At 61.2% G+C, this 461,373-nt stretch carries 387 protein-coding genes, 2 tRNA genes, 1 other RNA gene, 12 pseudogenes and 2 CRISPR repeat arrays (1 of these 404 running past the window's edge); of the genes and pseudogenes, 240 read left to right on the top strand and 162 right to left on the bottom strand.

The window, feature by feature from the left end; translation table 11 throughout:
• Positions 1 to 55 precede the first annotated feature (55 nt).
• On the bottom strand, positions 56 to 2,434 hold the full coding sequence (locus JQS30_RS04645) for an HAD-IC family P-type ATPase (protein WP_213172212.1): 2,379 nt from the start codon (positions 2,432 to 2,434) through the stop codon (positions 56 to 58).
• A 302-nt stretch (positions 2,435 to 2,736) separates the two neighbouring features.
• Between JQS30_RS04645 and proS the strand changes: the two genes are divergently transcribed.
• The 10 genes from proS to JQS30_RS04695 all read left to right on the top strand — a co-directional run bounded on the left by proS (position 2,737) and on the right by JQS30_RS04695 (position 10,585).
• On the top strand, positions 2,737 to 4,146 hold the full coding sequence (gene proS, locus JQS30_RS04650) for a proline--tRNA ligase (RefSeq protein WP_213172213.1): 1,410 nt from the start codon (positions 2,737 to 2,739) through the stop codon (positions 4,144 to 4,146).
• Positions 4,147 to 4,456: 310 nt separating this feature from the next.
• A complete protein-coding gene (gene rpsP / locus JQS30_RS04655; RefSeq protein WP_213172214.1) occupies positions 4,457 to 5,035 on the top strand; it encodes a 30S ribosomal protein S16 in 579 nt (192 codons plus the stop codon).
• Positions 5,036 to 5,037: 2 nt separating this feature from the next.
• On the top strand, positions 5,038 to 5,262 hold the full coding sequence (locus JQS30_RS04660) for an RNA-binding protein (RefSeq protein ID WP_213172215.1): 225 nt from the start codon (positions 5,038 to 5,040) through the stop codon (positions 5,260 to 5,262).
• A 266-nt stretch (positions 5,263 to 5,528) separates the two neighbouring features.
• Entirely contained in the window at positions 5,529 to 6,053 is a 525-nt protein-coding gene (gene rimM / locus JQS30_RS04665) for a ribosome maturation factor RimM (protein WP_213172216.1), read from the top strand.
• Positions 6,053 to 6,835 carry a tRNA (guanosine(37)-N1)-methyltransferase TrmD gene (trmD, locus tag JQS30_RS04670; RefSeq protein WP_213172217.1) on the top strand — a complete coding sequence of 261 codons (783 nt, stop codon included), beginning with the start codon at positions 6,053 to 6,055 and terminating at the stop codon, positions 6,833 to 6,835. Before rimM ends, trmD begins: the two co-directional genes overlap by 1 nt.
• A gap of 125 nt (positions 6,836 to 6,960) precedes the next feature.
• On the top strand, positions 6,961 to 7,302 hold the full coding sequence (rplS, locus tag JQS30_RS04675; RefSeq protein WP_213172218.1) for a 50S ribosomal protein L19: 342 nt from the start codon (positions 6,961 to 6,963) through the stop codon (positions 7,300 to 7,302).
• A gap of 584 nt (positions 7,303 to 7,886) precedes the next feature.
• A complete protein-coding gene (gene lepB, locus JQS30_RS04680; protein WP_246498057.1) occupies positions 7,887 to 8,543 on the top strand; it encodes a signal peptidase I in 657 nt (218 codons plus the stop codon).
• A gap of 413 nt (positions 8,544 to 8,956) precedes the next feature.
• Positions 8,957 to 9,553, top strand: a complete 597-nt coding sequence (gene lepB, locus JQS30_RS04685) for a signal peptidase I (RefSeq protein ID WP_425498851.1) — start codon at positions 8,957 to 8,959, stop codon at positions 9,551 to 9,553.
• 9 nt (positions 9,554 to 9,562) lie between these two features.
• On the top strand, positions 9,563 to 10,234 hold the full coding sequence (locus JQS30_RS04690; RefSeq protein ID WP_213172220.1) for a ribonuclease HII: 672 nt from the start codon (positions 9,563 to 9,565) through the stop codon (positions 10,232 to 10,234).
• Between the two features lie 33 nt (positions 10,235 to 10,267).
• Positions 10,268 to 10,585: a DUF2469 domain-containing protein gene (locus JQS30_RS04695; RefSeq protein WP_213172221.1), complete on the top strand. Its 318-nt coding sequence runs from the start codon at positions 10,268 to 10,270 to the stop codon at positions 10,583 to 10,585.
• A gap of 327 nt (positions 10,586 to 10,912) precedes the next feature.
• On the opposite strand, the gene gndA is transcribed toward JQS30_RS04695, so the two are convergent.
• The 6 genes from gndA to JQS30_RS04720 form a co-directional block, all read right to left on the bottom strand.
• Positions 10,913 to 12,343 carry an NADP-dependent phosphogluconate dehydrogenase gene (gene gndA, locus JQS30_RS04700; RefSeq protein WP_213172222.1) on the bottom strand — a complete coding sequence of 477 codons (1,431 nt, stop codon included), beginning with the start codon at positions 12,341 to 12,343 and terminating at the stop codon, positions 10,913 to 10,915.
• Positions 12,344 to 12,362: 19 nt separating this feature from the next.
• On the bottom strand, positions 12,363 to 12,491 hold the full coding sequence (locus JQS30_RS17505; RefSeq protein WP_281398681.1) for a hypothetical protein: 129 nt from the start codon (positions 12,489 to 12,491) through the stop codon (positions 12,363 to 12,365).
• A gap of 744 nt (positions 12,492 to 13,235) precedes the next feature.
• Positions 13,236 to 14,387: a DNA-processing protein DprA gene (gene dprA / locus JQS30_RS04705; protein WP_213172223.1), complete on the bottom strand. Its 1,152-nt coding sequence runs from the start codon at positions 14,385 to 14,387 to the stop codon at positions 13,236 to 13,238.
• 27 nt (positions 14,388 to 14,414) lie between these two features.
• Positions 14,415 to 15,995, bottom strand: coding sequence for a YifB family Mg chelatase-like AAA ATPase (locus JQS30_RS04710; RefSeq protein WP_343076179.1), 1,581 nt, complete (start codon positions 15,993 to 15,995; stop codon positions 14,415 to 14,417).
• A gap of 146 nt (positions 15,996 to 16,141) precedes the next feature.
• A complete protein-coding gene (locus JQS30_RS04715) occupies positions 16,142 to 16,543 on the bottom strand; it encodes a YraN family protein (RefSeq protein WP_213172225.1) in 402 nt (133 codons plus the stop codon).
• Positions 16,540 to 17,232: a murein hydrolase activator EnvC family protein gene (locus JQS30_RS04720; RefSeq protein ID WP_213172226.1), complete on the bottom strand. Its 693-nt coding sequence runs from the start codon at positions 17,230 to 17,232 to the stop codon at positions 16,540 to 16,542. Before JQS30_RS04720 ends, JQS30_RS04715 begins: the two co-directional genes overlap by 4 nt.
• A gap of 650 nt (positions 17,233 to 17,882) precedes the next feature.
• Here JQS30_RS04720 and rpsB point away from each other — a divergent pair.
• From rpsB to JQS30_RS17785, 7 genes and pseudogenes are all read left to right on the top strand, one after another.
• Positions 17,883 to 18,761 (top strand): 30S ribosomal protein S2, encoded by an 879-nt coding sequence (gene rpsB, locus JQS30_RS04725; RefSeq protein ID WP_213172227.1) that lies wholly within the window; start codon positions 17,883 to 17,885, stop codon positions 18,759 to 18,761.
• Positions 18,762 to 18,920: 159 nt separating this feature from the next.
• Positions 18,921 to 19,733, top strand: coding sequence for a translation elongation factor Ts (gene tsf / locus JQS30_RS04730; protein ID WP_213172228.1), 813 nt, complete (start codon positions 18,921 to 18,923; stop codon positions 19,731 to 19,733).
• A gap of 198 nt (positions 19,734 to 19,931) precedes the next feature.
• Complete coding sequence (gene pyrH, locus JQS30_RS04735; protein WP_213172229.1) at positions 19,932 to 20,669, top strand: UMP kinase; 738 nt, start codon at positions 19,932 to 19,934, stop codon at positions 20,667 to 20,669.
• A 258-nt stretch (positions 20,670 to 20,927) separates the two neighbouring features.
• Positions 20,928 to 21,485: a ribosome recycling factor gene (gene frr, locus JQS30_RS04740; protein WP_213172230.1), complete on the top strand. Its 558-nt coding sequence runs from the start codon at positions 20,928 to 20,930 to the stop codon at positions 21,483 to 21,485.
• The gene (locus tag JQS30_RS04745; protein WP_213172231.1) at positions 21,485 to 22,534 is read left to right on the top strand and encodes a phosphatidate cytidylyltransferase; all 1,050 of its coding nucleotides are present in this window, start codon (positions 21,485 to 21,487) and stop codon (positions 22,532 to 22,534) included. Before frr ends, JQS30_RS04745 begins: the two co-directional genes overlap by 1 nt.
• Before the next feature lie 128 nt (positions 22,535 to 22,662).
• Positions 22,663 to 23,793, top strand: coding sequence for a dual-specificity RNA methyltransferase RlmN (rlmN, locus tag JQS30_RS04750; protein WP_213172232.1), 1,131 nt, complete (start codon positions 22,663 to 22,665; stop codon positions 23,791 to 23,793).
• A gap of 18 nt (positions 23,794 to 23,811) precedes the next feature.
• Positions 23,812 to 24,084, top strand: a pseudogene (locus JQS30_RS17785) (DivIVA domain-containing protein); the annotation flags it as partial.
• Positions 24,085 to 26,119: 2,035 nt separating this feature from the next.
• Here JQS30_RS17785 and JQS30_RS04760 read toward each other — a convergent pair.
• Positions 26,120 to 26,404: a DUF2631 domain-containing protein gene (locus JQS30_RS04760; RefSeq protein ID WP_213172234.1), complete on the bottom strand. Its 285-nt coding sequence runs from the start codon at positions 26,402 to 26,404 to the stop codon at positions 26,120 to 26,122.
• 151 nt (positions 26,405 to 26,555) lie between these two features.
• On the opposite strand from JQS30_RS04760, the gene JQS30_RS04765 reads away from it, so the two are divergent.
• From JQS30_RS04765 to hutH, 7 genes and pseudogenes are all read left to right on the top strand, one after another.
• A complete protein-coding gene (locus JQS30_RS04765) occupies positions 26,556 to 28,145 on the top strand; it encodes a Rieske 2Fe-2S domain-containing protein (RefSeq protein ID WP_213172235.1) in 1,590 nt (529 codons plus the stop codon).
• 155 nt (positions 28,146 to 28,300) lie between these two features.
• Positions 28,301 to 29,140 carry a MurR/RpiR family transcriptional regulator gene (locus tag JQS30_RS04770; protein ID WP_213172236.1) on the top strand — a complete coding sequence of 280 codons (840 nt, stop codon included), beginning with the start codon at positions 28,301 to 28,303 and terminating at the stop codon, positions 29,138 to 29,140.
• Positions 29,141 to 29,213: 73 nt separating this feature from the next.
• Positions 29,214 to 30,851: a urocanate hydratase gene (gene hutU / locus JQS30_RS04775; protein WP_213172237.1), complete on the top strand. Its 1,638-nt coding sequence runs from the start codon at positions 29,214 to 29,216 to the stop codon at positions 30,849 to 30,851.
• A 2-nt stretch (positions 30,852 to 30,853) separates the two neighbouring features.
• Positions 30,854 to 32,065, top strand: a pseudogene (locus JQS30_RS04780) (allantoate amidohydrolase); the annotation flags it as partial.
• 2 nt (positions 32,066 to 32,067) lie between these two features.
• On the top strand, positions 32,068 to 33,372 hold the full coding sequence (locus tag JQS30_RS04785) for a formimidoylglutamate deiminase (RefSeq protein ID WP_213172238.1): 1,305 nt from the start codon (positions 32,068 to 32,070) through the stop codon (positions 33,370 to 33,372).
• Positions 33,369 to 34,520: an imidazolonepropionase gene (hutI, locus tag JQS30_RS04790; RefSeq protein WP_213172239.1), complete on the top strand. Its 1,152-nt coding sequence runs from the start codon at positions 33,369 to 33,371 to the stop codon at positions 34,518 to 34,520. The genes JQS30_RS04785 and hutI overlap by 4 nt, the downstream gene beginning before the upstream one ends.
• Before the next feature lie 51 nt (positions 34,521 to 34,571).
• Positions 34,572 to 36,104, top strand: a pseudogene (hutH, locus tag JQS30_RS04795) (histidine ammonia-lyase); the annotation flags it as partial.
• 60 nt (positions 36,105 to 36,164) lie between these two features.
• On the opposite strand, the gene JQS30_RS04800 reads toward hutH, so the two are convergent.
• Complete coding sequence (locus tag JQS30_RS04800) at positions 36,165 to 36,944, bottom strand: TetR/AcrR family transcriptional regulator (protein ID WP_213172241.1); 780 nt, start codon at positions 36,942 to 36,944, stop codon at positions 36,165 to 36,167.
• Positions 36,945 to 37,142: 198 nt separating this feature from the next.
• Between JQS30_RS04800 and JQS30_RS04805 the strand changes: the two genes are divergently transcribed.
• The 9 genes from JQS30_RS04805 (at position 37,143) to map (ending at position 49,558) form a co-directional block, all read left to right on the top strand.
• Positions 37,143 to 39,380, top strand: a complete 2,238-nt coding sequence (locus JQS30_RS04805; RefSeq protein WP_246498060.1) for an MMPL family transporter — start codon at positions 37,143 to 37,145, stop codon at positions 39,378 to 39,380.
• Positions 39,381 to 39,619: 239 nt separating this feature from the next.
• Positions 39,620 to 41,776: an MMPL family transporter gene (locus tag JQS30_RS04810; RefSeq protein WP_213172242.1), complete on the top strand. Its 2,157-nt coding sequence runs from the start codon at positions 39,620 to 39,622 to the stop codon at positions 41,774 to 41,776.
• Between the two features lie 92 nt (positions 41,777 to 41,868).
• A complete protein-coding gene (purU, locus tag JQS30_RS04815) occupies positions 41,869 to 42,714 on the top strand; it encodes a formyltetrahydrofolate deformylase (RefSeq protein WP_213172243.1) in 846 nt (281 codons plus the stop codon).
• Between the two features lie 16 nt (positions 42,715 to 42,730).
• A complete protein-coding gene (locus tag JQS30_RS04820; protein ID WP_213172244.1) occupies positions 42,731 to 42,889 on the top strand; it encodes a hypothetical protein in 159 nt (52 codons plus the stop codon).
• Between the two features lie 243 nt (positions 42,890 to 43,132).
• Entirely contained in the window at positions 43,133 to 44,329 is a 1,197-nt protein-coding gene (gene dxr / locus JQS30_RS04825; RefSeq protein WP_246498061.1) for a 1-deoxy-D-xylulose-5-phosphate reductoisomerase, read from the top strand.
• 72 nt (positions 44,330 to 44,401) lie between these two features.
• Complete coding sequence (locus JQS30_RS04830) at positions 44,402 to 45,658, top strand: M50 family metallopeptidase (protein ID WP_213172970.1); 1,257 nt, start codon at positions 44,402 to 44,404, stop codon at positions 45,656 to 45,658.
• A 13-nt stretch (positions 45,659 to 45,671) separates the two neighbouring features.
• The gene (ispG, locus tag JQS30_RS04835; protein ID WP_213172245.1) at positions 45,672 to 46,841 is read left to right on the top strand and encodes a flavodoxin-dependent (E)-4-hydroxy-3-methylbut-2-enyl-diphosphate synthase; all 1,170 of its coding nucleotides are present in this window, start codon (positions 45,672 to 45,674) and stop codon (positions 46,839 to 46,841) included.
• A gap of 492 nt (positions 46,842 to 47,333) precedes the next feature.
• A complete protein-coding gene (locus JQS30_RS04840; RefSeq protein WP_213172246.1) occupies positions 47,334 to 47,861 on the top strand; it encodes a hypothetical protein in 528 nt (175 codons plus the stop codon).
• 797 nt (positions 47,862 to 48,658) lie between these two features.
• Complete coding sequence (gene map, locus JQS30_RS04845) at positions 48,659 to 49,558, top strand: type I methionyl aminopeptidase (protein WP_213172247.1); 900 nt, start codon at positions 48,659 to 48,661, stop codon at positions 49,556 to 49,558.
• Between the two features lie 98 nt (positions 49,559 to 49,656).
• On the opposite strand, the gene JQS30_RS04850 is transcribed toward map, so the two are convergent.
• From JQS30_RS04850 to JQS30_RS04870, 5 genes are all read right to left on the bottom strand, one after another.
• Entirely contained in the window at positions 49,657 to 52,413 is a 2,757-nt protein-coding gene (locus JQS30_RS04850; protein WP_213172248.1) for an FtsX-like permease family protein, read from the bottom strand.
• A gap of 21 nt (positions 52,414 to 52,434) precedes the next feature.
• A complete protein-coding gene (locus JQS30_RS04855) occupies positions 52,435 to 53,136 on the bottom strand; it encodes an ABC transporter ATP-binding protein (protein WP_213172249.1) in 702 nt (233 codons plus the stop codon).
• On the bottom strand, positions 53,133 to 53,726 hold the full coding sequence (locus tag JQS30_RS04860) for a PadR family transcriptional regulator (protein WP_213172250.1): 594 nt from the start codon (positions 53,724 to 53,726) through the stop codon (positions 53,133 to 53,135). The genes JQS30_RS04855 and JQS30_RS04860 overlap by 4 nt, the downstream gene beginning before the upstream one ends.
• A 285-nt stretch (positions 53,727 to 54,011) precedes the next feature.
• A complete protein-coding gene (locus tag JQS30_RS04865; protein ID WP_213172251.1) occupies positions 54,012 to 54,422 on the bottom strand; it encodes a DUF4439 domain-containing protein in 411 nt (136 codons plus the stop codon).
• Positions 54,419 to 54,883: a hypothetical protein gene (locus JQS30_RS04870; RefSeq protein ID WP_213172252.1), complete on the bottom strand. Its 465-nt coding sequence runs from the start codon at positions 54,881 to 54,883 to the stop codon at positions 54,419 to 54,421. Before JQS30_RS04870 ends, JQS30_RS04865 begins: the two co-directional genes overlap by 4 nt.
• Positions 54,884 to 54,967: 84 nt before the next feature.
• On the opposite strand from JQS30_RS04870, the gene rimP reads away from it, so the two are divergent.
• From rimP to JQS30_RS04925, 11 genes are all read left to right on the top strand, one after another.
• On the top strand, positions 54,968 to 55,453 hold the full coding sequence (gene rimP / locus JQS30_RS04875; RefSeq protein WP_213172253.1) for a ribosome maturation factor RimP: 486 nt from the start codon (positions 54,968 to 54,970) through the stop codon (positions 55,451 to 55,453).
• Between the two features lie 48 nt (positions 55,454 to 55,501).
• Positions 55,502 to 56,509, top strand: coding sequence for a transcription termination factor NusA (gene nusA / locus JQS30_RS04880; RefSeq protein WP_213172254.1), 1,008 nt, complete (start codon positions 55,502 to 55,504; stop codon positions 56,507 to 56,509).
• A 101-nt stretch (positions 56,510 to 56,610) separates the two neighbouring features.
• A complete protein-coding gene (locus tag JQS30_RS17645; protein ID WP_343076180.1) occupies positions 56,611 to 56,937 on the top strand; it encodes a YlxR family protein in 327 nt (108 codons plus the stop codon).
• A gap of 111 nt (positions 56,938 to 57,048) precedes the next feature.
• A complete protein-coding gene (infB, locus tag JQS30_RS04890) occupies positions 57,049 to 60,096 on the top strand; it encodes a translation initiation factor IF-2 (RefSeq protein ID WP_246498063.1) in 3,048 nt (1,015 codons plus the stop codon).
• A gap of 214 nt (positions 60,097 to 60,310) precedes the next feature.
• Positions 60,311 to 61,765 carry a DUF7782 domain-containing protein gene (locus tag JQS30_RS04895; protein ID WP_213172256.1) on the top strand — a complete coding sequence of 485 codons (1,455 nt, stop codon included), beginning with the start codon at positions 60,311 to 60,313 and terminating at the stop codon, positions 61,763 to 61,765.
• 242 nt (positions 61,766 to 62,007) lie between these two features.
• Positions 62,008 to 63,390, top strand: coding sequence for a phosphatase PAP2 family protein (locus JQS30_RS04900; RefSeq protein WP_213172257.1), 1,383 nt, complete (start codon positions 62,008 to 62,010; stop codon positions 63,388 to 63,390).
• Positions 63,391 to 63,457: 67 nt separating this feature from the next.
• A complete protein-coding gene (locus tag JQS30_RS04905) occupies positions 63,458 to 63,757 on the top strand; it encodes a DUF503 domain-containing protein (RefSeq protein ID WP_213172258.1) in 300 nt (99 codons plus the stop codon).
• A gap of 13 nt (positions 63,758 to 63,770) precedes the next feature.
• Positions 63,771 to 64,220: a 30S ribosome-binding factor RbfA gene (gene rbfA, locus JQS30_RS04910; protein WP_213172259.1), complete on the top strand. Its 450-nt coding sequence runs from the start codon at positions 63,771 to 63,773 to the stop codon at positions 64,218 to 64,220.
• A complete protein-coding gene (locus JQS30_RS04915) occupies positions 64,217 to 65,551 on the top strand; it encodes an MATE family efflux transporter (protein ID WP_213172260.1) in 1,335 nt (444 codons plus the stop codon). Before rbfA ends, JQS30_RS04915 begins: the two co-directional genes overlap by 4 nt.
• 35 nt (positions 65,552 to 65,586) lie before the next feature.
• Entirely contained in the window at positions 65,587 to 66,510 is a 924-nt protein-coding gene (gene truB / locus JQS30_RS04920) for a tRNA pseudouridine(55) synthase TruB (RefSeq protein WP_246498065.1), read from the top strand.
• A 108-nt stretch (positions 66,511 to 66,618) separates the two neighbouring features.
• Positions 66,619 to 67,248, top strand: a complete 630-nt coding sequence (locus tag JQS30_RS04925; protein WP_213172262.1) for a mycothiol-dependent nitroreductase Rv2466c family protein — start codon at positions 66,619 to 66,621, stop codon at positions 67,246 to 67,248.
• Positions 67,249 to 67,323: 75 nt separating this feature from the next.
• On the opposite strand, the gene JQS30_RS04930 is transcribed toward JQS30_RS04925, so the two are convergent.
• Positions 67,324 to 67,815, bottom strand: coding sequence for a DUF3145 domain-containing protein (locus tag JQS30_RS04930; protein ID WP_213172263.1), 492 nt, complete (start codon positions 67,813 to 67,815; stop codon positions 67,324 to 67,326).
• Between the two features lie 515 nt (positions 67,816 to 68,330).
• Here JQS30_RS04930 and JQS30_RS04935 point away from each other — a divergent pair.
• Entirely contained in the window at positions 68,331 to 68,684 is a 354-nt protein-coding gene (locus JQS30_RS04935) for a hypothetical protein (protein ID WP_213172264.1), read from the top strand.
• Positions 68,685 to 68,809: 125 nt separating this feature from the next.
• Here the strand turns inward: JQS30_RS04935 and JQS30_RS04940 are convergent, their stop codons facing one another.
• The 3 genes from JQS30_RS04940 to JQS30_RS04950 all read right to left on the bottom strand — a co-directional run bounded on the left by JQS30_RS04940 (position 68,810) and on the right by JQS30_RS04950 (position 72,166).
• Positions 68,810 to 70,579 (bottom strand): serine/threonine-protein kinase, encoded by a 1,770-nt coding sequence (locus JQS30_RS04940; RefSeq protein ID WP_213172265.1) that lies wholly within the window; start codon positions 70,577 to 70,579, stop codon positions 68,810 to 68,812.
• Between the two features lie 572 nt (positions 70,580 to 71,151).
• Entirely contained in the window at positions 71,152 to 71,328 is a 177-nt protein-coding gene (locus tag JQS30_RS04945) for a DUF397 domain-containing protein (protein WP_213172266.1), read from the bottom strand.
• Entirely contained in the window at positions 71,318 to 72,166 is an 849-nt protein-coding gene (locus tag JQS30_RS04950) for a helix-turn-helix domain-containing protein (protein ID WP_425498835.1), read from the bottom strand. The genes JQS30_RS04945 and JQS30_RS04950 overlap by 11 nt, the downstream gene beginning before the upstream one ends.
• A gap of 290 nt (positions 72,167 to 72,456) precedes the next feature.
• Here JQS30_RS04950 and JQS30_RS04955 point away from each other — a divergent pair, with 290 nt between their 5' ends.
• Genes JQS30_RS04955 through JQS30_RS04970 form a run of 4 tightly spaced genes read left to right on the top strand, consistent with a single transcriptional unit; the run spans position 72,457 to position 73,361 of the window.
• A complete protein-coding gene (locus JQS30_RS04955) occupies positions 72,457 to 72,681 on the top strand; it encodes a hypothetical protein (protein ID WP_213172268.1) in 225 nt (74 codons plus the stop codon).
• Positions 72,682 to 72,707: 26 nt separating this feature from the next.
• Positions 72,708 to 72,956 carry a hypothetical protein gene (locus JQS30_RS04960; protein WP_213172269.1) on the top strand — a complete coding sequence of 83 codons (249 nt, stop codon included), beginning with the start codon at positions 72,708 to 72,710 and terminating at the stop codon, positions 72,954 to 72,956.
• A complete protein-coding gene (locus JQS30_RS04965; RefSeq protein WP_213172270.1) occupies positions 72,953 to 73,213 on the top strand; it encodes a hypothetical protein in 261 nt (86 codons plus the stop codon). The genes JQS30_RS04960 and JQS30_RS04965 overlap by 4 nt, the downstream gene beginning before the upstream one ends.
• Positions 73,206 to 73,361, top strand: a complete 156-nt coding sequence (locus JQS30_RS04970; protein ID WP_213172271.1) for a hypothetical protein — start codon at positions 73,206 to 73,208, stop codon at positions 73,359 to 73,361. Before JQS30_RS04965 ends, JQS30_RS04970 begins: the two co-directional genes overlap by 8 nt.
• Before the next feature lie 254 nt (positions 73,362 to 73,615).
• Here JQS30_RS04970 and otsB read toward each other — a convergent pair whose 3' ends face one another.
• Both otsB and JQS30_RS04980 read right to left on the bottom strand, forming a co-directional pair.
• Positions 73,616 to 76,192, bottom strand: coding sequence for a trehalose-phosphatase (gene otsB, locus JQS30_RS04975; RefSeq protein WP_213172272.1), 2,577 nt, complete (start codon positions 76,190 to 76,192; stop codon positions 73,616 to 73,618).
• Positions 76,193 to 76,319: 127 nt separating this feature from the next.
• Positions 76,320 to 77,801, bottom strand: coding sequence for an alpha,alpha-trehalose-phosphate synthase (UDP-forming) (locus tag JQS30_RS04980; RefSeq protein WP_213172273.1), 1,482 nt, complete (start codon positions 77,799 to 77,801; stop codon positions 76,320 to 76,322).
• A 342-nt stretch (positions 77,802 to 78,143) separates the two neighbouring features.
• Here JQS30_RS04980 and ettA point away from each other — a divergent pair, with 342 nt between their 5' ends.
• The 4 genes from ettA to JQS30_RS05000 all read left to right on the top strand — a co-directional run bounded on the left by ettA (position 78,144) and on the right by JQS30_RS05000 (position 81,818).
• On the top strand, positions 78,144 to 79,820 hold the full coding sequence (gene ettA, locus JQS30_RS04985; RefSeq protein WP_213172274.1) for an energy-dependent translational throttle protein EttA: 1,677 nt from the start codon (positions 78,144 to 78,146) through the stop codon (positions 79,818 to 79,820).
• A 15-nt stretch (positions 79,821 to 79,835) separates the two neighbouring features.
• Positions 79,836 to 80,240 (top strand): acyl-CoA thioesterase, encoded by a 405-nt coding sequence (locus JQS30_RS04990; RefSeq protein WP_213172275.1) that lies wholly within the window; start codon positions 79,836 to 79,838, stop codon positions 80,238 to 80,240.
• On the top strand, positions 80,233 to 80,940 hold the full coding sequence (locus JQS30_RS04995; protein WP_213172276.1) for a DUF8185 domain-containing protein: 708 nt from the start codon (positions 80,233 to 80,235) through the stop codon (positions 80,938 to 80,940). Before JQS30_RS04990 ends, JQS30_RS04995 begins: the two co-directional genes overlap by 8 nt.
• Positions 80,941 to 81,113: 173 nt before the next feature.
• The gene (locus JQS30_RS05000) at positions 81,114 to 81,818 is read left to right on the top strand and encodes a type III secretion system chaperone family protein (protein WP_213172277.1); all 705 of its coding nucleotides are present in this window, start codon (positions 81,114 to 81,116) and stop codon (positions 81,816 to 81,818) included.
• 445 nt (positions 81,819 to 82,263) lie between these two features.
• On the opposite strand, the gene JQS30_RS05005 is transcribed toward JQS30_RS05000, so the two are convergent.
• The gene (locus tag JQS30_RS05005) at positions 82,264 to 82,755 is read right to left on the bottom strand and encodes a globin (RefSeq protein ID WP_213172278.1); all 492 of its coding nucleotides are present in this window, start codon (positions 82,753 to 82,755) and stop codon (positions 82,264 to 82,266) included.
• A gap of 130 nt (positions 82,756 to 82,885) precedes the next feature.
• Positions 82,886 to 83,869 carry a mechanosensitive ion channel family protein gene (locus tag JQS30_RS05010; protein WP_213172279.1) on the bottom strand — a complete coding sequence of 328 codons (984 nt, stop codon included), beginning with the start codon at positions 83,867 to 83,869 and terminating at the stop codon, positions 82,886 to 82,888.
• A 213-nt stretch (positions 83,870 to 84,082) separates the two neighbouring features.
• Here JQS30_RS05010 and JQS30_RS05015 point away from each other — a divergent pair, with 213 nt between their 5' ends.
• From JQS30_RS05015 to JQS30_RS05025, 3 genes are all read left to right on the top strand, one after another.
• Positions 84,083 to 84,610, top strand: coding sequence for an HNH endonuclease (locus JQS30_RS05015; RefSeq protein ID WP_213172971.1), 528 nt, complete (start codon positions 84,083 to 84,085; stop codon positions 84,608 to 84,610).
• A gap of 234 nt (positions 84,611 to 84,844) precedes the next feature.
• On the top strand, positions 84,845 to 85,141 hold the full coding sequence (ctaJ, locus tag JQS30_RS05020; protein ID WP_213172280.1) for an aa3-type cytochrome oxidase subunit CtaJ: 297 nt from the start codon (positions 84,845 to 84,847) through the stop codon (positions 85,139 to 85,141).
• Positions 85,128 to 85,535: a DUF5130 family protein gene (locus JQS30_RS05025; protein ID WP_213172281.1), complete on the top strand. Its 408-nt coding sequence runs from the start codon at positions 85,128 to 85,130 to the stop codon at positions 85,533 to 85,535. The genes ctaJ and JQS30_RS05025 overlap by 14 nt, the downstream gene beginning before the upstream one ends.
• 298 nt (positions 85,536 to 85,833) lie before the next feature.
• Here the strand turns inward: JQS30_RS05025 and JQS30_RS05030 are convergent, their stop codons facing one another.
• The 4 genes from JQS30_RS05030 to pepN all read right to left on the bottom strand — a co-directional run bounded on the left by JQS30_RS05030 (position 85,834) and on the right by pepN (position 92,176).
• On the bottom strand, positions 85,834 to 87,102 hold the full coding sequence (locus JQS30_RS05030; protein WP_213172282.1) for a metallophosphoesterase: 1,269 nt from the start codon (positions 87,100 to 87,102) through the stop codon (positions 85,834 to 85,836).
• Positions 87,099 to 88,190 carry a hypothetical protein gene (locus JQS30_RS05035; RefSeq protein ID WP_213172283.1) on the bottom strand — a complete coding sequence of 364 codons (1,092 nt, stop codon included), beginning with the start codon at positions 88,188 to 88,190 and terminating at the stop codon, positions 87,099 to 87,101. The genes JQS30_RS05030 and JQS30_RS05035 overlap by 4 nt, the downstream gene beginning before the upstream one ends.
• 129 nt (positions 88,191 to 88,319) lie before the next feature.
• Positions 88,320 to 89,345: a hypothetical protein gene (locus JQS30_RS05040; RefSeq protein WP_213172284.1), complete on the bottom strand. Its 1,026-nt coding sequence runs from the start codon at positions 89,343 to 89,345 to the stop codon at positions 88,320 to 88,322.
• Between the two features lie 287 nt (positions 89,346 to 89,632).
• Positions 89,633 to 92,176 (bottom strand): aminopeptidase N, encoded by a 2,544-nt coding sequence (gene pepN / locus JQS30_RS05045; protein ID WP_213172285.1) that lies wholly within the window; start codon positions 92,174 to 92,176, stop codon positions 89,633 to 89,635.
• 144 nt (positions 92,177 to 92,320) lie between these two features.
• Between pepN and JQS30_RS05050 the strand changes: the two genes are divergently transcribed.
• The 5 genes from JQS30_RS05050 to JQS30_RS05070 all read left to right on the top strand — a co-directional run bounded on the left by JQS30_RS05050 (position 92,321) and on the right by JQS30_RS05070 (position 97,526).
• Positions 92,321 to 93,523 (top strand): DUF1015 family protein, encoded by a 1,203-nt coding sequence (locus JQS30_RS05050; RefSeq protein ID WP_213172286.1) that lies wholly within the window; start codon positions 92,321 to 92,323, stop codon positions 93,521 to 93,523.
• 126 nt (positions 93,524 to 93,649) lie between these two features.
• Positions 93,650 to 94,117 carry a ribose-5-phosphate isomerase gene (locus JQS30_RS05055; protein ID WP_213172287.1) on the top strand — a complete coding sequence of 156 codons (468 nt, stop codon included), beginning with the start codon at positions 93,650 to 93,652 and terminating at the stop codon, positions 94,115 to 94,117.
• A 231-nt stretch (positions 94,118 to 94,348) separates the two neighbouring features.
• A complete protein-coding gene (locus JQS30_RS05060) occupies positions 94,349 to 94,930 on the top strand; it encodes a hypothetical protein (RefSeq protein ID WP_213172288.1) in 582 nt (193 codons plus the stop codon).
• Between the two features lie 229 nt (positions 94,931 to 95,159).
• Positions 95,160 to 96,974 (top strand): protein kinase domain-containing protein, encoded by a 1,815-nt coding sequence (locus tag JQS30_RS05065; protein WP_213172289.1) that lies wholly within the window; start codon positions 95,160 to 95,162, stop codon positions 96,972 to 96,974.
• Between the two features lie 18 nt (positions 96,975 to 96,992).
• Positions 96,993 to 97,526, top strand: coding sequence for an orotate phosphoribosyltransferase (locus tag JQS30_RS05070; RefSeq protein WP_213172290.1), 534 nt, complete (start codon positions 96,993 to 96,995; stop codon positions 97,524 to 97,526).
• Between the two features lie 102 nt (positions 97,527 to 97,628).
• On the opposite strand, the gene JQS30_RS05075 is transcribed toward JQS30_RS05070, so the two are convergent.
• Both JQS30_RS05075 and JQS30_RS05080 read right to left on the bottom strand, forming a co-directional pair.
• Positions 97,629 to 99,473 (bottom strand): Stk1 family PASTA domain-containing Ser/Thr kinase, encoded by a 1,845-nt coding sequence (locus JQS30_RS05075; protein ID WP_213172291.1) that lies wholly within the window; start codon positions 99,471 to 99,473, stop codon positions 97,629 to 97,631.
• Between the two features lie 156 nt (positions 99,474 to 99,629).
• Positions 99,630 to 101,942, bottom strand: a complete 2,313-nt coding sequence (locus tag JQS30_RS05080) for a HelD family protein (RefSeq protein WP_246498067.1) — start codon at positions 101,940 to 101,942, stop codon at positions 99,630 to 99,632.
• Between the two features lie 196 nt (positions 101,943 to 102,138).
• Here JQS30_RS05080 and JQS30_RS05085 point away from each other — a divergent pair, with 196 nt between their 5' ends.
• The 3 genes from JQS30_RS05085 (at position 102,139) to hrpA (ending at position 107,919) form a co-directional block, all read left to right on the top strand.
• Entirely contained in the window at positions 102,139 to 103,770 is a 1,632-nt protein-coding gene (locus JQS30_RS05085; protein WP_425498852.1) for a sodium-dependent transporter, read from the top strand.
• On the top strand, positions 103,771 to 103,896 hold the full coding sequence (locus JQS30_RS05090) for a methionine/alanine import family NSS transporter small subunit (RefSeq protein WP_213172293.1): 126 nt from the start codon (positions 103,771 to 103,773) through the stop codon (positions 103,894 to 103,896).
• A 147-nt stretch (positions 103,897 to 104,043) separates the two neighbouring features.
• The gene (gene hrpA / locus JQS30_RS05095; RefSeq protein ID WP_246498068.1) at positions 104,044 to 107,919 is read left to right on the top strand and encodes an ATP-dependent RNA helicase HrpA; all 3,876 of its coding nucleotides are present in this window, start codon (positions 104,044 to 104,046) and stop codon (positions 107,917 to 107,919) included.
• Between the two features lie 136 nt (positions 107,920 to 108,055).
• Here the strand turns inward: hrpA and leuE are convergent, their stop codons facing one another.
• From leuE to JQS30_RS05110, 3 genes and pseudogenes are all read right to left on the bottom strand, one after another.
• Positions 108,056 to 108,691: a leucine efflux protein LeuE gene (gene leuE, locus JQS30_RS05100; protein WP_213172295.1), complete on the bottom strand. Its 636-nt coding sequence runs from the start codon at positions 108,689 to 108,691 to the stop codon at positions 108,056 to 108,058.
• Between the two features lie 204 nt (positions 108,692 to 108,895).
• Positions 108,896 to 109,213, bottom strand: a pseudogene (locus JQS30_RS05105) (LysE family transporter); the annotation flags it as partial.
• Positions 109,214 to 109,807: 594 nt separating this feature from the next.
• On the bottom strand, positions 109,808 to 110,491 hold the full coding sequence (locus tag JQS30_RS05110) for a pyridoxamine 5'-phosphate oxidase family protein (RefSeq protein ID WP_213172297.1): 684 nt from the start codon (positions 110,489 to 110,491) through the stop codon (positions 109,808 to 109,810).
• Between the two features lie 41 nt (positions 110,492 to 110,532).
• Here JQS30_RS05110 and JQS30_RS05115 point away from each other — a divergent pair, with 41 nt between their 5' ends.
• Positions 110,533 to 111,849, top strand: a complete 1,317-nt coding sequence (locus tag JQS30_RS05115; protein WP_213172298.1) for an aminotransferase class I/II-fold pyridoxal phosphate-dependent enzyme — start codon at positions 110,533 to 110,535, stop codon at positions 111,847 to 111,849.
• Between the two features lie 37 nt (positions 111,850 to 111,886).
• On the opposite strand, the gene JQS30_RS05120 is transcribed toward JQS30_RS05115, so the two are convergent.
• On the bottom strand, positions 111,887 to 112,675 hold the full coding sequence (locus tag JQS30_RS05120; RefSeq protein WP_213172299.1) for a GAP family protein: 789 nt from the start codon (positions 112,673 to 112,675) through the stop codon (positions 111,887 to 111,889).
• Positions 112,676 to 112,814: 139 nt separating this feature from the next.
• Between JQS30_RS05120 and JQS30_RS05125 the strand changes: the two genes are divergently transcribed.
• Positions 112,815 to 113,471 carry a TetR/AcrR family transcriptional regulator gene (locus JQS30_RS05125; RefSeq protein ID WP_213172300.1) on the top strand — a complete coding sequence of 219 codons (657 nt, stop codon included), beginning with the start codon at positions 112,815 to 112,817 and terminating at the stop codon, positions 113,469 to 113,471.
• Positions 113,472 to 113,539: 68 nt separating this feature from the next.
• Here the strand turns inward: JQS30_RS05125 and JQS30_RS05130 are convergent, their stop codons facing one another.
• The gene (locus JQS30_RS05130) at positions 113,540 to 114,484 is read right to left on the bottom strand and encodes a hypothetical protein (protein WP_213172301.1); all 945 of its coding nucleotides are present in this window, start codon (positions 114,482 to 114,484) and stop codon (positions 113,540 to 113,542) included.
• Positions 114,485 to 114,758: 274 nt separating this feature from the next.
• Positions 114,759 to 116,183 (bottom strand): type I glutamate--ammonia ligase, encoded by a 1,425-nt coding sequence (gene glnA / locus JQS30_RS05135; protein WP_213172302.1) that lies wholly within the window; start codon positions 116,181 to 116,183, stop codon positions 114,759 to 114,761.
• A gap of 390 nt (positions 116,184 to 116,573) precedes the next feature.
• Between glnA and JQS30_RS05140 the strand changes: the two genes are divergently transcribed.
• Positions 116,574 to 116,999, top strand: a complete 426-nt coding sequence (locus tag JQS30_RS05140) for an RDD family protein (protein ID WP_213172303.1) — start codon at positions 116,574 to 116,576, stop codon at positions 116,997 to 116,999.
• Between the two features lie 10 nt (positions 117,000 to 117,009).
• On the opposite strand, the gene JQS30_RS05145 is transcribed toward JQS30_RS05140, so the two are convergent.
• Positions 117,010 to 118,362, bottom strand: coding sequence for an NYN domain-containing protein (locus JQS30_RS05145; protein WP_213172304.1), 1,353 nt, complete (start codon positions 118,360 to 118,362; stop codon positions 117,010 to 117,012).
• Positions 118,363 to 118,490: 128 nt separating this feature from the next.
• Here JQS30_RS05145 and JQS30_RS05150 point away from each other — a divergent pair, with 128 nt between their 5' ends.
• Positions 118,491 to 119,621, top strand: a complete 1,131-nt coding sequence (locus JQS30_RS05150; protein WP_213172305.1) for a glycosyltransferase family 4 protein — start codon at positions 118,491 to 118,493, stop codon at positions 119,619 to 119,621.
• A gap of 279 nt (positions 119,622 to 119,900) precedes the next feature.
• Here JQS30_RS05150 and JQS30_RS05155 read toward each other — a convergent pair whose 3' ends face one another.
• From JQS30_RS05155 to JQS30_RS05165, 3 genes are read right to left on the bottom strand one after another with little or no spacing between them, the layout of a single operon-like run.
• The gene (locus JQS30_RS05155; RefSeq protein WP_213172306.1) at positions 119,901 to 120,572 is read right to left on the bottom strand and encodes a response regulator transcription factor; all 672 of its coding nucleotides are present in this window, start codon (positions 120,570 to 120,572) and stop codon (positions 119,901 to 119,903) included.
• Positions 120,569 to 122,254: a sensor histidine kinase gene (locus tag JQS30_RS05160; RefSeq protein WP_213172307.1), complete on the bottom strand. Its 1,686-nt coding sequence runs from the start codon at positions 122,252 to 122,254 to the stop codon at positions 120,569 to 120,571. Before JQS30_RS05160 ends, JQS30_RS05155 begins: the two co-directional genes overlap by 4 nt.
• A gap of 18 nt (positions 122,255 to 122,272) precedes the next feature.
• A complete protein-coding gene (locus JQS30_RS05165; protein WP_213172308.1) occupies positions 122,273 to 124,081 on the bottom strand; it encodes an AMP-dependent synthetase/ligase in 1,809 nt (602 codons plus the stop codon).
• Positions 124,082 to 124,283: 202 nt separating this feature from the next.
• Between JQS30_RS05165 and JQS30_RS05170 the strand changes: the two genes are divergently transcribed.
• The 6 genes from JQS30_RS05170 to ppdK all read left to right on the top strand — a co-directional run bounded on the left by JQS30_RS05170 (position 124,284) and on the right by ppdK (position 132,604).
• Positions 124,284 to 124,727 carry an SRPBCC family protein gene (locus tag JQS30_RS05170; protein ID WP_213172309.1) on the top strand — a complete coding sequence of 148 codons (444 nt, stop codon included), beginning with the start codon at positions 124,284 to 124,286 and terminating at the stop codon, positions 124,725 to 124,727.
• Positions 124,724 to 125,668 (top strand): ROK family glucokinase, encoded by a 945-nt coding sequence (locus JQS30_RS05175; RefSeq protein WP_213172310.1) that lies wholly within the window; start codon positions 124,724 to 124,726, stop codon positions 125,666 to 125,668. Before JQS30_RS05170 ends, JQS30_RS05175 begins: the two co-directional genes overlap by 4 nt.
• Before the next feature lie 583 nt (positions 125,669 to 126,251).
• A complete protein-coding gene (gene bioA, locus JQS30_RS05180) occupies positions 126,252 to 127,619 on the top strand; it encodes an adenosylmethionine--8-amino-7-oxononanoate transaminase (protein ID WP_213172311.1) in 1,368 nt (455 codons plus the stop codon).
• Complete coding sequence (locus JQS30_RS05185) at positions 127,616 to 128,803, top strand: 8-amino-7-oxononanoate synthase (protein ID WP_213172312.1); 1,188 nt, start codon at positions 127,616 to 127,618, stop codon at positions 128,801 to 128,803. Before bioA ends, JQS30_RS05185 begins: the two co-directional genes overlap by 4 nt.
• Complete coding sequence (gene bioD, locus JQS30_RS05190) at positions 128,731 to 129,387, top strand: dethiobiotin synthase (RefSeq protein ID WP_213172313.1); 657 nt, start codon at positions 128,731 to 128,733, stop codon at positions 129,385 to 129,387. The genes JQS30_RS05185 and bioD overlap by 73 nt, the downstream gene beginning before the upstream one ends.
• Before the next feature lie 562 nt (positions 129,388 to 129,949).
• Entirely contained in the window at positions 129,950 to 132,604 is a 2,655-nt protein-coding gene (gene ppdK / locus JQS30_RS05195) for a pyruvate, phosphate dikinase (RefSeq protein WP_213172314.1), read from the top strand.
• Between the two features lie 504 nt (positions 132,605 to 133,108).
• Here the strand turns inward: ppdK and JQS30_RS05200 are convergent.
• Positions 133,109 to 133,438 (bottom strand): hypothetical protein, encoded by a 330-nt coding sequence (locus tag JQS30_RS05200; protein WP_213172315.1) that lies wholly within the window; start codon positions 133,436 to 133,438, stop codon positions 133,109 to 133,111.
• 412 nt (positions 133,439 to 133,850) lie between these two features.
• The gene (locus tag JQS30_RS05205) at positions 133,851 to 135,017 is read right to left on the bottom strand and encodes a cytochrome P450 (protein WP_213172316.1); all 1,167 of its coding nucleotides are present in this window, start codon (positions 135,015 to 135,017) and stop codon (positions 133,851 to 133,853) included.
• Between the two features lie 208 nt (positions 135,018 to 135,225).
• Between JQS30_RS05205 and JQS30_RS05210 the strand changes: the two genes are divergently transcribed.
• From JQS30_RS05210 to JQS30_RS05225, 4 genes are all read left to right on the top strand, one after another.
• Positions 135,226 to 136,575 (top strand): flavin-containing monooxygenase, encoded by a 1,350-nt coding sequence (locus JQS30_RS05210; protein WP_213172317.1) that lies wholly within the window; start codon positions 135,226 to 135,228, stop codon positions 136,573 to 136,575.
• Positions 136,576 to 136,581: 6 nt separating this feature from the next.
• Positions 136,582 to 137,244: an alpha/beta fold hydrolase gene (locus JQS30_RS05215; RefSeq protein ID WP_213172318.1), complete on the top strand. Its 663-nt coding sequence runs from the start codon at positions 136,582 to 136,584 to the stop codon at positions 137,242 to 137,244.
• Between the two features lie 635 nt (positions 137,245 to 137,879).
• Positions 137,880 to 138,473, top strand: a complete 594-nt coding sequence (locus tag JQS30_RS05220; protein WP_213172319.1) for a hypothetical protein — start codon at positions 137,880 to 137,882, stop codon at positions 138,471 to 138,473.
• 3 nt (positions 138,474 to 138,476) lie between these two features.
• Positions 138,477 to 139,202 (top strand): hypothetical protein, encoded by a 726-nt coding sequence (locus JQS30_RS05225; RefSeq protein ID WP_213172320.1) that lies wholly within the window; start codon positions 138,477 to 138,479, stop codon positions 139,200 to 139,202.
• A gap of 4 nt (positions 139,203 to 139,206) precedes the next feature.
• Here the strand turns inward: JQS30_RS05225 and JQS30_RS05230 are convergent, their stop codons facing one another.
• From JQS30_RS05230 to JQS30_RS05240, 3 genes are all read right to left on the bottom strand, one after another.
• Positions 139,207 to 139,899, bottom strand: coding sequence for an ICP22 family protein (locus tag JQS30_RS05230; RefSeq protein WP_213172321.1), 693 nt, complete (start codon positions 139,897 to 139,899; stop codon positions 139,207 to 139,209).
• Positions 139,896 to 140,675 carry an alpha/beta hydrolase gene (locus tag JQS30_RS05235; protein WP_213172322.1) on the bottom strand — a complete coding sequence of 260 codons (780 nt, stop codon included), beginning with the start codon at positions 140,673 to 140,675 and terminating at the stop codon, positions 139,896 to 139,898. The genes JQS30_RS05230 and JQS30_RS05235 overlap by 4 nt, the downstream gene beginning before the upstream one ends.
• Positions 140,676 to 140,942: 267 nt before the next feature.
• Positions 140,943 to 141,902, bottom strand: a complete 960-nt coding sequence (locus tag JQS30_RS05240) for a siderophore-interacting protein (protein ID WP_213172323.1) — start codon at positions 141,900 to 141,902, stop codon at positions 140,943 to 140,945.
• Positions 141,903 to 142,026: 124 nt separating this feature from the next.
• On the opposite strand from JQS30_RS05240, the gene JQS30_RS05245 reads away from it, so the two are divergent.
• Genes JQS30_RS05245 through JQS30_RS05260 form a run of 4 tightly spaced genes read left to right on the top strand, consistent with a single transcriptional unit; the run spans position 142,027 to position 145,872 of the window.
• Positions 142,027 to 143,043 (top strand): iron-siderophore ABC transporter substrate-binding protein, encoded by a 1,017-nt coding sequence (locus tag JQS30_RS05245; RefSeq protein WP_213172324.1) that lies wholly within the window; start codon positions 142,027 to 142,029, stop codon positions 143,041 to 143,043.
• The gene (locus JQS30_RS05250; RefSeq protein WP_213172325.1) at positions 143,040 to 144,041 is read left to right on the top strand and encodes a FecCD family ABC transporter permease; all 1,002 of its coding nucleotides are present in this window, start codon (positions 143,040 to 143,042) and stop codon (positions 144,039 to 144,041) included. Before JQS30_RS05245 ends, JQS30_RS05250 begins: the two co-directional genes overlap by 4 nt.
• Positions 144,038 to 145,063 (top strand): FecCD family ABC transporter permease, encoded by a 1,026-nt coding sequence (locus tag JQS30_RS05255; protein WP_213172326.1) that lies wholly within the window; start codon positions 144,038 to 144,040, stop codon positions 145,061 to 145,063. Before JQS30_RS05250 ends, JQS30_RS05255 begins: the two co-directional genes overlap by 4 nt.
• Positions 145,060 to 145,872, top strand: coding sequence for an ABC transporter ATP-binding protein (locus JQS30_RS05260; RefSeq protein ID WP_213172327.1), 813 nt, complete (start codon positions 145,060 to 145,062; stop codon positions 145,870 to 145,872). Before JQS30_RS05255 ends, JQS30_RS05260 begins: the two co-directional genes overlap by 4 nt.
• Here JQS30_RS05260 and JQS30_RS05265 read toward each other — a convergent pair.
• Entirely contained in the window at positions 145,869 to 146,357 is a 489-nt protein-coding gene (locus JQS30_RS05265; RefSeq protein WP_213172328.1) for a GbsR/MarR family transcriptional regulator, read from the bottom strand. The two genes, JQS30_RS05260 and JQS30_RS05265, sit on opposite strands and share 4 nt — an antisense overlap.
• Before the next feature lie 201 nt (positions 146,358 to 146,558).
• On the opposite strand from JQS30_RS05265, the pseudogene JQS30_RS05270 reads away from it, so the two are divergent.
• Positions 146,559 to 147,251 (top strand): annotated as a pseudogene (locus tag JQS30_RS05270) (ABC transporter ATP-binding protein); the annotation flags it as partial.
• Between the two features lie 92 nt (positions 147,252 to 147,343).
• Entirely contained in the window at positions 147,344 to 148,153 is an 810-nt protein-coding gene (locus tag JQS30_RS05275) for an ABC transporter permease (RefSeq protein WP_213172330.1), read from the top strand.
• 89 nt (positions 148,154 to 148,242) lie between these two features.
• Here the strand turns inward: JQS30_RS05275 and JQS30_RS05280 are convergent, their stop codons facing one another.
• The 6 genes and pseudogenes from JQS30_RS05280 to JQS30_RS05305 all read right to left on the bottom strand — a co-directional run bounded on the left by JQS30_RS05280 (position 148,243) and on the right by JQS30_RS05305 (position 156,127).
• A complete protein-coding gene (locus JQS30_RS05280; RefSeq protein ID WP_213172331.1) occupies positions 148,243 to 149,409 on the bottom strand; it encodes a LuxR C-terminal-related transcriptional regulator in 1,167 nt (388 codons plus the stop codon).
• A 629-nt stretch (positions 149,410 to 150,038) separates the two neighbouring features.
• A complete protein-coding gene (locus JQS30_RS05285) occupies positions 150,039 to 150,938 on the bottom strand; it encodes a CPBP family intramembrane glutamic endopeptidase (RefSeq protein ID WP_213172332.1) in 900 nt (299 codons plus the stop codon).
• A complete protein-coding gene (locus JQS30_RS05290; RefSeq protein ID WP_213172333.1) occupies positions 150,935 to 151,528 on the bottom strand; it encodes a DUF3995 domain-containing protein in 594 nt (197 codons plus the stop codon). The genes JQS30_RS05285 and JQS30_RS05290 overlap by 4 nt, the downstream gene beginning before the upstream one ends.
• A gap of 37 nt (positions 151,529 to 151,565) precedes the next feature.
• Positions 151,566 to 152,090: pseudogene (locus JQS30_RS05295) on the bottom strand (S41 family peptidase); the annotation flags it as partial.
• A gap of 86 nt (positions 152,091 to 152,176) precedes the next feature.
• Entirely contained in the window at positions 152,177 to 155,074 is a 2,898-nt protein-coding gene (locus JQS30_RS05300) for an AfsR/SARP family transcriptional regulator (protein ID WP_213172335.1), read from the bottom strand.
• A gap of 90 nt (positions 155,075 to 155,164) precedes the next feature.
• Entirely contained in the window at positions 155,165 to 156,127 is a 963-nt protein-coding gene (locus JQS30_RS05305; RefSeq protein ID WP_213172336.1) for an ADP-ribosylglycohydrolase family protein, read from the bottom strand.
• Between the two features lie 112 nt (positions 156,128 to 156,239).
• Here JQS30_RS05305 and JQS30_RS05310 point away from each other — a divergent pair, with 112 nt between their 5' ends.
• Complete coding sequence (locus JQS30_RS05310; RefSeq protein WP_213172337.1) at positions 156,240 to 157,079, top strand: alpha/beta hydrolase; 840 nt, start codon at positions 156,240 to 156,242, stop codon at positions 157,077 to 157,079.
• Positions 157,080 to 157,094: 15 nt separating this feature from the next.
• A complete protein-coding gene (locus JQS30_RS05315; RefSeq protein ID WP_213172338.1) occupies positions 157,095 to 158,033 on the top strand; it encodes a lysophospholipid acyltransferase family protein in 939 nt (312 codons plus the stop codon).
• Between the two features lie 357 nt (positions 158,034 to 158,390).
• Here JQS30_RS05315 and JQS30_RS05320 read toward each other — a convergent pair whose 3' ends face one another.
• Positions 158,391 to 159,086, bottom strand: coding sequence for a Crp/Fnr family transcriptional regulator (locus JQS30_RS05320; protein ID WP_213172339.1), 696 nt, complete (start codon positions 159,084 to 159,086; stop codon positions 158,391 to 158,393).
• A gap of 359 nt (positions 159,087 to 159,445) precedes the next feature.
• Between JQS30_RS05320 and JQS30_RS05325 the strand changes: the two genes are divergently transcribed.
• The 3 genes from JQS30_RS05325 (at position 159,446) to JQS30_RS05335 (ending at position 161,508) form a co-directional block, all read left to right on the top strand.
• Positions 159,446 to 159,613, top strand: a complete 168-nt coding sequence (locus JQS30_RS05325; protein ID WP_213172340.1) for a hypothetical protein — start codon at positions 159,446 to 159,448, stop codon at positions 159,611 to 159,613.
• A 227-nt stretch (positions 159,614 to 159,840) separates the two neighbouring features.
• The gene (locus tag JQS30_RS05330; protein WP_213172341.1) at positions 159,841 to 160,377 is read left to right on the top strand and encodes a polyadenylate-specific 3'-exoribonuclease AS; all 537 of its coding nucleotides are present in this window, start codon (positions 159,841 to 159,843) and stop codon (positions 160,375 to 160,377) included.
• Positions 160,378 to 160,482: 105 nt separating this feature from the next.
• Complete coding sequence (locus JQS30_RS05335; RefSeq protein WP_213172973.1) at positions 160,483 to 161,508, top strand: 6-phosphofructokinase; 1,026 nt, start codon at positions 160,483 to 160,485, stop codon at positions 161,506 to 161,508.
• A gap of 271 nt (positions 161,509 to 161,779) precedes the next feature.
• Here the strand turns inward: JQS30_RS05335 and JQS30_RS05340 are convergent, their stop codons facing one another.
• The 4 genes from JQS30_RS05340 to JQS30_RS05355 form a co-directional block, all read right to left on the bottom strand.
• Positions 161,780 to 162,259, bottom strand: coding sequence for a hypothetical protein (locus JQS30_RS05340; protein ID WP_213172342.1), 480 nt, complete (start codon positions 162,257 to 162,259; stop codon positions 161,780 to 161,782).
• 51 nt (positions 162,260 to 162,310) lie between these two features.
• The gene (locus JQS30_RS05345; protein WP_213172343.1) at positions 162,311 to 162,700 is read right to left on the bottom strand and encodes a hypothetical protein; all 390 of its coding nucleotides are present in this window, start codon (positions 162,698 to 162,700) and stop codon (positions 162,311 to 162,313) included.
• Between the two features lie 353 nt (positions 162,701 to 163,053).
• A complete protein-coding gene (locus JQS30_RS05350; RefSeq protein ID WP_213172344.1) occupies positions 163,054 to 163,899 on the bottom strand; it encodes a bifunctional 5,10-methylenetetrahydrofolate dehydrogenase/5,10-methenyltetrahydrofolate cyclohydrolase in 846 nt (281 codons plus the stop codon).
• On the bottom strand, positions 163,896 to 164,519 hold the full coding sequence (locus tag JQS30_RS05355; protein WP_213172345.1) for a cyclodeaminase/cyclohydrolase family protein: 624 nt from the start codon (positions 164,517 to 164,519) through the stop codon (positions 163,896 to 163,898). Before JQS30_RS05355 ends, JQS30_RS05350 begins: the two co-directional genes overlap by 4 nt.
• 262 nt (positions 164,520 to 164,781) lie before the next feature.
• Here JQS30_RS05355 and JQS30_RS05360 point away from each other — a divergent pair, with 262 nt between their 5' ends.
• From JQS30_RS05360 to JQS30_RS05380, 5 genes are all read left to right on the top strand, one after another.
• Positions 164,782 to 166,146, top strand: coding sequence for a class II 3-deoxy-7-phosphoheptulonate synthase (locus JQS30_RS05360; protein ID WP_343076182.1), 1,365 nt, complete (start codon positions 164,782 to 164,784; stop codon positions 166,144 to 166,146).
• 797 nt (positions 166,147 to 166,943) lie between these two features.
• Entirely contained in the window at positions 166,944 to 169,169 is a 2,226-nt protein-coding gene (locus tag JQS30_RS05365) for an acyltransferase family protein (RefSeq protein ID WP_213172347.1), read from the top strand.
• 879 nt (positions 169,170 to 170,048) lie between these two features.
• On the top strand, positions 170,049 to 170,804 hold the full coding sequence (locus JQS30_RS05370) for an ATP-binding cassette domain-containing protein (protein WP_213172348.1): 756 nt from the start codon (positions 170,049 to 170,051) through the stop codon (positions 170,802 to 170,804).
• Positions 170,801 to 172,063: a hypothetical protein gene (locus JQS30_RS05375; RefSeq protein ID WP_213172349.1), complete on the top strand. Its 1,263-nt coding sequence runs from the start codon at positions 170,801 to 170,803 to the stop codon at positions 172,061 to 172,063. Before JQS30_RS05370 ends, JQS30_RS05375 begins: the two co-directional genes overlap by 4 nt.
• A gap of 58 nt (positions 172,064 to 172,121) precedes the next feature.
• Positions 172,122 to 172,703 (top strand): hypothetical protein, encoded by a 582-nt coding sequence (locus JQS30_RS05380; RefSeq protein WP_213172350.1) that lies wholly within the window; start codon positions 172,122 to 172,124, stop codon positions 172,701 to 172,703.
• A 94-nt stretch (positions 172,704 to 172,797) separates the two neighbouring features.
• On the opposite strand, the gene JQS30_RS05385 is transcribed toward JQS30_RS05380, so the two are convergent.
• From JQS30_RS05385 to JQS30_RS05425, 9 genes are all read right to left on the bottom strand, one after another.
• Entirely contained in the window at positions 172,798 to 173,451 is a 654-nt protein-coding gene (locus JQS30_RS05385; protein ID WP_213172351.1) for a response regulator transcription factor, read from the bottom strand.
• Positions 173,448 to 174,665, bottom strand: a complete 1,218-nt coding sequence (locus JQS30_RS05390) for a sensor histidine kinase (RefSeq protein ID WP_213172352.1) — start codon at positions 174,663 to 174,665, stop codon at positions 173,448 to 173,450. Before JQS30_RS05390 ends, JQS30_RS05385 begins: the two co-directional genes overlap by 4 nt.
• A complete protein-coding gene (locus JQS30_RS05395) occupies positions 174,662 to 174,841 on the bottom strand; it encodes a hypothetical protein (RefSeq protein WP_213172353.1) in 180 nt (59 codons plus the stop codon). Before JQS30_RS05395 ends, JQS30_RS05390 begins: the two co-directional genes overlap by 4 nt.
• A gap of 6 nt (positions 174,842 to 174,847) precedes the next feature.
• The gene (locus JQS30_RS05400; protein ID WP_213172354.1) at positions 174,848 to 175,702 is read right to left on the bottom strand and encodes a hypothetical protein; all 855 of its coding nucleotides are present in this window, start codon (positions 175,700 to 175,702) and stop codon (positions 174,848 to 174,850) included.
• A gap of 140 nt (positions 175,703 to 175,842) precedes the next feature.
• Positions 175,843 to 176,763 carry a hypothetical protein gene (locus JQS30_RS05405; protein WP_213172355.1) on the bottom strand — a complete coding sequence of 307 codons (921 nt, stop codon included), beginning with the start codon at positions 176,761 to 176,763 and terminating at the stop codon, positions 175,843 to 175,845.
• Entirely contained in the window at positions 176,763 to 179,198 is a 2,436-nt protein-coding gene (locus tag JQS30_RS05410) for an AAA family ATPase (RefSeq protein WP_213172356.1), read from the bottom strand. Before JQS30_RS05410 ends, JQS30_RS05405 begins: the two co-directional genes overlap by 1 nt.
• Complete coding sequence (locus tag JQS30_RS05415) at positions 179,198 to 180,358, bottom strand: exonuclease SbcCD subunit D (RefSeq protein WP_213172357.1); 1,161 nt, start codon at positions 180,356 to 180,358, stop codon at positions 179,198 to 179,200. The genes JQS30_RS05410 and JQS30_RS05415 overlap by 1 nt, the downstream gene beginning before the upstream one ends.
• A gap of 31 nt (positions 180,359 to 180,389) precedes the next feature.
• Complete coding sequence (locus JQS30_RS05420) at positions 180,390 to 182,105, bottom strand: ATP-binding protein (RefSeq protein ID WP_213172358.1); 1,716 nt, start codon at positions 182,103 to 182,105, stop codon at positions 180,390 to 180,392.
• A 4-nt stretch (positions 182,106 to 182,109) separates the two neighbouring features.
• Entirely contained in the window at positions 182,110 to 182,847 is a 738-nt protein-coding gene (locus tag JQS30_RS05425) for a pyrimidine reductase family protein (RefSeq protein ID WP_213172359.1), read from the bottom strand.
• Between the two features lie 479 nt (positions 182,848 to 183,326).
• Here JQS30_RS05425 and JQS30_RS05430 point away from each other — a divergent pair, with 479 nt between their 5' ends.
• On the top strand, positions 183,327 to 184,172 hold the full coding sequence (locus JQS30_RS05430; RefSeq protein ID WP_213172360.1) for an SDR family oxidoreductase: 846 nt from the start codon (positions 183,327 to 183,329) through the stop codon (positions 184,170 to 184,172).
• Between the two features lie 67 nt (positions 184,173 to 184,239).
• Here JQS30_RS05430 and sucB read toward each other — a convergent pair whose 3' ends face one another.
• Complete coding sequence (gene sucB, locus JQS30_RS05435; RefSeq protein WP_213172361.1) at positions 184,240 to 186,000, bottom strand: 2-oxoglutarate dehydrogenase, E2 component, dihydrolipoamide succinyltransferase; 1,761 nt, start codon at positions 185,998 to 186,000, stop codon at positions 184,240 to 184,242.
• Between the two features lie 31 nt (positions 186,001 to 186,031).
• Positions 186,032 to 187,417 carry a dihydrolipoyl dehydrogenase gene (lpdA, locus tag JQS30_RS05440; protein ID WP_213172362.1) on the bottom strand — a complete coding sequence of 462 codons (1,386 nt, stop codon included), beginning with the start codon at positions 187,415 to 187,417 and terminating at the stop codon, positions 186,032 to 186,034.
• Between the two features lie 289 nt (positions 187,418 to 187,706).
• Here lpdA and JQS30_RS05445 point away from each other — a divergent pair, with 289 nt between their 5' ends.
• A complete protein-coding gene (locus JQS30_RS05445) occupies positions 187,707 to 188,042 on the top strand; it encodes an oxidoreductase (RefSeq protein WP_213172363.1) in 336 nt (111 codons plus the stop codon).
• Between the two features lie 188 nt (positions 188,043 to 188,230).
• On the opposite strand, the gene JQS30_RS05450 is transcribed toward JQS30_RS05445, so the two are convergent.
• Positions 188,231 to 189,694 carry a leucyl aminopeptidase gene (locus JQS30_RS05450; RefSeq protein ID WP_213172364.1) on the bottom strand — a complete coding sequence of 488 codons (1,464 nt, stop codon included), beginning with the start codon at positions 189,692 to 189,694 and terminating at the stop codon, positions 188,231 to 188,233.
• An 81-nt stretch (positions 189,695 to 189,775) separates the two neighbouring features.
• On the opposite strand from JQS30_RS05450, the gene gcvT reads away from it, so the two are divergent.
• Positions 189,776 to 190,906: a glycine cleavage system aminomethyltransferase GcvT gene (gcvT, locus tag JQS30_RS05455; protein WP_213172365.1), complete on the top strand. Its 1,131-nt coding sequence runs from the start codon at positions 189,776 to 189,778 to the stop codon at positions 190,904 to 190,906.
• Between the two features lie 92 nt (positions 190,907 to 190,998).
• Here gcvT and JQS30_RS05460 read toward each other — a convergent pair whose 3' ends face one another.
• Complete coding sequence (locus JQS30_RS05460) at positions 190,999 to 191,664, bottom strand: NADPH-dependent F420 reductase (RefSeq protein ID WP_213172366.1); 666 nt, start codon at positions 191,662 to 191,664, stop codon at positions 190,999 to 191,001.
• Between the two features lie 168 nt (positions 191,665 to 191,832).
• Here JQS30_RS05460 and JQS30_RS05465 point away from each other — a divergent pair, with 168 nt between their 5' ends.
• A complete protein-coding gene (locus JQS30_RS05465) occupies positions 191,833 to 192,417 on the top strand; it encodes a TetR/AcrR family transcriptional regulator (RefSeq protein WP_213172367.1) in 585 nt (194 codons plus the stop codon).
• A gap of 293 nt (positions 192,418 to 192,710) precedes the next feature.
• The gene (locus tag JQS30_RS05470; RefSeq protein WP_213172368.1) at positions 192,711 to 193,697 is read left to right on the top strand and encodes an NAD-dependent epimerase/dehydratase family protein; all 987 of its coding nucleotides are present in this window, start codon (positions 192,711 to 192,713) and stop codon (positions 193,695 to 193,697) included.
• An 80-nt stretch (positions 193,698 to 193,777) separates the two neighbouring features.
• Here the strand turns inward: JQS30_RS05470 and JQS30_RS05475 are convergent, their stop codons facing one another.
• Positions 193,778 to 194,371, bottom strand: a complete 594-nt coding sequence (locus JQS30_RS05475; RefSeq protein WP_213172369.1) for a TetR/AcrR family transcriptional regulator — start codon at positions 194,369 to 194,371, stop codon at positions 193,778 to 193,780.
• Positions 194,372 to 194,425: 54 nt separating this feature from the next.
• Between JQS30_RS05475 and JQS30_RS05480 the strand changes: the two genes are divergently transcribed.
• Positions 194,426 to 194,950 carry an SRPBCC family protein gene (locus JQS30_RS05480; RefSeq protein WP_213172370.1) on the top strand — a complete coding sequence of 175 codons (525 nt, stop codon included), beginning with the start codon at positions 194,426 to 194,428 and terminating at the stop codon, positions 194,948 to 194,950.
• Positions 194,951 to 195,133: 183 nt separating this feature from the next.
• Here JQS30_RS05480 and JQS30_RS05485 read toward each other — a convergent pair whose 3' ends face one another.
• The gene (locus tag JQS30_RS05485) at positions 195,134 to 196,237 is read right to left on the bottom strand and encodes a nicotinate-nucleotide--dimethylbenzimidazole phosphoribosyltransferase (RefSeq protein WP_213172371.1); all 1,104 of its coding nucleotides are present in this window, start codon (positions 196,235 to 196,237) and stop codon (positions 195,134 to 195,136) included.
• A 50-nt stretch (positions 196,238 to 196,287) separates the two neighbouring features.
• Here JQS30_RS05485 and dapF point away from each other — a divergent pair, with 50 nt between their 5' ends.
• Complete coding sequence (gene dapF, locus JQS30_RS05490; RefSeq protein WP_343076183.1) at positions 196,288 to 197,130, top strand: diaminopimelate epimerase; 843 nt, start codon at positions 196,288 to 196,290, stop codon at positions 197,128 to 197,130.
• A gap of 146 nt (positions 197,131 to 197,276) precedes the next feature.
• On the opposite strand, the gene JQS30_RS05495 is transcribed toward dapF, so the two are convergent.
• Positions 197,277 to 198,683 (bottom strand): NAD-dependent malic enzyme, encoded by a 1,407-nt coding sequence (locus JQS30_RS05495; protein ID WP_213172373.1) that lies wholly within the window; start codon positions 198,681 to 198,683, stop codon positions 197,277 to 197,279.
• A gap of 611 nt (positions 198,684 to 199,294) precedes the next feature.
• Here JQS30_RS05495 and hflX point away from each other — a divergent pair.
• Positions 199,295 to 200,698, top strand: coding sequence for a GTPase HflX (gene hflX, locus JQS30_RS05500; protein ID WP_213172374.1), 1,404 nt, complete (start codon positions 199,295 to 199,297; stop codon positions 200,696 to 200,698).
• 359 nt (positions 200,699 to 201,057) lie between these two features.
• Positions 201,058 to 202,902, top strand: coding sequence for a hypothetical protein (locus tag JQS30_RS05505; protein ID WP_213172375.1), 1,845 nt, complete (start codon positions 201,058 to 201,060; stop codon positions 202,900 to 202,902).
• 230 nt (positions 202,903 to 203,132) lie between these two features.
• On the opposite strand, the gene lexA is transcribed toward JQS30_RS05505, so the two are convergent.
• Positions 203,133 to 203,741, bottom strand: a complete 609-nt coding sequence (gene lexA, locus JQS30_RS05510; protein WP_213172376.1) for a transcriptional repressor LexA — start codon at positions 203,739 to 203,741, stop codon at positions 203,133 to 203,135.
• Positions 203,742 to 204,203: 462 nt separating this feature from the next.
• Here lexA and nrdR point away from each other — a divergent pair, with 462 nt between their 5' ends.
• A complete protein-coding gene (gene nrdR, locus JQS30_RS05515) occupies positions 204,204 to 204,677 on the top strand; it encodes a transcriptional regulator NrdR (RefSeq protein WP_213172377.1) in 474 nt (157 codons plus the stop codon).
• Positions 204,678 to 205,185: 508 nt separating this feature from the next.
• Positions 205,186 to 207,975, top strand: coding sequence for a vitamin B12-dependent ribonucleotide reductase (locus tag JQS30_RS05520; RefSeq protein WP_343076184.1), 2,790 nt, complete (start codon positions 205,186 to 205,188; stop codon positions 207,973 to 207,975).
• 136 nt (positions 207,976 to 208,111) lie between these two features.
• Here the strand turns inward: JQS30_RS05520 and JQS30_RS05525 are convergent, their stop codons facing one another.
• The 7 genes from JQS30_RS05525 to JQS30_RS05555 form a co-directional block, all read right to left on the bottom strand.
• On the bottom strand, positions 208,112 to 209,101 hold the full coding sequence (locus JQS30_RS05525) for an extensin family protein (RefSeq protein WP_213172379.1): 990 nt from the start codon (positions 209,099 to 209,101) through the stop codon (positions 208,112 to 208,114).
• A 338-nt stretch (positions 209,102 to 209,439) separates the two neighbouring features.
• Positions 209,440 to 209,982 (bottom strand): GNAT family N-acetyltransferase, encoded by a 543-nt coding sequence (locus JQS30_RS05530; RefSeq protein WP_213172380.1) that lies wholly within the window; start codon positions 209,980 to 209,982, stop codon positions 209,440 to 209,442.
• 274 nt (positions 209,983 to 210,256) lie between these two features.
• Positions 210,257 to 211,504 carry an FHA domain-containing protein gene (locus JQS30_RS05535; protein WP_213172381.1) on the bottom strand — a complete coding sequence of 416 codons (1,248 nt, stop codon included), beginning with the start codon at positions 211,502 to 211,504 and terminating at the stop codon, positions 210,257 to 210,259.
• On the bottom strand, positions 211,501 to 212,541 hold the full coding sequence (locus JQS30_RS05540) for a PP2C family protein-serine/threonine phosphatase (RefSeq protein ID WP_213172382.1): 1,041 nt from the start codon (positions 212,539 to 212,541) through the stop codon (positions 211,501 to 211,503). Before JQS30_RS05540 ends, JQS30_RS05535 begins: the two co-directional genes overlap by 4 nt.
• A 23-nt stretch (positions 212,542 to 212,564) precedes the next feature.
• The gene (locus JQS30_RS05545) at positions 212,565 to 214,763 is read right to left on the bottom strand and encodes a serine/threonine-protein kinase (protein WP_213172383.1); all 2,199 of its coding nucleotides are present in this window, start codon (positions 214,761 to 214,763) and stop codon (positions 212,565 to 212,567) included.
• Between the two features lie 9 nt (positions 214,764 to 214,772).
• Entirely contained in the window at positions 214,773 to 215,759 is a 987-nt protein-coding gene (locus tag JQS30_RS05550; protein ID WP_213172384.1) for a glutamate ABC transporter substrate-binding protein, read from the bottom strand.
• Between the two features lie 8 nt (positions 215,760 to 215,767).
• Positions 215,768 to 217,186 carry a hypothetical protein gene (locus JQS30_RS05555; RefSeq protein WP_213172385.1) on the bottom strand — a complete coding sequence of 473 codons (1,419 nt, stop codon included), beginning with the start codon at positions 217,184 to 217,186 and terminating at the stop codon, positions 215,768 to 215,770.
• A 133-nt stretch (positions 217,187 to 217,319) separates the two neighbouring features.
• On the opposite strand from JQS30_RS05555, the gene JQS30_RS05560 reads away from it, so the two are divergent.
• Genes JQS30_RS05560 through JQS30_RS05570 form a run of 3 tightly spaced genes read left to right on the top strand, consistent with a single transcriptional unit; the run spans position 217,320 to position 219,305 of the window.
• Entirely contained in the window at positions 217,320 to 217,829 is a 510-nt protein-coding gene (locus JQS30_RS05560; protein ID WP_213172386.1) for a deaminase, read from the top strand.
• Complete coding sequence (locus tag JQS30_RS05565; protein WP_213172387.1) at positions 217,820 to 218,632, top strand: sulfurtransferase; 813 nt, start codon at positions 217,820 to 217,822, stop codon at positions 218,630 to 218,632. Before JQS30_RS05560 ends, JQS30_RS05565 begins: the two co-directional genes overlap by 10 nt.
• A 1-nt stretch (position 218,633) precedes the next feature.
• Positions 218,634 to 219,305, top strand: a complete 672-nt coding sequence (locus JQS30_RS05570) for a hypothetical protein (RefSeq protein ID WP_213172388.1) — start codon at positions 218,634 to 218,636, stop codon at positions 219,303 to 219,305.
• Positions 219,306 to 219,491: 186 nt separating this feature from the next.
• Here JQS30_RS05570 and JQS30_RS05575 read toward each other — a convergent pair whose 3' ends face one another.
• The 5 genes from JQS30_RS05575 to JQS30_RS05595 all read right to left on the bottom strand — a co-directional run bounded on the left by JQS30_RS05575 (position 219,492) and on the right by JQS30_RS05595 (position 223,132).
• Positions 219,492 to 220,148, bottom strand: coding sequence for a metal-dependent transcriptional regulator (locus tag JQS30_RS05575; protein WP_343076185.1), 657 nt, complete (start codon positions 220,146 to 220,148; stop codon positions 219,492 to 219,494).
• Positions 220,149 to 220,448: 300 nt separating this feature from the next.
• The gene (locus JQS30_RS05580; protein WP_213172390.1) at positions 220,449 to 221,477 is read right to left on the bottom strand and encodes a sigma-70 family RNA polymerase sigma factor; all 1,029 of its coding nucleotides are present in this window, start codon (positions 221,475 to 221,477) and stop codon (positions 220,449 to 220,451) included.
• Positions 221,478 to 221,482: 5 nt separating this feature from the next.
• Positions 221,483 to 222,241 carry a trimeric intracellular cation channel family protein gene (locus JQS30_RS05585; protein ID WP_246498071.1) on the bottom strand — a complete coding sequence of 253 codons (759 nt, stop codon included), beginning with the start codon at positions 222,239 to 222,241 and terminating at the stop codon, positions 221,483 to 221,485.
• 233 nt (positions 222,242 to 222,474) lie between these two features.
• Positions 222,475 to 222,696, bottom strand: coding sequence for a DUF3039 domain-containing protein (locus tag JQS30_RS05590; RefSeq protein WP_343076186.1), 222 nt, complete (start codon positions 222,694 to 222,696; stop codon positions 222,475 to 222,477).
• A gap of 88 nt (positions 222,697 to 222,784) precedes the next feature.
• Positions 222,785 to 223,132: a DUF3099 domain-containing protein gene (locus tag JQS30_RS05595; RefSeq protein ID WP_213172392.1), complete on the bottom strand. Its 348-nt coding sequence runs from the start codon at positions 223,130 to 223,132 to the stop codon at positions 222,785 to 222,787.
• A gap of 191 nt (positions 223,133 to 223,323) precedes the next feature.
• Between JQS30_RS05595 and dtd the strand changes: the two genes are divergently transcribed.
• A complete protein-coding gene (gene dtd / locus JQS30_RS05600; protein WP_213172393.1) occupies positions 223,324 to 223,746 on the top strand; it encodes a D-aminoacyl-tRNA deacylase in 423 nt (140 codons plus the stop codon).
• A 10-nt stretch (positions 223,747 to 223,756) separates the two neighbouring features.
• Here dtd and JQS30_RS05605 read toward each other — a convergent pair whose 3' ends face one another.
• The 3 genes from JQS30_RS05605 to JQS30_RS05615 all read right to left on the bottom strand — a co-directional run bounded on the left by JQS30_RS05605 (position 223,757) and on the right by JQS30_RS05615 (position 227,339).
• The gene (locus JQS30_RS05605; RefSeq protein WP_213172394.1) at positions 223,757 to 224,842 is read right to left on the bottom strand and encodes a hypothetical protein; all 1,086 of its coding nucleotides are present in this window, start codon (positions 224,840 to 224,842) and stop codon (positions 223,757 to 223,759) included.
• Positions 224,843 to 225,010: 168 nt separating this feature from the next.
• The gene (locus JQS30_RS05610; RefSeq protein WP_213172395.1) at positions 225,011 to 226,117 is read right to left on the bottom strand and encodes a hypothetical protein; all 1,107 of its coding nucleotides are present in this window, start codon (positions 226,115 to 226,117) and stop codon (positions 225,011 to 225,013) included.
• A gap of 100 nt (positions 226,118 to 226,217) precedes the next feature.
• Entirely contained in the window at positions 226,218 to 227,339 is a 1,122-nt protein-coding gene (locus JQS30_RS05615) for a hypothetical protein (protein WP_213172396.1), read from the bottom strand.
• A 234-nt stretch (positions 227,340 to 227,573) separates the two neighbouring features.
• Here JQS30_RS05615 and JQS30_RS05620 point away from each other — a divergent pair, with 234 nt between their 5' ends.
• Positions 227,574 to 229,286: a DEAD/DEAH box helicase gene (locus tag JQS30_RS05620; RefSeq protein WP_213172975.1), complete on the top strand. Its 1,713-nt coding sequence runs from the start codon at positions 227,574 to 227,576 to the stop codon at positions 229,284 to 229,286.
• A gap of 243 nt (positions 229,287 to 229,529) precedes the next feature.
• Here the strand turns inward: JQS30_RS05620 and JQS30_RS05625 are convergent, their stop codons facing one another.
• The 3 genes from JQS30_RS05625 to JQS30_RS05635 all read right to left on the bottom strand — a co-directional run bounded on the left by JQS30_RS05625 (position 229,530) and on the right by JQS30_RS05635 (position 232,468).
• Positions 229,530 to 229,775 (bottom strand): DUF7455 domain-containing protein, encoded by a 246-nt coding sequence (locus JQS30_RS05625; protein WP_213172397.1) that lies wholly within the window; start codon positions 229,773 to 229,775, stop codon positions 229,530 to 229,532.
• A 340-nt stretch (positions 229,776 to 230,115) separates the two neighbouring features.
• A complete protein-coding gene (locus tag JQS30_RS05630) occupies positions 230,116 to 231,801 on the bottom strand; it encodes an RNA polymerase sigma factor (protein WP_343076151.1) in 1,686 nt (561 codons plus the stop codon).
• Positions 231,802 to 231,952: 151 nt separating this feature from the next.
• A complete protein-coding gene (locus tag JQS30_RS05635) occupies positions 231,953 to 232,468 on the bottom strand; it encodes a LytR C-terminal domain-containing protein (protein WP_213172398.1) in 516 nt (171 codons plus the stop codon).
• A 270-nt stretch (positions 232,469 to 232,738) separates the two neighbouring features.
• Here JQS30_RS05635 and JQS30_RS05640 point away from each other — a divergent pair, with 270 nt between their 5' ends.
• Positions 232,739 to 233,047, top strand: coding sequence for a DUF4193 domain-containing protein (locus JQS30_RS05640; protein ID WP_213172399.1), 309 nt, complete (start codon positions 232,739 to 232,741; stop codon positions 233,045 to 233,047).
• A 323-nt stretch (positions 233,048 to 233,370) separates the two neighbouring features.
• On the opposite strand, the gene JQS30_RS05645 is transcribed toward JQS30_RS05640, so the two are convergent.
• Positions 233,371 to 233,892 (bottom strand): DUF3093 domain-containing protein, encoded by a 522-nt coding sequence (locus tag JQS30_RS05645; RefSeq protein ID WP_246498074.1) that lies wholly within the window; start codon positions 233,890 to 233,892, stop codon positions 233,371 to 233,373.
• Between the two features lie 139 nt (positions 233,893 to 234,031).
• Here JQS30_RS05645 and dut point away from each other — a divergent pair, with 139 nt between their 5' ends.
• The 8 genes from dut to JQS30_RS05685 all read left to right on the top strand — a co-directional run bounded on the left by dut (position 234,032) and on the right by JQS30_RS05685 (position 241,755).
• Entirely contained in the window at positions 234,032 to 234,508 is a 477-nt protein-coding gene (gene dut / locus JQS30_RS05650; RefSeq protein WP_213172978.1) for a dUTP diphosphatase, read from the top strand.
• 76 nt (positions 234,509 to 234,584) lie between these two features.
• Positions 234,585 to 235,346 (top strand): DUF3710 domain-containing protein, encoded by a 762-nt coding sequence (locus tag JQS30_RS05655; RefSeq protein ID WP_213172400.1) that lies wholly within the window; start codon positions 234,585 to 234,587, stop codon positions 235,344 to 235,346.
• Between the two features lie 221 nt (positions 235,347 to 235,567).
• Complete coding sequence (locus tag JQS30_RS05660; RefSeq protein ID WP_213172401.1) at positions 235,568 to 236,479, top strand: DUF3159 domain-containing protein; 912 nt, start codon at positions 235,568 to 235,570, stop codon at positions 236,477 to 236,479.
• Positions 236,480 to 236,944: 465 nt separating this feature from the next.
• Entirely contained in the window at positions 236,945 to 238,531 is a 1,587-nt protein-coding gene (locus tag JQS30_RS05665) for an MFS transporter (RefSeq protein ID WP_213172402.1), read from the top strand.
• An 18-nt stretch (positions 238,532 to 238,549) separates the two neighbouring features.
• Entirely contained in the window at positions 238,550 to 239,239 is a 690-nt protein-coding gene (locus JQS30_RS05670; RefSeq protein ID WP_213172403.1) for a TetR/AcrR family transcriptional regulator, read from the top strand.
• A gap of 59 nt (positions 239,240 to 239,298) precedes the next feature.
• Entirely contained in the window at positions 239,299 to 239,574 is a 276-nt protein-coding gene (locus tag JQS30_RS05675) for a hypothetical protein (RefSeq protein ID WP_213172404.1), read from the top strand.
• Positions 239,571 to 240,755, top strand: a complete 1,185-nt coding sequence (locus JQS30_RS05680; protein WP_213172405.1) for a class I SAM-dependent RNA methyltransferase — start codon at positions 239,571 to 239,573, stop codon at positions 240,753 to 240,755. Before JQS30_RS05675 ends, JQS30_RS05680 begins: the two co-directional genes overlap by 4 nt.
• A 250-nt stretch (positions 240,756 to 241,005) precedes the next feature.
• Positions 241,006 to 241,755: a metallophosphoesterase family protein gene (locus tag JQS30_RS05685; RefSeq protein WP_213172406.1), complete on the top strand. Its 750-nt coding sequence runs from the start codon at positions 241,006 to 241,008 to the stop codon at positions 241,753 to 241,755.
• A gap of 200 nt (positions 241,756 to 241,955) precedes the next feature.
• Here the strand turns inward: JQS30_RS05685 and JQS30_RS05690 are convergent, their stop codons facing one another.
• Entirely contained in the window at positions 241,956 to 242,744 is a 789-nt protein-coding gene (locus JQS30_RS05690; protein ID WP_213172407.1) for an amidohydrolase family protein, read from the bottom strand.
• Positions 242,745 to 243,041: 297 nt separating this feature from the next.
• On the opposite strand from JQS30_RS05690, the gene dxs reads away from it, so the two are divergent.
• Positions 243,042 to 244,958 carry a 1-deoxy-D-xylulose-5-phosphate synthase gene (gene dxs, locus JQS30_RS05695; RefSeq protein ID WP_213172408.1) on the top strand — a complete coding sequence of 639 codons (1,917 nt, stop codon included), beginning with the start codon at positions 243,042 to 243,044 and terminating at the stop codon, positions 244,956 to 244,958.
• Between the two features lie 567 nt (positions 244,959 to 245,525).
• Here the strand turns inward: dxs and JQS30_RS05700 are convergent.
• The 3 genes from JQS30_RS05700 to JQS30_RS05710 form a co-directional block, all read right to left on the bottom strand.
• A complete protein-coding gene (locus JQS30_RS05700) occupies positions 245,526 to 247,628 on the bottom strand; it encodes a 3-hydroxyacyl-CoA dehydrogenase NAD-binding domain-containing protein (protein ID WP_246498076.1) in 2,103 nt (700 codons plus the stop codon).
• A gap of 3 nt (positions 247,629 to 247,631) precedes the next feature.
• Complete coding sequence (locus JQS30_RS05705; RefSeq protein ID WP_213172409.1) at positions 247,632 to 248,825, bottom strand: thiolase family protein; 1,194 nt, start codon at positions 248,823 to 248,825, stop codon at positions 247,632 to 247,634.
• 677 nt (positions 248,826 to 249,502) lie between these two features.
• Positions 249,503 to 250,726: an HRDC domain-containing protein gene (locus JQS30_RS05710; protein WP_213172410.1), complete on the bottom strand. Its 1,224-nt coding sequence runs from the start codon at positions 250,724 to 250,726 to the stop codon at positions 249,503 to 249,505.
• 156 nt (positions 250,727 to 250,882) lie between these two features.
• Between JQS30_RS05710 and hemE the strand changes: the two genes are divergently transcribed.
• From hemE to JQS30_RS05770, 12 genes are all read left to right on the top strand, one after another.
• Entirely contained in the window at positions 250,883 to 251,935 is a 1,053-nt protein-coding gene (hemE, locus tag JQS30_RS05715) for a uroporphyrinogen decarboxylase (protein WP_246498077.1), read from the top strand.
• A gap of 2 nt (positions 251,936 to 251,937) precedes the next feature.
• Entirely contained in the window at positions 251,938 to 253,344 is a 1,407-nt protein-coding gene (gene hemG, locus JQS30_RS05720) for a protoporphyrinogen oxidase (protein WP_246498078.1), read from the top strand.
• Between the two features lie 114 nt (positions 253,345 to 253,458).
• Complete coding sequence (gene hemQ / locus JQS30_RS05725) at positions 253,459 to 254,169, top strand: hydrogen peroxide-dependent heme synthase (RefSeq protein WP_213172411.1); 711 nt, start codon at positions 253,459 to 253,461, stop codon at positions 254,167 to 254,169.
• Between the two features lie 302 nt (positions 254,170 to 254,471).
• Positions 254,472 to 256,316: a dihydroxy-acid dehydratase gene (gene ilvD, locus JQS30_RS05730; protein WP_213172982.1), complete on the top strand. Its 1,845-nt coding sequence runs from the start codon at positions 254,472 to 254,474 to the stop codon at positions 256,314 to 256,316.
• 221 nt (positions 256,317 to 256,537) lie between these two features.
• Positions 256,538 to 258,184, top strand: a complete 1,647-nt coding sequence (locus JQS30_RS05735) for a hypothetical protein (RefSeq protein ID WP_213172412.1) — start codon at positions 256,538 to 256,540, stop codon at positions 258,182 to 258,184.
• A 378-nt stretch (positions 258,185 to 258,562) separates the two neighbouring features.
• The gene (locus JQS30_RS05740) at positions 258,563 to 261,229 is read left to right on the top strand and encodes an EAL domain-containing protein (protein ID WP_213172413.1); all 2,667 of its coding nucleotides are present in this window, start codon (positions 258,563 to 258,565) and stop codon (positions 261,227 to 261,229) included.
• A 693-nt stretch (positions 261,230 to 261,922) separates the two neighbouring features.
• Positions 261,923 to 263,743: an acetolactate synthase large subunit gene (locus tag JQS30_RS05745; RefSeq protein ID WP_425498853.1), complete on the top strand. Its 1,821-nt coding sequence runs from the start codon at positions 261,923 to 261,925 to the stop codon at positions 263,741 to 263,743.
• A complete protein-coding gene (gene ilvN, locus JQS30_RS05750; RefSeq protein WP_213172415.1) occupies positions 263,744 to 264,265 on the top strand; it encodes an acetolactate synthase small subunit in 522 nt (173 codons plus the stop codon).
• 117 nt (positions 264,266 to 264,382) lie between these two features.
• On the top strand, positions 264,383 to 265,375 hold the full coding sequence (gene ilvC / locus JQS30_RS05755) for a ketol-acid reductoisomerase (protein ID WP_213172416.1): 993 nt from the start codon (positions 264,383 to 264,385) through the stop codon (positions 265,373 to 265,375).
• Between the two features lie 468 nt (positions 265,376 to 265,843).
• Entirely contained in the window at positions 265,844 to 266,416 is a 573-nt protein-coding gene (gene sigK, locus JQS30_RS05760; protein WP_425498854.1) for an ECF RNA polymerase sigma factor SigK, read from the top strand.
• Positions 266,413 to 267,150 carry an anti-sigma factor gene (locus JQS30_RS05765; RefSeq protein WP_213172417.1) on the top strand — a complete coding sequence of 246 codons (738 nt, stop codon included), beginning with the start codon at positions 266,413 to 266,415 and terminating at the stop codon, positions 267,148 to 267,150. The genes sigK and JQS30_RS05765 overlap by 4 nt, the downstream gene beginning before the upstream one ends.
• Positions 267,151 to 267,422: 272 nt before the next feature.
• The gene (locus tag JQS30_RS05770) at positions 267,423 to 268,616 is read left to right on the top strand and encodes a cryptochrome/photolyase family protein (RefSeq protein ID WP_213172418.1); all 1,194 of its coding nucleotides are present in this window, start codon (positions 267,423 to 267,425) and stop codon (positions 268,614 to 268,616) included.
• A 61-nt stretch (positions 268,617 to 268,677) separates the two neighbouring features.
• Here the strand turns inward: JQS30_RS05770 and JQS30_RS05775 are convergent, their stop codons facing one another.
• From JQS30_RS05775 to JQS30_RS05795, 5 genes are all read right to left on the bottom strand, one after another.
• Positions 268,678 to 269,487 (bottom strand): DUF1295 domain-containing protein, encoded by an 810-nt coding sequence (locus tag JQS30_RS05775; RefSeq protein WP_213172419.1) that lies wholly within the window; start codon positions 269,485 to 269,487, stop codon positions 268,678 to 268,680.
• Between the two features lie 64 nt (positions 269,488 to 269,551).
• Positions 269,552 to 270,856 (bottom strand): class I SAM-dependent methyltransferase, encoded by a 1,305-nt coding sequence (locus JQS30_RS05780; protein WP_425498855.1) that lies wholly within the window; start codon positions 270,854 to 270,856, stop codon positions 269,552 to 269,554.
• An 8-nt stretch (positions 270,857 to 270,864) separates the two neighbouring features.
• Positions 270,865 to 272,109: an SAM-dependent methyltransferase gene (locus JQS30_RS05785; protein ID WP_213172421.1), complete on the bottom strand. Its 1,245-nt coding sequence runs from the start codon at positions 272,107 to 272,109 to the stop codon at positions 270,865 to 270,867.
• Positions 272,106 to 272,963: a DUF1365 domain-containing protein gene (locus JQS30_RS05790; protein WP_213172422.1), complete on the bottom strand. Its 858-nt coding sequence runs from the start codon at positions 272,961 to 272,963 to the stop codon at positions 272,106 to 272,108. The genes JQS30_RS05785 and JQS30_RS05790 overlap by 4 nt, the downstream gene beginning before the upstream one ends.
• Positions 272,960 to 274,231 (bottom strand): NAD(P)/FAD-dependent oxidoreductase, encoded by a 1,272-nt coding sequence (locus tag JQS30_RS05795; protein ID WP_213172423.1) that lies wholly within the window; start codon positions 274,229 to 274,231, stop codon positions 272,960 to 272,962. The genes JQS30_RS05790 and JQS30_RS05795 overlap by 4 nt, the downstream gene beginning before the upstream one ends.
• A 251-nt stretch (positions 274,232 to 274,482) precedes the next feature.
• Here JQS30_RS05795 and miaB point away from each other — a divergent pair, with 251 nt between their 5' ends.
• The gene (gene miaB / locus JQS30_RS05800) at positions 274,483 to 276,009 is read left to right on the top strand and encodes a tRNA (N6-isopentenyl adenosine(37)-C2)-methylthiotransferase MiaB (RefSeq protein ID WP_246498080.1); all 1,527 of its coding nucleotides are present in this window, start codon (positions 274,483 to 274,485) and stop codon (positions 276,007 to 276,009) included.
• Positions 276,010 to 276,080: 71 nt separating this feature from the next.
• Here the strand turns inward: miaB and JQS30_RS05805 are convergent, their stop codons facing one another.
• The 3 genes from JQS30_RS05805 to JQS30_RS05815 all read right to left on the bottom strand — a co-directional run bounded on the left by JQS30_RS05805 (position 276,081) and on the right by JQS30_RS05815 (position 279,821).
• On the bottom strand, positions 276,081 to 277,103 hold the full coding sequence (locus JQS30_RS05805) for a hypothetical protein (RefSeq protein ID WP_213172425.1): 1,023 nt from the start codon (positions 277,101 to 277,103) through the stop codon (positions 276,081 to 276,083).
• 321 nt (positions 277,104 to 277,424) lie between these two features.
• Positions 277,425 to 278,177, bottom strand: coding sequence for a tyrosine-protein phosphatase (locus tag JQS30_RS05810; protein WP_213172426.1), 753 nt, complete (start codon positions 278,175 to 278,177; stop codon positions 277,425 to 277,427).
• Between the two features lie 435 nt (positions 278,178 to 278,612).
• Entirely contained in the window at positions 278,613 to 279,821 is a 1,209-nt protein-coding gene (locus tag JQS30_RS05815) for a DUF349 domain-containing protein (RefSeq protein ID WP_343076188.1), read from the bottom strand.
• A 191-nt stretch (positions 279,822 to 280,012) separates the two neighbouring features.
• On the opposite strand from JQS30_RS05815, the gene miaA reads away from it, so the two are divergent.
• Positions 280,013 to 280,969 (top strand): tRNA (adenosine(37)-N6)-dimethylallyltransferase MiaA, encoded by a 957-nt coding sequence (gene miaA, locus JQS30_RS05820; RefSeq protein WP_246498081.1) that lies wholly within the window; start codon positions 280,013 to 280,015, stop codon positions 280,967 to 280,969.
• Positions 280,970 to 281,070: 101 nt separating this feature from the next.
• Here the strand turns inward: miaA and JQS30_RS05825 are convergent, their stop codons facing one another.
• From JQS30_RS05825 to nadA, 5 genes are all read right to left on the bottom strand, one after another.
• A complete protein-coding gene (locus tag JQS30_RS05825) occupies positions 281,071 to 282,069 on the bottom strand; it encodes an aldo/keto reductase family protein (protein ID WP_213172429.1) in 999 nt (332 codons plus the stop codon).
• Positions 282,070 to 282,266: 197 nt separating this feature from the next.
• Entirely contained in the window at positions 282,267 to 283,346 is a 1,080-nt protein-coding gene (locus JQS30_RS05830) for a WG repeat-containing protein (protein WP_213172430.1), read from the bottom strand.
• Positions 283,347 to 283,727: 381 nt separating this feature from the next.
• The gene (locus JQS30_RS05835) at positions 283,728 to 284,423 is read right to left on the bottom strand and encodes a DUF3043 domain-containing protein (RefSeq protein WP_213172431.1); all 696 of its coding nucleotides are present in this window, start codon (positions 284,421 to 284,423) and stop codon (positions 283,728 to 283,730) included.
• A gap of 212 nt (positions 284,424 to 284,635) precedes the next feature.
• Positions 284,636 to 285,967 (bottom strand): UDP-N-acetylglucosamine 1-carboxyvinyltransferase, encoded by a 1,332-nt coding sequence (gene murA, locus JQS30_RS05840; RefSeq protein ID WP_213172432.1) that lies wholly within the window; start codon positions 285,965 to 285,967, stop codon positions 284,636 to 284,638.
• A 776-nt stretch (positions 285,968 to 286,743) separates the two neighbouring features.
• On the bottom strand, positions 286,744 to 287,910 hold the full coding sequence (nadA, locus tag JQS30_RS05845) for a quinolinate synthase NadA (RefSeq protein ID WP_213172433.1): 1,167 nt from the start codon (positions 287,908 to 287,910) through the stop codon (positions 286,744 to 286,746).
• A gap of 95 nt (positions 287,911 to 288,005) precedes the next feature.
• Between nadA and JQS30_RS05850 the strand changes: the two genes are divergently transcribed.
• From JQS30_RS05850 to JQS30_RS05860, 3 genes are all read left to right on the top strand, one after another.
• Positions 288,006 to 289,160, top strand: coding sequence for a glycerate kinase family protein (locus tag JQS30_RS05850; protein WP_213172434.1), 1,155 nt, complete (start codon positions 288,006 to 288,008; stop codon positions 289,158 to 289,160).
• 178 nt (positions 289,161 to 289,338) lie between these two features.
• Positions 289,339 to 289,713: a HesB/IscA family protein gene (locus JQS30_RS05855; protein WP_213172435.1), complete on the top strand. Its 375-nt coding sequence runs from the start codon at positions 289,339 to 289,341 to the stop codon at positions 289,711 to 289,713.
• A gap of 385 nt (positions 289,714 to 290,098) precedes the next feature.
• Complete coding sequence (locus tag JQS30_RS05860; protein ID WP_213172436.1) at positions 290,099 to 291,100, top strand: carbohydrate kinase family protein; 1,002 nt, start codon at positions 290,099 to 290,101, stop codon at positions 291,098 to 291,100.
• Between the two features lie 2 nt (positions 291,101 to 291,102).
• Here the strand turns inward: JQS30_RS05860 and JQS30_RS05865 are convergent, their stop codons facing one another.
• Both JQS30_RS05865 and JQS30_RS05870 read right to left on the bottom strand, forming a co-directional pair.
• Positions 291,103 to 291,330, bottom strand: coding sequence for a sulfurtransferase TusA family protein (locus JQS30_RS05865; protein WP_343076190.1), 228 nt, complete (start codon positions 291,328 to 291,330; stop codon positions 291,103 to 291,105).
• A 350-nt stretch (positions 291,331 to 291,680) separates the two neighbouring features.
• Complete coding sequence (locus tag JQS30_RS05870) at positions 291,681 to 292,814, bottom strand: cysteine desulfurase family protein (protein ID WP_213172438.1); 1,134 nt, start codon at positions 292,812 to 292,814, stop codon at positions 291,681 to 291,683.
• 296 nt (positions 292,815 to 293,110) lie between these two features.
• Here JQS30_RS05870 and ctaC point away from each other — a divergent pair, with 296 nt between their 5' ends.
• A complete protein-coding gene (gene ctaC / locus JQS30_RS05875; RefSeq protein ID WP_213172439.1) occupies positions 293,111 to 294,010 on the top strand; it encodes an aa3-type cytochrome oxidase subunit II in 900 nt (299 codons plus the stop codon).
• Between the two features lie 2 nt (positions 294,011 to 294,012).
• Positions 294,013 to 294,456: a cytochrome c oxidase subunit 4 gene (locus tag JQS30_RS05880; RefSeq protein WP_213172440.1), complete on the top strand. Its 444-nt coding sequence runs from the start codon at positions 294,013 to 294,015 to the stop codon at positions 294,454 to 294,456.
• Positions 294,457 to 294,627: 171 nt separating this feature from the next.
• Here JQS30_RS05880 and JQS30_RS05885 read toward each other — a convergent pair whose 3' ends face one another.
• Both JQS30_RS05885 and rnpB read right to left on the bottom strand, forming a co-directional pair.
• The gene (locus tag JQS30_RS05885) at positions 294,628 to 295,104 is read right to left on the bottom strand and encodes an NUDIX hydrolase (RefSeq protein WP_343076191.1); all 477 of its coding nucleotides are present in this window, start codon (positions 295,102 to 295,104) and stop codon (positions 294,628 to 294,630) included.
• Positions 295,105 to 295,289: 185 nt separating this feature from the next.
• Positions 295,290 to 295,689: RNase P RNA component class A (rnpB, locus tag JQS30_RS05890), an RNA gene on the bottom strand.
• A 31-nt stretch (positions 295,690 to 295,720) separates the two neighbouring features.
• Here rnpB and JQS30_RS05895 point away from each other — a divergent pair.
• The 7 genes and pseudogenes from JQS30_RS05895 to JQS30_RS05925 form a co-directional block, all read left to right on the top strand.
• Positions 295,721 to 296,485 carry a sulfite exporter TauE/SafE family protein gene (locus tag JQS30_RS05895; protein WP_213172442.1) on the top strand — a complete coding sequence of 255 codons (765 nt, stop codon included), beginning with the start codon at positions 295,721 to 295,723 and terminating at the stop codon, positions 296,483 to 296,485.
• Positions 296,486 to 296,573: 88 nt separating this feature from the next.
• Positions 296,574 to 298,337 carry an NAD+ synthase gene (locus JQS30_RS05900; protein ID WP_213172443.1) on the top strand — a complete coding sequence of 588 codons (1,764 nt, stop codon included), beginning with the start codon at positions 296,574 to 296,576 and terminating at the stop codon, positions 298,335 to 298,337.
• A gap of 286 nt (positions 298,338 to 298,623) precedes the next feature.
• On the top strand, positions 298,624 to 299,481 hold the full coding sequence (gene panB / locus JQS30_RS05905; RefSeq protein WP_213172444.1) for a 3-methyl-2-oxobutanoate hydroxymethyltransferase: 858 nt from the start codon (positions 298,624 to 298,626) through the stop codon (positions 299,479 to 299,481).
• A 95-nt stretch (positions 299,482 to 299,576) separates the two neighbouring features.
• Positions 299,577 to 299,774 (top strand): hypothetical protein, encoded by a 198-nt coding sequence (locus JQS30_RS05910; protein ID WP_213172445.1) that lies wholly within the window; start codon positions 299,577 to 299,579, stop codon positions 299,772 to 299,774.
• 230 nt (positions 299,775 to 300,004) lie between these two features.
• A complete protein-coding gene (locus JQS30_RS05915) occupies positions 300,005 to 301,354 on the top strand; it encodes a glutamine synthetase family protein (protein WP_213172446.1) in 1,350 nt (449 codons plus the stop codon).
• A 32-nt stretch (positions 301,355 to 301,386) separates the two neighbouring features.
• Positions 301,387 to 302,085: a type 1 glutamine amidotransferase gene (locus tag JQS30_RS05920; protein ID WP_213172447.1), complete on the top strand. Its 699-nt coding sequence runs from the start codon at positions 301,387 to 301,389 to the stop codon at positions 302,083 to 302,085.
• 31 nt (positions 302,086 to 302,116) lie between these two features.
• A pseudogene (locus JQS30_RS05925) lies at positions 302,117 to 304,669 on the top strand (bifunctional [glutamine synthetase] adenylyltransferase/[glutamine synthetase]-adenylyl-L-tyrosine phosphorylase); the annotation flags it as partial.
• A gap of 3 nt (positions 304,670 to 304,672) precedes the next feature.
• Here the strand turns inward: JQS30_RS05925 and JQS30_RS05930 are convergent.
• On the bottom strand, positions 304,673 to 305,017 hold the full coding sequence (locus JQS30_RS05930) for a winged helix-turn-helix transcriptional regulator (protein ID WP_213172449.1): 345 nt from the start codon (positions 305,015 to 305,017) through the stop codon (positions 304,673 to 304,675).
• A 237-nt stretch (positions 305,018 to 305,254) separates the two neighbouring features.
• On the opposite strand from JQS30_RS05930, the gene JQS30_RS05935 reads away from it, so the two are divergent.
• The 4 genes from JQS30_RS05935 to JQS30_RS05950 all read left to right on the top strand — a co-directional run bounded on the left by JQS30_RS05935 (position 305,255) and on the right by JQS30_RS05950 (position 309,714).
• Positions 305,255 to 306,130, top strand: coding sequence for an NAD(P)-dependent oxidoreductase (locus JQS30_RS05935; protein WP_213172450.1), 876 nt, complete (start codon positions 305,255 to 305,257; stop codon positions 306,128 to 306,130).
• A 253-nt stretch (positions 306,131 to 306,383) separates the two neighbouring features.
• Positions 306,384 to 307,847, top strand: coding sequence for a glycosyl hydrolase family 18 protein (locus JQS30_RS05940; RefSeq protein ID WP_213172451.1), 1,464 nt, complete (start codon positions 306,384 to 306,386; stop codon positions 307,845 to 307,847).
• 243 nt (positions 307,848 to 308,090) lie between these two features.
• Positions 308,091 to 309,470, top strand: a complete 1,380-nt coding sequence (locus tag JQS30_RS05945) for a glycosyl hydrolase family 18 protein (RefSeq protein WP_213172452.1) — start codon at positions 308,091 to 308,093, stop codon at positions 309,468 to 309,470.
• A gap of 167 nt (positions 309,471 to 309,637) precedes the next feature.
• Positions 309,638 to 309,714: transfer RNA gene (locus JQS30_RS05950), tRNA-Pro, on the top strand.
• A gap of 31 nt (positions 309,715 to 309,745) precedes the next feature.
• Here the strand turns inward: JQS30_RS05950 and JQS30_RS05955 are convergent.
• The 4 genes from JQS30_RS05955 to JQS30_RS05970 form a co-directional block, all read right to left on the bottom strand.
• Positions 309,746 to 310,411: an NUDIX domain-containing protein gene (locus JQS30_RS05955; protein WP_213172453.1), complete on the bottom strand. Its 666-nt coding sequence runs from the start codon at positions 310,409 to 310,411 to the stop codon at positions 309,746 to 309,748.
• Between the two features lie 164 nt (positions 310,412 to 310,575).
• Positions 310,576 to 311,280: a DUF2786 domain-containing protein gene (locus JQS30_RS05960; RefSeq protein WP_213172454.1), complete on the bottom strand. Its 705-nt coding sequence runs from the start codon at positions 311,278 to 311,280 to the stop codon at positions 310,576 to 310,578.
• Between the two features lie 747 nt (positions 311,281 to 312,027).
• A complete protein-coding gene (locus JQS30_RS05965; RefSeq protein ID WP_213172455.1) occupies positions 312,028 to 312,339 on the bottom strand; it encodes a hypothetical protein in 312 nt (103 codons plus the stop codon).
• A gap of 242 nt (positions 312,340 to 312,581) precedes the next feature.
• Positions 312,582 to 312,872 carry a hypothetical protein gene (locus tag JQS30_RS05970; RefSeq protein ID WP_213172456.1) on the bottom strand — a complete coding sequence of 97 codons (291 nt, stop codon included), beginning with the start codon at positions 312,870 to 312,872 and terminating at the stop codon, positions 312,582 to 312,584.
• Positions 312,873 to 313,449: 577 nt separating this feature from the next.
• Between JQS30_RS05970 and JQS30_RS05975 the strand changes: the two genes are divergently transcribed.
• Positions 313,450 to 313,752 (top strand): hypothetical protein, encoded by a 303-nt coding sequence (locus JQS30_RS05975; RefSeq protein WP_213172457.1) that lies wholly within the window; start codon positions 313,450 to 313,452, stop codon positions 313,750 to 313,752.
• Positions 313,753 to 313,858: 106 nt separating this feature from the next.
• Here JQS30_RS05975 and JQS30_RS05980 read toward each other — a convergent pair whose 3' ends face one another.
• A complete protein-coding gene (locus tag JQS30_RS05980) occupies positions 313,859 to 314,674 on the bottom strand; it encodes an NsdA family TPR-like regulatory protein (protein WP_246498082.1) in 816 nt (271 codons plus the stop codon).
• 102 nt (positions 314,675 to 314,776) lie between these two features.
• A pseudogene (locus JQS30_RS17790) lies at positions 314,777 to 314,950 on the bottom strand (helix-turn-helix transcriptional regulator); the annotation flags it as partial.
• Between the two features lie 800 nt (positions 314,951 to 315,750).
• Here JQS30_RS17790 and JQS30_RS05985 point away from each other — a divergent pair.
• From JQS30_RS05985 to JQS30_RS06025, 9 genes are all read left to right on the top strand, one after another.
• Positions 315,751 to 316,953 carry a helix-turn-helix transcriptional regulator gene (locus JQS30_RS05985; protein ID WP_213172459.1) on the top strand — a complete coding sequence of 401 codons (1,203 nt, stop codon included), beginning with the start codon at positions 315,751 to 315,753 and terminating at the stop codon, positions 316,951 to 316,953.
• 66 nt (positions 316,954 to 317,019) lie between these two features.
• Positions 317,020 to 317,472 (top strand): NUDIX domain-containing protein, encoded by a 453-nt coding sequence (locus JQS30_RS05990; protein WP_281398803.1) that lies wholly within the window; start codon positions 317,020 to 317,022, stop codon positions 317,470 to 317,472.
• A 522-nt stretch (positions 317,473 to 317,994) separates the two neighbouring features.
• On the top strand, positions 317,995 to 319,221 hold the full coding sequence (gene fxlM, locus JQS30_RS05995; protein ID WP_213172461.1) for a methyltransferase, FxLD system: 1,227 nt from the start codon (positions 317,995 to 317,997) through the stop codon (positions 319,219 to 319,221).
• Positions 319,222 to 319,273: 52 nt separating this feature from the next.
• Positions 319,274 to 319,426, top strand: coding sequence for an FxLD family lanthipeptide (locus JQS30_RS06000; protein ID WP_213172462.1), 153 nt, complete (start codon positions 319,274 to 319,276; stop codon positions 319,424 to 319,426).
• 120 nt (positions 319,427 to 319,546) lie between these two features.
• Entirely contained in the window at positions 319,547 to 322,546 is a 3,000-nt protein-coding gene (locus tag JQS30_RS06005) for a lantibiotic dehydratase (protein ID WP_213172463.1), read from the top strand.
• On the top strand, positions 322,543 to 323,784 hold the full coding sequence (locus JQS30_RS06010) for a lanthionine synthetase C family protein (protein WP_213172464.1): 1,242 nt from the start codon (positions 322,543 to 322,545) through the stop codon (positions 323,782 to 323,784). The genes JQS30_RS06005 and JQS30_RS06010 overlap by 4 nt, the downstream gene beginning before the upstream one ends.
• Positions 323,784 to 324,662, top strand: a complete 879-nt coding sequence (locus JQS30_RS06015; RefSeq protein WP_246498134.1) for a thiopeptide-type bacteriocin biosynthesis protein — start codon at positions 323,784 to 323,786, stop codon at positions 324,660 to 324,662. Before JQS30_RS06010 ends, JQS30_RS06015 begins: the two co-directional genes overlap by 1 nt.
• Positions 324,663 to 324,760: 98 nt before the next feature.
• Positions 324,761 to 325,798 carry a hypothetical protein gene (locus JQS30_RS06020; RefSeq protein ID WP_213172466.1) on the top strand — a complete coding sequence of 346 codons (1,038 nt, stop codon included), beginning with the start codon at positions 324,761 to 324,763 and terminating at the stop codon, positions 325,796 to 325,798.
• A 308-nt stretch (positions 325,799 to 326,106) separates the two neighbouring features.
• Entirely contained in the window at positions 326,107 to 326,772 is a 666-nt protein-coding gene (locus tag JQS30_RS06025; protein WP_213172467.1) for a hypothetical protein, read from the top strand.
• Positions 326,773 to 328,104: 1,332 nt separating this feature from the next.
• Here the strand turns inward: JQS30_RS06025 and JQS30_RS06030 are convergent.
• Positions 328,105 to 329,484: a ParB/RepB/Spo0J family partition protein gene (locus JQS30_RS06030; protein ID WP_213172468.1), complete on the bottom strand. Its 1,380-nt coding sequence runs from the start codon at positions 329,482 to 329,484 to the stop codon at positions 328,105 to 328,107.
• Positions 329,485 to 330,186: 702 nt separating this feature from the next.
• Between JQS30_RS06030 and JQS30_RS06035 the strand changes: the two genes are divergently transcribed.
• Complete coding sequence (locus JQS30_RS06035) at positions 330,187 to 330,450, top strand: helix-turn-helix domain-containing protein (protein WP_213172469.1); 264 nt, start codon at positions 330,187 to 330,189, stop codon at positions 330,448 to 330,450.
• A 658-nt stretch (positions 330,451 to 331,108) separates the two neighbouring features.
• On the top strand, positions 331,109 to 331,894 hold the full coding sequence (locus JQS30_RS17795) for a peptidoglycan recognition protein family protein (RefSeq protein WP_213172470.1): 786 nt from the start codon (positions 331,109 to 331,111) through the stop codon (positions 331,892 to 331,894).
• Between the two features lie 79 nt (positions 331,895 to 331,973).
• On the opposite strand, the gene JQS30_RS06045 is transcribed toward JQS30_RS17795, so the two are convergent.
• The 7 genes and pseudogenes from JQS30_RS06045 to JQS30_RS06075 form a co-directional block, all read right to left on the bottom strand.
• Positions 331,974 to 332,444, bottom strand: a complete 471-nt coding sequence (locus tag JQS30_RS06045) for a hypothetical protein (RefSeq protein ID WP_213172471.1) — start codon at positions 332,442 to 332,444, stop codon at positions 331,974 to 331,976.
• Between the two features lie 349 nt (positions 332,445 to 332,793).
• Positions 332,794 to 333,159, bottom strand: a complete 366-nt coding sequence (locus JQS30_RS06050) for a hypothetical protein (RefSeq protein WP_213172472.1) — start codon at positions 333,157 to 333,159, stop codon at positions 332,794 to 332,796.
• Positions 333,160 to 333,551: 392 nt separating this feature from the next.
• On the bottom strand, positions 333,552 to 333,911 hold the full coding sequence (locus JQS30_RS06055; RefSeq protein ID WP_213172473.1) for a hypothetical protein: 360 nt from the start codon (positions 333,909 to 333,911) through the stop codon (positions 333,552 to 333,554).
• A 312-nt stretch (positions 333,912 to 334,223) separates the two neighbouring features.
• Positions 334,224 to 335,672: an aldehyde dehydrogenase family protein gene (locus JQS30_RS06060; RefSeq protein ID WP_213172474.1), complete on the bottom strand. Its 1,449-nt coding sequence runs from the start codon at positions 335,670 to 335,672 to the stop codon at positions 334,224 to 334,226.
• 95 nt (positions 335,673 to 335,767) lie between these two features.
• Positions 335,768 to 336,484, bottom strand: coding sequence for a CoA transferase (locus JQS30_RS06065; protein ID WP_213172475.1), 717 nt, complete (start codon positions 336,482 to 336,484; stop codon positions 335,768 to 335,770).
• Between the two features lie 26 nt (positions 336,485 to 336,510).
• Entirely contained in the window at positions 336,511 to 337,716 is a 1,206-nt protein-coding gene (locus JQS30_RS06070; protein WP_213172476.1) for an aminotransferase class V-fold PLP-dependent enzyme, read from the bottom strand.
• Between the two features lie 399 nt (positions 337,717 to 338,115).
• Positions 338,116 to 338,340, bottom strand: a pseudogene (locus JQS30_RS06075) (transposase); the annotation flags it as partial.
• Between the two features lie 201 nt (positions 338,341 to 338,541).
• Here JQS30_RS06075 and JQS30_RS17800 point away from each other — a divergent pair.
• The 3 genes and pseudogenes from JQS30_RS17800 to JQS30_RS06090 all read left to right on the top strand — a co-directional run.
• Positions 338,542 to 338,703 (top strand): annotated as a pseudogene (locus JQS30_RS17800) (sensory rhodopsin transducer); the annotation flags it as partial.
• A gap of 3 nt (positions 338,704 to 338,706) precedes the next feature.
• Complete coding sequence (locus JQS30_RS06085; protein ID WP_213172478.1) at positions 338,707 to 339,669, top strand: TIGR03885 family FMN-dependent LLM class oxidoreductase; 963 nt, start codon at positions 338,707 to 338,709, stop codon at positions 339,667 to 339,669.
• A complete protein-coding gene (locus JQS30_RS06090; RefSeq protein ID WP_213172479.1) occupies positions 339,666 to 341,567 on the top strand; it encodes a glycoside hydrolase family 15 protein in 1,902 nt (633 codons plus the stop codon). The genes JQS30_RS06085 and JQS30_RS06090 overlap by 4 nt, the downstream gene beginning before the upstream one ends.
• A 166-nt stretch (positions 341,568 to 341,733) precedes the next feature.
• Here the strand turns inward: JQS30_RS06090 and JQS30_RS06095 are convergent, their stop codons facing one another.
• The 3 genes from JQS30_RS06095 to JQS30_RS06105 all read right to left on the bottom strand — a co-directional run bounded on the left by JQS30_RS06095 (position 341,734) and on the right by JQS30_RS06105 (position 343,363).
• A complete protein-coding gene (locus tag JQS30_RS06095) occupies positions 341,734 to 342,399 on the bottom strand; it encodes a TetR/AcrR family transcriptional regulator (RefSeq protein WP_213172480.1) in 666 nt (221 codons plus the stop codon).
• Positions 342,400 to 342,431: 32 nt separating this feature from the next.
• Positions 342,432 to 342,713 carry an ABC transporter ATP-binding protein gene (locus tag JQS30_RS17805; RefSeq protein ID WP_213172481.1) on the bottom strand — a complete coding sequence of 94 codons (282 nt, stop codon included), beginning with the start codon at positions 342,711 to 342,713 and terminating at the stop codon, positions 342,432 to 342,434.
• A 209-nt stretch (positions 342,714 to 342,922) separates the two neighbouring features.
• Positions 342,923 to 343,363 (bottom strand): carboxypeptidase-like regulatory domain-containing protein, encoded by a 441-nt coding sequence (locus JQS30_RS06105; protein ID WP_213172482.1) that lies wholly within the window; start codon positions 343,361 to 343,363, stop codon positions 342,923 to 342,925.
• 338 nt (positions 343,364 to 343,701) lie between these two features.
• Between JQS30_RS06105 and bla the strand changes: the two genes are divergently transcribed.
• Positions 343,702 to 344,622 carry a class A beta-lactamase gene (bla, locus tag JQS30_RS06110; protein WP_213172483.1) on the top strand — a complete coding sequence of 307 codons (921 nt, stop codon included), beginning with the start codon at positions 343,702 to 343,704 and terminating at the stop codon, positions 344,620 to 344,622.
• Between the two features lie 186 nt (positions 344,623 to 344,808).
• Here the strand turns inward: bla and JQS30_RS06115 are convergent, their stop codons facing one another.
• The 3 genes from JQS30_RS06115 to JQS30_RS06125 all read right to left on the bottom strand — a co-directional run bounded on the left by JQS30_RS06115 (position 344,809) and on the right by JQS30_RS06125 (position 349,186).
• The gene (locus JQS30_RS06115; RefSeq protein WP_213172484.1) at positions 344,809 to 345,810 is read right to left on the bottom strand and encodes a trypsin-like serine peptidase; all 1,002 of its coding nucleotides are present in this window, start codon (positions 345,808 to 345,810) and stop codon (positions 344,809 to 344,811) included.
• 786 nt (positions 345,811 to 346,596) lie between these two features.
• A complete protein-coding gene (locus JQS30_RS06120) occupies positions 346,597 to 348,306 on the bottom strand; it encodes a potassium channel family protein (protein ID WP_213172485.1) in 1,710 nt (569 codons plus the stop codon).
• Positions 348,307 to 348,616: 310 nt separating this feature from the next.
• A complete protein-coding gene (locus JQS30_RS06125; RefSeq protein ID WP_213172486.1) occupies positions 348,617 to 349,186 on the bottom strand; it encodes a DNA-3-methyladenine glycosylase I in 570 nt (189 codons plus the stop codon).
• A 209-nt stretch (positions 349,187 to 349,395) separates the two neighbouring features.
• Between JQS30_RS06125 and JQS30_RS06130 the strand changes: the two genes are divergently transcribed.
• On the top strand, positions 349,396 to 351,042 hold the full coding sequence (locus JQS30_RS06130) for an FAD-binding dehydrogenase (protein ID WP_213172487.1): 1,647 nt from the start codon (positions 349,396 to 349,398) through the stop codon (positions 351,040 to 351,042).
• 193 nt (positions 351,043 to 351,235) lie between these two features.
• Here the strand turns inward: JQS30_RS06130 and JQS30_RS06135 are convergent, their stop codons facing one another.
• A complete protein-coding gene (locus JQS30_RS06135; RefSeq protein ID WP_213172488.1) occupies positions 351,236 to 352,918 on the bottom strand; it encodes a DUF885 domain-containing protein in 1,683 nt (560 codons plus the stop codon).
• Between the two features lie 307 nt (positions 352,919 to 353,225).
• Between JQS30_RS06135 and JQS30_RS06140 the strand changes: the two genes are divergently transcribed.
• From JQS30_RS06140 to JQS30_RS06160, 5 genes are all read left to right on the top strand, one after another.
• Positions 353,226 to 354,008, top strand: a complete 783-nt coding sequence (locus JQS30_RS06140; protein ID WP_213172489.1) for a hypothetical protein — start codon at positions 353,226 to 353,228, stop codon at positions 354,006 to 354,008.
• 123 nt (positions 354,009 to 354,131) lie between these two features.
• Positions 354,132 to 354,749: a DUF4178 domain-containing protein gene (locus tag JQS30_RS06145; RefSeq protein WP_213172490.1), complete on the top strand. Its 618-nt coding sequence runs from the start codon at positions 354,132 to 354,134 to the stop codon at positions 354,747 to 354,749.
• Positions 354,746 to 355,795 (top strand): DUF2617 family protein, encoded by a 1,050-nt coding sequence (locus JQS30_RS06150; protein ID WP_281398735.1) that lies wholly within the window; start codon positions 354,746 to 354,748, stop codon positions 355,793 to 355,795. The genes JQS30_RS06145 and JQS30_RS06150 overlap by 4 nt, the downstream gene beginning before the upstream one ends.
• A 164-nt stretch (positions 355,796 to 355,959) precedes the next feature.
• The gene (locus JQS30_RS06155; RefSeq protein ID WP_213172492.1) at positions 355,960 to 356,382 is read left to right on the top strand and encodes a DUF350 domain-containing protein; all 423 of its coding nucleotides are present in this window, start codon (positions 355,960 to 355,962) and stop codon (positions 356,380 to 356,382) included.
• 45 nt (positions 356,383 to 356,427) lie between these two features.
• The gene (locus JQS30_RS06160; protein ID WP_213172493.1) at positions 356,428 to 358,014 is read left to right on the top strand and encodes a polyamine aminopropyltransferase; all 1,587 of its coding nucleotides are present in this window, start codon (positions 356,428 to 356,430) and stop codon (positions 358,012 to 358,014) included.
• Positions 358,015 to 358,601: 587 nt separating this feature from the next.
• Here the strand turns inward: JQS30_RS06160 and JQS30_RS17510 are convergent.
• A complete protein-coding gene (locus JQS30_RS17510; protein ID WP_213172494.1) occupies positions 358,602 to 358,748 on the bottom strand; it encodes a hypothetical protein in 147 nt (48 codons plus the stop codon).
• Between the two features lie 233 nt (positions 358,749 to 358,981).
• On the opposite strand from JQS30_RS17510, the gene JQS30_RS06170 reads away from it, so the two are divergent.
• Positions 358,982 to 359,401: an LPXTG cell wall anchor domain-containing protein gene (locus JQS30_RS06170; RefSeq protein ID WP_213172495.1), complete on the top strand. Its 420-nt coding sequence runs from the start codon at positions 358,982 to 358,984 to the stop codon at positions 359,399 to 359,401.
• Positions 359,402 to 359,723: 322 nt separating this feature from the next.
• On the opposite strand, the gene JQS30_RS06175 is transcribed toward JQS30_RS06170, so the two are convergent.
• Positions 359,724 to 360,206 (bottom strand): hypothetical protein, encoded by a 483-nt coding sequence (locus tag JQS30_RS06175; RefSeq protein ID WP_213172496.1) that lies wholly within the window; start codon positions 360,204 to 360,206, stop codon positions 359,724 to 359,726.
• 43 nt (positions 360,207 to 360,249) lie between these two features.
• On the opposite strand from JQS30_RS06175, the gene JQS30_RS06180 reads away from it, so the two are divergent.
• On the top strand, positions 360,250 to 360,861 hold the full coding sequence (locus JQS30_RS06180) for a TetR/AcrR family transcriptional regulator (protein WP_213172497.1): 612 nt from the start codon (positions 360,250 to 360,252) through the stop codon (positions 360,859 to 360,861).
• Between the two features lie 158 nt (positions 360,862 to 361,019).
• The gene (locus JQS30_RS06185) at positions 361,020 to 361,922 is read left to right on the top strand and encodes a hypothetical protein (protein ID WP_213172498.1); all 903 of its coding nucleotides are present in this window, start codon (positions 361,020 to 361,022) and stop codon (positions 361,920 to 361,922) included.
• 162 nt (positions 361,923 to 362,084) lie between these two features.
• Here JQS30_RS06185 and JQS30_RS06190 read toward each other — a convergent pair whose 3' ends face one another.
• Complete coding sequence (locus tag JQS30_RS06190) at positions 362,085 to 362,531, bottom strand: NUDIX domain-containing protein (protein ID WP_213172499.1); 447 nt, start codon at positions 362,529 to 362,531, stop codon at positions 362,085 to 362,087.
• Positions 362,532 to 363,967: 1,436 nt separating this feature from the next.
• Here JQS30_RS06190 and JQS30_RS06200 point away from each other — a divergent pair.
• The 8 genes from JQS30_RS06200 to JQS30_RS06235 all read left to right on the top strand — a co-directional run bounded on the left by JQS30_RS06200 (position 363,968) and on the right by JQS30_RS06235 (position 371,178).
• Positions 363,968 to 364,687: an IclR family transcriptional regulator gene (locus JQS30_RS06200; protein WP_213172501.1), complete on the top strand. Its 720-nt coding sequence runs from the start codon at positions 363,968 to 363,970 to the stop codon at positions 364,685 to 364,687.
• 119 nt (positions 364,688 to 364,806) lie between these two features.
• On the top strand, positions 364,807 to 365,469 hold the full coding sequence (locus JQS30_RS06205) for an AfsA-related hotdog domain-containing protein (protein ID WP_213172502.1): 663 nt from the start codon (positions 364,807 to 364,809) through the stop codon (positions 365,467 to 365,469).
• Between the two features lie 8 nt (positions 365,470 to 365,477).
• Complete coding sequence (locus JQS30_RS06210) at positions 365,478 to 366,281, top strand: SDR family NAD(P)-dependent oxidoreductase (protein ID WP_213172503.1); 804 nt, start codon at positions 365,478 to 365,480, stop codon at positions 366,279 to 366,281.
• 15 nt (positions 366,282 to 366,296) lie between these two features.
• On the top strand, positions 366,297 to 366,521 hold the full coding sequence (locus JQS30_RS06215; RefSeq protein ID WP_213172504.1) for a phosphopantetheine-binding protein: 225 nt from the start codon (positions 366,297 to 366,299) through the stop codon (positions 366,519 to 366,521).
• A complete protein-coding gene (locus JQS30_RS06220; protein ID WP_213172505.1) occupies positions 366,518 to 367,699 on the top strand; it encodes a beta-ketoacyl-[acyl-carrier-protein] synthase family protein in 1,182 nt (393 codons plus the stop codon). Before JQS30_RS06215 ends, JQS30_RS06220 begins: the two co-directional genes overlap by 4 nt.
• Before the next feature lie 56 nt (positions 367,700 to 367,755).
• Complete coding sequence (locus JQS30_RS06225) at positions 367,756 to 368,589, top strand: beta-ketoacyl synthase N-terminal-like domain-containing protein (protein WP_213172506.1); 834 nt, start codon at positions 367,756 to 367,758, stop codon at positions 368,587 to 368,589.
• Positions 368,586 to 369,569, top strand: a complete 984-nt coding sequence (locus tag JQS30_RS06230) for a 3-oxoacyl-ACP synthase III family protein (protein ID WP_213172507.1) — start codon at positions 368,586 to 368,588, stop codon at positions 369,567 to 369,569. Before JQS30_RS06225 ends, JQS30_RS06230 begins: the two co-directional genes overlap by 4 nt.
• Before the next feature lie 22 nt (positions 369,570 to 369,591).
• Positions 369,592 to 371,178, top strand: a complete 1,587-nt coding sequence (locus tag JQS30_RS06235; RefSeq protein WP_213172508.1) for an acyl-CoA dehydrogenase family protein — start codon at positions 369,592 to 369,594, stop codon at positions 371,176 to 371,178.
• 117 nt (positions 371,179 to 371,295) lie between these two features.
• On the opposite strand, the gene JQS30_RS06240 is transcribed toward JQS30_RS06235, so the two are convergent.
• A complete protein-coding gene (locus JQS30_RS06240) occupies positions 371,296 to 371,652 on the bottom strand; it encodes a nuclear transport factor 2 family protein (RefSeq protein ID WP_213172509.1) in 357 nt (118 codons plus the stop codon).
• A gap of 580 nt (positions 371,653 to 372,232) precedes the next feature.
• Between JQS30_RS06240 and JQS30_RS06245 the strand changes: the two genes are divergently transcribed.
• Together JQS30_RS06245 and JQS30_RS06250 are read left to right on the top strand one after the other, a co-directional pair.
• The gene (locus JQS30_RS06245) at positions 372,233 to 372,814 is read left to right on the top strand and encodes a dihydrofolate reductase family protein (protein WP_213172510.1); all 582 of its coding nucleotides are present in this window, start codon (positions 372,233 to 372,235) and stop codon (positions 372,812 to 372,814) included.
• A gap of 497 nt (positions 372,815 to 373,311) precedes the next feature.
• The gene (locus JQS30_RS06250) at positions 373,312 to 374,196 is read left to right on the top strand and encodes a GIY-YIG nuclease family protein (RefSeq protein WP_213172511.1); all 885 of its coding nucleotides are present in this window, start codon (positions 373,312 to 373,314) and stop codon (positions 374,194 to 374,196) included.
• Positions 374,197 to 374,345: 149 nt separating this feature from the next.
• Here the strand turns inward: JQS30_RS06250 and JQS30_RS06255 are convergent, their stop codons facing one another.
• On the bottom strand, positions 374,346 to 374,606 hold the full coding sequence (locus JQS30_RS06255) for a transposase (protein ID WP_213172512.1): 261 nt from the start codon (positions 374,604 to 374,606) through the stop codon (positions 374,346 to 374,348).
• 125 nt (positions 374,607 to 374,731) lie between these two features.
• On the opposite strand from JQS30_RS06255, the gene JQS30_RS06260 reads away from it, so the two are divergent.
• The 4 genes from JQS30_RS06260 to JQS30_RS06275 all read left to right on the top strand — a co-directional run bounded on the left by JQS30_RS06260 (position 374,732) and on the right by JQS30_RS06275 (position 379,959).
• Complete coding sequence (locus JQS30_RS06260; RefSeq protein WP_213172513.1) at positions 374,732 to 375,046, top strand: hypothetical protein; 315 nt, start codon at positions 374,732 to 374,734, stop codon at positions 375,044 to 375,046.
• A 1,396-nt stretch (positions 375,047 to 376,442) separates the two neighbouring features.
• The gene (locus JQS30_RS06265) at positions 376,443 to 377,984 is read left to right on the top strand and encodes a hypothetical protein (protein ID WP_213172514.1); all 1,542 of its coding nucleotides are present in this window, start codon (positions 376,443 to 376,445) and stop codon (positions 377,982 to 377,984) included.
• 6 nt (positions 377,985 to 377,990) lie between these two features.
• Complete coding sequence (locus JQS30_RS06270; RefSeq protein ID WP_213172515.1) at positions 377,991 to 378,674, top strand: ABC transporter ATP-binding protein; 684 nt, start codon at positions 377,991 to 377,993, stop codon at positions 378,672 to 378,674.
• The gene (locus JQS30_RS06275) at positions 378,661 to 379,959 is read left to right on the top strand and encodes an ABC transporter permease (RefSeq protein ID WP_213172516.1); all 1,299 of its coding nucleotides are present in this window, start codon (positions 378,661 to 378,663) and stop codon (positions 379,957 to 379,959) included. The genes JQS30_RS06270 and JQS30_RS06275 overlap by 14 nt, the downstream gene beginning before the upstream one ends.
• A gap of 132 nt (positions 379,960 to 380,091) precedes the next feature.
• On the opposite strand, the gene JQS30_RS06280 is transcribed toward JQS30_RS06275, so the two are convergent.
• The 4 genes from JQS30_RS06280 to JQS30_RS06295 all read right to left on the bottom strand — a co-directional run bounded on the left by JQS30_RS06280 (position 380,092) and on the right by JQS30_RS06295 (position 384,297).
• The gene (locus tag JQS30_RS06280; protein WP_213172517.1) at positions 380,092 to 381,006 is read right to left on the bottom strand and encodes a tyrosine-type recombinase/integrase; all 915 of its coding nucleotides are present in this window, start codon (positions 381,004 to 381,006) and stop codon (positions 380,092 to 380,094) included.
• A 689-nt stretch (positions 381,007 to 381,695) separates the two neighbouring features.
• The gene (locus JQS30_RS06285) at positions 381,696 to 382,376 is read right to left on the bottom strand and encodes a TRM11 family SAM-dependent methyltransferase (RefSeq protein ID WP_246498085.1); all 681 of its coding nucleotides are present in this window, start codon (positions 382,374 to 382,376) and stop codon (positions 381,696 to 381,698) included.
• A complete protein-coding gene (locus JQS30_RS06290) occupies positions 382,369 to 383,058 on the bottom strand; it encodes a hypothetical protein (protein WP_213172519.1) in 690 nt (229 codons plus the stop codon). Before JQS30_RS06290 ends, JQS30_RS06285 begins: the two co-directional genes overlap by 8 nt.
• A 174-nt stretch (positions 383,059 to 383,232) precedes the next feature.
• Entirely contained in the window at positions 383,233 to 384,297 is a 1,065-nt protein-coding gene (locus JQS30_RS06295; protein WP_213172520.1) for an AfsR/SARP family transcriptional regulator, read from the bottom strand.
• Positions 384,298 to 384,486: 189 nt separating this feature from the next.
• Here JQS30_RS06295 and JQS30_RS06300 point away from each other — a divergent pair, with 189 nt between their 5' ends.
• Positions 384,487 to 385,386, top strand: coding sequence for an IclR family transcriptional regulator domain-containing protein (locus tag JQS30_RS06300; protein ID WP_213172521.1), 900 nt, complete (start codon positions 384,487 to 384,489; stop codon positions 385,384 to 385,386).
• A gap of 34 nt (positions 385,387 to 385,420) precedes the next feature.
• Here JQS30_RS06300 and JQS30_RS06305 read toward each other — a convergent pair whose 3' ends face one another.
• From JQS30_RS06305 to JQS30_RS17810, 5 genes and pseudogenes are all read right to left on the bottom strand, one after another.
• The gene (locus JQS30_RS06305) at positions 385,421 to 386,071 is read right to left on the bottom strand and encodes a flavoprotein (RefSeq protein ID WP_425498856.1); all 651 of its coding nucleotides are present in this window, start codon (positions 386,069 to 386,071) and stop codon (positions 385,421 to 385,423) included.
• Complete coding sequence (locus tag JQS30_RS06310) at positions 385,983 to 386,339, bottom strand: hypothetical protein (RefSeq protein ID WP_213172523.1); 357 nt, start codon at positions 386,337 to 386,339, stop codon at positions 385,983 to 385,985. Before JQS30_RS06310 ends, JQS30_RS06305 begins: the two co-directional genes overlap by 89 nt.
• A gap of 52 nt (positions 386,340 to 386,391) precedes the next feature.
• Positions 386,392 to 386,931: a flavoprotein gene (locus JQS30_RS06315; protein WP_213172524.1), complete on the bottom strand. Its 540-nt coding sequence runs from the start codon at positions 386,929 to 386,931 to the stop codon at positions 386,392 to 386,394.
• A complete protein-coding gene (locus tag JQS30_RS17285; protein ID WP_246498087.1) occupies positions 386,928 to 387,497 on the bottom strand; it encodes a hypothetical protein in 570 nt (189 codons plus the stop codon). Before JQS30_RS17285 ends, JQS30_RS06315 begins: the two co-directional genes overlap by 4 nt.
• A gap of 618 nt (positions 387,498 to 388,115) precedes the next feature.
• Positions 388,116 to 388,331 (bottom strand): annotated as a pseudogene (locus tag JQS30_RS17810) (helix-turn-helix transcriptional regulator); the annotation flags it as partial.
• 624 nt (positions 388,332 to 388,955) lie between these two features.
• Here JQS30_RS17810 and JQS30_RS06325 point away from each other — a divergent pair.
• The 18 genes from JQS30_RS06325 (at position 388,956) to cas2e (ending at position 406,766) form a co-directional block, all read left to right on the top strand.
• A complete protein-coding gene (locus JQS30_RS06325; protein ID WP_213172526.1) occupies positions 388,956 to 389,228 on the top strand; it encodes a hypothetical protein in 273 nt (90 codons plus the stop codon).
• Positions 389,225 to 389,635, top strand: a complete 411-nt coding sequence (locus JQS30_RS06330; protein WP_213172527.1) for a hypothetical protein — start codon at positions 389,225 to 389,227, stop codon at positions 389,633 to 389,635. Before JQS30_RS06325 ends, JQS30_RS06330 begins: the two co-directional genes overlap by 4 nt.
• Positions 389,632 to 390,009 (top strand): hypothetical protein, encoded by a 378-nt coding sequence (locus JQS30_RS06335; RefSeq protein ID WP_213172528.1) that lies wholly within the window; start codon positions 389,632 to 389,634, stop codon positions 390,007 to 390,009. The genes JQS30_RS06330 and JQS30_RS06335 overlap by 4 nt, the downstream gene beginning before the upstream one ends.
• 232 nt (positions 390,010 to 390,241) lie before the next feature.
• Positions 390,242 to 390,817 (top strand): flavoprotein, encoded by a 576-nt coding sequence (locus JQS30_RS06340; protein ID WP_213172529.1) that lies wholly within the window; start codon positions 390,242 to 390,244, stop codon positions 390,815 to 390,817.
• 193 nt (positions 390,818 to 391,010) lie between these two features.
• Positions 391,011 to 391,583, top strand: coding sequence for a class I SAM-dependent methyltransferase (locus JQS30_RS06345; protein WP_281398742.1), 573 nt, complete (start codon positions 391,011 to 391,013; stop codon positions 391,581 to 391,583).
• A 670-nt stretch (positions 391,584 to 392,253) separates the two neighbouring features.
• A complete protein-coding gene (locus tag JQS30_RS06350; RefSeq protein WP_213172531.1) occupies positions 392,254 to 393,801 on the top strand; it encodes an alpha/beta hydrolase family protein in 1,548 nt (515 codons plus the stop codon).
• Positions 393,802 to 393,910: 109 nt separating this feature from the next.
• Positions 393,911 to 394,258 carry a helix-turn-helix domain-containing protein gene (locus JQS30_RS06355; protein ID WP_213172532.1) on the top strand — a complete coding sequence of 116 codons (348 nt, stop codon included), beginning with the start codon at positions 393,911 to 393,913 and terminating at the stop codon, positions 394,256 to 394,258.
• The gene (locus tag JQS30_RS06360) at positions 394,255 to 394,677 is read left to right on the top strand and encodes a hypothetical protein (protein WP_213172533.1); all 423 of its coding nucleotides are present in this window, start codon (positions 394,255 to 394,257) and stop codon (positions 394,675 to 394,677) included. Before JQS30_RS06355 ends, JQS30_RS06360 begins: the two co-directional genes overlap by 4 nt.
• A 6-nt stretch (positions 394,678 to 394,683) precedes the next feature.
• On the top strand, positions 394,684 to 395,196 hold the full coding sequence (locus JQS30_RS17910) for an NsdA family TPR-like regulatory protein (protein ID WP_484555217.1): 513 nt from the start codon (positions 394,684 to 394,686) through the stop codon (positions 395,194 to 395,196).
• Between the two features lie 266 nt (positions 395,197 to 395,462).
• Positions 395,463 to 397,385: direct repeats of the CRISPR family, unit length 29 nt; unit sequence CGGAAGACCTCCACGTCCGTGGAGAGCAC.
• A gap of 181 nt (positions 397,386 to 397,566) precedes the next feature.
• Complete coding sequence (gene cas3, locus JQS30_RS06365) at positions 397,567 to 400,302, top strand: CRISPR-associated helicase Cas3' (protein ID WP_213172534.1); 2,736 nt, start codon at positions 397,567 to 397,569, stop codon at positions 400,300 to 400,302.
• A 122-nt stretch (positions 400,303 to 400,424) separates the two neighbouring features.
• Positions 400,425 to 400,568, top strand: a complete 144-nt coding sequence (locus JQS30_RS06370; RefSeq protein ID WP_213172535.1) for a hypothetical protein — start codon at positions 400,425 to 400,427, stop codon at positions 400,566 to 400,568.
• 240 nt (positions 400,569 to 400,808) lie between these two features.
• Complete coding sequence (gene casA / locus JQS30_RS06375; RefSeq protein WP_213172536.1) at positions 400,809 to 402,413, top strand: type I-E CRISPR-associated protein Cse1/CasA; 1,605 nt, start codon at positions 400,809 to 400,811, stop codon at positions 402,411 to 402,413.
• A complete protein-coding gene (gene casB, locus JQS30_RS06380) occupies positions 402,325 to 402,963 on the top strand; it encodes a type I-E CRISPR-associated protein Cse2/CasB (RefSeq protein ID WP_213172537.1) in 639 nt (212 codons plus the stop codon). The genes casA and casB overlap by 89 nt, the downstream gene beginning before the upstream one ends.
• Positions 402,960 to 404,102: a type I-E CRISPR-associated protein Cas7/Cse4/CasC gene (gene cas7e / locus JQS30_RS06385; RefSeq protein ID WP_213172538.1), complete on the top strand. Its 1,143-nt coding sequence runs from the start codon at positions 402,960 to 402,962 to the stop codon at positions 404,100 to 404,102. The genes casB and cas7e overlap by 4 nt, the downstream gene beginning before the upstream one ends.
• A gap of 2 nt (positions 404,103 to 404,104) precedes the next feature.
• A complete protein-coding gene (gene cas5e / locus JQS30_RS06390; RefSeq protein ID WP_213172539.1) occupies positions 404,105 to 404,845 on the top strand; it encodes a type I-E CRISPR-associated protein Cas5/CasD in 741 nt (246 codons plus the stop codon).
• Positions 404,842 to 405,495, top strand: coding sequence for a type I-E CRISPR-associated protein Cas6/Cse3/CasE (cas6e, locus tag JQS30_RS06395; RefSeq protein ID WP_213172540.1), 654 nt, complete (start codon positions 404,842 to 404,844; stop codon positions 405,493 to 405,495). Before cas5e ends, cas6e begins: the two co-directional genes overlap by 4 nt.
• Entirely contained in the window at positions 405,492 to 406,454 is a 963-nt protein-coding gene (cas1e, locus tag JQS30_RS06400) for a type I-E CRISPR-associated endonuclease Cas1e (RefSeq protein ID WP_213172541.1), read from the top strand. Before cas6e ends, cas1e begins: the two co-directional genes overlap by 4 nt.
• 3 nt (positions 406,455 to 406,457) lie before the next feature.
• Complete coding sequence (gene cas2e, locus JQS30_RS06405) at positions 406,458 to 406,766, top strand: type I-E CRISPR-associated endoribonuclease Cas2e (protein WP_213172542.1); 309 nt, start codon at positions 406,458 to 406,460, stop codon at positions 406,764 to 406,766.
• 18 nt (positions 406,767 to 406,784) lie between these two features.
• Positions 406,785 to 407,117: a CRISPR direct-repeat array (repeat unit 28 nt; unit sequence CTGCTCTCCACGGACGTGGAGGTCTTCC).
• Between the two features lie 673 nt (positions 407,118 to 407,790).
• Here the strand turns inward: cas2e and JQS30_RS06415 are convergent.
• The 3 genes from JQS30_RS06415 to JQS30_RS06425 form a co-directional block, all read right to left on the bottom strand.
• Entirely contained in the window at positions 407,791 to 408,285 is a 495-nt protein-coding gene (locus JQS30_RS06415) for a hypothetical protein (RefSeq protein ID WP_213172544.1), read from the bottom strand.
• A complete protein-coding gene (locus JQS30_RS06420) occupies positions 408,286 to 408,900 on the bottom strand; it encodes a CdiA C-terminal domain-containing protein (protein ID WP_213172545.1) in 615 nt (204 codons plus the stop codon). It abuts the gene before it with no gap.
• 744 nt (positions 408,901 to 409,644) lie between these two features.
• Positions 409,645 to 409,718 (bottom strand) — tRNA-Gly (locus JQS30_RS06425).
• Between the two features lie 299 nt (positions 409,719 to 410,017).
• Here JQS30_RS06425 and tig point away from each other — a divergent pair.
• From tig to JQS30_RS06450, 5 genes are all read left to right on the top strand, one after another.
• Complete coding sequence (gene tig, locus JQS30_RS06430) at positions 410,018 to 411,400, top strand: trigger factor (protein WP_213172546.1); 1,383 nt, start codon at positions 410,018 to 410,020, stop codon at positions 411,398 to 411,400.
• Between the two features lie 264 nt (positions 411,401 to 411,664).
• Positions 411,665 to 412,291: an ATP-dependent Clp protease proteolytic subunit gene (locus tag JQS30_RS06435; RefSeq protein WP_425498857.1), complete on the top strand. Its 627-nt coding sequence runs from the start codon at positions 411,665 to 411,667 to the stop codon at positions 412,289 to 412,291.
• A gap of 28 nt (positions 412,292 to 412,319) precedes the next feature.
• The gene (locus tag JQS30_RS06440) at positions 412,320 to 412,946 is read left to right on the top strand and encodes an ATP-dependent Clp protease proteolytic subunit (protein ID WP_213172547.1); all 627 of its coding nucleotides are present in this window, start codon (positions 412,320 to 412,322) and stop codon (positions 412,944 to 412,946) included.
• Between the two features lie 369 nt (positions 412,947 to 413,315).
• Entirely contained in the window at positions 413,316 to 414,641 is a 1,326-nt protein-coding gene (gene clpX / locus JQS30_RS06445) for an ATP-dependent Clp protease ATP-binding subunit ClpX (RefSeq protein WP_213172548.1), read from the top strand.
• A 73-nt stretch (positions 414,642 to 414,714) separates the two neighbouring features.
• Entirely contained in the window at positions 414,715 to 415,134 is a 420-nt protein-coding gene (locus tag JQS30_RS06450; protein ID WP_213172549.1) for an alpha/beta fold hydrolase, read from the top strand.
• Positions 415,135 to 415,166: 32 nt separating this feature from the next.
• Here JQS30_RS06450 and JQS30_RS06455 read toward each other — a convergent pair whose 3' ends face one another.
• Positions 415,167 to 415,559, bottom strand: coding sequence for a PLD nuclease N-terminal domain-containing protein (locus JQS30_RS06455; RefSeq protein WP_213172550.1), 393 nt, complete (start codon positions 415,557 to 415,559; stop codon positions 415,167 to 415,169).
• 332 nt (positions 415,560 to 415,891) lie between these two features.
• Between JQS30_RS06455 and JQS30_RS06460 the strand changes: the two genes are divergently transcribed.
• The 3 genes from JQS30_RS06460 (at position 415,892) to JQS30_RS06470 (ending at position 418,384) form a co-directional block, all read left to right on the top strand.
• Positions 415,892 to 416,668 carry an electron transfer flavoprotein subunit beta/FixA family protein gene (locus JQS30_RS06460; RefSeq protein WP_213172551.1) on the top strand — a complete coding sequence of 259 codons (777 nt, stop codon included), beginning with the start codon at positions 415,892 to 415,894 and terminating at the stop codon, positions 416,666 to 416,668.
• 18 nt (positions 416,669 to 416,686) lie between these two features.
• Positions 416,687 to 417,631, top strand: a complete 945-nt coding sequence (locus JQS30_RS06465) for an electron transfer flavoprotein subunit alpha/FixB family protein (protein ID WP_213172552.1) — start codon at positions 416,687 to 416,689, stop codon at positions 417,629 to 417,631.
• Between the two features lie 141 nt (positions 417,632 to 417,772).
• Complete coding sequence (locus tag JQS30_RS06470) at positions 417,773 to 418,384, top strand: biotin transporter BioY (protein WP_213172553.1); 612 nt, start codon at positions 417,773 to 417,775, stop codon at positions 418,382 to 418,384.
• A gap of 112 nt (positions 418,385 to 418,496) precedes the next feature.
• On the opposite strand, the gene JQS30_RS06475 is transcribed toward JQS30_RS06470, so the two are convergent.
• Entirely contained in the window at positions 418,497 to 419,408 is a 912-nt protein-coding gene (locus JQS30_RS06475; RefSeq protein WP_213172554.1) for a hypothetical protein, read from the bottom strand.
• 316 nt (positions 419,409 to 419,724) lie between these two features.
• Here JQS30_RS06475 and JQS30_RS06480 point away from each other — a divergent pair, with 316 nt between their 5' ends.
• The 14 genes from JQS30_RS06480 to mgtE all read left to right on the top strand — a co-directional run bounded on the left by JQS30_RS06480 (position 419,725) and on the right by mgtE (position 440,787).
• Positions 419,725 to 420,876: a cysteine desulfurase family protein gene (locus JQS30_RS06480; protein ID WP_213172555.1), complete on the top strand. Its 1,152-nt coding sequence runs from the start codon at positions 419,725 to 419,727 to the stop codon at positions 420,874 to 420,876.
• 105 nt (positions 420,877 to 420,981) lie between these two features.
• On the top strand, positions 420,982 to 422,094 hold the full coding sequence (gene mnmA / locus JQS30_RS06485; protein ID WP_246498136.1) for a tRNA 2-thiouridine(34) synthase MnmA: 1,113 nt from the start codon (positions 420,982 to 420,984) through the stop codon (positions 422,092 to 422,094).
• Positions 422,084 to 423,154, top strand: coding sequence for a uroporphyrinogen decarboxylase/cobalamine-independent methonine synthase family protein (locus tag JQS30_RS06490; protein WP_213172557.1), 1,071 nt, complete (start codon positions 422,084 to 422,086; stop codon positions 423,152 to 423,154). The genes mnmA and JQS30_RS06490 overlap by 11 nt, the downstream gene beginning before the upstream one ends.
• 274 nt (positions 423,155 to 423,428) lie before the next feature.
• On the top strand, positions 423,429 to 424,118 hold the full coding sequence (locus tag JQS30_RS06495) for an HNH endonuclease family protein (RefSeq protein WP_213172558.1): 690 nt from the start codon (positions 423,429 to 423,431) through the stop codon (positions 424,116 to 424,118).
• Positions 424,119 to 424,225: 107 nt separating this feature from the next.
• Positions 424,226 to 425,179 carry an RNA polymerase sigma factor SigJ gene (gene sigJ / locus JQS30_RS06500; RefSeq protein ID WP_213172559.1) on the top strand — a complete coding sequence of 318 codons (954 nt, stop codon included), beginning with the start codon at positions 424,226 to 424,228 and terminating at the stop codon, positions 425,177 to 425,179.
• A 144-nt stretch (positions 425,180 to 425,323) separates the two neighbouring features.
• Entirely contained in the window at positions 425,324 to 426,532 is a 1,209-nt protein-coding gene (locus tag JQS30_RS06505; RefSeq protein ID WP_213172560.1) for an NAD(P)/FAD-dependent oxidoreductase, read from the top strand.
• 105 nt (positions 426,533 to 426,637) lie between these two features.
• Positions 426,638 to 428,875, top strand: a complete 2,238-nt coding sequence (gene ligA / locus JQS30_RS06510) for an NAD-dependent DNA ligase LigA (RefSeq protein ID WP_246498088.1) — start codon at positions 426,638 to 426,640, stop codon at positions 428,873 to 428,875.
• 328 nt (positions 428,876 to 429,203) lie between these two features.
• Positions 429,204 to 431,264, top strand: coding sequence for a putative bifunctional diguanylate cyclase/phosphodiesterase (locus tag JQS30_RS06515; RefSeq protein WP_213172561.1), 2,061 nt, complete (start codon positions 429,204 to 429,206; stop codon positions 431,262 to 431,264).
• Between the two features lie 128 nt (positions 431,265 to 431,392).
• The gene (locus JQS30_RS06520) at positions 431,393 to 433,102 is read left to right on the top strand and encodes an ABC transporter ATP-binding protein (RefSeq protein ID WP_213172562.1); all 1,710 of its coding nucleotides are present in this window, start codon (positions 431,393 to 431,395) and stop codon (positions 433,100 to 433,102) included.
• Positions 433,099 to 434,934: an ABC transporter ATP-binding protein gene (locus JQS30_RS06525; RefSeq protein ID WP_246498089.1), complete on the top strand. Its 1,836-nt coding sequence runs from the start codon at positions 433,099 to 433,101 to the stop codon at positions 434,932 to 434,934. The genes JQS30_RS06520 and JQS30_RS06525 overlap by 4 nt, the downstream gene beginning before the upstream one ends.
• 540 nt (positions 434,935 to 435,474) lie before the next feature.
• Complete coding sequence (gene gatC, locus JQS30_RS06530) at positions 435,475 to 435,774, top strand: Asp-tRNA(Asn)/Glu-tRNA(Gln) amidotransferase subunit GatC (protein WP_213172563.1); 300 nt, start codon at positions 435,475 to 435,477, stop codon at positions 435,772 to 435,774.
• 4 nt (positions 435,775 to 435,778) lie between these two features.
• The gene (gatA, locus tag JQS30_RS06535; RefSeq protein WP_213172564.1) at positions 435,779 to 437,290 is read left to right on the top strand and encodes an Asp-tRNA(Asn)/Glu-tRNA(Gln) amidotransferase subunit GatA; all 1,512 of its coding nucleotides are present in this window, start codon (positions 435,779 to 435,781) and stop codon (positions 437,288 to 437,290) included.
• A gap of 5 nt (positions 437,291 to 437,295) precedes the next feature.
• Positions 437,296 to 438,792 (top strand): Asp-tRNA(Asn)/Glu-tRNA(Gln) amidotransferase subunit GatB, encoded by a 1,497-nt coding sequence (gene gatB / locus JQS30_RS06540; RefSeq protein ID WP_213172565.1) that lies wholly within the window; start codon positions 437,296 to 437,298, stop codon positions 438,790 to 438,792.
• Between the two features lie 648 nt (positions 438,793 to 439,440).
• Entirely contained in the window at positions 439,441 to 440,787 is a 1,347-nt protein-coding gene (gene mgtE, locus JQS30_RS06545; protein ID WP_213172566.1) for a magnesium transporter, read from the top strand.
• A gap of 414 nt (positions 440,788 to 441,201) precedes the next feature.
• On the opposite strand, the gene JQS30_RS06550 is transcribed toward mgtE, so the two are convergent.
• Both JQS30_RS06550 and JQS30_RS06555 read right to left on the bottom strand, forming a co-directional pair.
• Entirely contained in the window at positions 441,202 to 442,791 is a 1,590-nt protein-coding gene (locus JQS30_RS06550) for a metallophosphoesterase family protein (RefSeq protein WP_213172567.1), read from the bottom strand.
• Positions 442,792 to 443,940, bottom strand: a complete 1,149-nt coding sequence (locus JQS30_RS06555) for a PQQ-dependent sugar dehydrogenase (protein ID WP_213172568.1) — start codon at positions 443,938 to 443,940, stop codon at positions 442,792 to 442,794.
• Between the two features lie 202 nt (positions 443,941 to 444,142).
• Here JQS30_RS06555 and JQS30_RS06560 point away from each other — a divergent pair, with 202 nt between their 5' ends.
• Positions 444,143 to 445,048 carry a 2-hydroxyacid dehydrogenase gene (locus JQS30_RS06560; protein WP_213172569.1) on the top strand — a complete coding sequence of 302 codons (906 nt, stop codon included), beginning with the start codon at positions 444,143 to 444,145 and terminating at the stop codon, positions 445,046 to 445,048.
• A 78-nt stretch (positions 445,049 to 445,126) separates the two neighbouring features.
• Here JQS30_RS06560 and JQS30_RS17655 read toward each other — a convergent pair whose 3' ends face one another.
• Both JQS30_RS17655 and JQS30_RS17660 read right to left on the bottom strand, forming a co-directional pair.
• Positions 445,127 to 445,756, bottom strand: a complete 630-nt coding sequence (locus JQS30_RS17655) for a PH domain-containing protein (RefSeq protein WP_343076192.1) — start codon at positions 445,754 to 445,756, stop codon at positions 445,127 to 445,129.
• Positions 445,745 to 446,176 (bottom strand): annotated as a pseudogene (locus tag JQS30_RS17660) (GNAT family N-acetyltransferase); the annotation flags it as partial. The pseudogene JQS30_RS17660 and the gene JQS30_RS17655, both read right to left, overlap by 12 nt.
• A 231-nt stretch (positions 446,177 to 446,407) precedes the next feature.
• Here JQS30_RS17660 and JQS30_RS06570 point away from each other — a divergent pair.
• On the top strand, positions 446,408 to 446,917 hold the full coding sequence (locus JQS30_RS06570; RefSeq protein ID WP_213172571.1) for a hypothetical protein: 510 nt from the start codon (positions 446,408 to 446,410) through the stop codon (positions 446,915 to 446,917).
• A gap of 48 nt (positions 446,918 to 446,965) precedes the next feature.
• Here the strand turns inward: JQS30_RS06570 and JQS30_RS06575 are convergent, their stop codons facing one another.
• A complete protein-coding gene (locus JQS30_RS06575) occupies positions 446,966 to 447,655 on the bottom strand; it encodes a DUF3159 domain-containing protein (RefSeq protein ID WP_213172572.1) in 690 nt (229 codons plus the stop codon).
• Between the two features lie 125 nt (positions 447,656 to 447,780).
• On the opposite strand from JQS30_RS06575, the gene JQS30_RS06580 reads away from it, so the two are divergent.
• From JQS30_RS06580 to bfr, 4 genes are all read left to right on the top strand, one after another.
• Positions 447,781 to 448,791: a TY-Chap domain-containing protein gene (locus tag JQS30_RS06580; RefSeq protein WP_213172573.1), complete on the top strand. Its 1,011-nt coding sequence runs from the start codon at positions 447,781 to 447,783 to the stop codon at positions 448,789 to 448,791.
• A 102-nt stretch (positions 448,792 to 448,893) separates the two neighbouring features.
• Complete coding sequence (locus JQS30_RS06585) at positions 448,894 to 449,904, top strand: threonine aldolase family protein (RefSeq protein WP_213172574.1); 1,011 nt, start codon at positions 448,894 to 448,896, stop codon at positions 449,902 to 449,904.
• Between the two features lie 75 nt (positions 449,905 to 449,979).
• Positions 449,980 to 450,261, top strand: coding sequence for a (2Fe-2S)-binding protein (locus JQS30_RS17815; protein WP_213172575.1), 282 nt, complete (start codon positions 449,980 to 449,982; stop codon positions 450,259 to 450,261).
• Positions 450,262 to 450,716: 455 nt separating this feature from the next.
• On the top strand, positions 450,717 to 451,196 hold the full coding sequence (gene bfr, locus JQS30_RS06595) for a bacterioferritin (protein WP_213172576.1): 480 nt from the start codon (positions 450,717 to 450,719) through the stop codon (positions 451,194 to 451,196).
• Positions 451,197 to 451,461: 265 nt separating this feature from the next.
• On the opposite strand, the gene JQS30_RS06600 is transcribed toward bfr, so the two are convergent.
• On the bottom strand, positions 451,462 to 453,513 hold the full coding sequence (locus JQS30_RS06600) for a M3 family metallopeptidase (RefSeq protein ID WP_213172577.1): 2,052 nt from the start codon (positions 453,511 to 453,513) through the stop codon (positions 451,462 to 451,464).
• Between the two features lie 532 nt (positions 453,514 to 454,045).
• Between JQS30_RS06600 and JQS30_RS06605 the strand changes: the two genes are divergently transcribed.
• Positions 454,046 to 454,843 (top strand): metallophosphoesterase, encoded by a 798-nt coding sequence (locus JQS30_RS06605; protein ID WP_213172578.1) that lies wholly within the window; start codon positions 454,046 to 454,048, stop codon positions 454,841 to 454,843.
• 113 nt (positions 454,844 to 454,956) lie between these two features.
• Here JQS30_RS06605 and JQS30_RS06610 read toward each other — a convergent pair whose 3' ends face one another.
• Positions 454,957 to 455,214, bottom strand: coding sequence for a hypothetical protein (locus tag JQS30_RS06610; protein ID WP_213172579.1), 258 nt, complete (start codon positions 455,212 to 455,214; stop codon positions 454,957 to 454,959).
• 1,200 nt (positions 455,215 to 456,414) lie between these two features.
• Between JQS30_RS06610 and JQS30_RS06615 the strand changes: the two genes are divergently transcribed.
• The 3 genes from JQS30_RS06615 to JQS30_RS06625 all read left to right on the top strand — a co-directional run bounded on the left by JQS30_RS06615 (position 456,415) and on the right by JQS30_RS06625 (position 460,028).
• A complete protein-coding gene (locus JQS30_RS06615; RefSeq protein ID WP_213172580.1) occupies positions 456,415 to 457,653 on the top strand; it encodes a helix-turn-helix domain-containing protein in 1,239 nt (412 codons plus the stop codon).
• Positions 457,654 to 457,798: 145 nt separating this feature from the next.
• On the top strand, positions 457,799 to 458,680 hold the full coding sequence (locus JQS30_RS06620) for a Nif3-like dinuclear metal center hexameric protein (protein ID WP_213172581.1): 882 nt from the start codon (positions 457,799 to 457,801) through the stop codon (positions 458,678 to 458,680).
• A 610-nt stretch (positions 458,681 to 459,290) separates the two neighbouring features.
• Complete coding sequence (locus tag JQS30_RS06625; protein ID WP_213172582.1) at positions 459,291 to 460,028, top strand: zinc ribbon domain-containing protein; 738 nt, start codon at positions 459,291 to 459,293, stop codon at positions 460,026 to 460,028.
• A gap of 395 nt (positions 460,029 to 460,423) precedes the next feature.
• Here JQS30_RS06625 and ahpD read toward each other — a convergent pair whose 3' ends face one another.
• Positions 460,424 to 460,957, bottom strand: a complete 534-nt coding sequence (gene ahpD, locus JQS30_RS06630) for an alkylhydroperoxidase, AhpD family (protein WP_213172583.1) — start codon at positions 460,955 to 460,957, stop codon at positions 460,424 to 460,426.
• Between the two features lie 2 nt (positions 460,958 to 460,959).
• Positions 460,960 to 461,373, bottom strand: the 3' portion of a protein-coding gene (locus JQS30_RS06635; RefSeq protein ID WP_281398750.1) for a peroxiredoxin. 141 nt of this gene lie beyond the right edge of the window; 414 of the gene's 555 nt are visible here — the last part of the coding sequence; the start codon falls outside the window, past its right edge; the stop codon is at positions 460,960 to 460,962.

The raw sequence follows: 461,373 nt of genomic DNA on the forward strand, positions 1-461,373 counted from the left end.
GCCAGCCGCTGTCTTCCTGGGCCGCCTAAGAACGCCTTGGGCGCCAGGCAAGTCTTCAGCGGACCTTGCGTGGTCGCACCACGAGCCAGCTGAACAGGGTCATGATGGCCGCTGCCGCAGCCACCGCCGCAGCGGCGACATACCACATGCCGGGCAGCTCCAGTTCAAAGAATCGGCTCCCCAGCGGCGTCAGCAACGCCAGCGCGAAGGCCGCGCCGCAGGAGAGGATCAGCAGCAGCCTCCACCATGTGTAGGGCCGAGCCACGAGCACCAGCACGGCCAACGCAACCGAGAACAGGGTGATGGATGCCGTCGTCTGCGCACTGGGCAGGCTACTGCCGCGTTCGAGTACCAGCAGGTAGACGGCGAAGGTGGACCCGGCGGCGACGATTCCCGCCGGAATGGCGAACTTTAGTACGCGCAGCACGAACCCTGGTCTAGCTCGGTCGGAGGTCGCGGCCATGGCTAGGAAGAACGCGGGAATGCCGATGGTGAGGGACCCGATGAGCGTGATGTGCAAAGGCATGAACGGATAGGGCAGCTGCTCGGAGTCCAGTAGCGCGGTGATGACGGCCCCGACTCCCACCATGAGCGCCAGACATATCGCGTAGACGGTCTTGGTGAGGAAGAGATTCGAGACTCGTTCGATATTGCCCAGTACCCGGCGGCCTTCGGCGACGATGTGGGGCAGGGTGGAGAATTCGTCGTTGAGGAGCACGACTTTTGCCACTGACCGGGCGGCGGGGGAACCTGAGCCCATCGCGATCCCGAGGTCGGCGTCTTTGAGGGCGAGGACGTCGTTGACGCCGTCGCCGGTCATGGCCACAGTGTGTCCGCGCCTTTGCAAGGCGGCGACGAAGTGGCGTTTTTGCTGTGGGGAGACGCGTCCAAAGACCGACCGTTCGTCGAGTATCTTGCCTAGTTCTTCTTCGTCGGTGGGTAGGTCGCGGGCGTCGACGGGCTGGTCCGCGCCGTCGACGTTGAGTTGAGCCGCGACGGCTCCCACGGCGACGGGGTTGTCGCCGGAGATGATTTTGACGTCGACGTGTTGGCTGCGGAAGTATTCCAAGGTGGTGCGGGCGCTGGTACGCAGTCGTTGTTTGAGGATCACCAGTGCCCGAGATGTGGCGCTGGTGACGCCGCCACTGGTGGAGGCGGAGGCCGCGGAGGCGAGGACGAGGACTCGATATCCCTGTTGTGCGAGCTGGTCGGCTTCCTCTAGCGCGGGGTCGTCTGGCTCCAGCAGAAGTTCGGGGGCTCCGAGAACCCAGGTTCCGTGGCTGTCGAAACGGATTCCGCTCCATTTGCGGGCTGAGGAGAACGGCATGGCTTCGGCACATTGCCAGCGGGGGCTCGCGGGGCCGTGTTCGGCCAGATGGGCCGATACGGCGGACATGGTGGGGTTGGGGCTGGTGTCGGCTTGAGCGAGGCCGACGAGCGCGGCCATGGCTTCTTCGGCGTCGCCTGGGGCCTCATCGAGGAGTCGGATGTCGTGTACGTCCATGCCGCCCTCAGTGAGGGTCCCGGTTTTGTCTAGGCACAGTACGTCGGTGCGGGCGAGGCCTTCGATCGCTGGAAGTTCCTGGACTAGGCATTGGCGGTTGCCCAGCCGGACCACTCCGACGGCGAAGGCGATGGAAGTGAGGAGGACCAGGCCGTCGGGAATCATGGGGACGATGCCGGCGACGGTCCGAACGATGGTCTCGGAGATGCTGGCCTGGTCGATCGACTGGCTGGCGATGAGAAGAATGGTGACGGGGGCGACTAGCCAGGCGATGATTTTGATGAATCGATCGATACCGGTGCGTAGTTCCGAATGGGCGAGGTTGAATTCGCTGGCTTCTTCGACCAGTCGGGAAGCATAGGAGTCGGTGCCGATTTTTTCGGCTCGGTAGGTGCCCGACCCAGCTACGACGAAGGAGCCCGACTGCATCCAGTCGCCGTGGCCTTTGGCGACTGGATCGGCCTCGCCGGTGAGGAGGGATTCATCGAGTTCCAGGCCGTGAGATTCGGTCGCGGGACCGTCAACGACTAGTCGATCACCGGGGGAGACGGAAATGAGGTCGTCGGCGACGATCTCCTCGGGGGCGATGGCTATGCGGTTGCCCTCCCGGATGACGTGGGCTTTTGACTGATTGACGAGCGCGAGTTTGTCCAGGGTGCGTTTGGCTCGGAACTCTTGAATACAGCCGATGGCGATATTGCAGACGATGACGAGTCCGAAAAGTCCCTGTTTCCAGCCGCCGAATATCACCGCTAGGGCACACAATGTGCCGATGAGGAGGTTGAAGAAGGTGAAGAAATTCCCACGCAGGATCGCGGAGATGGGCCGTGAGGTGCGCCTTTTGGTCTCGTTGACCCGCCCGGTGGCTTGGCGCTCCTTGACTTCCTCGGCGGTAAGACCGGAGGCTTTTTCCAGCACAGGGGTTTCCACGCTTAAAGCTTAGGCGATGGAATCACCCACCTCCGTGGGGAAGGAGGGAAAGTTTTAGTGAATCGTGCCGCTATATTGGCAGCTGAAGGGGCCTCGCAGCGTTTTTGGCCCTACCCGTAAAATCGGACGTTGGACCGTTGGTCTCATCGGCCCGCCTGAGGCGGGTTCTCTCTCGAGGCTAGATTCAGGTGAACACCTGTGGCGTCTTCGTCGCCTCGTTCACTTCCGTGAACTTTTCTCCTGCGGCCCTGCAGGAGCCCACTTGAACCAGCCTCCTAAGCGGAATCGGATTGGATTGCTCCATGGCACGTGTGCTCACTTTGCAAGGGGAGGACTTCCCTCGCTGGTACCAGGATGTCGTTGCGAAGGCCGAGTTGGCCGAGAACGGCCCGGCGAAGGGCCAGCAGGTCATTCGGCCGGCGGGCTTTGCCCTCTGGGAGCGCATGGTCGAAGAGGTCGACGCGCGCATCAAGAGCACTGACACCGACAACGCGTCGTTTCCCCTCCTGATCCCGCAGTCTTATCTGAGCCGGGAGGCCGAACACGTTGAGGGATTCGCGCCGGAGTGTTGGACCGTCACTCATGCCGGTGGTAAGGAGCTGGAGGAGCACTTGGTGGTGCGCCCCACCTCAGAGACCGTTATCGGCGAGTACATGGCCAAATGGGTCAAGTCCTATCGTGACCTGCCTTTGAAGCTCAATCAGTGGGCGAATGTGATGCGCTACGAAATGCGTACTCGCCTGTTTTTGCGTTCCTCTGAGTTCTTGTGGCAAGAGGGGCACACCGTGCATGAGTCCTACGAGGACGCGCACGAGTTCACCCTGCATATCTTGCATGAGGTCTACCGAGATTTCATGGAGAACGTGCTGGCCTTGCCGATTCTGGCCGGGATCAAGACCGTTGAGGAACGATTCGCGGGCGCATTGAACACCTTCACTTGTGAGGCCATCATGCGCGACCACAAGGCGCTGCAAATGGGAACCTCACATGAGTTGGGGCAGAACTTCGCAAAGGCGTTCGGGATTCAATACCTGGGCTCTGATGGCAAGCAGCATCACGGGTGGACGACCTCATGGGGTACCTCGACCCGTATGGTTGGCGGCTTGATCATGGGGCATGGCGATGACGCTGGTCTGCGGGTGCCGCCGAAACTGGCCCCGATCCAGGCCTACGTCATGGTGGTGAAGGATGATGCGGCCACCGTTGAGGCCGCCGAGAAGATCCACGCGGAACTGAAGGCCGCCGGGATTCGTTCCCGCCTCGACAAGCGCGGTGACGTGGCGTTTGGCCGCCGCGCGGTCGACGCTGAGTTGAAAGGCTACCCGGTACGGGTGGAGATCGGCCCGCGTGACCTGGCGAAGAACGAGGTCACCATCGCCCGCCGCATCGGCGAGGTCGGCAAGACCTCGGTGAGTATCGACGGCGTGTCCAAGGCCGTGGCCGAGGCGCTTGAACTGGGCCAGCAGGCTCTCTTCGACGAGGCGCAGGCGCGCCTGGACTCCTGCACCAAGGAAGTGAGCACCTTGGCCGAAGCCATCGAGGCCGCTCAAAGCGGCGTGGCAAAGGTGCCGTGGGACTTGGTCGGAGTTGAGGGTGAGAAGCAGGCCGCCGGTGAGGGCATCACCGTGCGCTGCCTGCAACGGGAGGATGGAACCGTTCCCGACAACCTTGACGAACCCAACCTGGTGACCTTTCTGGCCCGCTCCTACTAGGAGCGGCTAGGAAGTCGCCCACTATGCGTCCGGGCGCGATATGCCATCGCATGTTGCGCCCGGGGCTTCGCGGCCCCAAGGCTAAAACGCACGACGCCAGGCGGCCGCGAACAAAGTGTGAGGTGGGACGCCTCCCCGGAGGTCCACCTCGCTAAACCAGTCAGCTAGACTTAGCAGCTGGTATGGGCTTTGACTCGGGTGCCCTCTCAACACCGTGAATCAAAGCGACGTCCTTGGCACAGCCGACGCCATTCCCCCACGTGGTGAAAAGCTGGGCTGCAATCGAGCCTTGCAACAGGAGCAAACAAACGTGGCAGTAAAAATTCGCCTCACGCGAATGGGGAAAATCCGCACCCCCCAGTACCGCATTGTGGTCGTGGACTCGCGCAAGAAGCGCGACGGTAAGTACCTGGAAAGCGTCGGTATCTACCACCCGAAGGAGAACCCTTCGCGGATCGAACTCAAGCAGGAGCGAGTCGAGCACTGGCTGAAGGTCGGCGCTCAGCCGTCCGACGCGGTCAAGAGCATCCTGTGCAAGACGGGGGACTGGCAGAAGTTCAAGGGCCTCCCGGCTCCGTCGAAGCCACTGCAGGTGGCCGAGCCGAAGCCGAACCGCAACGAGCTGTACGAAGCCGAGATTCGGGCCGCCGGTATTGACCCGGAAGCCAAACTCGCCGAGGCCGAAGAAGCCGCGAAGAAGAGCGGTGGCGCGAAGCGTCCGGCCAAGAACGACAAGAAGAAGGACACCAAGTCTTCTGCGAAGGCCGAAAAGGCTGACAAGCCGGTGGAAACCAACGCTAAGGTCGATGAAGGTGCCGCTGCGGACGTTGACACCACAAAGGCTGAGATTGCCGAAGCGGCTAGCGACGACGCCGACAAGAAGGAGTAGTCGTGTTGCGACCAGCGCTTGAACATCTCGTAAAAGGCATCGTTGACCATCCCGACGATGTTCGGGTTCGGCTGGTTGACTCCCGCCGTGGCAAGCGTCTCGAGGTCCGGGTCAACCCCGATGACCTCGGAACGGTGATCGGTCGTGGTGGCCGCACCGTAAACGCGCTGCGTCAGGTCGTCGGATCTATCGGTGGCCGTGGGGTTCGCGTCGAAATCGTCGACTAGCCAGAGGCGCGTTTGTATCCGTAACTCCTCCTCGTAGGTTTGCGGGTCGGACACGCCGGCACGGCAGCGCGGCGCTTCGCTTTCCGCAAAAGGTCGCGAACGCAAAGCATGATGAGCCCCAGGGGACCGTGTCTCCTGGGGCTCGACGCTGTCTGGCACCGGCAAGGCCCGCAAAACCCGTCACTTCGTGGCCCGACTTCATCCGCTCCGGCGCCCCGGCCCTATGGCTGGCAGTCGCGCTGGAGACACATCTTTCAAGGAGTGCAATGACCCAGGTGGTAGTGGGCCGCATCGTGCGCCCCCATGGGGTTCGGGGGCACGTGGTCGTTGACGTGCGCACCGACGAACCCGAACGCCGATTCCAGCCCGACACCGTCTTTCACAGCGCCAAGGGCAATCTGACCGCTAGTGAGGTGCGCTGGCATCAAGGTCGACCAATGCTGAAACTCCTGGGCGTCAACGATCGCAATGCCGCCGAGGAACTGCGCGGTGTCGAGTTGTCGATGGATCTAGGTGAGGCCGACTATGACCTGGATGAGGACGAATTTCGTGACCAGGATCTGATCGGGTTGCTGGTATGTGACTATGGGCCCGATGGGGAAGCCGAAGAACCCAATGAGGTGGGGACGGTCTCCCGAGTCGACCACGCGCCCGCCCATGACTTGTTGGTGGTCAAACGGCGCGGGAGTTCTCCGGCGCTGATCCCGTTCGTGGCCGACATGGTTGACGAGATCGATCTCGAAGCAGAGGTCATTCGGGTGAGTTTGCCCGAAGGACTGTTGGAACTGTAATGCGCATCGATGTTGTCACCGTATTCCCCGAGTATCTCCAACCCCTCGAGCTGTCGCTGATTGGAAAGGCCCGTCAGCGCGGGACCCTCGACCTGACGGTCCATGACCTGCGGACCTGGACCCACGATGTACACCGCACTGTCGACGACAGTCCCGCCGGGGGCGGAGCGGGCATGATCATGCGTCCCGAACCGTGGGGGGAATGCTTCGACCAACTACTCGCGCGACCCACTGCTGATGCGTCTGCTCCTTTGCTGCTGGTACCCAGCCCGGCCGGAGCGGTGTTCGACCAAGCCATGGCCGAAGAACTTGCCACCGAGGACTGGTTGTTGTTCGCCTGCGGACGCTACGAGGGAATCGATCAGCGAGTGTTGGACCATGCCGCGACTCGAATGCGGGTGCGAGAGGTTTCGCTGGGTGATTACGTCCTCTTCGGGGGAGAGGTCGCGGTGTTGGCGATGGTGGAGGCGGTGACCAGGCTGCTGCCCGGAGTCCTAGGGAATGCCGAGAGCCTGCGAGAAGAGTCACATACCGGTGGTTTGTTGGAAGCGCCGATGTATACCAAGCCCGCCACGTGGCGGGGGCTGGAAGTTCCGCAGGTGTTGCTGTCGGGACATCACGCGAAGATTGCTCGGTGGCGGCGTGACCAGTCATTGTTGCGGACCTTGCGGCAGCGTCCGGATCTGATAGACCGGCTGGATTCCTCCCAGCTGGACAAGGGTGACCGGGAGCTACTTGAGGGGGCCGGGTGCGACCTCCCGGATACCGATGTGGCAGAGTAGAGAGGTTGCCGCACCCTGGCAGGCGGCGATTTCCTGCAGTCCGGCAGAGGCTCGGACGCAACTAGAAACTGAGAATTACGCGCACCGCAGCGGTGCGCCTTGAGCTGCGAGGAATAGGCATCGCAATGAACATTCTGGATGAGCTTAACGCTGCTTCCATGCGGGCGGACGTCCCCGACTTCCGGCCCGGAGACACGCTCAAGGTACACGTGCGCGTCGTCGAAGGTTCCCGGTCTCGTATCCAGGTTTTCCAGGGCGTGGTTATTCGCCGCCAGGGAGCCGGAATTTCGGAAACCTTTACTGTCCGCAAGCTGAGCTTCGGCGTTGGCATCGAGCGTACCTTCCCGGTTCACGGCCCGATGATCGACAAGATCGAGGTTGCTACTCGCGGTAGGGTGCGTCGCGCCAAGCTGTACTACATTCGTGATCTGCGTGGCAAGGCAGCCAAGATCAAGGAGCGTCGCTAGGGCTGAGCCCCGGTGGCTTCGTTGCTCGCGCCACATTGGTGTGGGCGGCCTGGTCGGCATGATCGAAACCGGTACGGCTGGTCGATCCTGTCGGCTTCCCCTAGGGATACGCCCACGAGGCGCTGTCTTAGTTGACGTGACCTTGTGAGGTGTGGTCCGCGATCGTATCGATCAGGACCGCGAAAGAGCTTTAAGCGCCGTGCAGGCTAGGCCTGCACGGCGCTTCTTCATGGGCGCGCTGGCTGGGCGAAGTCGTAGGCTCATAGGGAGGTGGCTATGCAAACCTTCGTGGAGCCGTCATGGTGGGGCGGGGCTGAGCCTGGCGCTTTGTTGTGATTTCCCACCAGGGCCGATTAAGGTCAGTAGCTATGAAACCCGAGCCGCCTCCTCGCCGCCCGCCTGACCGGAGCGATGGAGCGCGCGACGAGACGACGCGACGTCCAGTGACGCCCTCGCGGCCGACCACGGGTGACGGTTCCTCCCACACGATGCAGCTGCGGCGGGTGAAGGTCCGCCCCAAGCGAGAACGGCCAAAGCCCAAACCGAAGCCTTCTCGGCTCTCCACTCCCTATCAACGTCCGTATATGTCGCTGTGGGTGGAAATCCCGCTGTTGCTGTTGGTCGCATTTTGTGCGGCAGTACTGGTGCGCACGTTCCTCCTACAGGCCTTTCACATTCCCTCCGGGTCGATGGAGGAGACGTTGCAGATTGGAGACCGCGTGCTGGTCGTGAAACTCACCGATCAGCTGCGTCCGCCACAGCGAGGCGAAGTCGTGGTGTTTCGTGGGACCGACCAATGGGACCCCGAATGGCGGCATGCGCAAGACGGGAACTTCGTGGGAGACCTGGGGCGTGGAGTCGCGGATCTGGTGGGGTTTGGACAACCCGACGAAAAAGACTTCATCAAGCGCATCATCGCCGTCGGCGGTGACACCGTCGAATGCTGCGACCCTGAGGGGCGGGTGATGGTCAATGGAGTGCCGCTTGAGGAAGACTATGTCTACGATGACGCTCCGTTGGATCTGGAACCGGGCACGTGTCACGCCCGGCGGTTCGACCCGGTGGAGGTTCCGGAAGGCCATTTGTTCATGTTGGGAGACCACCGAGGCGATTCGCAGGATTCGCGGTGCCAGGGGCCGGTACCCATCGACAATGTGATCGGCCGGGCGGTGCACGTGGTGTGGCCCGCGGACCGGACGGGGCCGCTGGAAATTCCTGACACGTTCGAACAGTTCAAGTAGCTATCGAAGGTTCGCTTCGGCATCACCCATCGTATTTGGTTGAGGAGTGTGGGTAATGGACGCTGGGGGCGGCTGAGCAACCACAGGGGCCTATGAGGACGTAATCGATAGTCCTTAGTGAACATCGGCGGTGCGAAAATGGGATCCAGTAACGTCGATATCTGCCAAAGTCTAGGCCTTCGATTCGGCTCTGAAGTGCGAAAATGATCCGAGCACGATCGCGCATGAGTATTGAGTCCCTAGCCTATGCGGGGGGCATTTGCCTCCTAGTGGGCGATGTCGCCTTCCGTTACCAAGCTGGGACCACGTAGAATCCCAGCGTGATCGAAGAGGGACAGGCTGCAGACCAAAACGGTGATTCCGCCGCGGCCGCTGACGACCAGAAGAAGAAAAAATCGTCATTCTGGAAAGAGTTGCCCATCCTTTTGGGTGTGGCGATCGTGGTCGCGTTGCTCGTGCGTACGTTTGTGATACAGACGTACTACATTCCTTCTGGGTCGATGGAGAACACCCTTCAGCTCAACGACCGGGTGCTGGCCAATAAGCTCGTCTACCACTTCTCCGAGCCCTCGCGCGGCGATGTGGTCGTCTTCGAAGCCCCCGTGTCGTGGCGATCGAACCTAGACGACAAGGACTTCATCAAGCGCATCATCGCCGTGGGCGGCGACCACATCCAATGTTGCGACGACCAGGGTCGCATTTTGGTCAATGGGCTGCCACTGGAGGAAGACTCCTACCTGTTCACAGACGCCTCCGGGGCCACCGTGGCTCCCTCGGCCGACGATTTCGATCTCATCGTCCCCGAGGGCCGGGTGTGGGTCATGGGAGATCATCGCAACCACTCTGGTGACTCACGTGAACGCTACGTGCGATCCGGCGGCGACCCCTACGAATCGACGATCGACATCGACGACGTCGTGGGGAAATCGTTCCTGCTGTACTGGCCACTGGGCAATTTCGGTTGGATGGGCACACCCGAAACCTACGACCAGGTTCCCGACCCCGCCTGAGGAGCGGCCATGCTGCGACCCCGACCTCACCCCGTCCGCCTCAGCGGCGGCATGCGGACGCTAGAGAGCGCCCTGAGCCGCCGCGGGCTCGGTCCGGTAGCCGGAGTCGACGAAGCCGGCCGTGGCGCCTGCGCGGGCCCGCTCGTCGTCGCGGCGGTCGTCCTCCCGCAGACATCAGGCTTCACTGACCTCAATGACTCGAAGGTTCTGAGCCCAAGCCACCGCAACCAACTGTACGAACAGCTGCGCCGCTCCCGCGCCCACATTTCCGTTGTCACAATCCCGCCAGCGGACATCGACCGACTCGGAGTGGGAGAATGCAACCTGGCGGGAATGCGCCGAGCCGTAGCCACCCTCCCTGTAACTCCTGGTTACGCGCTTACTGACGGGTTTGCGGTACGAGGTATGCCCGTGTCCAGTCTCGGAGTGATCAAAGGCGACGCCACCGCCGCCTGCGTTGCGGCGGCGAGCATAATCGCTAAAGTCGAACGTGACCGTTTGATGGAGGCGCTGGCTAGCCGTTACCCTCAGTATGGTTTTGCAGACCACAAGGGCTACGGAACGGCATCGCACCAGCAAATACTGGCTGAGCGGGGACCGACGCCGGAGCACCGTAGGTCGTACGCGAACGTTGCCGAAGCAGTGGGAGACGGGCTGCCTAAGCCCGTGACCAGTCAATAGGCTGCGCGCCCAGTTGTAACTAGAGGAGGACTGTTGAGCGCTGAGGATCTCGAAAAGTACGAGACCGAGATGGAGCTACAGCTGTACCGTGAGTACCGCGATATAGTGCGGCAGTTCTCCTATGTGGTGGAGACGGAACGGCGTTTCTACCTGGCCAACCAGGTAGAGGTCCACGTCCGTAACACTGATGGTGAGACGTACTTTGAAACGGAAATGACCGACGCATGGGTATGGGACATGTACCGCCCTGCCCGGTTTGTCAAGAACGTGCGAGTGCTGACGTTTAAGGATGTGAATGTCGAGGAGCTTGAGAAGCCCGACATGACCTTGCCGTTAAAGGACCTGCTGTAGCTGGCATTCGGTTTCGCGACCTCTTCGTGGAGGGAATGCGATCTAGGAAGCCGCCCGCGTCGCAGCCGCGCCCACCCACTACCGGCCGGCCGGTCGATCCCGCGCGTCCCGTTGCCCAATTTGCCGTTGGCTCCCGCGCGATTGCCAATGCCCACTCTCACCCGCTTGCGGCCGTTGAGGCCGCCCCCACCATCAACAATCGATGTCGAAGCCGGACCCAGCCCGCAATGCGCGGGTCGAACCGGTGCGCCTACCGCCTGACAGTGGCCGAACCTTTAGAGGTTGCCAAGGACACAGACGATAAGCGCACCCGGTGCCACTGGCGCGCTAAAGACTCAGTTCACTGCGATCGCCCGACCAGTCAGTGTGGAACGTGCCGTCCTTGTCGATGCGACGATAGGTATGCGCGCCGAAGAAGTCCCGTTGCCCTTGAATGAGCGCAGCTGGGAGACGCTCGCTACGCAACCCGTCGTAATAGGACAGGGCCGAAGAGAATCCTGGAGTGGGAACCCCGACCCTCGCCGCCGTGGCGACCACTCGGCGCCAAGAGTCTTGAGTCTGGGCGATGGCGCTAGAGAACTCCTCAGCGGCCAAGAGCGAACCCAAAGCTGGGTTGGCACCCCACGCCTCGGTGATCCGGTCCAAAAAGCGGGCCCTGATGATGCAACCCTCGCGCCACAGCGACGCGCAGGCGCCCAAATCGATGTTCCAGTCGTACTCGGCGCTGGCAGCGGCGATCTGGTCGAAACCTTGCGCGTAGGCGACGATCTTGGAAGCGAAAAGGGCCTGGCGAACATCGTCGATCATGTCCTCGCTGACTTCGTGCTCAGCCGGGTTCGGTCCCGCCAGCTGCCTGGCTGCCTCACGCTGGACATTCCCACTGGACAGCGCACGGGCGAAGGTGGCCTCCGCGATACCGGTGACGGGAACTCCCAGGTTCAATGCGTTCTGGACAGTCCAGCGGCCCGTGCCCTTCTGCGCAGCCTGGTCGACGATCACGTCGACGAATGAGCTTCCGGTTTCCGCGTCGGTATGGGCCAAGACCTCGGCGGTGATTTCGATGAGATAGGAGTCGAGTTCGCCTTTGTTCCACTCGGCGAAGATCTCCGAAATACGGCGCGGCTCCAAGCCAATACCTCGGCGCAAAAGGTCGTACGCCTCGCCGATGAGCTGCATGTCTGAGTACTCGATGCCGTTGTGCACCATCTTCACAAAGTGGCCAGCTCCATCGGGACCCACATGAGAACAGCAGGGGGTGCCGTCAGCGGCCCGTGCCGCGATTGACTCCAACATCGGACCCAACGAGGCATATGCCTCGGTTGCTCCCCCGGGCATGATCGCAGGTCCCAGTAGCGCCCCCTCTTCACCACCGGATACCCCGGTGCCGACGAAAAGTAGGTCCCGTTTACGCAACGCGGCTTCACGTCGGCGCGTGTCGGCGAAGTGCGCGTTTCCGCCGTCAATAATCATGTCTCCGGGCTCCATGTGCTCGGCGAGCGCCTCGATGACGGTGTCCGTCGCCGTTCCGGCCTGCACCATGATCATGGCCTTCCGGGGCCGCCGCAAACTCTTCACAAATTCAGCGACCGTTTCGGTGGCCACAAACGAGCCTTCGTTTCCGAACTGGTCGACCAATTCTTGCGTGCGTGCATAAGACCGGTTGTGAATCGCGACCGTGTATCCGTTGCGAGCGAAATTACGGGCGAGGTTACGCCCCATGACGGCTAGTCCCGTCACCCCGATGTCTGCCGAACTCATAGTCTGATCCTTTCCTAAATCACTTGAGGCTGATGCAAAAGGCACTTTCGGCGTTCTCGTCAGCTCGTTTACCTGCGTAAACGTCGCCTCCTGCGCCTTGAATTCGCACTTTTGCATCAGCTTCCTTGTTGATCGTTTCCGGTTTCATACCGCAAACGAGCTCCTAACAGATCTCTCTTCCTAGTACGGCGGTGCGCTGGGGCACTTGGCCGCGTACTCCTCACGTGCCCATTCCCGCTGGGAATGAACGCGCCTATACCCGGCCAGTCACTGACAGCGCCCCGTCTTCGCCACGGAAACAAATCGGTTCGGACCTCTACGCAACCCATGCCCACCGTCATGCGATCGCCTGAGCCGGCGCTTTCCTCACGGGCACCACCACTGTCGACCAGCTCTGAATCGAAGCTCATAGGCTGGTCGCCTTTGAGCGATCAGTCTGATGGTTAGCCACTGGCGGAATGAACAGCGTCGCAATTTGCGTTTCACAGCTCACGTGCTGTGGCCGCCATGTTGCCGAAACATTTGCCAACAGTGGACCGACACGATTGGCGTGCGCCATGATGGGCACGATCTCCGGAGTCCATCTCCCAGCTTTGAATTCGGCCAGCCGCGGTGACCTCCATTGGCAAAATCAAGGTAGATCTTCACTGGCAATCGACTCAGATAGTTCTCGTGGACAATGAGGTGCGGCCGGTCACCGTTAGGGCATCTTTGACTACGGCGCGTCGAAGCGGTCGCTCCGACATGGCGACCCGACAGTGAGCGGGCTAGTAAGCACCAGCGCTAGCGACGACACCGGCGGACTCCGCGCTGAGTCACTTCTGATCCGTCGCCACCAATGGCGATCCTATCGTGACCAAATATCCCAGGTCACGGCGTCACAGACATGGTCTTATCCGCTGGCGACAGTTCGCACCATGCGCCACCGGTTGTCCCGCTGCTCCACCCAACCCAACTTCTGCAAATCCCGCAGCGAGATATTGACCGCCGCCAATGGAATACCGGACTGCTGTGAGATGTCCCGGGGCGAAACAACGAAACCAGCTTGGAAACAGTCAAGAACTCGATGAGACGCCTCATCCAATGAATCCCGAGGCCGAGTCGACGTCCGCATCGGCACCGACACCTCACCACTGATGTCTTCGATGACATCCTCCGCTCTGGTCACCAGCCGTGCCCCCCATGGGTCACGAGCCAATTGGTGCACACCCGCCGATCGCGCCGACGTGACCGGTCCCGGCGTGAACATCAACGGCCGGTCTAGCTCCGCCGCCAATCGGGCCGTATGACGAGCGCCGCTGCGCAACTCCGCTTCGACCACCACGGTCCCCGCCGACAATGCGGCGATGACCCGATTGCGAATCAGGAACCGATGTCGATGTGGGCGCGTACCTGGGGGCCACTCACTGAGCAGCAGCCCCTGACGACGGATGCGGTCGAATAGTCCAGCCCCTCGCTTCGGATAGGTCTGATCCAGTCCATTGGCGAACACCGCGACAGTGGGGCCTCCGGCAGCTAGCGTCCCGTCATGGGCTGCCTGGTCAATCCCGATGGCGCCACCGGAGACGATCGGCCATCCCCGCTTAGCCAAGTCGTACGCCAGTTCGGCGGCCACGTGGTCGCCATACGGTGTGGAGTTACGCGAGCCGACGATAGCTACCGATCGGTCAGCGACCTCGGCGAGCCTTCCTTCGCCTCGCACCCACAGACAACGAGGCGGCCGCGTGTACATTTCGGACTCGTCGCTTAGAATCAGCAAATCCCGCAGTCGTTGAGGCCAATCGGCATCGGATGGGACGGCAAGCCGTGCGCCGCAACGTTTCGTGGAGGCACATACTTCAGCGGCGAGCCGCGCTAGATTCGTGCCTGCCAACTTCGAAGATGTCTGCTGGCGCAAACGATGCGGCACCGTTCCCTCCTGAATGAGGCCAAGAGTTCTTTCGAGTCCGTGCTCTCCGAGCAGATCGTCCAAATCCCGGTCCCCCGGCTCTATAAGAGCTGACAGAACCGCGAGTGCCCATCGAGGCTCATCGAGTTGGCTCATCGTTCGTCCTCCGGTCGTGTCGTGGTGTCAACGGACGGGGAAGCCAATGCGCATTTCGCATGCGGCTGCCACGTCATCTCTGGAGGGAATCGTCTGCCCGGCCAGGTCCGACAGCGTCCATGCCAGACGTAGGACCCGGTCATAGCCCCGGCCAGAGATCCGCCCCTTCTCCAAAAGCGTGTTGGCCTCCTGTGTGGCAGATGTCGGCAATCGCCACGGCTGCGACCGCAAGGCCGGACCTGGCACCGCGCCGTTGACCTGCCAGGACTGGCCACTCTTGCCCCATCGTTCGGCCGCGATCATCCGAGCTAGAAGCACCCGCTTGGCCATGTCGGCGGAACTTTCACCGGCTGGCTGATCCCCGACGATGGCGCTGGCGGCCACAGTGGGCACTCGTAGATGGATGTCCACGCGGTCCATGAGGGGGCCGGACAGTCGTGCCAAGTAACGGCGGCGGGTGTTTCCCGGGCAAACGCACTGGTGGGATTTTGCGGAGGCACAGGGGCACGGATTGGCGGCCAGGATCAGCTGCACCTGTGAGGGGAATGTCGCGGTGTGTTTGGCACGGTGGATGACTGTTTCTCCGCTCTCAAGCGGTTGGCGCAGCGCGTCTAGCACATCGCGTTTGAACTCGGGAGCTTCGTCGAGGAAAAGTACGCCCCGGTGGGCCAGCGGTACGGCTCCTGGTCGCAGGTGGTGCCCGCCTCCACCAATGAGCGCGGGGGCGGTGGTGGTGTGGTGTGGTGCCTGAAAGGGCGGGTGCCGTATGAGTCCGCAGTTGGGCGGCAACGTTCCTGCCAGCGAATGCACTGACGTGACTTCGAGGGCTTCTTCGTCGGTCAGCGGTGGCAGGAGAGAGGGCAGGCGCTCGGCCAGCATCGTCTTGCCCGCGCCAGGTGGACCCTGCAAGAACATGTGGTGCCTGCCAGCTGCCGCTACTTCGAGAGCTTGCCTGGCCATCGCCTGCCCGCGCAGGTCGGCCATGTCTGGAAGCGAGGGTGTCACGTGTGGTTCGGGCGGGGGAGGTGATGGAAGTTCAGCACTCCCGCGCAGCCAATCGATGACCATGCCCAGGTCAGCGGGGGCGAAAATGGTCAGGCCGTCTACTAGCTGAGCTTCGGTGGCATTGTCGGCAGAGACAAGGACTCGCCGTATTCCAGCGGCGCGAGCGGCCAGTAGGGCTGGCAGAACTCCCAGGACTCCCCGGAGGCTTCCGTCGAGGCCCAGCTCGGCAAACATGGCAGTGCCCTCGAGTCTTTCTGTGGGCGCGTTGCCCGCAGCGCACACGATGGCGCAGGCGAAGGCCAGATCGCAGGAGGTCCCGGTAGTCGGCACCGATGCTGGCCCGAAGTTCACCGAGACATCCCCGTCGGGGAAGGTGAGGCCCGAGTTACTCATCGCCGCTCGGGCCCGTGTCTGCGCCTGATTCACGGAGGAATCGGGCAGTCCCGACAGGAAGACCTTGCCACCGCTTGGACTGGGCCTCCCCACCGTCGCTTCCACCGTGACGACAGTTCCGCTCGCGCCTAGCAGCGTGAGGCCGGTGCTGCGCGCATACCGGTCGAGTCGCCCCTTACCTTTGGAGGCCGCCCCTGGTTGGGGAGGAATTCCTCCCTGGTCGACAACGCTGTCACGATGCGTATCGCTCTCGGAGGTGTATTCCTGACCAGGAAAGTAATCTGCGGTTGGGGCATTCACAGTTGGGCCCGATGGCGGTATTGGGTACGAAGCGGATGTTCGGCAGCCTGGTCCGGTCAGTTCGTGCGACATTGACGTGGTCCTCTCAGATGTTCAAGTTGCAATTCATGGCTGCCCACCGCCCTCAAGAGCAGGTGGTCAATACGCCACGGCTGGTCGAACGTCGCCCGATCTTTGAGCCACAACTGGGCCAGTGCCACCAGTTGGCTGGCCTTTGCCGCGTCAATGGCGGCCGAGGGCGGTCCATACTTCAGACTTCGCCGGGTCTTGACCTCGCAGAACACGATCGTGTCGCGGTGGCGAGCGATGAGGTCGATTTCTCCGGCGGCCTCCCTCCAGTTGCATTCGAGGATGCGGATACCGTCGCGGCGCAGATGATCGGCGGCAAATCGCTCCCCTATGACGCCGAGCTCAAAGGGCGAGAGTTCACCTAGGTCGGGTATGGGCGGAGTCGTCATTGCCCTTCCACCTCAGGCATGCCGAGATCGGGCCGGGGCAAGAGCCGGGCCTGGCCGAGCCCGAGTAGCCACAGGGGGTCGACGTAGCGGCCGTGGAGTCGGGCTCCCCAGTGCAGGCACGGATCTGAATCGTCGCAGCCGCGATGCGCTCCGACGAGAAGGCCGATTTCGTCTCCTGCCCGCACATGTTGCCCGGTGCGAACGCTGGCCTCGACTGGTTCGTAACTAGTTCGCCAGCCGCCCGGGTGGGCGATCGCGACAACTCCCCGATCATTAAGCCGGTCGGCATATACGACGACCCCGTCTCGTGCCGCGGTGATGACATGGCGGTGGCTTCCGGCTAGGTCGACTCCTCGATGACCGGCCGCCCAGGGCAGCGGTGGGGGATGGAATGGCCTGACGACGCGCAGCGCGATCAGAGGGGCCCGCCATGCCTTGGAACCGGAACTGAGCCCATCCGCGGGGGAGTCCTCAGCGTGCTGGCCAAGGGGCGTCGCAGAATCGCGGGTGGCCAGACGATCATGGCTGGCCAGGTCGGGGCTCTCGTGAGTTATGGGCCAAGAAACGGCGAGCATCGCATGATGTGGGTCTGGGTCTGTGACTGGAGAAGGGGGCCATACAAAAAGCCCCATAGCGACCAAAACTCCCATGAGAGCTGAGAGGAGGCCAAAACGTTTTGTAAGTTTCATGCAATAAATATTGGAGGAATATGTCAATATGGTCAACGAAAAAATTCTCGGCTGTGGATAACCCCCCTTCGTCCGGCGCGAGACCAGGGTTGAAGCGCTGGTCCAGCGCCATGTGGTGAGTTATCCACAGGGCGTAGCCGCTGGCGCGGCAGTCGCGCCGATCGAATGGCGGGCAGTGTGGTTAGCGCCAGCGTTCAAATGTCCCCTCCGCTTCGCCCGAGGCGTGCCCTCACTGGGGTCTCAAGCTCCTTATGGTTAGCCTGGGTCACTCGGCCTGCCCAGCGCGAAAGCGCGTGCCAACGCCCGCGTACACTTGACCGGTGTGGCCAATTCATGCTGGCCACCACTAGCGGCTGAGATTCACAACAGTGGGTCACGGCAGGCCGCCCACTCGCAAGTCGCGTCATTTCGACTTCGGGGAGTGCGGCCCGTCCGCATCACACTTCTCAGCTGACTTCGCGCATTCAGTCCGGCCGCCACCAGCGGTCTCGCGCGTCGGGACATTCCGACATCGCAGTCTCCCCGGTCCGGCTACGCCGGTCCTCCACGACTGCGACAGCCTGAATGCCAGGAAGAGAGGACGACCACGTTCTCTCCACGAACCAGGGAACGCGCCTCGCGTGAGGTGTGGGTGAAGAAAGGAATCAACCTTGTCGGTTGTAACAATGCGCCAGCTGCTCGAAAGCGGCGTGCACTTCGGGCACCAGACCCGTCGCTGGAACCCGAAGATGAAGCGGTTCATTTTCACTGACCGCAACGGCATCTACGTGATTGACTTGCGTCAGAGCCTCGAATACGCCGAAAAGGCCCACGACTTCGTCAAGAACATCGTGGCCGGGGGCGGCAACGTCCTCTTCGTCGGTACCAAGAAGCAGGCTCAAGAAGCCATTGCAGAGCAGGCCACTCGCGTGGGCATGCCCTACGTGAACTACCGCTGGCTGGGCGGCATGCTCACCAACTTCCAGACCATCAACAAGCGGCTCCAGCGCCTCAAAGAGCTGGAACTGCTGGAGCAAAACGGTGCTGTCGCCAAGCGCACCAAGAAGGAAATGCTCCAGCTCATGCGCGAGAAGGACAAGCTCACCCGTACGCTGGGCGGTCTGCGCGACATGACCAAGCTGCCGCAGGCGATCTGGATCGTCGACACCAAGAAAGAGCACATCGCCGTGGACGAGGCCCGCAAGCTGGGCATCCCGGTCATCGCCATCTTGGACACCAACTGCGACCCCGACGAGGTCGACCACCCGATTCCGGGTAACGACGACGCGATCCGTTCGGTGGCGCTTCTGACCCGTGTCATCGCCGATGGTGTCGCCGAGGGCCTCATGGCCCGCTCGTCTGGCTCCTCCGAAGAGGCAGCGGGCAAGTCCGAGAACGAGCCGCTGGCCGAGTGGGAAAAGGAACTGCTCACCACCGACGGCGAAAAGACCGAGGCCAAGACCGAGGAGAAGGCCGAAGAGGCCCCCGAAGCTGAGGCTCCCAAGGCTGAGGCTGAGGAGAAGCCCGCCGACGAGGTCAAGGCCGAATAAGCCTCTGGGCTCGCGATTGCCTGAGTGCGTCGCGTACCCGTGGGGGCGGCGAGGGCCATGAATTTCCTCGTCGCCCCATTAGCAATAGCTCTAGTTCCACAAGCTCTGTTCGTACACAAGGCTCGCGTTTGACGCGGGCCACCCATTGAAGGGGAGTAGATGGCCGCCATCACCGCAGCTGACATCAAGCGGCTCCGCGAGCTCACCGGTGCCGGAATGATGGACGTTAAGAAGGCACTGACCGAGGCCGACGGCGACTTCGACGCCGCTGTCGAGGCTCTGCGCATCAAGGGCGCGAAGGACGTCGGCAAGCGTGCCGGACGCACCACCGCCAACGGCCTGGTCGCCCAATCGGGCAATGCCCTGCTGGAGCTCAACTGCGAGACTGACTTCGTCGCCAAGAACGCCACGTTCATCGAGTTGGCTCAGAATCTGGTCGAGCACGCCGCAGCCACCAAGACCTCCGACGTGCAGGCCCTGCTGGACTCGAAACTCGGTGACAAGACTGTCGCCGACATTATCGCCGAAGAGTCCGCTCGGATCGGCGAAAAGCTGGTCATCGGTCGCGTTGGAGTGCTGGAAGGCTCGACCACCGCCTACATGCACCGCAAATCCGCCGACCTCCCGCCGCAGGTCGGCGTCGTCATCGCTTTCGAGGGTGACGAAGAGGCCGCGCGTCAGGTCGGTATGCAGGTCGCCGCCATGCGTCCGAAGTACCTCACCTCCGATGAGGTTCCGGCCGACATCGTCGAGGCCGAGAAGCGTATCGCCGAGGAGACTGCCCGCTCTGAGGGTAAGCCCGAACAGGCGATCTCGAAGGTCGTCGAGGGCAAGGTCAATTCCTACTACGCTGACTTCGTTCTGCTGAACCAGAAGTCGGTCATGGACAACAAGAAGACCGTCGAGAAGACTCTGGAAGAAGCCGGGACCAAGGTCACCGGATTCCTCCGTTTCGAGGTCGGCCAGGAGTAGGCTTACCGCCAACGAGCTGACACGAGGAGGCCGCTTACATGCATATTCGCACCAAGTGGCCTCCTCGTTTGCTATGTCCCGCCACCGAACCGGCCCAGTGATGACCTCGAAGCGTCGGGCCGGACATTCCGGCGGAATATCACCCGAAGAGCGCACCGCAGAGCACCCACCGCATGAGCAATCCGAAGGAACGAACCCATGAGCGAATCCTCGCAGCACCGGTATAACCGTGTCGTCTTGAAACTGTCCGGTGAAGCATTCGGCGGCGGGGCCGTCGGCGTGGACCCCGATGTCGTGCAAGGAATCGCTCGCCAAATCGCCACTTCGGTCAATTCCGGAGTCCAGGTTGCCGTGGTCATCGGCGGAGGCAACTTCTTCCGTGGCGCCGAACTGCAGCGACGCGGTATGGAACGCACGCGTGCCGACTACATGGGAATGCTCGGAACGGTCATGAACTGTTTGGCGCTGCAAGACTTCTTGGAAAAAGAGGGCATTGACACGCGCGTGCAGACGGCCATCACGATGGCCCAGGTCGCCGAGGCCTACATACCGCGGCGGGCCATTCGCCACCTTGAAAAGGGACGTGTGGTGATCTTTGGCGCGGGAGCTGGCCTACCGTACTTTTCGACCGACACTGTCGCCGCGCAGCGGGCCCTTGAAATCGCCGCCGACATCGTGCTCATGAGTAAGAATGGAGTCGACGCCGTCTACACGGCCGACCCTCGTAAAGACCCCGACGCGCAGCGTCTGGATAGCCTCACGTTTGAAGAGGCGCTGCGTCGCGAGCTGCAAGTGATAGACGCCGCCGGGTTCAGCCTGTGCAAGGACAACAATCTTTCCATGCTCGTCTTTGGAGCCGAGGGGGAGGATACGATCCAGCGCGCCATCTGCGGGGAGAAGATCGGCACCCTGATCCATGCCGCCGCAGGCCAATAGAGCCTTACGGTACGGTCGAATTGCTCATTCAGGTGCGTTCGATAGTCGCCTCAGACGTCGCCTCTGCGCAGGTGCAGGATGAGGTTAACCCGCGCGGTTCGCACGCCTAGGAAACGTTGCCCCAGAAAGCCTTATGGGACGAGCGTTCTCCGCGGCGGGCCCACCTTTGTAAACTTCACCTCCTGCGGCCTTGCAGGAGCACACCTGAATAGGCCACTGAGTTTGCTGATGTCAGGTACAAGAATGTGAGAGATTGCAGTGATTGACGAATCCCTTCTCGAAGCAGAAGACAAGATGGAACGCGCTGTGGCGCACGCCAAGGAAGAGTTCGCAGCGGTTCGCACCGGCCGCGCTTCCGCCGCCATGTTCTCCAAGATCACAGTGGACTATTACGGGGCGCAGACGCCGTTGCCGCAACTTGCCTCCATTGCCGTTCCCGAGCCGCGCATGGTGATCATCAAGCCCTTCGACATGTCGCAAACTGACGCCATTGAACGAGCTATTCGCGAGTCCGACCTTGGACTCAACCCGAATAACGAAGGCAATCAGCTGCGGTTGAACCTCCCGATTATGACCGAGGAACGTCGACGGGAAATGATCAAAGTTGTCCGTTCCAAGGGAGAGGACAGCAAGGTGTCGGTGCGCAACATCCGCCGCAAGTCCAAGGACGAGATCGCCAAGTTGGTCAAGGACGGCGAAGCTCGCGAGGACGAGGGTCATCAAGCCGAAAAGGACCTAGACGACATCACCGGCCGCTACACCAAGCAAATCGACGATCTTGTGGCGGCAAAAGAAGCTGAGCTACTAGAGATTTGATGAGACCGCTACATAGCGACCAGCCTGGAGATGAAAGGGCTCGGCGAAGCGAGGCCGAGCCCTCCCCGCCTCCCTCCTTGGACACCCCACACCCTCAGAGCGACCTCCCAGACTCGCCTCAGCTGGGGAACGAGGAGCCCAAACAGCCCGTCAAGAAGGTGAAGGCTGGACGTAACCTTCCCGCCGCCATCATCACGGGTGTCGTACTGGGCGCGGTCATTCTCGGTTCCCTCCTGATCCAGCCCATAGTCTTTCTTGGCGTTGCCGGGGTCGCCGTCGCCGTCGGCACCTGGGAACTGGCCACTGCCATGCGTAAAGCGGGCAAGAACGTGCCTGTGGTCCCGCTGGCCGTCGGTGCGGTGATCGTTCTTGCCTTGACCTGGTTTGGCGGCGGCAACGCCCTCATGCTTTCCATTGGCCTCGTTGTCGCGGCCCTGTTCATTTGGCGGCTGGGCGAAGGGGCGACCGGGTATCACATCGATCTTCCGGCCTCTGTCCTCGTGGCGGTGTACGTTCCGTTCTTGGGCGGGTTCGCGATGCTGATCGCTTCCGCCGAAGACGGCGCGTGGCGCGTGATCGCAATGCTGTTGATGGTGGTGCTGTCCGACACCGGCGGGTATGTGGCCGGAGTGTTCTTCGGGAAACATCCGATGGCCCCGCGCATTAGCCCCAAGAAGTCGTGGGAGGGGCTTTTCGGCTCTGTGGCCGCCAGCTCGCTGGGAGGCGCGTTGGCGCTGTGGCTGCTCTTTGAGGTGGACGTGTGGATGGGCCTGGCCGTCGGTGTCAGTATCGCGCTGGCGGGCACGCTGGGGGACTTGACGGAGTCACTTATAAAGAGGGACCTGGGAATCAAGGACATGAGCAATTTGATTCCCGGTCACGGCGGCCTGATGGACAGGCTTGACTCGATTCTCATGGCCGCTCCCGTGGCCTTCATCTGGTTTTGGTATTTGCTCGGCTTAGCGGGAGACTTATGTCTCTTTGAGTCGATCGATAGTAGTGACCTGGTGACGCAGCGGTGGGAGCCTGGCACATGTGGCGGGCTTTGACCAGGGACCGAACGGTTGGAAGTGCAGCGATCAATGGACAGTATGTGGACACGCGAGGGTAGGTCACCCTCTTACGAGGAACTGGGGTTGGCAGATGCAGCGCTACTCATGCGAGACTTGGCTGTGACATGGCTGTAGCACTCACATTGACAGAACCGCGCAAGCGCAGGGCCGCACCTCCCCGGCACCTGGCTGATCTCAGCATGGCCGAATGCCAGGAGGTGTTGGCCGAGTTGGGTCAACCGGCCTTCCGAGCCAAGCAGCTTCGCAACCAGTACTTCGGGCGGCACGTTACTGACGCGGAGGCGATGACCGATCTTCCGGTGGCCGCGCGAGAGCAGATCGGGTCGGCTCTGTTGCCGCAGTTGTTGCATCAGGTCCGTCAGGATTCTTGCGACGATGGCAAGACGGTGAAGACTTTGTGGCGGCTTCACGACGGGGCGTTGGTCGAGAGCGTACTGATGGCCTACCCCGATCGGGTTACCGTCTGTATTTCTTCCCAGGCTGGTTGTGGCATGGCTTGCCCCTTTTGTGCGACTGGTCAGGCCGGTTTGACGCGCAACCTCTCGACCGCCGAGATCGTTGATCAAGTAGTACACGCGGCTAAGACCGCCGCGGAACATGAGCTGGGTCGTCTCTCCCATGTCGTTTTCATGGGGATGGGCGAGCCGCTGGCGAACTGGGCGCGGTTGAAGAAGGTGTTGCAGTTGCTGACTGCTCCGGTCCCGGATGGGGTGGGGCTATCAGCTCGCAACATCACCGTGTCCACTGTGGGGTTGGTCCCACAGATCAAGCAACTGACCGAATTGGGGCTTCCAGTCACCTTGGCTGTGTCACTGCACGCTCCCGATGACGAGCTGCGTGATGAGCTCGTCCCGATCAACACCCGTTGGAAGGTCGCGGAAGTTCTCGATGCCGCGTGGGAGTACGCTAACCGGTCTAAACGCCGTGTCTCGATTGAGTACGCGATGATCCGGGACATCAATGACCAACCGTGGCGTGCGGATCGGCTGGCCGCGCTCTTGCGTGGCCGTATCGCACATGTCAATCTGATCCCGCTGAACCCAACACCGGGCTCTCGCTGGGACGCGAGTCCGAAGCCGGTGGAGGCGGAGTTTGTACGTCGGCTACGGGATGGCGGGATCGCCACGACAGTGCGTGATACCCGCGGACAGGAGATCGACGGTGCCTGTGGGCAGTTGGCCGCCTCTGAGCAGGCCGGCACATCCGTCGATACGAACAGTGGCCGAACGAGTTAAGCGGAAGGTGGCTTTGTAGTGGCGAGTCATGGGGACCGGTTTAGGCGCCGCGCGTTGAGCCGTGGCTACAAGGTTGACGAAGTCGATGCCTTCCTCGACCGAGTAGAGGCGACGCTGGCCGGTGACCCGGTGGGTAGCCCGGTGACAGCGGAAGAAGTCGACGATTGCGTTTTCCGTGTGCGTTTCGGCGGCTATGACGAATGGCAGGTCGACGTCTATCTCGACCGAGTGGCTCGGCAACTGGCTGAGCTGGAAGAACGTGGAGTCTTGGGCTCTGCTCCCGCTCCGGACTTCTCCAAGGCCGCCAGTGAGACGGGCCCAGGTGGTAAAGCGCAGCCAATTCGTGAGATTCCCGATGCTCCGCGCGGTGCCGTTGGCTTCGCCCCTGAGGGCCCTCCGGGGCGGGAACCGGTGCCGATGGGTGAGGGCGGACGTGGACGCGCCGGCAGAGCCGAGCCCGCGCGTGCGGCCGTGGCCAGGGCCCCCGAACCGGACGATGCCGAGGGTTTCGGGCACTTGCGCGGCGGCGGAGACGACGACGAGGGCTTCGGTTTCCTCGCCGGTCCGCCCCCAGGAGAGTCCGATCCCAATGACCCCTTCGCAGCGCCGCGCAAAGGCGGTTTCGGGGCGCCAGCTGAAGACGAGTTCTCCGATGTAGACGATTTCGGGCCCGGTGGACCTGGTCCTGACCGTGGTTTCGGCCCGGGACGTGGACGTGAGCCTGGTTTCGCGCCAGCGGGCGCTGGTCCAGAGCGAGGTTTTGACGACCGTTTTGGCGGTCCGGAACGCGGCTTTGACGGATTCACTCCGGCCGCGCAGAGCGCCCGCGTACCCGAGGAGGGTTTTGCTCCCTCAGGGCCTGACCGGGGCCCGGAACGTAGCTTCGATGGGTTTGCTCCGGCCAATGAGGAATATCGGCATCCTGGTCCAGGCCGCGATAATGCCTACGGTGCGCCGAGCGACCCCGGCGGACCCGGCCCAGATATGGCCAATGCCACGCAACAACTTCCCTTGCATCACGATGAGGCCTCTCCTGGGCCCGGTCGCGGCCCCATCCGGCGTGGCGCCCCCGTTCCGCAAGAGGGGTTTGGCCCGCGTGATGGTGCCTTTGGCGGCCGCGAAGAATCGTTCCCTCCTCGCGACGAGGGGTTTGCGCCCGGTGGCCCTGGCCCACATGAGGAGGGGTTTGGTCCGCGCCGTGGCGCGGCGGTGCCGCCTCCATCTCGTGGGCCAGCGGCTGACGCCACCCAGATTCAACCTGCCGTAGGTGCGGGCGACACCGGTTCCCGCCGGGCGGCGCTGGGCCCGCGCAGCGGTGATACTGGTTCGCGTCGTGGCGGCCCGGCTGGCCCACCGGAATCGGAATTCGGCGGCAACTATCCGCCGGAGAACCATTTTTCCGACACTGGCTCTCGCCGTGCCGCTCCGCGCCCACCTCAGGGTCCGCCGCCGGGCGGCCCAGGTGAGGATCACCCACGCTTTGGGGCTGCGGCTGTTCCGCCTCCTGGGAGACCAGAGGGCGGCCCGGGACGCGCCGCTTTGCCCGGACGCTCGGCCTTCCCAACTTCCTCGGGTCCTGCCGGGCAATATCCGCCGCAGGAGGCCGGACCATACGGCGGTCGGGCGCCCAGCTCTGGTGCCGGTTATGCCCCCACTTCTGGCGCGGGCCCCGTCTCGGGCGCCGGGCCAGTCTCGGGAGCGGGCCCGATCTCAGGTGCCGGGCCGGTCTCGGGGCCTGGCGATCCGGCGGGCACTGAATTCGGTCGTGGCGCGGCCGCACCGGTTGACTATGGGCGCCGTAACCCCTATGAGGGGCGAGGAGCATTTGACGGCCCTGGGCGTCACGGTCGTCAAGAGATGACCACTGAGATGCGTCCCTCCGACTCGGCGTTTACTCCCGATGACGTGCATCGTCTCGACCAGTTGCGCCGTTCGTTCCAGCCTCGTCGATTCGGCTCGGGCTATGACCCAGCCCAGGTGGACCGGATTTTTGACGCTGTCGGTGCGGCCATGACCGGTCGCACGCCGATGCCTTTGACAGACCGCGAACTGGATACTAGCCAGTTCTCGCTGGTTCAAGGCGGCTACTTTGAGGGCGAAGTGGAGGCGGCGTTGCGCGAGGTGCGGGAGATCTTCCAGCAGCGGGGCATGATGCGCTGATCGATTTTCCGCCCCGTCAGGCGGAGGCGTCATCGCACTGACCTGGTCGGGTGTTCGGCTCGCCTAATACATAAGAGGACGTAACGACAGTGGTGGGCCCCGCGATCGCGGGGCCCACCACTGTCGTTACGTTTTGTGTCCGAACCGCTAGGGGTTGGGGCCGCAACTAGTCACGCAACCCGGTCCGGCGCATCCACCAGTCCAGTACCACGAAGCCGACGATGCCCGCCGCGGTGAGAATCACGAAGAAGTCTTCGATGCGGCCAGTGTGGTTCCCAAGGAGGAACGTCAAGACGATGCCCGCCGTCACTAGCAGCGTGCTGTAGAGCACCTTGCGGCTGGTCGGTTTGCGTTGGGCGGGGGACAGTACGGGCTCTTCGCCGCCGGCCATAGTGGTTACCTCCGGGTGTGCGGACTTCTCTGCACTGTGCAGCATAGTCTTGCGTGCCACAGACCGTCACACTGCCCGGATTAGTGTGGCCTGAAGTGTAATTTAGAGACGTTGAGGTTCCTTCGGAACCGACCAGGGGCGGTCACGCCTTTGCTCGATCGAAAGTATCGATCCAATAATTCGTCGGCACAGCGTGTGTTAGGGGTTAAGTGTGCGCATTACCGGTACGGGTCACGCATCCATGTTCATCGAGACCGCTTCGGGGTCGATCCTGTGCGACCCATGGGTGAATCCGTCCTATTTCGCGTCTTGGTTCCCTTTCCCGGACAATTCGAGCCTCGACTGGGACACGTTGGGCAACTGCGACTACCTGTATGTTTCCCATCTGCATCGGGACCACTTCGACGCTGAGAACCTCGCCGGGCACATCAACAAGGACACCACGGTCCTGTTGCCGGAGTACCCCACCAACGAGCTAGAGGCCGAGCTGCGGGCGCTGGGCTTCCACAAGTTCATCAAGACCGTCTCCGAGGAGATCGTTGATCTTCCCGGTGGCGCTCGCATCATGATCCAGGCACTCACCTCGCCTACGGATGGTCCGATCGGTGACTCCTCGCTGTGGGTCGAGGACGCCGATGGGGTGCGGCTGCTTAACCAAAACGACGCCCGGCCCACCGACCTGACGGTGTTCACCCAACACGGCCACCTGCACGCGCACCTATTGCAGTTCGCTGGCGCGATTTGGTACCCGATGGTCTATGAACTGCCCGACAACGCCAAGCGCGCCTTTGGCAAGCAAAAGCGTGAACGGCAGTTCGATCGTTCTTTGCGCTACATCAACGATGCCAAGGCCTCGTGGACGTTCCCCATCGCCGGGCCGCCGTGCTTCCTGGATGACAAGTTGTGGGAGTTCAACGACATCTTTGGCGATGAGGGCAATATCTTCCCCGACCAACTCACCTACGCCGACTGGCTTTCCGAACAGGGCCATGACAATAATGTCGTCCTCATGCCGGGCACGGTCGCGGAATTGACTCAAGAGGATATTTCGGTCACCCACCCGGTCGCGGATCTGCGCGAATGGTTCGCCAACAAGAAGCAGCATCTAGAGGATTACCGGGACCGTCAGCAGGGGCGCTTGGCGCAAGAGAAGGCTTCCTGGTCTCACCCTGAGATTGATGTGTTGGCCACGTTGAGGGAGCGCATTGAACCGCTCATGGCCGAGGCCGAGCAGATTTGCGCGGGGATCGGGGGCTCGGTTCGTTTCGACCTGACTGAGGCCGATTCCGATGAGATTATCGAGTCGATCCTGTTTGACTTTGTCGAGCGAGCCATCATTCCCGATGACGGCCGTAAAGTCCGCTACCGCTTCCGCACCGAGCGTCGCCTCATCGAGCACTTGCTGCACATTAACGAGGTTGACTGGGTGAACTCGCTGTTCTTGTCGTGCCGTTTCACCGCCGCGCGGATCGGTCAATACAACGAGTACGTGTACACGTTCTTCAAGTGTCTGTCTTCGGAGCGCCTCCAATACGCCGAGGGATGGTATGCCGAGCAGCGGCCGGATGAAGAGAATGTGGTGCTGGATGGCTGGACCATCCAGCGGCGCTGCCCGCATTTGAAGGCTGACTTGTCGGTCTTTGGCAAGGTCGAGGATGGGGTTCTGACTTGCCAAATGCATGGCTGGAAGTGGAACTTGAAGTCGGGTAAGTGCATGACGTCAGTCGGCCATGACATTCGCAGCTTTGCTCCCGGAGAGGCTCCGTGTGAGGGAGAGCAGGAGACCGCGCGCGGCGAATAGCCACCGTGCTCGCTGGCGGGTTGGTCATCACTGATGGCCCACGAGCGGGGACGTGAGGGTTGTCTCCCCAGTTGTGACCTGGGGAGACAACCCTAAAATGAAGAATATTCAACATCCTGTTGCCCCATGTATGGAATTATTCATACACTGAGGGGGTGACTGACGCTGCCGGGACCAAGCTTCCCGCCCTCTTCTCCAGTACGCGGCTGACGCCCGCTCAGCGGCGTATCGCCCGCTGCCTGGTTGACCAGGCTTCGATGGCCACCTACATGTCTGCCAGCGAACTGGCCGCGCTAGCTGGTGTAAGCCAGCCTTCGGTCACTCGATTCGCGATCGCCCTAGGGTTTGAAGGCTATCCCGACCTGCGCCGCCACATCGCGAAACTCATGAGCGGCCAACAGGCTGACGAACCTACCGGCGGCAATCAATTCCAACGCGCCGTGTCGGCCGAACAAGACAATCTGCGGAAGCTCTCCGACCTCCTCACCGACGAGCGGCCCATCACCGAGGCCGGACAGGCCCTCATGAATTCCCAGCCGCTGCCGGTATTGGGGCTGCGTGCCGCCGCTCCCGCCGCTGGCTATTTCGGCTATTTCGCCGCCAAGATCCACCCCGATGTGCGCATCCTAGATGCGGGGGGCTCCGAGATTGGCGACCAGCTGCAACAGGCTCGGTCAGCCGGGGCAAGATCGCTGCTGGCTTTCGTGCTGCCACGCTACCCGCGCGACACCCTGGCCGCGCTCACCGAAGCCAGGCAGTTGGGAATGCACGTTGTCTCCATCACCGACTCGCCCATGAGCCCGGCCGCAGAACTCAGCGACATCGTCTTGCCCGCGGCAGTCGGCTCTCAGCTGGTGTTCGACCTGCACACCGCGCCGATGGTTCTGGCCATGGTGCTGCTGCAAGCCATGTGCGACGCGGCCCCAACCGAGACCACCCAGCGGCTGGAGAACTTCGAACTCTCCGCAGCCCGCCGCGACATCTTCAGTACCTGACCCACCGATCCCTCGGATTCGCTCAGACTCGCCACAACCACATTGACCATCGCCCCGCAACGGAGGTAAAACCATGCGCGCACCGCACGGCACCGATCTGAACTGCCAAAACTGGCAAACTGAGGCGGCATATCGGATGCTGCTCAACAACCTCGACCCCGAGGTGGCCGAACGTCCCGAAGACCTGGTCGTCTACGGCGGCACTGGCAAGGCGGCCCGCAGCCAAGCCGACTTCGAGGCCATCAAGCGCGCACTGAAAACCCTGGCCGCCGACGAGACCCTGCTGGTCCAAAGCGGCCGCGCCGTCGGAGTCATGCGCACCCACGAATGGGCCCCGCGTGTCCTCCTAGCCAACTCCAACCTCGTCGGCGACTGGTCGACGTGGCCCGAATTCCGCCGTTTGGAAGAACTCGGCCTCACCATGTACGGCCAGATGACCGCCGGTTCCTGGATCTACATCGGAACCCAGGGAATTCTCCAAGGCACCTACGAGACCTTCTCCGCCGTGGCCAAGAAGCGCTTCGGGGGCAGCCTGAAGGGGACGCTCACCCTCACCGCCGGCTGCGGAGGCATGGGCGGCGCGCAACCGTTGGCCGTGACCATGAACGACGGCGTATGCCTCATCATCGACATCGACGCGACCCGCCTGGCCCGTCGCGTCGAGAAGCGTTACCTCGACACCGTCGCCAACAGCCTCGATGAGGCGATCGAGCAGGCTGTTGCCGCCAAAGAAGCTGGCGATGCCATCTCCATCGGGGTCGTCGGCAACGCCGCCACACTCGTGCCCGAAATTCTTCGCCGCAGCGTCCCCGTCGACATCGTCACCGACCAAACCTCCGCCCACGACCCGCTGTCCTACATCCCCGAAGGGGTCGCACTCTCCGAAGCGGCCGACCTAGCCAAACGCGACCCCGAGGGGTTCACCGAGCAATCCCGCGCCTCCATGCGCAAACACGTGGAAGCAATGGTCGGCTTCCAGGACATCGGGGCTGAAGTCTTTGACTACGGCAACTCCATTCGCGGAGAAGCGCAACTGGCTGGCTACGACCGTGCCTTCTCCTTCCCCGGTTTCGTCCCCGCCTACATCCGACCGCTATTTTGCGAAGGAAAGGGCCCGTTCCGGTGGGCCGCGCTCTCGGGCGACCCCGCCGATATCGCCGCCACCGACCAGGCCATTCTCGAACTATTCCCCGAAAACGAGTCGCTCAAACGCTGGATCACCATGGCTGGGGACCAAATCGAGTTCCAGGGCCTGCCCTCGCGCATCTGCTGGCTGGGATACGGCGAACGCGACAAAGCGGGCCTGCGCTTCAATGAAATGGTTGCCGAGGGCATCCTCAAAGCACCCATCGCCATCGGCCGCGACCACCTAGACTGCGGATCGGTCGCCAGCCCCTACCGCGAAACCGAATCCATGCTCGATGGTTCCGACGCCATCGCCGACTGGCCCCTACTCAACGCCTTGATCAACACTGCCTCCGGAGCCACCTGGGTCAGTATCCACAACGGCGGCGGCGTCGGCATCGGACGGTCCCTCCACGCCGGACAGGTTATCGTCGCCGACGGCACCGACCTGGCCGCTCAAAAAATCTCCCGCGTCCTCCGCAACGACCCCGGAATGGGTGTCATCCGCCACGTCGACGCCGGGTACGAGCGCGCCGAAGCCGTCGCCAAGGACCAAGGCGTCCGCATTCCCACCCGGGAGAACTGAGCATGAACGACATCGCCAAAACCCAGCAGGAGTTCCGGCGACTCTGGGACGAGCTGGCCCCCATCGGGCGCGCCGACTCCGGCGGCTACCTGCGCTATTCGTGGACCGAAGCCGACGCCGCCTGCCGAGAGTGGTTTCACGACCAGGCCACCGCTCGCGGACTGTCGACCGAGACCGACCGCAACGGCAACCTCTACGCCTGGTGGGGCGACCCAGACCGCGGCGACGCCGTCCTCACTGGAAGCCACTTCGACTCGGTTCCACACGGGGGAGCATACGACGGTCCGCTCGGCATCGTCTCTGCCTTCCTCGCCATCGACATTCTGAAAACCCGCAACATCCAACCGCACCGTCCCATCGCCATCGCGGCCTTCACCGAAGAAGAGGGCGGACGCTTCGGCGTACCCTGCCTGGGATCACGCCTGATGACCGGTGCTTACGACCCCAACAGCGCCCGGGCCCTCACCGACCGGGACGGAACCACGCTCGAGGAGGCCATGCGCGCCGCAGGCGAAGACCCCGACGCGCTCGGGGTCGACACTGAGCGTCTGAACCGCTTCGGGTGCTTCATCGAACTGCACGTAGAACAAGGGCGCGCGCTCGTTCACGACGACGCGCCGGTCGGGGTTGCCAGCGCGATCTGGCCGCACGGCCGTTGGCGCTTCGGCTTCAGCGGCGAAGGCAACCACGCGGGCACGACTCCGTTGGCTGACCGGCGCGACCCCATGTTGACGTTCGCATTCACCACCCTCGCGGCTCGTAAAGAAGCCAAGCTGGCCGGGGCGCTGGCCACAATCGGCAGGGTCTCGGTTGATCCGGGGGCGACGAACGCGATCGCCGCGCACGTTGACGCTTGGTTGGACGCCCGCGCACCCGACGAGGAAACCCTGAACCAGCTGGTTGCCGAAATCGAACAGAAGGCCCGCGAGCGGTCCACGCGCGATGGCACCTCGGTGGACATGGTGGCCGAATCGGTGACTCGGGTCGTGGAGTTTGACGACGGACTGCGCGACCGGATCGCGGCGCTATTGGGAGGAGTTCCGGTCCTGCCCACTGGAGCTGGCCACGATGCGGGGGTCTTGGCCGGGCATATCCCCACCGCGATGTTGTTTGTGCGCAATCCAACCGGTGTTTCGCATTCTCCCAGCGAGTTTGCCTCTGACGATGACTGCGCCCAGGGTGTGCACGCGCTGGCGACTGTGTTGCGGGAGCTGGCATGGTTACCTACTGGGCTCAGTGGGCGTGGTTGGAGAACGGGCCGACCGCTCAGGTGGCGATCGAGGTTGAGGCCGGATACATCCGCGCTGTGGCGACAGGACCGAAACCCGAAGGAGCGGTGGAGCTATCCGGTTTGACGTTGCCGGGGTTGGCGAATGCTCACTCGCACGCATTTCATCGAGCCTTGCGCGGCCGTACTCATGCCGAACGCGGCACATTCTGGACCTGGCGGGAACGCATGTATGCGGTGGCCGACCGGCTCAATCCGGATTCGTACTATCGGCTGGCCCGCGCCGCTTACGCGGAGATGGCTTTGACTGGGGTTACGTGTGTCGGTGAGTTTCACTACCTACACCATGACCTCGACGGTAAGCGGTTTGCCGATCCCAATGCGATGGGGCAGGCCCTCATCGCGGCGGCCGCCGATGCCGGGGTTCGTCTGACGCTGTTGGACACGCTCTACCTCAGTGGCGGTTTCGATCAAGAATTGTCGGCCTCGCAGCGTCGCTTCAGTGACGGAGACGTCGAATCCTGGTGGTCGCGCGTGGCGGCGTTGGAGGTTCCCGAGCATGTGGTGCTGGGGGCGGCGGCGCATTCGGTGCGGGCAGTCCCCGCCGAGGCGCTGGAGTCGTTCGCCGAGTTCACCGCAGACATGCCGGTGCATGTGCATTTGTCTGAACAACGGGCCGAGAATGAGGCCTGCCGGGCTCTCCACGGTCTGACTCCAACGCAGTTGTTGGCCGAGCACGGACTTTTGCGGCCTAATTTGACGGCTGTGCACGCGACGCACCTGAGCGCCAATGACATTCGGCTGTTGGGTTCGACCGGTAGTGGCGTGTGCTTGTGCCCTACGACCGAACGAGATTTGGCCGATGGGATTGGCCCGGCTCGTGCGCTCGCCGACGCGGGGTCTCCGCTGTCGTTGGGTTCGGATAGCCACGCGATCGTCGACTTGTTCGAGGAAGCGCGGGCGCTGGAGATGCATGAGCGACTTGCCAGTGAGCAACGTGGGCATTTCACGCCCGGTCAGATGCTCAGTGCCGCCACTGACGCCGGTCACGCGGCTTTGGGCTGGGATGACGCCGGTTGCATTGAGGTGGGGATGCGCGCTGACCTTGTGAGCGTGGTGACCGACTCCCCGCGCACGGCGGGGGCGCAGATCGATGGCGTTCTTTTGGCGGGCAACGCCGCAGACGTGCATCATGTGGTTATTGATGGCCGTGTGGTGGTCTCTGAGGGCCGCCACCTGGATCTTGACGTGGGCCGCGAACTTGCGGCCGCCATTGGAGATGTGAGTTCATGACACTTCTGATCGACAACATTGGCGAATTGTTCACTGCCACCGAGGAGGGCATTCTCCGCGACGCCGCGGTGGTCATCGATAAGGGGCGCTTCGCGTATGTCGGACCCACTGCGGGGGCTCCTGAGGCCGATGATCGCTTCGATGCCCAGGGTGGGGCGGTCCTGCCCGGTTTCGTCGACAGTCACTCGCACATCGTTTTCGCACAAGATCGCGCCGCTGAGTTCGCCGCCCGTATGGCCGGGGAGCCCTACACCGGTGGCGGCATCCGTACCACGGTTGCCTCGACCCGGGAGGCTTCTGACGCGCAGTTGCGGGCCACAGCCCAACGCATTATGGGTGAGATGGCCCGTCAGGGGACGACCACCGTCGAAATCAAGTCCGGCTACGGGCTTTCGGTGCGCGACGAGGTCCGCCAACTCAACATCGCCGGTGAATTCACCTCCGAGACCACCTTCCTTGGGGCGCACACCGTACCCGCTGACACCGACGCGGACGCCTATGTGGATCTGGTCATCACCGACATGCTGGCTTCGGCTGCGCCGAAGGCCAAGTGGGTCGACGTGTTTTGTGAACGGGGAGCCTTCGACGGTGAGCAAGCTCGCGCCGTTCTCACCGCCGGAATGAAGGCGGGGCTGCTGCCACGGGTGCATGCCAATCAGCTGACCCAGGGCCCTGGGGTGCAACTGGCCGTGGAGCTCGACGCCGCCTCGGCTGATCACTGCACCCATTTGTCGGACGCCGATGTCGACGCGCTTGCCCAAGGCAACACTGTGGCGACCTTGTTGCCGGGAGCGGAGTTTTCGACTCGGTCGCCCTACCCTGACGCTCGGCGCCTTCTCGATGCCGGGGTCGAGGTCGCTTTGGCCACTGACTGCAACCCCGGTTCGTCCTACACCAGCAGCATGCCGTTTTGCATAGCGTTGGCGGTGCGCGACATGGGTATGACTCCGACCGAGGCCGTGCTCGCGGCTACCGCCGGGGGCGCAAAGGCCCTGTGGCGCACCGACATTGGCGCGATTCGGGTAGGCGCTCGTGCGGACCTGGCGATCTTGGACGCGCCTTCCCATGTGCATTTGGCCTACCGTCCCGGAACCGACCTGATGGCAGCTGTCATTGGTGCCGGTGAGGTTCTCTATCGGGCGCGCTAGCCATCACTTTCACTTGCCAACACCCTGCCCATTCAGACACGAGGAGACCAGATGAACACCGTGACCATCAGTCAAAATGGCATTGAAGCGGCCGATGTGGTGGCCGTGGCGCGCGGCACGGCTCGCGTCAGCCTTGCCGCAGACGCCGTGGAGGCCATGAACCGTAGTCGAGCCCATATCGATGACATCGAACGTCAGGGCCGACCTGTCTATGGTGTTTCCACTGGTTTCGGTGCTTTGGCGAACACGTTCGTGGCTCCGGAACGTCGTGCCGAATTGCAGCACGCTCTTATCCGTTCCCACGCGGCGGGCTCGGGTGATCCGATGCCGCGTGAAGTCGTTAGGGCGATGGCCTTGCTACGGGTGCGTTCGTTGGCGAAGGGCTCCTCGGGGGTGCGTCCGCAAGTCGCGCAGTCGATCGTGGACATGCTCAATGCCGACATCACGCCATGGGTTCCGCGGCATGGGTCGTTGGGTGCCTCTGGTGACCTCGCTCCGTTGGCTCACTGCGCGATGGTGCTGCTTGGCGAGGGGTGGGTCGTGGGGAAGGACGGCGCTCGCGTCGAGGCGGCGCACGCGTTGGCCGAGGCGGGGCTGCGTCCGATTGAGTTGGCGGCCAAGGAGGGCCTTGCTCTCATCAACGGCACCGATGGCATGTTGGCCATGTTGATCCTGGCTTTGGAAGACATGGCTCACCTGTTGACGATGGCGGATGTGACCGCCGCGTTGTCGGTGGAGGCGATGCTGGGTACCGATCGGCCATTCCAAAGAGAGTTGCACGAGATTCGGCCCCATCCGGGCCAGGCCGCCAGCGCCGCGAACATTCACGCGCTGCTGCAAGGGTCGGCCATTATGGACTCGCACCGGGATGACTTGGAACACGCGGTACAGGATGCCTATTCGATGCGCTGTGCCCCGCAGGTGGCCGGTGCGGCTCGGGACGTGGTCGATTACGGGTGGCAGGTGGCTCGACGGGAGCTGGCCTCTGTTGTGGACAATCCAGTGGTGCTCGATGATGGCCGGGTGGAGTCGACGGGGAACTTCCATGGGGCTCCCTTGGCATATGCGCTCGATTTCCTCGCGATCGCCGCTGCCGATGTCGCGTCGATCTCGGAACGGCGCGTGGACCGGCTGTTGGACGTGGCGCGTTCGAGGGATCTGCCCGCGTTCCTCACCCCTGATCCGGGGGTGAACTCCGGGCTCATGATCACCCAGTACACCGCTGCCGGAATCGTGGCGGAGAATCGCCGCCTGGCGTCTCCGGCTTCGGTTGACACGGTGCCGACCTCCGGCATGCAAGAAGACCATGTGTCGATGGGTTGGGCATCCGGACATAAGCTGCGCATCGTGTTGGACAATATGGCCAGCGTGCTTTCGGTGGAACTGTTGGCGGCCGTCAGGGGCCTGCAACTGCGCACTCCACTGATGCCCTCTCCGGCTGGCCAGGCAGCGTTGGGGACGCTCACGCCCATTATTGGCGAGCCGGGGCCGGACGTGTTCATGGCTCCGATTATGGAAGACCTGAAGGCGCAGGTGTCAGGACCTGCGCTGCGCGAGGCTATCGAGGCGGCCATCGGCAAGCTCAAGTTAGTCAAACGTCACGTTGTGGGGCCCGGACGTACGCGTCCGGGCCCCACAACGTGTTCAGCGTCCCTCGAGGTCGGTGGGGTCGATGCCCATTTGCAGCGCCATGATCTTCATTTCGGCGTCGTAGTATTCGTCGATGTTTTCGCTGATCGGTAGGTGTCCGAAGATTTCCATCGCGATCAGGCCATATATGCGTACCCAATAGGACAAGAACAGGTAGCCAAGGTCGTCTGGCAGGTCGGCCTTGACTTGTTGATTGCACGCTCGGATCTCGGTGCGGAGCCCCTCTGACAGGGGGGGAAACAGCACGTTGACGGTGCGGTGGCGGCCTTCTGCCTTGATCTGCTGGTGGTAGGCGGTTAGTTCCGGGCCGAACATCGACGAAAACTTCAGCGAGGCCTCCATGATTTTCAGCTGGTCGGGCGGTAGCTCACTGGGGTGATCGAAGGTGTAGCACTTCGCTCCGGCCAAATTGGAGGCGAAAATGAGGCTGAACTCCGCGGGGTTTGCCACCGCCCAGTGCCGAAAGGCCCGGATGATGGCAAAGGTGCGCCCTACGTAGTCGTGGGAGGGGAGCGCATCGCGAGCGGCCTCGGCGGTGGCCTGTAGTTCCCCGTAAATGTCGACGCACAGCTGTGCCATGAGCTCGTCGATGCTGGTGAAGTAGCGATAGATGGCTGCGGGGGACATCCCGATGTCGCGGGCGATCGCCCGCAGCGACACACCGCTGGGCCCGGAGTCAAGCAGCTGTGTCCGGGCGCTGCCTTTGATTTCCGCGATGGTGTCGGCCCGCAAACGCTCGCGCCGACTGGGCGTCCCTGGCGTGTCTGAACTCACTCTTCCTCTTCCATATCCAGCTGAAATCACTGTTGACTAATCAAACAGTGTTAGGTTTAGTTAACGGTGTTCGTAAAATATTCACTGATTACATCCTAAGTACTGACCCCGCCGCTGTCCAGACGACTTGGCCGCATCGGCTCACCAACTCGAGTTCGCGCCCGAAGCCACCGCACGAAACGCCCGAGAAAAAGCTTCGTGAGCGCCGAACCGACACCTGAGCCGCCGCGATTCGTTGAGCCGCCGTACGGCGAGCACCACGAGGAGATCATCATGTTTGCCGCCTTGGGCAAAACAGTCATCAAAGTACGCTGGCTCATTGTCGCCATGACCGTCGCCATTTACGCCGTCGGCGCGGCGTGGGGCACCGGGCTGTTCGACGATGTGTCTGACGGAGGCTTCGTCAACCCCGACGCGCCGTCAGTGGTCGCCACCGAACGCATCACCGAAACCTTTGGTAGTCAAGATGCCGACGTCATCGTCCTGTATTCCTCACCTGACCTCACCGTCGAGGACCCGCAGTTCGCTGTCTCGGCATCCGAACAGTTGGACCTCATCGCCGCGCTGCCCGAAGTCTCCAGCGTGACCTCATACTTCAACACTGGCGCCGAGGCGTTCGTGTCAACGGAGGGTAACGCTACCTTTGCCACAATCGGCCTCAGCGGCGGAAGCGAGAACGAGCTCGCCGCGACCTTCGACTCCATCAAACATCACTTTGCCGCCGACGGGCTCGACACCGCGCTAGGTGGAGGAGCTGCGATCTTCCACGACATCAACACTCAAGTCCAAGACGACCTGATCACCGCCGAACTTTTCTCCCTGCCACTCCTGCTACTGATCATGGTGCTTGTCTTCGGCGCCCTGGTGGCCGCGTCCATGCCGCTCATGATCGCCGGAATGGCCATACTCGGCGGCTTTACCGTCACCCGCATCATCGCGCAGTTCACCGATGTGTCGATTTTCGCCGTCAACGTCATCACCATCATCGGTCTGGGCATGTCCATCGACTATTCCCTGTTCGTGCTGAAACGCTTCCGCGAAGAACTGGCCGCCGGACGCGACAAACGCACCGCTGTCCTCAACACGGTTGCCACCGCCGGCCGCACCGTCGGCGTCTCCGGGCTCATCATCATCTTGAGCATGGTCGGGTTGCTGTTCGTGCCCCTGCCATTCCTGCACGGCATCGCCTATGGAGTCATGGCCGCCGTTGGAGTCGCCATGCTCGGCGCGATGGTCGTCCTCCCCGCCGTGCTCTATCTCTTGGGACACCGTGTCGACAAACTCGCCTTCCCCTGGACCAATAAGAAACGCGCCACCGACACTGGTTTCTGGTCACGCGTGGGAGATGTGGTCATGCGCCGACCCGTGTTCGTACTCGTCGGTGTCACCGCGCTGCTGGCACTCATGGCCTCGCCAGTGCTGTCGGCGGCCTTCGGAGGCGTCGACGAACGAGTGCTACCGGCGGGAACCGAATCCCGTACCGTCACCGAGACCCTCGCCTCGGACTTCCCCGGCGGGCACCTGAACCAGATGTCGGTCATGCTCGATGGTGGGACAGAAAATATCCTCGACCAGGCAGTCCACGAGATCAGCCTGCTACGCGGTGTCCACTCCGTGCAGCCGGTCAACGGCAACGGCGAGGCCACCCTCCTGCAAGTCTCCTACGACCTCGACCCATTCAGTGCCCAAGCGCGCGACCTGGCCTCGGACCTGCGTGAGCTGGACCTGGCCGGGACCGAGGTCATCGTGGCCGGGGGACCCGCCGAACTGACCGACACCTTCGAGGACATCCTCGACAACCTGCCATACATGGCCGCCTACGTCGTCGGCATCACCATGTTGCTGCTGTTCTTCGCATTCGGTTCCATCATCTTGCCGATCAAAGCCGTGCTGATGAACTTCATCTCCCTAGCCGCCGCGATCGGTGTGGTGGTGTGGATCTTCCAAGACGGCAACCTGTCGACCATGCTGGGCTTCGATGCCTCCGGCTACCTGGAACCATCCAACATCATTCTCATGGCCGTGATCCTGTTCGCTCTGTCGACCGACTATGAGGTCTTCCTGCTGTCCCGGGTCCGGGAGGAGTGGGACAACGGGGCCGACAATCGTACCGCCGTGCTGCGGGCCATGCAGCGCACCGGAGGCATCATCACCGCCGCCGCCGCAGTGCTCATCGTCGTCGTTGGAGCGATCACCTTCTCTGGCGTCGTCTTCATGAAGATGCTGGGTCTGGGCATGGCGTTGGCGATCTTCCTGGACGCGACGGTGGTGCGGATGCTGCTGGTGCCCTCGACGATGCGCCTGCTGGGGCGCGCCAACTGGTGGGTGCCCGGCCCACTGGCGAAGTTGTATGCGAAATACGGCCTGAAGGAAGGGCCTGACGCGCCCATACCAAGCCAAGAAGGGAAACCAGAGCTCGTCTCCTCGCGACGATAGAGCCGAGGCGACCAGCTCAGCCCGCTGGTGGGACGTTGACCTCTGGGAACGTCCCACCAGCGGTGAGCCTTCGGAGGGTTCGGATCACGCCTCAATGCGGCCCAGTGCTGTGCGGGATTGAGGCGAGGCGGTAGTAGCCTAAACCCGCTCCATACTTTCCGACGGACCCTCACTTTGAGGAGTTGGCGCAAAGTTGGGGCGCGCCATTTCGCCGCGACCGCGCGTTAGGAGTCCCCACAGTGTTTCGTTGGCTGGGTACCACCATCATTAAGACTCGGTGGTTCATCGTCGCCGCGCTCGTGGCGATTTATGCGGTCGGCGCCGCATGGGGTACCGGTGTCTTCGACGACCTGGCCGATGGCGGCTTCGTCAACCCCGATGCCCCGTCCGTGGTCACCTCCGCCGACATCGAGGAGCGTTTTGGTCATAACGGCGCCGAAGTGTTGATCTTGTACTCGCACGCTGAATTGACCGTCGACGATGACGAATTCGCCGCCGCCGTCACCTCATCAGTAGATGAAGTCGCGGCGTTGAGCCCCGTCTCCAGCGCCACCTCTTATTTCAACACCGGCCTGGATCAATTCGTCTCCACTGACCGTCACTCCACGTTCGTGGCCGTCGAATTCCACAGCTCCGATGAAGACGGAATGCTCAGCGACTTCCGGCTCGTTGAGGAGGTCGCCCCAGCCGAAGGAGTGACGACGCAGCTGGGCGGCCCGGCCGCCATGTTCTCCGAAATCGGCGACACCGTCAAAAACGACCTGATCATAGCCGAGATCATCTCGCTGCCCCTGTTGTTGATCATAATGGTGCTGGTCTTCGGTGCGGTCGTAGCCGCCCTGATGCCCATGATCATTGCCGGGATGGCGATTCTCGGTGGCCTCGCCATCACCCGCGTGCTCACCTACTTCGTCGATGTGTCGGTGTTCGCCGTCAATGTCATCACCATCATCGGTCTGGGCATGTCCATCGACTATTGCCTATTCGTTCTGCGCCGCTTCCGCGAAGAGCTGGCCGCCGGACGCGACAAACGCACCGCTGTCCTCAACACGGTTGCCACCGCCGGCCGCACCGTCGGTGTCTCCGGGCTCATCATCGTGCTGTGTATGGCGGGCCTGCTCTTCATTCCGCTGCCATTCCTGCACGGCATCGCCTATGGAGTCATGGCCGCCGTCGGCGTGGCGATGCTGGGCGCGATGGTGGTGCTCCCGGCGATGCTCTACCTCTTGGGACATCGCATCGACAAGCTGAAGGTATTGCGCAAACAGGAGAAGCGTTCAGGTGGCGACAGCGAGGGCTTCTGGTACCGGGTCGGATCGGCGGTCATGGCCCGGCCCATCCTCGTGCTCGTGGCCGTCGCCCTCGGGCTGGGCGCGCTGGCGATCCCGGCGTTCAACGCCTCCTTCGGCGGCGTCAACGAAACCACTTTGCCCCCCGGTTCGGAACCGCGCCTCGTCATCGAGACGCTCAGAGAAGACTTCCCCGGTCAGGAAAATGAAGTCTCCACCGTCATGGTGGAGGTCGAATCCGATGCCGTCCTCGAACAGGTCCTCGCGGGTCTAAGGGCCGTCTCCAATGTCGAGGACGTCGTTCGCATTGATACGACTGAGACGCACACGCTCTTCGAGGTCGGCTATGAGGTCGACTCGTTTAGCCCCGAAGCCCGCCACATCGTGCACGACATCCGCGACCTGGACATCGCCGGTGCCCAACTGGAAGTCACCGGCGAGACCGCCTACCTGGTCGACATGCTCGCCGACATCCGCGATAACGTCCCGGCGCTGGTCATCTACATCGCCGTGGTCACCTTCATACTGTTGTTCCTGGCCTTCGGTTCGATCATCCTGCCGATCAAGGCGATCCTGATGAACCTACTGTCCTTGGGCGCGTGCATCGGCATCGTCGTGTGGATCTTCCAATACGGCAACCTGTCCGGAATCCTGTTCTTTGAGGCCACCGGCTACATCGACCCGACGAACCTGATCTTGATGCTGGTGATCCTGTTCGCTCTGTCGACCGACTATGAGGTCTTCCTCCTGTCGCGCGCCCGGGAGGAGTGGGACAACGGGGCCGACAATCGTACCGCCGTGCTGCGGGCCATGCAGCGCACCGGAGGCATCATCACCGCCGCCGCGATCATCCTCATAGTCGTCGTCGGGGCCTTCTCGCTATCCAGCATCGTCATGATGAAGATGGTCGGTGTCGGTATGGCCGTCGCCATCTTCCTGGACGCGACGGTGGTGCGGATGCTGCTGGTGCCCTCGACGATGCGCCTGCTGGGGCGCGCCAACTGGTGGGTGCCCGGCCCACTGGCGAAGCTCTACTCCAGCTATGGCCTCGAACGCTCCGCGAAAGCAGACGCTGAGAAGCCGACCTCGACGAAAGCCGCAGACTGACCGCAAAAGCCTTTGCCGGCGAATACTCCCACAGGTGAGGATGAAATCACCGCCGGTGATACTGGCAGACCGCAGCCAGTATCATTCAATCGATGACGCGCGAATACATCCTCACCCTCTCCTGTGACGACCGGCTGGGCATTGTCTATGCCGTCTCCGGCTACCTGACCCGCCGGGCTGGCAACATCGAGGACTCTCAGCAGTTCTCCGACTCCTCCACCTCCCGATTCTTCATGCGCGTCAAATTTTCCTCGCAGGCCAGCCGGGACGAGCTGGCCGTGGGATTCGCCGAGATTGCCCGCGAATTCGGGATGGAGTGGCAACTAGTCGACCGCCAAGACAGGCCCCGGGTGCTCATCATGGCCTCCAAACAGGGCCATTGCCTCAACGATCTGCTCTACCGATTCCGCATCGGCGCGTTGCGCGGCGAAGTGGGGGCCGTGGTGTCCAACCATGCCGATTGGAGAGGATTGGCCGAAGCCGCCGACGTTCCCTTCCACCACCTCAGCATCACGCCCCAGAACAAGGATGACCAAGAACGCCGACTACTCGACTTGGTCACCCAACACCGGGTCGACGTGGTGGTCCTGGCTCGTTACATGCAGATCTTGTCCAACTCCGTCTGCGAGAAGCTACCCGGCCGCATTATCAACATCCACCATTCCTTTCTCCCCAGCTTCAAGGGCGCGCGGCCCTACCACCAGGCATTCGACCGAGGTGTCAAGCTCATCGGGGCCACGTGCCACTACGTCACCGCCGACCTGGACGAAGGCCCAATCATCGAGCAGGAGGTCACTCGCGTCGACCACGCCATGACCCCCGCCGACCTCGCCGCCGCCGGACATGACCTCGAAAACGCCGTCCTCGCCCGCGGCCTCGCCGCCCACCTGGACGGTCGCATCATCCTCAACGGCTCGAAAACTGTCGTCTTCCGCTAAGTCAGCCACCTGGCCCTTGTCACCACGACTCGGCAACATTCGTCCCATAACCCTGCCAAGGGAGCGCATAAGCCTCTACGGGTCAGATATGGGAAAGGTCGAGATCACTGATCTGCCCGCAGAAGTCTTCGCGCTGCTGAAGAAGCGTGCCACGATGGCCGACATGACCGTGTGAGATTATCTGCGGGAGCTCGTCGTGGCGCAGACGCGTTTCAGCCTCGCCTCGCTGGCCGACCGGACCTGGGAGTTTCGCCACACCTTCAACCCATACAACGCCACCTCGTACTGGCCGAGGAACTCCAGTTCCCACTCGTCACCACCGACAGCAAGCCGCACGCTCCAGATATTCACAGTGCCGCAGTCGAGTTACGCGACATAGCCAAATGGCGCTCCAAATAGCGTCATTGATAATGGGGGCGTGAATCCTCGCAATATCGTCCTCCTCGGCTCCACTGGCTCCATTGGCACCCAAGCCATCGATGTCGCCCGGCGCAACCCCGACACTCTCAACATCGTCGGCATCGGCGCAGGTGGCAACAACCCAAAGCTGCTGGCCCAACAAGCGGTTAGCCTCGATGTCGACGTCGTCGCCATCGCCGACTCCCGAGCTTTCGAAGACCTCCAGCTGCACCTGTACGCCGAAGCCAAGAGACGCGACTACGCGGCCGGTCAATTCCGCATGCCGAAAATTCTCGCTGGTCCCTCGGCAATGGCAGAACTCGCCGCTTGGCCCGCCCACAGTGTCCTCAACGGCATGAGTGGCTCCATTGGACTCGCCCCGACTCTGGCCGCCCTCAAAGCAGGCAGTCAACTCATCCTCGCCAATAAGGAATCCCTTGTCGCCGGGGGGCCACTGGTGCGCGCCGTGGCGCAAAGCGGACAAATAGTGCCAGTGGACTCCGAACACTCCGCCTTGGCCCAATGCCTGCGGGCCGGGCGAGACGACCAGGTCGCCCGCCTCGTTCTCACTGCCTCCGGGGGGCCCTTCCGAGGCCGCAGCCGCAGCCAACTGGGCGAAGTAACCCTCAACGACGCCCTAGCGCATCCGACCTGGGACATGGGGCCAGTGGTCACCATTAACTCCGCCACCATGGTCAACAAAGCCCTCGAAGTCATCGAAGCGGCCGAAATGTTCGGTTTCGACTACGACGACATAGACGTAGTCGTTCATCCTCAGTCGATCATCCACTCCATGGTCGAATTCGTCGACGGCTCCACCATCGCCCAGGCCTCCCCACCCGACATGCGCCTGCCCATCGCCCACGCGCTAGCCTGGCCCGACCGTCTTGCCGAGGCCGCACCCCCAGTCGACTGGTCGAAAGCGCACACCTGGACGTTCCAGCCGCTAGATCACGAGGCCTTTCCCGCAGTGGGACTAGCCAAAGCCGCAGGCAAAGCTGGCGGAACCCTACCGGCCATCTACAACGCCGCGAATGAAGAGGCAGTGGCCGCCTTCCGGGAATCCCGTCTGCCATTCCTGGGCATCGTCGACACCATCGACACTGTCCTCGCCGCAGCGCCCGACTTTGGGCAACCGGGTACAGTCGAAGCGATACTAGAGGCGGAATCGTGGGCCCGCAGCCGCGCCCGTGAGGTAGTTTCAGACCTGTCATGACCGCTGTAGCCACGGCGGGGACCCGTGGACACTCGGCATTCGCCCCTTCCTTGACCAAGGAGCACATCGTTGCTGGCTTACACCATCGGCATCATCCTGTTCGCCCTCGCGATCCTCATTTCGGTGAGTCTTCACGAGGCCGGACACATGCTCACCGCCAAGGCCTTCAAAATGAAGGTCACCCGTTACTTTGTCGGGTTCGGACCCACCCTGTGGTCCTTTCACCGGGGCGAGACCGAATACGGCCTTAAGGGCATCCCGCTGGGCGGATTCGTCAAGATCACCGGAATGACACCTCTCGATGAAGAAGAAGAGAGCCTGTCGGAAAAGGACAAGAAACGCGTCTTTTGGCGTAAGCCACTGTGGCAGCGCACCACGGTCCTAGCCGCTGGTTCCATCACCCACTTCATTCTGGCGTTTGTCATCTTGTGGGTTCTGGTGTCCTTCATCGGCATCGCCAACCCGGCACTAGCCGATCAAATCGAAGAGTCGCAAGAGACCGCGACGGTGGCCGTCGCCCCATGCATCCCGCCTGAGGACGCGACGGGCACCTACGAGTGCACTGCCGAGGACGAACCCAGTCCAGCCGCCGCCGCAGGTTTGCGCGATGGCGACGAGATCACCGGCATCGCCGGAGCGACCGTGACCGATTGGGATTCGCTGTTGGAGACCGTCTCCGGTCTCCAACCGGATGAAGAGGTCGAAATCACCATCCGGCGCGACACCGGTATCACCACCCTTGACATCACGCCGTACTCGGCGAGTGTGCCAATGGAGGACGGTTCGACCACCGAGGTCACACGCATCGGCGTTAGTGTGTATGTGGACCGATCGCTGGACCCGGTCGTCACCTATGGGCCAATCAGCGGAGTTGGCCAGAGCTTTGTGGTCACCGGCAACCTGTTCACCGCCACTTTTGAGGCACTGATCACACTGCCGACGAAGATCCCGGATCTGTGGAACTCGGTTTTCGGAGCGGAGCGACCTGACGACACCCCGGTCAGCGTGGTGGGGGCCTCGCGCCTTGGCGGTGAGATGGTGCAGTTCGACCAGTGGGCCATGTTCTTTATGCTGGTTGTGGTCCTGAACTATTTTGTCGGCATCTTCAACTTGTTGCCGCTGCTGCCGCTGGATGGCGGGCATATCGCGATCGCCTGGTACGAGAGGGCCCGCTCCTGGCTAGCGGCGCGGCGGGGAAAGCCCGACCCGGGCCGAGTGGATTACTTGAAGCTCATGCCGCTGACCTACGCTGTACTGGTGGTGCTCGGTGGTTTCATGCTTCTCACCATCACCGCGGACATCGTGAATCCGATCAGACTCTTCAACTAGGTATGTTTCATATATGACTGCTGTAAATCTTGGGATTCCCTCCGCCGCTCCGCCTCCGTTGGCTCAGCGGCGGCCAACACGGCAACTCAATGTCGGAGGGGTGCTAGTCGGCGGTGGGGCACCAGTGAGCGTGCAGTCCATGACCACGACCCGCACGTCCGACATCAACGCGACGCTGCAGCAGATCGCCGAGCTGACGGCCTCCGGTTGCCAGATTGTGCGCGTGGCGGTCCCGACCAATGACGATGCCGACGCGCTGCCAGCTATCGCGAAGAAATCGCAGATTCCGGTTATCGCGGACATTCACTTTCAGCCCAAGTATGTATTCGCCGCGATCGACGCCGGTTGCGCGGCGGTGCGCGTCAACCCGGGCAATATCAAGAAGTTCGACGATAAGGTCGGTGAGATCGCCAAGGCCGCCACGGAGGCGGGAACTCCGATTCGGATCGGCGTCAATGCCGGCTCCTTGGATAAGCGGTTGTTGGAAAAGTATGGCAAGCCCACCGCTGAAGCTCTGGTTGAGTCGGCTCTGTGGGAATGCTCGCTATTCGAAGAGCATGGCTTCGGCGACATCAAGATCTCCGTGAAGCACAACGACCCGGTGGTCATGGTGCGCGCCTATCGGCTGCTTTCCCAACAGTGCGACTACCCGCTTCATTTGGGCGTCACCGAGGCTGGCCCCGCCTTCCAGGGCACTATCAAATCCGCCGCTGCCTTCGGAGCTTTGCTGTCGGAAGGGATTGGCGACACCATTCGCGTCTCGTTGTCGGCCCCTCCGGTTGAGGAGATCAAGGTCGGCACGCAGATTCTGGAGTCCTTGGGGCTGCGCGAACGGGGTCTGGAGATCGTTTCGTGTCCCTCGTGCGGACGTGCGCAGGTCGATGTTTACAAGCTGGCCGAAGAGGTCACCGCCGGGCTGGAGGGCCTGCCGGTGCCGTTGCGGGTGGCGGTTATGGGATGCGTGGTCAACGGCCCAGGTGAGGCTCGAGAGGCTGACCTTGGGGTCGCCAGCGGGAATGGCAAAGGGCAAATCTTTGTCAAGGGTGAGGTCATTCGGACAGTGCCCGAATCACAAATTGTGGAGACGCTTATCGAGGAGGCTGTGCGTATAGCCGACCAGATGGGTGCGGATCTGCCAGATGAGCTCAAGGAGCTGGTGGGGCCGACTGTCACGGTTCACTAGGCCGCCTCCGCTTTTTATCAGCTTTTCGAAGGGCCGCCGGCATTTGTCGGCGGCCCTTCGACGTGTGGTTTTCGATGGGGTTCTTCCCGGGCGCGTGTGTCTGTAGTGGCATGTGTGACTCAGTCCGATTCTTGACAACCGGCCTGAGGTGTCATCAAGGCGACATCCTGCGGTCGGCTTCTGTGGTGTGCTGAATGGGTGCCAGGTAGCTGCCGCGACGTTCCATGAAGGTGGAAATCTCTCATGATGGGGGATTGCGCTGGTGTGTCAACGCGCGGTAGGTACTGCTCGAACTGTCATAATTCCGACAAAATACGTATAAGCCCAGAATGCGGGGCATATCGAGTGGCAGCGGAGTGTGGAAATCAGCAGACACGCTCTCGTCGGCCCGCCGATAATGTTCCCGGCGGCCGCAAATGGTGACAGGACCTTCCGCACCAGCGCGGGCGCACGGTGTACCGCTATCTCACAATGCGAGGGGAGTCCACCACCATGGGGAGGATCGTCCGAAACGTCTCTGACGGGGTGACAAAGTACTACTGGTATCCCGGTGAGAAAGGTGACTGGGTCAAGGCCGCGATAACCGTGGTCGGGGGCGCCGCAGTCTTCGCCCTCTCTTTCGTCGCCTTCCACAACAGCTTGATATCAGCCGTGCTGTCCGCATCGGTGGTCTTGGGACTCGGTGGGGTCTACTTGGGGCGTTCCGACGCCGCGGGGCTCAGCAAGTTCCACGACCCAACCTCAGAACGCCGCGAAGCCATGGCCGATTCCGCCCACGCCGCCTGGCGTGGAACCCTGATGGGTTTTGCCTCAGCTGGGGCCGCCATCTTCGTCCTCAACATGCCTCATGACGGCTTCCTCAGCAACTGGGTGTTGCCGATCGTGCCGTCGGTCGTCGGAGCGATCGCGCACTCAGCGGGCATGATCTATGAGCGCATGAACCAAGCCGGGCAGGCCGAAGCCGAACCGCCTCCAGCTGAGGTCGAAGCCGCCAAGGAGCTGGAAAAAGAACCGGCCTAGGTGATAGGCCAGCTGTGCCGCTTAGAGCTCCTATCAGGTTTGTTTCCGTGGCGAGGATGGTGTGCTGTCAGTGCGTGGGGAGGCGGAGGCCCTTGTTCATACCCAGCGGGTATGGGCAAGGGCCGACAACGCGGCCAGGCGCGACATCACTCCACCGCAGTAGGAAGAGAAACCTGATAGGAGCTCTTAGGGCGGCGAGATTAAGGAGCCGACGCGAAGCTACTGCACACCGCCGTGGTTGGGTCTGGCGGGGCGCTCGACCGTGTGAGGTGTCGCAAGTACACGGGAGCGAGTTTCGCGTCGGCTCGGCTTGGAATCGGCCCTCTCACCAGGCCAGTGCCCGGAGTTGACGTGCTCTGTGGCGATTGCGGTGGGAGAGTAGCCAATGGATGCCAAGCCACATATGAATTTGTCGCCCTCTGGCGGGCAGTGCTCGCACATACACCGTGCCGCAACGGATCAAAGGCCTCAGGGAAGTGATGTCGCCGCATCTCCTGTGGGGTCAGGTCGGTTCACCGTGAGCCTGCGGATGGGGTTTTTCTCATCATGCGCTTCGCAAAGATCATTGGCAAGAGGGTTTCGCGGCCAAGTCTCGAAAAAGGCGCAAAGTCGTGCATATGGACACCGTGCGGAAGGCGGTGGATATCGTCAGTGGAACAACCCGACGCCACGGTGATTCGGGGCGGAATCCACCACGATGACGCGGCGTTAGGCCTGCCTAGGGCCGTTATAGAAGGTGAGCCAGATTTCACCCCGCCATTGATCACCTCGGGCGCCCTCCCGTTAGGCTTGACCGCATGAGTGTAAGAGCCCCATTGAAGCCAGGAAAGCAAACGCCGCGCCGCGCAGTGCCCGAGCACATTGCGCGCCCCGAATACGTGGGTAAGAGCGGGCCGCAGCCCTTCCAGGGCTCCGAGATCAAGAGCGCCGACGTCATCGAGCGAATGCGCATCGCCGGCCAGTTGGCCGCCGATGCCCTCATCGAGGTCGAGAAAGCCGTCGCACCCGGCGTGACCACCGATGAGCTGGACCGCGTGTGTCACGAATTCCTGTGCGACCACGGGGCATATCCGTCCACTTTGGGGTACAAGGGTTATCCCAAATCCTGCTGCACCTCTGTCAACGAAGTCATCTGTCACGGGATTCCCGACTCGACAGTGTTGCAAGACGGTGACATCGTCAATGTCGACATCACCGCCTACCTCAATGGCGTGCATGGAGATAACAACGCGACCTTCCTGGTGGGGGATGTAGACGAAGAGGTGCGTCTATTGGTGGAACGCACCTATGCGGCCACGATGCGCGGCATCAAAGCCGTGCGACCCGGCCGAATGCTCAACACCGTCGGCCGCGTCATCGAGTCGTACGCGAAACGCTTTGACTATGGAGTCGTCCGCCAGTTCACCGGCCACGGAATCGGCGAATCGTTCCACTCGGGTCTCTATGTGCCCCATTACGACAACCCGTCGTTGGACACCGTGATCGAGGCCGGAATGACCTTCACCATCGAGCCGATGATCAATTTGGGGGTGGCCGAACACCACATGTGGAACGACGGCTGGACAGCCGTGACCCGGGATGGGAAATGGACCGCACAGTTCGAGCACACCTTGTTGGTGACTGAAGACGGGTTCGAACTGTTGACCATGCCCAGTGGGGGAGCGCCCTCGGCTGGCACGCCAGAGAAATTTCGATAGTCGCCTCGAATCGACCGCATGACAGTGTTGGGGCCGCCTCGGCGGCCCCAACACTGTTGGTGGACGGGTGTCGTCCTGGTTTCAAGTAAGGAACTAGGTCAGTCGGCTCGGCGTTCCTCGGAGGGAAGCCGCGATCGGGTGAACGTCCCGGTGATGAGCATGGCCATGATCGGCAGCACGATGAGCGCGAGCACAAGGAACAGCCACGGCATAGCGAAATCGTGGGTCGTTTCGATCGGGTAAGCCGTCCTGATATTGCGATTAAGCGCCGCGATGATGACGGCAAAGATGCCCACTCCCGCTACTACTCCCAAGATCGATCCCAGGATGGAAATAACGCCCGCCTGCCACAGGGAAAGCTTGCGCCGTAGCCCAGGGGTCGCGCCCACCGCGCCCAGTGTCCGCAAGTCGCGGCGGGATTCCGCCGCCACCAGACCGGTAGCCACCAGGGTCGCACCCAACGCCACGATGAGGGTGATGATGGCGATGGCCCACATGATGATGAGTTCCTCATCCAAGGGAGCGTCGTAGGCCGGATGCACCGAAATGGTGGCTCGGTCCGCAACATCGTCGAAACTGGAATAGCCCAAGTTCATCACGTAGGAGTTGAGGGCTTGCCGGACCGAGTCGTCAATCTCGGTGTCGGTAAACACCGCGAACTGTTGGTGCAATCTGAGCTGGAAGCCGTCGGAAGTCAACTCCTCGATCATCGCGGAGGGGACGAGGACTTGGTGATACTCGATGGCGTCGCCCAGCGCGATCGCCCGAACCGATATCTCGTCAATCGAATCGGCTTTATCTCCATGTTCTTGGTAGCGGTCGACGCTGAAGGTGACATTCCCATCCGCGTCGATATCGAGTTCGTCGGGTACTGCCACGGCACCCGCCTCCATGGCGCTCCACGTGCTGTCGAGCTCGTCTCCGGCAAGGCCCGACAGCGCGCTTAGCCCTTCCTTGTCTTCGACATAACGCAGTGATGTGTAGTCCAGAAAGTAGGTGTACAGGGTGGCTACACACAGAGGATGGTCCAAGGCGGCGAGTTGATCCTCTTGACTCAAGTCGCGCTGGCCGTCATAGGGACACACATTGGCCTCGGGCCGCTTGATATCGAAATCGCAGTGGACATCATCCTCGCTGAGGCAATTAATCAGGTGGATCGGGTGGATGCTGGGACCAGCGACGTATTCGTCAAGCCCAGCCACGAAGTCGGTTTGCGCCTGGGAGGTTTGTTCGGTTTCGAGTTCGGGTTCGGCAGCCGAGGAGTAAATGCTGTACTCAAAGTCAGCATGGTGAGTTTGGGACGCCCGAAAGTCGGTGTAACCAGGGAACGTCAACGCGTACATGGTGATGGCGATGCCCGCAGCGACCACAGCCATGACCGCAGCGACAGCCGGTGCGGTGGCCGAGCGGTTGCGGCCCGCGTCGCGCAAGGCGATGCGCGGGGCCAGCGACAGCCTCGAACCCAGCTTGGAGATTCCCGCGATGATGATTGAGGTGCACAGCACCAGGCCGATCTGGAACAGCGCCACCACGGCGAGGACCACAGCCGGGCCCTGCTTGAGCGCCCCGAGCACGATGAAGGCCACAGCGAGGCCGATGAGGATGAGTCCGATGATGGGCCAGCGTTTGCGGGCCTTGCCCAATGAACGGCGTCCGGTCAGTGCCGCGACGACGTCGACCTTTGCGGCGCTATGGGCGGCCACGAGGGAAGCCAACAGTCCGGTTCCCACCGCGACTAGGGCGACAACGATGTGGAACGTGGGCCAGGCGCTAAATGAGGATGCACGGTGCCCAGCAATCATTTCGGCTAGCGGCATAGTGACCGCAGCGAGCCCGACTCCCAGCGCGATTCCACCGATTGCCGCTAGAGCTCCCAGCGCGATCCCTCCGGACAGCACAACATTGCGGATCTGGCCTGGGGTGGCACCGTTGGCCGACAGCATGGCGAAGTCGCGCATTCGACGTTTGGCGCTAATGGCGAAGGCCGGTCCCGCCAAGAGCACTATTTGCAGGATGATGATGCCGACCAGCAGCGCCAGTACTGATATCGCCTCGTTGGACGAGGAACTGTCCATCATGGATGCCTCTGAGGGCAGGTGCGCCATCGAGGGCGCGTAGACGGTCATCCCGGCGGCATTCAAGTCCTCGACGTGGCTGCGAGTGAGGTCGCTCGGAAGGCTGACCAGCCATGATGTGGCTTCGTGTTCGGTGTGGCCGGGAATGACGGCGAAGGTGTCGTTGATGTGGCGGGGGTGTTCGACTATGGCGGCCACCCGATGCAAAACGAAGTCAGTATCGTCCATGACCGAAAGTTCGTCGCCAACCTTGAGGTCAAATGAGGAGGCCATGGCTGTACTGATGGCGGCCTCGCCGCTGGCGGGGGTTTTGCCATCCCTGTAAGTGAACACGCCCTTGATGAGGGGGTCGTTCATGTCGAAGCCACTGATGGGCACGGTGGCTACGCCGTCGGTGGTTTCGATATTGGAAAGATTGCTGTAGGCGACATTGATGCTGAAAGGAGTCGCGCTGGCGCCTGCGGGCAGAACGTCGAGGGGATGGGTGATGCCGCTGGGGGTTTCGTCGGAGGTTGTCTCCCAGTGAATGTATTGGGAGTCGAAGCTCTTTTGCTCCAGTGGAGATTCCGATACCAAGTGAACGTAGGCGTCGGCTTCGTGACCGACGTGTTGGTGGGCGCGGTCGGTGTCGCTCGATTCTAGGGATGAGTAGACCGTTGCCCCGTAGGAGACTCCGATAATGGGCAGTGCCAGGAGCACTGCTGCCAGGATCGAGCGTCCCAGGTTGTGTTTGATGTCGCGCCAGGCTAGGCGGTACGACAGGCGGATTCGGGTCAGCATGTGAATGTGGGGCCTCTCTGCCTAGGCCCGCGCCACGAGGGGGGCGGAGGAGTCGACTTGGCTACCGTCGCGCAGGAACACGATGCGGTCGGCCCATCCGGCGTGGCGGGCGTCGTGGGTGACCATCAGTCCGGCCGCTCCTTGATCGCAGCGGGAGCGCAGCAGCTTGAGCACCTCTTCGCCAGCGACGCTGTCTAGCGCCCCGGTTGGTTCATCGGCGAGGATGAGTCGGCGTCGTCCGACGAAGGCCCGGGCGATGGCGCAGCGTTGTTGTTGTCCGCCAGAGACTTGGTTGGGAAAGCGATCAACCAGATCGCCAATGTTGACTTCCTCCAGCGCCTGGAGTGCCGCCTTGCGGGATTTGCGAACACTGGTTCCATCCAATTCCAGCGGTAGGGAGGCATTCTCTCCCAGCGTGAGGGAGTCAATGAGGTTGAAGTCTTGGAAGACGTATCCGATCGAGTGGCGTCGAAGTGCCGATAGTCGGCGTCGGGAAAGCGCCTGCAAGTTTTGCCCTTCCACAAGCACCTCACCGGAGGTGGGGGAGTCGAGTCCGCCCGCCAGGTTGAGCAATGTGGATTTGCCGGAACCGGATGGCCCCATGACGGCCACGAGTTCGCCGGGGTGAATGTCCAAGTCGAGGTCGACCAGGGCGGCGGTGGCCGCGTCACCGGTGCCATGCACGCGGCTGACGCCACGTAGCTGGAGGACGGTTTCGGTCATGATGTGCTCTTTTCTGCGACGGTGGGTTCGGAAGGGGTGGATTCGCCGTCTTCTAGGTCCAATGGCGATGTTTGGTGGGGTGGGTTGCGCCTCAGCGCAGTCTCGGTGTGGTCTAGCCAGCGCACTTCGGCTTCGGCCTTGAAGATCATGGCGTCGAGGATCAACGTCCAGGCGGTGTCGTCGTGGCCAGCCGCAAATTTCATCCGGGTGTATTCCTGCAAAGTGCGCAACGTGGACGATCGTTGTGCCTGGATGACCGCTGGGATGTTGACTCCCGGTGTGCATAGTGCCAACGCGACTTTGATGGTCAGTTCGTCGCGGGGCCGCTGGTCGGCGACAACGGGTGAGTTGAACCAGGCGTTAACGGTGGCGCGGCCTTTTTCGGTGATGGTGTAGGGCTGTTGGCCCTTTTCGCTCTCGGGTAGGGCTTCGACGAGTCCGTCACGTTCGAGCCGTGACAGGGTGCTGTAGACCTGTCCGATGTTGAGTGGCCAGGTTGATCCGGTGCTCTTTTCGAAGGCGGACCGGAGTTGGTAGCCGTATGCTGGCCCGTGCTCCAAGAGGGCGAGCAGCCCGTGTTTGATGCTCATATGTGAACTCCACGTCGGTCGGTGACCTTGAGCCTGTCTCTTGTAAGTGCCCGCGCCGCTGGGCTGTTCGCTTGCTGCGGTGTGGGCTTACCTGAGGTGGGCTGTTTGAGCTCGCGTGGATGGTGATGGGACGCGAGGCTCATCGGTAGATACGTAGTATGCCATACCGAGTATGGTCATGGATACCGAGTATCCATTCTTGCGTCGCCGCATGTCACAGGGCTGGTCTTGGTCAGGGCATAAAAATGGCGGGGCAGGCACGTGCGCCCATCCCGCCGTGGTGAACTACGGTCTTCCGGGCCACGGCTGGGTCGGAATCTCCCCTGCGGCCACTCTCCATCGCACGAGCGTCGAAGCGGCGGCGCACAGCATTTCCACGCATATCTTTCGCTGGTCGACCTCGTCGGTGTGCACCACCGAACGCCATGCTGTGGCCACGGCCTCTTCTGTGGCCATCAGCGCGGCCACCGCGTCGGTGCCGTCCTGAGCCTGGTCCAGTTCATAGGCCGGCTGAGGGGTCGGTGGCTGAGCATCATTTTCGGCAAACCACACCAACAGACGATCGCGTCGCTGTCGATGCTGCTCCTCGATCGCTTCGGCCATGTCCGCGGTAGGGCCGCCCAAGTAGTGGGAGTATGCCCCATAGGCATAGATGGCCGCGTACTCGGCGTTGAGGCCGACTTCCATTGCGTTCATGACAACAACCTCAGGTGTCCAAAGCGGCAGGCGGCAATTTCGGCTACGACGGTGGCCAGATCACCCTCGACCGCGAGGCAATCCTCGACAGCGGCCTCGACCGCGACCGAGGTAGCCTCTCTGAAGGAGTCCACGTCGACTGGGACATCCTCCTCAGCGACTTCGAGCGTGTCGTCAACCACCGCTGGGCGGGTGAGTCGTTCCAGTGTCTCGATATGGGCCGCATGGTCGTCAATGATGAACTGCCAGGTCTCGGCGTCGAGCTCTCCCTCTTCTCGCAAGTGAAGCGCGACGGCATGGAGGTGCCGGGCATGGCGCAAGGTGGAGGCTAGGTTGGCATTGGGCTCGGCGGGGTCGGGCTCGGTGTCGGTGCATCCGGTGAGGGCAGTCGCCCCGGCGGCCCCGATTCCTATGACGGAGGCGGCGGTAAGCAACTGGCGTCTGCTGGCGAAGAAATCCACGTGCCTATATTTCCAGGTGCACTTTCGCGTTTATGTTGGGGACATTAGGCTCAATTGTGAGCAAAAAATATCAAGGGGGTGCGGGTGAGTCAACCACATGAAGACGATGTAAAGGCCGTGGTAACGCCAGTTGTGGAGCAGGCAGGCTTCGATCTGGAAGAGCTGACGGTCATTAAGGCGGGGCGCAGGCTACTGGTGCGGGTGCTCATCGACGGGGACGGCGGAGTCACGCTAGACGACATCGCCGAAGTCTCGCGGGAGGCCTCCAAGGCACTAGACGCCGGAGAGAACACCGGTGGCCTGTTTGCCGAGGCGTCATATACTCTGGAAGTTTCCTCCCCTGGGGTGGATCGACCGCTGACGCTCCCGCGTCACTGGCGGCGTAACATTGGCCGCTTGGTGGAAGTTTCCCTAGGCGGCGACAAAGTTCAGGGACGTATTGTGGCCGCCGACGAGCGGGGGATCGAGTTGGAAGTCGCCGGGCGCGTGCGCGCTGCGACCTTTGCCGAGCTGGGGGCTGGCAAAGTCCACATCGAAATGCAAAAGTCGGCTAAGGCTAATAAATCCTGAGGCCGTCCGTCTCAGAGACTTAAAAATAAAAAGCTATAAGGAGTACAGGTGCACATTGACCTGGCGGCGCTTCGTTCGCTTGAGAGCGAAAAGGACATTCCTTTCGAGACTATTCTCGGCGCTATCGAATCGGCATTGTTGACCGCCTACCGACACACTCAAGGTGCCGTTCACCATGCGCGCGTGGTAGTGGACCGTGACAGCGGAACCGCCACTGTCTTCGCGCAAGAATTTGATGATGAAGGAAATGTGGTGCGCGAGCGTGACGACACCCCCGAGGGGTTCGGCCGCATTGCCACCACGACGGCGCGCCAAGTGATCTTGCAGCGGTTGCGCGAAGCTTCCGACGAGGTCACATACGGCGAATATTCTGGAAAAGAAGGCGACATCGTCACCGGTGAGGTGCAGGCGCACGGTTCCCGCTCCGAACAGGGCATTGTGACGATCGACCTGGGCAAGATCGAAGCTAGCCTGCCTGCCAATGAGCAGGTTCCCGGCGAGAGCTACGAGCACGGTAAGCGAATTCGCACCGTGATTGTGCAAGTCAACCGCACCTCGCGCGGTCCGCAGGTTACTTTGTCCCGTACTCACCCCACTTTGGTCAAGAAACTCTTTGCCATGGAGGTTCCCGAGATCGCCGACGGCACTGTCGAGATCGCGGCAATCGCACGTGAGGCTGGTCACCGTTCTAAGATTGCGGTCCGCGCCACAGTCGAGGACGTGAACGCCAAAGGTGCCTGCATTGGGCCCATGGGTTCGCGGGTGCGTGCGGTGATGAGCGAGTTGGGTGGCGAGAAGATCGACATCGTCGATTGGGACGCCGACCCGGCGAAGTTCGTGGCCAATGCCCTCTCACCGGCCAAAACAGTGTCGGTCGAGGTCGTGGACGAAGAAACACGGTCCTCTCGAGTGACGGTTCCCGACTATCAGTTGTCACTGGCGATCGGGCGCGAGGGGCAGAATGCCCGTTTGGCGGCCCGTTTGACCGGTTGGCGTATTGACATCAAGTCCGACTCCGGTGGCGTGGAAGCTCCTGCTCCCGCCGCCTCGAAATAGCCCAAAAGGTATCCGCGGCCCGGCTTTGCCGGGCCGCCCTTGGGTGAAAAATAGCAATAGAGGTAAACTAACCAGTGGTTCGCAACGTAGCGGTGACTCGCATGTGTGTGGGTTGCCGTCAGCGCTCGGCAGTGAATGAGTTGCTGCGTGTTGTCGCCGCCCACGGCCCCTACGGGGCTGCGCAGCAGCATCCTGGAGGAGCTGGGCATCATCTTGTTCCTGATCCGTCCCGTCAGCGAAGCGGGAGGGGCGCCCATGTGCATCGAAACCGTGACTGCCTTGATAAGGCAGTTTCCCGGCGTGCCTTTGGGCGGGCTTTGCGTCTGAGTGGCCCTCTTGACGACACTGCCGTAAAGAACTATGTGGAATCGCATCAGGTTTCACACGACATCGATGGGGTTGGGCATACGCCCGACTCCCGCGACTGAATTGCAGGTAGACCAAATGAGCTCACGATGAAGTCCGCACAATGACCAGGCTTCTAGTGGAAAATTGAGGCTGGCGGGGTAGGCCCGCGCAGCCTCGAAGTGAGGAGTGCAGTGGCAGCCAAGCCCCGCGTACACGAACTTGCCAAAGAACTAGGCACGACGTCGAAAGTCGTACTTAGCACCTTGAAAGACATGGGCGAGTTTGTGAAGTCAGCGTCGAGCACGGTCGAAGCACCGGTAGCGAGGCGACTCCGTGAGGAGTTCGTATCTCTCTCCGGCGGCGCGAGTGCCGACGACAAGTCGTCTCATGACGCATCCGAGGCGGCAAAGCCCGCCCCGGCGAAAAAGTCCGCCAAAAAGGCGGCAAAGAAGTCGGCCGCGAAGCCGTCACCGGGCAAATCTGCCTCGGAGACTGACGCTGTAGCCGACGCCGTTTCCGGCAGCGAGTCCGCCCAGAGCACCACCTCGGGCGACGATGTCGCCCAGGAGGCACCCGCTGCTAGCGAGGCCAAAAAGTCCGCTCCCAGCCCCGCGAACTTCGCCAAGGGTAAGACCTCGGACAAGGCCGCACCGGTTCCGGCAAAGCCCGCCAAGAAAACGGCGAAGAAGGCCGCTGCGAAAGCGGCTCCGAAACCGGGCCCCAAGCCCGCTCCAGTAAAGGTGCCCTCGGCTCGCGACATCGAAGTCGCCGCTGAACAAAAGCGGGCCGAAGAACTTAAGAAGCAACAGCAACAGGCCGCGTCGCGCAAGCCCGAAGAGGGCAGTGCGAAGGCGGCCCCGGTCCGGCCGGGCCCACGTCCGGCCTCGCCGAAGCCCGGCCCGCGTGGCGGCAACAATCCTTACGGCATCACTCCGGGTGGCCGTGAGGAGAACCGTCGCGGTGGATCTGGAACGAAGCCGCGTCCGGCTTCCAGCGGCGGTGAGCGTCCCGGTGGGCCGCGTCCATCGCCCGCCAGTATGCCCCCTCGCCCCAGCCCGTCGATGATGCCGACGCGCCCCGCCGGTGGTGGCGGCGCAGGTCGGGGTCGCGACTCCGGTGGCGGTGCGGCCCGAGGCCGTGGCGGCCGTGGTCGGGGTGGACCCGGCGGCGGTTCCGGCGGTTCCAACTACCGAGGCAACTACCGCACCGGTGCCGGTGGCCCAGGTGGCGCAGCAGGTGGCGGCACTGGCGCCCCAGCTTCCTCACCAGCTCCCTACCGTGGCGGTGGACGACCTGGTGGAAAGGCCCGTGGCGGCGGCACGGCTGGAGCGTTCGGTCGTTCTGGCGGCCCGCGAGCCAAGAGCCGTAAGTCACGTCGTCAGCGTCGCCAAGAGTTCGACAATCTGTCGGCTCCGAAGATGTCTTCAGGCGCTCCGCAGGGCAGTGGCCAAGAAGTGAAACTGCCGCGTGGTGCTTCGCTATCGGACTTCGCCGACAAGATCGACACCATGCCAGGTGCGCTCGTACAGGAGATGTTCACGCTCGGAGAGATGGTCACGGCCACTCAGTCGTGTCCCGATGAGCTGCTCGAACTTCTAGGCGAACACCTGAACTACACGGTGAAGGTTGTCAGTCCGGAAGAAGAGGACAAGAAGCTCCTCGCTCAGTTCGGCATCGACCTGGAAGAGAACGAGGGCGAGCAGGAATCGCGTCCGCCAGTGGTCACCGTCATGGGTCACGTCGACCACGGTAAGACGAAACTGCTGGACGCAATCCGCCACACGAACATCGTGGACGGTGAAGCCGGTGGCATTACCCAGCACATTGGGGCCTATCAGGTTCACGTCGAACACGCTGGCACCGACCGGGCTGTCACGTTTATTGACACCCCAGGTCACGAAGCGTTCACCGCTATGCGTGCCCGTGGTGCCAACGTCACCGACATTGTGGTCTTGGTGGTGGCCGCCAACGACGGCGTCATGCCGCAGACGATCGAGGCGCTTAACCACGCCAAGGCCGCTGGGGCTCCCGTCGTGGTCGCGGTCAACAAGACCGACCTACCCGAGGCCAACCCGGACAAGGTGCGCCAACAGCTCACCGAGTACGGACTGGTGGCTGAGGAGTACGGTGGCGAAACGATGTTCGTCAACGTGGCCGCGAAGCCGCGTATCGGTATCGACAACCTGCTCGAAGCGATCATTTTGACCAATGACGCCGCGCTGGACCTCAAGGCTCCCGTCAAGGGCAACGCCCAGGGTGTGGCGATCGAAGCGCACCTGGACCGTGGCCGGGGACCTGTGGCCAGCGTGCTGGTGCAAAAGGGCACGTTGCGCGTCGGTGACTCCATCGTCGCCGGTGGAGCTCACGGTCGTGTCCGTGCCATGCTCGATGAGTCGGGTAACCGGATCAAGGAGGCGACCCCGTCGCGTCCGGTCCAGGTGCAGGGTCTGACTGCCGTACCAAGCGCCGGGGACGTGTTCCTCGCCGCCGATGACGACCGTACGGTGCGTCAGATCGCCGAGCAGCGCCAAGCGCGTCGCCGGGCCGCTCAACAGGCGGCTCGTGCGGGACGTACGACGCTCGAGAACTTCATGGACAAGATCGCCGAAGGCAAGCGGGCCAACCTGTCGCTCATCATCAAGGGTGATGGCGCCGGTTCGGTCGAGGCTTTGGAAGAGGCGCTCACTGGCCTGGAGATTCCCGACGAGGTTCAGCTGCGGGTCATCCACCGTGGCGTCGGTGCGATCACCGAGAACGATGTCAACTTGGCGTCGGCTTCGTCTGACGACACCGCGACCATCATCGGGTTCAACGTGCGGGCCGAAGGGCGCGTACGAGACTTGGCCGAACGCGAGAACGTCGACATCCGCTACTACACCGTCATCTACCGGGCGATCGAGGAGATCGAAGCTGCCATCAAGGGCATGCTCAAGCCCGAGTACGAAGAGGCGGAGCTGGGGTCCGCGGAGATCCGCGAGGTCTTCCGCTCCTCCAAGCTGGGAAACATCTCCGGTTGTATGGTCACCTCCGGTGTCCTCAAGCGCAACGCCAAGGCGCGCTTGCTGCGTGACGGAAACGTTGTCGCCGAGACCGAGATTTCCAGCCTGCGCCGGTTCAAGGACGACGCGGTCGAAGTTCGCGAGGGCTTCGAGTGTGGTTTGACCTTGAAGAACTACAACAACGTGGAAGTCGGCGACATCGTCGAGGTCTACGAGATGCGCGAGAAACCGCGCGACTAGATTGACCGCGGCGCTTGCCTAGGCTCGACGCCGTGTTGCGGGGGCGTTCCTCATCGGGAGCGCCCCCGCAGCCGTCCCTCGTCTGGTGATATCACCGGGCGAGGGACAATACTTTGAGTACGGACAGTCCCACCCTTGTGAGAAGGGGCCGCCCGCCGGTGGCCTATTGCCGTCTCGATTTACCGTTGGCGCGATCGAGAAATCTGGAGTAGACATGCTCAACACCGACGAGATCAACCAGCTACGCGAAGCGTGGCGACTATCGGGCTATGACCGATATGGGCAGATCTCGGCCTATGGTGGTCGGGCGTTGACAGCGGCATCCCGTCGTGACTACCGCGAACTGCTTGACCTGGTGGAGAACGATGCTCTTGGCGTATGGACCACGCTGTTCACGATGGGCCTTCAAGTGCCGCGCCATGAAGCCCAGGCGGCATTGCATCCGCTTCCACTGGCGGTGGCGTTGCGGTCCGGTTTGCTGGTGGAAGGCTCTGAGGACGTGGTTCGCGCCGGATGGGGCCTCCAGTTCGATCCGGCTAACCGGGCGGTGTTTTCCGACCAGCTGCCGCAAATGAGTGGTGTGCGACGCACCGATCACGTCTTGGGGCTGGGCGGGGCGACCAAACTTCTGGGCGATATCACCTTGCGCCGCGAAGTCCCGACCGCGTTGGAGATAGGAACCGGGTGCGGCGTACACGCGCTATCGCTTCCTTCCCACGTGGGCCGGGTCACGGCCACAGACCTCAACCCGCGAGCATTGGACTTCGCACGGATCAACGCGGGTGTGAACGAAATCGAGCTGGAATTGTTGCAAGGCGACATGTTCGAGCCAGTCTCCGAGCGCCAATTCGACTTGATCACCGCGAACCCGCCATTTGTCATCGCGACCCCAGGCCAGGGGTGGACCTACCGCGACGCGGGCCGGGAGGGCGACTCCCTGGGCGCGGAGCTGGCCGCCGCCGCGAGATCGAAACTGCGACCAGGCGGAGTCATGCAGTTCTTGGCCAACTGGCTGGAGATCAAGGGGGAACGCTCGGAAGACCGAGTGGCCGCCTGGTTTCCCTCCGAAGGGGTGCGAGTATGGGCGGTGGAACGTGAACAGCTCGACCCGCTGGATTACGTGCGCAATTGGCAGCGCGATAGCGGTGACCAAGCCGATCCGCATGAGACGGCGCAATGGTTGAACTGGTTTTCCGAGCGCAAGGTCGAGGGGATCGGGTTCGGGTTCGTCACGGTTGAGGCCATTGAGGGGCCCAGCGACATCGTGTGTGACGGGGTGAGCCATACGGTTGCCTACCCGTGGTCGGACCGGATCGAGGAGCGGTTGGTTCAGCGTCGGGTTCTCTCGACGATGGACCCAGAGACCTTCTTGGAGGCCAAGCTGTCGCTAGCCGACAGCGTGTCGCTGAATCAGGAGGCTGATCAAGGGCCAGACGGCTGGGAGGTGAAGCGGCAATGGCTGAAATCCCTCCAGGGATTGCGCTACGCCGACGAGATTGACCAGCTGATGGTGACGTTGCTGGCCTCATGCAATGGCCAGGTGCCGTTGCGTTTGCAAATCGAGCTACTGGCTCAGACGTTCGACGGGGAGCCGGGGGTTGTCTACGCGGGCCTGTATCCGGAGATTAGGCGGCTGATTGACCGAGGATACGTCTTGGTCGACAGCTGAGAACATCCTGTCGAGCCTGACCGTGGGCAGTGAGCCCACAGCACCGTAGCCGATGAGCGCCACATCGCGCCGATCTGGCCGGGGACCGCCGTCGTTCTCGCGAACCAGACCGAGCCGTCGACACCGCTCGGGGAGGCAATCACCTGTGGTGTTCTGGTGCGTTTGATGGTCAAAGAAGCCCGTTGAGTCCGATTCGTGACCCCGCGCCGAACACATTGGCTATTCACCTAGTGTTAAACATTGTGCAAGTTCCTGAGATTTCCACTGACTGGTACCTGAGAGTTGTCAACTTCGTCGAAGGCTGGCCGGGCTGGCTACAGACCATCTTCGAGCATGGCACTGACGCAGGACTGGTAGTCTTCGCCGTTCTCTTCCTCCTAGGCTGGTGGCACGCCCGCAGCCGTCATGACTTCCGCATGGCCCTGGCGCTGGCCGCGCCGGTGGGCACCGTGGCCGCCTACCTGGTAAGCAACTCTCTCAAAGATGTCATCGAGCAGCAACGACCGTGCCAGCTCATGCCTGATGTCACGATCATCGCCACCTGTCAGGAAGCGGGTAGCTGGGCATTTCCGTCCAACCACGCCACCGTGGTAGCCGCGGCGGCAGCGGCCATCATCGTCGTGATGCCGCGCATCTGGGTCATCGTCGTGGCCGTTCCCGTCGCCGCTACGATGGCGGCCTCGCGCGTCATAGTCGGCGTCCACTACCCTCACGACATCATTGTCGGGATGATTGTTGGAACCATCGTCGCTCCGCTGGTGACTCTGCTGCTGGCCTGGATGTTCGCTCGACTGATCGGTGCGATGCGTCGAACGGCGTTCTTCGCGTTCTTCCTGGGCAAGGGTCCGGATGACGCAGCGGAGGAGGTCAATGGCGCTACCGGTGGCACGCAACGGCTCGGTGACGACACCATGATGCTGAGCAAGGTCCGAGATGAGGTGCCGCCGCCCCCGCTTGGCAATAGTGCTCCGCAGCCGGGGAACGACCCGGCAGCGGCCTCACAGCATCCTCCAGCCGGCACCTCCCACCCTCAGCCGAGCGGGTACCACGGACCCGAGGCGGGGTCTGCTCCTCAGCCCTCTGGTCCGGCAGCTGAGGGACCCACCGACCCGCACAGCGGCTATCGGCCCCCGGAAACGCCACGGGCAACCGACTTTGGCCAGCCCCCATCAGGCCCCTACCAATTCGGGGCTGGGAACCACAGCGACCAAAATCGCCGCGAGCCCACTTTCGGCAACCCGCAATCGAGGCAAAGCCACAGCGGACACATTCACGGCCACGGACGACCCGAGGCTCCAACCATGGACTCACCACCGCCCTCCACTGGTCATCCGCCCGAACCGCGACAGCGCCACAGCGCCCAACAGCAGCCGCCTCAGCACCGGGCGCAGCCAGCAGGGGAAAACACCAACCCTCGCGCCGCTTCGTCGCGTCCTGCCGCCGAGGGCATACCCTCGGCGGGAAAACGGCCGCCCAACTCCGGGCTTCCCACCGTCGGACACCGGCCGCCACCACCAAATACGCCCCGTGAGGAGCCACCGCCGCCCGAACCTGGCCAACAACGGGCCCGACGGCCGCAACAGGTGCGCCCCGAGGACCATCCCAATTACAAACATTGGGACTAGCCGCCCGGTCGGACGACAGCACCGAAACCAATTTGGCACCCCGCGCGCACGCCCGTAACATAAAGCGGTGTTTTGCGGAACTCTCGAATGCGACCTGATGCTTCCTTCCGACGCCCGGTCGCTGAAAGCCAAACGTTCATACGTCCGACCAATCATCGCCTCACTGCGAAAGTACGACGTGGCCGTAGCGGAAGTCGGCCATTTGGCTCGACACGGACGAACGGCGATCGGCGTGGCTGCCGTCGCCGCCGACCACCAGCATGTCAGTGAACTGCTCGACTCATGTGAACATCACCTCACTGGCCGCCCGGAAGTGGAAATATTGTCCGTCAAACGACGCATCATTGGACCAGAAGACTTCGAATAGCAAAGGCCACATCATGACCGACGACGCCAAAGTAGCCAAGGTAGCTGAGCGGGTAAAAGAGCTCACCGCCTCCGCGATCCGCAAACTGAAAGACCCGCGGGCCGGAATGATCACCGTGACTGACGCACGCATCACTCACGATTTGCGCGAAGCGACGATCTTCTACACCGTCTTGGGCTCCGACCAAGAGGTCAAGGATTCCGCGGCCGCGCTCAAGAGCGCCACCGGTCACCTGCGAACCCAGGTCGGCAGGGCCCTTGGCATGCGCCATACGCCCTCGTTGACGTTCCAAGCCGATACGGTTCCCGAGCAGGCCGACCGCATCGAGAAACTTCTCGCCGAAGCGGCCGAGCGTGACGCCCAGGTCCACGACCTAGCCGCCGATGCCACCTACGCCGGTGAGGCCGACCCGTACCGCAAAGACGAGGACGACGAAGAAGACGAGGACCCGACGCAACGGTGACCCTCACCCCCCAACCGCCGACGGTCCGCTCCAGCGCCGCCAGCTTCACTCAGATAACCGCGCTGGCCTTGCCAGCCCTGGTGGTGTTGGCGGCCGAGCCGATCTTCTTGCTGATCGACACGGCGGTCGTGGGGCACTTGGGCGCTGTTCCGTTGGCCGCTTTGGCCATCGGGGCGATCATGCTCGCCGTGGCCGGTTGGGTTGGGGCGGTCCTCGCCTACGGCACGACTGCCCGCGCCGCCCGCAAATTCGGCTCGGGTGACCGGGCTGCCGCAGTCGCCGAGGGTGTTCAAGGCACCTGGTTGGCGCTGGGGGCCAGCTTCATTCTCTTCGCCATCGTTCAAGCCGCTGCCGGACCGATCGCCTCGGCGTTCACCGGTGACCCCGAGGTGGCCCAAGCGGCTGCCCTATGGATGCGCATCGCGGCCTTCGGCCTCCCCTCACTGCTGTTGATCTCAGCTGGTCAGGGTTGGATGCGTGGGGTACAGGACACGAAGACGCCCATGCGTTTCGTCCTCATCGCCTTCCTGGTCGCCGCAATTCTCACCCCAACTTTGGTCTATCCGGTGGGCCTGGGCCTACCGGGCTCGGCGATCGCCAATGTTGTCGCACAGACCATCGCGGGAGTGCTGTTCCTGCGGGCCCTAAGGCGCGAGAACGTCAACCTGCGACCGCAGGTGTGGTTGTTGCGCAAGCAACTCATCGCCAATCGGGATCTGCTGGTGCGAGGGCTCGCCATGCAGGCATGTTTCCTCTCGGCGGCGGCAGTGGCCGGGCACGTCTCCACCGCGTCCTTGGCCGCACACCAAATCGGTTTGCAGCTGTGGATGTTCGCCTCGCTCGCCCTAGACGCCGTGGCCATCGCCGGCCAAGCCCTTATCGGGGCCCAATTGGGCGCCCGCAGTCGCAATGGGGCCATCGCGACCGCGAAAAAACTGACCTGGATTGGCCTCGCCTACGGCGGCATTTTCCTCGCGCTCATGCTGGCTCTATCACCGGTGTTGCCATACGCTTTTTCGTCCGACCCGGCCGTTTGGGTCCAAATGAATCACATTTTCCTGTGGATGATCGTTCTCATGCCCGTGGCGGGGGTTGTCTTCGCGTTGGACGGAGTCCTCATCGGAGCTGGCGACCTCGCGTTCATGCGCAATATGACGGTGGCGGCCGCTGTGTTCGGCTGGCTGCCCTTCACCTGGGCCACCCCAGCCTTCGGATGGGGCCTGTTTGGGATTTGGGCTGGGCTGGCGGCTTTCATGGTCATCCGGCTGGTGTTGATACTCCTGCGCCTGCGCGGCGGACACTGGGCCGTAGTCGGAGCCCAACGGGCTTGATCAGCCAGCGCGGCGACGGTTTAGGCTCAACGACTGTGACTAACGAGCAGCACGGATTCATCATCGTCGACAAGCCGCAGGACATTACTTCTCACGGCGTCGTGGCCCGGATGCGGGGGATCGCCCGCACCCGCAAGGTAGGCCACGGAGGGACCCTTGACCCGATGGCCACAGGAGTTCTCGTCATCGCCGTGGGTAAGGCCACCAAACTGCTGACGTACGTATCTGGCCTCGATAAGAGCTACTCCGCCACCGTGCGGCTTGGTCAATCGACCGTAACCGACGACGCCGAGGGCGACGTCATCGCCAGTTCCGCGACTGACCACCTCACCGCAGCCGATATCGAAGCTGCCTTTGCCCCTTTGCGCGGGCACATCCAGCAGCGCCCCAGTGCGGTGAGCGCCATCAAGATTAATGGGGAACGCGCCTACAAGCGGGTCCGCGATGGTGAGGACGTGGAGTTGCCAGCACGGCCGGTGACGATCTCTAGGCTGGATATCACCGACATCAGGCGTGGAGAATTCGTCGAGATTGACATCACCGTCGATTGTTCCAGCGGTACCTATATCCGCGCGATCGCCCGCGACGCCGGTGAAGCGCTCGGTGTCGGTGGACATCTGCGGGCGTTGCGCCGTACCAGCGTTGGCGGTTTTGGCCTCGATGAGGCGTTCACGCTGGAGACTTTGCAGGAGCGAAAAGACGCGGGGGAGCCGGTCCCCTTGACTGACATGGGTACCAGCGCGGGACGGCTGATGGAGACGTTTGTGGTGGGGGAGGACGAGGCGAGGAAGCTGTCGTTCGGTCAGTCACCGCCGTGGCGTGGTTCTGCACGCACCGACGAGGAGTCGGTCCTGATGGGGGCGGCGCTCAACGAGTCAGGTGAATTGCTGGCTGTGGTGTCCGAAGTCGATGGTAGGGCCAAGCCAGCCGTTGTATTTAAGGCCCACGGTTCGGCCTGAGGAGGCCGCTGCCGCCCGCCGCCGCCTGTTCCCTGGTGGAATAAGCCAGGTGCCGGCATCGTTGCACCAAGGCGAACCACCCTCAGAAACCAGAAATGAGATTGCTCTGTGAGTGAGAAGAAAATTGCCGACTTTTGGTTCGATCCGGCTTGCCCGTGGGCGTGGATGACATCTCGATGGGCACTCGAGGTTGAGAAGGTCCGCGACGTGACGTTTCGTTGGAACGTGATGAGCCTCTGGGTTCTCAACCGGGACAAGCTCGACGAGCTTCCGGATTCCTATCGGGAATTGCTGCCGCGCACCAAACCAGCGGTGCGGGTATGCACGGCTGTGGCGCACAAGTATGACAACGAGACGCTGGGAGCGCTTTATACGGCGCTTGGCACTGAGATCCATATAAAACAGAACAAGGATTCCGCGTCTTATATCCCCGCGGCGCTGGCACAGGTGGGTTTGCCGGCCGAATTGGCGACGGTCGGTGACACCGACTCGTACGACGAGGCGCTTGTCTCTAGCCACAACCGTGGTATCGATTTGGTCGGCCAAGATGTCGGCACTCCGGTCATCGCCGTGGACGGGCCCGACGGTGACCAGGTGGCATTTTTCGGGCCAGTGGTGACACCGGCTCCCAAAGGTGAGGCCGCGGGCCGGTTGTGGGACGGCACGATTCTGGTCGCCGCGACACCGGGTTTCTACGAGATTAAGCGCACTCGCCACCTCGGCCCAATCTTTGATTAGGCCGACTCCCAGCTGCGAAGGTGTGAGGCAAGACTATGGGCCGCAAGGTTTACCTTGCGGCCCTGTGTTTGCGGTTTAGCTGACCTGACCTAGCCAGGACTGCTCGGCTTGGCCACATGCGAGCCGGTACGGTTCCAGCTCCCGGTCCCATTCGGTGCCCAGCAGCTTGTCCAAGCCACTTCGCAGTGCCTCGGAACTGGTGGTGGTGGCCAACAGCGCCCGTATCCGGTCCTCGGTGACCATGAGGTCCCCGGAGGCGCTCATTGCGGCCCGGTAGACGCCCAAGTGGGGAACGTACATGATGCGTTCCCCGTCGCAGCCTTCGCTGGGTTGCTCGGTTACTTCGAACCGCAGCATTGGCCACTGGCGCAGGGCAGCTGCGATCTCGGCGGCCATGCCGGGCGCTTCGCGCCAGGACCGCGTTGAACGCAGGGTTCCCGCCTCTGCGGATTGGGGTTCCCAACCCAGCTTCACGGTCGTGCCCAGGACACGACCGATGGCCCACTCGACGTGTGGACACACAGCCGGTGGGCTGGAGTGGACGGATATAACGCCCTTCGTGAGCACCGCGCACCTCCCGGCAAAATCGACGTAATGCACCTTCCCCACATGCACTCGCGCCGCCGTACTTTTACCGGCCTTTAGGCCCTTTTGCCGAACATGCGCAACATGGCTCATAACCATACTGACAGCTCGTAACGTATCGCGCTAGGTTAAAACTGGCCGAGAGTGGAAGTTTTTCGCCAATGCCGAGCCTGCCAACAGCGAGAACTGTATGGATATGGCGCAAACCTCCAATAATAAGTGTGCCAATCGACACCGGCGAGAACTCATGTACAGTTGTAGAGTTGAAGTGACCGGCCACGTGTCGGTTTTCTCTCTGCCTACAGACTCATACCACTGTTGTGCTCTCGCGGTCGTGTCCCGCACGACCGTAAAGCCCAACGACGTGTGGAGCCCGAGTCGGCAATTCCGCGTCGCGACGCCGCCCGCAGGGGTGTGTGCCGCAAACGGTGCCCGGGCGCAGTTTGCGGCGCAGAAAATTGGAACCATACACACACGATTTGGTGAGGAGACCGGCTGTGGCAGCTAACACCTCCAAGACAGCGCGCGCGTCCGTCCGTGCAGGGCAATCGAAAAGCTCTGGGCTCAGCGTTCTCGGGGAATTCAAGTACCTGATCCCGCTCAACAAGGGCAAGCACGTTTACGTCCGTAACATCACGAATGGCCAGACGGTGCACCACGCCGTTGACTCCGAGGCCATCGTCGAGGAGCTCAAGGTCCTCACCGACGCTGGTCACGGTGAAAAGATCCAGGCTGAACTGGAAAGTTTCGCCAAGGACCTCCCGGCCGAACAGAACTGGGCCGACACGCTGAAGAACCTGCGGGCCGCCGGTGCTTTCGGCGAGGTTCAGGAAGCCGAGGCCGCCGCTTAAGCGGAGCCTGCGCAGTGCGCCCCTAACCAGGGCGACCCAAGCAATACAGAGCCGCCGCCCTTTCGGGCGGCGGCTCTGTGCGTCAAAGACCGTCGGCAAACGCAGATGCCGAAGTTACCGCAGCGCTACTGCGGCTCGCGCTCAGTACACACTTCCTCCGAGAAGTTCAACTCCTCGGACGATACGAGGAATCCCACTTGGAAACAGTAGTTCTCCGTGTCGGACAGGGCGTTGATAGTCGTAGTCGTCGCGCCGTTTTCGGTGGTTGTGAGAGTTTCGTAGGTGGCGTCGGGGACATCGCGGATGTACATCACCACAAACGAGGATGTCCCTTCACCGACCGGATCCTCCCAGCTCAACGTGATGCGGTCACCCAGGTCGGCAATCTGCAGATCCGTCGGCACCAAGTCACCGTCGATGACCGCCTGTGGCGGTTCGTCCTCATTACCGCCAGAGGGACTGATAATCCACAGCCACCCCAGCATCACGGCCGCCAAGACGACTGTCACGACCGACCCCATGATGATGTAGGGCCGTAGGGAACCGGCACCATCGGCGGCCTTACTCGCCTTCTTACGTTCAATCACCGGCGGCGCGACCATGGGGCTGCTCACCGGGGCGCTAGAGACCTGCTGTGGTCCCCCTTGGGCGGAAGCGTTCCACGGCGTCGGAGGCGGAGCCATACTGACGGGGGCGGCGCTGGCGGGGCTGGCGCTAATGGGTGTGTCGTAGCCGCCGGTGCCAGTGGGGGCTGGCGAGGCGGGAATTCCGGAGAAGGGCACCCCAGAGGCTGGATATACCGGATGGGGGGCACCCGGCGCCTGCTGACCTGGCTGGGGTGGGGCGGCCGGTCCTCCGGAGAGCATCTGCTTGAGGTCGTGGTGGCTGGGGCCTAGCGCGGAATCGAAGGCAGCCGGTGGCATCCCGGCCTGTCCTGAGGACGTGTGTTGTCCGAAAGGGTCCATCGGCGCGTTGGGATCACGGGGTGGTCCGTCGGTGGGCCGGAAGACCGTGGCTTCGTCGGCCAAGTCCTCCCACGTCATGCGACTGGAGGGGGATCGCACGAAGCCAGCCGAGGTGGAGCCGTAAACCTGCTGTTGGAGAGCCTCGGCGAACGCCAGAGTGGACTCGTGGCGGTCGGCTGGGTCTTTGGACAGGCCTTTGCGCAGCTGGTTTTCCAACCATTCGGGCACGTCTTGACGCGGCAGGGGAGGTGGCGGCTCGTGTTCTAGTCGTCGCCGGTGTGTGTCCGGGTCGGTGCCGCCTTCGGGGTTGGCGAACGGGGCGTGACCCGCCAGAAGGTGCCACATGGTTGAGGCGAGGCTGAACAAGTCGGAAGCCGCCGTCTGCGATTCCCGGCGAATCGCCTCCGGAGAGGCGTGGAGTGGGGTCAGCTTGTCGAGTGTGCCCGTCGAGGCGAGGTCGGCGGCCGCGCGGGCGATACCGAAGTCGGCCAGGGCGGGGCCGTACTGGGCTCGCAGGATGTTTTGTGGTTTGACGTCGCGGTGAATGATATTGGCCGAGTGGGCCGCGTGCAGGGCCTGGCCGATCTTGATACCGACTTCGACGACGTCGGAGACGGGAAGTGGCCCGTTCTTTTTGAGAATTTGGGTGTAGGAGCCGCCTTCGCAGTACTCCATGACGATGTAGGGCTGGCCCTCGGCGGTGGTCCCGGTGTCGATGATCGACACGATATGGGGGTGGTTGGACACCGACACGGTGGTGTCCAGTTCCTTCTGGACCGCAGACTGGGTGGTCATTTCATCGTCGACCAGTAGCACTTTGACCGCGACTTCGCGGTCAAGGCGCTCTTGCACAGCTCGGTAGACGAACGCGGAGGAGCCGTGGGCGACCATGGTGAGGTCGCGATAACCGGTCAGGGTGGGTTCGACCATGGAGGTCAAGACCTTCCGAGCGAAGAGGGAAATTCGGAACGGACTTACTTTACCGTCTGAGGTTTGTGAGTTGTCATTTCGGTATTGCCTGCCTGAGAATTCCTCGCAGGTGTGACTTCGGGTCCCTGTGTCGGCCCGTGTCCCTGGGCCCCGGATGGCAAAGCACGGTGACCTCGCCAAAGGCTGTGGTGTCCAACAGGTCCGCTTTGGCCTTCACCGTAAGCGCCCTTCGGCGAAACCGTGCCTTTGAACATGGGGTGCGCAGCGGCGATGGCCCCCGGCCGTACACCCAGATTTAGGGACTCAGGTGCCGGGCTGCTCTCTGTAGGAGAGGTTCATTGAACATCACCAGATGCCAGATGCGGAGGGTTGGCATTGCCCACGCAAGAAGAATGGATAGATCTGCCAAAAAACGTGTCTTTCGAGTATTGAAGTGAAAATGAGTCCAACGCCCCTGAAACACTGTTTGGCTGGATTTTTCTCATACGTGCGCAAAAGAGCGACCCTCACCATCAGCGAAGGTCGCTATACTGCGGAAACGACCAAGTCTCCGCCGCCTGGCTGCTAACCCGTTAGCGCCGGGCGGCGCGCAGCAGACTCGTGAAGTCACCGTCAGCGAGGTCGAAGACCGGTGACGCATCGCCCAGCTTCGAATCCCGCACCTGGAACGCGCCCGTACGGCGTGCTTCAACGCAGTTTTGGGCACCACCCCCACTGCTACGGCTCGACTTGCGCCATTCATGAGTCATATAGATACTCCTCAATTGTTACGGTCATTGCTTGTGTCGCAGCGAAGACCTCTTTGTGTAGTGAGACTACTGGGCTATTTTCCACGTAGCGGCAGCCGTCAAGTGCATCGAGGAACAAGAATGTGCCACCGTCAGCGTCCAGGATATTGAACCCGTGTCCAGCACCTGGGTGCAGTCCCTTGGGAACGGAGATGTTCACTTTCGGGTTTTCCGCGAGTTCTAGCAACCGCCTCACTTGGCTGTCTCGCACCTCTGGGTCGAGGAGATGCAGGTATCGAATTGCGCCTGGCCCCACGATGAATTCCATGTGAGGAAGTTCGGCTCTGCTGTACATAAGTTGCTGACGGCGGCTCCTGAGATCGCGGATTGACGCTAGGACGTCTTCGGGGACATGGGCCTGTGCCGCCTGTAGGGCTGCGAGGTATTCGGGAGTCTGTAGCAGCCCTGGGATGAGCTCGGATTCGAGGACTCGGATGTGTTCCGCGACCTGCTCAGTCTCTAGGAACATAGGGAATGCGGGGTTTACCACTGAGCCTGATCCAGCATCGAAGTAGGGCTCCCACCACCCGCGTTCGTTGCTCCTCACCCGGAGTGTATGCAGGTAGCTGCGTTCAACGCCGGTGATACCGAGATGTTCGCAAATAGCGTCGAGCTGGTGTTTTTTAACGCCTTGGGCGCCAGATTCGATGCGAACGATCGTGTTGCGGTGTTGGTCGAGCGCGGCTTGAGCTACTTGGCCCGGTGTCTCTCCCCTCATTCCGCGGGCCTTAGTCAGCCTCATGCCGAGGGCCCGTCGAGCCAGCGTAGGGCCCGGGATCTTACTTTCGTGTCTATCCATGCCCTAGTGTCGCATATGCCGTGTGCGTTTCGCACTTATACGTTTCGCACATGCACACAATGTGCAGCGCGTTTCCTCTACCAAAGTGCTAGGAACAGCCCTTATCGTCGTGTCATGCCCGATGTGGGCACCCTGCCCAACGTTGGCGAGGTAGGGACGGGTTGCTGGCTTTGGAGACCCCCGGGGCCACTCTCGATGTAGCCAACACACAATGGCCCGCCGCTAGGACCAAAAGATTTCGCGGTCTCACATCCCGGCGGCGGGCCTCTTCACAGGAGGTTAGAGCTCCCATGCCATCTGAAACGATACTGGTCGATGAGCGCCTTGGGCAACTCCAGACGCATTTGCATCTGCATGTTCCACGTCCTGCGTGGTGGGGGCTGCGGTGTGGCTACTGCCGGGAGCGGTGGGTACGGGGCGCGTGCCCCACCAAACGCGACGCACTCGTGGCAATTAACGCCCACCGGGCTCGCATGTCCTCGACCACGGCGCTACCGGCAGGTGAGGCGCTGTGAACCAAAAAACAACACCGTCATCTGTAGTGGAATTTCAATTCGCGGGGGACACCTACATGGTCTGGCCACACTCACATCGTGGCCGCACGGTCCTGCTGACGCTCCAGGCCCGCACTTCCGCCATTGCCGTCGCCAAGATGATCGCCCGGCGCGGACTCATCACTGACATTGAGTGGGAGACACCATTCTCCGGCCGTTCCCAGGAATGGCGCGACACGCTGCGAACGCTAGTGCAATCGCACGCGGCCACGCAGCTAGCCGAGGTATCACGATGAGCGATCGAATCCTCGGCACATATGTGGGAACGGTCCTTATGGGACACCGCTACCCGCTTTACGCACAGGGCAGGCCCGACGTTGTCGATATCTATCGCAGCGATGAGACCACCAAGCCACCCATTGGCCGGGCCCAGCTGACTGCAACGGGAAGCTGGTACTTCACCTGGGCCATCTTCGGTGACGGCAGCGGAGCATGGATTGCCGCCTTCCGCGAACAGTTCGAGACGATCATGGCCCAGCGAACCGATGAATGAGACACCACTAACCGCTGTCGCGATCGCAGCCGCTCTCCTAGCCGTGGCCGCATTCCTATGGTCACCACTGTGGAGATACCGCATCCGCTGGGCCATCATCGGTCTGGCGCTCATCGCCGCAACAACAACGCTTTACTACGAGACCTAGAGGCTGATGCAAATGGCATTGTCGGCGTTCTCATCGGCTTGTTGAGGAGCGTCAACTTCGCCATCTACGGCCTCGAAGGCGCACTTTCGCGCAAGCTTCGTCATGACCAGGCCCATAGCGTTCCCTTCACAGCCTCAGTGGCCCCAGCAACGGAAAGCGCTGGGGCCACTGACGGTTGAGCAGCATATTTAGGTAGATATTTAACCTAGCGAGGGTAAACCCAGGCCATACACCCATGGCCAAACCAAACGAAACTAGCGTTTACCCAGCTTGTCCAACAGCAACGCCACCCGGATAAGACCGAGGTGCGAGTATGCCTGCGGGTGATTGCCCAGCCCGTGCTCGGCGACCGGATCCCACTGCTCGGCCAAAAGGCCAGTCGGTCCCGCACAAGCCAGAATCTGATCGAAGAGCTCTTCGGCGTCGGCGCGGCGCCCGACCTGCACGTAGGCCTCGGCCAGCCACGCCGCACACAGCACGAAGCCCCCTTCGCCGCCGGGAAGCCCGTCGTCACGGTGGTAGCGGTAAACGGTCGGCCCGGAACGCAGCCCAGCTTCGATGGCGAGCACAGTTTGCAAATAGCGCGGGTCATCCGGGGGTACGAGGCCCGAGAGACCGACCCACAGTGAGGCCGCGTCGAGGTCGTCGTCTCCGTACGCGGCGGTGTAGGCCCCCACGGTCTCGTTGAACCCCAGTTCGAGGATGTTGTTGGCGATGTTCTCGCGCAGCTTGTCCCAACCGGGCTTGGACTCCATGCCGTAATGCTCCGACACATACAGAGCCCTATCGACGGTCAACCAACACATCACCTTGGAGAAGACGTGGTGGCGGGGGGCCTGCCGGGCCTCCCAAATGCCGTGGTCGGGTTCGTGCCAGCGCCTCTCGACCGCCTCGACCATCGAGGAGAGGATGGTTTCCTCAAACTCGGTGACGTGTCCTCGGCGCTCGGCCACGGCCACAACCAGGTCGGCTACGGGGCCGAACACGTCTAGCTGTACTTGTTTGTTGGCGGCGTTGGACACGCGGACGGGACGTGACCCGGCATAGCCGGGCAAGGTGTCGATGATGGCCTCTGGTCCCGCGTGATGGCCCTCGATGTCGTACAGGGGTGCCAGTCGCTCGGGGTGACCAGCGGTACGGTCGATAATGCCGGCCATCCACTCGAAGAATCCTTCGGCCTCCCGCAGTGAACCGAGGTCGACCAGTGCCTTTGCCGTCATGGCCGCGTCACGGACCCAGCAGAAGCGGTAGTCCCAGTTGCGTACGCCGCCCAGTTCCTCGGGCAACGAGGTGGTGGCGGCGGCGAGGAAGGCTCCGGTGGGTTGGTAACACAGGCCCCGCAACGCAAGGGCGGAGCGTTCGATCATCTCCGGCTCGATCGCGGGAAGTTTGAGGGAATCGGCCCAGTTGCGCCAGTGCGCCTCAGTGGTGCGGCGGCGCACCCCCACATTTGCGTCGACGGGGGAGAAGTCGTCCACACCGCACAGCAGTTCTAGAATGAGCGATTCGCCGTGCTCGGTCAGGTCGACCTCGGCGGTGGCGGTGGCGTGTTGGCCATCGGTCTCAATCGTCCAGTCCACCCCAGGCGAACACAGCGTCATGGGCTCGTTGGCCCCGAGAATTTTGAGCCCGTTGTCTCCCACCGGTTGCAGTTGCACCGAGATCTGCCCGAATTCGGGGCGCGGAGCGAAGGTGATCTTGGCGGTTGTGTGCCCGCTAATTTCGCGCACGAGCACAGTCGCGTTCAGGTCGCCCTTGCGACGAGGCGTGGAGTCGAGCCAGTCGGTGACCGTGAGGCCCGCCCAGCGCGTCTCCACGGTCATAGTGCCGGGCCGGTAACGCTGACCCAGCGGGATGCCTTGGCTGACCGGCTGCACGGTGAAGTGACCGGCGGGCGTGCCACCGAGCAAGTCGGCGAAGACCGCGCCGGAGTCCGGGCGCGGGTGGCACATCCAGGTTATTTTCGCATCCGGTGAGACCAACGCTGTGTTGGAACCGTCCGCCAGCATCGAGTGGCGTTCGATGAGTTGCGCGTCCTCGCCCTTGAGCCACGATTGGCGAATTTCCACCAGGTCCGCTAGGAGCCGGGCGACCGCTTCGGGGTCCTCGATGGTGAAGTTGGCCTTGGTCTGTCCGTCACCGACTTTGACACCGATGTCGGGGCCGGTCAGGTGCGCGAACGCGTTTTCGTCCGTGACGTCGTCGCCGATGAACAACACCGCTGAGGCACCAAGCTGGTGCCGCAGTTGGTCCAGCGCGTCGCCCTTATGCGTGGCGACCACGGACAGGTCGATGACGGACTTGCCAGCGGTGACTTGAACCCCGTCCCACGAGGCGGGGCCGTGGCGCACCGCCGATATTGCCTCGGCTGCGTCCTGCCCGGACGCGGTGCGGGTGTGTAGCGCGGCTCCGGCGGGCTTGGACTCGACTTTGGTTCCGTCGAATCGTTCGGCGATCGCCTTAAGTTCGGCGACCAGTTTGTCTCGGCGGCTCTGATCTTCAGCCGACAGCGCGCGGGTGAAGTCGACGTCGAATTCGGATCCATGCGATCCGACTAGATGCACTTCGGAGGGCAGGCGGGAGAGTGCGGCCAGGTCGCGCAGGGCACGCCCGGATATGACAGAGACTTTGGTTTGCGGCAGGTTGGCCAGGGTTCGCAGGGCCGAGACAGACTCGGGAATCGGTTTCGCCTGGGAGGGATCGGTGACGATGGGGGCAAGAGTGCCGTCGTAGTCGCAGGCGATTAGCAGCTGCGGCACACGTGCCAACTTGGTGAGCGCTTCGCGCAGCTCGTCATCGAAGGCACGGGACGGCCGTGTCGGTGAGGTCATCAGCGGACTCCAACGCTGGTTAGTGAGTTCTCTTATTTGTCGCGCCCGTCAGGTATTTATGAGACCTCGACGCGCGGTTACAGCTCAGCACACTGAGCTTCGTTGTTCAGGCGTACATGTGCTGCGTTTATGTCGGCTCGTTCACGGTCGTGAACGTCCCCTCCGCTCTCTGGCCCAGACATTGCCTGGATAAGGCTTGCTGTTCGGGTACACCCAATGCGCTAAGGAATCGCCGCGCCCATCGTTGAACATCGTGCTTGCGGACGTGGCGCCTCATCGCGCGCATCCGTTTGATCTTATCGGTATCGGAGGCGTGCATCGCTTCAAGAAAACCCTGTTTCAAAGCCGCCATATCGTGGGGATTGACCTGGTAAGCCTGGTGAAGCTCCCCAGCGGCACCGGCGAATTCCGAAAGCAGTAGTGCCCCCGTATTATCCAGGCGACTGGATACATATTCCTTCGCGACCAGGTTCATGCCGTCGCGCATCGGGGTGACGGCCATGATATCGGCGGCTCGATACAGGGCCGTGAGTTCGCGACGATCATAGGATTGATGCAGGTAATGAACGGCTGGTCCACCGACTTGCCCGAAATCTCCGTTAATGCGGCCCACTTCGAGCTCAACTTTATTACGCAGTTTCATGTAGTGCTCAACGCGCTCCCGGCTCGGGGTGGCCACCTGCACCATCACGGTGTCGGGAACGGACAACTCTCCGTCCTCCAATAGCTCCCGGAACGCTTTGAGCCGCAGCTCGATGCCTTTGGTGTAATCGAGGCGATCGACGCCGAGAATGATAGTACGCGGGTCGCCCAGCTCGTTGCGAATCTCCTCCGCCCGTTTGATCACCTCCGGCTCAGCGGCGATGCTCTCGTTGGTAGCCGTGTCGATCGAGATGGGGAAGGATTCCGCCCGCACTAGCCTCTCGTCGGCCAGGTCGTCGTCGACGGCGACGTAGTGTCCGCGCGGTTGCAGTCCCAACAGGTGTTTGGTCAGGCGCAGGAAGTTCTGGGCCGCGAAAGGGCGCTGAAAGCCCACCAGATCCGCCCCCAGCAGGCCCTTGAGGATTTGGACGCGCTGCGGCATCTGCATGAACAGCTCCACTGGCGGAAAAGGGATGTGCAGAAAGAATCCGATCCGCAGGTCAGGGCGCATTTGGCGCAGCATGGCGGGCACGAGCTGGAGCTGATAGTCCTGCACCCACACCACCGCGTTTTGAGCCGCCTCCTCGGCGGCAATCGTGGCGAATCGCTGATTGACCTCCTCGTACGCAGCCCACCAGCTGCGCCGGAACGTGCGTGTCTCGACCGCGTCGTGATACAGCGGCCACAGCGATGCGTTCGAGAATCCTTCGTAGTACCTTTGCACTTCGGCTTGGCTAATGGAGACCGGATGAAGACGCACGCCCTCCAAGTCGAAGGCCTCCGGGGCAGGCCCGGCGTTGCCCGCCCAGCCGACCCAGGTGCCTTTTTCCGCCTGCAAGACGGGGTGCAGCGCGGTGACGAGTCCTCCCGGGGAGCGCCGCCAATGCCGGTTGCCGTCCGCGTCGGTCACGGAGTCGACAGGTAGACGGTTGGCCACGACCAAAAAAGACGCTTTTTGGTTACTCACCGAGTCCTCCTATATTGGGTGGTTGACCTTCTAGACTACTGCCAGATTTGAGATGGTGGCGTTACGTACATGTGACGAGCTCAGTCTCTGGGAGTTTCCCTGCAGTAGGCTGGAACACGGCGCGGAGCCGGTCTCGACGGACTCCGGCGCGCTCACGCGAGCGTCGCCACGACATGTGTGCAGGTCATAGCCGCATCCATGTGTGTAAACGTCGATGGCGCGCCGTCATGGCGAGGGTGGTGTCCTTGGCACCGCCGATGGGGTGCCTGTGACGATTCGGCCCCCTCTTGACAGAATTAGCCCTGGTTGACTAAAGAGACTTTCTTAGCGCAAAGGATTATTGTGGCGCAGTTCATATACACCTTGGATAAGGCGCGCAAAGCGCACGGCGACAAGGTGATTCTCAATGACGTGACCTTGCACTTCCTCCCAGGAGCCAAGATCGGTGTTGTTGGTCCCAACGGCGCTGGTAAATCCAGCCTCCTGCGGATCATGGCCGGCATCGACCACGTCACCAACGGTGAAGCCCGCCTCATGGACGGCTACACCGTCGGCATGCTGGCTCAAGAGCCGCCGCTGACCGAAGGCAAAACAGTCCTGGAAAACATCCAAGAGGCCGTGGCTCCGCTGCGGGCAAAACTCGCCCGCTTTGAGGCCATTGCCGAAGAGATGGCGACTGACTACACCGACGAGCTCATGACCGAAATGGGCAAGCTGCAAGAAGAACTCGACGCCGCTGAGGCTTGGGAACTGGACAGCCGCCTGGAACAGGCCATGGACGCACTGCGCTGCCCGCCCGGGGACGAAGTCGTCGACTACCTCTCCGGTGGTGAACGCCGCCGTGTGGCCCTGTGCAAGCTGTTGCTCGAAGCGCCTGACCTATTGCTGCTCGACGAGCCCACCAACCACCTCGACGCGGAGAGCGTGCAGTGGTTGGAGCAGCACCTAGCCAAGTACGAGGGCACCGTCATCGCCATCACACACGACCGGTACTTCCTCGACCACGTCGCCACGTGGATCCTGGAGCTCGACCGTGGCCGCTGCTACCCCTACGAAGGCAACTACTCCACCTACCTGGAGAAGAAAGCCGAGCGGATGGCCGTCGAGGGCCGCAAAGACGCCAAACTGCGCAAGCGCCTGCAAGACGAACTGGAGTGGGTACGCTCCAACGCCAAGGGTCGGCAGACAAAATCGAAAGCTCGTCTGGGGCGCTACGAGGAAATGGCCGCCGAGGCCGAGAAAACCCGGAAACTGGACTTCGAGGAAATTCAGATTCCGCCAGGCCCCCGCCTGGGCAGCAGCGTCATCGAAGTCGAGGACCTGCACAAGGGCTTTGACGGACGCGATCTCATCAATGGCTTGAGTTTCTCGCTTCCTCGCAACGGCATCGTCGGCATCATCGGCCCCAACGGGGTCGGTAAGACGACCCTGTTCAAAACCATCGTCGGCCTGGAGAAACCAGACTCCGGCAACGTGAAAATCGGCAATACCGTCAAACTCTCCTACGTCGACCAGAGCCGCGAAGGTCTGGAAGGCGACAAAAGCGTGTGGGAAACCGTTTCCGACGGACTTGACTACATCATGGTCGGCAACGTGGAGATGCCCTCCCGAGCCTATGTCGCGGCATTCGGCTTTAAAGGCCCAGACCAGCAGAAACCAACTAAGGTGCTCTCCGGTGGAGAACGCAACCGTCTCAACCTGGCGCTCACGCTCAAACAGGGCGGCAACGTGCTGCTGCTCGACGAGCCGACCAACGACCTTGACGTTGAGACCCTGTCGAGCCTGGAAAACGCCCTCCTGGAGTTCCCCGGCTGTGCCGTGGTCATCTCCCACGACCGGGCATTCCTCGACAAGGTCGCCACGCACATGCTCGCCTGGGAAGGCAACGACATCGACAACCCGTCGTGGTTCTGGTTCGAAGGAAACTTCGACTCCTACGAAGAGAACAAGATCGACCGTCTGGGCCCCGACGCGGCCAAACCGCACGCCGTCGTACACCGCAAACTCACCCGCGACTAGTTCAGGAAACTCCACATGGCTCGCTTCATCACGCCTGTCGCGTTGCGATGGTCGGACATGGATGCCTTCGGGCACGTCAACAACTGCCGATACCTGACGGTATTGGAGGAAGCCCGCGTCGGCATCATGTTCAACGCGGCCGTTGACGAGGGAATCGACTCCTTCGCCGCTGGCATCGTCGTGGCCCGCCACGAGATCGACTACCTCTTGCCGGTGCACTACACGCAAAAGGTGGAGGTGCAGCTGTGGGTGGACCGCATCGGCGGTGCATCGTTCACCCTCGCCTACGAAGTCATGGCGGACGGGAAACTAGCCGCCCGGGCCAAGACGATCATGGTGCCCTTCGACGTAAAGGCCGAGAAGTCACGCCGCCTGTCGCCGCAGGAACTGGACTTCCTGCACAAGTGGCAAGATGATTGATTCGACGCCGGGGAATTCGGATACCAATAGGGCCGCTGCGCGCCATGGGCAGGCTCAGGCTGGCTGGTCCGACGTCGCGTTCTTCGCGGCGCGGGCCGCTCGCCTGGGGCCCGACACGCTCGTGCGGGTGCAACCCGCCGTCGAATCGACCCAAAAACCACCGGTGGCAGAGCGAAGCGATACCGGCGCGGGGGTGGAATCGACCCCCACACCTGGATTCGTACACCTGTGGGCCGTGCTGCCCTTGAAAGTACTTGCCCAGCGAGTGGCAAGGGCTCAGATCGACGCTGACGCGACGTTTCGCGCGGCCGACCTCGCGGTCGCTGACACCTGGCCACAGCAGCGCCATGACAGCCAATGGCGTGCCGCGCTCCCGAACTCGACCGGCATCCTCCTGGAGCGTATCCCCGCCCCCGCGATCACCCAGCTGGTGGAACAGGCACGAGAAACCCTGGAAGCCCGCAGGGGTGGATCGGTGGGTGACCGGCGACTACGCGACGCGCTGCTGGACCACGAGGCGCTGACAATCCACCACCGTGAAATGGAATACAAAGTCCAGCTACGTTTGGCCATTGCGGCCGCACGCATGGGTTTCATAGGAGACGATGAAGTACGAGTGAAACTATCCGGCCGTCGGATTGGTTTGGAATCCACTCATGGAACCGTTTGGCAACCAGATACCGCATTGCGTTTGTTGTGAGTCACCCCCGCGACAGAGCACGAACCAATAGGTGTAACCGCAGTCTCATACGTTCGGCCAGTTTTGCAGCCTGACAAGGGTGAGTTGTGGGTCGTGCCCTAGCGCAAACTCAACTACAAGACGTAACGTAACAGTGCCATGTGTCCACGCGTCGTGGGGAGGCGAACAATACTATGGCTTGGTGGCGCAAAAATAAGCGCAACGCTGACCTAAGTGAACAGGAAGCTACCGAGGGTTATTCCACTGCCGCAGAGGCAATGGAAGAGCTCGGTACTCATCAAGATTGGGAAGATGCTCGTGGTGTCCAGCCCAGCCCTATTCCCGAGCCCAGGGAGGCTGACCTCGAAGCGATTGATGAGGCCCAGCGCTGGCAGCTTATCAAGCGTGACCTGGAGGAGATTGACCCTCAGTTCGTCTCTGACCTGCAAGAACTTGCCCGGAACGCCCGCCCCAGTGACAAATCCGCGGACCTGACTGAAGAGCGCCTCGCGCACGTGCTGCGTCGCTTGAAGATTCGCTACCTGACCGACGAAGACGGTGGCCTCATCGCCCTGTGGGAGCGCCACGTGGTGCAACTGCGCTGCGAAGGCCCTCACCGGGACATCCTCGTCATCCGTGCCCGTGCCTATCAGACCGTTCCTCCGGAGTGGGCCGACCGTGGCTATGCGGCAATGAACGAATGGAACCGCTCCCGTCGTTTCCTCAAGGCATACCTGGGGGACTTGACCGATACCGGTAACTTCCCCGTCTATGGGGAATTGCAACTCCCAGTGCGACCTGGAATTGCCGACAACCTGCTCGAAGAACTCATCGACTGCGGAACCGCCATTGCTGGTAGTTATGTTGATTGGCTACACGGAGAAGGTTCACTACTTTAAGTAGCTTAATAATAACTCGGCGTAATCTCATTGCGAGATTACGCCGAGTTTTTGTATAAACCCTGTCAATGATTAGTTCTCAAGAACCGCTTGTGGATTCAGTTCTCGAATTCGTTGGTTAGTGAAAACCGGGCACTAGTCTTCAATTAAGGACGACCGCTGTGCTATCGGCACCGCGTACCACTGCTCGCAGCTCGACTCTGCCCACAGGAAGCGACTAACAACGCTCGCTGACGGGTTAACCGGTGGTGCTGGTGCTGGTGCTGGTGCTGGTAGTTGGTTGGGTTGGTTGGGCTGGGTTGGTGGCCCGGGTCAGGCAGTTAACCATGCTGGGTTAGCTACTTCATGGTTAATTCTGACGGGTTAACCGGTGGTGCTGGTAGTTGGTTGGGTTGGTTGGGCTGGGTTGGTGGCCCAGGTCAGAGAGTTAACCATGCTGGGTTAGCTACTTCATGGTTAATTCTGACGAATTAACCATGAAGTTTGCCGCGCGGACCATGTAGTCCCACATGATCCGGTCGTGTTCGGGGGAAAGCTCGACCACGTCCATGGCGTGACGCATGTGCTTTAGCCAAGCGTCGCGTTCGGCTGCCCCAATCACATACGGGGCGTGTCGCATACGCAGGCGGGGATGTCCACGCTCCTGTGAATAGGTACGTGGACCGCCCCAATACTGTTCCAAGAACAGTTGCAAGCGCTCAGCAGCCGGTCCCAAATCTTCCTCGGGATACATCGGTCGAATTACCGGGTCCTGTGCCACCCCTTCATAGAACGCCTCAGTTAGACGTCGAAACGTCTCCGAGCCCCCAACGGCTTCATAGAAGTTCTCCGTGGGGGCCTGCGTCGCTTGCGCCGAGGCGAACTGTTGAACTGGGCGCAACGGGACAGGAGCCCCGGAGTCAGCAGTAACAGTGTTGGTCTCTTTAGAGCTGGCCATCTATCCATCGTGCCAACCCATAAGGCCAGAAGGAACCCTGGCGGACGCGAGTCACAGCTCAAAGCGACTGAAATCACCCGCTGCCAGCGCAAACCACAGAGAAAATGTGACACAGATCGCCATAGAGGGCCTATTGTGGCTCCTGCGTGCTACGCGGCACGAACACCCGGTTATTCCCCATTTTCTCCGAAAGGCCAGCCGCCCGCAGTTCCACCGAAATTCGCCGCCGCAACTCGCGCTGAACCGCCCACTGTTGCTCCGAGGTGCTTTGGAGACCGACCCGAATCGACAAGACGTCGATCGACATCTGGGCCACGCCCATGATGGCGGGTGGGCCAACAATGGAGCTCTTCCACTCATCATCCTGCGCGACGGCCTCGGCCGCGCGCAAGATGGCCGCCGAGGCCTCCTCCACATCCGTGTCCGGTGGGAGCGGGATGTCCAGCAGTATCTCCGCCCAGCTTTGCGAGGAGTTTCCTACCCGGATGATCTCCCCGTTGGGGACATACCAGATCGCGCCACTCATGTCGCGCAGCGTCGTCACGCGCAAACCCATATCCTCCACGCTGCCCGACACCGGGCCGACATCCACCCAGTCACCCACCCCGTACTGGTCTTCCAGGAGGATGCAGATGCCGCTGAGATAGTCGCGCACGAGGTTTTGCGCCCCAAAGCCCAGCGCCAGCCCGACGATGCCCGCGCTGGCCAAGAACGGCGCCAAATTGATTCCGAACTCGCCCAGCAACAGGATGAACATGATCGTGAAGATGAAGATCGAGTTGGCATAGCGCAGTATCCGCGTCAAGGTGTCGGCGCGTTGCTTGCGGCGATCTCCAATGATCTTGGCGCGTGTTTCGTCGCGCATCTGCAGCGAACTGAGGAACTTGCGGCGTTTGGCGTTTGTCACGCCCATGACCACTTTGTTGATGGCCCGATTGATGATCATCCGCACTACCAGCAACGCCACGACGATCAATATGACGTTAAAAGCGTGCGAGACAACCTGCCCACCCATCCGAGACAAGGTCTCGTTTCCGGTGATGTCCCATAGCAGTGAGCACATTCCTGGCCCGTTGTCGCAGGGTGTGGCCGCTTCGTTGGCTACAGCCGTCACAAGGGTTCCTACTTTCCACACAGGTAATTGACAGACGTCAGTTACACGAACAATTCTGGATACTGACGAGAACTCGCGTGCATTTTCATGAGATATAAGTCAAACTTGTGAACACCGACCGCTTGGAGGTGTACGACTGTGAATCGTCGTAGAAGCTCAGGGGACGGCCCTGGTAGATCGGAGCCTGCCCCACCGCAGCGTGCAAACGGAAAGATCCCCATTTCCCTCTCAGCCTTGGTGCTGAACCAAAGTTACGAACCTCTATGCATCGTCTCGGTCAAACGAGCAGCGGTGCTGTTGTTGAGCAAGAAAGCCGAAACCGTCGAACACGGCGACGGCTACTTGCGCAGTACCACCACTCACATCCGCACCCCAGCGGTCGTGCGTCTCAACCGCTACATCCGCATCCCTCGTCAGGTGTCGTCCAATCCCAATCGGCGCGGAGTGTTCATCCGCGATAACAATGCCTGCGTCTATTGCGGTGGCAAAGCCGAGACGATCGATCACGTCGTCCCCCGGAGCCGGGGCGGCACTCACACCTGGGACAACGTTGTCGCGGCGTGTGCCAACTGCAACCATCGCAAGAGTGACCGGTCCTTGGCTGATCTGGGATGGACCCTGAACCGTACACCCACTGTCCCCTCCAGCTGGCAGCTGCGAGGTTTGAGCATTCATCGCCATACCGACCCGCGCTGGGAAGTCTGGCTGCCCGGTTCATCCCGACAGGTCATGGCCGCCTGAGCCTTGCCCGAGGCCGTGCCCCTTGATCAAGCAATGCCCTTCCGGCTGCCCGTGGGCGAACCACGTCACTGGTCGCGGCAGCTCTTGGAGTGCCTGAGAAATCTTCCCATGTCTGTCGGGCGAGGTTTGTTCGGCCTCCTAGGTCTGTCGCGACCTGTGGCATTGTGAGTCAGGCAATTAGACTAGGGTGATGCTTGAATCTTTGCCCTGTTCAAAGGAACGAAGGAACGACACATGACGGCCTTGCAAGAGGCGCTGATCCTCATCGGCGTGCCTGTCGGCGTCACTGTTGTGGTGTATGCGCTGATCTATATGCGTAGTCCCCGCAAACAGCAGAGCTACCGCCCCGGGCGTCCCTATAACTACCCGCCGGTGTGGTTTGTGGCCCGGCCGGAAGGCGTCAGCATCGCCGCCGCCGCGGAACTGACCTCAGCGACCGAACCCCCACAGCTAGAATCCGCTGGCAGCGTCGAGAAGTCCTCGCGCGACGTCAGCCCCAGCCCGAAGGGAGGCGCGCATGGCAGCTGGTAACTCGACGGCCACCCAGGCCGAACCCGACGTCACCGACGGACCGTTCGAAGTCAAGGAACTGCTGCGTATCGACCAGGCGCTGACCGCCGCGGACGCTAACGGCCGTGGGCTGAAGTTCAGCGTCTACGTCGGACCATTGCACGATCCTGTGCGCGGGGCCGCCGAGGCGATGCACGACCAGCTAGAAGACCCCGATCACTCGATCCTCATCGCCATCTCACCCCAGCAGCGGCAGCTTGAGGTCGTCACGGGTAAGGCCGCGCGGGAGCGAGTGCCGGACCGGCAAGTCTCGCTAGCGGTCTTTTCGATGGAGGCGTCATTCGGCGCCGGAAACCTTGCTGAAGGAATCGTCACCGGCCTTCGTATGTTGGGAGAGCAAGCCGCTCACAACTAGTCTTTAGTGGTGTTAAGAGTGCGGACCCAAGCAACTGCTTGGGTCCGCACTCTTATGTCGACTAAGTAGGGGTGGCGAAGTGTCCATGTCGTGCCAGGACAGCATCTCGAAGTCGGTTCCCGTCTGGCTGGGAATGACTGAGGTTGATGCGAAGACACTTTCGGGGATCTCGTCGGCTCGTTTAGGAACTTAAACGTCGTCTCCTTCGGCTTTGAATGTGCGCGGGTGCGCAAGCTTCACTGAGAGGGGGAATCCCGAGCCTCGGCCCAGCCACGTCGGAGGCTGGCCCCGGCCCGCGTCATTCGCTGCGTAGCGTCACAACTGTGATGTCCGACGGGGCACCCACTCGCACCGGCGGGCCCCACGTGCCAGCGCCACGGGTGACGTACAGCTGAGTGTCACCGTGGGCTTCGAGACCGGCCAATGTGGGGTTTGCCAGGTCGGCCACATAGGTGAAGGGCCATATCTGTCCGCCGTGGGTATGGCCAGCCAGTAGCAAGTCCACGTCCCACTCTTGCGCCTCGTCGATGACGATGGGTTGATGCGACATGAGAACTACGGCGCGGTTAGGTTCGCGGTCGGCCAAGGCCGCTGCGAAGTCTGGTCCCTCGTCGCCGGGTTGACCTTGAGAATCGGCGGCGACGTCATTGATGCCAGCTAGGTCGAAGCCAGTTAGCTCAACCCGCTCGTTTTCCAGCGGTGTCAAGCCAAGGCCTCGCAAATGTTCGACCCAGGGATCGGCTCCGACATAGTATTCGTGGTTTCCCGTGACGAAGAACACTCCGTCGGGGGCGGTCAGCTCCGCTAGCGGTTCGGCCGCTGTCGCCAGCTCCGCCACAGTGCCGTCAACGATGTCGCCCAGGATGGTGATCGCGTCGGCTTCAGCCCCATTGACGGCTTCGACGATACGTTGACATTGCCTTCGGCCGCGCACTGCGGAAATGTGCAAGTCGCTGACGATGGCGAGTCGGTAACCGTCCGCGGCCTCCGGAAGCTTCGGCACGGTCACCTCGACGTGGAGCATCCGAGGGGTGCGCAGGGCCTCCCATGTGCCATATCCGACCGTGGACACCGCGGCGACCCCTGCTCCCAGAGCCAGTGAACGCGAGATGATCTCGCGGCGAGTGCGCCCGCGTGGGAAGGCGGCAGTTGAGGAGTCGGCGTCTTCGTGACTGTTCGGCTGGCTAGTGGGGGAGTCCTTCCCCGCCAGGGCCGCCATAACAGTGGCATGCGCCATTTCGTCGCGTGAGACTTGCCGCAGTAGCCACCAGCGCACCGGCTCGATGACCAGCAGCACCAGCACCAGGTACAGACACAGCGGCATCCAGAGGTATCCAGGCAGGGCCACCAATTGCTTGATCCAGAACGGATAACTCAACTGTGGGGTCGTCATCGCCGCTATGGTCACCAGTGGCAAGACGATGGTGCCGGTGGTACCTAGTCGCCTGGGCCAGGTGCGCTTGTTTGTGGTGTCTCGTACCAGACGCAACCACAGGTAAAGGTGAAGGCCAACAATGAAGACAAGGGCAAGGACGAGGAACAGTATTGCCAGAAACAGGGTATTCATGTACCGCCGTTATCGCTAGGGGAGGTGCCGTTCGAGGAACTGCCGTTGGGGGAATCGTCAACGTCGGTGGCCTCTCCCTCGATCGTACGTGGGTCATTCTCTGATGTAGACGGTCCACCAGCCGCCGGAGACGACGCTCCCGAAGATGACGGTGGCTGAGCGGAGCCGCCCGGGTCACCGTGACGGTTCAAGAATTCCTCCGCTTCGACGGGGCGCAACATGCCGACGAATTGCCCCCACGGAATTGAATCCGGCGAGACTTCTCGTATCGAGATGATCGTGGTGTTGGGTATGCGGAATGTCAGCGTCGCGGGGCTGCCTACGCGCTGTTGGGCCAGCACCGCTTCGATGGGGCCGCGACCGGCGAAGCCTTGCGCCAATTCGAATACGACCGCGTCATTGCCCTGCGCCTTGGGCACCCAATCCATGTCTCGGCGCACTTGTATCACCACGGCGAGTTGCCGTCCGTTCATTGGGCCTTGGAAGACCATTTGCAGTGCTGAGGGATTGCCGTTGAGCTGCTTCACCGTCCAGCCCTCGGCATCCACATCGACCAGTTGGCCTTCGAAGCGCGAGACAAACTTGTGAACGCGTTTGGCCAGGTGCCGCACTGTTAGCGGCACGGCGATAAGACGGGCCAGCAGCAGGGCGATGGCCAGCAAGCCAACCAGCACGAACGCGGCCAAGATGGGCGCGAGCCCGGCCTCTTGCAACTCCACCATTGCCACCCCGGCTAGGAGCCCAAACAACAGCCCAAACGTTGGCCGCAAGTAGAACGGCATCGAGCCGGGAGGACCAGGGGTGGCGATGGGGGCGAGCAGGCCGATGATGACCGAGAAGATCAGGGCCGTGGCAGTCCAGCCCGGGCCTGGGGCGCCCGCCGCGCTGAGCCACGAGACTGCCCACCACAGCAAGAGGCCCGAACCGATAAAGAGCGTCGGTATGAACAAAGCGGCGGCGGTCATCAGCTGACGTTGAGACGGCCGACCTCCGGCGATGAGCGGTCCCATCATCAACAGCGGAAGAAAGAGACCCAAAGTCAACGTTTGTATAGCACTGACGGCAAGGATCGGCACGATAACCGACATGGAAGGGCCTCCGAAATTGCATAGTGAACTACAGCGGTGCGCTCAACGCTGTCAAGTCTAGGAGACCACTGGCGTTTAGCCACTCCACCCTCGCACCCTCAACGGGACCGTTTGCCGCCGCCTTGGCCCCTATACGAGGTCGGGCCCTCGCAAACTGTCGTAATAGGAAACTGAGATGTCGCCGTCGGCGACTCCTTCGACTTCGGGCCGCTGGCGATCGGATTCGGCTCGGGCATGCCGCCGTAGGAACTGCAGTGGTTCCACGATGCGCAGCCGCTTCACGAAGTCCTCCCATGCAGGCATATCGGCGCTTAGCTGACCAATCGCCATCCGAGTGGAGTCGTCAACGCGGATTTCGAGTGACTCCAGATTGGCACCGGGATCATATGTCGATAGGACGCCTGGTCCCTGTACGGCCGGGACATCGAATTGGCGCAGACGTGAACGTCCCTCGACCGCCACCGGTTCCCACCGTTGGTCACATCGCAACTGGGTGGGGACGACAATGTGGCGTGACTCCCAAGGCCCTTCGAACGTGACGCCAAGAAAGGAATCATCGATCTGGAAGTCCCGGACCGTCCATCCGGGGACGTCTATGTCGACCACTGCCCCTCGGTATTGGTGGATGAGGTCGAAGGTGAGCGACTCCACCAATCGAGCCAGCCCCTTGGGACCGGATACTCCCCGAGGGCGGCCACTGGGCTTGGGCAGGAACATGGGAAGCAAACAAGCGGCCATGACCACGAGGTACCACTGTTCGATGGAATGGCCGCGATCGGCCAATTCCACCAAGGTCACTCCCGCAGCGATCCCAAAGGCGGTACTGACCACCGGTGCCAAGCCCAGCGGTACACCGCTGAGAAGGCCTGTGTCGCGACCGCATGCGCTGCCGCCGACAATGGCCGCCACAATGATCGTCGCGGCCAGCGGTCCAGAGCTGTCGATACCCAACTGCGCGAACCAATTGGCCCACCAGCGCCACAGAATGAGCGATCCGAGCGCCACGACCACCATGACCGCCAACGACCTGACAATGGTGTTGGCCAGTGACCGGGCGGCGGAGTCGGAGAACCGATACATCACAGCGACAAGGGTTATCGCGCAAAACAGGACCTGGGTGAGGCTAAGGGCGAGGATGGGAAGGAACAGGGACACCGGGCCTCCAGGCAGGTCAAAAATCATAGCGGCCTACACAAAAGGCGCCTTCGGCGTTCTCGTCGGCTCGTTTAGGGGCGCAATCTTCGCCTCCTGCGGCATTGAAACCGCACTTTCGCAAAGGCCTCATGGGGGCGCAAACCGATATTAGGAGGGGCGTGCTTGCGATGACAAGAGCGTCGTTTCCACCACCGGAGATCACAAAGCGGGGGAGCTTGCCTCGCTACCGAGGCAAGCTCCCCCGCGCATGAATCGTTCTCATCGAACGGCGCTTTGAAGACGGTCTATTAGCTGGCCTTGCGGTCCAGTTCCCGTCCGGCCAGCGCCCTTTCGACATCAGCGCGGCCTTCGGAGACTCCGCGTGCCATCGAGCTGGGGCGCTCTTCGGCGGCGAGCCACTCATCCACTAGGCGCAGCGTCTCATCTTCGATGAGGTTGGTCGGGAAGCCCATCTTGGTGAACTCCACCGCCTGCTGTGGGTCCAGCGTCTCCCACAGCTTCGGCACCGCTTCCAAGAACTTCGACAGGTAGGGCCGGACCAGGTCTTCTTGGTCCAGCGGCGCGAAGCCGACCATGATGGAGCGGCGGGCGTAGTTGGGAAGGCCCTCCTCCTCGATCAGGCGACTCCATGCCTTCGCCTTTGCCTCTGCGGTGGGCAGGGCGGTACGGGCGATGGTGCTCAGCCGGAGGCCTTCGGCGGTGTTGTCGTTTTCCAACTCCGCGTCAATGAGGGCCTCATCGGCATGGCCGCCAGCGGCCAGGGACGTCACCAGGTGCCAGCGCAAGTCGGTGTCGACCGTGAGACCTTGTGGCAGGCTGTTGCCATCCAGCCAGCTCTTCAGTACCGCGATGTCGTCCTCGGCGATGGCCGCCGAAGCGTAGGTCTTCGCCCAGGCACGCTGTAGGTCGCCACCAGGGGTGGTTTTGGCTAGAGCCTCGCGGGCGGCGGTGGCCCAGTCTGCCCGCAGCTGATTACGCACGGCCGGGTCGGCATAGGCCAGGGCGGCCATGACCTGGCGGTGGGCGACGGTGGTGATGTTGATGTCGGTCTCCGAAGGCAGCCCCGACACCGCCAGACGTACGAAGTCGCGCGCGGGTAGTTCGGCGTCACGCAGCATGTCCCACGCGGCGGCCCAGACCAGGGCCCGCGGCAGCGACTCGGTGAACTTCGAGACGTGCTCGATGGCCGTTCCCAGGGAACGCTCGTCAAGGCGCAACTTGCAGTAGGTGAGGTCGTCGTCGTTGAGCAGCAGGAGATCTGGTTGCACGATGCCGTTGAGCTCGGGCACCTCAGTGCGTTCGCCAGCGACATCGACTTCGATGCGACGGCGCCGTACCAGGCGATCCCCGTCAAGGTCGTACAGGCCGATGGCGATGCGGTGGGTGCGCAGGGTCGGGTAATCCGGCGAGGTCTCTTGCATGACGGAGAACTTGGAGTACTTGCCTTCCGCGTCGACTTCGATCGCCGGACGCAGGGTGGAGACTCCGGCGGTCTTCAACCAGGTGTCGGCGAACTCGCCCAAGGGCTTGCCACAGGCCTCTTCGAGCTTCGTCAACAGGTCGGAGAACGCGGCGTTGCCGAACTGGTGCTGTTTGAAGTAGGCGGTCAGGCCGTTCTTGAAGGGCTCGATGCCCACGTAGGCGACCAGCTGCTTGAGGATCGAGGCGCCCTTGGCATAGGTGATGCCGTCGAAGTTGGTGGCCACCGCAGCCGTGTCGGGCATGTCGGTGTACACCGGGTGAGTGGTGGGCAGCTGGTCTTGGCGATAGCCCCAGTTCTTGCGGGCCGACAGGAAGGTCGTCCAGGCGCCCTTGAAACGGGTGGCCTCGGCGTTGGACCAGTGTGCGGCCCACTCGGCGAAGGACTCGTTGAGCCACAGGTCGTCCCACCAGTGCATGGTGACCAGGTCACCGAACCACATGTGGGCCATCTCGTGCAGGATCACGTTGGCGCGTTGTTCGAGCTCGAAGTCGGTGACTTGGCCACGGAACAGGAACGCCGATTCGGCGATGGTGATGCAACCGAAGTTCTCCATGGCACCGAAGTTGTATTCGGGCGCGAAGATCTGGTCATACTTTGGCAGCGGGTAGCGCACGCCGAAGGCTTCGTGGAAGAAATCGAATCCCTGGCGGGTGATTTCGAAGACGCCCTCGGGGTCGAGGCTGGCCTTTTCGGACTCGCGGCAGTAAAGACCCAGGTCGATGCCGTCGTGAGTTTCGCGGACCTCGTGGTAGGGGCCAGCGCACAAGGCGGCGATGTAGGTGGACATGCGCGGCGTCGGCTCGAAGACAGTGGTCTTGACGTCACCGTCGATGTCCTCGGTGGCCACCGGCATGTTGGAAATGTTGCGCCAGTGTTGGGGGGAGCGCACGGTCAGCGCGAAGGTGGCTTTGAGGTCCGGCTGGTCGAAACAGGCGAACACCTGCTGGGCGTCGGAGACCTCGAACTGCGTGTACAGGTAGGTCTCGCCATCGACGGGGTCGCTCATGCGGTGTAGGCCTTGACCGGAGGTCGAGTAGGCGCATTTGGCCTGGACGATCAGCTCATTGCTCGGGGCTAGGCCGGAGAGCTTGAGGCCTTCCTTGGACGTGTAGCCGGTGGTGTCGACTGCTTGTCCGTTGAGAGTCGCCGAGACGATTTCTTCGGCGGCGATCTCGATAAACGTGTCGGCCCCGGTTTCGGAGCTGGTGAATGCCACCGTCGTGGTGGAGTCGAAGGTTGGGGACTCTTTGTGGTCGGTGAGGTCGAGTTCGACTTTGTAGGAATCGACTGTCAGCAGTTCGGAGCGCCTTTGGGCGTCACTTTGACTGAGGATATGGGTGGCGGCCACGCTGCCCCTCCTTTTCTCATTGGCACATACGGGAGCACTGGATGTATCGCGCACCGGGGTCTGATGCGAACTTGAGTGTGTCACATGGTGGTTTGGCTAATGCCTGGTGAGGGTGCGCTAAGTGACTCGAATACCCTGCTGGATGTGACTGCAGTGCATCCGATCCGTAAGGCGTGGCTCTCCACGGGCTCCACCGGCGCGAAAAACTATGACGAATTTCCCGATGAATCCGACATCACCCGTATCATCGCGGACAACCCAACGAGCGTGTTGGCGGTGGAAATGCCCGCCCACACCCCCGAAGCGGTAGCAGCGGGCCTCGATTTCGAGGCCGCATTGCCCGCCGCCGCCCAGCGACTGACCGCCTTGCAACAGGCAGGGCGTTTCACAGACTTCGATTCCGTGGTCGTGGCCTACCGCATTTCTGGTGGGGTTGAACCCACCGCCTACGGAATGTATTGCTTCGTCGACACCGGCGAGATATCTTCCACCGCCTCCGAGCCGGGGCGCGTGATCCGCAACGAAGACGTCTTCGTTGAAAAGGTCGAGCAGCGCAATCAGCTCAACCAACAATTGCGGCACCTACTTTCACCGGTGCTCTTGCTGCAATCGGGGACTGGCCAGGACCTGCATGAGGCCCTGGCTCGCTACATCGAATCCGCGGGCAAACCCGTCGTGGCCGATATCGACGAAGCCGGACGGACCCACGAAATCTGGGCTGTCACCGAGGCGCCTGTGGCCAAGGAACTGTGCGAATTGGCCTCGGCGGGCGATCTTATCGTCGCCGACGGTAACCACCGTTCGCTCGCCGCGCAGGTGGGAAAGCTGGACTCGTTCCTCGCGGTTGTCACCACAGCGCAGTCGGTCACGATTCGGCCCTATCACCGGCTGGTCGCCGGGCTGCCCGGCTCGGCTGCGCAATTGATGGTGCAGCTGTCTCAGTGCGGGGTGGAGGTCGAACAGATCGACGGTGTGCCCTTCACACCCGAGGCTGGCGGAACGGTCATCGTCTATGGCGGTGGCCGCACGTGGAAGTTGTCATTCCCGGCCGCAGAGGGATCAGTGGTGGACCGCTTGGACCACACGCAGGTCGAAAAAGAGGTCTTTGGTCTGCTCGGGTTTGACCCAGGAGACAAGCGCATCACCTATGTCGGGGGTGACTACGAACCGGAATGGCTCGCACAGCAGGTAGACGACGGCAAAGCCGACCTGGCCATCCTCATTAGCCCGGTCACCGTCGAAGACTTCATCGATGTGAATGTGCAGCGGCTGAAGATGCCCCGTAAGTCCACGTGGTTTGTGCCTAAGGCCCGCGCGGGGCTGGTCCTCGCCGACCTGCGCGACTAGCGATGCCGGCCCGATCCCATGCCCGAGACCTGGCGCATGGGGCCGGGCCGGTTTTATGCGCGACCCCACATCACTGTGGGGCCGATGAGGCGTCGTCGGGCTTAACTCAGCCTTTACAGTGGGGTCGTGCGAATTTACATAGGCTCAGACCACGCAGGTTACGAACTCAAAGGCGAGATCGCTCAGCATCTGAGGGACAATGGCCACGATGTCACTGACATCGGGCCCGCCGAATACGACGCCGCGGACGACTACCCGGCCTTCTGCCTCCACACGGGAGCTGCCACGGTCTCCGACCCCGGCAGCCTCGGTATCGTCCTCGGTGGATCGGGAAACGGTGAACAAATCGCTGCGAACAAGGTCCCCGGAGTACGTGCCGTCCTCGCCTGGAGCGTCGAGACGGCCAAACTGGGGCGCGAACACAATGACGCGAATGTGCTGAGCATTGGCGCACGCATGCACCCCAAGGACGAGGCGCTGGCGATCGTGGACGCGTTTGTCTCCGAGCCATTCAGCGGCGGAGAACGCCATCAGCGGCGTATCCAGCAGATGCTTGACTATGAGAAGGGCCGTCAGCTGCCAAAGCTTCCCTAATCGTCCGGTGGCTCCATGGCCGTACCGCTTGGCGTCTTAGGCGGCAATGCCGAGTCGCTACCTGCGGCCGAGGAGCATCATCGTTACCACCGAGGGCCCTGCCCACACCTGCCGATCAGGTGCGGGCAGGGCCCTCGAACTATGTCCGCCATCGGCCAGCGGGTGACGAATGGGCTGCCCAGTGTCGTTATGGCTCTGGTGCTGGCGGTGTGACCTTGGTAACGTCCAAAGATGCCGAAACTTATTCGAATTGTTCTTCATGTCCTGCAAGCGATGTCACTACTCGCAAGCCTCATTTATGCGCTGATGTACGTCTTGATCGCCGAAGGCCTATGGTCCAGCACTCAGTTGGTCACCTGGGAAGGGCCATATGGCGCCATCATCTTTGGAATCCTGGCGATAGCGTTCTCTCCGTCACTATGGAGCAGCCGCCGAGTGGACACATCCGCCGCTGCCCCCGCTGGCGCTATTGGCTCCTACGAAGCCGTCTCCGCTCCGCCAAACCCGCAACCGAGCCCGCAATACTATGACACCACCGCCGTGCCACCAGATCTTGCGACCCGCCCCACCGCGCAAGCCGCTGCACCTGCCATCCCACCCGCTACCCAACCAAGCGCCCCGCCCCAGCCAACCCTCGGCCAACCCACCTCCGTGGCGATGGGACAGCCACAGGCCGGAAGCGGATACGCGCCCGAAGCGGCTGGCCCCAGCCAATTCGCCCCGCGTCACGGGGAACCCGGCGGCCCGCCCATCGGCCAGTCCCCACCGGAGCACAGCAACAGCCTCCACAACCCAAAATCGCCCTGGAGCTGAAACGGAAAAGCCGACAGCAAACGATCTAGGCGGGAGGACCAAGGAGAGACCACACATTCGGCGAAGCGTCTGACATGGGCCTACTTACCTTGTGTAACGAGGGGATATCCGGTATTCCTCACTCGCCTTGGCCGGTCCCACAAGGGTGCGATTACCGGTTAGGCTGGTATGTCTGAAAGGTGTTCCAGACCAGACCCTTATTAGCTCCGCCCTGAAGGAATTGGCTTTAATGACTGACGCTGTGGACCTGGTGTGCGGCCCGGCCTCTCCCCGCCCAGGTTCCGAACATAGCTATCGCCTCACCCGTCGGCTCGGTGCCGGCGGCCAAGCCGAGGTATATAAAGCCGTACGCCTGTCGGCAGGCGTCTCCTCGACCGCATTGACCGTCAAAGTATTCCGCCTCAACCCCGACGGAGACCGCGAACAGCAATTCAACTCCTGGGACAAAGGCGACGCGGTCCTCATGGACCTAGGCGGACGAGGTGCCCCCAACATTTGCCGCCGCATCGACGCCTTCTACGGCCCGCCCCCGCATCAACTGGGTGAACAGTCGAACTCCCAACCGGTGCCCTACCAGGTGCTCGAGTACCTGCCAGGGCATGACCTACGGGAACTCATCACCGAGCGGCTCGGGCGAGTAGACGCCGTGACCACGCTCAACTCCGTGGTTGACATCCTCAAGCACCTGCACCGTCCCCAGATACCCGGCGCTCACCCGGTGCTCCACATGGACATCAAACCCGCCAACATCATCATCGGTCCGGACGGCGGAGCTAAACTCATCGACTTCACCGGCGCGCGCTACTACACGCCCGCCCACTTGACCACCATTTCCTACACCCGGGAGACGGCCGGACCCGAGGCATACCAAGGCAAGGTAGGACCCTCCTACGACGTACACGGATTCGGTTCGGTCGCCTACTTCCTGGTCACTGGTGCCAGCGCCCGCACCGACTCCCCAGGACACGAGTACTCGGTCCCCTGGTCGCAGTTGCGTCGCCACCCGGTGCTGGAGGCAAACTCGCGCCTGCGCGAACACCTGCTCGCACCCTTGGCCGACAACCCCGCCGACCGGCCCTTGACGACAGATCTAGAACAGTGGATCGAAGAACTCACCTCCCTGGTCCACTCCTCCCACGTACCCGACCTGGGGGCCGACTGGGGCCCCTCGGCAGGTGCGACCACCGTCATCGCCCCCTCTGCTGGGGCGGGCCACCGACCACACACGCCCTCGGCGCCAGCGCGGGGAATTCAGTACGCCAGCGCGGCTGCCCTGGCCGGAGCCGCTGCTCGAGGCACCGCCTCGGCGGGGACCTCGGTCGGTTCGGCCTCAGTCAGTTCCTCTCCGGTCAGTGCGGCCCCCGTCAGTTCATCTCCGATCAGTGGATCGGCAGCGGTCAATAGCGCCACTCCCAGCTCCGGTGGGCCCGACTCGACCCGCCTGATCGATCCCGCGGCGTTCAATGCCGCGCCGGCGGCTCCACCGGCGAGCAGCGAAGCACCGACGACCATGACGCCCGGAGGCTGGTCGCCATCACCGCAGCAGCCGCCAAGCAGCCCGCTGGCCAACCGACCAGGCAAGGACGGCCAAGGTAAGGGCGGATACGCCTCCGGACGAGCCACATATTCGCCCCCCAGTGAGAAAGCCGACCACAACAGTGGGGACTACGCGCCCCACCAGGAAGAGGAAGTCCCGCCGTTGCTAGGTCCGCCCGGCAGCCTCAAGAGAGGCTCCGAGTTGACCATCATCGGCATGCTTTTCGCCTTCGTCAGCTGGGGCATTTGGGTCTTCGACCTAGCCAATGACGACCTTGGCACCAACTTCATGATGTTCCTGTTCATCGCCGCGATGAGCATCGGAGTGTTCTTCCTAGCCCGGGTCATTGGCGGTTATATCTGGGGCCGTGTGTTCAAGGCGCAACGCCGAACCGCCCGGCTGGCTCACCTAGCCGCGGGCAGCTTCCTGGCCGTGATCGCCTTCTATTGGCTCGGGCAGGTGTCGCTGTTCACGGAAGTCGGCGAGTGGCTGGGCGACCTGTTCTGATGTGGCACGCTAAGGGCTATGACTACTGACACCAACTTGGCGCGGGACATATATCTGCGCTCCCACCTGGTCGGAGAGTTCCATCTTCGCTCCGGGGTAGTGGCGAACGAATACTTTGACAAGTATCTGTTCGAGTCCGACCCCGTGTTGCTCAAGCGTCTCGCCGAGGCCATGGCTCCGTTCGTGCCCAAGGAGGGCGTGGACGCGCTGGCCGGACTGGAGACCGGCGGGATTCCCTTGGCGGTCATGCTCTCGCAGGTGACGGGAATTCCCACCTTGTTCGTGCGCAAGGAGGCCAAGAAGTACGGGACCTGTCGACTCGCCGAGGGCGGCGACATCTCGGGCAAGAACTTGTTCATTGTGGAGGACGTCGTCACCTCCGGCGGCGCGGTGCGCGACGCGGTCGTAGAACTACGGGAACGAGGCGCGAAGGTCTCTCAAGGGGTGTGTGTGATCGACCGGGAGTCCGATGGCATCCAGAACCTGCACGCTTTGGAGGTCCACATGCGGACGCTGTTTACGATGTCGCAGCTGAAGGCCGCTGGCGCCTAGCTGGTCCTCTCCAAGGCTGGGGTCGCTAGGCTCACGCGGAGTACTTCACCGGCCCGCTCTGTGAATGTCAAAGCGGGCCGGTTCTTCCTGTGTAATGGGTAGTTAACGGACCCAGATCCAGATGGTCGACCCCTTCGGCGCCGTCGAGCCTGCCTCTTCGGATTGGCGGAACACCGTGTCGCCGTTGATGAGGTCGAATACGCGTACGACGAAGCCCAGTGACTCCAGTTCCTCAGTGGCCTGTTCGATCGACATGTCCGTGACATTGGGAACCTGGATCGGTTCGGGTCCATCGGAGAGGACCAAGTCGACCACGCCGTCGACTCCGATACCTTCGCCTCCTCGTGGGCTCTGCTCGATCACATGCCCTTCGGGAATTGAATCCGAATACCGCGAGTCGACCTCTCCCACCGTTAGTCCCGCCCGTTCGATGCTGGCTCGGGCGTCCTCTTCCGACAGGCTCAAGACTTCCGGGGTCGTCACTGGGGCACGGCCGTCACTGATCATGACCTCGACCGCCGAGCCGGAGTTCACGGTCCGACCCGCCCCCGGTTCTGTGGAGATGACGTGCCCCTGCGGCACCGTATCCGAATAGCCGTTTACCACGATGACCTCGGCGTTCACGTCTTTGGCCAACGCGTTGAGGGCCTCTTCTTCGGAGGCTCCCGCTAGGTCGGGCATCGTAAACTGCTCGGGACCCAGCGAAAGCGTCACGGTGATAGTGCCGCCGCTGCGGATACGATCACCAGCGGCCGGTTCTTGTGCGAACACATCGTCCACCGGTACTCGGTTCGAGTAGGCTCCATCGTCGAACTCGATGGTGAAACCGCGCTCGTTGGCGTATTCCTCGACGGTTTCCCGGTCCTGACCCAACAGCGAGGGCGTGTCTGTGTATTGACCGAATCCGGCCCACCACCCCAGGCCGGCCAACAAGAGGAGTACCCCGGCCACGAGGCCGATCTTCATCCAGGTTTGTGCCGCCGGTGAGGACCCAGAGCGTTGAGCCATGGGCACATATGTCGTCTTCGCCGTCGAAATGTTCTGGGTCGGGCGTGGCCCGATTGTCGTGGTCGGGTTGGCCGTCTTGATGTGTTGTAGCCGCCGACCGAAGTCTCCCGCGTCCACGGGCCGTTGGTCGATGTCGCGGCGGGTCGCCGCGAGGGTCAGGTTCGCCAACGATTGGGGCACATCCCCGCGCAGCGTCTTGGGTGAGGGAATGTCCTCGCTCACGTGGCGCTGCGCGACTTGGCCGGGGTCCTCGCCGTCGAAGGGCACCTCACCGGTGAGAAGTTCGAAGAGCATGACGCCAACCGCATACACGTCCGACTGAGGGCGAGCGGGCTGATAGAGCACTAGCTCCGGTGCCACGTAGGCGGCCGTGGCCAGCAAAGGTTTGTCCGGGTTGGGCCCGCGCCCCTGCCCGTCAGTCCCCAAGGACTGGATGGCTTCGGCCAGACCAAAGTCGGCGACTTTGACCCGGTCGCCCTTGCCGCCTTCTTTGAGAAGAATGTTCTCGGGCTTGATGTCGCGGTGGATCAGTCCGGTCGAGTGAGCCGCTTCTAGGGCTTCGAGAGTCTGCCGGGTGATCTCGACGGCCTCGGGCACCGACAGGTACCGGCGCTGATTAAGCAGGTCGCGCAAAGTGATGCCTTTGACCAGCTCCATGACCACGTAGGGAAGACCTTCGTGGGAACCTTGGTCGAACACGCCCACGACGTTGGGATGGGACAGCCGGGCAATCGTTTTGGCCTCTTGTCGAAACGCCGCGAGGAATTCGTCAGTGTCCGCATGGGCTTCGCTGATGATCTTGACGGCGACCGTGCGGTCTAGCCGTTGATCAAACGCCTCGTATACCGCGGCCATCCCACCGGTGGCGATCAAACCGGTGAGTCGATACCGGCCATCGATAATGTGCCCGATACGTCGATCGGTAGTGGTGTTGTCCACGCCGCGCTCCTCCTCTTATGCCACATAAGTCTAGGCGTTGGGGACCAGCCGCACACGCCAGCGCTGTGCTGGAGGCTGGCCCTCCTTGGCAAGCGATTCCGGTCGGGGTTCACATTGGTCCAAGCGTGGTTGCCATGGCGCGGATGCCCGGCCCGTTCATCGATTGCGCTCGCCGATCTGTTCGACTCCAGGAAAGTCCGGCCCCCCTTGGCCCACATGGAGCAGGCCCAGGCGCTGGGTGGAACGGGTGAGCGCCACGTACAGGTCGCGGTGCCCGGTGCCGTTGTCCATGATTCCGTTGGGATCCACCAACAGGACGCTGTCGAACTCGAGTCCCTTTGCCTGGCGGACCGACAGCACCCGCACTGCCTGCGAATCCGGGTGGTCGGGCGCCGACGGGGGGCTGGAGAGTTCTTGCAGGCGGCGCAGATAGGTCGACGAGGTGATCACCCCGACCGTTCCCTCACCGACAGCGGCTCGCTCCGCTTCGATGACCTCGCGTAGCCGAGCGTCAAGCTGGTCGTCGGCCACCGCCTCTAGCCAGGGTTCGTGCCCGGCGGAGCGGACCGCGTTTGGGACTGGGGCCTCGGCGTTGATCGCGGCTAGGACAGAGGCGGTGACGCGCAATATCTCCTCTGGTGTGCGGTAGGAGACCGTGAGCCGCTCCCTGCGCCATAGGTGATTGCGGTTTCCGAACACATCGGCCCACGTGCGCACGTGATGTGAGGTGGCTTGGGCCAGATCGCCGGCGACGGTGAATGACTGGGATACGCAGCGGCGGCGCAGTGCCCTCCACATCATTGGTGACAGCTCTTGTGCCTCGTCGACGATAATGTGTCCGAAGACCCACCGGCGGTCGCTGGCAGCGCGTTCGGCGACGGTGGCGAATTCGTTGTGTCGGTGGCGTTCTCCAAAGATCGCCGCGTCGAGCACGTCGGTGGCCATGATGATCTCGGATTCCAGCTCATCTTCGAAATCGTAGGAAGCCGAGCCGGTCACGATGTCGAGGACGCCTTGGGCATAGGCGATTTGTTCGTCGCTCAGTTGTGGACCCTCCGCGTCGTCTTCGTCGGAGTCGAGCACATTGGCAACCTCGTCCAGAAGTGCGATGTCAGCCTCACTCCAGGGGGAATGCGGCTCGCGCTCCAGCAGTGCTCGCTCTTCCTGGCTGAGATGCTCGCACGCTGCGGCAAGCCGCTGTGGTGAGCTGTACAGGTCGGACAAGAGCCGCTGCGGTGTCAAGCGCGGCCACAGTTCCTCGATGGCCGCGGAGATGTCCTCCTCGGAGGTGATTTCCTCCAGCAAGTCTTCGCGGTCGGCTCTCGACAGCAGATTGTCGCCGCCCAAGGGGTCGGCGCCGATGATGTCGGCGTATTGGTCGCATAGATCTTCTCGCAGATGCGCCACGAAGGTGGCCCGCGCTTGATTATGCGGCAGTTCGGTGGCACGGGCGGCTTGGCGTGCCTGCCGTACCGCCTCTGGTCGCAGCCATAGCGTGTGCGTCTCGTAGTACAGCTCGATGGGCTCGACCGGGATCTCTTGGCGGTCCTCGACCGCCTGGGCCATGGCGCGGGCCATGCGGGCTTCGCCCTTGATCGCGGCTACTCGGTCGGACTCCTCACCGTGGGCGTCCACTCCGGGAAATAGTTGGCCGGGGGTGCGCAGTAGGACGTCGGTTTCGGCCAATCCGGGCAATACTTCGGAAATGTAATCCAAGAATGTCGTATTCGGTCCCACTATGAGCACCCCGCGCCGGGATAGTTGTTCGCGGTACTCATAGAGCAAATAGGCGGCCCGGTGCAATGCGACCGCGGTCTTCCCAGTGCCGGGCGCTCCATCGACAACTAGGGTTCCCTCTAGCGGGGAGCGAATAATATTGTCCTGCTCGGCCTGAATTGTGGCGACTATATCGCGCATTTTGTCGGTTCGGCTCGCGTCGATAGCGGCCAGGAGAGCACCTTGGGCGCCCAAGTGTTCATGCGTTGAATCGCGTGGCGCGTCCAGGTCGAGAATTTCGTCGGACACCCCGGTCAATTTCCGGCCCCGCGTATGTAGGTGCCTGCGTCGCCTCACCCCGTCGGGGTTGGTGGCCGTGGCCAGATAGAACCGCCTCCCGGCCGGAGCCCGCCAGTCGACCAACATTGGTTCGCCCTGTTCTGAACGCATCCCGATGCGGCCCAAATACTGGGGTTTCTCCTCATCGTCGAAGTCGAGGCGCCCAAAACACAGTCCCTCCTCGGCCGCGTCGAGGGTCGCCAGACGGCGGCGATGGGTATGGGCCGTCGCGTCGCGCTGCGACAATTCCTGTTCGTTGGAAACGGGGGAGCGTCGCGCCTCGTCCAAGCGAGTCTGGGTCGACGCACGCAGATCGTCCAAGCGAGCGTATAGGCCGTTTAGGTAGTTCTGTTCATCCGCTAGCGCTGAGTATTTCAATGCCGTCGACGTCGGGTTTGTGGGCTGAACTGCCACAGGTCTCCTTGCGAAAAACTAAAATTACTTAATGAATATGAAAAATAACCGGCCGGGAAGTTTAGCCTGCCTTCCATAACGTGTCTGTCTCGAATCCACGATTACTAATGGGTCTTATTGACAGCAGCCAGTTACCCCCGCTAGCGTCACCCTCAGCTGTGAGAGCCCACACAATTTAGGTGTGACTGGAGAAAAAATGCTTAAACAACGAGAGCACTGGGGGACGAGGGCCGGGTTTATCCTTGCTGCTGCTGGCTCAGCCATCGGCCTTGGAAACATCTGGCGCTTCCCCTATGTTGCCTATGAAAATGGTGGCGGAGCCTTCCTGCTGCCTTACCTTATTGCCCTTTTGACGGCTGGTATTCCGCTGCTGCTCATGGAATACTCGCTGGGACACCGCAGCAAGGCCTCGGCCCCTATCGCCTACCGCCGACTGTTCAAGGCTGCCGAAGGAATCGGCTGGTGGCAAGTCGGCGTCGCCGTGGTCTTGGCCGCCTACTACTCGGTCATTATCGGTTGGGCCGCCCGGTACGCCGGATTCTCGATCACTCAAACCTGGGCCGACAACCCAGATGGCACCGAGGACTTCTTCTTTAACCGAGTGCTCCAGATCAGCGAAGGCTACTGGGACTTTGCCTGGACTGAGAACGGTACCTGGGTCGGCGGAGTGGGTTGGCCACTCGTCGGTATCTGGGTCATCGTCTTCATCGCCCTCTTCGCCGGAGTACGGCGCGGAATCGAAATGGTCAACCGCATCGCCATCCCGCTGCTGGTGGTGCTCTTCGGTATCCTCGTGGTCCGCGCCGTCACGCTCGAGGGTTCCGGTGCCGGTCTCAACGCCTTCTTTACGCCCGACTTTGGGGCTCTAACCAACCCGACAGTGTGGATCGCCGCGTACGCGCAGATCTTCTTCTCACTGTCCATCGGCTTCGGAATCATGATCGCCTACGCTTCCTACCTGCGGCGCAAATCCGACCTCACGGGCTCTGCCCTGACCGTCGGCTTCGCCAACAGCTCCTTTGAGCTGCTTGCCGGTATCGGTGTGTTCGCGATCTTGGGTTACATGGCCTTCCAGTCCGGAACGCCGGTCGACGAACAGGTCACCGGGTCTATCGGGCTCGCGTTCGTGGCATTCCCCGAGATCGTCTCGGCTCTTCCATGGGGCTCGGCGTTCTTCGGGTTCCTGTTCTTCGCCTGTCTGGTCTTGGCCGGTCTCAGTTCGCTGATCTCGATCGTGCAAGTTCCGGTCGCGGCGGCGCAGGACCGTCTGGGCTGGAGCCGTCAGAAGTCCGTCATCACCATCGTCGGTGGTATCGGAGCCGCGGCCGTGTTGTTCATGCCCATGACCAACGGTCTGTACGTCCTTGACGCCGCAGACGGCGCCATCGAGAACTTCGGTATCGCGCTAGCCGCCTTGGTCAGCATTATCGCCGTCGCTTGGATCGCGCGGAAGCTCCCGCAGCTTCGCGACCACGCCAACCGGTGGTCGTCGATCAAGCTGGGCTGGGCCTGGATGATCTCGCTGGGCCTCATCACGCCGCTGTTCTTGATGTACATGCTGTTCCAGGCCACCCGCGAGCGCTTCGGCATCGTCGCCAATCGCGAAGAGGGCTGGGAACTGCTGCGCTTCGGATTCATCATTGCCTTCGGGCTGATCGCGTTCGCGATCGTCATGACCATTCTCAGCAGGTTCATCAAGCTGCCCGAGGGAATGGAAGACGACGCGACCGGAAACGACCACGACCTCAACGGCGATGCCGACACCGCTTCGGTGAGCGCTGGTGGAGACGACGAGGACTCGAACGACACCTCTGAGGAGGCGAAGTAAATGGAACCCATTGCCATAACCATGATGGTGATCGCCATCATGCTGATCTTCGGTCCGTTCGTCGTGGCCGTCACCTATCTACTGCGTCACCCGGACCCCTACAAGGACAATCCAGACGGTGAGTAGTAACCATTGAGCTGTGGGCCTCGTGCGAACGGGGCCCACACTCATGTCCACACCCCCACCTGGGGGGTGCGCCGCGGGCGTGGCAGGGCACGCTGTGTGAAACCGCGTGGCGCGATGCCCCGCCGATGCGTATCCTGGATTATCGTCATGTCTGCTCCTGAGAAAAAACGTGGAAACGGCGCTCGACGCCGAGCGCATTCCCGTAGCCGCCCGCCAGCTCGCCCCCGGTTCTCCGATGAGACCATCCAGGCGCGTGCCGCCGCCGTACCCTCGATCACCTACCCGGCTGAGCTGCCCGTCAGCCAACGCCGTGATGACATCGCCAAGGCGATCGAGGACAACCAAGTGGTCATCATCGCCGGGGAAACCGGGTCGGGTAAGACCACCCAGATTCCGAAGATTTGCCTCGAACTGGGTCGCGGTGTCACCGGCATGATCGGGCACACCCAGCCGCGCCGTATCGCGGCGCGGTCGGTGGCCGAACGCATTGCCGAGGAACTGAACTCGCCGCTGGGCGAAGCGGTGGGCTGGAAGGTTCGTTTTAGCGACCGAGTGTCCGATTCCAGTTACATCAAGCTCATGACCGACGGCATCCTCTTGACCGAGCTGCAACATGACCGGATGCTCTCCGCCTACGACACGATCATCATCGACGAGGCGCATGAGCGCAGCCTCAATATCGACTTCATCCTCGGTTGCCTCAAACAGTTGCTGCCCAAGCGGCCGGACTTGAAAGTCATCGTGACCTCCGCGACTATCGACCCGGAGCGTTTCGCCACCCACTTTTGCGACCGCAACGGCAGGCCCGCGCCGATTCTGGAGGTGTCCGGACGCACCTATCCGGTCGAAATCCGCTATCGCCCGCTGGAAGCCCCGGATGAAGAGGGCCAAGAAGACTCCGAGCCGCGCGACCAGATCGACGCGATCTTGGACGCGGTCAACGAGTTGTCCCGCATTGACTCTGGCGACATTCTCGTTTTCCTCTCCGGGGAACAAGAGATCCGCGACACGGCCGAGGCCTTGGAAAAGGCGCATCTGCGGCATACCGAAGTAGTTCCGCTGTATGCGCGGTTGTCGGCCGAGGAACAACATCGGGTTTTCAAGCCACACACCGGCCGTCGTATCGTCTTGGCCACCAACGTGGCCGAGACGTCGTTGACGGTGCCGGGCATTCGCTATGTCATCGATCCCGGTTTTGCTCGAATCTCCCGCTACTCGGCTCGCACGAAGGTGCAGCGGCTGCCGATCGAAGCCATCTCGCAGGCGTCTGCCAATCAACGAGCTGGGCGTTGCGGTCGTGTCGCCGAGGGCGTGTGCATCCGGTTGTACTCGGAGGAGGATTTCCTCGCTCGCCCCGAGTTCACCGACGCGGAGATCCTGCGAACGAACCTCGCCTCGGTCATTTTGCAGATGACGGCCGCGAAGCTGGGCAAGGTGGAGACGTTCCCGTTCGTGGATGCTCCCGACGAACGCAATATCAAAGATGGCACCGAGTTGCTCTTTGAGCTAGGGGCGCTAGAGCTACGCAAAGGGCAACCACCGCGATTGACCAAGCTCGGGCGCCAGATCTCCCGGCTACCCATCGACCCGCGCTTGGCTCGCATGATCCTCCAAGCCAAGGAGGAGGGCTGCGTCCACGAAGTCACCGTCATCGCCGCCGCGCTGTCGATTCAGGACCCCCGGGAACGCCCCAGCGACAAGAAACAGGCCGCCGATGCCTCGCACGCCCGCTTTGCCGACCCCACCTCGGACTTCCTCGCCTACTTGAACCTGTGGAAGTACTTGGAAGATGAGAAACGCTCTCGGTCTGGTTCGGGCTTCCGCCGTATGTGCAAGAAGGAATTTCTGCACTATTTGCGGATTCGGGAATGGCAGGACCTATATCGGCAGATCAATGGTGGCCTCAAGAGCCTCAAGATCGCTAACCGCGAGGTGGCCCAGAACAGGGCCGGGCGGCGTGAAACGGCTGAGGCTGGCACGGTGGACACCGAACGTCTCCATACCGCGCTGTTGGCCGGTTTGCTCAGCCACGTAGGTCTCAAGGAGGCCGACAAGCGCGAATACCTAGGCGCGCGTAACGCCAAATTCGCGGTCTTCCCTGGTTCCAGCTTGTTTAAGAAGCAACCCCGCTGGGTTGTCGCCGCCGAACTGGTCGAAACCTCGCGATTGTGGGGGCGTATTTGCGCCCGGATCGAACCAGAGTGGATCGAACCGCTGGCCACCCACGTCACCAAACGCACCTATTCGGAGCCGCACTGGTCGAAGAAGGCGGGCGCCGTACTCGGATATGAGCGCGTCACGCTCTACGGCGTACCGATCGTTGCTCGTCGCAAGGTCAACTTCGGGCGCATCGATCAGGCGCTCTCGCGTGAACTTTTCATTCGGGGGGCTTTGGTCGAAGGCGAGTGGGAGACTCATCATGAATTCTTCCAAGCCAACCGGAATCTGCTGGCCGAAGTCGAAGATCTAGAGAACCGGGTGCGTCGTCGCGACCTGCTCTCCGATGAGCAGACTCTGTTTGACTTCTACGACGCCCGATTGCCCGCTGACATCGTCTCCGAACGCCACTTCGATTCGTGGTGGAAGCAGGCCAAGCGGGAAACGCCGGACCTGTTGAACTTTGAGTACAGTCTGCTCGTGGCCGACCGGGCCGAGGGCATCAGCAAGGAGAACTACCCTTCACAGTGGACCTCTGAGAACATCGACCTCGACCTTGCCTACGAATTCGATCCGGGCAAGGCCACCGACGGGATCACCGTCGAGGTGCCGCTGGACGCGCTACCGCAACTGGACCAAGACTCCTTTACCTGGAATGTGCCCGGTATGCGCGAGGAACTGGCCGCCTCGCTCATCCGCAGCCTGCCCAAGGGGCTGCGACGCAACTTCGTGCCCGCCCCCGACTTCGCCGTCGCGGCAGTGGCCCGGATGGACCCCGCCAGCGGCAAACCCATGACCGCCGCGCTGTCGGAGACCCTCCGTGCCATGACCGGGGTGATCGTCCCCGAAGACGCCTATGACGTGACCAAGATTCCCGGGCACCTACAAATGACCTACCAGGTCACTGATGAGGACGGCACGGTCGTGGCCACGGGTAAGGAGCTGGGAGCCCTGCAACGTCAACTGGCTCCGAAAGCACACGAGGCCATGGCTGAGGCCGCACCCGAACTCGAACGCGAGGGCCTCACAACCTGGGACTTCGACCACCTGCCACAGCTACATGAGACGCCACGCAAGGGCTATGTGGCCAAGGCCTACCCGGCCTTGGCCGATCGGGGCAACACCGTCAGCGTGACCTGTTTTGCCACTGAGGCCGAGCAGTCGGCGAATATGTGGGCGGGCACGCGCCGACTGCTGCAACTGAACATCCCCGACCCACACATCAAGGAGGCGTTGACGCGGGCCGAGACGCTGAATCTCGCCGCCAGCGCCTATCCGTCGGCTGAGGCGCTGTTGGATGATTGTCGGCGGTGCGTGTTGGACAAGATTCTGATCGAAGCTGGCGGACCCGCGTGGGATCAAGAAGGCTTTGCGGCCTTGCTCAAGCGGGCCCGTCCGGAGTTGGCCGCCGAGTCGGTCGCGGTGGCGCGTAAGGTGGCCGCGATCTTGCAACAAGCGCGCGCGGCAAGGAAGCTTTTGGAAGGTAAGTTCAGCTTCGACATGCTTCCCGCGCTATCGGACATGAAGACGCAACTGGACGCGTTGGTGGGGTCCGAGGGCTTCGTCGGGGCGACCGGATGGTGGCGGCTGGACGATCTGCAGCGTTATATCAAGGGGATCGTGGCCAGAGCGCAGCGTCTGCCGCGCGATGTCGAGGCGGATCGGCGGCGGATGGAGCAGGTGGTCGGTTTGTGCGCCGAGCGTGACCGCCTCGCTAGTGCGCGTCCGCACGCCTTGCGGACCGCCGAGGGCCAAGAGTTGCGCTGGATGATCGAGGAGCTGCGCGTGAGCTTGTTCGCCCAGGAATTGGGGACGCGGTACCAAGTCAGTGAGAAGCGCGTCAGGCGGCTATTGCAAGCGCTGTAAGACCCCAGGCGCCCGTGCCTGGGGTCTTACAGCGGGTTGCTCTTGTCTTCACCAGGCTTCCGACGCGGCTAGGCGTGGGGCCAGCCGCGTCTTTGGCAGGGTGGGCTCGGTGGTGAGCCACGTGTGGCCCTGCCCCTCAATTAGCCAAGAGAACGGCCGCGAAGGCCATCAGTGCCGCGCCGACGGTCGCGTTGCCAGCGGCGGCGGCGCGACGGCGGCGGCGGAAGATCCGGGCTAGCCTGTCGCCAAAGAAGATCAGGCTCACCATGTACATCATGTCGATGGCGAGCACGATCACCATCAACACCAGATAGCTCAACACGGGGTAGGCGTAGCTGGGGTCGATGAACTGGACGAAGAGCGCCACGTAGAACAACAGCGACTTCGGGTTGAGGATGCTGGCGGTGAAGGCCCGACGGAATGGGTGTTCCTTGGACAGAAGCTCGGTTTGGTCGGGCTGTTTTTCCTTGGTTCGAAGCGCCGTCCACGCCGAACGCAGCATGCCCAGGGCGATCCAGCTCAGGTAGGCCGCGCCCGCCCACTTGACGATGGTGAACAGCGTGGGGGAGGCGGCGAAGAGGGACGAGAGTCCCAGCGCCGAGGCGGCCATGAGGACGCTATCGCCGACAAAGACGCCGCCAGCGGCGATAAAGCCGGGGCGCAACCCACGGCGCGCCGCGACTGACAGCACATACATCGAATTAGGGCCGGGGAGAAGGGTCAGAAGTACGACTGCTCCCACGTATGCCCATACGTCAACTACTCCGAACACCTCACTAGTGTGGCGGAATGAAGAATGGCTTTTCTAGCGGTGGGGCAATAGGGTGATGTGTCTCGCGAAGAATAGCGTTTTCACACTTCATAGTAGGTGAATATTCATGCCAGCGAGGCCATATTTTCGCCTTTTGTATTGATACATTTTACGTGTTGGTACAAAGAATAGGTGTGCGAAAATGTATCAATACAAAAGGTGGGTTTAATGTACTGGTGCAAACCAGTGTCTTAAGGTCAGGGCCAACTTCGTCGCGAAGGTGAACAGGACGCCCCCAGCGAACGTGTGACCTGCGGAGGCGGCGGGAGAACTAGGCCCAAGAGCCGGGGCCAGGCGCTGCCCAAGGAAGATCAAGACCGGCATATAGGCCAGTTCGATGGGCAACTGGACGAGTGCCAACATCAGGTAGCTGATGGCGGGGTGCGCGTAGTGCGGGTCGATGAACTGCCTAAGCAGGGCTGTGGAGAACAAAATGGCCTTCGGGTTGAGCAAGTTCATACCCAGGGCTCGCGGAGGTTCTTCTCCGCAACTGGCACGGCTAACCGAGGCGAGATGGGGATTCGCCGCGCGTGTTCGGCCATGCGGTGTACGGCATGCCCAGCGCCAAAGAGGCCGCCGGGGCCCACTTCACCACCGTGACCAGAGCCGGGATGCGGCAAGGACCGATACCAATCCAACGGCGGTGGCAACGATGAGAGTGGTGTCACCGATAAAGACCGCGCTGGCCGCAATTCGCGCCACGCCGCTACTGGCAACGCGTATCGGGTATTGGGTCAGGCAGCAATGTGCGTAGCGTGGCGGCGACCACATGGGTTCCGATATCGATAGTTTCGAGCGCGGAATAATTGAGGCTTATGCAAAAGTGCGAATTCAAGACCGCGGGAGGCGAAGGCTACGCAGGTAAAGGCGCCGACAAATACGCCGATAATGCCTTTTGCACAAGAGCTCCTATCAGGTTTGTTTCCGGGGCGAGGATGGTGTGTTGTCAGTGCGTGGGGAGGCGGGGGTTCTTGCCCATACCCGTTGGGTATGGGCAAGGGTCGACAACGCGGCCAGGCGCGGCAGCACACCACCGCAGTAGGAAGAGAAACCTGATAGGAGATCTAGGCCCCATTGTCAAACGGTGTGCAATTCCTTGACATAAGCAGGGGCTTCGGTCGTGACGCCCGGCGCTGGGGAGGGTTCACCGGCCTGGAGGCGCAAGGGGACCACTCCGGCCCAGTGGGGCAGATCCAGGTCGTCGGGATCTTCGCCGACCCCGGCGTTGCGCTCCTTGTAGGAGACGGCGTCCATGCTCAGCTTCAGAACTGAGGTCTGGGCGAGCTCTTTCTTGCTGGGGGAACGGGAGTCTCCACTGCGTCCTGGTCCCAACCGGTCGACCAGGGCCACGAATGAGTCCCACTTCTCCTCAGGATCGCTCACAAGCTGGGCTTGGCCGAAGATGATGACGCTACGGTAATTCGCTGAGTGGTGAAACCAGGAGCGGGAGTAGACGAGCCCGTCAATCGAGGTCGCGGTGACTGACATCGCAACCTTTCCGTCCCTGGCATTGAGGAACGATCCGGCTCCGGTGGAGCCGTGCATGTACAGCGTTTCCCCGACCCGCGCGTGGAATAGGGGCATGGCCATGGGGCCGGGCTGCGCGTGAGCGATGACCGCGTGGCAGTAGTAGAGCTCGTCGAGCAGGGCGTGCACCTTGCCCGCGTCGTAACTGATGCGCTCACGGTGGCGACGGGCCGTCGTTTGGGCAGTCTGCGGGTATTCGCTCGCGCTTGGGTTGGTGGCGGGGTTGATGGTCATGCCGTCACTTCCTATAAATATTGTAATGGTACAATCTACATATGGCACTGGTACAAAACTATCACATCACCGGAGATTCGGCGGCCGCGATAATGGCGTCGATCGAACAGGGCGTGCGAACAGGGAATCTGCCCCCAGGGCAGTCACTACCGCCGGTTCGGCGACTAGCCCAACAGCTAGGCGTCTCCCCGGGGACGGTCGCGTCGGCATACCGTTCGCTGCGACAGCGGGGCATCGTGGAGACAGCCGGACGGGCCGGGACAGTGGTGCGCAGCAACTCCCCACTCCTGGCACCGCCCATGTCGCCGTTGCCTTCGGGCGTCATCGACCTCTCTCACGGAGAACCCGACACCAGCCTCTTGCCAGATCTGACCCACGCGATTTCACAACTACCAACCCGCGCGATCAACTACCACCAAGGCGGACCCGTTCCCGAACTGCTAGAGCTCGCGCGCGAGGTGCTATCGCGTGACGGAGTAGAAGGCAGCCTGACAATCACCGGTGGGGCGCTGGCGGCTATCTCGCTATCGCTGACGACAACCTTGAATCCCGGCGACCTTGTGGCCATTGAGGACCCCGGATGGCGCAATGTGCGGGATATGCTGGCCGCCAGCGGCTTTCGCACCTGGGGGATTCCCGTGGACGAGTCAGGGCCTACCGCCAATGGGGTCGCGGAGGCGCTCGCGGCCGGGGCGAGGGCCGTCATCGTGACCAATCGGGCGCAGAACCCCACCGGCGCCACCATCAGCGGTGTGCGAGCCGAGGAATTGCGGGAATTGCTCCGTGGGCATCCGGATTTGTTGTTGATAGAGGACGACCACTGGGCGGAATTGTCGCAGACGCCGCTACACCACATCGGCAACGTGACGGGTAAATGGGTGTTTGTGCGGTCGACGTCGAAGCCATGCGGGCCCGACCTGCGGGTGGCCGTCGTAGCGGCCGACGAGCGGACGAAGACGTTTATCGAGGGCCGGGCCCGACTGGCGCATGGTTGGGTGTCGACAATGCTGCAACACCTGGTCATGAGTCTATGGAGGGACGAAGAGGCTCAGCGGGCGATCGAGTACGCCGGGCGTACCTACTGGCGTCGGCAAATGGTGCTGCGAAACGCTCTGCGGGAAAACGGGATTCCAGCGTTGGGGCACAGTGGACTGAACCTGTGGGTTCCCGTCGACGACGAAGCGGTCACCGTCGGCGCGATGCGTGACCGTGGATACGCCGTGGCCCCGGGGAGCCTGTCACGTATCAAGACACCCCCGGGGGTGCGTATCACTTGCTCACAGGTGGAGGAACGTGATGTGGCCGATATCGTGGAGGCGATGGTCTCGGCGGTGCGCCCGGCCGGGCCATCGGTGTGACGGAGGGCCCGGCCGGCGTTCATGCTAGGTCGATCGCCTAGAACGGAAGCAAGCCCAACGCGTGCAACTCGATGACGGCCCCTCGGGCCACCAAGAATCCAGCGATTCCGAGAATCCAGGCCATCGTCTCTATGGTCTCGGCCGCGAGCTTGTCGCGCCACCGTTCCAGGCGTGGTTGCAGCCGCTGCCCGAAGAGCTTCCACAACCCATACAGGATGAACGCCGAGGAAACCATGATCAGGTTGTACATCAGGATGAGTGGCAGCCACGCGGCTACCGGCACCTCGGCGGCGGTCATGATGCCAATCGCGGCGAAGTAGGGCAGCACCATAAACCCCTCAATCAGAACCGTGATGAGCCCGAAACTGATCATGGCCGAAACCGTCAGAGACTTCGGGACTCGGGTGGTGCCGGTGCCACCTTTGTGGGGCGGTGATGCCGCCGCCTGTGTCGAGCCGGGGGCGTCCGCAGCCTCTGCGGCTTCGGCGGCCAGCCGCCGGTCGGCTTGGCGTTTCTGGCGCTTTTTCTTGCCGGGTATCGCTATGGCGATCACCAACAGGATGCCGCCGAGGATGGCCTGGGCCCACAGTCCAACCGGGGAGTCGACCAGGTTCTCCAGCGCGGGCAGAAGTGCCCCCAGGCCCAACTTGAGTGCCACCCCGAAGGCGAAGTAACACACCACTACGGTGGCCACGTAGGTAAAGAGCAGGGTCGCCAGGCGGCTGCGCGCATTAAGTAGCAGGTAGATCGTCACGCCTACTATGGCTGGACTGAGCGCGTCCAGCAGTCCCAATCCGGCGACCGTCAGGCCGATTTCCCAGGTCATGAATTCTCCAAGGGTTGTTGCGTATGCCGCGTGCCGCCCAGGCTTATCTCGATGGTGGTGTGGCAGGGGCGAGGCATGAAAGCACTTTTAAAACACGACTGTGCTAATTAATTTAACACACGTGTGATATAAAGTGAAAATGCCGAAGATCGTGGACCACCAACAGCGTCGTGAACAGCTTGCCGAAGCAGTATTCCGGCTGGTGGTGCGAGAAGGACTGGCCTCGGCCTCCGTGCGTAACGTCGCGGCGGAAGCCGGATGGTCCTCCGGTTCAGTGCGCTACTACTTCCCCCGCCATGACGAACTCAAAGCCTTCGCCGCCGAGGTGGCCTCCAGGCGCATCGCCCACGATGTCGTCAATCGGCTCCCCACCGACCCCAGCCAGTGCGCGCCGGTCGAATTCGCCGCCCGCTGCATGGAGAGCCTCCTACCCCTAGACCAGAAACGTCGTGCCGAATACAAACTCTGGGTTGACCTGGTGCAACGCGAAAGCGGACTTCCCGCCGAGGAACGCAGCCTACTGTGGGCCGGGCAACGCTCCCTGTGCCGCGACGTGATCGCTCACCTCATCGGCACTGGCTCCGCTCGCCTCGCCTCCCATTCCATGCCCGAACGCATCCATGTGCCGCTGCCCAGCCCTGATGCGGAGCAGCTGGCCCATCACCTACACATATTCATCGATGGCCTTGCCTCCCAGATGATGTTCTTGCCCCATGAGGTCAACGCCGAACTGGCCCGAACGACCTTGCGAGACTTCCTGGCGCTCCTGCGAGGAGAAACATCCAGTCAGAACTAAATCGCCGCGCCTACAACCAGCGCCGCAGCGGCAGCCTCAGCACTTTCGCTGGTGGGGACTCGAGCGAGCTACCCCAACCACATCGTGGCGTTTGAGATCTCGGTGTGCCGATAGCCCACCGCCGAGACGAACTCCTGAATGTCTTCGCTGCTTGGCCCCTCTTGGGTGAAGGCCCCCACCGTCACTGTCAGAAAACGACCGTGCGCGGTGATGCGAGTGTCCCAGGCGACCTCCTCATGCAACGGGCGTGTACACGTCACGGGTGCATAAAAGATGTCGTCCGGGTCGAAGTCGATTCCGGCTTCGGCCCGGGCAGCCCCCTCGGCAGTGCGGAATTCGAAGACCCGCTGGCATACCTCGAAGCCCGCGTCCGGCCGCTCGTAATGGCCCTCGAGGCCGTAGAGGCATTCATTGCCGACCAGCAAATCCGGATTCTGCGTCTCCTCCAGCACGTTGGAGCAGTCCGCATGGTCCCAGCGGTCCACATAGATCAGGTGCGCCTTGCGCTCTTCGCCGTCGATGGTGAGGGTGAAATGCCAATCGCTGTGGTACCAGTCCTCCGCGTGGACCGTGCGAGCGTCCATGGGGAAGCCGCCGTCCGCTTCGGGCTCGGACTCGTCAGCATCGTTGGCGCCGTTACCCTCCTCGGCGATCACCGGGGCGCTTTCGTCGTCTCCTGAGGTGTACCACCAAATCCCGGCACCGCCTCCGCCAATGACAATGATCAGCAACAGCACCACCGCGATGACGGTTCCTGTGGACGATCCCTTTTGCGGCGTGACCGGGGGCGGTCCGTAGTTGGGAACCGGTGGGGGAGTTCCCGGATTCAACGCTGAGGCTGAGAGGGACCCGGTCGGGTCCACCGGTGCCGGGCCGGGTGCCATACCCGGATAAGAGTCTTGCGGGCCCACTGGGTCGACCGGAGTGGGCCGGGGAGCCATACCGGGATAGGAATCGTGTGGGGGAGAAGGAACGTGGCCGTGGTTGGGGTCGTGGTGGGGGTCTTGGTGCATGGCTGCTCACGTCTCCGGGCAGGTGGCGGACGATGATCATTCCCAACATAGCGTGCGAGGACCATCGGGTTCAGCATCCGTATGGCCATTTTCGGGGCCGGTCACCAGGCTCATTGGCGCATCCACGCAGGCATGGGAGCCCCACGTCATTCATCGCACCCGCTTGTCCACAGTGTTGTGATAGCTTGCTCACCTTTGCCATGGGGCACCGTAGAGGGGGGCACACTGCTGCCAGCAGTGTGCCCCCCCTCTACGGTGCGTTGGTCGCTCCTAGTTAGACCTCGTAGTACAGGTCGAACTCGTGCGGAGTGGGACGCTGGCGGATCGGGTCGATCTCGTTTTCGCGCTTGTACTTGATCCACGTTTCGATCAAGTCCGGCGTGAAGACTCCGCCCTCCAGCAGGTAGTCATGGCTGCTTTCCAGCTCGTTGAGCACCTCGTCGAGCGAAGCCGGTACCTGTTTGACGTCCCGGTACTCCTCCGGGCCCAGCTCGTAGAGGTCTTTGTCGATGGGCTCTGGCGGCTCGATCTTGTTCTTGATGCCGTCCAGCCCGGCCATGAGCATCGCCGAGAAGGCCAAGTACGGGTTCGCCGCTGGGTCAGGCACGCGGAACTCCACGCGCTTGGCCTTCTTGTTCGTGCCCGTCACCGGGATACGGGTACAAGCCGAGCGGTTGCGTTGCGAGTACACCAGGTTCACCGGAGCCTCAAAGCCCGGGACTAGGCGACGGAACGAGTTCACCGAGGGGTTGGTGAATGCCAGCAGGCTCGGGGCGTGCGTGAGGAGCCCCCCGATGTAGTAGCGAGCGGTGTCGGACAGCCCGGCGTATCCGGTCTCGTCATAGAACAGGGTTTCTCCGCCCGACCACAGGCTTTGGTGGGTGTGCATGCCCGAACCGTTGTCGCCAAACAGAGGCTTGGGCATGAAGGTGACGGTCTTACCCGCCTGGTGGGCGGTGTTCTTGATGATGTACTTGAACAGCTGAACTTGGTCGGCGGCGTGGGTGAGCGTCGAAAACTTGTAGTTGATCTCAGCTTGCCCGGCGGTGCCAACTTCGTGGTGCGCCCGCTCGACCTCAAGCCCTGCGGCGGCCAAGTTGTTGACCATCGTGTCGCGCAGGTCGGCGAATTGGTCGGTCGGGGAGACGGGGAAGTAACCGCCCTTGTGGCGAGGCTTGTAACCGAGGTTTCCGCCCGGCTCGTCGGTGCCGGTGTTCCACGCGCCCTCGACGGAGTCGATGTAATAGAAACCGTGTTGCGGCTTGGTGTCGAAGCGAATCGAGTCGAAGATGTAGAACTCGGCTTCGGGTCCGAAATAGGCCGTCTCCGCGATACCGCTGCTGACCAGGTACTGCTCGGCCTTCTTGGCAATATTGCGCGGGTCGCGGCTATAGGGCTCGCGGGTGAACGGGTCGTGGATGAAGAAGTTCAGGGCGAGGGTCTTGTGCTCACGGAAGGGGTCGATGAAGGCCGTGGTCACGTCCGGCAGCAGTAGCATGTCCGACTCGTGGATCTCCTGGAATCCTCGGATCGAGGACCCGTCAAAGGCCAGGCCTTCGGTGATGAGGTCGGCATCGAAGTAACTTGTGGGCAAGTTGAAGTGCTGCATGACCCCCGGCAGGTCGCAGAACCGCACGTCAATGAACTTCACGTCGTTGTCACTCACATACTTGAGCAACTCGTCTGGGTTTGCGAACACGAGGCTTCCTCTCCTCTTGATGGTGCCGATGTGTGCCTCGGCTGTCTTCCTCTACCCGGCCGTCGAGCTTCGCCACCTAGAATCGGCGGCTTAACCTTGCCCCGACGCGGCCGGTAACGGCGGCCACCTGGGGTCCGAACGGGAGCTTCGGTTTCGTCTGAGCCTAATCAGAGGCCGTTGCCACGTCATGACTCAAATGTTTCGGTCTTGTTAAACGCCACCGTTTTGCGGCCACCGGGTGTGATAAGCGCATCATCGGCATCCCATCGGTCCCGGTGCCGTACGTCAGCACCCCACATCGGCGCAGTCCCACCGCCGGTGGTTTCGCGACACATCACCCAGCTTAGGAGCGTCGGTGCCGCAAATCCGGGAATCTTCTAGGCTGGTCTCATGAGCGCCCAGTCAAAGTCTTCGTCCTCCTCCTACACCCCCGCCAGCCCCGACCTGGCTAGCCTCGGAGAGCGGTTCGCCGCGCTATTGATCGACTGGGTGGCCTGCCTGGTCATCGTTCGGGCCGCCGGAGTCGCCGGGTGGCTTCCCGAAGAATGGGCCTACTTGTACACGCCGGGGCTACTGGTGGTCGTCTACACCGCCGCCCTCGGGTTCTCCACCCAGTCGCTAGGCATGTTCTTCCTGCGTATTCACTGCGTCAACGCTGATCACCTAGGCTCGATAGGCGTGCCACGCGCTCTGGTGCGGGTCCTTTTGATGCTGCTGGTCTTTCCTCTGGTTACCGCGTTTATCGACCCACATGGGCGTGGGCTGCATGATCGAGCGGCCAACTCCGTCATGGTCAAGGGAGCCAGCCGTGGCTGAATGGCATTGCTCAGCCGCGTGAGAGCCGGTTGATGAGAGCCTCGGCCGGAAGCGCGTAGGCTCCGTGCCGGGCCGAACCTTCGGCCACCTCGCGATCCGAGGAAATCACGACTACCGGCCGTCCGGAGGGCTCGGCGGCCGCCAAGGACCGCACGACCTCATCGGCGGTTTGCCCCTTCTTACTGAACAGAACCCGCACCCCGCGCGGAGGCGGTGGCAGCCCCACGACCGGGTCTGAGCCGTCCCAGACCACGGTCACCTCGGCCCCGGTCTGCGCGGCCACGCCGGAGAGGCCCTTGCTGAGCCGATTGCGCTGCTGCTCCAGCGAGATCTCCTTCCACGCTCGCATCGTCACGTTGTAGCCGTCGACAATGAGGTGAGCTTGGGGCAGCTCCAACAGTTGCAACAGGCGCCCAGGGTCGGACGGGTGGAGCCCACGGGAGGACTCCGCGAGTTTCTCCGGTTCCGCGCACCGAGTGTCGGCCACGTGGTCGGCGGGGCGCTCGACCACTGGCTCCATCGCCAATTCCCGGCGCAAACCAGCCGTGGTGCCCGACAATGTCTCCAGCAACAGCCACAGCCGTGAATCATGCAATTGTCGTGAGTCGCGCACGGCCTCTCTAGCGCGGTCGCGCTCGGTTTCAGCCTGAGCCAGTTGCTCGCGCAACTTCTTTGCCTCGGCGGCGTGTTTGCCGCTGAGCTGCTTGAGACGCCCCTTCTCCGCGGCCAAGTCATTGCGAGCCTTCGTCAAAGCCAGTTGGGCCTCTTCCAAGTGGCGACGCAACCGATGCTGGTCGGATCGCAGCGTGGCCAGCTCCTCTTGCATCCCCAGCACCTCTTCGCGCAACCGCTCGTTGTCCTTATAGGCCGCGTCGCGATCCCGCTCGGCCGCCGCCTGCGCGCTGTGGGCGTCCTTGACCTTCTGCTCGACCTCGGCCGATGCCTCAGAGGTGCGTAGAGACTCCGAAGCCGACTCGACCAAGTCCTGCCAGCCCTCCGGCTGCAGCAGATAGGCCAACGCAGCCACCTCATGCGGTTTGGCGATGGCGGGTATGTCTCCTTGGAGGACCTGGGCCACCAACGGCGCGTCGGAGGAACGCACCAGCTGGGCCACCTGCGAACGGAACGTCGGGTTCTGCGCTAGCTCCTCGCGCAGGATTCCCGCCGCGTGCTTGGCCCGCTTCTCAGCGGTGAACCGGACAAACCGCCGCAGCCGCTTGGGCATATCCGCGATCCGGATGCCGGGGAGCACAGCGGAGGCGACGTCGACCGCCTGCGTCCGGGCCGGTTCCGGCAGGAGCGCGAATCGCGCCGAACTGGAGTCGGTGCGGGTTTCGGCGTCACTGTCGGATTGGTCAGTCATAGCTCCAAGTGTGCCACCTCGCGCAGGTGCCTGTGACCGAGCCTGCGCAGGTCTGCCGTACCCTAGGGAGCCGTTCTCGACCGTCCCCGGCCCAAAGCTGGGCGCTACCGCCGTGAGGTATCCACACTGTGAGTCGGACTCTGTTGGTGACAAATGACTTCCCGCCGCGCCGAGGCGGCATACAGTCTTTCGTATACGGGTTGGCTCGACGATTCCCCGCCGACGACCTGGTGGTGTACTCCTCGACCGCCGAAGGCGCCGTGGAGTTTGATGCCGAACAGGACTTCACCGTCATCCGCGACAAGTCCTCAATGTTGCTGCCGACCGCCCGGGTGGGACGCCGGGCCGTTGAGATCGCCAACGAATACGGATGTACCCGATTGTGGTACGGAGCGGCCGCACCGCTGGGCCTCCTATCGCCGAGGATGCGGGCGGAAACCGCGATCGAGCGCATCGTCGGTCTCACTCACGGACATGAGGCGGGATGGGCGTCGCTGCCGGTGGCGCGGGGCCGACTACGCGCCATTGCCGACGGGGCCGATGTATTGACCTACCTGGGGGAATACACCCGATCTCGCATCGCCAAGGCGGTAGGGGAGCGTACCGATTTGCGGCAGCTGACCTTCGGCGTCGACACTGAACAGTTCCACCCCAGTGTGGATGCCTCCCCGGTGCGGCAACGCTGGGGCCTGCGGGGACGACCAGTGATCGTGTGCGTCTCCCGGCTCGTGCCGCGTAAGGGTCAAGACATACTCATCGAAGCCCTGCCGCGTATTCAAGCATCGGTCCCGAAGGCCGCGTTGCTGCTAGTGGGGCAGGGTCCCTACGAGTCGACTCTGCGTAAGCTGGCCGCCAAACACGGGGTGACCGACGACGTGGTCTTCGCCGGACTGGCTCCCGAGGATGAGCTGGCCGCCCACTATAGGGCCGGAGACGTCTTCGCGATGCCGTGCCGCACCCGCCGTGGCGGCCTCGACGTGGAAGGCCTGGGCGCGGTGTTTGCCGAAGCCGCGGGATGCGCTTTGCCGGTCGTCGTGGGCGATTCGGGCGGAGCTCCGGCGGCCGTTGACGATGGCCACACCGGATTCGTGGTCGACGGGCGCAGCCGCGACCAGGTCACCGACCGACTGGTGACGCTGTTGACCGACCGAGACCTCGCCGCTAAGTTTGGCCAGGCCGGACGGGAGTGGGTCGCCAAGGAATGGACGTGGGAACACCAGGCTCGACGGCTTTTCTCCATGCTCGGCATACCGCAATAGAACGACGAGGCTTATGCGAAAGGCACCTTCGGCGTTCTCGTGGGCTCGTCTAGGAGCCTAAACTTCGCCTCCCGCGCCCCAGATACTCGCACTTTCGCATAAGCCTCGAAGATGACCGGCGGGAGCTGGCCCGTCAACCAAGGGGCCCCACCGCGATGGTGAGACCCCTTGACAAGCCTGCGTGCAGTATTTGGCCCCGGCCAGACTGATATCTCGGTGCGTGCCGTATCGAGCCAGGCGGGCAGGCGAACCGCCGCCAAAGACCCTCAGGCGGACACGCTAGAACTTCGGTGAGTCCGGAGCCTCCAGCAGACCCAGCTTCAACGCCGTCATCAGCGCCTGCGCGCGGTTTCCCGCGCCCAACTTCTCGTACAACTTAGAAATGTGTGTCTTCGCGGTTGACTCCGACACATATAGCTGTTTGGCGATGCCCGCCACACTCATGCCGTCGGCCAGTAGCTTCAACACTTGCGACTCACGGGGCGACAACTGCGGGCCCGTGGGCGTCAGACGTCGCTTCATCGCCTCGGCCAAATCCGCGGCCGTGAACGCGTTCGGGGTCGCCGCGGCATGACGCGCCGCCGCCACCACGTCGTTGGACGGGGCACTCTTGGGCACAAACGCCGAGGCTCCCGCATCCAACGCGCCGAACAACTGGTCATCTCCGGCGTACATCGTCAACACCACGATGCCCATTTCCGGGTGGTTCTTGCGAATCTTGCGCGTGGCGTCCAGTCCCGAACCATCCGGAAGCCGCAGGTCCATGATCACCACGTTTGGTTGCAACGCCGAGGCCTTGCGCACTCCGTCAGTGGCAGTTCCCGCCTCGCCCACGACGTCGAATTCCGGGTCCCGATCAAAGGCGTGCCGCAATCCCTTACGGATCAGGTCATGGTCATCGACCAGCAGAATCGTAATGCGGTCATCCACTTCGGTAACGTCAGAACTCATTGCTTGGTCTCCTCATCTTTAGCCTCCGTGGCGCCAACGGGCCGTTGGGAAGCATGCAGGACAACTGCCACGGTCGTGCCGTGGGGCTTATGGGGACGAATCTCCAAAGAACCACGGATGCGTTCGGCGCGCTCGGACATGATGGCCAGTCCGTAGCGCCCCTCGGCTTGATCGCCGGAGAGTCCTTGGCCGTCATCCGTCACTTCCACTCGCGCATAGGGTGGGTCCACCTCGCAGGTCACCCATAGGTTCTGGGCTCGAGCGTGCTTGCGGGCATTTGTGATCGACTCCTGCGCGATGCGCAATAGCTCCGCCTCCACACTGGCGGGAAGGCGCGCCCCGCCCTCGTCTAGCGACAAATGCACCCGCAGGCCCGCCGACGAGGCGACCGTTCGGGCATAGTCGGCAATGGAAGCGGTCAAACCACCCTGCCGGTCTACATCTGATCGTAGCTCGAAAAGTGAGAAACGAAGCTCTGTCACCAGCCTCGTCACCTCTGCGCGCAAATCCTCTAGCTCCCCGCGGGCCTCAGTGGCCTCCTCGGGCACGACCGCTGTCGCATTGTCGATGCCGTAGCCCAACATAGCCAACTCTTGGGCGATACCGTCGTGGATTTCGCGGGCTAGGCGTTGGCGTTCCTCGGCGGTGGCCAGGGAACGCACTTCTTCGAACAGCAACGCGGTTTCCAGCCGCAGCGGCATGCCCTTGGTTCGGTCCTGGACTTCCTGCACCATCTCGGTGGTGAAGCTGTCTATGGCCTCGGACTCAACCGCCACCAAAGCCACGGTGCGTTGTTCGGCGACCAGAGGTACCACTAGTGAGGCCACCGGTCCGCCTGCCGACCGTGACAGCGGCAGTCTTCCCGTTTGCGGTTGTTGCCCCGCCCAAGCATCGGCTAGCAACGTGTTGAGCTGCGGGGAGGTTTCCCAGTCGACTCGCTCGGCGGCGTGCTGGGCCAGCACCACTAGTCGGCGTCCCGCCGAGGCTCCCAGTACCGCGATGCGTTGGGTGCCGGCCACTTCGGCCACGGAGTTGACGATGTCGGTGGCGATGCCGCCTGGATCGAGGGTGCCGCCGGGCAGTTGTCGCGCCACGGCCCGCAGTTGGGTGAGCAACGCGGCGGCTTCCACGTAAGGATGGTTGGGGGACACCTCGTCGGCATAGCTTTGACTGCGGCGAACCCACCAGGCGGCGATGGCCGCGACTAGGGCGATGGTGACGGCCTGGGATACGGCGGTGAAATACGTTTCGTAGTGAATCGCCGGTAGCGTCGAACCGACGATGATCAGGCCGGTGACGGCTCCACTGGTCAAGAATGCCGGCTCCCAGACAAAGAGACGGTCGAGCAGGCGCCGCTCACCGACGTAGTCGGCCGCGTAGTACGCCGAGTGAGCTAGCGGCACCAAGAGATAGGGAAGCAGCCAGGCGGGGACTCCTCCGGTGGAGAGGGTGCCGAGGATGACCACGGACGTTTCCACGAGGCGTCCGGCCGGGCCCAACACGCGATGGGTGGGCGAGACGACGGCCGGAAGTGAGGCCAGGAGCAGGATCGAACACCAGATGGTGGCCTGCAACGGACCGACGGTGGCCCAGCCGACGGTCGCGACTAGCGCGAACAGAAGGGTACGCAGAGCGAAGGCGGGTAGCCTCCAGTGCCCTTTGAGCACTGGTTCATCGGCCATCCCGCCTCCGCTTCTGACCTAGGCCTTCTTACGAGCGTAGATCGAGTCGATTTCCTTGCTGTATTTTTCCACGACTACATCACGTTTGACCTTCATGGAAGGCGTGATGTCGCCATTGGCTTCCGTCAGTGGCGCGGGCAGAACGGCGAATTGCTTGATCTGCTCGGCCTTGGAGACGGTCTCGTTGGCGCTATCGACCACCTTAGAGAGTTCTTCCAGCAGTTGGGAATCCTCCACCAGATCAGTCCATGGCGTGTCGGCCGGGCGCTCGTTGCGCTTCAGCCATGCCTCGACTGCTTCGGGGTCGAGGCTGATGAGCGCGCCGATGAAGGGGCGCTTGTCGCCGACGACCAGGGTGTTGGCCACCAGCGGGCTGGCGTCGATGATCTTCTCCAGTGGGGCCGGAGCGACGTTTTTACCGCCGGAGGTGACGATGATCTCCTTCTTGCGACCGGTGATCGTCAGGTATCCGTCGTCGTCGATGGCGGCGATGTCTCCAGTGGTGAACCAGCCGTCGGAGTCGATGACTTTGGCGGTGGCCTCGTCGTTGTTCCAGTATCCAGGGAACACCTGCGGCCCACGCACTTGAAGTTCGCCGTCGTCGGTGACTCGCACGTCAGTGCCCGGGATCGGCTTGCCAATGCTGCCGATCTTGAGCGCCTTCTGTGTGTTGACCGAGACCACCGGCGAGGTTTCGGTCAGCCCGTAACCCTCGTAGATGTTCACACCGATGCCACGGAAGAAGTGACCCAGCGTTGGGCCCAGCGGGGCACCTCCGGAAATGGCGCCTTCGCACTTGCCGCCAATGGCAGCCCGTAGCTTGGCGTAAAGGAGCTTGTCGAAGACCTTTGCCTTGACCTTTTGCATCAGGCTGGGGCCACCGGGCGTGTCCAGGGCTTTGGAATAGTCGATCGCGGCCTGAGCGGCCTTGTCGAAGATGCCTTCCTTACCCTTGTCCGCCGCCGTTTGCCGGGCGTTGTTGTAGACCTTCTCGAATACGCGGGGCATCGCCAGCAAGAAGGTGGGCTGGAAGACCGGCATGGTCTCTTTGAGTTTTTCGCGATTGCCCAGGTGGCCGACCTTGACTCGCTGCGAGACGGCGCCGACCTGAACCATGCGGGCGAGCACGTGAGCCAAGGGCAGGAACAGCAACATCGTGGACTTGTCGTGCAGTAGGTTGTCCAACTGGATCAGGCCGTTGCGAACGTTCGACACCAGGTTGGCGTGGGTGAGCATGCAGCCCTTCGGGCGACCGGTGGTGCCCGAGGTGTAGATGATGGTGGCCAGGTCGTCGGCACCGCGGGACGTACGGCGCTGTTCGATATCGACGTCGGCGTCTTTGCCCAGTTCGGCAATGGTCTCCCATGCGCCCTGGTCAATGACCCACTTGTTCTTCAGCTCAGGCAGGTTCTTCTTGACCGAGTCGACCGCCTTGGAGTGCTCGGCGTTTTCGACGATCACGGCCACGGCGCCTGAGTCGGACAGGATCCACTCGGCCTGGTTGGCGCTGGAGGACTCGTAGATGGGAACGGTGACGCCTCCGGCTGCCCAGATCGCGTAGTCGAAGAGCACCCATTCGTAGCGGGTCATGGATTGGAGTCCGACCCGGTCACCCGGTTCCACTCCGGAGGCCACGAGCCCCTTCGCGACTGAAATGACTTGGTCGCGGAATTCGGTAAAGGTGACGTCGGTCCAAGTTTGACCGTCGTCTTCGGTGCGGGCAAAGACATGTGAGTTCGGATAGTTGTCCGCGTTTTCCCACAATGCCGACAATGTGTTTTCATCGTCGGCCACAGTGGCGGCTGAGGGAACTGAAAACTCGCGCACGGCAGACTCCATTGATAAGCCGTCATTAAAAGACGGTTAAGACTTTCGGCAAGATGTATGTCGACACGCTACCGGTGTGCCAAATCACTTGGCAAGTTGACCCAGGTCTCATCATGGCATCACTTGGTGGGCGTTCGCTTACGCTCAGTCATGATTCCTTCCGGTTTCGTCCCACGAGTCGGTCGGAATATAGTCTTCTTCTGTGACTTCTTCTTCGAGCCAATCAATAGTCATCAACGCCGACGCACAGCGGGTGTTGGACGTGATCTGCGATTTTGCCGCCTACGATCAATGGGTGGAGGCGGTCAAAAATGTCGAGGTCATCGAAACCGATGAATCGGGGCGGGCGGTGTTGGTCGGCTTCGTGCTCGACGCCGGAGTCTTCAAGGACTCCTATCGTCTCCGCTACGACCACGGGGAGCCCCTGCGGGTCTCGTGGGTGCTCGATGAGCCGTCGAATGTGCAAAAACACCAGGTCGGATCGTACGATCTGGAAGACCAGGGCAATGGCGCCTGCCAAGTGACGTACACCTTGTCAGTGGACTTGAGCATCCCGATGCTGGGTATGTTCAAGCGCAAGGCCGAGAAAATGATCATGGATACGGCCTTGAGAGAGCTTAAGAAACGCGCGGAGGAACGGCAGTGAGCCTGACGGTCGGGATTGACATCGGCGGCACCAAAGTGGGAGGAAGCGTCGTAGACGAGGACGGTGCCATTGTGGCCTCCGCTCGCCGCGACACTCCTAGCGGAGACGGGCCGGGCCTGACCCGCGCCGCCATCGAGGTAATCCAGGAATTGCGCTCGAATCACCAGGTAGAGGCTATTGGCGTTGGTTCGGCGGGCTATATTTCCTCCGATCGTTCGACCGTGGAGATGTCGCCCAACTTGCCCTGGAATAAGGAGCCGCTGCGCGACAATCTGCGCCGGGTCGTCGACGACCTGCCCATCGTGGTGGAGAACGACGCGAACGTGGCGCTGTGGGGCGAATATCGGTTTGGTGCGGCGCGGCAGGGTTCCTCAGCGGTGCTGTTCACCGTCGGTACCGGAATTGGCGGCGGCATCGTGCTCGGGGGTGAGCTGGTGCGTGGCAGCCACGGATTTGCGGGCGAGATGGGCCATTCGCGCGCGGTCATGGATGGCCGCCCTTGCCCGTGCGGAAGTTTTGGCTGCCTGGAGCAATATGCTTCGGGCAATGCCTTGACGCGCTCGGCACGCGAAGGAGCGGCCGCCACCCCGCACAAGGCCCCAACCTTGCTGAAGCTCGCTGGTGGCGACGCCGAAGCGATCACCGGGTACCAGGTCACAGAGGCGGCACTGGAGGGTGACGAAGTGGCGCTGGAGGCCTTTGGCTTTATCGGCCGTTACCTCGGTATGGCCTGCGCCGACATGGTGCAACTGCTTGACCCCGACCACGTGATCATCGCCGGTGGTGTGATCGCCGCTGGCGACCTCTTGATGGGGCCCATCCAAGAGAACTATGAGCGCGAGCTCGCCGATCGCAAAGCGTTGCCATCGGCGACTATTTTGCCCGCTGAGCTGGGAACCGACGCCGGGGTCATCGGTGCGGCCGACCTGGCCCGCCGCTGAGGGAGGCCACGGGTGAGCATCGGGGCCGCAGCCTTCGGCGACGGCCCCGATGCTGCGGCCCTGAGGCCCTGAGGAGGCGCGCGCGTTAATTCATGATGAACCCGGGCTGGAACAAGTTAACTCTTCGGTAACAATTGCCGATTACCCTCGGTGTGTGCCGCATTTATGTACTTGTGTCCAGTTGCGTGAGCTGGGGGGCAGGGTTCGCTGGAGTGCCGCGGCCATTGCAAGACTCCGCAACACGTCGGTGGAAATAGCCTCAACTGGGGGGTGGAAATAGTTCCATTGGGTCGCCTTGGGAATGCGTCAATAATAGAAGTGTCGCGATTGTCGAAACGATTCCACATGACTCCTATTATTCCTCTACTGTGGATGCGGAAATGACATCCTAGGAAAAGTGCGCCCCCAACGCCATACGCAAAGGCGATCCTGACTGTGGCGCCAATGGGCCCGATTTGCCGCGTGGTCGAGGGGCACTGTCAGTTTTGAGACACTAGCGCGTGCCAGCGGGGGTGTTGAGACTACGCGGCTCGTGGCGTATTCTCCAGGGGGAATTAGAACTTTCCTCCAAAAGGAGTTGTCGATGTCATACAGTGCCTCGCGTGAACCCACCTCAAGCGCGGCCCCCAGCACCGACGCCTGGATCGAGCGCGACGCCGCCGCCGTGTGGCACCCATTCACACAGCACTCCACCTGGGTGGCTGACGAACCGACCCTGGTAGCCAGCGCGGAAGGCCCTTGGCTGATCGACCTGGACGGAAACCGCTACCTCGATGGTGTCTCCTCCCTGTGGGTCACCACGGTTGGCCACTGCCACCCCGACATCAACGCCGCGGTGAAGGAACAGCTCGACACGCTCGACCACTCCACATTCCTGGGCACGACCCACCGGCCGGGCATCGAGCTAGCCGAGGCCCTCATCGACATCGCTCCCCAAGGCGAGGGGCCGCAGCTGACGAAGGTCTTCTACGCGGGCGATGGCTCCTCCGCCATGGAAGTGGCGCTGAAGATGTCCTACCAATACTCGACCCAAACCGGCCACTCTCGGCCCAAGTTCGTCCGCCTCACCAGCGCCTACCATGGCGATACCCTCGGCGCGGTCTCGGCCGGAGGCATCGACTTGTTCCATCAGACGTATCGGCCGCTGCTGTTGCAGACCATCGCCGCGCCCTCACCAGGCGAGCGACATGAGGGTATCGACCAGGACGATCACGTGGCCGCCTGCACCGAAGAGCTGGGGCGCATCATGGCCGAGCACGGCAGTGAGGTGTGCGCGATCGTGCTAGAGCCGCTCATGCAAGGTGCGGCTGGAATGCTGAATTATCCAGCCTCCTACTTGCAAGCCGCGCGCCGCCTGGCGACCGAACACGGCGCGCTCCTGGTGTGCGACGAGGTCGCCACTGGAATCGGACGCACCGGTCGCATGTGGTCGGTCGAACACGCCGGAATCGTGCCAGATCTGCTCGCCTGTGGCAAGGGCATCACGGGAGGTTATCTTCCTCTGTCGGCCGTTCTCGCCGCACAACACGTGTGGGAGGGATTCCTCGCCGATGGCTCGACGACGCCCCGCACCTTCTTCCACGGCCACACCTACACCGCCAATCCATTGTGCTGCGCCGCCGCGCTGGCAAACCTGAGGATCATGCGAGAACAAGACGTGGTCGGTCAAGCGGCGGCGCTCGGGGAGCGGCTTGGAGAACTACTGGCGCCGCTGAGGGACCATCCCGGGGTCAAGGAGATCCGACGGCACGGCACGATGATCGGCGTCGAGGTGGTCGACCGGGGCCCTCGCACCGGCTTTGAAGTCTGCCAGGCCGTGCGAGGCCATGGAGTCTGGCTGCGTCCCCTGGGCAACACCGTCATCGTCATGCCTCCGCTGAACTTGGGTGAGGACGAGACTGAGCTCTTGGCCGGAGCCCTGATCAAGGGCATCGACGAGGTCCTGACATGAAGGCGCTCAAGCGACTCGCTCGCCGGGCTGAGCTGCGTGAGCGTGCCGGGCTCAACCGTGAGCTTTCCGATCGCGACACCGATGATGAGCTGATCGACCTGGCTAGCAACGACTATCTTGGCCTCAGCCGTCACCCTCGGGTGGTGGCCGCGGCACGGGAGGCGCTTGCGACATGGGGGCTTGGCGCGGGTGGGTCGAGGGCGGTGCGGGGCACCACGACCGAACATTCGCTTTTGGAAAGAGACCTCGCCGATCAGTTGCGCACCCACAGCGCCCTGGTCTATTCGTCGGGGTATCTGGCCAACCTCGGCCTTATCGGGGCGCTGGCACAAGGACGCACCCGCATCCTGCTTGATGCCCACTCTCACGCCTCCTTGCACGATGCCGCTCGCCGGTCGACCGGTCTCAGCCAGACCTGGAAACACAACGACCTGTCCGATCTGCGCGCCAAGCTCGATCAGCACAGTGGGCCGACGTTGGTCGTGTGTGAGTCGGTCTATTCGGTCTGTGGGGACGCGGCCCCTCTGTCCGGTCTACACGCGCTGGTTGTCCGGCATCCGGATGCGCTGCTCATTGTCGATGAGGCTCATGCGCTTGGTGTGACGGGCCCTTCTGGCGCCGGGGAGGTGGTCGGCGCGAATCTGGCCGGTTCAGACCGCATCATCGTCACGGCCACCCTGTCGAAGGCACTCGGAGCGGCCGGGGGAGTGGTCGCGGGGCCCGAGGTCCTGCGCCGCCACCTTCAAGACACCTCCCGGCCCTTCATCTATGACACGGCACTGCCGCCCTCGGTCGCCGCAGGTGCCCGTGAAGGGCTCAGGATCGCCAGGGAGTCCGACCTGTTGCGCGCCGAACTTGCGACTAGGGCAGCCACCGCGGCCCGCGAACTTGGGGTGGTCACACCGGCGGCGGGGGTACTTTCGATCCCGGCCGCCGACGCCTACGCGGCCACCCATTGGGCCACCGCTTGCCGCCAGCGGGGGGTCGCCGTCGGATGCTTCCGGCCCCCCTCCACACCCGACCCACGTTCTCGCTTGCGCGTCACCATCAATAGCTCCGTGTCTAAAAGCAAGTTCCGATCCGCCCTCAACGTGATCAAGGAGACTAGGCCATGTTTAACGGACCCGTCATCATCACCGGCACTGACACTGGTGTCGGCAAGACCATCGCCACGGCGGCCCTAGCGGTGGCTCTTGCCAACCAGGGACACACTGTTGAGGCCGTGAAACTCGCCCAAACGGGAGACGACGACGATGCCGGTACCGTGGCTCGCCTGTCCGGCGTCGCCACGAAGTGTCTGGCGCACTACCCCGACCCGCTGGCCCCTTCGGTGGCGGCACGCCGTTGTGGGCAACCGGGCATGACCTTCGATGATGCCTACGCGCAGGTGCGGGCCAGTGAAGCGGACGTGACTCTCATCGAGGGAGCCGGGGGCCTCTTGGTTCCCCTGGGTCAGGATGACTGGACTGTGGCTGATCTGGCGCAGCAGCTGGCAGCGCCAGTGGTGGTCGTCGCTAGAGCGGGTTTGGGGACCATCAATCACACCGCGCTCACCCTGGCGGAACTTGACCGCCGCTCTCTTGAGTCGTTCGTCGTGATCGGCTCGTGGCCTAACCGGCCCGGAATCGCCGAATATGAGAATCTGCATGATTTGCCGGGCCGCCGTATCGGCTGCATTCCGGAGAAAGCCGGGCGTCTGGCGCCAGCGGCGTTTCAACGTGCCGCCGAAGCATGGTTGGGGCAATTGGCGCTGGCGCGAGCCGCGTAACTCCCCGCATGAAGACTCCGTGACCCTTCCTGTCTAGGGGCGCGGGTAGGTGGCGCGGCTGTCGCACCTAGCTCGACGGCCGCGCATGAGGTGTGCCCGTGAGGTCGAAGACCGCCGGTGCCTTGTTGTTGGACCCGGCGGTAATTCATGAAGATATATCCCGTTTGGGTTCCCGCATTCCACGCTCGCTCATCGCATGTGCTCACTCCCATGCGACCCAGGAGCCCCTCCAGTCGCAGGGTGATTCCTCCCTTTCTATGCCTTTTTGTCGCATAAGTCGATTGCTCGCTTCTGGCTAATTCTCTGTGGATAAGGGCGTAAAATTAACTTCCAAAACATGGGATGTCTTGCTTATTTGCCTTCGTTTATGTGTCTGGGTGCTCGTAATTTGCAGGTTTCGCGCACGAATGCACAGTGCGTAGTCGACTATGTCACAAAGAGGTTCACGAGCGGGTTACTCAGTGGTTAACCTCCGGAAGCAACAGACGTTCGCGTCTTATGAGCTGGCAACAAGTTCACAGGGCCCACTCGGGTCAGCGCACCAAAACCAGAGGACGAGGCCATGACCACATACGTTTACGACTTCGCCAGCGGCGACGCCGGGATGAGAGATTTGCTAGGAGGCAAAGGCGCCAACCTAGCCGAAATGACTCGGCTGGGCCTGCCCGTGCCCCCTGGCTTCACCATCACCACCGAGGCATGCCGCCACTACCTGCAAAGCGGAGGACTCCCGCCCGAGCTAACAGATGAGGTCCACGAACACCTCAAGGCCGTCGAGTCCGCCATGGGGCGTCGGCTCGGAGACAAAGACGATCCACTGCTTGTCTCGGTCCGCTCCGGGGCGAAGTTCTCCATGCCCGGCATGATGGACACCGTCCTCAACATCGGACTCAACGACGAATCGGTCGTCGGTCTGGCTCGCCAATCAGGCGACGACCGATTCGCCGCCGACACCTACCGGCGTCTCATCCAAATGTTCGCCAAGACCGTGCAGGGGCTCGACCCACAGCCCTTTGACGCGGCCATCGACGCGATCAAAGCAGAGGCTGGTGCCGCGACCGAAAGCCAGCTCTCCACCGAACACATGTGGAAGCTGGTCGACCGTTTCAAGGACCTAGTACTCACCGGCACCGGGAAACCATTCCCGCAACAGCCATCCGAACAACTGTGGCAGGCCACCGAAGCGGTGTTCCGCTCCTGGAACTCCGAACGGGCCGAACTGTACCGTCGCCGCGAAGGCATCGCCAGCGACCTGGGAACCGCCGTCAACATCGTGGCCATGGTCTTTGGCAACCTCGGAGAGGACTCCGGCACCGGTGTCGCCTTCACTCGCGACCCCGCCACCGGAGCCCAAGGCATCTACGGGGATTACCTCACCGGAGCCCAAGGCGAGGACGTCGTCGCTGGTACCCACAACACCGTCGCGCTCACCGAGCTCGAAAAGATCGACAAGGCCTCCTACGACAAACTTCTGGCGATTATGGAGACCCTGGAAAACCACTACCGCGACGTATGCGACATCGAGTTCACCATCGAGCGGGGCACCCTGTGGATGCTGCAAACACGCGTGGGCAAACGCACCGCAGCGGCCGCATTCACGATCGCCTCCGACCTGGTCGACGACGGCCTGATCTCCCTGGACGAAGCCGTGGGCCGCGTCAGCGGCGAACAGCTCTCGCAGTTGATGTTCCCGACCTTTGACGGCGAGAACCTCCCCGCGCCGCTGGTTCGCGGCATCCCGGCCTCACCCGGCGCGGCGGTGGGCACGGCCGTCTTCAGCGCCGAGCGGGCCATCGAGAAAGCTCAAGCTGGCCAGGACGTGATCCTCATCCGCCGCGAGACCAACCCCGACGACCTCGGCGGAATGATCGCCGCCGCAGGCATTCTCACCGCGCGGGGCGGCAAAACCTCACACGCGGCCGTCGTCGCCCGAGGCATGGGCAAGACATGCGTGTGTGGAGTCGAGGCGCTCCAAGTACTCGCCGACCACGCCATCACCGCGGACGGACACACCATTCGCGAAGGTGACGAAATCTCCATCGATGGCTCCACCGGCGCGGTATGGGCCGGGCGCATCGACGTATGCCCCTCCCCAGTGGCGCGTTACTTCACCAAAGAGCTTCCCGCCGACGCCGACCGTCTCATCAGGGCTGTCGACCGGCTCATGCGCCACGCGGACGCTTCATCGCGCCTCCACGTATGGGCCAACGCCGACACCGGAGCCGACGCCGAGCGAGCCCGCGAATTCGGAGCAGTTGGAATTGGCCTGTGCCGAACCGAACACATGTTCCTAGGGGAGCGCCGCCAACTGGTCGAACGACTCGTACTGGCCAACGAAGAGGGGCAAAAGGCCGTACTGGATCAACTGCTCGAACTACAGCGGGGCGACTTCACCGAAATCCTGCGGGCGATGGACGGCCTTCCCGTGGTCATCCGCCTCCTCGACCCACCGCTGCACGAATTCTTGCCCTCCATCATCGACCTGTCCATCGCCCAGGCCACCGAACCGACCACCGAGAACGAAAAACTGCTAACGGCGGTCAAGCGCCTACACGAACACAACCCGATGCTCGGCCTACGCGGCGTGCGACTGGGGCTGGTCATCAAGGGGCTCTACGAGATGCAAGTCAGCGCCATCGCGCAAGCGGCGCTGGCCCTCAAACAAGAAGGGTTGGACCCGCGCCCCGAGATCATGATTCCGCTAGTGGCCGACGTGACCGAGCTACACCTATCGGCCACCTCGGCCCGCGCCATTCTCAACGAACATGGCGTATTGGCACCTGTGGGAACCATGATCGAAGTTCCACGCGCCGCCCTCACCGCTGGCGACATCGCCACCGAAGCCGACTTCTTCTCCTTTGGCACCAATGACCTCACCCAGATGACATGGGGTTTCTCCCGCGACGATGTCGAAGGCTCGTTCTTCGGCAAGTACCAGGAGCTCGGCGTCTTCGACACGTCGCCCTTCGCCACTCTCGACACATCCGGAGTCGGCCAACTGGTGTCACAAGCGGTCAAGGCGGGACGAGCGGCACAGCCTGAACTGCACCTGGGGGTGTGTGGAGAGCACGGTGGAGACCCCGAATCGATTCAGTTCTTCCACGCGGCCGGGCTGGACTACGTGTCTTGCTCACCCTTCCGCGTCCCGGTAGCCCGTCTGGCCGCAGGACAAGCGGCGTTGGCCGACAAGGGCGGAGAAAAGTCAGACTCCCGTTAGGGGCAAGGCACATCATGGTCAGTATCGCCTGAACATTGACGCCGCGAGGTTGATGAGGCTGATGCAAAGGGAGTCTTCGGCGATTTTCGTCGGTCCGTTGGTCGGCCTCAACTTCGCCTCCTGCGGCCTTGAGCCTGTGCTTTTGCATAGGCCTCGATGATGTTGTTACGCAACCGGCTGGGGCGCGTTGGTCGAGTGCGACATTGTCGCCCTCAATTGGCGCGCCCCTGCCGGTTTCGTTTATTGCGCTAATGTGGACTATTGGATGGCGCATTGGCAACTAATTCGAGCGCAGGTGAGTTTTCCCAAGCGCCACCAGAAGCCCCGAGGCTTATGCAAACGTGCACATTCAAGGCCGCAGGAGGCGAAGTTTACGCAGGTAAACGAGCCGACGAGAACGCTGAAAGTGCCTTTTGCATAGGCCTCCCCGCTAGCACGACGCTCCACCGCAGTAGGAAAAGAAATCTGTTGGGATCGTATGGGAATGAAGCTTCGCTATGCCCATCAGTGAGACGGAATGCGAAATTCAATGACTTTGTCGTCGGCGACGGTCACGTATGCCTCCGAGGTTCCATTGAACCGATTGCTACGCCAGTCGAACCATAGGTGAGTCACGTCGTCGGTGGTCGTTGCCTTGGTGACATTCATGGAGGCGTTCATGCCAATAGCATCGGTGTCCGCCCAGCTACGCACGCCATCGTGCCCGTTCAGTACTCGCCCCCAATCGTCCACTCGTCCGTCGGTGGAAAACGCGGCGACAAATGCCTCAGTGTCTCCCTCGTTGATGGCATTGACGACAGCCTGGACTGGCTTGGGAAGTGCGACGTCATTCATGGAAATCCTCTCAGGTCGCATCGGCGTGGCCCTGATTTTATCCGTATATCGCCCGCTGAGAGGAATTTTCCCGCGAACGGACAACAGCTGGAGTGGCCGATTAATTCGCCAGTAAACCCACGCCGAGGTCGATCCGTTCTCGGGCTGAAATTGGGTTGGCCAATACCCATATGGGACCCGAGGGGCGATGGCGGGTAAAGCCGGTTTGCTTGCGCAAAAGGAGATTTCGGCATTTTCGACGGCTCGTTTCGCTGCGTAAACTTCGCCTCCTGCGTCCCTGGAAGCGCACTTTTGCAAAATGCTTCCGAATGGGGTCCCCAAAGCTGATTGTTGCTTGGTACGACAGGGGAGCAGCATATTGGTAGATCCGTCATCGGAGTGTAAAAGCTCAGAACTCTCCCAGGTGCCCACTTCACAGCTGAGGCGACGGGCCGGTATTCACGTGCGCCCTCTTTCGCACCAGCATCGGGCCTGGCATCCGAAACGAGAGGTTATCCGGGCTGCTCGGAGCCTGCACCAATTCACATTCGCGCAGTACAGGCACGGCCTGGGCGATCACGACCTCAGACTCCAGGCGTGTCAACTGGCTGCCCAGACACCGGTGAGCACCCGCCCCAAAGGCCAAGTGCTTACGTGAACCCCGTTGACCCGCGACAAATTCCTCCGGCTTGTCCACAATGGCCGGGTCGCGTCCGGCCGCGGCCAGCCACACCAAGACCGACTCTCCCGCGTTGATGGCAAAACCTTCCAGCTGCGTATCCACCCGCGCAACCCGCCGCCAAGACACTATGGAGGGGAACAGTCGCAACCCCTCTTCGACGATGGCCCCCGCCTGGGTCGGTTCGACCTCGGTGAGCAGATCTCGGTCGGTCAACAGACGATGCAGCAAGAGGGTGAGAAACTGTGCCGTGGTCTCCTGCCCGGCCACCAGCAGGAAGAACAGTGCCGCAGTCGCGGTGTCCTCCGAATGTTGATCGCGTACCCGCCCCATCGTTCCCGTGGAGGTACGAATGTGTTCCCGCAGTCGTGCGTGGTAGGGCCCAACCACGGAAGCCAGCTGCAACTGGCGCTCCTCGTCGGGCCGACCCCAGAACATCTCCAACGCCGCCCGGGAGAACTGTTTGACCTCCGCCGTCGCATCGGAGGGCACACCTAGCAACCGGCCCAAAGCCAGCAGAGGGATCTCGGCTGACACATGCGCGTCGAGGTCGACCACCTCGCCAGCGTCGAGTCGTGATCGCACCGAAACGAGCTGTTGACGCACCAAATCCGTCAACCAAGGGCGTAGTGAGTTGACCTTGCCGGGGTGAAACGCCTCGCCGACCAGCTCTCGCAAGTGCGGGTGGCTGTCGGTGGCGTTGTTGGCCATAGTGGGCGGGAGGCGAAACCGGTGTCGTGCCAGCGCGCGCATGGTCGCCGGGGTCAATGAGGTGATCGCGTCCAAAGCGTTCCCCGCGCTGAACCGGGTCGCGTCGGTTAGTACGGTCTTGGCCAGCCGGTGCGAGGTGACCACGACCTGGCCATCGCGCCGGAATACCGACTCGGCCGGGCGCGGGTGATCCCACAGCTGAAACAACATGCCAAAACTCTATGAGGTCAGCTCTGAAATGCCGCATACACCTGGTGGCTTGGTGACCTTGTGAACGAAACCTTGACCGGGCGGTGCGAACGGACCGCTTTTGTGGCCCCCGGCGTGCTTTTAAGGCGTGACCTCGCCCATGTAGGTGAACATCGCTCGCGGTACCCTGCGATGACACGAGTCCCCCGGTAAATCAAAGGAGCACCCGGTGAGGCCAACCAGTCCGGATGCCTACGATCGCGGTGAAGCCGTCTGTGTCATCGGCGCGGGAGCCTCTGGGCTCCTCGCCATCAAGAACCTGCGGGAATACGGCTTCGAGGTCGACTGCTATGAACGGGACACTGTCATCGGTGGCCTGTGGAACCCGTCCAATCAACACAGCCCCCTATATACCAACACGCACTTGGTGACGTCGCGGATACAAACGGAGATCCCCGATTTCCCCATGCCCGACGACTGGCCCGATTACCCCTCTGCCGCGCAAACGCTGGCGTATCTCAAACGCTACGCAAGCCATTTCGACCTGGAGAAACACATCTGGTTCGGCTCTGAGATCGAGCAGATCACTCCCGTGGACGGTTCCCGGTTCGAGGTCAGCATCAAGGCGGCCTCCGGCTCGGCCAGCCGCCGTCTGCGTTACGGGGCGGTCATTATCGCCACTGGCCACCACTGGGACCCGAACATTCCCTCCTATCCGGGTCTGGAGCGATACACCGGACGGACGTTGCATTCCTCGGCTCTCAAGAGCGCAGCGCCCATTCGTGGCAAGAAAGTACTCGTCGTCGGGGGCGGAAACTCCGGAACCGACCTTGCTTGCGAGGCGGCTCTCAATGCCACGCAATGTTGGCACTCCACGCGCCGGGGTTACTGGCATGTTCCCAAGTACCACGATGGACAGCCCTTCGACCGCTCGTTGCGTCGCATCAACTCCCTGCCGCAGCCCCTGCGTAGATTCGTGACGAAATTGCACGTGGAGCGGGCTACATCTACGGCCCGCCGTCTGCGTGAGAGCGAACCCGACCACGCTTGGGGCGATGAGGAGCCGGTGCGCAATGGCCGCTACTTCGAGCACCTGGGTGAAGGGTCAATTGAGGCAAAGCCGGAGATCACCCGTTTCGAAGGCAGCCAGGTTGCCTTCAGTGACGGGTCGATCGTCAAACCGGACTTGGTCATCTTCGCGACCGGTTTTCAATGGGGCATCGACTGTGTCGACGGTCGTCTCCTCGGACTCGATGCCGCTTTGGGCCGTCCGCAGCTAAACGCGCACATGTTCTCCCCCCTTTCGGAGACCTTGGCGGTGGCGGGGCTGGTCGAACCCGGTATCGGCGTCTTCCCGGTCGTTCATTGGCAGACTCACGCGATCGCGCGCTGGTTGCAGGTGCGTTCGGGCGACCCCGCCCGGGCGACCGCGTTTCGCGAACAGGTCGTCGCCGAAACCAAGAAGACCACTCCGCCGGTATCGGAGGGGCTCTCGCCGCGCCACCGCTTGGCGGTCTCCTCGGAGGAATATTTGCCCAGCTTGGCCCGCATCATTCGTACCCTGGAAGCAGACGAGTAGTTCAGCATGTTCGACAAAAAGACCCCAGTGGCCCTCGACGCTTGGTTGAAACGCACGCGCGGCAATGAGATCACGCCGGTGCGTCGTGAAGTGGTGGCTGTGCGGCCCGAAGATCTGCTTGATATCGACGCGACGACTAACCCCGACACACCTCCGGTTCTGTGCCTCACCGGTGAGAGCGAGGGGGCGTCCCTCTTCGCAAACGGCTGGTTGCCGCGCATTGCCGCTGCTGGCAGCATGGCCCGGTCCGTCAGTCTGCGCGGGCAGGGGCAAACCGTCGATGCCGACGGGGGAGAGGAAGGCCGCGTGCACGACCTCGTGCAAGAGGTCGTGTTGATGCCACGCCAATCGGTGCTTATCGGTCATGGCACCGCGGCCGCGACGGTCGTCGCCGCCGCCACCCGCTACCCTGCCTCCGCCGTGGTGCTCATAGACCCGGTCCGGACTAAGCCGCAGTCGCTGCCGCTGGTTGGCCAACCCCCGGTGTTGATCGTCGCCGCGGGCAGTGAAGTCGCCGCGACTCCGAAGCGGCTGCAAAAGCTGACTGCCTCGTTCAATGTCGATCCGCTATTGTTCCCCGGTCAGGAGAACCTGATTTCTGGCCCCGGTTGGGAGTCCGTCCTCGACGCAATCCTTTCGTGGCTAAAGCAGGTCGAGTCGAACAGTTGACTTATGCGTGCGGTCCCGTTACATTAAAGTCTATTCACAGTCTGAGCCGATCCCCACCTTTTAGATGGGTTATAGACATGAATCGAATGGCTCTTAGTCTGTTCCGTGCGATGGTTATCGGCGCGTGGGTCGTTGTATTCGGAATGGTCGCTTTTACTCCGGCCGCAGCGGTGGCAGGTCCAACTAGCAATCCGAGTTCCGATGTATGGGACGAATTCACTGAACAGTCAGTACTCACGCTCGATAACACCAATGATGTCAGTGCACAAAACACGAGTCCGGCGGGTTGCCAAGGAAAGACCAACAACCCTCATCGATCAAGCCACGTTCGCCAGACAATCAATGTAACAGCTGAGACGAGGTGCAGCGTTAGCGTCTCTACAGTTGCGGTCAGCACGGACCTTCAACGCTCCCGTTGGTACGGATGGCAGACCCGCGGCAGCGGCTCGAACACCCGCAACGGAACTTCATTGTCCACGACTAATGCGGCGTCACCGAACTGTGCAGGTGACCGGCATGACTGGCGCGGTGTCAGCGCTCATCGAAGTGTCGAGTCGAGCGGGACATACCACGCCAGAACGACCAATAGGCAGAACAACATAACCTGTTAGCCTTGGGAGGCAAGAGTGTCGCGGGTGACATGGCCGATTAAGAAGATGGTGATGGTGCCCGTGGCACTACTCATGTGCTGGGCTGCTACGGGGTGTGCTGATGAGTACTCAGATCTCCCCGAAGAAGTTCATCTAGTTGAGGTTGCTGGCTTTCCTTACGAGATTCCTAATGCCACCATACATGTTGGTTCCTCTAACGCGGAGGGATCTCTTGTCTATAGCTATTGGCTTAGTGAGGGGGAATGGGGGGAGTGGGAGAGCCAAGGAATACCTCAAGATACCGAATCTATCCGCACTAAGGATGCGAAAAATACTCTCATAAATATCGATACGCCGTTCGCTCCCATTCAGATTGAAGTCATTCAATATTCCGAGATCGGCGCCGATGGCTTTCCCTCTGGCTTGCTCGGGCGCGGTGACTGCCTTGATCAAGACTACGAAGTATGTTCGTATCACCTTGAAGGGGATGCTGTTCGGATTCCATTGCACATTTATAGCGACACAACTGTAGTCATTATCAATCCGGCTTGGCCAGTTCCACATGAGTACCTTGTAGACCAAGAGGCCCAGTGGCCCGAAGTCACAGCGTCGTGGGTTTTTCTGACAGAGGGGACATAGCTGATGGACGAAGTCCATGACCTGTTCGCGCGCATGATGAGAAGGACGCTGGAAGGGCAGTGGGTCCTGGCCCGCTATGAGCACCGGGTGCGGCGCTCTTATCTGCGGACTGTGGTCGCGCCCAGTATGGGCTCCGCTGCCGCCGCGCTGGAGCATCCCGCCCGATCGGCAGTACCGGATCAGAATGGGCCTGAGTACGACTACTATCGCGAAGAGCTCCAGACGGCCGCCGATGGCCGATGGTGCCTGCGGCGCGGAAGTGATTCCTCCCAGACTCGCCACGCCTTCGACGGCCGCACCTTGGTGAGCGTGATGGATGACGGCTCTGTACTACGCAGTGATGCCCCAGCACCGGCAGGGCCCGGCGTCGACCCCGACTGGAATTGTGCCCCCGCGACCTCATGGACCTCCCAAGCGGGGATGGACTTCCGGTTGATGCTCGAACCGGCACTAGTGCCGGGAATCGCCCAGCCGTTGGCAGCACCGACCGAGGGTGATGTCGCAGGCACGGTCGTGTTTCCGGTGCGTGTGCGCAATGTCGATCTTTTCAACTGCTCGCTGCTGAGCCCGTGGGCACAATCGTGGGAACTGTCGGTGGAGGCCGACACCGCGCTGGTGGTGCGTGCGACCGCGTTCGACGAGGCGAACCAAGTTGTGGTCGAACACGTGATCACCCACTATGAGACGGGCCCAGATGTGGTACAGGAGCGTGACTTCGCCGCAGGCTAGTTCCTTACACGACCGCTCCATCATCGGGCCGCTCGTCCTCTTCGGGGTCCTCCCGTAGGCGGCTGATCAAGAGCGCCGCGCCGGTGACGAAGACGACAAAACCGATGAGCCGCCCACCGTTGGTGCCAAAGGGCATCCAGTCGGGGCGCACGAACACCAAGATTCCCGTGAGAACGCAGAGGAATCCAGCGACGCCGGGCAAACTTGGCCAGGGCAAAGGCGGCGGCGGAGGTGGGATGTACTCCTCGGCCTCATCGTCGTCCTCGGGCAGTTCGGCGTCCCACTTCTCCAACAGCGTCGGCTCGTTGCGTGGGTCCGGCGGTGCCTGCGGGGGAGGGCCGCCGGTGGCGTAGGAGATCTCCTCTGGTGGCGGGTCGAGATCGGCAACCAACTCATCGAAGCGGCGCTGCCAGTCATCTGGGTCCTCCGCGGAGCCAGAGGGGAGCTCGCGGTTCGCCTCGTCCTCGTTTGAATCGGGCAGGTCGCCCCCGTGAGATTCCGCCGATGCCTCAAAACTGTCGTCGACAGGTTCATGGCCCGCGCCGCTTTCGGGCGCTGGGGCGGGCGTGGTGTCGCCGTCGAACGGTGCGTCGGCGTCGTCTGGCTGCTCACGCTGGTGGTGCTCATCGGGGTCGGACTCCTCGCCGAAGGAGTGCGCCCCACCCTGTCCCGGGCCTGTGTCGTTGCGTTCGGTCACGCCGCTCCCTGCGTTTTCTTCGCCAACTGCCTTTCCATAAACTCCACGCTGCCGGTGAACAGCTTCTCGGCGTCGTAGTCCAGCGGTGCGACGTGGAAGCTGCGCGGCAGCAGAGTCCGCGATTTATCCTTCGAGCTGATCCCCGCGAGAATGATCGCGCTGTTGCGCGGATGCACCACGTTGTCCACTGCGGAATAGAAGACACGGGTGGGCACCGTTACCTCCGGCAACGCCTTCCGTGTGATCTTCCATAGCTGCTGCAACGAGTACACCGCGCGCAGTGGTGTGTAGTCGTAGGAGGTCTCCTTGCGGTCTGTAGGCATCGCAATGTCGCTACCGATACCTTTGGTCGCCTTGATGAGAAACCGGGCCAGCGGAACCACGCGAGAATAGCGTTGGCTGGGATAGATCGCCGCGTTGCACAGCACCATGCCCGCTAGCTCGTCGCCACGCAGCTGCGCCAGCCGCAGCGTCAGTGTTCCACCCATCGAATGGCCAAACGCAAAGACGGGCTTGCCGTATTCCTTGGCTCGATCCACAGTCTCGTCTAGACAGCTGTACCAGTCCTGCCACGTGGTCGTGGCCAGTTCCTCCCAAGTGGTTCCGTGCCCGGGTAGGCGTGGCCCAAGGACGTTGAACCCGGCCTGATGGAGAAACTCACCCCAGGGACGTAGCGTTGCGGGGGAGCCGGTGAATCCGTGGCACAGAACTACTGTGGCGTGGGCGCTGGGACCCGCCTCAAAGGTGTAGGCGTCGACTTCCGGGGACACAGGCACTTCGTAGCCTCCTGGCAGTATCGAGGCTTATGCAAAAGGCTACTTCTGCGTTCTTATTGGCTCGTTTACCGGCGTAAACGTTGCCTCTTGCTGCCTTGAGCGTGCACATTCGCATAAGTTTCATTGTCATTTGGCGCGCACGAGGCGGTGTCAGTTTCGCTACCGAGGTGCGCGCGTCACTTTTCAGCCTATCGCGCGGCCGCCGACCTCATGAGGCGTGCGGGGGAGAAGAAACCGGACGCGGCGGGCCTCCGGGCTCGATCGCGGTCAGCTGGTGCGTTCGCCGCGTCCCAGACGCCAGTAACCCATGAACGAGACTTGGCTGCGGTCCACACCCCATGCTGTCACCAGCAGGCGCCTGAGCCGCTTGATGACGGCTGACTCCCCGGCTAGCCAGGCGTAGAAATCGCCTTTGTCGCCTCCGGCGGCGGACTCCCAGAGGGTGTCGACATCGACGTCAATGTCGTCCAGGCGCTGCGGGCCTGGGGCACTGGCGGCGGCTATGAGGGCCGGGTTCTCTTTGGCCCAGGCAAGCAGAGCCGGTTCGAGCTTTGAACCCACCGGGGCCCCTTCGCGGGGCAGGATCTGGACGTGGGCGGGTCCGGCAGGTGCCACCGCGCTGGCGTCGGCGGCGGTGGGAACCTCGATCAGCGCCGTGGCGTGCCGGTTGGCTGGCAGCCGTTGCAGGATGCCGGCGATGGCGGGGGCGGCGGTTTCGTCTCCGGCCAAGAGCAGATTGGCGGCCTCGCCTGGTTTCCAGTCCATGCCGGCATCGGAGTGTTCACTACGTGAGTCGGGGCCGACGATGATCACCTCATCGCCTGGGGTCGCGGAGTGCAGCCAGCGGGACCCGGGTCCATCTGGCTGGCCATTGACAGTGTGGACGACAAAATCGATGTCCACACGGCGAGCTTGGGGGTCAACGGCGCGGACGGTATAGGTGCGAAACGGACTTTGGTGCTCGGGCGGCAGCGCTCGCCAGTGTGCGTACCACTGTCCGCTGGCAAGGGATTCCTCGTCGTCGACGCCCAGGTCGGTGAAGCACCGCGCTGATTGTGGGAAGACGATCTTGACTCGTTGGTCGTGCTCGTGTGCGGCGAAGTGGTCGAACTGGGGGCCTGTGAAGCTCACACGGACGAAGTTGGGGCTCAGTGGCTCCACGGCGGTCACGATCGCTCGGTAGGGGCGGTAGGCGGCGCGCTTCGCTGTCGTACTCGATACGGCCATCGGGGTCCTCCGCGTAGTGGTGGTGTCGTGCCACACATGTACTTTCAAAAACTTTGAAAGTTTAACTTAGGTAAGGCTACACTACGTTGCGACACTCGCCGCCCCAAACCGAGAGGCCCTCCCCGTGAAAAGACGCACCCGCTCGCACCTGCTCGCTGGACTGGCCGTCGCCCTGACCGCCGCCAGCGCCTGTTCGACAACCCCCGAATCCACCCAGACAAGTTCAAGTGACTTTGACACCGTCACCATCGAACACGCCCTAGGGGAAGCGGTCATCACCGAAAAACCCGAGCGCATCGTCACCCTCGGGCAAGGATCAACCGAAACCGCCATCGCGCTGGGCACCATTCCCGTCGGCATCGAACAGTACCCATGGGGCAGCGACGAGACCGGATACATGCCCTGGATTCACGAAGCCATCCACAGCCAAGGCGGTGACCTACCCGAACAGTTCCTCGGCGGGAGCGAACTGGAAATCGAAGACGTGCTTGACCTTGACCCCGACCTCATCCTCGCCCCATGGTCGGGCATCACCCAGGCCCAATACGACCTCCTCAGCGGTATCGCCCCCACCATCGCCTACCCGCAGCTGCCCTGGACGATCACCTGGCAAGACCAGATTGAGGTCATCGCGCAGGCCATGGGCCAAGAAGACGACGGCACTCAACTGGTCGAAGACATCGAAACCCAACTGGCCGCTGCCGCGCGAGACGAATACGCCGACATCACCTTCTCCTACATCTACAACGACGGCCCGGGCACCCTGGGCGTCTTCTTCCCCAGCGAACAACGAGTCGCCATGGTGAGCGCGCTAGGACTGACCGTCGACCCCGTCATCGAAACCCTCCGAGACTACGAGGTGGAAGGCACCGACTCGGCCCACATAGGTCTCGAAAACGCCGACCAACTAGCCGACTCCGACCTCATCTTCACCTTCTATTCCAGCCAAGACAACCGGACCGAAATCGAATCCCAGCCGCTCTACCAACAGATCCCCGCCGTAGCCAACGGTGCCGTCGTCGCCCCCAGCGACCAATCATTCGTGACCGCCTCCTCCATCATCAACCCGCTGACAGTGCCGTGGACCCTCGAACGCTTCGCGCCACTCATCGACGAGGCCATCGAGAACCTCGAACAGTGAAAGCGCACCCGAGCCCCGCCGGCAAGCTCGCCACGCTCACCGCCGCCGCCGCGGGGCTCGCCGCCATGGCAGTGACCAGCCTGTTCCTCGGAGGCAAAGTCACCGGCCCCATCGAGATCCTCGACGTCCTCACCGGAAACCCCGACCCGTACTTGGAAGCAGTCATAGACGCTCGCCTCACCCGCACTGTCATGGGAGCGCTGGTCGGATCGGCGCTGGCAGTGGCGGGCGTGATCATCCAAGGCATCACACGTAACCCCCTGGGCGACCCCGGCCTACTTGGCATCAGCTTGGGAGCCTCGGCCGCGACCGTCACCGCGGCGGCGGTCACCGGCACCGCAGTCGGCGCCGGGTCGGTGTGGATCGCCCTGATCGGCGCACTGGCCACCGTGATCGTCGTCTACATCGTCGGTGGCCGCTCGGCCTCCGGCAGCGTCGTAACCCTGCTGTTGACTGGAGCCGTCGTCTCGGCAGTGTTGAGTGCCTATATCCAGACGATGACCCTGACCCGACCCGAGGTGTTCGACTCGTTCCGATTCTGGGTCATCGGCGCGCTCAACGGCCGCAGCCTAGAGGTGGCGCTCAGCGTCAGCCCCGCCTTGGCTCTCGGATTCATCGCCGCGTTCGCGCTCGCGCCGTCGCTAAACAACCTGGCCCTAGGCGAGGACGTGGCGACATCGCTGGGTACACCCGTGGCTCTCGTGCGGGCCCTGGGCATCCTCGCCGCCGCGTTGCTCGCCGCCGCCGCGACGGCGGCGGTGGGCCCGATCGCCTTCGTGGGACTGGCCGTTCCTCACTTGACGCGTTCGCTGGTGGGCATCGACCATCGATGGCAGATCCCAGTTGCGGCACTCGTGGGCGCGGCGTTGCTCATCGCGGCCGACATCCTCGGACGCCTCATCGCCCGCCCCGAAGAGATCATGGTCGGCATTGTCACCGCCCTCATCGGTGCGCCATTTCTCCTCCTGGCCGTCCGGAAAGGCTGGGCCGCGCGGTGAGTTCACTACTACGAGCCGGCGACCGCGTCGCCATCCGGATCAACCGCGCCAGCATCTGGTATTGCCTGCTCACCATAGTGGCCATTCTGGCGGCCAGCTACGCGACATTGACGATGGGCACGCTTGGCATTCCGCCCTCCGAGTTGCCAGCGGCACTGACCGGTGCCGCCGAGGGCAAGAGCGCCTTCGTGTTCGAACGTTTGCGCGGACCCCGTCTGGCCACCGCGATCGGGGTTGGCGCGCTATTGGGAATCTCGGGGGCGCTGTTCCAAACGGTGACCCGTAACCCGCTTGGCAGCCCCGACGTCATTGGGCTGGGCCCGGGCGCGGGCGCGGGGGTAGCCGTGGCCTCCCTCCTGTACCCAGCAGTGCCCGCCCCACTCGGAGCGGTCACAGGGGCCGCCGTCGCCACCACCACCGTCTTCCTGTGCACCGGCAAGGGATTCCGCTCACCCGCGCGCACGATCATCGCCGGAGTCGCGGTAGCGGCCATGTCGTTCGCCATCACCCAATACGTGGTCAGCGCTCAACTGCGGGACGCGGCGATTCAATTGGCCGCCTACCTGACCGGCTCACTCAACGCCGCGAACCTCGGCGATGTCCTGCTCACCGGTGCTGCATTGGCTTTGGTACTCCCGTTGGCGATGGGATTGAACCGGCACACCCGCATGCTGGTGATGGGAGACCAGATGGCGGCCGCGCTGGGGACCGACCCCGGCCGCACCCGCACCCTCGCCGTCATCCTCTCCGTGGTCGCGGCGGGAGCCGCCGTCGCGGCAGCCGGTCCCATCGCATTCGTGGCTCTCACCGCCCCCCACATCGCCCAACAGCTCATCCGGTCAGCTGACATAGGCGTACTTCCCGCCGCCGTGACCGGAGCTCTCCTCCTCGTGGTCGCCGACCTCGTCGCGCAACAGGTATCGCTGTTCGCCGGTCTCCCCGTCGGCGTGCTCACCCTCGGCGTGGGGGGCGTCCATCTGGGATACCTACTGGTGAACCAACACAGGAAAGGACGACTATGACAGGCGCCAGCCGTGCCGACATCGACCCACGTGACAAGGGATTGTCCCTCCACGACGCCAGATTGGCCTATGAGGGCCACATCGTATGCGACAACCTGAACTTCACCGTGCCCCAAGGGGAATTCACCGCCGTCATCGGCCCCAACGGATGCGGAAAGTCCACTCTGCTCAAAGCATTGGCGCGGACGCTTCGCCCCAGCTGCGGACGACTCACACTCGATGGTGTGAACGTGCGCGCGATCCGCCCCAAGCAGCTTGCGCAACGGGTCACCGCGCTCCCCCAACACCCGGTGGCTCCCGAGTCAATGCCAGTGTGGGACCTGGTAGCGCGAGGACGGCACCCCTACCACACCCTGCTACGACAATGGTTGCCCACAGACGCCGACATCCTCGCCTCGGCCATGGAGGCAACCGGCGTCACCGATCTGGCCGACCGGCTTCTCTCCGAACTGTCGGGCGGCCAACGACAACGGGTGTGGATCGCCATGATCCTGGCCCAACAGACCGACTACATCTTGCTCGACGAGCCAACCTCATTCCTAGACCTAGCCCACCAAATCGAATTGCTGCATCTGTGTCAGGACATGCGTGAGGAGGGTCGAACCGTGTTGGCAGTTCTGCACGACATCAATCAGGCCGCCCGCTACGCCTCACACCTAGTCCTCATGCACAAGGGTGCGATTGTCGCGCAAGGAAAACCAGCCGAAATATTGAACTCCGAGGTGGTCAAGGACGTATTCGGGCTCGACGGGGTGATCGAACGCGACTCGCAAACCGGGTCACCCATGATCACCGTTCGTTCGCGTTAGCCTCTCTGGCAGGCATCACGCTCGGCCTTAAACCGGATCCACTCGCTGCCGAGGCGATTATCCGCCTGCCAAGCCATGTAGTCACGCATATTGCGTACCCGCTCCCACGCCCGACTACCCTGACGCACATGCGGCAACGTCTCCGCGGCCAGCCGCCGCTGGTTCTCCAGGTACGTCTGCTCAGCCTCCAAGAAGCCCGCCCACACATCCTCGTCCATCACAAAATAATGCGAACGGTCGCCCGGCTTACGCACTCTGCGCACAAAACCCTGTGCGGCAAGCTTGCGCGTGTAGGTCGACACCGAGCCGCGGCTCACTGAAAGCCGATGCGCAAGCTCACTTGGCTTTACCCCATCGGATTCGTCAATCAAGAGATACCCGGCTATCAGACCCTCCACCCGTGAACCTCCCCTGGCCGCCCAGAGGTGGGCGAAACGATCCACAAACTGGTCTACTTTGGTCCCGCCATCCGAAGCCACCCGCATGCACACATTAGAACATTGCCGAGTACGCGATACCGAGCCGACCGCGCCGCCCCAACCCGCTACGCGACTACACCACGCCGCCGCACCACGAGCCGAAAAACACCCCACCTGAACAGGGGAGACAGCCCACTGACAGCGCCCCGACAGACTCCCACCCCACGATGGGTTGCGTAACGAAACTCAATGTGGGGAGCACAGCTCATGACCTTTGCGATCCAGGTCGAAGGCCTGGTCAAAACCTATGGCGACGTCCGCGCCCTCGACGGGCTCGACCTCGCCGCCCGCCCCGGCACCGTCCTGGGTGTCCTGGGGCCCAACGGCGCTGGCAAAACCACCTCGGTGCGCATCCTGGCGACTCTAGCCCAAGCGGACGCGGGACGGGCCACCGTGTGCGGCCTGGACGTGGCCCGAGAGCCTCGGCGCGTACGCGAGGTCATCAGCGTGACTGGCCAGTTCGCCGGACTGGACGACCAGCTGTCGGGCAAGGAAAACCTCGTCTTCATCGCTCGCCTGCTTGGGGCCTCCCGGAAGCAAGCGAGGGATCGGGCCGACGAACTGTTGGAACGGTTCGAATTGACCGACGCGGCCTCTCGGGCCGCCGAGACGTTTTCGGGTGGGATGCGCCGTCGCCTTGATCTGGCCGCCAGCCTCATGCGTACCCCACAGGTGTTGTTTCTCGACGAGCCGACGAATGGCCTTGACCCGGCTAGCCGCAACCAATTGTGGGAAGTGGTAGGAGAGCTGGTGGATGCGGGCACCACCGTATTGCTGACGACCCAGTACCTGGAGGAGGCCGACCGGCTGGCCGACGACCTGGTGATCATCGACGGGGGCCGCAGCATCGCCACTGGGTCACCCAGCGAACTGAAGAGGAGCATGGGCGCGGCCGACCTTGACGAGGTGTTCCTGTCTCTGACCGGGCGCAGCGTCACGGTGGACACCGGGAAGAGCGAAGACGACAACGAGCTGGAGACGGTGGGCTAGATATGACGACGATCGTGAACACCCAGACGTGGCGGCAACCGCCCACGGGGACCGCCATAATCTCGCAGAGCTCCACGGTCGCGTGGCGCTCGCTGGTCAACCTTAAGCACTATCCCTGGCAACTGGTCGACTTCGCGATCCTGCCGGTGATGATCCTGTTGACCATCACGTTCTTTATGGGTGGCCAAATGATGGGCTCCTGGCAGGACTTCCTTCAGTACGGAGGACCCGGAATCATCGCCATGGGAGCCATGTTCGCCACCCTGAACACGGCGCTTGGTTTCCACTCCGATCTCAAGACCGGCATCTTCGATCGGCTCTCGTCCATGCCGGTCTCGCGCGTGGCCCTGATCGCGGGCCGGGTCCTGGCAGACCTGCTCAAACACACCTGGGCGATCTTGATCGTCGCGGCCGTGGCCGTAGCGATCGGTTATCGTCCGGAGGCTGACGTCTGGAGTGTTCTAGGCGCGGTTGGCGTGTTGCTGATCTTCCTGGCCGCCATCTCGTGGTTCATGGTCTTTATCGGGTTGACGGCGAAGTCGGAGGAACAGATCCAGACGTACATGATCAGCATCCTCATGCCGATCGCCTTCAGCTCCTCTGTGTACATCGAAGTCGAGACGATGCCGCAGGTGTTGCAATGGTGGGCAAACGTTAACCCCATGACGTACCTGGCCGATTCGGTACGAGCCCTGCTCAATGGGACTGACATCGGCGCCTCGCTGTGGGGGCTGCTGGCATGGTGTGCCGCGTTGACCGCGATCTTCCTACCGCTGGCGCTGCGTGCCTACCGCCGCCGACTGAATTCTTGAGTGTTTGAGCACTGATGCGGGCGGTGTGGCACTCCTAGTCGGATGCAAGGAGCGCCACACCTTCTGGACTCATGATCTCTGGGAACCGGTCAGCCTCCGTGGTCGGCAAACCAGCGGGCTATCTCCACCCGAGAGGTGTAACGCAACTTGCGCAGCAGGGACCGCACGTGATTGACGGCCGTCCATTCGGCCACACCCAACTGGCGGGCGATTTCCCGGTTCGTCAAACCGGCCGCGTCCAGCTCGGCCACTTCGCGTTGCCGGCGAGTCAACAGCACCGAGGGCTTAGTTGCTTGGCCAAGGTCGGATCGAAACTGGGCCAGTAGTTCGGTGTGGTGTTGCGAGCGAGCCCGCGCCCACTCGTTGGCGAACTCCGTAGCTCCCACCTCTTGGCGCAGCTGCTCGGTGATGGCCTCTAGAAACGCTTGCAGCGGACGGGGCAGGACCGCGCCATCGGCGGCGGCGAGCTTGTGGCGCATGGAGAGTAGGCGGATTGCCAGCCCCCATCGATGGCGGCCCGCAGCCTTCGCCACCATCGCCAGCACGGTGAGACAGGCCCGCAACAAGACCGGGCAGGGGTCGCTTTCGGGCAGACTGGTCGCGGCCTCCGGTATTGCCTCGGCTACCGCGTGCTGTGGCCCGTAGGCGCCCAATGCCTCATCGCCCCGCGAGAGTTGGTCGACCAGTGTTTGCGGTTGCAGTACTTTGAGCCGCTTGTCCGCCAGCTCCAACGCCAATGGGAGGCCATCGAGGAGCTGGCACTGGTGGGCGATAGCCGAGGCGTTGTGGTCGGTGAGGGTGAATCCTGGCCGTACGCAGGCCAGGCGCTGGAGCAGGAGGTTGACGGCCGGTTGCTCGGCGAGGTCGTCGAGTTGCCAGGGATGGTGGAGGGTAGGCAGTCGCAGGGGCGCGACGCGAAAGACTTGCTCCCCTTCGATGCCCAATGGCCGCGATCCGGTGACCAGGATGCGAAGGAATCGGCAGTGGGACAACAGGGAGTGAACGAGTGCGGCAGCCTCGTCGCCAAGGTGTTCGCAGTTGTCGAAGATGAAAAGGGTTGAGCGGGCTTCGAGCTGCTCGATGAGATGTTCGAGCGGAGGGGGACTTGCAAAGATCGCGCCGTCGGCTGCGGCAATCGCGGAAATGAGCTCCTCGGAGGTGGAAACGGCGCTCAGGTCGGCTAGACGTAGGTCTGCGTGGTCGTTGCTCAGCTGCCGAGCCAAGCTGCTTTTGCCGACCCCGGGCGGTCCGATCACGGTGGTGAGGCGAAAGGGGCTGCCGCGCACCATTTCGCGCAAGGCGGGCAGATCACGGTCGCGGCCGATGAGGGGCGACAGCCGTCGCAGGGGGCGGGGACAGTGGAGGCGGGTCTGGCACCGGCGACCAAGTGGACTTCACCGGAGATAACACTGGAACTGGGGGAGTTGCTGCTTTCCCGTATATCGTCGAGGCTGGGATATCGAGCGGATGCGGCCAGTTGTTTCCTCATAATTCCTTTCCAGGTCGAGGGCATGTCAACCGGGACAAAATTTAGTTAGACGGGCGCGACGCGACGGGCGTTTGTTGTAGTGAGGATGATAGCGCCTGACTATCAATGTTAAAGAGTAGTAGAAGACGTTGAACAGCGCACGTTTGTGGTTCGGTGCCAACGTTTCTAAGAATTTACCGCCAATGTCGCAAGATAGCGCTTTCAGAAACCAAAATGTTTCCCCACGAAAATTTTTACGCGCTAACAAGGCTCACCAGCTGCGGTTACGTCGAAATTTCTCGGGCGGTTATGGGGAGTGCGGAAAAGAATCATCGCGGAATAGGAAATCGAGACGGGGTATTCCGATGCCGCTGAGACGCCTGCTTGAAAAGGGGCAAGAGTGGTTACTGGTTTAACTTAGGAAAGTAGTAGGGGAATGGTGTTGACGGTGCTGTGTGCCAACACTAGGACTGCGATATTGCGGTACCGCGACCACAAATACCCCATGAACAGACCGAAGCAGCCTTGGAATGCGATTACGGTGCCCACAGTAAGCGGCAGCGCGCTCCACAACGATGTCCCCTGGATGTGGCTGGGCACGTGCAGCAGCGAAAACAACAAAGCGCTCAAGCCGATGGCAGACCATCGGCCCAACAGCAATTCGAGCCGCGATTGGAGCATGACCCGGTAGAACAGCTCCTCGAGCAGATTGGCCGTCAGGATTGTCAAGGCGGCAGCCACGATCACGAACGCCAGGCTCACATCGGCCACCTCCGCGCGAGGCGGAGCTACCGGACTGAACAAGTACAGGTAGGCGAAGGCGCCCACCACGGGAAGGGGCCACAGTTGTCGCCAACGTTGGTGTGGCCACCACGTCATGAAGGCGCTGAACCCAAGACCTGCCTCGTCGCGACGCAGCCATAGCCATGGGATGAGGAGAAACAAGACGACCTTCACCACATGTAGGGCGGGATATGGCCCGATGCCAGCGACCACCCCCAGCAGGCTTATCGACGGGGCGGCGAGTGCGAGAGCGATCAGTAGGTAGGCCTGGCGAGGCAACTGGGCTACCTGTGCCACCGTGAGTCGCCTATGTAGACAGGGAACCGCCGGTGGCAGTAGCCGTATCAAGAGCAGCGCTACCAAGGAGGGAGCGATGGCGGTGAAGAGTGCGATCTCTTGGTCGGTGTCGAACGAGCGGCGTATCGTGCTGTGGCCGGTGGCGACCAGTAGCACTGGGGTGAGTGCGAAGACGGCAAGGGTCGCGATCAGTATCGTTCGCCGGATGGCCACGGTAGCCATGGGCGGCTCGGTCATCGCGGATCATCACCGCCGCTTGCGGCAGCCTCCTCATGCGTGGGACTGGCAACCTGCGCAGCTTCCCAGCGGCGCAGGTGTAGCGACCGGCGCTGATAGATGAACACCGCGCACAACACCAGCAGCCCGCCCAGAATCCAATACGGTTGCCACAACCAGACATGCCAGCGCAGAATCTCGGGTGAGGGAGCATTGGGATGGTTGTTGATTCCTAGGTACACCGGCAGAGACATCGCCAACGGCCCGGCGCCGTAGAGCGCGGTGACAGTGCCGACTCCCCATCCGCCAAGCAACAGCAGCCAGCGCGGAAATATCCGGCCCCAGTCCTGCATCAGGGCCAGGGCATAGGCCGCGTAACCGAGTTTCACGATGGCAACCATCCACAGCAGCAGCATGAACCACCAGATGCGTTCGGACACCATGTCGCGGGCGTCGGGTGAGACTTGCTCGGCGGCCCACGTTCCTCCCGCCGCCCAGTAGAAGCTGAGGGCGGCGAACGGGACGGACCACACGATCAGGGCCCAGGCCGCCCAGTTTGCGGACAGGGGGGTGGGCACTGTGGTGGGGGAAGAGGTCGATGGGGTTTTCATGACTGCTGGGTCTCCTTCAGGCGATGACGGAGCGCGCTCAGTGGTGGTCAATGGCCGAACGTGGTATCTGACGGTGGGCGCTGTGCGAGGGTGGGTCGAGGATGTGCGGTGAGCCCAGGAGCATCAACGCTTGCGCTAGTTGCCGATCGAATCCGCGCCGATGGTCATTGGGGGTGTTGTCGGCGACGACGTCAGGGGCATGGCCATGATTTTCCAACCCATCATGGCCATGTGGGAAGACGAACGGATACTCCGGCTGCGTGGCTATCGTAGTATCGACCAGTGCGCTTCGGGGTCTGATTCCTATTGCGCCACCTAGGGTTTGGCGTCCCACGACTGACCCGAGCCGATGGATGGAGAACAGCCGTGCCAGTACTTCTCCCTCCGAGCCGGTGTACTCATTGCACAGCAATGCCAGCTTCGGCGTCCCGGCCATCGCCGGGTAGGGCAAAGCGGTTCCCCAGCGTTGGGCTCGGTAGGCCAAGGGGTGGCGTCGCAAGAGGTCGATCATCGCAGCGGCGGCGTGTCCACCTTCGTTGAATCGGATGTCAATGACCATTGCTTGCCGGTCGGCGTAAGCGAGGAGCCCTTCGCCTACGACAACGACACGGCCGGAGGTTGTGGCTAAGACAGCCTAGTCACGGCGGCTCAGCGGACGCGGCCGCGTAACCCGGCCGCGTCCCAGTGGGCTGCGAGCAGGTCCTGCTCGCGTCGCAGTGGAGTCCAAAGATCGGTCGTTCCACTGCGTACCGACAGCGAGTGCTCGACTCGGCGCACGACCTCTTGCGCATCCCTCCAGCGGCCGAGCCGCCGCAGGCATATGGCGGTGGCCAAGTCTGTCGCCACTATGTTTTCGGTATTGCCCACCTGCCAAGCAAGCTGCCGCTGGGCGGCGATCTCCTCCATGACGGTGGCGGGATCGTCGTTGTCCGCCATGAGAATCCACAGCGAATACGTCACCACTGAGTCCCCCGGAGGAGCTCCGAACTGCGCTTCGGTGGCTCGCGCCCGCTGCAAGACTTCGCGCGCCGCTTCGACGCGTCCCTGTAGTTGCCACATCTCGCCCAGAGCGGCCAAGCTCAGGATCAGACCGAATCGTTCGCCCAGCTTCTCGAAAATCCGGACTGAGGCCAGCAATAGCCGTTCCCGCTCCACCTCGGTGACGTTGTCCCCGGCGAAACACGCGCGGAAAAAGTGCCCCATGCCCCGAATCCAGGTGTTGGGGTCGTCCATGAGGTCCTCAGAGAGTCGGAAGATCGCCTCGCTGTCCCCGAGCATCATGGGGATCATCAGGGGAGTCATCTTCACCGATGGAATCGAGTCTTCGAGCTGATATTCTTCGGCGAGTTTGGCAGCTTCCCGCAGCCGGGGCAGAATCGCTTTAGCCTCGATGGTGCCGTCCCAGATGCCCCAGGTGCCACCTTGACCGATCCGGACGCGTTGCGAGGCAGTCAATCGTGGATCGAACTGGGCGCCTTCTACCGTCCCCAGGTCCCACAGCACCTGCGCTAGGCGCATTCCTTCCAGCCGGTGGCCACGCATCCACATGTACCACGTCAGCGGCGCGTAAAGCTCGTATGCGCGCGCCACTTCGTCAAGGTTGATCATGCGTTGAATCGCCGTCATAAAGTTGTCATGGTCGGCCGCCAACCGTTCCAAAGCCCCGACTTGCTTCCGCGTCATGAGCTCCGGCTCGGCCTCCTTGGCCACGCCGAGATAGAAGTCCGCGTGCGCGATGTGCATCCGGTGCGGCTCCCCGTCCTGAGTGGACAATTTTTGCGCCGCATATTCTCGGATAATTTCCAACAGCCGGTATCTGCCGCCCGAGAGACGAGTGACTAGCGACTTGTCAACCAACTCACCCAGGACCTCGGCGTCGCCCGCGCACACCGACTCCACGGCTTCCAGCGTGGCCGACCCGCTGAATACCGACATCCGCGCCAACAGCTCGCGCTCGGTGGCCGTGAGAAGGTCCCAACTCCAATCCACGACTGCCCGCAGCGTGCGTTGCCGAGCCTGTGCCGACGAATCGCCTGCGGACAACAGTTGCAGTCGCCGGTCCAGCCGAGCCACCAAGTCGGCCGGGGTCATGGTGCGCAGGCGCGCCGAGGCCAATTCCAAAGCCAGCGGTAGCCCGTCGACCCCCGTGCAGATGCGGACCACGTCCGCCGCGTTCTCCTCGGTGAGGGCAAAATCTGGCATGGATGACTGAGCTCGACTCACCAGCAACGCCACGGCGGGATACTCCAGCGCCTGGGCCACCGACAACCCGTCTGATGTTTGTGGGTAGGGCATCGGCGCCACGGGGAATACCAACTCGCCGGGCACCGTAAAGGGCTGGCGGCTGGTTGCCAAGATTCGCAACCGTGGGCAGTGGGCCAACAGCTCCCGCACCAGGCGTGCCACCGGGCGCAGCAGGTGTTCGCAGTTGTCGATAACCAGGAGTACCGGCCACTCCCGCAATGTCGAACGCAGCCGCGTCATCGCGTCGGCTTCGCCCTCGCCGTGCCGACTGGGGAGCCGGGAGCCCTGTCGCAAGGCGCTAAGGACGACAAATGGAACCTGGTCGGGGTCGGAGACGGCGGCCAACTCCACCAGCCGCGCGGCCAAGGAGCCCTGCGCGGCCACCCGCGAACCCACTTCGAGGGCCAGCCGCGTCTTTCCCACACCGCCCGGTCCAGTGAGGACTACTAGTCGCTCGTGCTCTAGCCTCCGAGTCAGGTTCGCGAGGTCGTCTTCGCGGCCCAAGAGCGAACTGAACGCGACTGGGAAGTTGGACTCGGGCCAATCCTCCGTTGGCATAACCTGCGCTGGCGCTGGGCCGGGCTGGCCTCGTAGAACGTCAAGATGCGCTTGCGCCAGCCGTGGCGACGGGTCGATCCCCAATTCCTCCGACAGGTGTTTTCGCGTTCGTTCAAATACCTCCATTGCCTGCGTCTGTTGGCCCACCTCTCCCAGCGCGCGCATGTATTGAGCAGTGACCCGTTCGTCCCACGGGTCTGTGGCGAGGGCCGAGGACAACTCCGGCAGCAACTCCGCGGCCCGACCCAACGCGAGCTTTACGTCGATGAGTTGTGAGGCGACGTCCCGTCGCTCTTGGACGAGGCCCGTGATGAGCGAATCGGCGAATCCCCGATTGGCGACATCGGCCAAAGGCTCGCCTCGCCACAGTGATAGAGCCTGTGTGAAGGACTCCTCGGCGCTGTGGCAATCATGGGCCTCCCGGTGCCGTCGCCCTTGGGCGGCGTAGGAACGGAATTGGTCGATATCAGTTGTCACGTCGATGAGCGTGTAGCCACTGAGGCTGGACTGGATGCGGTCACCCACGATTTTGCGCAGGCGGGACACTTGCGTGTGAAGTGCGTTGAGGCGGGTTTCGGGGTCCTCCTCTGGCCACAAGGCGGCGATGAGCTGGGAATTGCTACTCATCCACCCGACTTTGTGCGCCAGCAGGGTAAGCAGGGCCCGTCCCTGTGAACCGGGAAGCGGCAGTGACTGACCGTGGGAGTCGGTGATCGTCAGTGGGCCGAGCAGGCTGATGCGCATAGTGCCCTGGATTTCTCTTGGTCCGCAATAGCTAGCAGGGGCGCGACCTCGTTGGCCACGTTCACCTCGCCATATGGCTTGGTCATGGGGTCAATTGAGGGAGCCGGTGGCCTCAGCGACCAAGCGGTCGATGGTGCGACGCCCCTCGACGGTAGCCGCCCAAGTTTCGGGTAGTTTTCGGCCCGCGGCCCCCAACAGGTTTCCGCAGATCGCCGCCGTGGAGTCGGAGTCACCCGAGTGATTCGCGGCCAAGAGCAGGGCCTCTTCGGCCGTGTCTGACACCAGCGCGCAATAGACGGCGATGGACAGGGCTTCCTCAGCGACCCAGCCCCCGCCCAGCATTTCCACGGCCTCTGGTGAGGGCGTGGATTGTCGAGCGGCCTTGACGGCCTCACGCATGGCCAACCGGGTTTCCCCGGCACTGGGGACGTCGTAGGTCAGCAGACGCAGGCATTCGCGTACCGCGTCATTGAGGTCGTGCCCGCGTGTCAGCAGTGAGACAAGGCGAGCGAGGACTCCTGCGGATACGGCGGCGGTGGGGTGTCCGTGGGTAAAGCGGGCGCATTTGGCCGCCAAGAGGAATGCGTCGTCGGGGGAATGGTCGAACAGTCCGAAGGGCGCGGCGCGCATGACTGTTCCGCAGCCTTTGGCATCGGGGTTGACCACTTGGGCGTGATCGGTCTGCCGCAGGCCGGTCAGACAAGCTTGTCCAGGCCCGCGTCGCACATATAGCCACTCTTGGGCGGCGAGTCCGGTCGCTCCGGGGGAGGGCTGGCCCTGTTCTTGAGTGGCCAGCCAGCGCCGGTAGGCGTTGTAGACGGAACTCATCTCGTTGTCGACATCGGCCAGCATAAGACCTTCGAACGAAAAGAGGGTCATTTGTGTGTCGTCGGTGATCAACAGCGGCGAGATGTCGGTCAGTCCCTCGGTGCCGTGGGCAGCTCGAATTTGGGCCAGGTTCAAGTTTTCCAGTGGGTGACCGAGGGCGTCTCCGATGGCCCCACCCAGCAGGGTGGAGCGCAATCTGTCAGCGGGAAGCGAAGTCGTAACCACCTAAAAATTATGGCAGGAAGTCGGACGCTTGTGGTGTTCGCCGGACCCAATGGTTCCAGTTCGTGATGTCGAGGGTTTTACACAGCCACCCCAAAGGGGACATAATCGGCCCATGCCGTGGATATCGATCATGAAGGTCGCAGTGGTCATTATCGTGGTCGGAGGGCTGATCGTCACTCTGATGTGGTTGGGGCAGCGGTTCTTGATCTATCACCCCGATAGCTCGCATCCGAGCGTTCCGGAGGGGGTGGAGGAGATCAGTTTTCACACAGAGGATGACCTGGAATTGGCCGCCTGGCGTTTCCATCCCCCGGCCGAGGTCGACCGGAACGCGGCGGTACTGGTCGTGCCAGGTAACGCGGGCAACCGCGCGGCCAGGGAACCGTTGGGCCGGGACTTGGCGGCCCAGGGTTTCACCGTCGTGACCATGGATTACCGAGGCTATGGCGGTAACGATGGTTCGCCCACCGAGGAAGGGCTGTATCGGGACGTGCGCGCGGCCTGGGACTATCTGCGAAAGGACTTCAAGGACAGTGAGATTCTGCTGTTTGGGGAGAGTCTCGGTTGTGGAGTGGTGGCTGCCTTGGCGGCTGATGTCGATCCGGGAGGGATCGTCTTGCGATCACCGTTCACCAGCCTGGTCGATGTGGGTCGGTCTCACTATGGCTTCTTGCCGGTGGGTCTGCTGTTGAAAGACAGATTTCCGGTGACGGAGCATCTGGAGGAGAACACAGCGCCGGTGGTGGTGATCTACAGTGATGCCGATGAGATTATTCCCGCTGCTCAAAGTCGTGAGGTGGCGAGCAGGGCCGAGGATACGGGCGTTGAGGTCACAGTGGTGACTGTGTCGGGTAGGGGACACAACGCCCGTGAGTTGTCAGCTGGTCGGAGTGTGATTGAAAGTGTCTCAGACTTGGCCGATAGCCTGGGTATGACACATACTCAGCAATGACGCCGGAGGAACAGGGTGCTGTATTGGTTCCTGAAGTACATCTTGATTGGGCCTTGGCTCCGCCTCATCTGGCGGCCCAAGGTGGAGGGGCTTGCCAATATACCCGACTCCGGTCCAGCAATACTGGCGAGTAACCACCTGTCCTTCAGCGACTCGATCTTTCTGCCGCTCGTGGTCAAGCGACAGATCACCTTTATCGCCAAGTCCGACTACTTCACGGGGCGCGGCATCAAAGGTTTGGTCTCCAGAATGTTCTTTGCTGGCGTGGGCACCATTCCCGTTGACCGCACTGGCGGCAAGGCCGCGCACGCGGCGTTGGAGACGGGTTTGCGCGTGTTGAAAGAAGGGCGCCTGTTCGGTATCTACCCGGAGGGGACGCGCTCCCCGGACGGTCGGTTGTACCGGGGCAAGACCGGGATGGCGCGGCTAGCACTGGAATCGGGCGTTGGGGTGATCCCAGTGGCGATGATGAACACGCGGGAACTGCAGCCGATCGGGCGGGCGCTGCCACGGATGGGACGTGTACACATTCGCATCGGTGAGCCCATCGACTTCTCGCGCTATGCGGGGCTAGCCGGAGACAGAATCGTGGAACGGGCAGTGACCGACCAAGTCATGTACGCGTTGATGGAACTATCGGGCCAAGACTACTTCGATGAGTACGCCAGCAAGATCAAAGCGATGAAGGAAGTGACCGACGCGTCGCGGCAAGAAGCCGAACGCAAGCGTTCGGCCGAGAAGATGCGTCTGCGCGCCGAGACTGCCCACGGCGTCGAACCCGCCGGTGCCGTTGAACGGTCGACCAGTGACTCCGCTGAGGAAACCGGGCGGGACGACGCGGCTGTTATCAAGGCCGACACGGCACCAGAGAGCGGCTCGGCCCGCACCGAACGGGCCGATACGGGCGCACCGTCACGAGAAGACAAGGAAGCCCGAAACGGCCCGGCTCGTTAGGCGACCGGAATCCCGGCTCGTTTGCTGCCCTGAGTTCCAGCTCATTAGCAGACGGCCATCTGTCAGCTGCGTGGCTGGTTCCCGCCTCTGGACGTGAGCTCTATTCCCGTCCTCACGAGGCCGTGCATTCATTTCCCGCCTCCAGGTGGGCTTGAACCCTACTTCAACCTTGCGGCGCGCAGTATCGGGAGTCCCCGCCTACGGGCGGACGGTACTTCAAACTTCTGCCCTCAGGCGGGCTGTGTTGCTACTTCCCGCCCTCAAGCGGACTTTCCCGCCCTCAGGCGGGCTGTGCTGCTAATTCCCGCCCTCAGGCGGACTGTGTTCCTAATTCCCGCCTTCTGGCGGACTGTGTTCCTAATTCCCGCCCTCAGGCGGGAATCCCGCCCGTTTCCTCAGCGCTGCCAAATCGGTGACCACGATCTTGCGCCCCTCAGTGCGAAGCCAGCCCCGGTTGGCGAATATGCCGATAGCCTGGTTGACACTTTGGCGGGAACCGCCCGCCATTTCGGCCAGCTGGGTCTGGTTGAGTTCAATGGTGATGATGGGGCTGGGATGCCTCTCCGCCAAACGAACAAGAGTCTTCGCGACCCTGCCCGGCAAGTCCAGGAACACATGGTCGGAACTCTGTTCAGTCAAGCGGCGAACCAGCATTCCCATAGACCGCATCACAGCGTCCAACATCTTCGGATTGGAATGCACCATCTCGATGAACGACGACCTGGCCAAAGCCAGCGCCGTGGTGTCTTCGAGTGCCTCAGCGGAGGCGGAACGCGGAGACGAGTCGAGGAGCGAGACTTCCCCTAGGACCTCAGGTGGCCGAGCCACGTGCAACATGGCGCGTTCTCCGGTGGCGGCAGTGCGAAACACTGATACGGCTCCCGAGCGAATCATGATCAATGATTCGGCCGGTTCTCCCTCGAAGAAGAGAAGACGTCCACGGTGGTAGTGGCGGGGGACGGCTACTTCAGCGATGCGTTGGCGGGCTGGTAGGTCAAGCCCACTGAACATTGCGACGCCGCCCAGTGGATCCTCAGATGGGGTGACACCCATTGTTCGCCCTCCTTCGGTGGAACCAATCGGTGGGTTCCTTCCGATCTTCGCGGTATTTCGGCTAGATGTACAGGGCCCCGTGTCTGAAACTTTACCGAGTGTCAACTATCTTGCCGTTTAGTAGGGGTCGGCGCCTCTCCGACCGGCTTGTGGTTTATGTGACACCGGGTGCCTTAATGGGCTCAAGATCATCCTTGTGCCCAGCATTTATGCAGCTAGATCAATTGTCTATTGTGTATCGCGGTTTGTGTTCATGTGCTAGTTCGCTTCGTGTGCTTCGCGTGGCCCAGCGTGAGGGCTAGTGGTTGCTTTGTTTCAGTGTGACGGTTATTCGATGATTTCGCTCTTTAGTGGCAAAGATGTCACCACACCACAGCTGTGTCGCGGCTGTGTCCGATGAGTCGCCCGACCCCTCCCCGTGGGCCGTTTGGCTCGACAACTATTGCGCCCCAAGCATTTTGGCCGGTGTGTTCCTGACCGTGCGACCCACCCCCCTGTCGTTCTATGGGCTCGCACGTCACGTCTAAGTGTTATATAACGATATGTCCGTATAGCGCAACCATGGAAAGCGAAATGCGAGGTCAGGTTGCTGTGACTTGACGTGATGCCGTAGCGTCAAAGTGGCGATCGTGGCTGCTGGCGGCCGCTTCACCGCCCATTAAGCGACCCGACGACTTCTTTGTCCAGATGAAAGGCCAATGAGTGGCGCACCGGTATTTCTACGAGCTGCACGAACCCGCTGCGGGTGGTCTCCGTGTTTAGGGACAGGGAACCGAAGTACCGCTATTTCTACGACACGGAGTTCATCGAGGACGGTCATACCATCGACCTTGTCTCCATCGCCGTGGTCGACGAGAACGGGCGCGAATTTTACGCCGTCTCCACCGAGTTCGACCCCAACAAGGCGATCGACTGGGTGCGGCAGAACGTGCTCGACAAGCTGCCCCCACCATCTAGTTCACTATGGATGGATCGTCGCACCATCCGCGATCGCCTCTATGAGTTCCTGGTCGAACCGATTCGCAATGGCAGCCCCAACGCGGGTGACAAAATTGAGCTGTGGGCTTGGTTCGGGGCCTACGATCACGTTGTCTTCGCACAACTATGGGGGGCGATGCCCGATCTTCCCCGCGTGCTTCCACGCATGACCAAGGATCTGCGACAGCGGTGGGACGATCTGGGTTGCCCACCTCTTCCCACGGCCGAGGCCAACCAGCATGACGCGCTGGCCGACGCCCGGCATAACCTCAAACGCTGGGAATCCATGGAATACGCCCGTCTGATGGGCTGAATTCGCCGCCCCAGGCTGGCGCGTTAGGCTCTCAGTGAACGATTTTGCGACGGCAATGGTGCCTGACCAGCGGGTTTTGCTATTTCTACTGAAGGAGCGATGCGCATGCGCATTGGCGTGCTCACCGGCGGCGGCGACTGCCCCGGCCTCAACGCGGTCATCCGAGCCGCAGTCCGTAAAGGAACCGAGCTCGGGCACGAGTTCGTTGGTTTCCGCCACGGCTGGAAAGGCCCCATCGACGGAATCACCCAGCCGCTGAACTGGGAGGAAGTCGAAAACATTCTCGACCAGGGCGGCACCGTCCTGCACTCCTCGCGCACCAACCCCTACAAGGTTGACGGTGGCGTCGAGGCCATCAAGTCCAACATGTCGAAGCTTGGCATCGACGCGCTCATCGCCATCGGCGGCGAGGACACCCTCGGTGTGGCCAAGAAACTCACCGACGACGGTGTCAATTGCGTCGGTGTGCCCAAGACGATCGACAACGACCTCAACGCGACCGACTACACCTTCGGTTTCGACACGGCCGTCAATATCGCCACCGAAGCCATCGACCGCCTGTGGACGACGGCCAAGTCGCACGACCGCTGCATCGTCGTGGAGATCATGGGCCGCCACGCTGGCTGGATGACTTTGCACGCGGGTATGGCCGGAGGGGCCAACGTCGTCTTGATCCCCGAGGTCAAATTCGACATCAAAAAGGTGATCGCCCAGGTCCAGGAGCGGTTCGACGCGGACAAGGCCACCATCGTCGCCGTATCCGAAGGCGCGCTGTCGGCCGACGGCGACATGATCCTCAAAGACGGTGAGGTCGACGCCTTCGGCCACGTCAAACTCGGTGGTGTCGGCGACTGGATCGCCAACCAAATCACCGAAGGTACTGGCCGCGAAACCCGTTGTGTGGTCCTCGGGCACACTCAGCGCGGTGGAACCCCCACGGCCTTCGACCGGGTGCTAGCGACCCGTCTGGGCCTCCAAGCCGCCGAAGCCGTGCACGAAGGTGACTTCGGCAAGATGATGGCGCTGCAAGGCACTGACATCAAGCGAGTGGACCTCTCCGAGGCCACGGCCGAACTCAAGACTGTTCCGGCCCAGCGCTACACCGAAGTGGAAGCATTCTTTGGAGTGTAGGCGTCTGGGTCAGCCTAGATAGCAAAGCAGTAAGAGAACCAACCTCTGTGGGGGCGGGGCCGTCGACGGCCCCGCCCCCACAGAGGTTGCGGCCAAAATGTGGAGCTGAATTCGGTGGCGGAGGGCCCAGGGACTGGGCCGGAGGGAATGAGGGCCCAGCACGCAACCTGAGCCCACTCGACTCGTTGAGACACGTGTGACTGTCGTTAACGTTGTGCAGGCTGAAGTTAGCCATGTCGATGTCGTGCCTTCCCTCGAGGCGCTACCGGACCTAGATTCGTTTCAGTACCGCAAGACCATCCACAACATCGACTTTGAGGCGACGCCGATTTCGGGCCTGCACGGCCACTTCTATCGCCGTCCATGTGGTGCACGGACCCTCAGCGTTGGCGTCTACACGCTCCAGGGCGCGGAAGTCTTCCGCGCCTGGGGGTGGGTCGGAGACGAACACTGCTCGTGGCATGCCGTCCGTACCGCCCATCCCACGGCCCAGGTCCATGATCCGGCACCACGCGGTGCGCGCCCTGATGGCCGACGCGAACACGCCACCACTGTCTACCCCGCCCGGGGCGCTGGCGCTCGGCACGATGATTTTGGCCAGGAGACCTCGCGACACTTCGGCATTGATGAAGCTGCTTGCGAATTTAACGATGAGTGGGACGGTCCGCACGAGGGCTGCCCCGATATACGGCTCGACCGCGATCGGGCCGGTCGCCTCATTGGCTTTACGCTCACCACCGGCCCACATCACAAAGTCGAGGGTGCGAGGACAGAATCCATCCGCACCCCACAGCTGACCGCATCAAGCCGGGCTGGACGCACTCTCCGTTCGTTCCGGCTGTGAGGCGCCCTCGGCGGTCATCCGCCGAACTAGCCAGATGGCGCTGACGGTGATCGCCAGAGACAAGACGAGGGTGGTGGTTCGCAATGGGTAGCTAGCGATCGGCAGGAAAGCGAAGACCGCTACCGGGATCTGCACGGTCGTGATCAGACCCACGAGTGGCCACTTGCGGCCCGATCCCCATGCCAGTGCGGTCCAGATCGGCGCCAGGACCACTGCCAGGCTTAGTACATCGAAGACAGCGTGCAGCCACGGATTGGCTATTCGATCGTGAGAGAAGGCCAACGCGGGTGCGGAAACCGCAACCGCCGCGATAACAGTAGTGACAATGATGGCTAGACGACGCCACATGTCGCACCTCCTTGGGTTGCGAAACTTTGATGCTACGAGGCCGCAAGGAGTATTGTCTGTCGCGAATCTGCCACTATGCGTGATCAACTTGGGGAGTTTCTCCGCTTTAACTGCGCATGACACGGCGGCGAAAAGCGCGGACGTACTACATATAACGCGCTGCTTGAGTGGGGCCAAGGTGGTAGATCCCCACCGGCCATGGTCGGTGGGGGCCCGCATCAGTGCTGCGAGACCCCCACCAGTGCTTTTACCCCGGTGCGAAAGGGGAAAAGCGGCTCGCTATGGCAACGAGACCGACGTTGTCTCCAAAATGACCACTCGCCGCGTCATCCTGGTGCGCGTCGAGGTCCCGCCTAAGCCGGGTTCTGTCGTTGTGCCGCCACGACGGTGTTGCGCAGCAGCAATTGTGTCGTCACCGGCCCCACCCCGCCCGGCACCGGAGTGATCGCCCCAGCCACCTCGGAGGCCGACTCGAAATCGACGTCGCCAACGAGCTGACCGTCCTCGGTGGGGGTAGTGCCCACGTCGATCACGATCGCGCCAGGCTTGAGGTGCTTGGCCGTGATCAGGCCCGGGGCACCGGCCGCCACCACTACCGCGTCCGCGGTACGGCATTCGGCCTCCAAGTCGACCGTTTGCCGGTGACAGATGGTCACCGTCGCGCCGTGGTCGAGCATCAACAACGCCGCCGGGGTGCCGACGACGGTGGAACGACCCACCATGGTGATGTCCTTGCCATCGAGGTTGAAGCCGATCGCTTCGAACAGCACCATGACCGCTTCCGCCGTGGCTGGAGCGAATGTCTCCAGCCCTGCGGCCAGACGGCCCAGGCTCATCGGGTTCGCTCCGTCGACGTCCTTGCTCGGGGCGATGTGCGCCGCCACATCCGCCAGCTTGACGTTTTCGGGTAGCGGCGTCTGGCAGATGATGCCGTGCACGTTCTCGTCAGCCGACAGCGCCTCTAGCTTCGCCACCAGATCATCGTGGTCCGGCTGCGCAAGTTGCTCAATGCGGCAGTTGACTCCCACCCGATCGGCCGCGCGGGCGATGGAACGCACGTACCAGGCGGTGCCCTCATCGTCCGTTGGCACCACCACCGCCAACGTCGGATTGACGCCGCGGGCGCGCAGCGCCTCGGCGATGGAGGGAGTTTGCTTCCGCAGGGCCTTGGCCACTTCGCGGCCTTCGATCAACTTCACGCGCGAATCCTCCTGAGTACCGCGTCCATGATGGCCTCCGCTTGCACCTTTGAGGCTAGAGCCTCGTTAAGCTCTGCGGCCAGCCGTTCCCGTTGCTCCGGGTCCTTGATCGACTTCACGTTGATGTCGACGTTGTAGGCGGCGCTTTCCAGGGCAGACTTCGCCGAGGAGGCCGCTACCCCAATATCGGACACCACGTTGGGGTTCGATCCGTTGAGGATGCTGCCCGCCAGCGCGATGATTCGAGCCGACACCTGTGCCACCTGCAATGGCACCTCGGCCGCTGCGACCAGTGCGGCCTGGATGGCCGCGGTTCGGGCGGCCTTTTCCTCGTCGGTGTCTTTGGGCAACTTGTATGCCGCCGAGACTGCGGCGAAGGCATCTGCGTCCGCCTCGGCGAGGTCGATTGCCGTTTGTCGATGCGCCTCTGCCTTCTGAAGTGCCACTTTCATGGCTTCTTCGGATTCGGCGTACTTGGGTTTTCCAATGGTCAAGTTGCACACCATCGAGATGAGTGCTGCTCCGAGAGCGGCGTTCATTCCCGCCGCTGCCCCTCCACCTGGGGCCGGTTGGGCTGACGCCAAAGCGTCCAGCCACTTCTGGGTTGTGGTTTCGCGCACCCGCCGTATCCTCTCCACGTTCGATAGGCCGTGACGTCGGTTATCCGAGATCAGGGTATCCGCAGGTAGTTCGCATACATTCGGGAGCGGACCAGGTTGTGTTCCAGCGCGCCCGAACTTCCTACGATATGGTCGTGACGCAGGCCACAGGAGAAGCTCGTTGGGGTGGGCAATCTGTTCAAAACGTGGGAACCGGCCCCGAGAGTCGTGTCACCGGCGGGGCACGTCGTAAGATGGCCAGGTGACACAGCAATGGCATCTACTGCGTAACCCAGGTCTTGTTCCCGTTCCCGTCAGCACCAGCGACGAGGCCGAGAAGTATGGGTTGGACGCTTGGCGCGACTTTCCGCGCGATCAGATGCCCCCCTGGGAGGACTACTCGGAGGTCGAGAGGGTCTGTGGTGTCCTCGACGGTGTCCCGCCAATCGTGGCACCGTACGAGGTTGAGCAACTGCGCCGCCACCTCGCTGACGTCTGTGAGGGCAAGGCGTTCCTCCTCCAGGGCGGCGACTGCGCCGAAACGTTCATCGACAACACCGAGCAGCACGTCCTGGCCACGGCCCGCACGCTGCTGCAAATGGCGGTCGTCCTCACCTATGGGGCCTCGGTTCCCGTGGTGAAGCTCGGTCGCGTCGCCGGACAGTACTCCAAGCCGCGCTCCTCGATGAAGGACGCGCTAGGCCTTCCGGTGTACCGAGGCGACATGTTCAACTCGCTCGAAGCCACCGAAGACGCCCGAGTCTGCGACCCGCAACGCATGATCCGCGCCTACGCCAACGCGGCGGCGGCGATGAATATGCTGCGTGCCTATCTCAGCGGAGGTATGGCCGACTTGCGAGCCGTTCACGACTGGAATAAGGACTTCGTGCGCTCTTCCCCCGCTGGGGAACGTTATGACGCGATCGGTCGCGAGATCGACCGGGCGCTGGCGTTCATGAGCGCCTGTGGAGTGCATGATGAGGCCCTTCACACCGCGAGTCTGTACGCGAGCCACGAGATGCTCGCCATCGAGTACGACCGGGCGTTGACCCGTGTGTATGACGGCGTACCGTACTGCCTGTCGGGCCACTACTTGTGGATCGGGGAGCGCACCCGGCGTCTGGATGGCGCGCATGTGGACTTCCTGTCGCGGGTGGCCAATCCGATCGGCTGTAAGATTGGGCCCTCTGCCAGCCCAGAGTGGGTGTTGGAGTTGTGCGAGAAGCTCAACCCCGACAACATCCCCGGTCGTTTGACGATCGTCCCGCGCATGGGTCATGCGAAGGTGCGTGACGTGCTGCCGCCCATTGTCGAGAAGGTGACGGCGGCGGGCGCGAAGGTCGTGTGGCAATCGGACCCGATGCACGGCAACACGTTTGAGGCCGCCTCGGGTCACAAGACCCGTCGCTTCGACCACGTGGTCGACGAAGTACTGGGCTTCTTCGAAGTTCATCGTCAGCTGGGTACATACCCCGGTGGGATTCACGTGGAACTCACCGGTGAAGCGGTGACCGAGTGTCTCGGTGGCGCACAAGAGATCTCCGAAGAGGCTTTGGCGTCGCGTTACGAGACCGCGTGCGACCCGCGTTTGAATACTCAGCAATCTTTGGAGCTTGGCTTCCTGGTCGCGGAAATGCTGCGCCACTAGTAGTAGCTAGCCCCGCTCGGCGGGGCTATGTGAGTGACGAGGCCTTTATCGCTAAGGCTTGCTACAGGGCCGGTAGCGGCAAAAGCCGCTACCGGCCCTGTCATTGCCGTGAAACATCGAGGTGCCAATCCGATAGTTCTCGGCATTTCGGCGAATCCTGGGACGGTCGGTTTTTGGGGGATTCCTGGAATTGCGCCGCAGCGGGATCAGCCTTGCCAAGAGTTATTTAGGTGAGCGACACTCTGATGATGGAATTCCAGCCTGGTGGGATTGACACAGAGATCTGGCAAGGCTTATGAAGATCGCCGGTGGCCGCATGAGTGACGGCTTCGAAGGCATTGTCCACTTAAGTCGAAGATGAGAATCGCCATGCGCGTGGGTTAGCTGTCGTCGTAGCGGCCAGGGGTATAGCCAACCGAAGACTAAAGATCATTTCGCGACACGCTGTAATGGCTACAATTTTATGCGTCACCAATGAGATGAAGTTTTCATTCCACCTCAGTCTGGTTGGTAATTTTGGGCAGTGAAATCCCTGATCAGCTGGCAATTCTTAGGCAATTGTCAGCTTCAATTCAGGCGGTTTGGAGACACCTGACTTAGCCTCCTTTCAGGAGCACGGTGACGTATGGGCTCCGTCGGCGTTCGACCTCCAGATTTTCCGACGCTGGCGCAAGCGGCCTTGCTATGAACGACAGCCAACCATCAGAGTCAGCGTCGCCTCCCACGTGAACGAACAGTCAGAGAACCCATGTTGCCCGATGGGCACATCCCGGTTAGATCGCTTGGAGAAGCTAAGGTTGGGACCTACAGCCGAACACCGCCAGGTACCAATACCCGACACGGTCGAAGCACGGTCAACTACCGTTTCCGAATTCGATGCCGCGCACGTGCAACAGTCGCACACCGCCTCCAAACGGAAAACATCGATCAAGGCTGATCCTTCGCCCCCGAAGAAGAAGCAGTCCGGCCAATCCCCGCCCATGCACTTCCGCTCCGATATCGAAGGGCTACGCGCCGTCGCTGTGGGTTTGGTCGTGTTGGCCCACATAAATGTTCCCTACTTCGCGGGCGGATACGTTGGCGTTGACGTCTTCTTCGTCATCTCTGGTTTTCTCATTACCTCTTTGCTGTTGCGAGAAATCGCGCGCAACGGCCGCATCAGTTTGGCCAAGTTCTACGCCCGCCGGGCTTTGAGACTGCTACCGGCCGCCGTGACGGTGCTAGTCGCGACGGTGGTCGCGGCATGGTTGTGGCTGCCCCGAACTCGTCTGTTCGATGTGGCCGCAGATGCCACAGCGGCGGCGTTGAATGTCATCAACGTGCGGTTGGCTGTTGAGGGCACCGACTACATGAACGCCGACGAGCCGCCCTCGCCGTTGCAGCATTACTGGTCACTGGCGGTCGAAGAGCAGTTCTACTTGGTCTGGCCTCTCATACTCATCCTTCTGGTGTGGCTGGCCTCGCGTTGGAAGGCCATCAACGTCACCAAGGCCGTGGTCGTGGTCCTGTCGCTGACCGTGGTGTGGTCGCTCATGGTGAGCATCGAGCGTTCGGCAGACTCACCGATCTGGTCATACTTCGGTATCCACACGCGGGCTTGGGAACTGGCAATCGGCGCACTGTTGGCCGTGGCGGCCGCGAAGCTCACGGTGATCCCGGACCGCTTGGCGGCGCTGGCCAGCTGGGTGGGTCTGGGCATGATCGTGCTAGCGGCGGTGCTGTACACCGAACAGACCACCTTCCCCGGTTATGCGGCGTTGCTTCCCGTCCTAGGCACGGCCCTCGTCATCGGGGCCGGATGCCGTCAACATGCCAGCGGAGCCGATGCGTTGCTGCGCCACCGCCCCTTTCAATTCACTGGCAAGATCTCCTACGGGCTGTACTTGTGGCACTGGCCGATCATCATGATCGGGCCCTCGGCTCTGGGGGTCGAGCCGAGTCTGGCGGTCATGGTGCCGCTGATGGTCCTAGCCTTCGTGCTGAGCGTCCTGACCTATTATCTCATCGAGAATCCCGTGCGGCGCAAGAAATTCTTCACGTTGAGGACCTCCCGTGGTCTAGCGTTGGGCGGAGGCCTGATGACCACAGCGATGGCGGTATCGGCGCTGGTGATGTTGCAGCCCGCGCCGGAATACGGTTTCGGGGAGGGGCAAGAGGTAACCACGGGTAAGGCAACTGTCTTTGAACTCTTGCCGGACTCGGCTGGCACTGAAGTGGTTCCGGACAATCTGTCCCCAGCGTTGGAAGACGCCCGCCAGGACCGCCCCGCCATGTATGAGGCTGGCTGCCTGATCCCCCGAGAAGAAGTCGAGGTGGCCCAAGACTGCTGGTTTGGCGACGCCGAGGGCGACCACACGATGGTGCTATTGGGCGATTCACATGCCGCGCAGTGGTTCCCACCGCTGAACCAGCTGGCGGAGGCCTCGGGTTGGCAGCTGTTCGTGATGACCAAGACCGCGTGTTCGGTCCCCGACATCGCGGAGAACAACGCGACCTTGGACCGTGAGTACACCGAGTGCGCCCAGTGGCGCGAGAACGCGTTCGCACAGATCGAAGATCTTTCTCCGCAGATGGTGGTTGCCGCCACCGGTGACCAGAAGGAAGTCATCGGCGATGACCCAGACACCACCTGGGTCGAGGGTTGGAGAGACACCACCGAGCGCTTGTTGGACTCAGCGGAGGAAGTCGTCACGCTGGCCGACACCCCTTGGCATAGCACCCATGTGCCTGACTGCTTGTCGGACAGCCGCGACAATGCGCCCGAATGCGTGGAGAAAATTGACGATGTGATTCCCTTCCCCGAGCGTCGCGAGGACAGCATTGAGGCGATCGAGAATGCTGGAGCGCGGGTGATCGATCCGATCCCGTGGATTTGTGATGAGCAAAGCGGCAAGTGCCCGGTCGTGGTCGGCGACCTGTTGGCCTACCGCGACTCCAATCACTTGACGACGACGTTTGCCTCCGCGCTTACTCCGTACCTGGCAGCACAGTTGCCATTGCATTCGTTCGGAGAAGACGCTTAGCGATACTGGAACGGGTGGGGCCGTCGCCATATGGCGACGGCCCCACCCGTGTGCCCGGAGACCAAAATCGTTCCGGAGCGGAAAGCTCCGCCAAGACGGTTGGGGCGGTTCAGCGACACGGGTGCCCCATGGCATCGATGGTTATCGATTTATTGTGGTCAGGCAAGTGTGGAGTCCAGACGAGGCCCGATAACTACCAAAAATACGTCTTGTGGCAATAGTCTCGAACGGCGTTGAATTAGTTGCGTTTCCTTGGGGAAGGGGTAAATTTCAGCGCGACGATAATGCGAGGCGATTCGCTTGAGCTTTGATGCGAATCGTGGCCGCATCCTTCAACCCCAACTATCGCGCGACGACTCTGTGGTGAAAAAGTCCGCTGATCCAAAGTGAATATTGGCCTCCAAGTCCAAGGTAGATACCTTGATGGCCTATGCAAAAGGCACTTTCAGCGTTCTCGTCGGCTCGTTTACCCGCGTAAACTTCGCCTCCTGCGGCCTTGAATTTGCACTTTTGCATAAGCCATCCTTGATGGCCCTTGGATCTTCTCAGCTGGAATGGTCACCACCGCTGCATAAGAGAGGCGGAGTGGGCAATGACCACGATGACTGGCGGACCGTGTGGCTCAATAACGCTACCGGCAGCGGTGAGGCCTGGTCGTCGTCCGCGCGGCTGTCAATGGCCGTAAGGGACCGGCTCCACGTCGACCAATGGGCCGCAGTCGGCCATGCATCAGCTGGCATGCGGCACGTCACAAGAGCAAAATCGACCGAACCGTGTGCTTGTGGGGCTGCCGGAGCGCATCCGTAAGTCGACGAGGCATTTAAGTCCGAATCTGCGGGGTCCGTGTTAGCGGACCCCGCTTCGACGAAAGAAAAAGAAATGAAACCCCTCATCGCAAAAGATCTAAGCCAGGGATATGGCACGAGCACCGTATTCGACGGGCTCAACTTGGACGTGCCCGCCGGAGTGACGGGCCTACTGGGGCCAAACGGTGCTGGAAAGACCACCTTGCTGCAAACCTTGGCCACCGTTCGCCCTCCTCGTGCCGGCAGCTTGGAAATACGTGGCCTTGACGCCACTGTCCCGGCCTCATTGCCCCAGATTCGTAGCTCTATCGGTTACTTGCCACAAGAGTTCGGCTATCCGCGCGGATTCAGCATTCACGAATTCGTCTTGTATTGCGCCTGGCTGCGCGGGGTCGACCGCGCCCGTCGAGATGAGTTGGTCGCTCAGGCAATCCGGGCCGTCGACCTGCACGAGGACTCAAAACGCAAGATGCACAAGCTTTCCGGCGGAATGCGGCAACGCTGTGGGATCGCGGCAACTATTGTCGGCGACCCCGCCCTAGTGATTCTCGATGAACCGACCGTCGGTCTTGACCCGATGCAGCGCATAGCCTTTCGCGACATTCTCACCTCCTTGCCCAATCGCGACGACACCTGCGTGATTCTCAGTACTCACCTGGTCGAAGACATAGCGACCACCTGCGACTCAGTAGCGGTCATGGACGGTGGTCGCATCATCTATTTCGGCTCAGTGGACGATTTCGCCTCCACCGCCGAGTCTGGGGCTCCGGGAAGTAGCGAACTAGAGCGCGCGTACTCCTCGGCGATTGCTCGAAACGAGGTCGCATGAAGCAGCTATTGTGGGTCGAAATTCGGCGATCGCCAGCCAAGTGGTGGTGTGGCCTCAGTCTGACCGTCATCGTTGCCTACCTCCTGGTCTCCCACCAACAGTGGGTCGGGGTATGGCCGCAGGCGAGCATGGCCGCGCAAGTAGGGGCGGGCTTGGCGTCGCCGTTGATGACCGCCGCCGCGGCCTGGGTGGGTTTTCAACGCAGCAAGTCGCAAATGGGCCCGCAAACGACCGCAAGCGCCCGTAACCCTTGGGAGCGGGAATCACTGCCTCTCCTCGCGGTGTTGGCGTGGGCATTTGTCCCCATCGTGGTGGGCTTCCTGGCCATGGCCGTGGTGAACTACGGCGCGACCAGTTCGGGTCACCTGTGGCCAACGTTCTTGTGGCTGGCGCTGGTAACCACCCTGATAGGGGTATCTGCCGGTTACTTCTTGGGACGATGCTTGCCTTCTCCTTTCACAGTTGCCGCCGCGGCCCTCATCATGTTTATGGTTTTGTTCTTGGGTGAAACCAATGAACGCCTAGCGCTACTGACCTATTACGGCTATCCGGATGAAACCGTCTCCTGGCCCGCGCTGGCGGCCAGGGTCGGGCTAGCGGTGAGCCTTTTGCTGTTGGCCTTGTCGGTGGGGGCAATGCGCGACTGGGCCGCGACTAGGAGCCTGTCTCCAGCGACCGGATGGAAGGTGGTGACCGGACTGGTCGTGGTCATGGCGGTCGGTGTTTACGTGGCCGGGCCGCTACAGACCGAACGCTATTTTTATGGCCAGGTAGTTTGCACCGATACCTATCCGGTCGCATGTTTGTGGCCCGAACACGAGAAGTATCTGCCTTTGGTGAGCGAGTATGTGGAACGATTCAATGAACTAGACGAATTCTTGGTGCTGCCCGATGATCCCTATAAAGGCATCGACGAGTTTTGGGAAGCGGGAACGCGTAACCCCAATGATCAGCTGACGATGTTTGGCGGGGAATTCGGCACGGCAAGTAGCATGGTTGAATACGCCATCGGGGCCACAGATTTTCCCGGTTGTCATGTCGATTCCGATCATGCCGAATATGAGACATTGGCAGAGGCCTATTGGCAGCTGGTCGACTGGTTCACGCTCTACATCATGGACGTTGACTCACTGTCGACATTGGATGTTTTTGTACCGGGTATCGACGCGCTTGAACCGGTGCTCCAGCTGCCTATTGAGGAACAATTCGCTTGGGCCCGGGCGACGGTGGCGCAGATGAAAGCCCCTTGCGATGGGTGAGCCGAGACCGCTGGTCTTGTGGTTGCGAGTGCGACAAGTTCCACTCTTTCTCAGTATCGTGGCTACATTGACCGCCGTGGGTCTGGTGTGGGGATATCAAACAATCTCGCTTCCCAAAATCAGTGGACTGGGCGGCGCGGTGGAAATGCTGTGGTTCTATCCTCATTTCGCCGCTTGCGCCCTGATGTTGATATCCGACTCGCCGATGCCAGACACAGAGAGCACCGCCTCGATTCGACTACGGCTTCTCCACGGTTCTCTCTTGTTCTCACTGTGTGCTCTGACCACAGTCTTGATCGCCTGGTTGGCACTGGTCGAGAACGGCCTGCACTCACCAGCTCAACTCATAGGCGGCTTCTATTACTGGGTGGCCCTGACCATGATCTCCAGACATCTGCTGGGGCCAAACCTGGGTTGGGTCCTGCCGTTGGTCGCCGTCATTCCGGTGACCTGGTGGGGGTTCTCCGTGCCTACCGATACGGGGCTTGCCTGGTGGGTGCTTCCGGCGCTGCCTGGCAATGGCGCGACGGTGGCGATCGGCGCGGGCATGGTCGGTCTGGCCTGGGGCATGACCATGATCGACGCCCACCGGTGGCGGCACTGGAGGCGGTGGCCCAACCGTCGGCAAACGCGGGTCTAAATGGGTGGCCGCTGGCTTGCGGGCGGCCACCCAAGGCTCGCCTTATGGAGTGGAATCGTTAGCGCGGCATGAGTCAAACCTGGGGGCTCACTGCTCATGTCCCCACCAGGCCCGACTCATAAGCGGCTATGACCGCCTGCGTACGGTCCCGCACCGCCAGCTTGCGGTAGATGCTGCCCACATGCGACTTCACGGTCTCGCGCCCGAGGAATAGCTCGCGGGCGATCTCGTCATTGGACAATCCGTTCGCCATCAGTTTCAACACTTGCGACTCACGTTGACTCAAACCCGCCTGGGCCAGCAGATGAGGTTTAAGCCCTCGATGCGACGTGGCCAGGCGACGAATCTTGTCGGGAAACAGCAACGAATCCGAGCGCGCCAATAGCCGGATTGCCGCCAGCAAGTCATCGGCTCGGGTGCGTTTCAACAGAAATCCGTCCGCGCCAGCTTGCAGCGCCTGATACACGTAGTCATCGTTCTCGAAGGTGGTCACGATCAATATTTTTGGCACGGTGAGGTGAGTCCCCGCGCCTTCTAGAATCTGCCTGGTCGCCGCGATGCCGTTGACCTTGGGCATCCGCACATCCATGAGAATGACATCGGCGGCGCCAGAACGAGCGATATTGACCGCCCCGACGCCATCGGCGGCCTCGGCCACCACTTCCATGTCCTCCTCAGCCGAAATGATCGCGCTGAAGCCGGTCCGGATCAGGTCCTCGTCATCGACTATTGCCACCCGCAGCGTCATCTGGTTCCCTTCCAGGGCAGCCGGGCGCGTACGACCCAGCGTCCCGCAGTGGTTGTGATATCGACTGATCCTCCGAATGCGCTAGCCCGCTGGCGAATGCCTTCGAGCCCGTGGCCGGTGCGACCAGCTCGTGGTGACTGCGTAGGTCGGTACGCATTGGCAACGCGAATGTCCAACCAATCCTCGTCTTGAACAATTCCCAGCTCGGCCGCGGAGCCGCTGCCATGCCGCAACACGTTCGTCAGACACTCCTGCACGATCCGGTAGGCCTCCCGAGACACCTGCGGGTTGAGACTATCCACGTCGATTGTCACTGACGCCGTCACTGAAGCACCGCAGCTGGCCACGAGATCTTCCCAGGACTCCAAGCCCCTTTGCGGTGCACTGTCGGCGGTCGCGTCGCCTCGAAGAACTCCCAGCATCCCGTCCAGTTCCTCCAGAGCCGCCCGAGCGGTCTCCGCTGAGGTCTCCATTGCTTGCCTAGCCGATTCCGGCTTGGTCTCCACCAACCGGGTGGCTGCCTCAGACTGAATCGAGATGACCGACAGCGCGTGCCCGACCGAATCATGCAGCTGGCGGGCAATCCGGTTGCGCGCCTCCAACTTGGCAGTCTGCGCCTCAGCCGCCGCGATCCGCTCTCGCGCAGTCGGCCCCAACAAACCAGGCGCGCTCCGCCGGAAAACAGCCAAGACCCCCGCGACCACATACACCAAAGTCAGCAGCAGAAGGACGCCTACCAGCGGCCCCATCGGGTCATGCCACCCCGATTCCAGCAGAGGACTCTCAAACTGCATTGGGTCGGATGTCAATGGCAAGATAGAGATGGCGATCGCGAAAGGAACCAACGCTAGAGTTGCCCCGGCCAGCAGAGCCCCGATCGACAAGTGCAGCGTGTACCACAGGGCGGTACGCCAGCGGGTCGCCCACGAAGCCACCTCTTGCGAGTCCTCCAGCCGCACCTGAAGTAGGTGGCGCACCATAGCTCGCAGCAGCTGGCGGATCGGCAGTACCAACCCAGTCAGAAACACCAATGGCAGCACGGCAAAGAACGTGTCGAACTGGTAGATCGCCATGCCATCGATCTCGGGTGACTGACTGAGACTGATGACCACCTGGCCCAGAATCATGTAGGGCATCAGCAGTGCCCCACCGAGGATCAGCCAGACCCAACCCAGATAGGTCGAGCGGCTATATAGCGGTCGCAGGAATGTCATGCGGTCTCGCTCTCTGCTCGCACCAGGTCGGCCGGGGCGGCGTTAGCCACACGGCCCCGGGTGCCGTAATAGTAGGTCACCGCTAGGAGTAGCAGGTGCAATCCCCGCCGCAGGAATACCGAGTAAAGCGGGTAGCCAAACCAGGAGGCGAACGCGCCCGGCGGCTGGCCGTTCATGTGAGCCTACCCCTGTCCGCATGAGGAACAGGGCTGAGAAGTTGCCCGTGCGAAGATCACCGTCACCGCCAGCAGACACAACCCCCACACCAGAAACGGCGGATACACGGCCAGACCAAGCCACCACGCCAACGCCTCGTCGATGACCGTCCCCCGGATGGCCTGCAACGCCGCGAAGCCGCTGCCAATGATTCCCAATGGCACCAGCATGGCGATTCCGGCACTGGCGGGGAGTATCAGCATCAGGCGCGGAAGGCGAGGCCAGCGGTAGGCCATGGCCATGATCATGACCGACCCCAGCGCGGACATGACCACGGTGTCACCGAATCCTGGGCTCCAGAAAGTAACCCCATCGAATATTGAGGGGTCACTCAAGGCAAAAGTGCCACCGAGGGCCCAATGCGTCTTCAAAGCCGCATATGCCCCAGTGGGGAGAAGGGAAAACCAGGCCAGTAGCTTCCCGAGGGCGAGGTGGTCGCGTCGTTGGGCCGCTGTACGGCCGCAGCGGACACAACTGGCCCGTAGCCGACGGCCACGCCGGATCAACCCGATCGCGAGGCCGACCGCCCCTGCCATCGCCGCGACCCGAACCAAAAGATAGGGCCAGTCCGGTTTGAATGCGAGAACGTCGACGCTGGAGCTGAATACCCCGACGATGGCCATGACGACGAACATGATGTCCAAGCCCAGTGTGCCCTTGTAGGCCATCGCGACGGCGACCATCCCGGCTACACCAATCCAGCCGAAGACTTGCGTCAATCTGTCTCGAGGTGAGATTTCCTCAGCTTTGGGGGAGTGGTTGAAGTGAGGGGCAGACCTAACCCCAGGGCGGTGATCAGAGTTTTCCTCAGTGAGTTTCATGAGACCAACTCTGGCCTGTGGGCGTCGGGTTTTCCTCCCCCTGAGAAGCCTTCAACCTCCCCCTCCAGAGGGAATCACCCTGGTATAGGCCTCCTTCTCAGAAGGTGTTCGCCCCGGTAGAGCCCTCCATGGGCCGAGCCTTAACCGGTTGCGCTGGCCGCAGCCTGCCGCAGCGATCGCAACAGCAGCCGAGAATCGCCCAGTTTACGCTTGAGCTGCCGTTCCAACCCGGCGATCGGCGTGAGGTTTTGCGGAGCCCGGGCGTCCTTGTGTAGCGACGCCGCCATACGTGGGAGTGCCTGCGTAGTTCGGTCAGCCAACGCCACCGCGTGCTCGGAGGTGAGCTCGGCGGCAGCTTCCAATCGGGCGATTCCCGCCCAACCCTCGCTTTGCGAACCGGGGAGTCGCAGATACCAGCAATAGCGCGGCCAGGTCGTCGTCAGGTGAAACACGGGCGTGCGCTGACCGGCCCGCAGATGGGTGACGACCCGTGACAACTCCGGGCCCAAATAGGAACGTTGGTGGCTCTTGATATATCCGACCGCGTCGTCAAGCGCCGTCCGGCCCCGCAGCGACCCGTCCATGACCAACAATTCGCACCTGCCCGCCACCTCGTTCGAGACTGCGCGCTCAAGCTGGTCGCGTGACTTTTGCACGGCCCCAGCTAGGTCGTCTAGTTCTGATTCGGGCACCGAATGCAGTGGGTAATACGGTGTTTGTGGTCCTTGAGCGGCTCCGGTGAAGAGGGCCCGATCGACTTCGGCGACACTCAGGTGGGCGCTAGCGGCGTCGATATCGCAGATGACCGCTCCGGCCGCCCACGAGGCGCACAGTCCAGCAAAGCGGTTGTCATCCTCATCGGTGAGTTCCACATGCGCGTCAAAGCGTTGCACCCCATCCACCAGCGCGACGCTGCGGGGACCGCCAGGGGCCGCATCGCAGGCTCGCCACCGATGGGCCGACATCTCCACATCGGCCTCAACCACGGCACTACCACTGTGGGTGGGGCCGTCGGCGTTGTCGGTGAACGCCGGATTCCACTGCGAAATGGACAGGTGCATCAGTTCGCGATTCTCTCTACCGATGAGCCGTTCATGTCCTTGGCAACATGGAAACGGACCGGCACTCGCTCGGCCAGCGCGGCCACGTGCGTGACGACCCCGACTTGGCGGTTACGAGTGAGCGTGAGCGCCTCTAGTGTGGTGGCGACTTGGTCGAGGCTGTCGGGGTCGAGGGTGCCGAATCCTTCGTCGAGCAGGATCGAATCAAGGTGTGCTCCCGCCTGAGAGAGACCGGCGAGTTGTTCGCTGAGCGCCAGTGCCAGGGCCAGCGACGCGGCGAAGGTCTCTCCGCCCGAGAGGCTGCGGGCGGGGCGTTGTAGGTCGGCGTCGTGGTGGTCGATGACCCAGAATTCCTTGTCGCGGTAGATGAGGTCGTATTGCCCCCGGGTGATCTGGTGCAGGATTTCGGTGGCACCGGCGACCAGTTCGGTGAGCGCTTCGGTGAGCAGCCAGTCCATGAACCGGCCCGCTTGTAGGTGTGCGGCCAGGTCTTTGGCGACTTCGGCTTCGCGTTCGTGTTTGGCGCGGTCTGCGTCGAGTTCGGCCCGTTGGGTTCGGGCAGTGCGCAGCTTCTCGCAGGTGGCTTGGGCTGAGGCGAGAGCGCTGGCGTGGGCGGTGAGGTAGTCGCCGCCGGGACCGACGGCGGGGGAGGACACGTCGACTTCGGACAATTTTTGGTGCAGTCCGGCCTGCAACTTGCGTGCTTCGTGTTCGTGGTTGGCGAGGGTTTGGCGGGCGCGGTCGAGTCCGGATTGCGCTTCGCTGAGTTGTTGTTTGGCCCAGTCGACCAGTGTGTTCCAGCTCAGCGCGAGGTCTTCGGCGTGGTGGGACGGGGGAGAGAACGGTGCGACGTGGTCGCGGGCCTGGTGGAATTCGCGCCATGCCTGTTGTAGCTGTTTATCGACCCGCTGCCGGGTTTGTTCGGCCCCTTTGAGCCCGTTGCGGGCGGCTTGGACGCGGGCGGCGGCTCCGGTCAGCTTCTTTTGATTCACTTCGGCGTCTGCGCGGCGCTTTTCCAGCGTGGGGATCTTGGGAGCACCCTTGAGGCGGGCTCGCAGCGCTTTCTTCTCGTCCCGCCGTACCTCTAGCTGAGCCTCGTACTTGTGCAACGTGACGCGTAGTTCATCGGCGTTGCTTTTGGCTTCCTCGTATTCGAGTTTGGCGATATTGACCGCTTCGCGGGCGGCTTTGTGTTCTGAGGAGATGTCACGGTCGGGCAGGACGGCGACTGTTTGGTCGCACACTGGGCATGGTTGGCCCACGGCGAGCTCTTCACGGAAGGTGCTGGCCAAGTCGTCGTGTTGCAGTTTGTTCCAGTGTTGACGGGCGATATCGAGTTCTTCTTTCGCCGCCGTGCACAGCTCGTCGGCGGCTTCGAATTCCTGGCGTTTGGCCTCGGTGAGTTCGGTGCCTTTGGCGAGGTTCTTCTCGCATTCGTCGAGTTGTCGCCATGCGTTGAGTTGGCCCTCGATCGTGGTCAAATCCAGGTCGGCCAGACTCTGTCGCAGCGCGGTTTCGTCGGCCTCGGCCAGTTCGACCTCCTGGCGTGCTTTAGCCACCTGCGCGGCGGCCTCGGCCGCCTGATCGGAAATGTCGGGGACTTCGGCGGGTGCCTTTATGTAGGTGAGGCGGCTGATCGTTTGCTCGATCTGGCTGACCGAGGCGCGAGCGGCCGATAGCTCACCGCTCAACGCGTCTAGCGCGGCCGCGTCGGAGCGCAGGCTCAATGTCATCTGCTCTAGCCGCGCGGCCCGGTCGATCGCCTGGTCGAGTTCAGTGTCGGACACGAGTGGGATCTTTCCCAGTTGCGCCGACAGCGTGGTCGCGACGGTCTCGGCTTTCGTCCGGCGGGCACCTGCGGCGCGTTGGATGTCCCCATAGATCGTGTGCCCGAGTAGGTTCTCCAGAATTTTGCGACGTTCGGCGGCCTTGGCGTGGAGAAACTGTGCGAACTCTCCCTGCGGTAGCAATACCGATTTGGTGAACTGGTCGAATGGCAGCCCGATGACGCGAGCCATCGCTTCGCTGACGGCGGTCGGTCCAGTAGCCAGGCTGGTCCCCAGGCTTTCGGCTAGCTCGGTGTCGTCCATCGCGTTGACCGAGTCGGGAAGTTTTTCGGCCGCCGCGTGGCTGGTCTTGACCGCTCCGTGCTTGTCACGGCGCAGTCGCCGGGTGGCGACGTATTGGGTGTTCCCGGCGGAGAACACGAACCGCACCCGCCCTTCGGCGGCTGAGAGGGCTAGCAACGATTGCACTTTTCCCTCGGCCCAACGCGGTGTCTTGCCATAGAGCGCAAAACACATCGCGTCCAAGACAGTGGACTTTCCAGCGCCGGTGGCGCCGGTGAGCGCGAAGAAGTCCACGCCCGTGAAGTCCAGCGTGACGCTGCGGTTGTATGAGCCGAAGCCTTCCACGTCCAGTCGGATGGGGCGCATTATTTCTCCTCGGCGGCGACTGTTTGGGTGTCGTCGTACAAGTCTGCAAAGAGCTTGCTGACGGCCTGGTCGTTGTGCCCCTGCTCGGTCAGATAGCTGTCGAACAGTTCCTGTGGGTGGCGACCCGCGCGCCGTGGGGGTGAGGCGGTAGCGTGACCGGCTTGGAGGACCGGGTCGATCTGGATTTGCAAAGCGCGGGGAAACAGCTCGGTGACTGCGGCGCGCAAGCCTGATCGCGGCGCTTCTGCGACGACGACTCGCACCCACGCCTCCGGGGGCACCTCGGTTTGCTCTAGCTCCTTCAGGGTGCCCTTGACCGTGACCAGCGGTAGTGCCTTGGTCAGCGGCACCGTTCGCACTCGCGCGGGGGTGGTCGAGGTGACATCGACGATGGTGACCGAGGGTTGATGGTGCTCCTCGCCGAAATCGACCGCGATGGGCGCTCCCGCGTAGTGAATGGGGCAGGGGCCGACGATCTTTTGTGCCTTATGCAGATGACCTAGTGCGACGTAGCTGGCTTGGGGGGGAAAGATCTGCGCGGGAACGACATAGTCTCCGACTGTGTGCACTTCGCGTTCCCCAGCTCCCAGGGTACCGCCGACGACGGTGAGGTGCGCGGTGATGATGTTGACCTCACCGTCGTCGAAACTCTGGGCCAACTGCGCGACCAGGCGACGCAGGTGGTCGGCGTACGACTGGTCGGCTTCGGCCGCTGTCAATGCGAACAGTTCGGCGGCGCGCAGCGCATAGCGCTGGGAGATAAAGGGCAGCGCCGCGACTTTCCATCTTTGACCCCCGGCGGTGGTTCCGGCGATAACATGGTCGCTGGCTTTGCCCAGGGCCCCTCGCAGGGAGATTCCGGCGGCCTCGGCCCACCCTCGCCACGCCTCGAGCACCGCCCCCGAGTCGTGGTTGCCCGCGATAGCCACCACGTCCGCACCAGTGTTGCGCAGCGCCGATAGCGCTCGAGTGAAGGTTTTCTGGGCAGCCGCCGAGGGGGCAGCGGTGTCGAAAAGGTCGCCAGAGACGATCACCAAGTCAGGCTTTTCTTCCCTCGCGATCGCTACCATCTGGGCGAACACCGCGATTTGTTCGTCTAGACGCGATTGGCCTTTCAGCGTCAGGCCGGTGTGCCAATCGGACGTGTGCAGGATGCGCACTGTGTCTCCCTCGTATGCGGTGGTGTGGGTGCTAGAAGGGGATATCGTCGTCGTGGTCCGAAAGAGCGAACGGGTCGTGGTGGGCTGTCACCGACGAGGCGGCCGACTTCGGAGGAGGACCGGCCTCCGAGGGCCGAGTGGCCCAGGTGGGGAACGGGAAATTGACCACCAAGGGGACCGGTAGCTCTGGTTGGGCGACGAACATGGTGCCGGGTTTGGCCATCAGCACGCGCTGGCGTTGTGCTTGGCTAAGAAAACCGTACTCTGGGCGACCGGCTTCGGCTGCGTCGAGGCGGCCGACGACTTTAATGGCGCTATTGGCCACGATACGCCGTTCCACCTCGGAGGCGGTCTGTTGCGCGCCGATGAGGATGACCCCCAGCGAGCGGCCACGCTCGGCGATATCGAGCAACAACTCCTTGATGGGGCTGGAGCCTTCGCGAGGCGCGTACTTGTTGAGCTCATCGAGGACGATGAACTGGAGGGGTCGAGCCGACCCGGCTTTTTCCTTGCGGTCGAATTCGCTGCGCAAGATGACGCCTACGACGAATCGTTGGGCTCGGTCGGGAAGATTGTGCAGGTCAACGACGGTCACTTGGGCGTCGGTGGTGAACGAGTCGGCTTGTGGAGCCAGGTCGCCGCGCACCAGCCGTCCCACATCCCGTTCGGAGGCGACCAGGCGACGAATGAAGGCGTTGACGGTACCTAGCCCGACGGCGCTACCGGCCCACTGGGTCCGGTCGTCCTCATCGGAGAGTCGGTCGCAGATGTATTGCACGAGACCGTCATAGGTGGTCAGGTGTTGGCCGTCGATGACGATGGAGCCGTTGCCCTTGGCCTGCGCGGTCTTTTCCAACTGCGCCGCGACCTGGTGAACAACCATTGTGTACTGTTGCCGGTCGTCGTCGGCGTCGGCGAAGACAAAGGGTAGTAGCTTTTGGTGGCAAAACTGGTCGAGAGTCCAGTAGAAGGGCGCCACACCCGTGGAGCGGCACGCCACGTCGGGGGTGCCGTTGACGTCGCCGGGGCGCGGCGGGGCCAGCACTGACACCGAGGCGAACGCGCCGGGGCTGAGGCCAAGTCGGTGATAGTGATCGTCGATCGTCTCATCGGTGCGCGAGTTCGGATGGTCGAGCAGGAGCAGATCCTCGCCTTTGACGTTGAAGATGAGCGCCTTGGTGTTCTTCGCTTCGCCGCCCAGCGCCTGTGAATTCAGCATCGAATACAGCAACCACGTGGCAAAGGACGTCTTGGTGGCGACGCCGCTGACGCCAGAGATCGAAACGTGCGCTCCCCGGGTGCCATCGAGGAAATCCGGATTCAGCACTACTGGTAGCCCGTCACGGGAGAATCCGAGCGGAATTTTGCGCGTCATACCGTCGAAGAACAAGGCGCGTTCCCGGTCGGCTCCCTCAGCTCGGTGCACTGGCTGGCCTGGCTGAGGGGGAACGAACACTTCGGGCTCGACCCGGGTGACGGTGACTTCGGCGGCTTCTTGAATTTGGGCGGGGAGCAACCCGGAGGCGATATCGAAAACATCGGAATCGAACTGCGCTCCCTCGTGCCGGGAACGTACAGCGGTGACGACACCCGAGGTTTCCACCTGGCCGACCCCGGGCACCGTGCGCAGCGTGGTGAGGACATCGTCGAGCTGGGCGTATTGGCCTTCGCTGACGCCGACCCAGAATGACAGTGGGGTGGAATCCTCAGTGCCGAGAACCCGGCCCACGGGTGCGGTCTCAGTCATATACCTATCCTCGCAGGTAACGCAGCATCAAATTATCTGCCTCGTGCAGGGTGTGTCGCAAACGCAGGTTGTGCACAGCGCTCCTGGCGGGACCCGCGCTGATGCGACTGGCACCCGGTCCCGTCAAGAGCGGAGACACTGTCAGGCACAGTTCGTCGACCAAGTTGGCCGCACTCAGGTAACCGAATGTCATGGCACCCCCTTCGCACAGGATTTGCTTGAGCCCCCGTTTCCTTAGCGCGGCGATGGCAGCGGGAAAGTCGATCCCATCATCGCCTGCGGCTATGACATCGGCGACCTGTCGCAGGTCACGGACGCGCTCGGTTGGGGCGGCGGCCGAGCAGATGACGATGGGGCGGCGGGGAGCTTTGGTGAAGAGTTCACTGCCGGGGTCGAGGCTGGCCGAACCGGATACGACCGCCATGATGGGGACGTCCTCCATGCCGTGGGCGCGACGCCATGCGGTGCGGCCCTGGTCGAGGACCAATTCCCGATAGTTTTCGGCCTTGACGGTCCCGGCCCCCGCCAAAAGCACATCACAACGGGCGCGCAGCACTTTGAAGACGCGCTTGTCGGCGGTCCCCGAGAGCCCGCCAGATCGTCCCTCCACTTCAACGGCGCCATCGGCCGAGGTCACGAAGTTGACCCGTAGCCAGCTTTCGGCCTCCGCCGGTGGCGCGTACGCCGCGTAGAGCTGCTGTTCACTAAGGTCACTGAGTTCAGAAAACCAAAATCCAGACACGTGGACACCCTAGCCCGACTAGGGCGTCTGGGTATGAGCAGTGGGCCACCTGTGCTGGTCCGGGCCAAGGTGTGCCCCGGGGTGAAGGGTTCCACCGGGAGCCCAGCGCAGCGGCGAATGTGCTATCGGGAAAGGGAGGAAAGCGACTAGAGGCACTTTTATGACCTGCTCGGGTCGCGATCATCCTTGGAGGTTTCCGTCGGTCCCAGGGGTGGACTCCGGAAGTTACCGAGCGGTAGCATATGGGGGAGAGCGATGGCACAGGGTTGACTGCGCCAGCCACACGTCCGCTTCGCCGAGGATTCCCTACGCTACGACTTGGCCGCAACCAAGAGCGACACGTCGTCTCAGCCCCGCCACGCGGGGTGCCGCCAGAAACCTCGAATGGCCGAGGGCAGGACCGTAACGTGCAGGTACGCGCAGTCGACGACCAACGCAGCGCCACGAACGATGTCACACAGACGACGAGGAGTCCACTCATGAACGCAAACCCCCTGGAAGGCCGAGTCGCCTTTGTCACCGGTGCCTCGCGTGGCATTGGGCAATACATCGCAGTAGCGCTGGCGAAGTCCGGAGCCAATGTGGCGCTGGTGGCCAAGACTGGCGAGCCGCACTCGAAACTTCCCGGCACCGTCTTCGAGACTGCTTCGCTGGTCGAAGAAGCCGGTGGAAAAGCACTGCCGCTGGTGGGGGACGTTCGTGACGACGACTTCGTCACCGATGCGGTCGAGCGCACGGCCAACGAATTCGGCGGACTCGACATCGTGGTCAACAACGCCAGCGCCCTCAACCTCACCCCCATCGGGGACATGTCGCTCAAGCAATTCGACCTCATCCAGCAAGTTAATCTGCGAGGTACCTTCGCCGTCACCTCCGCGGCCCTGCCCTACTTGCAAGAATCCAGCCACGCGCACGTGTTGACGCTCTCGCCCCCGCTGAGCACCGACCCCAAATGGTGCCAACCGGGCCCCTACACCGTCACCAAGTTCGGTATGACCACCTTGACATTGGGTCTGGCTCAGACCGAAGCGGGCAACCAGGTAGCGGGCAACTGCCTGTGGCCGACCACGACCGTGGCCACCGCCGCCGTGCAGTACGCCTTGGGCGGCACCGAGATGATCAACCGCAGCCGCACCCCGCAAATCGTGGCCGACGCCGCGCTAGCGATGCTGCGCCGCGACCCCGCCACATTCACCGGCAACGCTCTCCTCGACGAGGAAGTGCTCAGGCAAGAGGGAATCACCGATTTCTCGGGCTACTCGGTAGTCGAGGGCAATGCCGACCTGCAACTTGACCTGTACGTGGAGGGTTTCGACGGCTTCTAAGCCCATGAACATAAAGGTGGGGCCAAGCGCGTAGCGCTTGGCCCCACCTGTAGTTAACGTCGGCGGCTTAGAGCCCCAACTGTCCTTCGAAGTTGCCCTCTTCCAGGCGTTCCTTCATCGTGCCCAAGAAACGAGCGGCGTCGGCACCGTCGATGAGACGGTGGTCGTACGACAGCGCCAGGTACATCATCGACCGGACGGCGATGATCTCGCCCAGTTCCGGGTCGTTGACGACCATTGGCCGCTTCACCAGCGCACCAGTTCCGAGAATCGCCGACTGCGGAGCATTGACGATCGGCGTGTCGAACAGGGCGCCACGGCTGCCCGTGTTCGTCAGCGTGAACGTGCCACCCGACAGGTCGTCCGGGGAGAGCTTGTTGTTGCGCGCCCGGTCGGCAATGTCGGCCACTCGTTTGGAGATTCCGGCCAGGTTCAAGTCGCCCGCGTTCTTGATGACGGGAACCAACAGACCCTTTTCGGTGTCCACCGCGATACCCAGGTTTTCCGTGTCCGGGTAGGTGATGGTCTTGGCCTCGGTGTCGATGTGAGCGTTGACGACCGGGTGCTGTTGCAGCGCCTCGATGGCGGCCACGGCCAAGAACGGCAGGAAGGACAACTTGACGCCGTTGCGCTGTGCGAAAGCGTCCTTGTTCGCGGCTCGTAGCTTCGCCACCTTCGTCAGGTCCACCTCGACGACCGTGGTCAACTGGGCCTGCGTGTGCAGGGCCTCAGGCATCCGCTGTGCGATCACCTGACGCAGACGTGACATCTTTTCGGTACGTCCACGCAGCGGGCTCGGAGCGGCCGGAGCCGTGGGAGCCTGCGGAGCCTCCGCCTCGGAGCTCGCTGGTGCCTGCTTTTCGGCAGCGGCCAGGATGTCTTCCTTGCGGATACGACCCCCCACGCCGGTACCGGAGACCTGCGACAGGTCCACCCCGTGTTGACCAGCGAGCTTACGGACCAGCGGCGTCACATACAGGCCCTTGGGCACGTCGGCTTTGGGAGGTGAGGACTGGGCCGGGGCCTCGGGGCCCTTGGCTTCCTCGGCCTTGCTCTCGTCGACCTTCGGCTTCGGAGCTTCTTCGGCTTTCGCGGCGACGGCTTCCTCGGCCTTGGCAGGCTCTTTGGTCTCCTGCTTTTGCTCAGTTGGCTCGCTCTTAGGCTCCGGCTTGGACTCAGCCGCGTCACCGGAACCGATGATCGCCAGCACCGCCCCTACCTCAGCGGTCTCGTCGTCTTCGACCTTGATTTCCAGTAGCGTGCCGGAGGCGGGAGAGGGAATCTCCGTGTCAACCTTGTCGGTCGACACCTCCAGCAACGGCTCGTCGGCCTCCACGGAGTCACCGACGGATTTCAGCCACTGAGTGACGGTACCCTCGGTGACGGACTCGCCCAAGGCCGGCAAGGTCACCTCGGTGCCCGACGCGGCGCCCTTCGAGGAACTGTCAGTCGAGGAAGACTCTGAGGTGGACGATTCCGCTTGCGCTTCAGGTTTCGATTCCTCAGAGCCGGACTTTTCAGCCTCGGGTTCGTCAGTCTCTTCGCTGGCGGAGGAACTGTCGTCGCCTCCACCGGCGGAATCGGCCTCGGAAGCATCTCCGATGACAGCCAGCTCTCCGCCGACTTCCACCTCATCGTCCTCCGCAGCCACAATCTTCAAAATGACGCCAGAGGCGGGGGAGGGGATCTCGGTGTCAACCTTGTCGGTCGACACCTCCAGCAACGGCTCGTCGGCCTCTACAGTGTCACCCTCTTGCTTCAGCCAGCGCGTGACTGTCCCCTCGGTGACGCTCTCACCAAGGGCGGGCATTGTTACCGAAGTCGGCATTTCTTTACGTGCTCCTTCTTAGCGGTGGCTGTTACGCGTGTGCGTGCAGCGGCTTCCCGGCCAGGGCCAGGTGGGCCTCACCGAGCGACTCGTTCTGGGTGGGGTGCATGTGGATTAGCTGCGCCACGTCCGATGCGTAGGCTTCCCAGTTGTAAATCAACTGAGCTTCACCGACTTGCTCCCCAATGCGAGCCCCGACCATGTGGATGCCGACCACAGGGCCGTCTTCCACGCTGACCAGCTTCACGAAACCAGCCGTTTTCAAGATCCGGCTCTTCCCGTTTCCGCCCAGGTTGTAGTTGTACACCTTAACCTTGTCGCCGTAGCGCTCCTTGGCTTTTTCCTCACTGATGCCAACGGAGGCGATTTCAGGCTCGGTGTAGGTGACGCGGGGGATGCCGTCCTCGTCGATGGGAGCCGGGTTGAGACCCGCGATGTGCTCGGCCACGAGGATGCCGTGCCCGAAGCCGCGGTGGGCCAGCTGCACGCCCGGGACGATGTCGCCCACCGCGTAGATGTGCGGCACGTTGGTCTGCATGTACTCATTGGTGGGAACGAATCCGCGGTCCATCGTGATGCCTTGGTCTTCAAAGCCGCAGCCGGAGGTGGTCGGCCCCCGGCCCACGGCGACCAGCAACAGCTCGCCGGTGACTTCGGTGCCGTCTTCGAGGGTCAGCGTGACACCATCGGCGGTCTTGTCAACGGACTTGAACGGTTTGCCCGTGTGGAACTTGATGCCACGCTTGCGGAAGGCGCGCTCGAGGGCCTTCGAGGAGTCGGGGTCCTCGGCGGCTACCAGGCGCGGCAGCGCTTCGACGATGGTGACCTCGACACCCAGGGATTTCCACGCGCTGGCGAATTCGGAACCGATGACGCCGCCGCCGAGCACGATGGCCGACTTTGGCAGCGCGTCCAGGTTGAGTGCCTCATCCGAGGTGAGAATTTGTTCGCCGTCGATGTCTAGGCCCGGCAGGGTCTTGGAGTAGGAGCCGGTCGCCAAAACGATGTTCTTACCGGTGATGCGGTCACCGTCGACCTCGACGGTGTTGGGTCCGACCAGTTTGCCGGTCCCGTTGATCACGGTGATTTTCTCGTCGCCCTTGATCATGCCAGTGAGTCCCTTGTACAGGCGACCGACAATGGAGTCCTTGTACTTGTTGACTCCGGGCATGTCGATGCCCTTGAGCTCGGCTTGTACGCCGAATTGCTCGGACTCTCGGGCGGAGTCGGCGATTTCACCCGCGTGCAGCAGGGCTTTGGTGGGGATGCAACCGCGATGCAGACACGTGCCGCCCACCTTGTCTTTCTCGATGAGGGCCACAGTCAGCCCCAGCTGTCCCGCGCGCAGGGCGGTGGCGTAGCCACCGCTGCCTCCACCCAGGATTACTACGTCGTAACCTGTGTTCGGGTCGCTCATTGCTCTCCCCACTAATGCGTCTTTATTTGGGTACGTACCGTCCGCATAAGCGGCGATATCGTGTCACGTTCATACTCGCACCTGATTGCCTCGCTACGCGGCGAGACCCGTCGGTTGGAGTGTGTACCACCATTCAACTACGCGGGTTCACGGTGCGGGAGTCTGGTGCGTGTGTGTCTGGACACAGATGGCTCCATTGGCCCACTGTAGGCTTGTTTGAACGAAGCTGGCGTGAAACGCTGCGCCTTAAGCTTCTCGGTTGGTCTCGCACGTTTGGGAAGGAGAAGCGGTGGCCTGGTTTCGGCGTAAGAAGAAGCAAAACAATGACACCCTGGATCGCGCATCTGACAACGACGACCTCAAGCATTTGCTGGAGTTCGTGCGGTCGCGCACTGGTGTGGAGGCTTTTATCGAGCCGCGGACGACGGTGACGGAGACGACGGTCATGTTGATCGCCCATGATGGCGAGTGGACCCGGCGGCGTGTCGACGGAGTTGAAGGCGCGTTCAAATTTGGTAACAAGTATGAAATCCCCGTATACGAGGTGGCCAAGGTCGGCTATCCGCAGCGCAAGCGCGATTACGACAAACGGCAGAAGATCTTGCGGCAGCGCGGGGAGATTTAGATACTGGACAATGCCGCCTACGGCGTTCCTCACCCCACCCGCCCGTATTGCCGGTGAACGTCACGGGCTGGCTGTCGTAGCGGTGACACTCACCCTCTGACCCCCGCCCCTCCCATTCGAGGACATGTGCCGAAGGGCCCCGAGCTAAAGCTCGGGGCCCTTCGGCGTGATGAGTGGAACTTGCGTTCCTAGCTTTGGAAGTCCTCGACTAGGCCCACCAGAGTGCGCACCGGAATTCCGGAGCCGCCAGCGGGAACATAGCCGTAGGCGTCGGGTCCGTCCGACGGGCCGGCGATGTCAATGTGCGCCCAAGCCTGCCCCTCGGGCAGGAACTTCGACAGGAAGTGTCCGCCCTGGAGCATGTGCCCGTCGCGCTTCATCCCACGTGCCACCTGCACCACGTCGGCGATGGTGGAGGACATGTTTTTCTTGATGTCTTCGGGGATGGGCATCGGCCACATCATCTCGCCGACGGAATCGCCGACGCGCTTGATGCGAGCGGTCTCCTCCTCATCGCCCATGACGCCAGCGCAGCGAGCGCCGAGGGCGATGACCTGACCACCGGTGAGGGTCGCCACGTCGTAGATAGCATCCGGGGAGTCCTCGGCGGCGCGCCACAGCGCGTCGCACAGCACCATCCGGCCCTCCGCGTCGGTGTTGAGCACCTCGACGGTCTTGCCCGAGTAGGTCGTGACGACGTCACCGGGGCGGTAGGCGTCGCCGGAGGGCATGTTCTCGGCCAGTGCCACCCAAGCGGTGACGTTGACGTTGGGCTTGACCTCTGCGATGGCGAGCATGGCTCCGCAAACCGCGGCTGCTCCGCCCATGTCTCCCTTCATGTCCCACATGCCTTGCGAAGGCTTCAAGGAGATTCCACCGGTGTCGAAGGTGATGCCCTTGCCGACAAAGGCCACGTGCTTGGACGCACCCTCGGCCCGGTAGGTGATCTTGACGAGGCGGGGTTTTTCGGTCGAACCCATGCCGACGGCCAGGATGCCGCCGTAACCGGCCTCTTGGAGAGCTGTTTCGTCGAGGATGTCGACCTCAAGGCCAACGGCGCGGCTCTTGTGAGCGATATCGTCGGCAAAGCTCGGGGGGCGCAGGTAGTTTCCGGGCTGGTTCACCCAGTCGCGGGTCGCGAAGACCCCTGCGGCCAGGCCATGAACGCGGGTGAGGGTGGCCGCATCGGCGCCCAACACGGTGACCGCTTCGGGCGGAAGCTTGATGTCATCGGTGTCGGTTTTATAGGTTTTTGCCTGGTAGGCACCGAGGAGTGCGCCGGTGGCGATGGCTTCGGTGTCGCCGGGCAATGCGAAGGCGACGGTGGCGTGACCAAACGAGGCACGAACGGCCTCGCCTGCGGCACGGCGCAGGGTCTCGGCCTCGAAGTCGCCCTCGTCGTTGGCCTTACCCAATCCGACGCCGAGGATGAGTTTCGCGGCGACGTTGCCTTGTGAGGGGAGGAAAGTCACTGACGAGGCCTTTCCCTCGTTTCCCAGCAGTTGGAATGTTCCGGCCAGGTCGTCGAAAGCGGAATTGACCTCGGCTGCGCCCACTAGCTCAGGAGCGTCATCTCCCGCTACCAGGCCCACTACCAGTACATCCACCTCAATGTCGGCGGCGGAAGTTGCCGCTGCCTTAAGTTGAGTCATTAATTGGCCTTTCGTGTCGGTGTTGACTATGACGCTTGGGGCGATCCTATTGCCCATAACACTCCGGTAACGTGCACGGTTATGACAGAGACGTCAACATCACCAACTGACCTGGTGAACTCCCCGCTGCACGATCGTCATGTCGCTCTAGGTGCGAAGTTTGCGCCCTTTGGCGGCTGGACGATGCCTCTCGAATACGCCGATGGTGGCGTGATCTCTGAACACACCGCTGTCCGCGAACGGGTCGGGTTGTTTGATGTATCACACCTCGGCAAAGTCATGGTGTCCGGTTCGGGCACGATCGACTTCTTGAACCGCTGTCTGACTCGCAATCTGGAGCGCGCCGGTGACGGCGATGCCCTGTATACGTTGTGCTGCGACGACAATGGTGGCGTGGTCGACGACCTGATCGTTTACCGTTTTTCTGCGGACAAGGTCCTCTTGGTGCCCAACGCCGCGAATAACGCGGGTGTGGCCTCACGCCTGATCCAGGTGCAGCCTGAGGGCATCGAGATTGACAACCAGCACCACGACTGGGCCATCCTGGCGGTACAAGGGCCTGCCTCGCAAGGGCTGCTGGAACGCCTGGGCTTGCCCACGCCGGAGAAGTTCATGAGTTTCACCGAGGCGAAGTTCGGTGGTACGACGGTGTTGGTGTGCCGTTCTGGGTACACCGGAGAACACGGCTATGAGCTGGTCGTCCCTTCCGAAGGAGCTGGCGAGGTATGGGACGCTCTGGTCTCGGAGGGCTCTTCCGATGGCATCGTTCCCTGTGGCCTGGCCGCCCGCGACACGCTGCGCCTGGAGATGGGCTACCCGCTGCATGGCAACGAGCTCTCCGCCGAGATCTCCCCGGTCCAGGCGCGAGCCGGTTGGGCCGTGGGCTGGAAGAAGGACGAGTTCTGGGGTAAAGACGCGCTGGTGGCCGAGAAGGAGGCAGGGCCGGAGTGGAAGCTGTGGGGCCTGGAAGCCACCGGCCGCGGAGTGCCGCGCGCCGATATGACCGTCTTCGTGGGCGATAAGCCCGTGGGAGTGACCACCTCGGGCTCATTCTCCCCAACCAAGAAGGTCGGCATCGCTCTAGCCCTCTTGGACACCGACGAGGAGTTGGGTTTGGAGCCGGGCAGCGAGGTTGAGATCGAAGTGCGCAACCGCCGCCTCGCCGCAAAGGTCGTGAAGCCACCGTTCGTGGAGGCGAAGACCAAGAGCTAGCGCCGCTGGCGGTAAATCGAATGTCGAATCAGGGCTGGGCTCCCCCGGTAAAGCGAGGGAGCCCAGCCCTTTCCGTTTGCGCTGGGTGTGCCTTAGCGGGTCACCTTGATATTGAAGTCGAGTGTCCCGAGTGACTGGAACAGTCGCATCCACAGCCCCAGGTACATTTCGGTGCCGCGCGCGGTGGTGATGTCTCCCAGGTCGATCACGTCCTCGTGACCCAAGGCGGTCAGGATGTCGGTGACGGTGGCCTTGGCGTCGGCGTCATTGCCGGAGACGAAGACTGTGTGATCGCCGCCCGCGAGGCGCTTGGGCTCGATCATCAACTCATTGGCGATGGTGTTCAGGGTCTTGACGACCAGGGCCTGCGGGAACGCTCGCTGTACTTGTTCTCCCAGCGAGTCGGTGTCCTTCACCGTCAAGGTGGCGGGGAATCCGCCTCCGAAGTCGAGTGGGTTGGACACTTCGATAAGGATCTTGTCGGACAGGTTTTCGGCTCCGGCCGCGGTCAAGACATCGAGTGTCGCGGTGCCTTTGGCGGCGTTGACCACGAGTTCGCTGTTCGCTGCGGCGTCAGCGAAGGTCGCCAGCTTGACCTGTGGATGTTGCTCGGCCCAGCCGGCGAACGCTCCCGGCTCGGTAGCGGCCAGGGTGGTCTTCACGTCGCGGGTGCCGACGGTGATCTCGTGGCCGATATTGGCCAGCCCGGACGCGAGGTTGCGTCCGACCTGCCCGGTTCCCAAAACTGCGATGCGCATGAGTCTCCTTTGTGGCGGGTGAGTCCCGCTGATCTCCATAAAAATACAGACAAGTCTGTCTAATTGTAAAGCGATATCACCTCTCTTCGAACCCTTGGGATGCACATAACGGACGGAACGGTCTGTACGATTGTCGTGAGTAGGCCAGGCAGGCGAGGAGGTGTGGACATGGGTCGTCCCAAGGCGGGGGAGCCCTCGGCGCGAGAGCGCATCCTCGACGCGGCCTTCCGCCTGTTCTATCGCCACGGCGTTCGAGGTGTGGGCATTGACCGCGTGATCGCTGAGTCCGGCGTCGCCAAAGCCACGCTTTACAAACACTTCGCCAGCAAGGACGACCTGGTGTTGGCTTACTTGGACCAGGTGGACCAGCAGTGGTTCGACGCCTTGCACGCCGCCGCTCGCAGCGCGGGCGAGGCCCCCCGCGACCAGTTGCTGGGGATGTTCGACGCCGTCGTCGACGCGTGCAGTGTCGAGGGGTTCCACGGCTGCGCGTTCATTAACACCGCGATCGAGTCTGTTCCCGGCAGCGTCGTTCACACCCGCGCGGTCGAGCACAAGGACCAGGTCCGCGGCTGGGCCACCGACCTGGCAAAGCGAGCCGGGGCGGCCGACGCCGAGGAGTTGGCGCGGCAGCTCATGGTCCTCATGAACGGGGTGTTGGCCGGAGGCGGCCTTGACGGCGACGTGCGCGACTCCTACGTGGCCAAGTCCGCCGCAGAGGCACTGATCGCGGGCGCACTCCCCGCGCGGTAGCTGTCGCCTCGGGCACCCAGACAAGCAAGGCGACATCGAAGGGCAGCTGCGCGAGGCGGCCCACGACGGGATCGACGTCTATGCCGACAACGTTGGCGGCGACCATCTGTAAGCGGCTCTGTCCTCGATCAATTCACTCGGGCGCATCGCGTTCGCCGCGCAGCTGCTGCGTCAGGGCCGGGCGTGGTCTCATCAGCGGGCCCGATTCTCTGCACTCTGGACCATAGGCGTAGCGCGTTCAGCGCTCGGTGAAATTCCTCGCTGGCGGCGCCGCCGCGTGGAAGGATCAGCTCATGAAGCTATTGATACTAGGCGGAACTGTCTTTCTGTCCAAAGAAATTGGACGCCAAGCCATTGAACGCGGGCACGAGGTCACGGTCGCGGCACGCGGCGAATCCGGCGAGCCTCCACCAGGGGCACAGTTTATCCGGATCGACCGTACCGATCCCTCCACATTGGAGCCTCTGCGTGGTCGTGAATTTGACGCCGTCGTGGACGTGGCGCGGATTCCCGCCCACGTCGCGGAGACTTTGGAAGTGCTGGGCGACAACGTCGGGCACTACACTCTCGTCTCCAGCATCAGCGTCTATGCCGATCATAGTGAGCCGGGCAAGAGCGCGCAGACAGCCGAGACCCTAGAGCCCATCGAGGCCGATTTTGCCGAACCACCCGGCGACGCGCAAACTTACGGGCGCAGCAAAGTCACCGTCGAGAACCTGGTCCGAGACAAGTACGGCGACCGGGCCTTCATCCCGCGCCCCGGCCTTATCATCGGCCCGCACGACGACGCCGACCGCTTCGGCTACTGGCCCTGGCGGATCGCCCAGGGCGGCGAGATCCTCGCCCCCAGCGCCGACGCGCTAGTGCAGTGGATCGACGTGCGTGACCTGGCTTCCTGGATCATCGGCGCGGCCGAGCGCAAATACAAGGGCACTTACGACGCCATCTGTGAACCCATCGCCTGGAGCGATTTCCTGTCGCAGATTGCCAAAGCGGTCGGCACTGACCCCGAGTTCGTCTACACCAATAGCGAGTTCCTGCTGGAACAGGGTGTTAACCCCTGGGCTGGCGAGGAGTCGCTGGGAATGTGGGTTCCCGATTCGATGGCCGGAATGACAGGCTATGACGGTAAACCGGCCCGCGACGCTGCGCTACACATTCGTCCGCTGTCCGAAACCGTGGCCGGTTGGCAGGAGACGAACACCGAGGCCGACTTGCAGGCGAAACTCTCGCCGGAGAAGGAATCCGCCGTGATCGCGGCCTGGAAGGCGCGAACCTAAGACTCAGCGGGGGCCGGATGGAATCTCCCGTCCGGCCCCCGCGTGCTCAGCGCAAGACACTTCGGCCGATGCGCCGTTGGCTATCCCTCTGCCAACAGCGTCGAGACGACGTGCTCGACGTGGCACTTCCATTCGGGCGACTGAGTGGGAAGCAGTCCCCTCGATATGCGAATCAGCTGCAAGTGGCCCAGGTACACGCTCACCGCCAGCGCCGCCCTCTGCCATGCCGTGGTGGCATCGTCGCCCATCCGCTCGTACATCGCCGCCACGTGCTCCACGCGCCGCTGGGTGACGCGCTCCAGTACCGCTGCCACCGCCGCGTCGTCGGCGCTGGATAGCAGGCCGATCTCGATGTGATCGTTCAGGCTGTATTCGACGATGAGGGTGAAGAGCTCGCGCAGGTGTTCCTTCGGGTCACCGGCTTCGTTGGCGATGGTGCTGACGTGGGCGATGACCGCATCGGTGTGATCGCGTTCCCAGGTTTCCAAGGCCGCTTCGATAAGAGAGCGCCGATTGCGGAAGTGGTGGTAAAAGCTGCCCTTGGTGGTGCCGAGCTTGAGGGCCAGCGGCTCGACGGCGACGCTAGAGAGGCCTCCTTCACCGATGGCACGTAGCGCCGCGTCCGCCCAGTCTTCGGCGGTGAGCCGGCGGGATGTGCGGTCTTGCCTCGTCATGGAACATACGCTACCGTATGTAAAAACATACGGATGCGTATGGAAGGTGTGGGCATGAAGAACATCCATGAGCGTGTGATCGAAGCGCCAGTCCAATCGGTGGCGGGCCTGTTGAATAACTTGGGACAGCCCGAGGATCGGCTCTGGCCGAGCGAAAAGTGGGTACCGATGGTGATGGATAGGCCCCTCGCCGTCGGAGCCGCTGGCGGACATGGGGAGATCCGGTACCGGGTGACCGAGTTCGAGCCCGGCAAACGAGTCCGATTCGCATTCCACCCCAAGAGCGGCATCGATGGAACGCACGAGATGACGCTCGTCGCGCTTGGGAAGCGCCGGTGCCGGTTGCGGCACGAATTCCACGGCCGCCCAACGGGCTTTATGCGCATTTTGCTGCCGCTGGTGGTGATACACCTACACAACGCGCTGCTGGAGGACCTGTTGGACAATGCCCAGCGCGCGGCCACCGGGGCAGTGGCCAAACCCGCCACCTGGTCGTGGTGGGTGCGACTGTGGCACTGGATCGTCGAGCGACCAATGGTGAAGGCACACCAGGCCAATATGGCCTTCGCGCGCCGGTGAGGCCGCAGCAGCTCACCGCCTGAGTACAGGCGCAAACCATCAATGTGGATGGGGCACCGACAGATTGACCCTCAACCCAAACCGCTAGGTCGACCGAAGCAACCTCACCACATCCCGGAGAACTCTTCCCACCTAGACGTCGGGCTGTTAAAGGCCGCGCGGGCCAAGGAGGCCCGCGCAAACTCAGTCTTCCAACAAGTTCGGATCAACGTTGGGCTGCAACTCCAATGGCAGCTCAGTGTCCTCCTCGGTGTCCTCCTCAGTCTCCTTCTCCACCGAATCGTCGGACTCACCATCCTCAGGGATGGGCAAAGACGCCGCCAGTTCCACCGCTCGCTGCATCAGCTGCCAGCCGAGCACATTGCTAATGCCGTCGGCGATGTCGACACCCAAACCCGCGCCAGCGGCCATTCCCGTCTGTTTGGCCAGACGCTCCACCACCGGATGCGGCGAACGGTCAGGGGAATAGCACCATTTCGGAGCCGCGAGAGTGTACTCGCGAGCGATCATCATCGCAGCCATCGCCCCGGGCCCGTCCAACAAAACCGGTACGCTGCGCACCGCGGCGGAAACAATCGCCGCCGCGGCCGCGCTGAGCGCCGCGCCTCCCAACCGGGCGGAAACGTCGTCGGCCTTGCGTTTGAAACCGCGGTTGTGCGCCATGTGATCACGCAAAGCCGCGACGCGACGCATCCAACTGGCGTCGTCGATCAGCCCCTCGCGATTGAACATAGGCGCGACCAACTCGGTGATGTCCATGCGAGTGGTAAACGAAGTAACGGCCGCAGCGGCGGTGGCGGCCCCGGCACCGAAAGTGCCGATCAAGAGAATATCGGCACCCTGATCAATCGCGCGGTCAGCTGACTGACGTCCAAGGCTTTGGGCCGAGTGCAAGCTGGCAGTATCGAGCAACCCCGGCGCCACAAACTCGTGACCAGGTACCTCGACGATCTCCACAGGCACCTGCGCCTGCGCGGCCGTGGAGGCCAACAGCGACTCCCCCTTGCGAGTCGACGCGATCAGCTCCGGGACCGCGATGAGTTCGCCCGCATCCCAACCGGGCGGATATGCTCCACAGAACTGGATCAGTCTCGGTGCGGAAAAAGGCACGGGAGAGGCCGTGCCCTGGACCCTGGCGGCCCAGCCGACTGAAGCGGCGAGACCTCCCAAACCACTACCGGGGATCTGAGCTCGCGCGAGTCGATTGAGAGCGCGGGTCGTCCATACTGCGTTGGGGAATTTGGCTTTTAGGTCCGTCATCGGGCCCGCCGCGGTTGATTCAGACACGATCTAAGGTTATCGCGCCACGTTCGAGGGACAATTGCACTGTGACCACCATTGAATTCGCCAAGGGACACGGCACCGGAAACGACTTCGTGATCGTGCCAGATCACGACAACTCCAGGCCGCTGACACCCGATGAGGTCTCCTTTCTGTGCAACCGGCGCACAGGCATCGGCGGTGACGGATTGTTGCGGGTCATCCCCACAGCGGCCTACCTAGAGGACAGCGACACCGCGCCAGCGGCGGATCTGACAGGCGCCAAGTGGTTCATGGACTACTACAACGCCGATGGCTCCGTCTCGGAAATGTGTGGAAACGGCGTGCGAGTCTTCGCCCGGTACCTGCTGGAACAGGGAATGGCCTCCGGCGACCACATCAAAGTGGCGACCAGGGCCGGCATCAAAGAGGTACGAATAGACGGCGACAACCTCGTGGTCGACATGGGCCCCGCCGAATTCGGGCCCACCTCCCAAGCCTCGCTAGAGGGATACGCCTGGCCCGGACAAGCAGTGTCGATGGGAAATCCGCACCTCGTGTGCCACCTGGGGTCACAAGCCGAGGTCGACGACCTGAACCTGCACACCGCCCCGATTGTGGACAAACGCATCTTTCCCCACGGAGCCAACGTCGAGTTCATCGCCGGAGAAGCCCCACACATACACATGCGCGTCTTCGAACGCGGAGTCGGTGAGACGGCCTCGTGCGGAACCGGTACCTGCGCCGCGGCCGCAGTGGCGCTGCGCCACAGCGCTGGCCCCATCGAACCGGGCACGGTCGCAACCGGTTCCTGTCGGGTCGACGTGCCCGGCGGAACCCTGCACATCACCGTCACCGCGGAGACCATCCTCATGAGCGGACCAGCCCTCATCGTGGCATCGGGAACCGTCCGTCTCTAACCGGCCGGGAACGACCGCCGCGCGCTGGCCACTTCCACAAAGGGTGGCAACGCAAACAAGGGAAGCGGGGGCCGCGACAGCACATGTCGCGGCCCCCGCTTCCCAACGAATATGAGTTCCCCGGTTGAGGAAACACCAAGGAGGAGCTAATCCTCCGGGTGGTTTTTGACCATCACCTCGCGCACGGCCGCTGCCACAGCCGGAGCCACCTTCGAGTCAAAGACGCTGGGGATGATGTACGTGGGGTTGATCTTGTCCGCTCCCACGCAATCGGCGATCGCCGTAGCCGCCGCCATGGCCGCGTCATCGTGCCAGCCACGTGCCTGCGCGTCCAGCAAGCCCCGGAACACACCAGGGAAGGCTAGAACGTTGTTGATCTGGTTGGGCTGATCGGACCGCCCCGTAGCCACGATCGCGGCGTGGCGCGCCGCTTCGGTTGGGCTGATCTCCGGGTCCGGGTTGGCCAGGGCGAACACGATCGGGTCGCCACCCATGGTCGCCACATCAGAGCCCTTGAGGATGTTCGGGGCGCTCACACCGATGAAGACATCGGCTCCCCGCATCGCCCCAGCCAGGTCGCCCTGGTAGTTGTCCTTGTTCGTGTTCTCCGCCAGCCACTTCTTCGTCGCGTCCGGGGCCTCAGTGCCCCGACACAGGGCACCTTCGCGGTCACACACAATGATGTCCTTGACATCATGCTTCATCAGCAGCCGGATGATCGCGGTACCAGCGGCTCCCGCCCCGGCGACAACGATCTTCGTGTCAGAGAACTCCTTGTTCACCACCCGCAGCGCATTGGTCAGCGCCGCCATGACCACGATCGCGGTGCCGTGCTGGTCGTCGTGGAACACCGGAATGTCAAGGCGCTCGCGCAGCTTCTCCTCGATCTCGAAACAGCGCGGCGCGGCGATGTCCTCCAGGTTGATGCCGCCGAAGGTCGGGGCCAAATTAGCCACCGTGTTGATGATCTCCTCAGTGTCTTGGGTGTCCAGACACACCGGCCACGCGTCGACGTCACCGAACTTCTTGAACAGGGCGGCCTTGCCCTCCATGACCGGCATTGCCGCCTCGGGCCCGATATTGCCCAAACCCAGCACCGCCGAACCGTCGGATACCACGGCCACAGAATTGCGCTTGATAGTCAGACGACGAGCGTCGTCGGGGTTGTTGGCAATCGCCTGGCACACTCGCGCCACACCCGGGGTGTAGGCCATTGACAGGTCGTCGCGGTTGCGCAACGGCACCTTCGACTTCACCTCGATCTTGCCGCCCAAGTGCAGCAAGAACGTTCGGTCGGAGACCTTCTTCACCTCGAAGTCAGGCATGGCGCCCAGAATCTGTGTCACCTGTTCGGCATGGTGGGCATCCGAGGTGTCACAGGTCAGGTCGACCACCATGCGAGTGTGCTCGGAGGAGACGACGTCCAGAGCCGTCACGATCGCGCCTGCCTGACCAACAACGGTCGCAAGTCGACCTGCCGCGCCCGGATCGGCCGAAAGGGCCAAACGGACAGTGATCGAGAATCCAGCGCTGGGGAGGCGGGCGTCAGACATGGAGGCTCCTTGAGATAAGACGCGGCGTCAGTTGTGAAACTTCTCTAGCTTCATTTGTGAAATGGCTCTAATTATCATTCTTATCACTACAATGGGTGATCGGCATCAGTGGAGGCCACACCTACGGTGGAGACCACATCAGGTTGAGTACCCCTGTTCCACCGGCGAACATGCGCTCATTATCGGTTCTCCAGGCTGCCAGTGACGCCGAGGGGCCATGCGTACCTGGCCTAGCCGGTGACAACCGACCTCACCGCTGTTTTGGGCCCGATATCGGGAATGCCCCAAAAATCAGATGCGTTATGCCAATTGAGCTGCCATGCTCGTCGCTAGCACCAATTCGCCGCACTTACGGAGGTACTCTCACAGTGGAGTCCATGACCTTGATTTTCAGCTGAGCTAACGGACGCCTCAGCGAGGTCGGATCACGTGCCGAATCGCGAACGCTCCCGCAGCAATAATCCCGCAACGCAAACCACAGCGGATGGAAACACCCGTAACCGATCGCCCGCATAATGCGAACCGGTGGGATCGCCACTCAGCCCGCTGTAGGTGACAAACTTTATCCGGCTGAAGGATGGACATCCAACTTGAGACACGAAGTATCACGTATGCATGAAGACAATCACTTTGAGGACCTGCCAACCGGCGGAGACCTCGATCTGGAGGCCCGCCAGGCGCTACGCCGCGTCGACGGCCTCACCACAGAACTTGCCGACGTCACCGACGCCGAATATCGACAGCTACGCCTGGAGCGCGTGGTCTTGGTCGGTGTCTGGACCGAAGGTACCGTCGTCGACGCGGAGAACTCCCTGAGTGAACTCGCCGCTCTGGCTGAGACCGCAGGTTCGGAAGTTCTCGACGGCATGTTGCAACGCCGGTCCAAGCCTGACGCGGGCACGTACATCGGTTCGGGCAAGGTCGAAGAACTTAAGGACGTTGTGGAGGCTCTCGGAGCCGACACCGTGATCTGCGACGGCGAACTCTCGCCGGGTCAATTGCGCACTCTGGAAAAAGAGGTCAACGTCAAGGTCGTGGACCGCACGGCGCTGATCTTGGATATTTTCGCCCAGCACGCCAAGAGCCGCGAAGGTAAAGCCCAGGTCGAGCTGGCTCAATTGCAGTACCTGCTGCCGCGACTGCGCGGCTGGGGTGACGCCATGAGCCGACAGGCTGGCGGTCGAGCCGGTGGCGCCAGTGGCGGTGTCGGTCTGCGTGGACCCGGTGAGACGAAACTGGAGACGGACCGGCGGCGCATCAATACCCGCATCGCCAAATTGCGCAAAGATCTCAGTCGCATGAAGACCTCGCGCGACACCAAACGCTCGGACCGCACCCGGCACGAGGTACCCGCCGTCGTTATTGCCGGCTACACCAATGCGGGCAAGTCTTCGCTGCTCAACCGGCTCACCGGTGCGGGCATCCTGGTGCAGGACGCGCTTTTTGCGACCCTGGACACGACCACGCGCCGTACTCAGACCTCCGACGGTCGGGAATACACCCTGTCGGACACGGTTGGATTCGTGCGGCATCTACCGCACCAGCTAGTCGAGGCATTCCGTTCCACACTGGAAGAAGTGGCCGATGCTGACCTGGTGTTGCACGTCATCGATGGTGACCACCCGGACCCGGCCTCCCAAGTGGCGGCTGTGCGGGAAGTGTTCAGCGAGGTCGACGCGCAAAACGTTCCCGAGCTCTTGATTGTCAACAAGGTTGACGCCGTCTCGGCTGAGACGCTGCTGCGTTTGCATTCGGATTGGCCCGATGCCGCGTTCGTCTCCGCGGCGACCGGTGAGGGCATCGACAAGCTACAAGAGCGAATTGAGCAGGCGTTGCCCCGTCCTCAAGTCACGCTCACGGTGAGCCTGCCATATGACCGGGGTGACCTGGAGTCGAGGGTGCGCACGCACGGAGAGGTCGTCTCGGTTGAACACACCGGGGAAGGCACCGTGATGACGGCTGCGGTCGGACCCGCTTTGGCCTCCGAACTGGAGCCGTATACGACGACCTCCTAGTGGGCTCCCGCGCTTGATGTGGTGGGGAGGGAACACCGAAAGGTGCTCCCTCCCCACCACGCTTTCTGGTGATGTGTGTGGGTGGGGCCGTTTCGCCGTGGGGGAGACGTCATACCGCCTGCGGTGGTGGAGCGGGATGCGGAATGCGGCACGACAGTCTGGGATGACCGTTTCCTAGGGATATACGCGATTGGGGCCTCTATGGCACATGTCGATCTCTAACAAAGGAGACAAATACCCCCGACAAAGCGGTATCCATTGACGACTGTGGATGCTGAGCTGCACTTTGAGAGTGGTTTTGAGCATGATTCACTAGCCCGCTGCGGTGGGGTGTTGGTGTTCTGGGACACTGTTTTGCGATGCGTGACAGTGACCAGCGAACGTGGCACTGGGGCAGCCGTTTTCTCGCCGGAGTCGTTGCGACGGCATTCGTGGGAATGGCCGTTCCGGTACATGCCCAAGAGGGTGATGACGACGACGCCGAGGGAGACCCCTCCGGTGGCGAAGTCGTGTGCGAAGTCGCCGACGATCGTCTAGCGAATATCGCCGGAATAGCCCCTGCCGACAATGGCTACTGGGTGCTGCCCGATAGTTCCTATCACGGTGCCGCCATGGAGATCTTCCGTGTCGACGCGAGCTGTCTGGTTCATGAGCCGATCATGATCAACCATCAGCCGCGTGAACCAGAGGACCTGGCGATGGCTTCGGACGGGTACCTCTGGGCGGCCGATACAGGCGACCAACTCACCGATCGCCCGCAAGTGGCCGTTACTCGCGTTAACCCCAACGACGCCAGCGATCGGCAAATGTTTCGTTTCGTCTATCCCGACGGCCCCAAACACGTCGATACGATGCTGCTTACTCCAGACGACTCCGTCGTCTTCTTGTACAACGACGGCGCCGACGTCGTTCTCTATAGTCCTCCCACCGACCAGTATCTCGAAGAGAACACCCCGCTAGAACGCGTCGCCACGGTCAGCCTCGAACCGACTGACACTGGGCACGGCGGCACCGATGTCAGTGGAGCGGCTATGTCACCAGACGGAGAGCGCGTAGTCCTGCGTACCGCCTCCGACGCCTATGAATGGGACATAGACGGGGACATCTTCTCTTCGCTTGAGGAGAATGAACCTCGTATTACTCCGCTGCCGGGCCAGACCGGTGGGACCATCGCCTATGACGAGGACGGTGAATTCGTCACCGCTGGCCCCGGCGACTCTGGTGCGTCGCTGCGCAGCTACGTTCCCGCAAGCGTGGCCGAAGAAGAGGACGATGAGGGCGGCGAAGAGGCGGCCAGCGAAAGGCCGGGCAGGGACCAGGGTTTCACCGACTGGCTCATTGACACTCTTGGACCTGACGGGATTATCAAGACGCTCGCGGCCGCGGCTGTTATCGGCCTGCTGATCATGTTCGGCGGTATCTGGATCATCGTGCGCTACCGCCGCCAGGCCCGTGAGCGGGCGTTGAGCCTTGAGGACGACTCTGACCTCGATGACGACTTGGACGACTTGGACGATTTCGACTCGGAGAATCACGCGGCCGCGTTCGCGCCCGATATCAAGGTCGAGGAAAACTACGGCGACCCCGAAGTCAGTCAGCTGGCCAATCGTGCTCGTCGCGACGAAGGCGGCACGGTGTATGGGGGAGCCAAGAACAGCGAAGGATCCGTCTACGGAGCTGCTGGGGCCCGCGAAGGCGGCTCGGTGTACGGATCGGCGCAATCGCGTACCGGGGCCGGGTCCGATGCCGAAGTAGAGGCCAACGCCGAAAACGGTTGGTTCAAAGGCACGTCCGGACGTTCAGCCACCGGAGGTGGGACCACCTACGGCGCAGGTGCGGCAGCACGTGGTGGGAACGTCTATGGCGCGGGGGCTAACGACGAGGCCGGTTCGGTTTACGGTGGTGCGCCTTCGCCTTCCTCGGCTGAATCCGAACGGACGCCGGGGACGACTTACGGTGCGACGGGTGCGGCCCGGGGTAGTACCTACGGCGCTTCGGATTCCGGCAGTCGAGGGAACACCTACGGCAGTACGGGCACAAGCGGTACCACCTATGGCTCGGGCGGAGGCAGCGTCTACGGAGGTGGTGAGTCCGGTTCGGTCTACGGGGACACAAGCGGGGCGGGGCCATCCGGGTCGGTATACGGCGCCAGTTCGCACGAAGATGACCAGTGGCGAGGCCAAGGCCGGGGACGCGAGGGCTGAGACGGCCCTTGGAGTCCCGCACGTCACGCAAGAGTGACACACGGGATGGATGCGTTGAGTGGCCTGTGTGGTGATGAGCCATCTGTTGTAGACGCACTCGGCGACAGCTGCCAACTTATTCCGTCGCCGAGGCGGCTTAAGGATCGTCGTGCTCGGCTGGTCGTGACCGGTCTATGGACAGCCCGAAGGCTCTCGCGAGACCCGGGGGTTCGCAGCGGCTCGCAGCGTGGCTATAGCTTGCGCAGTACTGCTACGACGCGGCCCAAAATCTCGGCTTCCCCGGCTTCGATGGGTTCATAGCGGGGGTTGGCCGGTAGCAGGAGCGGTTGCCCATTGTTGCGCTTCCACTTCTTGACGGTCGCTTCGCCGTCGATCATGGCCGCTACGATCTCGCCGTTGTAGGCCTCGGGCTGTTGTCGTACGACCACCCAGTCGCCGTCGGCTATGGCCGCTTCGATCATGGAGTCGCCTTTGACGCGAAGTAGGAAGTGGACGCCTTCGCCAACGAATTCGGCCGGCAGCGGCATGACGTCGTAGTCGCGCTCTTCGGCCAGTATCGGGGCCCCGGCGGCGATCTCGCCGACCATGGGAACGTAGCGTGGGCGTGGGTGTTTAGTGCATGTTTGTACCCCAGCTGGGGTCTTCTGCTTGACTCCGACGGCACGCGGGCGTCCCGCCTGGCGATGCAGATAGCCTTTGGCTTCAAGTTGTTTAATCTGATAGGCGACCGACGAGGCTGATGCCAAACCGACTACTTCGCCGATCTCGCGCACGCTGGGTGGGTAGCCCTTGTTGCTCGTGAATTCCTCGATGTACTCCAGCACTTGCTTTTGACGCATCGTGAGAATATTCGATTTGGATTTCACGGGAGTGGGATTGCTGGCCACGGTATCTCCTGTATTGGCAAAAGGGACAGCACATGCGATTTCGCTAATCTAACTCATTGTCCCGCCTGAGTCAAACACAAGTACGACTTCAGCGTGTCAGCTAGGGCAGATGACGGGCGTCTTGGGTCGGCGATTCACCCCACAGGCGGCGAAAACGGTCAGTAGGGTAAAGAAAAAATAGAGGCGTGATACACCTCGCATTGAAGTGAACTGGTCATTCGTATTTTCGCTCGAATTCTCGTTGCTAACACAATATATAGTGGTTTAATGTAGAGGTGATCACTATTTATTGGGGTCGGATTGATAAATTCTGGGGCTGTGACACTCTCGAATGCGTGGCGGTGGCACAGAGATTGTCATCGTTCGTCCGTTATCGGGAATTAGTACGTACATACGGTTTTGAAGGAGGCGTAGATGCGGTGCCCATACTGTCGGCATCCCGACTCACGGGTCGTGGACTCGCGCGAAGGGGACGACGGGATGCTCATTCGCCGCCGCCGAGCCTGTCAAAGCTGCGAAAAGCGTTTTACCACTGTAGAGGAGTCCGTCCTCGCCATTGTGAAGCGCTCTGGCGTCACAGAGCCATTCAGCCGCCACAAGGTCGTCACTGGGGTCATGAAGGCCTGTCAGGGGCGGCCGGTCACCCGGGATGCCTTGGAGGCCCTCGCCCAACAGGTCGAGGATGAAATCCGCTCTCGCGGTGTGGCCGAACTGGCCAGCAACGAAGTGGGCCTGGCGATCCTGCCGCCCTTGCGTGAGCTCGATGAAGTGGCCTACCTACGTTTCGCCTCGGTCTACCGTTCGTTCGATTCGGTCGAGGATTTTGAGGCGGCCATCGCGGATCTGCGCGGGCAGAGCGACCAGACTTCGGCGGCATCGACCGGGTAGGCACCCAGTTGTCCAGCCCGACCCATGTTCATAGCGTTCAGCTGCGGTGTAGGCCCAGCTTGTGGCCACGAACTCGCTCCTGGCCAGGGATGAGCTGGCTGCCGGACACATCGCGCTTTACGGTCCGCCGTTGGCCGCGCACAGGTCGTTTGCCGCTCGGAAGTGTCACACCCGAGACCGACGATGAAGAAGTGGCACCGGTGGACCAAGGCGACGTCGTCTGTCTAGACGCGTCGGACCAACCCAACCTCGCCTAGCGCGGTGTTGGGAGATCGACGGTAAAAAGTAGCGCCGATGCCGGGTGAGAGCGGCACCGTGAGACTGGACCGTCGAAAAATGACAGCGGATCAACAGTAAGAACGGGGACAGCATGGCCAGCGGGGAAGCGTCGGTTCCACATCAAACTGCGAACAGCGCGCATGCGAAGGCATCGAATAAGAAGAACCGGGTCAAGACCACCCGGACTGATGGCAAGAAGACCTCAACTACCGGTACCAAAGGCAAGCACATGGGCGAGAACTCAGGCGGATTGACAATTTCCCGCGCCTTCACCAGCGAGGGCGTTCATCCCTACGACGAGGTCGTATGGGAGAAGCGCGACGTGGTGATGACCAATTGGCGCGACGGGACGGTCAATTTTGAGCAGCGTGGGGTAGAGTTCCCCGCGTTTTGGAGCCAGAACGCCACCCAGATCGTGACCTCGAAGTACTTTCGAGGGGCGGTGGGGACCTCACAGCGTGAGCACAGCCTGAAGCAGCTGATCGACCGGGTGGCCAAGACCTATCGTGCCGCAGGCGAGAAGGGCGGCTACTTCGCCTCCGTAGCTGACGCCGAGGTCTTTGAAGCCGAACTCACCTGGCTGATCTTGCACCAGTACTTCAGCTTCAATTCCCCAGTGTGGTTCAACGTGGGCACCGAGTCCAAGCAGCAGGTCTCGGCCTGTTTCATCCTCAGCGTTGACGACACGATGGAGTCCATCCTTGATTGGTACAAAGAGGAAGGCCTGATCTTCAAAGGGGGTTCCGGATCCGGAGTCAACCTTTCGGACATCCGCTCATCCAAAGAACTGCTCTCCTCGGGCGGCAACGCCTCGGGGCCAGTCAGCTTCATGCGCGGAGCCGACGCCTCGGCGGGGACCATCAAGTCCGGCGGTGCGACTCGCCGGGCCGCCAAGATGGTCGTCCTCGATATCGACCACCCCGATGTCGAGGAATTCATCGACACCAAGGCTCGCGAAGAGGACAAGATCCGCGCATTGCGCGACGCTGGTTTCGACATGGATCTGGGCGGCGAAGACATCGTCTCGGTGCAGTACCAAAACGCCAATAACTCGGTGCGTGTCACCGATGAGTTCATGGCAGCCGTGGAGAAGGGCACCGACTTCGCGCTGCGGGCCCGCACCACAGGCGAGCCGATCGAAAGGCGTGACGCCCGGGAACTGTTCCGCAAGGTGGCCACGGCCGCATGGGAATGCGCCGACCCGGGCATCCAGTACGACGACACCATCAACGAGTGGCACACGTGCCCGGTCACCGGGCGTATCACCGCGTCCAACCCATGCTCCGAATACGTCCACATCGACAACTCATCGTGTAACTTGGCCTCGCTCAACCTCATGAAGTTCCTCAACGACGACGGCTCGTTCGACGTGGAGCACTTCACCAAGGCGGTCGAATTCGTCATTACCGCTATGGAGATCTCGATTTCGTTCGCGGACTTCCCCACGGAGAAGATCGGCGAAAACACCCGCGCCTATCGCCAACTGGGCATCGGCTATTCCAACTTGGGGGCCCTGCTGATGGCATCGGGGCTGCCCTATGACTCGCCCGAAGGGCGCTCGGTCTCCGCCGCGATCACTTCGTTGATGACCGGAGTCTCCTACCGCCGCTCCGCCGAAATCGCCGCAGTGGTCGGACCATACGAGGGCTACGCCAAGAACGCCGAGGCCCACCAGGCTGTCATGCGCAAGCACGAGGCGGCCTGCGAACAGGTCGAGACATTCAACGATGTCGACGCCACGGTCTTGCGCGCCGCAACGCAGGAATGGCATCGGGGCAATGAGTTGGGCGCTACCCACGGCTGGCGCAACTCCCAAGCCAGTGTCCTCGCGCCCACCGGCACCATTTCATTCATGATGGACGCCGACACGACGGGCATCGAACCGGATTTGGCGTTGGTCAAGTACAAGAAGCTCGTCGGCGGCGGTTCGATGCAGATCGTCAACCAGACAGTTGGACGGGCACTGGACCGACTTGGATATACGGCCGAAGAACGACAGGCGATAGTCGACTACATTGCCGAGCATGGTCACGTCATCGACGCGCCCCACTTGCAAAAAGATCACTATCCGGTCTTTGATTGTGCGATGGGGGAGCGCTCAATTTCTCCGATGGGCCACGTTCAGATGATGGCCGCGGCACAGCCATTTCTCTCCGGTGCGATCTCAAAGACCGTCAACGTACCTGAGACGGCCACTGTCGAGGACTTCGAACGCATCTACTTCGAAGGATGGAAGCAAGGGCTGAAGGCCCTGGCGGTCTACCGCGATAACTGCAAGGTGGGGCAGCCGCTGTCCATCTCCAAGACCGACCAGAAAGCGACCGAGAAGTCTACCCAGACGCAGAAGGTCGTCGAGTACCGTCCGGTACGCCGCCGCTTGCCGAAAGTCCGGCCCAGTCAGACGGTCTCCTTTGCCGTCGGTGGAGCCGAGGGCTACTTGACCGCTTCGTCCTATCCAGACGATGGAGTTGGCGAAGTGTTCCTGAAAATGTCCAAGCAGGGCTCGACCCTGGCGGGAATGATGGACGCGTTCTCCGTGGCGATCTCGATAGCGCTGCAATACGGAGTGCCACTGGAGAAGTACGTCGAAAAGTTCACCAACATGCGCTTCGAACCAGCTGGCATGACCGACGATCCGGACGTACGCATGGCGGCCTCGGTGGTCGACTACATCTTCCGTCGTTTGGCGTTGGACTACCTCCCGTTCGAAAAGCGGGCCGCGCTGGGCATTATGACCACCGCCGAGCGCACGGCCGAACTCAATGGGGACGACCCATCGTTGGTCCACTCTTCGGAAACCGAACGCGAGTTCGCCGCCATGTCCGCCTCGGCTCCGATCGAAAAGGTCGTCGAAGTGGTGCAGGACAACCTGGGAGCGACTGCCCGCGAGGACATTTTGACGGGCTCGCGTAGCAGGGCCGCCGATGCTCCGCTGTGTATGAACTGCGGAACCACCATGCGGCCCTCAGGGTCGTGCTACGCCTGTGAAGGATGCGGAGCGACCTCAGGTTGTTCGTAGCCTTCTCGAAGGAACGTGACCGAACAGAACGCCTTCACTGACCAACGAGAGTGAGCCGATGGGCCCGGAAGCCTTAGTTTCGGGCCCATCGGGCATGTGGTGGCCATAGCTAGCGTTGGGTCGATGCTGGGTCCACTCACTTCACATCATCGCCAGCGGACAAATCACTGTAGGTGATGTCTCCGGCGGCGAAGTTTCCCAGCGAGGTGCGCGCGATCAGGTCCAAGAACAGATACGTCGACTCCCGGTTGCCGATGGGACTGGGAAGCGTATCGATCTTGAAGGCTTTGCGCAGGTCCTGAAACGCGCGTTCGGTGATCGGCCCCCAAATCCGGTCGATGTCGATGTTGCGATTGATGCCCAACAAGCGGGCCGAGACCTGCACGAGGGTTACATCGGTGCGCGCATTGGGTTCGTTGCGAAACGCCAGCCGCGTCGTCGAGCCGGCATTGTCGAAGTGAATGTGATTGCCGTGGGTCCCATCAGTGTCGTGCCAGCCGTTGAGAACCACGCGGAAGTATTGGCGGCACGAAGCCATCACCCCTAGGTAACGACGCCGATGTCCCCGCGATTGTCCGGGGCGCCAATGCCGATTCATGTCGACGCGCAAATTGCCGGTGCCATTGATACGCGTCAGATCGAACGCCGAACCCGTCCCATGTTGTCCGGATGTGCACGCGAACGTTCCCGCGCTTCCCACCCAGTCGATATTCTCCGATCGCACATCCCGCACCACCTGGTTGAGATACTTCGCCCAGTCATTGCACAGCCCTTTGAAGTTTCCGTTGAAGGGAAATGTCGTCACGTTCGGATGGCTGCCCAACGCGGGCTTGTCTGCCAAGTTCGGTCCCTGATACCCGGTGCGATACCGCAGCTTGCACGAAGACACCCCTACCCAATTCCATTGGCCGGAGGGACGAGCGCACTCGGCGAACGACTCTTCGGTTCTGCAAGCGACGGTGAACTCCGCGTCCGCGAGGTCGGTGTGTGCCATTGCGGAGGGCCCCCACGTCATCGACGTGGCACCGGCGGTGAGACCGGCCAACCCGGCGCGCAGAAACGTGCGGCGGCCCAGACGGGTGGTTTGCCTCCGATGCGGAGAAGGCGAGGGTTGCTGATGCGACATGAGGGAGGTCCTTCCGACGCTAGAGCGGCAGATGTGAGGCCCGCTGATCCAGAGGCTTGGAACAGCATCGGCGTGTTTCGCAGATTAATGCCTCACACGGGGGCAAAAAGCGTATTGCCGCGAATCCACCCAAAAGTACGAGCGTTGTCGATTCAGGCGTATAAGGGCCGGTCGTCGGCTAGGAACCGCTGCGGGGCGCTCGTTAGCGTCGCCATATGTCAAGCGGTGGCGTTGGGCCTCACGACCTGGGCCGTAGCATGTTGGCAAGGAAGCGCATACGTATCAAGCCCTCTACCCCTGCCAGGGGAAGAGGGCTTGATACGTATGCGTGGTCGGGTTTAGAGGCGCAGGCGGTAAGCGTGCAGGGTCACCGTTGGGATGGGCATCCAATCGCGCTCGGGCATGGTCTCGAAACCAAGTTTTTCGTATAGGGCGACCGCCTCGGCCGCCACGGCTGTGCGCACGTAGATCACCAGCTGATGGCAGTCGAGTTCTCGTGCCCTGTCGCAGACTGCTTGGACAAGTGCTCGACCCACTCCGCGCCGCTGCGCGGAGGTCGATACGGCTAGCATGCGAAACTCCAACTCCCCGGGTTGAGCCAGTTCGGAGAGTGGGCTATCCACTGGGCAGATGGTGACTGATCCGAGAACGTCGTTGCTGGTGGCGTCCACGGCCACGATGACCTCGGCCTTTTCGACGCGACCGGCCACGTCACGAAGTTCTTGTTCGTAAAAGCTGGCGGTGCCCTCCAACTGGCCCACAGCCCGATAAGCCTGTGTCACGACCTCGGCTATGGCTGCGTAGTCACCGGGTTCGGCGGGCCTGACCACGAGGCCCGAAGAGGGATAGGTGTCGATGTTGGTGGTGGGGTTGGTGGTCATGATTCCTCCAAATCACAGTGGCCCGATGGGCGGTGTAGCCCTCGGCTGGCCAGGGGGAGTGCCGCCAGCTGTCGCGAGGATTTACTCCTGCCACAGTAACGCCGCGAAGTGACGCTTCCTTGAGGTCACAGTGGCCTGTGTGACAGGGCTTGCCGCAAGCCTGGATAGGGAGGGGCCGCACCAGCGCTGAGCTGGCACGGCCCCCGTGACGTGTATTCGGTTGTGTATGTCAGTTCGCGTGACCGTGGTGACCGGTCAAACGCGGTCTGAAAATCTAACCCTCGTAATGCAACGTTAGGCGGGTCCAGGCTCCCACGTGGAAGTAAGAGCCATCGCCCAGTGGCAACTGCGTGTGCGGCGGCACCGGGTCATCACCACCGTTGAGGAAAGTTCCATTGGATGAACCGGTGTCGGTGAGAATCCAAGTGCCGTCTGGCGCGGCCTGGAGACTCGCGTGTTGCGAACTCACCCCGGGATCGGAGGCTTCACCGGAGAGGTCGATCTCCGGCGCAGTGCCACGGCGCGCGTTATAGCGCCCAATGTTGACCTGTCCTTGGTCCAACGGGAATCGTCGCGGCTGGTAGTGAGCCGGAAACTCCAGTTGCGAGCCCTCTTCGGACGCGGCGACTTTGCCGAAAAAGGCGCGGTCGGCGGTGGCGACTAGGACCCATTGCAATCCCGTGCCACCGTGGCCGCCCCCTGGTTGGCCCGGAGCTTGACCCGGTGGCGGGAATGCCGCTGCGGGGTCATTGGGCGACGCGTCGGGAATCGAGTAGCCCGGCATCTGCTGTGGGGGCCCAGGTGGGGCTGACATGGGCTGCCCGGGCTGGAACGGAGCCGAAGGCACCCCAGGTGGCATGTGCGGCGGCGCGGACGTTGGTGGAGCTGACATGTAGGCAGCCGGAGCGCCCGAAGCAGGCTGATTGGGATCGTAGCCCCCACCTTGCTGCCCGTAGGGGTCAGCTTGGCCGGGATATCCACCTTGACCCTGGTCGTAGCCGCCTGGTTGGAAAGGCGGCTGGCTGGGTTGGTACCCACCCGGGGCGGCCTGATTGGGGTCGTACCCACCGCCTTGCTGACCATAGGGGTCTGCGGGCCCTGGGGGGAAGGGAGGTTGGCTGGGTTGATACCCGCCCCCTTGCTGGCCATAAGGGTCCTGGCTGGGAGGGTACTGCTGGCCTTGGTCGTAGCCGCCGGGCTGGGAGTGACCATAGGGGTCACTGCCACCTGGTGCGCCGTGCTCGTACCCACCGCCAGGGGCGAAGGGGGGCTGCTGGCCTTGGTCGTAGCCACCCGGTGGCGGGAAGGGTGGCTGGCCTCCTTGGGGGTAGCCACCGGGCTGTTGCCCTTGGTCAAACCCGCCTGGGGAAGGTGGGAATGGAGGTTGTCCACCGCCTTGGAAGTTCTGGTTGGGGGCACCGCACTGTTCGCAGAATTGTCCTGCGGGGAAGTACCCACACGCGCACGGCGGCCCACCGGGCGGTGGTGCTCCGCCTCCAGGCTGCGGCGGTTGGTAGTTCATGTCGTGCCCCCTCCAAGCAATTCTGTGAAGTCTTTCTTGCGGCCCATTCCCAGCTTGGCCGTAAAGTCGTATTCTTCCTCGTCAGCTTCCGACTTGGCGGGAGCCGAGGTAGCGCCGCCAACCACTGGTGGGTTGAAGCGGGTTATGGCGACGCTGATGTTATCGGCACCACCATAGTCGCAGGCTTGCTGTGTCAACGCTACCGCCATTTGCCCAACTGTGCCGTCCGGGAGTGGACGCAGGTCGTCAGGGGAGTCCATGTAACGCGACAATCCATCACTGCACACCACGATATGGCCAGAGTCGGGAATGTAGCGGGCCAGATTCGGTTGCAACGACGGCGCATCCGATCCTAGCCAGGCCAACAAAGCCTTCGCATACGGGCTGCGGTATCGCTCGTCGCTTTCGTCGACACCGTGATATTCCAGCCGAGCCGCGATGGTGTCGTCAACTGTGAGACACATTGAATCGTCGTCGCCGACCCAGTAGGCGCGTGAGTCGCCCACCCAACAGATGACGACCTCGGTGTCGTCGACGATTGCCGAGACATAGGTGCTCGACGGTGGAGACTGCGGGTACTGCGCGCCAACGGTGGCCACCGCCGTGTGCGCGGCGTTGACGCCACGCCGGGAGGCCTTTTCCATGTTCTCGCCGTCCTTGAGCGCTTGTTCGATTTCGGTTACCGCCGCTTCGGCTCCGGCCAGCGCGGCACGTTCGGAGTCCGTCGCGTTGGACACGCCGTCACAAATGACGGCAATGCGCCGTCCCCCGACCGCGCCGATGGCGACCGCGTCTTGGTTGTAGTGGTGACGCTTGCCCACATCTGTGGCGGCGGCGATCACCGACAGGTCGAGTTCGACGTGGTCGCCGGAGCCTCCAGGGTGGTCGGCGTTGGTTTCGGTGGCTGCGGAGGACTTCCACGTGTGATCGGTGGCCTGGACGCCTTCGTCGAGGTCTCCTCCGCAGACTTCGCAGTAGCGTCCGAACTCGGCCGGAAGTGCGCACTCGGTGCACTTCTTCAAGGTGGTGGTTGGCATGCTGGCTCCAGTTGCGCTTCTGGCTAGAACGTGGTGCGGGGGCGGTGCAGGTTGGCCTGATCGATATAGAAGATCTGGTCTTCCTTTTTGTCGCAGGTGTAGGCCAGCCGCCGGTAGGACTTCTCCAGTGCGAACCTCAGGTCGCGTTCGGTCAGCGGGTGGTCGAACAGGGTAATCCCGCTGTGATGTTGTGGCCCGTATTGGTTGACCAGCGTGAGGGCGTAGGCCAGGAGCCGAGTGGACACGAGGTGGTGGCGACGAGGCTCCAGGTTTAGTGAGGCGATGCGCGCGGCCATGTGGCGTAGGTCGTTGAACCCGGGCGGATTGGTACGGCTGTGCAGGGAAATCTGGATAGCGGCCGTCTGCGCGACACCGTATTGGTTTGAGGTCTCAGGCACCTCCAACAGCGTTTCGATCGCCGCTGGCGTGTCGCCCATGGCGTCCAGGAGGCGAGCTTTGCCGTAGGCGGCCGAGACGAACCGACGATCGCATTGCCAGATGCGTTGGTAGTAGGGGAGAGCCAAGTCGCCTCGGCCGATGAGTTCGGCGCAGGCGGCTAGTGCCAGTCGGGGCGCCAGTTCTCCGGGCAGGTGCGAGTACACGGCGTCGAAGTGAGCACCGGCGTTGGCGAAGTCCCCAGAGAGCAAACAAATGATGCCGCGCAGCCAGGAGTGCTGCCAGGCGTATCCGTGGTGATGCAAGCTCTGATCGAGGGCGCCGGTTGCGTTGTGGAGGTCCCCGGCGCTGATGAGAGTGGTGACTCGCCGCAATTGGACTTCGAGCGACGGCTCGGGCGCGGAGTTGAGTTCCGCCATGATTCCGGTGACATCGGTGGCCGACATCGAGTTCAGGAATGCCGCGCTGGGGTCCGAGGGATCAAGCATCGGCTCGGGCAGGGCATGGGCGATGTCGAAGGCTCGCCCCACGGAGGAGGAATCGGCATCGGTGTCGGGGACTCCGAATGTGGATTGTTCGACGGTGAACATGGTCGAGGGAGCCATGAGCGGCTGACCGGACTCGACCGATTGAACTTCGCCGAGGATGCCCTGCACTTGAGCTCGCATCTCGCCAGCGCTTTGAAAGCGCATTCCTGGCTCGGAGTTGCAGGCCCGCAGCAAGAGGCGATGGAATGAGGCGTGCTCTGCGAACAGAGGTGCCTTTTCTGGGGAGGGAAGGCTCTCTCGATACTCTCCGGTGAAACCTTTGAAGTCCAGTGCCATGACCGCCATCGAACGTCCGATGGTGTATAGGTCCGAACTAATCGAGGGCCCGACGGTGAGCACTTCGTCATTGGGCACCGAGTACCCGGGTGTGCCATAGACCGCTGAGTCGAGATCGTCGATGCGGCGCACCGCACCCAGGTCGATCAACTTTAGCCACGTCTCGACGTGAATGATGTTGTCGGGCTTGAAATCACAGAAGAGCAGGTTGCGGTCGTGCAGGTACTCGAACGCTGGCAGCATCTCGATGGTGTAGGTGAGCACCTGTGACAACGGCAGCGGTTGTTTGTCGCCGTTTTCGTCCACGTAGTTGTCGCGGAGGGCTTTGAGCGATTGCCCCGCGATGTACTCCATGACGATGTAGCTTTGTGGGTCGCCAGTGCGGGGATCTGGCTCGGTGACGAAGTCGAAGATGTTGACGATGTTGGGGTGGTCGATGCCCACGAGGAATCGGCGCTCATTGACCGCCGATTCCAGAGCGTCCTCGTCCGAGGAGTTGATGAGGCCCTTGAGAACGACCCACCGTTCGGTTCCGTCGTCTTGGAAGTTGCGGTCGTTGGCCAGATAGATCCATCCCAGTCCACCGTGGGCGATCGCGCCGAGAATCTGGTATCGATTGGCGAGGACATCGCCGGGGCCTAGCGCCGGGGTGAACCAATATTGGGCGCGGCAGTAGGGACAATAGCCGGTGACTTGGCCGTCGCGCCCCGCTTGTGGGCGTCCGACGGGTTTGGCGCAGGAACCACAGAACCGCTTGTTTTCGGAAACGGCGGGGTTTTCCACCACGGCGGTGGAGGGGTCTCTTGGTTCCACTGGGGGCAGCTCACGCATGCCGCCACGTTGGCGACGGCTGCGGCCGGTGGTGCGGGAGACGGGGCCCGATAGCGCCCCCGAGACCGGTGAACTGGTGGCTCCGGCTACAGGTTGGTGGCGTTTGCCCAGGCGGTAGGTGTGCGGTGGCTCTGATACCGGTTGGGAGAGGGCCTGGTGAATGTCGTTCATGGCTGCTCCCTAGTCTCGGTACTGCGGTTGGGGTGCTTGGGCGGGGCCGAGAGCCTCAGCTAGCCACTCGTCGTAAATGTCATCCCAGGTGCCGTCGTCGCGCATGTCTTCGAGGATTCCGTTGATGTAGCGCACGAGGTCTTCGTTTCCCTGCGCGACGGCCACTCCGTAGGGCTCGTCGGAGAAGGGCTCACCGACGACTTCCAAGTAAGGGTCTTGGATGGCCATTCCGGCCAGGATCGTGTTGTCGGTGGTTATGGCGTCAACCATGCCTTGCTGCACCATGAACATGCAATCGCCCCAGTCAGGGGCGGCGACGGGCTGGGCATTGGTCGCACCGAGGCGGTCGATCGAGGTGGAACCGGGGGAGGAGCATACCCGGTGGTCGTTGGTGAGGTCCGACAGATCCTCGATCCCGGAGTCTCGGGTGACGAGCAACTGTTGTCCAGCGGTGAAATATTCTGAGGAGAACAGGACGTTTTCCCAGCGTGCGCAGTTCATGGTCATGGTGCGTACGACGATGTCGACCTCTCCGTTTTGCAAGGCGCTCTCACGTTCGTCGGAGGTCATGGTCACGAAGGTGATGTTGTCACGGTGCCCCATGATGTCGTCGGCGATGGCGCGGGCTATCTCGATGTCAAACCCTTCCAGTGACCCAGTCTCGGGATCGCGGAATCCCATCAGATACGTAGTTTGGTCCACCCCAACGGTCAAGGTGTTGTCGCGAATGAGGGCTGAACGCGCATCTCCGGCGGTGAGGCCCGAGGAGGGGCTGAAGGATTCGCGCGCACCGCACGGGTCGTCCTCGGTCGGGGGCTCGCCCAGCTCGGGACTGAAGTCGGCCCCTTGCGGAATTGGGAGTGGGACGTCGATCTCCGGCGGTGAGGTGGTCTCGACACTGGCGCACGAGACGGCGGCGATCGCGCAGATGGCGGTGAGGGCCACCAGGCTCCGCAGTCGGCGACTTCCACCTCGGTTATTCACACGTGCTTTCATGGATTGCCTCATAGGTGATACTCCGCGATGCGGACCTGAATGCCTGCTGCGGCGGCGAACAGCGCCAGCAGAGCGAAGACGGCGATGGCAATATGGGAGCCCCATAGCACCGTCTGTGCCGAGGCGGTGTGGTCATTGAAGGCATCCACGCTCAGGGCCGTCGCCTCGTTCATGGCGGTGTCGAATTGGTCGAAGATCGTATTGAGTGAGTCATCCTGTTCGCCGATGGAGGACTCGACCGCTTCTTGGTAGCTGCCTTGTTCGGATGTGGCGATGACATCGGCGCTGCGGGTCCCCCATTCCTCGGCGGCGTCCCGGGCCGTGGAGAGGGGAGCGGACATATCGCCCCCGTAGTCGTCTGTCAGCCGGTTCATCAGCCCCGAGCCGCCGTCGGGACCCAGTAGGAGTTCGAGCTGGCGATGGTAGTCCGCCAAATAGTCCCCGCCAGCACCGCGAGTGACCAAGAGCATCGCTTGGTCGGCTCGGGCCTGTTGTGCGGCGAGGTGGGCCTCGGAGAGTTCCCCCAGCGGCTTGGCGCCCTGCTCGTAGGACTGACCCATGTGATGGGCTGACAGCAAACCGACGGTGAGTACCCAGGCGAGAACCGCCACGGTCGCTCCGGTCGCGCCGAGCAGCCCCTTGTTAAAGACGCGATTGGTGCGTTTGAACAGCCACACTTGCAGCCAAAGGAGAAACAGGAGTGCCGCGACTCCAGCGGCTACGGTGATCCATGGAAATCCGGTCGCGCTAGAACGGGAGTCGTTGACCGCGCCGGTCGCGTTGGCTTGCAGGTCCTGTGCGGCGGGCAGCATTTCGGTGCGCATCATCTGCGAGGCTTGTTGGAGATAGGTCCCACCGACGGGCTGGCCGAGGCGATTGTATGAACGGGCGGAGTCGACCAGGCCGGTGTAGACGGGAAGATATGCGTTGACTCGGGCGATCAGTTCGGCGTCTTCGGCAGACTGGGCTCTCGAAGAGGCGCGCGAGAGTGCGAGCGAGGCGTCACGCAGAGCCGTGTGGTATTCCTCGCGCATCTGGGCGGATTCGGTGCCCCCGGCCAGGAATCCTGAGGAGGCGATGGCCTCGGCGTCGGACAGTGCCCGATACAAGTCCAGGGCGGCTACGGACAGCTGACCACTTTCCGAGGAAGTCTCGTCAATGAAGCTCTGCTTGGCGAACATCGAAGTCACGCCGGATATGCCGGTGGTCGCGATGAGCAACAACGCGATAATCATGTATGTGCGCAGCTTAGCCGGGGTGTGCTTGGTGAGCGAAGCCAGTTTTCCGTTGAGCTTTCCCTCCGAGCCCGGGCTGACGGGGTTACTCTGAGTGACTGGCTGGGTGGGCGGGGCCTGTTGGGGCGGGGGACCACTAACCGGTGGGGCACTGACAGCGCCGGAAACACCGGGAGGGGCATGAAGTGACAAGGTAGCCTCACAATCAGACCGGGGGAACTTCATGTTAGCGGGCTGGGGCAATGAAGGCGTCACCCTACCTAGCGGTATGCACTCCGAGGCAACCGCATTCCAGCAGCTACTTCAAGCAAGGTGGCCGACGACCATGACCGTTGAATCCGACGATGAACGCTGGATGCGCCACGCGATCGAGCTGGCGCGACACTGTCCGCCCTCGCCCGATGCCTTCAGCGTGGGGGCTGTCGTCGTCGTCGAAAACGAGGTTGTCGCCCAAGGGTACTCACGCCAAGATAACCCGCACGACCATGCCGAAGAGGTGGCATTGCGCGCCTTGCGGCTAGCGCCGGGCCGGGAAATGACTACCCAAGACGATCACATCGGTGGGGGAGACCTCACCGACGCCACAATTTATTCCACGATGGAACCATGTGGGGAGCGGGCCTCGCGGCCCATCCCTTGCGCCCAGCTCATCATCCAATCAGGACTAACGAGAGTCGTTTACGCCGTAGGCGAACCCACGACATTCGTCGCCGCCCCGCGCGGGGCACAACTCCTCCGAGAAGCTGGCTTGACCGTTGTCTACCTGCCAGAACTGGCCAAAGCGGCCCGCGAAGTCAGCAGACCCATAATGTTAGTTTGTAGAATATGCCTTTGATTACCGCCACCGAACTTGCCGAGCTGCTGGAAAGCAGCCCGCCACCGTGCGTTTTGGACATCCGTTGGCAACTTCAGAAACCCACTGAAGGCCGCGAAGCCTACAACGCGGGACACATCCCCGGGGCGGTGTTCCTGGACCTTGACGAAGACGTGTGCGGGCCGCCCGGCGAGGCGGGCCGCCACCCGTTGCCCGACCCCGAGAAACTCCAGGAATCCCTGCGTAGCGCTGGCATCAATAACGACTCCATCATCGTGTGCTACGACGATGGCCACTTTCTCTCCGCCGCCCGCACCTGGTGGACCCTACGTTGGGCCGGACTCAAGCACGTCTACGTCCTCGACGGCGGATACAAAAGCTGGGTCGACGAACGCCGTGAGGTCACCACAGAGGCCCCTGAGGTCGAACCGGGCACCGTGGAGATCGAAACCGGTCATGAAACCGTGCTCAACGCCGAGGCCGCCGCCGTTTGGGCCGACCAGGGCAAGCTCGTCGACGTGCGCGACCGAGGACGCTACTTTGGGGAAAAGGAATTCATCGACCCAGTCGCGGGCCACATTCCCGGTGCCGGAAACCTGCCCTCCAGCGACGACATTGACGACAAAGGTCGTTTCCTCACCAAAGGCCGTCTTCGCGATCGCTACCGCGACCACGTCGATACTGCGCTTTACTGTGGGTCAGGGGTGACCGCCGCCCGCTCGGCTTTGGCGATGACCGTCGCCGGATACAAGGTGCCCCCGCTATACATTGGTTCATGGTCCAATTGGATCGCCGAGGACCGACCGGTTTCGTCAGGAGATTGACATGACTTTGCATCTGCCAGGCCTCCCGCGCGCGGGCGTCGCCGTGCTCGCGGCATCGTTGCTGGCGCTGGCCAGCTGTTCCAGTGACGCTGATCCCGACGCGAACGGTGATCAGGACCCGGCGGATGTCGAACAGACCAACGACGCCGAAGACGAGGGAAATGGTGAGCCCGCGGAACTGGAACTGGATCTTGAGGCCGCCGGAGGAATCTGCGCGCTCATTGACCCAGAGCTTTTGACCAGTGCCACCGGCGTCGAGTTCACCTCCGCCTCCGGGTTCTACGATGGTGGCGAGGACATCGGCAGCTGTGCGGTGCAGACCAACGTGGGAACATTCCCCGACCTCACCTTGGCCCTCGCGGCAGCTGAAGTGAGTCCGGAGACGTTCGAGGACGAGATGGTCTCCGACGCCGAGGAACTGGACGATCTGGGCGATGCCGCCTTCGAGCTTTTCCTCTCCGGAGGCGACACCTCTGGGCCCGCGCTAGAAATCGGGTGGCTCTCGGACGGCTATGTCTTTGAGATGCGCTACACCAGCGCCGAGGGGACCGAACTGGACGATCTTGAGGATTCCTCCGCCGACCTGCTCGAGCTGGCGCAGGCAATCGACGCGGCGTGGGAAGACTGGGAACCCACCGATGAGAGTGAAGAACTCGAAGAAGAGGACGACTAGTCAGCGCCAGGGGCTAACATGAGGCCGCGCAGGCAAACGTAAGCGCACTGGAGGGCCACCGCATTTTCATCTGCGGTGGCCCTCCAGCAGTTCAATGACTATGTGAATATGGCCAGGTAGTGGCGATGAGGCCACCGAGTACCGTGCGGCGGACCATCGGGGCTGTGGCGCTTGGCAGGCAGGTCCTTAGTCAGCCGCGACCGCGAAGATGCGGGCTGCCACTGATTCGTCGAGTCGCAAAGGCTCTGTGGTGCCTTTGACCGAAACATCGCCGCCGTCCTTGGACACGGTCACGATGGCGCCGGGATCGGTGCCAGCCTTGCGTAGTCGCGCAAGTAGTTCTGGTTCGACCTGAATGCTCTCGCACAGGCGAGTCACGCGCACGTTCGCGCCGTCCTCGATGTCGCTCAGCGGCTTCTCGCCGCTTTCATCGGTTACCGGCTTAGCTTGTGGATCAAGGGCTTCTAGGCCGGGAATAACGTTGCCATAGGGGGAATGGGTGGGGCCCTTGAGCAGGTCGTAAACCTTCTGTTCCACAGTGTCACTCATGACGTGTTCCCACTTGCACGCCTCATTGTGTGTGTATTCGTAGTCCATGCCAATAATGTTGACCAGCAGGAGCTCGGCCAAGCGGTGTTTACGCATGACCGCGACGGCTTGCCGTCGGCCCTCTTCGGTCAGTTCCAAGTGGCGGTCGCTCTTGACATGCAACAGATCGTCGCGCTGCATTCGGGCGACGGTTTGGCTGACAGTGGGGCCGCTTTGTTGCAACCGTTCGGCGATGCGGGCTCGCAGCGCGGGCACACCTTCCTCTTCCAATTCCAGGATGGTGCGCAAGTACATTTCAGTGGTGTCAACGAGGTCTGTCGTCACGCCTGGGTTCCTTCTTCATAGCCTTGAGCGGGGCGGGCGGGGTGGTCGGATTCCGCCAAAACCCCTGCGGGTATCGATCATACCCTTGACACCCTTCATACCCCTCAGCTATGACAACCCGGCGGCCCTGGTTATTCCACCATTGTGCGCGGCACTGTCCGGTAGCGTCGTCTTCGACGCACTGTGGGCCTTGTTGTCACTTTGCGTAGGTTTTTCCGTTTAGTGGTTGGGGTCACCGGCAGCGTCCTCGGTACGGGCCACCCCCGTGTTTCAAGCGACGTAGTCAGCCAAGTGCCCGGCGAAATCGGGTTGCCGCAGCCGTGCCAGCGCCCCCTTTTCGATCTGGCGCACCCTTTCACGAGAGAGCCCAAAGTCTGCCGAGACCTCCTCTAGGGTTCGTTGACGGCCGTCGTCGAGCCCGAATCGCAGGCGCAACACTCCACGTTCGCGGGCGGGAAGGCTGTCCAAGGCGGACTGAATCTGGCGGCGTAGCAAGGCGTAGGTGACGGAGCTCTCCTCGGAGCCTTCCACGTCGTTGGGCATGTAGGCGACCAAATCTCCCAGCGACGTCGACTCATCGTCGCCGACGGTCTGGTCGAGACTAACCGGTTCCCGGTCGTAGGTGACCAGCTCCAAGATGCGCTCGGGTTTGACGTCGATTTCGGCGGCGAGTTCGTCGTTGTTGGGCTCGCGGCCCAACACTTCCCGCAGCTCGTGCCGGGCCCGGTTCATGCGCTTGATCTGCTCCACAGTGTGGGCCGGGATGCGTATCGTGCGACCTTGGTCGATCATGGCGCGAGTGATGGCCTGACGGATCCACCAGGTGGCGTAGGTGGAGAATTTGTATCCCTTGAGGTAGTCGAACTTCTCCACTGCTCGGATGAGACCGAGGTTGCCCTCTTGAATCAAGTCCAATAGCGACACGCCGCGGCCGGTGTAGCGCTTCGCGACGCTGACGACAAGGCGCAGATTGGACTTCAGCATGATGTTCTTTGACGTCTGACCTTGGGCGACGATCCAATTGAGTTCGCGTCGTTCGCGGGGGTTCTCAGTTAGATCCATCTTGTGCGCTGCCATGAGGCCCGCTTCGATGGCCTTGGAGTGTTCGACCTCTTCGGCGGCGGTCAAGAGGCGGTGTTTGCCGATGCCGTTGAGGTAGGCACGGACGGAGTCTCCGGAATAGGTTGAGGTGGTTTTGGGACGCGTTTCTTCGAAATCGACGTCGGTGAGGTTGAATCCGGCGTCTTCGCGTGAGCTTGACGGGCGGCTTAGCTGGTTGGTGTCTTTGACCGGAGCCATAAGTGTCAACCTTTCGCTGTGTCTCTATCCCGCATTACGGGGCACTGGGAACTGAGATCACTAGCTTGACCTGAAAAAGGCTCGGTGAAACCCCTTGGATTCAGAAGTGGCACAAACCCGGGATATAAATTTTCGCCTCCACCGTGGAATCGTGGCTTGGGCGCGTGCCAGCGATATTTGAGCGCTATGAGGCGGACGGTGAAAACCGACATCGCCGCGCCCAAGGCGATGACCATTCGGCCCGTGTCGTCGTCGAGGTGTTGACCCAAGACTACGATGACCGCGCCACCCAGTGAGGCCAGCGCGTAGAAGTCGCGTTGCAAGACGATGGGGATCTCGTGGGTGAGTACGTCACGCAGGATGCCGCCACCGACGCCGGAGATGACCCCGATGAAACACGCGCCGAGGGTGGGTACCCCGTAATCGAGGGCCTTGTGGGTGCCAATGACGGTAAAGAGAGCCAGTCCCGCCGCGTCTAGGACGAGCATGGAGATCCGCATGCGGTTGACTGCCGGGTGCAGCCAGAAGACGATGACAGCGACGGTCATCGCCGTGACCGGATAGCGCCAATCGGCGAAGAAAAGGGGCGGGGTCGAGCCGATGACGATGTCACGGATCATGCCGCCGCCCAACGCGGTGAGTGCGCCAATGACGCACACCCCGAACAGGTCCAGGCGTTTGGTGACGGCCGCCGTCGCCCCGGACGCCGCGAAGACCGCGACGCCCGTCAGATCGGCGATGGTGATGACCAGTGAATTGTCCACACCTTGGGTTATAACAAGCGCGAGAGCTCATCGGCCCACGTTTGTGACGATTCTCCCCCTGTTTTGCCTGCTCATCCAGCATGCGGGTCTGGCCGGTCCCACGAAGTTCGGGCGGGGCGGGCTCTGGAACTGGTTTCGGCGGTGACGAGGAGATCCTTCGTGCCACCACCGAGACGAGGAGAACCGAATACGAATTCTCAGCGCGTGCGGCCGCTATGCCCCACCGGGCAGATCTACTTCTTCATTTTGGCGAAGATCTCTTTGCACGCCGGACAGATGGGGAAGCGCTCGGGGTCTCGACTGGGGACCCACATTTTGCCGCACAGTGCTTTGACCGGCACTCCGTCCACCATTGCCGCCATGAGTTTCTCACGAGGCACATAGTGCGAAAAGCGCTCCTCGTCCCCGTCCTCATAGCGGTAGTCCGGTTTGGTTTCCGTCTGCTCATCGAGCATCGTGGAGGTACCGGTCGTGGGAAGCTCGCTCACCTTGAATCCACTCCTAAAATCTGCTGACCCCTGAATTTTGCCACGCGGGCGAGATTCAGTCCGCATCGATCGTGCGATGGGGCTTTTCCGAGTCGCTCAGAGCGGGAGGCTCGGAGGCGGTGGAACGGGCCTTGTACTTGGCAAACAGGCGCCGGTCTTTCTTGACCTGGCTATCGTTGGCCAGCATCACGGCCAGCCATGGGACGACCGCCATCGCGACCAAGCCCACGGTAAGCCACAGCCACAGCAATGGTGCCTCGACGATGACCAGAATGCCGCAGGCTACGACCGCGAAGACGCGAATCCCCATCATGATCATGTACTTGGTCGTCCGTGCGCGTCGCTGCTCCTCCGGCGAGACGCGGACGTCGGTGATGATGGGTGTCGCCTTGTCCCGAGTCATACCTTTAGCGTGACACGTTTTTCTCCACGTGCAAGGAACAGGCCAAACAATTGCGACGCGCGTTATTCCGGCGCTGAGGATCGCAGAGGCGTCCACGGTATCGCGCCTCGCTTTTTGCCCTAGTGCCGTTGCACACCGACAGCATCGGGCCGCGTGGATGGTTCTGTGAAGACCAGTGCCATCATGAACCTATGCGCGCAGTGATTCAAACGGTGTCAAGTGCCTCAGTGACGGTCGAGGAGCAGGTTGTCGGCAGCATTGAGAGTGGCCTGTTGGTACTCCTTGGGGTCACTCATGACGATACGGTCCAGACAGCCAAGCAAATCGCTGGCAAGATTTGGAACTTGCGCATCATGGCCCAGGAGAAGTCCGCCTCCGACCTTGGCGCGCCGATCTTGCTGGTCAGCCAGTTCACCCTATATGCCGATACCCGCAAGGGACGGCGTCCCAGTTGGAAGAACGCGGCCCCCGGTCCCGTTTCCGAGCCACTTGTCGAAGCCACGGTCGCTGCCTTGCGTGATCTGGGCGCCAAGGTCGAGACCGGGCAATTCGGGGCGTTTATGGAAGTGGCGTCGGTGAACCAGGGGCCCAACACGATCATTTTGGAGTTGTGAGCTCGCGGGGCTACTCGGCCAGGGCGATTTGCGCCTGGTTGAGCGCGGCCTCCATCTGATCGCGCCAGATAAAGATGTCCGTCTCATGCTCCAGTACGATCGCGGCGGTCAACTGGTCCCATTCGTGCTGCATAATCGCTCGGTAGTCAACATCGTCGGCGCAGCTAGCGACATCGAGGGCGAAAGCGATCTCGCGTTCGGCCGCCTCGTCGAAATCCCACGGCGCGTCCGCGGGCGGCGGGACGCTCAGGTGGTCGAATTGCCCGATATCCCACGGCTGTTCGGACCCGGTGCCGGGTGGGTCGGGGTAGAAACTGCGCACATAGGCCCACATCCCATACAGTTCCGGAAACGACGGGTGGCCCCGGTCGGTCATGCACTCATCCCATGCACGGTGGACTTCGTTGGCCTCCCGGGTGGGGAAGTCCAACTCGTAGGCGACCAAGTTCAGCCCCTCGGGCACCGGGGGCGCCGCTGAGGCCGAAGTGATGTCGTCGGGTTCGATACCCTCCAAGCCTGGCGCGCCCACTCCGTAGATTTGGCTAGCGACGATCCCACGACAGCCGCCGAACGCCACTGGGTCGGCCTCCTGCAGCTCTAGGATCTCCTCCGGAGTCAGGTCGGAGTGGTCGGGCTGCTCGTGACCGTTCATGGTCTCCCAGTAAGCCTCGCCGTAGCCTCGTCCCTGCGCCACGAATTCCTCTGGTGCGATTTCGGAGTGCCGAAAGTCCTCGGCACTGTACTCGATCCACTGGTCTTTTATCCCGAGCCCACGCTCGGCCGCCTCCTGTGACGTCGGCAGGTCGGCAATTTGTGGCGGGGGAGAGCCGGGCGTCGCGTACACCACGTAGAAGTCTTCCTCAGTGCGCGGTGGCTCATGGTGAACGAAGAATCCCTCGTCTTCCATGCACTGCCGCTCCATCCTCGATGTCGTTAGCGACAAGTGGTTGCGCATCTCCTCGATGTCGGCCATCACGGAGCTGAGGCGCACGATCTCCGAATCGGAGACCAGATTCGTGGTAGCGGCATCCTCGGCCTCGTCCGAGCCGGAGCCACACGCGCTGGCCACCAGTAGTGCCCCGAGCGCGACGGTCACTTTCGTCGTTGTTATTCGATGACTTTTTCTCATGTGGCAATGACGAGTCATTTCAGCGCGACAGTTGCAAATATATGGAGAGTGTTACCTCATTGTGTCCATTGAGGTTGCGTTATGGACGACGGGAGACTGAGGCAATTCGATACCGCTCCGGTCCACCTAGCGTCGCTACTGCGCCAATAGGGACTGTGCTTGGATTTGCGCAGCCTCCATCTGATCTCGCCACACGAAGATTTCAGTCTCATGGTCCAATATGACCTGGGCACTCAACTGGTCCCACTCATGCTGGGTGATCTGGCGATACTCCGTATCATCAGCGCATTCGGCCACGTCTAGAGCGAACTCGATTTCCCGCTTTCTGGCCTCGTCGAATGGCCAAGGCCCACCCTCAGGTCGTGGCAAGGCCAGCTCTGGAGCGAACTGGCCCACATCCCAGGGCTGATCGGTGTTCGTTCCGGGTGGGTCCTCATAGAAGCCCCGCGCGTACAGAAGCGCCGCATAGGTCTCCGGAATTGAGGGGTGGCCACGATCGTTCAGGCACTCTTCCCACAAGCGATGTGCATCGTCGATTGGCGGGGTAGGGAAGTCCATATCCCAATACTGCAAGTACAGGTCCTCCGGAAGCGGGGGCTCGGAAAGTGGGTCAGTTATATCGGCCGGCTCGATACCGTCTAGTCCATCCGCGCCCACGCCGTAGATTTGGGCGGCCACGAGGCCACTGCAGCCGCCTGCGGCTACTGGGTCGGCTTGGATGTCTTCCAGGATCTCTTCGGGCGACATTGAGCTATAGTCGAGGCGTTCTTTGCCGTTCATCGCCTCGTAATATGCATCGTTGTACTCTTTTCCACGTTCTTCCCAACCCGGGTGAGCAAGGTGAGGGTTGCGGAAGTCACCTGAGCTGTGCTCGATCCACTCATCGGCGATGCCCAGGCCGGTTTCTTCGGCCTCAGCCACCGAAGGAAGATATTCGATCAGGATCGGTGGTGTACCGGGTGAACCGTAGCGTTCGAAGTCGGAGGGTTGGGGAACCAAGGTCTCACCGTGAAAGTCGAAGCCCTGGTCCTCCATGCACTGCCGCTTCAGACGCTGGGTTGCGTACGTGAGCTCATTGGAAGTCGTGTTTATATCGACCATGACTGTGCGCAACCGGTCAAGTTCCGACTGCGGAATGTGTTCGGGTTCCTCGGAGTCCTCAGTGCTTGCCGTCATGGAACATGACGTGAGAACTATGGCAAGGCATAGGGCTGAGGCGGCATGGGCACTTCGTTTACTCATGCATGATTGACGTCCTATCGCTCGGCTATGGTTGCACCAGTTAACTGAGGAGCCCGCTCAGTGTCCACTTGGGATGTAAGAGGTTTCCCGCGACGTTCGCCTACTCGGCCAAGACTTCCTGAGCTCGGACCAACGCGGCCTCCATTTGGTCGCGCCACACGTACAGCGCGGCCTCGTGCTCGATGGCCATTTTCCCAAGCATCTGGTCCCACTCATGTTGGAGAGTCGCCTTGAAGTCGGTCTCCTCCGAACACTCGGCCACGTCCACAGCCAGAGCGATCTCGCGTTCAGCCGCCTCGTCGAACTCCAGCGGAGCCCACGAGGGGGCGGGCATATATCCAGGGTCGGACCCCTCCCCGGTCCACCATAGGCTTCCCTCATCATCGGTCCCTGGTGGTTGGACGTAGAAGCTGCGTACATACGGCGGTATGCTTCCCAACTCTTTGATGCGGGAGTTGCCGCGCTCTTCAAGGCAGTCGTTCCATCGCTCCATGGCCTGGTTCGCCTCCGGGGTCGGGAAGTCCAGTTTCCACGCCTCGGTGATAACCCCGTCGGGCACCGGCGGTTCCGGGCCGCGGTAGGTGATGTCCTCGGGATTGACATCTTCCAGACCCGGGGTTTCGTCCGCATACAGCCAGGAGGCGACCTCGCCTCCGCATCCGGCGGCGCTCTCGGGCTCCGCCTCGAGCGATTCCAGGAATTCCTCCATGGTCTGTATGGAGTCCTCCGCTGGTTCACGGCCGCTTTGCACATAGAAGTACTGGTCGGCGTATTCGCGACCCCGCGCGAGGAAGTCGGGATTCGAGTCGGCCATGTCGGGGTGTATGTAGTCCTCGGCCGTCACGTCCGTCCACTCCGCGAAAATTCCAAACCCCTCCTCACGCGCCGTCTCGGGGCTCACCAGATAGGACGAGTCCAGCGGCGGCGTGCCCGGAAGCGCGTGGAAGACAAAGTCGTCATCGAAGTTCGTTCGTGGCAACTGCGGGTGGACGTCGAAGCCGTAATTCTCCATGCAGTGGTTCATGAGACGGCTTCCGAGGATGCGCAACTCGCCCGATGTCGTGTTGACATCCGCCATCGCGGTGCTGATCCGATCTAGGTCCTCCTGCGAAATGGCTGAGCCGTGATCCTCGGCGGAGTCGTTGCCCGAACAGGCGGTGAGCAGCGCCGCCGAAGTGAGTAGCGTGGCTCCGATCCGAGCCGATCGTGTTTGTTTGTGCATTAGAGACAGACGACTGGCCGTCACCCAAAAGGTGCACGATCGTGGCGAGAGCTAGGTCACACACACGCCAGGTGAATGCGTATCGCACCCCAGTTCGCGCCCACCCGCGGCCGTCCTACCAGGGACAGTGACTAGGTCGCCTCAGGACGCAATCCTGCCACCGATCGTCTCTGTCACGCTCTACACTCGTTGAGGCGCACACTAGCTTCACATCCAAGGAGGACCCCAGGCATGATGCCGACTGCCGATCCCGAAACTCTTCCGTCCTTGCGGATCTGGCAGCGCAAAGCGATGGTGAACTACCATCGCAACCGCAGCAATGACTTCCTCGCGGTGGCCACACCCGGAGCTGGAAAAACCACGTTCGCCTTGCGCATCGCCTATGACCTGCTCTCTGATGGCACCGTCGAACAAGTCACCGTCGTAGCTCCCACCGAACACCTCAAGACGCAATGGTCCGCAGCCGCGCACCGGGTCGGTATTCACCTGGACCCCAACTTTCGCAATGCGAACGTGCACTCGGCGTCGGACTATCACGGGGTCGTTCTCACCTACGCGCAAGTTGGCGCTGACCCGGCTGTCCACCGCCGCCGCACGCTCGCCCGCCGTACCCTGGTCATCCTCGACGAGATCCACCACGCTGGCGACTCCCGGTCCTGGGGCGATGGTGTCAAGACCGCTTTCGACGAGGCCGAACGGCGCCTAGCCCTCACCGGCACCCCGTTTCGCTCCGATGCCAATCCGATTCCCTTCGTCGACTATGAGACGGGGGCCGACGGCAGCATGCGATCTAGTTCGGACTCGACCTACGGCTATCGCGACGCGTTGGCCGACGGTGTCGTGCGTCCTGTCATGTTTATGGCCTACTCCGGACAGGCCAAGTGGCGTTCCTCGGCCGGAGAAGAGCTGGCAGTGCGCCTTGGTGAACCTCTGACCAAGGACCTCACCTCGCACGCGTGGCGTACCGCGCTAGATCCCAGCGGGGATTGGATCAAGCAAGTCCTGCGGGCCGCCGACGCGCGATTGCAATCGCTGCGAGCCTCGGGAATTCCAGACGCGGGCGGCCTGGTCATCGCCAGCGACCAAAACACCGCCCGCGCCTATGCCAAGATCCTGCGCAATGTGGTCGGTAAGGAAGCCGAACTAGTGCTGTCTGACGATGTGGGAGCCTCTGACCGGATCGCGAAGTTCGCCGAGTCCGATCAGGAGTGGATGATCGCGGTGCGTATGGTCTCCGAGGGCGTCGACATCCCGCGCCTAGCAGTGGGGGTGTACGCGACCAATGCCCACACGCCGCTATTCTTCGCCCAGGCCGTGGGCCGGTTTGTGCGGGCACGCCGGCAAGGCGAGACTGCCTCAATTTTCCTCCCCAGTGTCGCCCCCCTGCTCGAACTGGCAGCCAATATGGAGGCCGACCGAGACCACGTCATTGTCGCCAAAAGCAATGACGAGGACCCCGACCAGCTCCTGGTTGAGGCAAACCGGCAACTCAACGAGCCGGGCCTAGAAACCGGACAGCGGGAAACCCTAGAAGCCAGCGCCGAACTGGACCATGTCATCTTTGATGGCGACACCTTCGGGATGCCAGTCCAGGCCGGTTCGGTCGAGGAACAGGAGTTCCTGGGGCTCCCAGGCCTGTTGACCGCCGAACAAGTGCAGCTGTTGCTACGTAAACGGCAAAGCGAACAAATCGCGTCACAAAAGAGCGGTTCGGATCGCAGCGAGGCACGGCCAGCGACTCCCGCCGAGCCACAAATGACAAACGCGCAGCGACGCCTGACATTGCGCAAACAGCTCAACGCACTGGTGGGAGCGCGTAACAGCGTCACCGGTGAGCCGCACGGAAAAATTCACGCCAAGCTGCGATCGGTCTGTGGAGGGCCTCCAAGCGCACAAGCCACCATCGAGCAGCTCCAGCAGCGCATCGAGACGATCCGCTCCTGGTAGACGCCACTAAATCGGGGCCGGAAGCCAACACCCGGTGACCGAAAAATTGGCCAGGCTTCGACCGGGCTCACTCAGAGTCACAATCACTGAGACGATAAGCGAAAGCCCGTGGGTAAGACCACGGGCTTTCGTGTGAGGACGACTGGAGATAGGCGATACCGCTTGGCCTCGAGGCGGTCACGGCATGGCAAAAGGGCAGGCATCCCAACAGGCGCCTGCCCTTTTTCTAAAGTCTCGTTGATGTTAGTTTTCTGACGCCGTAGGCATAAGGTCGCTTCCGCGCCAGTCGAACTCTGCTTCGACCATGAAATCTACGGCAATCGGTATCAGCTGCTCGGCGTAGGCATTTGCGTGGTGCCCGCAGAAGACAAGGTCGTCTCCGCCGGTAAGCAAGATGCGCAATTTCGCCGCAGCGCTACACCGATCGCAGCGCTCTCCCGCAAGGGGACGTTCGTCCGTCTCGGGCGGGGACGTCAGGGTGGATGTCATACCTTCCTCCGCTGTGACCGGTTGCAATGGACAATCCCGCCGAAGCGGGCTGACAGCTTGCGCCGTCTGGTGCCTATCATGTTGTTGCCAGGCAAGTGGTTCCCTGTCAGGTTACCCACTCATACCGGTCAACGCCTCTACAGTACTCCCTCTTCCCAAAAACACGCGACTGAGATTGAGGTCACGAGTACTGGGTTGGGTTGTAGGCTCACACGTTATCCGACTAGATGCCGTTGGGCAAATCGACAGACGCATAAGCGCGGCAAAAACCTCATAGCGTCCTCACCCCAAGTATCCAAACTCACTCGAATGGGTGAGCGACGCCATGCCTTTTGCGCCTTTAATCCAGGTAATCGCGCAGAACCTGGGACCGAGAGGGATGCCGCAGCTTCGACATCGTCTTCGACTCGATTTGTCGAATTCGTTCCCTGGTGACCCCGTAAACTTGACCAATCTCGTCGAGCGTACGGGGCTGGCCGTCAGTGAGGCCGAACCGCAGCCGCACCACGCCCGCCTCACGCTCAGACAGCGTCTGCAAGACCTGCTGCAGCTGCCCCTGCAGCAGAGAGAACGACACCGCGTCGACGGCCACAACGGCCTCCGAATCCTCGATGAAGTCACCTAGCTGACTGTCGCCCTCATCTCCGATCGTCTGATCCAGTGAAATGGGCTCCCGCGCGTACTGCTGGATCTCCAACACCTTTTCAGGCGAAATGTCCATTTCCTTCGCCAATTCTTCGGGCGAAGGTTCGCGACCCAGGTCCTGAAGCAACTCGCGTTGGATGCGTCCGAGCTTGTTGATGACCTCGACCATGTGCACCGGAATACGAATGGTGCGGGCCTGGTCGGCCATCGCCCGGGTAATCGCCTGGCGAATCCACCACGTCGCGTAGGTGGAGAATTTGTAACCCTTGGTGTAGTCGAACTTCTCGACTGCGCGGATAAGACCCAGGTTTCCTTCCTGAATCAAGTCCAGGAAGGCCATGCCACGACCGGTGTAACGCTTCGCAAGCGAAACCACCAGCCGCAAGTTAGCCTCCAGCAGGTGGTCTTTGGCGCGTTCGCCGTCACGCGAGATCCACTTCAAATCCCGACGAACCTGCACCGGCAACTCTTCACCGGCCTCAGCGCGCTGGCGAAGCGTCTCAACCGCGTACAAGCCCGCTTCGATGCGCTTGGCGAGCTCGACTTCCTGAGCCGCGTTCAGCAGCGGGACTTTACCGATCTGCTTGAGGTAAGCACGCACAGAGTCAGCTGACGCGGTCATCTCCGCGTCCTTACGAGCCTGCTTCAGCGCCTCGGAATCCTCATCGTCCCACTCGAACTCCATCTCCTCGTCGCCGTCTTTGCCCTTGCCCTTTTTGGCGGACTTCTTAGAGGACTTCTTCGAAGCCTTCTTCGACTTCTTCTTAGCGGGGCCAGCCTCAGCGGCAGCCTCTTCGGCTAGGACTTCCTCGGGGGTGGGCTCATCGGCGTCGGAAACGGCTTCTTCGTCGATCTTCTTGGCCGCCTTCTTCGCGACCTTCTTCGCTACCTTTTTGGTGGCCTTCTTAGCCGCCTTCTTCGTAGATTTCTTGGCGGCCTTCTTCGCGGCGCTGGCGGTGGCGTCGTCTGCAGTGGGCTCAGTCTCAGCCTCAGTGGTGGCAACCTTTTTCTTGGCTGCCTTCTTCGCGGCTTTCTTTGCGCTGGGGGCCTTGGCGGTGGTGGCGCGGGAGGAAGCGGTGGCGGCTCGGGCGGCCGAGACCTTCTTCCTGCGGGTGCTGGACGATCCGTCCACGACAACCGTGACCTCGGCGGCGGCCAGAGACCGCAGCACCTTCTTGCCTTCAGCGGGGGAGACCTGAGCCGACTCCAAGACATGAGCCACATTCGCGGACGTCAACTGTCCATCGTTCTGCTGCGCCATGTGCAGCAGTGAGTCGGTCAACGTCTGGAGGTCAGCGCCATTGGGACGTGCGTCAGTCACGAGCAACCTTCCGAGGCAATGGTGGGCACGGTAAAACCGGGCACCATGGCGAGTGAGCATTGGCTGGTATTGGGTCGGCAGCCCAACTTGTGCGCAGCGCACAGCGGGCTAGGCGTGAATTGTAGCGCCGAAATTTGGAAACTGCCCATCTACGTTGCCGTTTTGAGTCGTGTTTCTGCTTTTTCAGCAATGTTCAGCCTTCCGAGGAGCCCTATTCGATGGAGCAGGTTCCCTCAGGGGCAGTGATTCGGTCACGGGTGGCAAACGTCAGGCGGGCATCCGATTCCGTCTTTACTTGTTGGAAACGGCTTCCGAGGATAATCGTCACCGCCTCTTGATCGTAGTCCAAGCTAAACTCGGAGCGTCCGCCGTGGAAGTAAGCCCAGGCGTGCAATCCGGCCCCGAAGGTTTCAGGCCCCGAATAGATGATGGCCGGAGTCTCGTTTCGTTCCTCCGAGTCGCCCACATCGACGACGTTGAAGCCGCGCTCCTCCAACTGTTGGGCGGCTTGGTCTGCCAGCCCTGATTGGTCGGTGCCGTTCAAAATGATCAGGGAGATGTCCTCGGTGTCAGGGATAGCCAAGCTGATCTCAATGTCGCCGGATTCACAACGGTCGGTTGAATAGTCCTGCTGACTGTCCGAGCGGACAGCCCACGCTGTCGCCACCCCGGCAATGAGCGCCAACGCGCAAACAAAGATGAGGGCTCGCACCCGTGCGATTCGCACCACAACCTCCTGGCATTCGATGTTGCCCAAGGCTATCGCGTCCCACCTTCCTGGGTGGCAAAGAGGCGGTACACTGCTGCGCCGACGGGTGTTTCTCACCACTTTAGGGATGAAATTATGCCCCACCCGGTGTATATGAAGGGACGGCGCGCGGTATCGTACGCCGCCCGCACTAAATTGCACAGAGTCAAAACAGGAACCCACTGACCAGCCATCGGTCAGTACCCCAAATTGACAGGTGTGCCCGTACACAACAGGAGTTAATGCACGATGGCTACCGACTACGACGCCCCACGGCGCAACAAGGAAGAAGACACCACGACCAACACCGACTCCATCGAGGCATTGGTGGCTCGCCGGGCGGAGGGCCAGTCAGGCCAGGTCGATGTGGATGAGAACGAGGTGGCGGAGAATTTCGAGCTTCCCGGCGCCGATATCGGTGACGAGGAGCTGACCGTCAAGGTTCTGCCGATGCAGAACGATGAGTTCCGCTGCTCAAGCTGTTTTCTCGTCCACCACCGCAGCCAATGGGCTGGCGAAAAACGCGGCCAGCCGATCTGCCGAGATTGCGCGGCCTAACCGCGCCTTGCGCGAACATATGTCGCTGAGAGTTCGCGGCGGTCATCGGATCGTTGGGCTCGGCGCTATATGTGACAAGGCGGGCACGGTGCGGGAACGCCAGTGAGACGGTTCCGCTGTGATCACACTGCAAAAGCATGAGATGGGCCTTCACCCAACACCCACATGGGCCACTGATGCGCAGTCACAGGAGCCGAACGAACGCCGAGGTGAATAGGCGATCTCGTCGTCCTCGGTGCCGGGTCAAAGGTGTATGCCGCAATGGCGAACCCTGAACGAGGCTGACGGTGTCAGATGTGACCTACACGCATGCGTGGGAGGGCTCAGGCGGATGGTGCGGATCGGTTCGTCAAGGTATCCCGCAACTTCTCTGGCTGCCGAGTGGAGATGATCCAGTACGGGGTGGGATCTTCGGCATCGGTGATGTGAATGCGCACCGCCGAGCTGATCCAGGGGCGTTGGATGACGAATGCCAGCGGGTGCAAGGAAACCGACATAGCGTCGCGCCGTGCGGTGTCACGCAGAATGTCGACCTCGCCGATATGTCTCAGGGGCACATTGGCGTCGTCTACGAAAAGGGTCGCGGCCCCATTCTGGCTCGATACGCGGATGGGCACTCGTCCAATCCACCACAGTGCGCCCCAGACAACCAAGGGGAAAACCACCATTGGCGCGATGCGCCACCATTCGACCACTCCCATGAAGAACAGGGCTCCGGCCCCCACTCCGAGGGACGCGCCGAGAAGCCACATCCACCACTGGGTGTACATGCGTTCGAAGTAATGAACGGTTGTGGAGGTGGTGTCTTTGGATACGGTTTCGATAGCGGCCGAGTTGACAGACATGACTCAAACATACCTGGCACATGGAGGACGACATATGACTCAAAGGGTGAGCTCGGTCGATGAGGCCCGCTCCGAGGACGGGGCGGGTGGGCCGCTGGTGCGCGATGAGGTGCGGCCACAAGCCAGTGAACGCGTGGAGATGGTCACAGCGCCCGTGGTGACCGCCGCAGTGCGCATTGGCATTAAGCGGCTTGATCCGGCTGTGCCGCTACCGTCCTATGCGCACCCCGGAGACGCGGGGGCCGACCTGCATTCGGCTGAGGAGTTCACGCTGCAACCGGGGGAGCGTAAACTGGTCAAAACGGGTCTGGCCATGGAAATTCCGGACGGTTATGTCGGATTGGTGCACCCTCGCTCAGGATTGGCTGCTCGCCATGGGGTGACCGGAGTCAACTCTCCTGGCACGATTGACTCGGGCTACCGGGGCGAGGTGAAGCTCAATCTGATTAATCTGGACCCCGACCACGCCGTCAGCTTCGCCGTGGGGGACCGCCTGGCGCAGCTGGTGGTACAACCAGTCGTGCGAGCCGAGTTCACTGAGGTCGATCAGCTGTCGGACACCCCACGCGGTCACGGCGGTCATGGATCGACCGGTGGCCACGACAGCTTGGGCTAGGCAAGCGGTCCCTCCCGGGCCCGAAACGAGACTTGGGTCAACTGAACAGCCAGATGGCAGATATGGAGCAACCAGAGTGTTTAAGCGGCGACGGTCCGGCAAGAAAGAGGCACGCAAGACGACCGACGGGGCCGTACTCGACTCCTTGGCCGAAGAGCACTCGCACGTCGAGCAGGCCAGCACGAGTGGCCCGTGGGACGTCGCCGATGCCCCGGACGACGACATCAAACGCCTGGATTTGGGTTCGATGCGGGTGCCTACCCCCGAAGGTATTGGGGTGCAAATGCAAACCGATGCCAAGGGCAACATCAGCCAGGTTGTGCTGGTCGCCGGTGACTCAGCTTTGCAGCTGGGAGTTTTCGCGGCTCCACGAACCGCCGGAATTTGGCAAGACGTCCAAGCCGACATCAGCGAGCAGATCAAGAGTCAGGGCGGTTCGGTCTCTGAGGTAGAAGGCCGCTATGGCACCGAGCTGCTGGCCAAGGTAGCTGGTAAGAAGGGCGCTTCCACTCGCGTGCGATTCCTGGGCATCGATGGCCCGCGTTGGTTCGTGCGCGCTAGTTTTCAAGGCAAGCGCGCCCTAGACGAAGACGCGGCTCCGCAGCTGGACGAATGCCTGCGCAATGTGATCGTCGATCGCGGCTCACAGGCGATGCCGGTGCGGGAAGGGCTGCCGTTGAAGTTGCCGCCAGAGATGGCTGAGCAGGCCGCACGTCGCATCGCCGAACGCAAGGCCCAAGGCGGGGACTCGGACAAGGCCATGGTCGCCACGGGAGAGCCGCCGCAGCAGAAGGGACGTCGTCGTCCGTCGCCGCGTCCACGCTCGGCTGAGGGCTAGCGCCGTAGGCATCGCCGCCAGCGTCATCTACCCTGGTGGGACGAACGCCACACAGCGCGGCGTTCGCCGCCTCGTTCGTACTGGTGAGTCGGCCCGGGCAGGCCGGGCCGGTTTCGAGCGAAAGCGGCCATGATCATGCAGGCTCGCGAATTGCTGGCCTAGCGACGAGAATCGACGCTAGGCCGCTGGAGAGCCTGTCGTTGAGGAAGGCTTCACAGACCGTGACAGACATACCCGCCTCCGGGACTACCTCGGCAGAGGACCGCAATAGCGACCTCTCCGCTGGCGCGCTGAGGAGCCAGGAGGCTCCTCGCGATTCCGAGGGAACAGCCGATGATTCCGGCGGCTCCAGCGCTGCGCCTGTGCCCTCGTCGGACCTTGGCTCTGAGGCTTCAGCGGAGCGAACGGGGCACCGGTCAGCGAAGTCCGACGATGAGGAGGAGCCGCTACCTCCGTTCACCGAACAGCTTTCGGAGCAATTGGGTGGCGTGCGGGGCTTGGTGGAGGCTGCGGTCCCCATCACGGTCTTTGTGATTCTCAACCTTGCCTTGCCTTCTCAGATTGGCCCGTTCACCGGACTGCAATGGGCAGTGGGGTCGGCCGTGGCTGTAGCGGTTGCCATCGCGATTTTTCGCGCCATCAAGCGGGAGCCGGTTCGGCATGCGATCAATGGATTGATTGGGATCGCGTTGGGCGCGTTCTTGGCGCTGCGGACCGGGGAGGCCCGGCAGATGTTCTTGCCGGGAATCATCCAGGGAGGCCTTTATGGCGTCGCCCTCGTTGCCTCAGCGGCGATCAGGCACCCCATCATCGGCTGGATTTGGTCGATCATCGCCGACGGCGGCAAGAAGACGTGGCGTTCCAACCCGGATCTGGTACGAGTGTTTTGCCAGCTAACGTTCGTGTGGGGCGCGGTTTTCATCCTTAAGAACCTAGCGCGGTTGTGGATGTACTTGGTGGATGCGGAGACGCTACTGGGTATCACCACGATTGTTACCGGTTGGCCGCTGACGCTGGCCTTGACCGCGTTGACGGTGTGGGCGGTGCGCCGAGTCACCAACCGTGACGACCACCAGCTGTTGGCGGGCTCCGACATCGTCCCGCCCACAGCCCGTACCAGCTCGATCCACTGATAGGCGGCAGGATCGTCCGCGAACTATGAGCGCTCCGCGGCAATGTGATGGCTGGTCTGATGTGGGTGCCGTTGCGGTGGAGTTACAGGCAACTAAGGTGTTTGGCCTGTGAATTTTGGTGGTTGGCTTCAATAACCTCCAGTGGTGGCCCCGGTGTTCTCACCGGGGCCACCACTGTTGTGCGCTGGTCAAACGCAATGATCGAGCGTTGAGGCGGGCGCCTGATGTGCCGGGGCTGTGGGCACGTGGAGACACCAGGCCTGCCGATGACAGTGATCTCAATTACTAAACGGTACCGTATCGTTTCGGATTTGCCTAGGATGAGGAAATCTCAACCGGCGCACCCGCTGCCATCCTGAAATCCACCCACACCGCCGACCAACCCCCATCGAAGAACACCAGAACCCATCGCACACCCCAAACAGGCCGTACAGTAAAAGCCCTGCTTGCATAGGAACGCCACCCATGACTGTGAACGAAACCCAGACCGACACCGGACACCCACGGCGCTGGGCTATCCTCAGCGTCCTGCTCATCAGCCTCATCGTCGTCGTCATCGACAACACCATCCTCAACGTCGCCATGCGAGTCCTCGCCGACCCCAACGAAGGGCTAGGAGCAAATCAGAGCCAACTAGCCTGGGCCATCAACTCCTACACCCTGGTCTTCGCCGGGCTACTGTTCATGGCAGGCGTCATCGCCGACCGCATCGGCCGCCGCCGCCTGCTCCTCATCGGCCTCACCGTCTTCGGTCTCGCCTCGGTGCTGGCTGCCTACTCCCAAACCCCCGAACACCTCATCTACGCCCGCGCACTCCTCGGAGTTGGCGCTGCGGCGATCATGCCCTCCACATTGGCGATCATTTCCCACGTCTTCAGCGCCAAAGAACGCGGTAAAGCCATCGGCGTATGGACCGCCTCGGTCGGCATCGGTATCGCCATCGGCCCCGTCGCCGGCGGCGCACTACTGGAACACTTCTGGTGGGGCTCGATCTTCCTCATCAACGTCCCCGTCGTCATCCTGGGACTCATCCTGGTGCGCTTCCTCGTCCCCGAAAGCAAAGCCACCGACAACCAACGCCCCGACGTCATCGGTGTCATCCTGACCATCGCCGGCCTGGTGACCCTCACCTACGGCGTCATCCGCGCCGGAGAAACCGGCAGCTGGGGCACCATCGACGTATGGGGCACCATCGTGCTGGGAATCGCGCTCCTAGCCGCCTTCGTCCTCTATGAGCTGCGAATCCCCAATGCGGCACTCGACGTGCGACTATTCAAAGAGCCACGCTTCGCATCCGCCACCACCGCCATCTTCCTGGTCTTCTTTGGCGCAATGGGTCTGTTCTTCTTCATGGCCTTCTACCTACAAATCGTGAGGGGTCTCAGCCCCTTCCACGTCGGTCTCATGATGATGGCCTTCGCCGTCGGCCAAATAATCTTCGCCCCCCTCAGCTCCACCATGACCGACAAATTCGGCTCCCGCGCCGTTGGCATCATCGCCATGACCGTCATGTCCGGCGTCTTCATCAGCTACCTATTCCTTGACGAAACGACACCGCTGTGGGTGCCGCTCCTACAATTCTTCCTACAAGCAGCGGCAATGGCCAACATCATGCCCCCAGCCATGAACACCATCATGGCCTCCCTGCCCCGCGAAAGAGCCGGAGTCGGATCAGCCGTGGCCAACGCCGTTCGCCAAACCGCAGGCTCCTTTGGCGTCGCAGTCTTGGGAACCGTGCTAGCCCAGGCCTACCGCTCCGACCTCAGCGACAATCTCGACATGGATATCCCACCCTCGGCCGCCGAATCCATCGCCGCCACCTACGGCTACAGCGAAAACATCGGCGGCGACACCGAGGCGATCATGGGGCCCGCAATCGAATCGTTCATCGGAGCCCTACACACCACCGCAGTGGTCGCCGGCGTGATCTCCATGCTTGGCATAGTGGTAGCCGCCAAGTACTTCCCCAAGAAAGTCAGAACCGACAGCCATGATGAGTCCGACGCCCTCGCAGCGGCCTCAGCGGTAGCCGCGCCCGCTCGGCTGCGATAACCGAAAAGAGCACCACCCGTGAAAGACGATCAAGCCGACGAACACGAGCCGAACCTCGCCAAGGCCAACGATGCCCCCCGCGACACCTCGGACACTCGCCCCCGCCCAGCGACACCAGCCGGGCGGGGGCGGCCCCGCTGCGCCTCCACCAGCACCGCGATTCTCGAAGCCACCCTCGACCTCATCGCAGACCTCGGATCAATCCAAGCGGTCTCCATAGAAGCCGTCGCGGCAAAGGCGGGCGTTTCAAAAGCCACGATCTATCGGCGCTGGCCCAACAAATCCGCGTTGCTCTCCGAGGCCATCCACTCCATGAAGCAGCCGCTCCCCGCCGAACTACCAGGACGGTCCATCCGCGAAGACCTCATCCTCATCGGCAAGAGCTTTCGCACCGACTTCTCCGAACGCGACCGCGCCGTGATCCGAGCCATGACCCTCGAACTGGCCGTCAACCCCACCGCCATGTCGGAAGGACACAAGCCCCTCGACAAACGCAGAGAGTTCATCCGCGCGGTCATCGCCGCAGGAATCGAACGGGGCGAAGTGCGGCCCGACATCGACCTCCAACTGGCCCTGGCCATGTTCATCAGCCCACTCATGGCGATCAACATCTACCAAGTATTCCCCGACCTACACGGCCGCGAAGACCTCGTTGAATCAGTAGTGGACAACCTCCTCGCAGGCATCGCCGCCACCACCGAGGACTAAACGGGAGGCGGGAAGCTCCCCAGACCCGGCCGCGTCACAGACCCCAGCAGCCAGCCCGTATGCTCGATCGGCATCACGCAACGGTTCGGGGCCAGGGAGGGCCCACGCTCGGATGCGACATCGGCACTCACATCGGCGGCACCATCGTCCACCCGACGATCCGCACAGCCACTCGCGCCCGACCTCGCGGCGCGGCCGACCGCCCGCACACCGAGCATCACCGAACCCGCCGCATCCGCGCACCGCTGGCAGGCGCCCCACGACTACCGGGCACGCCATACGAGTGCGAGGAACGGCACGAGCCGTCCCCAGCTGGGAAAGGAAATCTCCAATGATCGTCACCGTCGAGGCCGTCGCCCACGGAGGACACTGCGTGGCGCGAGCCGAAGGCCGCGTCATCTTTGTCAGACACGCACTGCCGGGCGAACGCGTCCGACTCCAGATCACCGACCGCAAGAAAAACTTCTGGCGTGCCGACGCCGTGGAGATCCTCGAACCATCACCAGACCGGGTAGCCCCACCCTGCGAGTTTGCCGGGCCAGGCAAATGCGGAGGCTGCGACTTCCAACATGTCGACCCTGCCGCCCAACGCCGCCTCAAAGCACAAGTACTCACCGAACAATTGCAACGACTCGGTGGAGTCGACACCGACGCCTTCGGCCACATCGACGTGCAAGAGCTACCCGGCGGCCCCCTCGGATGGCGCACCCGAATGCAATACGCCGTCGGTCGCGACGGACGGCCCGGCCTGCGTGGCCACCGCTCCCACCAACTCATCCACATCGACCGCTGCCTGTTGGCCACCGACCGAATCCAAGCCTCCGAGGCCCTAAAGAAGACCTGGGACCGAGCCGGAGCCGTCGGTGTGGTCGACTCCGACGACGACAAGCTCGCCTTCTACACCCAGCGCAGCCGCACCGCCAAGACCTACCACGCTGGCGGACCCAAGACCATCCACCAGCAAGTTGGCGGGGCCGAATTCGAACTCGACTACGATAGCTTCTGGCAGGTCCACCCCGCCGCCGCGGAAACCTTCGCCAACACCGTGATCGACTTGCTGGAACCACAAGCGGGCGAATCGGCGTGGGACCTCTACGCCGGAGCTGGCGTCTACGCGATGGCACTGGCCGAAGAAGTGGGGGAGGAGGGACGCGTCATCGCGGTCGAATCCTCCAAGTCCGGACGGGGAGCCACCAACCTGGCCGAGGACACCAACGCGGGGATGATCTACGGAGACGTCGCCGAAACAATCCCCCCGCTGGGCTCGGTCGACCTCGTCGCGCTCGACCCACCGCGCTCCGGCGCAGGTGCCGACGTCGTCGCTCACATCGCCAACGCCCGGCCCCGCGCGATCGCCTACGTGGCCTGCGACCCGGCCGCGCTGGCTCGCGACGTCCGCAGTTTCGGCGAACACGGCTACGAACTGGTCGAGGTGAAGGCCTTCGACTCCTTCCCCATGACTCACCACTTCGAGACCATCGCTCTGCTGCACCCCCAGGCCGATCAGGACAGTTAAAGACCTAGCCCCGGCTGGCCCAACCCGCCACATGGATCGCAAAACCAGCCGGGGACGCTGCGCAGGGGTGCCCTGGTCATCTCGTTGAGAGTGAACCAGGGCACCCCTGTCGACACATGCGGCAGTCCCCGGGCCGCAGTCGACAACATCCAGCGATCTGAGGTGGACCGAAGCACACCTCAGCTAAGAGCGAAACGACATTTCCCCACCGGCTATTGCCACCACATGCCAGACGTCCTAGCGTCAAAACATGTACAACCGCGTAGCAGTCATCGCCGACACACACGGAGTTCTGCCAGCCCTAGAAGCCGTCCTGGCCGAACCGGATGTCCAGTCCGCCGAGGCCCTCATCGTGTGTGGAGACCTTCTGGCTGGTCCACAGCCCCTCGAAGTACTCCAACGGCTGCAAAGCCTAGGCGACTGGGCACACATCGTCCGCGGAAACGCCGACCGAGAACTATGGCAGGTGCGCGACGGCACCCCCTCCACGCAGCCCATTTCCAACTGGGCGGCGACGCAACTGAGCGACGAACAATTGGAATTCCTCGAACAGCTCCCGTTCAGCATCGAGCGTGAGATCGCAGGGTTGGGCCGAACTGTGTTTCTGCACGCCACCCCACGCGACGACGAAGAAGTCGTGCTGGTCGACTCCCGCCCGCAGCGCTGGCGCGATGTTTTGGCCGACCTTGATGAGTCGGTCCGGGCCGTCGTTTGCGGACACACCCATATGCCATTTATGCGGCTGGTCGACAGACGAACTGTCGTCAACCCCGGTTCAGTGGGCATGCCATATGGAAGCACCGGGGCTCGCTGGGCCCTGCTGGGACCCGGTGTTGACCTGCGGGAGAGCTACTTCGATGCGGCCAGCGCCCGCGCCCAGATCTGTGGCGACGGCACCAATGAGCTACATCGTGACTTTGCCGAGAATTACATCGGTAGCCAGGTCAGTGATTTTGAGGCTCTGCGAGTATTTGGGCCGCTGGACGGCCGGGTTTCATGAGCGTCGCGGGCAGTTAGCTGCGTTTGCGACGGGCTTGAGGCCCGGGACCAACCGTGTGACTCCACACCCCTTTGATGCTGGTCCCAATGTCCGTTGGCTCAACCGCCAGGAACCCACCGAGAACTTTCATCATGTCCGCAACTGCTGCCGCGCGCATGGTGGATCCATGCACGCGAAGTCCCAGGGACTGAATGGGCAGGTCAGTTCAGGGACGCAAAACGGGCATCTGAGCTCATGCGCTCGATGTGGGCCAATTGCCCCTGCGACAGGCCCAAGCGCCGCAACAAAGCGAGCTCGATGTCGATGCTGGTGCCAAGCCGTAGAGGCGAATCCGTCCCCAACGCCACCGAGACCCCGGCGTCGAGGAACTTTGGCAAAGGATGCTGCGCCAAGTCTGGCACCATGCCTTGCGCCAGCGCCGAGGAAAGACAAACTTCCACGGTGATGCCGCGTTCGGCCATCGCCCGCAAAAGGCCGGGATCGTCATCGGCGTACACAGCGTGACCGATCCGCGAAACCTCGGGCATTTCCACCACGCTGCCGATATTGGCCTTGGAGAAAGCCCCGACTGGGATCGTTACTCCCAGACCCGCTGCCGCGGCGTCCTTGACGAATACTGAGCCACGGTTCCAATCCGCCTCTTCGGCATAGGGCACATACACGATTTCCACGCCCGCCAGGCCAGCCTCGGCCGCAGCGGGGAACGCTTCCCGGACCTCGTCGGCATCCTCGGCCCACAGCCATACGCTCAGGATCGGAGCAGCCTCGAACTGCGGGTATGTCTCCTGCACGACCTGTAGCGCGTCGAAGAAGAGCTGCACGAAGTCCGGCTGATAGATCGCCTGGTGTGGCAACCGCAATTCCGTATAGTCCGCTCCAGTCTTCGCCGCGTCAAGGAGGGCATCCTCTACCGCTCGAGTAAAAACCTGGGACGTTATGGCCTCGGGGTCCACTGGCGGAACGTGGCCGAATTGCTGTAGACGGGCCATCCCGGGAGGAGTCTGATCATAAATCTGTGCGCGCCGCGCCGCCCAGTCAATTGCGGACCGGTTCAAGGCAGGAGACAACAATTGGTCGAGCCGAGCGGGCCATTCGGTGTTTTGATACAGATCACATAGCGCCATAGGGAAAATACTCCCACTTCCCGGTCACAGAGAAAACGCTATATGGCCCGCGAGTCGCCACATCAGGTGACTGGTTTCTGACACCTCGTAATATATGTCATGCTCCGCAGCAGGTTCCCCACGCGAGCATTAACCACATTGGGGCGGATACACTTCGCAATTATGAGCCGATTCGAGCCCGACCGGAATGAACCGCTGCTCCCCAGCCTCAGTAGCCTGGCAGAGTACAAACGGTTGCCCGACGAAGCCCTCCCGCAGCTGGCGGAGGAGATTCGGGACTTCCTGGTCACCAAGGTCGCCCAAACCGGTGGCCATATAGGCCCCAACCTGGGCGTCGTCGAGCTCACGATGGCCATTCACCGAGTCTTCGACTCACCCATCGACAAGGTCGTCTTTGACACCGGCCACCAGTCATACGTACACAAAATCCTCACCGGACGTGCTCCCGACTTTGACCAGCTGCGGCAACGTGACGGTCTAGCTGGCTATCCCTCTCAGGCGGAGTCTCCCCATGACCTGGTCGAAAACTCGCACGCGTCAACCTCACTGTCATACGCCGATGGTCTTGCCAAGGCTTTCGCGCTCAAGGGCGAGCGAAACCGGCACGTGGTGGCCGTGGTTGGCGACGGCGCCCTCACCGGCGGCATGTGCTGGGAAGCCCTCAACAACATCGCGGCCCAAGACGACCTCCAGCTCATCATCGTCGTCAATGACAATGGCCGCTCGTATGCTCCGACGATCGGCGGCCTAGCCAAGCACCTGACCGCGATGCGCCTCAATCCCTCCTATGAACGCTCGCTCGACACCATTAAAGAGACTCTCGGTAAGACCCCCTATGTCGGTGGGCCGATTTACGAGGTGCTGCACGCGATGAAACGTGGCGTCAAAGACGCCCTAGCCCCCCAGGGGCTTTTTGAAGACCTGGGCCTAAAGTATGTGGGCCCAGCCGACGGTCATAACCTCGATGACCTCACCGAGGCGCTATGGCAGGCGAAGAAGTTCGGTGGACCCGTTATCGTCCACGCGATCACGCAGAAGGGCAACGGCTGGGATCCGGCGGTCTCCAACGAGAGCGACCAAATGCATCAGTCGGCCAGCTATGACCCTGCCACTGGGCAGGCGACTGGGCCCAAACAGCGCAAGTGGACCAAAGTATTCTCCGAAGCGCTTGTTGCGGAGGCCGAAGAGCGCCAAGAGCTGGTTGGCATCACCGCCGCCATGGCGGGCCCGACCGGGATCGAAGCTTTGCAAAAGGTCCACCCGGATCGCGTTTTCGATGTCGGCATCGCCGAACAGCACGCCGTGACCTCAGCAGCCGGTCTTGCCATGGCTGGGCTGCATCCGGTGGTGGCGATCTACTCGACTTTCATGAACCGTGCCTTTGATCAAACCCTCCTTGACGTGGCCATGCACGGCCTACCGGTGACGTTCGCGCTGGACCGTTCCGGAATCACCGGCCCTGACGGGCCGAGCCACTATGGAATTTGGGACATGTCGATTTTCCGGGTTATCCCCGGAATGCAGATCGCGGCACCTCGCGATGAGTCAACTATGCGCCAGCTCTTCTCCGAAGCCCTCGACATTGACGATGGGCCGTCGATGGTCCGTTTCCCCACAGGGGCGGTGCCTGCGGAAGACCTCGTAGCAGTCTCGACGCGCGAGGGCGTCGATATTCTCCGCGATGGGGGCGCCAACGCCGATATCTTGCTTGTTGGCGCGGGCATCATGGCGCACAGCGCTATGGCGGCCGCGGAGCGCATCTCTAGTCGTGGGTTCACAGTCACTGTGGTAGACCCGCGCTGGGTCGCGCCGGTTCCCGCGGTTTTGACCCAGATGGCTAGCGAACACCGCCTGGTGGCCACGATTGAGGACGGTATCCGTTCGGGCGGGTTGGGAGATGCCTTGGCCCGCGAACTGCGGGACGCGCAGGTGAATGTTCCGCTGGTAGACAACGGAGTCGAATCAGGCTGGCATCCGCACGGGACCCGACAGCAGCTGCTGGAAGACCTAGGGCTGACGGTCGAAGCGATTGCGGAACGCATCACCGAGGCGGCGCTTAAGCTCCCCAGTGGTCAATAGCGCCATCGGTGTGCGCTGGGGCTAACGAGGGACGCAGTTGCCGGACCTGGGTTAAGTACCCCTGGAGAAGCCGAATACGAAATCGTGACGCGCGCCTTCTCATTCGGAGCGGGCCTGCCGGGCCCAACGATTCGAACTCCTGTGGGCATCGGGGTGGTCCTCTCTTTTCAAGGAGCGAGGACTAGGTGATCGCCTGTTGGCGTGATAGCCGTTTTCTCTTCGGGCTCATTACGAACTCACGATGGAACGTGTGGTCACCGTAGGTGGCTGACGGTTCTGTGAACAAGTCCAGGCACCAGTTGCCGACATCGTCGGCTGGGCGGGGAAAGCCGCGCTGAGGAGTACCGCTGCCGCGAAACGATCCAGCGACGCGCAAGAGCAGCGACCTTGATGAACAGTCACGGTCTCGACTTGCGCCCGAGCCGTCGTGGGGGAGTCGTTGGCGCGCAATAATATTGGCACATGGAAGAGCGGCCGTTCACCACATGGTGAACGGCCGCTCCAGTATGACTTCAAGCTATGGACCGCCTCGTCGTCCACAACCGATGAGGCGGTCCTAGAGACCAACTACAGCTTGGCGTCAAAGGTGGAACCGGTGGCGTCTTTGGCGACACCGATTCGGTCCAAGTAAGGCGTGATACCGCCCTTGGAGAAGGGGAAGCCCGCCCCGAGGATCATGCACAGGTCGATCTCCTCAGGTCCGGCGACGACGCCCTCGTCGAGGATCTTGCGTGCTTCGGAGGCCATATTGGCCACGACCCGGGCGTGTACTTCCTCAGTGGTGGACGGCTTGTCGCCCAACGTGAGGACGTTACGTCCGGCCTCGGTTAGCTCGAACTTGCCCGCTTCGTTCTTTTCGAACGCCTTGGAGCCTTCGGACTCCAGCTTGACTAGCGCCTTCAGGTTCTCCGAGACGGGGAACCGGTCGCCGAAGCTAGCGTTGAGGTGCTCGGTGACGTGCAGCCCAACTCCAACCCCAACTAGACCCAGTAGTTCGGTGGGCGTCATTGGCAGGCCGAGCGGGTCGACCGCGCGGTCGACGTCTTCGATCGGCGTGCCCTCGTCGATACAGGCCATGGCCTGGGCGAGCATGCCCACCAGCAACCGGTTGACGACGAACGCCGGGGCGTCCTTGACGAGCACCCCAGTCTTCTTGAGCTTCTTGACCACGGCGAAGGCGGTGGCGAGGGTTTCGTCGTTGGTCTGTTCCACGGCGATGACCTCGACCAGCGGCATGACCGCGACCGGGTTGAAGAAGTGCAGTCCAACGAGTCGCTCCGGGTGTTGCAAGCGGCTGGCCATCTCGGTCAGCGACAGCCCGGAGGTGTTCGTCACCAGCAGGCACTCCTGCGGGACGATCTTTTCAAGTTCGCCGAATACGGCGTGCTTGATCGAGATGTCCTCGAATACGGCCTCAATGACAAGGTCACAGTCGGCATAGACGGACTTGTCGGCACCGGCGGAGACGAGGCTGCGCAGTTTGTCGGCCTTGCCTAGGCCAAGGCGGCCCTTCGCGTCCATCTTGTCGATCTCGGAGTGGATGTAGGACAGGCCTTTCGCGGCACGCTCCTCGTCGAGGTCGGTCATGACGACCGGCACTTCCAGGCGACGCGCGAACAGCAGAGCAATCTGGCTGGCCATGAGGCCCGCTCCCACGACGCCGACCTTCTTGACGTCGTTGGCCAGACCCTTTGACGGTGCGCCAGAGGGCTTTTTCCCACGCTTGCGCAGCAGGTTGAAGGAGTAGAGGCTCGACCGGTGCTCGGGAGTCACCATGAGGTCGGCCAGCGCCTCGTCTTCATCCAGGATGGCCTGGGAGTAGTCGGTGTCTTTGGCGATCTTGAGAAGTTTCAGGGCCCGGTATGCGGCGGGTGCCGATCCGCGGACCTTACCTTCGACAAATGCCTCGGCCTTGGCTAGGGCCGTGTCCCACGCTTCGCCCTTGTCTACCTCGGGCCGTTCCACTGTGACTTCGCCATTGAGGACCTTTGCGGCCCAAGCGAAGGACTCTTCGAGGAAGTCGGCCGGCTCGAACTCGGCGTCGGCGATACCGAGCTTGGTGACGTCGGGGCCCTTGAGCATCCGGTTTTGGTTGAGCGGGTTTTCGAGGATGACCTGGGCGGCCTTCTCCATCCCGATCAGGTTCGGTAGCAGCTGTGAGCCGCCCCAGGCGGGTACGAGTCCGATGGCGACTTCTGGCAACCCCACGGCCTTGGCACCGGTGGAGATGGTGCGGTAGTGGCAGTGCAGTGCCAGTTCGAGGCCGCCACCGAGGGTGACGCCGTTGATGAAGGCGAAGGTGGGGATCTCGGAGTCGCGCAGGCGAGCGTAGGCGGCGTGACCACCTTGGGCCATTGCGAGGGCCTGGTCGCGTTCCTGCAGGTGATCCATGGCGGTGATGTCGGCACCGGCCAGGAAGATAAACGGCTTACCGGTGACGGCGATGAACTTCACGCGTGGGCTGCGAGCCTCGATTTCGTCGAGGGCGTTCCACAGGTTTTTCAGTCCGGCCGGGCCGATGGAGCTGGGTTTGGTGTGGTCGTGGCCGTTATCCAGGGTGATGAGGGCGGCTTCGCCGTCAACTCCTGGGACTCGCACGTACTGTACGAGGGCCTCGGTGATGACTTCGTCTGGGAAGTCGGGAAGCTCAGGCAGGTTCTTGTAGGTCATTGTTTAGGCTCCTTCCCCGTTGTAGGCGGGGTTTTCCCAGATGATCGTGCCGCCCATGCCCATGCCGACGCACATGGTCGTGATGCCGTAGCGCACGTGCGGGTTCTCGGCGAAGGACTGCGAAAGCTGCGACATCAGGCGCACACCCGATGAGGCCAGCGGGTGGCCCACGGCGATCGCGCCGCCCATGGGGTTGACCTTCTCGCTGTCTTGCGGGATTCCGAAGTGGTCGAGGAAGGCCAGTACCTGGACGGCGAAGGCCTCGTTGATCTCGAAGAGTCCGATGTCGTCAATGGTGAGTCCGGCCTTGGCGAGAGCCTTTTCGGTGGAGGGGATTGGACCCTCTCCCATCAGCTCCGGGTCGACCCCGGCATAGGCAAAGGCGACCATGCGCATTCCCACGGGGAGGCCGAGCTCTTCGGCGGCCTGTGAGGAAGCCAAGAGGCAGGCGGTGGCGCCGTCGGTCAGCGGAGCTGCGTTGCCGGCGGTGACGCGACCGTGGGGGCGGAACGGGGTGCGAAGACCAGCCAGTCCTTCCACAGTGGTGCCAGGGCGCGGCGGCTCATCGGCGGTGACTAGGGTCCAACCTTCGTCGCTGTTGCGAGCCGACATGGTGGTCAGGTCGCGTGAGAGCTTGTCGACTGACTTCGCGTAGCGTTCCTGAGTTTGGGCCGCATAGGCGTCAGCGCGTTCTTTGGTGATGGTGGGGAACTTGTCGTGGAGCGCCTCAGCGGTGTTACCCATGTTGAGAGCGTCGGGATCGACCAGGTTCTCCGCCACGAAGCGCGGGTTGGGGTCGGCTCCCTCGCCCATCGGGTGGTTGGTCATCGATTCCACGCCGCCGGCGATGGCGATGTCGTAGGCTCCCACGCCGATGCTGGCTCCGACCGAGGTCACAGCGGTCATGGCGCCAGCGCACATGCGGTCGATGGCGAAGCCGGGTACGGAGCGGGGTAGACCGGCCAGGATGGCGGCGGTACGGCCAATGGTCAAGCCTTGGTCGCCGGTTTGCGTGGTCGCGGCGAGGGCGACTTCCTCCACGCGCTCTGGCGGCAGATTCGGGTTGCGCTGCAGCAGCGCGCGGATGCAACGAATGACAAGGTCGTCTGCACGGGTCTCGTCGTAGACACCATTGGCCTTGCCGAATGGCGTGCGGACTCCGTCGACGAAGACGACGTCGTGGACTGACTGTTTCACGCCAGTGCCCTCCTTTGGGTCGGTCGCGTTATCGATGATGTTACTCACAAGTAACTATAGCTGGTACCCCCGGGGGTCCGCCAATCTGTGGCTCGCGATTGGTCACGCGATTTTCCCGGCCGGTCGCGCTTTCGCGGTCGGGTCAATGCCAGCTGACTCAGGTGCTGTCAATGGGTTGGGCTGAGGTCGCGTGTGAGTGTGGTGAATTCGTGGTCGGTTGGCTCTCGGTCGCGCGACTGCCGGATGAGCCCAGGTGGCGTCAGTCCCCACCTTGCCAGAGCGGCGCGGCCATCTCGGGCAACTTGCCGAAAGCCATACCCGCTAGGGCCTGGCTTGATGGACTCATCTCAGGTACGACGACACCTGAAGGTGGGACGCGAACCGCTAGGCGATGACCCAGCGGTTCGCAAAGGCTGCGCCTGGTCCAGATCACCGCTGGGGCTCGGGGCTATACACGCAGATACGGCACCGGGCTGGCCTGAGTTGGGTAGCTCGGTGCCGAAAGTGGTAGTTGGCATCTCAGCCGCACGAGCGGCAGGGGAGTTATCCACAGGCGGCACGTTCGCTATTGCCCGGAATGACCCGCATTGGGAGAATTAATTTGGGGAGCCCCCTACATCGATACATGCACATATATCTGTCGGTGGCGCCGCATGGGCGCCACCGTACTTCCTCGCTTAGGGCCGCAAGGCCGCACAGAGTTTGTCCGCCAGCAACTCCACCTGCCAATTGCGGGCGTTGTTGCTCTTTAGCAGCTGCGCCACCGCCTCCGGCGAGATCTGGTGCGGAGGCTGCCACGCCAGCGCCCTCACCGCGGCCGGAGCGATCAGATTCTCCGGCGGAAGTGAGTGCGTCTGCGCCTCCTGAAGGACCACGGCACGGGAGGCCGCGAGCCGCTCAGCCGCGTCGGGGAAACGATCCGACCAGCGATGAGTCGCGGGAGGGCCATCCTGCGGCGGGGTCGTCGGCGGCAATTGGGAATTAGGCAGCTTGCGGGCCTTAGCCAGAGCCGACAGCCACAGCCGGGCGTGCGCCTTCCCCCGTCGACGCATCGAGCCCAGGCTCATCAGCTCGCTGTAGTCGGTCGGATCAGCAGTGGCCGCCTCGACAATCGCCGCGTCAGTGAGCAGCTTCGAGGGGGCGCGATCAAGATCCTGAGCCAGTTCGTCGCGAGCCTCCCACAGCGCCCTCACTCGGCTCAGGGCCCGAGCCCCACGAACCTTGTGGATGCCCGAGGTGCGCCGCCACGGCTGAGGACGCGGCGGCGGAGGAGGAGCGGTCGCCACGTAGGCGAACTCTTCGGCCGCCCACTCCGACTTACCCTGCTCCTTCAGCTCTGCTACCAGCAACTCCCGAAGCTCGATGAGCAGCTCCACATCGAGCGCGGCATAAACCAGCCAGTCATGCGGCAGCGGCCGCGAAGACCAGTCCGCCGCCGAGTGTTGCTTCTCCAACTCATAACCGAGCAACTGTTTGGTCAAGGGGGCGAGCCCAACCCGTTCGAAGTTGCACAGCCGTGCTGCCAACTCCGTGTCGAACAGTTTGCTGGGGTGCAGTTCCAGTTCGGTCAAACATGGCAGGTCTTGGCTGGCAGCGTGCAAAATCCACTCTGGGCCCGTCAACACCTCCCGCAAAGGGGCGAGGTCATCGATGCCAATGGGGTCGACTAGGAAACTGCCCGCACCACTGCGACGCAGCTGTATCAAGTAAGCCCGACCCGAATACCGAAAGCCCGAGGCCCGTTCTGTGTCGATGGCGATCGGGCCGTGCCCGGCCGTGAGCGCTGCGGCCACCTGGGCCACTCCGGCGTCGGTATCGACCAGGTCAGGGACCCCCTCCCGGGGGTTCGTCAACGGGACGGGGCTGTCATCTAGCGGGGTATCGTCGTGAAGTTCCTGCACAAGTCAACCGTACGGGTGTCCTCCAACTATGTCTCACAGCCCCGCCGATCCGTGGGACAAACTGCACTCGAACAGGTGATCGCCAGTGAGGACTCTCTCGTCACTCCTTGGCCCTCCCACAGCCATCCAAGGCCCCGCTCATGCCAGTATTGGCACGTGACTGACGATTCCATCACCACCACTGACACCGCCGCCACCTCGCCTTTCCTAGCCGCATGTCGAGGCGAAAAGGTCTCCCACACTCCTGTGTGGTTCATGCGCCAGGCCGGGCGTTCACTGCCCGAATACAAGGAGGCTCGCGCGGGCACCACCATGTTGGATGCCTGTGCCAACCCCGAACTAGTTTGTGAAATCACGATGCAGCCGGTACGCCGTTACGGTGTTGACGCGGCAGTGTTCTTTTCCGACATCGTCGTCCCGCTGCGAGCGATCGGCATCGACGTGGAGATTGTGCCCGGTACTGGCCCAGTGATCGCCAACCCCGTGCGCACCGAAGCAGACCTAAAACGCCTACGCGACCTCGAACCAGACGATGTTCCCTATATCACCGAGGCGATCGGGCTATTGCGCCGCGAACTGGGGGAAACCCCGCTCATCGGCTTCGCCGGAGCGCCGTTCACCCTGGCCAGCTACCTGGTGGAGGGGGCGCCGTCGCGCAACTACACCCATTCCAAGACCATGATGCGCTCCCAACCCGACCTATGGAACGCCATCGCCTCCCGCCTGGCCGCGATCGCCGGGCAGTTCTTGCGGGTACAAGTCGACGCCGGAGCCCAGGCCGTGCAGCTGTTCGATTCGTGGGCGGGGGCGCTCTCAGAATCCGACTACCGCCGCCTCGCGCTGCCGCATTCACGGGCCACCCTCGCGTCGGTGGCAGGTGAGGTGCCCAGCATCCACTTCGGCGTGGGCACCACTCACTTGCTCGAGGCGATGAGTGAGGTGGGAACCGATGTGATGGGTATCGACTGGCGAACCCCGTTGTCGCAGGCAGCCAAGCGTCTGCCCGGCCGTCCCTTGCAGGGAAACCTTGACCCGACCGCCGCGTTGGCCGATCCCAAACCAATGCTCGCCGAAGTAGACGAGGTGCTCTCCGAGGCCGCCAGAGTGCCCGGCCACATTTTCAACCTCGGCCACGGAGTACTACCAGAGACCAATCCTGACGCGCTGAAGCGCATCACCGACCACGTGCACGAGAAAACGGCGGAATAACCATGGCGCGCGTCCTCGTCATTGGTGGTGGAATCGCCGGTCTGACCGCCGCCCACCGGCTGCGACAGCGGCTGGGTCCCGGAGCCGAGATAGTCCTAGCCGAGGCATCCGACCGACTCGGCGGCAAGATCCACTCGCTGCCTTTCGCGGGGCTCACCGTCGAGGCTGGAGCCGAATCGCTACTGGCAGCCAGGCCCGAGCCAGCCGCTCTGGCCGAAGAAGTAGGTCTTGGTGAGGCGCTGCGCCGACCGGGCGAGTATCCGGCGGCGCTCCTGTTGGATGGAGAACTCAAGCCGTTCCCCGCTGGCACCTTTATGGGTCTGCCGCGCACCATCGACGACATCGCCAGCTACCTCAGCACCGAGGGCCTAGCCGAGGCCAAACGTGAACGACCCACCTCCGGTCCGCTCTTGGGGCCCGAGGAAGACCGATCCATTGGAGACTTGGTAGCGCAGCAACTGGGAATAGAGGTGCGTGACCGGCTCCTCGAACCCATCCTCGCCGGGATATACGCGGGCGACCTCGACCGCCTTTCGGTGGCCGCGGTCATGCCGCAGCTGGCGACGCACCTTCGCACCCACCAGAGGCTGACCGACGCGGTCTGCGCGATGTTGCCAGCGCCAGAGCCGAACCAACCCAAGCGTCCCAACCCGCTGGCCACCATCGAGGGTGGTCTGGGACGCCTCGTGCGTGCTACGGCCCAACACGCGAAACCGGATTTGCGTCTTCGCACCACGGTGCGTCAGCTGCGCGGCCGCCCTGGCGGCGGCTGGCATGCGGTGTGTGGACCGGTTCCCTACCCGTCACTGATCGCCGCCGACGCGGTCGTGGTGGCCGTGCCAGCCACACCAGCGGCCCAACTGTTGGAGGGGCATGCGACAACTGCGGTCGCCGCGTTGAGAGAGGTGGACTACGCGTCGGTGGCTTTGGCTACTTTCGCGTTCCCATCTGGCACCACGCTTCCCGCACATTCGGGATTCTTGGTCCCGGCCAGCAGCGGTCACGAGATCAAGGCCGCCACCTTTTTCACCCGCAAGTGGCCACATCTGACCACGGAGGATGCGCCAGTGATCATGCGGGTGTCACTAGGGCGATACGGGGCCGTGCGCTCGCTGCAACGCCCCGACGCCGACCTGGCCAACCTCGCGTTGCGCGAAGTTCGCGCTTGCTTGGGGTCCGATGGCGGCACCGAACTACCAGAACCTCTTAAATGGAGAGTCAATCGGTGGGGGGGCGGGCTCCCGCAATACACGCCCGGACACTCCTTGCGCATGAGCCAGGCGCGGGCCGAACTGGCCCAACTGGGTGGCATCGCGCTGGCGGGGGCCGCTGCCGATGGTGTCGGCATCGCCGCCTGCATTGCCTCAGGCAGGGCGGCCGCGGATTCCGTGGCCGACCAGGTGTTGTGAATCCGGTGCAGGTGATTGGCCAAGAGCGCGAGCTGCGGCCAAGGTGCCTGTTGGCCCATTGAGAAGTTTGAGTAAGTGTGAGACCACCACCCACATGGAGAAAGAGTGAGCGACATGTCAGAGAAATCCGGCCAGACCAATGCCGCGCGCCTGAAGGAATTGAACAACACCATTCGTTACACGATGTGGTCGGTGTTCTCCTCGCAGGAGCGTCTACCCTCCGACCGGGACGAGATCGCCTCGGATGCCGCTACGTTCTTCGCGAACGCCCAGGAGCAAGACGTCACAGTGCGCGGGGTGTATGACGTGTCGGGTCTGCGCGCGGACGCTGATGTCATGGTCTGGTGGCATGCGGAGACCTCCGACCAGCTACAGGATGCTTATGCCGGATTCCGCCGGTCTCTGCTGGGCCAGCATCTGGCTCCGGTGTGGTCAAACATGGCACTGCACCGCCCCGCAGAGTTCAACCGCAGTCACATTCCCGCCTTCCTAGCGGGGGAAGAGGCGCGCGAGTACATCTGTGTCTACCCGTTTGTCCGCTCCTATGAGTGGTACTTGCTTCCGGACGAGGAACGCCGCGACATGCTGCGGGAACATGGTCAGATGGCGCGTGACTACCCGGACGTGCGGGCCAACACGGTGGCGTCTTTCGCCCTGGGCGACTATGAGTGGATTCTGGCGTTCGAGGCCGATGAGTTGCATCGCATCGTGGACGTCATGCGGGAGCTGCGGGCGTCGCGGGCGCGCCGTCATGTGCGCGAGGAGGTCCCGTTCTTCACAGGTCGCAAGGTCAGTATCGAAAAGATCATTCGCGATCTCCCCTAATTGTCTGTTAGGGCTGGAGAGTGCGCACACGGTGGCCGTCTCCAGCCCTTGCTTTTTGGAGCGGTGAGGGTCTGCGGCGAATGGCCACGTGATTGGTCAGCCGAGGCTAGGGCGGAATTGGCCGGCGGTGGTCCATTCTCAGGTGCCCCCTGGCTCGTGTCGTCTCCGGACCGGGGTGGGCGCGGTCGGCGTGTTAGCGGCAACGTCGCCGAATGGACTACCTGGCTAGACTGCCTGCGACCTTAACGCCTCTTAAGGAATGGGCCAGTGTTCTCACTATTTGGAAGGTGAGAGACTGGGGTATGCCAGCTTTGCGTTCACGAACTACTACTCACGGTCGAGCGATGGCCGGAGCCCGCGCCCTGTGGCGCGCTACCGGCATGACCGACTCCGACTTCGGTAAGCCGATCATCGCGATCGCCAACTCATATACCCAGTTTGTGCCCGGGCACGTCCACCTCAAGGATCTCGGAGGACTGGTATCCGATGCCATCAGCCAGGCCGGGGGAGTGGCTCGCGAATTCCACACCATCGCCGTTGACGATGGCATCGCGATGGGGCATAGTGGCATGCTCTACTCTCTGCCCAGCCGCGAGATCATCGCCGACTCGGTCGAATACATGGTCAACGCGCACTGTGCTGACGCGCTAGTGTGCATCTCCAACTGCGACAAGATCACCCCCGGGATGCTCAACGCTGCCTTGCGCCTCAATATCCCGACTGTGTTCATCTCTGGTGGCCCGATGGAAGCGGGCAAGACAGTCGCCGCCGATGGGGTCGTTAAACGTAAGCTCGACTTGGTCGATGCGATGGTGGCCTCGGCTGACGACAGCGTCTCCGATGACAATCTCGATGAGATCGAACGGTCCGCTTGCCCGACCTGCGGATCGTGTTCGGGTATGTTCACAGCCAACTCCATGAACTGCCTGACCGAGGCGATTGGCCTCGCGTTGCCTGGCAACGGTTCGGTCTTGGCCACCCACGCCAAGCGCAAGGCGCTCTTCACCCGGGCTGGAACGACGGTGGTTGACCTGTGTCGTCGCTATTACGACAATGACGATGAGTCTGTCCTGCCGCGCAATATCGCCAATCGCGATGCCTTCGATAACGCCGTGGCGCTCGATGTGGCCATGGGGGGGTCCACAAATACGGTCTTGCACCTGCTGGCGGCCGCGCGCGAGGCCGAGATCGACTTTAGCGTCTCCGATATTGACGAGGTTTCACGTCGGGTTCCGTGCCTGGCCAAGATCGCGCCGAATTCACCCGACTACCACATGGAGGATGTGCATCGTGCCGGTGGCATCCCCGCCATCCTCGGGGAGCTGTATCGGGCAGGTCTGCTGCGCGAGAATGTTTCGTCCATCCATACTGACTCGCTCGATGAGTGGCTCAACACCTGGGATATTCGAGCCCAAGAACCTAGTGCCGAAGCGCTCGCGCTGTTTGCGGCCGCGCCCGGCGGGGTGCGCACGACTGAGCCGTTTTCAACCGAGAACCGGTGGGAGACGCTCGACACCGACGCCGAAAACGGTTGTATCCATTCGGTCGAACACGCCTACTCCGCCGATGGTGGTCTGGCTGTCTTGTTCGGAAACCTGGCGCTGGAGGGGTGTGTCGTCAAGACCGCGGGCGTCCCTGACGACAGCTTGACTTTCACCGGTCCAGCCAAAGTCTTCGAATCGCAAGAGGACGCCGTCTCGGGCATCCTCAATAAGGAAGTCCACAAAGGCCACGTCGTCGTCATCCGCTATGAGGGGCCCAAGGGTGGGCCTGGAATGCAGGAAATGTTGCACCCGACCTCGTTTTTGAAAGGACGCGGTCTCGGCCCACACTGCGCGTTGATTACCGACGGTCGATTCTCCGGCGGCACCTCCGGACTTTCGATTGGCCATGTCTCGCCTGAGGCCGCCGGTGGTGGCCTCATCGCCTTGGTTGAAGACGGTGACGAGATCACTCTGGACATCCCACGACGGAGCATTGAGTTGCGCGTCGATGAGGCCGAACTTCAGCGACGCCGTATTGAGCAGGAAAAACGCGACGCTCCCTACACTCCGCAGAATCGTCACCGTCCAGTCAGCGCGGCCTTGCGTGCCTATGCCTCGATGACCACGGCGGCTTCGGATGGGGCCTACCGGAAGGTCGACTAGTCCATGCGGCTAGTGCGATGGGAGTTCGTAGCCTCCGCCTCGGTTCGTTTACCAGCCCTTGTGGCCCCGAACCCGCAACTTTGTATAAGTCTGCTGTACGCATCCGGCTTGAGTCACTCCGCTGCCAGTGGCCAAGCCGGATGCGAAACGCCTTCGCGCGAGCTTTGTCCCACCGGGCCATAATGAACGGCGAGTACCCCTGCGAGCCGAAGTGAGTGCCTGTGAACTACCTCAGCGATTCCGCCAACCACATTAGTGAGAGTGTCCTGTGGTGGGGGTGGGGCGACGCCCGTCAGAATCGGGCCATCAACAGCCTGGCCGAGCAAACGCAGTCGCGGCACAATCGCATGGCCCGCGCGGCCTCTCGCAGCAATCGGCAGTTGCAAGAGCGCATCACCAACGAAATCAGCGGAGTGCAGGGGCGCTTCGATGAGGTCCTCGAAATCATTGAGCTGCGGTTTCAGCTGGCCGAGTACGACGAATATCAGGTGCGAACCAATGCCCGTAAAACGTTTCGGGCTCTGGCGGCCCAAACCGATCCGGTTTCCTCCGAGTTCCACGATGTCGACGGATATTGGATGCCTCCCGCCGCCTTGGCGATGCGCGACCTTATCCAAGGCACCGGCATAGACATGCAGGAAAATCTTGATCGAGCCCGGGAACGTGACCGGCTGCGGACTGAGCTGTTGGCCCTGAGCGTCGGGGTGTGTTTCGAACAGCCGCTACTTCAGCCTCCCGCGATCTCCCACTTGCTCGCGCTCGATCCGGCACTGGAATCCGATGGGGAGCCCACCGAGGAGGGGATCTCGCAGGAGGCAGGGCCTCGCCAGGTGGTTAGCAATGGCTGGCGGCAACTGTGGAAACAATGCGCCCGTGGTGACTTTGGGGCCGCGGCCTACCAACAGTTGCAGACGCGACTACGCGAACTGGTTGAGGCCGAGCCTGCGACGCTGTCGTCTGCGCAGCTGCGCACGTGGACCGATGCCATCCGAGCTTTGGCGCCGACGTCGGCTACTGGGGCTGAGGGCGTCGGCGCGACCATTGACTCTTTGTACGAGCACGTCAAGGATTCCCTCAAAGAAGTACCGGCCATCCCAACTCCCGCTGAGGGCCTGCAATCAGATGACTTGGAACAGTGGCGGCACTTCTTGCAAGAGCTCATTGAGGAACCCTCCGCGGCCGAGCGTCCGCTTTTGGAGGCACTGCGTAGCCTGCGCTCCGGGTACACCGCCGGAGGCGACGATCCCACTTGGAAACAGCCTGCCGGAGGACTGCCGGATCTGTTCTTGCACGACATTGTGGCCGACGGTGTTGCCCCGGCCCAGCGGGCCATCGCCCTGCGCTTGGCGGCTCCGTGGCTGTTGCAGACTGTGGATGCGATTTTCCACGGCGCTGCGGCTAACTCCAAGCTCAGCCGAGAACTTCGGCATCGTGCTCTGCGCGTCACGGTCAGCAGCGATGGAGCAGATCCGGTGGAGCTGGAGAAACTGGAACGACGGATCGCCAGCTGGGCTCGGCCAGAGATTCCGTCCAGTTCTAGCCAAGCGGCCATCGTCGCGGTTTGCCTGGCCGTGGCCTTCCTCTTCTTCACCTGCGACCAGGCAGTGCTCGGAGTGTTGTCGTTGCTGGGCCTGGCGATCCCCTTTTGGCGTCATCGCCAGGCGATCGCTACCGCTGAGGACGAGCGCTTGACCTATGAGCAAATGTTCGCGGAACTACAAAGGGAGATAGCGGCCACGAAGATCGCCCTAGCCGATGAAGAGCGCGCCCAGGAACGCGCGTCACAACAGGTTAAACACAGCGCGAGCCGATTGCGCAATGTGCTTTCCGGGTCCACAATGCGCAGCGGTGAGAGTGGGTCGCTCTAATGGGGCTAGTGAGGGCACAGTGGATGCGCGTCGTCGGTCTTGGCGTGATTCGTCGATTATGTCCTTTGTGGCGAAACTGATTGTAGCTGCTCAGATCCACTGCGCAGATGGTAAACCCTTGCCACTCAAAGAAAGTGGGGCTGGCTCACGTCCCCCTGGGGCGCGCCATTTGCGGTGGTAGAAGCCGCATACCCTAAGAGCGCCCCTGGTTAATTGGGCTCGCGCACCCGAAATATTGATTTTCTGTCGTATTTTTGACAGTGTCTTGTGACACGCTACGGATTGCCAGCTGGGAGGCGGTGAGCCTGACCAGTATGCACAAACGATCTTGCGGCATGCTGAGATGTGCCAATACCTTCCGCACGGATTGGGAACTTCATGAGGTTGTCTTCCCATAACAGCCGAGGCCGGCGCCCCCACGCTGCCGCCTCGTGGCTGGCTGCCACCTCCGTGTGGTTGCTCGTGCTCAGCGCCACGGCCAATTCGGCGGCTGGCATCCTCACCGGCACTCTCACCTCGTCCGAAGCCGCGAGCCTGGGTACGCTCGGTGTCACCTGCGCCGGAACTCTCGCCTGGCTCTCCTCAGGCCATGTGGGCCCCGGTTGGCGCGTCCCCTACCAGCTCTCAGCCGCGGGCCTTTTGACCTTCGTGGCCGGTGTCGCGGTCGCGATCTTGCTTCCGACCTCCCACGGTGCCAGCGTAGCCACGGCCGCGCTGGTCGCCAGCGCCTGCGTCTTCGTCGCGGCTCTGTTGCGATTGCCTGACCGCACACTTGATATCAGCGCCCAGTTGCGACGCGGACTTGACGGATTTTTCGTGGGTGTGTGTCTGCTTTTCGGACTGTGGCTGATCGTCATCCGCCCTTGGTACGAGGCAAGCCGTACTGACATCGCCAGCATCGACCTTCTCGTGGTACTCCCGGCTATGTTCGCGCCGGTCCTGCTTGGCATTGGTGTCACCACCTCGTTGCGCCTGTCGCGTTCGAGGGGTCGCCTGTTGCTGCTTTGCCTGGCACAGGTCTTTGTCTATACCACCGGTGTCGGACTAGTTGCCGCGTGGCAGTGGGGCCCCTCCGCAGTGGCCACGTTGTGGTGGATGGTTGTGTGGATTATCGCCGCGACTTCGCTGATCGGGGTGGCGTTGTTGGCGCGCGCCCAGATCGCCCAGCGAGCCGGGGCCCGTCGCACTGTCTTGCACCATTTCGCGTTGGCCAGCGGAGCCGCCATCGCCACCACGGCGTTCTTCCATCACGGCGCGTCCACGGGTCCGCTTCCGTTGGACGCGGCGCTATTGGCGCTCCTTGGCATCTGTGCGCTGGGGGCGCGCCTGCTGCTGACATATTTCGACGTACAGCGTGGGGCTTCGATCCTCATTGACCGCGAATCACGTTATCGCGCCATCGTGGGAGCCTCCTCCGACATCATGATGGTGCTGGACAATCATTTGCGTCTCACCTGGGCGGCCGCTGGTTCCACGTGGACGTCCCTGACGGCCAATGACGCGGCGATAGGCCGTCAGTTCACCGATCTGCTTCACCCTGAGGACCAGCCGCAAGCCGCCGCGCTGCTTCAGGGTTTGCTGGACGGGTCGATCCGGGAACGTCGAGTCGCGATCGACGCGCGCATCCGTGATGACAACGACGAATGGCGCTATACCGAATCCATCGTCACCGATCAGCGAGCTCATCCGCATGTGCGGGGGCTGGTCGTGCGCACGGTCGAGGTGAGTGTGCGCCGGAGCCTAGAAGCGGAGTTGGCCCGCCTGGCCTATACCGATTCCCTCACGGGGTTGGCCAATCGCCGTTCGCTGTTGCAAACGCTGCAAGGCACGGTCGTGGGCGACCATACGCAGCCGGTGGTGCTCCTAGCGCTGGATCTGGACGGGTTTAAGAACGTCAATGACACCCAGGGGCACGCGATGGGAGACGAGCTGCTCAATGAGGTGGCTATTCAGCTCAAGGAGCGGGTGCGTCCGACATCAGTCGTCGCCCGGGTCGGTGGCGATGAATTCGCGGTCCTGTTGCGTATGACCAATCGGGAGGCACGTGAATGGGCAGAACAGGTCCTGCACGCGATCAGTCGGCCAGTGCAGTTGTCCGATGAGACGACCGTGTTCATCACCGGAAGTATCGGACTGGCGTCTTCGGCTCCGGGTATGACGCCCGAGGACCTTATGCGCAATGCCGACCTGGCTTTGCGCGCGGCCAAACAAGCCGGTAAGAACCGAGTTGAAAGTTACGACTTCGCCTTTGAAGAACGGGTACGCCGTCGCATGGAGGTCACGCAGGAACTTCGCGGCGCGATTGAACGCGATGAGCTGTCGCTGGTGTTTCAGCCGGTCTATTCGCTGCCGGATCGACGCATTGTCGGGGCGGAGGCGCTCATGCGGTGGGAGAACTCCAAGCTGGGGCGTATCTCGCCCGGAGAGTTCATCCCCGCCGCCACAGAGGCTGGATTCACTCATGAGTTGGCCATCTGGACGGTCCGACAGGTTTCGGCGCAACTGGGGCAGTGGAAGGCAGATCAGCACAGCGCGTGGATTTCGATCAACGTGTCGGTGCGGGATTTGCATACCTCTCGGTTTGCGACTGCGGTGAATCAAGCGCTGATCGAACAGGGCGTACCTGCCTCTCGGCTGGTCATCGAGGTCACTGAGCATGATTTCTCCAATCACATGGAGACCTTGATCGCCCAGCTGTCGGCCTTGCGAGGCACGGGCGTACGGATTGCGATGGATGACTTCGGGTCGGGATATTCCTCTTTGGGACAGTTGCATCGGCTGCCGATTGACATTCTCAAGATCGACCGCGACATCATTTCCGAAGACAGCGGTGCGCCAGCTCCGCTAGCTGAGATCACCGTGCAGCTGGGGCGCCAGCTTGGTATGGAGGTCATTGGGGAGGGTGTGGAGTCGGTTCGACAACTTCGCACGTTGGAGAAGGCCAAGTGCCCTATGGTGCAGGGCTACTATTTCGCCCGTCCGATGCCAGCCGAGGAGTTGCAAAGACTGTTGTTGGAGCAGCGCCCGAGCACGATCCCCGCTTGATGGCGTGGGGCATTGGAGTCCATTGGCGCGGTTGATCCTGGTTGCCGTGGGGTGGTTTCCCAGTAGTGGACGGTTTTTCGTGAGACGAGTCAGGGTTTGAAATCTTGGCAGGCAACACGCGGTCTCCCATAGTTTGAGAAAACTTGACTCACGGGTCAGGATCAGGCATGCTTGTGGCGTGCAAACGATGAACTACCTCAGCTCCGCCGCCGTAGCCTCCGCTACGGGGCGAATTATTAGCGCCACACGGTGGCCGCAGGTAGTACTTACCTAGCGCACCGTCATTTACTTGACGGTGCGCCCGCCCCGTGCGTCTAGCACGCGGGCGGTTTTTTCTGCCTCGAGAAGCACACAATCCGAACTCGCAACCGCCGGAGTTCACCATCACCGACTCAATCAACGGCGATTGAACACGGTTCACCGCACATCTCGCGCCCGGCCGGGTATTCACACCACATCGGGCACGCCCATCGACACGGAACCCCACCCGCGGTTCCCAACGGAGGTGGGCCTATGAGATCGGCCCACAACCGGGCCCTTGCTCTGGATCACCAATCCGGAATGTGAACCACTGAGATCACCGTTGACCACGACGCACGCAACGACATTGAAAATCCGAGCACAGAATCCTGACTGGACGGATACATGAGCACTGCAGCACCGAAACCAAGGCCGCCGCGCGAGGGACGCAACGTGAAGCTCGTCGAGCCTCTCGCGTCCGCCAAACAACCGGAATCGACCAACGGCCCCCAACTATCCGGGGCCCAGATTCTGGTGAAGTCGCTGGAAAACCTCGAGGTAGAGGCGGTGTTTGGGATTCCGGGCGGGGCGATCCTTCCCGCTTACGATCCGCTGCTGGACTCGACCTCGGTGCGCCACGTGCTGGTGCGTCACGAGCAGGGAGCCGGGCACGCCGCCGCCGGATATGCCGCTGCCACCGGTCGAGTCGGCGTGTGCATGGCCACCTCGGGCCCTGGAGCCACGAACTTGGTGACCCCGTTGGCCGACGCGCACATGGACTCGGTTCCCATGGTCGCCATCACGGGGCAGGTCGCTTCGCACGCGATCGGGTCGGATGCCTTTCAAGAGGCTGACATTCACGGCATCACGATGCCGGTCACCAAGCATTCCTACCTGGTCACTGACGTTGATGAGCTGCCACGAGTTCTGGCGGAGGCCTTCCATATCGCCGCGACTGGCCGGCCCGGCCCGGTGCTGGTCGACATTCCCAAGGACATCCTCAACGCCACCGCGACGTTCGCGTGGCCTCCGTCGATGCAGCTGCCGGGCTATCGGCCGACAATGCAGCCGCACGGGAAACAAATCCGGGAGGCCGCCAAGCACATTTGTGCCGCTCGCCGCCCGGTGCTCTATGTCGGTGGGGGAGTGCTCAGGAGCGAGGCGACGGAGCAACTTCACACACTTGCCGAGATGACCGGAGCACCTGTGGTCACCACGCTCATGGCGCGAGGGGCGTTCCCGGATACGCACCCGCAGCACTTGGGGATGCCCGGCATGCACGGTACGGTCCCAGCGGTCTTGGCACTGCAAAAGGCGGACCTGATCGTGGCTTTGGGGGCCCGTTTCGATGACCGCGTGACGGGGAAACTGGATTCCTTCGCCCCCGAGGCGAAGGTGGTGCATGTTGACATCGACCCGGCCGAGATCGGCAAGAACCGCCACGCCGATGTGCCGATCGTGGGTGACTGTAAAGCCGCCATCGGTGCCATTTGCGAGGCTTTGCGTACCGCCTCCGCGCCCGAGGTCGAGTTGAGTCGCAGCCGGCTGGCTCCCTGGTGGACGATGCTGGGCGATCTGACTGATCGCTATCCGCTGGGATATGACTCCCACCCCGGTTCGCCTTTGTTGCCGCAGTTCGTCATTGAACGCCTCGGTGAACTGACCTCTGCGGACACCATCTACACCACGGGCGTCGGTCAGCACCAAATGTGGGCCGCGCAGTTCATCAAGTACGACCGGCCAGGCACCTTCCTCAACTCCGGCGGATTGGGCACCATGGGCTATGCGGTGCCCGCCGCCATGGGCGCCAAACTGGGGCAACCCGACCGTGAGGTGTGGGCCATCGATGGCGACGGCTGCTTCCAAATGACAAACCAGGAGCTCGCCACGTGCGCTATCGAGGGAATCCCCATCAAGGTCGCCGTTATCAACAACGGCAACCTCGGTATGGTGCGCCAGTGGCAGACGCTGTTTTACAACCAGCGGTATTCCAATACCAACCTGGGAACGCATGGAACTGACGGTCCTCGAGTTCCCGACTTCGTGCGCCTGGCCGAAGCGTTGGGCTGTGTCGGTTTGCGCTGTGAGAGCGCCGCCGACGTCGATGCCACGATTGCCAAGGCCCGCGCCATCGACGACCAGCCTGTGGTCGTCGACTTCACCGTCGGAGCCGACGCGATGGTGTGGCCGATGGTGCCCGCAGGGCTTGCCAACGACGACATTCTCTACGCCAGGGGCCAGCGGCCCGACTTCTCCGACGAGGAGGAATGCTAAATGTCCAAGCACACGCTCTCTGTCCTGGTCGAGAACAAGCCGGGGGTCCTCGCCCGCGTCGCCGGGTTGTTCAGCCGCCGTGGTTTCAACATTGACTCACTGGCCGTCGGTGAAACCGAGCATCCGGGGGTTTCGCGCATCACCATCGTGGTCGACGCGGCCTCAGCTCCCCTGGAGCAGGTCACCAAGCAACTCAACAAGCTCATCCATGTGCTCAAGATCGTCGAGCTGGAAACCGACACCTCGGTCACTCGTCAGCTCTTGCTCGTGAAAGTTCGCGCCGATAGCGCGATTCGCTCCGAGGTGGTGGAAACAGCAAAACTGTTTCGCGCCAAAGTCGTCGACGTCACGCCCGACACCGTCACCATCGAGATCACGGGTACCGACGGCAAGGTCAACGCCTTCCTGGAAGTGGTCGAGCCCTATGGCATCAAGGAATTGGTGCAGTCGGGCATGGTCGGCCTCGTGCGGGGCGGCAAGTCGATGACCTCGCTAAGTCGCCACAATCTGGCGGCGTCCTAAGCCAAAATGTGGCCGCCAGGGTCGCTACAGCGGAGTCCCCAACCGGGGCCTCCGGTGCGCCACCGCAGATGACACACCATCAATACCAGCTAAGCAAGTATGTGAGAGGACCAATTAATGGCCGCCGAAGTGTTTTACGATTCCGACGCCGATCTAGCCCTCATCAGTGACAAGTCGGTCGCTGTGCTCGGCTACGGCTCCCAGGGACACGCACACGCCCTGAGCCTGCGCGACTCCGGGATTGAGGTGCGGGTCGGCCTGCCGGAAAACTCGAAGTCCCGCGCCAAGGCCGAAGACGAGGGCCTGACTGTCACCACGCCCGCCCAGGCATGCGAGTGGGCCGACGTCATCATGGTCCTCACGCCTGACACCACGCAGGCGAAACTGTTTGAGAAAGACATCGCCCCGCACCTGAAATCGGGCGACACGCTCATGTTTGGCCACGGGTTCAACATCCGTTACGGCCTCATCAGTGTTCCCTCCGACGTGGACGTGTCGATGGTCGCGCCGAAGAGCCCCGGCCACCTTGTGCGTCGCCAGTACGTCGACGGCAAGGGCGTCCCCTGTCTAGTGGCTGTCGAACAGGACTCCTCGGGCCAGGCATTTGAGACCGCGCTCGCCTATGCCAAAGCCATCGGTGGCACCCGGGCTGGTGTGCTCAAGACCACCTTCACCGAGGAAACCGAGACCGACCTCTTCGGCGAACAGGTCGTCCTCTGCGGCGGTATCACCGAGCTCATCCGCGCCGGCTTCGACACGCTTGTCGAGGCGGGCTACAGCCCGGAGGCCGCTTACTTCGAGTGTCTGCACGAGACCAAGCTCATCGTCGACATGCTCTACGAAGGCGGCTTGGGCAACATGTGGAGCTCGGTGTCCGACACAGCCGAATACGGCGGGGTCACCCGCGGCCCACGTGTCATTTCGCAGGCATCGCGAGAAGAGATGCGGAAGGCTCTGGCCGAGATCCAAGACGGCCGCTTCGCCAAAGAGTGGGTCGCCGAGGCGGAAAACTACGAACAGTTCAATAAGCTGCGTGCCCAGCAGCGCGAACATGGCATCGAAAAAGTCGGTGCCGAGCTGCGCCAGATGATGCCATGGGTCAAGAAGTAACTACTAGGGACACCGATGATCCCGACGCTGGGCGCGTTGGGTAGACGTCCACCTAACTGAACAACCTCACTGGCAGTGCCACCTCCACTGGCTCTGCCGGGTGAGGGCTCCGTCGATGTGCGGGGCGGCAACCCGACACGTGTCTGTCCGGGAGGCCGCCCCGCAGTCATGTTCGGCCCCTGTGGTTCGCCGTCCGGATGAGTAGTGCCGCGGCCGCCGAGCCCTCCGCCCGAAGAAAACACGCTGTGATGAACCCTAAACCCCAGCCGCCTCGGCCCAGGTGGGGCACGATGCGAAGAGAGCCCATGAACTCGCTCTCATGCGAACATCGCGTCGAAAAGTTCGCCTCCATGAACCATCCGCGCTGACCTCAGGCTCGAATACCTACTGAGGAACTAATAGATTGGGTAGGAGAACACTGTGTTTGACAACAGCAGTGACGGCGCACCGCGTCAAGATGGCCCCCGGTTGACCGTGGCCACGAACGGAGTAGCGGAAGGGACCGCTGAGTCGTTGCTACACAGTTGCGCCCTGGGAGACGAAGAGGCGTTCGCTACCCTCTACGACCGTGTTTCTCCTCGCGTCTATGGCCTATGCCTGCGCATCCTGCGCGACCCCGCCCAAGCCGAAGAGGTAGCCCAAGAGGTACTCATCGAAATCTGGCGCACCGCCGCCCGATTCGACCACCGCAAGGGCTCCGCCAACGCCTGGATCACCACCATGGCGCACCGACGCGCGGTCGACCGCGTGCGGTCCGAACAAGCCGCCAGCGACCGAGAACGCAGGGCCGCCGCCGGAAACACCGAAGTTGACTACGATTCGGTCTCCGAACAGGCAACCTCCAAACTCGAACAGCGACAAGTGCGTCGATGTTTGAAAACCCTCACCGAGCTGCAAAGACAGGCCATCACCCTGGCCTACTACGGGGGACACACCTACCGACAGACCGCCAAACTCTTGGAAGCGGCCGTACCCACAATCAAGACCCGTATTCGCGACGGTCTGATCCGCCTGCGCGACTGCTTGGAGGTGTCACGATGAGCACCCAAAACCACACCCTGATCGGTGCCTACGTACTCAACGCTGTGGATGAGGATGAGCGCACCCAAATGGAACGCCATCTAGCCGAATGCCCCGAGTGCGTTCAAGAAGTACGCGAAATGGAGGAGACTGTGGCTCGGCTAGCCGACATCACCGTGACCGACCCTCCCCGGCAACTGCGCGACCGGGTGCTCGAACAGGTGCGGCGCACCCGGCAAGAACCGCCTCCAGCTGGAAGCCCACAGGAAATCCTGCGACCCCGCCGCATTCGCCCCTGGCGCACCATCGCACTGGCGACGGCCCTATCCGTGGTTATGGCAATCGCTGGAGGAGCGATCGCATATGTGTTCGCACAGCAACAGTTCACCACCGAGCGACAAGAGGCCGACCAGATGGCGGCGATCCTGGCCGCAGGAGACGCCGAGGCCGCACACGGATCGACAGCCGAAGGCGGACGAGTCACGGTGATCTACTCGCCCTCCCATGACCAAGCGGTGGTATCGGTCTCAGAACTCGCGCCCGTCAGTGAGGACCGCTCCTATCAGCTGTGGCTGATTGACGACCAAGGGCCGGTATCGGCTGGTGTCATGCCAGCAGGTCACAACTCCGCCTCCATGCTGGTTGGTGACATCCAGGACGCGACCATCCTCGCAGTCACGAACGAACCCGCAGGTGGATCGGAGGCGCCGACGACGACGCCGCTGGCCGATGTGGAGATTCCCACCGACACCTAGGCAACCTCATCGACTGCTCAACCGCCCGCCCAGCTGCGAAACCCAAAAGGGACGACCAGGAGCCTCGGACACCCTCGACCGGTGTCCGAGGTGGAACCGAGACCGACCTTTTCGGCAACGCCGTAAGGAGCAGCGAAAGCCGCACCATCACCAAACATTCCACCACCGAGCGCGGCAAACGTTATGGGAGCCGGAGCCGAATCCGGCCACCGACGCAAACGGCCACCAAGAGACGACCGCCAACCCAAGAGACCACAGGAAGGTCCGACCACATGCGAACCATCGTGGTGCTATTCACGCGCGACCTGCGCGTTCACGACAACCCGGCGCTGGCCAGCGCCGCCCGAGCCGCCGAGCGCGTCGTGCCACTGTATGTGGCCGACCCGGCTGACAACCACTCCCACATTCGCGAAACATTCCTCGCCCACAGCATTGCCGACCTGCGAGAATCGCTACGAAAACTTGGCGCTGACCTCCTAATCCGTCAAGGAGACCGGGTCGAGCAGACGTTGCGAGTCTGCCAACAAACGCGGGCCAACGGAGTGGCCGTTATGGATGACTTCGGTCAAAGGGCCCAGGCTTGGCGCGACCGATTGCGCCTAGAGTGCGAGCGCCTGGGCGCGCCCCTGCGCGAGTTCGATTCGGCGACCGTTCTCGCCCCCGGCGACGTCGTGCCCACTGGTGGCAGCGACCACTACAAGGTCTTCACCCCCTATTGGCGGGCGTGGTCGGCAGCCCGGTGGCGGGACGTGGTCGAGACACCACGACGGTTGGAGTTGCCCGAAGGCCTCACCGGCACTGACCACCGCACCATCTGGGGTGAACGCGAGGTCAACCAGGACTTTCCGGGCGGAGAGGCGGCGGCACTCAACCGCAGTGAGAAATGGCTCCAAACCGCAGCCAACTATGCGGACATCCACGACGACCTCAGCGCGGACGCCACCTCCCGGCTCAGCCCCTACCTGCACTTTGGTTGCATATCCGCCCGGGCGCTGGCCGAGGACGAGTGGGCCCCCGAGGCGATGGTGCGACAGCTGTGCTGGCGCGATTTCTACCATCAGGTTCTCGCCGCCTTCCCCACGCTGGCCACTGAGGCGTACCGGACCGCCAATGACGAATGGGCCGATGACCCCGAAGCGCTCCAGGCTTGGCAGTGGGGCAAGACGGGGGTACCGATCGTGGACGCTGGAATGCGCCAGTTGTTGCAAGAGGGTTGGATGCATAATCGAGCTCGCCTGATCACCGCCTCCTTCCTGACGAAGATTCAGGGACTTGATTGGCGAGCCGGAGCCGCGTGGTTTGACCGGCATTTGCTCGACGCGGACGAGGCGAACAACTATGGAAACTGGCAGTGGACGGCCGGCACCGGCAATGACACCAAACCGTATCGGCGGTTTAACCCCGATCGTCAGGCACAGCGTTTCGACCCTGACGGCGTGTACACCAACCGCTGGCTACAGGGGTGAAAAGCCCAGCCGTCGAGCCGCTTCCCCAAGGTGAGCGCTCGACGGCTGAGGCACCGGGTGGCTAGGTGCGCCCTGAGCTCGACTTGGGCGGTAGGGGTACGAATCCGCTGGTGCGATTGATGTAATCGACGTATTCGGGCCGGGTGCGGGACAGATGTTCCTCCATAAGTGGCTTTCCGGTCTTGGCAGCCAAGAAGTACGTCATCGTCAATGGGGCCACGATGGTGGCCGCCCCAACCCAGGAGCCACAAGCCATCACGAACAGGCCCCACCACACGCAGGCATCGCCGAAGTAGTTCGGATGGCGCGTGTATCGCCACAGGCCCGACTGGAGGACCTTCCCCTTATTGGCCGGGTTGTTCTTGAACGCCGCGAGTTGATAGTCGCCCACCGATTCGAACACAAAGCCGAGCAACCAGATAGCCACGCCCAACCACAGCAGGGCCAGAGGCGGCGCGGCGGCGTACTGTGCGACCTGGACTGGCCACGAAATAAACCACACCAGTGACCCTTGCAGTACATACACCCACCGCAGCGCGTACACGTTGCGATTGCCCTTGGCTTTCGACAGCATTTCCTCATAACGAGGGTCTTCGGGTTTTCCTCGACTGCGCCAGGCAATATGAGTGGCCAATCGAAGGCCCCACACAATGGTGGCGGTCGTGACGACCGCACGGGTCAGGTCATCTCCGTGGCCCGCCGACATCCACCAAGTGGTGAACGCGACGATGGCGAATGCCAGGCCCCACGCCACGTCCACCACTCGGTGTTTGCCCGTGGCCACAGCCACGGCGAATGTCAGCAGCAGTACCCCCAGCGAGACTGCCGCCGTGACACCCAAGTTCAAGAGCAACGGACCCCAGTTGTCCATAAGTCGATCTCCTCATAACCAGTCGAGAAGTATTTTGTGACCGCGTCCCGGAGAGGCACGTGAGCTAGCGGTGGTACCAATCCGGTGTCGCTGGCAGATCCGCACGGCCGTCCTCCAGCGGAGCGGTCGCGAGAATCTGATCGACCCCCATCCGACCTTGCTTAAAGGACAGCGCGCCGCCGACGAGGTAGAGCCGCCACACGCGCGCCACCGGGCGCCCCACGAGCTCCTCGACTTCCTCCCATTTGTGTTCCAACTCCTCGCGCCATGCGTCGATCGTGCGCACATAATGCTCACGCAGAGCCTCGACATTGCGTACTTCCAGACCCGCGGCTTCGAGCAGTCCAACCGTTTCGCCCAATGGCCGCATATGCATGTCGGGCACGATGTACGTCTCGATGAACTCCCCGCCACCTGGGTCCATCTGGCCGCGCGACATCTGCTGAATCAAGAGCCGCCCACCCGGCCGTAGAAACTTCCGTAGTTGGGCGGCGAACCGTGGATACTCCTTCTTTCCGACGTGTTCGCCCATCTCAATCGAACAGATCGCGTCGAACGAGTCGGCCTCGATGTCCCGGTAGTCGCACAGCCGGAAGTCCACCGCCTCTGCCAACCCGCGCGCCTTGGCCCTCTTAGTCGCTTCGGCATGTTGCTGTTGGGACAGAGTCGCCGCAGTTACGATCGCGCCATAGTGCTCGGCGGCGTGCATCGACAACGCACCCCACCCGCAACCCACATCCAGCAACCGCATCCCTGGCCGCAAACCCAATTTGCGGCAAATGAGATCGAGTTTGTCCCGTTGCGCGTCTTCAAGACCGTAGTCCGACGCATTCGAGGTCCAATAGCCGCACGAATAGACCATGTGCGAATCCAACAGCAACCGATAGAAGTCGTTCGACAAGTCATAGTGAAAGGCGATGGCCGACCTGTCGCGGTTCCGCGAATGCAATGCGCCTTGGACGTTGGCCTCTAGGTTCGGTGCCGGTGGCCGTCTCCCGAAGACCTTCAGCCGCCGAGCCGCTGGAATCGCGGCCAACCACGCCCCCAATCCCGCCTTCAACTGGGTATCGGCCCCCATAGCCCACAGTCTTTCCAACGCCAGGGCTATATCGCCCTCGACATCGATCTCGTCGAGGATGTAGGCCTGGACCAAACCCAGCTCCGTCGGCCTCCACATCAGACGCTTCAGCGCGGCCCGATCGCGCACATGCAGAATCGGCGCATCGGCCCACTCGAGGTTTCCCTTGGGGCCAGCCTCGCTCCCATCCCAGGCGTGCAAGCGAATGGGGAGATCGACCCCGGCCATCCTCGAAATCAACGTGTAAAGCTCACCGGCGACAGTGGATTTTTCCCGCTCTTTCGACGACATCGCAACGCTCATGATCGGTGCTCCAAAATAAACTGATTGACATCCAAATGGCCACCGCTAAACCCGGCCTGCGAATACGCCAAATAGAACTCCCACGTCCGCGCGAACAGCTCGTCGAAACCAAGCCGTTCGAGGGCGTTGCGATTGTCCAAGAAACGCTCACGCCACAGCCGCAACGTATGCGCGTAGTCCGAGCCGAAGGCAAGCCGGTCGACCACCCTCAGACCCGTACTCGCCCGCAGGCACTGCTCGATAGCGTGCACCGACGGAATCAAACCGCCCGGAAAGATGTACTTGTGGATCCAGGTGTAGGCACCGCGCGCCTCCACCATCAAATCGTGGCGCATCGTGATCGATTGCAAACCAATCCGCCCACCCGGTCGCAACAACTGATCGAGCACACCGAAATACCGCGACCAGTACTCCTCACCGACCGCCTCGATCATCTCGACGCTGATGATGGCGTCATAGCGCTCCGCGAGGTCAAGCGAGCGATAATCTTGCAGTCGCGCATTAATACGGTCGCCCAGATCCAACTCCGCAGCCCGCTTCTTGACGCGCTCCAGCTGCTGTTGGGACAGCGTGATCGTGTCGACGTGGGCCCCACGCCGCGCGGCACGCACCGACAGCTCACCCCAACCCGAGCCGATCTCCAACACCCGTGAACCATCTGTGACCCCACACCGGTCCAACAGCCGATCGACCTTGCGTCGTTGCGCGTCGGCCACATCAGACCATTGAGTGGAACCTCCCGCGAACAACGCGCTCGAATACGTCATCGTCTCGTCCAAGAACAACGAGAACAACTCGTTCGACAGGTCGTAATGGTGCGAAATGTTTCGTACCGCGTTATCGGCCGAATTACTGTGCGACGAAGGCATCGCCGACCCATAGAGACTGCGAATTCCCTGCACAGCTGGCGGAATCAACTCATCCCAACCAGCTGCCAGCACACTCAATAGCCCAGGCAAGTCATCAGAGTCGAAATCACCGGCCTGATAGGCCTCCCCGAACCCGATCAGGCCCGCCCCACCAAGGCGGTGGTAGAACGCCTCGGGACGATGCAGCCGCAACGCTGGAGCGTCGCGATAACGCCCCATCCACGAACCGTCCGGCATCACCAAACGAACGGGCAGCTTCGCGGCCATCCGCCGCGTCATCCGCTTGACGATACGAGCCCGCACCGGCACATGAGGGGCACGGGGAATGATCGCCTGCGTCAATGGCTTCCGGGAATCTTGCGGCGAACTCATGATTGTCCTTCCTGCGGCGCTCGCTTCGGGCGAGGCATCACAGGCAACCGACGCGCATACAGTCGTATGCCATGCCACCGAATGCCAGCCGAAACCGCCACTGTGGAGAAAGGGTGTCTAAAGGCCGCCGCCAGCAGCGCAAACGTCGAAGCACGCTGGCGGCGGCCGGAGAGACCGGCAGTAAAGGCGGACCCGTCGGGTCGGTTCAACTGGACCGCTATTCGCAGCCGCCGGCCAGGCAGGGGAAGCCGCATCCGGTAGTAGCCATCGACCGGATTGAACGGCGAAACATAAAAGACTTTGTCGACCTCGGCCCGCCCTTGGTCGTCTGTGCGGAGGAAATAACGATGGCGCTGGCCGTAGGTGTTATGGACTTCGGCGACGACGCACTGGAGGCGGTCTTTGTCAAGACACCAGAAAACGGTGAGCGGGTTGAACACATACCCGAAAACTCGGGCGTGGCACAGCATGAGGAAGCGTGATCCGGAGACATCGACGCCATGTTTGGCGACGAACGCCGAGATGCTTTCCTTGGTACTGCTTCCTGGGCCGCCCATGTGATCTTTGGCCTTGAAGCCGGCAAGTGGCCGCAGATACCACGGAGGCCGTGGCATGTCGTCGAGATCCACCAGCCAGTAGTACGTGCGGTGTCGAAACTGGTAGTGAAAGGGCTCTTGGCGCACGTGGGAGACGGTTCCGCGATACAGGTGCGCGGACTTGGCCCACCGACTCGACGCCTGGTGCCTTCGATACCGCACTTGTCCGTGCGGTTGTGTCTGGTCCTGTGCGGCGTCAGCGGGGCCGAAGCCGGGTTGGGACGTCGACTGCGCTGCCATTCCCTCTAGTGCCTTCACCACCGCACCCCCAGGCTTTGTGCCGCGTTGACTCCGGACTGGCAGCCGTCTTCGTGAAAGCCCCAGCCGTGGTAGGCGCCTGCGAAGGCCGTCGTGCCGTCGTTGAGGCCGGGAAGTTGGCGTTGGGCAGCGACGGAGGTCGGGGTGTAGATCGGGTGCTCATATGTCATGCGTCGTAGCACGTGCGAATGGTCAATGCGGTCGGCCGCTCCGAGCGTGACGACATAGTCGGTTGCCGCCGTTAGTCGTTGCAATCGATTGAGGTGGTATGACACCTGCACTTGGCCCTCGGTGGGCCGACAGTCGGAAAGCAGGTAGTTCCAGCTTCCACGCGCCGCCGCGCGGCGTGGGAGCCATCGCGTGTCGGTGTGGAGAACGGTCTCGTTGCGGGAGTACTCGAAACTGCCCAGAACGTCCTTTTCCTCCACGGTGGGGTCTTCCAGGAGACGCAGGGCTTGATCGGGATGGGTCGCGATGACGACGGCGTCGAACTCGGAGACAGCTTGGTCCGCGGTGCGGACACTGACCCCGTCGTGGTGCCGCTGGAGTGAGGTGACCGCAGAGCCGGTGCGCACCTCGTGCAGGCCAGCGGCCACCCGCTCTACGTAGGTGCGAGAGCCACCGACGACCGTGCGCCAGGCGGGATTGCCCAGCACGGCCAGCATGCCGTGGTTGGCCAGGAACGTGAACAGATACCGGGCCGGATAGTCACGCACCGCGTGCGGGCCGCACGACCATACGGCCGAGACCAGCGGTATCACGAAGTGGTTGACGAAGTATTGCGAATAGTGCCCCTGGGACAGGAACTGGCCCAGCGTCTGTTCCTCCGCGTCGGTCTCGGTGGCCAAGAGGCGGCGCGCCCGGCGGTAGAACAGCGGCATTTGCCACAGCATGGCGTGGAAACGTGGATCGACGAAGCTGCGTGGGTGCGCGAACACGCCACGTATTCCACGCGAGCCGCAGTACTCCAGGCCACATCCCTCACAACGAATCGACATACTCATCTGAGTCGGCTGCGTCTTAATGTCCAGTTCTGTGAACAAACGCACGAGACGCGGATATGTGGTCCGGTTGTGGACCAAGAACCCGGAGTCGACCTCATGGGTCAGCTCTGGATCGCGGTCGACGACGGTGTGGGTATGGGCGTGACCTCCGAGACGGTGGTCTGCTTCGAATAGGGTTACGTCCCGGGACTGCTGCAGCACGTAGGCTGCCGTCAAACCCGAGACTCCAGAACCGATGACTGCGACTTGGCTGCGAGAAGTCATAGTCACCTCCTCAAGTATTTCGATGTCACCCACGATTCGGAGCCGTGGTGGGCCCGGATGGGAACGAATCGACATTCTTTCGTTTCGTTCCCATCCGGTAGGCAACCTCACAGTGCCTGGACTTCCACCCAAACATGCCGCAGCCCTCGCACGGTGCGTTTTCGCCTCATACGTGCCTCGCACTCCGGTCAGACGCGACCTTCGAGCAACCGGCGTTTTCCTCCCGCGAACTGGGCCCCTATAATTGCCCCGTGCCAGTTGAAACCGATGCCAGGACATACCAGGTCCGCACCTACGGGTGTCAGATGAACGTGCACGACTCCGAACGCATCTCGGGGCTGATGGAGAATGCCGGATACATTCCCGCTCCCAGTGACGCCGAGATAGCCGACGTCGTCATCTTCAATACCTGCGCCGTGCGCGAAAACGCCGACAACCGCCTCTACGGCAACCTGGGGCACCTGGCCCCAAAGAAGACCCGCAACCCCGATATGCAAATCGCGGTCGGTGGTTGCCTGGCGCAAAAGGACAAAGGCACCATCACAAAGAAGGCCCCTTGGGTTGATGTGGTGTTCGGTACCCACAACATCGGTTCGTTGCCGACTTTGCTGGAGCGCGCCCGGCACAATGAGGCTGCCGAGGTGGAGATCTTGGAATCGCTGGAGGTCTTCCCCTCCACTTTGCCGACCAAACGCGACTCGACCTATTCGGGCTGGGTGTCGATCTCAGTCGGATGTAATAACACCTGCACGTTCTGCATCGTGCCGGCGCTGCGTGGAACGGAGAAGGACCGCCGCCCTGGCGATATCCTCGCCGAGGTAAACGCGCTGGTGGCTGAGGGTGTGTCTGAGGTGACTCTGCTGGGCCAGAACGTCAATTCCTACGGTGTGGAGTTTGGCGACCGCTATGCCTTTGGCAAGCTACTGCGCGCTTGTGGCGATATCGAGGGTCTGGAGCGGGTCCGCTTCACCTCGCCTCACCCGAAGGACTTCACCGATGACGTCATCGACGCGATGGCTGAGACGCCGAACGTGTGCCACCAGTTGCACATGCCGTTGCAGTCGGGCTCGGACAAGGTCTTGAAGGACATGCGCCGCTCGTATCGCTCGAAGAAGTTCCTGGGCATTTTGGACAAGGTGCGCCAGCAGATGCCCGAGGCGGCGATTACGACCGACATTATTGTCGGCTTCCCCGGTGAGACGGAGGAGGACTTTCAGGCGACTCTCGACGTGGTCGAAGCCGCCCGTTTCTCCTCGGCTTTCACGTTCCAGTACTCGATTCGCCCCGGCACCCCGGCCGGCGAGATGGAAGACCAGGTGCCCAAGGAGGTCGTTCAGGAACGCTATATGCGCCTGACCGAGCTCCAGGAGCGCATCTCCTGGGAGGAGAATCAGAAGCTCGAGGGGCGTGAGGTCGAGGTACTGGTCACGGCCGGGGATGGACGCAAAGATGAAGCCACCGGTCGCTTGTCTGGTCGGGCCCGCGATGGCCGGCTGGTGCACTTCGCCGTCACACCGCTGAGCGACGACGACCCTTACGACAACGCGGAGGGCATTCGTCCCGGTGATGTCATCCGCACCACGATTACCTATGGTGCCCCGCATCATTTGGTGGCCGATTCGGAGATCGCCGACCACCGTCGCACCCGGGCCGGAGATGCCTGGGAAGCCGGACAACAGCCGACGACTGCCGGAGTAACGATGCTGGGAATGCCCTCGATTGGGATGCGTCCCAGCGAAGAGCCATCCGAGCCTTCCGGATGTTGCTCTGGCCACTAAGTTCTTATTTCGACACATTCCCATGACATAGGTCGGGCCCGGCGCATCATGGCCGGGCCCTTCGTCTGTGTCTAGGGGAGTTCTCCCGCTCGCAGGATTTCTTGGGCTCGCTCGATGATGGTCTCGGCATACTCGGTGAAGGCGAAGACCTCGGGTTCGTGTTCGGCCATTTGGGGCAGAAAGTGATCCCAGTAGGCTTCGGTCTGGATGCGTTCCAAGTCGGCCTCCTCGTGACAGGAGATATCGGCCTGGACGACGTGGTGCTCCCGTTCCTTGAACTCCTCGACCAGATCATTTTCGCCGTGATGATGGCCTTCGTGGCCTTCGTGGCCTTCGTGGCCTTCGTGGTCGAGGTGTGCGGCGCTAAAGATATGCATATTGATGTGCATGACCTCACCGACGACGTCTGTGGGTCGTTCCAGGTGCGGAAACCCGGCCTCCTCCATGCAGTCCGCCCAGATTTCGCGTGCCTGGAGGACATCGGTTCCTTTATCCCATGACCGGTCGACTTGGCCGGTGGCTTGGGCTTGCATCAAGTAGTACTTTTCCGGATCGCCATCGTGGATGGCCGCGGTGGCTTCGCCGCGACATCCGCCAGCGCTCCATTCGACGGTTGATCCGTCGCGCAGCGTGATCTCGGCGGGCTCTCCGGTGCCGTAGGCGGCGTCGTGCAACGCCTGGCTTTCCTCCTCGGGTAGGTCGTCCAGTTCGTTGCCGGTGTTCTCGTGTAGGTGGGCACTGGGGTAACCAATGTGGGGATCAGGAGCGGAGAACTGCGAAAACACCCAGCTTTCGTCGCGATCTTCCCATATGTCGGGTCGGAAGTATTCTTGGCCGTTTTCGATGAATCCGGCGTTTTCCAGACACAAGTTAGCCACGCTCTCCAGTGCCGCTCGATATTCCTGATGTAGAAGCATGTTGTGCGTGTGGGCCTCTTTGAGGCGCTCATGGTCTTGGCTGTCGAGATCGTCATTTCCGTTTGCGCACGCGGCCAGTAGAGCGACGGCGGCAAGAGCGGCCACCAGCGTGGAGAGGTAAGGGGGCTGGTTCCGGGCTTGGTTTGGAAGCCGGGAGGGGGATCGCTTGAATCTCATGTCGGTCACCATTGGGGGAGTGGGTAAAGCTGTGGGGTCAGTGCCGCTGGGCACTGACCCCACTATAAACATTATTTACGGTTGGTGGAATGGTTCGAGCTCAACTTCGTCCTCAACCCGGCAGCCTTCGCAGCATCCGCGCCGTGTAACCAGAGCTTAGAGCTCCTATCAGGTTTGTTTCCGTGGCGAGGATGGTGTGCTGTCAGTGCGTGGGGAGGCGGAGGCCCTTGTTCATACCCAGCGGGTATGGGCAAGGGCCGACAACGCGGCCAGGCGCGACATCACTCCACCGCAGTAGGAAGAGAAACCTGATAGGAGCTCTTAGGGGCACAGCAGCTCCTCGCGGAGCCGGTCTATGTCGCTGAAGCCGATAACCTGGCAATATCCGTGAAAGGACCCGAATCGGTCTCGCAACATCTGTATCGTCTGGCTCATTGCCTCAGCGGGGGTGCCCATATAGGACTTGGCCACGGTCGGGTTGCCTTGGTCCCGCCAGGCTCGCCAACGCGCGGTTCCCACGTCGGTCAGGGCGTAGTCGGCTGCGATGTCCTCATCGGACACACCGAGCAGGCCCAGTAGCACCGCCGCGATGATACCGGTGCGGTCCTTGCCCGCCATGCAGTGAAAGACGGTTGGCTCGCCGTTTGCCACGATCTCCAGTGAGCGCCGTACCGCCTCGTGACCGGTCTCCAGCATCGCCATATAGCGCTGCGAGAGGAAAGCCACCGAACGTTCGTGTGATTGCGCGGGCTCGGGAATGATTCCGTTGAAACTCTCCCACCTCAGGTGCTTGAGCTCCTCATGGTGGAACGAGATTCCCTCGGTGGCGGGGAAGCGTGGGGCGACCTCGAGCTCCTCGGCCCGGCGAAGGTCAATGACGTGGCGAACTTTCAGCTCGTTGACCACGTGGTCGAGGTCGGCCTCGGTGGCGTTGCCGAAGTTGTCGGAGCGAAACACGACGTCTTTCTTGACCGGGCAACCGTCTACTCCGCGGTATCCGCCCAGGTCGCGAAGGTTAAAGATGCGGGTGGTCGGAATAAACTGGGCGGGTAGCTGTGATTGGGTTTGGGTCATCTCACGCCTCTCTAAACGAGCGATCGCCACGGTGGACCGCTCGCGCGTCGTCTTGGCTGTCTCTTAGCGCAGCCGCTGTCAGTGCGTCATGGAAGAGGCCCGTCTGAGCGTGACGCGCAAAGGGGAACGCGGCACTGTACGTGGCGCTTCGGTCCGTGGGAGGACCGGGCGGCGCGGGAAGGCTTGCCTCGGCAAACACCAGCCGGGTCTATCCGGGGTGTTCACTGTGGTGAACGCGAGCTTCTCGCAGCCCTAGGGTGTCCAACTGAGCCACCACCTCATTGACTGGTTCCGATGTGGGGCATCGGGTCACAGTGGATGGCCCCACCATTGTGGGCCTCGTGTTGTGGCTAACCACAACATTGGTTACCAGACGCGTAAAAAGGGTGACACTCTCTGTGCGAGAGCGCCACCCCTAAAACGTTTATTTCTAAATTATCTTGCGCTCTCGGCTAGAGACAGCATCTGCTGTTTCCCGGCCAGTTCCTTTTCAGCCTTGGCGATCTGCTTGGAGTTTCCGGTGGACTTGGCGCGCTCCAGCTTTTCCTCGGCTTCGGCAACCTGCTGACGCATTTGCTTGAGGATCGGGTTGTCTTCGACGGGAACCCGACGCCATGCCACGTCCATCGCGGCGCGGATCGCGTCGTCAACCTTGCGCAGGCGGCGCTGTAGCTTGTTCTGGGCGCTCCGTGGCACGCGGCCGATCTCGCCCCACTGCCCTTGGATTTCCCGGAAGGCAGCCTGAGCAGCCTTTGGATCTCCCTCTACGTCAAGTGCCTCAGCTCGCTTGAGCAGCTCTTCCTTGGCTTCCTGGTTTTGCTCGTACTCGGCATCGCGAGCGGAGAAGACCTCGGAACGGGCATTGAAGAACACGTCCTGGGCGGCGCGGAACCGTTTCCAGGCCTTTTGCTCCGCGTCTGGAGCCAGACGACCCGCTTCCTTCCACTCGGCCATGAGCCCTTTGAGCGCGTCGGCGGTCGGGCCCCAGTCAGTGGAGGTGGAAAGCTCTTCGGCCTGCGCGATGAGTTCTTCCTTCTTCGCGGCGATGACTTTGCGTTCGGCGTCGAGCTGAGCGAAGTGCGCGCCCCGGCGCCGGGTGAAGGTCTCGCGGGCGGAAGCGAACTTGCGCCACAGGGCCGAGTCGGTCTTGCGGTCGACACCGTGGATGGACTTCCACTCGTCGACGATCGCGGCGAAGCGTTCCCCGGTGGCTTTCCAATGGCTGTCGCGCTTGGCGAGCTCTTCGGCTTCAGCTACAAGGGCTTCCTTCTTCGCGGTAGCCTCGGCACGTTCCTCTTCCTTGACGGCCTTGACTTCTTCAACCCGCGAAGCCGCGTGTTTGGCCAGCTCATCGAGACGTGTCTTCAGAGCGTCGATATCGCCCACGACAGGGGCCTCATCGAGGCCATCGCGGAGCTTTTTCACCGCTGCTGCCGCCTGTGGGACATCGGCGGAAGCGGAATTGAGACGCGCGGCAATCAGGTCGACTTCCACGACCAAATCTGCGTACTTACGGGCAAAGTGGGCCAAACCCTCATCAGGGCTGCCCGCTTGCCAGGAGCCAACCGCGCGTTCCCCTGAGGAGGTTTTGACGAAGACAGTGCCGTCTGCGTCAACTCGACCGAACCGGGTCCAGTCTTGGATGTCACTCATCGCCGTAATCACAATTCCTTCGAAGCAACTGAGGTCTTACCACCCGTACCTTACGGTTAATGCCGGGTCGCTGCCAGTCGGGGCTACCACCAATGGGGGTGGTCCACAGGCCAAACCGGATAGATTGGCACAATCGGGGTCTAAACTATTCAGTCATTCTCGCCCGCAACGGGGCTGAAATCTTGGGGGTAGTTCATTTGAGCCGAGGTGGCAACACTGCCAGACTACCCGGACGAACAATCGCCGTCGTAGGGCCTACCGCCGCCGGCAAGACCGCTTTGTCGATCGCTGTGGCCCATACGCTGGACGGGGAGGTGATCAATGCCGACTCGATGCAACTGTATGAAGGCATGGATATCGGCACCGCGAAGGCTGACCTCACCGAGCGCGATGGCGTTCCCCATCACCTGTTCGACATCTGGGATTGCACAGTCAGCGCGGACGTGGCCAGTTACCAAAAATTGGCCCGTGCGGCGATAGACGAGGTGAGCTCGCGAGGCAAACAGCCCCTCTTGGTGGGGGGCTCAGGTCTGTACATCCAGGCGGTATTGGACGAGTTCAATTTTCCCGGAACCGACCCTGAGATCCGAAGCCGGTGGGAAGCGCGACTACAGGAAGTCGGTGCGGACGCTCTGCACGCGGAACTGGCCGCTCGTGACGCGAAAGCGGCCGAGGCGATTTTGCCCTCCAATGGCCGCCGGATCGTGCGGGCCTTGGAAGTCATTGAGTTGACCGGATCATTTGTGGCCGCGTTGCCGGAGCCCCGCGAGGAATACCCGGCTGTGCGGATCGGCATCGACCTCGATACGGCCCAGCTGGACCACCGCATTGAGCTTCGGGTGGAGCGAATGTGGGAGGCGGGGTTGGTAGAGGAAGTGCGGCAGCTGGCTTCCCGTGGTCTCGGCGAGGGAAAGACCGCGTCGAGAGCCTTGGGCTACAAGCAGGTATTGGAGTTTCTCGCAGGCAAGTGCAGTGAAGAAGAGGCCAAACTCGCCACCGTGGTGGGGACCAGGCGGTTTGTCCGCCGTCAACGTTCCTGGTTTAAGCGTGACAAGCGAATCACCTGGTTCGACGGCAGCGACGCCGACCTGCTGGAGAAGGTGCTGGAGCACCTTGAGACCCATGCGATCCAAATATAGACAATAGTTTCGTATAGCACTGTGGCCACCGGTTACACCGGTGGCCACAGTGCTATACGAGGGTGAGGTCATGTCCTCATCGAGGGCACGACGCTGTGGGTTTATGCTCGCGGGTTTGGGCTCACGGTCTTGTTTGGGTCAAACTCGGCGACATCCGCGAGGGCTTCGTCGATGGCCTTCATCGCGGAGTCCTCGAGCGTGACGCCCGCGGCCTTCACATTGCTGTCGACCTGTTCGGGGCGGCTGGCTCCAATGATCGCCGCCGACACGTTCGAGTTTTGCAACACCCAGGCCAGGGCTAGCTGTGCCATGTTTAGACCGTGGTCGTTGGCGATGGGCTCCAGCTTTTGGACCGACTCGAGCAGTCCAGGCTTCTGGGTAAACCCGGTGACGAACTTGCCGTACTTTTCGTCGGCGCCGCGGGAACCGGCCGGGGCATCCTGACCTGGCTTGTACTTACCGGTCAAAATTCCCTGAGCCAGCGGAGACCACACGATTTGCCCGATTCCAAGCTCCTCGCAAGCCGGGATGACCTCAGCCTCGATCACACGCCACAGAGCCGAGTACTGCGGCTGGCTGGACACGAGCTGGATCTTCAGTTCCCGGGCCAGTTTGTGTCCGGCGCGGATCTGGTCGGCCGTCCACTCGCTGACCCCAATGTAGTGAGCCTTTCCTGAATGGACGATGTCGGCAAACGCCTCCATGGTCTCTTCCCGCGGCGTTTCGTGGTCGAAGCGGTGTGCCTGATATAGGTCGACATAGTCGGTCTGGAGACGACGCAAAGTGGCGTCAATGGCCTCCATGATGTGTTTGCGCGATAGGCCACGGTCGTTCTTGCCCTCGCCCATGGGCCAGTAGACCTTCGAGAAGATCTCCAGGCTTTCCCGGGGGAGGCCCTTGAGTCCACGTCCGAGCACTTCCTCAGCGGCGCCGCGCGCGTACACGTCGGCGGTGTCGAATGTGGTGATGCCCGCGTCGAGCGCTGCTTTGATACAGGCCTGCGCGGCATCCTCCTCTACCTGAGAGCCGTGGGTGATCCAGTTGCCGTAGGCAATTTCTGAAATGACTAGGCCGGAGCGGCCGAGATGACGGAATTCCATAGCCGAAAGGCTACCGCTTGCCGAGCGGCTAGCCAAACGGATCTGAGGTAATCCTTAGTACGAAATCCACCCTTTGCGAGGTGTGGCTAGTGAGGCCCCTGGGGCGCTTGGGCATTCGTTGCCCGGTGTTGTGGAGGAGAAGTTCCGGCGTGGCGGTGCGAGAAGAACCGCTGCGAATGCCGCATTGGGCCCACCACCTACAAGGGTCCGTCGTCGATCGCGACAGCCTTGAGGAATCGGATGACATCTTGCTGGTCAGCCTGCCCGGACAACAGCTGGGCCCCTTCAAGGTTCAGAGCCGACCACGTCCGTCCGTCGACCGACACGATCAACCCAGCTGGGTGAACAATCACATGTTGGAAGCGGGGTTCGACCAGCATTTTGCCAGAACGGTGGACGACGCCCTTGACGCCGCCGGTGTCCGCGACCGCCACCCCATTGACGAATCCGGCGACAATGCGTCCATCGGGGGTCGGGGTGTCCAATGACGCGAAGTTTAGCGGCACCACGACCTGACCGGTCTTGTCGATCGCGCCCCAGTCGGCCTGACAAACCGCGGCGATTCCGCCCCTGAAGTCTCCCACCTGGGTGAAGGCCGTTTCGATGACGGGATTGCCCCCGGCATCACGGTATCCCCAGCGGCCCGTGATCGGGTCTGCGTAGGGTTCGGGCACCGGGTTGGCCGCACGTTGGGTCCATGATCGCGGTGGCGGTCCGAACCCCAGTTGCTCGACTCGTTCGGTCAATAGGTTTATCGCGCACTGCACGATTTGGGCGATGAAAGGGTAGGCGTTGTCGTCGATCGCCCGCTGGAAGTGAATGAGCGCCTCGGTGTGGCGGCCGTTTCCCAGACACGACAGGCCCGCATAGGCTCGGACCGCCCCCAGCAGCGTGCGGGGAATTTCCCCGGCCTCGGCCATGGCGAAGAGTTTGTCAGCCGCGTCGAAGCGGCCCTGTACCCGCAAGATGTTGGCTAGGCGGGCACGCGCGGGCGAGAGGACGCTGTCGGCCCCGGAGGCCTCCGCGTGATCAAGCGCGGTCGCGGCGTCGGCTTCGGCGGCCTCAAAATCTCCCAACATGCGCAGCGCAACCGCCCTCACACCCAACAGCCGGGCACAGTCGGCCTCCGATGGGTTACGAGAGAGGCGGTGGGCTACCTCTGTGCGGACGGACTGCAAGACATCGGCGTCGAGGATGCCGTGGCGCAATGTCGCGGCATCGAGAGGACCGATGGCACGCACCAGCCCCGCTCTGAGGTCCGCTGCGACATCAACCATGGCAACTACTTTGGCATGAAAGTGGGGGCGTGGTAACACCCGGTGGCAAGGAAATTCCGAATAGTAAAGGGAGGGATCATTGTATCCATTTGGGTACCATATGGGCGTTTGCGGGTACTACGTTGAGCTTAATGGCATTTGCGGCCAGCCTTTTCGCGCCCCAGTCAATCTGCTTGACGTGCACAAACACCTCTGAGGTTGCCGGTGTGGTCCCACAGCACCGAGGGTGCGAGGGAAATTTGGCGGCACGGGCGAAGTTCATCCGCGAATGGGGCCCGTGCCGCGCACGCTCCTGGGGCAGTCGCAACGAAGACGATCGGCGCTGTGTGGACAGCTAGGCTTCAGCGTCCGATCAGGGCTTGGAGCCTGGGCGCGATCCGACTACTCGCGAAGAACCTTGCCCAGGTCTTCCTCGGTCGCCTTATAGGTCATGCGTGGGCGAGGCATGCGCATCCCGCGGAACATCAGTGAGCGGGCGATGACATACCAGAACAGACCTCGCTTGGACTGTTTGGTGCCCGGGAAGCGACCGAAAACCAAACGGCTGGTCTTCCGGCACAAGTAGATCGAGTCGAGGATGAACGCCACGACCATCAGAATCCACATCAGATTCATGATCGCGACGGCTTCGGGCGCGGCCACGGCCACCGGGTTGGTGAGGATCAGTAGACCCAGTGCCACGAAGAAGAAGTACTGCCCGACGCAGCGGCGTGAATCGACGATGTCGCGAGCTAGCAGCCGCTCGGGGCCCTGGTCGCGCGAGAGGTGATATTTGTCGTACAGCGGGTCGCCTCGGAAGTGTCCCTCGGCGATACGGGCGCGCTGCTCACGTTGCCGGTTCTTCAGCTTTTGGCGTTCCTGCTTGGAGGGTTTATTCGCCTTGTATTGCTGCCGCGCCTCTTTATTGGTCATGGGAGGGTTTTTCGGCGGCCGGGCTTGTGCCTTCCTGGGGCGCTTGGGCGTCGGGGTGCCCTTCTTTCCGGTGGCATCCGATCCCGCGCTACTGGAGCGAGCCGGCCCAGTCTTCTCAGCCGCGCGTGCGGCCTTCGATTCGGAGTCGGAGGTCTTCTTTGCCACGAAAATCGCCCTTTCCAAAGATTTCGACAAGGCTCACCTCAACTGTAGGCATCTGGCGTCGCACTTGGCGACCGCGCCACGTTGCTCCATGGGCTGGGGCACGGCGGCGCGTTTTCGGTGAGCCTTGATCTGGCAAGGTCCAGGATACGCCCTTAGGGCTGGGGCCAAACCCAGCGGTAAGGCGTCCGGCTATAGCCGGACGCCTATGGCCCTCACAGGGCCGCGCCGGGCCGTTCCACGTTCGCTCCCAAAGCCGCTAGCTTGGCTTCGAAGTTCTCATAGCCGCGAGTGATATAGCGATCGACGCCGTACACCCGTGAGGTGCCCTCGGCGGCCAGCGCCGCGATGAGGTGGCTGAAGCCGGCCCGCAGGTCGGGGATCTGCAGGTCGGCGGCGTGAAGTTTCGATGGGCCGGCGATGACGGCCGAGTGCAGGAAGTTGCGACGTCCCCATCGGCACGGGGTCCCGCCGAGGCATTCGGAGTACAACTCGATATTGGCCCCCATGGCGCGCAATTCCTGGGTGTAGCCGAAACGGCGCTCATAGACCGTCTCGTGCATGATCGACAAACCCTGGGCCTGGGTTAGCGCGACCACGAGCGGCTGCTGCCAGTCGGTCATGAGGCCCGGGTGGACATCGGTTTCGAGAGCCACCGGCTTGAGGGGACCTCCCGGGTGCCAAAAGCGGATGCCTCCATCGACCGGGCTGTCGTTGACCTCGTATTCACCGCCGATGGAGCGGAAGACGTTGAGGAAGGTCATCATGTCGGCTTGGCGCGCGCCGCGTACGAATACCTCGCCTTGGGTGGCTAGAGCGGCCGAGGCCCATGAGCCGGCTTCGATGCGGTCGGGGATGGGGCGGTGGGAATAGCCGTGGAGGCGTTCCACACCGGTGATCTCGATGACGCGATTGGTGTGGACCTTGATGATCGCGCCCATTTTTTGCAAGACACAGATGAGGTCGATGATTTCCGGCTCGATCGCGGCGTTACGTAGCTCGGTGGTGCCTTCGGCCCGAACGGCGGCGAGGAGGACCTGTTCGGTGGCTCCCACCGATGGGTAGTCGAGTCGGTACTGGATTCCCTTGAGTCCCTCCGGCGCGGTGATTTCCAGGCCGCCGGGGGTTTTGTCCACGACCGCGCCGAATTCGCGTAGCGCGTTGAGGTGGAAGTCGATGGGGCGGCCGCCAATATTGCAGCCACCGAGGTCGGGAATGAAGGCGCGGCCGAGGCGGTGAAGTAGTGGGCCGCACAGCAAGATGGGGATGCGGCTGGAACCGGCATGGATGTTGATCTCGTCTACTCCCGCCGCTTCGACCTTGCTGGTGTCGAAGTGGAGGCTTTGGTCGTGACCGGATGTCACCTCGACGCCGTGAACGCGCAACAGGCCAGAGACGATGCCGACATCGGAGATCTGGGGGACGTCGTAGAGCGTGGAGGGGGTCTCGCCGAGAACAGCGGCGACCATGGCTTTGGATACGAGGTTTTTCGCGCCTCTGACGCGGATCTCACCCTTGAGGGGCGTGCCACCGTGCACGATCAACATGTCTTGAGTCTTGTTTGTGCCCGGGGCTCCGACGCTGCTCAACAGGAGGACTCCTTACTGGGGGCGGCTAGATATCGCCGATGGTTGGAGGATTATCGAGATGTGTGAAGGGCTCAGTGCCGTAAGCCCGAATATTGGTTCGCTTCGACGTCGTGATCAGGCCTAGGTCGCGAACCGTGTTGACTTCCCGTTGTCGCAAGAAGAGTGGTTCGGATGACGTTTGCCCCATATCAGCTCGTCTACGTTTGGTAGAGGTCGCCTTCCGCGGACGTCTGGAGGAGATGACCCTAAAGACGTCGTCACCTGCGGCTACGCAGGATTTTGGCTGAGTGCCCGTGTCATAGGTGTGATGCCGGTTCCGCAGTTGGCCCTGGATTTTCGGCGTCTGAACACGTGTGCCCGGAAGCTATCTCGACGCTTAACCATAACGGGCTCACGGTCAGTAATTCGGTCAGATCCACCCATTGGGGCCGGTGATCGTGGTCTCGCGGCCGTTTTGCGTACTATACCGACTGTACGCAGGGGATTTACGGGCACCTGGCCGCCTTGGTCCCCGGTGGGAAAGCGCTGCCATCCTTCCACCACGAGGTCAGGTGCGTACCCTCCGATTAGCTAGGCGCGGCTACGTCAGGAGTTTGACCTCAGAAGGTGTCCAATCCCACGTCTAGGCGGGCGGATGATCCACTGTCGTGGACGCTCAATGTGGCCCGGCCACTAAGGCGCGCCAAAAAACCGCCCGGCCTGATGAAGGGCCGGGCGGTGACGTCTTTCGTGGTCTAGGGAAGCGCCAACATGCGGTCGAGGGCGGCCTTTGACCACTTGGTGGTCTCCGGATCGACCGAGATCTGGTTGGGCACACGTCCGGCGAGGAGTTCCTCCAACGACCACACCAAATGCGGCAAGTCGATCCGGTTCATGGTCGAGCAGTAGCAGATTGTCTTATCGAGGAACGAGATCCGCTTGTCAGGGTGCGCGTTCGCCAAGCGGCGCACAAGGTTCAGCTCGGTGCCAACTGCCCACGAGGAACCCGGCTCGGCGGCTTGGAGAGTCTTGATGATGTACTCGGTCGAACCGACATAGTCTGCGGCGGCGACGACCTCATGGGTGCACTCCGGGTGTACCAAGATGTTGACAGCCGGGTCGGTCTGCCGCATCTTTTCAACGCACTCCAGCGTGAAGCGGCCGTGCACCGAACAGTGCCCGCGCCATAGGATCATCTTCGCCTCGGCCAGTTCTTGCTGGGTCAGTCCACCATTGGGCCGGTGTGGGTTGTAGACCACACAGTCGGACAGCTCAAAGCCCATTTCCCGCACGGCCGTGTTGCGTCCTAGGTGCTGGTCGGGAAGGAACAGTACCTTTTCGCCACGCTCGTAGGCCCAGGTGAGGGCCCGCTTGGCGTTGGAGGAGGTGCACACGATGCCGTCGCGCTCCCCGACGAAAGACTTGATGGCCGCCGAAGAATTCATGTAGGTCATTGGCACCACGTCAGCGGCGATCCCGGCCTCGGTCAGGTCATCCCAGCACTGGCGGACCTGTGAGTCCGAGGCCATATCGGCCATCGAACATCCGGCGGCCAGGTCGGGCAAGATCACCTTCTGTGCCTCTGTGGTGAGAATGTCGGCCGATTCGGCCATGAAATGCACGCCGCAGAAAACGATGAACTCGGCCTCCGGGCGCGCGGCGGCCTGTTGCGCGAGCTTGAAGGAGTCGCCGGTGACGTCGGCGAACTGGATGACCTCGTCACGTTGATAGTGGTGTCCGAGGATGAACAGCTTGTCGCCGAGGGCGTCTTTGGCCTTGCGGGCGCGTTCGACCAAGCCAGGGTCTGACGGCGCGGGCAGCTCGCCCGGGCAGTCGACTCCCTTCTCGGAATCGGCGTCGGTACCGCGGCCAAGCAGCATAAGGGCAGTTGCGGTAGGGGCCGGCTCAACAAATCCAGACATCGGGAGTCCTTAGTGACATTCGCCAGGTGAACTTTCCCCTCCATTCTTGCACGTGGACCTCACCGGTCTAGATGCGTAAACGTTATTGTCATTCCATGCGCATCCTCATCGCCCCGGACAAATTCGCTGGTACGCTCACCGCCGAGCAAGCCGCAGAGGCGATCGGGCAGGGTTGGCGCCGCAGCCGCCCCGGTGACGAGATCCACACGATGCCGTTGGCTGATGGCGGCCCTGGGTTCCTGGCGGCTTTGCACGCTTCCCTCACGAATTCGCATCTGCGCACATTGACGGTTCTTGATCCCCTCGGCCGCCAGGTGGAGGCCGCGTATCTTCGCCACGGGGAGGCCGCCTACATCGAGGCCGCCGCCGGTGTGGGTCTACATTTGCTGACCGAAGCCGAACGAGATCCGCGCCGCGCCACCAGCTTCGGGCTCGGCCAACTCATCGCCGCCGCGATCGACCACGGAGCCCGGCAACTCATCATCGGCCTGGGCGGCACCGCGGTGTGCGATGGGGGCGCTGGCATGCTCACCGCCTTGGGGCTGACGTTGCGCGATGCGGCCGATCATGTGGTTCCCTACGGCGCTGCCCATCTGATCAACGCGGCAAGCCTTGACGGGTTTGCGCTACTGCGCGGGGTTGAGATCGTAGCTGCCACGGACGTCGACTCACCTCTACTTGGACCTAGCGGCGCGACCTACATGTTCGCACCACAAAAGGGCGCGGATGCGGCCGATCTGCCGTTGTTCGAAGCGGGGCTGGCCCGACTGGCGAGCTTGCTACAGGAACTGCCGACCGCGCCTTCGGGCCTCCTCGGTTGCCCAGGCGGCGGCGCCGCGGGTGGCATAGGCGCGGCCTTGCTTGCGTTGGGAGCCCGGCGCGAGTCTGGGGCCCAGATCGTCTCTGGCACCCTCGGGCTGCGCTCTGCCATCGAGCAGGCCGATCTTGTTATCACCGGTGAGGGTTCGTTCGATTCGCAGAGCCTGCGAGGAAAAGTCCCGGCCGAAGTGGCCGCCGAGGCCCGTCGTAGCGGACGCCGTTGTGTGGTCTTGGCGGGCCGCATCGGTACGGAAGCCGAGGACCCCACCGGCGCCCAGGGGACAAGGTGTCCGGAGAGCAGGTGGCGGGAGGCCGGAGTGAGCGCTGTGTGGTCACTCACCGAACATTTGGGAAGTTCCGAGGCGGCCTGGCATAATGCACAGACAGGGCTGGTCGAATTGGCCCAACATGTTGCCTCCGACATTGCCTAAGGCCATTCTGCGCCGCCCCTGCCAGGCGGATAAACCCTTATTGACCTGCGTGGAAGCCAATTCGATAAGCCTGGGAAACGTGGCGTGGAAGCCACTGAGCCAGGGAATAAGTCAACGGTCCCCAACGTTAGGTACCGTTGAAGAGCCCGACATCCGCAAAATCAAGGGAGCGAGAGACGTGAGCGCGACTCAGCAGGCGGAAGGTGCGAATACTGAAAGCACCACCGCGATCGGTGTGACACTGACCGACGAAGCCGCAGTCAAGGTGAAGGCCCTGATCGAACAAGAGGGCCGTGACGATCTGCGTCTCCGCGTGGCTGTGCAGCCTGGCGGCTGCTCCGGACTGCGCTACCAGCTGTTCTTCGACGAGCGTGACCTCGACGGAGACAAGATTCAATCCTACGACGGTTTCGAAGTCGTGGTCGACCGCATGAGCGTCCCCTACCTGGGCGGCGCCACGATCGACTTCGCCGACCGCATCGATGCCCAGGGATTCACGATTGACAACCCGAACGCCTCGGGTTCGTGCGCCTGTGGGGATTCCTTCCACTAGACTTCGTATTCAACGCCCGGCCTGGATCTGTCTTGGCCGGGCTTTGCCGTGTTCGGGCCTAAACCCGAGGCTCGCTCAGGTGCGTGCTTTCCGCGAAACGGCGCATGCGCCTACCAGCCAAGAACGAGCCTGGAAGCACATTCGCCGCCGGTGCAGCCCCCTCGGCGCTGCTCACCTCGGTGAGCTGCGCTGGCGGTGGTCAGCAGCGGTACTCGAATGGTCTCTCCTGCAACGGACGCCCAACCATTGACCATGGTGCCCGTGCACAGGGGTCCACGTCAGGGGCAGACGGTGAGCTCTCCGGTGAGAATCGGGGTCCGCACCATCGCCACTGCCGCCACTTTGTGTCCACGGGTCCGCCCACGATCTCTACGGAAGGCCGACAATGACGATTGCCGTCACCGGCTCCATCGCCACTGACCACCTGATGTACTTTCCCGGCCAGTTTCGGTCCCAACTGGCCACCTCCCGGGCCACCTCCTCCAGTACCGACCATTTTTCGCTCTCCTACGTCGTCGATGACCTCGTCGTGCGGCGTGGGGGAGTGGGCGCGAACATCGCCTACGGCTTGGCTCAATTGGGTTTGGAACCCATTTTGGCTGGCGCGGTCGGCAAGGACTTCGACGATTCCTTCCGCCCCTACTTGGAAAGCTCTGGGGTCGACTGCCGTCACGTGTACATCTCCCCGACAGCTCACACTGCCCGCTATGTGTGCACCACGGACGTGGACATGAACCAGATTTCCTCGTTCTACACCGGGGCCACGGCTGAGGCGATTGACATCGACCTGCTTGACATCTCCAAGCGAGTCGGCGGGCTCGACCTGGTCGTCATCGCCTCCAATGACGCCAGCGCGATGTTGAAGTACGCCGATCAGTGTCGCCATAAGGGCATTGACTACGTGGTCGACATCGGTTCTCAGGTCTCACAACTAGACGACGAGCAAGTCTCGCGTTTGATCACAGGAGCGACATACCTGTTCGTCAACGAACACGAAAGGGCGCTGTTGCAGTCCAAGACTGGCTTGGACTTGGAAGGCCTGATGCAGCGAGTGCGGGTGTTGGTGACGACTCGTGGCAAGGACGGGGTGGAAATGCAGGGGCGCGGCATTGACCGCGTTACCGTACCGATTGCCCGCGAGATTCGGGTTTATGACCCCACTGGGGTGGGGAATGGATTCACCGCGGGGTTTATCGCAGGACTGTCGTGGGGGGTGTCCTTGCGGCGAGCGGCCGAATTTGGCAGCCTCCTGGCGACTTTGGTGCTGGAGTCTGTTGGCACTCAGGAGTACGCGGTGGAGCCGGTGTCGTTCGTGCGGCGATTGGATGAGTCCTATGGCCCGGCCTGCGCGGCCGAGGCTAGTGCCCGGCTCACGCCGGAGGGTTAGCCTCACCGTTGGGTCACGGTATAGACCACGTGATCCTCGGCGTCGACCGCCGACACCAGTTCCGCAGACCGCATTCGGCACCAAGCCGGGATGTCGACCCTTGCCGCGGGGTCGTCGGCGAGCAGTCGCACGGTTGTCTGTGGCGGAGCGTCCTTGAGCCGCTTTGCTAGGCCAATGACCGGTAGCGGGCAGCGTTTTCCGCGATAGTCGAGCGTTTCCACAAAGGTAATTATGGCCTACGGCAACGCCACGGGGTGGCGTCTAGGGCATCTGCCTTGCCCTGGCGGTGGCCTGACAGTGGCATAACTTGGAGAACACTCACCTCATGTGTTGCACCTTGGTGACTCGTCAGCCCCATGGTCCCCACTGGTCACTAAACCGCAGAGGGCGTATCAGCGGACAAAACGCACACGGTAGGCTCATTCCAGGCAAGTGGCCAACAACTCTTGCTCGGGCCTCTTGGCTGACCGGTGACGACGCGATGGGCGATTCGATACCGCGTAGGCCCTCGGATGAGGCACAGACTTCTTTCTCAGAGCTGGAGACAGCTCACGGGGAGTGGACGGACTTGGTGGGGCTTTCAGAGTTCGTCCACTCCCGCCTCAATTCTCAGCCTCCGCACCGATTCGGCGGTCACAGCGAGGAACCGGTCGACCTCTTCTTGAGTCACCCCCGGATGTAGCGAGACGCGGATGTTTCCGTGCGAGAGCGCCCCCATTGCCTCCAGCACATGTGAGGGTCGCAGCTGGGAGGACGTGCATGCCGATCCCGACGACACGGCGAAACTTTCCCGGTTGAGCTCGTGCAGCAGCGCTTCCCCATCCACGTACAGACTGGAAAAAGTCACGATATGTGCCGCGCGCTCCTCGGGGTGCCCCACGACCTGCGTATCCGGGATGAGAGTGGTGACCTGTTCGCGAATGTGGGACGTCAGGCTTCGCATGCGCTCCACGTCGGGCCCCTGAGTGGCCCGCACCGCCCGCAACGAGGCCGCCGCAGCGACCGCCGCCGGAATATCGACTGAGCCCAGGTCGCGATCCGATGGTGAATCGTCGCCCGGCCACGGATTGCGCCACCGGGTCCCGCGCCGCACCACGAGCACCCCGCAGCCGGGCAGTGACCCCCATTTGCGTGGGCTTGCCGCCGCCAACGCCCAGGGCGCGGCTGGCAACGCCTCAACTGGCGCCGAGGCGGCCGCGTCGACCAACACCGGTACTCCAGCCGCGGCTGCGACCACCTCGTCGATGGGTTGCCGCGTGCCAACTTCATGGTTGACCGATTGCACCGCCACCAAAGCCGCCTTCGGCACAGATGAGCTCAGCTCATCCACATCGACCCGCCCGTATCGGTCGACCCCGATCTGGGCAACGGAACCGCCCGATTGGGAATGCCACGCCGCCGCATGCAGTACCGATGAGTGTTCGACCGCACTGTGGGCGAACAGGTCACGTTGCGGGCGCGCCCGCAACACGCCCAGTGATCCGCTGTGTACCGCATGTGTGCCCGAATGTGTGAAAACGACCTCATCTGAGAGAACGCCCAGGGATTCGGCCAAGGACTCGCGGGCCGCGTCCAAAAGCATCCGCGCCTTCCGGCCATCGGAGTACAGTCGGCGTGGATCAGCCCAGCCGTCGGTCAAAGCCGCAGCATAAGCCTGACTAGCGGTCGGGTGGATGGGAGCGGCCGTGGCGGCGTCGAAATAGGTTGGGTGCACGTCTTTAATGTAGAAGACACCGGGCACGAATACTGCCCCCCTGCCTCACGGGGCCAACTTCGACCAGTAGGCTCTGAATCGTCGCGTCAGCGCGACACTCCTTGCCCTATGCCACCGCCAGTGGCACCGAGGCAGCCCGATCAAGATGAGGGCTCGTTCAGGAGCACCTCCACGGTACGCCCGAGATCGTGTCTACATTGGTAGACTTCCTCGCTGGCGGCTTGCGGAGGCAACTCTGGGCGCAGCCTCGTACCCGGATACTAATTAAGAACTAGTGCCAAGAAAGGCTTGAGCAGGTGGTCGGAAAACCGTCCCGAGCGGCGCGAAGTCGCGCCCGCCGCAGCATCGGTCTCCTAGGCATCGGCGCACTGCTGCCCTTGGTGCTCAGCGGATGCAGTCTCGAAGAAGCGTTCCACCTTGGGTGGCCGCGCACTCAGCCCACGGACCAGTCCGAAATGATGATGGACCTGTGGATCGGGGCCGTCATCGCTGCGCTGGCCGTCGGTGCGATCGTGTGGGGACTTACCTTCTGGTGCGTCGTCCGATACAAGAAGAAGGACGATTCGCTTCCGGTTCAGACTAAGTACAATCTTCCTGCGGAAATCTCCTTCACCGGTATTCCGTTTGTCATGATCGCGGTGCTGTTCTTCTACACCGTGGTGGTGCAAGACGAGGTCAATCGGATGGAAGAGAACCCGGACACCACGATCACTGTGACTGCCTTCAAGTGGAACTGGGAGTTCGGCTACGACCGCGAAGACGCCGCCGGAGAGCAGATCACCACGACTGGTAACAGCAATTACATCCCCATCGTCGTGGTCCCCAATGACTCGCGCGTGGAGTTCTTCCAGACCTCACCGGATGTCATCCACTCTTTCTGGGTGCCGGACCTGCTGTTTAAGCGGGACGTGATCCCCGGTGAGGGCCAGGAAAACGCGTGGCAGGCCGACTTCCACACTGAGGGCACCTTCGTGGGCCGCTGTGCGGAACTGTGCGGTGCCTACCACTCGATGATGAACTTCGAGATGCGTGTGGTCTCGCCCGATGAGTTCGAGGCGTACCTAGACAATCGTGCTGAGGGTATGAGCAGCCCCGAGGCGCTCGAAGCGATCGGCCACGAGCCGTACGCTGTCACCACTGTTCCATTTGACACCCGGCCTGACTCCGGTCAGCCCAGCGGCGACGAGGGGAACTAGCCATGCGCACAGAACACCGCATGTTCTTCTGGGTCATGATCACCATGTTCCTGTTCGCCGGTATTTACGGCTACTGGACATTGACCGACGACACAGCCGCGTTTGGCGGCTCTGGTATCGAGTGGGTCGGCTTTGTGGCCCTTCTCCTTTCGGGTCTGCTGTGCGCGATGGTGTGGGCTTATTTCTGGATGGTGTCGCGTCGTATCGACGACCGTCCGGAGGACCGCGCTGATGGTGAAATCTCCGATGTCTCCGGCGAGGTGGGTTTTTTCAGCCCTGGTTCCTACTGGCCCTTTGGCATCGCCTTCTTCGCGATGATCACCGGTTTCGGCGTCGTCTACTGGGTTCCGTGGGTCATGGTCGCCGGCACGGTCGGCATCCTTGGCACCAGTGGCGGCCTCTTGTTCGAGTACTACACGGGCACGAGAAAGTTTGGGCCCCAGTAGAGGTCCGAACCTTGGGTACAGCGGGCCTCAATTGATGCCCGAGCCTTGGGCGGTTCCCTTGACTGGGATTGGCCCTCACATAGCTATCAAAGGTGGGACGAGAAGCAACGCTTCTCGTCCCACCTTTGTTGTTGCGGGAGGCCTTGAGGCTTAACTCTGGGCGAAGCGGCCTCAGCGGGGTGGCTCGTCGGCGCGAGGGCCGAGGCCGTAGTAGCGCAGCAGGTTCGCCGTGGAGCGTGTCATCAGAGGCAACTTGTCGACTGGGTGCCAAGCCACGTCCCACACCTCAGAGCCGTCTACGGCCAGTTGAGTGGTTTCCGGGTCGCGTTCGAGCGTGAAGACGTTGTCGACCCACCGGCCGTGAGTGTGGACCACGGCGTTTGGGGTGGCGGGCTTTAGCTCCTGGAGCGTGGCTTCGATGCCGGATTCTTCGTGTAGTTCCCGACGCGCGGCGTCTATGGGTTCTTCGCGCCGTTCCATGAGCCCCGCCGGTAGCGTCCAGGCCTTCCCGGGTGGTTGTAGCAGCATGAGCAGGTTGCGATGTTCCTGATCGAACACGAGCACCACCGAACCCAGCGTGTAAGTGGGGGTCAAGAGCCGTACGAGGCGGCGTTTGACCGGTCGCGGCAGCGAATAGTAGACCCACATAGCGCTCTTGCGCACAAAATTCGGACGTCTAGTGCGTACTGGGGGAGAAGTCACCGGGCCACTGTACTTGAAGTGGGGCGCGCGCACCGATAGCCCAGAGCCGGGCCGAGAAACGGCTTCTCTGCCCCAAAGGAGGGACAACCGCCATCAAACACCAGGTGAGCCCTTTGGCTGCCGCAAAAGGTGAGGTGAGTTGGCCGATACGCCGGATTCTGTCGTGGGTGGCCATCCATCTGGGCGAGCCGTCGCCGACTCGCTCGTGCGGTCTACCCGCGAACTCGGGCGGGCCGCCCTCGAACGTTCGCGTTGAGATCTCCCTCGAAGTTCACATCGCGGAAGAGTCTCGTCTTGACCTTGCTCCGGGTGGGGTTTACCGAGCCGACGCCGTCACCGACGCCGCTGGTGGTCTCTTACACCACCGTTTCACCCTTACTGATTCCTCGCTTATAAGAAGCCAGGTCAGCGGTCTATTTTCTGTGGCACTATCCCGCAAGTCACCTTGGGTTGCCGTTAGCAACCACCCTGCCCTATGGAGTCCGGACGTTCCTCGACCGAGATCACGGCCGCGACCACCTAGCCAACTCACCTCACTTGCCTATCGTAAGCTGACGACCCGATGGATGTCATAGTGGTCCTGGTTCTCCTCGCCGCCGGAGTGGGAGCTGGAATGGTCAATGCCCTTGCAGGCGGGGGTTCTCTCATCAGCTACCCAGCGTTGTTGGCTGTGGGTGTCCCACCCATTTCCGCGAACGTCACTAACTCGGTGTCCGTGGCTCCGGGTTACGTCGGAAGCGTCATTGGCAGCCGCTCCCAGCTCAAAGGGCAGCGACAGCGCATCATCAAACTCATCCCGACCGCCTGCTTGGGCGCGTTGGCGGGGACGGCGTTGCTTTTGACAACGCCACCGTCGCTATTCGAGGCGATCGTGCCGTTCCTGATCATTACCGCCGCCATCCTCATGGCCCTGGGCCCGACTCTCAACCGGCTCCTAGCCTCCCAAGCGGACGCCCAGGGGGAACATCCGGTCCTCATCCACGTTCTCATCGCTCTCGCGTGCGTCTATGGCGGCTACTTCTTGTCGGCGATCGGCTTGGTCGTTATGGCCTTTCTGGCCATTTGTGTAAACGACAGCCTGCCACGCATGACAGCCCTCAAGAACATCATCACCATGTGCATTGGCCTCATCGCCGCCACCGTCTATAGCCTGTTGGCGTCCGTGGAGTGGACAGCTGTCATGGCGTTGGTCCCCGCCACCTTGTTGGGTGGCTGGCTAGGTGCGAAATTGGGGCCTCGGTTGCCGCAAAAGCCGCTGCGATGGGTGATCATCGCCTACGGGCTCACCGTCGGCATTATTCTCTTGGTGAGGTACTGGTGGATGTAGCCGCCTGCCTGGCTATGTGTTCGAAAGCGGCGCGAGACACAGAGCGCGCACCGTGGCCACTGGCGCGTTTCTAAGGAAGGATGGGGTCATGCCGATTCTGCGTATCGCACTAGCTCAAACCAATCCCGTTGTGGGAGACATCGACGGCAACGCCGAACAGATCCTCAACGCCGCCGAGCGTGCCCAAGCAGCGGGAGTCCATCTCCTTGCCGCCGGCGAAATGTCTTTGACGGGGTATCCGGTCGAGGACCTTGTCTTGAGACAGGCGTTCATCGATGCGGGGAAGCGGCGTGTGACTCGTCTGGCCGAGGAACTTGGCGAACGCGGCTGCGGCGATGTCGCCGTGGTCATGGGCTATGTGGATTCCGACGGCCCGACCGATCCCGGCCCCCGCTCCACTCATGGCCCCCGCAACACCCTTGCCTTGCTGCAACACGGCGAAGTGAAGTTCACTTACTTCAAACATCATTTGCCCAACTACGGCGTCTTCGACGAGGCTCGCTACTTCGTGCGGGGTGACGAGCTCACCGTCGCCCGAATTGGGGGCGTCGACGTGGCGTTCGTTATTTGTGAGGACATGTGGCAAGACGGTGGCCCGTTCCCGGCCGCCGCTCAATCCGGCGCGGGTCTCATTGTCAGCATCAACGCCTCCCCATACGACCGCAGCAAGGAACGCACCCGTCAACAGCTGCTCGCCCGCCGTGCTCAGGAGACTCGAGCCCATATCGCCTATGTCAACATCGTCGGGGGCCAAGACGACCTGGTGTTCGACGGATCCTCGACTGTTGTTGACCCGCAGGGCAAACAGGTGGCGCGGGGCCGCCGTTTTGTGGAGGACTTTCTGGTCACCGAGCTGGACCTACCCGGGCCCGATGGTCTTGACATAGCCAATACCGCGGACAATGCGATGACCGTGCGCTATGTGACGCTCTCATCGGATCAGCTCCCCAGGCCGGGCACTGTGGCTGCCAACGACGTCGTGCCCGAACTGTCGGACACCGGCGAAATCTGGGAAGCACTGCGGTTGGGCCTTGCCGACTACGCGACGAAGAACCGGTTCGCCTCGGTGGTGTTGGGACTTTCCGGCGGCATAGACTCCGCTCTGGTGGCGGCGCTAGCCTGTGACGCGGTGGGCGCCGAGAACGTGTGGGCCTACGCCATGCCCACGCAGTATTCTTCGCAGCACTCGCTTGATGACGCGGCGGATTTGGCCAAACGATGCGGACTGCACTTCCATGAGGTCCAGGTGCAACCGGTTGTGGATGCGTTCCTGTCGGAGATGTCCTTGTCGGGTTTGGCGTTGGAGAACCTGCAGGCGCGCGTGCGGGGCACGATTCTCATGAGCCTGTCCAATCAGCATGGGCATCTGGTGCTTGCCACCGGTAACAAGAGCGAGTACGCGGTGGGGTATTCGACGCTGTATGGCGATTCCGCCGGTGGGTTCGCTCCCATCAAGGACGTGCCGAAGACGACGGTCTATGAGCTGGCACGCTGGCGCAACGCCCAGGCTCGGGCGCGCGGAGAGGTCGAGCCGATCCCGGAGAATTCGATTCAGAAGCCGCCGTCCGCGGAGCTGCGGCCCGACCAGCTTGATTCGGATTCGCTGCCCGACTATGAGGTTTTGGACGCGATCCTAGAGGCGTATATCGACCGTGATCAGGGGCGCGATGAGTTGGTCGCTGCTGGTTATCCGGTTGATCTGGTGCGGACTGTCACCGGTTTGGTCGATGGAGCCGAGTACAAGCGTCGCCAGTCGGCCCCCGGTACGAAGATCTCCGCCAAGTCTTTCGGGCGCGATCGTCGGCTGCCGATCACCAACCGCTTCCGCGGTGGTTTGGATGGGAACGTATAGCCAGCTCTCGTATCATCTGCCTCAGAAGTGACAAATATCCCACTCGCGCCTGAGGCACCTTCACCTTTGGTGGGGGTGGGATTTAGGCTCTTTGCTAAAGAGACCCATTCGCCGCGAGGAGAAAGTCTCAAAAACCACCCGGGGACCGACTGGCCGGGCTGATAGTAAGTGCGTACGCGGACTCAATAGGGTAGGCCCTTCTGAAGATGGTCAACCCGCCAAGCCCGATGCGGATGCCTTCAAGCCAGCCCGCAAGGCCGGCCACGAGGAGCAAAGGAGCTTCACCATGCTCACATCGACCAATTCCGGCGACGATGTACCGACCCTGTACGGGCCGGGGAAGAAGATTTCACGCATACGTACCCGCCACCTTCTCGAAGCCAAGGAACGTGGCGAGAAATGGCCCATGCTCACCTCCTACGACCAGTACACAGCTCGACTTTTCGACGAAGCGGGCATCCCGGTGCTGTTGGTGGGGGACTCGGCCGCGAACAACGTCTACGGCTATGAGACCAGCCTTCCCGTCACTACCGAAGAACTACTTCCGCTGGTCAAGGCTGTGGTGCGATCAACGCAACGAGCGTTGGTCGTCGCAGACTTGCCATTTGGCTCCTATGAGGCGGGACCCGAACAAGCCCTAGCCACCGCTGTGGGATTCATGAAAGCTGGCGCGACGGCCGTCAAGCTCGAAGGCGGCCAACGTATGGTCGAACAAATTCGAGCGCTCACCAATGCGGGCATTCCCGTCATGGGTCACGTCGGCTTCACGCCGCAAAGTGAGCATGTGGTCGGCGGATACCGCGTGCAAGGGCGCGACACGCAGGCCCAGGCGGTTGTGGCCGACGCCCACGCGGTCTATGAGGCGGGCGCCTTCTCGGTGGTCTTGGAAATGGTGACCGCTCCGGTCGCCGAACAGGTCACAAAGGAACTGCCCATCCCGACTATCGGGATCGGAGCCGGGCCTGGCACCGACGCCCAGGTCTTGGTATGGCAGGACATGGCCGGACTCAACCAGGGGCGTAAACCACGATTCGTCAAGCGTTACGCCAACGTCGCCGAGGTGATCCAGCAGGCGGCGCAGGACTTTGCCGACGAGGTCAAGGGCGGCACGTTCCCCGCCCAAGAGCACACCTTCGATTCCTAGAACCCAGTCTCTCCAGGTGTCGGCATTTGGGTTCGACGTCTTCGATGTGACACCATGGTGCTGACCCTGGAGAGGGAATCTGCGGAAGGAACCTCATGAACTGGCTCCGTGACAACAAGCGCATCTTCGCGATCATCGTCTTGACGGTGATGGTCATGCCGTTTACCACCAGTGTCTTTGGCCTGATCGGAGCCTTCGCGACGATCGTGGGAGGCTGTGTGCTCGCCGCGATTCCCGTTGGCGAAGAACGCGCCTCACAGCGGGAGAAAAGCCGCACCTTCACTGACTACTAGGCCTTTAGACCCATACTTGGCCTCGCCTTTTCTTCAGCGCCACAGTCGCACCCTCACTGCCTAGACCTGTGCCACACGCACGGTGACCGCGACACACACATGAATTCGCCTCACCGATTCCCACATCCTTGCCTGGGGAGACTTCGCTCCGGTATTCCCCGTTGCCCGCGTATACGGCGTTTTGCCCCTCCGCAACACCGTTGACATAAACCGGTGGCACACTGAAGGGCGTGGAACGTCAACAAGAATTCGTCCTCCGGACGCTCGAAGAGCGCGACATCAGGTTCGTGCGCCTGTGGTTCACCGATGTCCTGGGCACCCTGAAATCCGTGTCAGTCGCGCCCGCCGAATTGGAGGCCGCCTTCGAAGAGGGCATCGGCTTCGACGGATCAGCCATCGAAGGGTTCGCTCGTATCTACGAGGCCGACATGATCGCCCTGCCCGACCCCTCCACCTTCCAAGTCTTTCCCTTCGAGGGCGGTTTGGCAGGCGAATCGGCACGCATGTTCTGCGACATCGTCACCCCCGACAGCGCACCCAGCTGGGCGGACCCGCGCCACGTACTACGCAGAGCCCTAGCCAAGGCCGCGGACAAGGGCTTCACGTTCTACGTTCATCCCGAGATCGAATTCTTCCTCTTGACCGACACTCCCGCGGACGGCACCGAACCCACCCCAGTCGACGATGGCGGCTACTTCGACCATACGACGCACGCGGTAGCCCGAGACTTCCGCCGCCTAGCGATCCAAGCGCTAGAACAGATCGGCATCTCCGTGGAATTTAGCCACCACGAAGTCGCACCCGGACAGCAAGAGATCGACCTACGTTATGCCGACGCCCTCACCACCTCAGACAACATCATGACGTTCCGGCACGTGGTCAAGGAAGTGGCGCTGACCAATGGCGTCCACGCCTCGTTCATGCCCAAACCCTTCACCGCCCAGCCCGGCTCCGGCATGCACAGCCACCTATCACTGTTCGAAGGCGAAAACAACGCCTTCCACGACGCCAGCGACGAACAGCGACTCTCCACCACCGCGAAGTCCTTCATCGCTGGGCTGCTGCGCCACGCACCCGAATACACGGCCGTGACCTGCCAGTGGGTCAACTCCTACAAACGCCTCTACGCCCACCCGATGCCAGGCAAAATCTCCGAAGCCCCCACCCATGTCTCCTGGGGCCGCGCCAACCGCTCGGCCCTGGTACGCGTCCCCGCATACGGCAAACCCAACTCCGCGCGGGTGGAGATCCGATCTCTGGACTCGGCCACCAACCCCTACCTCGCCTACGCGGTCTTGCTAGGAGCGGGCCTCAAAGGCATCGAAGAGGGATACGACCTGCCACCAGGCTCCGAAGACAACATCACCTCGCTGTCCAACGTCGAACGCCTCGCCGCCGGATATCAGCGCCTGCCCGCCAACCTAGCCGAGGCCCTAGACGCCATGGAATCCTCCGAACTCATCCCCGAAGTCTTGGGCGAACACGTTTTCGACTACTTCCTGAAAAACAAACGGGCCGAATGGGAGGACTACCGGACCCAAGTCACCGCCTACGAACGAACGCGTTACCTCACGCTCTGAAGACCCACCGAACCAAACGTTAGGCTGAAGACGTGACAAATGTGTTGGTAATCGAGAACAACCCCAGCCAAGGCCCCGGACGCCTGGTGAGTTGGCTGGAAGCCTCCGGCGCGAAACTCACCCTCGTGCGAGCGCACGCGGGCGAGGAGGTGCCCCCCTCAGCGGGCGACTACGACGCCCTCATCGCCCTCGGCGGTGGGCGGGGAGCGGAGTGGACCGACTCACTGGCCGCCCTCCTACGCACCGCCGTGGCCGAGAAGACCCCGACCCTGGCCATCTGTTCCTCGGCCCGCCTGCTCGCCACCACCTTCGGCGGCAGCCTCAGCCCAGTGGAAAACCCCGCTATGGGCCCACGCATCCTCGCCAAACGCGACGCGGCCGGGAACGACCCCATCTTCGGGCCCGCCCCCATGGCCCTCGACGTCATCTGGTTTCGCCGCGAAGACATCGACACCCTGCCCGACAACGCGGTCCTACTCGCCGCCACCCCACATGGAGGCAAAGAAGTCTTTCGCCTGGGAGAAAGCGCCTGGGCCGTGCAAGCCCATGTCGAATTCACCGACGAAGTCCTCGCCACCCTCGAGGGCTTCGACGCAGCAGCCCTCCAACGATCCGCCGACGTCCAAGAATTCATCGTCAGCACCTGGAAACCCATCGTCGACCGCTTCGTCCGCTACGCGGCCGGCGGTCGAGCGGGAATGCCGCTACCACTGCTGACCGACCCCTCCTGAGACGAGGCGGCCCATGAACGACATACTGGCCTCAGCCTCCAAGGCCCTCGCCGAAGTCACCCCCGCGACCCTGGAAGACCTGGGCCAAGCAACCGAGGCCAACCTGACGAAAACGTGGCGCGGAAATCTCGCCCGCATCGCCATCGAAGACCTCAGTGGACGCGCCGACCTCACCCAGACCACCGCTGCCATCTCCCAGCTGGCAGACGCGGTCATACAGCGTGGCCTGGCGCTGGCCGAAGCCGAACACCCACTGCCGGAAGGCACCCGGTTGGCCATCATCGCGATGGGCAAAAGCGGCGGCTACGAACTCAATTACGTCTCCGACGTCGATGTGGTCTTCGTCGCCCAAGGGGACCTCAGCGCGGCCTCCAACCTCGCCGCCAGAACAATGCAAATCTGTTCGGCCGCCACCTGGCCCATCGACGCAGGTCTGCGCCCCGAAGGACGCAACGGCGCACTCGTACGCACCATCGGCTCCTACCTCGAATACCTCAAGCACTGGGCTCGCACGTGGGAATTCCAAGCCCTACTCAAAGCTCGCGCCTGCGCCGGAGACATGCGCTTGGGCCAGGAGTGGATGGACGCGATCGCCCCCATGGTGTGGGAAGCCTCGCTGCGCCCCGGCATCGTCGAAGACGTCCGCGCCATGCGCCGCAAGGTCGAACAGTCGATCCCCGCCCACCGGGCCGCCGCCGAAATCAAACTTGGACCAGGCGGACTGCGTGACATCGAATTTGCCGTGCAGCTACTACAACTGGTACACGGGCGAGGAGATGAGAGCCTCCGCGTCCGCTCCACCCTCGAAGCCCTCGACGCCCTCGTCGAAGGCGGATACTTGGGGCGCGAAGACGGAGCCGATCTGGCCCGCACCTACACCTTCCTACGCACCGTTGAACACCGCCTTCAGCTCCAACAACTACGCCGCACCCACCGGATACCCGACGATGGAGAGAAACTCCACTGGCTGGCGCGCAGCCTAGGACACCGCAGCGTCGAACAGTTCCGCAGCGAATGGGCCAAACACGCCGCCACCGCCCGCCGACTACACGAAAAACTCATGTACCGGCCCCTACTGGAGGCCGTCACCCGAGTACCGACCAACGAACTTCAGCTGTCCACCGAAGCCGCCCACAGCCGCCTGTCCATTTTGGGTTATGCCGACCCAGCCAGAGCCATGGGCCACATCAAATCCCTCACCGCCGGACTGACGCGCACCGCCACCATCCAAAGCACCTTGCTCCCGGTGATGCTGCGCTCCTTCGCCGCCAGCCCCGAACCCGACCGTGGGCTCCTGGCCTACCGCCAAGTATCCGAAAAGCTCGGCCGCACACCCTGGTTTCTCAAACTCCTGCGCGACGGCGGGCCCGCCGCAGTCCGCCTAGCCCGCCTCCTCGGCAGCTCTCGCTACCTCACAAACCTTCTGCTGCGTCACCCCGAATCACTGCGCATCCTCTCGGAAGACTCCGAACTGGCTCCCCGCAACGCCACAGACCTCGCCGCAGGCCTCTTCGCCGCAGTCGACCGCCATAGCGATCCTCATGCCGCCGTCGCCGTCATCCGCGCCCTGCGCCGCCGCGAACTCATCCGCGTCGCCGCCGCGAATCTCCTGCTGCTCATCGACATCGACGAGGTCGGTACGGCACTGACCGATATCACCGACGTCACCCTCCAAGCCACCCTGCGCGCCGCAGCCCGAGCCGTCGGATCGACCGTCCCCATCGCCATCATCGGCATGGGCCGCCTCGGCGGAGGCGAAATGGGGTACGGCTCCGATGCCGACGTCCTCTACGTCCACGCCGGTACCACCGACGAAGAACGAACCCACGCCCGCGAAATCATCGAACTAACCCAAAAACTGCTCGCGGCCCCCGCCGGCGACGACCCACCGGTCGACCTCGACGCCGGGCTACGGCCCGAAGGCAAAGGCGGTGCTCTCGTACCCAGCCTCGAGACATACCGACGCTACTACGAGAAACGCGCCCGCCTGTGGGAACGCCAAGCGCTCTTGCGCGCCCGACCCGTCGCCGGAGACGAGGGACTATGCGAGCAATTCATAGCGCTGGCCAACGAACATCGCTACCCTCAAGGCGGACTCAGCGACGCTGAACTTATCGAGTTTCGACGTATGAAGGCCCGGGTCGAAACCGAGCGTCTTCCGCAGGGGGCTGATCCGTCCTGGCACACCAAACTTGGGCGTGGGGGACTGGTCGACGTGGAGTGGTCGGCCCAATTGCTGCAGCTGCGACACGCCGCCCAGATCCCGCAGTTGCGTACGTGGGGCACTGTCCCGGCGCTTCAGGCCGCCCGGAGTGCCCGACTGGCCGAGACCGGTGCCCTAGATGACCTCATCGCCTCCTGGCAGCTGGTGTCGCGGGTGCGCAACGCGATCACGCTCTCGCGGGGAACTTCGCGAGATGAACTGCCGCGCAACGCCGCCGAACTGCAAGTATTGGCACAGATTCTGGGCTATGAACCCGACAGCGAGGAGTTCACCGACCGCTACTTGCGTCTGACGCGCAAGGGGCATATTGCCGCGACCAAGCTCGTCTACGATGTCGACAACCTCAATGGTCTGAACTGAGAATTACCGATCGCACGTATCGGTCAGGGCCGAACGATACTTCGAGCCCCAGGTCGCCAGCGGCTCCAGTGCCTCGTTTAGTTCTTGTCCGGACGCGGTGAGCGCGTACTCGACTCGGGGCGGCACTTCGGCGAAGACCGTGCGCTCCACGATCCCGTCGGCTTCCAGCTGGCGCAAGTGCTCACCGAGGACCTTCTCGCTGACCGAATCGAGCATCCGCCGCATTTGCGAAAACCGTTTGCCGCCATCGGACAGCGCCCAGATGATAAGCACCTTCCATTTGCCGCCGATCACGTCCACGGCCGCGTCGATCCCGCACACGTAAGGTGCGTCTCTTTTTGACGCCACGGCGCCCTCCTGACCTGATCACTAACCCGCAGGTAAGTATCTCACCTGCATGTACGTTCTTGTACAGCCTACTGTGCCGGGCCATGATGGGGCTGCGGTCGGCCTTCGGCCGCAGCGCGCCCGGCGTACTCGGACGCGCACCTGCGGCAGGTTTGTGGGCTCGTTTGCCAACCGGCGAACCGGCCCTGCGAAAGCCTGCTCAGGGGATCCTTCCTGCAACCCTTTTGGGAGAAGACAATGTCGAAAATTGGAACGCGGATCAGTGTGATTGGAGTCGGCTCGATGGGTGGGGCTGTGGCCGCCCGCCTGATCGAGACTGGTCATGAAGTGACCGTGTGGAACCGCACTGCTTCCAAGGCCGAAGCGCTGCGTGAACGCGGAGCCGTCGTGGCCGAGGATCTGGCGGCTGCCATCGACGCCTCTGAACTCATTGTCATCCTGCTGTTGAACTATGACATCGCCGAGCAAAATCTCTGGCCACTTGCCGCACACCTGCGCGGTAAGACTGTTGTCAACCTCACCACCGGTACCGACGTGCAGGCGAATGCCTGGGCTGAATGGGCTGAGTCCCACGATATCGCCTATGTGGACGGAGCGATAATGGCGACCCCTGACCTCATTGGCCACGATGAGGCCCTATTGCTCTACTCCGGACTTGCTAGCGCCTATGACCGGCATCTATCCATTCTGGAACAGCTCGGCACCAGTCAGTACTTCGGCCCCAAGCCTGGCACCGCGTCACTGTACGACACAGCGATGTTGACCGGCATGTACACGATGTTCACCGGCTTCCTCCACGGTGCGGCCGTGGTGGCCAAGGATGGTCTGACCGCAGTAGATCTGGCCGCGGGCATGAGCCAGTTCCTCGGCGCGATGGCGCATGCCTTGCCGCACGTGGCGCAGGTGGTCGACAGCGGGAACTTCGAGACCGGTACGGAGCAGACGCTGGATTTTACGGCCAACGCACTGGACATCATCGCGGCCAACGCCTCCTCGCAAGACATCGACACATCGTTGCTGGATTTGTTGCGCGGCATGGTGGAGCGCCAGCGGGAAGCGGGCTTTGGCCAGCATGACTTCGCCCGTTTGGCGCTGAGCTTTACGAAAGAGTAGAGCTGCGCGATGAGGGGGGCGACCGGCCGTGGCTAGTGGCCCTCCATACATACCCGGATGGGCAGTAATGGGTGACAACGAGACCTCAGCAACTTTCGGCTCGTAGTACAGCTGGTGAAACACAGGTATCGGGATGAGGCGGAAATCTGAGATTGATTGGCGTTATCCGAGGTTAAGCCTTGACATTGATGACCTTCTCTATTTATAAAGAAATCTATCTATTAGGGCTCTTTACTGATGATGGGAGGTTGTCATGCGGAGACTCACAAAGCGACGTGTGGCGCTCGTTGCCGCATTCGCTATGGCAGTCGGTTCCGTGCCGGCCGCGTTTGCCTATGCCAATTCCGGGACGGCTGAAGCGGCGTGCGAGTACGACGCCTGGTCCGCTAGCGAAATCTACGTCGGCGGCGATCGCGTTAGCCACGACAACGAACAATACGAAGCAAAGTGGTGGACTCGGGGAGAAGTGCCTGGAACCACTGGAGAATGGGGCGTCTGGAACGGCCTTGGGCCCTGTGAGGGCGACGATGACCCCACCGATGACCCCACCGATGACCCCACGGACGACCCGACCGATGACCCCACCGACCCTCCGCCTCCCCCCGGCGACAACTACAACATCGGCTACTTCACCAACTGGGGCGTCTACGACCGCAATTACCACGTGAAAGACATCGTGGAGACTGGCTCCGCCGAGCACCTCACCCACATCATGTACGCCTTTGGGAACGTCCAAGGTGGAGAATGTCGCATCGGCGACTCATATGCCGACTACGACCGCTTCTACTCCGCTTCCGAATCAGTCGACGGCGTAGCGGACACCTGGGACCCCGGGGCACTGCGGGGAAACTTCAACCAGCTGAAGAAGCTCAAGGAAATGTACCCACACATCCAGGTCGTGTGGTCGTTTGGCGGTTGGACATGGTCCGGCGGCTTCGATGAGGCGGCCCAAAATCCCGAACACTTCGCCAGTTCGTGTTACGACCTGGTGAACGATCCGCGTTGGGATGGTGTGTTCGACGGTATCGACATCGACTGGGAATACCCGGGCGACTGTGGACTGAGCTGTTCGGACGCCCCTTACGAGGCATTCCCGAACCTGATGTCGGCATTGCGTGATGAGTTCGGTTCCGACCTGGTGACCGCCGCGATCCCGGCTGACCCTCGCGATGGTGAGAAGTTGGACGCGGCCGATTACGGCACGGCAAGTCAGTACGTCGACTTCTACATGGCCATGACGTATGACTACTTTGGCGCGTGGGCCGCGCAGGGACCGACGGCGCCGCACTCGCCGTTCTCTTGCTACGACGGCATCCCGATCGCTGAGTTCTGCACCGAAGCGACGATTTCCAAGCTACGCAGCCTCGGAGTCTCTGACGAGAAGATTCTCTTGGGGCTGGGCTTTTACGGTCGTGGCTGGCAAGGCGTGTCGCAGTCAGAACCTGGTGGCACTGCCACAGGGCCCGCTCCCGGCGAGTATGAGCAGGGGATCAACGACTACAAGGTGTTGATCGAGAATTGTCCGCCCACAGGCACCATCGCCGGAACCAGTTATGCCTACTGTGGAGGCCAGTGGTGGAGCTATGACACGCCTGTTGAAATGGAGGCCAAGGCAGCTTGGGCCGCATCTCAAGGTCTAGGTGGCGTGTTCTTCTGGGAGCTTTCCGGGGACCGAAATGGCGAATTGATCACGGCGCTCAATAACGGTCTCAATTAGTTAAGTACAACGTAATCTGGCGCTGCTCAAGAGTGGGGCGGAGGATACATCCTCCGCCCCACTTATGCGATGACCTGCGAGCCAATGACTTCTGTGGCAGGTGAGGTAGCGATGCCGCCCCGCAGTGCTTTTTGCAGTGCGGATGCTCGAAGTCTGGATTTCCGATTAGGGCCATTGACTACCGGAACGTACTTATCTATAAACAAGCTTATCTGTTAAATATCTTTAGGATTGGAGGTTGGCGTGTCAACTTTTAAGAAACGTGGTCTGGTTGCCCTCGCCGTCAGCGTTTTGCTGCTGGCGACCGCCCCGGCCGCATACGCCAACAACAGCGACAGTGACAGTGACACCGAGCCCACCACGACCACATGTGAATACCAGCAATGGCAGACTCACACCGTCTACGTTGCCGGAGACCGCGTGAGTCACCTGGGCCAGCAATACGAAGCCAAGTGGTGGACAATGCTCCAACAGCCCGGCACGACAGGGGAGTGGGGAGTCTGGAAACACCTCGGCGCGTGCGAGGAAACTCCCGGTGAGGACGCCATTGTCGCCGGTTACTACACCAACTGGGGTGAATACAACGTCAAAGACATCGTCGAGACCGGCTCGGCGGAGAAGTTGACACACATCATCTACGCGTTCGGCAACGTCGAAGACGGAGAATGCACCATTGGTGACCCCTGGGCCGACTTTCAGCGCCCCTATGAGGCCCACGAATCGGTCGACGGCATTGCCGATGATCCCGACCAAGACCTCAAAGGCAACTTCAATCAGATCTTGAAGCTCAAAGAGCAGTACCCTCACATTCAGGTTCTGTGGTCGTTTGGCGGTTGGACGTGGTCGGATGGCTTCGACGAAGCGGCAGAGGACCCCGAACACTTCGCCAGTTCGTGCTTCGACCTGGTCAACGATCCGCAGTGGGATGGCGTGTTCGACGGCATCGACATCGACTGGGAATACCCGGGAGACTGCGGCCTGACCTGCTCGGAGGCCCCGTATGAGGCGTACCCAGCTCTCATGTCGGCCCTGCGCGACGAATTTGGCTCCGACTGGTTGACTGCCGCCATCAGCGCCGACGCTCGTGACGGTGGCAAGCTCGACAACGCCGATTACGCCGGTGCGGCGGAGTTCATCGACTTCTACATGGTCATGACCTATGACTTCTTTGGATCCTGGCAACCCGAAGGACCGGTGGCTCCTCACTCGCCGCTGCACTGCTACGAAGGGATTCCCATCGCCGGGTTCTGCGGTGAAAATGCGATCGACAAGCTCATTGACATGGGCATCGGCGAGGAGAAACTCCTGCTAGGTCTGCCCTTCTACGGTCGAGGGTGGGAAGGCGTGGAAAGCTCAGAGCCAGGCAGCCCCGCCACCGGAGCCGCCACTGGTGCGGACCGCTATAAGGACCTGATCGAGCGGTGCCCAGCGACCGAAACCGTCGGTGGAACCGCCTACGGCTTCTGCGATGGCGAATGGTGGAGCTACGACACGCCCGCAACGGCTGAATATAAGGCCCAGTGGGCGGCGGAGCACAACCTTGGCGGCGTGTTCTTCTGGGAGCTCTCAGGAGACCGTGATGGCGAGTTGATTACCGGACTGCACGCCGGTCTCAACGGCTAGCGCCCTGGTAGCCGCATTGCGGCGGGACGGACCGTGCTCCCGGCCCGCCGCAATGTGTCGGCCTCAAAGCGGCCCGACGAGTTGGCCCGACCATAGTGGCCCAAACCTCGTCGCGAAGCTGTGTGGCCATAAGCTATCCTTGCTAACGGTTCACAGAACTCTAGTAACGGGACGTGGCGCAGCTTGGTAGCGCACTCGCTTTGGGAGCGAGGGGTCGCAGGTTCAAATCCTGTCGTCCCGACCAAAAATCCCAGGTCAGAGGGGCATTTCTGGATTCATCTTGTATCCAGCGGCCTCTCTTGTCCGTCATTTGTCCGTGGGACTTGTCGTCCCGTTTTAACATTAGCCGATACTAACCAGACGAGTTTGTGGGCTCGATCGTCTCTGGGTGGTCTCTCCGCATCCGCTAATTGATAACGGTTGTCAGTGCTTTCGGCACTCGCACTGCGCACCCGGTCGAAGTCATCTAGGCGTGGCAGGTCGGTCTGGTTGAGGGTGGGCATGTTCCGCAGAGTCCCGAAACTGGTGATGGCTTCGAGTAGGGAGTCTTTGAGTCGGGGAGGTAGCAGTGCCAAGTCCCGCAGGTTTTCGATGGGGATGATGTCGAGGTCATAGCGGCCGCGGGTTGAGTCGGTGAATTCTGGCCCGGTGCGTTTGCCAGCCTTGGGGCTGGAGAGGTGGACTGAGTAGAACAATTGTGTGTCTTGGCTTGTGAGGCATAGGACGGGCCGGGGTCGGACTGTGAAGGTTGTTCCTTCGCCGAGTTCTTCGCCGAGTTCTTCGCCTAGTTCGCGCAGCAGTGCGGCTTCCAGACTTGGATCGGAGTGCTCGACGTGGCCTCCGGGTAGCACCCAGTATGGTGTTTGGTCGGGCACGGTGCGTTTGATGGTCAGGATGGCGTTGTCGCCGATGTGGATGATTGCGCGGACACGGATGGCCATGTTGCCTTTCTTTGCGTCTTGGGATCTCGGCCGGTTCGCGTGGTCGAGTAGTCCAAAGTGCCTATCGAACATTCCTAACTCACCCCAGGGCCTATGGCTTTGGGGGTGGATTCAGCGCTGTATCAGCTTTGAACCCACCCCAGTACGTTTGCCGGGCTTTTTCTTTAGTGGTTGTCGATGCTCTTGCCGCCTATGTCAGCGCGCTGCCCGGCTGTTTGCCCGTGCCCGATTCCGGTGCCGGTGAGGTATCGGCGTCCTGCGGTTCGAGTGCGTGGGTATTCCGCGTTCAGTGCGTCCAGGGAGCGTTGGGCTCGATCCGCCAGTACTAGTTCTACCGACTCATCGGTGCTGGGTGTGTCGTTCGCGGCGCAACGGTGTGCTTGTGCCAGTCGTTTGGTTACCGTAATGGCAAATCCCGCGAAGAAGGTGCGTCGGTAGGCTGAGGTGTTCTCGCCGGGGAGCGGTCCCGGTGCGGCCCGAAGCGCTCGGTCGGCCTGGATCAGTAGCGAGCCGAAGAGCATGAGGGCTTGGTCGATGTCGGTTTTGTGCCCGAAGGCGTGCAGGATCGTTGCACGTCGAGGTGAAACTCCTGGCTTATGGAGTCGGACCACTGCGCACCGGAACGCCTCGAAGACCCCAGCGGCGAGTCCGACCTTGTCGACGACGTAGGGGGCGTTGATGTCGACCTTGGTGCTGGTGAGGTTGTCACTTGTTCCCTGGCGGGCCTCGAGCAAGGCTTGGTCGATACCGTAGCGGGCTGCCAATTCCATTGCTTTGGCTGTGTATGTCTCGGCCTCGGCAGGACTGGTAGCAGCGTCAGCTGCTTTCGTGAGCAGCGCACGGACTTTCTCGAGTTTCGGGTCAGTCATTGACTGCGATCCTTTCAGATAAAAAGCGGCTGGCCGACCCCATCGTGGGGCGGCCAGCTGACGTTGGGTTGTTTAGGGGAGGGTCCGAAGTCATGTGGACGTAAGGTATTGGTCGAGGTTTATGTCGTAGGTGATTTTCTCCGCTGCTTTACCGGTACTCCGTTTCTCTGACCCGGGCATCATTCGGTGGCGATGCCGCGTTGGGCACGCTTCCTTGACCCGGCGAGCCCGGTGGCGACGCAAGGCGGCCCCAGAAGCAATTCACTTGGGAATTGCTTTGCAAGGGCCGCCTTGCAGCGAAGCGGTCGGCACCGGCCGCCGGGTAGCGTGCTTGCCAACGCGGCGCGCGGAGGGTTGGCCAGAGAGGGCAGATCCGGGCGACGGGTCGAAGAGCTGACCATGCCCGAGCAATCGAAGTCAACGTAGACCAGATGGACACGCCCTACTCGCGTTCTGCACTCTCACAGGGCCATAAGGAACCAGCCGAATTTTAACGGCGTTAAAAACCACCGTCTAAGTTCTGAACCGTTTCAGGGTTCAGAACAGGGCAGGGTGAACGATGCTGCCCGTGGCCTCGGGTTGCTCATCACCCTAAGAGGGTTCAGAACGAAATGTAGATGACGCCCGGGGCGGCGGAGTCTGCTTTCCCGTAACCCTGAGAGGGTTCTTAACTTGTTGGTGCGGTGCGGTGCGGTGCGGTGCGGTGCGGTGCGGTGCGGTGCGGTGCGGTTGGTTTGGTTAACGTTTCTACTTGTTCGTTTCATCATCGCGGGTTTGGTTAGAAGCGTTGACACGTTGCCAAAATTCCACGACTTGGGCTTCTAGCTCGTCGCGCCAGGCAGCGTTTGGCCACAGATGCGCAGTTACTGGAAGCGCTCGCAGTTCTGGGTTGGTGTCGACCTTGGACACGATCGCTACCAGTGTGCCTACAGCTGCTCCAGCTTCGGCCGGTTTGGGAAGTGCAAGCCGAACCTCGACTACATGGAGACCTTGACGCGTAACAAGCTCTAGTAGACGCTGTTTGACCCGCACAGTGTGAACGACCAACGGTTTAAACATGCGCCACCTGGCTGTTCGTTGATAGGCGCTTAGGGCATCGCTGTGCGGCTTGGAATAGGTGATCTAGCCATATTGGATTATCGGACCAATTCGCTCCAAGGCGCGATGCGAGCAGTATTGATTGACGGTCTGCGACTTTGATGAGTGCCGCTATTGATCGCGAGCCGTCGTGAACTCTGACCGTCACCAGTGGCCGGTGCGGGTCACGCTCCAACAATAGAGGGAACCCTCCTATGCGTACCCTAAGCATTGATAGCCACCTTCAAATTGTTTCGACGCACCATGTCCAATAGCTGTGGTGCGTATGGCCATCCCGGGTCTAGGATGGGTTTGCCCGCGTCCCTCACTTCTCCGAGTACGATGCGTGGGGCGACATCGAGGTGAAGTGCGACGCCGCAGAACACCCAACCTGTGTGAGGGCGGAGTACCTCCAGGCTGGCTGTCTCGGCGGTGCGTTGTGAGACCCGGAAACGTAGCTGTCCGATCGTGATGTCTCCGGTATTTTCATTCGTGCCATGGTCGGGCTCAATCAAGGGCAGAACTTGTGTCAGTGGTTCCGCCGATGCGACTATCCGGGGAATGTCTATGTGGCCCTTCCTACGGGCTCGGCGTTGGCGTAGGCGTTTCAACATTGGCCCACCGCCTGCGTTTTTGCTGTTTTTATGGATGCTTTTACCGCTTGGTTACGCCTGTCGCGTAGGCGACGTCCTGAGCCGCACCATGCCAAGCGCAGCCACGTGTTTGATGAATCCGCGCGTCTACAACGGCGGCAGTGGTCCAGATGCCTCAGCAGTCGTGTCCGAGCCTCATCTGGTGCGATTGCTTCCCATGTCATCGTTCACCTCGATGTTGGTTGACTGTGGCAACCATGTTTCCGCTCTGCTGTCGATGGCACCAGGACATCGTCGTGACATCTACCGGACATCTGGTACGCATAGAGGTGACAACATGCCCTTGAGCTGCGCAAATGACCGCATGCGGGGTATGTTCGGTGTCTCAGTAGGTTCCGCCGCGAAGGCGGGCCTGGGGGAGTTTCGAGATTTCCAGGCCCCTTACCTGAATGCGAAAATGATCTTGAAAACTAGTGATATTCGTACTAGTGTTTCAATCATGTGCATTGAAGGTGAGCTGTTGAACTTCCGTCGCATTCGTGGGAAGCGAGTTGACTTGGAAGGCTTTACAGGGTCGGAGCTACACGCGCGATGGGCTGATGAGGATTCGCGTTCGTGGACGCATCGGCAGATCACGCTGCATCGCGCGGCCCTTTGGGTCGTCACTCTCACCTCTTACGAAGGGGGCCGTTCGCGTGTCTATGATGAGCACGCTCGCGCGATGGCTGTAGTCGAGAAGCTTAAGAAGACCCCGAACGGGAGAAACGAACTGGTCGAATTTCGCAAAAGTGAGACCACGTAGCCAACGTGGGTGATGTGAACACGACACTGCCAGCCAGCTGGTCAAACTAGCGACTGTTCGGGACTTTTACCAAGGAGAGCTTGCTGGACATTTACGTCTCAGAGCGTTACGCCAGGTGTGGCTCGAGTATGGAATTGACCAGATTCAGTCTTTGAGAAACACGTTCGGAGTCAACATCGAGTTGGGCGGCATTTGCGAGCGCTTCCTCAGCACTGTCTCGGTTGCCAGCTCGTGCGTACCCTTCTGCCAGCCACGTTTGGTACAGCGCGACTTCTCGGATGTGCTCTGGGGGATATTCAGCAACAGCTTTAGCGATCAAGGGGGCCGCTTTCGCTGGGTTTCCCAGTGCGATCAGGCAGCGTCCCGCCATGATGTCGATTTCAGATTGATTGAGCCAGTAGGTCCAATCAGGAGTTTCTGATTTCGTTTGCTGATGTCGCTCGTATGCGAGCTGGACCTTATCGAGTGTGCGCAAAGTGAGCGAACTGTTTTGTTGTTTAGCTGCTGCCCAGGCAACTCGTTCAAGTATAAGAGCCTCAACCAAGGGCCCCGTTTTTCCGTCTGTGCCCTGAGCTGCAGTTTGGGCTAGAAGAAGCGCTTCTGGGTCTAGAGAGATATTTGTCTTTTGGTAGGCCAAGCATGAGAACAACTGTGCGGTTAGTCCAATGTCGCCAGCTGCACGGGCTGCATCGGCCCCCTTGAGGTATGCGTGCTCTGCCAGGGCATATTGCCCAAGGTCAGACGCGATCCATCCTGCCAATTGGTATAGCTCAGCCGAGGGGCCAGCGGCACGACAGGCTTCGATTTCATTGAGCACTATCGGAAGCATCTGGCTACCTGCAACGGTGTCGTCAAGTCTGCGCAAGGTAATGATGCGCTGTGTAACACTGGTGGCTCCTGCTAGTTGGGGAACGTCGTCCATCAGCCAACCATGAGCGGCGCGAACCGGATCGGTCGTCGACCACGCTGCGTTCGGGTAACTCGTGGCGTCATTGCTGTTTGAAACGACAGAGGCTAGTTGGTCAAGGCTAAGCCCTAGTTCCGAGGCCAGGTCACGTCGAGTAGTTGGATACGGCGAACTTGTTCCCGCTTCCCACCGGGCCACTGTCCTTGGGGAAACGTGAAGCGCTTCAGCTAGGGACTCTTGTGTGTGTCCTGCACGGGATCTAGCCTCGCTTAGTTCAATTCGACGAACCATCTCACGATCCTATATCTAAGTGTTGACGCAGTTCAAGCGCCATTTAGGGTAGCTTTTCGCCACGTTTTTGGGGCGGCACAGCCGCTGTCAGAACCCGGAGACATTTCGGTCCTCCCATTACTCGCACAACGGGCCAGCCTTGGGCGGAGACTCGGCCCCGCGTTTGGGTGCGAACCAGGGGCCACATCGGGAGCTATTCATCCATGGTTACCAAGGTGACGAAGAGCGCCCATGAAATGAGCGCGATGCTGATCGTGGTGATGTGGATGTCGCGCCGACAGAGCCAGTTCCAGGCACAGAGGGCCGTGATAGAAGCGATGCAACCGGCAATAAGGAGTGCTAGATAAAATGATTCCATTAGGGGTTGTTGGTGCTTTCGTGGTCTAGGGCTGGCAGAAGCATCGAGGACGACTCAGACTTGGGAACTGTCCGCCCGGCGGCTAGGTACCGTTTCTAAGCGAGGTCTCACTTCGCAATTGTTCGTTTGAACCTGGCCACTATTTTTCCGCCGACCAAAACGCTGCGCCAGGACATCTACTAGACATCTTCGCCGAATATCTAGACGTTCTACGAAATCGGCACCTTGTGCAGTGCGACAGTCAATAGGAAAGTGAAGCTACGTAGAACGTGTGACTAGCCGTTAGATGTGCTGTTGATGTTCGGTCGTTGCGCTGGCCCGTCGAGGGCACGGCCGAGAAAATTGCGTTGCAGCCCGGATAGGTGCTCACCGTTTCCATTCGACAGGATGTGCGATAGCGTGATCGAAACACGACAACCAGTAGCTTCTCCTGGAGAGTGCCATGGCAAGAGATCAGCTCCGGGTGCGTCGAGACCAGCTGTCGTTGACCCAAGAAGACTTGGCGGCCATGATTGGGGTCGACCCGATGACGGTTCGACGTTGGGAGACCACCGAGTCCATGCCCAGGCCGTGGGCTCGGCGCGCTCTCGCCGAGATGTTGAAAGTCGACATCGACGAGTTGATGCGGATGCTCCAGATCGAGCCAGCGGTTACCGGTCAGGACGGCACTGGGCTCGAGTCTTGTTTGTGTGGCGGAGGTGAGAGCATGAGACGTCGGTCGTTGCTCTCAGCCGTGCCAGCGCTTGCTACTGCACTGTTGCCCAGCTCGGTTAGTGCTCTTGAAGTTGAGCTATCTACTTTGTGGACCTCGTATCAGGCGTCGCGTTATCAGTCGGTTGTGGAGCGTCTGCCTGGCCTGCTGGCACAATTGCAGTCTCATAGTTCTCACGCTGGCGACCGCCGACAGTGCGAACGCCTATTGGGGTTTGCCTACCAGCTTTCCTCGACAGTTCTCACCAAGCTGGGGCACCAGGAACCGGCATTGAACGCACTTGACGAGGGGATTCGTGCCGCTGAGCGGTCTGAGAATCCACTGGTTCTCGCGTCGATCAAGCGTAGCCAGGCGCACACTCTGTTGACCTTTGGCTACGCTTCTAACGCGCTAGGTCTCGCTGAGAGCGCGATTGTCTCCTCGGCTGCGCTTTCTAGGGACGATTCACCTGATGCACTTTCGGTTGAGGGAACAGTGTGCCTGGTTGCGGCTGTTGCTGCGGCTAAGGAAGGCGACGCTAAACTCACCGGTCGATTCCTCGATCGGGCTGAGGGCATCGCGCAGAGGCTGGGCCGCGACGCTAATTGTCTGTGGACCGCGTTTGGGCCTACAAATGTGGCCATCCACCGAGTTGTGACCTCTGTAGAACTTGGGCAGCCGCGGAAGGCGATCGCGTCGGCCCCTATCGCCTCGTTGCAGTCGCTGCCTAGTGAACGCCGTGCCCGGCATGCTATTGAGCTGGCCCGGGCCCATTCGCTTGTGGGGCAGGTAGATGAGGGTGTTGCGGTACTGACCGAGGCTGAGGCGGACGCCTCGGAGCAGATCCGCAACCACCGCGTCAGTCGACAACTGGTCGAGTCGTGGCTGTCCAGTCATGGGCACAACCACAAGGTAGTGTCGCTTGCACAACGAATGCACCTTGAGTCCGCTTAGCCACGCATATGGGGAGTACTAAAAGTGCCGGTTCAGGCAACGCATGATGAGTCCGGTCGCTTTACTGTGGCCAGGGCTGCCGCTGGTGCTCTGATTCGAAATCGGGCCGGTGAGGTGCTCATGGTTGAACCGACCTACAAGGCTTACTGGGATCTACCGGGCGGGTATATCGAGATCGGTGAGAGCCCCAGTGTGGCGTGTCGACGTGAGGTACGCGAAGAACTGGGCATCGATGTGGCGCTCGGCGAGCTTCTGGTGGTTGACTGGGCTCCGGCTGCAAACGAAGGCGATAAGATCCTCTTTATCTTCGATGGCGGCACTTTGACTGCGGAACAAGAGGACGCCATCACGTTGCCCGCCGCAGAGCTGAAGTCCTACGCCTATCAACCCGTCGAACGCCTTGCGGCCATCACACCAGCGCGGCTGTCCCGACGAATCGGGCACGCGATACAGGCAGGGACCACTATGTATCTAGAAAACGGTGAACCGTTGCCGCATACGCGCTCAGACGCCGCATAGTCGCTGGCCCTTGATCGCTAGAGCTCGTAGTGCGCGGCCGAGTATTCGTTGGTTTCGCGTCCTGGCTTGAAGGGGCCTCTAACAGCAAAAACACACCCTAGATGTCAAGGTCAGGCGTCAACGACGCCTGACCTTTTCCCGTGTGCGGACACGGTGGCTGCGTATCCGGGTTTGTCTAGTTAATCTCTTGGGCTTTCAGCGAAGTTGCCTCGTTGGCTTGGATACTACGGCCGAATGTGGTCGGTGAGGTTTTCTGCCCGGCCGAGTGTTGGAGGATTGCTCACTATTGAAGACGGTGATGATCGGCGTAGGTGTGAGCTCGGTGAGTCATTGATGTGTCGTCTGTAGATGTCCGGCAAATGTCTGGTGGATGTCCTGGTTTTCGCCTGAGGCGGGGAGCAACATATGTGCACGGGCCCGGTGGCCCCGAATGTATGCCGTGCCAAGCCCATGTGTGTAGGGGTGTCGATTGGCGCGGCAGAGGAAACGATCGCTGGCGCTCACGCGCTTCGGGAGGCTGACATGACCGAGACCGAATCGACCGCTGTGGAACTAAGGGAGGCCTTGGCTGAAGCGGTTGTGAAAAATCGCTCCGCCATAGGCACCTCGGTGTCTGATCGGATCTTGGAGGCAGTGCGCACTGTTCCTCGGCATTTGTTTGTTCCGGGGGCGAGTTTGGAAGAGGCCTACGATAACTCGGCCTCGCCGATTATGAAACGCGATGAGAATGGCACTCCGTTGAGTTCGGTCTCAGCTCCGTGGTTGCAAGCGGCGATGCTCGAACAGGCTCAGATTGAGCCGGGCATGAGGGTGCTGGAGATTGGCTCTGGTGGGTATAACGCGGCGCTCATTTCGGAACTCGTAGGCAAGAAGGGGCGCGTCGTCACGCTCGATATCGACCCTGAGGCGTGTGAACGCGCCACCCAGGGACTGGACGCGGCCGGTTATGACGAGGTGGTGGTCGTATGCGCTGACGGTGAGTACGGGGCGGCCGAGTACGGGCCGTTTGACCGCATCATCGTCACCGTCAGCGCACCGGATATACCTCCGGCATGGACTGAGCAGCTGGCCGCAAATGGCAGGTTGGTTGTTCCGTTGCGTCTGCGAGGGCTGGCCCGCAGTTTCGTGTTTGTGCCCGATGGAAACACGTTGAGATGCACCGAGTTCGAGCTGTGTGGCTTTGTTCCTATCCAGGGAGCGGCTGAGGCTCGTCAGCGACTGGTCTCCCTCGACGCAGAGCATGTGGCGCTACGGGTTGATGATCATCAACCGGTCGAAGCGGTCTGCCTGCGACGCGCGTTGGAGAGTGACCGGGTCGATCAGTGGTCGGGTGTCACTGTCGGCGGCATGGTCGCCTGGGATGACCTGGACATGTATCTGGCCACAAGGCTCCACAGCTACGGGTACCTCACCGCCTCCGATGAGGGAATCGCCTCGGGCCGCGTCAATTTGGCGTTGCGGTGGGGCATGTCGGCTACCTGGGACCGTGACTCCCTGGCATATCTGGCGATGCGCCCCATCGATGAGGAGCGCACCCAGTTCGAGTTCGGCGCTCACGGACACGGTCCACGCGGCGCCGTTTTGGCCCAGCGGCTGGTCCATCACGTGCGCAGCTGGGACCGCGGATTCCGGCACCATCGGCCTCACTTCGAGGTCCACCCCAAAGACACGCTGGATGGCGATTTGCCGCCAGGTTTGGTGGTGGAAAAGCCTCACAGCCGCGTCACTGTCTCCTGGCCGCAGTCCTAGGCTGCGCCGCTGCAATGAACTAACCCATTAACTGGCCTCTGTAAGGAGTGACATGAATTCCGATACGACTACCGCAATTGATAACGACGAGTTCGAGCTTGACATCACGCTCATCGAGTCCGGCCCTGACCTGGGCGCGATCTTGTACGACACCAGCGACAACTGTGGGCACACCTGCCAGTCGGCCTGCGTCTCCTGCATGTAATTCCCACGTGCTGGCACCGGGCTCCCGGCGGTGCCAGCACGTTCACCCCACCCCCTGAGAGAGGCCAGAATGTTCCACGCTGTTGAGACGGCCCTGATCCGCATTTCAGCCTTTGCTCCCATGAGTCGTTCCCAACCACCCGTGGCGTTGCGGCGAACTGACGCCAATGCGGCGGCCTCTCAGCGAGACTGGATTGCCTCAATTTGGGCGTGTCAGGACTTCTCCGCAGCCATCGAGATTGCCTCTCCTGCCCTGACCACTCGCATCAACGCGATCCTGACGGGGACAGTCAGTGATTCACGTCAGGTTCGTCGCGCAGCGCTTGCGCTGTTGCGGTATGCCCTGCGCGCTAGCACGCGGGCGACCCCGTTCGGGCTCTTCGCCGGTGTGGCACCACTGGGGTTCACCGATGAGGCTGTCGCTCGGATGGGGGCTGCTCACCAGGTGATGGCTCGTGTTGAGGCGGTGCAGCTCGAGCAGTTGATATGGGAGTGTGAGCGGGAACTTTTCCCCAGGTTTCGGGTGGTGGCGAACAATCTGGCTAGGGTTCAGGCGGGCCGGTTGTCACTGCTGTCGATTGCTCGGACATCAGACTGTGAACCGCGTGAGGTCACATTGCGCCACACCGCAGCGGTGGAGGCGGTACGGCAGTTGGCACAAACACCGGTGAGCTGCGAAGAGCTCATAGCCGCTCTCGCACGGAGGTTTCCCTGGGCCGCTGGAGCAAAGATCACGGCGTTGGTGAGGACATTGATGGATCAAGGTGTCCTCCTCTCACAGTTGCGCGCACCGATGAGCCAGCCGGACCCACTACGACACCTGCTCGACGCGCTTCCCGACCAGGCCAAGGGAGAGCCAGCGGCATTTGCCACAGCACGCCAAATGCGCAGTCACCTCGATGCGGTCTCTGAGGCAAGACAGGTCAGCACCTGTCGAACTGCGTTGCGCTCAGCGGCCGAGCATGTCAGGACCCGCCAGAGCAATCCGCTGGCGGTGGATATGCGCCTCGACGCACGAGTGGGCATCCCGGCATCGGTAGTAAACGAAGCTGAGAAGGCCGCTGTGGCACTGTTGCGGCTGAGCCGTTTCCCGAACGGATCGCCTTCGTGGGCTGACTACCGCGACGTGTTCTTGGAACGGTATGGCATAGGCGCGATAGTGCCGCTGGGCGAACTGTTGGACCCGGTGGCGGGTGTGGGGTTTCCCGCTGGTTTTCGCGACTCGCTGTATGCGCGGAGCTCCCCGAGCTTGACTGACCGCGACCGGTCCCTTATCGCTTTGGCGCACCGGACTGTCTGCGAGGGGCAGTTGGACGTTGACCTCAATACCGATGATCTGGCCGGGCTAGCTGCGGAGGACGTTGTACCGGCGCCCCATGTGGGCTTGGCCTTCCACGTGCGCGCTCGCAGCCGCGAGGACATGAACGCCGGCCGCTACGTGTTGGGCGTCGATGGCGCTGCCCGCAGCGTCGGCACAACCGAGGGGCGCTTTTTGCACCTTTTGGACCCCGCCGAGCGAGAGCGCATCGCGACAACATGGAACGAGCTGCCCACGATGATCGAGGGGGCACAGCGAGTGCAACTGTCCGGCCCGCCGCTGTATGCGTCGACGTGCAACGTCGCCCGCGTCCCGCGTATGCTGCCCGACCACATCAGCCTAAGTGAGTGGCCTACCGGCGAGGAACCTGCGCGTTTGGAAGACTTGGCCGTCAGCGCCGAGATCGACCGGATGTTTCTGGTAAACCGTCTCAACGGTCGCGTGGTGGAACCGCTGCTACCCAACGCAGTCGAACCCACAACACGAATGCACCCCACCCAGCGTTTCCTCGCCGAGCTGCCCCGCGCCCACACCTCGACATACGCCACGTTTGACTGGGGAGCCGCCGCCGCACTACCGGTCCTACCACGCCTGCGCCTAGGTCGCAGCATCCTTAGTCCTGCCCGCTGGCGCATCGAGCCTGCCCAACTTCCTGGCCACCGAAGTTCCTGGAGCGAATGGATACAGCACTGGGACGAGATACGTAAACGTCTCCAGCTTCCCGACCAGGTCTACCTAGGAAACAGTGACATCCGGGTGCGCATCGACCTCAACGATGAGGCCCACCTAGTCCTGCTGCGCACCGAAATCGACCGCAAGGGAACGGCCGTACTGCGGGAGGCTCCAACGGAGGCCGACCTCGGGTGGATCAACGGACGCGCTCACGAAATCACCATCCCACTAGCCACAGACACCTCCCCGAAGCCCCCGCCGCGAGGCACCACCGAGGCTCCGAGGCTCTCACGGTCTACCGAAGAACATATCCCCGGCGCAAGCTCGTGGCTGTACGCCAAGATCTACACCCACCCCTCCCGCTTCAACGAACTACTCACCACTGACACCGACAAGCTGTTTTCCTCCTGGCCAACTTCGCCGAGCTGGTGGTTCCTGCGCTACCTTGACCCTCGCCCACACTTGCGTCTACGTATCCGGCTAGACGAATCGACCTCCTACGGACAGGCTGTTGAGCGCCTGGGGACGTGGGCGGCAGCGATGAGAACACGTGGCCTAATCCGTGACCTGACGTTGGACACCTACCGTCCCGAGACCGGCAGGTACGGATACGGCGAAGTCATGTCGGCAGCCGAGGACGTGTTCGCCACCGACACTACTGTCGCCCTCACCCAGATCCGTCACGCTCAAGTAACCGGAACCTCCCATGAAGCACTATGTGCCGCCAGCCTCATCGAAATGGCCGAGGTCTTCACCGCCTCAGGAGAGGACGGCACCACCTGGCTGCTTGACCACGTCAACCGCTCCGGTGCGCCACTGAATCGTGTCCACGCTGCCGAACTGGACAACCTCAGAAACGACGGCGTTCCCGGCGATGGCCCGTTGGACGAGTCCGAATCCGGCCAAGCGGTAATGGCGGCGTGGCAGCGGCGAAGAGGAGCCCTCACCGCCTACCGCCGCGCATTGCTAGAGACCCACCAAGCTCCCAGCAATGCGGTCTTGTCCTCATTGCTGCACTTGCACCACATCCGCGCCATCGGCATCGACACCGACAGCGAACGCGCATGCCTACGGCTCGCCCGCAACGCCGCGCTATCCAGCCGGGCCCGTCACCACAGGAGCCACGCATGAACACCATGACTGTCACTCCCGAAGCCACCATGACCGCAACCGAGCGCGCCCAGCACATCGCCGAGGCGTTGGCCGACCCCGAAACGGTCAACCTTCGCCACGAGGCAACCCATGAATCGTTGGGTGCGGGAAAATTGGGTGTCGCATTGCTACACCTGGAACGCGCCCGCCGTGAACAAGGTGACTCAGCAAGAGCCCACGCATGGTTGCGCACCAGCATCCACCCGGCGATCAACTCCTCAGCAGCGTCCAACCTTTTCAACGGCACACCAGCGCTGGCGTTCTCTCTGCACACCACCGGGGCACACGCACTCTATAAGAGTCAATGGACAAAGCTGCACCAGCGAGCCAAAGAGATCACTGCCGAGCGCTTGAACCTAGCCCAGCAACGCATGAAAGCGAACCGTCCCGGATCGTTTGTGGAGTTCGGGCAGCTCTCTGGCCTCACCGGGCTGGGAACTTATCTACTACACACCGAGCCCACGGCCAAGCTCACCGGTGAAGTGCTGTCCTATCTTGTCGACCTAACCAGGCCCTTGAAACTGGACGGGGTGACAGTTCCAGGATGGTGGGCCAACCACGACCCCTATCTGGGACAGTCCGATGCCTTTCCCACAGGCCACGCCAACCTCGGATGTGCCCACGGTATCGGTGGCGTCCTGGCCCTGCTCGCCATCGCCATGCGAACTGGGATCACCGTTCCGGGCCACCGCGACGCTGTTGAACTGATCTGTGCGGTTTATGACGCCTGGCAACACGAAAACGGATGGTGGCCCCAATGGATCACCCTCACCGACGTCAAAGACGGCCATATCTCTCAACCGGGTCCCGGCCGTTCAAGCTGGTGTTACGGCGCCCCCGGCATCGCCCGGTCTCTACAGATGGCCGCCATCGCGCTACGCGATCCGATCCGCCAACGCCGCGCTGAAGACGCGTTGCTGCGCTGCTTGGCCGATGAGGACCAACGCAACACGTTGACCGATTCTGGCCTCTGCCACGGTTTGGCTGGGCTATACCGCATCGCGCAACGCGCCGCTGAAGACGCACAAGATACCCAGCTGGTCGAAGCTCTCCCGGGCATCCTCCACCGCCTCCTGACCGCAGACTCCGTCGAGTCTGGATTCCTCGACGGAGATGCCGGAGTCGCGCTAGTCCTCCACGAGGCAGGGACTCCGATCGATGAGGGGTCAACGTGGGATTCGGCTCTGCTCTTGGCTGCGCCACGGGGGCCGCAATGATGGACACGAGTCATTCTGCGGGCCCATGGCTGCAAACCGTCGTGTGTTGGAACGACCCGCGCCACGCCGAACGTGTATGGGCCAACCTTCTCGGACCTCGCATGAACCACGAGGTAGAGAAGGGCACGCTCACAGGGTGGTTCCTCATTCGGAAGTCACCGTCTTGGCTAATCCGGTACGCGCCCGCTGAACCAATACCGCCAGAAGTGGCCCGTAGCGCTGTTGGCGACATCTTCGCCCGAGCCGCGATCGCCGATCATGTCAGTGACGTGACCGAGTGCATCTATGAACCTGAAACGGTCGCCTTTGGAGGCGATGCGGCTATGGAGACGGTTCACCGCCTATTCGCTGAGGACACCCATCACTTCACCCGGTACCTCGCACTCCTGACTGCACCTGGGGCTGTCGACCGACGACGTGAGCTGTCCTTGCTGCTAAACACGGCCCTTATGCGAGCGGCTCAACAAGAATGGTTCGAGTGCGGCGACATCTGGGCCCTCGTGGCGGCTATGCGCGGCAGCAACAATCATCTACCCGATGTCGCCGATGCAACCGCACTGACAGTGCGTCAGTTCATCACCGCCGACCCCAACACAGCGTTGAGTCGACTCAACGAGTCCGAAGCAGACCTCGTGGACAGTTGGCTTGCCTCCTACCGGTTGGCCGGAGCCCGTCTGCGAGAGCTAGGCAGCAAGGGCGCACTCCTGCGCGGTCTACGAGCGGTACTGGCCCACATCGTCCTTTTCTCGTGGAACCGGATCGGCCTGCGCCTGACCGACCAGCGGCGCCTAGCCGCTGCGGCACGAGACGCCGTCTTCAGCCTCCATGCCGCGAGCCTTACGCTGCCACACGTGCCCCAGCAGCGGAGCAGCCAATGAAGTCCCTGGCACTGTGGTTTCCCCTCACCCCGAGGGCACGCCCGATCTGTGCACCATTGGCCACCCGCATTGAAGATGTAGCTACCCGTGCCCGAAACGTGAGGACCACCACCGACGCCTCAGCTGCGCTTAACCTCGCCGCGCTCATCGCCAGCGACATCGGAGTCTCAGACCTCGCTCGAAGAATGTGCTGGCAACAGTTTGATGCCTTTGCCAGCACAGCGCCGCTGAACGAAGAAACCACCCACCTGGCTATGGAGCCAGTCATCAATCTGGCTCGCCTAGCCATCCGCGACGGCAACGGAGACGAGGCGTACCGCATCCTCCACCAGGCCCTAAAAGCCGTATCCGAATCCACCGCCTGCATCATCGACTCGGTGGCTATCGACTTCGCTACGTTCTTCACCAACACACAAAGCCGTATGGCGGCCCGGCAGCGGCTATGGATCGCGCTACTGTCCGATGGCACTCGAGCCCTCACTCGCGCCGGAAGATGGACAGAAGCCCTACACGCCGTCGAACAACACAACGGGGTGGGCCGCCGCCTGCTGGACGGACGTCAAACGGCCATCATCGGCCACTACACCGCGGGCAATACCGCCGCAGCCCGAGCCATGATTGCCAGCGCCCAGGCCCTCACACCCTGGGAAAGAGCCCTCGCCAGCTTCCTCGATGCCTGCTGCGCGGATGCTGAGGGCACAGCGAACCCCGCAGCTATCGATTCCCTCACCGACCAATACCAAAGCATTGAACTTCCCGACAATCAGTCGCTATTCAACATCCGGCTCGGACTGAGCATCCTCGAACTGGCCACCGACCACGGCGATACCAAAGCCCTCACTGACCGATTGCGCCAGCAAGGCCTCGACACCGACGATGCTTACGCTGCACGCGACCTCACTGCCAGCGCACATTTCCGGGCCTCAGTACCCCAAGCCGTCCTCACTCAGCTGGAGGAACTTGTTGCCCGAGCCGGCCTCAACTCCACGCCTAGAGAACAGGCCCTACGCTCGCTGAAGGTCGCCTTTGACGCTGCACTCGTCCAGTTGCTACGAAACCAGTCGCTTCCATCGAAAACCGATTGCCACGCAGTGGAATCGGATGGAAGACGAAAACCAGCTCGGGAAAACAACTGAAACTAGCCCTCCGGATGCCTGGTGTAGCCTCCATCTTTTCTACCAGCGATTTCGTCTTGCTTCACAATGGAACCGTACCCCGAACCGTGCCCAACAACGCTCAGTTAGACCAAAACAACTCATAGATCGATGGTTGCCACACCCCTAACATCAATTGCGTTATTGCTCGTAAGTTTCATTGACGATTGCTGAAGCCCCCCAAGAAAAGCAATGAAATTATTTCAGGTACGCTACGGTCACACAAAGTGGCCTTGGCGCTGCTACGCCAAGGCCACTTGAAACAACCAAACAGTGCATCTGGAGAATGAATGATTGGTCGTAAGAAATTCTACCCTGCTGTAGCTGGCGCCGTATTGCTGGTCGCAGCCGCTCTGTTCTCACCCGTCGCGGCAAGCGCGGAAACATCAGTACAGTCAGAAGTTGAGAAGCCCGAAACGAGTTTCCTCGGTGGCTTCGAGGAACACGAGGAGGGCGAACTCAAGGTCGAGTGGCCGGACGGTTCATCATCTACCATCACGGCCTCTGAGCCAGAACCGGTTTCAGAATCCGACATTAATGAGTACGGTGAACTCAAGTCCCAAGAGGGAGTCAAGCTAGCCGATGCTACGGCCTCGAATATTCAAAGCCGTAGTTGGACCCAGCAGCACACCGATACATTCGGCTTCTTCGCAGTTCGCCACGTTGGAACGTTCTTCTTCGATGGCAATGGACAGGTTTGGTCAACTACTACTCAGAACGGCAGGACCGGATCTCACTCATGCTCAACGAGGTGGACGATCCCGGGTGTCGGTCTCGAACACGACAGCTGCAACACTGTCCCGCGCAGTGATCTATCGACTCCGGCCATTTCAGAGTACTTTTACTTTACAGTTTCAACTGCCGGGTTTAGTTTTGGCGGAAACTACATTCATGTCAATCTGTATACATCGGGAACTATTCTCTATTACGAAACCGTAGGAAATCAATGGGGGTAGGTGCTAAACATGCCACTCCAATTGAAGGTGCTTAGATAAGAAAATACTAGCTGCATCCTCATGAGCTAGATCAACTGGGGCTTATTCTAAAGGAATTTCCGGGATTTCTGTTATTTCGCTTTCTCGCGCATAATTCATCTGCAGTCTTCAAAACTGCACTTTAGAATAAGCCCCAGAGTGATCTGCCTTCTCGCGACTTTTAAATATACTTTAGAGTGATTCCAGTTGAAGGTGCGCAGAATTTTTCGAATCTGATCAAATCGAAGATCTGAAAATGTAATGTTTGAAGGTAAGAAGTATACGGTGGGAGCGTCTATGGGGAATACCGAACAAAAACCATCTCACACTGAAATAGCAAATGATGGAAGACTGTCTACTCTGATTTTTGGTGTGGCAATAGTCCTCGGGGTCGGTTTCGTTGCCCCTTTTTGGGGGGGCGTCGTCTGCATTTTCCTAGTTATGCATGTATTCAATCAAACGCATAAGACTAAATGGATTTTCCTGGCTGGCGGGATCATGCTGAACGCGTTGCATTTGGTAGGGATGACCATTACCAATTCTGGATCAATGTGGTTCGTATAGAGGGTATTCAGGTTCTCGCTTCCTCTCCATTGAGCGGCGATTCGCGATAGTTCCAATGGAAGCCCTGTATGCGAATATCAAGGTCAAAGGCAAACTAAGAACCGAAGCCCGCAGAAGATCTTGTGGCCATTTTTCGTAATCCGTGCAACTCAAGAAAAACTCCTACTGCAGTGACCGACTTGTCATTGCTGCTGTCGGTCACTGGGAATCGTGTCCTACAGGCGGGATACTCCTTGGGTTCGAGGAGGTCAGGATGAACACGCTTATCCATAGCCGCGCCAATTGCTGCATAGGCCTGTCGGTTATTCTGCGCCCGTATTGCGTCTGGGGCCTAAATCGCGGATAACTGCTCTGATCCAAAATTGGTTCTTCCGAAAGGTTGATTCAATGGGAGGAACTGTCCTCAATTCCAATATCGTTGAGGGCGCAGGAAACGTTCTAGCAGTGATGCTCATAACCCTAAATCAACAATTCTATCGCGTGGAGCTTCCTCCATTTAGAGTGGCCGATTACGTTGACCCCGTGAAAGACCTGGGGGCAAGGACCATAGGTCGTCCGATGTGGTATGCCTGAAGCATGCCCCACAGTTATTCAAGTTGGACATCAACTCTCAAGAGCTCACCTGGGAGCAGATGAGGGAGCTAAAAAACTTCAATGCTCGCACCATGAAAAAGCGTCCAGATCTTGCAATGTAGGGACACACATTTCTTGTTGGTGTTGGCCGGTGCGAGTGCACCGGCCAACGGTTGTTTACGCAGTTGCTAGTTCAGGGGCCCTCTCTGACTGGTCGTCGGCTTCGTAGGTGTCGTCTGACGTGGTGTCGGTGGTGAGTTCGTCGTGTAGTTGGGTTTCGATGTGGCTGAGTTCGTAGCCGTTGGTGGTGCAGTGGGTGAGGTAGGCCAGGGCCGTTTCGGTGTCTCCCCAGCCGTCCTGGGCCACGTTATAGAGGTTGGCTTCTTGTTCGGCTAGCCAGCGGGCTGCGGTAGCTCGAGTGAGACGGTCCATGCCGACTGATTCGGGTAGCTCCTCTAGCGGGCTGCCCGCGATGCGGGTTGCGAAGTCGGCTAGCCCGCCATAAGTGGTTGGCAGGGGAAGTGAGGCGGTGACCAGTGTGCGTAGTGCGGTGCGGAAGAGGGTTTTTGCTCCTTTGGCGGTGCCGTAGCGTCCGGTGAGGAAGTCTTGGCGGACGGCCGTGGCGCGTTCCCAGGCTTCGCGGTGGGCTTCGGCCTGGGCTTGTGGGTTTTCCTGGTCGATGTGGTTGGCGTCGGTTTCGTTGATCGTCTGGGTTCGGGTTCGTGGCTGTAGGCCCGCGGCGCGGGGGTCAACGCAGTAGTAGCGTGCTTGTGGTTGGCTGCCGATGGTTTCGATGTAGGCGGCGACTCCTGGTAGGTGTTTGGCTGTTTCGATGGTGGCTTCGTTGCCGTCCGAGTCGAGGAGCATGTGCAGGTAGGCCGCTTTACCGTCGGTGTTGGTGGGTTTGGGTGTGACGCGGATGTCGTCGAGGATGAGTTGTGCGCGTAGGCGTTCGGTGGCGTCTTTGGTCTCTTGGCGTGCGCGTTCGTCGGCGATGGCGTGTTGGAAGCCCCAGTGCCCCTGCCCTTTCTTCATGACGCGGGCCAGTGCCTTCGGGTCGTGAGTGAAGCTGGCTAGTTCGGCTGCGGTGGCGAGGTCCAGTTGGCCTTCGTCGGTTGCTTTCTGAATCTCGGCGGGTAGACGGTGAAGGGTCAGTGCGTCCGAAACCCGGCGAGTTTTACGTCCTGTTGCTTTGGCAATGCGTTCGGGCTCCCAGTTCAGCAGCCTTAGCTGCTCGTATGTTGCGGCTTCCTCGCTTGCGGTGAGTTCGTCACGGTGTAGGTTTTCGGCGAGCATGGTGACGTACTGGTCGGCGTCTGTGGTGGGAAGGACGATGCAGGGCACGGTTTCCAGCTCGACTTGCACAGCAGCTGCTTGGCGGCGGTGCCCGGCGATGATGGTGTGTTGTTGGTCCTCGTCGGCGGGAAGCACAACTAGGGGTTCAATGATGCCGCTGTAGGTCACTGACTCGGCGAGCTGGTCGATGTTGCGCAGTTCGCGGTGTGCGTTGTGTGGGTGGGCTTGGAGTTGGCCGGGTGGGATCTGGGTGATTTCCATGTTGATCTCCAATCATGGTTCGGTGCCTTGCCCAGTGCGGGCGGCGCTGTCTGAAGGCCCGACCGCAGCCGCGTAGCGGCTACACTGGTCGGCTCAGACAGCGCCGCGCAGGGAGAGACACCGGTCAGTTCACCTGGAATGTTGGTGCCGAGACTTCTTAGGCGGCTTGGCTGCTGGAACGACTCACCGGCCGCAATGCCTTAGCCCGTGCTCCTGTTCTGAGGGTCGTTTCGGTGGTGAGCGGGTTGTCTGCGGGGGTGCATTCGCCGCAGCAGCAATCAAGTGAGTGGACTTCTGCCGAGGAGAATGCTTGTCTGGTCGGCCAGGGTGTGATGACGGTGTCCTGGTGGCGCTGGGATCGTCTCGTCGGCCAGTATTTGAGGTATTCGAGGATGACTCCGTCCTCTCCCACGCACATGAACACCCGTGCCGGATAGAAATATGGCCATGTAACAGTTCGCGTGTGGTTGGGATCGCGAGGCGCGTGTAGCCGGGGTTTGACGCGGACGATGAGCTGTTGTGGATGCGGATGATGGCCGCAGTGCTGGGCGAGGGCGTGGACGACGAGACAGCGGAATGTAGGGGTGATGACGAAGTCCATCGGCACTTGCCGCTCACCGGCTGCGAAGTTGTACTTCGTTCGGGCCTGGCTGGCGCGAAGCCTGTCCAGGGATGCGGTATCACACCTCCCATGGAGCTGCGGTGAGTCAGGCCATGCTGGAGTTCACGCCCGACAGCCTTGGGCTCGGCGGTGTGGACAAGGGCGAAGATTACCGTGTTCATCTAGGCGTACTGCGGGTCCGCTACACCCTCCCGGGCCTGAGCAAGGTCATGGCCCGGCTCGGCCTATCCTTCGAGCGGCCCCGGCCGACGCGCCTGGGAAGCCGACCCAGCGGCGAAGTACGGGAGGGCCAAGGTCGCCTTCTCGGTCCTGTACCGGGTAGCGGTTCGGCATCAATGCCATAAGCGTGATGATCCCGAGTGGGTGCAGGCACTTGGCCATCTTCGAAAACCGGTTCAACGCAAAGACCTGCATCGCGTTCCTCTCCCAGAAACTCCCGACCAGGATCATCGGAGACGTCCATGCCCACTACACGAAATACACCCCGAACACCATTTAGTGACACATCAATAAAGCCCCAAACAATAAGCAAGAACTTGATCCCATTCCCATTATAATGGGCATTGATTGTCTTTACCGCTTCCATTCAATTGAATATTTGCATCCACCCATTTTTGTCCATGCATTATTTTCCCTGTATGGGGCCCTATTGTTCGCTATCCTTAGCTGCAACAAGATAGGAAATACAACGAACGGCAGCTAGCTCGACAAGTCAACCCTCCGGGGGTCAAATCCGAAGTCTGCATAAAGTCCACAGTCTTGTTAACATCATCAGGAATGCAACCCCTACATCCCTTGCAGGAGAGATTAAGGCTGAACCTTTAGTCATATGCCAGTGGCGCATAACGCTGGCTCAGGCTTCGATGAGTCACATGTACATGCGATAAGGGCTGACGGAAGTGACGTCCTTCAGGATTCTTGCATCCAAGATCCTGTTGGCCACTTTAATCCACATGTGATCAAGACCAATTCCATGAACAAGTAGCACAGATACTTCCATTCGTGAGTCGTAGTGGCTGGAATGCCCGCGCACCCATTAATTCCACGTCAGTTCCCCTATCGGATCGGACAGGAATTACTGTCCATCACTCCGCTACACCACCAAGTGCAACGCCGAGGTCGATCCAAGATCATCACATGGATACTGATCACCTCGCTCCCGGACGAGCGTGGGATATTGGGTATAACTATCTGATAGATCAACATGGAAAAATCTACGAAGGCCGTGGCCTAAATACCGTAGGAGCGCATGCACCAGGTGGCAATACCCAGACAATAGGGATCTGCGTGATTGGAGATTACCATTCGTCGTTGCCCACACATGAAGCTCGGGTTTCTCTTCTAGCGTTGATATTTCACATAAGCGGAGCAGCTGGAGAATATTTTATATTCTATGGTCACACGAACTGGATTAGCACAGCATGCCCCGGAAACGCCCTCTACAATTTCCTGAGACTTCTTTTTGATGGGATGGGTCTTCCCGGTCGAATTCCCCCAGGCCATGACCACGGAAATGGAGGTGACCCCTTTGCAAACTGGATGGAGCAACTCATCATGTCACTACCGACACTTCAGCAAGGAAGCACTGGGGCAGGTGTCCGCCGTGTGCAAGGACTGTGCGTCGCCCATGGTGGAACGGCCCGTCATGAAATCGAATCTACCGGTGGCATCGACGGGCATTTTGGCCCGGGAACTGATCGTGCAGTTCGTGCCGTTCAGTCGGATGGCGCACCGACAGTCGATGGAATCGTAGGAAGAATCACCTGGACTAAGCTCATCACCGGATAGTCTCTCACAGAAACCTACATCAAATACCAAATTCTCAGGGGGTTGGATTCATAATTCCAGCTCCAGTCCCCTGAGGATTTCAAGCAGATGCTATATCTGGATTAACACACCCATTACTCGGGAATGAATAGTTAATAATGCCCTTCAAATCGTCGACACCGGAATCCCATTCAATATCACCGAGAACCGAGTATCGCTTGAAGTGACTGTCCTGGACATCGCACAGAATTATTGTCACTGGATAGGGATCTTCATGGCACTCGGGAAAGCACCACCTTCCCCAGACGTAACCTGTTGCTGTGGCAGTGTCAGGACCCCACGCAGACCATTCAAGCCCCTTGGCATATATGGTCTCCTGTAGACGCAATTTTTCGGGCTCCTGCACGCTCGGAATTTCACCTTCATAATGTTCAAGTCTGGGTATTCCAGGTGCAAACAGTTCATCAGCATTGGCCGGGGAGCTGGAATCATCTGCGCCTTTTCCTGTGCAAGAGGTGACCAGTGATCCCATGACAACGACGACTGCGAGCTTGAGGAGATTGTTGGCCATACATCACAGTATCCCAATGAGATTTTCCGGGCAAGTTAGTGGTTACTTTGTGTGAGGTGTCGGAGCTATTCGATGTGGTAGAAGGCTGGATGGGTGCGGGTGATGGTGCCTATCTTCAGGGGTAAAGCTGACTCTTTGTAGGCAGCGGTAGCGCATTTTCAAGTCGCGTTGGCGTTTTGGCTAAGGCTCGGTAGGAGCCGATATATTGGATCGATTCTTTTTGGGTTGTGTGAGTTTGCGCCGGTGGGTTTCTTGTGGGGAAAAACCATCTGGGATCAGGAACGATACTTTTCATAACCTAAATCTGCCAGGATAAGCAGGTTTTCCTCCTGGAGTATGCCGGTATTGCTCAAAGCGAGGTCACCTTCGATGCCGGTGTTCCCGGCGACGGTGACATCGTGTTCACGGCCCGGGCGGGTTTGGGAGATCCATAGCGGTAGCCATCAGGAGCTGACAGCACTTGCACGTTTATGTCGTGACGGTGGTGTTTACCTGAGTAAAACAGGTCAACTCCGCGTGTAGTGCCCTCGATTTTGACAGCGTTGGTGGGGATCAAGGTGCCGTCCAATTCCACGTGTCCCTCACCGGACCTTCGCGCGCCTTCAATAGCCTCGGCCAGATCAGGAGCACAGCCCGCCAAGACGCTGAGGCCTTCCCACAAGCTCTCATACGCCGTGCTCAGGGGTAGCCCATGGTCAATAGCCAGTTGTCGCACACGGGTACTATCACTGAGAAACCGCAGGACAAAGACCGCCTGACGCCAGGGAGTCAAGCAGCGAGTCCCCTTCCGAGTACCAATAGTGCGACGATAGGAGGACAACCGGCGCGACAACCACCCACATGCAGCCGGGTCACCAGGCAGATAAGAGCGGTACGCGGCACTCAAGATACGAAACCTCTTGGTAGAGAACTGAAGTGTGGATAACTCCATTATCTACCAGCAGGTTTCCTTATACCTCAACACATTCCGCTCACCGTACGTACACCTCACCTTGCCCGAAATACCTCAATCCTACCGACGGCAAACTCATGCATGTCTATTCCTTTCACAGATAGGGGAGTGCCCGGCCAACACGGTGTTGGCCGGGCACTTGCCTCGTGGTCTAGCTAATGGATGGTTGGGTCCCAATGGGTCACGCCCAGGTCGAAGCGCGGTAGGACAGTGTCGGGGTGTCGTTGCTGGAACTCGGTCAGTGAGCTGGATTCACTGACGCCGGGTATGGCTTCGATGTCTTTCCATCGGCCAATCGTTTCTGCCAGGGCTCGCGCCCATATCAGCGCTCCGTTTGCTTGGTAGTCGTCGCACTCTTTCAGTTGATCGGCAACCCGGTCGTACATGAGCTCGGTGGCGATTTCGTATAGCTCGGCGCGTGAATTGATGTGATAGAAAAAAGACCATGCGTCCCATCCTTGGCACGTTAGTTCGCGGTGGAAATACCAGTAGGCGATGCCGCCGTGTGAGTCCACAGTGATCGAGTAGTGGTGCTCCAGATCGAAGTGGAGTTCGCTGGTGGCCTTTGCGGGCAGAAGCCCGGGGCGGGTTCCCTGTCGGAATTCTTCCCATGACTCCGCCGACCATGGCTTCGATCGTGACCAGGTCCAGAAGACCCAGTCAGCGAAGGCCGGAATCTGGAAATCAGGAGACTCTCAATGTAGGCAAAGCCCCCATAGCGAATTGGATAAAGTCAGGAAAAGGGTTGGGAACGACTCAGTCGTGCAGGGTGAGACCTGTTGTGAACCCTCCGCCGTTGACTGCCCGATTCATGCTGCGCCCATCTGTCAACGTGTAAGGAAAGCGCCTTTGTCCCAAGCGTGCATAACGTGTTTAACGCGGGTGAACTCCTCCGACGCCAACACGGAGAGATCCTTTCCAAAACCGGAGTGGCGGAAACCTCCATGAGGCATTTCTGCGGCCAAGGGAAGATGGGTGTTGATCCAAACGCACCCAAAGTCGAGGCTGGATGCGACACGCATGGATTCGTCGTGATCGCGGGTGTGGATGCTGGCGGCCAGCCCATAGGGCCCCCTATTGAGGGAGGAGACTAGGCCGGCTAGGTCTTCGTAAGGCTCGACAGTGAGAATGGGCCCGAACAGTTCTGTAGTAGGCAGGGCGCAGCCTCCAACGAAACCGGAGACTACTGCTGGGGCGAGGAACCATCCCTGGTCACTGCTCGGCTGCCGTCCATAAACGATGTCGGCCTGGCCGTCGATGTCGGTCAACGCGGTACGCAGCCGTTCGTACTGGGCCTCGGTCGCCACTGGGCCTAGCGTCGATTCCGGTGCGTGAGGTGGACCCGGCGTGAGCGCAAGCGCGTGATCTCTTAGAAGATCGACCATCGTATCGTGCACCTCCCGATGGACGATGACGCGCGAAGCGGCTGTGCAGTCCTGTCCCGAATTAGCGAACGCGGCGCTTCCGATGGCCTCAGCCGCGGCTTCCAGATCGGCGTTGGGCGTGACAATGGCTGGGGACTTCCCGCCCAGGCCCAAGTGAAGTTGCTTGACGTCCGCCAGCGCTGCGGTAGCAATCGATACGCCCGACCGAGTAGAGGCGGTGGCGGCTACGTAGCGCACAGCAGGGTGGGTGACAAGTGCCGAGACCGCAGTACGGTCGCCGAGGACGACGTTGACTGTTCCAGATGGCAGGTGCTCGCGCAGCAGGTTCGCCAATGCCACTGCGGCGGCAGGGGTGTTGTGCGAAGGCTTTAGTACGACCGTGTTTCCGCTGGCTAGTGCGGCAGCGCATTTCCATGCCGCCATGAGAAGCGGGTAGTTAAACGGGACCATGACGGCGCAGACCCCCACTGGTTCGCGGCGGACATAGGATGTGTGGCCGGGAAGGTATTCGCCTGCTGTTGGGCCGGTGAGTATGCGCGCGGCGCCAGCGAAGAACCGGAATACATCGATAGCGGCGTCGACATCGTCCGCGGCGATGAATTCGCGTGGCTGTCCGGTCTGGAAGCATTCTATCTCGATCAGTTCCTGACGTCGAATGTCCATAGTTGCAGCTGCTTGTAGAAGGGCGTGCGAGCGCTGCCCTGGCGTGGCGCGCGACCATTCCTCGAAGGCGCGGTAGGCGGCGGTGCAAGCGCGGTCGACATCCGCGTCAGAAGAGACGGCCGCACGAGCCTCCACAGCGCCAGTAGCGGGGTTGACGACAGGCTGATAGCGTGCTCCGGCCGGGGTGGCGCTATTGGCGTCAATGAAGTTGTTGATAGTTCGGATCATCGAAGTCTCCTTAGAAAAGGGTTTCTGAGTATGCTGCGTCCTGGGAGGTTCTCGGGCTTACCGCGAGGTCGTGGTGGCGCGCAGGCATACCGGTCTCAGATGATGATTCGTCCGTTGCCGTCATGGTGCAAATGGTGCAGTTTCCATGCTGTGTCGCGGATGGGTTCGACGACTTCGGTACCTCGGAATTCCACGCGTGTCGCGTTACCGTTGCCGACTACTCCATATGTGCCAGGCGGATCCCAAGGGGGTGCTTGGTCGCGTGGCTCGACGACTACCAGTTCACCTTCGACGAGTTTGGCCAGACATGAGGATTGGCGCAGTACGTGGTGTCCGGTCCGTGAACTTGCCACCAAGGACAGCGCTTTAAATGCCGCCCAGAGGCCTCCGGCGGTGTCGCCTATATAGAACGGAAGGTAAGGTACGTGTTCCATCCAGGCGCGTGCTTGAGCGACCGCGTCAAATGACCGGTCGTCGAACTCATCACGCATCGACACCCATGGCAGCGAGAGTCGCTGAGCCTGGGCTGCCGGGTCGATTCCCCATTTTTCCCAGGCAGAGGCTCGGATGTTGTCGATGACGACGTCGAACTGCCCAGGTGGAATGTCCACCACGTCGCGAACGTGTTGTGCCTTGAGCGTCTTTCCGTGGTTGATCCACGTCCACAATTCATCGCCCCGTCGTAGCTTCTGCACTGGGTCGGCTAGTCCGTCTGGATGTGTCCACTTGATGACGTGGGCTTCTTGTTCAGCTAGTATCATTCCCGCGTAGGCGGGCAGGATGTATGAACCCAGTTCGAGAACTCTGAACATGGTGGGACTCCCTTCTTTCGTCGCATTCAGTGCCGACCGTGGTAGGTCGAACGTAGGACCGACGCAAGCAGCCGGTCACGTGCGTGGGGAGGCAGGCCGGGTTTGACCACGATCCGTACGCACTGCCCGAGCCTCGGGTTCGCTTCAAGCGGGTACGTGGGAATGATCCAGCCTTCGTGGCGCATCCGATTGGCCCACCGTTCGACTGTTCCTGGTTCCCGGTCACAGAACGCAACAACTGGAAGGGTCGATCCGCTGTTGACGATTCTTATTGCTGGGTCTGTACCGACCACATCGGCGATTGCTGCGGCGAAATGACTACAGTCGGAAAGGTCGAGCCGGTAGCGTGCGAGGGCGCCGGGACGGGACAACAAGTAGTCCTGCTGAGCCACGGGTGCCGCTGACCTGGAAAAGGTCAGGCCGATATCTGGCTTTCCATCCCCTATATAGTCCGCCCCGCGCCACAGGTATTCGGGGCTGAACTCTTCGCTTCTCCATAGAATCCATCCCAGCCCCAATGAAGTCTGACCGAACTTATGCCCCGACGCGCTGATGGAGACCACACGTTCGAGTCGGAAGTCCCAGTCCAAATTCGAGGCAAGGAATGGAGCGGTGAAGCCGCCGCTTGCGGCGTCGACATGGATGGGGGTGAGCTGTGTTTTAAAACGCAGAGCCTCCGACAACGAGGCGACGTCATCGAACAGGCCGTGTTCGGAGTAGCCGACTGTGGCCACGACGCCGATGGTGTTGTCATTGCATGCTTTGGCTATGCGATCCGGATCAGCTAGGACTTGATTGTCCGCACTGGAGATGGCTCTCAAATCAACGTCCCAGTAGGCGCAGAACCGCTTCCAACATATATGCGCTCCGCTTCCTACCACCAGGTTGGGGCGTTGAGTCGAGTTGCGCTGTTTCCAGCGGTGGAGAAGGCACAGACCTGCCAGCATTGCGGCTTCCGTCGAGCCCGACACCGCTGCGGCCGGTGCTTTGGGGTCTTGGCGGTGCCACAGCAGTGACAGCCGCTCGATACAGCGGGCCACCATCTCAGGGATGAATGGGTATTCGCTGTTATTGACGATGTTATGGCCGCCCAGGTGATCCAAGATGCGTGCCAGTTCCTCTGGTAGGACGGCAGTTGTGTAAGACCCCAGATTCCGTACTGCAACGTCAAGGTCGATATCCAGGTGATCGGCTGCTATCGGTGAGGTTGCGTGGTATCCGAGACTAGTCACATTCCACTCCATTTGTAACGCTGTCAGGGTTGGCACGTAAGGGAAAGATGTTGCTTGCCTGATAACTTGGGTTCAGGATTCACAGTATGGATGTCATTTCCTCGCAAGTGAGGATTCACCTGTCTAATTTCCATTGGGCGGAAAATGAGTAGTCTTTCGGTACAACGCTGTCGGTGGGGAGTTCCTGGACTCGGTGGAAGTATGATGCTTATGCAAAAGTAAGAACTCAAGGCCGCAGGAGGCGGAATTTACGCAGTTAAGTGAGCCGACTTGAACGCCGAAAATGCCTTTTGCATAAGCCTCAAGGATCGGATTGAGCGCTCCATCTGGTCGCGGTCGGTGTAATGACCTGGTCGGACAGATGGCGCTTCAGGTCAGCGTTGACCAACTCAGCGGGATCTACGCATACGGCAGTAGGGAATGCGGCTCGATCCGCTGGGGCGGCTGCACCCACTGGCGGGCGATCTTGGCGCGGTGGGCGGAGTGCCCGTCGACGATCAGGTGAGTCTTCTGGTCGAACTGGAACAGGAGCCTGTCAAGGAAGGTGTCGACGTTGAACGACTCACCGAAGATGGTGCAGGGTAGCTCCCTGGCGGTCGAGATGGTCGACATCGCGTTGCGACCGAACCGCCTCCGTGGTTGTCATGCCACCCCCGATCGCGCCCATTACTCGCTTGCGTAACGCTTCCTGTTGCGGCGGCGAGAGTCTTGGCATATCCACCTTCAATCCATCGCTTACACCAACAAGACGCAACGATGAACCATAGAGTTTCACCTCGATATGGGTTATATGTTGCTAGGCGGCCCTGACGGCGGTTCAACGATTTTGACAACCTGGAGCCGAGCCGACCCCAAACCGACTACGCTGCCACTAATAAGACGAATATTCAGGTCATCGTCCAGGATATGAGGCTCGACTCGCGCCAGTCGGATGAGCCGTTCCAATCCACGATGGCCTTCCCCGTGTCGAATGACCAGGAGGGATGATGGATGGCTCGCATTGGCTACCACGCCTCGCATGAGCAGTTCCCCCCGAGCGCGTTGCTGCGACAGGTACGGCAGGCGCAGCAGGTTGGTTTCGCCAGCGCGATGTGTTCGGATCATTTTCACCCATGGAGCGAGAACCAGGGGCAGTCTGGTTTCGCGTGGTCGTGGCTGGGTGCTGCGTTGCAGGCGACGTCGCTGACGATGGGGACGGTGTGTGCGCCGGGGCAGCGGTATCATCCGGCGATCATCGCCCAGGCGGCGGCGACGCTAGCCGAAATGTACCCAGACCGGTTTTGGTTGGCTCTTGGCAGCGGCGAAGCGTTGAATGAGCACATCACTGGTGACCGCTGGCCTTCTAAGCCCGAGCGTGACGAACGGTTGCTGGAATCTGTGGAGGTCATGCGATCGCTGTGGCGGGGCGAGATGGTCAATCACCGTGGTCATTTTGTGGTGGAGGACGCGAAGCTTTACACTCGCCCGCTGAACCTGCCGATGGTGGTAGGGGCCGCGATAACGCCGTCGACAGCGCAGTGGGTTGCGGGTTGGGGTGACGCGATGATCACGGTGGCGCAGCCGGTCGACAAGCTGCGCCAGGTGGTGGAGGCGTTCCGCAGCGGCGGCGGAGCCGGAAAGCCGATGTTTTTGCAGGTACAGCTCTCGTATGGAGCCACTGACGACGAGGCGTTGCGTGCCGCGCACGAACAATGGAGTACGAACATCTTCGGTAGCGCGGTGCTCACCGATTTGCGCTTGCCGGAGGACTTCACCTCGGCCGCCGAGTTTGTAAATCCGGAGGATATGACCTCTTCGATGATTGTCTCCGCTGATCTGGCCGAGCACGTCGAGCGCATTCAGGAGCTGGCTGCCCTAGGTTTCGACGAGATCCTGCTGCACAATGTGCACCGTAATCAGGAGTCCTTCATCCGTGACTTTGGGTCCGGGGCGCTGCCGGAGCTGAGTCGATGAGGGCGGACGGATACCTCCCGATTGAGGACTATGCGGTGATCGGGAATTTGCGGTCAGCGGCATTGGTGGGCCGTGACGGTTCGATTGACTGGTGTCCGCTTCCTCGGCTGGATAGCGCGAGCGTGTTCGCCGCTATTCTCGACCACCGGCGGGGCGGGCGCTTCCGGGTGGGCGTGCGGGGCGACCAGCTGGGGTCTCAGCGGTACCGGTGGCATACCAACGTCCTTGAGACGTCGTTTGACGAGGGCGGAGGCCGTCTGGTCGTCACTGATTGCATGCCGCTGGCGGGGAACCTCGATGGGGTGGGGCAATCCACCGCCGAACCGGCTGTGCATCGGCTGCTACGGGCTGAGGGCGGCGACGTTGAGGTGCGAGTCGAATGGAGCCCGCGATTTCAGTATGCCAATGGGCTTCCCCAGATGCTGCCGATCGACGGTGGGGTCTTGGCGTGGGCGGGCAGTGACGCGCTCACGCTCAGCGGCGTAGGCGAGAACGAGGTGACGTTCACTGAGGAAGATGGTGCTGTCACGCTGTATGCGAGCTTTACCTTGGGGGCTGGGCAACGGCGGGCGCTGGTCACCAAGTGGGGGTCGGATCCTGTCATGTCTGGGCTGGACGGTACTGAGGATGTCATTGCCGCTGCGGTCGAGAGTTGGCGAAGGTGGGTTCATAAGGCCGAGGCCACTGGCTCCCGCGCGTGGGCGGCACCACATGAGGAACTCATCATTCGGGCCGAGTTGGTGTTGAAGCTTCTTACCAATGGGGATACGGGCGCGATCGCAGCAGCGGCGACCACCTCGTTGCCTGAAGAAGTCGGTGGGGTGCGCAATTGGGACTATCGCTACAGCTGGATTCGTGACGCCTCGCTCGCGGCTCAAGCGCTTCGTGCTCTTGGACACGATGAGGACGCGCTCGCGTTTGCTGAGTGGGCCGAACGCGTGGCACGTGATCACCGCAGGGAGGATCTGGCTATCCAGATCGTGTATGGCCTTCATGGTGAGACCGAGATTGGCGAAGCGGAGTTGCCCAATCTTGAGGGCTATCGACGGTCGGCTCCGGTGCGTACGGGAAATGGTGCGGTCGACCAACTACAGCTTGACGTGTTCGGTGAGCTCATCAGTGTGGTGTATGAGCTGGTTCGGGCGAGGAAGGACGTCAGCGATGACATTCTTGAGTTCTTGCCCGCGGTGGCCGATAGCGCGTGCCGCCATTGGAACAATCGCGACTTTGGAATCTGGGAGTTGCGCAGGGGGCCGTTCCATTTCGTGTACTCGAAGGTGATGGTGTGGATGGGCCTGGACCGTGCGATCACTTTGGCCTCGGCTGGATATATCGATGGCAGGGTGGAGTTGTGGAGCCAGACTAGGGATCAGGTTCGCGCCGAGGTGCTACAGCGAGGATTCGATCCGAATCTGGGAGCATTCCGCCAGTCCTATGAGCGCAACGTACTTGACGCGTCCAATCTGCTGTTTGGATTGCTGGAGTTCCTTCCCTTCGATGACCCACGGGTGCGGTCGACCGTTGATGCGGCCCTGGAGGGGCTCACCGAGAACGGCCTAGCTCATCGATATTTCGCCGATGACGGGATAGCTGGGGGCGAAGGCGCCTTTGGTCTGTGCAATTTTTGGTTGGTCGATGTCCTAGCCATGTCTGGGCGGGTCGACGAGGCCCGCGATCTGTTTGAACGCATGGTCTCCCACGCCAACCACGTCGGATTGTATTCAGAAGAGCTTGACCCGGCCACCGGGACGTTCCTGGGGAATTTCCCGCAAGCGTTCACCCACATTGGCCTTATCAATAGCGCTCTTTACCTGGCGTACGCCGAAGGTCGAAAGACTCCGGTTCCCGACCCGATAGGTTCACCCGAGCACCGGCAGCGCCGGCTTGACAAGAGGTGACTATTGAGGTTTGGTTCGGGTTTCGGCTTGAGCGGGGGAGTGGGATTCGCTGGAGCTGACTTTCCCAGAGGCTTAGACACATGGCACTTTCGGGGTTTCGCTGGCTCGTTTACCTGTGTAAACTTCGCTTCTTGCGGTCTTGAGTTCGCGCTTTTTTATAAGTCGTTCAGTTTTGGCTTTCGTCATTGAATTTCGCGCCGTTGTTTCCGGCGACGAGAGAGTTCACAATCGCTTCGATGGCGAAGGCGGTAGAGCGGGGCAGATCGACGGTGCTGTCGTCGAGCAGCCATTGAATTTGCAGCCCGTCCATGACCCCGATGATGGCTGAGGCGGCCGTCTCCACTTGCTCGTCTTCGGGCATGTTGTCCGGGTCGCACAGTTGCCGTAGTGATCGGGCCACCATGATGCGTAGCTCGGCGAAACGGTCACGAAAATAGTCGTGCCCTGGGTGGCCGTCGGTGACTGATTCGGCCGAAAGCACGGCGTAGGTTTGCACTATTCCGGGCCGTTCGGTATTACGGCGTGCGGTGGTGACCAGGTGTTTGAACAGGTCTAGGCCTTCGGGAGGGTGACGGCCTTCCAGGTGTTCCACATCGACTTGGTCGCGGAAGTCCAGCACTTCCAATAGCAGTTGATGTTTTGAGCCGAAGTGGTGCAGGATTCCGGCGTGGGTCATTCCCACTTGTTCGGCTATGTCGATGAGGGAGCCGTTGTGGTAGCCCTTGATGCCAAAGATCTCTGAGGCGGCCCGGAGGATGTCGCGGCGTCGGTCGCGGGTGCGTCGGCTGCGTGGTGTGTCGTCGGTGCTGGGCACGTCAAATTGGTCGGTCACCACTCTATGGTAAAGCAATCGAAGTCCAACACTTACTGAGCTGTAAGTATGTCGGGAATGGACTTATGATCGCGCCCATGCTGGAAACAGGCAACCGACCGGTGGGGCTCCCGATCGGCAAAGACGGTGCTGCCCAGGGCAGGCACCGTCTTTGCGCAGTCGTCGAAAGCGTGGCCGCAGCGTGGCTCGAAGGGACAACCGGTCGGACGCTTCGCTAGATCTGGGGGAGAGCCGGGATAGCCTTGGGTCGGCCTGATCCGGTCTTGGCCACGGGACCTCTCTGCAAAGCGGTTGCCAGAGTCAGGTCCTTGCACGAGGTGGCGGGCGCCTCAGTCCCAGGGTCGAAGCTTTCGTCCTGGCCTTGCCATTTCGGCATGAGAACCACTTCGGTCAGCGTCGCCAGATCAAGTCTCGGCAGAAGCTCGATGCGTGCGGAATCTAGCCAGCTAACTCCTCAGCTGGCTAGATTCCCCGTGAATGTCAGGAGTTGTTTTGGCAACCGCACATCGACAGCCGCAAGTGGTCAATCCGCAAGGACGAACTCCACTGTGGCCGACTCCCGTTCGGAAACATCGACGTCCTTGGCCAGCGACTCCTCAGTGGCATTGGGCTCGGCCATGATCGTGAACTCATAGGTCCCCGGTGGCAACCCGCTGAACTCATGCTCGCCGTTGCTATCGGTGAAGATGGCTATCTCCGGGAAAGCATGCGGGGGATCAGTATCGATCGCCGCCGGTTGCACAAATACCCCTTCCACAGCATTGCCCTCTGCGTCGACCACCGAAACGGTGATAGTGGCACCTTCGTCGTTTCGCGAAGGTGGAGGTTGGGCATCATCATGGTCCGACACCGCCTGATCGGGGCCATCGTTGTTGCCTGGTGTGGCCTCTTCGCCACATGAGGCCATCATCAATGCTGCGGTAGGGAGAAATAGGACGCTCAAGAGTCGCAAGGTTTTCCTCATGCCCTTTGGACGCCCTACGGGTGTCACCGGTTCCCTACATCGGGTCATAAGAGCGGCTCGATAGCAAGTAAACAGGGGCGTTGTTACGGGCACGGATGGTTGTCTCGACGATGTAGTCTGGACGTTTTCCCAGGCCAATCGAGCGTGGGCCGCTCCAGCGCAGTCGATTGCATTGGTATGCGCGCCCAGTCGGAAATTTCCCCTTTGCGGCTTGTATGCCGCAGATGTCGGTGCAAAGATTGACCCGGTGTGTGCTCTATGCGGCGCACCCTCGCGGCTTGCCTACCTCTGAGCGTTGGCAGGTTCTCCACTCACGATTAGCTCCGGCGGAGGATTCAATGATACGAAAGGTTCTCACTCGGCGGCGTTTCACCAAAGGGCTAGCGGCTGCGGCTTTGCTGGCGCCGTTGGCGGCCTGTGGCCGAGACCAAGCGGTGACGAATGCCGAGCCGTCTCCGTTTGAACCGGAGTCAACTCAGCGCACTGCGGACTTTGTGAAACTGGAAGACTCCTTCGGTGCTGTCCTGGGCCTCTACGCCCTTGACACCGGAACGGGGCGGGAACTGAGCCATCATCCTGATGAACGATTCGGGTACGCCTCCACGTTCAAAGCCCTCTTGGCGGGGGCCATCTTGCGTGAATACACCCTGGAGCAGATGGATGAGATCGTCGAGTACTCCCATGCGGATCTTGTCGCGCATTCCCCAATCGCTGAGCAGCACGTTGATACTGGCATGAGCATGTACGACCTATGTGAGGCAACTGTCCGCTACAGCGATAACGCCGCGGCCAATCTGTTGCTGGCGAAGCTCGACGGGCCTGCTGGGTTGAATGCCGTGCTGAAGGAACTCGGTGATGATGTCACCAGAATGGAACGCTACGAGCCGGGCATGAGTGACATCGTGGAAGGCGATACGCGAGACACGACCACCCCGCGCGCTTTTGCCGATAACCTGCGTGCTTTCGTTCTGGGCGATGTCTTGGAAGATACTGAGCGTGAAACGTTGACCCAGTGGCTGCGGACCAACGTCACCGGAGGAGAATTGATTGCGGCCGGGGTTCCAGAGGATTGGGTCGTCGGTAGCAAGACTGGAATGGGCGCGACCTACGGCATTCGCAACAACATTGGAGTTGCCTGGCCGCCCTCTTCAGAGCCGATTGTCATGGCGATTATGTCGAAATACCCGGACCAGGACGCTGAGCATGACAACGCTTTGATAGCGCGAGCTGCCGCCATCGTGGCCGATGAGTTTGGCTAAAGACGGGCCCTGCTGGGCCTGAAGCATGGCATGTAGTTGAGGCAACACAGGGCGGGAAGAGTTTCAGCCCTGACCACCACTTAATCGGCACCGTGCGCATTCGGCCAATTAAGGTTGAACCGAATGCGCACTCTAATCGCGCTCGAAGACTCAGTGTGCGAAAACTGACTCTGATGAGACTACGACTTAGGCGTTGCGCCAAGTGATGAAGTTATTGAAAGCTCCTTGTGTGATGCGTGGACCGTAATTGTGGTTGCCCCACGGTGTGGGTTGTCCCTGCCAGATGCCGTAGGCGTGCACGGAAATTCCGCAGACTCCGCAGGTGCTGTTGATGAGATAGATTGGTCCGCCGCTGTGTCCACCCACGGTGTCGTTACGGTAGAAAAGCTGCAAATCGTGGCTGTGACGGATCTGGTCGGTGCTCATCCACTGTTGACCGGTCGGCTTGTCACCCGGGTATCCCCGGTTATAGCTGGTGGTGCCGTTGTAGGACGCGGTCTGCCAACGGAAGCCATACGTTCCAGTGGCGTTTCCGACATTGCAGTTTAGTTTTCCGGCCCCGTAGTCATAGGATGAGTTGCCGTTCTGGGTCCAGCCGACCACTGAGTGGAAGCTGGTGAAGGAGCACGACCCGTATGGAGTGCTGCCCCCGTCACGGCCGGGCCACGCTAGATACTGATTGCGTGGGTACCAGCTGCCGTTGGGGCCGCCGGAGTGCAGGCAGTGCCCGGCGGTGATCACCGTGTCAGGGCCGATCAGCCAGCCCGTGCAATAGTTGCCTCCGTTGCGGGTGATGTTGACGGTCGCACTAGCCGGAAATGACGTGGCCGGTGAGACACGTACGCGATCATCCGAGCCGATAATGCTATCGACGTTGTATTCATCGGGAAGGGCCACGGCGGGGCCTAGGTGAGTGTGTTCGTATGGGGAACGGAAGTCGACTCCGGAGAGCTTTGCGTCGGGGTCTGGGGCCGAGGACCGGACCATTTCGGTGCTGCCGATTGATTCCGCTAGAGCCTGCATCTCATCGGCTTCGACGATAGTTCCATCGTCGGAGACGGCTGTGTACGGACTGAGCGAGTCGAGATCCTTCTCGACTTCGGCCAGATCTGCTGAGGCGCTAGCCGACGCGAGAGTGACGGCTAGTAGTGCCGCCGAGGTAATCGCGATGGTTCGTTTTGTGCGCATGGGTGGGCTTGTCCCTTCTGTGGGGTCAATTGCCTTGTCGGCCTCCTGGGAGAGGGATGCGCCGACACGGTTGGGGTCACCGACCGATATAGATTGGCGTTCGCAAAGGGGGATAAGCAATCTAGGGGACACTACCGGCCGATGTTGTTTTTCTACCGGATGCGCGACGCTACGTAAACCCACACTTTACGCAGAGGCATGAAGGGTGCCACTGGTGATGTGTAGGGAGTCTCCGCAGGTGAAGATTGTGCAATGCGAGAAGGATGGGATATAGCCGCAAAGCGACATTGCGGAATTTTCGCAAGCGGCAACTAGACAATAATTCTTCTGAGAATTATTGGGCGGTAAGGGATCGGGCTAGAATAGTTGATGTTACTCCTTCCAGCCCGGTGTACTCAGTTCACTACAGGCACTCAGTCAACGGAGCAGAAACACCATTACCGAACAACACAGAGACTCAATTGCGAACCCCTCAAGGTTCACCGTTGCCCCATGGCCGCTGCGTCTCCTTGGGCTCAAGCCTCGATGAGTCACCGGGGATCATGCGAAATCGGAACGGAAGGCGATGAGCGCGGATCGTTATTGACAGTGGAGCGGAAAGGTAACCGCTTGCTAAATCAACTCTTGGCTCGGCCGTGCCTAGATGAGACAGAGCCACCTAAAGGTGCCATGAAAGCATGAGACTTATGCAAAAGGCGTTCTCATCGGCTCGTTCAACTGCGTAAACTTCGTCCCCTGCGCCTTTGAATGTGCACTTTTGCATCGGCCTTCATGATTTCCGGGAACTCAGGGGCGGCGCGGAGATCGATGGGCTCGCTGCTTGACATAGCGCTTTCGGAACTTCAACTCATCGTGCCGGTTTCCCATGACCAGGACTGAAGCGGTGTTCTGGGCGCTAATCACACTGTCGGCGTCAAGAAAATCTCCGCCGGTGCTCATCGCGGCCACGATATAGCAGCCAGTCTCGTGGAAGATGTCAAGGTCGTGGAGACGTTGCCCGATAAGGTGTGGAGTCACCGGCACCTCAAACAACTCAATACCTTCCACCACGACGATCCGCCGACCTATATTGAGCGCGTTCCACATCGCGGTCGCGCCGATCGCCGCATAGGACAAAACGCCATCGGCCCCAGCTCGACGCAACGTGGACACGTTCGACTCGTCCACGGCCCGAGCCACGATTTGAACATCAGAGCGAAGCCGTCGACAATACAGCGCGAGGTAAACATTCATGTCGTCCTCATGGGTGGTGACCAGGACGGCCGAGGCCTCATCGAATCCCGCCTCGTTGAGGACACTTATTTCCGCCGCGTCTCCCAATACCATCGGAGTAGAAGCGGGCACCCGGCCCTCCTGACGCTCAATCACCACGTGTGGAACGCCCAGGTCCGCCAAAGTCCGTGCCGCCGCCCGCCCCACCCGGCCGCCACCGACGATGATGACAGGCTGCTCGACCTTATGCGGGACGGCATAGGCTTTCTCATAGGCGTGGAGTTGGCTGTCAGTACCGGCCAGAATCAGCGACGAATGGTCGGTGATGACCGTGTTTGGAAGTGGAGCCTCCAGCTGACCGTGTTCGATCACCGCCAGTATGCGGATACCGCAATATGATTCGGCCGCGATATCGCCCAGCTGGCGCCCCACCAGCTCGGTGCCGATAACCCCAGCTTCAGCGATAATGGTGGCTCCATATTGTCCGAGCACATGGGTACGCCCCGATGTGCCCAGCACTCGATGCGCCATCGCGCTACCCAGATAGCTTGCCAGTTGGATGACCTGAGTGCTACCAGCCAACCCAAGCACATCGACGGACGCCTCCCGATCGGCTGTCACCGAGATGACAACATTCTGGTCAATCTCACGCACCGTGAAGGCGATATTGGTATTGGTCGTGTCAGGAAGCGTCGCAGTCACCATCGCGGCGCGTTCGATCCCGGCGCGAACATAGGTCCGTGGCGAGTCAAGAGGCCCCACCATCGTCTTGTATCCAATGTGTCCCATCGCGATCGCGGTCTTTGGCTGGTCCACGATGACCACATATGGCACTTGTGCTCGCCGCGCACGGGCAATAAGGGCCTGACTGATGGAGTCAAGAGAGGTCAAGACGATGTGACCGCGCATGTCGCCCGGAGCTCGACGCGGAGCTCGCGCGTCCTCTTGCTGCCGTAGCCAAGGAGCGATGATCAGCCGTACGACCACAAAGGGAAGCAGGATGAAAATGAACAATGCTCCGGTGAAGACTACGAAGATCGAATAGATGCGTCCCAGGTCCGATACAAACGTGATGTCCCCGAAACCCAAAGTCGACATCGTTGACACGGTCCAGTAGAAGCCGCTGACCCAGCTGTACGAACGTCCCTCAAGACTCATCAAATAGTGGAAGACAACGGTGTGAACCGTCATCATGACAAGCAAGGCAGTGAAGATGGTGACGACCAGTCGCGTCTCCCAACGCTGGAACTTCGTCAACATCCAGGTGACAGCCTCCCCCAGCACATGCACTCCCTCGCCTGGGCCCTATGAGAGTCAGCGTAGTCCAATCGGGCGCCCCGCCGCCTCGATTTAGGACCTTCCCCCATGCCTGACTACGGATCCGGCGCAACTGTTACTACTGACAGCTGTGCCCTCCAACCTCCTGGCCCACTGTTGGGCAACCCAGGCACCGAGCCCACCTCCCAACCATGTGCCAAAGCGGACCGCGTCGCGGCCAGGCGGTCTCACCTGCGGCTGAGGCCACATACACCCCACACCCGGCTCATTGGGGGCTCGCGCTCACCAACTGACCGGAGCCGCGATGCGCGATCGGTCACCCAGCACGGTGACAACCCTGCAAGTGATCGTCGACCATCCCGATCGCCTGCATCATCGCGTAGGCAGTCGTGGGCCCGACAAACGAGAACCCCCTTTTCTTGAGGTCCTTGGACAAAGCCTTTGACTCCGGCGTCGACGCCGGGACGTCACTCAACCACCGAGGTCGCCGACGGGGCTGGGGTTGGAACGACCACAACAGGTCCTCAAGCGAGCCATCGAGCTCCAAAATCGCCCGCGCGTTGGCGATAGTCGCCAGTATTTTCGCTCGGTTGCGAACAATGCCCTCGTCAGCGAGGAGCCGTTCGACATCGCGGTCTGTATAGGCTGCCACCGACTCGATACGAAACTTGTCAAAGGCCGCACGGAAATTCTCCCGCTTACGCAGAATCGTGATCCAGGAGAGCCCCGACTGGAAAGCCTCGAGGCTGATGCGTTCAAACAACGCGTCATCTCCCGCGACCGCCCGCCCCCATTCGAAATCGTGGTACTGGCGATATATCTCCGGCTCGCTACCCCATGGGCAGCGGGCCACACCGTCGGCTCCAACCACCGTGTCACCTTGCATGATGAATCCCCCTTTGCCCGGCAATCCGTACCCTCAGTCATACCCCGACGGTGTGACGTTCTGAGAGGCAACAACGTTGGCACCCCCGCCACCGACCCTGGCAGTTGCGCAGATCACCAACATCTGGTCAGATACTCACAAGTAATGTCGATGTTGCCGTTCCCACACCGACGCGAGACCACGCGCCAACTGGGGGAGGGAGAACACCTGTGCAAACAGACGTCATCGTCGTTGGAACTGGGCTAGCAGGCCTCGTGGCCACGACCGAACTTGTGCGGGCGGGCAAAACCGTGACCCTGGTTGAGCAAGAACCGGAAAACTCACTCGGTGGTCAAGCATTCTGGTCCTTTGGAGGCCTTTTCCTAGTCGATTCTCCCGAACAACGACGCATGGGCATCCGGGACAGCACGGCGCTGGCATGGCAGGACTGGCAGGGAAGCGCCGGATTTGACCGTGATGTCGACGCCTGGCCCCGTCGGTGGGCAGAAGGATATGTGGATTTCGCCGCAGGCGAAAAGCGAGCCTGGTTGCGGTCACTAGGCGTCCGATTCTTCCCCGTCGTCGGTTGGGCCGAACGGGGCGGATACCTAGCGAGCGGACACGGCAACTCCGTGCCCCGCTTCCATATCGTCTGGGGGACAGGACCTACTCTCGTCGAAGCGTTCGCCGCGCAAGTGCGTGACGCGGCTGCCTCAGGTCAGGTCAAGCTCGCCTTTCGACACCAAGTCGACGAGCTGGTTCTCTCGGGACCAGCCGTCACAGGGGTCCGGGGCAGCATCCTGGAACGATCGAAAGTGTCCAGAGGAGTTCCCTCGTCCCGGGTGGTGGTCGGGGAGTTCGACTTCAGCGCCGAGTCAGTAGTGGTTGCCTCTGGGGGAATGGGAGGAAATGTCGACCTCGTTCGCCGCAACTGGCCCAAACGGCTAGGCTCCGCCCCCAAACACATGCTCTCAGGCGTGCCAGCGCACGTCGATGGACGAATGCTCCACATTGCGCAAGCAGCGGGCGGGCAGTTGATCAATAGCGACCGGATGTGGCACTACACCGAAGGGATCACAAACTGGGACCCGATTTGGCCCCAGCATGGCATCCGCATCCTTCCCGGCCCTTCATCATTGTGGTTGGACGCGAGGGGGAGACGTCTACCCGCGCCACTGTTCCCGGGCTTCGACACACTAGGGACGCTTGAATACATCATGCACACCGGATTCGAGCACACGTGGTTTGTTCTCACCCAAAAGATCCTAGAGAGGGAATTTGCCCTCTCCGGCTCCGAACAGAACCCTGACCTGACCGGCAAGAGCCTCCGACAATTGCTGAAACGGCTTGGTCCGGGGGCCCCGGCTCCGGTTGCGGCATTCACAGATCACGGAGCCGACTTTGTGGTGGCCGAGGAGCTTGATGATCTGGTGCGGCAGATGAACAGCCTGACAGCAGAACCGCTCCTAGAGGCGAACGCGGTTCGACAAACCCTCGAGGCACGAGACCGAGAAGTGGCCAACGTGTTTGGGAAAGATCTGCAAATAATGGCGATGCGCCAAGCTCGACGCTACCGCGGTGATAAATACGTGCGGGTGGCGAAGCCACACCGACTACTTGACCCGAAAGCAGGCCCTTTGATCGGCGTCAAACTCAACATTCTCACCCGAAAGACCCTCGGCGGCCTGCACACCAATCTCCACGGCCAAGTCCTCGACGCGCAGGGAAACATCGTGCCGGGGCTCTACGCGGCCGGGGAAGTGGCCGGATTCGGAGGTGGAGGCATGCACGGCTATCGGTCACTTGAGGGAACGTTCTTGGGCGGATGCCTGTATTCGGGGCGTCGAGTGGGCCAAGCGATCGCGCAAATTCTGTGAGGACGGCGTTGCCACCCCGATCAAGTCCAGAAGGCGCCCACACAACGTCGGGCAGTCACCCGCCAGGGGCCCGGACCTAGGAACCAGCCAGGCCTGCGGTGAGCATCGACAGGTGCGGCCCGACCCAACACTCGGGTGGGCATTTCGGCCCCTGACCTCAGAGGGCCAGCCGAAGAGCCGGGCCGCTCGATCGTCAACTGGTCTCGGTGTCGATCCATTCCTCCACGATCTGTGTCATTGTCGCCAACGGCACCGAACCGCTGGTGAGGATCCGGTCGTGGAAGTGGCGAATATCGAATTTCTCGCCCAAGGCATCCTGCGCGCGCTGGCGCAGCTTCACGATGTGTTGCCGCCCGATCATGTAGGCCAGCGCTTGTCCCGGCCAGGCGATATATCGGTCTACCTCGTTGGCGATGTTGACGTCCGACAATGCCGAGTTGTTCGTCATGTAGTCGATCGCCTTTTGGCGTGACCAACCAAAGGCGTGCATACCGGTGTCCACGACGAGCCGACACGCCCTCCAGGCGTCAAATGACAACATGCCCAGACGCGAAAGATCTGATGAGTACAGGCCCATTTCGTCGCTGAGCCGCTCGGTGTACAGGCCCCAGCCTTCGCCGAACGCTGTCACGTACGACGTACGCCGGAAACTCGGTAGGTCGTTGAGTACTTGGCCAAGGGCGAACTGGAAGTGATGCCCCGGCACGCTCTCATGGAACGACAATGCCTCGTACTCGAATTTTGTTCGAGTTTCGGGCGCGTATGTGTTGATCCAGTAGGTTCCAGGTCGCGAGCCATCTTGGGAGGGGGGAGAGTAGTAGCCCAATGTTGAGCCCTTGGCGATGGAGGCTGGCACTTCTCGCACCTCGCACGGCGCAATGTCATAGGGCAAGAACCATTGAGGTACTGCCGCCTCGGCTTCGCGCAGTGCCTTGGTGGCATCGGCGACTATTTCCTCGGCCGAGGTGTATCGCAACGATGTGTCGGTACGAAGTCGTTCCATGACCTCGGCGGGGTTGTCAATGCCAAGTGCCCTTTTCCCGACTTCGGAAAACTCATCTTGCAGCTGGGCGATGATGTCGAGGCCGGTTTGGTGGATTTCCTCAGGTGTCAGGTCCGTGGTGGTGAACTGGCGTACTGCGGCCCGGTATCCTTCGTCTCCACCGGGCACGTGACAGACGCCGACTTGGTCATCGCCGCGAGCGTTGGGGAGCAGCTCGTCGCGGATTGCTTCCTTCCACTTGCGCAGGGCGGGGCGGATCTTCGACTCGATGATGTGAGTGGCTTCGTGGCGCCACTTTAGGACATCGACCCCTGCTGGTTCCGGCCTGAGGAACGTGTCCTCCTCTATGCTCGTGGCGAGGTAGTCCTCGATTTGGGCGATGGTGGTCTCCACGCCTTGCCTAGTTTGGTGGCGACCGTTTTCCTTGGCGTCGAGGTAGCGCCGTAGGTGCGCATCGAGGAAATGCTCCAAGCCCGATAGTCGCCGTAGGTAGTCGTTGCTGCGCTGCGCCGTTTGCAGGGCGATATTGGGAACTTGAGAGAAGATCCCGGTTGTCACCCCGGAGAACGACGCGGTCAGGCCCACATCACGTAGGGACGCCTTCAGCATGTCGGTCTCATCGGTGATGAGGCGACGCAGCATCGAATAGGTGATACGGTCTTGTCCCACCAAATGCTCGGCGTTGATGTCGTCCAACCGCTGGGCCGTATTGGCCAGGTCAAGGAGTCGATCGTGGTCGGCGGCTTGACTGGGGTCGGGAACCAGGTGGTCAAACCCAGGAACTCCGAAGGCCGAGGCAAAAAAGGGATTGGCGGCAACCTTCTGGTCGAAGTACTGCTGCGCGATGTCGGAGAGTGCGGAGTGTGCGCTCATGGTCCTCCTTGAGAAAACTGATCTCCCCTCACCTTATTAGGTTTCACTCCTGTCACATAGATGCACTTCGAACTCATTGAGGCGTATTCCAGCTTTATCGTGTTGCCTGCCGAGGCTCAGAGGCGACGTTTCGTCAGGTAGGAGCCACAGCGATGGCAAAGGAGCTGCGGTACGGGGGACTAGGTGAAATCTGAGGAGAACACACCGGCGCCATGGGTGGGAACCGAGGAGGCCCAGCCACGAGAACCTGAGCAACCACAAGTGCCCACGAAGGCCCAATTCGTACCCAGTAAGGGATGATTGACACGTGACCAGCTGGCTTGACCTACATGTGGTACAGACGGACCGTCTTCCCCTGTTCACCTTCCTAGTGGCATTGGTCGTCACGTTCGCGTTCATCCGGCTCTCAGTACGCCTGATCAGGGCCGAGGTTAAGTGGTGGCCAGGCAATGTCACCCCCGGCGGGTTGCACATCCATCATGTCGTCTTTGGTGTTGTGTTCATGCTCATCGGCGGCGTGACCTCGCTGGCGGTGCCGCCGGAGATGGAGATCGGTCGAGCGATCGCCGGAGCTCTGTTTGGGATCGGTGCGGCCTTGGTCCTGGACGAGTTCGCACTGATCTTGCATCTGAAGGATGTCTATTGGAGCGAAAAAGGCCGCACATCTATCGACGCGGTCTTTGTCGCGATAGCCATCACTGGCCTCTTGCTCATCGGGTTGCGCCCCATTGGAGTAGTGGACTTCATTGAGGCAAACGCTGATGTGGACGCGAGCAACCCGGTCCTGTGGGCTGTGGGTTTCACGGTGCTAAACCTGTCGTTCGCGGTCGTGACGCTCTTGAAGGGCAAGATTTGGACGGGTTTGGTCGGCTTGTTTGTGCCACCGTTGATCTATGTGGGAGCCGCGCGTCTGGCCAGGCCCGGATCACCATGGGCCCACTGGTTCTATCGGGCGGGCCGACCACGTGGACTGCGAAAGATGCGTCGTGCCGTATGGCGAGAGCGTCGGCTACGACGCCCCTTGATCGAAGCGAAGATCGCGGTACAGGAATTTATCGGTGGTCGGCATGACCATGAACCACCTCACTGATCCTCCCGGAGGCCCTGATGACTCGCGAGCGCAATACCGGATGGGCCGCAGGTGAACGGACAGCCGAGCGGTGTGGCGTTAAACTGTTGGTACAAAAACGAATCGCCCCATTAAGGACCACCCTTGTTGCTCTTCACCATCGTGCTCGTCGCCGTCGGTATTCTCGCGCTCTTTCTCTATGTGCAGCACAAGGCCAAGCAGAAACGTGAAGCCGATGCCGCCCACTACGGTGGGCCAGTGGACCCCTTCGCCGACACCGACGAAAACGCGTTGCGCGGTGACCCTCGCCGGCTTACCGCTGGCGATATCGTCGACGCCTATGGCAAGAGCTTGGTGGTGCGGGGCAGCCTACGTTTGTCCGAAGGTGACTACACGTGGGATGAGCACTTTCTCGACACTGGGGCCGAGGTCAGGCGATGGCTTTCCGTCGAGGTTGACCCGGATATTGAAATGGTCCTGTGGGAGGAGATCAAGGGACACGACCTCACTCCTGGGGCCACGACGATCGAGCATGATGGTGTGACTTATCGATCGGTCGAGTCCGGCACAGCCAAGTATCGCGGTGAGGCCACCACCGGCCTCCCCGCGACCGGGACAGTCGACTATCACGATTACACGGCCGAAAATGGAGAGAAACTCGCCTTTGAGCGTTTCGGTGCCGCGGGTAAGTGGGAGGCTTCGACCGGGCTGAGGCTTGATCGCAACCAGGTCGTCATCTATCACCAGAGTGGTTCGTCGTGATAGCCGCGCTCAAAGTCCCGTTTGTGGATGTGTCCGCGCGCAGCCTTTCCTTCGCGACCGACGCCCCCGATATCCCAATTCTCAATGAGCTTTCGGTGAAAACTGGAAACCTGAGTTTGTCGCTGCGTCTCTTGGGAGCAAGCCACCAAGCCGTTGTCACCTGCCCGGACGGAACGTTGTCCGAGACGGTCGCCTACCGTGACGATGTGGATCCGTATCTGCCTGCCAGTCATACCCAGGTGTGTGGAGAATGGGTACACCAGTTCAGCAGTCTCACTGAGACGGTTCCCTGGTCTCAGCTACGCGATCGTGCCCACGCCCAGCACTCTGAGGCCAAATACAACCCCGACTTGTTGGTCGGTGTCTTTGGAGCCGAACGTGAGGCGCTGACCGCACTGGAAATCACCGCCCGCGACCCATTGGGCTGGAGAACTGTCCATACCTATCCTCAATACGGGCAGATCGTGACCACCCACAGCGTCGTACGGCGCCGAGACCAATCGAGCCCTGCCCGCCGCCTATTACCGAACCGATTCCCCTGCACCGCCCCAGACCACGGGAATTACTTGCTCACGTTAATCCTGTGGTCGCCCGATTCCAGTCTGGACGACAGTATGCAAACCAAAGACGTCAAAGTACTTGTCATCATTGTGGTTATCGTGGTTGGTTTCATTGCTACCGCTGTCGCCTGCGTCAACCTCGGTAACGATGACCCGGTTGACTTCATCGAGTCGACGTACACGCGATCCGCGCACCTCGATGAGGACTCTGGGCGCGCCTACACCACGGATCTGACGCCTGCCCAGGTGCGGTCTGAGATCGGGGGCGCTGTTAGCCCAGTGGACGCCCGAACCGATGCTGGCAACCACTATTTGCAATATGCGAAGTACATTATCGCCGTTACCGCCACTGCTACGGGTACGAAGATTCTCATTGACGACTATCGCCGCGGTCACCAACGTCACTCGGTCATCATCACCGGCTGGGGGTGGAGTTCGTCGCCTCCGTCGGGCTTTCGCGGTGGCGGTCCCGGAAGTGGAAAGTAAGTTCCGAGCCCGCGCCGGTCGGCCTCGGTGCTCGAGACCGACACTGTCGAAACGTGCCCCCAATTTCCCGTTCGTACTGATCGACATCAGTCCCGAATCCGTCTGCCTTGCCCAATTTCGCTATTGAACTGTCAACTTCACCATGAAAGGTAAAGGACGTCTACATGGAACTGCTTTTCCAAGAGGTCGTGGCCGCCGCCTCCTATAGTCTCGTCGGTCTGGCGCTCATGGCTGTCGGATACATAGTGATCGACATTCTCACGCCGGGAAAACTGCGCACGTTGATCTGGGAGGAACGTAACCGGAATGCTTCCTTGCTGCTGACGTCAAACATTCTCGGACTCGGTCTCATCGTCGTCGGTGCGATTTGGGCCTCGCACGGTGATTTGGTGCGTGGGCTCATCGCCACGGCAATATTTGGTCTCATCGGGATTGCCGCGATGACATTGTCGTTTGTGGTGTTGGACTTGTTGACCCCTGGAAAGCTTGGGGAGATCGTGACCTGCCCGGATCACCACCCGGCCGTGTGGGTCAACTGTGGGATGCACGTAGCAGTGGGCGGCATGGTCGCGATGGCACTGTCATGACCCTTCGCCCTCTGTCTTTGATGGCCGTCTCTTGAAAATACTGTGATGACCACTAGTGCCTCAGAAACCGATTCACCGCCGCCGACAGCTTTGCAGCGCCTTCGGCGCACGGGGCTGTTGGCGACGGTGTTTGTCTGCGCGGCTTGTGGGCTGGTCTACGAACTGGCACTGATAACCCTCGGCTCCTACCTGGTCGGCAATACCGCCTCTCAGGCCGCGATCGTCTTGAGCGTCATGGTGTTCGCTATGGGCATCGGGGCTCTCATGGCGAAACCGCTGCAAAGTCGACCTGCGGTTTCCTTTGCTGTGATCGAGCTGCTATTGGCATTCCTCGGTGGTACGAGCGTGCTGATCCTGTATGCGGCCTTCGCATGGCTCCACTTGTACACAGTGGCGTTGGTGGTGGTGGCATTCTTGATTGGACTGTTGGTGGGGGCGGAGATCCCACTGCTCATGGAGTTGTTGCAGCGCATTCGCAAACAGTCGGCCGGTTCGGCGACCGCCGACCTCTTTGCGGCGGACTACATCGGCGGTCTCCTTGGGGGTTTGGCTTTTCCGTTCCTGTTGCTGCCCATGTTCGGGCAGATTCGTGGCGCGTTGTTGGTCGGCGCGATCAATGCGATAGCAGGCCTAGTCTTGGTATTCACGGTCTTTCACGCCGATTTGCGAAAGTTGCTTAAGATCGGGCTGGGATTTGCCGCCATCACCGTGACCATTGTCTTGACGTTTGCCTACGTTCACACTGAGCGGTTCGAAGCGGCTGCTCGGCAGGCTCTGTACGCACACCCCATCGTTTACTCCGAACACACTGCATACCAGCAAATCGTCGTCACAGAATCCATATCCCCGTTTGGGGAGCGTGACCTTCGCTTGTTCCTCAATGGGGATCTGCAATTCTCCTCGGTTGACGAGTATCGCTATCACGAAGCGCTGGTTCATCCCGCTATGGATGGCCCAAGAGACCACGTGCTCGTCCTGGGAGGTGGGGACGGCCTCGGAGTACGGGAAGTCTTGCGGTATGAGGACGTGGAATCGGTGACCGTGGTCGATTTGGATCCGGCTGTCACGGCACTGGCCAGTACCTTTGCGCCCCTAGTGGCGTTGAATGAGGATTCTCTGAGTGATCCGCGGGTCACGGTGATCAATGAGGACGCCTTCAACTGGTTGCGCGATAACCCGCAGCGGTTCGATGTCATCATTGCCGATCTGCCTGATCCTGACCAAACTTCCACCGCGAAGTTGTACTCAGTGGAGTTTTACGGGCTCGCCCGGCAACTGTTGGAACCCGAGGGGCGCATTAGCATCCAATCGGGCAGCCCATACTTCGCCCCGGACTCGTTTTGGACGATTCACGCTACGGTCGTGGAGGCTGACTTTGCTCCGAAACCGTACTGGGTGTCAGTACCGTCGTTTGGTGACTGGGGATTCCTGCTTGCAAATCTGAGCGGAGAGGCACCAGAGCTGTCTTTGGATGAAACGTCGCTTCGTGACCCGCTGCAATCATTGACCGCCCAGAGTTTGCATGCTGCGGCCGTATTTCCTCCAGACCGTGATTTTCGTGAACGTGAGCCGTCAACGCTTATGAATCCGCATATTCTTCAGCACGCCCAACGTGAGTGGCGCTCCTATTAGCCGTGATTAATGAGTGATGCCTTATGGTAAGCGCGCTCCCAGTTGCTTCCGCTGCGAACTCAGGAACGCAAAAAACATTCATGTTACTCCTGAAAGGACAGGATAATGTGGGGCCATTGCGGGGAAAACAAGCTACGGTCATCGGTCGAACGGCTGAATTCTTTATGTTACCAACGAGTTTTGCCCCGTCGCGAATTCCTAAGCGTAGGGTAATGATGTGGTAACTCAAAATGATGAAGTGCCGAGTCGCGGGCGCTCCGCCACATGGGCGGCAACCAGGATTTCTGCGACATTTGCAACCTTCTTCTTGACGGCGATGTTCGCTACGTCGCAGTCAGCTTTCGCCGCGCCTGTGGCTGACGAAGAGTCGACCAGAGGCGACGTCCATGTCGAGCAGGCACGGGCCGCCGAGAGTGAAGAAACGTCATCCCAGGCGGATGAAACAAGGCAAGCCAATATCGCTGAAAAGGGGCATGCCTCCGAGAAGCCTCGTAAGCCACAGGGGCCTACGGGTCCAACTAGCCCGAGGGGCCCCCAAGCGCCTTCGGGTCCGACGGAACCTACTGGGCCAACGGGCCCCTCAGAGCCTACTGGGCCGACCGGTCCTTCAGGTCCTTCAGGGCCGACCGGTCCAACTGGGCCAGCTGAGCCAACGGGCCCAACAGGTCCCTCGGAGCCCTCAGCACCTGCTGGTCCAACGGAGCCCACTGGCCCGACGAGTCCTTCTGCTCCATCAGGCCCAGCAGAGCCAAGTCAGACTACCGGGTCCGCAGAGCCTCAAGGACATACAGACCATAAGCAGGTCAAGGATTCCAAAGAGCCGAAGGGGCATACGGCTCCGAAAGGCGCTGACTACTCGAAGCCGGTATGCCCGGACTCTTCCAAGGAATGGAAGGACTGGAAGTACTACTGGGGTCAGGACTGGAAGAAGAAGTACGACAAGAAGTGCGTCGATGACAAGCCAGTCATGCCCGTGTGTCCCGATACTCCGCAGGAGTGGAAGGACTGGAAGCACTACTGGGGCGAAGATTGGAAGAAGAAGTACGACAAGAAGTGCGACGAGTCCCCAAAGGACCCGAAGGACCCTAAGGAACCCAAGGATCCTAAGGATCCCAAGGACCCGAAGGACCCGAAGGACCCGAAGGACCCGAAGGATCCCAAGGACCCGAAGGAACCTAAGGAGCCCAAGGAACCCAAAGTTCCTGACCAGGTCCGCCATGAACACCCGGTCGATACGGGTGCCGCGGTGACGGGCGTCGGAAGTGGGGGACTCCCGGTGACTGGTACCAGTATGAGCAACGCCTTGCTTTTGGCGATTCTGGCAGCAGGTACCGGTGCGGCACTGCTCTTTGCCGCTTATCGTCGTCCTGAAGCGAACGAAGGTTAGTTTGTGAACGGCGACTGGATCATGAAAGCGGATCGTGAGATCGAGGAGTGAGAATACGCCCGGTATCGGCCATGAGCCATACCGGGCGTGTTCTCCATATGTCTACGCTCATGCTCGGCACTGTAGGCGAACCCGATACCGACAGCCATGTACGGATGCTCGAGGAGCTGGTCAAGTGCGGAATCGCTCACCAAAGAGGACTGCGCCCACTGCCGCGATCTAGTGGTCCCAAGCAACTTCAACGAGGCGACCTCCGACTTCCTTAGATCTCACAACCTCTAGGTACTTGCGGGCCGCTCGCAAAGCTTGATTGTTCACAGATTCATGACGCTCCGTGCCCCAACCGGTGGGCGGCGTCGTTGAGCAAACCTGGAACCAGCCTCCGGTGCTGTGCTGACAGTGGCTCCCAAATTCGCCGTCCCCACCGGCGGTCGTAACGTATGAACGTCCCCAGCGACACGGAATCCGCGCCCGTATGCACCACCAAGCGGGCGGCGAGCGAACGTGAGTGGGCCTCTAGGCGAATCCAATCAGGTCCTCGCTGGCCGATCGGCCATCCAGCCACCTGACTCGGGCCGCGCCTCCAGCGCAGACGCAGGCCCAATACCGTTCGCCATAGCAGCTGCGCGGGGATGCCCCCTTCATCCTCCAGCATCGCTCGTGCCCACTGCTCGGCCGAATGGCTGCGGCAACCTGGGGTTTGGCGTGTGAAAAGGTCCGCATAGTCAGCCGAGTGCATCGCTGCGATAGTGACAAACTCAGCAGGAATATCGTTTGGGCCGACATGGTTGATAACTGCGTTCATGATACAAACATACAAGCATGTATGTAATGTGGCAAGGAGAGCTATGAATGCCCCCGACAATGGTCGACTGACCCAACCTGAGCGTCGCATACGCAGCCGAAACGCAATTCTCGCAGCAGCCGCCCGCGGAATCGCGCTCCATGGCTACTCCGCGCTGTCACTCACGCGAGTGGCGCAAGAAGCTGGATACACTCGCGGGGCGCTATATCACCAGTTCGCCTCCAAAGAAGACTTGGCTATAGCCGTGGTCGCCTGGATCCACCAGACCTGGGAGGCTGAAGTCGGCATAGCCTTCACAAGCGATGGCGACCCCGCCGAAACTCTTTTGAATCTGGCACGACGGCACGCCCACTATTGCCGCCGCGATGTCGCCGCCGTTCTCATGAACCTACGAGTGGAATTCAGCCACAGAGACCATCCGGTTGGCCACGCGATCACCGACATCGTCGAAACACTGGTCGACAGATGCCAAAGTCTCATCGAAGCAGGCCTGGAAGCAGGGACGATACCGCCCGGGCCACCATCTCGGGAAATGGCGCTGGCCATGGTCGGAGCGTTGGAAGCAGTACCGATTCAGCTTGTCGGTCGACCCCCGCACGATATGGTTCTGACAGAACGTACGGTCAGGGGCATTCTTGCGCTCCCGCCTAGTTGATCTGGCATGAGACGTTGTATCCATGATGGGAGGGGCGCGTCATGATGCGAATGTTCCGCAGATGTAGGACGCCTCGGTGGGCACGTTGACCAGCGTGTATGTGAGTTCAACTCCGGTCCTAGCTTAAGTAGTGTGGATCGACCTGGCATGATAGTCCTATGCCGCAGTGGCCTCCCCCGAAACTGACCGCTGGCGTGCCTGAAGGGCACGCCGTTTTGGTAGCGAGCGGAATCCTAGCCAGCTCAAGCGGGCGCGAGCGACAGCAGTCACTGTGGCTGCTTGACGAAGGCCTGCTGGTGGCGAACCTGGAAATGGGCACGCAATCGTACGATCTGCCTGGCCGCGGTGCTGCCAAACAGCGTCGCCTAACGTGGACCACGCACCCCCTTTCCAGTGCGGAGATCAGTCACATCCTCGCTCAGGACCCACGACGATTGTGGCTGCCTTGGGCTGACATTGCCTCAGCCCGGTCCTATCGGCTGTCACCTGCCATTCGGCTGCACATGCGAGATGGATCAAAACGAACTCTTCGGCCGGCGCGTGACTACACCGCTATCAGCGCGCATCTGCTAGATCAGGCGATGAGCGAACGTGGAGTGCCAGCCCAGATTGCCACCGTTACTCCCCATGGGGCACGCAAAGTCGCCACGATCGGATGGGTGACGCTGGGGACCTGTGCGGTTGTGGCGATTGCGCTCTTGGCTGTGACCTGGAATGACGAGGCTGAGATTCGCGATAGAGCGATCGAGCGATGGTCGGTGGAACAATATGGGTCACAGACTCCGGTTGCGGTGATTGCCGCGGAGGCAATTGACGCTCAGCCACTCGAATGGATTCGCTCTCAACGGTCCCTCTATGCGATTTCCGATGATCAGGTGCTCGTGGACTTTCCGGGGCGGGGATCTCGCTACGGCTCGAGCACTGAATGCTGGCGGCTTGACCGCAATGGAGATTATCTGGCTTGGAGTCGCTTGGGGCGAGGCCCATGTGACCGCGAAGGCTATGTGCCAGCAGATATTGAACGCACGACATCAGCTGACTGGATCGATGACAACCCCTAATGCGGACTTTTCGTCGGGGTGCCGGTTCGGTTCGTGCCAGTGAAGCTATCTCTTGAGAGTCGAACTCTGGCCACGATTCCAGGTGCGTTGTGTCGGGCTACCTGCGGACGCTGCGCGGTGCGACCAGCTGTCGCCTCCACCGGCGGTGCGAGGTACGCGGTATTAGTCGAAAAACCGGCTGCGGTATGTCTGAAGGACCTCATTGACCGCTTCGGTCACCGGCATCGTGCCCGTGATCTGGGTCCACTGGTGCTTTTCGTGTTCGGTCAACCTGATCGGCCCTGGGGCCGCGGGCGTGACCGCCCAGTTGAACTGCCGGGTGAGGGTGCCGCTTCCGCTTGTGTAATCGAAGTGACCCAGGTAGGTTCGCTCTCCCGCAAGTTCGAGGCCGGTTTCTTCGGCGACTTCACGTGCCAGGGCGGCATCGAGAGGTTCATGAGGTTCTACTTTGCCGCTGGGGAGTTCCCAAATGCCACCCATGAAGTCAGCCGAGGGGCGTTTGAGGAGCAATACTCGCTGAGCGTCGGTGATGACGGCCCCGACGACGTATTGCCCGATACCGTCACGATCGGCTTGGGTGGAAAGATCTTCGAGCAACGTTTCGTTCATGTACAGGCTCCAAGGCTCAGCAGGTGGGGTCGTGTGCACTGTGTACCGCGAGCGATATTGGACCATATTTCAATGGGCGTAACAAGCGCTTTAGTGACCGCGTTGGCTCGTGGCGCCGTGCCTTTGATTGACGCTCGTTCCCTTAGCCAAAGAGCTCAATCGACGTCGCAGGTCTTAGTGGACGTCTTTCCCGTGACGATGAACGCGCCTAGGCCTGGCCACGATATTGCGATCCATTGTGCTCAGTGTTCCCATGGAACACGCCTGCGCCCAGTAAATCGGACATTGGTCGGGGCGAAGACATATTCCTCTGTGGAGTTCAGCGCACTCGTGCGTGCGCTATCACTTTGGCCATGCCTCCGCCGGGTCTATGACTTAATCGGATCTTTACGACCATAGCTAACTAACCTAGGACTTTTCGTACATCTGGTAGGAGGTTAATGCTGGGCGGTCGCAGAGATTGCAGGCGTTCGGGCAGTACTGGCGTTTTTGCTCGACTGTATAGAACGGATTTGAGCAGAATCCGTTTGCAACCCATTGTGCGCAGTTTTCATGATCCTGGCAGGCGGGCGGTGCCGATGGCGGGGGGCAGGTATTACAGGTCTTAGGGCAGTTGAGGGCCATGAAAGAACTGTACATAGCGATCCCACATAGGTTAGCCATCGCTGGGCATGTCGAGAGCCGATCGACGCAAGCCTCAGAGTCCGAGGCTTGTTCGCAATCAGCGGTCACCTCGGTTTCAATGATTGTGGCTGGTTCGAGGCTTGCATCAGTGGTATGGCTCGCCGCTGCGGGGATGGCTGTGGCAAGTCCTACGAGGAGTACGGCTAGGGCGAGCTTAACAACACTAAGGAAGAAGCTTCTTTTCTGAATAGTCATCGGACTCCCTCGATTAGACGCGTAGAGCTGGAATCATAAAACTGTATCAACCATTGCGGAAGGTAGCTTGAAGTTCGAAGTTTTGGCGCGAAGGTAGGGAGTCCATAGTTCTGGACACTCTGAAATTGTTTGATAAAAAATGGAAAAAGTGGCGTCATACCACGCATGGGGGATGTATCAGTCCATATAATACAGCCCTTTGCATCTGTGGGCATTGCATTGAAGATGGGAAAACGTCCGTGGAACAAACGCGATGGCTATCTGCTGCTTCCATATTGGAGGAGAAAGCAGCATCTTAGATCAGCAGGTAGCCATCTGAGTTGCTGAGTATGCGCCCACTGTTGCAAATGGAATCACTCTACGTGGATTTCGTTCTCCAGTAGAATCGTTCGGTTGCCAGGTGTGGGAAATGCCCACTGTCCAATATGCGACAGTGCGTCAGCTTAGGTCTACATTTGAGTTTATGCATGTTGTGATCAATGCGAAATTCTGGGAAGGTGTCACCATCCTGCCCCCACGGATCGGACAAACATTTGGAACAGGCTATTAGCCGACTGATGTGGGTGATCGATGCTCTGAACCGTCATGGAGACCGTTTGATCGGAATCTCTGAACTGGCTACCTCAATCGATCTTCCACGAAGCACGGTACATCGAATTCTTACTGCGCTGCGCAGCTATGGGATAGTTGTGAAGGTTGGTCGTCGTTATGGCCTTACCCGGCAAGCAGAAATGCAGGACTTCTATAATGCATCTCTGCGGACGCTGGTCGTGATGATCCGCCCTCATTTGGCCGAACTATACGAACAGACCAGAAGCGTGGTGGCATTGGCCGTCATCGACAGGTTCGATGTGCGATTCATAGATGTGCTTTATCCGCGCACTATGGTGCCGTTGATCTTGCGGACTTCTGTGAGAGTGCCGTTGCACTGCACCGCTGCTGGACGAGCGTTGCTGGCCTTTAATTCACCCATATGGAAGAAGTACTCGGCTCAGGAGAACTGGGCGGTGCGCCTGACCAGCCATAGCGAAGTGTCTCTGGGGCGTATGGAGAATGTGCTCAGCGAGGTCAAACTGACCGGAATCGCGGTAGAAAGTCAGGAGCACATCGTCGGCATGACTAGTGCAGCAGTGCCGCTGTTGAATGTGAAAGGGCGTGCGGTCGCGGCCATCTGTACGGGCAAACCCGTCAGGGCATTTCAACTACCAGAGGTGGACAAGAGTCTGCGTAGGGCCGCCACTGGTTGCACCAGGGGCCTCAGGTCGCTGATGAACTAATCTGTTCCGCCTATCGGAATTTTCGCGACAGGAAGTCCCCTGAACAATTCACGTTTATATCGTCGCGAAATGGGAGAGATTCGTAAGTTCGTCGTCGGAGATGGTTTTCACCGGTTCGCATGGGCGGCAAGGTGTTTGACCGGTCACAGGCCCTCGCGCAACTTGCCGATGGGGGACCGTGCGATCGTACTCTGATTAGGGGCCAAGGTGTCAGCACCCGAAGCTGGAAGGCCATCACCACCGCCGCATATCGTTCCGGTGTTTCCGTGGTGAGCTCGAATTTGGATGCTCCACATCTGAGCGGCTTGTCTCAACAAGATCCAGACAATGTCTTGATAGCGAACCCGCGTCGGACTGAAGGCAATGGATTGAAAGTCGACCTACGCGTAGCACCAGACTGCCTCATGTTGCGCGATAGGGATAACGGCGCTCTCCACCTTCCTGGAATGCTCGTCCTCGAAGCGATGCTGCAGTGCGCTCAAATCGCCGTGGACCTTTTGATCGGTCATAAAACCCGAGAACAAACATTCGTGTCCCGGCACTGCGATATCACCTTTGGAGCATTCACCTTCCCCATCCCGGCCACCATAAATGCCGTCATAGCAGCGAATGATCATAGCGGCCGTAAACACCAGTGGAGTGAGATCACCACCAAGGTTAGGCAGCTTGGTCGTGAATCCGCCAGCGCCAAATTCACCTCCACCCTAATCGACTCGGATCGGCTAGGGCAGCTTGAACTCCAGGAACTCAATTCCTCACTGAACCCACGAGCGAATACTTAGGAGAGAACATGTCCCATCTTAATCTCAACGGCAAGAAGGCACTGGTCACTGGCGCTTCACGTGGCATTGGGGCTGGTATTGCCGTTGCCTTCGCTGAAGCGGGAGCGGACGTAGCATTGTGGGCTCGTTCGAAAGATGTCCTGAGCACGGTTGCGGACAAGTGCGCCGCCTATGGTCGGTCTGCTGCGCCGGTGCCCTGCGATATCTCCGACGCAGAACAGGTCGAATCCGCCTTCGCTACGACGATGGACCGGCTTGGAGGATTGGACATCCTCGTCAACAATGCCGGAGGACTGGACCACATAGGCCCCGTCCTCGATTTGGATGAAGCCGATTGGGATCACGTCTGGCGCATGAATGTCGCGTCCGTCGTACGGATGTTGCGACTAGCTGGGCCGGTGTTGACCAGCCAAGGTTCCGGATCGGTGATCAACGTGGGATCTATCGCTGGATTGAATGGCGTCCCGGGACTGGCGCATTATGCGGCCGCCAAAGCCGCTCTGCATTCGCTAACCCGCTCGGTGGCCTGCGAATGGGCCCCTGCCAATGTGCGCGTCAACGCCATTGCTCCCGGATGGATCGATACCGCTCAAACTCATGGATTCAGTTCGAACTCAGAGTTTGACGCGGCCATTCGCAGCGATATTCCGCAGGGCCGGTGGGGCGCGACTTCTGATGTCGTCGGCGCCGCAATCTACCTGGCATCACCAGCGGCTCAGTACACAACAGGGTCGGTGTTGGTCACCGATGGTGGTTTGAGCTCACAGTACTTCCAGGCCGGCACAAATGTGCCCGGTCGTCTCCCCGTCTAGTCGAAGGGACTGGCCATGAACCACGATGCAGTAAAAGCCTTGGTGGCACGGGTGCTTGAGGTGACACCCGAGGAATTGACCGCCGAGGGTGACTTCCAAGATGAATTCGAGGCCGACTCGCTTGCTCTAGCCGAGGTAGCGGCAGCATTGGAGACCGAATTCGGACTACCCATGGACCCGGAAAACCCTCCCCGCTCATTGTCGGACATCCATCGCCGGATGACGGGTGAACTCCAGTGAGCCGCTCAGACTCTGTGGTGGTCACCGGTTTGGGTCCGGTGACCGCCATCGGGGTGGGCCGAGAAAAATTCGCCGCTGCGATCAGGAAAGGAGCCAGTGGCAAGAGACCCATCACCCAGTTCGCGACGGATGGATACCAGTACAACCACGCCTGTGAGGTAACGGAGGTGGCGGCCTTGATCAGGCCGTCGCAGGACGCAGGGCGAGCGGCGACGTTCGCATTGACCGGTGCACTTCTAGCCTTGGACGAGGCGGGTGTGACTCCCAGCGAGGTCGAATCAAATCGAGTTGCTGTCATCATTGGCACCTGCGACGGTGAGGCTGCGGAGGCAGATGCCTTGGCTCGCGACGGAATCACCAACGTCAACTCTGGGGCCGCCCGACGATTTCATCAGCCGTTGTCGCAATTGGTGGCATCGGAACTGGGGTGGGGCCGTGCCGTAATGGCGGATATCGGTAATGCGTGCGCGGCGGGAAACTACGCCATCGGCTACAGCTTGGACCTGATTCGCTGCGGCGTCGTCGACATCGCCGTCTGTGGGGGAGCCGACGCGCTTTCGCGGAAACTCTTCTCCGGCTTTCATCGTGTGGGAACTATCGCTCCGGGCGAGGTCAAACCCTTTGACCGAAACCGTAAGGGCATTCTGACCGGTGAAGGTGCCGGAATGGTTGTTATGGAGCGCCTTGAGCATGCCATCGCTCTCGGGGTCGAACCGAGAGTTGAAGTGGCTGGCTATGGAGTGAACTCAGATGCTGGACATCCAGTGGCCCCAGATCCCATCCGCATATCGGAGTGCATCCGTGCTGCTCACGCCGATGCGCACCTTGAACCAGAGCAGGTCTCACTGATCAGCGCGCACGGTACAGGCACTCCATTGAACGACCGGGTCGAAACCAAAGCAATCCGGATGGTTTTTGGCAACCCGCCTGCTGTGACAGCGGTCAAGTCCATGATCGGCCACTCCATGGGAGCCAGTGCCGCAATCGGCGCCATTGCCTCAGCTGTGGCAATGGAAGACAGCTTCACGCCACCCACCATCGGATTCTCGGAAGCGGATGACGACTGCGACCTACCGGTCGTCACGAACGCGATGACAGCCCAAGCGCCGAGTGTGGTCCAGAATCACGGCTTTGGTTTCGGAGGCGTCAATTCGGTCCTACTGCTGTCCAAAAGGTAAGTCCCGCAACTCCAGCAGGCGTCCACCACCGGTCTGGATAGGAGATGAGAACAATCGTGAACAGCACCGTCTACCTAAACCGCGTTGTTGTGACACACCCGAACGATGAGGCAAGTACCACCACTCAGCGTCCGATCTGGGATACAGCGACGAAGCTGGCCGTAGAAACCCTTACACGACTGCTAGCCGATGCCCCACTGTCGGAGAACGACACCACTGGAATCATCGTCGCCACGCGGCACGGTGGATTGGCATCGGTCCTCAATTTCACCAGCCAAACATTTACCCGACCAAAGCCATACCAAGTCCCTCCCGCGCACTTTCCGGGAACCTTGCTTAACTACATCGCAGGGCAATGCACCATCGTCCATAAAGTTACTGGCCCTGCGTTCACTCTCGGCGCGGGAACCGCCAGCCTTGCCCAAAGCCTAAGTCTGGCCAGAACCCTTCTAACGTCTGGACGGGCTACCAGGGTGCTCTGTGGAGCGGTCGAGGAAACCTCAGCGTGGCGCGAGGCCGTAGAACAACCGCTAGCGCGGCGACGACGACCACCCCAAGGCGCCGGGTGCGTCATGCTCGACCTGTCGCGGTCGCCGGGATTGGCCCTCATCCGATCCGAATCAACCGCGCTATGTGACTGCGACCCCACAGCTGCCCTCGAGGAAGTTAGAAACAGTCTCGGTCCCTCGTTGCCAACAACGCTCATCGACCCTTACGGACTCGCTGGAAATGGCAATCGCGACCAAGGGACGAACCTCACCGATACCGCTTCCGCACTGCCCTTCTTCGCACTCATATCGCAGCTGGAACGGACCGGGCCCTCCCTGCTGTTGGGATTGGACGACACCGGAATCGCCTGGGGTGTGTGTACCGATAGGAGCGAGCCATGAGAGCTGCCATCATCGCGGCCGGACACAGTGTGGGCGACACCGTGGTGGAAAACGCCGAGATCGCCGCACGACTCGATGTGGCCCCCGAATGGATTCTCAACGCTACCGGGATCCAGCGTCGCCACTACGCCTCACCGGGTCAAGCAGCCTCCGACCTCGCCGCCGAAGCGGGGAAGAAAGCCCTGGCCAATGCCGACATTTCAGCCGAGGACCTCGATCTCATCATTGTCGCCACGTCTACTCCCGACGAACTGGGGCCACCGACTGCCTGCCGGGTGCAGTACCTGCTTGGCGTCGACCAGGCCGAAGCTTACGACGTTTCCGCCGCCTGCACAGGTTTCCTAGTAGGGGTATCGATTGCCCGGGACCGAGTAGTGAGCCGCACCGCCAAGCACGTCCTTGTAGTAGTAGGGGTGGAGGTGTATTCGCGCTTCATCAATTTTCGCGACCGGACGACGTCGGTGATATTCGCTGACGGGGCCGGAGCTGCGGTCATAGCGCCCTCGGAGGCTGGAATGGGAATCGGGCCCGTGCTCACCCGCTCCCTCGGACAGCACGCTGACTGTGTCCTCATTCCAGCCGGTGGAAGTCGTTTGGGAGCCGACTCCGACACCGTCGGCGAAGGCCTCCATATGATCCGCATGGACGGCCCGACCCTACGCAGCCAGTTCGGTCCGCTCTTCATTGAGGCAGCGCACAGTATTTTCCGTGCCGCGAACATTGACGCGGAGGATATTGACCTCTTCATTCCGCATCAGCCCAACCCGCGGACCCTGACCATGATCCTTCCGCAACTTGGCATTGAACCCGAACGGACCGTATTCATAGGCGAAAACATGGGAAACATCGGAGCCGCCTCCATACCCACTGGAATCTCCCTATCTTGGGGTGCCAACCACATCAAACCGGGGTACCGAGTCCTCTCAGTTTCCATTGGCGCCGGCCTGTCCTGGGGAGCAGCCCTATTCGATGTGCGCTGACACAGCGCGAATGGAGACAACTATGGAACCCAACGAGCACACTAGTCTCTACAATGAACTCCAAGAATTCGTACGCCGCACTCCACCTCTGCGGACCCTGCTGGCCGATCCTCACCAGACCGCAATCCATCTGGCCGACGCCGCGGTAGAGAATCCGCGACTGTTCCATCGACTGCTTTTGCACTACTGCCTATGTGGATATGCCGCAGGAACCTTTAACACAGAACAAGGCCCTCGCTCCGATGCGATCGCACTCTTGGAATCGGGCGACCGAGCAGGCATCGCAATGATGACTGAGGTCGGTGTCAGTTCTAGCCACAGCGCCATTGCCACTGAAGCCCATTACCGACCCCAAACCCACGATTTCCTCCTACGCACGCCCCAACCCGAAGCCGGGAAATTTCCAACGGCTGCGGCAGCCACCGGAGTAGGGACCATCGCGGCCGTATTCGCCCGCCTCATCGTCGACGACCGCGACTGCGGAGTCTTCACGTTCATACTCGACTTCAGCTACCCGGACAGAGTCCCCGCAGGAATGGACATCCGATCACGTGAACTAAGGCAAGGCCTGGACACCTCCTTGGCGATTGTCCAGTTCAACGATACTGTTCTGCCGTTCAACACCTGGCTGAGCGACGGGGCTCGAATGGAATCCGATGGCACTTTCCATGACCGCCTCGACCCGCCAGATCGGCTCCGCCGCACCATGTCATTGGGCACCCACGTATGGCTTGCCATCACCAGAGCAGCTGCCATAGTCGCACAGAGCGCTGCGAATCTGGCCCTGAACTATTCGCTACAGCGCGCGCTACCCCGTGACAGAGGAACCGTCTTCGAACGCCCTTCACACCAACTGCCATTGATCGATTGCATAGCCACGGCAACGTTCCTTGGCCACGTGCGACCCACACCAACTGCAACCACCAGTACCCAACGTGCCCAAGACACCACGCCCTGGGCAGACGTCAACGCCGATGCGGCCTTGTGCAAGGCGCTGGCTACGGTGCACAGTGACCGTGTGGTGCGGAGACTGCGAGAACGCTGTGGTGCCGTGGCTTATGCCAGCGACGGGCTGTTCCTGGATTACCTCGCCTTGACGCATGGCTATTTCAGCGCGGGCGGTGACAACCAACTAATACTTCTTGACGTGGGCACACGATTGGCAATGGCCGACCTCGCCGACCCCACGGCTCCAAGCGCTTCACTGGACTCACTTGCCGACCTAGCGAACATCGCTTTCAGATGTGAACTCCGTCTTCGGTCCAACCTGGCCGGGGGAGGCGCCACATCAAGTGACCGGATTGCGATTCAAACAGCGGATGTCTACGCTAATCGGCTACAGATGGAGCAAGTTAGTTCGCTCGTCGATCCAGACTCGCTGGAGGGGCGACTGTGCTATGTGCACGGCCTATCATGGCTACTCCGCGAGGCCCACATTCTCATAACGGCTGGGGCACTTACCTCAAAGGACCTCGCAACTGCCCAACAACGGCATGAGCGTGAATGCGCGGCTATCGCCAAGGACATTAGAGCCCTGCGTGAACATTGCGAACAGTGGCCAATTCCTGATCACCCTATGGGCAAGGACGACTACATCGCACAACTCTGAGCGCACTTTCACCCCTCAAAGCAACGCTGTATGAGGCCCTTGGGCCTCATGGTGCCTGCGCTTGAGGCACCAGAGAGCGCTAGGCCGATTAATCGGCCCAGCGCCGCGACAACCTGGCTAGCTGGCGTTGAAGAAGCCGTATATCTGGGTGATCCGTTTGCCATCGAGCATCGCAAAATCAAACCCGCTTACCACTGGCGCACAGCCCTTCGGGCCGACCTGCCACGAGAAGTGGACGGCGTTGTGGTGGGTCAGGATCGCACCGTGCGAAAAGAGCATTCCGGTGAAAATAGGCTGGGCATTGGCCACGTATTCGTTGATGGCATCGGCTCCGCGAGCGACGATGGTGGGGTCGATATACGTCGCCTCGGGAGTGAAGACCTGGTCTATTTTCGTCTTCCTAGCGTGGGCATCAACTTCATTCCAGATTGAGATGTACCTATCGATTATGGTGTCGACCGCCTGTGTGTCCATCGAGGATGGTCCTTTCGGTGCTTGTGCGGGATGTTTGCAAGGGGCGAGAGAGGGTAAGTTTTCGGTACAACCTGTGAACCTGACAGCGTCTGGGGCGGAGCCGACTTCAACGTAGACCAAGGCCTTGGCTGTGGGGTGGGGTGGGGTGGGGTGGGGTGGGACGGTCCCCCCACAATTCCACGGTGGAGGTATTGCGGCCATGTTCGCTAGATTCGCCCGACAGTCATTCCCACATCTGTGGTACTCCCTTGCATGAGTTAGCGGCGTCACCGCCCTGAATGGACGTGGAAACCCCTGTGAAAATCGAACCGAATGCCAGTGTTCCGCAAGACCGGGCGAGCTCGGTATTCGCACTGTTCAGGCTGTGGAACGATGCAGTGGCCAATCGTGCCGGTGCCACCAGTTCCGGGCGTTCACCAGACTCATGCCAACTCGGCACGCGGACATTCGGCGGCGATCTCGGCGCGAACGTCCCGTCCACGTCAGGGATGGCTTGCCGTTGCCGCCCGATCTCTTTCCTGCAAGACCGACAACTCACGAAGCGTTAATCTGGAGGCACTCTCAACAGAGGAGCGCTCTTATGGGCAAAGTAGTGATGTATGCCTCGGTATCGGTCGACGGTTTCATTGCGGATGAGAATGATCATCCCGGACCGCTTTTTGACTGGTTGCTCAGCGGTGATGTGCCGTTGGACGACAGTGGTGTGTTGATGGTGTCGCAGACGTCCTACGACTACGTCCGGCCGTACTGGGACCAGATCGGGGCGACAATCGTCGGCCGGCATGTCTTCGACATGACGGACGGCTGGGACGGGATACCTCCGAGTGGGATCGACCAGGTGGTCGTCGTGACCCACCGAGGCAGGCCTGAGGACTGGCACCCCGAGGCACCGTTTCACTTCGTCGACGGCGTCGAGGCAGCCGTGGCCAAGGCACAAGAGCTTGTGGGTGACCGCGTGGTCGAGGTCGCTGCTGGCGACGTCGGTGGCCAGGTGCTGGCCGCGGGACTGGTAGACGAGGTGCGCATGGATGTGGCACCGGTCGTGTTTGGGACCGGGAAGCGCTACTTCGGGTCGGTCGACATGCAATATCTCTTGGAGGATCCTGAGGTGGTAATTCAGGGTAGCCGGGTGCTTCACCTGCGCTATCGGGTGCGCCGGTAACTGAGCTGAACGAGCACGCGATGAAGCCCACTGCCAATGGTGCACAAGGTCAGGCCTCCGGTTGCGTCCGCTGGTCGGTGTCTATGGTCGGGCAGCCGATGATGATTTGCCCTGCACCGCACCTGCGGCCAGCTTATTGGAAGAGTCAAACGGCATCTGTAAGGCGCTTGGGTGATTGGCCTAGCTGATAAACGGCGGCAGCAAATGCCCCTGAACTTTCAGGGGCCGAAACAAGGCCGGAGGAGGGAGTGGAGCGGGCGACGAGAATCGAACTCGCGTAATCAGTTTGGAAGACTAACGGACGCGAGGCTCTGACCTGCTAATACGTCGCTCTTGTGTGTTTTGTGCACCTGGATTTTGTAGACATGATGGCGACTGGTCGAACGACTGTTTTGTGGGTCAGTGGGTCGAGGCAGCCTGTTCGGGTGTCGATGAGCCTACGGTATCTGGTTCACCACCACCTAAAGGCTGTCGCAGATGCCAACTAGCATCGTCCCATGAATGTTTTTCTCCCCTCGGATATCGGATTCGTTTACGTGATCTCGAACGAGGCGTTTGACGAGGTCAAGATCGGTATGACGGGAAAATTGGTAGAGACTAGGGTAAGAGCGCTCCAGACGGGAGCCCCAACGCCTTATGAAGTGCCGTTCCGCAGCCTGTCCAGCCGCCGGAAAGAAGTCGAGCAGTGCGCCCACGAGCTTCTCAGCGAGTTCCGACGCAAGGAGGGGGGCGGAACGGAGTGGTTCGCAGTCTCAGTGGAGACCGCGACGACCGCTATTCAGCAAGCCATCGCAGAGATCGAAGGTATTGCAGCATGGGCCAAAAAATCACCAATCACGCTGAGAGCCTCCGAAAGCGAGGAAAGCAATACGATCTTTCTGTCACTTCAGGCTGGGGACCTATTGTTTGTAGTGCGCAAGTCCAGCCTGTTTGGTCCGTCGGAAATACTGGACGTGTGGTTTGCACACGCAGCCCTTGATCAGATCGAGCTTCGACCAGCATATTCAAGAGAAGATGTTGTAGGAATGAGCGATAATGATGAAAAGGCCACGCACGACGAGCGTCCAGTTCTCGATGAAGCTGGGAATGTGCATAACTTGGCCATGAATGGACGTGAATTCCTCGCGCAGGGTGACCGTCTCGTATGGATTTCGGACCCATTGTTCGACAGCCCGGAATGTGTTGTCATTGACGCCTGTGACTATGTCCAAGTGACTTCCCGTACCTCTAAGATTCAGGTTACTGAGGACGGATGGCCGCTGCTTATGAACTTCTTTCCCGAGAGGAAAATCGCACTTTCGTCAGAAGCAAGGCACCTTCTCCAGCAAGCTGTGAATAACCATAATCCTCGTGTCTTGCCAGGAGATATTCCCATTTCATGACTTCGGATCACAAGTTTTGGTGAGTCAGTTAAGGGCTTCAGTGGTGTATCGGATGGGTGGGCTTCGGAAGTACCCCTGGATGATCCTTGATAGTTTCTGCACTTGTTGGAAGAAAGCTGTCACCTCGGTGCGCAACTGGTTGACGTCGTTCATGGTCCGGTCGCCCAGGCCCGTTTGAGATCGGCGTTGACCAGCTCGTCGGAGTTCAGGTGCGGGGTATTCGAGGGCAGGAAGTACAGCTGAATGTGGCCGGGGCGGGCAGCCACCCACTCCAGTATAGCTTTGGAAGGGTGGACTGAGTGCCCGTCAAGGATGAGATGGACCTTCTGGTCGGCCTGGGAAACCACCCATTTGAGGAACTCGATGCACGAGGCGACCGTGACGGTACTGGCAATGACGGTGTAGTACATCTTCCCCTAGGGTTGATAAGGCTCATGGCGTTGAGGCCGAACCGGTTGCCTGAATAGTTGCACGTGGGGGTCTACCTGTGTTGGGCCCAGGTTCGTCCTCCGAGGTGGTTGGAGCGGACACCGTAGTGGCGCATGATGAACAGGCCGATCCTCGATTTGGACCAGAGAATTCCGTCGAGTTTGAGGTCGTTAGGTTTGTAGTCGATGATGGCCTAGCGAATAGCAATTTCCTCGGAGCCGGTGAGGTAACGGAAAGCTCCCATCGGCAGGCCGGGCTTCCCGGAATCGAGAGCGTCCAGACCGCCTTGTTCGATCACAGCCCGCTATTTGGCAATCAACTTGGTGGACACACCGAACAGCTCGGATGCCTTCTCACCCGGCAGCCCGCCAAGAACCGTCACCATACAGAGTTTACGCATAGCTTCCTGCCCAACTGGTGACAGGTTCCAATGTCAGACTATAAGTTGTCAGTATTCACAACAAGTCAAACGATCCAGAAACCTTCAAGCCAAGGGGTCATAGCAAATTCATCCCACCAAAACCAGACGCCACCTTCTGCGGAACTCTTCAGCCACCTTTCTGGGGATCGCACCTCACGGCATGGTCGCCCTCAAATCGCTCGGCGCATTCTACATTGCCAGGACCACCCGCGCGGTTGAGACCGAACCCGAACGATCCCTCCTAGCCATGGAAATCACCGATACCCCAGGCTTCTTTGGGGACTTTAACAAGCCTCGCTCCGGACCAGTCAAAACTGCGCAACGACCGAAGCACCCTTGAGCGATCGAATCACAATTACGTCTCGTTCATACTGGGCAATGTACTGGTCCTGCAACCTCAGCCAATGACATAGATAAACATCAGTTAGATCCAAATGGAGGTGCTTCTTGTGACATCAGGGCCGGGGTACGCGCGTTAATGCCGGGGCATCACCCGCATGCCCATGAGCAGGGGAAAAGCTCAGGTTCAACATTGGTGGCATGAGTATTTTACGATCTTTTCTCAAACAAAATGCAAGCGCTTCTCATGCCCTGAATGCTGCAATGTAGTTGGTTGTGTTGCAATCAACTTCGGAACGCACATTGGGAAGCAGAACGATCAAGCTGAGTCGCTTCGTGAGTCCGGGTGCTGAGCCCAGGCTCACAGGCTGCCAGTAACTTGCGTATACCCTCAACAAATGAACTGGAGACCCCTAAGTAATGGGTTCAAAATTTTTCACCCGCGCCGCCAAAATCGCCATCGTGGGCGCTGCCGTGGCGGGTATGATTATCCCGAGCGCGGCTTATAGTAACCCCGAGTCTGCTCCAACAGAATCCTCAATTTCGGATCATGAGATCGGCACCATGGCAAACGATAGTGGGTCCGCCAGCTATACCAATGGAGCTAGCCTAAGGTCCAACATTTGGATTCAGTCCAGAGTGAATCGGAACTGTCGTGGTTCAAACAAACGCGACTGGAGTACTTCCTCGGTAATCCAAAATGGACACTCCCCCAGATCCGGAACAGACTGGGTACGCAACCGCACTGAATTCCAGAGCTACGGTATAGCCTCGTCCTTGGACGCATTCGGTGAATCAGGCAACAAACTATCCTCTTCATGGACGAATAACCAGGGCCAGCGAGGTTCCTATCAGTCTGGGAACGTGGGTGCCAACTGGCGGACAGCGTGGATTGAAGGTCGCATCGGCTCCACTGGATTCTACAACGGCCATACAGTCCACTCCTCAGCCAACACAAGTGTTATCTGTTAATAGCCGCCAACCTTAGTTTGCGGATATAAGCTTGAAAAGGGGTGGCGCCTCCGCCATGGTCAAGAATTCTCGGGGGCGTCGCCCCTTGACTGTTATTGCAGCTCTAGTGGCAGTTATGCTATCAGCCACAGTCGGCTACTACATGTGGCCGAAAAACACTAATGAGCTTGGGGAGAAGCTGGCAACTGATCTGAAGAATTTCCAGTCAGATAACGGTTTGTTTGCCGAAGCTACTGCGCTTGCCGCTCGACCTGACAGTACGGCCACATACTATCTAACCGCTACGCTACAATTGCTTGATGAACCTGTCGCGAAGCTCAACCCGACGGGATTGCAGGAGAGTCCTACCGCAATACATGACCCGGATCCACTATGGGAGGCATGGTATAGTGCAGCACTGACTGAGGCTTCTCCTCCCTCAGGGGTTCCAGTCCCTACATCTACCTGGGAATGTCCAGACGAGCAGTGTGAACTGTTGAACGCAGTAGCAACGTTGGAGCTACATATCGCCGCGGGAGAGCCCGCCACTACTGCTCTAATCGACTCGATATCCTCACTTCTTAGCTCCATGGAGTCGCCTTTTAGTTGGGCGCGTGGTTACCAAGCTCTAATGGCTGCTAACGCCGATCTACCTGCAATACCACCAGCGATTCTAGATAAAGAATTCAGTGATATCGATGATCTCGTGGGCCTGATGGATTTGTGGGGATGGTTGTGGCTAGTTGCAGAGCTGGATGCCAAAGTAGATGCTCAGGACATCTCAATATATCCGCTAGATCCTTCCGATGCCAATGATATCGAGATATTCTATTTCGTTAGTGTGTTTGCACTACTAGATCGGGAAGTTCCAGGTCACGAGGATATTGTCACTTACATTGACTCCCGCTACGACCCAAATGCAGAGGCTTACACCGAACGTATTCATACCATTGGCACACTTCGTGAGACATACTTCGCAGCGTCACTTATGCATGCGGTGGAGGGAACAGATCTGTTGTTTGATGAGGATACCGTAGAGGCTATCAAAACCAATATCCATCAGATGCTTGAAAAAGGCGATACTAGTGCGGCAGCCTACGGTGCGGCCACACTGAACCTCCTTGGTGAATCGGATTATAAATTCACCGACGATGCGCTAGGTCTAGTAACAGAAACGCTAAATTCACCGTGGTCAGCTGACATGTTGCCGCACCTCATGGAGGCGGTAAGTTTGTACTACCAATTGGGCGGATCAGATCTCCCATCAGTGACAATTATGCCATTTGATGTAACGGATGAAGAAACCACTTATTATGCACACTTGGCGGTAGCAGCTGCGCCTTTGACGACTGATCCAGAGGCCACCCGCGAGGCGTTCCTTAAAGAAATCGACTCTCTACGCGATCTGGAACACCTTGATACAACTGGATGGACGCTACGAGAAATTGCCGCATTGCATGCGGCGTATGGAACTATAGCTGACATAAATGAAGCCGATAGGGCATTGGCAGCGACTGTAGAGCCATACAAACAATGCGACAACGCGAAAGTAATGTTGCGAGCTACATTGGATATGTCGGGCTGTAGCCTTTCTGCTACCTATTATGGCATGAATTCCGGTCTCATCGATATGCATGGCGAAGGCTAAACAAGAATGCGCGAGCAAAACGTATCAGTACGCCTAGAAGGCGTTAGTAAAACATATACTCGACATGGCATTTCGAACCCTGTATTGAAGGAAATCAGCTTCGTTGCATCTCCAGGGGACATAATTTGGGTGCGTGGTAAGTCTGGAGTGGGTAAGTCAACACTACTTGGCCTTGCTGGGTTGTTGGCTCTTCCTGACTCTAGTTCAATCTCCATCGCAGGGGAAGAAACTACCCAACTCTCCGCGACTCAATTGACCGCTTGGCGAATGGACCGAATTGGATTCGTTTTTCAACGGCCACTTTTGGTTGACCGATACACTGTTCTCCAAAATGTTCTTATTGGATCATCTGACCGGCAAGCTGCGTATAAGGAACTCGAACAACTTGGAATTGGGGATCTATACGACGCAGTAGCGATCTCTTTGTCCCTCGGTCAGCAGCAGAGGGTAGCCGTAGCCCGAGCGATAACGAAGAACCCACCAGTCCTTCTGGCAGACGAGCCTATTGCGGCACTAGATGAAGAAAACAGCACTGCGGTTCTACAGGCACTAGCCTGTCGTGCCGAAAAGGGTGCGACAGTTTTGGTAGCATCCCATGATTCTGCGTTGGCAGCATATGCTACTCGAGTCATAGATCTGGATAAAGGAAATCTTACTGAACAGGAATCCTCTCCAAATGAAGAAGCTTGATATACAACTTGCAGGTCGAAACCTCAGGCTACTGGTTCGTCGAAGGATTGCGCTTACGCTCATACTGGCTGCAGGTGTAGCTACTGTGCTGGTTGGCACGTTTCTGATGGAAGCGACTGTGCATGCAGCTGCTACGAGTCCTGCAACAGCTAGTTCTTTGACGGCGTTGGAAGTCGAAGAAGTTAATGGTGAGAATCTTACGACCGACGACATTAGTGTAATAGAATCACACGAGCATATAACGCGAGTGGTGCCATGGGTAAAATCTGGTGGTGGTCTACAAGACGAAAGTCATACCTGGTACTGGTCGCTCTGGGCTGTACCTTTTGCTGGCAGTGGTCAACCTTATATCGTTGAGTCTATTCGTGATGACCTCTACCCCCTTGCTGAAGATGAGGCGGTCATTCCAAACGATTCGCTTGAGGAAGTTCCAGAGGATCTTCTGGGCCAGCAGGTGATATTCGAACATATCGAAATGGTTGCGCCTGGTGAGGGTCGAGGTATTGAAAAGTCGGTGACGATTGTCGGAATCTATGACTCAGCCAAGGGAACTACTGACGGCCCCGACGTAATTTACCTAAACATTGAAGAAGCTGTCAAGATTCGCGCTCTTAATGATGGAGTGCAGGTCGATCGTTTCGGAGGGGAACAAGGATTCACGCGTCTAGCGGCTATCGTTGACGCGCCAGGCAATGTTCCTGTTGTTCAACAGGATCTTGCTGAACTTGGTTATTACAGTCAAAGTATCCATAGTCGAGTTGCTCAACTGGCCGATGGGAACCAGACACTTAACGTAGCTGTAAATCTTGCGGCAGTATTGTTGATTTTGGTAGCGTTCTTGTTCAGCTTCATGATTGGAAACAGCATTATCGGTCGGCGGCGGGATGAGATAGGCCTTCTTAAAGCTCTAGGATGGAGTAATAGACGTGTCATCAAAACGCTAGTTTATGAGTTCAGTGGATATGGAGTACTGGTTTCGCTAACCGGTCTCATTTCATCGGCCATTGTGATAGGTTTCGTTGCGCTAACTGGCAGCTCCACGCTGACCTCCGAAGTCATCACGGCAACGTTGGCACGTCCACTTGTTTTCATCGCGTTGAGCGTCCCAGTTGTAGCGATTTTGGTAGGAGTATGCATTCCGGCGAGCTTGGTTATGCGGCTACCCCCGGATACAGCGCTTCGCACTACCAATATTTTACACAGTCCAGAGAACTGGACTGTAAGGATCATCGAGGGATATTTCCGGGTCCCGCACATCCGACACACTGTCGAAACCATTAACTGACTCATTAATAGGAATCAATTGGTTTAGATAGGCAATTGTCCATAGCGCAATTCCGGCAAAATGTGTAAAAAACATGCCCCCGCCTATGGGGTGGCGGAGGCATTAAAGTAATTCAATTGGTTGTGAATGGTCTTAGAAGAACTCGTTCATTTGGTTTTGCCAGCGTTTTTCGTAGCCTTCGAGGACTTCGACGGTGTGTCCGGCCCATTCGGCGACTTGTTTGGAGGGCACGCCTGCGGTGCGGCGTAGGGAGATGCCGGAGTGTCTCAGGTCGTAGGAGCGTTTGAGGCGGCCGCTGTTGCGGCCTTTTTTGGACATGCCGTATTGGCGGGCCAGTCTCCATGTCGTGCGGTAGGCGTTCGCGCCGATACGGTTGCCGGTTCGGGTGTAGAACAGTCGTCCATCGGGTGCGGTGCTGTATCGGTCGAGGTGAGCTCGTAGGAGTTCGACCAGGCGCGGAGGAATGGGGACGGTTCGGGTTGTTTTCGGGTTGCGTCCCTTGAGCCCTTTTTCGTCGTGGCTGGCTCCGGTGTCGGTGTAGATGGAGCCGACTTCAGGGGCCGCGCCGTGGATGACGAGTTCACCCCATCCGGTGCGGGGTAGTTCGCAGTCGTCTTCTTTGAGTTCGATGACTTCGGAGGGGCGCATCATGGCGTAGTACATGCAGGCGTAGAAGGCCATCAGGTGTGGGCCTCGGTCGCGTCCTATGTAGGTTACGCCGGTGAGCATGGCCTCGACTTGGTTGGTGTTGCCGACGCTTCTGGGGTCTACGACGTCGTCAGTGTCGAGTCCGGCTGGCTTCTCCCAGTTCAAGACGGGGTCATCGAGCGGGTTGGTGTCAATAAGTTGATTGACCACGGCTCTTTTCAATGTGTTGTACAGGATCGTGCGTTTGGCTTTGAAGTAGTTGGCTGAGGCGCGTTTTCCGTTGATGGTTCTGGTGAACTGGTCGAGCAGTTCCCGCAAATTGTCGTAGTCGCACACGACCGAGACTGGTGGCGAGTTCGTCTCGACCCAGTCGATGGCTCGGGCGATGTGGCCGGGCATGGTGTCGGGCTTGGTGGCTTGGTCGGGAACCAGCGCAGTTGCCAGGGTCGGCTTTTGGCATTGGGTACTTTCCGGACTTGCTAGAGCCGGACGTCGAAACTTGTTTGTGTCATTGGTTGTGCTCCGTGTTCTCTTTGAACCCGGCGATCCACTCGTTGAAGTCGCATCGCCGGACGCGGAGCGTCCCGTTGGGAAGCCGATGACAAGGCGGTGCCTTGCCCTCGGCGCGCCATTGCTGCCAGGTGCGGCGGGGAAGCGGCGTCTGGGCACTGTGGCCCAAAAGCGTCAGAATCTCTGGAACACTCAACCACTCCCGGCCGCGATCCTCAGTAGGTGGGGAAGTGATCAAAGCAGCCCACCTGCCAGTGGCCCGTACGGGTCGCTACGCCGGTTGATTCCCGCGTGGTGCGGGAAGGAGCGACCGTAGAGAGGCTCCGGGGCATCGCCCAGCCACACAAGATGGCACTCACCTGCGCAAGCAGTGTCCTGCCCGAGCGGGTTCATGACTGATCCCCAGACACAGCGGATGATGCGGTGCGAAACACCAGCACGTCTTCGTGGGCCCGGATGAAGACCGTGCGCCCGGCTGTTTGGGCCCGGCGCGTGTTGTGAATGTGGAAGAAAGTTACATGGGGATTGAGCTGGGATCCATCCCAACGTGCCAGTAGTGCGGCGTCTCGGTGAACCAACTAAAGTCCGGCGGCGATGGCGCAGCGGATGACCTGAGAAGGGAAGTCGACCAAGATGCCAGCCTCGGTGTAGGGCCGAGCGGTGACCACGACATATCCACCAGGGCGCAACACTGTTTGACAGCCGGAAAACATGGCCACCAGCCCGGCTTGAAGTCGACTCGTTGAGGTGGTTGCAAGCTGGTGGCGATGTCGTTGCCACGGCTGGGCGTATCGGTGGTGCCGGTTGACTACTGGGACCGTGCCCTTCGTGGGGTTGCCGTGGGCGAACGCCCCGTATGGTGGGCTGGTCAACACCATGTCAACCGGTATCACCGCCCGGCCCCGAAGCGTTGCGACCAGGTCAGTGGCATCCCCACGAAAGACCTGCCCGCAGCGCTTGGGTGCATCAGAGAGCGCTCGGCGGACGTTCGCTGCGGCGATACGGGCCCAGCGTGGTTCACAGTCAATGCCCACCGTGTCCCTTCCTAGCCGGATTGCCTCCACCAACGTGGTTCCGATACCGCACATCGGATCGAGAACGATCTGCCCGGGCTTCGAATAGCGGGCGATGGCCTCGGCAGCGATATGGGGCCACATCTTCGGCGGATGCGGCATAGAGTCGGGATGATAGCCGGTGCGCTGGTGGCGAGGCTGCACTTGCCCACTAGCCCAGATTGAAGAGACGCCACACTCAGACATCACCGTCACCACCTGCACTTGCGGCGACGGTCCAGATCGCTACGCCCAGGTGACGACGTGCCCGCTTGGGTCGGTCAGCACCGGCTAGCGTGTGATGCTCGGCGCGTGCCGCATCCAGCGCACCCCTCGTCACCGCGATCAGATGAGCGGTGAAAGCCAGCCCGGTAGCGCCGCCTTGGGCATCCGTGACTAGCATGGCCACATCGACCGCTTCGCGGTCATCGTGCGCGATGATCACCAAGTACCCACCGGGCCGCAGCTGGTCAACCACAGCCGACAAAACACCGTGAGCCCGCAGGACCCACCCCGAGGCCACCACCAAGCCCGCTTTCTGGCGCTGCGCATTGACGTTCTTAATAAACTCGGTTGCTCCAGCCGAAGCAATACGCACCCGGTCATGAACAACTACCGAGGCGCTGGCCATCAGATGGCGGTCGGCTGCCTCGTTCCGCGAGTAGACGAAGACCTCGCGCCCGTGGGCCGCTGCGGCTTCCCAGCCGTCAACGTCGATGGCGGCTACAGGCCCGCAGGGTTGCAACTGGGCCAAGAGCCCAGTCATCAAATCGCTGGAGTCGGCAATGTGCCACACGGTCAAGGGCATGTCGAGACTGCCGTAACGCGATTTGGCCACGGGCCGCTCAGATGAGGAAGGATCAGTCAAGATCAGCGTCTCACCAGTCACCACGGTGACCCAGGCATACAAGTAGGACTGTACGAAGTCGAGAAAGGGTAAGCACCGTGTGAGGTGCGCGCACAGGTGGTGCCGCCCATGAGCACCATGCAAGGACTCCTTACCCGAACCAGTCTTGTAAGCCCTAGTGAGGAACAGTGCTGCGGGCTTGACGTTTCGCAATGTTTAGGACCCGTTGTGTGATTGGCTTGGAGGCTGGGCGAGGGCTCGGGCGATGAGCCTAAAGTGGCGCTCCTGAGCCATATCTCCAGCTTCTTGATAGTGGTGAACTAGCCTTTGGGCAGCTCGAAGCGCCGCGATACGGTACTGATCTCGTAGTTTTGCCGCTTTCTTCCCTGGAACACCCGGAGCAAAGGCGCCTCGGTGCAGCTCCAACATGCGCTGCAGCGGTGCCATCTCCGCACCATCTTCAGCTAGTGCCGCTTCTTGTTCGGCGTTCTCGAAGTCCTCAAGGTCGGTGCGGACATGGTCGCCCAGCCGGTAGCGGTCGATGGCGCGGTCATAGACGATGAAGGCTGATTTGTCGAGGCCGCTGGCTTGGCTGAGGTTGACTCTGGTTTGGTCGGCGATGGTATTGAAGTAGTTGCGCTTGTTCTTCGAGGTCAGGTCCCCAAGCACGATATGGAAGAGTTCCTGACGCGAGGCGGGCTGCCCGGCCATGGCGAGCGCGGCGAGGAGGGCTTTAGCTCGCCGCCCCTGCTTGAGAAAGACCGGCTCCCCGTCGGCCAACACCTCAACGCCGCCGAAGAGACGCAGGTAAATCGTAGCTTTCCTCGGCGCAACATCGCGACCATTCAATGGCTCTCGCGGAGTTGGAACACAGGCAGTCTTGGCCGGGCTCCACTTCGCCGGAAGGTCAACTGTGGCCGCATTCCAAGTAGAGAAGTGGTCCTCAACCGATCTACTGCGGGTGTGGCGGGCGGTGGCCATTGTGGCTGCCGCGCCGGATCGTGTGTCTGTGACAAGTAGCTGGTAGGTGCGCACACTGGCGAAAAAGACACCAAAGATGACGCAGGAGAGAACCAGCCCCGTCGTCCAGGCCAGGGCCAATGACGAGTGAGTCATTGGCGCGGTCGCTGCGTCGCGCTCATCCGCTGTGTTGCCTTCACCCAAGCTGGCGTGAGCGGCGATTAGCGCTAGCGTGCTGCTCAGCATCAGAAACAGGCCAAACCTCAGTAGCGCGTGCCTCCTCGTGCCTGCTTGCGTGGGTTGGGGCACAGAGTCCATCATGAGCACCTCCCTTCCGAGCGTGTATCGAATAGCGCTGAATGGCGGGCTTCGGATTGCGCGTGGCCGTAGCAGCGACTGTGATTCATGTCAACCTCCAGGAACGATGTGGTAGCGGATTGGTAACAATGCGCCATAAGCTGGAGTCCGGCAAGATCAACTAGCCATTTACCTGCAATTCCAATCCCATTCTTGGACAGCGGCGAAACTGTCCAAGAATTTAGCGACCTGGGGGAGCCCGTTCACCACCTCGTGGAGCAGGGCGTAACGATGACCATGATTCCGACAATCCCACCACAAGAACCCTTTAGTAGCGGCGAGGGCTCAGACGTGCGTGTGCGGCGCGCACTCATCGTTGAGGCCATCGCCAAACACGGGCCGATGAAAGCCAATCAGATCTCCGAGGAGACCCGGATTCCGCGATCTAGCGTGTACTGGCACCTCGACAAGCTGTGCTCCAGCGGCCACCTCACCAAAGACAAGCCACACAATGGGCGCTACTTCCTAGGGGAGAGGCCACTTGCGGCCGTGCCCGAATCCGACACTGCGCCGGGCGTTCCAGTCAACGTTGGCCGCCTCTTGCAATACCGGGCCCTAGAGACGGGCTACAGCCTCTACATGGGCAAGATCAAGGCCAGTGGGATCGCTATTTCTGCCTGGGCACACGGCCAGGGGTCGCCATACATCGAGGATCTTGAAGTGGGGCTACATGAAGCCGCGCACGCCACAGCGCTGGGCCAAGCACTCCTAGCTACCCTTCCGCCGCGCGAGGTGCTGCGATACATAGCGGCCAACTCAGGCAGACGCATGCCCTGCTACACCAGCTTGACCTATTGCAACCCCGAACACCTGGCGGCACGGCTAACGGAGTTCCACATGGTCGGTATCCATACCGAAGTCGGCCAGTTCCGCAAAGGCGTAGCCTGCGCGGCCGTGGTGGTCAAAGACGGCCCCGGAATCACCGACCGCATCGCCGTCGCCACGGTCATACCCGAAGCCGACACCTACGCCCACGGCCCACGAGTCAACCGCGAACTACGACAAACAGCGGCACAACTTCAACCCTGGCTCTTAGTCCAACCCGCGACCTAAGCCCTCATCGGCGCGATGCGTCGCGAACCAGCCTTCAGCTGGTGCGCTCGATTGTCGTGAACGCTGTTTCCCAAGCAAAGATGGCTCGGTGCTCTGGTCCTTTGTGCCTGGGGTGTGGCCGTGCACCCTGCTCGTTTTCCAGAACGAGGACACTTTCTTGTTCGAGCGAGCCGATGGCGTCGGTAAATGGCTTTCGCCGGGCCAACATCGTGTTCACGAACGGAACTATCACCATTGGAACGCGTGCACCGATTAGCTCTGAGGCCAGGTCAAGCGCGTAGTTTTCCCCGATGCCTACTGCGAGCTTGTTGATTGTGTTTGCCGTTGCCGGTGCGATGACTGCCGCATCGGCGGAGGGTCTCCCGCGCTTGGGCTCTCCAGGCCGCCGATGCTCGAAGGTGACGCTGTGGCCGCTGGCTTCCTCGATAGCTGAAAGGTTGAGGAAGTCCTTTGACGACGGTGTGCCAATCACGTGGCAATCCCAGCCCGATTCAACAGCCATGCCCACGAATGTCAGGACATCATGAGACGGTGGAGCAGCGCAAACAATGAGATAGACCGCACGAATGCCAGTCATGGGCACTGCTGCAAGTCTTTCAGGAGAGTACTTCTCGTTCGACCGCGTCGAAGATGTCGCTGTCGGTTTCGCGTTGCCAATTGGGCAGCTGGTCCCAATCGGCAACATAGGATGGCTTGGGCTTTTCAATGAGCTTATGGATCTGAGCAATCCAACAAGTCGCAACGAAGCGCCCTCGTTGCTCACGGCTGAGCCTTGCCGTTGCCCCGCCGCTGACGTTGACGAACTGTTCGATCTGGTCGTACACAGTTTGGGCGGCGGTTTGTTCCCATTCGGACATCTCCTCCCATGGTGCGACATATCCCGGTTTAGGTTCTCCGGGGAAGTGCTTTGTTACACCGTCGATCCAGGCTTGACGGAAGATGTGTCCACTCATATGTTTTCCTCTCGGTTAAACCCATTGCTGTACCGCTTGAGATTTCCTATCTTCAGGTCTGGCTGTAGTCTCGTAGTGCTTCTTTCCAAGGGAAGACCGCGCGATGCTCGGGGCCTTTGCGGGGAGAATGCGGGCGGGAGCCTTCGTGCTCGATGAGAACGTGGACGCCCTCTTGTTTGAGAGAGTGCAAAGCCGTTTGGAAGGGTTTGCGGTTGGCCAACATCGTGTTGACAAAGGGAACAATGGTGATCGGGACGTTGGCTCCAATCAATTCGGAGGCGACGTCCAGTGCGTAGTTCCCACCTATGCCTGCGGCCAGCCGGTTGATGGTATTGGCTGTGGCCGGAGCAATTACGGCCATGTCAGCCGGTGGTCTACCTCTTTTGGCCTCGTTAGGCCGCCTGTGGTCGAAAGTGACTTTGTTCCCGCTGGAAGTTTCGATGGCGTCGATGTCGAGGAATTTTCTTGCCGCCGGGGTGCCGATCACGTGACAGTCCCAGGCAGAGGCGGTGGCATGTTCGATGAACACTATTGCGTCGGCGGCAGGCGAAGCGGCGCAGACAATGAGATACACGGTGCGGGTGCTGGTCATGCTGACTGTTCCAAGCGCTCAGACAACTCTTTCGCCTGTCGGCGTAGTCGGTCGGTGCCGTTGTTAATGACGGAGTCCACGGTCAGCGAGACTGATTTGATCGCAGTGAGTTCTTGAGGGGCTGTGGACTCCGCGAGATGCAAGTAGGTCAGTGAGTCTTCAAAGCTTCCGACTCCGGCGTGCGCTGCGGCTACGTCGATCGCAAATCGTGCCCGCCAATCAGGCAGTTTGACGTTGTGAATCTTCACGGCCTGCGCCATCGCGACTGCCTCGTCAAGGTCACCCAGCTCGGCTGCGACATGTACCCGATGCAAGGCCACGTTTGTGGGCCCAAATCCAGTCCAACAGTGGTTTCCATCGCGCCCTAGTTGTTTAGCGGTAGTCGAGGCAGCTGAGAGATATGAATTTGCTGACTGGCTCTCGCCGGTGGTGGCGGCGGCGATTGCGGCCTTGAGAAGTAGGGAGCCTTGAACCGACAAGATGTCAGGTGTTGCGGCGAGTTGCGTCAGAGCTTGTGCTTGGTCAAAGGCGATGTTCGCGGCTTTGTGTCCTCTCCCGGTTCTCATAAGCGTGTGGCTTACTGTGCGATAAGAGGTCGCGATAGTAAGCGGATCTTCACTAGATCGGGCCGACTCCAGGGATTGATAAGACGCGAGAGCGGCTGAACCTGCGTCTCCGTACTTGAGCAGGATTGTCGCGGCAATTTGGTACGCATCAGCCAACAACATTTGTCTGTGTTGGAGGCCGTTCGAGCTTACATCGTGTGTGATTGCCTTGAGCTGGTTTAGGAGGCTCGGGAGACGAGACATCGCCTGATCAAACTGCGACCGCTGAAGCAGATTCTTTATATTAACGAGTCTGATAGAGATGTTCGCGAGGTCTGAGCCAGTCTTTGGGTAGCTAGCTCCATCGGTTCCGAGAACCTCGACTAGGGAAGTCATGGCCGTTGTCGTCGTAGCTGATACAACGACCGTTCCCCAGTTTAGAGCCATGCTTAGTAGATCGCGTCGAAGCATGTGAGTGAGGTCCTCCTCTGAGCGGGCAGTGTGACTTAGATTCACAAGTCTGCCCGGTACTTCCTCTTGTTCTCGTACTTCAACAGGCGATTCATGAAGTCTGTCTGCTTCAAGAAGCGGGTTGTCCGCTTCGGCTCTAAGAAGTGGGTAGGCACGTTCGAGCGTGCCGCCAGTTTCCAATACACGGTCTAGCGCTTCTGCCAACTCCTGAGAACAGTTGCGTTGGGCTTTTTCGATTTTCCCGATGGTGTCGCCTGAGACGTAAACTCGCTGGCCGAGCTCGTTTTGAGACAGGTTGAGCCTCTTGCGGTGATAGCGCAGCTCGGCTCCGAACCAATGCGCGGCTCCCTGGCTTGGATCGAGGGGTTTTTGGGGGAAAGGCATGCGCACCGCCGTGAATGTAGCTGCGTGAAGCGGACAAGTGGCCCTGTCCGCTTTAGATCCTTGTTAGTGACTTTTCCGTGTTTCAGACTACAGAAGTAGCGGTCAGTGGTCATCCCCGAACTAGGGGAACCGCGAAGCCATACGTTCGGATCGTGGGCCGAAGGGCTGGTTATCCGAGGGTTTCGTGGCCGACGCTGACTGCCAGCGGTAGCTAGATCCCATGCTGGCAACCGTTCGGTGTGCGGGGGAATCGGGTAAATGACTCGCGGTCCCGTAGGGGTTCTCCCGCACACTGCCACTTATTACTTAGGCGGAACGGGGTAATGCTGTGACAGGGTCCGATACAGGTGGCACCCGGCACCGGGACATAGAAGTGGGCGGCCTGGGGTTGCGTTTGCTGTCCCGGCCAGGCATTCACATGGTCGAAGTCCGTCTGATATGTGAAGGAGGCTTTCCACTCGCAGCGCTAGTGCAATCCGCTGGTACATACCCACAGTTGACCATTACTCGCCTGGGCGAAATGTGGACGGGCAACCCTGCTAACTGCCACCGTCTTCTTGCTGAAGTCGGCGAGTTCTGGGCAGAGACCAATGCTCGTCCCACTTCCGAAGGAGAACAGTCCTGATGAGCATGCGAGCCCGTGAATTCACCTTGGGGGTGTTCGAACTGGGCCAAGACAAAGTCGAAGTCTCCATTCGTCAAGGCGACATGACTGGCCTAGCGCGCCTCTCCTACCTCGATCCTGACGATCCGGCAGAGATCGGCGTGGTTGCCGGACTCGATGTGGGCAACCCGAAACTACGCACTCGCATGCTGCTGCCTCACCGCGAGCGCCTGGCATTGATCGAACGCACCGCCTATACCTGGAACACCGCCCTCGAAGGAACCAACGCATGAACGTGACCGCCACCGAACCCACCACAGTGAACGTTGACCGGATGCTCCTTGAATGCGAGAACGACTGGGCCAGCCATCTAGAGACGTTGCGTGACCACATCACCGTTAGCGCCGAGGGACACACACTGCTAGCAAAGTGCGCAGGAAGAACCGTGCGGTTTCGTACCCGTCCGGGTACCTTCGTGGCCTCGGTCGACATCCTCAAAGGCCCGGCCCAGTTTAGCCAACTGGGTAACATCACCAACCTTCAGAAGCGCCCATACCTGAAGTTCTCCAAAGGGCCGCATGTCATCGTTATTTGTTCCGAGGACCGTCGGGTGCTGCGGGCATCTGGCATCGCGTTTTGGTGTGCAGTCCAGGAATTCAGCGCTGAGGTTCGGTCACAGCCGCAGGTGGCCAGCTCATGAGCATTCGCCACTGGCTGGGGCGAAAACAGCGACTCCTCGGCCAGGTCGGTCTTGGCGAGTGGAACTTCCTTGGTCGACGCATGAGCGCGACAGCCGAAGGCACCCACCGACTACGCGTCTATATCCACCCACCCACAAGCGAGCGGCTGCTACTGGTGATTTTCAGTCAGCGAATCGACCGGCAATGGAGGCCCCACTGGCATCCGGGCAGGTTTTTGGGACTGGACGCATTGTCCCAAAAGGAGATCACGGATCGTGCTCTAGCACTTCGCGATGCTTACCTCAACGGAACGCCAGTGCGTTCAGGTCTTGGCCTTCAGCCCTCACCCATCGTCCAAGAACGGCTGGAGAGGCCGACTCGTGACCACCGTTGAGCCCCAGCACCTTCTAACCGTCGCAATTGTGGTGTTCGGAGCCGCCTGGCTGGCTTCGCCAATGTGGAGATGGAGAGCTAAACAGGCCATCGTCGTGCTGATCGCCGTGGCCGTATGCGCGGTGATGTACTTCGAGACTTTATCGCCGCTGTGCGCGTACATTCATTCACCAATTGGGTCCGGCACGTCTTCGTCCCTTCGCCCGCGACCTTGCCGATAGGCTAACTGCATTATGGCCAGCAACGTTGTTTACCTCGTCATATGTGGTGCAGGACCAGCAGAAGACGCCGAGACCTTCATCGACCACGCCCGCAAATGCGGCTGGGAGTGCCACGTCCTCACCACCCCAGCGGGTCTGGGGTTTATTGATGTCGAAGAACTAGAACGAGCCAGTGGCCACCCCGTCGCAACTGGCCATCGCCAGCCCTCTCAACCCCGAAGGCGAAAACCGCCGGCTGACGCCATCGTGATCGCGCCCGCGACCTCAAATACCATCTGCAAACTAGCAGCTGGCATCAGCGATAACTACGCCCTCGACGTTGTTAACGAATGTCTTGGACTCGGCGTGCCCACCATCGTGCTGCCCTTCGTAAACCAGGCCCTGGCCAATAGACAACCTTTCGCCGACGCTGTCGAAAACCTCACCTCCGAGGGGGTCCACGTCCTCCTCGGCGAGGACGGCTTCACGCCCCACCTACCAGGCCACGGCGAGTCAAATCGATCCTCATACCCCTGGACACAAGCACTAGACAAAGCCAACGAACTCACTGGCCATCAAGACCGGCAACAACAAGGACGACACAGATAACCACAGGCGGCTTTGTACTTGGATGCTGGTACCCACACGTTGACTAGATCGTCGATCACCTGGAGTACCAAACAGCTCTGTGGTCAGGATAAATGAAAGGTCAGTTCGCGAATAGCTCTTCAGGTGAAGGACTACAGAAAGCGCTCAGTGAACTCGCCACGCGACGTCAAGGCTGGCTAGAGAATGAGGGCAAATGACAGATAAACATCCTGGTACGGATCGTTCGACCATCGTCAATTCAGCCTACAAAGACTCATCGACGCTCATAGCCAGACAAAGACTATACGACTACCAGCTGCCATCACATGACCTTCCTGCGATTGTCATCCAGGTAGCGTCTACAGTCTCACCGATGTCAATCCTAGACGTTGGTTGCGGAAACGGAACGTATCTTCATCCTCTGCGCCGCAGATTCCCCCAAGCGAACACAGTGGGGCTGGACATTTCCAAAGGAATTTTGCAAGACATTGAACAACCGAAACTTGTCGCGAATGCCTCAGCTCTTCCATTTTCAAACGGCTCATTTGACGTAGTTATTGCGATGCATATGCTTTACCACGTCGAGAACATCGACCGTGCTATAGAAGAAGCCATACGTGTGCTTGCTCCAGGTGGAAAGTTTATTGCCTCTACGAACTCCGCGAAAGACAAAAGCGAGTTGAACGATCTCTGGCGCAGAAGTGCAGAAAAGTACTGGGCTTTTCTCCACCTGATAGAGTTGCTCTCTCTTCCAGATTCACCCTCGAAATGGCTGAACAAATTCTAGGAGATCATTTTAGGGACAGCATTCTTCATCCAATTGAAGGAACAATTTTTGCGCCCGATAAGAAAGTGATCTTGGATCACTTCAAGTCATACGAGCCCTTTGCAACTAAGCTCGATATAGCGCTTGACGACGTGCTCGAAGAGATTGACCGAGAGTTGACTTCGCATTACCGCAAGCAAGACACTTTTCAAATATCATGCAAGAGTGGAATTATCAGCGCTACGACTTCTATGGATAAATAGCATATTTGTTGGCGTCGCCAGCGGCCAGGGAAGTGTTTTGTTGGCTCAGCGACCGACCTGAGACTGATCCATTTCTGTTTTCGTTGGTGTCAGCAGCTAGTTGGTATGGAAGGTTGGTGCACTGTTGGCCAGGGGTGTGAAGGTGGGAGGTATATGTGGGAACGTCTGTGGCCGTTGGCACTGGACGGCCGTTTATTGCCGCCTAGGCTAGCCTGGTGATTGTGACACCAGATTCTGCTGTTTCAGCAGTTCAAGGCGCTGTGGCGCTTGATGGACTTCGGGCGTTCGGTCAAACGCTCCTCTGGACTCAGCTCTCCCTCACAGGCTCGGGCACTGTTGTTGGCCGCTACTGGCTAGATAGCGCCGTGAAGGTCGGGACTGATCGTGTCGGGTCTACTGTGCACTCCTACGGCGGTGGGGAAGTGTGCATGCTTGACCAGCAGGTGTACTTTGTCAGCGCTGATGACGGGCAGATTTGGGAGGCGTCGGCAGGTCGCCAGGTCACGTCCTCATCGCAGCCCTATGCTGGGATCAGCCCCTTTGAAGGCGGTCTGATTGCCGTTAGAGGCTCGAAGGATGGGGATGAACTCACCTGGATCGACGTCGAGTCCGGGGCTGCAACTGTCTTGCACCGGTATGACTTCATCTCCTCGCCGGTAGCCACCGGTTCGATGATCGCGTGGACACAATGGCCCGAAAACACCATGCCGTGGAACCACTGCGAGGTATGGGTTTCCGTGGTGAACCCGGACATGAGCCTAGGCACCCCGCATAGAGTCGCTGGTGGCCCGGGCGAGTCAGCGATCCAGCCTCAGTGGTCGCCCGATGGCGACCTCTACTTGATGTCCGATAGAAGCGACCGCTGGAACCTTTACCGGCAAGGTGAATCAGAGGCTGTTGCCGCGCTTGATCTTGACTGCTCGCCCGCTCCGTGGGAGATGAACTACTCCAGCTACACGTTTCTGAATAACAACCGCATCGCCCTGATTGGGCGGCATGGGCCACGAGTTCACCTACTTGTCGTTGATGAAACAGGGAGCGTGCGGGAAATCGACACTGCCTACACCTCAATCAAGCCCTACCTCACCACGTTGGGGGACCGCATCGCGCTGATTGGCTCCAGCGCCACCGTTGCCCAAGAAATGGCGCTCGTGAATCCCGATGAGCCATCCGAGGCTCAGGTCGTGCATCGACCAGGAACGTTCAACGATCCGGCAGGGACACGTTCACACCCGCAGCTCATCGAGATTGAGTCAGACGGCCAACCCATCACCACCATCGTTCATCCCGCGAGTTCGAGCGAACACGGTTCGCCTGCACCCATGATCATCAGAGCCCATCCAGGCCCCACACACGGATCCGAGCTGCGTATCGACGCCGAGGTCATGTTCTTTACCGCCCAAGGTTTCACGGTTGTCGATGTCGACTATCGAGGCAGCACCGGCTACGGGCGACAGTTCCGCCTGTCTCTCAACGGTGCATGGGGAATCAAAGATGTCACCGACTGCGAAAACGCTGCCAGACACTTCATAGACGTAGGCCAATCCTGCGAAGGTGCGGTCTTCATTTCAGGGGCAAGTGCTGGTGGATTCACGGCTTTGAAGGCCGCGACCAAGGGAGGTTCCCCCTTTGCCGGTGCTGTGGCGAAGTCGGCAATCGTGAATCCTGACGCCTGGGCCGCAGTGACGCCCCGGTTCCACCGACCGAACGCTCTCGCGCTTACTCACGAGGGTGCCGCAGTCGACCCTAGCCAAATCGGGATTCCTGTGGCGTTGATACACGCACAAGATGATTATGTTGTCCCCATCAATGACATCGAGAAGTTGGCTGCCACGTTGACCGCGAAGAATCGCCGCCATACCTTCGCTCCCCTTGATTCCGGTGGACATTACTTGTCTGACCCGTTGATACGTGCGAAGGCTCTGAGAACAGAGCTGGAGTTCTACAAGCAGATTCTCACCGAACCTACGCCATAGCAGATGAACTGCATGTCTAGGCGACGTTCAGTTGATGATCTTGGAATCAAGGGGGAAGATCCATTAGACTTCATGGGCAACAGCATGATGTGGTTCAAGGAGAACGTGCGTGGGCCAGAAGCCCAAGAAGCTGAATCCCGAGAGGTCCCCTCTCGATCACTTCGGTGCCCTGCTCAGAGATCTTAGGGAACGGCAGGACCTGTCTCAGGCTGCACTTGCCGAGAAATTGCTGACCACGTCAGCAGTGGTTCGCAAGATTGAGGTCGCAGCTCGCTTTCCAAACACATCGTTCATCGCTGACTGCGAAAAGGTCTTGAATGCAGGTGGCGTTCTTCAACGCATGGAACCTTTGCTGGAGCGAGAGCGTTCTCTGCGCCAGAGGAAACAGCGTGCTAAGGACCAGGCAGCTGCTTCGACGCTGATCGTGCCAGTCGTATCGCGCTTGAATGGGCAGTGAGCACGAAAGACTCAGATCGCATCGAGTCGTCAGGGGCCACCGAGGCTACTGCCAAGCTGTCGGAACTTAGGGCTTTGGACCATAGGCATGGGGCCGGGGTCGCGTTCCCTGAGGTCATGACATATTTGCGGGCTGAGCTGCGCCACTTGGAAAAATCCGAGCCGCGCACTGCGATGAGCCTGCTCGATCTAGCAGCGTACGAAGCAGTCGACCTCAGAGCGGACGCAACCGCACAAGCCCTGTATGAACAAACACTCATGATTGCTATCCGATCGGGTAGCCGGTCCCAAGGCGCGCACGTTGTCGCAAGCCTTGCATACTTGGCGATGCAGTCAGGACAGTCGTCGGCCGCCTTGCCCTTGATCGGTGCTGCCATTCAAGGCTCGCCCTCGGCGACACACTCCGAAATCGCGGGCTAGCAGCTCATCCAGGCGAGATCTCATGCCTACCAACACCAGGTCAAAGACTCAGTACGCGCCCTCCTTGTGGCAGAGCAGAGCTTTGCAGCGAGTGAGGGTGAAGAACCTGGTTGGCGCGACTACTTCTCCCAGGCAACCCTCGCCGACGAAGCCGCACACTGCCACCTCACAACAGGAGACGCCAGACTCGCTTCAAAGGAGTCCGAGGCAGCCTTGTCGATGCTCGATGAGTCACGGGCCCGACGCCGAGCAATACTGTCGGCGGTCCGAGCTACATCTTTGGTCCGCCTGGGTGACCTCGAAGAAGCCTGCCAGGCAGCAGCATCGGCGATTGCGATTGGTTCCTCAGTCCAGTCGTTCACAGCAACCCGAACAATCGCCTCCATGATGGCAAGTATGCTTCCATTCCGGGAAATCACCGAAGTCGAAAACCTCTTTGAACAATACCGTGGAATGCCCCACGACCCCACCATTTACGGCTCCTTCCCACCAATTCACAAGCTCTCGTTACATCGCTAGTGTGCAAGCTGCGAGGGAATTCTGAGCTTCAGTCGACGCAATGACAAACTGGTCGTAGGTGCCTCACCGTTAACAGAAGCAACTCGCCAGTAGGCCCACACGTATTTCTGAGGGCGCTTGTTTGATATAGAGGCATGATGAACTAGCGTCCCCAAGAGACGGGCTCAGATTCGGTTGTAATCACCGCCCTCTCTTGTGCTACTCAATCTATCCTGGGGCATTGTTTGGGGGCGCCGGCTACTTGCTTCAAGGCTGACGTTTTTGCTGGGAAGACCTCCACGTCCGTGGAGAGCACCGCGCCACCCGAGCAAAGAAACTGGGCAAGCGCGGAAGACCTCCACGTCTGTGGAGAGCACGTAGCTGGGCGGATTTATCTGGACAGCACGGTCGGAAGACCTCCACGTCTGTGGAGAGCTCCAACGGCGCCGAAGCGGCCGCAGCGGCCACGGCGGAAGACCTCCACGTCTGTGGAGAGCACAAAAACAGTCCCATATGGAACATCCTGCGGACCGGAAGACCTCCACGTCCGTGGAGAGCACATCAGGGTATCGCTCCGGCCGGGCTGGGACGACGGAAGACCTCCACGTCCGTGGAGTGCACACCAAATCATCCACGCAGCCCTAGGCCAGGCGGCGGAAGACCTCCACGTCCGTGGAGAGCACTTGGTCCGCCTGGCAGTCAGGGCAGTAGTCGTCGGAAGACCTCCACTTCCGTGGAGAGCACACAGTTCCGGATTCATCGGCTTCGAAAATGGCCGGAAGACCTCCACTTCCGTGGAGAGCACGGCGGTGACTTCGGGGGACTCGGAGACGGAGTCGGAAGACCTCCACGTCCGTGGAGAGCACGCGCGGCTGCACTTGCACTGTATTTTGTACTACGGAAGACCTCCACGTCCGTGGAGAGCACCAGTTGGGCAGGCGGCTAGTTTCATTGAGCCACGGAAGACCTCCACGTCCGTGGAGAGCACTAGGCGGCAGCGTTCCCACTGGATCAAACCGCCGGAAGACCTCCACGTCCGTGGAGAGCACCGGGTCTCAGACGGGCGCGTATCGGAAGATACCGGAAGACCTCCACGTCCGTGGAGAGCACTAGGCGGCAGCGTTCCCACTGGATCAAACCGCCGGAAGACCTCCACGTCCGTGGAGAGCACCTGCTCATCGGTCATCTGCGACATGTCCACTCCGGAAGACCTCCACGTCCGTGGAGAGCACATCGGACCCGGATAGGCCCGTGAGACGCACAGCGGAAGACCTCCACGTCCGTGGAGAGCACTTCGGGAAGTTGAATGACATCGTTCCGAACCACGGAAGACCTCCACGTCCGTGGAGAGCACGGGCGCGGGACGGCGCAGACGCGGGCGCGTCTCGGAAGACCTCCACGTCCGTGGAGAGCACAAACTAGCCCCAGGCGGGGCATGGGAGCCCATCGGAAGACCTCCACGTCCGTGGAGAGCACTCACGCGCATCGTGATATCGATCGTGCGCTGGAGGAAGACCTCCACGTCCGTGGAGAGCACGCCGACTGGTCGTTAATAGTCATCGAGAATCTCCGGAAGACCTCCACGTCCGTGGAGAGCACGTGCTGTGGACGTTCGGGAGCAACCTGCTCAACGGGAAGACCTCCACGTCTGTGGAGAGCGCCGATCTCCCTACGATGTCGGGGTAGTAGAGAGCGGAAGACCTCCACGTCTGTGGAGAGCGCGGAGCTCAGTGGCCCTTGAGGTGGCCTCTCGGCGGAAGACCTCCACGTCTGTGGAGAGCGCAGACACTGGCGGCGGCGGACGCGACCGACGTCCGGAAGACCTCCACGTCTGTGGAGAGCGCTCCGCGCTCGTCGGCCGGTTGCCGTACTTCCGCGGAAGACCTCCACGTCCGTGGAGAGCACTTCGGGATGTGCGAGTCGTCCGGTGTCGCGGCCGGAAGACCTCCACGTCCGTGGAGAGCACGTTGCACGAGATTCGGCCCCATCCGGGCCAGGCGGAAGACCTCCACGTCCGTGGAGAGCACGTCGGCCGCCAGCCGCGTCTGGCCACAGAAAGCGGAAGACCTCCACGTCCGTGGAGAGCACAACAAATTTGCCGGACAGTGAATGCGTGGGTCCGGAAGACCTCCACGTCCGTGGAGAGCACCGGTGGCCACGAACGTCAAGAACCGCAGAAGGCGGAAGACCTCCACGTCCGTGGAGAGCACCCTTGGCGAACTGGGGTTTTATCGAGGCGTCTGTACGTTTTGGTAGTCCAGTTGCCTTGGACGATGGGGTTCGCCGGTGGAGTTCTTGTTGGTACGGCGCGTGTTTCGCATTTTTCGGGGCCTGTCGGTGTCATAGATCGGTGCGATGATGTGAAGTGTTTGGCTGTTTCGAGGATATCTTGTGGAGGTTCTCTTGGATGAGTATCTAGTTGACTTGAACATCTGGGGTAAGTCTCGGGGTCTAAATGGAGATGGGGAAGGCCTGGTTACGTACCCGCTGGTTTGCCATCTCATTGACGCTAGCGCGTTTGCTGGTCAAGTTTGGGATCTTTATCTTTCGGCGCGACTTCGAGTATGGCTGGCGGATCAACTATCGATGTCGCCGCAGGAATGTCGAGCGTTCTTGATGTTGTTGGCTGGGCTGCACGATGTGGGGAAGGCGTGTCCGGGTTTTCAGCGGCAGCTGGTGGGCAAGGAGTGGTCTTTGCCTGAAGGGTATCTCGATGAGGGCGATTTCAGGGATCATGCAATGGCGGGCCAGCTGTGGCTTGGTGCTGCTTTGGCGCAGAAGTTCGAGTGGCACGAGGATCTTGCTGCGGCGGTGGCGGAGGTCGTGGGTGGCCATCATGGTGTGTTCACCTTCGTTAAGCCTCTTGATTACAACCCGGTGAAACTGAAGCCCAAGGGGCTTGGAGTTAAGGCGTGGGGACGGCAGCGGGTTGCCATGGTGACGCTGATGCGCCGTTTGGTCGGACCACGGCGGCTTCCCGACCGATTCCCGGCCGAAGCGCAGGTGTTGGCCTGCGCGGTGGTGGTGTTGGCCGACTGGTTGGCCAGCCAATCCAGTTACATCAAGCGTCGCATGGCCGACGTCCCCGAAAGGGGTGAGACTGCTGCCCTGGCCGAGTTCTTCGAGGAGTCGGCCAAGGCAGCGAGTGTTGAACTCAATGCCGCAGGGTTGACTCGGCTCGTTCTGGCGGAGGGTTCGTTCACTGAGGAGTTTGGTTTCGCGCCCAACCGGCTGCAACGAAGTTTGGAGACGGGCCTGCCGGGTGCCGTTACCGGGCCGGGTTTGTTGATCGTGACGGAGCAAACTGGTCTGGGTAAGACTGAAGCGACGCTGTTTGCTTCCCGGCTTCTGGCCGAGGCATCGGGGAGTGCGGGGTTGGCCTTTTTGCTGCCGACGATGGCTACTTCGAACGCCATGGAGCATCGGTTGGTCGACTATTTTGAACGACGGGCGGTGGGCCCCGCGTCGCTTAACTTGGTGCATTCTATGGCGTGGCTTCGGCGCCTGCGCGAAGAGCGCGAACCGCAAGAGGCTACGTTGTGGGCCAACGAGCGAGAGCTGACCGAAGTCACCGAGTGGCTCAGCGGCGGCAAGAAAGCAGCGTTCGCACCTGTGTGCGTCGGAACCATAGACCAGGCCCTATTGAGCGTCCTGCCGTTGAAGCACAACGCGTTTCGAATGCTTGCCTTTGCAAACAAGACCGTTGTGATCGATGAAGTCCACGCATTCGATGCCTATGTGCGGCGCCTGTTGTGCGGCTTCCTGGCCTGGTGTGGGCACTTGGGAGTCCCGGTTGTGCTGATGTCGGCGACGTTGTCACAACCGATCGCTCGGGAGCTCGCTGCGGCATATCTGGGCAGGCCGTCGGTACCTGAGCTTGAGCTTGCCTACCCGGGGTGGGCATTCGTGGAACGTGGCATGTCCGAGCCGGTGGTGCGATCGATTCCTGTTGATGAGGCCGACCAACGCCCGTTGCGTATCGAGCTTCGCGAGTGTGCAACAGGGGATGATGGATTGGACCGAGGTGCTGCCTTGCGCGAGGTTCTCACTCCGTTGTGCCAAGACCGCGGTAGCGCTGCGGTGGTGTGTACGACGGTCAAGGAGGCCCAACGTACGTATCTCGATGTTGTTGCTTGGGTGCAGGAGGAGGGCTTCGATGCCGAGGTGGTGTTGCTACATTCGAACATGCCTTTGTGGCAGCGTGAATCGATTACCGATGACATCGTCTCTCGCTTCGGAAAAGGCGGCGACCGCTCCGGACGGACGATTGTGGTCAGTACCCAGGTAGTCGAACAGTCGGTTGACATCGACATGGATCTGGTGGTCAGCGACCTGGCTCCGTGGGAGCTGCTGCTGCAACGGGCAGGACGTGGCCACCGGCATCCTCAGAACGATGGCAGTCGCCCTGCCTGGGCCTCGGCACATCGGCTGGTGGTGTTGGTGCCCGAAGGTGGGAGTGACCCGGTCATGCCTAAGCGGTGGGAGTACGTGTATCCCCCTGCGTCGTTGATCCGTACGCACCGGCTCCTGCACCGTCAATGCGACGAGCCAGTCATCATTCCAAGTGATGTGCAGCGGCTCGTTGATGTGGTGCACACCGACCAGTCGTTGATTGCCGGTTTCGAAAGTGCGCAGCAGGAGAGCCGCGCCCGGGAATATCTTCAACGCGGTGAGGCTGGGCGGTTCGTGGTCCCTGATCCGGGAGACTTCACAACCGTCGAGGAGTACTCCGGCCAGGACCGACTAACCGAGGAGCCAGTCACTACGCGCTTCAACGCTGATTCAGTGCGCGCACTGCCTCTATTCGCCGACGGTGATGAGCTGTACCTCGATCCAGAGGCGCGCCAGCCTCTGCCGCGCCCGGTTCGAGTCAAAGGTAGGCCAAGGTGGAGCCAGGACGACCTAGCCGCGATCATCGAACACACGGTTCCAGTGCGCCGCAGCCTGATCCAAGACAAGTCAGGAGATCTGGCGGCCGAACCGTTTGAGGAGTGGACACAGCATCGCCAGCTCAAGCATGTCTTGCCGCTGGTCCACCAGATTTCCAAGGGCGGCGAACCTCGACCAGCCCGCTTGGCAGGGAAGATTTTTCGTCTCGACCGAGACCTTGGCCTCGTGGTCGAGTGACCTAAAAGGAATAACTCGAGCTTGATCAATCGCCAGCCTAGTGTGCAATGAACCAGTCCCGACATCACCTTTTGGTCGTCTGTGTATGATGAGCACGAGATCGTCGTACGCGGAGGAGTGCCATGGGAGACAACGGGATTGAACGAGTATCGGTGACGGCGCGACGGGGAATCGATCCACTTTGGGTGTTGGTGGGTGTCCTTGGTGGCGCTCTCGCAGTCGCGATCGTGGTCGTGCTCCTGATGATGGCGTTGACGATGAGCTGAGGTGGTGGACCCTCGGGTCCACCACCGCCTCCACATACGTGGAGATCACTGGAGCCGTTGAAAATGCCAGCCCTGACATCACAGGAAGACCTCCACGTGCGTGGAGAGCCTCGGTCATCCTAACGCCGTGGCCCGAACCGTTTGGTGGAACCACAATCTCTGTGATCAATGGGATGATGTGTGACACAGCAGACAGACGTCTGTCCATGAGTTTGACTGGATATAGGACTGAGGAGGTCTATGGGAAGTCAAAGCTTTGATTTGCGGGTTGAGCCGTGGATTGATGTCAGTTGGAAGGACCCAACGTCCAAGCGGCCGCCCCGGGTCGGATTGCGCGACCTATTCGCTCACGCGGGGGAGATTGCGGGGTTTGAAGCTCCGTTTGCTCCAGCGGCGTCCGGGTTTATGCGGATCTTGGTGGTTTTGACAGCAAGGATGACTGGGCTCGATGCCATCTCAACCAAGGCTGAGTGGCAGCAACGGCGGCGGGACTTGCTCGCCGCACCAAACCGTGCCTTTGATCCTGAAGCGATTGCGCGAGTCTTGGATGATGCGGATGGGTTCGATTTGTTCGGGCCACGCCCATTCCTGCAAGAGCCGCGGCTAGCACTTGAATGCAAATCCAGCTCAGGTTTGAACAAATTTGTATGGCCGAGGGCATCAGGGGCGAATCAGGTGTTCCTGTCCCATGATCGTGATGCGGACCCGAAGCCTATTCCTGCCGCTGAGGCGCCGTGGCACCTGTTGACTTGGCTCTACTATGGGCCCTCGGGTCGTTGCACCGCCCGTAAAGTCGGGGATGTTGACAAGGCTGATACGGGTGGTGGTCCGCTGCGGCGAACTCTCTCGGTTCATCCTTGGGGCGATGATCTGTATGAGACGTTGCTGCTGAACCAGGTTTACCTGCCTTCCAAACATGGCTTGTTTGATCAGGCGCTGTGGGAGGCTGGAGATTCCGATGTATTGGAGGGGCCGCCGGAAGGTAGTGGTCTCGCCTGGCAGCTGGCAAATCGGTTCCGCCACGCAGTCCTCCTTGTTCCCGACTCCTCAGGACAGTATGTCGAGGACGCTTACGCCACGTGGGCGTGGCGCCGCGCCCATCCGCCTGCCGATGATCCGTACATTCCGTTCCAGCTCAATGAGAAAACCGGTGAACGCTACCCGCGATATGCACAGGCCGACCGAGCGATCTGGCGCGATCTGGACTCGTTGATCCTCCATGTACCCGCCGAGGCTCCGGTTTCGCATCCCCGTGTCCTGGTCGATTTCAAAGGTCGGCCTGCGATACCTGATGAGGTGATGCGACGTTTGCGTATCCGCGCGTTCGGATATGAGCAGGACGGTCAGACCCGCGACAAGGCCTTCTTCGAAACCACGACTCCACCAGTCTTGAGCGCTCTAGACGATCCGGCGTTGGAGGTGCGGATCGAGCGGGTGCATTTGGCGGCAACACAGGTGGGGGAGCAGCTACGGCGCACCTTGCGCGCAGCATGGGTGGATCTGGCGGGGAAACCGAAAAAAGAGGCCCCTTGGCTGGCCCCGGCTATGGCGGTCTACTGGTCGCGAGCTGGCGAACAATTCTGGCGCCTGATCGGCACCGATGAGGCGCTCCCGGCACTCCCGAACGCTTTCATTCGCATCGCCACAGCCGTGTTTGAGCAGGCCACCGGTGCATATGGGGTCTCCCCGGTCACTATTTCGAAGCTTGAAACTCACAGGAGCCGACTGTTCCGCGGTTGGCAGAAGGAGACCAGGAATGACGACCACCGCCGCCGAACCCAGGTTGAGCAGAGCCGCCACGATGGTGAGGGACCTGACACGGGATCAGAAGACGAAGACTGGTGAACTAGACCTAGCGTTGCTGAAACTACCGGGTCCTCGTGCAACTCTCAAACGTTGCCTAGGGCTGGAAGCCGACGATAGACGCTGGGACCGGGCATGGCAGCATCTGGTCGAGTATGTGCCAGAACGGGCCGACTCGGCAGAAGAACGGGCATTCGTGGCTGTTGCGGCAATGATCTGCGCCCAGAACCCGTCTGCACGTAAAGATGACCTCGACGAACACCGCCCCCCGGCAACAGCCAAGCTCGGAGCGTCAATGGCCATCGGTGTCGCACAACACCGATGGTCAAGCAAAGACGCGGCTTTGAGTCGACTGATTCTCTTGGGGCGTCAAAACCTTGGCGGTCTGCACCGACTCCTTCCCCGAACGGTGTTGCACCTGCGAAGCCTGGGTGTACCGATTGCCTGGGCGGCATTGGTTGATGACCTCGCCGCCTGGCCGCGATACCGCCGTGAAATCACTAAACGGTGGATACAGGACTACCACCGCACACTTCACCGCATCGAAACCGAACGAGCCCGCAACGACGCTGATGAAAGCGAGACGACATGAACCAGCCACGATTCATTGACTTCCACGCCCTGCAAACCCTCCCGTTCAGCAACCCTAACCGCGATGAAGAGGGTGCCCCGAAAACGGTCGTCTTCGGTGGGGTTGAACGGTCCCGGATTTCCAGCCAGTCATGGAAACGACGCATCCGCCTCGATGTTGAAGCGAAACTCGGTGACCCGGCGGTGCGAACTCGTCGCGTGGTTCGCGGCGTCGCCGACCGCCTACACAACGTCCACGATTGGCCCATGAACGAGGCAGAAGCAGCAGGAAAACAGGTCGCCCGCTCAGCGGGCAATGGCATCAAACTTGAGAAAAGCAAAGACGAGAAAAACGAAGAGATCCTGACCACCTCTGTGCTGCTGTTCCTCCCTGAAGCAGGTTTGGACGAGCTGACCGAGATCGCTGCGCAACATCGCGATGACATCATCGCTGAAGAAGCCAAGAAAAAACCCAAAGGTATTCTCCCCGCGGAGGCCATCGCCGAAGTACTGGGTTCACGTAACGGCACTATCAACCTGTTCGGCCGTATGCTCGCTGAATTGCCTGGTGCCAATGTCGACGGTGCTGTGCAGATGGCGCACGCTTTCACCGTCCACGAAACCAATCCCGAGTTCGACTTCTTCGCCGCAGTAGATGACATTGAACAGCAAGCCGGTATCCCCGGATCGGGACACATCAACACCGCGATGTTCACCGCTGGCACGTTCTACCGTTACGCCAACATTGACCTAGACGGCCTTCTTGACAATCTTGGTGGCGACCGCGCCGCAGCGGCCGAACTCGTAACTGCGTTCGCTCAAGCTTTCATCCGAACGGTTCCCACCGGAAAAGACCGCCCCACTGCGCCTATGACGATTCCTGACCTCGTCCACCTCGCTGTACGGTCGGACCGGCCCGCTTCCATGGCCGCGGCATTCGAACGCCCCGTCCGCGCTGTAGACCAAGGCCACCTAGCCACAGCTGCGGCGACACTTGACCGCTACATCGGCCGCGTTAACCGACTGTTGGGCGCAGACCATCTCCAATGGTCGGCCAATACTCACCTTCTCGATGATGCCCCGAACCAACTCGGCGAATCGCGTGACTCCTTCGATGACCTAATCGACGAAGCAGTCCGTAATGCCCTTCCTCAGGAGTAGTAGTGACAGCCTTGATTCTTCGCCTTGCAGCGCCTTTGCAAAGCTGGGGCGAGCGCGGCACCTTCGGGGAAAAAGACACCGCTGACTTCCCGACTCGCTCGGGCCTGCTAGGACTGATCGCCTGCGCGGCTGGCATCAAGCGAGGCCATTCGCTTGGCTCTTTGAGCGACCTGGATTTCACTGTGCGCATTGACCGTCCCGGTGTACGCATCATTGACTTTCATACCGTCGGTGGTGGTTATCCACGCCACCAAGGAATCCCCACGGCGGATGGCAAACGAAAAAACACCGCGATCATCACTCGCCGCCACTATCTTGCCGACGCGGTCTTCACGGTCGCATGCACCGGGCCCCGACAAGCAGTAGACAAAGCCGCGTCCGCAGTCGCCGCGCCGCGATGGCAGCCATTCCTCGGTCGGCGCTCCTGCCCACCCGAACAACCCATGGTTCTTGGACTCTTCAGCGACGCCGACCAGGCTTTGCAGGAAGTGCCGCTGCCTCCCAACCCACGTAATAGAAAGGATGAGGTGCAGGTCAATATCATCCGAACCGCCCCGGCTGGGAGCACCGAGGCATGGAGCGAAATGTACGACCATTGTGATGGCTTCCCCGTCGGTGACCGCTTCTACCGCTCTCGTCCAATTCTGCGCACCACCGAAATTCTCGAGCCACGCCAACGTACCCACACCACCGAGGAATACCTCGATCGACTGACCGAACTCATGCGGCGAGGTGAGGCATGAGCCCGTGGCTAACCCAACTCATCCTCGACAGCCGACACCGTCAAGTCCATTGGCTCATGGCCGACGCCGGACGCCAACACAAATGGCTCATGCGCCTAGCCGAAGAGAACCTCGGCGATCAGCCACGACGCGCTGCAGGCCTGCTGTATCGAATCGAGCACACCGCAACCCGCACCTTGGCACTGGTCCAGACCCACCAAGAACCGCGCCTAGCCCGGCTGCCAGAGGAAGGCGTGACCACTGCCGCGACACGTTCACTCGGCCCGCTCATTGAACAATTGGCGACCGGCCAGCGTATCCGCTACCGCATTGTTGCCAACGCAACCAAACGCTGGGGAAACAGCGCACCAGATAAAGCAATGATCGGCAAGCTACACACCCTGCGAGGCGCAGCAGCAGAACAATGGTGGATCGGCCGTGCGGCTAACTGCGGCCTGGACACCGGACCGTTCGATGCCCGGCAGCTCCCAGATGCCCGAGTCCGGGGTCGAGGTCGGCATGCGCAAACCCAGTTTGATGGCACCGCGACTATTGCCGACGTTGACGCACTTCGAGATGCGATCAAAACCGGCATCGGCCGCTCGCAAAGTTTCGGCTGCGGACTGCTCAGCATCGCACCTGTCAGCACCAGCAAACCGGCAGCGCTATGAGCGACCCCCGAAAAAACCTCGGAGCGCCAGTGCTGGCCATGCTCCCCCGAGTGGCCGACAGCCTCTCGTTTCTCTACCTTGAGACCGCTCGTATCGTCCAAGACGACACCGGCATATGCGCTCAAGTCGAACGCGCAGGCAAGATTGACCGCGTCTACCTGCCAGTAGCAGCGCTTTCGTGCCTGCTGCTAGGGCCAGGCACCTCGATCACGCAACCTGCAATCGCAACCATCGCGCGCCACAACACCACTGTGGTGTGGACTGGTGCCGGTGGTGTGCGCATGTACGCTGCTGGCATATCCAGTGCCCTGACCGCAGCCTGGCTTGAAAAACAAGCGCGAGCATGGGCCAGCGACGACACACGCCTAGCCGTCGCGCAGCGTATGTTCGGCCTCCGCTTTGACGACACCATCGAGCCAGCCAACAGCCTTGCTCAACTGCGAGGGCTTGAAGGCGCCCGCATGAAAGCGCTCTATCGATCCCTGGCTGACCGCCACGGCATCCGCGGCTTCCGTCGCAACTACGACCCGCACAACTGGGAAACTCAAAGCCCGGTCAACCAGGCACTATCAGCCGCCAACACAGCTCTTTACGGTGTCTGCCACGCCGCCATTCTGGCTCTTGGATGCTCCCCAGCCCTCGGATTCGTCCACAGCGGCAAACAGCACGCCTTCGTATACGACATTGCCGATCTCTACAAAGCCAAACACACCATCCCCCTCGCCTTCACCTTGCACCGCGCATCCAACCCTGAAGCCGAAGCACGCCGCAGGTTCCGCAAAGACTTCACCGCTCTACGACTCCTACCCACCATCGTGCGTGACATCCAACGACTCATCGACCCTGACACCAGCAGTACCGAACCAGTGACGAACCCCGAACTGGTGCACCTGTGGGACCCCGACCTCGGCGACGTAGCGGCCGGAATCAACCACGCCGAACTCGACCCGGACTGGTGAACCATGGCCAACCTCGTCGTCATCTCCACCACAGCCGTACCCGACCACGTCCGCGGAGCCCTAAGCAGATGGATGGTCGAACCGACTCCAGGCTTCTACGTGGGCACACTGTCGGCCAAAGTCCGAGACGAACTATGGCAAGCAGTCAGCACCTCAGTCGCCGACGGTGCCGCCACCTGCGTCTTCCCCCACGCCGAACAAGAACAACGATTCATCATCCGCACCGCAGGAGAACGACACCGACACGTCATCGACTTCGACGGCCTCCAACTCATCGAATTCAAAGCCGAAAACGAACAAACGCCCGAATAAAACACCAGGTCAACAAGCCTGCTCTCCACGGACGTGGAGGTCTTCCGCCGCGGCCATCCGTCCGGCCTGAATCATCGCCCTGCTCTCCACGGACGTGGAGGTCTTCCGCCACGTACCGGGCGGAAGTCACGCATGCGAAGCTGCTCTCCACGGACGTGGAGGTCTTCCAATTGAGAATGGCTCGCAATCGTCACGACCCGACTGCTCTCCACGGACGTGGAGGTCTTCCGGATGACGTTCCATATCGCGGTGACTACTGAGACTGCTCTCCACGGACGTGGAGGTCTTCCGCTTGCATAGGCCCTCAACGGTGGTGGGTTTGGCTGCTCTCCACGGACGTGGAGGTCTTCCGTCGATGAACATCGCTAGGGGAAGTACTAATTTGGTGCCGGTGAGAGCCCTAGCTAGGAGCTGGAACCGCTCGACATGCCGTCCCATATCGAACCAGGAACGCTTGCCTGTTTAGACAGCGGGCCAGCAAGAGCACCTGAGCAGCGATTCACGACTTCGTGGAGTCTCGGACTATGCGTTTCACGCTCGATAGACTCACACCGAACTGTTGAGCGATGTCGGCTTGACGTTCACCTGCTCGCCATGCAGCTGCAATCGCGTTTCTTTGGTCGTTGGTCAACCGGCGGTTCAACGCCCAAGGGCGTGCACTTACTGCGTAGTTTTCGACGCGGTGACGGCCGGTGGTCACATCGCCGGTGAGCGATGAACCGGCGGGGTCAGGATTGGCCGAACCAGGCGCATCGGGGTCTGGCAGTGAATCTATGATGCTCTTGACCTGCGACGATGAGTGTGAATAAGACGTCAGCAGCTCCAGTTAAGAATGATTGCTGGCTATCCGAAGGTCTAAATAAAGCAGAGGCGGTTGCGACATCTAGACCTCCAAGTGGATCTTGCCTGGGAGAAGCAGGGCGCTTCTCATCCTGGGGTCAATGCTAGTCGTTAGCGCATTTCTGTTGCGAGCGTGAACTAGTGGTGTCAGATCCTAATTCAGGTCACCATTGGCTAAGTAGCTTTAGTCCTCGTCTGAAAAATAGACCTGATCGAGTTTCTCGACTGTATAGCTTGTCGCAAGTTGGTCCATATCGCCGAAATCGTTGTAGTACCCAGGTTCGAGGATCTGAGAGTCAAAGACAACGTTTCCGTTCAGGTTATGCATCAGGAGATATTCAAAGTCGCGATGAATGAGGCCACGAGCTTTCTCTTTGGCCACGAAGCCAGTCGCGGCAGCGAAAATCTCCGCAATTGCAGCGCAGTCTTGCTCGTGGCTGAGTTCTTTTCTTGGGTAGAACGAAATTGAAAGGACCTGATCGGTACCGAGAAGTTCAGCCGAGTCGGGTAGTTCCTCGGCGGGCTCGATGACAGCTACCGCGTAGAAGTCTTTGCGGTAGCACATTGGATGATCGCCCTGCTTGCCAATCTCCGCGCCAAACACACCTGCAAAGTAATGTATTGCTTCTTCGGCTGTCACGGTGCTTGAGGACTCAAAGTGATATTCCGGGGCAGCCATCTATTGGTTTCCTTTCGGAGAGAGCTTTAGGTCGTGTATCTGTCCGTCTTGTATAACCTTAACCTCTTTGAGACCGGTGACCGGGTCTCGGGCAAGACGCTCCTCAATCTCGTTTGAAGTGAGTTTAGAGTCAGAAAGGTTGAGAATGATCGAGTATGCCTGATTTTTCGAAACCTTGTTTCGGATCGCGGAGCGAACAGTATTGAGGCTGTTTCCGCTAGGGGAGTAGCAATCCCATTGGCGGCCTTCGATCAGATAATCCGGATTCTTGCCATGGGAGTTGGTCGGCGGTGACTGAACAACCTTGTAGCCGGCCACTGCCAATAGCTTCGCCGCTTCATATTCACGCCTGAGTGACTGCTTCTTTATTGGGCTGCCCTTGATAGCCTCGGGGATTCCTTCTGGTTCACGATTGGGATCTCGGGGCATCGAAGGCTTGGTGGAACTATCGATCGCCGGTTTGTTTTGGGCTCTCGGAGAGGTGGAACCTGGGGAGGTGGCCGCGTTGCCATGGTGATTGCGCAGCGCGTGGGCCTGATTCTCCAGCGTCTCGAGCTGGCTGCCAACTCCAGTCAGGGATGCTGTGGCTTCTTCCAGCCCTTCGCGTAGAGCCATGATCTCGGAGTGTTTTCCTTCGGCTCCAAGCGACATCAGAGCTTGCGCGGCCTCGTCTGTCGAGGCAAACGTCGGGCCGAACCCGGCCTGGGCCTCGTCGATCTAGTTGCGAGCGGCAGTTATCGAGGCGACCACGTCGTCAATCGAGGTCATAGGAGTGATACCTGGTAAGCCGAGGTTCCGGGTGCATTAGGGGCTGGTTCGTGTGAGGAGATGTTGACTACATCGTAAGCGCCGCTGAGGTCGAACGTGCAGCCTGGCAGGTGTTTCGTCTTGCCTCGCGAAACCTGCGGCGGACCGCGCAATTCGCCCTGCTCACATGATCCCGGCATCTTGACTTCGTCTTGGAGTGGGCCACGGCACAACGGCATCACGTTAACCGAAGGCGACCTCGCCGCTGGCGCAACAGTGCCGAACCAGCCCGCGTTGATTGACTGCGCAACCGCTTTAGACACATTAGTAAGGGCACTAACCGTACCGGTGGTCATACCTGGGGAGTGGTACGTCCGGGCCGAAGTCGGTGCACTGGTGATGTGCAGCGATAGGCTCAGTTACCCGAGTGGCCCAATTCTACTTGGGAATATCCACAATGGGCGGAGGAGATTTTGCACCGCCGTGTATCCACAACCTAGCCGCACCTGGTCGCATTAGTCCGCATATGGCCGCATATTTGTGGGCATAGAAAAACGCCCCCGGTGATCGAATCTTTGTTCGGCTACGAGGACGTTTACGCAGCTCAGAGCTTGGAGCGGGCGACGAGAATCGAACTCGCGTAATCAGTTTGGAAGACTGAGGCTTTACCATTAAGCTACGCCCGCTTGCTGGCTAATTGCTCCAGCGCCGTAAAGTTTACCTCCTTGCGTCGCGTATGCAAACCGGGGTCCACTCCAGGGTCGCGGTAAACCTCTCACCTGGGACGATATCGCTTGAACTTCGTTTGCGGGGCGGATCGTGGCGCTGAGAGTGTGGCAGAGGCGAATTTGGCCACACCCCCAAGCCGCAGGCTGGGCCCTGGAATTAGACTCGATAAGAGCGTGTGGTCGCGCAGTGTGTTCACCATCTATGCGCTGATCGATGCAAGAGACCATTAAGCCGAAATGTATTTAGGAGTACGCCTGTGAAAAGCACCGTCGAGACCCTGAGTCCGACCAGGGTACGGCTGTCGGTGGAGGTGCCGTTCGAAGAGCTGTCCCCTCACATCGCCGAGGCGTACAAGCAGGTCGGACAGCAGGTCCGCGTGCCCGGGTTCCGTCCCGGCAAGGCGCCCAAGGCCATCATCGACCAGCGAGTGGGCCGTGACGCCATCTACGCCCAAGCGATCGATGGAGTCATGCAGACCAACGTGATGCAGGCCCTTCAGGACGAAGAGATCACACCACTGGGTCGCCCCGAGGTGACCGACATGGACAAGATCGAAGAAGGCGAGCCCTTCACGTTCACCTTCGAGACTGACGTCACGCCGGACTTCGAGATGCCGGAATTCTCCAGCCTCAAAGCCGAAGTCGAGCGCAAAGGCGTCGACGAGGCCGCTGTGGACGAAGACATCGAGGGCGTCCGCCTCCGTTTCTCATCGCTGAAGACCGTTGAACGGGCCGCTGACAATGGTGACTTCGTCGTCATCGACCTCAAGGCCACCATCGACGGCGAAGAAGTCGAGGGCGGATCCGCCGAGGCCATGTCGCACGAAGTTGGCGCCGGGGGGCTAGTCGACGGGCTGGACGAGGCCCTCGTCGGAATGTCCGCTGGCAGCAGCACGACCATCAAAGCTCCGCTGGCCGCCGGTGACAAGGCCGGTGACGACGCCGACATTGAGATCACAGTGCAGGCCGTCAAGGAACGTGAACTGCCGGAGCTGGACGACGAATTCGCCCAGATGGCCTCGGAGTTCGACACAATCGCCGAGCTGCGCGAATCAACCCGTGAGCGTCTCGCCAAGCAGTCCGAACTGAGTCTGGCGGGCGCTGCCCGCGAGAAGGTTCTCGACGCGCTGCTTAGCGCGGTGGACGTCCCGCTACCGGAGAAGGCGGTCGCCGATGAGATCGAGCACCGCAAGAAGCACTTGGCCGACCAGGTTTCGCAGTTCGGTAGCTCGTTCGAAGATTACCTACAGATGATGGGTAAGTCCGCCGAAGAGTTCGAAGCTGAAACCAAGGAAGAGGTGGAGAACAACCTCCGCCAGGCCATCGTCCTCAACCGCATCGCGCGGGAGAAAGAGGTCGAGGTCTCCAACGACCAGCTCACCGCCGAAGTCATGCGCATCGCCCAACAGCAGGGCGTGCCACAAGAGCAGTTCCCCGAGTTCGTCCAGCAGCTGCGCCAGCAGGGTTCGCTCCAACAAGTTGGAGGCGACCTGCGTCGCCGTTTGGCCCTCGAAGAGGTCGTCAAGGAAGCCAGCATCGCCGATGACTCCGGTACGGCTCTGACTTCCGAGGAGCTCTTCCCGGGACGCGCCGAGGCCGAAGCGGCCGCGGAAGAATCCGAAGAGGCCGACGACAAATAGGCCCGTGCGAAGACACGCCGGGCTGCATGAGACTCTCCCCGGAGTGATCCGAGGAAGTCTTACCCCATGACGAAGACGGACTCGCTGTTAAAGCGGCGAGTCCGTCCTTCGTTATGCCACGGGCGATGGCGGATGGATAAGGAAGATATCCGCTGGGAGCGAACAGGGCCTTATGCGCTCTTCAATCGGGCCTGTGGCGGGCTAAGGTCTTGTACAGGCATCACTAAAATGCATTCCGTCTCTACTGACAAGAAGGTGCGAATGATGGCACATCTCAAAGACATGTACGCCCCCTCAGCCCGCCGCGGCAATGGGGGAGCGACTTCGGTTGGCCTCGACGACATGGTGTTCGACCGCCTCCTGCGGGAGCGCGTCATCTTCCTCGGCACCGATGTCAACTCCGAGGTGGCCAACCGCATCTGCGCCCAGTTGGTGCTCTTGGAAGCCGAGGACCCTGAGCGCGATATCAAGCTCTACATCAATTCGCCCGGGGGCTCCGTCTACGACGGCATGGCTATCTACGACACCATGCAGTTCATCAAGAATGACGTTGCCACTGTCGCGATGGGCATGGCGGCTTCCATGGGGCAACTTTTGCTGTGCGCCGGAACCACCGGTAAGCGTTACGCGTTGCCTCACTGCCGGATCATGATGCACCAGCCCTCCGGTGGTATTGGTGGTACCGCATCCGACGTGGCTATTTTGGCCGAGCAGATGCTCTACACGAAGAAGATGTTCCAGGAACGCGTTTCTTTCCACACCGGCCAGTCGATGGAGACCATTGAGCGTGACTCTGACCGCGACCGCTGGTTCACCGCTGACGAGGCCAAGGACTACGGATTCATTGACCACGTAGTGAGCCGGGCGACCGACGTTCGCCCCGGGAACTAACAGAAGAACGTCTGGAAGGATTACACCGATGGATTTCAAGCCCCAAGCTCGCTACATCGTCCCGTCGTTCACCGAGAAGACCTCGTATGGCGTCAAGGAGATGAACCCGTACAACAAGATGTTCGAGGACCGAATCATCTTCCTGGGTTCCCCGGTGGATGACACCTCGGCCAACGACATCATGTCGCAGCTGATCGTGCTGGAAGGCAACGATCCCGACCGTGACATCACGATGTACATCAATTCTCCGGGCGGTTCACTGACCGCTCTGATGGCCATCTACGACACCATGCAGTACGTGCGCCCCGACATTCAGACGGTGTGCATGGGCCAGGCCGCCTCCGCCGCCGCCGTGCTGCTGGCCGCAGGAACACCCGGCAAACGCACCGCGTTGCCGAACTCTCGCGTCATCATCCACCAGCCCGCCACTGAAGGTACTTTCGGTCAGGCCTCCGACATGGAGATCCAGGCCCGGGAGATCCTGCGGATGCGTACCCAGCTGGAAGAAGTGCTTGCCCGCCACACCGGCCAGAGCGTCGAGAAGATCCGCAAAGACATCGAACGCGACAAGATCTTCACCGCTGACGAGGCTGCCCAGTACGGCATCGTCGACAATGTGCTGGCCTACCGCAAGAAGAACGCCATCGCTTCTTAGGCTGCTGTGACCAACGGTTCTGTTGAGTCCTGCGCGTTTGCCTAGGCGCTAGGGGCGCGTGTGGCGTGGGGGTCGATGGTCACCGATGACACTTTTGGCAACGAAGTGGTAAGGGATTAGTAAAGTCTGCATTGAGCGGCTCGGTGGTCCACCGCCGGGCCGCTTCGGCATAAACAGGGCGAATAGCCTGTTCAGTGACGAAAATAACGACTGTTCGTACAAGGTTGACTGATACTCATCTATATTGAAAGGTGGTTAGTCGGCCCGTCACCGGGTACGGTGACGGTGGCGGTTATAGCGATCGTCGCCAATAATGGATGAGAACCTCCCGGTTCGAATGACCACCGAATGCGCGCAAGGAGTGAAGCGATGGCTCCACGGCTAGGCGAGGGCGAGATGCTCAAGTGCTCGTTCTGCGGAAAATCGCCGCAGCGCCAGGTGCGCACGCTCATTGCGGGGCCCGGTGTCTACATCTGCGATGAATGCATCGATCTGTGCAACGAGATCATTGAAGAGGAACAGGCCGAGGCCGCTGAGGTTGCTTGGGAGGATCTTCCCAAACCTAAGGACATCGTGGAGTTCCTCGACCAGTTTGTCGTGGGACAGTCGGGCGCGAAGCGGTCGCTGGCCGTGGCCGTCTACAACCATTACAAGCGGGTCCAGGTCGGAAGCTTGGAACAGCACTCGCGAGCCGGGTCAGAGCCCGTCGAGTTGCAAAAGTCGAACATTCTCATGGTTGGGCCGACCGGTTCGGGTAAAACCCACTTGGCTCAGACTCTCGCCCGGATTCTAAACGTCCCCTTCGCGATCGCCGACGCCACCGCCCTGACAGAGGCCGGATACGTCGGCGATGACGTGGAGAACATTCTCCTTAAGTTGATTCAGGCCGCCGACTACGACGTCAGCCGAGCCGAAACGGGAATCATTTACATTGATGAGGTCGACAAGGCCTCCCGAAAGGCCGAGAACCCTTCGATCACCCGCGATGTCTCCGGCGAGGGCGTCCAGCAAGCACTTCTGAAGATTCTGGAAGGCACGGTGGCCTCGGTGCCGCCGCAAGGCGGACGTAAGCATCCGCAGCAGGACAACATTCAGATCGACACCTCCAACATCCTCTTTATCTGTGGCGGAGCCTTCGCCGGTGTCGAAGACATCATCAAGGAACGCATGGGCAAGCGCCGGGTCGGTTTCACCGCCGAACTCTACAGCGCCGGTGACACTGAAGCCGACGAGCTGGTTTCGCAGGTCATGCCTGACGATTTGCTGAAGTACGGCCTGATTCCCGAAATGGTGGGTCGGCTGCCGATCATCACCACTGTCGAGCACCTCGACAAAGACACGATGTTGAAGATCCTCACCGAGCCGCGCAACGCCTTGGTCAAGCAGTACCAGCGATTGTTGGAACTCGACGGTGTCGAGTTGGTCTTTGAGGATGCCGCCTTGGAACCCATTGTCGAGCAGGCGATGCTGCGAGGGACGGGCGCTCGTGGGCTGCGGGCCATCATGGAAGAGGTCCTGCAGCCGGTCATGTTCGAGATCCCCAGCCATGCCGACGAGGTGGCCCGAGTGGTGATCACGGCCGACGTCGTCAAACGAAACGTCAATCCGACCCTGGTGCCGCGCACGGCCGCAGAGAAGAAGAGCCCGAAACTACGGCCCTATCACGCCACCGAAAAGAATGAGCGTTCCGCCTGACGAAACGGTTTGACTGTCTTAACTCCCGCGAAAACCACTAGCTGGCGCTGATCGAGATTCGTACGATCATGCTATGAGCCCCGCGCATGGTTTGCTTCCCTCTCTCCGGCACACCTTCACCTGGCGCGGTCGCCACGTGCGATGGAACACCTATGGTCAAGGTCCGCCCGTTGTGTTTTGCCACGGTACCCCGTGGTCCTCTTACTTGTGGCACCCATTCGCCGTCGCACTGTCTGAGAACTATCGTGTCTACGAATGGGACATGCCCGGCTATGGTCAATCCTCGAAGCAGCCTGACCACGACGTGGGCCTCGATTTCCAAGGTGAACTGTTCGCCGCGTTGCTAGGCGAGTGGAATGTGGACGCACCGCATGTGATCGCCCATGACTATGGTGGCGCGGTGTCGCTGCGTGCGCATTTGCTGCGCGATTGTGCCTTCGTCTCATTCGCGTTGTCAACGTGGCTGTCCGAGGTGACTACATCGATAAGATGATGACCCCTCAGCGGTGATCACGGCAGCGATTTTCAGGAGTCGCGCTGGTCCTTGTCGCTTTCGTCCTTTTCATTGGACGAGGAGTCGTCGCGTTCCTCATCGGCTTCATTGCGGCGTAGTTGCCGGTCGAGATCGCGCAGAAAGTCCGGGTCATCGTCGGGAGCTACGGGGCCGCGAGGACGGCGTGGGCCGCCGCCTCGGCCTCCGTTGGGGTGACGTTTGGCCGCGGAACCGCCGCCGTCGGGACGGGCTCGACCAAAGGTGAACCACAGGATTCCGCCGAGTATCGGCAGAAAGACGATGATCAGCACCCAGACGGCCTTGGGGAAGCGACGCGGGGCCTCATCACCTCCGAGGCAGTCGGCGACGGCGGCGATGAGCAAAGCGAGATGAGCCAAGAAGGCGAATATCAGGACGCGGACCATGTCCTACATGATGCCTTGTCGACTAGAAGGGTTGCCAACCTGGTTTGCCTTACCCGGAAAACTTTTGCCTGTGTCGGAGGCAATGCGGGTCTGGGCCGACGTTTGCTGGTTGGATGAAGGTGGGACGTGACGCATAAGACAGTCCGCATCACGCCCCACAAGCTACCGATGAGTAACTTAGTGCGCTATAGTTCACGTCACAGCCCTCGGCCGAGTAACGTGACTGAGGCTGAGGCAGGATAAAGAGCAATGAGCCACCTCGCCACCCATGAGGTGGCGCACAGGAGCTCATACCTAGAGCTATGACCCAATCCCCCGTTGGAGGAGGGCAGATGAACATCGTTGTTCTCGTCAAACAGGTGCCGGACTCGGGGCTGGAACGCCAGCTAACCGAAGACCTCACCGTGGATCGAGACGGATCCAATAACGTCATTGGTGAACTTGACGAACACGCCATCGAGGCGGCGCTGCAATTGCAGGCCGACCATGGCGGTGAAGTCACCATTTTGACTGTCGGGCCCGATTCCGCCACTGAAACCATCCGTAAGTCCCTCGCTATGGGGGCAGACAAGGCCGTGCATGTTGAGGACGAGCGGATCGCTGGCTCGTGCGCGATGAGCACGTCCAAGGTGCTGGCAGCCGCCCTCAAGAAGCTTGAATGGGACCTCGTCATCTCCGGCGCGGAGTCGACCGACTCCGGTATGGGCGTCATGCCCTACTTGCTGGCGGCCCACACGGGTGCCGCGGCCGCCACTGGAGCTCGCAAAATTGACAAGACCGACGAGGGTCTCACCATTGAGCACCAGACCGATAACGGCTACCAGGTGCTCAAGACCTCCACTCCGGCGATCGTGTCGGTGTGGGACACCATCAACACCCCGCGCTACCCCTCGCTGAAGGGCATCATGGCCGCCAAGCGCAAGCCCTTGGAGTCATGGGACCTCGACGACATCGAGGTGGACGCCTCCGAGGTAGGCACCGATGCCGCCACGACGGCCGTCGTCAGCGCAACCAAGCGCCCGCCGCGCGAAGCCGGGAAAGTTGTGACCGACGAGGGAGAAGGCGGCAAGGATCTGGCCGACTTCCTGGCATCCGAGAAGTTCATCTAGAGGAAAGGAGTATCCATCATGGCTGAAGTCTTTGTATATGTGGATTCGGCTGGCAAGCTAGCCGCTGAAATGCTGACCATGGCCCGTCCTCTCGGTGAGGTCTCGGCGGTCATCGTCTCTGAGCCAGGTGACAGTGCCGAAGCCGTAGCCCAAGCTGCCGAGTACGGGGCCAGCAAGGTTTATCTCGCTGAAGTCGCGGGGGTGGGGGACTACTTCATGGTTCCCAAAGCTGACGTGGTCACCGAACTGTTCAAGGAGCACGCGCCTTCGGCGGTACTGCTTCCGTCGACCTCGGAGGGTAAGGCCGTCGCCGCCTATCTGGCTGTCAGCACCGGCAACGGCTTGTTGACCGATGTCAGCGCCCTGGATGCCGAGGGGCAGGCTACGCAAGAGATCTTCGCTGGCGCTTCGGTGTCGACCTCGAAGGTGACCAAGGGAGTCCCGATCGTCACCGTCAAGGCCAACTCGTTGGCAGCGGAACCCTCGTCCTCGACTCCGGAACAGGTCGCGGTTGAGGCGAGCATTTCCGAGAGCGCCAAGAAGGTCGCCGTGGTCGAGAAGGTCGAGGAGCCCAAGGGTGACCGTCCGGATCTGACCGAGGCCGGGGTTGTCGTCTCTGGCGGTCGCGGCGTTGGCTCGGCTGAGCAGTTCAAGCTCATCGAGGACGTTGCTGACGCGCTTGGTGGAGCCGTGGGCGCTTCGCGTGCGGCCACCGACGCGGGATACTACCCGCACAAGTTCCAGGTGGGGCAAACCGGTACGACTGTCAGCCCACAGCTGTATGTGGCCGCCGGTATTTCCGGGGCGATTCAGCACCGAGCTGGCATGCAGACCTCCCGCACCATCGTGGCTGTGAATAAGGACGCCGATGCCCCGATCTTCTCCCTAGCCGACTACGGAGTAGTGGGGGACCTGTTTAAGGTCCTGCCGCAGCTGCTGGAGAACGTCGAAGCTCGCAAGTAAGACGCGCCAGCCGCGCTGGTTTCTGAGAGTGGCTCCCACCGCACTGCGGTGGGAGCTTCCTTCGTTTTACGGAGCTGTCGGCTATGCTGACCCGATCTCACATCTGTGGAATACCACCAAAGCCCTTTGGAGGAACGAACTATGGCGACCCAAGCAGTTGCGCACCTAGAGCCCCGCGTTCTCGCCGAGGCTCTGCCCGAAGCCGGCCGGGTCGCAGCCTGGGCCCGTGAAGCCGCTCTTGTGTTCGGCGGAGCGGCTGCCGTTGGAATCAGCGCTCAAGTCGCGGTCCCGATCCCTTTCATTACCCCAGTGCCATTCGTGCTGACCACCCTGACTGTGCTGCTTTTGGGTGCTGCCTACGGCCCGATCCGCGCCGGTATCACCATTGCCGTGTACCTGGCCGTGGGAGCGGCGGGAATGCCATGGTTCTCGGAGGCTACTTCTGGCTTGGGGCATCCTTCCTCTGGCTACATTGTTGGCTTCCTGCTGGCGGCCATTGTCGTCGGAGCACTGGCCCGTCGCGGTGGTGACCGTACGTTCCTCAAGACCTCAGGTCTCATGGTCGTCGGCAGCCTCATTATCTACGCTGTCGGCGTCCCCTACCTGGCCTATGCCACCGGCATGGGATTCTCCGAGGCGCTTTACAAGGGCATGGGGGTTTTCCTGGTCACCGACCTCATGAAGCTGCTAATTGCCGCCGCCTTGTTGCCCGCCGCGTGGAAGGGCGTGCAACGCCTGCGCAGCGACGCATAGATTCGATACGCGAAACGCCCGCCAGCGAATCTGGCGGGCGTTTCGCTTTCTACGGGGTCAAAGCGATGAAATGTGAATCGAGGGGGATGAGCGAGGGGTTATTGGGTGGGCGTTAATCCCACTCCCAGGCTATTCCCAGTGAACCCGGCTGCAACTGTGTCGCGACCAGCTCTACCGTGTTGTTGGCGCTCAGTTGCATGTCGCCGGTTTCCTTGCGTTGGCGACTGAGTTGGGTTTGTGCGAACTGATAGAGGCGGGTGGGTCGTTGTTCGGGGTCGAATCGCACCTGTAGGACGTATTGCTCCACCGAGTGGCGGAAGGCGTGTCCGTGCCCGTCGGAGAGGGTGTTGGTGCCGGAGATATTGACCTGGAACATCTGCAGGTCGCCCTGGTGTAGTGGACCGGGGAAGAGCACTTCGGCGACCATTGTGGGTTCCTTTGGGTGGCGCACCACTTTGCCGATCTCACAGTCCCGAACCGCCTCGAGTCTCACCTGCTCGATATCGCAGCCAGGGTCGCCTCTGTACAGCAGGATGTATCGGTCTACGTCCTCGCGGCGTGCTCGCACCAGCATGGTCAGTTCCACCAGAGATTCTTGCCGGTGTTTGTTCACGTGCACCACCACTTGTTGCGTGATGATGTCGGCCAAATTTTCGCGTACCAATGGGACCTGGTCGGCCAGTTGGCGCACGTCCATTCCACCCAGAACGGTCTCTGGGTTGTCGCTGTCGGCCCGAAGTGTGCGTGGGCCGCGAGCACGGCGTGGTCCCAGCAGCGACCGTAGCGAACCTTCGGGTAGTTCCAGGATCTCTTCTAGGGTGTCGATTGCGGCCAGCGACTTCGGGTGTTCCGGTCGTGTCTTGCCGCTCTGCCAGTAGCTCAGGCTCGTGGTCGAGACGGTGACACCGCGGGCCGCCAGATGGTGGCGGATGCGATCCAGTCCCAGGCCACGTGCCTCGATTGCCGTTCGAAGCGCCACGTGGAAGGGGCCGTTGTCCAGTGCATCTGTCAATTCGGGGTTCATGGCTTTTCCAGCTACGGGAGTCTCCCTTTACTCAGGAGGCTTATGCAAAACCAATGGCTTGAGTTCGTTTATCGGCCGGGCGACGTGTGGTGGCCCCGGCCGCGGTGACAGCTCATTCTTACATGTGCCTTCAAGATGAATCCGAGTATTATTTTCCGTTATGTGGCGGTATCTCGCTTATCCTAGTATGTTTCTGATCGGCCAGATAGTTACCCGATGGTAACTTTAGTGGTCATTGCCCACCAGTGTTTTCGATGAGGTAAGTGCACACCTCTGCCTGACAGCCTCGCGCGTCGAACCGTAAACTGGTCAAGCTATGTCATATCTCGATCACGCGGCGACTACGCCGATGCTGCCCGCCGCGCTCGACACTTACCTGCGAGTGGCGAAGACAGTCGGTAACGCTTCCTCCCTCCACACATCTGGCCGCGCCGCTCGTCGCATCGTCGAAGAGTCGCGTGAGCAGATAGCCGCGGCGCTGGGAGCCAAGCCCTCGGAAGTCATCTTCACCGGTTCCGGAACCGAGGCCGACAACCTCGCCACGAAGGGCCTGTTTTGGTCTCGGCGGGCGCAGGGCCGTCATCGCCTGGTCACCTCCGGAATCGAACACCATGCCGTCGCTGACCCCATCACCTGGCTGGAGTGTCACGAAGAAGCGAGAGTAACGCGCCTCAACGTGGACGAACATGCCCGCATCGATGTCGATCAGCTAGCGGATTTGTTGCTTCACCACCGAGAAGAGGTTGCCCTCATCAGCTGCATGTGGGCCAATAACGAAGTTGGCACCGTGCAGCCTATTGCCCAGATCGTCGAGCTGGCCGACGACATCCCCGTTCACTCCGACGCCGTGCAGGCCGTCGGGGCCGTCCCGGTCAACTTTGCCGAGGCCGGATTGACCGCGCTGACCCTCTCGGCTCACAAACTCGGTGGCCCCGTCGGAGTCGGGGCGCTGCTGCTCAAGCGAGACGCATCGTGCACCCCTATCCTCCACGGCGGAGGCCAGGAGCGCGAGGTGCGTTCGGGAACCCTGGACACTGCCGGAATCGCGTCCTTCGCCACCGCCGTGGCCACCGCCGTGGAGAATCTCGCATCGGAGTCACGCAGGCTAGAAGAACTACGCGACGACTTGATCGCCCGCGTACGCCAGGCGGTGCCGACCGCGATCCTCAACGGAGACCCCGAAAATCGTCTGCCGGGTAATGCCCACTTCTCCTTCCCCGGCTGTGAAGGCGATGCCCTCTTGATGCTGCTCGACGCCGCCGGAATCGAGTGCGCTACCGGCTCCGCCTGCACCGCCGGAGTAGCCCAGCCCTCCCACGTACTACTGGCCATGGGGGTCGGTGAGGACCAAACACGATCCTCGCTGCGCTTTAGCCTCGGTCATACCTCGACCCCCGAAGACGTCTCGGCTCTCGTCAAGGCCCTGCCGGCAGCCGTAGAACGAGCCCGCAGCGCCGGCCTGTCCTGAACTAGTGGGCTAATGGCGGTATCTACCCGGTTCGATGCAGCCGCACACACCGTCTCGCTGCGCAAACAAAACCCGATGCTCCATGGGTAGTCTGGAGAGGTGACTATGCGAGTGCTGGCCGCCATGAGCGGCGGAGTTGATTCGGCCGTCGCGGCTGCCCGCGCGGCCGAGGCCGGACATGACGTGACTGGCGTGCACCTGGCGCTGTCCAAAAACCCACAGACCTATCGTTCTGGAGCGCGCGGCTGTTGCACGCTCGAAGATTCCCGCGACGCGCGCCGCGCCGCCGACATCATCGGCATCCCTTTTTATGTGTGGGACATGTCCGAACGGTTCCACAACGATGTGGTCGAAGACTTCCTGAGTGAATACTCCGAGGGTCGCACCCCCAACCCGTGTCTGCGCTGCAACGAGAAGATCAAGTTCGAAGCGGTGCTCGACCGGGCCATGGCGTTGGGCTTCGACGCCGTTGTCACCGGCCACTACGCGCAGCTGACCGACGGCATCCTCCGCCGCGCGGTCGACCCTGGCAAAGACCAGTCCTACGTTCTGGCAGTTCTCACTCGGCAGCAGCTGGCCCACTCGATGTTCCCGCTTGGGGACACTCCCAAGGAAGAGGTGCGTGAGGAGGCCGAACGTCGCGGTCTAGCCGTGGCCCGCAAGCCCGACAGTCACGACATCTGTTTCATCGCCGATGGTGATACGCGCGGCTTCCTCAACCGCAAGCTGGGGGAGAAGCCAGGGGAATTCATTGACGCGACCACCGGCGAGGCTGTCGGTGAACACCGTGGTTCCCATCAGTTCACCATCGGGCAACGTCACGGTCTTGGCCTTGGTCGTCCAGCGGCCGACGGCAAGCCCCGCTATGTCCTCTCCATCACCCCGGTTGACAACACGGTCACTGTAGGGCCCAAAGAAGCCTTGCAAGTGGACACGATTCACACCAAGACACCGGTGTGGCTCGACGGGCAGGCCCGCACCGCCGCATTCGACTGCGAAGTCCAGCTGCGCGCCCACGGTGAGGTGTATCCGGCCCATGTCACCCCGACTGACACTGGGCTGACGGCCCGCCTGGCTAAACCCGCCTATGGGGTTGCGGCCGGACAGGCGCTGGTGGTTTATCAGCCGCAAGATCCCGACGATGTCGTCATAGCCTCGGGCACCATCACCGCGACTGAATCGCCCGCCCTGGTTGAGGCCGCAACCAATGCGAACTGATCCGCGCGAAACGGTAACGTCCCCGACACGGCCTTCGCTGCCCACCGGTGTCGCGACTGGGATTGGCTCACTGCCGGGCCTCGACATCGCCGAGGCGGTGCGAACCGTGCTCGGGGAGACCCCTGACTGGCCTTACTTGCCCGAGCTCCCCGCACGGGGTCCTGGGGCGGACATGATTGGTCGCACAGCGGGACTATTGGTAGACCTTCCGGTTCAGCAATGGGTAGGACGGTGGCAACTGGCCGACCGTCCCGGGATCGACCAGCGGCGTATTAGCGACTTCTGGCGGCGTGACCTCGACGCGTTGCATGACATTGCCGCAGACCACGACGGTCCGCTGCGTCTGACTTGCGCGGGACCGTGGACTTTGGCCGCGGCGCTGTGGCGGCGAACCGGTGGCGCGATGTTGGCTGACTCCGGCGCGGTCCGCGACGTGAGCGAATCCCTTGCCGAGGGCGCACGGCGCCTGGTCAGCGAAGTGCAAGAGCGTCTACCTCGAGCGACGGTGAGCCTGCAACTAGACGAACCGTGGCTGCCAGCGATCGTGGCCGGACATGTCGCGACCGAGTCGGGCTTCGACGTGTACCGTCCTCAGGAACTGTCGGTCGTGGAGGAACGGTTGAGTTCCTTCATCGCATCGATGCCGGTGCCGATCGTTGTCCACTGTTGTGCCCCGGAAGTTCCGGTCTCGGCTTTGCGTCGGGCTGGGGCAAGCGCGGTGTCGTTGGACGTGACCCTGATCGACGTTGAAAACGTCACCCAGATGGATGTTTTGGGAGAGAATCTCGAGGCGGGCCTGGGTTTGCTGGCCGGCGTCGTACCTTCCACCAGTTCGCCGGTAGACGAGATTGAATCCGAGTCCACATCTGACACTTTGCCAGGTAAGGCGGCCGCGGATGTGGTGTCGGATATATGGAATCGGCTCGGGTTCTCACCCGCCCAACTGCGCCAACAGGTCAGTGTGACGCCTACGTGTGGGCTATCCGCATCCGACTTTGACTACGCTCGCCAAGCAATGTACGCAGCCCTCGAAGCTGCGAAGTACTTGGGCGACAACTAGACCGCTGGGCTGCGGGCGCATCGTCCATTTCAATCTGGCCATCAACCGCAGCGCCACAGTCGGCGCGATACCCCTGCGGCATGCCTGCGGACGAGGTCCTGCATCCTTACAGAACAGCCACATGGCTGACGGCATTGGCTCAGCCCACACGGCCAACCCTCCCGCCTAGAGGCCGATATGGTTCTGTGGCCCGAGCCGTTCGTTCCCCCACCCAGGGATCGACATGCCAATCCCTGCGACCTATCGCCCTATCACCCCAAAAAGTGAGCACTCCATGAGTAAGAAGACCAAGTCCCGCCGATCTAAGAAATCACAGAACAAGACCTACGGTGCGATTCTTGCCGCCATCATCGCGATCGTCGCCCTCTACGGCGCCAATACCAGCGGCATCTTCGATGACGCGACCAACACCGGCGATGGCCCGCGAGAGGTCAATGTCGAAGGGCTCTCCGACGCCATCGACGACCTCACCGTCGCCGAAGACCACATTGGTGGATACGACCGCGCGCTCTTCCCGCATTGGTCTGACCTCGACGGCTCTGGCTGTCACGCCCGTGAACGCACGCTGTTGAACGAAGACCTCTCTGGCAACCTCACCGAGGAGGACTGCGGTTCAGCCATGGCTGGCGAATGGACATCTTGGTTCGATGGAGACACGGCCACCAACTCGCCGGATTTCGACGTTGACCACATTGTTCCCTTGGCGGAGGCGTGGCGCTCCGGGGCTCACGAATGGAGCACCGAGAAGCGAGAGGAATTCGCCAACGACCAGGACAATCTCACTGCTGTCAGCGCTTCCTCGAACCGTTCCAAAGGCGATTCGGACCCAGCTGACTGGATGCCGCCGGCTGAAGAGATCCACTGCGAATACGTTGCGGTGTGGGTTGACGTGAAGCTCAAGTGGGATCTGACGGCCAATCCGGGGGAACACCAGGCTCTGACCGAAATCGCCGCCAACTGCTGAGACCAGCAGCGATGCAGCGCCACAGCGCAATGCAGCTGACCTGATCCGCGCCCAAGTCTGCGGCATTGGCGCTGTAGAAGTTGGCTGCCCGTTGCTATCGTGTCGGCATGACTGTCAGCGACGCGGACCTCAACGAATTCGAATCGGCGCGTGGGCGTCTGTTCGCCATCGCCTATCGAATGCTTGGATCCGTCGCCGACGCCGAGGACGTCGTCCAGGAATCGTTCTTGCGCTGGCAGTCTGCCGACCGTGCCGCTATTCGCACGCCAGCGGCCTGGTTGACCAAAGTGGTGAGCAATCTGGCCCTTAACCGCCTCTCCTCCAGCGTTGTGAAGCGGGAGCAATATATCGGGACCTGGCTGCCCGAGCCAATACTCGATGCCCACCCGGGCGCGAATCCCGATTCGGACAACCCTGAATCACTCGCGGAGCGGCACGAATCGGTATCCTTCGCGCTTCTGGTCATGCTGGAACGACTGTCTCCCATGGAGCGGGTGGTTTTTGTATTGCGGGAGGCCTTTGGCTATCGGCACGCTGAGATTGCCCAGTTCCTCAACGTGAGCGAATCGGCCAGTCAACAAACGTTTCATCGCGCACAGGAGCGGCTGGGCGATGTGCGGCGCTTTGAGGTCGCGCCTCAAGAGGCTCACCGCATAGCCAAGGTGTTCGTGGAGGCCGCGTTGAGTGGCGATCCCCAGCAGTTGGCACAGCTGTTGACCTCCGATGTGATCGCCATCGGCGATGGCGGCGGGGTTGTACCGGCTGCCCGTCGCCCGTTTGTGGGGCGCGAGAAGGTCGCCTCGCTGGTCTCGAAGTTCTTCCAGGCCGTTCCGAATTTGCGTCAGTACACCGAGGGCCTGCGACTGTATTCGGTGGTCGTGGGTGGGGCGCCCGCATTGCTAGGAGTCAAGGATTCCAGCGCGGTCGCGTTGATGATCTTGGATGTTGTCGACGGCAAGATCTCGGCTGTGCGAACGGTCGCCAACCCCAACAAGCTCACCCATGTTTACCAGCAGTGGACGACACACGCCGATATCCACCAGCTGCCCTCTCACTGGTGAGGGGCGTCCACACATGCCTATTGGAAGTGATCTGCCTCACTTCTAGCGAGTTTTTGTCAGGAATTTCGAGTCTGCCCGGTTCAGGAGGAAACCACCCGACCCAGCCTCACCAGCTGGGCGGGGCAACTGTGGAGGGTAGAGACAATGACACACCGCATCGTGATTTTGGGGGCTGGCTACGCGGGAGTCACGGCCGCCAACCGGCTGGCGGGCCGACTTGACCCGGCTGGCTACCACCTCACTTTGGTCAATGGCGACGAACGGTTCGTCGAGCGGGTCCGGCTGCACCAAGTTGCGGTCGGCCAAGACATTCCCCGACTACTCATCCGCGACATGGTCCCCGAGACCGCAGTGGAGTTTCGCCCGGGCTTCGTCACCGAACTCGACGTGGAACGGCAGCGCGTCACGGTAGAGAAGGACGGCCAGCCCGAGGACATTGACTACGACACGCTTATCTACGCACTGGGCAGCACTGCCGATGGTCCTGAAGTCGTGCCTGGCCAAAGCCATACATTCACCATCAATCACCACGCTGGAGCCGTTGAGCTGAGCAGCTTCCTGGATTCGCTGGACTCCGGTGAACACGCCACGGTGGTCGGCGCGGGAATGACCGGGATCGAAATGGCCACCGAACTGGCCGAATCACGGCCTGATCTGCGAACGCGCCTGATCGACCGGGGCGAATTCGCCCCGGAGTACCCCGCGAAGGGGCGAAATCATCTACTGCGGGTCTTCGACCGGCTGAACATCGACCTGGTTGACCACACGGCGGTCGCTGAGGTGACGAAGGAATCGGTCCTCACTGACGCGGGCCACGACCTTGCCTCCGCAGCGACCATATGGACGTCCGGATTTTCGGTACACCCGTTGGCCGCCGCGACGCCATTGACAACGACGAGTGTGGGCCGCATCGTTGTCGACGGCCAGATGCGTTCGGTCTCGCATCCCAACGTGTTCGCCATCGGGGACGCCGCCAGCGCAGATGGACCCGGCCGCCAGAGTGAGGCCCGCATGGCATGCGGAACGGCTACTCCCATGGCCATGATTGGAGCTAGCAGCCTCGTCAAGGAGCTCACCGGCCAGCGCCAGTGGGCGCCACCGATCAAGCTCTACGCCCGGTGCATCAGCCTGGGTCGCTCCGACGGACTCTTTCAGACCTCCACCTTCGACGACGTGCCCAAGCGCATGGCGATCACGGGACGGTTTGCGGCTCGACAGAAAGAGTTGATCTGCAAGGGAGCCCTATGGAACGTCCAGCGATCCGGGTTTCTGACCTATCGTAGGACTCCCTCCGCTGCGAAGGGCGGGCGGCGAACGCGGTTGGCAAGACGAGCCAACGCGGCTGAGCGTTAGCGGCGTCTCCTCGGCGCGCCATGGGCGGGTTAGGTCGTGAAGACCACCCGCGCGGGTGCGCCGACTGCCGCCGATGTGTCGTACCAAGATGGAACAATAGGGCCTGTGAACACGGAGAACATTGTTGATCTTGAGGGCGCGCGCGAGCGCCATGCCGACCTGTCCGACCAAATCACCGCGCATCGCAAGCGCTACTACGATGAGGACGCGCCCACGATTTCGGACGCCGAGTTCGACTCTTTGCTGCAAGAACTGATCGCTCTGGAGGAAACCTTTCCCCAGTTGGCGACCGCAGAGTCTCCCACCCAACAAATCGGTACGTTTTCGACCCTATTTACCCCTGTGGACCATGCCGAGCCGATGCTCAGCCTTGACAATGTATTCAACGAAGAAGACTTGCGAACCTGGTCGGAGCGGGTCACGGTCGACGCTCCCGACGCAGCCTACTTGTGCGAGGTGAAACTCGACGGCCTGGCAGTCAACCTCACATATGAGGATGGCTTCTTGACCAGGGGCGCGACTCGTGGTGATGGGCGTACCGGGGAGGATGTCACGGCAAACGTCCGCACGATCGAAGGTATCCCTCATCGGCTCAAGGGCACCGATGAGTTCCCGGTACCGGCCTTTGTGGAGGTTCGCGGAGAGGTCTACATCCCGCGAGAGGAGTTCCTGAAACTCAATCAAGCTCGCGAACAGGCAAACCTGGAGGCAAAGGAGAAAGCGGAGGCGGAAGGCAAGACCAAGCTTCCCAAAGGTGAACCTCTCTTCGCCAACCCTCGCAACGCTGCCGCAGGCTCCCTGCGGCAAAAGAAGTCCGAGGTCACACGCCGGCGAGCGCTACGGCTCATGGCGCATGGCATTGGGGCTCGCCGTGGTTTCGAGCCGGACAGCCAGTCTCACGCCTATGAGGCTCTGGAAGCGTGGGGGCTGCCGACAATTCCCGATCGCATCGTCGCCTCCACGTTTGATGAGGCGTTGGAATATGTGCGTCACATGGAGTCGTCCCGACACGATTTGGACTACGAGATCGACGGCGCTGTTATAAAGATCGACAACATCGCCACGCAACGCCGACTCGGGCACACCAGTCGCGCCCCGCGTTGGGCCACCGCATACAAGTTCGCCCCCGAAGAGGTCCACACTCGTTTGCTCGACATCAAGGTCGGCATCGGTCGCACTGGCCGGGCCACCCCTTATGCGGTCCTGGAACCAGTCCGGGTGGCTGGTTCTGAAGTCGAATTCGCCACTCTCCACAACGCCGACCAGGTCAAGGCCAAGCAGGTCCTCATCGGAGACACGGTGGTGCTGCGCAAAGCAGGAGACGTGATTCCTGAGATCGTCGCACCAGTTGTTCCCGCCCGCGACGGTTCCGAACGCGAATTCCACATGCCCCAACGCTGCCCAGAGTGCGACTCTCCTCTGGCTCCCGCCAGTGAGGGGGATGTCGATCTTCGGTGTCCCAATTCCCAAAAATGTCCCGCTCAGCTGCGGGAACGCCTCACGTACCTATCGGGTCGTTCGTGCTTTGACATCGATGACATGGGTTTTGTCTCATGTGTGGCTCTTACCCAGCCCCTTGAGCCAAAGGAGCCGCCGCTGGTCGACGAAGGAGGAGTCTTCGATTTGACCGCCGAGCAACTGCTGCCCATTAAGGCTTTGGTCCTCGATCGTGACACGGGTTTGCCCAAGAAGAACGACGATGGCACCGACAAGGTCGTCACCCCGTTTGCGAGGGTTGAGAAATCCCCCGACGGCATCGAGCACGTTGTCTTGCGCGCTAACGCGGTCAAGATGCTCGCCAATCTCCAGAAGGCCAAATCGCAGCCGCTGTGGAGGGTGATCAACGCTCTGTCGATCCGCCACGTTGGCCCGGTGGCCGCTCAGGCGCTGGCAGATGCCTTCGGCGACTTGGACCGTATTCGGGAGGCCTCCCAGGAGGAGTTGTCGGAAATCGATGGAGTCGGTCCGACGATCGCGCGTGCGATTCGAGACTGGTTCTCCGTGGATTGGCATGTGGGCATTGTGGAGAGATGGCGAGCCTCTGGCGTGCGGATGCGTGAGGATGTGACCGAAACTGCTGCGATTCGGGCCACGTTGGAGGGTGCAACTGTGGTTATTACTGGCACTCTGGAGGGCCACACCCGTGATGAGGCCGCGGCCGCGGTGAAGGCGCGCGGGGGGAAAGTCACCGGGTCGGTTTCGAAGAAGACTTCAGTCCTCATAGCGGGGGAGAATGCCGGTTCGAAATACGATAAGGCGATGAAATTGGGCATTCCCGTCGTAAATTCCGAGGGGTTCGCACATTTGCTCACAGAGGGCCTCGAGGCGGCTACTAGTCAATAACAAGTCGGTAAATATCCGTCATTTCTATGCAGGGTTCACTCGTTGGTAAATGTAGGGCGAATACTAATTCTTACGATATGAAATAGTAACGGCGTGTGATGTTCTCATCAAAAGCGAGAAGTCCTCACCCGAACGGCCGAATCGGTCATCATCCCTGCCTACAGCATTATTTCTGTGAAATGACAAAACCCTGACATATCGGTCTTCGTCATTGTATTTATAGGCGTTTCACGATATGTATGAGATGAACAGCCACAGCGGGGCCCAGCCGCGCTAACGAAGATGCATCGTTAAAGCGGCCCGTGAACGTGGCGGTTGGAGGAAGGTTATGGCCACAACGCTCGTACGCAATACTGCGCCACGAGAGCACCCAGGACGCTACTACGCGTTCCTGGCGGCGATAATTTCCGCTGCCATTATCGCGGTCGCCACCACCATCGTTATCGCTCCTCTGTCCTTTTACGACAATTTGGTGGCCGTCCCGCCCGCATTCTGGGTTGTGGCGGTATTGGCCCTCGCCGTCGAAATGCGTTCAATCCGCTGGCGAGGCATCTCGCTGAGTACTTCCCCGCTGTTCTCCGCCGCCTGCTTCCTGGCCGTCATGGTCACCTGGGGCTTCCTACCAGCGCTCATCGTGCAAGCTGGCGTGGCTATCTTGGCCAGCGTCAAAGTCCGCGCCGCCCTGTGGCGCGCCGGATTCAACGTGGCCCAAATGGCACTGGCACTGTCAGTCTCCTGGTGGGTATGGACCGCCCTAACCGAGGGAAATGCCTGGGAAACCACCGGGTACGACGTCCTGGCCCTGGTCTTGGCTGGCTGCACGTGGTCAATCGTCAGCCACTTGTGCGTCGCCGGAGCTTTGAAATTCCGCGCCGCGATGGGCGTGCGCGACTATGTCATGGCCTACTTGCGGACAGAAGCATTCCTCGGGCTGGCGTTGATCGCCCTGGCCCCGATTATCGCCACCGCGGCTGTGACCTCCGCATGGCTGGTGGTCGCCGCAGCCGTGCCGCTATTGAGCCTCTATCGGCTACTGAACATGGCTGCCGAACGGGAACACCAGGCCAACCTGGACCCACTCACCGGCATGCTCAATCGCAAAGGCTTCGAAATCGAAGTCGGCGACAAGATCGTCAACGCACGCGAGACCGACACGAAACTCTCGTTGCTCGTCCTGGACTTGGTTCGCTTCGCCGAAGTCAACAGCGCGTTGGGCCATGCGGTGGGCGATCAACTTCTCGAAGAACTGGCCCAGCGGTTTAACTCCAAGAAGTCCCCAGGCAAACTCATGGCTCGCCTGGGAGGCGACGAGTTCGCCTTCGTGTGGGCCGAACTCGATGGCATGGACGACCCAGCCTCGTGCGTGATGGAAATTCGCAGCTGCCTGGACCAGCCGGTCTCGCTGGGCGACGTCGCCGTCAACATCACAGGGGCCATCGGCAGCGCCTCGTTTCCCGAAGACGGCGAGGACTTCGAAAGCCTCTTTCGACGCGCCCACATCGCCCTCGGAGAGTCAAAACGCCGCGGATCGGACTACACCCGGTACGCCGAGGAATTCGACCATCATTCGCCCGAGCGTCTAATGCTCCTGGGCGATCTGCGCCGAGCCCTCGATGATCCGCGATTGCCAGGAGTAAAGCTGTTCTACCAGCCGCAAATGTGCCTGGACACGGGCCAAGTTCTCGGCGTGGAGGCGTTGCTCCGCTACACACATCCCACTCAGGGCAACATCCAACCCACGGAAATCCTGGCCCTAGCTGAGCAATCGGCGGTCATGCGGCTATTGACCGAACGCGTGGTCGAGATCGCGCTAAGCCAACAGCAACGCTGGATCAGCGAGGGCCACAACCTGCGAGTAGCGGTCAACGTCAGCGTGCGAGACCTCGAGTCGGCGGACTTCGTGGACTTCCTGACCGAACGAATGCGGCTCCATCACGTGCCCGCACGGCTACTGCAACTGGAAATTACTGAGAGCGCGCTCATGGCAGACCCCAGACGGGTCGTCGACAACGTGACGCGGCTAGCCGAGCTGGGAGTGGGATTGAGCCTGGACGACTTTGGCACCGGATTCTCCTCGATGCAACACCTGCGCCGTCTGCCGGTCTCCGAGATCAAGATTGACCGTCAGTTCGTCGCCGGGTTGATCGACGACCCCGACGACGCGGCGATCGTCTCCTCAACCATTGACTTGGGCCGCGCGCTCGATCTGCTGGTTGTAGCCGAAGGAGTGGAGGAGGAGGCAACCCGGGCGAAGCTCGAAGAGTGGGGCTGTCACGCGGCTCAGGGCTGGCTGTACGCGCGCCCCATGAGCGCCGCGAAGCTCGACGGATGGCTGCGTAGCCGAGAGGCCGCCGAAGCGGTCATCCTAGACGTGGTGCCTCCCAGCTAGTTGTCCACCGGAACCCAGAATCCGTGACACTGCCTTTGTATACTCCCGTCACAATGGTGTCAATAGACACAGCAGGGTGGCCGAAAAATCGGTGGCGTCAACACTCGTGAAGTGATTAACGTGATCCGGTGAGTGTCTTCCATGCCCCCCATCTTCCCCTAGCGGATCCTGGCTACCCAAAGAAACTGACCCCTTGGCGGTTGCTGTTTTGGCTCATGAGCCGGCGCAAGCTCAATTTGGTCGTGGCCGCGCTCTTCAGCTGCATAGGTTTGGGCGCCATGGCGGTCTTCCCCTTCTTCATCTCTGGGGCGATCGACTACGGACTAACACCGCGCGACGGAAACGCGCTGGCGTGGTGGAGCCTCGGCATGGTCGTGTTTGGCTTCTTCACCGCCTTTGGCATTGTCATGGGAATCCGCCTGACGGTCTATATCCGGCAAGACGCCGCCTATCGGGCGTTGCAGATCGTCACCGCCCATGTCACCCGGCTGGGCAGTCGACTCAATCGCAAAGTCTCCACCGGTGAAGTTGTCAGCGTGGGGGCGACAGACGTGCGTAAGGTTAGCGTCGCCGTTGACGCGATCTTTCCCGTTTTCGGCGCCCTCGCGGCCTTCATCGGTGTTGGCACTTTGCTGTTTCTTACCAATCCCTACCTGGCATTGCTAGTCATCGTCGGCATGATTACCGTCGGAGTCGTGACCGGCCCAGTGCTGGGTCGGTTTCAAAACCGCCACTCGACGTACCGCGACGAAATTGGGAGCCTCACGTCGCACGCCTCCGATATCGTCGGCGGGCTACGGGTCCTACGCGGCATTGGCGGCGAGCAGCAGTTCGTCCAGCGATACCGCCAGCAATCGAAGGAACTGAAGGCGGCAGGCTATCGACTGGCTAGACCACGTGGTCTCATAGAGACCATTGGGGAGGGCGCGCCCTCGCTTTTGCTCGTTTTGACCCTGTGGATGTCGGGCCGTATGGTCCTCAACGACTCCATCACCACCGGCGATATGGTGGCCGCCTTCGGCTACGTGCTGGGCCTTATGCTCCCGACCTTCTGGTTGATGGACACCGCCATTCGCCTCATCGAGGGGCGAGTCGCGACCGGGCGCATCGTCGAGGTCTTGAATATCCCCGCCCCCGACGCGAACGGCGACCACGAAAGTGGGCCTAGCGGCGAGGCTGACCTCTACGACCCTGATTCGGGTCTGACCGTGCCCGCGGGGAAACTGACGGCGGTGGTCTCCGATGACGCCGAGGCCGCCACAGCGATTTTTGACCGGTTGGGGCTCTACAACTCGACTCAGGCCCGCTTCGGCGACGTCGAGGTGGCTGCGATGGACCCACAGGAAGTGCGTGATCGCATTCTGGTGGCCGAGCACGATGCCTACCTCTTTGCGGGCAGCATGCGGTCCCTCATTGGCGCGGCCGATCCCGACGCGGACGTCGCCGCCGCAGTGCACACCGCGTCGGCGGACGACATAGTCGCTGAGCTGCCCAAAGGTCTCGACACCATGCTGACCAACCAGGCTCGCACCCTCTCGGGCGGCCAACGGCAACGCGTGCGCCTTGCACGCGCCGTCGCCGCCGAGAAAGAGGTGCTGTTGCTGTCCGAACCCACCTCGGCGGTGGACTCGCACACTGAGGCCCGCATTGTCGCCCGGCTCACCCGCCATCGTCGCGGACGGACGACCGGAATCATCACTTCCTCGCCTTTGTGGCTGTCTGCGGCTGATTCGGTCGCCTATGTCGCGGACGGGAAGGTTGTCTCCTCGGGCACTCATCAGGAGCTTCTCCGCTCGAGCCCCGAATATCGGGCCCACGTCACCAGGGAGGATTCGTGAGCACTCATCAATTGCCCGTGGCATCGGGCCGCAGAATGTGGAAGGCCTTCACGGGCCTTGTGCGTCCTGAGTGGAAAGCGATTGCGGCGGCAACGCTCTTCATCATGATCTCCTCAGTGGGTGGTGCCGCAGGGCCGCTGTTGCTGGGCTACATGGTCGACGAAGTGGGCAATGGCACCTCCACTAGTCGCGTCGACCTCATCGCCGCCCTTATGTTGTTGGCGGTCCTCACCACAGCGGTCTTCAGCTTCGCCAGCACGTGGGTGGCGGTTCGGCTCGGTGAGCGACTTGGAGCCACTATGCGCGAGCGCTTCGTCGACCGCTGTTTGCGACTGCCGCTACCGGTTGTGGAGCGAGCCGGGTCCGGAGACTTGATGACCCGTTCCTCTGCCGACGTTCCCGAAGCTGGTGCGATGCTGCGCGATGGCTTGCCCAATGTGATTATGAGCTCGATCCAAATGCTTATCTTCATGGCCGCGCTGGTGTGGATAAGCCCGACTCTGAGCATCGCCATGTTGTTCCTGGTGCCAGCGATTCTGCCGATGATGATCTGGTTTTTGCGGCGTGCCCCCGACGCCTACTTGCGCGAACGCGAAGTCGAGTCCGAGATCGGGGAGACCCTGGCGGCCAGTGCCGATGGATCGCGCACTGTCGAGGCATATGGCCTTGCCCAGCGGCGTCGCGAGGCATCAGACGAATGCATCAGCCAGCATTGGGCTGCCTCGCGCTATATTCTGCGGTTGCGTACGGTGTTCTTCCCGGCGTTGGATAGTTCCTATGCCTTGCCCACGGCGGCGATCTTTCTCATGGGCGGAGTCATGTACTTCAACGGCTCAATGTCGCTGGGCGTCGTCGCGGCCGCAGCCATGCTATCGCGTCAACTCATCCTGCCCATCGACTACATTCTCATGTGGATTGAACGGGTGCAGCGAGGGATCGCGGCGCTGGCGCGCGTCGAAGGGGTCGGAGAAGTCGAGGACACCGACCCCAAGGTCGCCCAGCAGCTGCCGACCGACGGAGCTGTCACGTTGCGCCAAGTGCGTTTCGCCTATGGAGACGGAAACGATGTGCTCCACGGGGTTACGTTGGAGATTCCAGCCGGGCAGCGTCTGGCCGTGGTCGGGCCGTCGGGAGCCGGGAAGTCGACTCTGGCCCGTCTCATCTCTGGGGTGGATTCGCCGCGTTCGGGCAGTGTGGAGATCGGGGGAGTGCCGGTCGAAGATCTGCCGTTGATCGAGCGGCGCAAGCGAGTCAGTCTCGTGACGCAAGACCATTACGTATTTGCGGCTCCGGTGCGCGATAACCTCGCGCTCGCCAAGGAGGATGCCACCGAGGAGGAGCTATTCGCGGCTCTGACTACCGTCGGTGCCACCTGGGTGGCTGAACTGGAAAGTGGGCTCGACACCCAGGTGGGCGGAACTAACGCCGAGTTGGACGCGGCGAAGGCGCAACAGCTGGCTTTGGCACGGATTGTGCTGGCGGACCCGGAAATCGTGATTCTTGATGAGGCCACTGCGATGTTGGATCCGCAGGCGGCGCGCGATACTGAGCGGGCCTTGGAGGCGGTTCTAGCTGGGCGTACGGTCATCGCCATCGCCCACCGATTGCAGACCGCGCACGACGCGGAGCGGGTGGCAGTCATGGAAGACGGGCGTGTGGCCGAACTGGGAAGCCATGATGAGCTGCTGGAACGCCAGGGCACGTACGCGAGCCTGTGGGCAGCTTGGCATGGTGAGTCAGTGTTGGCCAACTCCGAAACCTTAGGCTCCGGGAGCACCAGCGGTGGCGGTAACCAGTGGCAAGGCGAGAGGTTGGGGCGGCTTTTGGGCTGAAACAATGCCGCTTGGCCGCGCTTGCCCCAGTGCGGATGGGGTCAGAAAGACTCCCCTTGCTGGGTGAACACTAAAGACGGGGCCCGACTAAAAGCCGGGCCCCGCTACTGGTCCGAGAACACCACCACGCGGAACACCCACCGCGTCAGCAAGGAAACAGAAAGGAAACCAGGAAACCCGTTCCGGACCAGTGAGTTTCATCATAAACCACCACCGCCACGGTTGTGAAACCACCTCGGAAACATTGCGCACCGGGTGGTCATATACGCAGGCCGTGGGTGCCTTACAGGCTTGGTCACGGCGAGTCATAGACTCATATAGTCGCTACCCGCGCCGCTTTACGGCCTCGCGCGCAACGCTTGGCGGCCCGCAGTCGGGAGCACCTGATTTCCGCAGCCCTAGGGCCGGGTCCCAGCAGCGAAGACAGATGTGAGACCGAGCCGACGACATTGCACAGCCGCACGGGACGCAGCACCGATTTTACGGTGAGATGTATGTGCGCAATACGCACGAAACGATTCCAAACCATAAGGACCATTGATGAGCACGATTTCCCGCTCGGAGGTTGCGCACCTGGCGCGACTGGCCCGCCTCGACGTCACCGAAGAGGAACTAGACTCCTTCGCCGGTCAACTGGACGTGATCTTGCAGTCGATGCAGTCGCTGCGTGGGGTGAACACCGAGAATGTTCGCCCCACCTCCCACGCGGTGCCGCTCACCAATGTCTACCGGGACGATGTGGTCGTGCCCAGTCTTGACCGCGATCGAGTTTTGGCCGGAGCGCCCGACGCCGCCGAAGACCGTTTCCGTGTACCGCGCATCTTGAGCGAAGAGGAGTAGATCAGTGAACGAAGCGATCACTAACAAGACCGCTGCGGAGCTGGCCGAGGCCATTCGTTCCGGAGAACACTCCGCCCGCGAGGTTACCCAGGCATTTCTCGACCGCATTGATGCTCTCGACGGCACCATTGGCGCGTTCTTGCATGTCAACCACGCGGGAGCCCTAGCGACTGCCGACGAGGTGGATCGAGCCCGGGAAGCCGGGGAAGAGCTTGGCCCCCTGGCCGGAGTACCAATCGCGGTTAAGGACATCTTCTGTACCCAGGACATGCCGACGACGGCTGCCTCGAAAATTCTCGAAGGCTGGGTGCCCCCGTACGACTCCACCATCGTGCAGCGCATCCGCGCGGCCAAGATGCCAATCCTGGGCAAGACCAACATGGACGAGTTCGCCATGGGTTCCTCCACGGAGTATTCGGCCTATCAGCTGACGCGTAACCCATGGGACACCCATCGCATCCCGGGTGGGTCCGGGGGCGGCTCCTCGGCCGCTGTCGCCGCCCGGCTAGCTCCGCTGGCCACCGGCACCGACACCGGCGGTTCGATCCGTCAGCCAGGCGCCGTCACCGGCACCTTTGGCGCCAAGCCCACCTACGGGGGAACCTCGCGGTACGGCCTCATCGCCTTTTCCTCCTCACTGGACACTCCAGGACCCGTGTCGCGCAACACCCTTGACGGTGCGCTGCTCCACGAGGTCATGGGCGGACACGACCCGCGTGACTCCACGTCGATCGACCAGCCGGTTCCACCGGTAGTCGAGGCGGCTCGCACGGGGGCCAACGGCGACCTCAGCGGAGTGACGTTGGGTGTGGTCAAGGAATTCGCCTCTGGTGACACCCAAGGGGCCGAGGAAGGCGTTCTCGCCGCCTACCGTGCTGGGGTGGCGACGTTGGAGAAACTCGGAGCGAAGATCGTCGAAGTCTCCTGCCCGAACTTCCTGCACGCACTGCCCACGTACTACCTCATCGCGCCGTCGGAATGTTCCTCGAACCTGGCGCGCTACGACGGGGTGCGCTATGGCGTGCGCGTCGGCGATGACGGCGAACGATCCCTCGAAGAGGTCATGTCGACCACCCGGGAAGCCGGTTTCGGCCCTGAGGTCAAGCGTCGCATCATGCTGGGAACCTACGCTCTCTCAGCCGGATACGTCGACCAATTCTATGGCCAGGCGCAAAAGGTACGCACCCTGATCACGCAGGACTTCCAGACCGCGTTTGCGAAGGTGGACGCTTTGATCAGCCCGACGACACCGTTTATCGCCTTCGAGTTTGGCGCCCGCACCTCCGACCCGTACCAGATGTACCTGTCGGACCTGTACACAATTCCCACCAACCTTTATGGCGGCCCTGCGGTCTCGGTGCCGTGTGGACTCAGTGAGGGAATGCCGGTCGGTCTCCAAGTCATGGGCCCGACCATGGGAGACGAGATCACCTACCAGGTCGCCGCAGCGCTCGAATCCACTCAAGGGACCTTGCTGGCCGATACGGCACCCGAGCTCACCGCCGAAGGGAAGTAACCGACATGACCAACGCCATCGAGACTGTCGACTACGCTGACGTCGTCGCTCGTTACGAGCCCGTCATCGGCCTGGAAACCCACATCGAGCTGGGCACGAACACCAAGATGTTCTGCGGGTGCGCCACCGGATTCGGTGCCGAACCCAACACGCAGGTTTGCCCCGTTTGTCTGGGTTTGCCCGGAGCTCTCCCGGTAGCCAACCGGGCTGCCATCGAGGCCACCATCCGCATCGGGCTCATGCTCAACTGCGGCATTGCCCAGTGGTGCCGCTTCGCGCGGAAGAACTACTTCTATCCGGACATGCCGAAGAACTTCCAAACCAGCCAATATGACGAGCCACTGTGTGAGGACGGCTGGGTCGACGTCGTCGTCGACGGCCAAACGCACCGCGTTGAGATCGAACGCGTCCACCTCGAAGAGGACACCGGCAAAAGCCTTCACGTCGGGGGAGCCACCGGCCGTATCCACGGAGCCACCGAATCGCTGCTCGACTACAACCGAGCCGGAATCCCGCTGGTGGAAATCGTTACCAAACCCATCACCGGTACCGGCGCGAAAGCTCCGGAAATTGCCCGGGCCTACGTCACCGAGCTGCGCGACATCATCCGCTCGCTCAACGTCTCCGACGTGCGGATGGAACAAGGTTCGATGCGCTGCGACGTAAACACCTCGCTGTCGAAACCCGGCCAAGAGTGGGGCACCCGCACCGAGACCAAAAACGTCAACTCGTTGCGTTCGGTCGAACGCGCCGTGCGCTTCGAGATGACCCGGCAAGCCGCCGTCCTCGACGGTGGCGGCACCATCTTGCAGGAGACACGCCACTTCCAAGAGGACTCCGGCACAACCGCCCCGGGTCGCAGCAAGGAAACGGCAACGGATTACCGCTACTTCCCAGAACCAGACCTAGCGCCAATGCAGCCGGACCCGGCCTGGGTCAAGGAACTAAAAGACAACCTGCCAGAGCTGCCGCGCCTGCACCGTCAGCGCCTGCAAGAGGCATGGGGCCTATCCGACTTCGAAATGCAATCGGTTGTCAACGCCGAGGCCGTTGACCTCATCGAGGCCACGGTTGCCGCGGGCGCCAGTAGCGAAGCCGCCCGCAAATGGTGGCTGGGGGAGCTGTCTCGCACTGCCAATGAACAAGACATCTCTCTCGAAGAGCTGGCCATCACTCCGGGTCAGGTCTCGCAGCTACAGAAAATGGTCGATGAGGGCAAGCTGAACGACAAGCTGGCCCGCCAAGTCATCGTCGGAGTTCTCGCTGGCGAAGGCGACCCGACCGAAGTAGCCACCGCGCGAGGCCTAGAGGTCGTCAGCGACACAGGCGCGTTGGAGAAGGCTGTCGAGGAGGCAATCGAGGCGAACCCGGACGTGGCTGACAAGATCCGCGCTGGCAAGCACGCAGCCGCCGGGGCGCTTATCGGGTCGGTCATGAAGGCGACTCGCGGCCAGGCTGATGCCAAAACCGTGCGCGAGTTGATCCTTACTAAGCTCTCGTAGTTGTCAGTAGTTGTGCGGGCCCGACATGGTTTTCATGTCGGGCCCTTTGCGTTTCGCGCCGTGTGAGGCGTCGTCTGCGCGCCATGGTGTGGTTCCCAACCCAGGCGTGGGCCTGTTACGGTTGTCGAGGCGTCGCGGTCGTCTACGGGCGATCTGCCGCGATGGTGGCAAGGTGTCGCGATATCGATCGGCGTGCGACCTCTTGTGCGATGCCGCAACCGACCGGTGTTTATGGTTTCCTCCAGAGGCCACCGCGCTGTCGAGCTGGTGGTGGCTGCCGGGCACTCGTATGCAGGTGTCGCAATGTCGCATGCGACCCTGTTGATCGACGCGAGTGACGCAGATGAGTGACCTAGGCATGGGCGCGCGCACTCGCCTGCTCTGTCGACACTCCGGCAATGACATATTGAGCACAATGAACAGCGACGGCAGGGAGGTGGGACCAATGGGCGATGACCCTGGAAGTAGTTGTGACTATCAGCGGTTTTTTTCTTCTCAAATTCTCTCCCCGTGTCCTCTGCCGGGCTATGGTGATGCTCGCAGCCTGAGCTAAGCCGCAGTCTGATACCGGTCAGGGCCGCACCGCTTATGTGGAGCGACCACCTGATGCAGCCGAGGCACGGACCAGTCGATGCTCGGAGGTGGCTGATGACGCCCAACTCGATTCCCACGCCGATTTCCCCGGCGGCTGTGGACAACCTGACGGCCTTGCGTGATGAGTTGGCCGCGATCTCTACAGTGGAAATAGCCGAGGAGTTCCCCCGCTGGGAGCTTGCGGAACAAGCTTTGCGTTTCCGGTTGCTGTCTAAGGACCGCGCTATCGCCGTGTTCGAGGAACTCGACCCGATCCATCAACAAGAGCTTCTCGACGCCTTGCGTGAAGAGTCGGTGCTGGAGTTGTTGGAGACGATGGAGGCCGATGACCGTGCCAAGCTGCTCGATGAGATGCCAGCGAAGGTGGCCACTCGCCTCCAGGCCCGGTTGAGTCCGGCAGAGCGCAGAGCGACAGCGAAGCTGCTGGGCTATGAGCCGGAGTCCGCCGGGCGCATTATGACGCCTGGCTTCGTGAGCTTGCGGTCGTCAATGTCAGCTGCCGAGGCGATCGAACGCCTACGGCACCTTCCTACCCGGCCACGACACCTCGATGTGCTTCCTGTCACCGATGGCTTCCGTAAGCTGCTAGGAGTCGTTGATCTTCCACATCTGGTCACAGCTGCGCCTGAGACCCAGGTCGCGGAGGTAATGAGCGATGAGCACCATTCAATCCGTACCGATGCCGACCAGGAAGACGCCGCGCGCCTGATGCAGGAGGCCAACTTGGTCGCCTTGCCGGTGGTCGATTTCGAGGATCGGCTGGTCGGCATGATCACCGTCGACGACGCGATGGAGATTTTGGAAGCCGAGGACACCGAGGACATTTCTCGTGCCGGTGGTTCCGAACCGCTGGAACGCCCCTATTTGGCCGCGTCGGTGTTGCTGCTGGCTCGCAAGCGGGCCACGTGGCTGCTGATCTTGACTCTAGCGGCGGTATTGACGGTGGGAGTTCTTGACTCATTTGAAGCTGAGTTGGCTGCCGCGCCGGTGCTGGCGTTGTTTGTGCCGCTGTTGATCGGCACTGGCGGTAACTCCGGGTCGCAGGCGGCGACCACGGTCATCCGCGCGATGGCTGTGGGGGAGGTGCGCTTCTCCGATATCGGGCGCATCATTTGGCGTGAAGGCCGCGTGGGTTTTGTCCTCGGTCTGATGTTGGCCTCTGTTGGCTTCCCCCTTGTCAGTCTCATCTACTCGCTGGAATTGGGCACGGTGGTGGCGTTGACTCTGGTGGCAATTTGTACCTGGGCAACGCTGGCTGGATCGTTCTTGCCGTTGTTGGCAAAGAAGGTGGGGATTGACCCGGCGGTAGTCTCGGCCCCCATGATCGCAACGCTGTGCGATGCGACGGGCCTGCTGCTGTATTTCTCGATTGCCATCGCTGTGTTGGGGCCGACCCTCTAGGCATCTTCCGGTGCGAGGTGAGGCGTTGTTGTCTCAGTTGTGCCTGGTCACACCGTTCCTGCTACGGCTAGACGGCACACCATGCCCCGAGGCGGAACTATGGCCCGGGGGCACAAAGTTGGCGATAGTCCAGGTGCCGACGTCGCGCTGCCAGTGCCCCAGCCGCCGGGTCTGGTGTTACCTCGTGAAGATTTCAGCGCGGTGAGACCAAGACAGCCGTGGCCTTAGCGTTCACGAAGCCGGGCGTGGCAAAACACGCCGTGGGATCTCCTCTGCCAGAGGCCCCACCGATGGAGAGTCGCCTCCTCCGCACAGCTTCGATCGGAACCGTTGCAAGCACGGCGCGTACGTCGCCGTGCGAACGCGGCACTTTGGGGCAGTGCCTCATGAGCGCACGCGGGAAGAATTCTGCGCCTAGTAGTCCTCTTCCTCGGGCTCACGTACGTGCTCAGGAGCCACATCCGGCTCTGACCAGTCGTCTAGGTCATCCTTGGAGATCCGGTCCCCCTCGGGGATGACGTTGCGTTGCAGCGAGATATCGGACTCACCAATGGCGCCCACGGAGATGTTGTCGTAGGCCTTCAACGCGCCGGTCTCCACGTCGAAGTACAGCACGGATGCCTGCATCTTCATCGGGGAGGAGAGATCAAGCGCGCGCAGCCCGGCCGCGCCGGTCGAGCCCTCGGTCATGCCGATCGTCCCCATGCCCATGTACTCGATGACACGGCGGTGCTTATGCCCCGAAAGCACAATCGGAACCTCGCCGACGACAGGCTGTGCCATGAAGGGATCGTGCACCATGGCAACATCGGCCCCGCCGTGGTTCTGGATCGCCTGCTTTAGCCGTTCACCCGAATCCAACAGCATCCGCTCGGCGTATTCGGAAGAAGGCTGGTCGGTCTTGTCGGGTGTGAACCGTGGGTCGGCCACCCCGGCGATGGTGAGGCCCTCGACCTCGACCACGTCACCGTCGAGCACGATGACGTGATCATAGGAGCTCATAGCGGACACGGTGTGGGCGGAGTCATGGTTGCCCTTGACCCAAACGTATGGCACGTCGATCTGGTCGACGCCTTCGGCGTACAGGCTGGCCTCTCGCGGTGAGCCCCAGTCGGTCGTATCGCCAGTGTCGGCCACCAAATCCACGGAGAATTGGTTCGACAGCGACTCCACGAAGTCCCATGCGGCCGGGTTGAGGTGAAGGTCAGACACATGCAGCACCCGGATGGTGTCCTCGTCAGCGGGGAAGACCTGCGGGTCGGTGGCGATGGCGTAGAACTCTGAGATGTTGCCGACAAACTGGCCCAGTTGTAGCGCGTACTGCTCATAGTCGTCGGCGATAGTCTGGGCGCTACCGATGACGGTGGGCGCGTGGGTCAGCAGCCCCTCATACCGTGGCTCGGAGATTGACTCGGTTCGCACGGTGAGTCCAGCGGCCCCAATCGCAGCAAGCGTCAAAACAAACGACATGCCGCCGCAGATCGCGGTGCGTCGCATGGTGCGAAACACCAACGACCCAATGATGAGGCCCGCCAACGTCGTCGACGCGAGCGCGGAGACCGCCACTCGTACTAGTGACGCCGCTACGTCATCGGCGATGCTATTCGACATCAACACCAAATAGTTCGGGTCGTCCACCATGTGCTGCGCGGTGTCGGCGTGCACCGACTCCAGCCGCAGTTGCAGTTGGAGAGGGCCGTCGTGGCTGTCGAGGATGACATTGCCCAGCGGCGGAAGTTCGATGAGAGTGTGTCCGCTGTTCGTCGGCTGCACAGACATAGCGGTTTCAAAAGGGCCGACCTCTGCCTTCGTCTGAGCCCCGAGGACCAGGCCAAGAACAACCGCGACGAGCGACACCGTCACCAAAGCGACAGCCAGGCCGACCGGACGCCAGCCACGCCAACGTCGCGTCGCCAGCAGCCGGCGATAGCTCTTACGGCGAAAACCTCGTAGCCGACTGCTTCGCAAAGAGCGTTGGGGTTTGTCCTCGAAGCTAGTAGCCACCTATGTCCTGCCTTCCGCCGTGTGAGTGGTGCTGAATCGCAAAACCCTATCGTCATCCTCATCCGTGTGGCAACCACGGTTGGTCAGGCAGCGGCCGTCCCGGTTGGAAGTGGTCACCCAAATGGTCCCTTCCGCATCGACCGCCACCGCACGCAGCCGACCGAATTCACCCACCAGCAGCGGTGAAGGGTCACCTGAGAATTCGCCGGGGGCGGAGACATCAAGCGTCCACAGGCGCTGCCCACGCAAACAAGCGACAATGAGAGTTTCCTCAGCGAAGGCCGCCGCCGAACATGAAGCCTCAAATGGTTCCCAGGTGATGATCGGATCGACATATTCGTCGCCGCCACCCATACCCTCATACAGCGGCCAGCCATAGTTGGAACCCGGTTCGATCAGGTTGACCTCATCGGCAATGTCGCCGCCGAACTCCACCGCATACAACTCCTCATCGCCGCCCCAAGCGAGCCCCTGCACATTACGATGCCCCAGCGAATACACGATCGAGTCGTCAAACGGATTGTCCTCAACCGGATCGCCGGAGGTGTCAAAACGCAAAATCTTCCCAGCCAGATTGTCCTCATCCTGCGACCACTCGGGGACACCGGCGTCTCCAGTTGCCGCCCAAAGGTTCCCGTCCGGTCCGAAGGCCAGCTGCCCGCCGTTGTGGGTCGCGCCAGAGGGAATCCCGGTCACGATCGGTTCGGGCTCCGGGTCGTCGTCGCTGAGATCCAGGCTGGCAATCCGATTGTCATCCGGCGTCGTGTAATAAATAAAGACCGTGTCGTCGTCGGCAAACTCAGGGGACACGGCCAAACCCATGAGGCCACCCTCCCCAGCATCGTCAACGTCGATCTCAGCTAGCTGCTCGACTTCGCCCTCATCCAAGATGTGCAAGAGCGCACCCGAATCACGTTCAGTGACCAACGCGGTCCCATCGGGCAGGAAGCCCAACCCCCACGGCACCTCCAAATTGTCGGCCATGACAGCCATCATCGTCACAGGGTCACCCTGAGGCTGCCCGGGCGAAGGGGTCGGCAGTAGGGGAGGCTGACCCTGCTCGGGCTCCGGAGGATCTCCGAAAGAACAGGCAGCCAGGACGAAGGTCGCGGCGAGTCCGACGCAGATTCGAGGAAGCCGATGGCGCATAAACTCACCTTAACGCGTCAACTCGCCTCCCCACATGACCCACAACTGCCTCGGCGGCGAACCCACAGATACATCCAGGCCAAAATTCAGCCAAAGCCCAAGACGCCGCTCACACCAAGCCCCACATCGTAACCGCACCCGTCACGAGTAAACCTCGCCCGAACGCAGTGGGTCAAAGAAGCCGGTTGTTAGCCTAAGAAGCGTGAAAGTGTGGATTCCGCAAGACAAGGCACGTGCCTACCTAGGCTCGCTACCCGACGACATCGTTATCGAAACCTACGACGGCAAGGAATACCCCTCCGACCCCGCCGCAGTGGACTTCCTAGTGCCACCGTTCCTCAAAGACGCGCCCGAGGACCCGTTGCGCGACTTCACCAACCTAAAAGTAGTGCAACTACTCTCCGCCGGAGCCGAAGTATGGGTGCCCAAAGTCGGCCCCAACATCACGCTATGCAACGGAAAGGGCGTGCACACCGCCAGTACCGCCGAATGGACACTCGGCGCGATACTCGCCTCGCTGCGCAAATTCGACATCTTCGCCCGTGCTCAGGGCCGCGCCGAATGGGCCCCCGAACGAGCAACCCTGCTCCAAGGCCAACGCGTCCTAATCGTGGGCGCCGGCGACATCGGTGAGGCCATCGCCCGCCGACTCGAACCCTTCGAAGTCGAGCTAGTGCGAGTGGCCCGCCGCTCCCGGCACGGCGTCCACGCCGTGGGTGAACTGCCTCAACTACTACCCGAAGCAGACATCGTGGTCATCATCCTGCCGCTGACCGACGCCACCCGTGGCATGGTCGACGCGCAGTTTCTCAACCACATGAAAGAAAACGCGCTGCTGGTCAACGCAGGCCGTGGCCCCATCGTCGACACCGACGCGCTCACCGCCGAAGTCTCCACCGGACGACTACGCTGCGCGCTCGACGTCACCGACCCCGAACCATTGCCCAGCGACCACCCGCTGTGGAAACAAGAAGGCGCGCTCATCACCCCGCACGTGGGCGGGGCCGTCAGCGGCTTCCCACAACGCGCCTTTGCCCTCGTTGGCGACCAAATCCGGCGCTTCCACGCCGGGGAAGAACTGCACAACATCGTCCAGGACGGTTACTAACCGACCGCGACGCACGCAAAAGGGCCCGGTTCACCGTCTCCCACCAGGGAACGCATCACCGGGCCCAAACCTCAAAAGCTAGCGGCCAGAGCCATCCGCACTTGAATCGTCACGCGCCTCATCGGCGGCTTGGGCAGACTCATCCGCGTCCATCTCCTCATCGAACACGACATCCTGCCTACCCACCCCCAACACCTGCGGCAAATGCTCCTCACGCATCGGCGCCACATTTACACGGGACGAATCGTCCAGCAGCAAGAACAGCTTGCCGTCCACAGTCGTGAAACCCATCACCCGCTGCCAAGGAATCTCCCGGCGCGAGAAAACGCCCTTCACCGCGATTCCCTCCGCAGTGACATCCACACCCGACCGCCAAGCCCACACCCACACGCCAACCGGCGTCAACAGCACCGCCACCCCAGCAATGGGAGCCAACACCGCATTGATCGGCTGCTCAATGATCAGACTCATACCCAGCGGAGACGCAATCACCAACGCCAGCATCGCCGTCACCGCGACCGCGCCGCTGCGACGCAGGCGCATCTTTCTCGGAGTGGGAGTATCAACGACCGTCATGCCTCGATAGTGACACATCAAGCACCTGCGGCGCTGGCAGGAGTGAACAGATGCAGTCCACCTCTCTAGCCTCGGAGTGCCTCCCGGCTGGACCTGGGAGAAAAAACGATATAACGCCTGTTCGCGACGCATCGGCACGTGTGGAATGCCGTCCTCCACAAACTCGGGACCATCGACGACAAACCCGAACCTTCCATAGAAGTCACTCGCATAAGACTGGGCGTCCAACCGCACCACCGTCAGGTCGCCAGCATGCCGCAGCGCCCGGTTCATAAGCCGTGCCGCCAAGCCACGACCCCGATGGGACTTCGCCGTCACCACCCGCCCAATCCGGCGGGAACCATCCGGCTCCTCCAATAGGCGTAGATAGGCAACGACCGCCGTGCCATCTTCCATCCACAAATGAATGGTCTTCTCATCGATGTCACGGTCATCGAGCTCCGGGTAGGGACAATCCTGCTCCACCACGAACACATCAACCCGCAGCCGCGCGATCTTGAACAACGTCACCGGGTCCAACTGCCTAAGGGTCGCCTCGCGCTGCACAATCATGCCCCGATTAGAACACTTTCCCGCCTTGCGCATAAGACCAGTCCACAATGTTCGCACCCGCAGCGGGAAAACCCAAGACGCCACCCAACCGGCCCCACCCGCTCACCCCACCAACCCCCTACTGTCGGGTTAATGCCGTTTGGGCTCTCAATAGGTAGTCTGCGTGAGAAGATTCGGACGTCGAGTACGTGCCCCATCGACAACACACATCAGGCACGAGGAGGTGAAACAGTGAGCGAAAAGATCACGTTCCATCCCACACCCGTGCAAACCATCGGCCGCAGTTTCCTCATCAGCATCGGAATCACCGCAATCGCGCTCATCCCCGCCACCGCCCTCATCGCAGCGATCAACCCCGACCTGTGGTGGCTACTACCCGCAGTCCCCCTCGTCGCCATGACCGCGACCTTCGTCATCGCCGTCCGCGCCTCCCACCACATCGGCATCGTCGCCGACGACCGCGGAATCCAACCCGTGAGCTCCTCGGGCGACCACGTGGGCCGCTACGCACCCTGGCCAATGATCGTCGACATCCGCGCCGAACGCTGGCGCCGCCGCATAGTCCCAGTCATCTACCTCAATGACCCCGACTCCACCCCTTGGCGCCTCCGAGCCCCATACAGCGGACACTTCCTCGCCTCCGACCCCGAAATCGACGAGAAAATCTTCATCCTTCGCAGCATGTGGGAGACCTACCGACACGACCGGCCACCAGACTGGAGCGACCACGACACCACCTAAACCCCGCCCCAGGCCACAAAGCGCAAACAGCGCCCACCAACAAACCACTCAACCGGCAGACCCACCAGAGTGCGACCGATCCGCACCCCCACCGGCCGTCTGCGGATGACGAAAACCAGGATGACCCTGCGGCAACGCCGCCTTCATCACCGAACCGCTAACCACCAAACACGCGATCAACAACGGCCACGACAAAACCACCTGTGCCAACCCACCAGCGACCACGAACCCAAACACCCACATCGGCGTCAAAATCGCCACTCGCACCAGATACGTCGCCACCCAAACCCACGACGCCGCCGCATACGCTCGCAACAACGCCCCATCAGAACGCCACGACGTCTTCTGGCCCAACAACGCGCCAACAATGAGGCCCAACAACGGCCGCCGCAAGACAATGCTCACCGCCCACACGATCGCGCTGGCGGCGTTGGCGAGGATACGAGGAAGGAGAATGTCCTCGGCTCGCCCGGTGTAGAGCACAAGGGCGCCCGCCACGCACACCCCTAGCAATCCCAGCAGGACTGACCGTGGCTTTTGTTTCTGCCATATCCTCCAAACGGCGATTAGCAGGCCGGCCGCCAATGACGCCACCACACCCCAGCCGACATTGTTTCCAGTGGCTAGCCACGCACCGATGAACACCAACAGGGGAATGGTGGCGTCTGCGGCGCCGCGCCGCCCACCAAGTAGGCTTGTAAGCGTGTCTTGCCGCACAGGGTTGCGTTCGGGAGTCACCTGGCTACCTTTGCATAATGATTGGCAGGGATAAGGCAAGGCTATCCTCAATCGTATGTGGCCCCCATCCTCAGCCCCGGCTAACCGGCACCGCACCACAGAAAACGACGAACGGCGTACCGTACATGCTCGGCACACACCGACTCAGTGAACAAGAACTCATCGAATTGCTTCGCCGTGTTCGACGCACCAACTTCGGCCAATGGTCAAAAGATGACATGACCCGAGGGCTGAAGTCGCTTGGTTGGAAAGTTCGCAGTGGCGAAGTGGATATCGGCATGTGGAGCGCGGAGACGGGCTACACGACCGGGACGGCCATTGCCGACCGGATTCCGGCCCAGGTGCGCGTAGGCGGAAACGCTGACTTTTATGCCATCGAATTGATGGTGTTGCGTTCGGCCGAGCGTGGACGGGCGGGGGAACATCACCGCACGACTGTGTTCCGCGAGGTCTTGCGCACGATGCTGAACGAGCTGGGCTCGCCCGACGTTCGCGGTGGCGACGGTGGCCCATGGGTGCGCTGGTATCGCGATGGCATCATCATTGAACTTCATTTGCGGCGTTTTCATGGTGGAGTGACGCTGCGGTTGTTGTCGCCCGAAGTGTTCAACCAGATCGAGGCGAACGCTGTTGCGCGTGGAGACGTCTCTGGCTGGTCGGCGTATGCCAAGAAACAGAATCTGCCTACCGAACCGGCGATTTACGATTTGGGAGAGTTTACCGACCGCCTAGCCGCTCTCCTAGGCGATATGGCGGCGGACGTCCCGATTGTCAACACGGCCTCGACCGTCGTACTCCGCACGGGGGACTGGTCGAGCCGCTATGTCGCCGCGATTGTCGATGGCAGTTTGAGTGTGGAAGCTTCGGCTGCCGTGAAGGGCTCGTGGCGGGCTGGACTTTCGAACTTGCCAAGCATGGGCTTTCGCGCCCCCGGAAACGGTATGCCAAATTGGTCGAAGGCCTTTCGGGCCGCTGACCGGGCTTCGGTGTCACAAGCTGCGCATATGATGGTTGACGCGCTTACCGCGTTTGGAATCCAGGATCTGTTCGATATCGTCTACGACGCGTTCACCGCTGATGGTGAGCGTATGTACTTGCCGGTCCTGGGTATCGCTGGGGCTGACAGCTCCTACTAGATAAAGCTGAGTCGTCAGCCGACCCGAAGCGATCCGTTGGTCTGCTGTGGGAACCCCATGTGGTCGGTGGGGAACGACTGGTTGCGGTTGTAGGGTGAATTCATGGTTGTGGATTTGCGAAGCGACACGGTAACGAAGCCTTCCCCGCAGATGCTGGAGGCGATGGCGGCCGCTGACGTCGGTGACGACGTCTATGCGGAGGACCCGACGGTGAATGCCCTCGAGTCTCACGTGGCGGAGTTGTTCGGCCATGAGGCGGCGCTCTTCACCCCAACGGGGTCAATGGCCAACCAGATCGCGCTGCAAACCCTGGTGCGGCCCGGTGAAGAAGTTCTGTGCGACATCGACGCTCACATTGCCAATTATGAGCTGGGAGCCGCCGCCGCGTTCGGTGGCATTAGTTGCCGTACCTGGCAGGCTCAGGCCGGTCGTCTCGTCGCAGACCAGGTCGAGCCACTGCTCAACCTGCCAGGTTTTCACGCGGTGCCGACCAAGGCCATCGCGGTTGAGAACACTCATAACCGGGGTGGCGGTACGGTGCAGCCTCTCGACCAGATCGCAAAACTGCGTTCCATGGCCGAGGCTCATGACATCGCCTTGCACTGTGACGGCGCCCGGATATGGAACGCCCATGTGGCCACTGGGGTGAGTCTTGCCGAATATGGGCGATATTTCGACACGATGGCCGTGTGTCTATCCAAAGGGCTCGGAGCGCCGATCGGTTCCTTGGTGATTTCAACTGTGGACCGTATCGAACACGCCCGCGCCATTCGCAAACGTCTGGGGGGCGGAATGCGGCAGGTGGGGCTGCTGGCGGCCGCTGGACGCTACGCGATTGACCACCATCTCGCCGGATTGCGCGCAGATCATGATCGCGCCTTGCGTATTGCCGAGCAATTGGAGCCGTTTGGAATTTGTTCGGCCGACCAGGTGCAGACGAACATCGTCGTATTGCGGCACCCCGAGATAGCGAAGCTAGCCGCCCAAGCGGGTGAAAAAGGGGTCAGAATCTCTGTCCTGGGTACGCGATGGGGTCGACTTCTCACTCATCGTGACATTGATGACGCGGGTGTTGACCGGGCGGTGGGGGTTCTCACCGAGCTTCTGCGCTGAATGGCTCTTGGCAAACCGCAGTTCGCGGGTTATGTTAGGTGAACCTTATTTAGTGGAACCTAACTTGGAGATTCGGTGTACGCCTGCATCTGTCACGGAGTCCGCGAGCACGAAGTGCAAGAGTGCATCAGCGCTGGGGCTACTGACGAAGACGCCATCGGTGACGCCTGCGGGGCTGGAACCGGGTGTGGTACATGCCTTGATCGCCTAACCGAGATGATCGAGTCGCACTTTGCCGCCATGGACTCCCAGGCGGGCTTGTCTTATATTCCGGATTCGGCTACCATGCCCGATTCTATTGCCCCTGTCTCACCAGCTGTTCGGCTGGCCGACTCACCCTACGCCGGTCTTTCCTAGGATGTCGGTTCTCGCCGGGATCCACTATCCGGTGGCTGACGTGAGACGTTGCGGCAAATGCCTCGCAGCATCGGTGGCTCCGAAAGAGCCCTGCGGGTAAATCGCCGTTGTGGGGAACAAGTCGATCCCGGACTTCACCTAGCGGCTGGGCATATGGCCCCCAATCGAGCCACGTCGGCTCGCTGCCTTTGCTAGATTCTATGACGTCAAGTTTGGGAATAGCCAGATGAAAGCTGCTCGCCTACTGCTGTTTGCGCAGATCAAAGCGGGCGAATGATCTTTTTTCGGGAAATGAGCGATACTGCATGTTTGTCTTGGCCATCGACTCGCTGCGACTTGGAGCGTCGGTTTATTAGCCAAGCCTTTCCATGCTTAGGTTTTCCTGCGTAAAAGTGCGTCGGCCGCTCCCTTTAATGTGCAAGATAAGCACTTACTCTTGGCATTAGGGGGAAACCATGCAGGGTGATGAACGCGTAATCGAGTTCCTCAATGAGCAACTCACCGGTGAACTGACGGCAATTAACCAGTATTTTCTTCACGCCAAAATGCAGGAGAACTGGGGCTATACGAAGCTTGCCTCGTTCACCCGCTCTGAGTCGATCGACGAAATGAAACACGCCGATGTAATAACCGAGCGGATCCTCTTTCTCGAAGGCCTCCCCAACTACCAGCGGTTGTTTCCGCTGCGTATCGGCGGCAGCGTTACGGAGATGTTCCAGTGCGACCGTGAGGTCGAAGTGGAGGCAATAGACCGTCTGAAGCGTGGCGTCGAGTACATGCGTTCGGTCCAGGACTACACCTCGGCGAATCTTTTCGAGGACATTCTCAAGGACGAAGAACATCACATCGACTACCTTGACACGCAGCTGGAGCTCATCGAGAAGCTCGGCGAGAGCCTGTATCTACAGACGCTGATCGAACAGCCCTCGTCTTAAGCGAGGCGATTCTGTCGCCGCTGGCAAAGCTGAAGTCAACGGCCGAAAAATCACGGCGTCGCTCATTGACAATATCGAAGGTGAGTGGCGTCGTTTTTCGTGCTCGTCACGGCCGTAGATATTGCCACGAAGGGACGTTTCACATCGAGCGTTGTTTCTTGGCTGACGTGCTCCCGCCGTTGCAGTGAACCCAATGGGTGAGGGGCAGACGCGATCGCGTCTGCCCCTCACCCATTGGGTTCACTGCGGTTTGTCGTGTGATTGGCTACCGCGGCTGTAGGTTGTGGCGCTTCAACAGCGGCTCAACGTGGGGGTCACGTCCGCGGAAGTTGCGGTACAACTGCATCGGATCGATGGAACGGCCGCGCGAGAGTAGCTCGTTGCGGAAGTGGTCGCCGTTGGCACGGTCAAGGCCACCATTGTCCTTAAACCACTCGACTGTGTCGGCATCGAGGATCTCCGACCACACATAGGAATAGTAGCCAGCGGAGTAACCTCCGGAGAAGATGTGCTGAAAGTATCCCGATCGGTAGCGTGGAGCAATGAGATCCAGCGGGAATCCCAATTGCGTCAAGTAGGAGCGTTCAAATTCCTCAACCACCGCGGCCGGGTCAGCGCCGGGCTGCGGTACTTCGTCGGGCCCCAACTGGTGCCAGGCGAGGTCGAGCAAGGCCGAGGCCAAGTACTCGGTCTTCTTGAAGCCCTGGCCGTTGCTGCGTACCTGCGAGACCTTCTCTTTGAGCTCCTCGGGCAGCGGCTCGCCTGTCTCGACGTGACGCGCGTAGTTGTCGGCCACTTCGGGCCAGTCAATCCACATTTCATTGACTTGCGAGGGGAACTCGACGAAGTCGCGTGGTACTGATGTCATGGACACCGAAGGATAGTGGCACGCGGAGAGCAGCCCGTGAATAGCGTGGCCGAATTCGTGGAACAAAGTCCGGACGAAGTCCATCGATACCAATGCCGGCTGGCCCTCGGCAGGTTTGGGAATGTTGAGGTTGTTAAGAACCACGGGCTTTTTCTCAAGCAGCGTTGACTGATTGACCAGTGGATTCATCCATGCTCCACCCTTTTTTGAATCGCGGGTGAAGAAGTCGCCTAGGAACAATCCCAAAGCGCTGCCATCGTGGTCGAACACCTCCCAGACCCGCACGTCCGGGTGGTAACCCTGCAGATCTTCGCGCGGGGTGATGGTGAGGCCGTAGAGCTTGTTGGCCGCGAAGAACACTCCGTCTTCGAGAACGCGGTCGAGTTCGAGGTAAGGACGCAACTGGTCGGGGTCGAAGTCGAACTTTTCAGTCAGAAGCTTGGTCGAATAGAAGCTCCAGTCCCAAGGCTGGAGGTCGAAGTTTTCACCGGAGTCGTGGACGAACTTCTGTAGCTCTGCGGCTTCGGCCTTGGCGTTGTCAATCGCGGCGGGAACCATCGCCCCAAGTCGGTCAAGGACGGCAGCCGCGCTGCCTGCCATCTGGTCGGCTGTGACGTAGTCCGCATGGTGGTCATAGCCGAGTAGGCGAGCGCGCTCAGCGCGTAGACGCACCATTTCCAGGAGCGTCGCGGCATTGTGTGGACCCCGGCTAGTCGAGGCTTCCCACAGTTGTTGGCGCAGAGTGCGGTTGGAGAGACTGGCCAGCGAAGGCGGGTTGGAGAAAAGCTGGCTGGTGATGAGGTAGCCCTCTAGACCGCGCGATTTCGCGGCCTCGGCTGCGGCACTGATGGCCCCTGATTCGAGCCCGTCGAGCCAGGTGACGTCCGTGACGTGTACGGCCGCGTCGTTGATATCGGCTAGCCCCTGCTGACTGAACTTGGTCGAGAGTTGAGAAAGCTGAGAATTCAATTCGGCGAGGCGTGCCTTGTCCTCTGGTTTTAGTTGTGCTCCGCCACGAACGAAGGCGGTGTGGCGCCGTTGTAGGAGATAGGCGTCTTCTTCGGAGAGCCCTAGGTCCGCGCGGCGGCGATGGAGGTCGTCGATGCGTTCGAATAGCTTCTCGTGCTGCAAAATGCGGTCTTGATGGGCGGAGAGTTTGCCGGAGTATTCCGTCTCGATTGCTTGCAGCTCATCGGTGGTGTCTGCGGCGTTGAGGGTGTAGAAGACGATGGAGGTGCGCTCGAGGATGGCTCCGGCACGTTCGAGAGCGGCAATCGTGTTGTCGAACGTGGGTGGTTGTGGGTTGGTGGCGATCTGTTCGATTTCTCGCCAGTGTTCGTCCATCCCCGCTGCGAATGCAGGCCGGAAGTGCTCTGGGCCGCATTCGGCGAAGGGCGGCAGCTGATAGGGCAGTTCGGAGGGTTCCAGGAAGGGATTGGTGATGGTCATAGGTGAAGCTTCCTAACTCGTGGATGGTCAATGTCCTACCACGGGCCGCCCCGATCCACAAATGCGGCTCCGTTGAGGCTGGTGAGAATGGTGTGTCGGATGTGCCATGAGCCGATTATGCGACGTGGGTTGGTCCAGGCCCAGAATTAGCCGCTCATGACTAAGGGCAACGCCGTCAATCTCAGAGCGGGAACGTCCCTTTGTTTGGCCAGGTAGCTAGCCTCGCGCTTCACTGGTGGCTCACGGTGCGCACTAGTGCGTGGCAGCAGGTGGCGCTTTGCGGGCGAACCGGATGGGGAATGCGCAGGGGGCCGACGCTGCGTGCACGTCGCGGCGCCGTCTTCGCCTCCATTGATGGCCATGTTTGCGATGGCTTAGACACTCAGCGTCGCCGTTGGCTGCGTGATGCCTCGCGTGCGTGTTGTTGCCGGCTTCGGGGCTGGTTCATCGCGGGCGTTGTTTTTACCTGTGCTCCTAGATTCTTCTTGGGCACTTGCTGTGATTGTTACTCGGAGTCTCTAGTATCTAGATCATGGATTCGCCAAGCCCGCTATATGTGGTTAGTGACGTGCATGGCCACTACGATGCCCTCGTTGAAGCCCTCCAGGCTCAGAATTTGATCGACCGTGACGAAAACTGGATCGCGGGCGAAGCCCGACTGTGGGCGCTTGGCGACTTGTTTGACCGTGGGGAGCGAGGCGTCGACACTGTTCGGCTCCTTCGCAAGCTCTCTGAACAGGCGTCCGCTGCCGGTGGTCTCGTTGACACACTCCTTGGCAACCACGAGTTGCTGGTTCTGGGTTCGCGGAGGTTTGGTGAGCAGGCCTTCATGGACTCGGCCGGAAATGAGCGCCAGTTTCTCCAATGGTGGGTCATCAATGGTGGTTTCGAGGAGGAGATGAACCTCTTGACCGACGATGAGGTCTCTTGGCTAACATCTCGCCCACTCGCGGTTGTAGTTGACCAAGTACTCCTCGTTCACTCCGACACCGATGGATACTTGCAATATGGCAACTCGATCGATGATGTCAACACCTCTGCCCATGAGGCTCTTTCGACCGAAAACCCCGAACGCTGGTGGGATCTTTTCCGCAGCCTGACCCAACGTCATGACTATCTGCGCGAGGATGGTCCGCAGCGCGCCCGTGCCATGCTCAACACATTGGGAGGGACCCAGATCGTGCATGGACACTCGACGATTCCCGACACCACGGACCTGACCCCAGGGCAAGTTGAGGAACCTCGCCGCTACTGTGACGGACTTGTCCTCAACGTCGATGGCGGCGTCTATCAAGGAGGCCGCTGTTTGGTCGTGCGGCCCAACGACTAGCCCGCTTGTGGTGATGTTCGATAGGCCGGCCAGCCGTATGCGGGGTTGGGCCCCAATCCGACGAACCGACCCGATGCGGGCACGCAGCTTCCGCGTCGTTGTGGATCGTGCGCCTACCTACCTAAGCCGCCATCTGGCCACGAGGGTGCTGCCGCGAAGCGCTGTTGCGGTCTAAAGGGCTGGAAGACCAGCACTCCACCTGCGGCGGTCGGGTGCGAGTCCGCGCTACCTGCCGAGACCGCAACTCTTGGGGTGGGACCATCGGAGTCCTCCGGATACTGCGGTCCGAATCCTGGTGAGTCCACAGTGTCAGCCTTTGATGTCGCCTTGCCATCGACGATGGACTGATTCGGGACCGTTGATAGGCCCATTGCCACAGGTTCCTTCTGTGCGGCGTGCTGGGGCCGCAAGCGGACAGTTTCCTCGTCCGCGCATGGAGAGCTCCGCTTGGCAATCTCGTGCGTGGTGAGACGTAGTGTCTCCTCATCGGCGAAGGCGGCAGTTAGCTCGGCGGAAAGAGGCGCCGATTCCCCTCCGCTTTTTGAACCTGCCGGTGCTGACGTCACAGGTCGCTCGAATGCACCCAGCTGCCCGCCCGTGTTCGCTGACGATGTCGGCCATGTTTCGCATTTGTGTCCCCTCTTGATTCGGGCGGGCGCGTGCGACTGCGATAGCAGCTCTCGCTGTGGCATATCTACAAACTGTGCCCAATCGTCTGTCTGTCGCCGTTGGCTACGAGAACGGGCCTCGTGCCACAAGCTGGCACTCACCAAGGCACAGGCTGAAAGGCCCGCCCACAGCATCAGGACGGATATCTCGATGTCAGCCTGTGCTACGGCCAATGGCCACACCGCAGCCGAGACGAGCGCGGTGCCACCCCCGACCAAAAACATGCGCCGGCGCTGGTTGGGCCATCGATGGCTCGCATAGCGGCGCTGGTACGGATTGATGTCTCGCATATCTGATCTAACGACTAAGGGCGCGAAGGAGATACGCGTTAAGTGCGAAAAATTCTTAGCTTGTAGGAAAGTGCGGGCCGGAGAGGGAGCCGCTGGTAGAAGTGTGCGAGGTATATGAGTACGCCACATGCCACCACGAAGTTCGTGCGAGAAATGACTCCTGCGCGGCAGCTCTGTCAGTCGAACTGTCCGTTATCAGACGTAACCTACCGTCGCGTTGCTCGTTGTGCTTTTCAAGAAAAACAGATAAGAAATGTGGAAGGGAACAGTTCGGTCAAGCCGACCGGTGAGTGAAGGAAAGGCGGCCACGGTGGCTCGGGCCGACTTATCACCACCTGATTCCATGGTCGCACCACACGCGACAGTGGAGTGCTCGCCGGACGCGGCGAGATGATTGGTGAGGCCGACCGGTTAACCAGCGATGCGGGTTCACCGGTGGTTCCCGCACATACGACAAGAAATCGATGCTCTACCGGGACACCCATTCTCGAGAGAACATCCTCTTGCGCAATGTCTTGGCATATCGCGTGGCAAAGAGCGGGTGAAGGAACCCTCCCGCTTCTCTGGGACGGCTACGCGCCAAGGACATCTCAATAAGGATGGTGGGCTTTTATGGAAGTAGCAGAGGAACCCATTGGGCGCAGAGTCGCTCAATGGCGGCAACGCCGCGGAATGTCTCAGCAAGTGTTCGCAGACCGCATCGGCAAGTCCAAGAGTTGGGTGGACAAAGTCGAACGCGGCGTCCGTCGGCTCGACAAATATTCGGTCATATGCGACATCGCTCAAGTACTGGGTGTCGACACGAGCCAACTCATGGGGCGAGAGCCACAGCGGCAGCCGGGCCTGTCCAGTTGCCTCGACCAAGCCGAGGTGGAGAGTATCCGGCAGTCGTTGGAGCGTTATGAGCGCCTCGGAATTTTCCTCCAGGCAGCCTCTCTGGACTCGAAACCGATCCCGGAGCTGAAGAAGACGGTCGCCTATACCTGGGCGGCAATGGAGAAGGGCCATTATCCGGTCGTTGCCCGGTCATTGATCGAACTCTTGCGGGCCACTCCCATCGCCCAAGAGAATCCGATCGATGGTACGGCCGCAGAGGCTAGCGAAATTTTGACCCAGGTCTACCAGATCGCCTCCTCGGTCCTACGAAAACTGGGCGAGCCGCAATTGGCATGGCTGGCGGCAGACCGCTCGATCAGCGCAGCTCAGCGTGGAAATGACCCGCTGTTGGCCGGGACGGCGACGGCGCGAGTCGCGAACTCACTTCGAGCATTGGGGCGGCACCAAGCCGCACTCGATCTCAACGTGCAAGTCGCACACGGCCTCATGGCCGAACATGTCGCCGACGAACCGACACCGCAAGCCCTTAGTGTCTACGGCTTTCTGTTACTGCAGGGAGCCATGGCCGCAGCGCTTGCTGGAGAATCGGCAACCTGTAAGGACCTACTCGACAGTGCCGACATCGCGGCTCAGCGCATGGGAGATGACGGCAACTATTACTGGACGTCCTTCGGGCCGACCAATGTGGCTCTGCACCGGGCAGCCGCACACGTAGAGCTGGGGGAAGGGCGAGCGGCATTGGCAGTTCACGCTCAGATCAACCCGGCAAAGCTCAATGATCTCGTCGCAGAGAGGCGGGCGCATCACTACCTGGACATGGCGCGAGCCTGTGTGCAAATCGGCGACTGGAGTAAAGCGGGGAAGGCGCTGAGCCTGGCTCACCGCACCGCACATTCGGAGGTACGGTGCCGCCCGGTGGCACACAGCCTGATCGACCATATTCTGCACCACAGCAAAGGCTCTAGCCCGCCGGAGGTGATGGCGCTAGCCGAGCAGTGCGGCTTGACGAAGTGACGCAGGGCGGAGCCGCGGTGGGCCGATACTCACAGGAATGTCGCCACGGCTCCGTCTCGCTAAAGGAAGACTTCTCCATACGTCCGAGTGACTTTCGAGTTAAACGGGCCCGCCCGCGCTGAAGTGGTGGCGTTAGAATCGCCGAGTGAATTCGACAGTCTCTGAAGCCGCCGCGTACCTGAACGACATCTATCCACAGCATTGGGCGCAAGAGTGGGACCGCGTCGGTCTGGTCACTGGCCGTGGGCACTGGCCGGTTCGAAAAGCTCTGTGCGTTGTCGACTGTGTGCCCGAAACTGTGGCCGAGGCCGTTGAACGGGGAGCGAACCTCATCGTCGCCCATCATCCGCTGCTACTGCGTGGGGTCTCGAGCTTGGACCCAGAGGAATCGTATAAAGGCGATCTGCTTCATTCACTCATCGAGAACCGCATTGGGCTCTATGTAGCGCACACCAACGCCGACGTGGCAAATCCTGGGGTTTCGGACGCTTTGGCTCTGCGGTTGGGACTGGGGCAACTGCGCCCGTTGTCTCCATTGGAGGGGCCTGAGCATGTAGATTCAGGGCGCGGTATCGGTCGCGTCGGTATACTGGAGAATCCGATGCGACTGGCTGATTTCGTGGAGTTTGCGGCTGCGCGACTGCCCCGTACGGCATGGGGGGTGCGTGCGACGGGAAATCCCGATCGATTGATCACCACCGTCGCTGTCTCGGGTGGGGCCGGTGACTCGTACTTGCACCAGGCACACTCCGCGGGAGCAGATGTCTTCTTGACCTCCGATTTGCGGCATCACCCAGTCAGCGAATTTCTAGCCGCTGGCCAGCGGCTCGGTCAGGAGTTTTCGAATCGCGTGGGTGAGGACCCTAATCGAGGTGCCCGCACACCAGATGTAATCGACGTGGCGCACTATGCCTCTGAACGACCGTGGGTTGATCTGGTCGCCCAGCAACTGCGGAACGTGATTGGGGAGGTTGTGACCTCCGATGTGGTCACTGATCCATGGACGCTTCACCAACTGGGCAGCTAAGGCGGAGGTTGGTTCGCCCGGGTAGGTGGCGATCGTTCTTCATAAGCGGTGGCCAACGACGAGGAGGGCACGCGCAATTGACTCCCGAGGTCCATCGGTGGCGGAGAGCCCACACCGGTCTTGGTAACGGCAGCCGCTCTGGTAGCGAACCATCCCCAAGATTTTGTGGGAATCGCACAGTCAAATGCTTGATTTAGTGTGAGATATTGCTAAAATTGGCGAGTGGTCGACGGAGTCCACCCCGCTCTGCGAGGCCGCCAAAAGTGAAGACTGAGCAGTGCGAGTGCGGCTGGCCGGTGGCCGGCGCACCGTTGCAAGCGTGCTGGCGTTTCCAGAGGGCGGGATGGCGGCGGGATGGTGGGTACGGGGGAGGGGGAGCCCCACATCGATCTCATTTGGCACTGGAGTGTTGTCTGTGATGAGTTGGGCCGACCTGCGCGAGCTTGGATTTATCGACTTGGGACCATAGTCCGTGGGGCCGTTTGGGGCGGAGCCCGCGCCTGTGGCAAGGTGTTTCACCTGCCAGAACCACACCGCGACGCGCTGGCGACGATGGTGCGGACTTCGAGCTCAGCTGGCAAAGACACGACGTGATGAATGAGGTAGCAATATGAAAGCCGACCCTTTTGACCAGAGACGACTTCTGGAACTTCAAGCTACCGACACCGCCATCGCACAGCTGGAACAGAGTTTGAAGACGTTGCCCGAGGCGGAACGGATTCCAGCGCTGCAGCGCGAGGCGATACGTCTGCGAGACCAAGTCTCCGCCCGTGAAGCAGGCATTGCCGACCTAGACCGCGACATCGCGCGAGTGGAAAAAGAAATCGCCGTAGTCACCAAACGAGCCAACAATGACCGCGACCGTATGGCCGCCGGTAGCGTCACACCCAAACAGCTCGAAGGGCTGCAAAGTGAGCTGGAATCTCTAGCCAACCGGCAAAACGAACTAGAGGACCAGCAGCTGGAACTCATGGAGACAAGGGAACGGCTCGAAGCCACACTCGCCGGCCACATCGACCAGTTGAAAAACTCGCAGGCCGCTCAACAAGAAGCCGAGCGGGCACGAGATGCCGCGGTCGCGGAAGTAGACGAGAAAATCGCCCACCACCGCCAACAACGCGAACACCTCTCCGCGTCCATTCCCAGCTCACTGGTGGAGCTGTACGAAAAAGTACGAGCCAAGAAACCCATCGCCGCTGCCCTTTTGCGCCTGCGCAGCTGTGAGTCATGCCGTATTGAGAAATCTCCCGCTGACCTCGCACCGATTCGAGCCGCTGGCCCCGATGAAGTCCTCCGTTGTGAAGAATGCGGAGCGATCCTCATTCGGACCGAGGAGTCGGGAATCTAGGCCCCTGCCCATAGCGCACCCCGACGCCTAAAAAGCTCTCCAACCGCGTGCAACCGGGCCCGATCACCTGTCACGTACGAACCTCAAACCAAGCGCTGCCGACCACCGGCCATTGGGCACCACACAGCGAAACTACCGGCCCATGCTCAGGCCAGCCAGGCGGCTGAGGATCAGCCCAGCCAACCGCACAGCCATCACCCGGACCCACCACCGGGCACCAGGATTGGCCGCGTAGTCCCCTCACCGCGCATCGCGACGAATCGAAACGGAAGCTGCGCGCACTAGGTCCTCCACCGAGTACGACGCGACGGAAGCGGACCAAAAAGTGGTGGGGTCGATGCGTTGCACCAACCCCACCACCTGCCAAACGTAAGTGACGAGCCCAAAGGCCGACTCTACAGAGCCAGCGCCTCCTCAGCGTCGATCGTCACGGCCGCGGCATGGACGACGGCGGCGACGCGGAGAGCGTCATGCACGTTGTCTCGCGAAGCGCCGGACTTGATCAGCGTCTGTTCATGCGACTCCAGGCACAAACCGCACCCGGTCACCGCGGAAACAGCGAGGCTCCACAGTTCATAGTCGACTTTATCTACGCCGGGATTGCCAATGACCTGCATCCGCAACCGCGCCGGGAGGCTCGTGTAAGCCTCATCCCCGATGAGGTGCTTGGCACGGTAATAGATGTTGTTCATCGCCATGATCGAGGCAGCCGACTTGGACGCCTTGAGAGCGTCCTCGCTCAGGCGCTTCGTGGCTTCCGCGTGGATCTCGCGAATCACCGTGGTGCTCCGCGACGCCACCGCACACGACAGCATCGTCCCCCATAGCTGTTGCTCGGTCAGGGAAGAAGTGGTCGTGATGGAACCGAGGTTGAGCTTCGTGTCTTTGGCGTAGGCGGGAAGAGCCGCCTTCAGGCTGTCAATACTCATCGTTAGCCGGCCGCCATCAGCTTCTTGGCGTCCAGGGTCTCCTCGCCGTTGCTCCAGTTGCACGGGCACAGCTCGTCGGTCTGTAGAGCGTCGAGTACGCGAAGAACCTCAGCGACATTACGGCCGACCGAACCGGCGGTGACCATGGCGAACTGGATGGTGTTGTTCGGGTCGACGATGAAGGTGGCTCGCTGGGCGACACCGTCCTCACCGAGAACGCCGAGCTCTTCGGACAGTTCGCGCTTGATGTCGCTCATCATCGGGAATGGCAGATCGCGCAGGTCCGGGTGGTCTTTGCGCCATGCGAAGTGAACGAACTCAGAGTCAGTCGAGAAACCCAACACCTGGGTGTCACGGTCGGCAAACTCGGTGTTGAGGCGTCCGAACTCGGCGATCTCAGTCGGGCAGATGAAGGT

The sequence above is a fragment of the Natronoglycomyces albus genome (assembly GCF_016925535.1).
Lineage (GTDB): Bacteria > Actinomycetota > Actinomycetes > Mycobacteriales > Micromonosporaceae > Natronoglycomyces > Natronoglycomyces albus.

Coding starts and splice junctions, on each gene's coding strand:
- JQS30_RS04995 (WP_213172276.1), top strand. CDS start 80,233: ATGATTGATTCGACGCCGGGGAATTCGGATACCAATAGGGCCGCTGCG.
- cas6e (WP_213172540.1), top strand. CDS start 404,842: ATGAGCCCGTGGCTAACCCAACTCATCCTCGACAGCCGACACCGTCAA.
- JQS30_RS04950 (WP_425498835.1), bottom strand. CDS start 72,166: ATGGATAGACACGAAAGTAAGATCCCGGGCCCTACGCTGGCTCGACGG.
- rbfA (WP_213172259.1), top strand. CDS start 63,771: ATGACCGACGACGCCAAAGTAGCCAAGGTAGCTGAGCGGGTAAAAGAG.
- JQS30_RS04840 (WP_213172246.1), top strand. CDS start 47,334: ATGGGGAGGATCGTCCGAAACGTCTCTGACGGGGTGACAAAGTACTAC.
- JQS30_RS05465 (WP_213172367.1), top strand. CDS start 191,833: ATGGGTCGTCCCAAGGCGGGGGAGCCCTCGGCGCGAGAGCGCATCCTC.
- JQS30_RS05645 (WP_246498074.1), bottom strand. CDS start 233,892: ATGTCTGTCAACTCGGCCGCTATCGAAACCGTATCCAAAGACACCACC.
- clpX (WP_213172548.1), top strand. CDS start 413,316: ATGGCTCCACGGCTAGGCGAGGGCGAGATGCTCAAGTGCTCGTTCTGC.
- JQS30_RS05885 (WP_343076191.1), bottom strand. CDS start 295,104: ATGTGGGTCTACTATTCGCTGCCGCGACCGGTCAAACGCCGCCTCGTA.
- JQS30_RS05375 (WP_213172349.1), top strand. CDS start 170,801: ATGAAGCAGCTATTGTGGGTCGAAATTCGGCGATCGCCAGCCAAGTGG.
- JQS30_RS05140 (WP_213172303.1), top strand. CDS start 116,574: ATGAGCGCCCAGTCAAAGTCTTCGTCCTCCTCCTACACCCCCGCCAGC.
- JQS30_RS05545 (WP_213172383.1), bottom strand. CDS start 214,763: ATGAACGACATTCACCAGGCCCTCTCCCAACCGGTATCAGAGCCACCG.
- JQS30_RS05410 (WP_213172356.1), bottom strand. CDS start 179,198: ATGCGCCCCATCCGACTGGACGTGGAAGGCTTCGGCTCATACAACCGC.
- JQS30_RS06305 (WP_425498856.1), bottom strand. CDS start 386,071: ATGTTGCCGATTGGGACCAGCTGCCCAATTGGCAACGCGAAACCGACA.
- JQS30_RS05965 (WP_213172455.1), bottom strand. CDS start 312,339: ATGTTTAAACCGTTGGTCGTTCACACTGTGCGGGTCAAACAGCGTCTA.
- JQS30_RS04850 (WP_213172248.1), bottom strand. CDS start 52,413: ATGCTGACCCGAATCCGCCTGTCGTACCGCCTAGCCTGGCGCGACATC.
- JQS30_RS05025 (WP_213172281.1), top strand. CDS start 85,128: ATGGCAGCTGGTAACTCGACGGCCACCCAGGCCGAACCCGACGTCACC.
- JQS30_RS05615 (WP_213172396.1), bottom strand. CDS start 227,339: ATGCACAAACAAACACGATCGGCTCGGATCGGAGCCACGCTACTCACT.
- JQS30_RS05560 (WP_213172386.1), top strand. CDS start 217,320: ATGACCGTTGAATCCGACGATGAACGCTGGATGCGCCACGCGATCGAG.
- JQS30_RS06330 (WP_213172527.1), top strand. CDS start 389,225: ATGAACGTGACCGCCACCGAACCCACCACAGTGAACGTTGACCGGATG.
- JQS30_RS04990 (WP_213172275.1), top strand. CDS start 79,836: ATGGCTCGCTTCATCACGCCTGTCGCGTTGCGATGGTCGGACATGGAT.
- casA (WP_213172536.1), top strand. CDS start 400,809: ATGGGAAGTCAAAGCTTTGATTTGCGGGTTGAGCCGTGGATTGATGTC.
- JQS30_RS05595 (WP_213172392.1), bottom strand. CDS start 223,132: ATGACTCGGGACAAGGCGACACCCATCATCACCGACGTCCGCGTCTCG.
- JQS30_RS06005 (WP_213172463.1), top strand. CDS start 319,547: ATGAGTCGTTCCCAACCACCCGTGGCGTTGCGGCGAACTGACGCCAAT.
- pyrH (WP_213172229.1), top strand. CDS start 19,932: ATGAGCGAATCCTCGCAGCACCGGTATAACCGTGTCGTCTTGAAACTG.
- JQS30_RS04860 (WP_213172250.1), bottom strand. CDS start 53,726: ATGAGCATCAAACACGGGCTGCTCGCCCTCTTGGAGCACGGGCCAGCA.
- JQS30_RS17285 (WP_246498087.1), bottom strand. CDS start 387,497: ATGAGAACCGGGAGAGGACACAAAGCCGCGAACATCGCCTTTGACCAA.
- JQS30_RS05955 (WP_213172453.1), bottom strand. CDS start 310,411: ATGGCCATCCGTGTCCGCGCAATCATCCACATCGGCGACAACGCCATC.
- JQS30_RS05120 (WP_213172299.1), bottom strand. CDS start 112,675: ATGACCTGGGAAATCGGCCTGACGGTCGCCGGATTGGGACTGCTGGAC.
- JQS30_RS05505 (WP_213172375.1), top strand. CDS start 201,058: ATGCGTGACAGTGACCAGCGAACGTGGCACTGGGGCAGCCGTTTTCTC.
- JQS30_RS05530 (WP_213172380.1), bottom strand. CDS start 209,982: ATGACCACCAACCCCACCACCAACATCGACACCTATCCCTCTTCGGGC.
- JQS30_RS05590 (WP_343076186.1), bottom strand. CDS start 222,696: ATGCTCGATGAGCAGACGGAAACCAAACCGGACTACCGCTATGAGGAC.
- JQS30_RS06450 (WP_213172549.1), top strand. CDS start 414,715: ATGAGCCCCGCGCATGGTTTGCTTCCCTCTCTCCGGCACACCTTCACC.
- JQS30_RS04785 (WP_213172238.1), top strand. CDS start 32,068: ATGGTTACCTACTGGGCTCAGTGGGCGTGGTTGGAGAACGGGCCGACC.
- JQS30_RS06465 (WP_213172552.1), top strand. CDS start 416,687: ATGGCTGAAGTCTTTGTATATGTGGATTCGGCTGGCAAGCTAGCCGCT.
- hutI (WP_213172239.1), top strand. CDS start 33,369: ATGACACTTCTGATCGACAACATTGGCGAATTGTTCACTGCCACCGAG.
- JQS30_RS06190 (WP_213172499.1), bottom strand. CDS start 362,531: ATGAACGAAACGTTGCTCGAAGATCTTTCCACCCAAGCCGATCGTGAC.
- cas2e (WP_213172542.1), top strand. CDS start 406,458: ATGGCCAACCTCGTCGTCATCTCCACCACAGCCGTACCCGACCACGTC.
- JQS30_RS06495 (WP_213172558.1), top strand. CDS start 423,429: ATGAGTAAGAAGACCAAGTCCCGCCGATCTAAGAAATCACAGAACAAG.
- JQS30_RS05630 (WP_343076151.1), bottom strand. CDS start 231,801: ATGCTCACTCGCCATGGTGCCCGGTTTTACCGTGCCCACCATTGCCTC.
- cas7e (WP_213172538.1), top strand. CDS start 402,960: ATGAACCAGCCACGATTCATTGACTTCCACGCCCTGCAAACCCTCCCG.
- JQS30_RS05700 (WP_246498076.1), bottom strand. CDS start 247,628: ATGACCTACAAGAACCTGCCTGAGCTTCCCGACTTCCCAGACGAAGTC.
- JQS30_RS05825 (WP_213172429.1), bottom strand. CDS start 282,069: ATGGAATTCCGTCATCTCGGCCGCTCCGGCCTAGTCATTTCAGAAATT.
- JQS30_RS06015 (WP_246498134.1), top strand. CDS start 323,784: ATGGACACGAGTCATTCTGCGGGCCCATGGCTGCAAACCGTCGTGTGT.
- JQS30_RS05690 (WP_213172407.1), bottom strand. CDS start 242,744: ATGGCCCGTCTACAGCAATTCGGCCACGTTCCGCCAGTGGACCCCGAG.
- JQS30_RS05185 (WP_213172312.1), top strand. CDS start 127,616: ATGAAGGCGCTCAAGCGACTCGCTCGCCGGGCTGAGCTGCGTGAGCGT.
- JQS30_RS06135 (WP_213172488.1), bottom strand. CDS start 352,918: ATGAGCGCACACTCCGCACTCTCCGACATCGCGCAGCAGTACTTCGAC.
- gndA (WP_213172222.1), bottom strand. CDS start 12,343: ATGAGTTCGGCAGACATCGGGGTGACGGGACTAGCCGTCATGGGGCGT.
- JQS30_RS04745 (WP_213172231.1), top strand. CDS start 21,485: ATGAGACCGCTACATAGCGACCAGCCTGGAGATGAAAGGGCTCGGCGA.
- JQS30_RS05265 (WP_213172328.1), bottom strand. CDS start 146,357: ATGCGGGTGGCTTCGGATGGCGGGACCAAAGTAGACCAGTTTGTGGAT.
- bioD (WP_213172313.1), top strand. CDS start 128,731: ATGTTTAACGGACCCGTCATCATCACCGGCACTGACACTGGTGTCGGC.
- JQS30_RS06415 (WP_213172544.1), bottom strand. CDS start 408,285: ATGGCTGCCCCGGAATATCACTTTGAGTCCTCAAGCACCGTGACAGCC.
- JQS30_RS06215 (WP_213172504.1), top strand. CDS start 366,297: ATGAACCACGATGCAGTAAAAGCCTTGGTGGCACGGGTGCTTGAGGTG.
- panB (WP_213172444.1), top strand. CDS start 298,624: ATGCTCACATCGACCAATTCCGGCGACGATGTACCGACCCTGTACGGG.
- JQS30_RS04940 (WP_213172265.1), bottom strand. CDS start 70,579: ATGGTCGAACCCACCCTGACCGGTTATCGCGACCTCACCATGGTCGCC.
- tsf (WP_213172228.1), top strand. CDS start 18,921: ATGGCCGCCATCACCGCAGCTGACATCAAGCGGCTCCGCGAGCTCACC.
- JQS30_RS05200 (WP_213172315.1), bottom strand. CDS start 133,438: ATGAATGACGTCGCACTTCCCAAGCCAGTCCAGGCTGTCGTCAATGCC.
- JQS30_RS06605 (WP_213172578.1), top strand. CDS start 454,046: ATGGATTCGCCAAGCCCGCTATATGTGGTTAGTGACGTGCATGGCCAC.
- JQS30_RS06065 (WP_213172475.1), bottom strand. CDS start 336,484: ATGTTCAGAGTTCTCGAACTGGGTTCATACATCCTGCCCGCCTACGCG.
- JQS30_RS05625 (WP_213172397.1), bottom strand. CDS start 229,775: ATGACATCCACCCTGACGTCCCCGCCCGAGACGGACGAACGTCCCCTT.
- JQS30_RS06470 (WP_213172553.1), top strand. CDS start 417,773: ATGGCGACCCAAGCAGTTGCGCACCTAGAGCCCCGCGTTCTCGCCGAG.
- JQS30_RS17645 (WP_343076180.1), top strand. CDS start 56,611: ATGTGTGTGGGTTGCCGTCAGCGCTCGGCAGTGAATGAGTTGCTGCGT.
- JQS30_RS05450 (WP_213172364.1), bottom strand. CDS start 189,694: ATGACTCAACTTAAGGCAGCGGCAACTTCCGCCGCCGACATTGAGGTG.
- JQS30_RS05335 (WP_213172973.1), top strand. CDS start 160,483: ATGCGCATTGGCGTGCTCACCGGCGGCGGCGACTGCCCCGGCCTCAAC.
- JQS30_RS05535 (WP_213172381.1), bottom strand. CDS start 211,504: ATGAACTACCAACCGCCGCAGCCTGGAGGCGGAGCACCACCGCCCGGT.
- JQS30_RS05460 (WP_213172366.1), bottom strand. CDS start 191,664: ATGCGCATCGCAGTTTTGGGAACCGGGCAGGTCGGACGCAACCTCGCG.
- JQS30_RS05430 (WP_213172360.1), top strand. CDS start 183,327: ATGAACGCAAACCCCCTGGAAGGCCGAGTCGCCTTTGTCACCGGTGCC.
- JQS30_RS06105 (WP_213172482.1), bottom strand. CDS start 343,363: ATGAGGAAAACCTTGCGACTCTTGAGCGTCCTATTTCTCCCTACCGCA.
- JQS30_RS05115 (WP_213172298.1), top strand. CDS start 110,533: ATGGCACTGGTACAAAACTATCACATCACCGGAGATTCGGCGGCCGCG.
- dtd (WP_213172393.1), top strand. CDS start 223,324: ATGCGCGCAGTGATTCAAACGGTGTCAAGTGCCTCAGTGACGGTCGAG.
- JQS30_RS06115 (WP_213172484.1), bottom strand. CDS start 345,810: ATGCGCACAAAACGAACCATCGCGATTACCTCGGCGGCACTACTAGCC.
- JQS30_RS06625 (WP_213172582.1), top strand. CDS start 459,291: ATGAAAGCCGACCCTTTTGACCAGAGACGACTTCTGGAACTTCAAGCT.
- JQS30_RS06125 (WP_213172486.1), bottom strand. CDS start 349,186: ATGCAAGGTGACACGGTGGTTGGAGCCGACGGTGTGGCCCGCTGCCCA.
- JQS30_RS06025 (WP_213172467.1), top strand. CDS start 326,107: ATGATTGGTCGTAAGAAATTCTACCCTGCTGTAGCTGGCGCCGTATTG.
- gcvT (WP_213172365.1), top strand. CDS start 189,776: ATGACAGAGACGTCAACATCACCAACTGACCTGGTGAACTCCCCGCTG.
- JQS30_RS05830 (WP_213172430.1), bottom strand. CDS start 283,346: ATGGTTGATGTCGCAGCGGACCTCAGAGCGGGGCTGGTGCGTGCCATC.
- JQS30_RS05000 (WP_213172277.1), top strand. CDS start 81,114: ATGGCTTGGTGGCGCAAAAATAAGCGCAACGCTGACCTAAGTGAACAG.
- JQS30_RS05985 (WP_213172459.1), top strand. CDS start 315,751: ATGGCAAGAGATCAGCTCCGGGTGCGTCGAGACCAGCTGTCGTTGACC.
- JQS30_RS06010 (WP_213172464.1), top strand. CDS start 322,543: ATGAACACCATGACTGTCACTCCCGAAGCCACCATGACCGCAACCGAG.
- JQS30_RS05035 (WP_213172283.1), bottom strand. CDS start 88,190: ATGTCGGTTATCGTGCCGATCCTTGCCGTCAGTGCTATACAAACGTTG.
- JQS30_RS05850 (WP_213172434.1), top strand. CDS start 288,006: ATGCGCATCCTCATCGCCCCGGACAAATTCGCTGGTACGCTCACCGCC.
- JQS30_RS06275 (WP_213172516.1), top strand. CDS start 378,661: ATGAAGAAGCTTGATATACAACTTGCAGGTCGAAACCTCAGGCTACTG.
- sigJ (WP_213172559.1), top strand. CDS start 424,226: ATGACTGTCAGCGACGCGGACCTCAACGAATTCGAATCGGCGCGTGGG.
- hflX (WP_213172374.1), top strand. CDS start 199,295: ATGCATGAAGACAATCACTTTGAGGACCTGCCAACCGGCGGAGACCTC.
- hemG (WP_246498078.1), top strand. CDS start 251,938: ATGGCGCGCGTCCTCGTCATTGGTGGTGGAATCGCCGGTCTGACCGCC.
- JQS30_RS17505 (WP_281398681.1), bottom strand. CDS start 12,491: ATGAAACCGGAAACGATCAACAAGGAAGCTGATGCAAAAGTGCGAATT.
- JQS30_RS05780 (WP_425498855.1), bottom strand. CDS start 270,856: ATGTCGTCGAAAGAGCGGGAAAAATCCACTGTCGCCGGTGAGCTTTAC.
- JQS30_RS05215 (WP_213172318.1), top strand. CDS start 136,582: ATGTTCGACAAAAAGACCCCAGTGGCCCTCGACGCTTGGTTGAAACGC.
- JQS30_RS05475 (WP_213172369.1), bottom strand. CDS start 194,371: ATGACGAGGCAAGACCGCACATCCCGCCGGCTCACCGCCGAAGACTGG.
- dxs (WP_213172408.1), top strand. CDS start 243,042: ATGAGCCGATTCGAGCCCGACCGGAATGAACCGCTGCTCCCCAGCCTC.
- JQS30_RS06345 (WP_281398742.1), top strand. CDS start 391,011: ATGACAGATAAACATCCTGGTACGGATCGTTCGACCATCGTCAATTCA.
- JQS30_RS06440 (WP_213172547.1), top strand. CDS start 412,320: ATGGATTTCAAGCCCCAAGCTCGCTACATCGTCCCGTCGTTCACCGAG.
- JQS30_RS06475 (WP_213172554.1), bottom strand. CDS start 419,408: ATGAACCCCGAATTGACAGATGCACTGGACAACGGCCCCTTCCACGTG.
- JQS30_RS06460 (WP_213172551.1), top strand. CDS start 415,892: ATGAACATCGTTGTTCTCGTCAAACAGGTGCCGGACTCGGGGCTGGAA.
- JQS30_RS06270 (WP_213172515.1), top strand. CDS start 377,991: ATGCGCGAGCAAAACGTATCAGTACGCCTAGAAGGCGTTAGTAAAACA.
- rlmN (WP_213172232.1), top strand. CDS start 22,663: ATGGCTGTAGCACTCACATTGACAGAACCGCGCAAGCGCAGGGCCGCA.
- gatC (WP_213172563.1), top strand. CDS start 435,475: ATGAGCACGATTTCCCGCTCGGAGGTTGCGCACCTGGCGCGACTGGCC.
- ispG (WP_213172245.1), top strand. CDS start 45,672: ATGACTGCTGTAAATCTTGGGATTCCCTCCGCCGCTCCGCCTCCGTTG.
- JQS30_RS05900 (WP_213172443.1), top strand. CDS start 296,574: ATGCCGATTCTGCGTATCGCACTAGCTCAAACCAATCCCGTTGTGGGA.
- JQS30_RS05895 (WP_213172442.1), top strand. CDS start 295,721: ATGGATGTCATAGTGGTCCTGGTTCTCCTCGCCGCCGGAGTGGGAGCT.
- JQS30_RS04720 (WP_213172226.1), bottom strand. CDS start 17,232: ATGAAACTTACAAAACGTTTTGGCCTCCTCTCAGCTCTCATGGGAGTT.
- ppdK (WP_213172314.1), top strand. CDS start 129,950: ATGACCACATACGTTTACGACTTCGCCAGCGGCGACGCCGGGATGAGA.
- JQS30_RS06615 (WP_213172580.1), top strand. CDS start 456,415: ATGGAAGTAGCAGAGGAACCCATTGGGCGCAGAGTCGCTCAATGGCGG.
- JQS30_RS06060 (WP_213172474.1), bottom strand. CDS start 335,672: ATGATCCGAACTATCAACAACTTCATTGACGCCAATAGCGCCACCCCG.
- JQS30_RS05495 (WP_213172373.1), bottom strand. CDS start 198,683: ATGTCTGACGCCCGCCTCCCCAGCGCTGGATTCTCGATCACTGTCCGT.
- JQS30_RS05155 (WP_213172306.1), bottom strand. CDS start 120,572: ATGAGTTCTGACGTTACCGAAGTGGATGACCGCATTACGATTCTGCTG.
- JQS30_RS05805 (WP_213172425.1), bottom strand. CDS start 277,103: ATGAGATTCAAGCGATCCCCCTCCCGGCTTCCAAACCAAGCCCGGAAC.
- JQS30_RS05385 (WP_213172351.1), bottom strand. CDS start 173,451: ATGACGCTGCGGGTGGCAATAGTCGATGACGAGGACCTGATCCGGACC.
- JQS30_RS06030 (WP_213172468.1), bottom strand. CDS start 329,484: ATGGAAATCACCCAGATCCCACCCGGCCAACTCCAAGCCCACCCACAC.
- JQS30_RS05125 (WP_213172300.1), top strand. CDS start 112,815: ATGCCGAAGATCGTGGACCACCAACAGCGTCGTGAACAGCTTGCCGAA.
- JQS30_RS06325 (WP_213172526.1), top strand. CDS start 388,956: ATGAGCATGCGAGCCCGTGAATTCACCTTGGGGGTGTTCGAACTGGGC.
- JQS30_RS05110 (WP_213172297.1), bottom strand. CDS start 110,491: ATGACCATCAACCCCGCCACCAACCCAAGCGCGAGCGAATACCCGCAG.
- JQS30_RS05090 (WP_213172293.1), top strand. CDS start 103,771: ATGGAACCCATTGCCATAACCATGATGGTGATCGCCATCATGCTGATC.
- JQS30_RS05005 (WP_213172278.1), bottom strand. CDS start 82,755: ATGGCCAGCTCTAAAGAGACCAACACTGTTACTGCTGACTCCGGGGCT.
- JQS30_RS06315 (WP_213172524.1), bottom strand. CDS start 386,931: ATGACCAGCACCCGCACCGTGTATCTCATTGTCTGCGCCGCTTCGCCT.
- JQS30_RS17655 (WP_343076192.1), bottom strand. CDS start 445,756: ATGCGTCGCGAACAGGCGTTATATCGTTTTTTCTCCCAGGTCCAGCCG.
- JQS30_RS06490 (WP_213172557.1), top strand. CDS start 422,084: ATGCGAACTGATCCGCGCGAAACGGTAACGTCCCCGACACGGCCTTCG.
- mnmA (WP_246498136.1), top strand. CDS start 420,982: ATGCGAGTGCTGGCCGCCATGAGCGGCGGAGTTGATTCGGCCGTCGCG.
- JQS30_RS06250 (WP_213172511.1), top strand. CDS start 373,312: ATGAATGTTTTTCTCCCCTCGGATATCGGATTCGTTTACGTGATCTCG.
- JQS30_RS17510 (WP_213172494.1), bottom strand. CDS start 358,748: ATGGAGCAGAAGGACTCGTCGGGCCAGTGGGCTCCGTTGGACCAGCAG.
- cas1e (WP_213172541.1), top strand. CDS start 405,492: ATGAGCGACCCCCGAAAAAACCTCGGAGCGCCAGTGCTGGCCATGCTC.
- JQS30_RS05225 (WP_213172320.1), top strand. CDS start 138,477: ATGGACGAAGTCCATGACCTGTTCGCGCGCATGATGAGAAGGACGCTG.
- fxlM (WP_213172461.1), top strand. CDS start 317,995: ATGACCGAGACCGAATCGACCGCTGTGGAACTAAGGGAGGCCTTGGCT.
- JQS30_RS06600 (WP_213172577.1), bottom strand. CDS start 453,513: ATGACCATCACCAATCCCTTCCTGGAACCCTCCGAACTGCCCTATCAG.
- JQS30_RS05285 (WP_213172332.1), bottom strand. CDS start 150,938: ATGACCGAGCCGCCCATGGCTACCGTGGCCATCCGGCGAACGATACTG.
- JQS30_RS06555 (WP_213172568.1), bottom strand. CDS start 443,940: ATGCGCCATCGGCTTCCTCGAATCTGCGTCGGACTCGCCGCGACCTTC.
- dut (WP_213172978.1), top strand. CDS start 234,032: ATGGTCACAGCGCCCGTGGTGACCGCCGCAGTGCGCATTGGCATTAAG.
- proS (WP_213172213.1), top strand. CDS start 2,737: ATGGCACGTGTGCTCACTTTGCAAGGGGAGGACTTCCCTCGCTGGTAC.
- JQS30_RS05070 (WP_213172290.1), top strand. CDS start 96,993: ATGACTACTGACACCAACTTGGCGCGGGACATATATCTGCGCTCCCAC.
- JQS30_RS06340 (WP_213172529.1), top strand. CDS start 390,242: ATGGCCAGCAACGTTGTTTACCTCGTCATATGTGGTGCAGGACCAGCA.
- mgtE (WP_213172566.1), top strand. CDS start 439,441: ATGACGCCCAACTCGATTCCCACGCCGATTTCCCCGGCGGCTGTGGAC.
- rplS (WP_213172218.1), top strand. CDS start 6,961: ATGAACATTCTGGATGAGCTTAACGCTGCTTCCATGCGGGCGGACGTC.
- JQS30_RS05030 (WP_213172282.1), bottom strand. CDS start 87,102: ATGAATACCCTGTTTCTGGCAATACTGTTCCTCGTCCTTGCCCTTGTC.
- JQS30_RS05770 (WP_213172418.1), top strand. CDS start 267,423: ATGCGAACCATCGTGGTGCTATTCACGCGCGACCTGCGCGTTCACGAC.
- JQS30_RS06435 (WP_425498857.1), top strand. CDS start 411,665: ATGGCACATCTCAAAGACATGTACGCCCCCTCAGCCCGCCGCGGCAAT.
- JQS30_RS06175 (WP_213172496.1), bottom strand. CDS start 360,206: ATGAACGCAGTTATCAACCATGTCGGCCCAAACGATATTCCTGCTGAG.
- JQS30_RS06180 (WP_213172497.1), top strand. CDS start 360,250: ATGAATGCCCCCGACAATGGTCGACTGACCCAACCTGAGCGTCGCATA.
- JQS30_RS04970 (WP_213172271.1), top strand. CDS start 73,206: ATGAATGAGACACCACTAACCGCTGTCGCGATCGCAGCCGCTCTCCTA.
- JQS30_RS04895 (WP_213172256.1), top strand. CDS start 60,311: ATGCTCAACACCGACGAGATCAACCAGCTACGCGAAGCGTGGCGACTA.
- ctaJ (WP_213172280.1), top strand. CDS start 84,845: ATGACGGCCTTGCAAGAGGCGCTGATCCTCATCGGCGTGCCTGTCGGC.
- hemQ (WP_213172411.1), top strand. CDS start 253,459: ATGTCAGAGAAATCCGGCCAGACCAATGCCGCGCGCCTGAAGGAATTG.
- JQS30_RS05685 (WP_213172406.1), top strand. CDS start 241,006: ATGTACAACCGCGTAGCAGTCATCGCCGACACACACGGAGTTCTGCCA.
- JQS30_RS06210 (WP_213172503.1), top strand. CDS start 365,478: ATGTCCCATCTTAATCTCAACGGCAAGAAGGCACTGGTCACTGGCGCT.
- JQS30_RS05240 (WP_213172323.1), bottom strand. CDS start 141,902: ATGGCCGTATCGAGTACGACAGCGAAGCGCGCCGCCTACCGCCCCTAC.
- JQS30_RS05860 (WP_213172436.1), top strand. CDS start 290,099: ATGACGATTGCCGTCACCGGCTCCATCGCCACTGACCACCTGATGTAC.
- map (WP_213172247.1), top strand. CDS start 48,659: ATGAGTGTAAGAGCCCCATTGAAGCCAGGAAAGCAAACGCCGCGCCGC.
- JQS30_RS05310 (WP_213172337.1), top strand. CDS start 156,240: ATGCCGTGGATATCGATCATGAAGGTCGCAGTGGTCATTATCGTGGTC.
- JQS30_RS06335 (WP_213172528.1), top strand. CDS start 389,632: ATGAGCATTCGCCACTGGCTGGGGCGAAAACAGCGACTCCTCGGCCAG.
- gatB (WP_213172565.1), top strand. CDS start 437,296: ATGACCAACGCCATCGAGACTGTCGACTACGCTGACGTCGTCGCTCGT.
- sucB (WP_213172361.1), bottom strand. CDS start 186,000: ATGCCGACTTCGGTAACAATGCCCGCCCTTGGTGAGAGCGTCACCGAG.
- JQS30_RS05400 (WP_213172354.1), bottom strand. CDS start 175,702: ATGAAACTCACTGAGGAAAACTCTGATCACCGCCCTGGGGTTAGGTCT.
- JQS30_RS05610 (WP_213172395.1), bottom strand. CDS start 226,117: ATGAGTAAACGAAGTGCCCATGCCGCCTCAGCCCTATGCCTTGCCATA.
- JQS30_RS05320 (WP_213172339.1), bottom strand. CDS start 159,086: ATGGGTGTCACCCCATCTGAGGATCCACTGGGCGGCGTCGCAATGTTC.
- bla (WP_213172483.1), top strand. CDS start 343,702: ATGATACGAAAGGTTCTCACTCGGCGGCGTTTCACCAAAGGGCTAGCG.
- JQS30_RS06245 (WP_213172510.1), top strand. CDS start 372,233: ATGGGCAAAGTAGTGATGTATGCCTCGGTATCGGTCGACGGTTTCATT.
- JQS30_RS06280 (WP_213172517.1), bottom strand. CDS start 381,006: ATGCCCGGCCACATCGCCCGAGCCATCGACTGGGTCGAGACGAACTCG.
- JQS30_RS05795 (WP_213172423.1), bottom strand. CDS start 274,231: ATGACTTCTCGCAGCCAAGTCGCAGTCATCGGTTCTGGAGTCTCGGGT.
- JQS30_RS05390 (WP_213172352.1), bottom strand. CDS start 174,665: ATGACATTCCTGCGACCGCTATATAGCCGCTCGACCTATCTGGGTTGG.
- JQS30_RS06155 (WP_213172492.1), top strand. CDS start 355,960: ATGGAACTGCTTTTCCAAGAGGTCGTGGCCGCCGCCTCCTATAGTCTC.
- JQS30_RS05065 (WP_213172289.1), top strand. CDS start 95,160: ATGACTGACGCTGTGGACCTGGTGTGCGGCCCGGCCTCTCCCCGCCCA.
- JQS30_RS05520 (WP_343076184.1), top strand. CDS start 205,186: ATGGGCGAGAACTCAGGCGGATTGACAATTTCCCGCGCCTTCACCAGC.
- ilvN (WP_213172415.1), top strand. CDS start 263,744: ATGTCCAAGCACACGCTCTCTGTCCTGGTCGAGAACAAGCCGGGGGTC.
- JQS30_RS05665 (WP_213172402.1), top strand. CDS start 236,945: ATGACTGTGAACGAAACCCAGACCGACACCGGACACCCACGGCGCTGG.
- hutU (WP_213172237.1), top strand. CDS start 29,214: ATGCGCGCACCGCACGGCACCGATCTGAACTGCCAAAACTGGCAAACT.
- JQS30_RS05570 (WP_213172388.1), top strand. CDS start 218,634: ATGACTTTGCATCTGCCAGGCCTCCCGCGCGCGGGCGTCGCCGTGCTC.
- otsB (WP_213172272.1), bottom strand. CDS start 76,192: ATGACCTCACCGACACGGCCGTCCCGTGCCTTCGATGACGAGCTGCGC.
- JQS30_RS06170 (WP_213172495.1), top strand. CDS start 358,982: ATGCCCGTGTGTCCCGATACTCCGCAGGAGTGGAAGGACTGGAAGCAC.
- JQS30_RS06240 (WP_213172509.1), bottom strand. CDS start 371,652: ATGGACACACAGGCGGTCGACACCATAATCGATAGGTACATCTCAATC.
- trmD (WP_213172217.1), top strand. CDS start 6,053: ATGCGCATCGATGTTGTCACCGTATTCCCCGAGTATCTCCAACCCCTC.
- bioA (WP_213172311.1), top strand. CDS start 126,252: ATGTCATACAGTGCCTCGCGTGAACCCACCTCAAGCGCGGCCCCCAGC.
- JQS30_RS06045 (WP_213172471.1), bottom strand. CDS start 332,444: ATGGCCAACAATCTCCTCAAGCTCGCAGTCGTCGTTGTCATGGGATCA.
- JQS30_RS05740 (WP_213172413.1), top strand. CDS start 258,563: ATGAGGTTGTCTTCCCATAACAGCCGAGGCCGGCGCCCCCACGCTGCC.
- JQS30_RS05675 (WP_213172404.1), top strand. CDS start 239,299: ATGCTCGATCGGCATCACGCAACGGTTCGGGGCCAGGGAGGGCCCACG.
- JQS30_RS05420 (WP_213172358.1), bottom strand. CDS start 182,105: ATGACTGAGACCGCACCCGTGGGCCGGGTTCTCGGCACTGAGGATTCC.
- JQS30_RS06350 (WP_213172531.1), top strand. CDS start 392,254: ATGCTTGACCAGCAGGTGTACTTTGTCAGCGCTGATGACGGGCAGATT.
- JQS30_RS05470 (WP_213172368.1), top strand. CDS start 192,711: ATGAAGCTATTGATACTAGGCGGAACTGTCTTTCTGTCCAAAGAAATT.
- JQS30_RS06285 (WP_246498085.1), bottom strand. CDS start 382,376: ATGTCTGAGTGTGGCGTCTCTTCAATCTGGGCTAGTGGGCAAGTGCAG.
- JQS30_RS06200 (WP_213172501.1), top strand. CDS start 363,968: ATGTGGGTGATCGATGCTCTGAACCGTCATGGAGACCGTTTGATCGGA.
- JQS30_RS05810 (WP_213172426.1), bottom strand. CDS start 278,177: ATGACCCAAACCCAATCACAGCTACCCGCCCAGTTTATTCCGACCACC.
- ilvC (WP_213172416.1), top strand. CDS start 264,383: ATGGCCGCCGAAGTGTTTTACGATTCCGACGCCGATCTAGCCCTCATC.
- rimM (WP_213172216.1), top strand. CDS start 5,529: ATGACCCAGGTGGTAGTGGGCCGCATCGTGCGCCCCCATGGGGTTCGG.
- JQS30_RS06585 (WP_213172574.1), top strand. CDS start 448,894: ATGGTTGTGGATTTGCGAAGCGACACGGTAACGAAGCCTTCCCCGCAG.
- JQS30_RS05935 (WP_213172450.1), top strand. CDS start 305,255: ATGTCGAAAATTGGAACGCGGATCAGTGTGATTGGAGTCGGCTCGATG.
- JQS30_RS05575 (WP_343076185.1), bottom strand. CDS start 220,148: ATGTACTTGCGCACCATCCTGGAATTGGAAGAGGAAGGTGTGCCCGCG.
- JQS30_RS06420 (WP_213172545.1), bottom strand. CDS start 408,900: ATGGCTCTACGCGAAGGGCTGGAAGAAGCCACAGCATCCCTGACTGGA.
- JQS30_RS06515 (WP_213172561.1), top strand. CDS start 429,204: ATGGCCACAACGCTCGTACGCAATACTGCGCCACGAGAGCACCCAGGA.
- JQS30_RS06505 (WP_213172560.1), top strand. CDS start 425,324: ATGACACACCGCATCGTGATTTTGGGGGCTGGCTACGCGGGAGTCACG.
- JQS30_RS06090 (WP_213172479.1), top strand. CDS start 339,666: ATGAGGGCGGACGGATACCTCCCGATTGAGGACTATGCGGTGATCGGG.
- JQS30_RS06310 (WP_213172523.1), bottom strand. CDS start 386,339: ATGAGTGGACACATCTTCCGTCAAGCCTGGATCGACGGTGTAACAAAG.
- JQS30_RS06480 (WP_213172555.1), top strand. CDS start 419,725: ATGTCATATCTCGATCACGCGGCGACTACGCCGATGCTGCCCGCCGCG.
- JQS30_RS06185 (WP_213172498.1), top strand. CDS start 361,020: ATGCCGCAGTGGCCTCCCCCGAAACTGACCGCTGGCGTGCCTGAAGGG.
- JQS30_RS05290 (WP_213172333.1), bottom strand. CDS start 151,528: ATGAAAACCCCATCGACCTCTTCCCCCACCACAGTGCCCACCCCCCTG.
- JQS30_RS05300 (WP_213172335.1), bottom strand. CDS start 155,074: ATGCGCATCAGCCTGCTCGGCCCACTGACGATCACCGACTCCCACGGT.
- JQS30_RS06000 (WP_213172462.1), top strand. CDS start 319,274: ATGAATTCCGATACGACTACCGCAATTGATAACGACGAGTTCGAGCTT.
- JQS30_RS06610 (WP_213172579.1), bottom strand. CDS start 455,214: ATGGGCCTATCAACGGTCCCGAATCAGTCCATCGTCGATGGCAAGGCG.
- JQS30_RS05525 (WP_213172379.1), bottom strand. CDS start 209,101: ATGTCGCATCAGCAACCCTCGCCTTCTCCGCATCGGAGGCAAACCACC.
- JQS30_RS05345 (WP_213172343.1), bottom strand. CDS start 162,700: ATGTGGCGTCGTCTAGCCATCATTGTCACTACTGTTATCGCGGCGGTT.
- JQS30_RS05260 (WP_213172327.1), top strand. CDS start 145,060: ATGACAGGCGCCAGCCGTGCCGACATCGACCCACGTGACAAGGGATTG.
- JQS30_RS05160 (WP_213172307.1), bottom strand. CDS start 122,254: ATGGCCGATGAACCAGTGCTCAAAGGGCACTGGAGGCTACCCGCCTTC.
- JQS30_RS06255 (WP_213172512.1), bottom strand. CDS start 374,606: ATGTACTACACCGTCATTGCCAGTACCGTCACGGTCGCCTCGTGCATC.
- JQS30_RS06205 (WP_213172502.1), top strand. CDS start 364,807: ATGGGCGGCAAGGTGTTTGACCGGTCACAGGCCCTCGCGCAACTTGCC.
- JQS30_RS05980 (WP_246498082.1), bottom strand. CDS start 314,674: ATGGACGACGTTCCCCAACTAGCAGGAGCCACCAGTGTTACACAGCGC.
- JQS30_RS06295 (WP_213172520.1), bottom strand. CDS start 384,297: ATGATGGACTCTGTGCCCCAACCCACGCAAGCAGGCACGAGGAGGCAC.
- JQS30_RS05880 (WP_213172440.1), top strand. CDS start 294,013: ATGCGCACAGAACACCGCATGTTCTTCTGGGTCATGATCACCATGTTC.
- JQS30_RS05540 (WP_213172382.1), bottom strand. CDS start 212,541: ATGCCAACCACCACCTTGAAGAAGTGCACCGAGTGCGCACTTCCGGCC.
- casB (WP_213172537.1), top strand. CDS start 402,325: ATGACGACCACCGCCGCCGAACCCAGGTTGAGCAGAGCCGCCACGATG.
- JQS30_RS05480 (WP_213172370.1), top strand. CDS start 194,426: ATGAAGAACATCCATGAGCGTGTGATCGAAGCGCCAGTCCAATCGGTG.
- JQS30_RS05145 (WP_213172304.1), bottom strand. CDS start 118,362: ATGACTGACCAATCCGACAGTGACGCCGAAACCCGCACCGACTCCAGT.
- JQS30_RS04865 (WP_213172251.1), bottom strand. CDS start 54,422: ATGAACGCAATGGAAGTCGGCCTCAACGCCGAGTACGCGGCCATCTAT.
- JQS30_RS06235 (WP_213172508.1), top strand. CDS start 369,592: ATGGAACCCAACGAGCACACTAGTCTCTACAATGAACTCCAAGAATTC.
- nadA (WP_213172433.1), bottom strand. CDS start 287,910: ATGTCTGGATTTGTTGAGCCGGCCCCTACCGCAACTGCCCTTATGCTG.
- lpdA (WP_213172362.1), bottom strand. CDS start 187,417: ATGAGCGACCCGAACACAGGTTACGACGTAGTAATCCTGGGTGGAGGC.
- bfr (WP_213172576.1), top strand. CDS start 450,717: ATGCAGGGTGATGAACGCGTAATCGAGTTCCTCAATGAGCAACTCACC.
- JQS30_RS05565 (WP_213172387.1), top strand. CDS start 217,820: ATGCCTTTGATTACCGCCACCGAACTTGCCGAGCTGCTGGAAAGCAGC.
- JQS30_RS05975 (WP_213172457.1), top strand. CDS start 313,450: ATGTGCATTGAAGGTGAGCTGTTGAACTTCCGTCGCATTCGTGGGAAG.
- JQS30_RS06085 (WP_213172478.1), top strand. CDS start 338,707: ATGGCTCGCATTGGCTACCACGCCTCGCATGAGCAGTTCCCCCCGAGC.
- JQS30_RS04690 (WP_213172220.1), top strand. CDS start 9,563: ATGCTGCGACCCCGACCTCACCCCGTCCGCCTCAGCGGCGGCATGCGG.
- JQS30_RS05580 (WP_213172390.1), bottom strand. CDS start 221,477: ATGGCTCCGGTCAAAGACACCAACCAGCTAAGCCGCCCGTCAAGCTCA.
- hrpA (WP_246498068.1), top strand. CDS start 104,044: ATGTCTGCTCCTGAGAAAAAACGTGGAAACGGCGCTCGACGCCGAGCG.
- JQS30_RS05130 (WP_213172301.1), bottom strand. CDS start 114,484: ATGCACCAAGACCCCCACCACGACCCCAACCACGGCCACGTTCCTTCT.
- JQS30_RS06580 (WP_213172573.1), top strand. CDS start 447,781: ATGCTCGGCACACACCGACTCAGTGAACAAGAACTCATCGAATTGCTT.
- lexA (WP_213172376.1), bottom strand. CDS start 203,741: ATGCGTCAAAAGCAAGTGCTGGAGTACATCGAGGAATTCACGAGCAAC.
- ilvD (WP_213172982.1), top strand. CDS start 254,472: ATGCCAGCTTTGCGTTCACGAACTACTACTCACGGTCGAGCGATGGCC.
- JQS30_RS05325 (WP_213172340.1), top strand. CDS start 159,446: ATGTCACCACACCACAGCTGTGTCGCGGCTGTGTCCGATGAGTCGCCC.
- nrdR (WP_213172377.1), top strand. CDS start 204,204: ATGCGGTGCCCATACTGTCGGCATCCCGACTCACGGGTCGTGGACTCG.
- dprA (WP_213172223.1), bottom strand. CDS start 14,387: ATGAGCCAACTCGATGAGCCTCGATGGGCACTCGCGGTTCTGTCAGCT.
- JQS30_RS04715 (WP_213172225.1), bottom strand. CDS start 16,543: ATGACGACTCCGCCCATACCCGACCTAGGTGAACTCTCGCCCTTTGAG.
- JQS30_RS05910 (WP_213172445.1), top strand. CDS start 299,577: ATGAACTGGCTCCGTGACAACAAGCGCATCTTCGCGATCATCGTCTTG.
- JQS30_RS05405 (WP_213172355.1), bottom strand. CDS start 176,763: ATGCACCTGTCCATTTCGCAGTGGAATCCGGCGTTCACCGACAACGCC.
- JQS30_RS05940 (WP_213172451.1), top strand. CDS start 306,384: ATGCGGAGACTCACAAAGCGACGTGTGGCGCTCGTTGCCGCATTCGCT.
- JQS30_RS05275 (WP_213172330.1), top strand. CDS start 147,344: ATGACGACGATCGTGAACACCCAGACGTGGCGGCAACCGCCCACGGGG.
- JQS30_RS05395 (WP_213172353.1), bottom strand. CDS start 174,841: ATGAACGGCCAGCCGCCGGGCGCGTTCGCCTCCTGGTTTGGCTACCCG.
- JQS30_RS05060 (WP_213172288.1), top strand. CDS start 94,349: ATGCCGAAACTTATTCGAATTGTTCTTCATGTCCTGCAAGCGATGTCA.
- purU (WP_213172243.1), top strand. CDS start 41,869: ATGACGCGCGAATACATCCTCACCCTCTCCTGTGACGACCGGCTGGGC.
- JQS30_RS05785 (WP_213172421.1), bottom strand. CDS start 272,109: ATGAGTTCGCCGCAAGATTCCCGGAAGCCATTGACGCAGGCGATCATT.
- JQS30_RS04945 (WP_213172266.1), bottom strand. CDS start 71,328: ATGACTCATGAATGGCGCAAGTCGAGCCGTAGCAGTGGGGGTGGTGCC.
- JQS30_RS05550 (WP_213172384.1), bottom strand. CDS start 215,759: ATGAAAGCACGTGTGAATAACCGAGGTGGAAGTCGCCGACTGCGGAGC.
- JQS30_RS05620 (WP_213172975.1), top strand. CDS start 227,574: ATGCCGACTGCCGATCCCGAAACTCTTCCGTCCTTGCGGATCTGGCAG.
- lepB (WP_246498057.1), top strand. CDS start 7,887: ATGTCGCTGTGGGTGGAAATCCCGCTGTTGCTGTTGGTCGCATTTTGT.
- JQS30_RS06230 (WP_213172507.1), top strand. CDS start 368,586: ATGAGAGCTGCCATCATCGCGGCCGGACACAGTGTGGGCGACACCGTG.
- JQS30_RS06455 (WP_213172550.1), bottom strand. CDS start 415,559: ATGGTCCGCGTCCTGATATTCGCCTTCTTGGCTCATCTCGCTTTGCTC.
- JQS30_RS06370 (WP_213172535.1), top strand. CDS start 400,425: ATGGGAGACAACGGGATTGAACGAGTATCGGTGACGGCGCGACGGGGA.
- ahpD (WP_213172583.1), bottom strand. CDS start 460,957: ATGAGTATTGACAGCCTGAAGGCGGCTCTTCCCGCCTACGCCAAAGAC.
- murA (WP_213172432.1), bottom strand. CDS start 285,967: ATGTTGATCGTGCACGGTGGCACGCCCCTCAAGGGTGAGATCCGCGTC.
- JQS30_RS04965 (WP_213172270.1), top strand. CDS start 72,953: ATGAGCGATCGAATCCTCGGCACATATGTGGGAACGGTCCTTATGGGA.
- JQS30_RS05765 (WP_213172417.1), top strand. CDS start 266,413: ATGAGCACCCAAAACCACACCCTGATCGGTGCCTACGTACTCAACGCT.
- JQS30_RS05370 (WP_213172348.1), top strand. CDS start 170,049: ATGAAACCCCTCATCGCAAAAGATCTAAGCCAGGGATATGGCACGAGC.
- JQS30_RS05960 (WP_213172454.1), bottom strand. CDS start 311,280: ATGACTGACCCGAAACTCGAGAAAGTCCGTGCGCTGCTCACGAAAGCA.
- JQS30_RS05085 (WP_425498852.1), top strand. CDS start 102,139: ATGCTTAAACAACGAGAGCACTGGGGGACGAGGGCCGGGTTTATCCTT.
- JQS30_RS04855 (WP_213172249.1), bottom strand. CDS start 53,136: ATGACCGAAACCGTCCTCCAGCTACGTGGCGTCAGCCGCGTGCATGGC.
- JQS30_RS05680 (WP_213172405.1), top strand. CDS start 239,571: ATGATCGTCACCGTCGAGGCCGTCGCCCACGGAGGACACTGCGTGGCG.
- JQS30_RS06160 (WP_213172493.1), top strand. CDS start 356,428: ATGACCACTAGTGCCTCAGAAACCGATTCACCGCCGCCGACAGCTTTG.
- JQS30_RS05640 (WP_213172399.1), top strand. CDS start 232,739: ATGGCTACCGACTACGACGCCCCACGGCGCAACAAGGAAGAAGACACC.
- JQS30_RS05775 (WP_213172419.1), bottom strand. CDS start 269,487: ATGGACAACTGGGGTCCGTTGCTCTTGAACTTGGGTGTCACGGCGGCA.
- JQS30_RS05205 (WP_213172316.1), bottom strand. CDS start 135,017: ATGTTGTTTCAGCTGTGGGATCACCCGCGCCCGGCCGAGTCGGTATTC.
- JQS30_RS04955 (WP_213172268.1), top strand. CDS start 72,457: ATGCCATCTGAAACGATACTGGTCGATGAGCGCCTTGGGCAACTCCAG.